This is a genomic window from Geodermatophilus bullaregiensis, from assembly GCF_016907675.1.
Classification (GTDB): Bacteria; Actinomycetota; Actinomycetes; order Mycobacteriales; family Geodermatophilaceae; genus Geodermatophilus; species Geodermatophilus bullaregiensis.
In genome coordinates this window covers 1,430,610-1,891,982 of the sequence record NZ_JAFBCJ010000001.1, presented here as the reverse complement: position 1 = coordinate 1,891,982, position 461,373 = coordinate 1,430,610, and the positions used below count along the sequence as shown (strand labels likewise).

Below are 461,373 nucleotides of genomic sequence, written 5' to 3'. Positions count from 1 at the left end.
CGTCGCCGCCCGCCTCGTGGCCCTGCCCTTCGTGGGGCGGGTCGAGGTCGTCGGTGACGCGCCCGCGCTGGTGCAGCGGCTGGCCACCCGGCAGCCCGACGTGCTGCTGGTCGGCACGCAGCGCGCGGTCGACACCGGCCTGACCGTGGCCACCCAGGTGCTGCGGGCCCACCCCGGCGTCCCGGTGCTGCTGCTCGGCGCGCCGGACGACGCCGAGACGGTGCGCGCCGCGGTCGCCGTCGGTGCCCGCGGGTACCTGCGCTGGGACGCCAGCGCCCTGGAGATGGGCCTGGGCCTGTCGCGGGTGGGACTGCGGGCCGACGGCCGCCCGCCGCAGCCGGCCGCCCCCGTGCCACTGGCCTCGATCGGGGCGCCGGCCCCCAACTGGGCCACCCCGCTCAACGGCGCCGGCCCGCGGGCGGTGAGCACGACGGTCCGCGAGACGGCGCCGCCGGTCGCGCTGTCGATGCGCGAGATGCAGGTGCTGACCGGCATGAGCCAGGGCAAGAGCAACGCCCAGATCGGCCGCGAGCTCTACCTGTCCGAGGACACCATCAAGACCCACGCCCGCCGGCTGTTCCGCAAGCTCGGCGCCAAGGACCGCGCCGAGGCGGTGGCCACCGGCTTCCGCCGGGGCATGATGAGCTGAGCGGGACGACGACCCGCTGAGGGGCCCCTCCGACCGTCGGAGGGGCCCCTCAGCACGTTCTCGTCAGGTCCCGCGTGGGGCCCGGTAGGCGCGCAGCAGCGGCCGGTGCCCGGCGGGCGTCGTCCAGTCGGCGGGCCGGGTCCCCACCAGGGACCACCCGAGCCGCTCGTACAGCGCGATCGCCGGCGCCGCGTCGGCCACGACGTCGAGGACCAGTGCGACGTCCTCCGCGGCGGCCCGTGCGGCGGCCTCGGCGAGCAGCGCGGTCCCCAGGTGCCGGCCCCGCGCGTCCGGCGCGACGAAGAACCGGCTGACGGCGGCCCGTCCGCCCGGCTCGCGGACCACGGCCAGGTGACCGGCGACGGCGCCGTCCCGGGCGGCGACCCACGCCGACGCCGTCCCCTCGGGGTCCGGCCAGGCGGCCGGGTCGGCCGGCCAGCGGGACGGGTGGCCGTCGGCGGCGTGCACGGCCCCCAGGACCCGGACGGCGCCCGTCAGGTCCCGGGCGGTGCGCCGGCGCACGGTGACCTGCGCCGGCCGGCCCTCACTCCTCGCGGGCGTGCTTGCCGCCGCGCTGGGAGCCGGTGGGCTCGTCGCGCTCGGCCATCGCGGCCACCCCGTCGGCGTAACCGCTGGCGTAGTCCCAGCTCACGTAGTCGGCCGGGTCGGGGTCGAACGGCGGCTCGTGCCGGCCGGTCTGGCCCTCCTCGAGCAGCTGGCGCAGGTTGGCCTGCATCAGCGCCCAGTCGACGTGGTGCTCCTCGTCGCAGTCGGGGCAGTCGACGACGATGCCCTTGATGCCGGTGGGCTCGAGCAGCGTGCGGAAGACCTCGAGCTCGGCCAGGTCGTCGAGGACGCCGGCCCGCTCCTCCATCGACAGCGGTGGCGGGTCCGCCGGCGAGGAGCCGAAGTCGGGCCCCGGGGAGTCGTCGAAGGGGCTCACGGTGCCTCCTCCCACGCGCCGGCGGCGCTGTCGCTCCTGCAGGCGCGCGGGCTCGCGCGTCCGGGGGCCCACGGTAGTCGCCCCCGCCGACGCATCTCACGCCCAGCGCCCCCTGCGGCGTCCCGGCCGCGCACGGCCGCGGCCTACGATCGGGGGGTTCCCGTGCGCCCGGCCGGGGGCACGCCCGACGGAGAGGGTGGCGGCATCCCATGCAGCCCGACGACCGCGTCCCCGAGCTCCCGGCGAAGTTCGCCCCGCTCGGCCTGACCTACGACGACGTCCTGCTCATCCCCGGTGAGTCCGACGTCGTCCCGGCCGAGGTCGACACGAGCAGCCGGCTCACCCGCGGCATCCGGCTGGCCGTGCCGCTGCTCTCCAGCGCCATGGACACCGTCACCGAGGCCCGCATGGCGATCGCCATGGCCCGCATCGGCGGTGTGGGGATCCTGCACCGCAACCTCGCCGCCGAGGAGCAGGCCGGCCAGGTCGACCTGGTCAAGCGCTCCGAGGCCGGGATGGTCACCAACCCGGTCACCTGCTCGCCGGACAACACGCTGGCCGAGGTCGACGCCCTGTCGGCCCGCTACCGCATCTCCGGCGCCCCGGTGGTCGACGACGAGGGCGTGCTGCTCGGCATCGTGACCAACCGCGACATGCGCTTCGAGACCGACCAGCACCGGCTCGTGCGCGACGTCATGACGCCGATGCCGCTGGTCACCGCGCCGGTCGGGGTCGACGTCGACACCGCGCTGCAGCTGCTCTCGCAGCACAAGATCGAGAAGTTGCCGATCATCGACGACGCCGGGCGGCTGCGCGGCCTGATCACGGTCAAGGACTTCGTCAAGCGCGACCAGTACCCGAACTCGACCAAGGACGCCGACGGCCGGCTGGTCGTCGGCGCCGCGCTCGGCGTGGGCGAGGACGCCTACAAGCGGGCCGGCCTGCTGGTCGACGCCGGTGTCGACGTGCTCGTCGTCGACACCGCGCACGGCCACCAGCGGGCCGTCCTCGACATGGTCGCGCGCGTGAGGGGCGACTTCGGCGGCGACGGCGGCGTGCAGGTGGTCGGCGGCAACGTCGCCACCCGCGCCGGTGCGCAGGCGCTCGTCGACGCCGGCGTGGACGCGGTGAAGGTCGGCGTCGGCCCCGGCTCGATCTGCACCACCCGCGTGGTCGCCGGCGTCGGCGTCCCCCAGGTCACCGCCGTCTACGAGGCGAGCCTGGCCGCCCGGCCGGCCGGTGTCCCGGTCATCGCCGACGGCGGCCTGCAGTACTCCGGCGACATCGCCAAGGCCCTGGTGGCCGGCGCGGACACGGTGATGATCGGCGGGTTGTTCGCCGGGGTCGAGGAGGCCCCGGGTGAGCTGGTGTTCATGAACGGCAAGCAGTTCAAGACCTACCGCGGCATGGGCTCGCTGGGCGCGATGCAGAAGCGGGGCAACCAGTCCTACAGCCGCGACCGGTACTTCGCCGACGACGTGCTCTCCGACGACAAGCTCGTCCCCGAGGGCATCGAGGGCCAGGTGCCCTACCGGGGCGCGCTGGCCACCGTGGCCCACCAGCTCGTCGGCGGGCTGCGCGCGTCGATGGGCTACGCGGGCGCGGCCACCGTCGCCGACCTGCAGGAGCGCGGCCGGCTCACCCGGATCACGACGGCGGGCCTGACGGAGAGCCACCCGCACGACATCCAGATGACCGTCGAGGCCCCGAACTACCGGGGGCGGTGAGCCGTGCCCGCGCGTGACACCGTCGAGATCGGCCTCAACCGCTTCGCCCGCCGTGGCTACGACCTCGACGAGGTCTCGATCGTCCCGTCCCGCCGCACCCGCGACGTCGACGACGTCTCCACGGCCTGGCAGATCGACGCCTTCCGGTTCGACATCCCGCTGGTGACCAGCCCGAGCGACGCCGTCGTCAGCCCGGCCACGGCGATCGCCGTCGGGCAGGCCGGCGGGCTCGGCGTGCTCAACGCCGAGGGGCTGTGGACCCGCTACGACGACCCGCTGCCGGTCTACCGGCAGCTGCGCGAGGCGGCCGCCGAGGCGCCCCCGCCGGTGTCCCTGCTGCAGCAGGTCTACGCCCAGCCGGTGGAGCCGGACCTGATCGGCGCGCGGATCAAGGAGATGCGCGACGCCGGGGTCACCACGGCGGTCCGGGTCTCCCCGCAGCACACGCTGCAGCTCGCGCCGGCCGTGCTCGCCGCCGGGGTCGACCTGCTGGTCATCCAGGGCACGATCGTCTCCGCCGAGCACGTGACCACCCAGGGCGGTGCGCTCAACCTCAAGGAGTTCATCGCCGACCTCGACGTCCCGGTGATCGTCGGCGGCGCGGCGAACTACCAGACCGCGCTGCACCTCATGCGCACCGGCGCGGCCGGCGTGATCGTCGGTGTCGGGGCCGACAGCTTCTCCACCGGCGACGCCGTCATGGGCATCCGGGTGCCGCTGGCCAGCGCCATCGCCGACGCCGCGGCCGCCCGCCGCGACTACCTCGACGAGACCGGCGGCCGGTACGTGCACGTCATCGCCAACGGCCGGATCGAGACCAGCGGGTCGATCGCGCGGGCGCTGGCCTGCGGTGCCGACGCCGTCCAGATCGGGGAGCCGCTGCGCACCGCGCGCGAGGCCCCGGCCGGCGGCGTCTGGTGGGACTCGGTGGCCGCCCACCCGCGGCTGCCGCGCGGCGGGACCTCGGCGCCGGTGCCGGCCGCCGGGACGCTCGAGCAGGTGCTGCTCGGCCCCGCCGAGACCGCCGACGGCCGCACCAACCTCTTCGGTGCGCTGCGCCGCACGATGGCCAAGACCGGGTACCGCGACCTGAAGGAGTTCCAGCGCGTGGACCTGGTGATCGGCGGCAGCCCGACCGACACCGGGACCGGCTGATGGACTTCCCGACCGTCCTCGTCGTCGACTTCGGCGCCCAGTACGCCCAGCTCATCGCGCGGCGGATCCGGGAGGCCGGGGTCTACTCCGAGATCGTCCCCTCCGACGTCCCGGCCGAGCAGATCGTCGCCCGCAAGCCGGCTGCGATCGTGCTGTCCGGTGGGCCGTCCAGCGTCTACGCCGAGGACGCCCCGCGGATCGACCCCGCGCTGTTCGAGGGCGGGGTGCCGGCCTTCGGCATCTGCTACGGCTTCCAGGCGATGGCCCAGAGCCTCGGCGGCACCGTCGCCCGCACCGGCGACCGGGAGTACGGCGGCACCCCGCTGACGGTCACCACGCAGGGCCGGCTGTTCGGGTCGCTGCCGGTCGAGCAGTCGGTGTGGATGAGCCACGGGGACGCCGTCAGCGCGCCACCGCCCGGGTTCACCGTCACCGCCACCTCCAGCGGCGCGCCGGTCGCGGCCTTCGAGGACGTCGACCGCCGGCTCGCCGGGGTGCAGTTCCACCCCGAGGTGCGGCACACCGCCCACGGGCAGACGGTGCTCGAGCACTTCCTGTTCGACATCGCCGGCCTCGAGCCCACCTGGACGATGGCCAACGTCGTCGAGGAGCAGGTCGAGCGGATCCGCGTGCAGGTCGGCGAGGGCCGGGCGCTGTGCGCGCTGTCGGGCGGCGTCGACTCCGCCGTGGCCGCCGCGCTCGTGCAGCGGGCCATCGGCGACCGGCTGACCTGCGTCTACGTCGACCACGGGCTGATGCGCGAGGGCGAGACCGAGCAGATCGAGCGGGACTTCGTCGCCGTCACCGGTGTGGACCTGCGCGTGGTCGACGCCCGCGAGCAGTTCCTCTCCGCGCTGGCCGGCATCTCCGACCCCGAGGAGAAGCGCAAGACGATCGGCCGGGAGTTCATCCGGGTCTTCGAGCAGGCGGCACTCGACGTCGTCGGCGACGCCGAGGAGCACGGGGAGTCGGTGGACTTCCTCGTCCAGGGGACGCTGTACCCCGACGTCGTCGAGTCCGGCGGCGGCACCGGGACGGCGAACATCAAGAGCCACCACAACGTCGGCGGCCTGCCCGAGGACCTCACCTTCACCCTCGTCGAGCCGCTGCGGACGCTGTTCAAGGACGAGGTGCGCGAGGTCGGCCTGCAGCTCGGGCTCCCCGGGTCGATGGTGTGGCGCCAGCCGTTCCCGGGGCCGGGGCTGGGCATCCGCATCGTCGGCGAGGTGACCCAGGAGCGGCTCGACGTGCTGCGCCGGGCCGACGCGATCGTCCGCGCCGAGCTGACCGCCGCCGGCCTGGACCGCGAGATCTGGCAGTGCCCGGTGGTGCTGCTGGCCGACGTCCGCTCGGTCGGCGTCCAGGGCGACGGGCGCACCTACGGCCACCCCGTCGTGCTGCGCCCGGTGTCCAGCGAGGACGCCATGACCGCCGACTGGACCCGCCTGCCCTACGACCTGCTGGCGCGCGTCTCCACCCGCATCACCAACGAGGTGCCCGAGGTCAACCGCGTCGTCCTGGACGTGACCAGCAAGCCCCCGGGCACCATCGAGTGGGAGTAGCGGGAGGACCCCGCTGCCCCACGCCTCCCAGGTCCGGCGGGGACCCCGCAGCGGGCCGTGGGTGCATGCACGCCTGCTGCCATGCATCCATGGCCCAGCTCACCGTGCGCACCACCGACGAGCTCGTGGCGCGGGTGCGTGCGGCCGCAGGCCGGCTCGGACGCAGCATGAACGAGTACGTCGTCGCAGTGCTCGGCGCTGCGACAGATCCCGACCTCGCCGGGGACGACGCCGAGCGGATCCGTGAGCGGCTGGCGCGGGCGGGACTCCTCGCCCCGACCGGACCTGCTCGTCGGCGTCCGGACCCCGACGACGTGGCAGCGGCGAGAGCCGCTGCGGGGAGGGGTACGTCGCTGTCGGACATCGTCGCCTCCGATCGGGCGTGACGGTCTTCGCCGACTCGAGCGCGCTGGTCAAGCTCTACGCCGACGAAGCCGGACACGAGCAGGTCCGCGCGCTGTTCCAGCTCGTCGTCTCGCAGCCCGCCCGCGTCGAGGTGCCGTCCGCGATCTGGCGCAAGCAGCGCCCGGGAGAGCTGGACGCGGGTGCCGCACGTCTGCTGACCTCGGCCTTCGAGGCCGACTGGTCCGGCACGGAGGACGGGTCGCCGGGGTTCTCCGCCGTCTCGCCGACGACGGCCGTCCTCGAGGGCGCGGCTCGGCTGTGCGCGGTCCACGGGCTCCGCCCCCACGACGCCGTGCAGCTGGCCTGTGCGCTCGCTGCCCGGACCGCTCTCCCGGAGTGCCGGACGTTCGCGGCCGTCGACCGGCAGCTGCGGGCAGCCGCCGCTGCGGAGGGCTTCACCCTGGTGCCGGCCTCCTCGGAGGTGTGACCGGGGCAGCCCCGGTCCGGACGCTGTGGGCGTCCGCCGGCGGGGCGCCGAAGACGGCGGGGTCGTGGGCCGGTGCCGGCTCGGTGGTCAGGTCGGCGGCCTCGATGCGGTCCCAGCGGAACCAGCGCGGGGCGTCGCGCTCCCGGCACCAGCCGACCAGGTACCAGTGGTCGCCGGTGCGGGCGAACAGGTGCGGCTCGACCCGGCGGCGCGAGGCGGTGCCCGCGCGGTCGCGGTAGGAGATCGCGACGACGCGGCGCCGGGCCAGCGCGTCCTCGACCACGGGCGCCGGGTCCGGGCGTCCACCCGGCCGGCCGCGCACCCACACCCGGCTCCCGAGGCGCTCCACCTCTGCCCGGGCCGCGGGACCGAGGACGTCGAGCACCTTCTCCAGCGCCGCGCGACCGTCGGCGGCGAAGGGCACGTCCGTCGCGCCGGCCAGCGCGACCGCCACCGCCACGGCCTGCGCGGCCGTGAGGTTGACCGGCGGGAGCGTGGCCGCGGCGTCGAGGACGTAGCCGCCGCCCGGGCCGGCGCTCGCCCAGATCGGGACGCCGGCCTGCTGCAGCGCGCCGACGTCGCGCTTCACCGTGCGGGTGGACACCTCCAGCCACGCCGCCAGCCGCCGCGCCGTCCGCCCGCGGGAGCCGGCCCGGCGCAGCTCCTCGGTCAGTGCGTGCAGCCGGTCGGTGCGGTTCACGCGGCAAGAGTGGCAGGAGACGGTGACAGGACGGTGTCACCGAGGGCGTCCGAGAGTGGGTGCATGACCACCGTCGCGCTCTTCCACTCCGTCCTCGGCGTCCGCCCCGGCGTCACCGACGCCGCGGACCGGCTGCGCACCGCCGGCCACGAGGTCGTCGTCGTCGACCAGTACGACGGCCGGGTGTTCGACGACTACGAGGAGGCCGGTGCGCTCTTCGAGTCGATCGGGATCCCGGCGCTGCTGGGCACCGCGCTCGACGGCGTCCGCGAGCTGCCCGACGGCTTCGTCGCCGCCGGCTTCTCCAACGGCGCGGGCATGGCCGAGTACGTCGCCACGCAGCGCCGCTGCAGCGGGGTCCTGCTGTTCTCCGGTGCGCTCCCGCTCGCCCTGCTCGGCGACGTCCCCTGGCCGGCCGGCCTGCCCGCTCAGCTCCACTACACGCTCGGCGACCCCTTCCGGCGAGAGGAGTGGGTGGCCGCGTTCGCCGACGACGTCGCGCGCGGCGGCGGCCGGCTCGAGGTCGTCGACCACGAGGGCGCCGGCCACCTGTTCACCGACCCGAGCCTGCCGGACGAGTACGACCCGCAGGCGACCGAGCGGCTGTGGCGCGAGGCGCTGGCCTTCTGCGAGCGGGTCGCCGGCTGACACGACGGAGGGCCCGGGGAGCGGTCGCTCCCCGGGCCCTCGATCGGTGCACCCCCGTGCCGGTCAGCGCCTGCGGCGGGCCTTCCGGAGCTCGCTCACCAGGAGCCCGACGCCGGCGCCGACCAGCAGCAGCCACAGCAGGCCGCCGTCGGCGAGGAAGCCCAGGGGCAGCGTCACCCCGGCGAGGACCACCAGCGCCAGGAGGACGTAGACAACGCCCGGGACGAGGGTGACCAGGTCGACCCGGCGCTGCGGCGGCGGGGCGTCCTGCGTCTCCAGCGCGGTCGGGTACTGCCACTGCTCGGCGAGCGCGCGCTCCTGCCAGCCGGTGGGGGTGGTGGGGAACTCGCTGTAGTCAGGCACGGGACACCTCCACGTCTCCGACGCCGTGCTCGATGGTCAGGACGAGGTCGGCGTCGCCGTCCCCGCCGGGGGCGCGGAACAGGCCGCCGTCACTGCGGCCGAGCAGGTCGACCTCGCCGATGCCGCTCTCGACGTCGATCCGCACGTCGGCGTCCCCGGGCACGGTGACGTCGAGGTCGCCCGCACCGTGCTCGATGCGCACCTCCAGCGGCCGGTCCCGGTCGCCGGGGCCGATCTCGGACAGGTCGACGTCGAGGTCGCCGGCGCCGAGGCGGTACACGTCGTCCACCTCCGCGACGCTCGTCGGCCGGTAGGTGCGGTCGCCGACGCCACCGCCGAAGTCGTCGTCGTCCCCGTCGGTCCACGGGACGGCGGAGGCGAACAGCAGCGCCACGGACAGGACGGCGCCGACGGCGATCAGCCCACGGCGCGGCGAGCGGCCGCGGGCGAAGCTGGACCCGACCAGCCCCAGGCCGACGACGAGCAGCGCGGTGGCGAGGACGCCGGTCGGGCCGAGGTCGAGGTCGGTGTAGCGGGTGACCAGGACCAGCAGCCCCACGGCGATCAGCAGCCCCGCGACGGTGATCCCGGCGACGGGGGAGCGGGGGCCGGGCGGCTGCGCCGGGGCGCCGTCGACGGGACGGCGCGGGCCGGCCGGCATGAGCAGCCACAGCAGCAGGTAGACGAGGACGCCCGAGCCGCCGGCGACGGTCAGGGCGACGAAGCCGACCCGCCACAGCAGCGCGTCGATGCCGCTGTACTCGGCGAGGCCGCCGGCGACACCGCCGACGACCTTGTCGGTGCGGCTGCGCCGGAGCGAGGAGCGGGCCACCGGTGGGGGTTCGGTGAGCGGAGCGGGAGGGGGTGCGGCGGTCATGGCGCAGAGCGTGCCGACCGGGCCGCCGCCACGGTATCGGGGAAGGCCCCCATCCGACCCTGGTCCTCCTCCTCCGGGGGCTTCCCGGTACCGGACGGGGGCCGCGCGGTGCGACGATCGTCGCGTGACGAGGACGGCGCCGACCCCTGCGGGCGGACCCCCGGCGGCTGCCCCGCCGGCCGCGAGCGGACCCGCGCCCGGCGGCCCCGTCGGCGTGCCCGGCGGCCTCGCCCCCGTGCCCGGCGCCGCGGCTCCGGTCACCATGGGGGACGGGCGGCCGCCGCTGGTCCGGCCCCGGTCGGGCCGGCTGCTGGCCGGGGTCGCGGCCGGGACGGCGGCGCACCTGCGCGTCGACCCGCTCGTCGTGCGGGTGGTCCTCGTCGCGCTGGCCACCACCGGCATCGGCGTCGTGGTCTACGCGCTGCTGTGGTTCTTCGTCCCGCTGGGCGACGCCGCACCGGCCCGCACGGAGTCGGAGCCGAGCCGGCGGCAGACCCTCGGCCTGGTCCTCTTCGGGCTCGGCGCCCTCGTGCTGGTCACCAACCTCTCCACCTGGGGCAACAGCGACCTCATCGCCCCGCTGCTGCTCGTCGGCGGCGGCCTGGCCGTCATCTGGCGCCAGCTCGACACCGACCGCACGCTCGCCCGCCCCGGCGTCCGGTGGGTGCTGGCCGGCGGGGGGCTGCTCGCCGCCGGCGGGGTGGTGCTGCTGCTGGCCACCACCGGGCAGCTGGCCAACGCCCGCAACGGGTTCACCGCCACCCTGGTCATCCTCGCCGGGGTGGTGCTGGCCACCGCGCCGTTCTGGCGCCGCCTGCTCGACTCCCGGGCCGCCGAGCGGACCGCCCGCATCCGGTCGGAGGAGCGGGCCGCGGTCGCCGCCCACCTGCACGACTCGGTGCTGCAGACCCTCGCCCTCATCCAGCGGCACGCCGACGACCAGCAGGCCGTCGCCCGGCTGGCCCGCAGCCAGGAGCGCGAGCTGCGCAGCTGGCTCTACGAGCCGGCGGCCGCGGCCGGCGGCACGTGGACGGCGCTGGTGTCGCAGATCGTGGCCGAGGTCGAGGCCGACCACGAGCTGACCGTCGACCCCGTCGTCGTCGGGGACGCACCGGTCGACGACGCGCTGGCCGCCCTCGGTGCAGCCGCCCGGGAGGCGCTGGTCAACGCGGCCAAGCACGCCGGCGTGACCTCCGCCGACCTCTACACCGAGGTGTCCGCGGCCCAGGTGTCGGTGTTCGTCCGCGACCGCGGGACCGGGTTCGAGCCCGCCGCGGTACCGGCCGACCGGCGCGGCCTGCGCGACTCGGTGAGCGGGCGGCTGACCCGCTTCGGCGGGACGGCGAGCGTCCGGTCCGCGCCGGGGGAGGGCACGGAGGTGGAGCTCTGCCTGCCCCGCGAGGCCGCGGCGTGAGCGACCGGCCCCGCGTCTACCTCGTCGACGACCACGCCATGGTCCGCGCGGGCGTGCGCGCCGAGCTGGGCGACTCGGTGACCGTGGTCGGGGAGGCCGCCGACGTCGACTCCGCGATCACCGGCATCCGTGCCGCCGCCCCCGACGTCGTGCTGCTCGACGTCCACCTGCCCGGCGGCGACGGGCGGGCGGTGCTCGAGGCGCTGCGCGCCGAGCTGCCGGAGGTGCGCTGGCTGGCGCTGTCGGTGTCCGACGCCGCCGAGGACGTCATCGCGGTCATCCGCGCGGGCGCCCGCGGCTACGTCACCAAGACCATCTCGGGGCCCGACCTGATCGCGGCGGTGCAGCGGGTGGCCGAGGGCGACGTCGTCTTCAGCCCCCGGCTGGCCGGCTTCGTGCTCGACGCGTTCGCCGCCTCGTCGCCGTCCGCCCCGCAGCCGGAGGACCCCGCCACCGACCCCGGCCTGAACCTGCTCAGCGCGCGCGAGCGCGAGGTCATGCAGCTGCTGGCCCGCGGCTACACCTACCGCGAGATCGGCGGGCGGCTGTTCATCTCGGTCAAGACCGTGGAGTCGCACGCGTCGAACGTGCTGCGCAAGCTCCAGCTGTCCAACCGCAACGAGCTCACCCGCTGGGCGGCCACCAACCGCCTGCTCTGAGGCGGGGTCGACCGGTCGGCTGACCGTCCCCTCGGCGTGACCGAGCGTCAACCTCCGACCCGGGCGTGTCCCACGTCACACCGATCGCACCACCCCAGAAAGGCGCCGCTCAGCCACCTCCCCGGTCATCGCGCGGCTCCCCGGCCGCCGACGCCGCCCGTCGCAGGCCCCGTACCTCCCGCCCGCCCCGGGCCATCCTCGGCCGATCGGGAACCGGGACGTGTCCGTCGGTCGCTGTCGCCCGGCGGACCTGACGAGGAGGAACGGGATGGCGGGACGGCGTACGAGGTCCGGCAGGACCGGCACGAAGGCGGTCGCGGCGGGACCTGCTTCTTCGGGACGAAGGCCTACTACGCGGAGCAGGCCGGCGCCGAGGCGGTCGTCGTCATGAACCAGGGCAACACCCCGGACCGGGAGGAACTGCTCGTCGCCGACGCCACGAGCGTGGACGAGCCGATCCCCGGGGCGCCCGGACCGGTCACCCACGGCATCCCCGTGGTCGGCGCGAGCTCCCAGGACGGACTGTCGCTGGCCGAGGACGGCTCGACCGCGTACGTGAACGTCCTGCCCGCCGAGACGCGCACCGACCACAACGTGATCGCCGAGCTGCCGGGCGAGAACCCCGACGACGTCGTCATGGCCGGTGCGCACCTCGACAGCGTCATCGAGGGGCCGGGGATCAACGACAACGGCTCGGGTTCGGCAGCGATCCTGGAGACGGCCCTGATGATGGCCGGCACCGAGCCGCAGAACACGCTGCGGTTCGCCTGGTGGGCCGCCGAGGAGCAGGGTCTGGTGGGCTCGGCCGACTACGTCGCGGGGCTGTCGCAGGAGGAGCGCGACCGCATCGCGCTCTACACGAACTACGACATGGTCGGCTCGCCGAACTACGTCTTCATGGTCTACGACGCCGACGAGTCGACCTTCCCGGCTCCCGAGGGCGTCACCATCCCCGAGGGCTCGGAGGCCGTCGAGGACGTCTACGAGTCGTACTACACGGCGATCGGTGAGCCCTACGACGACACCGAGTTCTCGGGGCGGAGCGACTACGAGGCGTTCATCCTCGCCGACTTCCCCTCGGGAGGGCTGTTCACGGGCGCCGAGGTGGTCAAGACCGAGGAGCAGGCAGCGATCTGGGGCGGCACGGCCGGGGAGCAGTTCAACCCGTGCTACCACCTGGCCTGCGACACCTACGAGAACAACGACACCACGCGCTCGAGGTGAACAGCGACCTGATCGCGTTCGCGATGCTGACGTTCGCGTACTCCACGGAGACCGTGAACGCCGTGCCGGGCAAGCCGGTCCCCGGCCGGCCGTTCGAGCTGCCCGAGCCCGCCGGCCCGGAGGGCACCTTCGCGGCGGAGGGCGACGGCGGACTGGGTCACCACCACGACGCCTGACACCGGGGAGGCCTGACACGAGGGTGGCGGGGCCGGTCGGCCTGGGACGGCCCCGCCACCCCGGCCACGGCGATCAGGCGGTGTGGACGACGTGGAAGGCCTCGGCCAGGCGGCCGGCGGGCAGGCCGAACCGGCGGGCGGTCTGGCTCATCCAGCCGGAGAGGAAGCCCTCGAGGTCGTCCATGTGGCTCACCTGCGTCACGTGGCTCTGCAGCGCGGCGAACTTCAGCTCGACCACGTCGGTGACGTCGACGGCGTGGTCCGCCCGCGGGCTGGCGCCCAGCCAGACCTCCGACACCGTCCACGCCTCCAGGCCCTCGTCGGCGAGCAGCTCGGGGAAGGCGAAGGGGTTGCGGGCGTCGGGGTAGACCGCGCGCAGCGTCGACTCGCCGACGGTCATGTGGTCGGGGTGGCTGGCCCCGACCCGCTCGTACCAGCGCTCCGGTGAGCTCGTCAGCACCCGCTGCGGGCGCACCTGCCGGATCACCCGGGAGATGTCGCGGCGCAGGTCGAGGGTCAGCTCCAGCCGGCCGTCGGGGTACCCCAGGAACCGGACGTCGGTCACGCCGACGGCGGCCGCGGCGGCCCGCTGCTCGTCCCGCCGCAGCGGACCCATCCGTTCGCGCGGCGTCTCGTCGAAGCCGCCGGCGTCGCCGTCGGTGACGATGCAGTAGGTGACCTCGGTGCCGGCCGCCGTCCACGTGGCGACGGTGCCGGCGCTGCCGAAGTCGACGTCGTCGGGGTGGGCGAGCACGCAGAGGGCGCGCTCCACGTGCGCGGCGGGGGCGGCGGGCAGGGGGGCGGTCACCCGGGGAGCCTAGACAGAGGACCCTCCTGCCCCCGCCACTCGCCGGCCGCCCGGCCCTCACCTCCGCAGGCCGGCCAGCTTCTCCGGGTTCCGGACGACGAGCACCTGCTCCACGCGGCCGTCGGCGACGACCAGCGACATGGTCATGTACGGCTCCCCGCCGGTCCGGACGACGACACCCGGGGCGCCGTTGAGGTCGGTGACCTCGATCCCCAGGTCCGGCATCGCCATCCCCTCGGCGGCGGTGGCCCGCAGGAACCGCAGCACCTTGTCCCGGCCGGTGATCGGCCGCAGCGCCGCCTTCGCCCGTCCTCCGCCGTCGGTCACCAGGACGACGTCGGGGGCCAGCAGCGCGACGAGCTCGGCGACGTCCCCGCCGGCGGCCGCGGCGAGGAACCGCTCGGTCACCTGGCGCTGCGTGCGCCGGTCGGTGTCGAACCGGGGACGCCGCGCCTCGACGTGCTCGCGCGCCCGGTGCGCCTGCTGGCGGACGGCGGACTCCGAGCGCCCGAGCGCGGCGGCCACCTCGGCGACCGGCAGGCCGAACACCTCGCGCAGCACGAAGACGGCGCGCTCGACGGGGGTGAGGGTCTCGAGGACGACGAGCAGGGCCAGCGACACCTGCTCGCCCAGCTCCGCGGCCTCCTCCGGTCCCCGGGCGGCCTCGTCGGTCAGCAGGGGCTCGGGCAGCCACGGGCCGACGTAGGTCTCGCGCCTCGAGCGGGCGGACCCGAGCCGGTCGAGGGCCAGCCGGGAGGTGACCTGCACCAGGTAGGCCCGCGGGTCGGCGACGTCGTCCCGGGCGGCCGACGACCAGCGCAGCCACGCGTCCTGGACGACGTCCTCGGCGTCGGCGATGCTGCCGAGCATCTGGTAGGCGACGGTGAACAGCAGCCGCCGGTGCCGGTCGAAGGCCGCCAGCCCGGCGTCCGGAGCCGACGGCTGCGGAGTGCTCACGACGGCGGGGCCGCCGCGGTGCGGGCGGTCGGGACGGGGACCTCGCAGCGGTCCCGGAAGCCCTGGCTGGTCAGGCCCAGTGCGCTGTTGAAGCGCGACCGGGAGTTCTCCACGGCGACCATCATCGTCAGCTCGACCAGGGCGGCGTCGTCCAGATCGCGCCGCAGGCCGGCCACCATCTCGTCGGTCACGGCCGGCGGGGTGAGGCTCGTCGCCTCTGCGTAGGCCAGCACCCGCCGTTCGAGGTCGGTGAAGACGTCGCTGTCCCGCCACCGCGGGACGTCGCGCAGCTTGACCGGGTCGGTGCCCTTCCGGGTGGCGACCCAGTAGCCGAAGTCGACGCACCAGGAGCAGCCGATCGTGACGGCGGAGGCCATCTGGGCGAGGTCCTTGAGCGTGGGGTCGAGCGCGTGCCACTTCTCCAGGGCCATCTCGTGCCGGGCGTTGGTCACCAGCACGCGGGGGTTGTGCCCCATCGCGGCGGCCGGGTCGGCGACGGTCCCGAACCGCCGGCGCGAGTACCACTCCGTCAGCCGGTAGACGAGGGTGCGGGGCGGGTCGAGCGGGATGCGGGCGGTGCTGCTGCGGGTCATGTCCGGCTCCTCTCCAGGGGACGTCCATGGAGACGACGCAGCCGCCCGTGGTGTGACATGCCGGCGCAGACCGGGTGGCCGGATCCGGGGCCCCCCGCGACCGGGCACCCGGGGGCATGCTGACCCGGCCCGGCCGTGCCGCACGGGACGCTCCTGCCCGGCACGCCTGGTGAGGGGAGGCGACATGGACCCCGCACTGTCGCGAGCGCTGGAGCGCGTCGCCGACGGGCTCGCGCAGATGGGGGCCGGGAACCCCGGTCCGTACGCGGCCTGCTGGGCCGACTCCGCCGACGTGACGCTGTTCGGTGCGTGGGGGCCGATCGAGAAGGGCCACCACGCAGTCACGAGGACCTTCGAGTGGGTGGGCAGCCGCTTCGCCGACGGCCGGCTCGTCCCGCGGTACGAGGTGGTCGAGCACAGCGGCGACCTCGCGTACACGGTCGGCACCGAGGAGGGCACGGTGCGCGTCGACGGTGGCGAGCCCCGGCCGATGGCGATCCGGGTGACGCACGTCTACCGGCGGGTCGAGGGCGACTGGTGGCTGGTGCACCGCCACGCCGACTTCCCGCCCGCCGACCAGCGACGCTGACCGACGACGACGGGGTCCCCTACAGGCGGCCGCGGCCCTGGCGGAGCAGCATCATGCCCAGCGCGGCGCCGTCCGGGCCGAGCGCGGCCTGGAACCGGGCGAGCACCTGCTGCTCGCGGGAGAGGGAGAGCCGCGTGCCGCCGCTGGCGCGGCGCAGCTCACCGATCTCGTGGGACACCGCCAGCCGGCGCTGCACCAGGGCGATGAGCGCGGCGTCGCAGGCGTCGATCTCCTCGCGCAGCTCGGCGATGCGCTCGTCCGCGGCGGGAGTGGTGGGGAGGGTGGCGGTCATCGGGGTCCTCCGGGGCGGAACGGTGGCCGTCGGACCCCGGGAACGAGAAACGCCCCGGGCTCCTCGGGCCCGGGGCGTCTGTTGCGGCGGTTGCTCAGCCAGCGGCGACGGACACCGGATCCCGGTGGCCGTAGGAAAAGACGACGGTGGCGAGCAGCACGTCGGCGAGTGTGCCACACCGCCCGTGGCGGACGCCACGACGGCGGCGGGTGGAAGGCGCTGAGCCGTCACCCGTCCGAACTACAGTGGTGTGGCTATGAGCAGCGTGCAGCAGGCCCTCCCCGGTACCGCCGCTCTCCAGCGCTCCGCCCCCGGCTCGGCCGGCCGGGAGCTGGACCGGATGCTGGCCGGCCTCAACGGCCCCCAGCGCCAGGCCGTCGTCCACGAGGGCGGCCCGCTGCTCATCGTCGCCGGTGCCGGCTCGGGCAAGACGCGCGTGCTCGCCCACCGCATCGCCTACCTGCTGGGCGCCCGCGGGGTGCAGCCCGGTGAGGTCCTCGCGATCACCTTCACCAACAAGGCCGCCGGGGAGATGAAGGAGCGCGTGGCCCAGCTCGTCGGCCCGCGCGCCCGCGCCATGTGGGTGTCGACGTTCCACTCGATGTGCGTGCGCATCCTGCGCGCCGAGGCCGCCAAGCTGGGCCTGAAGTCGTCGTTCACGATCTACGACCAGGGCGACTCGGTGCGGCTGATGACGATGGTCGCCCGCGACCTCGACCTCGACGCGAAGCGCTACCCCGGACGCAGCCTCGCCGCCCAGGTGTCCAACCTGAAGAACGAGCTGGTCGACGAGGAGTCCTACGTCCCGACGACGGCGCCGGAGAAGGTGCTCGCCGAGGCCTACCGGCTCTACCAGCAGCGGCTGCGCGAGGCGCACGCGCTGGACTTCGACGACCTGATCATGACGACGGTGCACCTGCTGCAGGCGTTCCCCGACGTCGCCGAGCACTACCGCCGCCGCTTCCGCCACGTGCTCGTCGACGAGTACCAGGACACCAACCACGCGCAGTACGTGCTGGTCCGCGAGCTGGTCGGTACCGGTGAGGGGCCGGTCCCGCCGGCCGAGCTGTGCGTGGTCGGCGACGCCGACCAGTCGATCTACGCCTTCCGCGGCGCGACGATCCGCAACATCGACGAGTTCGAGCGCGACTACCCGCAGGCCACGACGATCCTCCTCGAGCAGAACTACCGCTCGACGCAGCGCATCCTCAAGGCGGCCAACACCGTCATCGCCAAGAACACCGGCCGCCGTCCCAAGAGCCTGTGGACCGACGCCGGCGACGGCGAGCTGATCGAGGGCTACGTCGCCGAGAACGAGCACGACGAGGCCGCCTGGGTCGCCGAGCAGATCGACGCGCTGGTGGACGAGGGGAAGGCGGCCCCCAAGGACATCGCCGTCTTCTACCGGACCAACAACGCCTCCCGTGTGTTCGAGGAGGTGTTCATCCGCGTCGGCATGCCCTACAAGGTCGTCGGCGGGGTGCGCTTCTACGAGCGCAAGGAGGTCCGCGACGCGCTGGCCTACCTCAAGGTGGTGGCCAACCCGGCCGACGTCGTCAGCCTGCGCCGGGTGATCAACACGCCCAAGCGCGGCATCGGCGACAAGGCGGAGTCCTGCGTCGAGCAGTTCGCCGACCGGGAGCGGATCGCCTTCGCCACCGCGCTGCGCCGCTGCCCGGAGATCACCGCGCTGGCGCCGCGCTCGCTCAAGGCGCTGCAGGACTTCGTCGCCCTGCTGGAGGAGTTCGAGCAGCTGGTCGAGACCGGCTCGGGCCCCGCGGCCCTGCTCGAGAGCATCCTCGACCGCACCGGCTACCTCGCCGAGCTGGAGGCCAGCAACGACCCGCAGGACGAGGGGCGCGTCGACAACCTCAACGAGCTCGTCTCGGTGGCCGCGGAGTTCGAGGCGACGAACCCCGGCGGCACGGTCACCGACTTCCTCGAGCAGGTGTCGCTGGTGGCCGACGCCGACCAGATCCCCGTGTCCGGCGACGAGGCCGGCGTCGTCACGCTGATGACGCTGCACACCGCCAAGGGCCTGGAGTTCCCCGTCGTCTTCCTCACCGGGCTGGAGGACGGCGTCTTCCCGCACCTGCGGGCGCTGGGCGACCCGCGGGAGCTGGAGGAGGAGCGGCGGCTGGCCTACGTCGGCATCACCCGCGCGCGGCAGCGGCTGTTCCTCTCCCGCGCCACGGTCCGCACCAGCTGGGGCCAGCCGGCCTACAACCCGCCGTCGCGGTTCCTCGACGAGCTGCCCGGCGAGGCCGTGCACTGGGCCCGCGTCGACCCGACGCCGGCACCGAGCACCGGGTACGGCTCGGCGCAGTCGAGGGTGGCCGCGACCGGGCTGTCCACCGGCGGGCTGCGCGGCGGCGCGGGCAACCGCGCGGTGATCTCCGTCGAGGTCGGCGACCGGGTCAGCCACGACGCGTTCGGCCTCGGCACGGTGGTCGAGGTCAACGGCGCAGGGGACAAGGCGCAGGCCACGGTGGACTTCGGCTCGGGCGGCACCAAGCGCCTCGTCCTGCGCTACGCCCCTCTCGTCAAGCTCTGACCGGCCTCACGCCGCGGCCGGGGCGGGGCCTCACGCCGCGGCCAGGGCGGTGACGCCCGCGGCCAGCTGGGTCCGTGTCTGCCGACGACGCACTGCTGGACGTTGCCGCCACGCTCCTCGCCGCTCGCCCGGCCGCCTCCATGGACGACGTCGCGCGTGCGGTCGGCGTCAGCCGGGTCACGCCGTTCCGCCGGTTCCCCAGCCGATCGACCCTGATCGGCACGCTGTGCCGGCAAGCGGTCGAGGCCTTCATCGCGGCGACCGGCCCCGCCGGTGCCGAGGACGGTGACGACCCGGTGCTCGCCCTGCGGGGTCTGGTGGGCCGGCTGGTCCCGCTCGGCGCCCGCTACGGCCGGCTCATCACCCAGCCCCCCGAGGAGCTGGTCGAGCAGGACCTCCTGGCACGCGCGGCCGCCGGCGAGGAGCGGGTGCGCCTCCTGGTCCGACGAGGTCAGGAGGCCGGCGTCTTCCGGGTCGACGTCGACCCCGAGTGGGTCCTGACGGTGCTGACCTGGCTGGTCGTGGGTGCCGCGGACGGCGTGCGGCTCGGCCGGCTGGCACCTGCCCGCGTGGAGCCGTCCGTGGCCGACACCGTCCTGCGGCTCGTCGTCAGGGACGCCGGGTGAGCCGTGCGGTGGGCCGGACGGCCACGCCGGGGTGGAGGTCGGTGACCGGATCGGTCACGACCCCGGTCGTGGCACGGTGGTCCCCGGCTCGGGTGGCACCAAGCGCCTCGCTCGGCGCTACGCCCCTCTCGTCGAGCGCCGGCACGGTCGTCCTCCGGCCGACACCGCGGCCACGTGCCGTCCCCGACCTGCGCCGCACTGCCCGGCGTCCCGGCCAGCCGGTCTCCGGCCCTCGCTGTGCCGGTGTTCCTCGTGCACCGCGGGTCCTGCAGCGCCGCTGGAGCACGAGCAACACCCACGACGCAGGTGCGTGACCGTGCCCTGCAGAGTCTGGCTCAGATGGCGACGCCGTGGTCGGCGAGCCACTCCTCGGGGTCGATTGGCCGGCCGGTCATGCTGCCGCGGTTGATCTGGTAGTGCAGGTGGGGGCCGGTCGACTGGCCCTCGTTGCCGATCTTGGCGATCTGGTCGCCGGCGTGCACGATGTCGCCGGCCTCGACGTCGTAGTAGCGCATGTGGCCGTAGACGTGCACGTTGCCGTCGGCGTCCTGCACGTAGACGGCGTTGCCGTACCCCGAGGCCGGCCCGGCGCGCAGCACGACGCCGTCGGCGGCCGCGTAGACCGGGGTGCCCAGCGGGCCGGCCAGGTCGATGCCGTAGTGCATCGAGCCCCAGCGCATGCAGAAGCAGGTGGTCATGCGGCCCTGCGCGGGCAGGACGGTCTGCGGCTCCCGGGCGGCGCGCGACGCCGCGAGCTCGCTCAGCCGCTGCTGGGCCTCGGCCTGGCTGATCCCGCGGCGGGCCTCGGCGTCCTCCACGTCCCCGGCCAGGCCGACGTCGGCCGCGCCCAGTCCGTAGTCGGCGGCACTGACGGAGACGGGCGTCGGCGCCCCGCCGGTGAAGGCGGGGACGGCGGCGAGCACGGCCCCGACCACGAGCGCGGCCAGCCAGAGCGGCCCGCGCCGGCCGGGCGGGCGGCGCACGGTGCGGCGCGCGGCCGGCTCGGCGGTGTCCTGGGAAGGGGTCTCGGGAGCGGCGGCGCGGACGTCGGCAGGTGCCCCCACCCGGGACGGCGCGGCGGTGACGGGCGCGGCGTTGCCCGCCGGGCGCTCGAGGAGCGCGGGACCACTCTGCCGGGCCACGGGACACCCTTCGTCCACGCTCCCGGGACCACTGTGCGCAGCGGTCCGCCGGGGGAGCGACGGCGGTGGAGGCGCCCGGGAGGACGCCCGCCGGTGGGTACCGGCGCCGTGATCGGACCGTAACGTGCAGTCACCGACGAGCGGGGTAGGCGACGCTGCGTGTCGTCATGTCCCCACCGTGACCCCTCAGGCGACCGCCGCCGGGGCCAGCCGGACGGGCGCCGCCGGGCGCACGCCGGCCAGGGTCGCGGCCACCTCGTCGACGACGCCGCGGTGGAAGGGCAGCGACAGGTGCCCGACGCCGCGGACGAGCACGTTGCGCGCCTGCAGGTCCGGGTGGTCGCAGCGCCCGGCCCGCGTGGGGACGACCATCTGGTCGAGGTCGCTGTAGAGCGCGGTCATGCGGGTCGACCAGCCGGGCGCGGGCTGCTCGAGCTCACGCAGCACGGGGGAGCCCGGCCGCAGCTGGCGCACCATCGGCGTCGGCAGCAGGTGGGCGAGCACCGACCCGCCGTGCGGCGTCCCGAGCGTCACCAGCGACTCCACCCGCCGGCCGCCGCCCTGCCGCTGTACGTGGTAGCGGGCGATCAGGCCGCCCAGGCTGTGCCCCACGACGTGGATGCGGTCGTGCCCGGTCTGGGTGCAGATCCGCTCGATGTGCTCACCGAGCTCGCGGGCGCCCCGGGCGACGTCGCCCAGCATCGGGCTGTAGTTCCACGTGCAGACCTGGGCGAAGCCGCGCCGCCGCAGCCCGCGGCGCATCACCGTGAAGATCGAGCGGTTGTCGACGAGACCGTGCACCAGCAGCACCGGGGTGCGGGCGGCCAGCGGGTCGGCGGCGAACAGCGCGCGCACGCCGGGCGGCTGCTCACCGGGGCGGCAGCGGGGGTCGAGCCGCAGGACCTCGTCGCCCGCGCCCAACGGGTACATGACCACGTGCGCGCCGACCCAGGCCAGCTCGGTCAGCCCGCCGGCGATGGCGGCCGGTGTGGCCAGTGTGCGCAGGAGACCCCGTGGCGTGACCGGGGAGGGGACTGCCGTGTGCGACTCTGGACGGCACCCGGGGTCGCCGGTCGCGCGCATGGCTGGTCCTCCCCGTCGGTCGGCCACCGCTCCGGTCCCGGGACCCGGGAGTTCGTGGGTGGCCGGAGCACCCTGCCCGTGCTCCGTTCACACGACGGTAATGCCCTCGTGTGGCGACGGTCACACAGACGATGCCGGATCTCGACGACATCGAGGCCGCTTCGTGACACTTCTCGACGAAGGAGGCCTCGTGGCCGCCCGGGACCGCTCTGCCCGCGACGACCGCACCCGCGGCGGGACCGCCCGGCGCACCGGCTCCGCCGCCGCGCGCGACCGGGGGACCGGGGGCATCCGGCCGGCCGGCAACCGGCGGCCGCAGGCGGCGACGGGCCGTCCGGCGGGTCCCGCTGCCGGCCCGGTGTCCGCGGACGGCCTGATCGTCGGCGAGGCGCCGCGCGCCGCGCGGGTCGCCGGGGCCCTCCTCGTCCTGGCCGGCCTGGCCGGGGCGGCCGCGCTGTTCCCGCTCTACCTCGTCGTCGGGGGCCAGGAGCTGACCCTCGGCCGGGGCGTCGGCGGCGTGCTGGTCGGGCTCGTCGTCCCGCTGGCGTCGGTGACGGTCGGGGGAGGGCTGGCGGCCGGCCGGGTCCCCCGGTTCGGGCTGGCCTACGCGGGGGTGGGCGGGGTGCTCGCGCTCGGCTCGCTGCTCATCGAGGTCTACCGCGGCAGCAGCTCGACGGTGCGGCCCGGCATCGAGGTGCTCGCCGGCGAGCGGGTGCTCACCAGCACGGTGACGACGGGGGCCGGCTGGTGGCTGCAGGTGCTCGCGCTCGGGCTGACCGTCCTCGCCGGCGGGTGCGCCGCCGCGGTGTGGGGGCGCACGCTGATGGAGGACCGCGGCGCCCTCGACCCCGCCCGGCCCGCGCTGGCCGGTGGCGCCGTGCTGCTCGGCGTCCTCACCGTGCTGTGCCTGGCCCTGCCCGCCGCCGACGTCCCCGACCGGCTCGTCGCCGACCCGGCCACCGGACTGGAGGTCGTGGTCGAGCAGCAGGGCCCGCAGGCGCTGCTCGAACGCCCCGGGCTGGCGCTCCTGGGCGGGCTGCTCCTGGCCGGCGCCGTCCTGCTCGGCGCGGTCCTCGCGCCGTCGCTGCGGCCGCGGCTGGGCGCCGTCGGCGGCCTGCTCGCCCTCACCGTGACCGTGCTCGCGGCCGGGCTGACCGGGTTGCGCGACGCGGTCGCCGGCCCGGACCTCGAGTGGACCGTGCCCGGCGCGGGGCTGCTGGCCGCCGGTGTGGCCTACGGGCTGCTCACCGTGCTCGCCTGGCGGCTGCGCCGGACACCGGCGCCGTGACGACCGGCGGGAGCGGGAGCGAGCGGGTCACCGAGCGGCTGCGGGTCGTCGTCGCCGGGCCCGACGCCCCGGAGGACCCCCGCGCCGTGGCCCTGGCCCGCGCCCTGCGCGACGCGGGTGCGGAGGTGGTCCTGACCGGCGTCCCGCGGTCGGCCGGGCAGCTGGCGGCCACCGTGGTGCAGGAGGACGCCGACGCCGTCGGTCTCGCCGGTGCGGCCCCGGGGCTGCTGGCCGACCTGCTCGGACGGCTGTCCGGTGCCGGCGTGGACGACGTCACCGCCTTCGTGCTCGGCGGACCGGAGGACGGCGACCTGCCCGCGGGCGTGCGGCGGTTCCCCGACGGCACCCCGCCCGGCGACGTCGTGGCCGCGCTGCACCGCGCCGGCGGGACCGGCGCCGCGGCACCGGGGCGGCACCCGGGCGAGGGTGCCGGCGAGCGCGCCCTGTGACGCCACACACCCCTCCCACGCCGGTGCGACGACCCGGACGGGCGGGAGCTACGGTGCCTGTTCGTGGATCTCTTCGAGTACCAGGCGCGTGACCTGCTGGCCTCGCACGGCGTGCCCGTGCTCCCCGGCGGCGTGGCCGAGACACCCGACCAGGCCGAGGCGATCGCGCGGGAGATCGGCACGCGCGTCGTCGTCAAGGCGCAGGTGAAGACCGGTGGCCGCGGCAAGGCCGGCGGCGTCAAGCTGGCCGACGACGCCGACGAGGCGAGGGCCCGCGCCCAGGACATCCTCGGACTGGACATCAAGGGGCACATCACCCACCGCGTGATGGTCGCCCAGGCCAGCGACATCGCCGAGGAGTACTACTTCTCCTACCTGCTCGACCGCGCCAACCGCACCTTCCTGGCCATGGCCAGCGTCGAGGGCGGCATGGAGATCGAGCAGCTCGCCGTCGAGCGCCCGGAGGCGCTGGCCCGCATCCCCGTCGACGCCACGGTCGGCGTCGACACCGCCAAGGCCACCGAGATCGTCGACGCCGCGGGCTTCCCCGCCGAGGTGCGCGACCAGGTGATCGCGATCGCCGTCCAGCTGTGGGACGTCTTCAGCAAGGAGGACGCCACCCTCGTCGAGGTCAACCCGCTGGCGAAGGCGCCCGACGGCACCGTGCTCGCGCTGGACGCGAAGGTGACCCTCGACGAGAACGCCGCCTTCCGGCACGCCGGGCACGCGGCGCTCGAGGACTCCGCCGCGGCCGACCCGCTCGAGGCCCGGGCCAAGGAGAAGGACCTCAACTACGTCAAGCTCGACGGCGAGGTCGGCATCATCGGCAACGGCGCCGGCCTGGTCATGAGCACCCTCGACGTCGTCGCCTACTCCGGTGAGGAGTTCGGCGGCGTGAAGCCGGCCAACTTCCTCGACATCGGCGGCGGCGCCTCGGCCGAGGTCATGGCCAACGGCCTGGAGATCATCCTCTCCGACCCGGCCGTGAAGAGCGTCTTCGTCAACGTCTTCGGCGGCATCACCGCCTGCGACGCCGTCGCCAACGGCATCGTCTCCGCGCTGGGCATCCTCGGCGACGAGGCGAGCAAGCCGCTCGTCGTCCGGCTCGACGGCAACAACGTCGAGGAGGGCCGCCGGATCCTGGCCGAGGCCAATCACCCGCTCGTCACCGTGGTCGACACGATGGACGGCGCCGCGCGCCGGGCCGCCGAGCTCGCCGCCGCCTGAAGCCCCTCCCTGAGAACAGGACCCGAGAGATGTCGATCTTCCTCAACGAGAACAGCAAGGTCATCGTCCAGGGCATGACCGGCTCCGAGGGGCGCAAGCACACCCAGCGCATGCTCGCCTCCGGCACCGCCATCGTCGGCGGCGTCAACCCGAAGAAGGCCGGCGAGAGCGTCGACTTCGACGGCGCCAGCGTGCCGGTCTTCGGCAGCGTGTCCGAGGCGATGAAGGAGACCGGCGCCGACGTCAGCGTCATCTTCGTGCCCCCGGCCGGCGCCAGGGGCGCGGTCGTCGAGGCCGTCGACGCGCAGATCGGGCTCGCGGTCGTCATCACCGAGGGCATCCCGGTGCACGACTCGACGTCCTTCTGGGCGCACGCCCAGGGCGGCTCGACCCGGATCGTCGGCCCAAACTGTCCCGGCCTGATCAGTCCCGGGCGCTCGAACGCCGGGATCATCCCGGCCAACATCACCCAGCAGGGCCGCATCGGCCTGGTCAGCAAGTCGGGCACGCTGACCTACCAGATGATGTACGAGCTCCGGGACATCGGTTTCTCCACCTGCGTGGGCATCGGCGGCGACCCGGTCATCGGCACCACGCACATCGACTGCCTGCAGGCCTTCCAGGACGACCCGGAGACCGAGGCCATCGTCATGATCGGTGAGATCGGTGGCGACGCCGAGGAGCGGGCCGCGGAGTTCATCAAGGCCAACGTGACCAAGCCGGTCGTCGGCTACGTCGCCGGCTTCACCGCCCCGGAGGGCAAGACCATGGGCCACGCCGGCGCCATCGTCTCCGGCTCGGCCGGCACGGCGCAGGCGAAGCAGGAGGCCCTCGAGGCCGCGGGCGTCAAGGTCGGCAAGACGCCGTCGGAGACCGCCCGTCTCATGCGGGAGATCGTCGGCTCCTGAGGGGAGGACCCCGTGCCCCCACCGCTGGCAGGCCCGCGGCGGGACCCTGCACGGGGCTACGGACGTCACAGGGGCGTCCGCCCGGTCCGTCCACCGGACCTGGCGGACGCCCCTGCGGGTACGCGGCGGCAGGCCGAGCAGGTGAGGACCGACCTCCGCACCGCGCCGGCAGCGGCCGGGGCCGGGCCCGGTCGGGCCAGGGTCACGATCCCGCCCGCGGTGGGAGCGGGGGAGCGTGGCGCGGTTGCACCCGGGTGTGGCGGGGGAGAGCATCCGCGTCGCGCCGTACCGATGTGACGAGAGGTAGCCGAACCATGACGTCCAGCCAGCCCCCCGAGCAGCCCGGGGGCCACGGGCAGCCGGGGCCGGGCGGTCAGCCGGACCACGGCCAGCAGCCTCCCGCCGCCCCGCCGTACGGCCAGCAGTCGCAGGAGCAGCCGTACGGCGCCCAGCCGCCCCACGACCCGTCCTACGGTCAGCCCCCGTACGGGCAGCCGGCGTACGGGCAGGTGCCCTACGGCCAGCAGTTCCCGTACGGGCAGGTGCCCTACGGCCAGCCGTACGGCCAGCAGCCCCCGTACGGGCAGGTGCCCTACGGCCAGCCGTACGGCCAGCAGCCCCCGTACGGCCAGCAGTCCCCGTACGGGCAGCCGTTCCCCTACGGCGCCCCACCGCCCCACGGACCGGGTCCCGGTCGCGTGGCCGGCACGGGCTTCGACCTCGGGCGGCTGAGGCCGGCCGACCACGTCGTCGCCGCCGGCGCGCTGGTCTACCTGGTGCTGGCGGTCCTGCCGTGGGTCACCTACTCCAGCGACAGCTTCGACATCCCGGGCTTCGACGTCCCGGCGGTCAGCTACAGCTACTCCGGCTTCACGTCGAGCGGCCTGGTCACCTTCAGCTTCGTGCTGCTGCTCCTGGCGGCGGTGTGGGCGCTGCTGCCGGCAGTCGTGGAGCTGCCGCTGGGCTTCCCGCGCAGCTGGGTCACCGTCGGCCTCACCGGCCTGGCGACGCTGCTCACGCTGATCGCCTTCCTCCAGCTCGCCACGCTGACCGACGTCGACTTCCCGGTCTTCGGCCTGCTCGCGCTGCTGGTCGCCGCCGCCGTCACGGTGTTCGCCGTCCTTCGGCTGCTGCCCGAGCTGCGCACCGGGCCGGCACTGCCCGGCGGTCCCGCCGGCGCCGCGCCGTGGGCCGGCCGGCAGGCGCCCGACCCCGGACAGCGGTACGCGGACCCGCCCGGTCCGGGGCAGTCGACCGACCCGGGGCAGTACGGGCAGCCCGGTCCGTCGTGGGGTCAGCCGCCGGCGACCGGCCAGCAGCACCCCGAGCAGGCCGGACAGCCGTACACGCCGTCCCCGGCGACCGACCCGGGCGCGCAGCGCCCGACCGGTCAGCCCGGCGGCTCGGGCGCGTCGGGCCAGGGCCGGTCCTGACCGGGGCGTCGACCCCGCCCGGCTGACACCGGCGTCGGTCCACCGCCGGCGTGCGCGGACCGGACGGCGTCCCGGCGCGTGCGCCGCCCATCCGGCAGCGCGGCTTGCGACAGTGGGGGCGTGGTCTCCCTGCTCGCCCGCCTGCCCCTGCCCGGGCAGCGCGACCCGGACGCCCGCCGGCCCTGGTACCCGGGCGCGCTCGCCGCTGCCGCCGCGCTGGCGGTGTCGGTGCTCGGACTCGTCGGTCTGGGCCTCGCGGTCGTCGTGGTGCAGACCCTCGACCCCTCCGGCGGGCTCCCGGTCGGCGGCTCGGCCCGGGTGGCCGGACAGCTCTGGCTGCTCGCCCAGGGCGGGGGACTGCGGCTGCCCTCGGGCCCGCTGGTGCTGGCGCCCCTGCTGCTGACCCTCGCTGTGGCGTGGGGGCTGTCCCGTGCCGCACGGGGTGTCGTCCGGGTGGCCGACCCGGTGGGTGCACGGGGCGCCGCCGGGGTGGCCGGGTCCGTCGTCGCCGTCCACGTGGCGCTCGCCGTGCTGCTCGCGCTGGCCGTCGACGGGCCCGGAGCGCGCACCGACCTGCTGCGCTGCGCCGCCGGACCGGCCGTCCTCGCGGTGGCCGCCGCGGGCTGGGGGGTGCTGCGCGAGAGCGGCCTGCTCGACGACGTCCTCGACCGGCTGCCCGGCGCGGTCCGGGCGGTGCTGCCCGCCGTCCTCGCCGGGCTGCTGACCGCGCTGGGTCTGGGCGCCGCGGTCGTCGCCGTCGCGCTGGCCGCCGACACCGCGGGCTACGCCGCCGTGGCGGGCTCGCTCGGCGGCTCGGGCGCCGGTGCGGTCGGCCTGCTCGCGCTCGGCGCGCTGCTGCTGCCCAACGCCGCCGCCGCGGCCCTCGGGGTGGCGGCCGGTCCGGGCTTCTCCGTGGGCGCCGGGACCGTGGTCTCGGTGCACGGGATCAGCCTGGGCCCGGTGCCGGCGCTGCCGCTGCTGGCCGCCCTGCCCGACACCCAGGCGGTGCCGCTGCTGGCCTTCGTCTCGCAGGCGGTGCCGGCGCTCGCCGGCCTGGTCGCCGGCGTCACGCTGGGCCGGCGCATGACCGACGACGACGGCGGCTCCGTGGTCGCCGGCCTGTGGGGCGTGCTCACCGGTGGGCTGCTCGGCCTGGCCGCGGGTGTGGTCGCCGCGGTGGCCGGCGGCTCGCTGGGCGACGGCGCCCTCGCCGACGTCGGCGCCCCGCCGGTGTCCACCGCGCTCGCCGTCGCCGCCCAGGCCGGCATCGCCGCCGCGGTCAGCGGCGCAGTCGCGCGCTGGCGCTCACCGGGCTGACCGCCCTCGTCCAGAGGCGCGCGCCGGGCGGGTGACCTGCTGGAACGGCCCTCCTGCAGGGGCCCGCCTCGAGCGTGCGAGCAGTGGGGGGCAGGAGGGTCCTTATAGGGTCGCGGGCGTGCCCGCCCCCGTACGCCCACCGCGGGCGCGGGTCGTCGTCCTGCTCTCGGGCGCCGGGTCGCTGTGCGCCGCGCTGCTCGAGGCCACCGACGACCCGGGCTACCCGGCCGACGTCGTCGCCGTGGTCAGCGACCGCGACGCCCCGGGCCTCGAGCACGCCCGCCGCCGTGGCCTGCCCACCGCCACCTGCCGGCTGCACGACTTCCCCGACCGCGCCGCCTGGGACCGCGCGCTGGCCGACGCGATCGCCGCGCACCGCCCCGACCTCGTCGTCTCGGCCGGGTTCATGAAGATCGTCGGGCCCGCGGTGCTGGCGCGCTACGAGGGCCGCCTGGTCAACACCCACCCCGCGCTGCTGCCGGCCTTCCCCGGCGCGCACGCCGTCCGCGACGCGCTGGCCGCCGGGGTCGAGGTCACCGGCAGCACGGTGCACCTGGTCGACGCCGGCCTCGACACCGGCCCGGTGCTGGCCCGGCGCGAGGTGCCCGTCCTCCCCGGCGACGACGAGGCCCGCCTGCACGAACGGATCAAGGCCGTGGAGCGCACGCTCCTGGTGGACACGGTGGCGCGACTCGTCACCGGGACGACGGAGGAGAGCCCCCGATGACCGAGACCCGGACGCCGGTGCGGCGTGCCCTGCTGGGTGTCTACGACAAGGCCGGTGTCGAGGAGCTCGCCCGTGGCCTGGCCGAGGCCGGCGTCGAGCTGGTCAGCACGGGGGCGACGGCCCGCCGGATCGCCGACGCCGGGGTGCCGGTGACGCCGGTCGAGCAGGTCACCGGCTTCCCCGAGTGCCTCGACGGACGGGTGAAGACGCTGCACCCGGCGGTGCACGCGGGCATCCTCGCCGACCGCCGCAGGCCCGAGCACGTGCAGCAGCTCGACGAGCTCGGCATCGCCGCCTTCGACCTGGTGGTGGTCAACCTCTACCCCTTCACCGACACCGTGGCCTCCGGTGCGACGCCGGACGAGTGCGTCGAGCAGATCGACATCGGCGGGCCGGCGATGGTCCGCGCCGCGGCGAAGAACCACCCGTCGGTGGCCGTCGTCGTCGACCCGGCGCGCTACGGCGAGGTGCTGAGCGCGGTCGCCGGCGGCGGGTTCACCCTCGCGCAGCGGCAGTCGCTGGCCGCCGCCGCCTTCCGGCACACCGCCACCTACGACATCGCCGTCGCCTCGTGGATGGGCAACGTGCTCGCCCCGGACGACGAGTCGGGGTTCCCGGCGTGGGTGGCCGCGAGCTGGGAGCGCGCCGACGTGCTGCGCTACGGCGAGAACCCGCACCAGCGGGCCGCGCTCTACCGCAGCGGCGAGCCGGGCGCCGGGACGGGGGGCATCGCGCACGCCGAGCAGCTGCACGGCAAGCAGATGTCCTACAACAACTACGTCGACACCGACGCCGCCTGGCGGGCCGCCCACGACCACACCGACCCGTGCGTGGCGATCATCAAGCACGCCAACCCGTGCGGCATCGCCGTCGGCACCGACGTCGCCGCGGCGCACCGCAAGGCGCACGCCTGCGACCCGGTCTCCGCGTTCGGCGGGGTGATCGCGGCCAACCGCGAGGTCGACCTCGCCATGGCCGAGCAGGTGGCGGGCGTGTTCACCGAGGTCGTCGTCGCGCCGTCGTTCACCGAGGACGCCGTCGAGGTGCTGACGGCGAGGAAGAACATCCGGCTGCTGCGGCTGCCCGAGGCCGGCCGGCCGCCGGTCGAGCTGCGCCCGGTCAGCGGCGGGCTGCTGCTGCAGAGCGCCGACCGCGTCGACGCCGACGGCGACGACCCCACCACCTGGACGCTGGCCTGCGGCGAGCCGCTGGACGCCGCCGGCCTCGACGACCTGGTGTTCGCCTGGCGCAGCGTCCGGGCGGTGCGCAGCAACGCCATCCTGCTGGCGCACGACAAGGCGACCGTCGGCGTCGGCATGGGTCAGGTCAACCGCGTGGACGCCGCCCGCCTCGCCGTGACGCGGGCAGGGGAGCGGGCGACCGGGTCGGTGGCCGCCTCCGACGCGTTCTTCCCCTTCGCCGACGGCCTGCAGGTGCTGCTCGACGCCGGTGTCCGCGCGGTCGTGCAGCCCGGTGGCTCGGTGCGCGACGAGGAGGTCGTCGAGGCGGCGCGCGCGGCCGGCGTCCCGCTGTACCTGACCGGGACCCGCCACTTCGCCCACTGAGGAGGACGCCGTGCCCTCCTCCACGGGGCCGCGACCGCACGTCCGGCCGCCGCAGGACGGCGCGGCGGTCGTCGACGCCGACCTCGCCCGTGTCGACTGGTGGGGCGCCGAGCTCGACGGCGTCACGTTCACCCGCTGCCGCTTCGACGACGCCGACCTCACCGAGCTGGTCACCCGGCGCTGCGTGTTCGACTCCTGCGTCCTCACCGGCGTCCGGATGAGCGGCTCACGGCACCGGGGGACGGCGTTCCTGTCCTGCCGCTTCGACCGCGCGCGGCTGATCGACGTCGTCTGGGAGGGCTGCAAGCTGACCGGGTCGCAGTTCGTCGGCGCGGTCCTCCGGCCCCTGACGACGACGGACTCGGACTGGAGCTGGACCTCGCTGCGCGGCGTGGACCTCTCGGGCAGCGACCTGTCCGGTCAGCGCTTCCGCGAGGCCGACCTGACCGACGCGGACCTGCGCGAGTGCGACCTCACCGGTGCCGACCTCGACCGTGCCCGCATGCAGGTCGGCACGAGGCTGCGCGGCAGCGACCTGCGCGGTGCGGCCACCGAGGCCCTGCCGTGGCGGGCCCTCGAGCTCACCGGCGTCCGCCTCGACCTCGTCCAGGCCGTCCAGGTGGCCGCCGCGTACGGAGCGCTCGTGGACGGTTGAGCCGCGCACCCGCGCGGGCGTGTGTGGCCGCGGTGCCGTCCGGGAGGACGGCAGGTGTCACCGCGTGCCGTACCTCGGGCCGGTCAGCATGGCCTTGAGCGCACCGAGGAGACCGAGGACGCCGACGGCGCAGGCGAACCAGAAGCCGAGGCGGAAGGCGCCGGGGTCCCAGCTCTCCGAGGCCAGCGGGACCAGCACCCCGGCCAGCGCCAGCAGGCTGACGAAGAGCGCGAGCACGCCGAGGAACCGGTGGGTGCGCGCGGGCAGCCACAGCAGCAGGCCGAGCACGAAGAGCACACCGCCACCGAGGACGACGGCCAGCGGCTGCCAGAAGCCGGAGTCGACGAGGTTCCCGAAACCGCCGCCGAGGTCGTCGAACCCGCGGCCGACGAGGTCCCAGCCGATGTCGCCGGGCTCCCGCAGCCAGCGCAACACCAGGCTCACCGCGGCGGCGAGCCCGGCCAGCACGAGCAGCAGGCCGGCGAGCCCGTCGGGCCGCCGGACGGGCACCGGTCTGGTCGAGTAGTCGGGCGTCGTGTAGTAGCTCTCGCCCGAGTCCGGGTAGCCGTGTCCGCCCGAGCCCACCGAGGACGCGCCGCCGCCGAGAGGCAGGAGACCCGGCGTGGTCTGCTCCCGCCAGTCCTCGGCCGGCGGCTCGCCGCCGACCTCGCGGGTGGACGGGTCGCGCTCGGTCATCTGCTCTCCTGGCGGTCGGCCGTGCGGGTCGGCAGTGCGGGGCTGCGGTCCCCGCCTGCGAGGGTAGGGCCGTCGGGCCTGCCCCGGGGGTGCCTCCTGCACACTGTCCGGGTGCCCGCGACGATCCTCGACGGCAAGGCGACCGCAGCGACCATCCGTCAGGAGCTGACCGCCCGGGTCTCGGCCCTGGCGGCGGCCGGCCACCAGCCGGGCCTGGGCACGCTGCTGGTCGGCGACGACCCGGGCAGCCGCTGGTACGTCAACGCGAAACACTCCGACTGCGCGCAGGTCGGCATCGCCAGCATCCAGCGCGAGCTGCCGGCCACGGCGACACCGGGCGACGTCCTCGCCGTCGTCGACGAGCTCAACGCCGACCCGGCCTGCACCGGCTACATCGTCCAGCTCCCGCTGCCGCGGCAGGTCGACGAGTACGCCGTCCTCGAGGCGATGGACCCGGCCAAGGACGCCGACGGCCTGCACCCGGTCAACCTCGGCCGGCTGGTCCTCGGCGTCGACGGGCCGCTGCCGTGCACGCCGGTGGGCATCGTCGAGCTGCTGCGCCGGTACGGCGTCGCGGTCGCCGGCGCCGAGGTCGTCGTCGTCGGCCGGGGGATCACCGTCGGCCGCCCGCTGGGGCTGCTGCTCACCCGGCGCACCGAGAACGCCACGGTGACCCTCTGCCACACCGGCACGCGCGACCTGGCCGCGCACGTGCGCGCCGCCGACGTCGTCGTCGCCGCGGCCGGCGTCCCGGGGCTGATCAGCGCCGACGTCGTCAAGCCGGGGGCCGCGGTGCTCGACGTCGGCGTCAGCCGGGTCGACGGGAGGATCGCCGGGGACGTCGCCCGCGACGTCGTCGAGGTCGCCGGGCACGTGGCCCCCAACCCCGGCGGCGTCGGGCCGATGACGCGGGCGATGCTGCTGCAGAACGTCGTCCTGGCCGCCGAGCGGGCCGCCGGGGCCGAGGTGCTGTCCGCCTCGTGACGCGTCCCCCGCTCTACACGCGCCGGCCGTTCCTGGCCGGGCTGCTGCGGCAGCTGCCGCTGTTCGCGGTGCTGGTGGTGGTCGCGGTGGGGCTGTCGATGGTGGCCCTCGAGCACTGGCGACGCGGCCTGCTCGTCGTCGGCCTGGCGCTGGTGGGGGCGGCGCTGCTGCGGCTGGTCCTGCCGCTGCGGCGGGTCGGCTTCCTCGCCGTCCGCAGCCGCCCGGTCGACGTCGTCCTGGTGGGCGGGGCCGGCGTGGCGCTGACGGTGCTCGTCCTCACGGTCCCGGGCGACTGAGTGCACCGGACCGCGGAGCGCGGCCACCGGCGGGCGGCGCTAGGTTGACGGCCATGGCAGAGCAGCCCAGGAACGGCAAGGTCACCGTCGTCGGTGCCGGCTTCTACGGCTCGACCACCGCCCTCCGTCTCGCGGAGTACGACGTCTTCGAGACCGTCGTGCTCACCGACATCGTCGAGGGCAAGCCCGAGGGCCTGGCCCTCGACATCAACCAGTCCCGCCCGATCGAGGGCTTCGAGACGAGGGTCGTCGGGGTCGGTGGCGGCTCCTACGAGGGCACCGAGGGCTCCGACGTCGTGGTGGTCACCGCCGGCCTGCCGCGCAAGCCCGGCATGAGCCGGATGGACCTCATCGAGACCAACGCCGGGATCGTCCGCCAGGTGGCCGAGAACGTCGCGCGCACCTCGCCGGACGCCGTCGTCATCGTCGTGTCCAACCCGCTCGACGAGATGACCGCGCTGGCGCAGCTGGCCACCGGCTTCCCGAGGAACCGGGTCATGGGCCAGGCCGGGATGCTCGACACCGCCCGGTTCACCAACAACGTGGCCGAGGAGCTCGGCGTCCCGGTGGGCTCGGTGCGCACCCTGACCCTCGGCTCGCACGGCGACACCATGGTGCCGGTGCCCTCGCGCTGCACCGTCGACGGCAAGCCGCTGGCCGACGTGCTGCCCGCCGACCGCATCGAGCACCTGGTGCAGCGCACCCGCAACGGCGGCGCCGAGGTCGTCGCCCTGCTCAAGACCGGGTCGGCGTACTACGCGCCGTCGGCGGCCGCGGCCCGCATGGCCCGCGCCGTCATCGAGGACTCCGGCGCCGTCATGCCCGTGTGCGCGTGGGTCGACGGCGAGTACGGCATCTCCGGCGTCTACCTCGGCGTCGAGGCCGAGATCGGGCGCGACGGGGTGCGCCGGGTGGTCGAGGGGGACCTGTCCGGGAGCGAGCTGTCCGGCCTGCGCGAGGCGGCCGAGGCCGTGCGGGCCAAGCAGGCCGACGTGGCCGACCTGTGAGGGTGGTCCCGACCGCCCACCTGACCGACGTCCGGCCCGAGGGGCCGGAGCTGTGGAGAGGGAATGTCTGACGTGAGCAAGATCAAGGTCGAGGGCACCGTCGTCGAGCTCGACGGCGACGAGATGACCCGGATCATCTGGCAGTTCATCAAGGACCAGCTGATCCTGCCGTACCTCGACGTCAACCTGGAGTACTACGACCTGGGCATCGAGCACCGCGACGCGACCGACGACCAGGTCACCGTCGACTCCGCGAACGCGATCAAGCAGCACGGTGTCGGCGTCAAGTGCGCGACGATCACCCCGGACGAGGCGCGGGTCGAGGAGTTCGGCCTGAAGAAGATGTGGCGGTCCCCGAACGGGACGATCCGCAACATCCTCGGCGGCGTCATCTTCCGCGAGCCGATCATCATGCAGAACGTGCCGCGGCTGGTGCCGGGCTGGACCAAGCCGATCGTCGTCGGCCGCCACGCCTTCGGTGACCAGTACCGCGCCACCGACTTCCGCTTCCCCGGCGAGGGCACGCTGACGATCACCTTCACGCCGAAGGACGGCTCCGCCCCGATCGAGCACGAGGTGTTCCAGTCGCCCGGCGGCGGCGTCGCGATGGCGATGTACAACCTCGACGACTCGATCCGCGACTTCGCCCGGGCCTCGATGAACTACGGGCTCAACCGCGAGTACCCGGTCTACCTGTCCACGAAGAACACGATCCTCAAGGCCTACGACGGCCGGTTCAAGGACCTGTTCGCCGAGGTCTTCGAGACCGAGTTCAAGGACCGCTTCGAGAAGGCCGGCATCACCTACGAGCACCGGCTCATCGACGACATGGTCGCCGCCTCCCTCAAGTGGGAGGGCGGCTACGTCTGGGCGTGCAAGAACTACGACGGCGACGTGCAGTCCGACACCGTGGCGCAGGGCTTCGGCTCGCTGGGGCTCATGACCTCGGTGCTGATGAGCCCGGACGGCCGCACGGTCGAGGCCGAGGCCGCCCACGGCACGGTGACCCGGCACTACCGGCAGCACCAGCAGGGCAAGGAGACGTCGACCAACCCGATCGCGTCGATCTTCGCCTGGACCCGGGGCCTGGCCCACCGCGGCAAGCTCGACGGCACCCCCGAGGTGACCCGCTTCGCGGAGACCCTGGAGAAGGTCTGCATCGACACCGTCGAGAGCGGCCAGATGACCAAGGACCTCGCGCTGCTGATCTCCAAGGACCAGCCGTGGCTGACCACCCAGGACTTCCTGGCGGCCATCGACACCAACCTGCAGAAGGCCATGGCCTGACGCAGAGGCTCGCGATGGCGGCCCCTTCACCCCCCGGGTGAGGGGGCCGCTGCGCGTCCGGGGTGATCACCTCGGGTGCAGCGGGCCTCGTGGGCGTGGAGGCCCCTCCCGGCCCGAGGTGATCGTGCCTGTGGACCGTCGGAGCGGCGGGAGTCCCGTGACGGGCAGGCTCCACCGGTGCCCGTCGCGCCCCGCCGTCCACCGCTGCTGCGGGCGCGGGTCTTCCGCGGCACCTGGGCCGTGGCGGCGGGCGTGCTGACGAAGGACGAGTTGCGGAGCAGCGCCTGGCGCCGGCTGCGCCAGGACGTGTACGCCGATGCCGCGCTGACCGTCGACCACCGGCTCCTGGCACGTGGGGTCAGCCTGGTGATGCCCCGGTCGGCTGCGCTGGGCGGCCTCACCGCGGCGATGCTGTGGGGTGCGGGCGAGTTGGTGACGGTGGAGGACCCGGTGGAGGTGGTGCTGCCCCCGGCTGCACGGTGGAGCCCGGGACCAGGTGTCGTCGCCCGGAGCGCTCCGTTGGACGGGGACGTCGTCCAGGCGGGCTCGTGGCTGCGGTGGACCGGTCGCGTGCGCACGGCGGTCGACCTGGTCCGGCGCGACAGGACGGACGAGGCCGTGGTCCTGCTGGACCGACTGGTCTGCGCCCGTGTGGTGGACCTCGGTGCCGTGCGAGCGGCGGTCGAGGCCCTGCCCCGGTGCCGCGGCAGCGCGTACGCCCGCCGAGCCGCGGCGCTGGCCGACGGGCTCGCCGAGTCGCCGCAGGAGACGCGGCTGCGTCTGCTGCTGCACCGGTCGGGGCTGCCCCCACCTGTGGCCCAGTACGAGGTCCGGAGCGCCGGGCGCTTCGTCGCGCGGGTCGACTTCGCCTGGCCCGAGCGCCGTCTCGCGCTGGAGTACGACGGGGCGTGGCACGGAGCCCCTGACCAGCTCCCCAGGGACCGGCGGCGGATCAACGGGCTGACGGCCGCCGACTGGCGGGTCCACTTCGTGACGATGAGCGACCTCCGGCGGCCCGACGAGCTGCTCGCTGATCTGGCCCGCGCACTCTCGCGTTGATCACCTCGGCTCCGGAGGGGTCAGGTGACCCCTGATGGCCCTCGGGGCCCGGGGTGATCACCGACGGACGGCGGTCAGCCGCCGAAGAGCTGGGTCCACCACGGGCCACCGGGGCCCTCGGCGACGCCCACGCCCAGCGTCGTGAGCGAGCAGTCGAGGATGTTCGCCCGGTGGCCGGCGCTGTCCATCCACGCCGCCATCACCGCGGCGGCGTCCGGCTGGCCCTGGGCGATGTTCTCCGCCCGCGCGTGGTCGATCCCGGCCGCCTCGGCCCGGTCGAAGGGGGAGAGGCCGTCGGGGCTGGTGTGCGAGAAGTACCCGCGGTCGCGCATGTCGGCGCTGTGGGCCCGGGCGACGGCCGCCAGGCCCGCGTCGGCGACGACGGGCGCGCAGCCGCCGGTGGCGCGGGCCTGGTTGACCAGCTCCAGCACCGTCTGCGCGGCGGTCGCCACCGGCGCGGACGGCGAGGTCGAGGTGACCGGCGCGGTCTGCGCCGCCGCCGTCCCGGGCGTCCCCGTGGTGGTCCCGGCGGAGGGCGACGCGACCGGGGACGAGCCGGCCGAGGACGACTCCGCCGAGGCGGAGGACGACCCGGCGGACGACGAGGGCGAGGCGGCGGACGACGAGCCCGGGGACGAGGACCCGGCGGCGGAGGACGAGGACCCGGCCGCGGACGACGAGGACCCGGCGGCGGAGGACGAGGACCCGGCCGCGGACGAGGACCCGGCCGCGGAGGAGTCCGGCACCGGCGGGCCGGGGGTCGACGGGTCGTCCGCCGCGGAGCCCGGCGCGGGCGCGGGGTCAGTGGTGTCGGTCCCGGGCGACGACGTCCCGGCCGGACCGGACCCGGCCGTCGTCCCGGGGACGCTCGGCTCCCCGTCGACCCCCATCTCGACGACACCGGTGCGCTGGCGCGCCCCGCCGTCCGAGGTGCCCGCCGCGCCCGTGGCTGCGGACTCGGCCGTCGTCAGCCCGCCCCGGCCTGCGGCCAGCACGGGGGCGAGCAGGCCGATGGCCGCCACGACGAGCGCCACCAGCAGGGCCGGCAGGACACCGCGGCGCGCGACGACGGCCCGCGGCAGGACGCGGAGCCGGGCGGGGACGGAGCGGGAGGATGGCGGCGGGGAAGACCGGCGGTGGCGCACGCGGGGGACCTCACGGGAGTCGACAAGTCACTACGTGTGACTTCATCGAGACTAGCCGTAGTGGACGGTCCCCCGGCAGGGTGGTGTGACCGAGGTCACTCGACCACCGGTCGGGGGCACCGGTGTCGGCTCGTGGAACCGGTCCCGGCAGCATGGACCTCGGCCACCACCCCGAGACGCGAGGAGCACGCCGCCGGTGAGCGACGTCTGGCTCGACATCGTCATGGTCGTCGTCTTCGTGCTGGTCGGCGGTGTCTTCGCCGGTGCGGAGATCGCGCTGGTCTCGCTCCGGGAGGCACAGGTCCGGTCGCTGTCGGAGCGCGGCCGCCGCGGTCGGGCCCTGGCGCGCCTGCTCGGTGACCCCAACCGCTTCCTCGCCGCCGTGCAGGTGGGCGTCACCCTCGCCGGCTTCCTCTCCGCCGCGTTCGGTGCCAGCACGCTGGCCGAGCCGCTGGGCGAGTGGCTGGTGCGCCGCGGCGTCGGGCAGGGCGTCGCCGAGGCGCTGGCGCTGGTCCTGGTGACCGTCGCGATCAGCTACGTGTCGCTGGTCGTGGGGGAGCTGACGCCCAAGCGCCTGGCCTTGCAGCGCGCCGAGGGCTTCTCGCTGCTCGTGGCCCGCCCGCTCGACGCCGTCGCCACGCTGTCCCGCCCGGTCATCTGGCTGCTGTCGGCGTCGACCAACGTGCTCGTCCGGCTCCTGGGCGGCGACCCCAGGGCCAGCGGCGAGGCGATCAGCCAGGAGGAGCTGCGCGACCTGGTCGCCGCGCACGAGTCGCTGAGCAGCGACGAGCGCCGGCTCATCGACGAGGTGTTCCGCGCCGGCGACCGCGAGGTGCGCGAGGTGATGACGCCGCGCACCGAGGTCGAGTTCCTCGAGGCCTCGACCACGGTCAGCCGCGCGGCCCGCCAGGTCGCCGACTCCAGCTGGTCGCGCTACCCGGTGGCCGGCCGCGACCAGGACGACGTGGTGGGCTTCGTGCACGTCCGCGACCTGCTGCTGCCCACCCACCCGGCCGGCCGCGCGGCCACGGTCGGCGACCTCGCCCGCGAGGTCAAGCGGCTGCCCGGGACGGCGGGCGTGCTCACGGCGCTGTCGGAGATGCGCCGGGACAACCAGCACCTCGCGGTCGTCGTCGACGAGTACGGCGGCACCGACGGCATCGTCACCCTCGAGGACCTCATCGAGGAGGTCATCGGGGAGATCTACGACGAGTACGACGAGGAGGTCGCCCCTGAGGGCGAGGAGGTGCCCGGCGGGCCGCAGGAGGTCGACGGGCTGCTCAACCTCGACGACTTCGCCGAGGCCACCGGCCTGCGGCTGCCCGAGGGGCCCTACGAGACCGTCGCCGGGTACGTGCTCGCCGAGCTCGGCCGGCTGCCGGAGGTCGGGGACGGCGTCGACGCCCAGGGCCGCACGCTCACCGTGCTCGAGCTCGACGGGCGGCGGATCGCCCGCCTCTCGGTCTCCCGCGCTCCGGACCCGGAGCCGGCCGGCGAGACCACCGAGGCATAGGAGTCGACCCCCACGTCCGGAGGCGGCCGGACGTGGGGATCGACTCCTCCGCCTCGCTCAGCTGCCCCGCTTCTGCGCGACGTCCCACGCGTCGCGCACGATGCCGGCTAGGTCGGTGTGCCGCGGCGTCCAGCCCAGGTCGGCGCGGATGCGGTCGCTGGCGGCCACCAGCTGAGCCGGGTCGCCGGCCCGGCGGGTGCCCACCTCCACCGGCACCGGGTGCCCGGTCACCTCGCGGACGGCGTCGACCACCTGCTGCACCGAGAAGCCGGTGCCGTTGCCCAGGTTGTAGACGCGGTGCTCGCCCGGCTGCGGCGCGGTCAGGGCCAGCAGGTGGGCGTCGGCGAGGTCGGAGACGTGGATGTAGTCGCGGATGCAGGTGCCGTCGGGCGTCGGGTAGTCCTCGCCGTAGACGGTGATGGTCTCGCGCGTGCCGGCGGCCACCTGCAGGGCGATCGGGATGAGGTGGGTCTCGGTGGTGTGCCGCTCGCCCAGGCCGTAGGCGGCGCCCGCGACGTTGAAGTAGCGCAGGCTCACCGCGGCGAAGTCGTACGCGGTGGCGTAGGAGGTCAGCATCGCGTCGACGGCGAGCTTGGTGGCGCCGTAGGTGTTGGTCGGCCGGGTCGGCGCGTCCTCGCGGATCGGCACCTGCTCGGGCTCGCCGTAGGTGGCCGCGGTGGAGGAGAACACGATCCGCCGGCAGTCGACCGCCCGCATCGCCTCGAGCAGCGCCAGTGACCCGCCGACGTTGTGCTCCCAGTAGATCTCCGGCTTCACCTGGGACTCGCCGACCAGGCTCTTGGCCGCGAAGTGCAGCACCGCCTCGGGCCGGACGTCGGCCAGCACGGGCGCCGACTCCTGCAGCCTGGCCTGCACGAACCGGGCGCCGTCGGGGACGGCGTCGGCGTGGCCGGTCGAGAGGTCGTCGAGCACGGTCACCTCGTGGCCGCCCTCGAGGAGGGCGGCGGTGACTACGCTGCCGATGTAGCCGGCCCCACCGGCGACGAGTACGCGCATGGGGCCACCCTAGGAGCCGTCGCCCTGGAGGTCCTGCCGTGGTGAGCGCACGTCCGGCGGTGCAAGCGCTGCCGGCCTACAAGCCGGGGCGCAACCCCGCCGACCTCGCCCGCGAGCTGGGCGTCGACCGCGCGGTCAAGCTGGCCAGCAACGAGGTGCCCTTCCCGCCGCTGCCCGCCGTCGTCCAGGCGCTGTCGGCGACCGCCGGGGAGACCTACCGCTACCCCGACAACGGCGCCACCGTGCTCACCGCCGCCCTGGCCGAGCGCTACGGCGTGGCGCCGGAGCAGGTCGTGCCCGGGTGCGGCGCGGTCATGCTCTGCCAGCAGCTGGCCCAGTCGTTCAACGACCCCGGCACCGGCCTGGCCTTCGCCTGGCGGTCGTTCGAGATGTACCCGCTGCTGGCCCAGGTCGCCGGTGCGCGTCCGGTGCCCGTCCCGCTGGCGCCGTCGCGGCCGGGCGGCGCGCCCGACACGCACGACCTCGACGCGCTGGCCGGCGCCGTCGACGACACCACCCGGCTGGTCTTCGTCTGCAACCCCAACAACCCCACCGGGACGGCGGTGCGGCGGGCGGAGCTCGAGCGGTTCCTCGGCCGGGTGCCCGAGACGGCGCTGGTGGTCCTCGACGAGGCCTACCGGGAGTTCGTCACCGACCCCGACGTCCCCGACGGGCTGGAGCTGATGCGGGGACGGCCCAACGTCGCGGTGCTGCGGACGTTCTCCAAGGCGTGGGGGCTGGCCGGTCTGCGGGTGGGCTACCTGGTCGCCGAGGACGCCGCCGTCGCCGACGCCGTCCGCCGCACGCACGTGCCCTTCAGCGTCTCCTCGCTGGCGCAGGCCGCCGCCGTCGCCGCGCTGGCCAGCGAGGACGAGGTCAGGAGGAGGGTGGCCGCCGTCGTCGCCGAGCGCGACCGGCTCACCGCCGCGCTGCGCGGGCGCGGCCTGGAGGTGCCCGACAGCCAGGCGAACTTCGTCTGGCTGCCGCTGGGTGCGCCGACCGCGGGGACGGCCGCCGCCCTGGAGGCGCGCGGGGTCATCACCCGGCCGTTCGCCGGTGAGGGGATCCGCGTGACGGTGGGGACGCCCGAGGAGGACGACCTGTTCCTGGCGGCTCTGGACGACGTGCGCACCGGCGCGCCGGTCGCCTGAGCCCCGGCTGGTTTGATGGCCGACGTGCCACCGCCCCCGATGCCATCGCCCCGTGTGCTCTCCGGCATCCAGCCGACAGCGGGCTCGTTCCACCTCGGCAACTACCTCGGTGCGCTGCGGCAGTGGGTCGCGCTGCAGGAGACGGCCGAGGCCTTCTACTGCGTGGTCGACCTGCACGCGATCACGATGGACTGGGACCCGGAGGAGCTCCGGCGCAACACCCTGACCGCGGCCGCCCAGCTGCTCGCCCTCGGCGTCGACCCCGACCGCAGCAGCCTGTTCGTGCAGAGCCACGTGCCCGAGCACGTGCGGCTGTCGTGGGTGCTGGAGTGCCTGGCCCGGTTCGGCGAGGCCAGCCGGATGACGCAGTTCAAGGACAAGAGCCAGCGGGAGGGCACCGCGGGGTCCTCGGTGGGGCTGTTCACCTACCCGGTGCTGCAGGCCGCCGACATCCTCGTCTACCAGGCCGACGAGGTGCCGGTGGGCGAGGACCAGCGGCAGCACCTGGAGCTCACCCGCGACCTGGCCACCCGGTTCAACGGCCGCTTCGGCGAGACCTTCACCGTGCCCAGCGCCCGCATCCCCGAGGGTGGGGCCAAGGTCCTCGACCTGCAGTCGCCGGAGAAGAAGATGAGCAAGAGCCTGCCGCCGGCCGGCTGCGTCCTGCTGCTCGACGACCCGAGGGTGACGGCGAAGAAGATCCGCTCGGCGGTCACCGACACCGGCCGCGAGGTCGTCGCCGACCCCGAGGGCAAGCCCGGAGTGACCAACCTGCTGACCATCCACAGCGCGCTGTCCGGGACGCCGGTGCCGGCGCTGGAGGAGCGGTTCGCGGGCCGCGGCTACGGCGACCTCAAGAAGGAGCTCGCCGAGGTGGTCACCGAGTTCGTCGTCCCCGTCCGCGAGCGCACCCAGCAGCTCCTCGACGACCGCGCCGAGCTCGAGCGGGTGCTCGCCCGCGGGGCCGCCCGGGCCCGCGAGGTCGCCGTGCAGACGGTCCGCGACGTCTACCAGCGGGTCGGTTTCCTGCCCCCGGCGGGAGCGGGTGCGTGAACGCCGACACCTTCGTCGGGCGCAGCCTGACGCCGCTGCCGCAGACCTCCGTCGTCGGTGTGCTGGTGCCGATCCCCGAGCCGTGGGCGCAGGTGCTGGTCGACTGGCGGGCGAAGGTGGGCGACGCCCAGGCCACGCTCGTCCCGCCGCACGTCACCCTGCTGCCGCCCACCGAGGTGGCCGGCAGCGACCGGGCGGCCATCACCGAGCACCTCGCCCGCGTCGCCGCCGGGCACCCGCCCTTCGAGATGCACCTGTCGGGCACCGGCACCTTCACGCCCGTCTCCGACGTCGTCTTCGTCGCCGTCGCCAAGGGCATCGGCAACTGCGAGCTGCTGGCCTCCGACGTCCGCTCCGGGCCGCTGGCCCGCTCGCTGTCCTTCCCGTACCACCCGCACGTCACCGTCGCCCACGACGTCCCCGGCGACATGCTGGAGCTGGCCTACACCGGCCTGGCCGACCTCTCCGCCGAGTTCCGCGTCTCCTCGTTCACCGAGTTCGAGCAGACCCCGGCCGGCACGTGGACCGTGGCGCGCGAGTACCCCCTCACCGGCCCGCCGCACCGCTCCTGACCGCCGCGCGGGGACACCGCGGGGAGCGCAGACTGGGCCCGGTGGGTGCACCTCGGGACGACCGGCCGCCGACGGCCGACGCGACCCGTGGCAGCGCCGCCCGCACGGCCCTCCGCCGCCCGTGGGAGCGCGTCGCCGGCGTCGGCGGGCGGATCACCGCGGTCGTCGAGGCGCAGCGCCGTCGCCGCCCGTGGTTCGACCACCTCGCCCGGGCCGGTGGCCGCTACACCCGGACCCAGGGTGACCTCATGGCCGCCGGGGTCACCTACTTCGTCTTCCTCGGCCTGTTCCCCGTCCTGCTGCTGGCCGCCTCGGTCACCGCGCTGGTCCTCTCGGGCGACGAGCTGCTGCAGCGCGAGCTGTTCACCGCCGTCCGCGAGGCGTTCCCCGGCGCGACCGGCCGGCAGATCGTCAGCGAGCTGCGCTCGGCGGTGGGCGCGGCCGGCATCACCACGCTGCTCGGCGCGGCGGGCTTCCTCTACGCCGGCCTGCGCGCCATGGACAAGCTGCGCATCGGCATGGAGCGGACCTGGAAGGGCGAGGCCGACGAGCCGGAGTTCTGGCGGGACAACCTGGCCGACGTCGTCGCCCTCGTCGCCCTGGGGGCCGCCGGCCTGGCCAGCATCGGCCTGACCGGCTTCGCCACGCGGGCCACCTCCCGGGTGCTCTCCCTGCTCGGCATCCAGGGCGCCCCGGGCCTGGCCTTCCTCACCGCCGCCCTCGGCCTCGCGCTGGCCTTCGCCGGCGACGTCCTCGTCTTCCTGTGGCTGCTGCGGGTGGTGCCCTCGACGTCGCACCCGCTGCGGCTGCTGCTGCCCGGGGCGCTGTTCGGGGCCGCCGGGTTCGAGGTGATGAAGCTGCTGGGCAGCCTCTACCTCTCGCTGATCTCCGGGAACGTCACGTCGTCGGCGTTCGGCGGCGCCGTCGGCACGCTGGTGTGGATCAACGTGGTGGTCCGCTTCGCCTTCTTCACGGCCGCCTGGACCGCGACCCTGCCGTCCCTGCAGCGGGCGGTCCCCGCCGTCCCGGAGGAGCCGGTACCGGCCGTCGCATCGCCCGCCGCCGGCCGGTGAGCGTCGCGACGACGACCGCGACCGCGGCCGCGGCCAGGGCGGCCGCCAGCAGCCCGCGCGGGCGGTCGCCGGCGGCGGGGGAGGCGGTGCCGGCGGCCACCGGGGCCGGTCCCGCCGGCGGGGGCGCCGCCGAGGCGGTCGGCGCCGGGACGTCGGACGCCGAGCGCACCAGCGTCCCGACCCCGCCGAGCGCGGCCGGGACGCCGAAGCCCCAGTCGAGCAGCAGCGCGGCCTGGTCGGCGGCGCGCAGCGGCCGGTTCTCGGTGCCCATGACGCTGACCACCAGCCGCCGCCCGTCGCGCTCCGCGGCGGTGACGAAGGTGTGCCGGGCGGCGTCGGTGAAGCCGGTCTTGCCGCCCAGCCCGCCGGGGTAGTCGGCCAGCGGGTTCTCGTTCTGGATCTCGAAGCCGGGCGAGCGCCCCTCGACGCCCGGCACCTGCGCCCTGGTCGTCGTGAGGACGGCGGCGGTCACCGGGTCGGCGACCAGCTCCCGGAAGACCAGCGCCAGGTCGTAGGGCGAGGACGACTGCCCGGCGACGTCGAGTCCCGACGGCGTCCCGGCCACCGTGTCGAAGGCGCCGAGCTCCAGCGCCCGGGCGTTCATCGCCTGCACCGTCGCCACCGTGCCGCCCGCGGCGCGGGCCAGCGCGTTGGCCGCGTCGTTGCCCGACTGCATCACCAGCGCCTGGAACAGCAGCGCCACGGAGTAGCGGCCACCGGCGACCATGCCGACCCGGCTGCCCTCCATCGACTCGTCCTCGACCGTGCCCTCGACCACCAGCCCGGGGTCCAGCCGGTGGACGAGCGTGAGGAGCGTGAGCGTCTTGAGCGTGCTGGCCGGGTAGTAGCGGCCGTGCGGGTCGCGGGCGGCCAGGACGTCCCCGGTGCCGGCGTCGGCGACCAGCCAGCCGGCGGCGGCGACCCCGTCGGGCAGGGGAGGGGCGCCGTCGACGACGACCGTGCCACGGGTGTCCAGTCCCTCCCCGCCGACGGTCCCGCCACCGGGAGCGGAGCCCTGCGGCGGCCCGCCGGGCAGCGGGGCGGTCGGCGTGGGCGCCGCGGGGTCGACCGTGGGACGGGCCGCCTCGCTGACCGGAGGGGTCGACGGCGCCGCCGCGGCGGGGGAGGCGGTCCCCAGCCCGACGGCGAGCACCAGCGCGCCCAGCAGCGCCCGCACGGGCCACCGCGCCCCCGGTCCTCGCCCCACGGGCCGGACGCTAGCCGGGTCGGGCGCCGGCCCGGTCGCGCGGGGACGGCGGAGCGTGGTCCGTGCCACGACCGGGTGCCGCTTCGCAACGATCCCATCTCGGTCCGTCGCCCGGATGGCGGCGCGGACGCCGTCCGCGGTTAGCGTGCCCGAGTCGTCGCGTCCGGCGCCCGGCCGTGCCGGATCGCACCCGGACGCGACGGACCAGGACCCCACGGGAGGCACCCCCACCGTTGGCGCGGGTGGCTCCCCCCAGAGAGGAGTGCGTCTTGCGCCGAGCGCGGAAGATGAAGGTCGCGGCCATGCTGCTGGCCGGCAGCATGGCCCTGGCCGCCTGTGCCAGCGACGAGACCGGCGGTGACAGCGGCGGCAGCGGCGGTGGGAAGGGCGGCGGCGGTGAGCCGCGCATCGGCCTGGCCTTCGACACCGGCGGCCGCGGTGACCGCTCGTTCAACGACGCCGCGGTCGCCGGCCTGGAGGCCGCGGTCGACGAGCACGGCGGCGAGTTCCAGGACCTCAGCCCCAACGCCGACGCCTCCAACCGCGCCGACCTGCTCACCCAGCTGGCCGACGAGGGCTACGACCCGATCATCGCGGTCGGCTTCGCCTACGGCGAGGTCATCGGCGACGTGGTCGAGCAGTACCCCGACACCACCTTCGCGATCATCGACTCCTCGGCCGAGGAGGTCGGCGCCGACAACCTGACCGGCCTGCTCTTCGCCGAGGAGCAGGGCTCGTTCCTCGCCGGCGTCGCCGCGGCGCTGAAGTCCGAGACCGGCCACGTCGGCTTCGTCGGCGGCGTCGAGAGCCCGCTGATCCAGAAGTTCGAGGCCGGCTACGTCGCCGGCGCGCAGGCGGTCGACCCGCAGATCGTCATCGACCGGCAGTACATCTCGCCGGCCGGTGACTTCTCCGGCTTCAACGCGCCCGACCGCGGCCTGCTGGTCGCCCAGGGCATGTACGAGGCCGGCGCCGACATCGTCTACCACGCGGCGGGCGGCTCGGGCCTGGGCGTCTTCCAGGCAGCCGCGGCGGCCGGCGGGCGCGCCATCGGCGTCGACTCCGACCAGTTCCAGACCGTCGACGACCCGGCGCTGCAGGCCGTGATCATGACCTCCATGCTCAAGCGGGTGGACACCGCGGTGTCGTCGTTCATCGACTCCTACGTCGACGGCAGCATCGAGGGCGGCTCGGACATCGTCTACGACCTGGAGGCCGACGGCGTCGGCCTGGCCACCTCGGGCGGGCAGATCGACGACATCCAGGACCAGATCGACGACTACCGGCAGCAGATCGTCGACGGCGAGATCGAGGTCCCGACGACCCCGTGACCGCCGCCGGCCCCGCGGCCGGCTGATCGAGGTCCGTGCACACGGAGGTCCGTGCACACACAGGTCCGTGCACACGGAGGTCCAGGCACACGGCGGGCCCGGGGGAGCATCAGTCCCCCGGGCCCGCCGTCGTGAGGGGGTCGCCCCGGTGACCCCGCCGTCGTGCAGGATGCCGACGCGGCGTCCTGCGGTCCGGGACGGTGCACGGCCCGGTGGCGCGGTCGATCCCGCGCCACCGGTGCAGCAGAGTGGAACGCGTGCCCGCGCACCCGCGGGCCGCGAGGACAGGGAAGGGCCCACCATGCCCACACCAGGGATGGCCACACCAGGCACCCCGGCCGGCGGTGCGCCGCCCGGCCCCGGCACGGGCGCTCCGGGTGGCACCGTCCCGGCCGGCACCGGGGACGGCGCGGCCGCCGGGACCGGGCCGCTCGCGGTCGAGCTGCGCGGCATCACCAAGCGCTTCCCGGGCGTGGTCGCCAACCGCGACATCGAGCTGCGGGTCCGCCGCGGTGAGGTGCACGCGATCGTGGGCGAGAACGGCGCCGGCAAGTCGACGCTGATGAAGACCCTCTACGGCGAGCACCGCCCCGACGAGGGGCAGATCCTGCTGCACGGGCGCGAGGTGTCCTTCCGCAGCCCGGCCGACGCGATCGCCGCGGGGATCGGCATGGTGCACCAGCACTTCATGCTGGCCGACAACTTCACCGTCCTGGAGAACGTCGTGCTGGGCAGCGAGCCCACGCGGGCCGGCCGGCTGGACCGGGCCGAGGCCCGCCGGCGGATCACCGAGATCTCCGAGCGCTACGGCCTGGGCCTGCGCCCCGACGCCCTCGTGGAGGACCTGGGCGTCGGCGACCGGCAGCGGGTCGAGATCGCCAAGGTGCTCTACCGCGACGCCCGCATCCTCATCCTCGACGAGCCCACCGCCGTCCTCGTGCCGCAGGAGGTCGACGAGCTGTTCGGCAACCTCGCCGAGCTCAAGCGCGAGGGCCTGACGGTCCTGTTCATCTCGCACAAGCTCGACGAGGTCCGCCGGGTGGCCGACGCGATCACCGTGATCCGCCGCGGCACCACCGTCGGCACCGCCGACCCGAGGACGACGACCGTGCGCCAGCTCGCCGAGCTCATGGTGGGCACCGAGCTGCCCTCGCCGCAGGTGCGCACCTCGACGGTGCGCGAGACGCCGGTGCTGCAGCTGCGCGAGCTCACCGTGGCCGCGCCCACCGGCCGCCCGCCGGTCGACGAGGTGAGCCTGACCGTCCGCGAGGGCGAGGTGGTCGGCATCGCCGGCGTCGAGGGCAACGGCCAGGCCGAGCTCGTCGACGCCGTCATGGGGCTGCGCCCGCTGGCCGCCGGCACCGTGCTCCTCGGCGACGACGACATCACCGCGTGGAGCACCCGGGCCCGCCGCGAGGCCGGTCTCGGCTTCATCCCGGAGGACCGGCACCGCCAGGGCATGCTGCTCGACGCGCCGCTCTGGGAGAACCGGATCCTGGGCCACCAGACCCGCCCGCCGGCGGTCAGGGGGCCGTTCATCGACCGCCGCGCCTCCCGCGCCGACACCGAGCGGATCATGCGCGAGTACGACGTCCGCGCTCCCGGCCCGGACACGCTCGCCGTCGCCCTGTCCGGCGGCAACCAGCAGAAGCTCATCGTCGGCCGGGAGATGAGCGCGCGGCCGCGGCTGCTGCTGGCCGCGCACCCGACCCGCGGGGTCGACGTCGGCGCCCAGGGCGCCATCTGGCGGCTGCTCGAGGACGCCCGCGCGGAGGGGATGGGGATCCTGCTGGTCTCGGCCGACCTCGACGAGCTCATCGGCCTGTCCGACACGCTGCACGTGATGCTGCGCGGACGGCTGGTGGCCACCCTCGACCCCTCCTCGGTCACGCCCGAGGAGCTCGGCGGGTACATGACCGGCGCGCGGACCGCGGCGGGTGCGGCGTGACCGTCCTCCGCCGGGTCGGCCTCGCGCTGCTGGCGCCGGTCCTCGCCGTCGTCGTCGCGGTGGTCATCTCCTCGGCGGTCATGGCCGCGCTGCAGGTGGACCCGCTGCGGGTGTTCGCGGTGATGGTCGACTTCGGCGACACCCCGAGCCAGCAGGTGACCGCGATCGTGGTGGTCGTCAACCGGGCGGTGCCGCTGTTCCTCGCCGGCCTGGCCGTGGCGATCGCCTTCCGCATGGGCCTGTTCAACATCGGCGTCGAGGGCCAGTACCGGCTGGCGACCATCGTCGCCGCCGGTCTCGGGGCCGCGGTCACGCTGCCCGGCCCGCTGCACGTGCTGCTCATCGTGGTCGTGGCGATGGCCGTCGCGGCGATCTGGGCCGGCATCGTCGCCGTGCTCAAGGTGACCCGCGGCGTCAGCGAGGTCATCAGCTCGATCATGCTCAACGTCATCGCGCTGGGCATCGCGTCGTACCTGCTCACCGGGCCGCTGCGGGGCAGCCCCGAGGGCGCGTCGATCATCAGCACCGCCGAGATCCCCGAGTCCGGCTGGATGCCCGCCCTCAACGGCGTCTTCGGCGTCCTCGGCCTGGCGAACCCGCCGCGGCAGCTCTACGGGTTCCTGCTCGTGGCGCTCGTCGTCGGCGTCGTCATCGCGGTGCTGCTCAACCGCACCCGCTTCGGCTTCGACCTGCGGGCGGCGGGCCTGTCGCCGTCGGCGGCCAGCGCCAGCGGCGTCGACTCCCGCGGCATGGTCGTCAAGACGATGCTCCTGTCGGGCGCGGTCGCCGGCCTGATCGGCATGCCCGACCTGCTCGGCTCCACGCACGCCTACACCACCGACTTCACCTCCGGGCTGGGCTTCCTCGGGATCGCCGTGGCCCTGCTCGGGCGGAACAAACCGATCGGGATCGCGTTCGGAGCGCTGCTGTTCGCGTTCCTCGACCGGTCCCTGGTGCCGCTGCAGATCCAGGACTTCCCGGCCTCGGTCGTGACGATCATCCAGGGCACGATCGTGCTCGCCGTCGTCGTCGCCAACGAGGTCGCCCGCCGGGTCGCCCTCCGGTCGGCCGAGCGCGGGTCGGCGCCGGCCGCCGCGGTCGCCGGCGACGGCAGCGCCGGGCCCGGGCAGAGCACCGGGACCGGCGGCGGCACGGGCACCGGCGCCGGCGTCAGCCCGACGGCGGGTGCCGGACAGCGCAGCGACGAGCGGCAGGAGACCGGGGCATGAACGCACCCCACGACAGCGCTCCGCCGGCGCTCCACGCTCTCGCGGGGACCCCGGCATGACCGTCACGACCCCTCCCGGCACCGGGACCCCGCCCAGCCGCGGCCCGCTGACCGACCTGCTGACCGGCGGTGGCCGGGCCCGGCGGCTGACCTGGCTGCTGCTGGGCATCGTGCTGCTGTTCTCGGTGGTGCGCGTCATCAGCGGCCAGGAGGCGCTGACCAGTTCCTCGACCATCGCCGCGGCACTGCTGCTCGCGGTGCCGATCGGCCTGGCCGCGCTCGGCGGCCTGTTCGCCGAGCGCGCGGGCGTGGTCAACATCGGCCTCGACGGCATGATGGTGCTCGGCACCTGGGGGGCGGGGTTCGCCGGCTACCAGTGGGGCTGGGGCGCCGCCGTCGTCGGCGGGCTGGTGTTCGGCGCGGTCGGGGGGCTGCTGCACGCGCTGGCCACGGTGACCTTCGGCGTCGACCACGTCGTCTCCGGGGTGGCGATCAACATCCTCGCCGGCGGCGTCGTGCGGTTCCTGTCCGAGCTGCTCTACACCGACAACCCGGCCGGCGGCGGGGTCACGCAGTCCCCGCCGGTGCAGGGCAACCCGCCGACGTTCTCCGTCCCGGTGGTCTCCTCCGGGCCCGACCTGCTCGGGTCGCTGGAGAGCCGGCACTGGTTCCTGGTCAGCGACCTCGCCGGCGTCCTGCGCGGGCTGACCAGCGGCGTCGGCCTGCTCACCCTCATCGCCGTGCTGCTGGTGCCGGCCACCTACCTGCTGCTGTGGCGGACGGCGTTCGGCCTGCGGCTGCGCTCGTGCGGCGAGAACCCGGCCGCCGCGGACTCGCTCGGTGTGCCGGTCTACCGGCTCAAGTACACCGCCGTGGTCGTCTCCGGGGCGCTGGCCGGCCTCGGGGGCGTCTTCCTGGTCTTCATCGCCGGCATCTACCGCGAGGGGCAGGTCAACGGCCGCGGCTTCATCGGCCTCGCGGCGCTGATCTTCGGCAACTGGCGGCCCGGCGGGCTGGCCTCGGGCGCCGCGCTGTTCGGCTTCACCGACGCCCTCCAGCTGCGCAGCCGCTCCGCCGTCGTCGCGCTCTTCCTGCTGGTGGCGCTGCTGCTCGCGGCGATCGCGGTGGTGCAGGCGATGCGCGGCAGGCTCGTGCCGGCCGGCATCGCGGCGGTGGTGGCGGCGGCCTCGCTGGTCGGCTTCCTCACCGTCGACGAACTGCCGCCGGGCCTGGTGTCGTTCACGCCGCACCTGACCACGCTGCTGGTGCTCTCGCTGGCCTCCCAGCGCCTGCGCATGCCCAAGGCGAACGGGCTCGTGTACCGACGAGGGGAGCACTAGGTGACCGAGGGGCCGGCGGACGGGGACGGCGCGGTCGACTGGGACGCGCTGCGGACGGCGGCCCGGGAGGCCATGGCGCACGCCTACGCGCCGTACTCGCGCTTCCCCGTGGGGGTGGCCGGGCTGGTCGACGACGGCCGGGTGGTCACCGGCTGCAACGTCGAGAACGCCAGCTACGGGCTGGGCCTGTGCGCCGAGTGCGGGATGGTCAGCGACCTGGCCCGCACCGGCGGCGGCCGCCTGGTGGCGGTGGCCTGCGTCGGCGGGGACGGGCAGCCGCTCATGCCGTGCGGGCGCTGCCGGCAACTGCTGTGGGAGCACGGCGGCGCCGACATGCTCGTCGAGACGGTGTCGCTCGGCATCGTGCCGATGCGCGAGGTGCTGCCCGACGCGTTCGGCCCCGACGACCTGGTCGCGGCCGCGGAGCGGGAGGCCTGATGGACGCGATCGACGTCATCCGCACAAAGCGGGACGGCGGGCAGCTCTCCGGCGAGCAGATCCGCTGGGTGATCGACGCCTACACGCGCGGCGCGGTGCCCGACGAGCAGGTCAGCGCGCTGCTCATGGCCGTGTTCTTCCGCGGGATGTCGCCGGACGAGCTCGCCGTCTGGACGCAGGCGATGATCGACTCCGGCGAGCGGAAGGACCTCTCGTCCCTGGGCCGGCCGACCGCCGACAAGCACTCCACCGGCGGCGTCGGCGACAAGACCACGCTGCCCCTCGCGCCGCTGGTGGCCGCGTGCGGGGTGGCGGTGCCGCAGCTGTCCGGCCGCGGGCTGGGCCACACCGGCGGCACGCTCGACAAGCTCGAGGCGATCCCGGGCTGGCGGGCCGACGTCCACGAGGAGGCCTACCTGGCGCAGCTGCGCGAGGTGGGCGCGGTCATCTGCGCGGCCGGCAACGACCTCGCGCCGGCGGACAGGAAGCTCTACGCGCTGCGCGACGTCACCGGCACCGTGGAGTCGGTCCCGCTGATCGCCAGCTCGATCATGAGCAAGAAGATCGCCGAGGGGGCCGACGCGCTCGTGCTCGACGTCAAGACCGGGTCGGGCGCGTTCATGAAGGACCCGGAGTCCTCCCGCGAGCTGGCCCGCACGATGGTCGGCCTCGGGGAGGCGGCCGGCGTGCACACCGTGGCCCTGGTGACGGCGATGGACCGCCCGCTCGGCCGGGCCGCGGGCAACGCCGTCGAGGTGGCCGAGTCGGTGGAGGTGCTCGCGGGCGGCGGTCCGGCCGACGTCGTCGAGCTCACCCTGGCGCTGGCCCGGGAGATGCTGGCCGGTGTCGGCCGCGGCGACGTCGACCCGGCCGAGGTCCTGCGTGACGGGCGGGCCATGGACGTGTGGCGGCGGATGGTCGCCGCCCAGGGCGGCGACCCCGACGCGCCGCTGCCGCAGCCGGCGGAGCGGCACGTGGTGACGGCCCCGGCCACCGGCACGCTCACCCGGCTCGACGCCTACGCCCTCGGCGTGGCCGCCTGGCGGCTCGGTGCCGGCCGGGCGCGCAAGGAGGACCCCGTGTCGGCCGCGGCCGGGGTGACCTGGACGGCGACCGTGGGGCAGCACGTGGTGGCCGGCCGGCCGCTGCTGGAGCTGCACACCGACGACCCGGCGCGCATCCCGCGGGCGCTGGAGGCGCTGGAGGGCGCCGTCGGCGTCGACACCGGCGACGAGCCGCTGCCCCTGGTCCTCGACCGCATCACGGCCTGAGCCGACCCGCGATCACGGAGCTGTGACCACTCGGGGTGCTCCGGGGGTGGTCACAGCTCCATGATCGTCGCGGGCGGGTCGGCGGCCGCCCGCCCCGACGGTGGACACTGTTCACTCGTGACCAGTACGTCCGCGCCCGTGGTGGGCGACAGCCGGCCGCAGCCCGGCGACCCGCTGGACCCGGACGCCGCCATCTCCGTCCGCGGCCTGGTCAAGCGCTACGGCGAGCGCACCGCCGTCGACGGGCTGGACCTCGACATCCGACGCGGGGAGATCTTCGCGCTGCTCGGGCCGAACGGCGCCGGCAAGACGACGACGGTCGAGGTGCTCGAGGGCCACCGCGAGCGGGACGGCGGCGAGGTGCGGGTGCTCGGCGTCGACCCGGCCCGGGGTGGGCGCCGCTGGAAGGCCGAGCTCGGCATCGTGCTGCAGTCGGGCGCGGGGGACAGCCAGCTGTCGGTGCGCGAGCTGCTGGCGGCCCGGGCGTCGTACTACGCCGACCCCCGCGACCCGGCGGAGGTGCTCGAGCTGGTCGGGCTGACCGAGAAGGCGGGGGCCCGCGGGCGCACGCTGTCCGGCGGTCAGCGGCGCCGCCTCGACGTGGCGCTCGGCATCGTCGGCCGGCCGCGGCTGCTGTTCCTCGACGAGCCCACGACCGGCTTCGACCCCGAGGCGCGGCGGCAGTTCTGGGCGCTGATCCGCTCGCTGCGCGACCTCGGCACCACGATGCTGCTCACCACGCACTACCTCGACGAGGCCGAGACGCTGGCCGACCGGGTCGGCGTCCTCGCGCACGGGCAGCTGGCCGAGGTCGCCGTCCCCACGGCCCTGGGCGGGCGCGGCTCGGCGCCGGCCGTCGTCAGCTGGACCGAGGACGGCGTCCGGCGCCGGGCGGAGACGACGACGCCGACGGCGTTCGTCCGCGACCTCGCCGCCCGCTTCCCCGGCGAGGTGCCCGACCTGGCGGTCGCCCGGCCCACGCTCGAGGACGTGTACCTGAAGATGATCGGGGACCGCTCGTGACCACCCCCGCGCTGCCCTCGCTGGCCCGCGTCTACGGCACCCGTGCGCGGGTGGAGCTCAAGGAGTTCTTCCGCCAGCGCGAGTCGGTGGTGTTCACCCTCGCCTTCCCGGTGATCCTGCTGCTGGCCCTGGGCGCGGCGCTCGACTACGACCTGGGCCCGGGCGTCGACTTCCCGCAGTACTTCATGGCCGGGGTGGTCACCGCGGGGATCGTCGGCGCGAGCCTGCAGAACATGGCGATCCACATCGCCGGCGAGCGCTCCGACGGCACGCTCAAGAGCCTGCGCGGCACGCCGATGCCGGCCAGCGCCTACTTCGCCGGCAAGGTCGTGCAGGTCCTCGCCGTCGCGCTGGCGACGATCGTGCTGCTGCTGGGCGTCGGCGTCCTCGTGTACGGGATCGACCTGCCCTCGGGCGCGGACTGGCTGACCTTCGCCTGGGTGGCGGTCCTGGGCGCCGCGGCCTGCACGCTGCTCGGCATCGCCGTGTCCACCCTGGCCCGCAACGGCCGGTCGGCGTCGGCCACGGTGACGCCGATCGCGCTGGTCCTCGAGTTCGTCTCCGGTGTCTTCCTGCCCTTCGACCGGGTGCCCGGGTGGCTGCAGGACGTCGCGTCGGTGTTCCCCGTCAAGTGGCTGGCGCAGGGACTGCGGTCGGTGTTCCTGCCCGACGCGCTCGCCGCGCAGGAGCCGGCCGGGTCGTGGGAGCTCGGCCGGGTCGCGCTGGTGCTCGGCGCCTGGTGCGTCGCCGGCCTGGTGCTGTGCGTGCTGACCTTCCGCTGGCAGGACCGCGGCACCGGCTGACCCCCGCGGGACGGCGTCCGGCGGACGACGACAATGACGCGGTGCCCGCACCGCTCGACGCCGACTCGATCCGCCGCGCCCCCAAGGTCCTGCTGCACGACCACCTCGACGGCGGGCTGCGGCCGCGGACGGTGCTCGAGCTCGCCGAGGAGGCCGGCTACCGCGACCTCCCCGCCGGCGACGCCGCGGAGCTGGGCCGCTGGTTCCGGCAGGCCGCCGACTCGGGCTCGCTGGTGCGCTACCTGGAGACGTTCGCGCACACGGTGGGCGTCATGCAGCGCCCCGAGGCGGTGCGCCGGGTGGCCCGCGAGTGCGCGCTCGACCTCGCCGCCGACGGCGTCGTGTACGCCGAGGTGCGCATGGCACCGGAGCTCCTGACCGCGGGCGGCACGCCCATCGAGGAGGCGGTCGAGGCCATCCTCGACGGCTTCGCGGCGGGCAGCGCCGAGGCCGCCGGGGCGGGGACGCCGATCGTCGTCGGCGCGCTGCTGTGCGCCATGCGGCAGGCCGACCGGTGGGAGGAGGTCGCCCGCCTCGTCGTCCGGTACCGGGACGCCGGCGTCGTCGGCTTCGACCTGGCCGGACCCGAGATCGGCTTCCCGCCCGACCGGCTCCCGGGGGCGGTCGCGCTGCTCGACCGCGCCGGGGCGCACCGCACCGTCCACGCGGGGGAGGCCGCCGGCGTCGACAGCATCCGCGCGGCCCTGGACGGCGCCCGCGCGGAGCGGCTCGGCCACGGCGTGCGGATCGCCGACGAGGTGCCGGACGACGGCCCGCTCGGCCCGCTGGCGCAGCGGGTCCTCGACGAGCAGGTGCCGCTGGAGGTCGCGCCGTCGTCGAACGTGCAGACCGGCGCCTACCCCTCCCTGGCCGCGCACCCGGTCGGCCGGCTGCACCGCCTGGGCTTCGCGGTCACCGTCAACACCGACAACCGGCTGATGAGCGACGTCTCGGTGACCAGCGAGCTGGCCGCCGTCGCCGCCACCTGCGGCTGGGGCTGGGACGACGTGCAGACGGTGACCGAGCGCGCGCTGGCCGCGGCGTTCGCCGACGAGGACGAGCGGACGCGGCTGCTCACCGAGGTGGTCCGGCCGGGGTTCGCGGCCCTGCGCCGGCCGCGGTGACCACGGCCACCGCGCTCGCCGGAATCCCCGGCTGATCACCGCTGCTACCCTTGACGTACCGGCACTCGCCGGTCATCCTCCCGGACGGTCCGTCCGGGCATGAGCGCATCCGTGCAGATCCGCCGCGTCACCGACGCCCGCGATCGCCAGTGAGGACGCCGACGACGGCGCCCGCGCACCACCACGGGACGCGCCCGAGCCGTATCGGAGTCCCACACCCGCATGTCCTCGTTCGACCCCGTCGACGTCGTCGACACCCAGATCGACAGCCTGAACGACCCCGAGATCGCCACCGAGCCGGCCCCCGAGCCGGCCGGTCCCACGTTCGCCGCGCTGGGCCTGCCCCAGCAGCTGGTGACCGCCCTCGAGCGGCGGGACATCCGCCGCCCGTTCGCCATCCAGACCTCCGCCCTCCCCGACGCCCTCGCCGGGCGCGACGTGCTGGGCAAGGCCGCCACCGGCTCGGGCAAGACCCTGGCCTTCGGCCTGCCGGTGCTGGCCCGCCTGGGCCTCACCGCCCGCCGCGGCCCCCGCGCCCCGCGCGCGCTGGTCCTCGTGCCCACGCGCGAGCTGGCCCAGCAGGTCTCCGACGCGCTGGCCCCGCTCGGCCAGGCCGTGGGCGTCCAGTTCGCCACCGTCTACGGCGGCGCCTCGATGTACCGCCAGATCACCCAGCTGCGCCGCGGCGTCGACGTCGTCGTCGCCACCCCCGGGCGCCTGCAGGACCTCATCGCCCAGGGCGAGGCCGCCCTCGGCGAGGTCGAGGTGACCGTCATCGACGAGGCCGACTTCATGTCCGACCTCGGCTTCCTGCCCGTCGTGCAGGAGCTGCTCGACCAGACCCGCCCCGACGCCCAGCGGCTGCTGTTCTCGGCCACGCTGGACGGCGAGGTGGACACCCTGGTCCGCCGCTACCTCAAGGACCCCGCGCGGCACGAGGTCGTGCGCCCCGGCGGGGAGGCGCCGCCGGCCGAGCACCTGGCCTACAGCGTCGCCTTCCGCGACAAGGTGCCGCTCACCCAGGAGCTGGCCGCCCGGCCGGGCCGGACGCTCGTCTTCGCCCGCACCCAGCTCGGCGTCGACCGGCTGACGGAGAACCTGCAGGCGGTCGGCATCAAGGCCGAGGCGATCCACGGCGGGCTGCCGCAGTCGGCGCGCCGCCGGGCGCTGGAGGCGTTCACCGACGCCCGCAGCCCGGTGCTGGTCGCCACCGACGTCGCCGCCCGCGGCATCCACGTCGACGACGTCTCGCTGGTCCTGCACTACGACCCGCCGGCCGACCACAAGACCTACCTGCACCGTTCGGGCCGCACCGCCCGGGCCGGCGCCGGCGGTGTCGTGGTCTCCCTGCTGCTGCCCGACCAGGTCGGCCAGGCCAAGCGGCGGTTCCGCCAGGCCAAGGTCGACCCCGCGGTCAGCCGCGTCCGCCCCGGCGACGCCCCGATCGTCGAGCTCGTCGCCACCGGCGTGCCGGTGGAGCCGGTCGAGCGGCCGGCCCGCGAGTCGCGGCGTCCGCACGGCGGCCCCGGGGGCCGGCGTCCGCGCCGGGACGGCGACCGCCCGCGCCGCTCGTTCGGCGAGGGCGACCGGCCGCGCCGTGAGGGCGACCGGCCGCGGCGTCCGTTCGGCGAGGGCGAGCGCCCGCGCCGTCCCTCCGGCGACCGCGACCGGTTCCGCGGCCCGGCCGACGGTCCCCGCGGTGGGCGGCCCGACCGTCCCGCGCCGGCGCGCGACTGACCGCGTCCCCACAGCACCAGCGCCGTCCAGCACGGCACCAGCGGCCGGTCCCGGGATCTCCCCGGGGCCGGCCGCGCTGCGTCCGGGCGACGGCGTCACGGACTCCTCACCGGTCCCGCCCCGACGCGAGTGGTGGGGGTAGGGGCCCTCCTCACAGCGGTGTGCGCGTCGGTTGCCAGGTGCTGGCCCGGGCTCGCACGCCGGTGGGCGCTGGTGCCGGTCGGCTGACCACGGTGGGCGGCGTGACCTGCAGCACTGTGCGCCCACGGTGCACGTCGGTCTGCAGGATCAGCCCTCGGCGCACATCAGTGCCGGCGCCGGAGGCCACGGCCGCCGACCAATCGGCACACCGCTGTCAGTGGCGGAAGGCCAGCGCGCTGCCGATCTGGGTGACGACCTCGTCCCACGCGGTGCGCAGCGCGTCGGCGTCCTCGGCGGGCAGCGGCGCGCCCGGGTCGGCCTCCGCGCGGGCCACCGCCCGGCCGAGCGGCGCGCCCGGCGCGAGCAGCTCGTCGACGCGGCTCAGCCCGGCGTACTCGGCGACGTCCCGCACCCCCTCGACCGGCTGGGCGAACACCCGGTGGTCGACCAGGCCGGCGGCGCCGCTGGCGACCTCGGAGAGCACCTCGGAGAGCTCGGTGAGGTCGTAGCGGTCCTGCTCGGCCGGCAGCGGCAGGGTGTCGGTGTCGGCGACCTCCGGCCAGGAGGCGATCTCGGTGAGGTCGTGCTGCTCGTCACCGGCGCAGAAGCGGGCCAGCTCGGCCGGGGTGTCGAACAGGAACACCTCGCCGTCGCGGCCCAGGAAGCGGGCCACGTCCTCGACGTAGCAGCGCAGGGTGACCCCGGCGCCCTCGGGGACGACGAGCTCCACCGGCAGGATGCCGACCGCCTCCCAGAACTCGGCGGCCGCCGCCACCGCGGCCGGGGTCGCGGTGATGCGGCTGCCGCCGCGGATGGTGCTCACGCCGGCCGTCGCGGCCTCCGCGGGGGTGGCCGCCGTCGAGCCGGCCGCGGGCCGGTTGCCGGAGCCGTCCGAGCCCACGGCCACGGTCTGCTGCGTGCCCCGGCCGGCGGCGACGGCGCCGGTGTCGTCGTCCGTGTCGCCGTCCGTGTCGTCCTCGTCGAGGTCGTCGTCCAGCTCGTCCTCGTCGTCGGCCACCGAGGGGTAGGCGTCGAGGGTGGTGGTGCCGGCGCCGGTCCAGTCCAGGTGCGCGGAGAGCTCCTCCAGGACGTCCTCCCACAGGTCGTCCAGCGCTCCGCCCACGCCCACCCAGGCGTCCTCGCCCGAGCGGCCGACGAACGCCTCCACGCCCAGGCCGAGCGAGCCGATCTCCGGTCGCGCGACCAGCTCGGCCAGCGCCGGGAACTCGGTGTCGTCGTCCACGGGGTCGTCGGTGTCGTCCGCGTCGGGGTCGTCCGCGGGGTCGTCGGCGGCGTCGCGGCCGGCGGGCCGGCGGGTCACGGGCTCGTCGTCGTCGGCGCCGGCGGTGTCCAGGCACTCGGCCAGCCGGCTGACGATGTCGATGGTGGCCGCCAGCTCCTCGACCGCCCAGCGGTCGGGGTTCTCGGCGGCGATGTCGTAGACGCCGTCGAGGTCGTAGCGGTGGTCGTCGTCCGGCGTCAGGTCGGCGGCGCCGAGCCCGGCCACGACCGGCCAGACCGGGTGGTCGGCCAGGTCGTGGTCACGGCCGGTGCGGCAGAAGGCGGCCAGCGCGGCCGGGGTGGGGAAGAGGTGCACGGTGGCCGTGTCGCCCTCGGAGGTGCCGAGGAAGGCCTGCCACTCCTCGCCGTCCTCCTCCCACGGCGGCGCCCACAGGGTGTAGCCGGTGCGGTCGTCGACGGTGAGGGCGATCGGGACGATGCTGGGCCTGGCCACGGGCCCATCCTGCCCGGTCCACCCATGACCGCGACCCGGGGCTTCACACGCCCTTCGGGTGCCAGACGGTCTTGGTCTCGAGGAACGGTGTCATCCGGGACAGCCCCGGGTCGGCGGACCAGTCCGGCTCCTCGGCCGGCGGGCGCAGCACCCGCTTGATGCTGCCGGCGGCCAGCCGCTCGAGCTCCATCGCCTGCGCCGGCGGGGCGCCGGTCAGGTCGACGGCGTCGACGTCGTCGTGCTCGGCCAGCCAGGGTCCGAGCTCCGCGGCGTCGCCGGTGAGCAGGTTGACCACACCGCCGGGGACGTCGCTGGTGGCCAGCACCTCGCCGAGGGTGACCGCCGGCAGCGGCCGCTCCCTCGACGTCACCACGACGGCGGTGTTGCCGCTGGCCAGCACCGGGGCGAGCACGCTGACCAGGCCGAGCAGCGAGGACCGCTGCGGGGCCAGGACGGCGACGACGCCGGTGGGCTCGGGCAGCGAGAAGTCGAAGAACGGCCCGGCCACCGGGTTGGCGCTGCCGAGGACGGCGGCGAGCTTGTCGGTCCACCCGGCGTACCAGACCCACCGGTCGACGGCGGCGTCGACGGCGGCCCGCGCACGGCCGGCCGACAGGCCCTCCCCGGCGGCGACCTCCTCGCAGAACTGGGCGTGCCGGCCCTCCATCACCTCGGCCACCCGGTAGAGCACCTGGCCGCGGTTGTAGGCGGTGGCGCGCGACCACGTCCCGAAGGCCGCCCGGGCCGCGACGACGGCGTCGCGGGCGTCCTTGCGGGAGGCGTGCGCGGCGTTGGCCAGGAAGCCGCCCCGGTGGTCGGTGACCGCGTACGTGCGGCCGGACTCCGAGCGCGGGAAGGCCCCGCCCAGGTAGAGCTTGAACGTCTTGCGGACCGCCAGTCGCTCGCTCACGGGTGGGTGCTCCTCAGGTACGCCGCCAGCCCCTGCCGGCCGCCCTCGCGGCCGTAGCCGGACTGCTTGTAGCCGCCGAACGGCGACGTCGGGTCGAACTGGTTGAACGTGTTGGCCCACACCACGCCGGCGCGCAGCCGGTCGGTGATCGCCAGGATCCGCGAGCCCTTCTCGGTCCAGACGCCGGCCGACAGCCCGTAGGTGGAGTTGTTCGCCTTGGCGACCGCCTCGTCCGGCGTCCGGAAGGTCAGCACCGACAGCACCGGCCCGAACACCTCGTCGCGGGCGATGCGGTGGGCGGGGGAGACGTCGGTGAACACCGTCGGCGGGAACCAGTAGCCGCGGTCGGGCAGGTCGCAGGCCGGCTGCCAGCGGTGCGCACCCTCGGCCTCGCCGATCTCCGACAGCTCCCGGATGCGGGCCAGCTGCTCGGCGGAGTTGATCGCGCCGATGTCGGTGTTCTTGTCCAGCGGGTCGCCCACCCGCAGCGTGCCGATGCGCCGCTGCAGCGAGGCGACGACCTCGTCGTGCACGTTCTCCTGCACCAGCAGCCGCGAGCCCGCGCAGCACACGTGGCCCTGGTTGAAGAAGATGCCGCGCACGATGCCCTCGACGGCCTGGTCGATCGGGGCGTCGTCGAAGACGATGTTGGCCGCCTTGCCGCCCAGCTCCAGGGTCAGCACCTTGCGGGTGCCGGCCACCGCGCGGGCGATCGAGCGACCCACCTCGGTGGAGCCGGTGAACGCGACCTTGTCGACGTCGGCGTGCTCGACGACGGCCCGGCCGGTCTCGCCGGCGCCGGTGACGACGTTGACCACGCCGGGCGGCAGGTCGGCCTGCCGGCAGACCTCGGCGAACAGCAGCGCGGTCAGCGGGGTCGTCTCGGCCGGCTTGAGGACGACGGTGTTGCCGGTGGCCAGCGCCGGGGCGACCTTCCACGCCAGCATCAGCAGCGGGAAGTTCCACGGGATGACCTGCCCGGCGACCCCGTGCGGGCGCGGGTCGGGCCCGTGACCGGCGTACTCGAGCTTGTCGGCCCACCCCGCGTGGTAGAAGAAGTGCGCCGCGGCCAGGGGGACGTCGACGTCGCGGGACTCCCGGATCGGCTTGCCGTTGTCCAGCGACTCCAGGACGGCGAACTCCCGCGCCCGCTCTTGCAGCAGCCGGGCGATGCGGAACAGGTACTTGCCGCGGTCGGCGGGGCGCATCGGCCCCCACACGCGGGTGAAGGCGCGGCGGGCGGCGCGGACCGCGCGGTCGACGTCGGCGTCGGTGCCGACGGCGACCTCGGAGAGGACCTCCTCGGTGGCCGGGTTGACCGTCTTCATCGGCTCGCCGGAGCCGTCGACGAACTCGCCGTCGACGAACAGGCCGTAGGAGGGCGCGACGTCGACGATCGACCGTGACTCGGGGGCGGGGGCGTACTCGAACAGCTGTGTCATCAGTCGACGCTCACGTGGTCGGGGCCGGAGTAGTGGCCGGTGCGCAGCTTCTGCCGCTGCAGGAGCAGGTCGTTGAGCAGGCTGGAGGCGCCGATGCGGAACCAGTCGGGGGACAGCCAGTCACCCCCCGCGGTCTCGTTGACCAGCACGAGGTGCTTGATCGCGTCCTTCGTCGTCCGGATGCCGCCGGCGGGCTTGACGCCGACCTGGCGCCCGGTGGCGGCGCGGAAGTCGCGGACCGCCTCGAGCATCACCAGGCAGACCGGCAGCGTCGCGGCGGGGGAGACCTTGCCGGTGGAGGTCTTGACGAAGTCCCCGCCGGCGAGCATCGCCAGCCAGGACGCGCGGCGGGCGTTGTCGTAGGTGACCAGCTCCCCGGTCTCGAGGATCACCTTGAGGTGCGCGGTCCCGCAGGCCTCCTTGACCGCGACGATCTCGTCGAGGACGTCGAGGTAGCGGCCGGCCAGGAAGGCGCCGCGGTCGATGACCATGTCGATCTCGTCGGCGCCGGCGGCCACCGCGTCGCGGACGTCGGCGAGCTTGACCGCGCGGCTGGCCCGGCCGCTGGGGAAGGCGGTGGCGACGGCGGCGACCTTGACGCCGCTGCCGGCCAGCGCCTCCTCCGCCACGCCGGCCAGGTCGCCGTACACGCAGACGGCGGCCACCGCGGGGCAGGTCGGGTCGGTGGGGTCGGGGCGGCGGGCCTTGGCCGCCAGCGAGCGCACCTTGCCCGGGGTGTCGGCGCCCTCGAGGGTGGTCAGGTCGACCATCGAGATGGCGGTGTCGATCGCCCAGGCCTTGGCCGTGGTCTTGATCGAGCGGGTGCCGAGGGTGGCGGCGCGCTGCTCCGCGCCGACCTGGTCGACACCGGGCAGGCCGTGCAGGAAGGCGCGGAGGGCGGCGTCCGAGCGGGTCACGTCGTCGAACGCCGTCCCGGACCCCGGGCCGGGCCGGGTCCCGGCCGCCAGCGTCCCGGGGTCGAGCACGTGGGTCATGCCCGCATTGTCTCCCCGACCGCCCGCCGCTCCGGCAGGGCCGGTCGTCCGGTCCCCCGCGCGGGTGGGCCCGGTTACGGTGGCCCGCGTGCAGCTGACCGTCGTCGACCACCCGCTGGCCCGTGCCCGCCTGTCGCGCATGCGCGACGAGCGGACCGACAACGCCGCGTTCCGGGCCGCGCTGCGCGAGCTGACCCAGATGCTGGTGTACGAGGCCACCCGCGACCTCGCGGTGGCCGAGGAGCCGATCACCACGCCGGTCACCGGCACCACCGGCTACCGGCTGGCCGCGCCGCCGCTGATCGTGCCGGTGCTGCGGGCGGGCCTGGGCATGGCCGACACCGCGCACGGGATGCTGCCGGAGTCGCAGATGGGCTTCGTCGGCCTGGCCCGCAACGAGGTGACCTTCCAGCCGGAGGCCTACATGGCGTCCCTGCCGGAGTCGCTGGTCGGCCGGCACGTGTTCGTCCTCGACCCGATGCTGGCCACCGGCGGGTCGCTGGTGCACTGCTGCACGCTGCTCACCGACCGCGGCGCCACCGAGATCACCGTGCTGTGCGCGCTGGCCGCGCCGGTCGGCCTGGAGCGCCTGGAGCACAGCGGCCTGCCGCTGCGGGTGTTCACCGCCAGCGTCGACGAGGGGCTCGACGACAGGGCCTACATCGTCCCCGGCCTCGGCGACGCCGGGGACCGTCAGTTCGGCGCGGTGTGACCGTGCGCTTCGCCGTCCTCGGCACCGGTTTCTGGGCCACGCAGGTGCACGCGACCTCGATCGCCGGGGCCGACGACGCCGAGCTGGTCGGCTTCTGGGGCCGGGACGCCGCCCGGGCCGCCGCCGCCGGGGCGGAGTTCGACGTCCCCGGCACCGACGACCTCGACGCGCTGCTCGCCGACGTCGACGCGGTCTCGGTGGCCGTGCCGCCCGACGTGCAGGTCGGGCTCGCGGAGCGCGCCGCCGGGGCCGGGAGGCACCTGCTGCTGGAGAAGCCCGTCGGGCTCACCGTCGCCGACGCCGACCGGGTGGTCGACGCCGTCCGCGCGGCCGGGGTCGCCTCCGTCGTCTTCTTCACCGACCGGTTCCGCCCGGCCACGGTCACCTGGCTCGAGCAGGCCGCGCGCGCCCCGCTCGCCGGTGGCGCGGTGAGCTGGATGGGCTCCCTGGCCGGCAGCCCGTTTGACACGCCCTGGCGGCGCGAGCACGGCGCGCTGTGGGACGTCGGCCCACACGCGCTCGGCCTGCTCGTGCCGGCGCTGGGCCCGGTCGTGTCGGTGCAGGCCGGCGCCGGCCGCGGGGACACCGTGCACCTGGTCCTGCAGCACGCCTCCGGGGCGTCGAGCACGGTGACGCTGTCCTCGACGGTGGCGCCGATGGCCGGCGGCGTGGAGGTGACCGTGCACGGCGACGCCGGCCGGCTGGTGCTGCTGCCCGAGCGCGACGACCTGGCCGTCGTCGAGGCGCACCGCGCCGCGGTCGCCGAGCTGTCGGCCGCGGCCCTGACCGGGGGCACGTCCGCGCTCGACGTCGGCTTCGCCCGCGACGTCGTCGTCGTGCTCGCCGCGGTGCAGCGTGCACTGGCCTCCGGCTGCCGGGAGCCCGTCCCCGCCTGACCCGCGACGCCGGCGGGAGGTCGCGACCCGGTGAAACGGGTTGCCGGTCCGGTCACCCTGGAGGAGTGCGGATGACCTTCTCCCGGATGGCCGACCGGCGGCCGGTGGAGACCCGCGTCGAGCGGGACGACGGCGTGGTCTTCGCGATGCGCGGCGCCGGGGGCGGGGGCGACCTGCCGCACGACCTGGTGCACGCGCTGGTCGAGACCGAGCTGGGCGTCGCCGACGGGATCTGGGGCTGCGTGGCCGACGGCGTCGTCTGGCGGAGCATGCGGCACGTCTCGGGCCGGCAGCCGCCGCACGCGGCCGAGCGCTCGGCGCGGCTCAAGCGCGAGCGGGCCGCGGCGATCCAGCGCGCCGAGGGGCTGGCCGACCTGGTGGGCCGCTGCGCCCGCGGCGCCGAGGTGCTCCCCGGCGAGGCGTCCGCGCTGGGCCTGCCCCCCGACCGGGTGGCCGGCGCGGCGGCCGCCCTCGCCGACGCCGCCCGGCGCTGGCGGTCCCTGGCCGTAGGGGAGACCTGGACGGTGGAGTGGCGGGCGCCCGGACGTCGCCGCCGCCGTTGATCATCGGCTCGTTGCCGCCGACACGCGCCGACACGCCGCCGCGAGCGGCAGGAACCCCGCTCTCGACCCAGCGGACGATCCGCGCTCAGCAGCCCAGCGCGGTGGCGAGCTCCTCGATCGAGGCGACCGAGAGGTCGGCGTCCGGGTCGGTGGACGGCGGCACCTCGCGCCCGCCGAACTCGTCGGGGCGGTGCACGTAGGCCGTCCGCAGCCCCCGCTCCCGCGCGGCGGCCAGGTCGTCGAGGTGGGCGGCGACCATGCACACCGACGACGGCGGCAGCGCCAGCAGCCGGGGCGCGGAGTCGTAGACCGCCGGGTCGGGCTTGTAGCGGCCCGCCACCTCGGCGCCGAGCACGAGGTCCCACGGCAGCCCGGCGCGGCGGGCCAGGTCGACCAGCAGCCGCACCCCGCCGTTGGACAGCGGCGCCAGCACGTACGAGCGCCGCAGCCGGGTCAGCCCCGGGACCGCGTCGGGCCACGGGTCGAGGCGGTGCCAGGCCAGCACCAGCTCGCCGGCGACGTCGTCGGGCACGCCGCCGACGCCCACCGCGGCCAGCGCCTCCGGCAGCGACTCCCGGTGCAGGTCGTCGAGCACCGCCCACGGTCGCGCGCCCAGGCGCACCTGGTCCATCGACGGCTGGTACCGGTCGCGCCAGGCATCGGCGAACGCGGCGGCGTCGACGCCGGGGCCGAGCAGCCGGGCGGCCTCGCGGGCGACGCCGCCGCGCCAGTCGACGACGGTGCCGAAGACGTCGAACACCAGCGCACTCACATCCATCACCCCGACGTCCACCTACAGCCCCAGGGCGGCGGCCATCTCGGCGCGCAGCTGGTCGAGCTCGTCCTCGCCGCGGCCGCGCGCGGCGATGACCCCGGCGTCGTCGTGCACCGGGACGACGGTCTCCAGGTAGGCCTTGAGCTTGGGCTCGGTGCCGCTGGGCCGCACCACCACCCGCACGCCGTCGCCGAGCAGCCGGACGGCGTCCACCGGCGGGTCCTCGTGCAGCAGGTCGGCGGCGGTGACCTCCCGGCCGAGCAGCCGGGACGGCGGCGCCGCCCGCAGCCGCGCCATCGCGCCGGAGATCAGCGAGAGGTCCTCCACCCGCACCGACAGCTGGCCGGTGGCGAACAGCCCGTGCTCGACGGCCAGCTCGTCGAGCCGGTCGAGGAGCGAGCGCCCGCTCGCCCCGAGCTCGGCGGCCAGCAGCGCGACGGCGAGCGCGGCGGAGATGCCGTCCTTGTCCCGCGCGACCGTGGGCGTCACCGCGTAGCCGAGCGCCTCCTCGTAGCCGAAGACCAGCGGCTCGTCGTCGGTGCCGGCGCGGATGATCCACTTGAAGCCGGTCGGCGTCTCGGCGAACCGGACGCCGTGCGCCTGGGCCAGTGCGTGCAGCAGCGAGCCGCTGACCAGCGAGGACGCGTACGTGCCCCGCACGCCGCGGCGCAGCAGCCAGTCGGCGAGCAGGCTGCCGACCTCGTCGCCGGTGAGCTGCCGGCCGTCGCAGACCACCGAGCAGCGGTCGGCGTCGGGGTCCTCGGCGATGGCGACGGTGGCGCCGAGGCGCGCGGCCAGCGCCTGCAGCAGGTCGACCGCGCCGGGCTCCTCCGGGTTCGGGAAGGCGACCGTCGGGAACGCCGGGTCGGGGGAGTCCTGCTCGGGCACGCTCACCGGCGGGGCGATCCCGGCCGCGGCGAACACCGCCCGCGTGGTGGCCGCGCCGACGCCGTGCATCGCGGTGTAGGCCACGGTCAGCCCCTGCCGCGCGGCCGCCGGCACCGACGAGGGGTCGAGCGCCCGCACCACGGCGGCGACGTAGTCGGCCTCGACGTCGTCGCCGGGGGTGACCCAGTCGTCGGACAGCGGGACCTCCCGCGCCGGGCCGACGGCGGCGATCGCGGCCTCGATCCCGCGGTCGGCCGGCGGCACGAGCTGTGCGCCGTCGGCGAGGTAGACCTTGTAGCCGTTGTCCTGCGGCGGGTTGTGGCTGGCGGTCACCATCACGCCGGCGACGCAGCCGAGGTGCCGGACGGCGAAGGACAGCACCGGCGTCGGCAGCGGCCGCGGCAGCACCTGGACGGCGAACCCGGCACCGGCCAGCACCGCGGCGGAGACGCGCGCGAACTCGTCGGAGCGGTGCCGGGCGTCGAAGCCGACCACCACCCCGCCGCCGCCGTGCCCGGCGCCGGTCAGCCAGGCGGCGAGACCGGCGGCGGCCCGGGTGACGACGGCGGCGTTCATCCCGGCCGGCCCGGCGCGCAGCGGACCGCGCAGCCCGGCGGTGCCGAAGGTCAGCGGCCCGCTGAACCGCCGCTCGAGCTCCGCGGTGTCGCCGGCCGCGACCAGCGCCTCGACCTCGGCGCGGTCGCCGGGGTGCGGGTCGGCCCCCGCCCAGGCGCGGGCGTCGTCCAGCACGCTCACGACGGGACCTCCTCGGCGTCGTACTCGGGCAACGTGAACTCGCCGCCCACCCGCGCGTGCACCGGGTCGGCGGGGTCGGGCTCGCCGTGCGCCGCGACCAGCGCCCCGGCGTACACCTCGGCATCGTCCTGCGGCTCGTACCCGAGCGACCGGGCCGCGGTGAGGTCCCACCAGCCGCGGGTGTTGGCCGAGACGCCCCAGACCACGCGGAAGCCGGGGGAGGGGGCGCGCAGCGCGGCGTCCACCAGCGCGACGGTGTCCCGCGGGGAGAGCCAGGTGGCCAGCGCGCGCGGCGTCGGCGGCTCGGGGGCGGCGGTGCCGATGCGCAGGCAGACGACGTCGAGGCCGTAGCGGTCGGCGTACAGCGAGCCGAGCGCCTCCATCGCCACCTTCGACACCCCGTAGTGGGTGTCCGGCCGCGCGAGGCCGTCGTCCTCCCGGAGGGGACCGGACGCCGGCCGCCCGGTGTACCCGGTGGCGTGGTTGCTGCTGGCCAGCACGACGCGGCGCACCCCGGCCCGGCGGGCGGTCTCGAGGACCGTGCGGGTGCCGTCGACGTTCGCGTGCAGGACCGCCGGCCAGGTCGACTCGCCGGAGATGCCGGCCAGGTGGACGACGGCGGCCGCGCCCGCGGTGGCGCTGCGCATCGCGGCGGGGTCGGTCACGTCGGCGACGACGGTCTCCTCGCCCGGCCGGGGCTCGCCGATCCCGACGACGTCGAGGCTGCGGACCGCCCAGCCGCGCTCGGGCAGCCCCTCCCGCAGCACCGTGCCGACGCGCCCGGCCGCGCCGGTGACGAGGACGGGGCCGGTCACGGCAGCCGGCCGGTGAACTCGACGAGGAAGCGGCCCAGCCGCCCCGCCGCCGCCTTCCCCGCGGCGAGCACCTCCTCGTGGTCGAGCTTCTCGCCGGTGATGCCGGCCGCGGCGTTGGTGACCATGGACAGGCCCAGCACCTCCAGGCCGGCCGCGCGGGCGGCGATCGCCTCGAGCGCCGTGGACATGCCCACGAGGTCGGCACCGAGCGTGCGCAGCATGCGGATCTCGGCGGGGGTCTCGTAGTGCGGGCCGGGCAGCGCCGCGTAGACGCCCTCGGTCAGGTCCGGCTCGATCCCCCGGGCGAGCTCGCGCAGCCGCGCGGAGTACAGGTCGGTGAGGTCGACGAAGGTCGCCCCGACCAGCGGGGAACGGGCGGTGAGGTTGAGGTGGTCGCTGATGAGCACCGCCTGGCCCACCCGGTGCTCCGGCGCCAGCCCGCCGGCGGCGTTGGTGAGGACGACGGTGCGCACGCCGGCCGCGGCCGCGGTGCGGATGCCGTGCACCACCGGCTCGACGCCGCGGCCCTCGTAGAGGTGCGTGCGCCCGAGGAAGAGCAGCACCCGCCGCTCGCCCACGCGCACCGACCGCACCTGCCCGTCGTGGCCGACCGCCGTGGGGGCGGCGAACCCGGGCAGGTCGCCGATCGCGACGGCGCCCTGCGCCGCCCCGAACGCGTCGGCCGCGGGCGCCCAGCCCGAGCCCATGACGACGGCGACGTCGTGGCCGTCGCCCAGGGCCGTGGTCAGCTCGGCCGCGGCGGTGCGGGCGAGGGTGTCGGGACCGGTCCGTGCGGCAGGTGCGCTCACCCGTGGACGCTAACCCGGCGCCGCCGGGCCGGGCGACGCCGACCGGGGCGACGCCGGCCCGGGCGACGCCGACCCCCGGGCGTCGGCCCGGACGCCTGTGTCCGCGGCGGTCACCGGCTCACCCGTCCCAGCCGCCCCCGGTGGCGTGTCGGCCCGGGGGAGCGGGGCGACCGGCCGCGACCATGACCGCCGTGCAGCGAACGCAGATCGACGGCGTCCCCGTCTTCACCGCCGCCGGACCCGAGCGGACCACCGCGGCGCTGGTCTTCGGCGTCGGCCTGCGCGACGAGACGTTCGCGACGATCGAGGTCACCCACCTCGTCGAGCACCTGGCCATGGCCGCCCTCCCGCGCACGCACCTGCGCTGCAACGCCGTGACCGACGTCGACAGCACCGCGTTCTTCGCCACCGGCCGGCCGGCCGCCGTCCGCGCGTTCCTCGAGGGCGTCTGCCGGGCGCTCGCGGACCTGCCCACCGAGCGGATGGCCGCCGAGGCCGGCGTGCTGCTGGCCGAGGGCTGCGGCACCGGCTCCTCGACGGTCAGCGCGCTGTGGGCCGCCCGCTACGGGCTGACCGGGCCGGGGCTGACCGTGTCGGCCGGGCCCGGCCCCGAGCACCTGACCGAGGAGGCGGTGCGGGCGCACGCCGCCCGCTGGTTCGTGCGGGGCAACGCGGCGCTGTGGTGCCACGGCCCACTGCCCGGCGGGCTGCGGCTGCCGCTGCCCGACGGGCCGCGGCCGGTGCGGCGGCTGCCCGTCCCGCGGCCGCAGGACGGCCCGGTGTGGACCCGCACCGACGCGCCCGGCGTCGGGCTGCTGCTGGCCACCGACCGGCCGGACGACGTCGCCCTGGCCGTCGGGGTCGACGTCCTGGAGGACCGGCTGCGCGAGCGCGCCCGGCACGCCCGCGGGCTCTCCTACGCCGTGGACTCGCTGCCGCTCGACCTCGCCGCCGACCGGCGCGAGGTGGCCGTCGTCGTCGACGCCCGCTCCGGCCGCGACGCCGAGGTGGCCGGCCTGCTGTGGCAGACGTTCGCCGGGCTGTGCGCCGAGGGCCCGACCGCGGAGGAGGTCGCGCACGCCGTCGCGGGGCTGGAGGCCGAGCTCGACGAGGAGGACGCCGCCGGCGCCGAGCTGGCCGACGCCGCGTACTGCGCCGCGGTCGGACTGCCCTCCCGGTCGGCCGCCGCCACGCTGGCCGCCTGGCGCGCGACCACGCCGGCGCAGGTCACCGCGGCGCTGCGCCGGGCCGAGCCGACCGCCGTCCTGGCCGTGCCCGACACCGCCGAGTGGGACGGCCCCGACCCCCGGGTGGTCCGCCGCCCGCTGTGCGGCACGCTGCCCGCGCTGCCGGGGGGGACGCTGTTCCGGCCGGCGCTGCACCGGCGGCTGCTCGACCCGGCGGCCCGCGTGGCGCTGGTCGTCTCCGACGAGGGCCTGGCCCACCGCGACGCCGACGGCGACGTGCACGGGATCCCGTGGTCGCGCGTGGAGGCGCTGGTGCCCACCGACGACGGCGCGGGCGTGTCGGTGGTCAGCCGCGACCTGTGCTGCGTGCTCGTCCACCCCGGCCTCTACGGCCGCCGCGCGGTCGCCGCGGTGACGGCGCGGGTGCCGGCGGCGGCGCGGCTGGCCCGCCCGGCCGCCACCGAGCCGGAGCTGGCCGCCGTCTGAGCCGCCCGCGCCGTTCCAGGGGGTGGCGCGGCCCGGTCGTCCCTATCCTCGTGGGGTGCAGATCCCCTTCACCTCCTCCGAGCGCGCCAGCCTGGGCGTGGAGTGGGAGCTGCAGCTCGTCGACCGGGAGAGCCGGGAGCTCTCGCCCGGCGCGGTCGAGATCCTCGAGGAGATGCGCCCGGACGGCGCCGAGGAGCACCCCAAGGCCAAGCACGAGCTGCTGCAGTCGACCGTCGAGGTCATCACCGGTGTGTGCACCACCGTGGAGGAGGCCACCGCCGACCTCGCGGGCACGGTGGCCGAGGTCGCCGCCGCCGCCGACCGCCGCGGCCTGGGCCTGCTCTGCGCCGGCACCCACCCGTTCACCGACTGGCAGACGCAGCTGATCTCGCCGAAGGAGCGCTACCTGCAGCTGGTCGAGCGCATGCAGTGGCTGGCCCGGCGGCTGCAGATCTTCGGCGTCCACGTGCACGTCGGCGTCCGCTCGCCGGACAAGGCGATGCCGATCGTCAACGCGCTCACCCAGTACGTGCCGCACCTGCTCGCACTGTCGGCGTCCTCGCCGTTCTGGGTCGGCTGCGACACCGGCCTGGCCTCGGCGCGCAGCAAGGTGTTCGAGGGGATGCCGACGGCCGGGCTGCCGCACCAGCTGCCCGACTGGGGCGCCTTCGAGACCTACATGGAGACGCTCATCGCCACCGGCTCCATCCAGAGCGTGCGCGAGGTGTGGTGGGACATCCGCCCCCACCCGGGCTTCGGCACCGTCGAGCTGCGCGTCTGCGACGGCCTGCCCACCCTCGAGGAGATCGGCGTGGCGGCGGCGGTGTCGCAGTGCCTGGTCGAGCAGTTCGACACCCAGCTCGACCGCGGCTACACCCTGCCCACCCCGCCGAGCTGGATCCTGCGGGAGAACAAGTGGCGGGCGGCCCGCTACGGCCTCGACGCCGACGTGATCGTCGACGAGCGCGGCACCGTCCGCCCGGTGCGGCAGGCGCTGCTCGACCTCGCCGAGGACCTCACGCCCACCGCGCGGCGGCTGGGCTGCGAGGCCGAGCTGGCCGGGATCGAGCGCGTCCTCGCCGTCGGCGCGTCCTACCAGCGCCAGCGCGCCGCCGCGCTGGCGGCCGGCGGCGACCTGCGCGCCGTCGTCGACGGCCTGCTCACCGAGCTGCGCGACGGTCTCCCGGCGACCGGCCCGGCCACCCGGCCCGACGGCCCCGTCCCCGGCCCGGCGGCCTGCGCCGGCGGGCACGCCGCATGAGCCGTCCCCCCGAGGACCTCGCCGCCGGGCTCGACGCGTGGGTGGCCGGCCGCCTCGACGAGCTGGTCGAGGTGCGCCGGCACCTGCACGCCCACCCCGAGCTGTCCTACGCCGAGGTGGAGACCACGGCCTTCGTCGAGGAGCGGCTGGGCGAGGCCGGGCTCGAGCCGCGGCGGCTGCCCGGCGGCACGGGGCTGGTGGTCGACGTCGGCAGCGGCAGGCCGACCGTCGTCCTGCGCGCCGACATCGACGCCCTGCCGCTGGCCGACCTCAAGGACGTGCCCTACGCCTCCACCCGCGAGGGCATGTGCCACGCCTGCGGGCACGACGTGCACACCACCGTCGTCCTCGGCGCGGCGCTGGCCCTCGCGGCGCTCGACGACCTGCCCGGCACGGTCCGCTGCGTGTTCCAGCCCGCCGAGGAGACCGTGCCCGGCGGCGCCAAGCACGTGGTCGAGTCCGGCGTGCTCGACGGCGCCTCGCGGGCGTTCGCGCTGCACTGCGACCCGGCCACGCCCGTGGGCGCGGTGGGCCTGCGCACCGGGTCGATCACCGCGGCCTGCGACCGCCTCGACGTCGTCCTCACCGGTCCCGGCGGGCACACCGCGCGGCCGCAGCTGACCGTCGACCTGGTCGACGCCCTGGGCCGGCTGATCACCGACCTGCCCGGGCTGCTGTCGCGGCAGGTGGACCCGCGCGCGGGGATGTCGCTGGTGTGGGGCGCGGTCAACGCGGGCGTGGCGGCCAACGCCATCCCGCAGCGCGGCACCCTGCGCGGCACCGTGCGGGTCCTCGACCGCGACGCCTGGGCCGGCGCCGAGGCGATGCTGCGCCGGCTGGTCGAGCGGGTGGCCGCCCCGACCGGCGCGGAGGTGGCGGTGGAGTACGTGCGCGGCGTCCCACCGGTGGTCAACGACCCGCGCACGGTGGCCCTGCTGCGCACCGCGGCGCTGGCCACGGTGGGCCCCGAGGGCGTGCGGCCGACACCGCAGAGCATGGGCGGGGAGGACTTCGGCTGGTTCGCCGACGTCGTCCCGATCGCCCTGGCCCGCCTCGGCACGCACGGCGGCGGGGAGCCGCTGGACCTGCACCGCGGCACCTTCGACGTCGACGAGCGGGCCATCGGCGTGGGCGTGCGGCTCATGGTCCGTGCCGCGCTCCAGGCGCTGTCCGCCGACGCCGGCAGCAGCGGCCCGGCCGCCGGTGCACCGTCCCCCAGCCACCCCGCCCGCCCACGACCGGGCGAGCGGCGGTAGAACGTCCCTGGACCCAGAGCCGACGCCGGGAGTTCGACGATGAACGCCACTGAGCAGACCGCGACACCGGGCGACGACGAGGTCCCCGCCGAGCACGAGGTCCCCGAGGAGCTCTCCCTCGCCGGCGCCTTCCCCGAGGTCACCCGGGAGCAGTGGCGCGAGCTCGTCGCCGGCGTGCTGCGCAAGGCCGGCCGCGACCGGCTGCCCGACCCGGTCGAGGACGCCCTGCGCCGCACCGTGGCCACCGGCGTCAGCGTCGCCCCCCTCTACACCGCCGAGGACGCCGGGGACCTGCCGACGGCGGTCGGCGTCCCGGGCCTGCCGCCCTTCGTCCGCGGCGCCCGCCCCGGGGCCGCCCCCGAGAGCGGCGTGCCCGCCGGCTGGGACCTCCGCCAGCGGCACGCCCACCCCGACACCGCGGTGACGCGGGAGGCGATCGCCGCCGACCTGGACAACGGCGTCACCTCGCTGTGGCTGCACCTGGGGGAGGGCGCCGTCCCGGTCGCGGCGCTCGGCGACGTGCTCGCCGACGTCTACCTCGACCTCGCGCCGGTGGCCGTCTCCGGGGGGCTGCCCGCCGCCGAGGCGCTGCTCTCGCTGGTCGAGGGCCGCACCGACCTCGCGCCGGGCGGCTCGCTGGGCCTCGACCCGCTCGGTGACCAGGCCGCCTCGGGGGAGGAGCAGGACCTCTCCGGGCTGGCCGGTGTCGCCCGCCGGGCGCCCGCGGGCTGGCGCACCGCCGTCGTCGACGCCACGGTCTTCGCCGACGCCGGTGCCTCGGCCGTCGAGGAGCTCGGCTGCTCGCTGGCCGCCGGCGTCGCCTACCTGCGGGCGCTCACCGACGGCGGGCTCCCGGTGGACGAGGCCTTCACCCAGCTCGAGTTCCGCTACGCCGCCAGCGCCGACCAGTTCACGACGATCGCCGGGCTGCGCGCCGCCCGCCGGCTGTGGGACCGGGTCGGCGAGGCCAGCGGGGCGTCACCCGACGCCCGCGCCCAGCGGCAGCACGCGGTCACGTCGTCGGTGATGACGACCAGGCGCGACCCCTGGGTGAACATGCTGCGGACGACGGTCGCCTGCTTCGCCGCGGGCGTGGGCGGCGCCGACGTGGTCACCGTGCAGCCCTTCGACGCCGCGCTCGGCCTGCCCGACGCCTTCTCCCGCCGGATCGCCCGGAACACCCAGAGCCTGCTGGTCGAGGAGGCGTCGCTGGCCCGCGTGCTCGACCCGGCCGGCGGCTCCTGGTACGTCGAGTCGCTCACCGACTCGCTGGCGCAGGCGGCCTGGGCGTGGTTCACCGAGATCGAGCGGGCCGGGGGGCTGGCGGCGGCGCTGTCGTCCGGGCTGGTCCGCGACCGGCTGGCCGCCGCGTGGGACGAGCGCGCGAAGCGGCTCGCGACGCGCCGCGACGCCATCACCGGCGTCAGCGAGTTCCCCAACCTCGCCGAGAAGCTGCCGGAGCGGCAGCCCGCCGCGGACCTGCACCCCACCGGCGGGCTGCCGCGCGTGCGCGCGGCCCAGGCCTTCGAGGAGCTGCGCGACCGCGCCGACGCCGCGCCGACCCGGCCGCGCGTCCACCTCGCCACGATCGGCCCGGTCGCCCGGCACACCGCGCGGGCCACCTTCGCCGGCAACCTGTTCCAAGCCGGTGGCCTCGAGACCCCGGCCGGCGACGGCGCGTCCGGTCTCGCCGACGCCGGGACGACGGTGGCCTGCATCTGCGGCACCGACGGCGACTACGTGGACTCGGCCGCCGCGCTGGCCGCGGAGCTGCGCACGGCCGGTGCCACGCAGGTGTGGCTCGCCGGCAAGCCGTCCCTGAGTGTGGACGGCGTCGACGGGTACGTGTACGCCGGGTGCGACGCGCTCGACGTCCTGCAGCGAGTCCACGAGCAGCTGGGAGTGCCGGCATGAGTCCGATCCCCGACTTCAGCAGCGTCGAGCTGGGCCGTCCCGCGGCCACGGCCTCGGCCGGCGACTGGGCCCGCCGGTTCGAGGAGGTCACCGGCCGCGGCGTGGCCGAGGCGACCTGGGAGACACCCGAGGGCATCGCCGTCCCGCCGCTGGCCACCCCGGCCGACCTCGACGGGCTGGACTTCCTCCGGACCTATCCCGGCCTGCCGCCCTACCTGCGCGGCCCCTACCCGACGATGTACACGACCCAGCCGTGGACGGTCCGCCAGTACGCGGGCTTCTCCACCGCGGCGGAGTCCAACGCGTTCTACCGGCGCAACCTCGCCGCCGGGCAGAAGGGCCTGTCGGTCGCCTTCGACCTGCCGACCCACCGCGGCTACGACTCCGACCACCCGCGCGTGGTCGGCGACGTCGGCATGGCGGGGGTCGCCATCGACTCGATCCTGGACATGCGGCAGCTCTTCGACGGCATCCCGCTGGACCGGATGAGCGTCTCGATGACCATGAACGGCGCGGTGCTGCCGGTGCTGGCGCTCTACGTCCTCGCCGCGGAGGAGCAGGGGGTGAAGCCGGAGCAGCTCACGGGGACCATCCAGAACGACATCCTCAAGGAGTTCATGGTCCGCAACACCTACATCTACCCGCCCAAGCCGTCGATGCAGATCATCAGCGACATCTTCTCCTTCACCTCGGCGGAGATGCCGCGGTTCAACTCGATCTCCATCTCCGGCTACCACATCCAGGAGGCCGGGGCGACGGCCGACCTGGAGCTGGCGTACACGCTGGCCGACGGCGTCGAGTACCTGAACGCGGGGAAGGGCGCCGGCCTCGACGTCGACGCGTTCGCCCCGCGCCTGTCCTTCTTCTGGGCGATCGGCATGAACTTCTTCATGGAGGTCGCCAAGCTCCGCGCCGGGCGGCTGCTGTGGGCGCGGCTGGTCAAGGACGCCGGCGCGCAGAAGGACAAGTCGCTGTCGCTGCGCACCCACTGCCAGACGTCGGGCTGGTCGCTGACCGCGCAGGACGTCTACAACAACGTCGTCCGCACGTGCCTGGAGGCCATGGCCGCCACCCAGGGGCACACCCAGTCGCTGCACACCAACGCCCTCGACGAGGCGCTGGCGCTGCCGACCGACTTCTCCGCCCGGATCGCCCGCAACACCCAGCTGCTGCTGCAGCAGGAGTCGGGGACCACGCGGGTCATCGACCCGTGGGGCGGCTCGGCGTACGTGGAGAAGCTGACCTACGACCTGGCCCGGCGCGCGTGGGCGCACATCGAGGAGGTCGCCGAGCACGGCGGCATGGCCCAGGCCATCGACGACGGCATCCCGAAGCTGCGCATCGAGGAGGCCGCCGCCCGCACGCAGGCGCGCATCGACTCCGGCCGCCAGCCGGTGATCGGCATCAACAAGTACCGGGTCGACGCCGACGAGGCCATCGACGTGCTGCGCGTGGACAACGCCGACGTGCTGGCCCAGCAGAAGGCCCGGCTCGAGGAGCTGCGGGCCTCGCGGGACGCCGGTGCGGTGACCGACGCGCTGCGCCGGCTCACCGACGCCGCCCGCGCGGCGGCCGAGGGGCGGCGGGACTCCTCGCTGGACTCCAACCTGCTCAAGCTCGCCGTCGACGCCGCCCGGGCCAAGGCGACGGTCGGGGAGATCTCCGACGCGCTGGAGGAGGTCTACGGGCGGCACGCCGGGCAGGTGCGCACCATCTCCGGTGTGTACCGCGACGAGGCCGGCCGCTCCGGGCCCATGGAGGAGACGCGCCGCATGGCGGAGGCGTTCGAGGAGGCCGAGGGCCGCCGGCCCCGGATCCTCGTCGCCAAGATGGGCCAGGACGGGCACGACCGCGGGCAGAAGGTCATCGCCACCGCGTTCGCCGACCTCGGCTTCGACGTCGACGTCGGCCCGCTGTTCCAGACGCCGGAGGAGGTCGCCCGGCAGGCGGTGGAGGCCGACGTGCACGTCGTCGGCGTCTCCTCGCTGGCCGCCGGCCACCTCACCCTGGTGCCGGCGCTCAAGCAGGCCCTCGCCGACCTCGGGGCCGACGACGTCCTCATCGTGGTCGGCGGCGTCATCCCGCCCGACGACGTCCCGACGCTCAAGGAGATGGGCGCCGCCGCGGTGTTCCCGCCCGGCACGGTCATCGCCGAGGCGGCGCAGGAGCTGCTGCGGACGCTGGCGCAGCGCCTCGGCCACTGATGCCGGGTCACTCCGCCACGGGGCCGGCCTGATGCCCGGCCCCGACGTCCCCGCGCTGCTCGAGGGGGTGCTCGGCGGGGACCGCCGGTCGCTGGCCCGGGCGATCACGCTGGTCGAGTCCCGCCGGGCCGACCACCGCGAGCGGGCGCAGGAGCTGCTCGTCGAGCTGCTGCCGCACGCCGGGAACGCCCGGCGCGTGGGCATCAGCGGGGTGCCCGGCGTGGGGAAGTCGACCTTCATCGACCAGCTCGGCGTCGACCTGACCGCGGCGGGCTCGAAGGTCGCCGTCCTCGCCGTCGACCCCTCCTCGGCGCGGTCGGGCGGGTCGATCCTCGGCGACAAGACCCGGATGGCGCGGCTGTCGGTCGACCCGGCGGCCTTCATCCGGCCCGCGCCGACCGCGGGGACGCTGGGCGGGGTGGCGCAGGCGACGCGCGAGTCGATGGTCGTCGTCGAGGCGGCCGGTCACGACGTCGTCCTGGTGGAGACCGTCGGCGTCGGGCAGTCGGAGGTGACCGTCGCGGAGATGGTCGACTCCTTCCTGTTCCTCACGCTGGCGCGCACCGGCGACCAGCTGCAGGGGATCAAGCGCGGGATCCTGGAGATCGCCGACGTCATCGCCGTCAACAAGGCCGACGGTCCGGCCGCCGGCGACGCGCGCAAGGCCGCCCGCGAGCTGGCCGGCGCGATCCGGATGCTGCGCGGGCACGGCGAGGACTGGCAGGTGCCGGTGCTGACCTGCGCCGGGCTGACCGGCGAGGGGCTGGCCGAGGTGTGGGCCAAGCTGGTCGAGCACCAGGACCGGGCCCGCGCGTCGGGGGCCTTCGACGAGCGGCGGCGCAGCCAGCAGGTGCGCTGGACCCGGCAGCTGGTGCGCGACGGCCTCGAGCAGCGGCTGCGCGCGCACCCCGGCGTCCGCGCGGCCGCGCCGGAGCTGGAGAAGGCGGTGCTGGCCGGCGAGCTCACCCCCGCGCTGGCCGCCCGGCAGCTCCTGGAGACCTTCCTCGGCTCTTCCTGAGCGCCCGGTCGTCGCGGCCGTCCCCAGGCGAGGACGCTCGCCCACAGATGACGGCACCCCCGTCCGGGGCGGTGCCGACGTGGCGAGCCTCGGGTGGTGTCCGCGTCCCTCCTCCGCACCGTCGACCGGCAGGGTGGCGTCTTCACCCGGGAACAGGCGCTCGGGGCAGTGCCGCCGGCGCGACTGCGGTCGAACCTCCGCCGGGGCGTCTGGCGTCGCACGCCCTGGGCCGGCGTGTACGTCGACGGCGAGCTCCCGGACGACGTCGCGGCGACGGTCCGGGCCGCCGCGCTGTGGCTCGGCGGTGACCTCGTGGCCTGCCACACGACGGCGGCGCACCTCTGGGGCTTCGACCTGCGTCCCGCCGACCGCGCCCGCGCCGAGCCTCTGCACTTCATGGGGCCGGAGCGGATCAACAACCGGAGGGTGCGCGGGCTGCAGGTGCACGCCTCGTGTCTCGGCGCGGACGACGTCGTCCGCCACCGAGGCGTCTGGGTCACGGGCCCGGCCCGCACGGCCTGCGACGTCGCCCGCCTCGGGGCGCCGGTCGACGCGCTGGCCACCCTCGACGCCGCGCTGCGCAGCGGGACCTGCACCCGCGACGGGCTCACGACGGCGACCGCGGCGCAGGCGGGACTGCGGGATGTGGTCCGCCTGCGTGAGCTGGTACCCCACGCGGACGCCGGCGCGGAGTCGCCGATGGAGTCGCGGATGCGCTGGCGCTTCCTCGCCGCGGGGCTCGCGGCCCCCCGACTGCAGGTCGAGGTGGTCGACGGCGGGCGTCGGCACCGCCTCGACGTCGGCTGGGAGGACCACCGGGTCGCCGCTGAGTTCGACGGGCTGGAGGCGCACATGACCCGCCGGCAGCTGGCCGCCGACCGGATTCGCCACAACTGGCTGACCGAGCGGGACTGGCGGCTGCTGCACGTCACCGCCGTCGACGTCCACCAGCGGTACGAGCGGATGGTGACCACCGTGCGCCGCCATCTGAGCGCCCGCGCCCCGACGATCATGCAGCCGTGACCACGATCCGGGCCGGGGGAGTGGTCACGGCTCCATGATCGACGCCGAGGGGGGGCGGGTCAGACGCCGGTGGAGCGGCAGTCGCGGGCGCGGAGCTCGGCGAGGTAGTCGGCCGGGGCGCCGGCGGCCTCGGCGGCGTCGGCGAGCGCGCCGAGGTAGCGCGCCGAGGGCAGGCCGCCCTCGAAGGCGTCGAGGGCGTAGACGTAGGCGACGACGTCGCCGCCGAGGGTGTGCACGCCCAGGTTGAGCTTGCGGTACAGGCCGGAGTCGGCGCCCTCCCAGGCGTCGAGGGCCCGCTCGTCCGTGGGCGTGAGGTCGTAGAGGGCGACGAAGACGCCGGGGGAGTCGTCCTCGGCGGGGACGAGGGTGGCCAGCGCGCCCTCCCAGCCGTACTCCTCGGCACCGAAGGTCAGCCGCCAGCCGCGGACCCAGCCGGTACCGACGTGCGGCGAGGACGGGCAGCGGCGCAGCATCTGGTCGGGGTCCATGTTCGACCCGTACGCGGCGTAGAGACCCATCGCCGACCGAGCCTACGGCCGGTGTGGCCCGCGCGACCCGTGAGCCTGCCGACGCATGCGGCGACGGCTGGGAGGATGGGGTCACCGCACGACCCCTGACGCAGGAGAGCGCCATGACCCGCATCGTCATCATCGGTGGCGGCCCGGCCGGCTACGAGGCCGCGCTGGTGGCCGCCTCGCTCGGTGCGCAGGTCACCGTCGTCGAACGCGACGGGCTCGGTGGGGCCAGCGTGCTCACCGACTGCGTCCCGTCGAAGACCCTCATCGCCGCCGCCGGCACCATGACGTCGGTCCGCGACTCCAGCGTGCTGGGGCTGCGGGGCACCGACCTGCGCACGGTCGGCCTGGACCTGGTCACGGTCAACAGCCGGGTCAAGGGCCTGGCGGTCGCCCAGTCGGCCGACATCCACGCCCGGCTGACCGCCGAGGGCGTGCGGATCGTCGCCGGGCAGGGCCGGCTCGCCGACGACGTCCGCGGGCTGGTCGAGCACCGCGTCGAGGTGCTGGACGCCGACGGCGGCGTCACCGAGACGCTGGAGTGCGACGTCGTCCTCATCGCCACCGGCGCCGACCCGCGCGTGCTGCCCGGCAGCGAGCCCGACGGCGAGCGGATCCTCGACTGGCGCGACCTCTACGACCTCGAGGACATGCCCGAGCACCTCGTCGTCGTCGGCTCCGGCGTGACCGGCGCGGAGTTCGCCTCCGGCTACCTCGAGGCCGGCGTGCCGGTCACCCTCGTCTCCTCCCGCGACCAGGTGCTGCCCGGCGAGGACGCCGACGCCGCCGAGGTGCTCGAGGAGGTCTTCCAGGCGCGCGGCGGGCGGATCGCCGAGCGCGGCCGCGCCGCCGGCGTCACCCGCACCGAGAAGGGCGTGCTGGTCGAGCTCACCGACGGCCGCACCGTCGAGGGCTCGCACGCGCTGATGACCGTGGGCACCGTGCCGAACACCGCCGGGCTCAACCTCGAGGCGTGCGGCGTGGAGCTGCGCGAGTCCGGCCACGTCGTCGTCGACCGGGTGTCGCGGACCAACGTGCCGGGCGTCTACGCCGCCGGCGACGTCACCGGCGTCTTCCAGCTGGCCAGCGTCGCGGCGATGCAGGGCCGCATCGCGATGTGGCACGCGCTCGGCGAGGCCGTGCAGCCGATCCGGCTGAAGACCGTGGCGGCCAACGTCTTCACCCACCCGGAGATCGCCACCGTCGGCGTCCAGGAGAAGACGCTGCCCGAGGGCCACGACCTCGACGTCGTCCGGCTGCCGCTGGCCACCAACGCGCGGGCCAAGATGAGCGACCTGCACGCCGGCTTCGTGAAGCTGTTCGCCCGCAAGGCCACCGGCGTGGTCGTCGGCGGGGTCGTCGTCGCGCCGGGGGCCAGCGAGCTGATCCTGCCGATCGCGCTGGCGGTGACCAAGGGCCTCACCGTCAGCGACCTGGCGCAGACCTTCGCCATCTACCCGTCGCTGTCGGGCTCGATCACCGAGGCCGGCCGGCGGCTCATGGGGGCCGACGCGCTGGCGTGACGCCCGTGACGGCCGGGGCCGTCGGGACGGGACGGGCGGGACCGCTGTGACGGGCGGGTCGCGGATGGTGCCCGCGGGACCGCCGTCCGCCGATGACGGGGGGGATGTCCCCGCTCCGAGTCCCCGCCCGCCTGCCGCGGTCCCTCGCCGTCGCCGGTGCCGTGCTCGCGCTCTGCGCCGGCCCGTTCGCGCCGTCGGCGCTGGCCGACGAGGGCACGGTCGAGACGGTCACCGGGCAGCTCGTGCAGGTCTGGCCGGAGACCTCCCCCGACGGCCAGCACGCGGGTGAGTCGCACGAGGAGCCGCTGACCCTGGTCGAGGCCGAGGACGGCGGCTCCGTCCGCGTCCCCGCCGAGGACGTCGAGGACGTCGAGCCCGGGGCCACCGTCGAGGTGACCGTCGGCGGCACCGAGGCCGACGCCGCGGCCGAGGACGGCCTGGAGCCGGCCCGCGAGGTGCTCGACACCCAGGTCGTCCAGGCGGCCCCGGCGGCAGGCCCCGTGCCGGCCGGCTCGGTCACCAACCAGGTCACCGTCGTCATGGTGGTCCCGCACGGTGGCACCCCGGACGGCACGTCGCTGGCCTCGGTCGTCTCGGCCGTCGACGACCCGGTCGCGCGGTTCTGGTCCGAGCAGACCGGCGGCGCGGTCACCGTCGGCGTCACCGCGGCCCACGACTGGATCCGCACCGCCGCCGGCTGCGCCGACCCCACCGCGCTCTGGGAGGAGGCCGCCGGCCGCGTCGGCTTCGAGCCGGGCCCGGGGCGGCACCTGCTGCTCTACGTGAGCAGCCGGCCGCAGGACCTGCCCGGCTGCTCCTACGCCCTCGGTCAGGTCGGCTCCGGGACGACGTCCGGCGGCCGGCTCTACGTCCGCGACGACCTGCCCGCCGTCATCGCCCACGAGCTGGGCCACAACTTCGGCCTCGGCCACTCCAGCGGCCTGCAGTGCGACGGCACGGTGGAGGGCGGCACCTGCCGCACCGCCGCCTACCGCGACTTCTACGACGTCATGGGCGTCTCCTGGGACCGCGTCGGCAGCCTCACCGCCGCCCAGGCCGAGCGCCTCGGGGTGCTGCCCGCCGCCGCGACGCAGGCCGTGCCCGCCGGCAGCGGCGCGCGGACGGTCACCCTCGCCCCGATCGGCGGCGGCAGCGGCACCCGCGCGGTGCGGCTCACCGACGCCGAGGGCACCGACTACTGGCTGGAGTACCGCACCGCCGTCGGCCGGGACGCCTGGCTCGCCTCGGACAACCGCTACCGGCTCGACAGCGGCGTGCTGCTGCACCGCGAGGGCGCGCTGCCCGACACCTCGCTGCTGCTCGACGGCACGCCGTCGTCCGCGGCCGGCTGGGACGGCGACCTGCAGACGGCGCTGCAGCCCGGCGTCCCGGTGTCGGTGGCCGGCGGGGAGCTGACCGTCACGGTCGACGCCGTCACCGCGGCGGGCGCGACCGTCACCGTGGTCAGCGGGGCGCCGGTCGCCGGCACCGCCCCGACGCCGGCCGGCCCCGCGCCCTCGGTGCTGCCCGGTGCCCCGGTCCGCGCCGCCGTCCCGCCCGCTCCCGCTGCCGCTCCGGTCGCGCAGCCGGTGGAGACGGCCGGCACCCCCGCCCCCGCCCCCGTGGCGCCGCCGGTCGCCGCCGCCACCGAGGTCCCGGCACCGGCACCGGCACCCGGCGCCGCTCCGGTCGAGGCCGCCGCGACGGCTCCCGCGGGCCCGGGCTGGACCACCCCGGCGCTCGCCGCGGGCGGCCTGGTCGGCGTCGGCGGGACCGCGCTCGCCGCGCGCAGGCTGCCGCTGCTGCGCCGCCGCCCCTGACGCCCGGACGGGCGGAGCCGGGGCGTTGGGGTCCAGTCCGGCGCCCGTGCCGCCGATGAAGAGCACGGTGCCCACCGACCTGGAGAGACCCGTGCCCCACGCTGCCCGCCCGCGGTCTCCGCGGCTGCTCGCCCTCGCGGCCGTCACCGCCGTCCTCGTGCCGCTGCTGCTGGCCGGCCCGGCCGCGGCGGAGGACCCGGCGCCGGACCAGGTCGCCGCCGGCGACACCGTCGTCGGGACGCTGGTCCAGGCGTTCGCCGACCCCGAGCACGCCGAGGCCCCTGGCGCGCCGGCCGGGGACGTCGAGGACACCCTGCTCAGCTGGATCGACAGCGGGGACGACGGAGCCGTCCGCGTCCCGACCGAGGACGTCGCCGACATCGAGGTGGGCGCGACCGTCGAGGTCACCGTCGGCGCCGAGGTCCGCGACGAGGCGACCGTGGAGCAGGGCCTCGAGCCCGCCCGCGAGGTCGTCGAGGCCGAGGTCGTCGCCCCCGCCGAGCCGGCCGCCGCCACCGCACCCACCACCAACGCCGTCACCGTGGCGATGGTCCAGCCGGCCGGCGCACCCCAGGACGGCACGACGCTGGCCGAGGTCGTCGCTGCCGTCGACGGGCCGGTGCGGCAGTTCTGGAACGAGCAGACCGACGGCGCGGTCACCGTCGCGGTGACCGGCCGGCACGACTGGTTCCCCACCGTGGCCGACTGCGCCGACCCCTTCGCGCTGTGGGAGGAAGCGGCCGGGACCATCGGCTGGAACGGCGGCGCGGCCGAGCACCTGCTGCTCTACGTCCCCTACACCGCCGACTGCTCCTACGGGCTGGGCACGATCGGCTCGGGCATCGGTGCCGGCGGCCTGGCCTACGTGCAGGACACGGCCACCTCGGTGCTCGCCCACGAGCTCGGGCACAACTTCGGCCTGGGCCACTCCTCGGCGGTGCAGTGCGACGCCTCGCCGGAGACCGCCCCGTGCCGGACCGAGTCCTACTGGGACTTCTACGACGTCATGGGCGTCTCCTGGCAGCAGGTCGGCTCGCTCAACGCCCCCCAGGCCGCGCGGCTCGGGATGCTGCCCTCGTCGGCGCAGCAGTCGGTCTCCGCCACGGGGACCGGCGGCACCTACACGCTGAAGCCGATGGGCAGCCGGACCGGCACCCGGGTGCTCGTGCTGACCTCCGGGAGCACCCGTTACTGGGTCGAGTACCGCGCCGCCGTGGGCCGCGACAGCTGGCTGTCCGACCCTTACGCGAGCTACGGCCTGGAGGCCGGCGTCCTCGTCCACGTCGACGGCCCCGGACCGACGAGCGACACCTCGCTGCTGCTGGACGGGACCCCGTCCGCGGACGAGGACTGGGACCTCGACGAGCAGACCGTGCTGCCCCCCGGCAGCCCGATGTCCCTCGGCGGCGGCGGCCTCACCGTCAGCGTGACGGCCACGTCCGCGTCGGCCGTGACGGTCACCGTGCGGACGGCGGCCGACGGCCCCGCGCCCGAGACCGCCATCGCTGCGCTGTACCGCCGGCTCGGTGGCACGGGTGGCTGGCTCGGGTCCCCCACCACCGGGGAGCAGTGCGGCCTGCGGGGCGGCGGGTGCCTGCAGCACTTCGAGCACGGCTCGATCTACTGGACCGCGGCCAGCGGAGCGCACGCGATCGGCGGCGCCATCCGCGGCCAGTGGGGCGTGCAGGGCTCGGAGAACGGCTTCCTCGGCTACGCGGTGACCGACGAGGTGTGCGGCCTGCGTGGCGGCGGGTGCCTGCAGCACTTCCAGGGCGGCTCGATCTACTGGACGCCGGCAACCGGCGCCCAGCCGGTCAACGGCGCCATCAAGGAGCGGTGGGGGACGCTGGGCTGGGAGAACGGCTGGCTCGGCTACCCGGCGGCTGCCGCCGTGTGCGGCCCAGCCGCCGGCGGGTGCTCGCAGGTCTTCCAGGGCGGTTCCGTCCACTGGTCCCCGGCGTCCGGTGCTGCTGCCGTCAACCCGCGGGGCGCCATCGGCGGCCGGTGGGTCTCGCTGCGCGGCGACAGCGGTCCCCTCGGTTACCCGACCGGCAACGAGGTCTGCGGTCTGGGCAACGGCGGCTGCCTGCAGCAGTTCCAGGGGGGCACGGTCTACTGGTCGGCGGCCTCCGGGGCGCAGCGGATCACCGGCGCGATCCGCGCCAGGTGGGGGTCGCTCGGCTGGGAGTTCGGCTGGCTCGGCTACCCGACCGGCGACGAGGTGTGCGGGATGCTCAACGGCGGCTGCCGTCAGCCGTTCCAGGCCGGCTGGGTCTACTGGTCGCCGGCCGGCGGCGCCCACCCGCTCAACGGCGCGATCCTCTCCCGCTGGAGCGCCGGCGCCGAGCGGTTCTTCGGCTACCCGACCACCGACGCGGTGTGCGGGCTCCGTGGCGGCGGCTGCCACCAGGCCTTCCAGGGGCCGTCGATCTACTGGTCACCGGCCTCGGGCGCCCAGCCGGTCGGTGGTGCGATCCGCACCCGGTGGGGTCAGCTGGGCGGGGAGAACGGCCACCTGGGCTACCCGGTCGGGCCGGAGGTGCCCACCTCCGCCGGCGTCTCGCAGCGCTTCCAGGGCGGCACGCTGTCCTGGTCGGTGCGGACCGGTCAGGTCAGCGCCTCCTGACCGGTCCAGGCACCACGTCGGGGCCCGTCACCACGCGGTGACGGGCCCCGACGTCGTCCTGGGACTACCCCGCGTCGGCGATGGTGCAGATGACCGCGCCGCTGGTGACGGTGGCGCCGACCTCGGCCGACAGGCCGGTCACGGTGCCCGCCTTGTGCGCGGCGATCGGCTGCTCCATCTTCATCGCCTCGAGGACGACGACGAGGTCGCCGGCCTGGACCGGGGCGCCCTCCTCGACGGCGACCTTGACGATCGTGCCCTGCATCGGCGAGGTGAGGGAGTCGCCGCTCGCGCCCGACCCGCCGTGCCCCGAGCCCCGCTTGCGCGGCTTGGCGCCACCCCCGGCGGCGGCCGGCGCGCTGCCTCCGGCGGCCAGCCCGGCGGGCAGCGAGACCTCCAGCCGCCGCCCGCCCACCTCGACGACGACGGTCTGCCGGGGCACCTCCTCGTCGGCCTCGGCCGGCGCGGCCGAGTACGGCGGGACCTGGTTGTCCCACTCCGTCTCGATCCAGCGGGTGTGCACGGAGAACGGCTCGCTGGTGAACGCCTCGTCGCGGACCACCGCGCGGTGGAACGGGACCACCGTGGGCATGCCCTCGACCACCAGCTCGTCCAGCGCGCGGCGGGCCCGCTGCAGCGTCTCCTCGCGGCTGGCGCCGGTGACGATCAGCTTGGCCAGCATCGAGTCGAACGCGCCGGCCACCTCGCCGCCGGTCTCGACGCCGGCGTCCCAGCGCACGCCCGGGCCCTGCGGGATCTCCAGCCGCGTCACCGGGCCGGGCGCCGGCATGAAGCCGCGCCCGGCGTCCTCGGCGTTGATCCGGAACTCGATGCTGTGCCCGCGCGGCTCGGGGTCCTCGGTGACCTCCAGCGGCAGGCCGTCGGCGATGCGGAACTGCTGGCGCACCAGGTCGATGCCGCTGGTCTCCTCCGACACCGGGTGCTCGACCTGCAGCCGGGTGTTGACCTCGAGGAAGGAGATCGAGCCGTCGACGCCCACGAGGTACTCGACGGTGCCGGCGCCGTGGTAGCCGGCCTCCCGGCAGATGGCCTTGGCCGACTCGTGGATGCGCGCGCGCTGCTCGTCGGTGAGGAACGGCGCGGGCGCCTCCTCGACCAGCTTCTGGTTGCGCCGCTGCAGGGAGCAGTCGCGGGTGCCGACGACGACCACGTTGCCGTGGGTGTCGGCCAGGACCTGCGCCTCGACGTGCCGCGGCCGGTCGAGGAACCGCTCGACGAAGCACTCGCCGCGGCCGAAGGCCGACACGGCCTCGCGGACCGCGGAGTCGAACAGCTCGGGGATCTCCTCGACGGTGCGGGCGACCTTCAGCCCGCGCCCGCCACCGCCGAACGCCGCCTTGATGGCCACCGGGAGGCCGTGCTCCTCCGCGAAGGCGACCACCTCGTCGGCGCCGCCGACCGGGTCCTTCGTGCCGGGCACGAGGGGGGCGCCGGCGCGGGTGGCGATGTGGCGGGCGGCCACCTTGTCGCCGAGGTCGATGATCGCCTGCGGGGAGGGGCCGATCCAGGTCAGCCCGGCGTCGATGACCGCCTGGGCGAAGCCGGCGTTCTCCGAGAGGAAGCCGTAGCCGGGGTGGATCGCGTCCGCGCCGGACCGCTTCGCGGCGTCGAGGATCTTGTCGACGACCAGGTAGGAGTCGCCCGGCGTCGTCCCGCCCAGGGCGAAGGCCTCGTCGGCCACCCGCACGTGGAGTGCGTCCCGGTCGGGCTCGGCGTAGACCGCGACGCTGGTCAGCCCGGCGTCCTTGCACGCCCGCGCGACGCGGACCGCGATCTCCCCACGGTTGGCGATCAGGACCTTGTGCACCCGACGACTCCCTCGCTCGTGAACCGGTCGGACTGTAGCCAGCCGACGGCGGCGGGCTCCCGGCAGGGCGGGGACGCCGACCGGCGCCCGTCCCCGGGGGGACGGGCGCCGGCGGAGGCGTCGGGCCGGTCCGGGGACCGGGGGAGGAGGGGTCAGACGCCGGCGGTCTCCACCGGCGCGTCGGCCGCCGGTCGCGGGGGCAGCGCCCGGGCGCCGACGACGCGGCGCCACAGCCGGGCGCCGCGGTCGCGGCCGGCCCGGGCGACGACGTGCGCACCCGGGAGACGGGGCTGCGGCAGCACGGGCACGGCGGGCTCCGCGACGGCAGCCGGCTCCGGCACGGCGACCGGCTGCGCGACGGCGACCGGCCCCCCGGCCGGCGCGGGCTCCGGTGCGGGCTGCGGTGCCGGCGGCGGGCCGACGGGGATGAGCGCGGCGATGGCGTCGAGGGCCGCGTCGAGCAGCTCGGCCAGGTCGGCGGGGCGGTCGTCGTCCCGGCCGCGGGCCGGCACCCGGAGGTCCTCGAGGTCACCGGTCACCGTGCAGTCCAGGGCCGCGAGCTCGGCCACCACGGCGTCGGCCGCGGCCGAGACCCAGGCGCGCTCACCGGCCGGCAGGGTCAGCCGCGCCGAGCCGGGCCGCCCGGCGAGGGCGCCGACGGCGAGGTGGTGGGTGATCCGGGCGGCGTACAGCGGCCACTCGACGCCGTAGTCGAGCCGCTCGTTGAGCCGGCGCAGCAGCTCGCTCTCGGCCCGGCCCAGCGACTGGTTGCGCCGGCCGTCGGGCTGCGTGGCCACGGCCGGGTCGACGCCGACGACGGCGGCGAAGCGCTCCCACAGCAGGGCCGGGTCGGCGCCCTGCGGGGGCACGGTCACCACGTGCACCTGCTCGGCGGGCAGGCCGGCCGCCCAGCGGCGCAGCACCGCGGGGACGTCGTGGCGCAGCCAGAACGCCTCGGCGTGGCCCTCGGTGGTGTCGGCCGCCGGGCGCTGCTCGTCCGGCCGGTCCGAGCCGGGACGGACCATGTCGAGGAAGTCGGCGAAGGGCAGCGCGTGCCGGTTCTTCACGTCCTCCTGCCACACGGCGGGCAGCTGCCGGGCCAGGTCGCGGACGGTGACCACGACGTGCACCTCGGCGAAGTCGAGGTCGGCCAGCGCGCGGGCGGCCTCCGCGCCGCTGAGGTCGCCGAACAGCTCGTGCGAGACGACCGTCGTCCCCTGGTGGTCGCGGGCGGCGGCGACGATCCGGTCCCACGCGCCGGCGACGCCGGGGTCGACGTGGCCGTGGAAGCTGCGCTGCTGGGCGTCGAGGACCGCGTGGAAGTGCGCACCCGGGTGCTCACCGGGGTAGAGGACGCCGGCCTCGGCCAGCGCCGGGCGCGACGCCCAGAGCAGTTCCTGCAGGTAGGTGGTCCCCGACTTGGGGGTCCCGACGTGCAGCACCACTCGCTGCCGGCCGCTCTGCGGGGCGTTCGCCGCGGCGTCGTGGGCCTGCGGCTGGCGCGGGTCGGTGCAGGACACGCTGTCTCCTCGTCCGGCGGTGCTCATCGGGGCCCGCCCACCCCGGTCGGCTGGACGTCCCGGGCGGCGTCCGCGGCCGACCGCTGGTCCGCGGCGGAGGCGAGTCGCCCGGGGGCCGCCGGGCGCCGGTGGTCGGCGTGCGGGTGCAGTGGGTGGCGCGCGCCCTGGCGGCCACCGGTGCCGGCCACCCCGCGTGGCCGGGACGGTGGCACCGGCGGGACGAGCCGGGGGACGGGCGGCCGCCGGTCGCCGTGCCGCCCGGACAGGACCGCGCGCTCGGTGTGGGCGGCGGGCTCCGGTCCGCGCACCGCCTCCGGTGCCCTCGTCGCCGGTGCCCTCGTCGCGGAGGTCGTCGTCTCCCGGGGGGCGGCGGTCCGCGCGGGTGCGGGGTGGCGAGTGCTCACCCGACGCACGTAGTCGTTGATCGGCGCCTCCACCCAGTGGTGGAAGACCGTGCCCGCGGCGACGGCGAGGACCACGGCGACGACGACGACGAGGTCGGCGACCGGCAGCGCGGGTGACCGGGTCAGCACCGCGCCCAGGACGACGAAGACCGGGATGTGCACCAGGTACAGCGAGTAGGAGCTGTCGCCCAGGCTGCGCGCGGCCCGGCCCAGCCGTGAGTCCCGGCCGTCCTGCCCGAGCGGCAGGAGCGCGAGGAAGAGGAAGAAGAGCGGCACGCCCCAGAGCAGGACCCGCAGCGCGCTGGTGGACCCGTCGAGGACCGTGCGCGCCTCGGAGACGTCGTGGTAGCCGACCACCACCTGCGCCGCGAGCACGGCGGCCGCCGCGCCGCCCAGGGTCCACCACAGCGGCCGGACCCGGGTGAGCAGCCCGCGCTCCCACACCAGGTAGGCGACGATCCCGAGCGCGAACTCCAGCACGATCGGGTTGCTCACCCAGGCGAGCAGGAAGGTGCCCGGGCGCAGGACCGCCCCGAGGCCCACGAGGGCGGTCATGCCCGCGGCGAGCAGCCACAGCCGCCGGGACAGGCCGAGCAGCACCATGGCCGCGACGCCGAGGTAGAAGGTGAACTCGAACGACAGCGTCCAGCCGACGTCCAGGACGGGGAGGGTGTAGCCCCAGCGGTCCAGGACGGGGACGAACACCACCGCGTTGGCCGCTGCCCGCCAGGGGAGGGCCGGGGGTGGGCCGACGAAGGCGTGCAGGCAGATCAGCACCGCGCAGGCGATGAGGAACGGCGGCGCCACGCGCGCCCACCGCAGGACCAGGAAGCGGCCGGCGGCCGGGGCGCCCGCCGCGTTCGCCACGGACAGCGCCATGACGAAGCCGCTGATGACGAAGAACAGGTCGACGCCGATCGCGCCGAAGTTGCCCAGGTGACCGAGCCCGGCGATCCGGGACACCCCCAGGTGGGGGTGCGCCTCGGCCAGGTCGACGGCGTGCGTGACGACGACCAGCAGCGCAGCGACGCCGCGCATCATCTGGATGCTGTCGAGCCGCTGTCGGCTCGTGCTCGGCCCGGGTCGGGCGTCCCTCAACTCCACGGCCTGAACGGTAATGAAGTCGTTACGGAGAGCCACCTCGTCGACCGGCGTGTTGGTCGACCGTCTGCTGTGTGCTCTTCACCAACTCCCGGCCACGACATCGTCGAACGTGCGCCGGTCGCACCACCCGTCCCACGCGCGGGCGGACGGACGACTGCGGGGGCTCAGCGCCGCCAGAGGTCGGTGACCGCCAGGCCGCGCCGGCCGAGCTGCTCGCGCAGCGCGGCCAGGGACAGCCCGACGACCGACGCCGGGTCGCCCTCGACCCGGCGCACGAACGGGGCGCCGAGCCCGTCGAGGGTGAAGGCCCCGGCCACCGCCAGCGGCTCGCCGGTGGCGACGTAGGCGTCGACCTCGGCCGCGCTCGGGCTGGCGAAGTGCACGACGGTCGACGTGACGACGACGTCGCGTGACGCGACCGAGCCGTCGTGCACGTCGAACAGCGCCTGGCCGGTGTGCAGCACCCCGGAGCGGCCCGCCATCCGCCGCCAGCGCTCGCGAGCCTCGGCGGCGTCGGCCGGCTTGCCCATCGCCTGCCCGCGGAACTCCAGCAGCGAGTCGGCGCCGACCACGAGGGCGTCGGTCTCGCGCCGGGCGACGGCGCCGGCCTTGGCCGCGGCCAGCAGGGCGACCCGCTCGGCGACCCGCGGTGCGCGCACCACCGACTCGTCGACGTCGCTCACCACGACGTCGGGGGCCAGGCCGGCCTGGCGCAGCAGGGCCAGTCGCGCGGGCGACGCGGACGCCAGGACGAGCCGGCGGGCCACGCTCACGCGAACCGCCCGGAGGCGCGCCAGCCGCCGGGGCCGGGCTGCAGCGGACGGCGGTGCGCGTCGGCGGCGGAGGCCCAGGCGCCCACCGGCACCGGACGGCGGCGCGGCCGGTGCTGCGACAGCGCGGCCACGACGACGGTCAGCGCGGCGAGCTCCTCGGCGGTCGGCTCGCCCCTGACGACCCGCAGGAGGGGGCGCTGCCGGGTCTGCCCCGAGGGCGACGACGTCGTCACAGCGGGATGTTCCCGTGCTTCTTCGGCGGCAGCGTCTGCCGCTTGTTGGCGAGCAGGCGCAGCCCCTTGGTCACCTCGATGCGGGTCTCCGACGGCCGGATCACCTGGTCGACGTACCCGCGGTCGGCCGCGACGTAGGGCGAGAGCAGCGCGTCCTCGTACTCGGTGACGAGCTCGGCGCGGCGGGCATCGGGGTCGGCGGCGTCGGCGAGCTCGCGCCGGTAGAGGATGTTCACCGCGCCCTGCGCGCCCATGACGGCGATCTGCGCCGTCGGCCAGGCGAGGTTGAGGTCGGCGCCGAGGTGCTTGGACCCCATGACGTCGTAGGCGCCGCCGTAGGCCTTGCGGGTGATCACCGTGATCTTCGGGACGGTCGCCTCGGCGTAGGCGTAGATCAGCTTCGCGCCGCGGCGGATGATCCCCTCCCACTCCTGGGAGGTCCCGGGCAGGAACCCGGGGACGTCGACGAAGGTCAGCACCGGGATGTTGAAGGCGTCGCAGGTGCGCACGAACCGGGCCGCCTTCTCGCTGGCGTCGATGTCCAGCGTGCCGGCGAACTGGGTGGGCTGGTTGGCCACGACGCCGACGGGCCGCCCCTCGACCCGGCCGAAGCCGACGACGATGTTGGGCGCGAACAGCGGCTGCACCTCGAGGAACTCGCCGTCGTCGAGGACGTGCTCGACGACGGTGTGCATGTCGTAGGGCGTGTTGGCCGAGTCCGGCACGAAGGTGTCGAGCTCGCGGTCGTCGTCGGTGACGCCGCCCTGCGTGGTGTCGGCCGGGGCGACCTCGACGGCCGGCAGCGGGTCGAGGTTGTTGCTCGGCAGGTAGGACAGCAGCGCCTTGACGTAGTCGAGGGCGTCGGCCTCGTCCTCGGCGAGGTGGTGCGCCACACCGGACTTCGTGTTGTGCGTGCGGGCGCCGCCGAGCTCCTCGAGCGTGACGTCCTCGCCGGTCACGGTCTTCACCACGTCGGGGCCGGTGATGAACATCTGGCTGGTCTGGTCGACCATCACGACGAAGTCGGTGAGCGCGGGGGAGTAGACGTGCCCGCCGGCCGCGGCCCCCATGACCAGCGAGATCTGCGGGATGACGCCGGAGGCGTGCACGTTGCGCCGGAAGATCTCGCCGTAGAGGCCGAGGGAGACCACACCCTCCTGGATGCGCGCGCCGCCGCCCTCGTTGATGCCGATGACCGGGCAGCCGTTGCGGATCGCCAGGTCGAGGACCTTGGTGATCTTCTCGCCGTAGACCTCGCCGAGGCTGCCGCCGAAGACGGTGACGTCCTGGGAGAACACGCAGACCGGCCGGCCGTCGACGGTCCCGTAGCCGGTGACGACGCCGTCGCCGAAGGGCCGCTTGGCCTCCATGCCGAAGGTCGTGGAGCGGTGCCGGGCGAACTCGTCGAGCTCGGTGAACGAGCCCGGGTCCAGCAGCGCCTCGATGCGCTCGCGGGCGGTCATCTTGCCCGCCGCGTGCTGCTTCTCGACCGCCCGCTCGGACCCCGCGTGGGTGGCCTCCTGGACGCGGCGCTCGAAGTCCGCCAGCTTCCCGGCGGTCGTGTGGACGTCGACGTCGCCGGGGACGGTCTCGCCGGCGCTCTCCAGTTCAGCCGCACTCACGGGGCCGTAGCGTAGGGGAGTGCCCGACGCGCCCTCCGCCCGCTGGTCGGAGCTCGACCGCCCGCCGCTCGACGGTCGCGCGCTCGAGGCGGCCCTCGTCCGCGACAGCCGGCTGTGGCGCTCGCTCGAGGTGGTCGAGGAGGTCGGCTCGACCAACGCCGTCCTCGCCGAGCGGGCCGCCGGGGACCCCGACGAGGAGGGGGTCGCACCCGAGGGTGTCGTGCTGGTCGCCGAGCACCAGGCCGCCGGGCGCGGCCGGCTGGCCCGCACCTGGTCCTCCCCGCCGCGGGCGGGGCTGACCGTCTCGGTGCTGCTGCGCCCCGACGTCCCGGCCGCCCGCCGCGGCTGGCTGCCCCTGCTCACCGGGATCGCGCTGGCCGAGGCGGTGGGGGAAGTCGCCGGCGTGCGCACCTCGCTGAAGTGGCCCAACGACCTGCTCGCCGCCGACGGCGCCAAGCTCGCCGGCATCCTGGCCGAGGTCGCCGGCACCGCGGTGGTGGTGGGCGCCGGGCTCAACGTCTCCACCCGCGCCGAGGAGCTGCCGCCCACCGGCACCTCGCTGTCGCGGGTGACCGGTGCCGACGTCGACCGGGCGCCGGTCCTGCTGGCCTACCTGCGCGCGCTCGAGCGGCGCTACCTCGCCTGGACCGCCGCGCTGGGCGACCCGGTCGCCACCGGCCTGGCCGGTGACTACCTGGCCTGGTGCTCCACCGTCGGCGCGGAGGTCACCGTGACCCTGCCCGACGGCTCGACGCTGTCGGGTACCGCCACCTCCGTCGACTGGGACGGCCGCCTCCTGCTGCGCACCGCCGCCGGCACCGTCGAGCTGGCCAGCGGCGACGTCCAGCACGTCCGGACACGCCCGCGCGGAACCTGACGGCCGGCCCGCGCTCGGTCATCCTGGCGCGGTGCCCTACCCCGACAGGCTCCTCGCCGACGACGAGGAGGTCGTCCGCCACCTGCACCCGCACTGGACGACGCTGTTCTGGCCGGTCGTCCGCGCCCTCGTCGTCGTCGGTGCCGGGTCCTACCTCGCCGCGCTGGTCCCGCCGGGCCCTCAGCAGGGGTCACTGCGCCTGCTCCTGCTCGCGGTCGCCCTGGTGGCGCTCGCGGTCCTGGTCGCCGGGCCGGTGCTGCGCTGGCGCACCACCCACCACGTCCTGACGACGCACCGGCTGCTGTCGCGCGAGGGCGTCCGCTCGCGTCGCGGGCGGGACGTGGCGCTGTCGCGCATCACCGACGTCTCCTTCCGGCAGACGCTGCGGCAGCGGCTGGTCCGCTCCGGGACGCTGACCGTCGAGTCGGCCGGCGACGGCGGCCCCCTCGTGCTCGAGCGGGTCCCCGACGTCGAGGGGACGGCCGGGCTGCTGCACCACCTGGTCGAGGAGGACGAGGACCGCCGGGCGCACGCGGCCGGTGGGCCCCGTCCGGGCGACCCGTACGGCGCCGACCCCTTCGGCGACCCGGCCGACGCCGACCCGGACGGCGGCTGGACCTCCGGCTGGCACCGCACCCGCCGCCACTCCACCTCCCCCTACTGACCGGGCCGTGTCGTCGGACCGGACGGTGTGACCGATCGGTCACGGCGAGCCTGGCCGGTTCTGTCGGCACCCCGACCTACCGTCCGCCACCATGCGGCTGCTGCACACCTCCGACTGGCACATCGGGCGGTCGCTGCACGGCGCCGACCTGCTCGCCGAGCAGGAGGCGGTGCTGTCGGGCCTGGCCGGCGTCGTCACCGCGGAGGGTGTGGACGCCGTCGTCGTCGCCGGGGACGTCTACGACCGGGCGGTCCCCTCGGCCGACGCGACGGCGGTGCTCGACCGGGTGGTGGAGCACCTGCTCGACGCCGGGGCCGCCGTCGTGCTCACCCCGGGCAACCACGACTCCGCCCGCCGGCTCGGCACCTTCTCGGGCCTGCTGACCCAGGCCGGCCTGCACGTGCGCGCCGCCACCGCCCGCCTCGACGAGCCGGTGCTGCTGGCCGACGCGCACGGCGGGGTCGCCGTCTACGGGCTGCCCTACCTCGAGCCGGAGATCGCCCGCCACGAGTTGGGCCTGCCGGAGGCCCGCAGCCACGAGGCGGTGCTGCGGGCGGCGATGGACCGCGTGCGCGCCGACCTGGCCCGCCGCCCGGGCACCCGCTCGGTGGTGCTCGCGCACGCCTTCGTCGGCGGGGGCGTGGCCAGCGACAGCGAGCGCGACATCTGCGTCGGTGGGGTCGAGGTGGTGCCGGCGTCGGTGTTCGACGGCGTCGACTACGTCGCGCTGGGCCACCTGCACCGGCCGCAGACGCTCACCGACCGGCTGCGCTACAGCGGCTCGCCGCTGCCGTACTCCTTCGGCGAGGCCGGGCAGGACAAGCAGGCCTGGCTGGTCGACCTCGACGGCGCCGGGCTGGCCGGCGTCCGCGCCGTCCCCCTGCCGGTGCCCCGGCCGCTGACGGTGCTCACCGGCACGCTCGACGCGCTGCTCGACGACCCCGCGCACGCCGCCGCGGAGGAGGCGTTCGTGTCCGTCCGGCTGACCGACGACGTCCGCCCGCCCGACCCGATGCGCCGGCTGCGCGCGCGCTTCCCCCACTGCGTGCACCTGGAGTGGACCGGCGGCGCGGGCGCCGGCGACGGGCGCAGCTACCAGGAGCGGCTGCGCGGCCGCGGCGACCTCGACGTCGCCGGGGAATTCGTGTCCCACGTCCGCGGCGGGGTGGGGACCACCCCGGCCGAGCGGGACCTGCTGGCCCGGGCGCTCGGCGCGGCGGCCCGCGAGGAGCTGACCCGGTGAGGCTGCACTCCCTGAGCATCACCGCCTTCGGCCCGTTCGCCGGGACGGAGACCGTCGACGTCGACGACGTCGCCCGCGACGGGCTGTTCCTGCTGTGGGGCCCGACCGGCGCGGGCAAGACGACCCTGCTCGACGCCGTGGTGTTCGCCCTCTACGGCACCGTCCCCGGTGCCCGCGGCGAGGCGCGGCGGCTGCGCAGCGACCACGCCGACGCCGGCACCCGCACCGAGGTCTCCTGCGAGCTCACCCTCGCCGGCGAGCGGCTGCTGGTCGCGCGCCGCCCGGAGCAGACCCGCCCCAAGAAGCGCGGCGCCGGCGAGACCACCGAGCAGGCGCGCCTGCTGGTGCAGCGGTGGGCCGACGGGGGCTGGCAGCCGGTGAGCACCCGCATCGACGAGGGCTCGGAGTACCTGCGGGTGCGCCTGGGCCTGTCGGCCGAGCAGTTCTGCCAGGTGGTGCTGCTGCCGCAGGGCGACTTCGCCCGCTTCCTGCGCGCCGAGCCCGAGGACCGCGGCACGCTGCTGCGCACGCTGTTCGACGTCGACCGGTTCGCCCGCGCGGAGGAGTGGCTGGCCGGCGAGCGGCGGGCCGCGGAGGACGCGCTGCGGGCCGACCGGCACCGGGTGAGCACGCTGCTGCACCGGGTGGCCCAGATCGCCGACGTCGAGGTGCCCGAGGAGCTCGCACCCGAACTGGTCGGCGCGCACCCCGGCGCCTCGGTGGGGACGTGGGTGCGCGGTGTGCGCGCCCGGGCGGCCGAGCGGCGGACCGGTGCCGCCGCCGAGGCCGACGCCGCGGCCGCGCGGAGCGCCCGGGTCGACGCCGAGCTGGCCGCCGCGCGGGCGCTGGCCGACCGGCACGCCCGCCGGGACCGCGCCCGCGCCGACCTGGAGCGGCTGACCGCGCGCGAGCCCGAGCTCACCCCGCTGCGGGCACGGGCCGACAGGGGCCGGCGCGCCGAGGCGCTGCGCGACGTGCTCGAGGCCGCCGGGCGCACGGCGCTGGCCGCCGAGCGGGCCACGGCCGCCCGCGAGCACGCCGCGGCCGCCTGGGCGGAGGTGTCCGGCGGGCGCGACGCGTACCCGGCCGTCGCCCGGGAGCTGCGCGACGCCGCCGCGGCGGCCCGTGCCCTGCTGCCCGAGGCCGGCCGGGCCACGGAGCTGGCCGCCGAGGTCGCCCGCCTGGCCCGGGACGCCGAGCGGCTCACCGCCCGCTGCGCCGACGGTGCCCGGGCCGTGGAGGAGGAGCCGGCCCGCGTGGCCGCCGCCCAGGCCCGGCTCGACACGGCGCGGGCCGCCGCGGCACGGCTGCCCGGGGTCGTCGCGGCGGAGGAGTCCGCCCGGGCCGCGCTCGACGCCGCCACCCGCGCCACCGCCGTCGCCGGCCGGCTCGAGCGGGCCCGCGCCGACGCCGACGCCGCCCGGCTGGCCTGGCTCGGGACCCGGGAGCGGCTGGTCGAGGTGCGCACCGCCCGCCTCGAGGGCATGGCCGCCGAGCTGGCCGCCGGTCTCACCGAGGGCGCCGACTGCCCGGTGTGCGGCTCGACCGAGCACCCGCGGCCCGCCCTCCCGGCCGGCGCGGGCGTCACCGCCGACGACGAGGAACGCGCCCGCACCGCCGTCGACGCGGCCGACGAGCGGCGCGCCGCGGCCGGCCGCGTCGTCGAGGAGCACGAGCGGGAGCTCGCCGTCCTGCGCGAGCGGGCGGGGGAGCGGCCGGCCGAGGAGCTCGCCGACCTGGCCGCCCGCGCCCGCGCGGAGCGGGTGGAGGTCGCCGGGCTGGCCGGGACGCTCGAGGAGGCGCGCCGGGCGCTGACCGCCGCCGAGGACCGCCGCGACGCCGCCGTCGCCGCGCTGGCCGCCGACCGCGAGGCGCTGCAGCGGTGCACCGCCGGGCGCGCCACCCGCGCCGACACCCTGGCGGAGCTGACCGCCCGGCTCGACACCGCGCGCGGCGAGGACGCCGACCTGCGCGCCCGCACCACCCGGCTGACCGGCGAGGCCGAGCGGTGCGAGGCCGCCGTCGCCGCCGCCGACGAGGAGCGCCGGGCCCGGACCGCCGCCGACGACGCCCGCGTCGCGGCCGGGGAGCGCGCCGCGGCCGCCGGCTTCGACGACGTCCTCGACGCCGCCGGGGCGCTGCTGGCCGGTGGCGAGCTGGCTCCGCTCGACCGGCGGCTGCGCGAGCACGACGAGGCCCGCTCGGTGCTGGCCGCCACCCTGGCCGACCCCGACCTCGCCGACCTGGGCGAGCGCCCCGACGTCGCGGCGCTGCAGGCGCGCTGCGCCGAGCTCACCGCCCGCCGCGAGGAGGCGGTCACCGCCCTCGACCAGGCCCGCCGCTGCGCCGCCGCGCTCGACGCGCTGGCCGGGGACGTCGTCGCCGCTGAGGTCGAGCTCGCCGAGCGCCGCGCCCGCACCGAGCAGGTGGTGGGGCTGGCCGACCTGGTGGGCGGCCGCGGCGCCAACACGCTGCGGATGCGGCTGCAGTCCTTCGTCCTCGCCGCCCGGCTCGAGCAGGTGGCCGAGGTGGCCAGCCGGCGGCTGCAGGAGATGTCGCGCGGGCGCTACACCTTCCTGCACAGCGACGCGCTGGGCCGGCACGGCGCCCGCGGCGGGCTCGGCCTCGACGTCCTCGACGAGTACACCGGCACCCGCCGCCCCACCAAGACCCTGTCGGGCGGGGAGAGCTTCATGGCCTCGCTCGCGCTGGCCCTCGGGCTCGCCGATGTCGTCACCGCCGAGGCCGGCGGCGTGCAGATGGACACCCTCTTCGTCGACGAGGGCTTCGGCACCCTCGACGCCCAGGCGCTCGACGCGGTGATGACCGTGCTCGACGAGCTGCGCCGCGGCGGGCGGACGGTCGGCGTCATCAGCCACCTCGAGGAGCTGCGCACCCGCGTCCCCACCCGGCTGGAGGTCGTCGCCGGGCGGTCCGGCTCCCGCCTGGCCGGCTGAGCCGGCGGACTCCTCCCCCCGGAGCCCGGTGGGAGCCGCTGCTCAGCGGCCGGGCACCGCCGACCCCGCGACGCCGTACCCCCGCCCGGGCTCGCGTCCGGCCGGTCGCACCGCCGGGTCGGCGGTGGCGGGGACGGCGCTCCGGTCGGCGGACACGGCCGCGGGGTGGTCGGGGGCGACGAAGACCCACCGCCGGTAGGCCAGGAAGCGGATGACGGTCCCGAGCGCGGTCGAGGCGATGTTGGTGGCCTGCAGCACGAGCGCGCCCTCCTGGCCCAGCGGGTAGCGCACCAGCGCGACCAGGGCCAGGCCGAGCGCCAGCGTCAGGCCGTTGACCGCCACGAAGATCGAGTACTCGCGGCGCAGCCCGGTCCGCGCCCGGTGGGAGAACGACCAGTGCCGGTGCGCGAAGTAGGCCACGGTCATGGAGACGACCGTGGAGAGGAACTTCGCGGTGACCGCGCCGACGCCCAGGTGCGCGTAGAGCACCTGGAACAGGCCCAGGTCGAGGACGAAGCAGGCGCTCCCGACGACCCCGAACGCCGACAGCTCCTTGAGCAGCAGCCGCCAGGTGGTCCCGGCACGTCGGCGGACCGCCGGGAGGAATGGCACGTCCGACGACTGTACGGACCGGCGGCGGGCACCGTGTGACGGCGCGACGGCGGCCGCGGCCGAGGCGCTCGATACGGTGACCCCACCATGCCTGCCCCGACCGACCCGAGGACCGGCCTGCCCGTCGTCGCCATGGTGGGCGGCGGGCAGCTGGCCCGGATGACCCACCAGGCCGCGATCGCGCTCGGCCAGTCGCTGCGCGTGCTGGCCACCGACCCCGCCGAGTCCGCCGCCCTCGTCGCCGCCGACGTCCGCCTCGGCGACCACCGCGACCTCGACGCCCTGCGCGCCGTCGCCGAGGGCGCCACCGTCGTCACCTTCGACCACGAGCACGTGCCCACCGGGCACCTGCACGCGCTCGTCGCCGACGGCGTCCGCGTCGCCCCGGGCCCGGACGCCCTCGTGCACGCCCAGGACAAGCTCGTCCTGCGCCACGCGCTGGCCGCGGCCGGCGAGCCCCAGCCGCAGTGGGCCGAGGTGCAGACCCTGGAGGGCATCACCGACCTCGCCGACGCCGTCGGCTGGCCGGTGGTCGTCAAGACCCCGCGCGGTGGCTACGACGGCAGGGGCGTCTTCGTCGTCGACGCCGCCGAGGAGGCCGCGGACCTGCTCGCCGCGCACGGCACGCTGCTGGTCGAGCAGCGGGTGGCGCTGGTCCGCGAGCTGGCCGTGCTGGTGGCCCGCTCGCCGTTCGGCCAGGTCGCCGTCTGGCCGGTGGTGGAGACCGTGCAGCGCGACGGGATCAACACCGAGGTCCTCGCCCCGGCGCCCGGCCTCGACGAGGAGACCGCCGGCGCCGCCCAGGAGCTCGCCGTGCGGATCGCCGACCGGGTGGGCGTCGTCGGCGTGATGGCCGTCGAGCTGTTCCAGACCGCCGACGGCGTGCTGGTCAACGAGCTGGCCATGCGCCCGCACAACTCCGGGCACTGGACGATCGAGGGGGCGCGCACCAGCCAGTTCGAGCAGCACCTGCGCGCCGTCCTCGACTACCCGCTGGGGTCGACGGCGATGGCCGCGCCGGTCGTCGTCATGGCCAACGTGCTCGGCGGGGCGGCGTCGTCCGACGGCTGGGCGGGCCCCGGTCTCGACGAGCGGGTGCACCACCTGATGGCGCACTGGCCCGACGTGAAGCTGCACTGGTACGGCAAGGGCCAGCGGCCCGGCCGCAAGCTCGGCCACGTCACCGCGCTGGGCGAGGACCTCGACGAGGTGCGCGCCCGGGCGGTCGCCGCCGCCCGCTACCTCGCCGACGGCGCGGTCGACCCGGCGTTCGCCTTCCCCCCCGAGGAGCACTGAGTGGACCCGCTGGCCGGCACGGCACTCGTCGGCGTCGTCATGGGCAGCGACTCCGACTGGCCCACGATGGAGCCGGCCGCCCAGGCGCTCGGGGAGTTCGGCGTCCCGTACGAGGTGCACGTCCTGTCCGCGCACCGCACCCCGCACCGGATGCTCGACTACGCGACGACGGCGGCCGGGCGCGGCCTGCGGGTGATCGTCGCCGGCGCCGGGGGAGCGGCCCACCTGCCGGGCATGCTCGCCGCCGCCACGCCGCTGCCGGTCATCGGCGTCCCGCGCCCGCTCGACCGGCTCGACGGCCTCGACAGCCTGCTGTCGATCGTGCAGATGCCCGCGGGCGTGCCGGTGGCGACGGTGTCGATCGGCGGCGGGCGCAACGCCGGCCTGCTCGCCGTCCGCGTGCTGGCCGCCTCTGACGAGCGGCTGCGGGCCGCCGTCGAGCGGTTCCAGGCCGACCTCGCCGACTCCGTCGTCACCCGCGACGCGGCGCTGCGCGCCCGACTGGCCGGTGACGCGGGCGACACCTGCGGAACTGCTGGGACGTCCTAGCATCTACCCGTGAGTACGAGCGGGCTGTACCAACTGACCGAGGAGCACGACGCGATCCGGGCCGCCGTCCGGGACATCGCCGAGCGGGAGATCGCCCCCCACGCCGCCGAGGTCGACGCCGACTCGCGGTACCCGATCGAGGCGCACAAGGCGCTGACGGCGGCCGGCTTCCACGCCACCCACATCCCGGAGGCCTACGGGGGCGAGGGCGCCGACGCGGTGGCGACCTGCATCGTCATCGAGGAGGTCGCCCGGGTCGACGCGAGCGCCTCGCTGATCCCGGCGGTCAACAAGCTCGGCTCGATGCCGGTGGTCCTGTCGGCGTCGGAAGAGCTCAAGCAGCAGGTCCTGCCCACGATCGCGTCCGGCCAGGCGATGATCAGCTACGGCCTGTCCGAGCGGGAGGCGGGCTCGGACGCCGCCTCGATGAGGACCCGCGCCCGCCGCGACGGCGACACCTGGGTGCTCAACGGCACCAAGGCCTGGATCACCAACTCCGGCGTCTCCGAGTGGTACACGGTCATGGCCGTCACCGACCCGGACAAGCGGGCCAACGGCATCTCCGCGTTCGTCGTCCACCGCGACGACCCGGGCTTCGCCGTGGGCCCCAAGGAGCGGAAGATGGGCATCAAGGGCTCGCCCACCTGCGAGCTCTACCTCACCGACTGCACCATCCCGGCCGACCGGATCATCGGGGAGCCCGGCACCGGCTTCAAGACCGCGCTGCGGACGCTGGACTTCACGCGCCCGACCATCGGCGCGCAGGCCGTCGGCATCGCCCAGGGCGCGCTCGACGCCGCGGTCGCGTACACCCGTGAGCGCCGGCAGTTCGGCAGGGCGGTCAGCGACTTCCAGGGCGTGCAGTTCATGCTCGCCGACATGTCCATGCAGATCGAGGCCGCCCGGCACCTGGTCTACGTGGCCGCCGCCCGCGGCGAGTCCGGCCATTCCGGTGGCAAGAGCGACCCCGACCTGGGCCGGCTGTGCGCCGCGGCCAAGGCGTTCGCCTCCGACGTCGCCATGAAGGTCACCACCGACGCCGTCCAGCTCTTCGGCGGTGCCGGTTACACGCAGGACTTCCCGGTCGAGCGCATGATGCGCGACGCCAAGATCACCCAGATCTACGAGGGCACCAACCAGATCCAGCGCCTGGTGATCGCCCGGAGTCTCCTGAAGTAGGACGTCGACCGGCGTTCTCGCAGGTCATGTCGATGACAGGCCGCTGCGGGGACGCCGGTTGCCGGTGCGGAGGCGGTCACCCGCTGAGGTGCTTCCGGCACCCGACGGAACTCCGGTGCAGCGCCTGCGTGACGGCGGTGTGACACACGAACTCCTAGCTGTCCGAGGCCCCTGTTGTCGGTGGCCCACCTCCCTCCGGTTCGTGACCATCCATCAACGGCAGCGGCTCCGAGATGGCCTGGTGGTGCAGGTCGGTGAGCAGGGCCGCGAGCCGGCTCTCCTCGTAGGTGCCTTCCGCATCCGGAAGCCATGGGGCGGCGCCGGGCAGGGTGCGCATCTCGTCACTGGATCGGGCACCGTCGGCGTCGCGATCGGCGGTCACCCTCGGCCGCACCGGTGTCCAGGTCAGCCCGCTGTGCCTCGGGGCGATGGTGTTCGGCCCGTGGGGCAACGACGACCGCGCCGACTCGATCCGCATCATCCACCGGGCGCTGGACGCCGGCACCAACGTCGTCGACACCGCCGATGTGTACTCCGGCGGCGTGTCCGAGGAGATCGTCGGCGAAGCGCTCCAGGGCCGCCGCGACGACGTGGTCCTGGGCACGAAGTTCTTCGTGCCGATGGGCGAGGACCCCAACCACCGGAGCGGCTCACGCCGGTGGATCATCCGCGTCGAGAACTCGCTGCGCCGGCTGGGGACCGACCACATCGACCTGTCCCAGGTGCACCGGCCCAGCCCCGACACCGACGTCGAGGAGACCCTCGGCGCGCTCACCGATCTCGTTCGGGCGGGCAAGGTCCGCTACATCGGTCGTCCTCGTACTCCGGCTCGCAGATCGTGGAGGCCCAGTGGGCCTCCCGCGAGCGGCACCAGGAGCGGTTCGTCACCGAGCAGCCTCCGTACGGCCGCGGCACCGTCCACGGTGGGCAGGGTGCCGGCGGCCCGCAGCTCGCCGGCGTCGAGGCCGTGCACGACCCGCAGCACATCGGCGAGCTCCCGCAACAGGTGGCTTCGCGCGCTCTCCGGAAGCCCCCCGGTGACGACGGCCCAGCCGGGCACCCGACCCATCACGAGGAACTCGACCGGGCCGGCGGTGGTCTCGACCGCGTCGTAGCCGTGGAAGGCAGGGATCCGGCCGGCGAGCGGCCCGGCCAGCGCGCGCCTCGCTGCCGGACTCGTCCACCGCCATGCCGTCGGCCAGCCGCACCTCGGTCGGCAGGTGCGCCTCGGCGAGCTCCCGCACGAGCTCGGCCGGCAGCACCGGGTCCGGTGCGTCGGGCTGGCTGTACACGTCCGCGCGTCCCATGGGCTGCCCCTTCCCGTCCGGGTGCAGGGTCAGGCGATCGGCAGGCCGGCCAGGCCGGCGACCAGGCCCAGGACGGCGCAGACGCCGAGAGTGCGCAGCACCGACCACTTGACCCGGAACAGCAGCACGGCGGCCACCAGGGCGATGACCAGCGGCACCGGTCGCAACGTGGTCAGGACCGGCAGCTCCAGCGACAGCGGCCCGCCGTCGACGGCGACGGTGTCGGAGAACAGCGTGTGGACGGCGAAGTAGACGCCCAGGTTCGCGATCACCCCGACGACGGCCGCGGTGATGCCGGTCAGCGCCGCCGACAGCGACCGGTTGCCGCGCAGCCGCTCCATGTAGGGGGCGCCGAGCAGCACGAACAGGAAGCTCGGCACGAAGGTCACCCAGGTGACCAGCAGCGAGGCCAGCACCGCGGCCACCCACGGGTCCAGGTCGCCGGGGTCGCGGTAGGCGCCGAGGAAGGCGACGAACTGCACCACCATGATCAGCGGTCCCGGCGTGGTCTCCGCCAGCGCCAGCCCGCGCACCATCTCCCGCGGCGCCAGCCAGCCGTAGACCTCGACCGCCTGCTGCGCGACGTAGGCCAGCACCGCGTAGGCGCCGCCGAAGGTGACCACCGCGGCGCCGGAGAAGAACAGGCCCTGCTCGGTGAAGACGCTGCCCGCGCCGGTCAGCAGGGCGACCGCCGCGACCGGCAGCCCCCACACCAGCAGCCCGACCAGCAGCACCCGCAGCGTGCGGCGGGCAGTGGGCGCCTCGTGGTGAAGGACGTCGTCGGAGATGACCGGGGGTGGGCCGGCGTCGGGTCCCTCGGCGGCCCTCTTGCGCGGGAGCGCGGACGGCCGCCAGCGGCCCAGCGCCCAGCCCGCGATCCCGGCGAGCGCGACGACGATCGGGAAGGGCACGCCGAACAGCGCCAGCGCCACGAAGGACGCCACCGCCAGGGCGATCAGGGCCCGGCTGTCCAGCGCCTTCTTCGCCACCCGGATGACGGCCTGCACGACGATCGCCAGCACCGCGGCGGCCAACCCCGCGAACACCGCGGTGATCGCGGTCGTGTCCCCGAAGGCGACGTAGACCGCCGAGAGCGCCAGCAGTGCGACGACGCCGGGCAGCACGAACAGGCCGCCCGCGACCAGCCCGCCGCGGGTGCCGTGCAGCAGCCAGCCGACGTAGGTGGCCAGCTGTTGGGCCTCCGGGCCGGGCAGCAGCGTGCAGTAGTTGAGCGCGTGCAGGAACCGGCGCTGCCCGATCCACCGCTTCTCGTCGACCAGCGTGCGCTGCATGACCGCGATCTGGCCGGCCGGGCCGCCGAAGGTCTGCAGCGAGATGGCGAACCAGGCCCGCACCGCCGTCCGGAACGGGATGGCGGCCTGCTCCTGCGCGCTCGTCGGCGGCTCCGGTGTCGGCGCCTTGTCGAGCCCCGGCGCGGCGGGCGCGGTGTCCTGGGGGCGGGGGGTCTCGCGGGTCATCGACGTCCTCGTGTCATCGGGGGTACGGGCAGCCGCCACGTCTCCGTCCGGGAACCGGCCACGCCGGGTTCCAGCCCCGCAGCTGATGCCAGGCCGAGGCCCAGGACCACGCCGCTGACGACCTGCACGAACGCGCGCATCCGGCTCCCGGACACCTGGACGACGACCCGCGGCTCGCGGTCGAGGGAGTACATGACGGGCCTCCGGGGATCAGCCGGCTCGCGGCCGAGCAGCAGGCGACGGCGGTGGAACTCGTACAGGCCGTCGAAGACGGGGCCGGACACGGCCAGCGTGTGCTCGTCGTCGCCGGTCATCGACAGCCCGCGCAGCACCACGTCCACCCCCGGCGCCTCGGGCGCGTCGAAGCGCTCGTCGTCGAGGTCGGCCTCGTGGACGATCTCGGCGATCCGCCACAGCACCGGGTCGGTCAGCTCGTAGCGGCGCAGGATCGTCTCGAACGAGCAGTCGCCGCCGTGGTGGCCCAGGTCGACGCCGCGCACGTCGAACGGCGTGGCGTCGGGCGGGACCTCGGTGGGGTCGGCGACGAAGAGGAAGGCGGCGTCCGGGTCGAGGAAGCGGCGGATCAGCCAGGCGCACGCCGCCCGGTCGATGTGCACACCCGCACGGGTCGCCCACCTCACCGCGCCGCCTCCGGCACCGCGGCGTCGGCCGTGACCGCGGCGCTCAGCTCGCGGAGCGCCGAGGCGGCGGTCTCGCGCTCGGCCGGCGGGAAGAAGTCGCGGCGGTCGATGGCCCGCCACTCGGTGCGCAGCCGGCGCAGCGCCCGTGCGCGCTCCGTCGGGTCACCGGTGGCCGCGGCGCGGTGGCACTGCTCGGCCAGCGCGCGGTACTCCGCGGCCCGGGCGGCGGACATCGCGGTGGCCAGTTCCCGCTCCTGGGCCACCGTGGCCGGCCGAGCCACCCAGATCCCCGCGGTGCCGTTCGCGGCCACGACGTCGTCTGCGAGCCACTCCAGCGCCTCCCGGGTGCGGGCGTCGGCGGGCAGCGTCACGAGGCCGTCGGCGATCTGGGCCACGCCCAGCCGCTTGAGCCGCCGCCACAGCGTCGTCCGCGGACCGGACGGCTCCCGCGGCAGGCGGTAGGCGAGCAGCACCCACTCCGAGGGCCCGGAGGTCGACGACGTCGGCACATCGGCATGCAACCACGGTTGCGTCGCTACGTCCAGACGGCGTCCGGACTCGAGGTCACGCGCCGGGGGCCCGAGGCCCACCTCCGCGCACCCGGGGTCCGGTCGAGCCGCTGTGCGAGACCAGGTGCGACACCAGCCAGCCGACCGCCGTCAGCAGGAACCCCGCCGCCAGGACCCCGAGACCGACGACCACGACCCCCACGGCGACGAGCGTGACGAACTCGGTCACAGGGGCCTCCGGGCGAGCGACGGCACTGCGGTGGCCCGGGGAGCATGCACCTGATCGCCGCGAGGTTCCAGGACGAGCCGCGCCCCGCCGGACCCGCGCCCGGGTCGTCGTCCCAGACCGTCCAGATCCACGAGGGCACCAACCAGACCCAGCGCCTGGTGATCGTCCGCAGCCTGCTCCGGTAGGGCGCCGCGGACGAGTGTCGGCCACCCGCTGCAGCCCCTCGGGGTGAGGACCGGACGGCCGGGTGCGGCATCCTGGGCGGGTGGCCGCGCCCGTGTCCCGCCTCGCCGGGCTCCTCGTGTCCTGCCTGGCGGCCTGCCTGGCGCTGGCCGCCTGCGGTGGCACGGACAGCGCCGAGGGGCCCACGACGCCCGCGACTCCGCCGACCACCACGACCGCCGGGACGACGCCCCCGGCGGCGCCCGCCGAGGAGGTCCGCGCGGTCTTCCTCGGTGACTCCTACACGGTCGGCGTGGGGTCGGACGGCCCGACGTACGCGGCGCAGGTCGCCGACCGGCTGGGCTGGACCCAGGTCGAGGCCGCGCAGTCGGGCACCGGCTACGTCTCCGACGGCGGGGGAGGGGACAACGCCCCCTTCGGCGGGCGGGTCGACGACGTCGTCGCCGCCGATCCCGACGTCGTCGTGGTCCAGGGCAGCACCAACGACGTCGGGGTCGACCCGGCCGCGGTGGGCGCAGCCGCGGCCGCGCTGTACGCCGAGCTGGCCGCGGCGGTCCCGGACGCCGACGTCGTCGTCCTCGGCCCCCTGGCGGCGCCGGTCGTGCCGCGTGCCGCGGTCGAGGCCGTGCGCGACGCCCTGGCCGCGGCCGCCGGGCAGGCCGGTGTGCGCTTCGTCGACCCGATCGCCGACGGATGGCTGGAGCCCCCGGACGGGCTCTACGCCGACGGGCTGCACCCCGACGAGGACGGCTACGCGCGGCTGGCCGACGAGCTGGCCGAGGACCTCCGCGCGGCCGGGTGGTGACCGCCCGGGTGGTGGGCGCCCACCCGGCGGTGCACAGTCGGGTCCCACGCGATCGACCCGAGGAGGCACCGTGCGACGCACGATGACGTCACTGCTGGCAGCGGGCGCCCTGGCGGGGGCGGTCGTCCTCCCGGCGACGTCCGCCGGAGCCGCCCCGGTCGATCCGTTCCCCGAGGTCATCGCGCTGCCGGACGGCTTCAGCCCCGAGGGCATCTCCACCGGGCGGGGCACCGCCTTCTACGTCGGCTCCCGCACCGACGGCTCGATCTACCGCGGCGACCTGCGCACCGGCGACGGCGCGCTGCTGGTCGAGGGCACGCCGGGCGGCGCGGCCATCGGCACCGAGGTCGACCGCCGGGGCCGGCTGTGGGTGGCCGGCGGCGCCACCGGCACGGGCACCGTCTACGACACGCGCACCGGCGAGGTGCTCGCCTCGTACGCGCTCACCGCCCCGGGGGCGACCTTCGTCAACGACGTCGTCGTCACCCGGGACGCCGCGTACTTCACCGACTCGGTGAACCCGGTCCTGTACGTGGTGCCCCTCGGTCCCGGCGGGCGGCCGGCCGGGCCGGCGACGACGCTGCCGCTGACCGGTGACCTGCAGTACCAGGCGGGCTTCAACGCCAACGGCATCGAGGCCTCGCCGGACGGCGAGACCCTGCTCGTCGTGCAGTCCAACACCGGCCTGCTGTTCCGGGTGGCCGCAGGCACCGGGGTCACCACCCGGGTCGACCTCGGGGGCGCCTCGCTCACCAACAGCGACGGCCTGCTCCGCCAGGGCCGCACCCTCTATGTGGTGCGCAACGCGCTCCAGCAGATCGCCGTCCTCGAGCTGGCGGACGACTACGCCTCGGCGGCGCTGGTCGACACGCTGACCGACCCGGACTTCCAGACGCCCACGACGGTCGCGCCCTTCGGCTCGGCGCTGTACGCGGTGAACGCACGCTTCGACGCCCCGCAGACCCCGGAGACCGAGTACACCGTCGTCCGGGTGGGCTGACCGGGTCTCAGCCCAGGAGTGTGCCGACTGGTTGGCGGCCGTGGCCTCCGACACCGGCGGTGATGTGCGCTGAGGGCTCGTTCTGCAGACCGACATGCGCCGTAGGCGCACAGTGCTGCAGGTCACGCCTCCTGATGTGGTCAGCCGACCGGCACCAGCTCCCGCCGGCGTGCGAGCCCGGGTCAGCACCTGGCAGCCAACGCGCACACCGCTCTCAGCCCAGGAGGCGGGAGACCGCCGACAGGCGCGCGTCGCCGGCCATCGAGGCCAGCCACGCCGACCAGCCGGGCCGGGCGCGCACCGCCTCCAGGGCCTCCCGCGCGGCCGCCCGGTCGCCGCGGCGGGAGGCGGCCAGGGCGGCGTAGAGGTCGCGGGCGCCCTCCGGGGCGAACAGCGCGAGGGTCTCGTAGTCGCGCTCGTCGTAGGCGCGCTGCAGGTTGCGCAGCACCCGCAGCTGGGCGACCGGGTCGCCGGAGTCGTCGACGCGCAGGTCCACCCGCACGCCGTCGTCCTCCTCGGACGCCGGCCCGCCGCTGACCACGAGCAGCGCGGCGGACTGGCGCCCCCGCAGGTCCCCGCCGGCGTCCTGGCCCGCGGTGAGCGCGGCCAGGAGCCGGTCGGCCAGCGGCCCGCGCGCGGCCTCGTGGGCCCGCGCCATCGCCGGCAGGACCTCGGGGGAGGCGAGCATGTTGCCCTGCACGCTCCAGCCCTCGCCGACCAGGTGGCCGCTGACCGGGAACGAGCCCGGCCCGGTGTCGGCGGCCACCGCGCCGTCGGCACCGAGGACGGCGATCTGCCGGTCGACGTCCTCGGCCGCGTGCGCCGCCCGGCGCACCAGGACCGCGGGCGCCGTGCCCTCGGCCAGGCCGCCCAGCAGCACCTGCCCGAGACCGCGCGGGCTGCGGGCCTGCACCGCGACCACGCCGACCCCGGGCCGGGCGCTGGGCACCGCGCGGCCGACCGCCAGGATGCACGAGGAGACCGCGATGCCCATGTCCCCGGTGCCGGGGTCGCGGGCGACGACCGAGAACGTCACCGGGCGGGTGCTGCGCTCAGACGGTGGCCGGCAGCGCCATGGTCGGGACGTCGCCGGGCACGGCCAGCGGAGCGCCGGTGGCGGCGACGACCTCGTCGACGGAGACGCCCGGGGCGACCTCGCGCAGCACGAAGCCCTCGGCGGTGACGTCGACGACGGCGAGGTCGGTGACCACCCGGTCGACGCAGCCCTTGCCGGTCAGCGGCAGCGAGCACTCCTCGACCAGCTTCGGCGACCCGTCGCGGGCCACGTGCTCCATCATGATGACCACGCGCTTGGCGCCGTGGACGAGGTCCATCGCCCCGCCCATGCCGTTGACCATCTTCCCGGGGATCAGCCAGTTGGCCAGGTCACCGCGGGGGTTGACCTGCATCGCGCCGAGGATGGCCAGGTCCAGGTGCTTGCCGCGGATCATCCCGAAGCTCAGCGCGGAGTCGAAGAAGCTGGCGCCGGGCAGGATGGTGACCGTCTCCTTGCCGGCGTTGATCAGGTCCGGGTCCTCCTCGCCCTCGAGCGGGTAGGGGCCCACGCCGAGGATGCCGTTCTCCGAGTGCAGGACGACGTGCACGCCGTCGGGCACGAAGTTGGGCACCAGGGTCGGCATCCCGATGCCGAGGTTGACGTAGGCGCCGTCGGCGAGCTCGAGGGCCACCCGGGCGGCGAGCTGGTCGCGGGTCAGGGTCATCGGGCGGACTCCTCGGTGGCCTCTTCGCCCGCGGCGGCCAGGGGAGCGGCCGACGGACGCGGACGGGTCGTGCGCTTCTCGATCTTCTTGCCCTCGGGGCCGACGACGACCACCCGGTCGACGAACACCCCGGGCAGGTGCACGTCCTCCGGGGTGATCTCGCCGGGCTCGACCAGCCGCTCGACCTCGGCGATCGTGACCCGCCCGGCCATGCCGGCCAGCGGGTTGAAGTTGCGCGCCGACTCGTGGAAGACCAGGTTGCCGTGCCGGTCGCCGACCGCGGCGCGGACCAGGGCGAAGTCGGTGGTCAGCGCCGTCTCCAGCACGTACTCCTGGCCGTCGAAGACGCGGGTCTCCTTGGGTGCGCTGGTCTCCACCACGGCGCCCTCGGCGTCGTAGCGGACCGGGATGCCGCCGTCGGCCACCATCGTGCCCACCCCGGTGGGGGTGTAGAAGGCCGGGATGCCGCAGCCGCCGGCGCGCAGCCGCTCGGCCAGCGTGCCCTGCGGGGTCAGCTCGACCTCCAGCTCCCCGGAGAGGTAGAGCCGGGCCAGCTCCTTGTTGCCGCCGACGAAGGAGCTGATCGTGCGGCGGATCCGCCCGGCGTAGAGCAGCACGCCCAGCGCCTGGTCGTCGACGCCGCAGTTGTTGGACACCGTCGTCAGCCCGCTGGTGCCCTGCTCGAGCAGCGCGTCGATGAGCGCGACCGGCACCCCGCACAGCCCGAACCCGCCGACGGCCAGCGTGGCGCCGTCCCCGACGTCGGCCACCGCCTCCTGCGCGCTCGTGACGACCTTGTCCATCAGCTGACCACCGTCCGTCCCTGAGGCGGCGCGGCCGGGCCGTCGGGCGGGAGAGCCCTCAGGCGGGACGGCCGAGCTCGCGGAAGCCCTCGATCCGGAGGCCGAGCGTAGCGGTGACCCGCTCGGCGGCCGCCCGGCTCCCCAGCGCGGCCGGGTCGGCGTGGCGGCAGAGCACCAGCGAGGCGCCGGCCGCCAGGGGCGCGAGCAGCCAGGCGACCGGTCCGGCCTCGGCCGCCGTGCGGTCGTCGACGAGCAGCCGGTCGCCGGCCGCGATGCCCAGCCGCCCGGCCAGCTCGCCGGCCGAGGCGGCCAGCCCGCCGAGGGTGAGCTCCAGCCCGCCGGCGAGCAGGCCGGTCGCCGCCGGGTCCGGCGGCGCGTACGGGGCGAAGACGTCGCCGTGCGCGCGGACCTCGAGGGCGAAGTCGCGGGCCGGGCCGGTGTAGCCGGTCATCCCGAGCCCCAGCGGGTGCAGCGACAGGCCCATGAGCTCGGGCAGGTCCTGCTCCTCGAGCGGAGCGAGGCGGTCCTGCGCGGCGAGCACGACGTCGGCGGCGTCCAGCCGGCCGTCGTCCTCGGCGGCGGTGTCGAGGACCGCGGCGCCGCAGCTCCACACCCCGAGCAGCACCGCGGCGGTCTGCCAGTGCACCGGCAGCGCGACGGCGACGGTGCTGCCGGGGCCGACGTCGAACTCGTCCTGCAGCAGGTTCGCCGTCTTGGCGACCCAGTTGGCCAGCGTGGTGCCCGAGAGCTCGACCCGCTCGCCGGTCGCGTCGTCGTAGGAGGTGACCAGCGGTGCGGCCGGCTCCCGGCGCAGCGCCGCGGCGAGCAGGTCCGAGGGCGTCGGCGCGGAGGGAGGCATGCCGCCAGCCTCCCAGCGGGCGCGCTCAGTTGATGCAGGAGGTGTCGGCCGCCGTCCGTGGGGTCTCGGCCGGCGCGTCGGCCGGGGCCGGGGCCGGGGCCTGCGGGGTGGTCTGCTGGCCGACGCCGTTGAAGTCCTCGCCGAGCACCAGCTGCACGGTGCCGGAGCTCGCGTCGCTGCTCTCCTCGGTGGTCGCGCCGGGGACCGCGGCGGCCAGGGTCGCGGCCGGCGCCTCGTCGCCCGCGGCGTGGCGGACCACCGTCTGCGTGTAGTCGCTGCTGTCGGCGTTGCCGGTGCTGGTCACGGTGAAGCCGGCGTCCTCGAGCGACGCGGCGGCCTCGGCGGCCAGGCCCGAGATGCCCGAGCCGTTGTAGACCTCGACCGACACGTCGGCCGGCGCCACCGTGGCGGGCGCCTCCGGGGTGGCCGGGGCGGCCTCCTCGGGCTCGGCGGACAGCTCGGCGAAGAAGGCGTGCAGGGTGTCCTCGTCGGCCAGCTCGAGGATCGAGCGGCCGTCCTCGTCGCGGCCGTCACCGACGATCGGCACGGTCTGGAACTCGATGCTGCCGGCGGTCACCGACTGCATCTGCTGGGCCAGGTCGAGCAGCACCAGGTCCCGGTCGATGGTCAGCGACTCGGAGGCGGCCTCCACCAGCTCGCGCTGCTTGCCCAGGTCGAGCAGCACGTCCTCGGAGAGGATCTTGCGCAGCACGCCGCCGATGAACACCTGCTGGCGCACGATGCGGTCGAGGTCGCCGCGGGGCAGCCCGTGCCGCTGCCGGACGAAGGCCAGCGCGTCGGCGCCCTCGATGACCTGCTCGCCGGCGGGGAACACCGCGCCGGAGAACTCGGAGTCGTCGACGGCCTCGCACAGGTTGACCGTCACGCCGCCGACGACGCTGGTCAGCTCGAAGAAGCCGAGCAGGTCGACCTCGGCGTAGTGGTCGATCATCAGGCCGGTCAGCTGGCTGATCGTCTGCACCAGCAGCTGCGCGCCACCGGCCTGGCGCTCGGACTCGGGCGCGGAGTCGTCGACCTCGCCGTAGCCGTAGGCGTAGGCGGCGTTCAGCTTGTCCATGCCGTGCCCCGGGATCTCCACGTAGGAGTCGCGCGGGAAGGACACGAACGACGCGCTGGACCCGTCGGCCGGGACGTGCACCAGGATCATCGTGTCGGTGTTGATCCCGGAGTCCTCGCCGGCGGTGAGCTCGGCGAGCTGCTCGGGGGTGAGCGCGGCGCGGCTGTCGTTGCCGACCAGCAGGAGGTTCACCGCCTCGGGGGCGTCCCCGGCGTCGGAGTTGCCGGCCGTCGGGATGGCGTTGGTGCGGTTGACCGTGGCCTCGGCGACCCGCCCGAGGTACCAGCCCCAGCCGCTGGCGCCCAGCAGCACCACCGACAGGACGGCGGCCACCGCGCGGGCGACGACGGCGGCGCGGCGGGAACGGCCCCCCTCCCGGGCACCGTGACCGCGGTCGGCGGGCTCCCGGGAGGTGCGGCGCCCGGCCCCGTCGCCCGCGGCGTCCTGCGCGCGGGCGGCACGGGGGGCGCGGCCGGCACGCGGGTCGAGCCGGGCCGGCAGCGGCCGGCCCGAGGCTCCGCCGGGCTCGTTGCGGTCTCGGCTCACGGGACCGAGGTTAGGGGCGAGCGGGGCACGCGGGGGTCCCGCGACACGGCGGAACGCTCCGTCCCGCCACCGGGGGCGCCCGTCTGGCACCGGCCGCCCGTCGCGTCGCGCCCGACCCCACCGGGCACAGACGTCACACATCGGGAGGATGCCGCGGGGGTCGCCCGGCGGCAGGATGCGGCCATGCGCGTGCTCGTGACCGGGGGAGCGGGCTTCATCGGCTCCCACTACGTCCGGACGATGCTCACCGGTGGCTACCCGGGCCACGAGGACGCCGAGGTGACCGTCTTCGACAAGCTGACCTACGCCGGCAACCCCGCCAACCTCGCGCCGGTGGCCGACAGCCCGCGCTACCGCTTCGTCCGCGGCGACATCTGCAGCGCCGCCGACCTCGACGCCGCCCTGCCCGGGCACGACGTCGTCGTCAACTTCGCCGCCGAGTCCCACGTCGACCGCTCGATCACCGGGGCCTCGGCGTTCGTCCTCACCAACGTGCTCGGCGCCCACCAGGTGTTCGAGGCCGCGGTGCGGCACGGCGTGCGGCGGGTGCTGCACGTGTCCACCGACGAGGTCTACGGCTCGATCGACGAGGGCTCCTGGACCGAGGACACGCTGCTCGAGCCGAACTCGCCCTACTCGGCGGCCAAGGCCGGCGGCGACCTCCTCGCCCGCGCCTACGCGCGGACCTACGGCCTCGACGTCTCGGTGACCCGGTGCAGCAACAACTACGGGCCCTACCACTTCCCCGAGAAGGTCATCCCGCTGTTCGTCACCAACCTGCTCGACGGGCACAAGGTGCCGCTCTACGGCGAGGGGGCCAACGTCCGCGACTGGCTCTACGTCGACGACCACTGCCGCGGCATCCAGCTGGTGCTCGACAAGGGCCGGGCCGGCGAGTTCTACAACATCGGGGGCGGCCGCGAGCTGTCCAACCGGGAGCTCACCGAGAAGCTGCTCGAGGCCACCGGGCGCGACTGGAGCTACGTCGACCCGATCGTCGACCCGCGCGGCGGCGGCCACGACCTGCGCTACTCGGTCGACTACTCGAAGACCGCGGCGCTCGGCTACGCGCCCCGGATGTCCTTCGAGGAGGGGCTGGCGCTGACCGTGCGGTGGTACCGCGACAACCGCGCCTGGTGGGAACCGCTCAAGGCCGCGGCCTCGACCGCGCCGGCATGACCGCCCCCACCGCCTGGCTGGTCACCGGCGCCCACGGCCAGCTGGGCCGCGAGCTCACGGCGCTGCTGGCCGGCCGCCCGGACGACGAGCTCACCGCGCTGGGCCGCGACCGGCTCGACCTCACCGACGAGGCCGCGGTGCGCGGCGCCGTCCGTGACTGGCTGGCCCGCGCGCGGGCCGCCGGGCGCCGGGCGGTCGTGCTCAACGCCGCGGCCTACACCGCCGTCGACGCCGCCGAGACCGACGAGGCCACCGCCACCGTCGTCAACGGGCACGCCCCCGGCTGGCTGGCGCAGGAGCTGGCCGGCGCCGGGCGGCTGGTGCACGTCTCCACCGACTACGTCTTCGACGGCACGGCCACCGAGCCCTACCCGGTCGACGCCCCCCTCGCGCCGCGCTCGGCCTACGGGCGCAGCAAGGCCGCCGGCGAGCGCGCGGTCGCCGCGGCCGGCGGGGAGGCCACCGTCGTCCGCACCGCCTGGGTGTACGGCCGGCACGGGGCCAACTTCGTGCGCACCATGGCCGGGCGGGCCGCGGCCGGGGCCCCGGTCTCGGTCGTCGACGACCAGGTCGGCTCGCCCACCTGGGCGGCCGACCTCGCCGCCGGGCTGGTCGCGGTGGGGGAGCGGGCCGACCCCGCCCCGCCGGTGCTGCACCGGACCGACGCCGGCGCGGTCAGCTGGTTCGGCCTGGCCCGCGCCGTCTACGAGGAGCTCGGCGCGGACCCGGAGCTGGTGTCGCCGACGACGACCGAGCACTTCCCCCGGCCGGCGCCGCGGCCGGCGTACTCCGTCCTCGACGGCCGCGCGTGGGCAGCCGCCGGTCTCCCGGCGCCGAGGCCGTGGCGCGACGCCCTCACCCTGGCGGTGCCCGGCCTGCGCTGACCCGCCCTGACCGGCCGGCCCGCCCCGCCCGGGTCGGTTGCGGTCGGTGTGACGGGTGGGACGGGCTCCCAGGCGCGAACCCGTGTCGGAGCACCGCGGCCGGGGGGCGGGACGCCGATCCTCCGGGGGAAAGCCGGTCGTCCCCTGGGGTGGCCGGGCCCCGGTACCCCGGAGGACATGCCCCTTGCGCCGCCTGGTCGCGGGCTCGCTCGCGTTCGTCGCCTCGCTGGCGACGATCACCGTGCTGCCCGTCTACGCCGCACCCACGCCGGAGCCGGCGCCGGTCGAGACCGGCGCCGTCGAGGTCCCCCTGGGGTCGGTCGAGGACCCCTCACCGGTCGCCGACGTGCAGGCGGGCACCACCGACCCGGTGGCCGGCGTGCCCGACACCGCCCCGACGCTGACCGTCACGCGCACCGACGTCGCCGAGTTCTCGCTGGTCGGTGTCACCTGGGCGGCCGACCCGGCGGTGCGCGACGTGCGCGTGCAGGTCCGCGTGCAGGACGCGGACGGCGACTGGGGCTCCTGGACCGAGGTCGGCACCGAGGACGCCGAGCAGGAGGAGGGCGCCGTCGTCGAGGGCGACCCCGGGACGCGCGGCGGCACGGCCCCGCTGTGGACCGGGCCCAGCACCGGCGTCGAGGTCGAGTTGGTGACCCGCTCGGGTGCCGCGCCCACCGACGTCCAGCTCGACCTGGTCGACCCGGGCGAGAGCGCGGCCGACACCGCGCTCGGCGCGCCGGACATCGACGACACCGCCGAGGCCGCCATGGCGATGCCGCCGGTCCACTCGCGGGCCCAGTGGGGCGCCGACGAGGGGATCCGCACGTGGGCCCCGTCGTACGCGGCCACGATCAAGGCCGCGACGCTGCACCACACGGCCGACACCAACAACTACACCGCCGACCAGGTGCCGGCGATGATGCGGTCGATCTACCGCTACCACTCGGTCAGCCTCGAGTGGGGCGACATCGGCTACAACGTCATCGTCGACAAGTTCGGCCGGCTCTGGGAGGGCCGCTACGGCGGCCTGGCCAGCACCGTGGTCGGCGCGCACGCCGGCGGTTTCAACACCTCCACCTTCGGTGTCTCCATGCTCGGCAACTACGACGTCGTCGACACCCCCCAGGCGATGGTCGACTCGGTCGCGGCGATCATCGCGTGGAAGTTCTCCCTGTACGGGGTCGACCCCCGGGGCACCGCGCGGCTGACCTCCGGCGGGACCGACAAGTTCCCGGCCGGCGCGGTCGCGACCCTGCCGACGATCTTCGGGCACCGCGACACCAAGAGCACCGCCTGCCCCGGGCGCTACGGCTACGCCCGGCTGCCGCAGATCCGCGACCGGGTGGCCGCCTCGCTGACCGCGACCACGCCGCAGATCACCCAGCGGTACGACTCCGATCCCGCCCTGCGCACGCTGCTGGGCGCCAGGACCGGGCCCGAGCAGCAGTCGGCCGGCGTCACCTGGCAGAGCTACCAGGGCGGCAACCTCTACTACACCCCGGACACCGGCGTGAAGCTGGTCCGCGGCGGCATCCTGGCCGGCTACCTGCGCTACGGCGGACCGGCCGTGCTCGGCGCACCCACGATCGAGGAACGGGCGTTGCCCGACGGCCGCGGTGTGGTCGCGGAGTTCCGCAGCGGCGCCGTCTACTGGACGGCGACCACCGAGGCGCACGTCGTCCGCGGGGACATCCGGAGCCACTGGCAGGGGCTGGGCGGCCCGACCGGGGCGCTCGGCTACCCGGTCGACGACGAGCGGATCGCGCCGGACGGGTCGGGTGCCTGGACGGCGTTCGAGGGCGGCACCGTGGTGTGGTCCCCGCAGACGGGTGCGGTCGTCACCGCCGGTGGCATCCGCGCGGCGTACGAGAGCTCCGGCCGGCAGGCAGGTCCACTCGGCTACCCGACCGCTCCGGAGACGGACGTCCCCGGCGGCCGCGGCCGCGTGCAGACCTTCCAGCGCGGCGCCGTCTACTGGACGCCGGTCTACTACGGCGCGCTCGTCCACGGCGGCATCGGGACCGCGTGGTCGGCCACCGGCGGCCCGGACGGGCCGCTCGGCCTGCCCACCGGCAGCGAGACCGGCACCGCCGACGGTGTCGGCCGGGTCCAGGTCTTCCAGAACGGCTCGGTGTACTGGTCGCCGTCCTCGGGTGCGCAGCCGATCCGCGGGGGCGTGCTCGCCACCTGGGTCGCCGCCGGGGCCGAGACCGGCCCCACCGGGTACCCCACCACCGCGGAGAGCACCGCCGGCGACGGCCGCGGCCAGGTGCAGCGGTTCCAGAGCGGCTCGATCTACTGGGCGGCCGCCACCGGCGGGCACGTCGTCCGCGGCGCGGTGGGCGGGATCTGGCTGGCCTCGGGCGGTCCGGGCGGCCCGCTGGGCTACCCGACGTCGGACGAGCGGGACACTCCCACCGGCAGCGGGCGCGTGCAGTCCTTCGAGCGCGGCTCCGTGTACTGGTCGGCGGCGACCGGCGCGCGCATCGTGCGCGGTGACATCGCCGCCGCCTACGACGCGGCCGGCGGGGTGACCGGCGTGCTGGGCCTGCCCACCGCCGAGGCCACCGCCACCGGCGCCGACGGCACCGGGCGGGTGCAGACCTTCCAGGGCGGCTCGGTCTACTGGACCGCGGCGCACGGCGCCCACGTCGTCCGCGGCGCCGTCGGGGTGATCTGGTCGGCCTCGGGCGGTGTCGGCGGCCCGCTCGGCTACCCGACGTCGGACGAGCGGGACACTCCCACCGGCAGCGGGCGCGTGCAGTCCTTCGAGCGCGGCTCCGTGTACTGGTCGGCGGCGACCGGCGCGCGCATCGTGCGCGGTGACATCGCCGCCGCCTACGACGCGGCCGGCGGGGTGACCGGCGTGCTGGGCCTGCCCACCGCCGAGGCCACCGCCACCGGCGCCGACGGCACCGGGCGGGTGCAGACCTTCCAGGGCGGCTCGGTCTACTGGACCGCGGCGCACGGCGCCCACGTCGTCCGCGGCGGCATCGGCACCGCGTGGTCGGCCGCCGGTGGCGTGACGGGCCGGCTCGGCTCCCCCATCGGCGGGGAGACGGCCACCGCCGGCGGGGCGCAGCAGACCTTCCAGGGCGGCACGGTGACCTGGGTGACCGCCACCGCGTCGACCACGGTGAGGTACCGGTGAGCGCACGCAGGACGTCCCCGGCCCGGGCGGCGTGGGCGGTCTCGGCCGCCCTGCTCCTCGGCCCCCTCGCGGCGGGGTGCACGTCGTCCCCCGCCGGCGGCGACGCCACGACCGGCGGTGACGCCTCCGGCGGCAGTCCCTCCCCGGCGGCCGCTCCCCCCGGTGGCGGCGCGGGGGAGACCGCGGCTGCGCCGTCCGGCGACACCTCGTCCGACACCGCGTCCGACACCTCGCCCGACGAGTCGCCCGACGACACCGGGCCGACCGCCGTGGCCACCGACCCGCCCGCCGAGGACCCCGGCGACGCCGGGACGCCCGACGACCCGGCCGACGTGGACGTGGTGATCACCTACAGCGGGGTCGAGCCGGGCACGGCGACCCTCGAGGTGGCCGGCTTCGCCGCGGTCGTCGAGGACGGCGGCGAGTGCGTGCTCACGCTGAGCCGGTCCGGCCACGACGACGTCCGGGTCGAGGGCGCCGGCACCCCCGACGTCCGCACCACCGCCTGTGGCGCGCTCTCCGTGCCGGTCGGCGGGCTGGCCCCGGGCGAGTGGACGGCCCGGCTGGCGTACCGCTCCGCCACCTCCTCGGGCACCAGCCCCTCCCAGACCGTCGAGATCCCGTGAGGCAGCCCCGCATGCGCACCCGCCTGGCGACCGCGGCCGGCGTGCTGGCCCTGCTGGCCGTGCTGCTCGCCGGCCACCTGCCCGGCCAGGAGGACCGGCTGGCCGAGGCCGCCGACCTGAGCCAGTTCCAGCCCGGCGACATCATCAGCGACGGGCTCTTCTTCGACGGCTGGGCCATGTCGGAGGCCGACGTCCAGGGCTTCCTGGACCAAAAGGGGGCGAGCTGCCGGCCCGGCTCCGACGGCACCCCCTGCCTCAGGGTCTACCGCCAGGACACCCAGTCCAAGCCGGGCGACGACCGCTGCGCCCCCTACGCCGGCCAACCCGGCGAGAGCGCGGCGCGCATCATCGCCAAGGTCGGGCAGGCCTGCGGGATCAGCCAGCGGGTGCTGCTGGTCATGCTGCAGAAGGAGCAGTCGCTCGTCACGAACAACGGCTCCAGCCTCTACGCCCGCCGCTACCGCGAGGCCATGGGGTTCGCCTGTCCCGACACCGCGGCCTGCAACCCCGCCTACAACGGCTTCTTAAACCAGGTCTACAGCGCAGCGCGGCAGTTCAAGAACTACGCCGCCAACCCCCGCGGCTACGCCCACCGGGCCGGCCAGGTGAACGCGGTCCGCTTCCACCCGGAGGCCGGCTGCGGCAGCTCGTCGGTGTTCATCCTCAACCAGGCCACCGCCGGCCTCTACAACTACACGCCCTACCAGCCCAACGCCGCCGCGCTGCGCGCCGGCTACGGCGCCGGTGACGACTGCTCGGCCTACGGCAACCGCAACTTCTTCCACTACTTCACCGACTGGTTCGGCTCCACCCACGAGCCCGGCGCCGCGGCCATCTCGGCCCTGTACTACTCCTCGGCCAGCAGCTGGATCGGGACGCCCACCCAGCCGGTCCGGTGTGGCCTGCCCGCCGGGGGCTGCCACCAGTTCTTCACCCGCGGCGCCGTCTACTGGTCGCCCGGGACCGGAGCCCACGCCATCGGCGGCGCCATCATGGGTGCCTGGGCCGCGCGCGGCTACGAGAGCGGCGGTCTCGGCTACCCCGTCGGCGGCGAGCTGCCGACCGCCGACGGCGCCGGCCGGCTGCAGAACTTCCAGGGCGGCGGCATCTTCTGGTCGGCCTCGACCGGCGCCTGGCCGGTCCGTGGCGGCATCCGGGCGGCCTGGGGGGCGCAGGGAGCCGACGGCGGCCCCCTGGGCTACCCGGTGGGCGACGAGACCCCCACCGCCGACGGGATCGGGGTGCTGCAGCTCTACCAGGGCGGCGCGGTCTTCTACTCCCCGGCCACGGGCGCGCAGCCGATCCGCGGCGCCATCCGCGCGAAGTGGGGCGCGCTCGGCGCCGAGACCGGCGTCCTCGGCTACCCGATCACACCCGAGCTGCCGGTCGCCGACGGCCGCGGTGTCGCCCAGCTGTTCCAGGGCGGCGTCATCTCGTACTCGCCGACGACCGGCGCACAGCCGGTCCGCGGGGCCATCCGCGGCGCCTGGGGCGGCGCCGGCGCCGAGACCGGGGAGCTCGGCTACCCGGTGGCCGCCGAGGAACCCGGTCCCGGGGGCGTGGGCACCGTCCAGCGGTTCCAGCGGGGCTCGGTCTGGTACACGGCCGGGACGGGCGCGCACGCGGTGTCCGGGACCCTCGCCGACGCCTGGGCCGTCCGCGGCGGCGTCGCCGGCGGCCTCGGCTGGCCGGTCACCGACGCCCGCCGCGTCCCCGGCGGGGGCGGCACGACGCAGACCTTCCAGGGCGGCGCGCTGTACGCGCTGACGGGGGCCGAGACCGTCCTCGTGCGTGGCGCCGTGCTCACCGAGTACCTCGCCGAGGCGGCCGACGCCGGCGCGCTCGGCCTGCCGATCGGCGAGGAGACGACCGAGCCCACCGGCCAGGTGCAGCGCTTCCAGCGCGGCATCGTGCACTGGACGGCCTCGACCGGGGCGATCGCCGTGCGCGGCGGCGTCGGTGGCGCGTGGACGGCGGCCGGTGGCCTGACCGGCCCGCTCGGCAGCCCGGTCTCGCGGGAGACGAGTGCCGGCGACGGCCGCGTGCAGCGGTTCACCGGCGGCGAGGTCTACTGGTCGCCCGCGACCGGTGCCCACGCGGTGCGCGACCCGCTCGTGCGGGGTCTCGAGGAGGCCGGCGGCGTCCTCGGCGCCCTGGGCTTCCCCGTGGCCGAGGAGCGGACCTCCGGCGACGCGCGCGTGCAGGACTTCCAGAGCGGCACCGTCTACGCGACCTCCGCGGGCGGCGCGCACGCGGTGCGCGGGGCCATCGGCACGACCTGGTCGGGCAGCGGCGGGCTGACCGGCCCCCTGGGTGCCCCCACGAGCGGGGAGACCGGCGCGGGTGCCGGCCGGGTGCAGCGCTTCACCGGCGGCTCGGTCTACTGGTCGGCCGGCACCGGCGGACAGGTGGTCAGCGGCCCGGTCGCCACGGCCCACGAGGCCGCCGGCGGCGCCGCCGGCCCGCTGGGCCTGCCCGTCGGCCCGGAGGCCGCCTCGGGGTCCGCGCGCGTCCAGCAGTTCCAGGGCGGCGGGGTCTACTGGACGTCGGCCGGCGGTGCCCACCCCGTGCGCGGCGCGGTCGCCGCGGCGTGGCAGGCGACCGGCGGGCTGACCGGCCCGCTGGGAGCCCCGGTCGGCGACGAGACCGCCGTCGGCGGCGGCGTCGTCCAGGCCTTCTCCGGCGGCTCGGTCCACTGGTCGCCCGCCACGCGCGCGCAGGTCGTGCGCGGCGCCGTCGCCGCCGCCTACACCGCCGCCGGCGGGCCGACCGGACCGCTGGGCTTCCCGGCCGGCCCGGAGACGGCGTCCGGGTCCGGGCGGGTGCAGCCGTTCCAGAGCGGCGGGATCTACTGGACGTCGGCCGGCGGCGCGCACCCGGTGCGGGGCGCGATGGCCAGCTACTGGCTGGCCACCGGCGGCATCGACGGCCCGCTGGGCGGGCCGACCGGCAACGAGACGGCGGCCGGCCCCGACAGCGCGCAGGCGTTCGCCAACGGCGTCCTGCACTGGTCGGCGACGTCCTACGTGCACCGCACGACGCGGCAGATCCTGGACGCCTACGTGGCCACGGGCGCCTCGGCCGGCCCGCTCGGGGTGCCGGTGGGTGACGTCCACGTGCGCGACGGCCTGCAGCGGGTGGACTTCGCCCGCGGCGCCATCGTCGTCCGCAACGGCGTCGCCGAGGTGCAACCGGCCTGAGTGGTGCTGCCGGGACGCGAGGGGCCGGCGGGCCGGGAGGTCCGCCGGCACCGGCGGGGGAGGGGAGCGCCCGTTACAGTCGGGGCGCTCCCCGGGCGGTCCCCGACCGTGCCCCGGCTCCCGTCCGGGAGCCGCACGCGCCGGGAGCGACGGGTCCCGGGACGCGGTCCCCGCGCCGCCCGGCCGCGCCCCCCGGGCGGGGCCGCGACCGGCCCCGGACGAGCCCGGGGGAGAGAGGGAGGGTGCGAGATGGGGTGCTCCACGCGGTGAGCGACCCCCGCGGCGGCGCTCCGGTGCGCGCCCGGCCCCGGCTCCCCGCCCTGCTGACGTCGGCGGGCGCGCGCTCGGGCCTGGTCCTGCTGCTCTGCTCGCTCGCCGGGCACGTCGGCAACTACCTCTACTACGTGCTGGCCGCCCGGCTGCTGACGCCGGCGGAGTTCGCCGAGGTCAGCGCGATCACCGGGCTGGCCACGATCGCCTTCATGCCCGCGACCGGGGTGCAGGCCGCGCTCGCGCGCGACACCGCCGCCCTCGAGGCGCGCGGGCGCACCGCCGAGGCGCGGGCCCTCAGCCGGGCCGTCGCCCGCCGGATGGCGGTCGTGCAGGCCGGCGTCCTGGCGGTGCTGGTCCTGGGCACCCCGGCCGCGGTCGCCGTCCTCGACCTCACGTCGGCGTGGGTCTGGCTGGCCGGGACGGCGTGGCTCGTCCTCGGCATGGGCCTCTACGTCGGGCTGGGCAGCCGCCAGGGCCGCGAGCAGTTCGGCGTGGTCGCCGCGGTCCTCGGTGGCCCCATGGGCGTGTTCCGGCCGCTGTTCCTCGTCCCGCTGGCGCTGGCCGCCGGCGTCGTCGGCGCCCTCGGCGCGATGGTCGTGGCCACGGTCGTCGGCCTGGTGGTCCTCGCCGAGCGCCGGCGCGACCGCCCCGCGGGCACCGTCGTCCCGCCGCTGCCGGACGTGCGGACCGCGCTGGTCGCCCTGGGCGCCTTCGCGTCGCTGACCAACGTCGACCTGCTGGTGGGCAAGGTGACGCTGGGTGCCACCGAGGCCGGCCTGTACGCGTCGGCGGCGCTGCTCGGCAAGATCGCGCTGTACGGCCCCTCCGCGCTGGCCCTCGTGCTGCTGCCCAAGGTGACCGCGCGGCTGGAGTCTTCCCTGAGCGTCCGCCGCCCGGCGCTGCTGGTCATGGTGGCCACCGTGCTCACCGGCGGCGTCGTCGCGGCGGGCATCGCGCTCGCCCCGCCGTCGCTGGTCACCGGCGTCTTCGGTGCCGCCTACGCCGGCGCGTACTCACTGGCCGCGCCGCTGGCCGTGGCGATGACGCTGCTGGCCCTGGTGCACGTCCACATCATGATGAGCCTGGCCCGGCGCGACCGGGTGCTCATCGTCCTGGTCGCCGCCGCCGCGGTCGCGCAGGCCGCCGGTCTGCTGATGCTGGGCGACTCGCCGGGCCGCATGGTCCTGGTCACCACCGTGGTGGCCGCCGCGACGCTGGCCGTGCACGAGCTGACCTCGCCCTACGGCCTGGTGCGCCTCGCCCTCCGCGAGCCCGCCCCGGCCGCCGTCCCCGACCCCGATCGCACCCCGTCCGAGGAGCCCCGTTGACGCTCGACATCATGATCCCGTTCTACGGCGACCCGGCCATGCTCCGGGAGACCGTCGGCAGCGTCCGGGCCCAGACCAGCCCGGACTGGCGGCTCACCGTCGTCGACGACGGCTACCCTGACCCGACCGTGGCCGAGTGGTTCGGCGCGCTGGGCGACGACCGGGTCACCTACCAGCGCAACGAGGTCAACCTCGGGGCCAACAAGAACTACGAGAAGTGCATCGCCATCGCCCAGCAGCGGGACGTGGTGATCCTGGGCGCCGACGACGTCCTGCTGCCCGAGTACGTGGCGGTGGTGTCGGCGGCGCGGGCCGCGCACCCCGAGGCCGCGGTGATCCAGCCGGGCGTGAAGGTCATCGACGAGCACGGCACCGAGGTCCGCACGCTGGTCGACGAGACGAAGAAGCGCCTCTACCAGCCGAGGGTGACGCAGCGGACGGTCATGGGCGGGGAGGACCTGGCGCGCAGCCTGCTGCGCGGCAACTGGCTGTACTTCCCGGCGCTGTGCTTCGACGTCGCCAAGATCCGCGCGATCGGCTTCCGCCCCGGCCTCGACGTCGTCCAGGACCTGCAGCTGGTCCTCGACCTGCTGATGCGCGGCGAGACGCTGGTCTACGACCCCGCCGTCTGCTTCGCCTACCGCCGGCACTCCGGCAGCGACTCGTCCTGGCGGGCGCTGGACGGCACCCGCTTCGACGAGGAGCGCCGCTTCTTCCTCACCGCCGCCGACGAGCTCGAGCGGCTCGGCTGGTCGCGCGCGGCACGGGCGGCACGGGTGCACGCCTCCTCGCGGCTGCACGCGCTCACCTACCTGCCCGCGGCGGTGCAGAAGCGCCGTCCCGACGCCGTCCGCACCCTGCTGCGGCACGGCCTCGGCGGGCTCCCCGGCTCGCTGGCCCCACGCCGCGGCGCCGGCACGGCCTCCTGAGTCCCTGGACGACGGAGGGGCGGCTCCCCCCGGCCGGGGAGCCGCCCCTCCGTCGTCCGTGGGGGTGGTGCCGCCGGGTCAGCCCTCGGCGCCGTCGGGGCCGTCGTCCTCGGGCGGCACGCAGGCGGCCACCGGCTCGGCCGGGGCGTCGGTCAGGTCGATCTCGAAGACCCGCACCCCGGGCTCCCGGTGCACCAGCTCCAGGGACGGCGAGGCGTCCAGGCCGCGCAGCCCGGGCAGCCGCGTGAAGTTCTCGCGGATGAAGCCGCTGCCGAGGAAGACGTAGCGGATGTCGAGGTCCTCGATGGCCTCGCGCACCCCGGGGTCGGAGTCGAGGCAGTTGAAGTGCTCGACCAGCAGCTGCTGGGTCGGCCCCATGCGCGGGATGAGCCGGGGCTCGACGATGTGCCCGAACAGCGGGTGCAGGCCGGCCACCGCCGACAGGTAGGCGGAGCCGTCGTTGGCGTCGTTCATGACGGTGCCGCCGGTGGAGTTCTCGGCCAGCCACCGCATGGCCGACACCTCGTCGGCGTTCAGCATGTCGTCGCGCTGGTGGTTGACCGCCACGCGGCCGCTGTTGAGCGGCGCGTAGAGCCCGTCGGACAGCAGCACGAGCAGCAGCAGCCCGGCGACGACCAGGCCGCGGGCCAGGGCCGGTCCCCGCAGGGCGCCCACCCGGCCGCCCAGCCGGCGGCGGACCGCCAGCGCGAGCGTGCGGGCCGCCGTCCACAGCCCGTGCGCGGCCAGCGGCGCCAGCCCGAGCACGACGAGGGCGGCGAACCGCCACCGGTCGTTCCACCAGGGCCGGGTCAGGTCGGCGACCAGCGGGGTGTCGTAGGACGCGGCCATGACGAACAGCACGAACGGCACGACGGCACCGGCCAGCCAGCCCCAGGCGTACCGGGCGCGGTGCACGGTCAGCAGGCCGACCAGCACCAGGGCGGCGAGCCAGTACTGCGGCGCGGGCAGCGCGTGGTTGACGAAGAGCAGGTCGCCCACCGCCTGGCCGGGCGACTCGACCGCCGGCCAGTCGACGTCGGCGCCCGCGGAGCTGGTGCTGATGGCGCCGAGCACCGCCGGGGCCGCGCACACCAGCGCGACCACCCCGCCGACTGCCAGGACGACGAGGTCCCACCGCGCCGACGCCGGTGAGCGCCACCAGCGCACGACCAGCCACACGAGCACGAACAGCGCGGCCGACAGCGCCGTGCTCGGGTGCAGGCCCAGCAGCCCGGCCGCACCCAGGGCGAACAGCAGCGTCGGCGCCGGCCGGCGCAGGTCGAGCACGACGTCGAGCAGTAGCACGAACGCCGGGACGACGGCGACACCGGCGGCGTAGGGGAGCAGCGGGCCGCGCCAGAGCACGTCGTAGGGGAAGGCGGCGAAGCCGGCCAGCAGCACCGGCGTGGTCGCGGTGACCGCCAGCGGCGCACGGAGCCGGTGCAGCAGCCCGGCCAGCCCGAGGCCCGCCACCAGGCAGACGATCATCGACTGGCTGTTGAGCACCTCGAACACCGTCGCCCCGGTCAGGTCGCGCACGACGGCGGCGACCCCGTGGAAGGTGTTGGGGTAGTAGAAGGACGTCGACTCCCAGTCGTTGATCCGCGCCATGGCCTCGGGGGCGAGGTCACCGGAGTCAGCGATCAGCCGCACGGCGCTGGAGTGGAAGACGTAGTCCCAGTCCTGGTTGGGCCGGCCCAGCCGCCCGAACCCGTCGAGCAGGACGGCCGCGGCCACCGCGCCGCCGGCCAGCACTCCTCCGACGACGGCCAGGTCCCGCCACCCCGGCCGGGTCGGGCGCTCGACCGCGAGCCGGCGTCGCCACGGCAGCCCGCGCCCGGTGAGCAGCCGCAGCCCGACGACGGCGGCCGCGGCCAGGAGGGTGGCGAGCAGGAGGGTCCACGGCTGCCACGGGAAGGCGACGGAGGAGGCCACCGTCGCCGCCGTCGTCACCACGCCGTAGGTCAGCACCGGGGCCACGGCCACGGACGTGCCGGGGCGCAGACCGGCCAGCAGCGCGAGGACCAGTCCCGGGACGACGAGGACGAGGGCGCTGACCACCGGGACGAGGACGACGTGCAGGCTCACGGGGCGGGGTCCAGACTGTGCGGTCGGCCACGGGGCCGGCGGGCGATCGTCCGCCACCGTACGTCAGGCGACCGGTGCGACCGGGTCGTCGGCGGACCCACGCGGTGCTCCTGGAACGGGCGCCCCACGGGTCCCGCCGCTCCCAGCGCCGGCGACCCGGCACGGGGCCCGCAGGTAGCGTGGACCAGCGTGGCACTCGCTCAACCGGCCGGACGCACCCTCCCCGCCGCCGTCGCCGACCTGCGGCGCGGCTGGGAGCAGCGTTCGCTCTGGGGGCACCTGGGCTGGCAGGACATCCGCCAGCGCTACCGGCGCTCGGTCCTCGGGCCGGTCTGGATCACCATCAGCATGGCGGTCACCGCCGTCGCGCTGGGCATCCTCTACTCGGGGCTGTTCGACATCCCGCTGGAGCGGCTGCTGCCGCACGTGCTCGTCGGCTTCATCGTCTGGGCCTTCATCAGCGGCTGCATCGCCGAGGGCTCGGAGGTGTTCATCGCCAACGAGGGGCTGATCAAGCACCTGCCCTCACCGTTGTCGGTGCACGTGTACCGCCTGGTGTGGCGGCAGACGCTGTTCTTCGCCCACAACATGATCGTCTACCTCGCCATGCTGCTGGTCTTCCCGCAGCCGCTGAAGTGGACGGCGGTGTACGCCCTCCCCGCCTTCGCCGTGCTGGCGGTCAACGGGGTCTGGGTCGCGCTGGCGGTGGGCATCATCACCACGCGCTTCCGCGACATCCTGCCGATCACGCAGAGCGTCGTGCAGCTCATGTTCTTCCTGACGCCGATCGTCTGGGTCTACGACGAGCTGGTCAACAGCCCCAACCCGGCGATCGCCGAGCGGGCCCGGCTGGCCGAGTTCAACCCCTTCCTGCACTTCGTCGAGATCGTCCGCCGTCCGCTGCTGGGGCAGGACCAGGTGTGGCGGCACTGGTTCGTCGTCCTCGCCATCACCGTGGTCGGGTGGTTGCTGATGCTCGTCGTCCTGCGCCGGTACCGGTCCCGCGTCTCCTACTGGGTGTGAGCGTGTCGAACAACTCCACGGTGCGCACGGGTCCGGTCAGCATCACGACCAAGGACGCCTGCGTCGACTTCCCCATCTTCGACGCCAAGAGCCGCTCGCTGAAGAAGACCGTCATGGGCCTGGTCGGCGGCAACATCGACAGCGGCCGCAAGGTGCCGGTCATCGAGGCGCTGCGCGACATCACCGTCAGCCTCGAGCACGGCGCCCGCGTCGGCCTGGTCGGCCACAACGGCGCCGGGAAGTCGACGCTGCTGCGGCTGCTGTCGGGCATCTACGAGCCCACCCGGGGGGTGGCGGAGATCCGCGGCCGGGTGGCGCCGGTGTTCGACCTCGGCGTCGGCATGGACCCCGAGATCTCCGGCCTCGAGAACATCATGATCCGCGGCCTGTTCCTCGGGATGACCCGCCGGCAGATGCAGGAGCGGGTCGACGACATCGCCGACTTCACCGAGCTCGGCGACTTCCTGCACATGCCGCTGCGCACCTACTCGACCGGCATGCGGGTGCGCCTGGCCCTCGGCGTGGTGACCAGCATCGACCCGGAGATCCTGCTGCTCGACGAGGGCATCGGCGCCGTCGACGCCGCCTTCCTCGAGAAGTCCAAGAAGCGGCTCTCCGAGCTCGTCGAGCGCTCCGGCCTGCTGGTCTTCGCCTCGCACTCCGACGAGTTCCTGCGCGAGCTGTGCGACACCGCCATCTGGATGGAGCACGGCCGGATCAAGCAGCAGGGCGAGCTCGACGAGGTGCTGCGCGCCTACAAGGGCCTGCCGGCGTGACGTCGGCTGCCGCTCCCGACCGCACCCCAGCCCCCGTCCCGGACGCCGCTGCGGACCCCGCGGCCGGGGAGCGGGTGGTCGCCGTCGTCGTCACCCGGCACCGCCGCGAGCTGCTCGCCGACAGCCTGGCCGCCATCGCCACCCAGACCCGCCCGGTCGACCACGTCGTCGTCGTGGACAACGGCCCCGACCGGTCGGCCGCCGACGTCGTCGCGGCCAGCGGCCTGCCGGCCACGCACCTCCCCAGTGAGCGCAACCTCGGCGGCGCCGGCGGGTTCGCCTACGGCATGCTGCACGCCCTGGCCCTGGGCGCGGACTGGGTGTGGTGCGCCGACGACGACGGCCGGCCCGCCGACGCCACCGTCCTCGCCACCCTGCTCGGCGCCGCGCAGCGGCACGGCCTGGCCGAGGTCAGCCCGCTGGTCACCGACATGGCCGACCCCGAGCGGCTGGCCTTCCCCCTGCGCCGCGGGCTGCGCTGGCGCCGGCGGCGCAGCGACTTCGCCGGCCTGGACCTCCTGCCGGGCTACGCCTCGCTGTTCAACGGCGCGCTGTTCCGCGCCGGGGCGCTCGACGTCGTCGGCGTCCCGGACTATCGGCTGTTCTTCCGCGGTGACGAGACCGAGGTGCACCGCCGGATGCTGCGCGCCGGCCTGCGCTTCGGCACCTGCCCGCAGGCGGCCTACCTGCACCCCGAGGGGACGACGGAGTTCGCGCCGATCCTCGGTGGCCGGCTGTCGGCGCAGTACCCGGCCGACGACGTCAAGCGGTACTTCACCTACCGCAACCGCGGCTACCTGATGGCCCAGCCGGGGATGCGCTGGCTGCGGCCGCTGGAGACCGTGCGCTTCGGCTGGTTCTTCCTCGTGTCCCGCCGCGACCGCACCGGCTGGCGCGAGTGGCGCCGGCTGACCCGGGCCGGCCGCCGGGAGCGGTTCACCCGCCCCTGACACGCGAGAGGGCCCCGCACCGGTCTCCCGGTGCGGGGCCCTCCTCCGTGCGCGTACCTCAGCGGTGCGCGGCGTCGCCCGTGAACGCCCGGCCCCAGTTCTCGGGGGAGGTGAGGTCCCCGAGGTGGGCGCGGTACTGCTCGGCCAGGGCGGGGAACTCCCGGTAGAGCCGGGCGTGCACCCGGATGGAGTGCCGCAGCATCTTCCAGAAGGTCTCCGGCTCCCGGCGCCGGAACGTCACACCACGCCCGTCGGCGGTGCCCACGGTCGCGCTGTCGAGCCGGGACAGCAGGAACCACCGGGCGTCCTGGGCGCTGATGTTGAGCTCGGGCCGCTGCGCCGCCTCCGCCTTCGGCGGGCGCAGGTTGTGCGCCAGCGCCGCGAGCAGGGTGCGGCCGATCGTCACCGGCGTCGTCGGCGGCTTCATGAACTTCTCCGCCTTGACCGCGCCCATCGAGGGCAGGGGCAGGTCGGAGGACGAGGCCACGATCCGGCCGTCGGGGTAGTCGCCCTGGTGCTCCAGCGCGGTCGGCAGGGCGGTCGGCAGCAGGGGGAACAGCCGCTCCGGGCCGGCGAGGAAGTCGTCGTAGGCCCGGTGGTGCAGGGCCGCCGTCGCGTACTGCAGCATGATCAGGAACTTCAGGTCGAACTTGAAGGTGTCCCGCAGCAGCGTCCCGCCGCGCTTGTACTGGGTGTGCAGGGCGGCGGCGACCAACCGGTTGCGGGTGTGGAAGTACGCCTGCCACCCGGCGGTGTCGTCCTTGTCGCTCCAGGACAGGTGCCACACCGCGACGCCGGGCAGCGTGGCGGTCGGGATGCCGTTCTCCCCCGCCCGGATGCCGTACTCGGCGTCGTCCCACTTGATGAAGACCGGCAGGGCGAACCCGAGGGACTCCAGGGCCTCGCGGGGGATGAGGCACATCCACCAGCCGGTGTAGTCGACGTCGATCCGGCGGTGCAGCTGCGGGGACTTCCGCAGGCTCCGCTGGGCGAAGTCGTGGGCGTACTCGGTGTTGGGCGCGGCCCGCCAGAAGAACTTGTCCGGGGCCACGACCTCGCCCATGGTGTGCAGCACCGAGCGGTCCTGCAGCGCCAGCATCTGGCCACCGACGATCATCGGGGTCTTGCTGAAGCGGGCGAAGGCGAAGACGCGGGCGACGCTGTCGGGCTCGAGCTGGACGTCGTCGTCGAGCAGCAGGTGGTGCGTGGCGTCGGTCTGCGTCAGCGACTCGTACATGGTCCGCGAGAAGCCGCCGCTGCCGCCGAGGTTGCCCTGCTCGACCAGCCGCAGCCGGCCGCCGAGGCCGGCCTCGGCCGTGGTGAACCCGCCGGCGTCGCGGACCTTCTTGTTGCCCTGGTCGGCGACGATGACCGTGGAGATCTGCTCGCGCACGACGTCGTCGCCGGCCAGCGCCTGGAGCGCGGCGACGCAGTCGTCGGGCCGGTTGTAGGTGCAGATGCCGATCGACAGGCGGGCCTCGCGGACCGGGGTCTGCGCGGCCGACCAGGAGGCGTCCCGGACGGTGACCGGGGCGTCGTCGGCCGTCACGTCGAACCAGTACCAGCCGCCGTCCTCGAACGGCGTGAGGTCCAGGTCGAACTCCAGCCGGCGGTCCTCGCCGGTCGTGGTGGCCCCGGTGACGTGGATGATGCTGCCGTCGGCCTTGGACCGGTAGACGTCGACCCGGCCCGGGCCGGACAGCGTCATCCCGAGGACGACGGACCGCAGCACCGTCCACCGGCGCCAGTAGCTGGCCGGGAAGGCGTTGAAGTAGGTCGCGAAGGAGACCTCGTTGCCGGCGGCGACCGTGGCGTCGGACCGCGTCGCGGACTTGGCCCGCTTGGTCGTGTCCTCGTCGACGTAGAGCGACCGGACCTTCAGGGGGTCACCGGGCCGGGGGAGGATCACCCGCTGCAGCAGCGTGACCGCCTTGCCCGAGGCCAGGTCTGCGGCCGACGGCTCGCTCACGCGCTCCGGGGACACCGGGTTCTGGATCGTCGTCATCGGGGACTCAGTCCTCCAGGCTGCCGTCGAGCGAGCCGCCCTCGTCGAAGAACGGGCGGATGCGGTTGTCGAACATGGAGAGGGCCGAGCCGATGGCCATGTGCATGTCCAGGTACTTGTAGGTGCCCAGGCGGCCGCCGAAGAGCACGCGCCGGTCCGCGGCCTCCTTCTCCGCCAGCTCGCGGTAGCGCTCGAGCTTCGCGCGGTCCTCGGGCGTGTTGATCGGGTAGTACGGCTCGTCGCCGCTCTCGGCGAAGCGCGAGTACTCGCGGACGACGACGGTCTTGTCGGCCGGGTAGTCCCGCTCCGGGTGGAAGTGCCGGAACTCGTGGATCCGGGTGAAGGGCACGTCCTCGTCGGCGTAGTTCATGACCGAGGTGCCCTGGAAGTCGCCGATCGGCAGGACCTCGGTCTCGAAGTCCAGCGTGCGCCAGCCGAGCTCGCCGGCCTCGTAGTCGAAGTACTTGTCGATCGGCCCGGTGAAGACCGTCGGCACGTCGGCGGGCAGCTGGTCGCGGACGTCGAAGTAGTCCGTCGACAGCCGCACCTCGATGTTCGGGTGGTCGGCCATCTTCTGCAGCCACGCGGTGTAGCCGCCGACCGGCAGGCCCTCGTAGGTGTCGTTGAAGTACCGGTTGTCGAAGGTGTAGCGCACGGGCAGGCGGGCGATGACGGCGGCGGGCAGCTCGGTGGGGTCGGTCTGCCACTGCTTCTTGGTGTAGCCGCGGATGAAGGCCTCGTAGAGCGGACGGCCGATCAGCGAGATCGCCTTCTCCTCGAGGTTCTGCGCCTCGGCGGTGTCGATCTCGCCGGCCTGCTCGGCCACGAGGGCCCGGGCCTCGGAGGGGGAGAAGCTCTTGTCGAAGTACTGGCAGATGGTGGCCAGGTTGATCGGCAGCGAGTACGTCTTGCCCGCGTAGATCGAGTAGACCTTGTGCTGGTACTTCGTGAACTCGGTGAACTGGTTGACGTACTGCCAGACCCGCTCGTTGGACGTGTGGAACAGGTGGGCGCCGTAGACGTGCACCTCGATGCCCGTCTCGGGCTCGGGCGCGGAGTACGCGTTGCCCCCGATGTGGTCACGACGGTCGAGGACGAGCACGCGCTTGTCCAGCTGGCTGGCCACCCGTTCGGCGACGGTCAGGCCGAAGAAGCCGGAGCCGACGACGACGAGGTCAGGACGGGCTGAGGTCACGCCTCGCGACTGTACCGGCGAGGCTCCCGTCGCTCAGGGTCGAACGGGGGTGTCCGGCGCCTTTCGTGACGGGACCGTCCCCCACGTCCCACCGGTCACACCGGGCCCGTCCGGCACGCCGCCGGGCCTCCTCCTGACGGGTGGCGCCCGCGCGGAGCCGGGCCGGGGCGCCTCTACAGTCGCCCCGTGCCTCCCTCCGATGCCGCCCGACCGCTGCGCGTGGTGGCCGTGACGTACTCGCCGGGGGAGGCGCTCGAGGGGTTCGTGACCTCCCTGACGGAGGCGACGGCGCGGCCGGTCGAGGTCGTGCTCGCCGACAACGGCTCCACCGACGGCGTCCCGGAGGACGTGGCCGCCCGCTTCGACCACGTCCGGCTGCTGCGCACCGGCGGCAACGTCGGCTACGGCGCCGCGGTCAACGCCGGCCTGGCCGGGGTGACGGAGGGGTACGCCCTGGTGGCCAACCCCGACGTCCGCTTCGAGGCCGGCGCCGTCGACGAGCTGCTCGCCGTGGCCGCCCGCTGGCCGCGGGCGGCCACGGTCGGCCCGGCCATCCGCACGCCCGAGGGCGAGCTGTACCCGTCGGCGCGCGACCTGCCGCGGCTGTCGACCGGCGCCGGGCACGCGCTGCTGGGCTGGGCGTGGCCGGCCAACCCCTGGACGGCGCGCTACCGCCGCGAGCGCGAGGCGCCGCGCGAGCGCACCGCCGGCTGGCTGTCGGGCTCCTGCTTCCTCGTCGACCTCGAGGCCTTCTGGTCGGTCGGCGGCTTCGACCCCGGCTACTTCATGTACTTCGAGGACGTCGACCTCGCGCAGCGGCTGGGCCGGGCCGGCTTCCTGCACGTCTACGCGCCGTCGGCGGTCGTCGTCCACGAGGGTGGGCACGCCACCCGCCGCGAGCCGCACCGCATGCAGCGGGTGCACCACACCAGCGCGCTGCGCTACCTGTCGGGGCAGTACCCCGGCCCGCGGAACGCGCCGCTGCGCGGTGCGCTGCGGGCGGGGCTCGGCGCCCGGATGCTGACCTCCTACGTCAGCGGGCGGGTGGCCGCCGGAGCCCGCTTCCAGCGCCGTGCCGACGACGTCGGCCGCGCGGCCCGTGGCCGCGGCCGCCGGGGGGCGGGGGCATGAGGCACGCCGTGGTCATGGCCGGCGGCTCCGGCACGCGGTTGTGGCCGCTGTCGCGCGCCGCGCGGCCCAAGCAGCTCCTCGACGTCGTCAGTGACGGTGCCGTCGGGGACGGCGGGGGAGCGCACAGCCTGCTGGCCGAGGCCTTCGCCCGGCTGGAGACCGTGCTGCCCGCGGAGCGGATCTGGGTGTGCACCGCGGCCCGCTACGGCGCGCGGGTGCAGGCCGCGCTGCCGCGGCTGCGGCCCGACCGGCTGGTGCTCGAGCCGGTGGCCCGCGACACCGCCAACGCCGTCGGCCTCGCCGCCGCGCTGGTGGCCGAGGCCGACCCCGACGCCGAGCTGGCCGTCGTCAGCGCCGACCACGTCATCCGGCCGGTCGAGCGGTTCGCCGCCGCGCTGGGCACCGCCTACGACGCCCTGACCGCCCGCCCGCGGGCGCTGGTCACCCTGGGCATCCGGCCCACCGCCCCGGCCACCGGGTTCGGCTACGTGCGCCGCGGCGCGCCGACCGGGGTGCCCGGCGTGGCCGAGGCCGCCGCGTTCAAGGAGAAGCCCGACCGCGCCACCGCCGAGGGGTACCTCGCGTCGGGGGAGTACCTGTGGAACTCCGGCATGTTCGTGTGGCGCGCCCGCACGGTGCTCGACGCGCTGGCCGAGCACCTGCCGGCCACCGCCGAGGGGCTGGCGCGGGTGGTGGCCGCCGCCGCCGGGCCGGCGCGCGACGCCGTCCTCGCCGGGGTGTTCCCGACCTTGCCGAAGACCAGCGTCGACTACGCCGTCCTCGAGCCGGCCGCCACCGAGCCGGGCCGCGTGCTCGTCGCCGACCTCGACGCCGAGTGGCTCGACGTGGGCTCCTGGCCGGCGCTGGCGCAGACCCTGGCCGGGCAGGACGGCAACGCCGTCGCCGGGCTCGCGGTGACGCTGGACAGCGCGGGCAACATCGTCTTCAGCGACGACCCGGGGCACGTGGTGGCCCTGGTCGGGGTCCGCGACAGCGTCGTCGTCGCCACCGCCGACGTCACGATGGTGTGCCCGGTCACCGACGCGGAGCGGGTCAAGCAGCTGCTCGCCGCCGTCGAGGAGCGGTTCGGCCCCCGCTACAGCTGAGGTCCGCCGCCCGTCCGGGTGCACCCCGGCGCGTGTGACCCATCCGTCACAGACGTCTCCCGCGCGTCCCCCCGATACCGATGCGGGCCGTTACCGTGGCCGGGGCCGCTCCCGACCGCGGCCTCCCGACCGCCGACGGCGGACCGCACCCTCGACGGAGACCACACGTGCTCACGCTGCGCGCACCCGAGGCGCGTCCGACTCCCTCCGGGGAGCGGACGTTCCTGCCCGAGGTGCAGGCGCTGCGCGCCCTGGCCGTCCTGCTGGTGGTCGTCTACCACCTGTGGCCCAACCGGCTGACCGGTGGCTACGTCGGCGTCGACGTCTTCTTCGTGATCTCCGGCTTCCTCATCACCTCCCACCTGAGCCGGGAGCTGGACCGCACCGGGACGCTGTCGCTGCGCGGCTTCTACGCCCGCCGCGCGCGGCGGCTGCTGCCGGCCGCCCTGCTCGTCCTGCTGGTCACCGCGCTGGCCTGCGCCGTGCTGCTGCCGGTCAACCGCTGGGCCACGACGGCCGGCGACGTCCTGGCCAGCACCTTCTACGTGCAGAACTGGGCGCTGGCCGGCCGCGCGGTCGACTACTCCGCCTCCCAGGACGCCGCCTCGGTGGTGCAGCACTACTGGTCGCTGTCGGTGGAGGAGCAGTTCTACGCCGGCTGGCCACTGCTGGTGCTGCTGCTGGTGGCGCTCGCCCGGCGGACGCGGTCGGGCCGCTCCCTGCTGCTGCCCGGCATCGCGGCGGTCACCGCCGCGTCCCTGGCCTGGTCGGTCTACTGGACGGCGGCCGCGCCGGCCGCCGCCTACTTCCAGACGCCGACCCGCGTCTGGGAGCTCGGCGTGGGGGCGGTGCTGGCGCTGGCGCTCGGCGGCGCCCGGACGGCGGCCTGGCTGCGGACCGGCACGCTGCGCCCGGTCGTGCTGCGCTGGGCCGGCTTCGCCGCCATCGCCGTCGCCGGGGTGACGCTGTCGAGCGCCTCGCCGTTCCCGGGGTACCTCGCCCTGCTGCCGGTGCTCGGCACCGCCGCGGTGATCGCCGCGGGCGACACCGGCCCGCGCGACCCCTCGTCGTGGCTGGTGGCCCTGCGCCCCACGCAGTTCGTCGGTGACGTGTCCTACGCGGTCTACCTGTGGCACTGGCCGGTCATCGTGCTCGCGCCGTTCGCCCTCGCCCGCCCGCTGGTCCTGACCGACAAGCTGCTCGTCCTCGCCGGCTGCCTGGTGCTGGCCTGGCTCACCCGCCTCGCCGTCGAGCAGCCGGCCCAGCAGTGGCGCCGGCTGCGCCGGCCGCTGGTCGTGGGCGTGGCGACGGTCGTGGCGATGGCCGTGGTGTCCTCGGTCGCCGCCTGGCAGTGGTACCGCGTCGGCGTCGAGGAGGCGGCCGCGCGCGCCGCCCTGGCCGCGGTGGTCGACGACCCGTGCTTCGGCGCCGGCTCCCTGGCCCCCGACGCCACCGGGTGCGCCGACGTCCACGGGCCGCCGGCGTCGCTGACGCTGACCGAGGACGACGCGCCGTGGTTCGCCGACCCGGCCTGCGACGTCGCCGCGGGCCGCACGGACGCCGACCTCGCGATCACCACCTGCCGCTACGGCAGCGAGCCGCCGACCCGCCGGGTCGCGCTGGTCGGCGACTCCCACGCCGAGCACTGGCGGGGCGCGCTGCACGAGCTCGCCCGGGAGCAGAACTGGGAGCTGGTCGAGATCCTGCGCGGCGCCTGCCCGGTGACCGAGGCGAGCGTGCTGGCCTTCCAGGGGTCGGGCACCGACACCGCCGGCTGCGCGCGCTGGGGTGCCCAGGTGACCGACTGGCTCACCACGCAGGACGTCGACGCCGTCGTCACCTCGTCGTTCACGACGGCGTTCACCTTCGGCGGCGAGGGTGCCGACTCCCTGGAGGCGGGGGTGCGGGGGTTCACGGCCACGTGGTCGACCTGGCTGGACGCCGGCCTGAACGTCTACGTCCTGCGCGACATCCCGCGCATGGCCCTCGGGCACGTCCCCGAGTGCCTGCAGGCCAACCCCGACGACCCGCTGGAGTGCGCGCGCCCGCGCAGCGAGGCCGTCGTCCCCGACGCCGCCACCGTCGCTGCCGAGCGGACGCCGTCCCCGGGCCTGCGCCTGGTGGACCTGACCGACCTGTTCTGCGACCGGACCACCTGCTACACCGCCATCGGGAGGGCGGTCGTCTACTGGGACGCCGACCACCTCTCCGCCCAGTACAGCCGCAGCCTGGCGCCGTTCCTCGCCGAGGACCTGACGTGAGCGCCGCCCACCGCGAGGAGCAGTACGTGACAGCCACCCGGCCACTCCCGTCCCCCGGACCCACCGCCACCGGAGGGCTAGCATCCCGGTCGATGGCGCACGGGCACGGCGAGCGCGGGCACGGCGAGGGGGCTCAGCCGCTGAGCACCCAGCCGCAGCTGCACCTGGCCCGGGCCGGCGAGCGCGACGGCCGCCCCGCGGGGCCCTGGGACGACACGGTCGTGGTGGTGCGCGTCTACAACGAGGCGCCGGTCGTCCGCGCGGTGATCGAGCAGCTGGTGCAGACCGGCCTGGCGGTCATCGCCGTCGACGACGCCAGCACCGACACCTCCGCACAGGAGATCGACGCCGCCGGGGCGCTGCGCGTCAGCCACCCGGTCAACCTCGGCGCCGGCGGGGCCCTGCAGACCGGCTACGAGGCGGCGCTGCGCTTCACCGACGCGCGCTACATCGCCTGCTTCGACGCCGACGGCCAGCACCAGCTCGGCGACCTGCTGTCGATGATCGAGCGCATCCGCGAGGGCTACGACGTCGTCATGGGGTCGCGGTTCCTGGACTCCAAGACCTCGATGAGCCCGCTGCGCAGGATGATCCTGCGCCTGGCCACCAAGGTCATGAACCGGCGGTCGGGCACCCAGCTCACCGACGCCCACAACGGCCTGCGGCTGATCACCCGGGACGTCGCGGCGCGCATCCGGCTCTCGCACACCGGCATGGCCTACGCCTCCGAGCTCGAGGAGCAGCTGACCGGCCCCGGTCTGCGCGTCGTCGAGCACCCGGTGCACATCCTCTACACCGAGTACTCGCGGGCGAAGGGCCAGCCGCTGCTCAACAGCGTCAACATCCTGGCCGACACCATCGCCCACCGGATCAGCCACGGAGGCCGGTCGTGATCATCAAGTGGCTGCTCGTGCCGGCCCTCGTGCTGGCCGTCTACCTGTCGCTGCGCTCGCGGGCCTCGCTGCGCGGCCAGGCGCGGCGCAAGCTGCTGGCCGGCGCGACCGTCGTCGCCGGCGTCCTCGCGGTGATCTTCCCGGGCGCCACCCAGTGGGCGGCCGACACCGTGGGCGTCACCCGCGGCACCGACCTGCTGCTCTACGTCCTGGCCCTCGTGCTCATCTACCTGGTCGGCAGCACCGGCGTCCGGTTCCGCGAGCAGGAGGCCCGGCTGGTCCGGCTCGCCCGGCAGGTCGCGCTCGCCGAGGCCGAGGCGCGCATCGGCCTCGGCGTGGCGCCGGGCTTCGGCGGGCCGGCGCAGCACCGCCACCCCTCCGGCGCCACCGCGGCCACCGTGGCCGCCGACGTCGTGTCCCCGGGTGAGGCCGGTCACCGGGTCTCCTGAGCCGGTGCCGTAGAAAGACCGCCATGCAGAGCTTCGACGTCGCAGCTGTCGTGTCCGGCGGGGCCTCGGGCCTCGGGGAGGCCACCACCCGCGCGCTGGTGGCCCGCGGTGCCGCGGTGACCGTCGTGGACCTCAACGAGGAGCGCGGGACGGCGCTGGCCGCCGAGCTGGGCGGGCACACGACGTTCGTCCGCACCGACGTCACCGACGAGGGCCAGGTCGCCGCCGCGGTCGCCGACGCGACGGGCAAGGACCGGCCGCTGCGCATCGCGGTCAACTGCGCCGGCATCGGCTGGGCGCAGCGCACCGTGGGCAAGGGCAACGTGCCCCACGACCTCGACCCGTTCCTGCGCACGGTCATGGTCAACCTGGTGGGCACCTTCAACGTGCTCCGCCTGGCCGCCGCCGCGATGGCCGCCACCGAGCCGGAGGAGGACGGCGAACGCGGTGTCGTCGTCAACACCGCCTCGATCGCGGCCTACGACGGGCAGATCGGGCAGGTCGCCTACGCCGCCTCCAAGGGCGGCATCGTCGGCATGACGCTGCCGGCGGCGCGCGACCTGTCCAGCGTCGGCGTGCGCGTGTGCACCATCGCCCCCGGCCTGATCGACACCCCGCTGCTGGGCAGCCTCCCCGAGGAGGCCCGGCAGGCCCTGGCCGGCGGCATCCCGTTCCCCAAGCGGCTGGGCCGCCCCGACGACTTCGCGCAGCTGGCGCTCGGCATCATCGAGCACGGCTACCTCAACGGCGAGGTCATCCGGATGGACGGCGCGCTGCGCATGGCCCCGCGCTGACCTGACCGCCCGCCGACCCGACCGAGACGTCTCCCTCTTCCCCGGAGATCCGCGTGACCGCTGCACCGCCGGCCCCGACCCCGCCGGCACCGACCCCGGACCCGGCCCCACCGCGTCCCGCGGCGGGCACGGGGACCGACCCGGACTTCTCCGACTGCTGGCGGCCGGACTGGTGCCTCGACCTGAAGGCGGTGCTGCGGCCGCACCAGCGCAGCGCCGGGGACCCCGCCATGCAGTGGGACGGCGACGCCGTCTGGCGGACGACGACCACACCGTGCGGGCCGGCCACGGTGCGCATCACCCACCGCTGCGGCGAGGTTCGGGTGCAGGCGTGGGGGCCGGGCGCGGAGTGGGCGGGGACGGCGGTGCCCGGGTGGCTCGGCGCCGACGACGACCCGCAGGGCTTCGAGCCGGGCCACCACCGCCTGGTCGGCGAGATCGCGCGGCGCGCGCCGGACCTGCGGCTGAGCCGCACCGGGCGCACCTGGGACGCCCTCGTGCCGGCGGTCCTGGAGCAGAAGGTCACCGTCGTCGAGGCGCACCGCGTCTGGCGCGCGCTGCTGCGGCTGGCCGGTGACCCGGCGCCCGGCCCGGCGCCGGAGGGGATGCGGGTGCTGCCCTCGCCGCGCCGGCTGCGCGAGATCACCGACTGGCAGTGGCACCGGTGCGGCCTCGACGGCGCCCGGCGGCGGGCGCTGCTGCACGTGGCGTCGGTGGCGCACGCGCTCGAGCCCGACGTCGACTGCGACTCACCGACCCTGCAGCGCAGGCTGCGCACCGTGCCCGGCATCGGCGTCTGGACGGCCGCGGAGGTCGTCCAGCGCACCTTCGGCTGCCCGGACACCGTCAGCTACGGCGACTACCACCTCAAGAACCTGGTGGGCTGGTCGCTGGCCGGCCGCAGGACCGACGACGACGGGATGATGGAGCTGCTCGAGCCGTGGCGCGGGCACCGGCAGCGGGTGGTCCGGCTGCTGGCGATCGGTGGTCGGATGCCGCCCCGGCGCGGCCCGCGCACCGCACCCACCAACTACCGCCGCATCTGAGGCACCGCCGTCCGGCACCCCGGCGCGCTGCGGCACGTCCTCCCGCACCGCAGCGCGTCCTCCGGCACCGTGGGCGGTGAGGGAGGACACGCGATGATCAGGTCCCCTGATCGTGGCCGCCCAGCGGTCCTTCCGTCAGCGGCCGTCGAGCAGGCCGAGCAGGTAGTCGCCGTAGCCGCTCCTGCCCAGGGGTTCGGCGGCGCGGCGCAGGCCGTCGTCGTCGAGCCAGCCCTGCCGCCAGGCGACCTCCTCGATGCAGCCGATCTTGAGGCCCTGCCGCTCCTCGACCACCGAGACGAACTCCGTCGCCTGGCGCAGCGAGGTGAAGGTCCCGGTGTCCAGCCACGCCGTGCCGCGGTCGAGGACGGTGACGGTCAGCCGGCCCTGGCGCAGGTAGTGCTCGTTGACGGCGGTGATCTCCAGCTCGCCGCGGGCGCTGGGGGAGATGCCGCGGGCGACGTCGACCACCGAGGACTCGTAGAAGTACAGCCCCGGGACGGCGTAGGAGCTCTTCGGCCGTGCCGGCTTCTCCTCGATCGACAGCACCCGGCCCCCGCCGTCGAACTCCACGACGCCGTAGTCGCCCGGGTTGGCCACGTGGTAGGCGAACACGTGCCCGCCGTCGGGCTCGGGCAGCCGGCCCAGCGCCGTCCCGAGGCCGGCGCCGTAGAAGATGTTGTCGCCGAGGACCAGCGCCACCGACTCCTCGCCGAGGAACTCCGCGCCGATCAGGAAGGCCTGCGCCAGGCCCTCGGGGCGCGGCTGCACGGCGTACTCGATCCGCATGCCGAGGCGGGCGCCGTCGCCGAGCAGGGCCCGGAAGGCCGCCTGGTCGCCGGGTGTGGTGATCACCAGCACCTCGCGGACGCCGGCCATCATGAGCGTCGAGAGCGGGTAGTAGACCATCGGCTTGTCGTAGACCGGCATCAGCTGCTTGCTGACCGCCTGCGTGATCGGGAACAGGCGGCTGCCCGTCCCGCCGGCCAGGATGATCCCCCGCATGACCGGCGAACCTACCGAGGAACGGCGCTCAGGCCCGGGGCGAGCCGAGCCACAACCTCCCGACGAGTGAGGAGCCGCCGGGCGTGCCCACCGGCTCCCAGCGCGTCGCCCAGCCCTCCGCGTGCAGCTGCACGATGACCGCGCCGAGCAGCGCGCCCAGGTTGACCGCCACGGTGGTGGTGGCCCGCTCCGGCAGGTGGACGTCGACGACGCCGTCGCCCTCGCCGCCGTGCCGCAGCACGACGGGGAACTCCGGCAGCGCGGCGCTGGCCACCCGGAAGGCCTCGGCCACCGCCTCGCGGTCCCCGGGCCGGGGCACCAGGTCGGCGCCCGGCGCGCGGCTGGGCAGCAGGTCCCGGCTGCCGTAGGGGAACAGGTCGCCGGCGCCCAGGCGCACCAGCGGCCGCGTCCCGTCGTCCTCGCCCGGCGGCCGGTACGGCAGGCCGCGGACGACGGCGACGGGCACCCCGTCGAGCTTGCCCTTCACCAGGTCGGCGGCCGCGGCGAGCTCGTCGACGACGGCGACCTGCGTGGTCTCCAGCCGGTTGCCGTACCGGTCGACCGCGCCGCGGTGGTCGACGAGCGCGGGGATGCCCGCCGACCCGACCGCGACATCGGTGAGCCCCTCGCGCCAGGTGCGGCCGAAGGTGTCGCTGACGACGACGGCCACCGAGACGCCCAGGAGGTCCCGCAGCCGCGCCCGCAGCGCGCGGGCCGAGGCGTCGGCGTCCTCGGGCAGCAGCACCAGGCTGTCCCCGGCCACGTTGGAGGCGTCGATCCCGGCGGCGGCGACGACCCACCCGTGCCGCGTCTCGACGATCCTCAACGGCCCGCGGCGGGCCACCACCCGCACCGTCTCGTCGTCGATCGCCCGCTGCCGCACGGCCTCGCGGTCGGCGCCCGGCGGCACGGGGACGACGCGGCCCTCGACCTTGGACACCACCTTCGAGGTCACGACGACGACGTCGCCGTCGGCCAGCCAGGGCGCCGCGCCGGCGATCGCGGCGCCGAGGTCGTCGCCGGGGGAGAACTCCGGCAGTCCCCGCACGGGGAGGACGGCGAGGCCCTCCGGTGGCCCGGTCATCCGGCCGGGACCCCCGCCGCGTCCAGCGCGGCCCGGGCCATCTCCGCGGTGGCCTCGGGCGAGCTCATGAGCAGCGGCACGGCGCGGACGTCGACGCCGGGCACCTGCGCGGGGTCACCGGTGTGCACCAGCCAGGCGTCGAGCAGCCCGCCGTCGGACCGGGCGCCGTAGTGGCGCCCCACGCCCTCGGCGCTGACCTCGACCCCCAGCACCGGCAGGCAGCGGTCGGCCATGCCGCGCACCACCTCGCCGCCGACGACCGGGGAGACGCCGACGACGCGTCCGGGGGTGGCGCGCAGCGCGTCGCGCAGGCCGGGGACGCCGAGGATCGTGCCGATCGACACGACCGGGTTCGACGGGGCGAGCACGACCGCGTCGGCGCGGGCCAGCGCCTCGGTCACCCCGGGAGCCGGGCGGGCGCGCTCCGCGCCGACCTGGACGAACGCGTGCGGCTGCGGCTCGGCCCGGTGGCGCACCCACCACTCCTGGAAGTGGATCGCGCCGCGGCGGCCGGTCTCGGGGTCGTCGACGACGACGTGCGTCTCGACCCGCTGGTCGCTCATCGGCAGCACGGTCACGCCCGGCTGCCAGCGGTCGGCCAGCGCGGCGGTGACGTCGGAGAGCGGGTAGCCGGCGTCGAGCATCCGGGTGCGGATCAGGTGGGTGGCCAGGTCGCGGTCGCCCAGGCCGAACCAGGCCGGGTCGGCGCCGTAGGCGGCCAGCTCCTCCTTGACCGTCCAGGTCTCGTGCGCCCGGCCCCACCCGCGCGCGGGGTCGATGCCGCCGCCGAGGGTGTAGACGACGGTGTCCAGGTCGGGGCAGATGCGCAGCCCGTGGAGGGTCACGTCGTCGCCGGTGTTGACCACCGCGGTGATCGACGACGGCGGTGCCACCGCCCGCAGACCGGTCAGGAAACGGGCCCCTCCGACACCTCCGGCGAGGACGACGATCTCCACGAAAGTCATCGTGCCCGATGGGCAGTTGTCCACTGTTAGCCGGGCGTGTCGGGTAGCACCACGAGATGTGACGAACGCGGGGTGACAGGTGGGGCGCGTGTGGTCGGGTGCCTACACCGGGCTGAGTTGACGCTCGGCCAACGACACGCGTGTAATTCCGACCGGTGCGAGGCGCGGTGAACGCCCGGGGCAGCCCCGGGGACCCGCGCCCGAGGACGACAGCGAAGGGGACGCATCGTCATGGCAGAGGTCTCGTGGCTGAGTGACTACGTCAGCGCGACGGAGCGGGCTCCCCGGAGCGTCGGGATGCCCGACCAGGGGTTGATGGGGCTGCTCGGCACGGTCCTGCAGGACGACGCGCAGTCGTGGCAGGAGCAGGCGCTGTGCGCCGAGACCGACCCCGAGGCGTTCTTCCCGGAGAAGGGCGGCTCGACCCGCGAGGCCAAGAAGATCTGCACCGGCTGCGAGGTCAAGGCCCAGTGCCTCGAGTACGCGCTGGCCAACGACGAGCGGTTCGGCATCTGGGGCGGCCTGTCGGAGCGTGAGCGCCGCCGCCTGCGCCGCCGCGCCATCTGAGAGAGGACCCCGTCCTCCCCGCCACTCGCGAGCTCGCGGCGGGACCCTGCAGGGAGGCCGTCCTCCCCGGACGGGATCGACGGGCCAGGTCCGACACACCGACGTGCGACGCGCCCCCCACGAGTCCACTCCCGCAGCCCCCGACGGTCCGCCGCCGGGGGCTGCGGTGTCCCCGGGCACGGCCCGACGGTCCGCGGTGCGTGTGGTCGGATGGCCCGGTGACCGACGGCGACAGGGGCACGCGGGTCGTCCTCGGCCGGGCGCGCGTCGCCGGCGAGGTCCGGGCCGCCGTCCCGCTGGGCCGCGCCCTCGCCGTCCCGGTCACGGCCGGCGCCCCGTGGCTGACCACCGTGCTCTCGGTGCAGTCGGTGCACCGCCGACCGCGGCTGGTGCCGGTGGCCGTCGTCGTGGGACCGCACCGGTCCGGCCGGCCCGACGCGCTCGCGCTGCTGGCGCTGGCCACGGCCGGCCCGGCGGTCACCGCCACGCTGCTCGGCGACGGACTGCCGGTGCCCGGCGGGCGGCCGCCGGCCCGGCTGCTGGCGCGGGACGAGGACGCCGCGGAACGGCTGGCCGCCGGGGTCCTCGGCGCCCTCACCGCCCTGCGCCGGCCCTGGCGGCTGCGGCTGGCCGGACTGCCGATGGGCGACCCCACCGTGCGGGCGCTGGGCCGGCTGCGGCCGGACGCGCGGATGGCGACCGCGCGCACCACCCGCCTGGTCGACGCCCTCGACGACGTCCCCGGGGCCCCGGTCGTGCGCAGCCGCGACGCCCGCGACCTCGACCGGGTGCTGCCCGCGCTGCTGGCGGGGGAGCGGAGCGCCCGGGTGCGCGACCACGTCCGCGCCGCCGCCCGCCTGCACGCCGCGCTCGGCCGGGTCGAGGTGGCCACGCTCTCCGAGGGCGGCCGGCTGTGCGCGGGGCTGCTGACGCTGCTCGACGGTGAGGACCGGCTGCCGTGGTGGGGCTGGTCCCGCGTCGGCGGGCTGGACGGCGCGGCGGGCGCACCGTCGGTGGGGTTCGCGGTCGGCGGCCGCGGCCGGGTCCTGCGCGGGGTCCTCGACCGCACGGCCGGCCGGCTGCCGGCGCGACCGGTCAGCCGGCGACGCGGATCCGGCTGAGCGTGCGGTCGCCGACGGTGCCGGCCCGCCCGGTGCCCAGGACCAGCGCGCCCTCGGCGGGCGCCTCGCCGTCCCGCGGCGCCGCCGCCGGGGCGACGAGCACGGTCAGCGGGTAGACCCGCCCGGTGTAGGCCGGCGGCGTCCCGTTGAGGCGGGTGTAGGTGGGGAAGCGCCCGGTCAGCCGCAGGGCGTCGCCGTCCCGGGTCACGGCCAGCGCCGGCGTGGGCAGGTCGGCGTACTCGACGCCGGTCGGGGTGCAGCCGGCCCCCGCGGGGTCGGCCGGCGCGGTGGTGCCCAGGCAGTTCCAGGTGGGCAGCCGCAGGTGTGCCAGGGCGGTCCCGTCCCCGCCGACGGTGGCGCTGACCGTCGCGTAGGTGACGCTCACCCCGACCGCCCGCTGCTCGAGCACGAGCCCGTCCAGGGTGAGCCGGGCGGTGACGCCGTCCTCGCCCAGCGGCACCGATCGCGTCGCCAGCACCCCGGCACCCTGCTCACCGGGCAGCGGGTCGGCCGGCACGGCGGGCAGGTCGGGCGGCCGGGGCGCGGGTGGGGACGGAGCCGGGACGGTCGCGGTCGCGGCCGGCGGGTCCAGGCCCCCGTCCTGGCCCCCGTCCGGGTCGCCGTCCCCGGTCGCGAGGGAGACACCGGCCAGCCCGGCGACGAGCGCCAGCGCCGCGGCGGTCAGGCCCGCCACCGCCCGGGGCGCGGGGTCCGGCAGCGACGGTCCGGCCGGGAGCGGTGGTCCCGGCGCGGCCGCCGCCGCGTCGTCGTCCCCCGGGACCGGCGGGGTGCCCGGTGGGGCCGCGGCGAAGCCGGGCAGGTCGTCCTGCGCCCAGTGCGGGCCGGCCGGGCGCCCGGGTGCCGCGGACGGCTCCGCGGGGCCGGTGTCCGGGTCCTCCGCCGGGGGGTGCGGCCGGGTCAGCACCAGCCCCGCGACGACGACGGCCAGCGCCAGCAGCGCCACGCCGAGCACCACCCAGGCGGCGACCGGCGCGGGGGAGTCCATCCCCGCCAGCATCGCAGGGGGTGGCCCGGCCCGGCCGCAGGCGCACTCCGTGCGGCCGGCCGGGCCTCCTGCCACCATCCCGGGGTGGCCGGGAGCGCATCGGGAGGGGCGTCGGGGACGCCGCCGGGGACGGCGCCGGGAGCGGCGTCGCCGGGGATGCGCGAGCGGGTCGCCGCGCTGCTGGCCGAGCTCGGCGTCGACCGGCCGGTCGTCGCGGTCACCGACCACACCGCGCGGCTCGGCGTGGTGCAGGGCGTGCTCGCCGACCGGGTCCTCGACCTCGCCGTCACGGAGAGCGGCCGCCGCCGGCTGCGCGCCGAGCTGCGCGGCCGGCGCTGGGCCGAGGAGCGGCAGGTCGGCGTCCCCGAGGTGCTGGCCGCCGCCGACGACGGCCGCTGGCTGCTGTCCCGGCGGGTGCACCCGGGCCCCTCCGGTGGTCCGCGGTGGACGGCGTCCGCCGTCGAGGCCGCGGTGCGGATCGCGCCGCTTCCGGTGCCGCCCGGGCAGCCCTGGTCGCCGCCCGCGGGCCCGGCACTGCGCCGGGTGCGGGCCTCGGTGGGCGACGCCGGCCGGCTGCTGCGCGGCGGGGTGCGCCTGGCCGAGCTGCGTGCGGTGCGCGCCGCCGCGGCGCAGCTGCCGCTGTCCGAGGCCGGCCACGGCGACCTGCGCGCGGCCAACGCGGTGGTCGACTCCCGCGCGCCCGAGACGACCGGCGCCGACCCGGAGGAGCGGCTGGTGGTCCTCGAGTGGTCCGGCGTCCGCCCCGCGCCCCGGCACCGCGACCTGCTGACGCTGTGGGCCACCACGCCCGACGCCGAGGACCGCGGCCGGATCGGCGAGGTCGTGCTCGCCCGCACCGCCGGGTGGGAGGAGCCCGACGTCGGCCTGCTCTGGCACGCCGTCGCCCTGGAGCAGCTGGTCGCCCGGCTGACCCGGTCCGACCGCGGCGACGGCCTCGACACCGCCTTCGCCCGCGCGCGGCTGGACGAGGCGCGGGCGATGGCTGCCGAGCTCGGCAGCCCGGTCGTCCCGCCCGAGCGCTGAGCAGGCCCGCTCGCAGGGGCCCCGCCGCGAGCCTGCGAACGGTGGGGGGCGAGGGGGCCGCTCTCAGGCGGTGGGGTCGATCTCCTCCGGATCGCGGCCCAGCAGCACCGCCACCTGGTCGACGACGACGTCGCGGACCAGGTCGGCGAGGTCGTCGCGGTCGTGCGCCCGGATCTCCAGCGGCCGCCGGTACACGACGATCCGCGCCGGCACCTCCCGGCCGTCCTCGCGGTGCGCCGGCAGCACCCGGGCCAGCGGCACCGTGCCGTCGTCGAGGACGTCGGGGTCGAGCACCACCTCGTCGGGGTCCGTGTGGTCGACCCACGGCACGTCCTCGACGGCGAACTCGACACCGGCCAGCTCCCGCTCCCAGCGGCGCTCGAGGTCCTCGACGGCGTCGAGCACGAGGTCGTCGAACTGCTCGGCGCGGCTGCGCGAGAGCGGGACGTCGCCGGGCACCAGCCGCCCGCGCAGACCGCGGCCGTGCCGGTCGCGGCGTGAGGTCGGGGAGCGGCGGTCGGGTCGGCTCATGGCGGGGCGAGCGTACGGCGCGCCGGGATCGCGGGCAGCGCACCCGCGCCGCACCACCCGCCGGGCCCCGGCCGGTGCCGGACCGACGCGGCCCGGCGCACCCGGTGCCGGAGTGCCCGGGGACGTCGGGTTGGATGGATGGGGACGGTGGGGACGGAGGGGCGCCGGACCGGTGCGCCTGTCGCCGGGAGCCGGGGAACGCGGCTACTGTGCCCTGCGTGAGGAACCGGTGGTGAGGCAGTCACGTCGCTGCTCGCGCAGCGGCTGCGCGCAACCGGCGGCGGCGACACTGACCTACGTCTACGCCGAGTCGACCGCTGTCGTCGGCCCGCTGGCCACGTTCTCCGAGCCGCACAGCTACGACCTCTGCGAGTTCCACGCCGAGCGGCTGACCGTGCCGCGCGGCTGGGAGGTCGTCCGGCACGAGATCGACGTCGAGGACTCCGGCCCGACCGGTGACGACCTGCTCGCGCTCGCCGACGCCGTCCGCGAGGCGGCCCGCCCCGAGCCCCCGCGGCCCCCGGCCGACGACGGCCGCGGCACCCGCCGCGGTCACCTCCGGGTCCTGCCCGACATCACCTGACGCGACGACCCCGCTGCCCCTCACCGCCCGCACGCCCGCGGCGGGTCCCGCAGCGGGCCACCCCCTCGGGGGAGCCGCCGTCCGCGCCGCCGTGCCGCCCTCGCACGCCCGCCGTTAGGGTCGTCCGGCACCGGCCGCCGAGGAGCGGCCGGGCAGTCCAGACGAGGGTGGGCAGTGGCGGACCTGTCGGCGATCATCAAGGCCTACGACGTCCGGGGCGTCGTCCCCGACCAGTGGGACGAGGACGACGCGCGGCGCATCGGCGCCGCGTTCGCCGAACTCGTGGCCACCGAGAGCGGCGCGACGGCCGTCGTCACCGCCCACGACATGCGTCCCTCGTCGGTGCCGCTGTCGCGGGCCTTCGCCCAGGGGGTGCTCTCCCGCGGCGTCGACGTCGTCGAGGCCGGGCTGGGCTCCACCGACCTGCTCTACTTCGCCGCCGGGTCGCTCGACGTGCCCGGGGCCATGTTCACGGCCAGCCACAACCCGGCGCAGTACAACGGCATCAAGCTCTGCCGCGCCGGCGCCGCCCCGGTCGGGCAGGAGTCGGGGCTGGCCACGGTCCGCGAGTGGGCCGAGCGGGACACCTACGAGCGGGTGCCCGCGCGCACCGCCGAGGTGACCCAGCGCGACCTGCTGACGGCCTACGCCGAGCACCTGCGCTCGCTGGTCGACCTCTCCGGCAGCCGCCCGCTGCGCGTGGTCGTCGACGCCGGCAACGGCATGGGCGGGCACACGGTGCCGGTGGTGCTGGCCGGCCTGCCGCTCGACGTCGTCCCGCTGTACTTCGAGCTGGACGGGACCTTCCCCAACCACGAGGCCAACCCGCTGGACCCGGCCAACCTGGTCGACCTGCAGGAGGCCGTCGTCCGCGAGGGCGCCGACATCGGCCTGGCCTTCGACGGCGACGCCGACCGGGTGTTCGTCGTCGACGAGCGCGGCGAGCCGGTGAGCCCGTCGGCGGTCACCGCGCTGGTCGCCGTCCGCGAGCTGGCCAAGGGCCGGGGGACGACGGTCATCCACAACCTGATCACCTCCCGGTCGGTGCCCGAGATCGTCCGCGAGCACGGCGGGCAGCCGGTGCGCACGCGCGTCGGGCACTCGTTCATCAAGGCCGAGATGGCCCGCACCGACGCCGTCTTCGGCGGCGAGCACTCGGCGCACTACTACTTCCGCGACTTCTGGCGCGCCGACACCGGGATGCTGGCCGCCATGCACGTGCTGGCCGCCCTCGGCGAGCAGGGCCGGCCGCTGTCGGAGCTGACCGCCGCCTACAGCCGCTACGCCGCCTCCGGCGAGGTCAACTCGACCGTCGACGACGCCGCCGGGCGCACCGCCGCGGTCCGGGAGACCTTCGAGGCCGAGGGCGCCACGTTCGACGAGATGGACGGGCTGACCGTCGACCTGCCCGACGGCTCGTGGTTCAACCTGCGGGCCAGCAACACCGAGCCGCTGCTGCGGCTCAACGTGGAGGCGCCCGACCGGGCGCGGATGGAACGGCTGAGGGACCGGGTGCTGGAGATGGTGCGCGCATGAGCACGCCGCAGGAGCAGACGCGGGGGCCGCTGGGCCTGGACCCGGCGCTGCTGGAGATCCTCGCCTGCCCCGACACGCACCACAGCCCGCTGACCGTCGACGAGGCGGCCGGCGAGCTGCTCTGCACAACCTGCGACCGCGCCTTCCCCGTCCGCGACGGCATCCCGGTGCTGCTGCTGGACGAGGCGCGGCACCGGGACGGCCGGGGGACGGCGGCGCCGTGACCTCGCCCGAGCTGGCCGAGGAGGTCCTCGACGACCTCGACGTGCTGCGCGCCCGCGACCCGCGCGGCCTGCTCCCGGCCGTCGCCGGCGCGGGCGCCCAGGTGCGCGAGACGTCCCGGCTCACCGACGAGGCGGGCCTGGACCGGGTCACCTCCGGCGGCCGCCCGCGCGGGCTGGTCATCGTGGCCCGGCGCGAGGGCGCGGTGGCCGCCTCGGTGCTGCGGGCGCTGCTGGGCCCGTCGAGCCCGGTCACCGTCGACGTCGTCCCGGGGCCCGACCTGCCCGTGTGGACCGGCCCCACCGACATCGCCGTCGTCACCACCCGGACCGGCGCCGGCGCGTACGCGGTGGCCCCGGCCTACGAGGCCGCCCGCCGCGGTGTGTCGCTGCTCGGCATCGGCGCCGAGGACGCCCCGCTGCGGGCGGCCTGCTCGACGGCGCGGATGCCCTACGTCCCGCTGCCGCGCTCGCGGGTCCGCCAGACCACGCTGTGGTCGCTGCTGACCCCGCTGCTGCGGCTGGCCACCGACCTCGGCCTGGTCGCCCAGGCCACCGCCGACTGCGAGGCCGTCGCCGCGGCCCTCGACGAGGTCGCCGCCGAGTGCGGGCCGGCGCGGGAGTCCTTCGTCAACCCGGCCAAGACGCTGGCGCTGGAGCTGCTCGACGCGCTGCCGGTGATCGTGGCGGAGGGGCCGCTGGCCGGCACCGCGGCCACCCGCTTCGCCGACCAGCTGGCCACCCTCGCCGGCCTGCCCACCAGCGGCTTCCGGCTGCCCGACCAGCGGGTGGCCGCCCGCGCCGTGCTCCGCGGGCCGCTGGCCCCGCACGACTCCGACGACTTCTTCCGCGACCGCACCGACGACGCCGGCCGCCGGCTGCGGCTGATCACCATCCGGGACACCGACGCCGCCCACCACGACGGCGAGGGCGAGCGCGAACCCCGGTCGGCGTCCGAGGCGATGGCCGAGGTGCTCCGCACCGCCACGGCGGGCAACGTCCCGGTCAGCGGGCTGGCCGAGCACGGTGACCCCGAGCGCCACGGCCGGCTGCCCCGCCTGGCGCGGCAGCTGGCGGTGGCCGACTTCAGCGCCCTCTACCTGGCGCTGGCCCTGGACCAGGAGCGGGCCCTGGACAGGTGAGCGCGGAGCGCGGCGCACCCGGGTCCCGACGGGCCACCGTGGCCGCGACGGTCGCCGTCCGGCGCGACCACACCGCCGTGGCGCGGGAGGACCTGACCCCTTCGGGGGAGTGATCGCCCAGGTGAGGGAGCCGACAGTTCAGCTGGGCGCCGTTCGCCAGTAGCGTCGTGCCGATGTGGCAGCTCACCAGCGCGGTCCGCTTCTACCCGTGGGGCAGCCGCACCGTCATCCCCGAGCTCCTCGGCCGGCCGAGTCCGGCCGAGCGCCCGCACGCCGAGCTGTGGATGGGGGCACACCCCGACGAGCCGAGCGTCCTGGCTGACGGTCGGCCGCTCGACAAGGCGATCATGGAGGAGCCCGAGCGGCTGCTCGGCCCGGCCGTCGTCGAGCGCTTCGGCGCCCGGCTGCCCTTCCTCATGAAGGTGCTCGCCGCCGAGACGCCCCTGTCGCTGCAGGCGCACCCGACGATGGAGCAGGCCCAGGCCGGCTTCACCGCCGAGGAGGCGGCCGGGGTGCCGCACGAGGACCCGGCGCGCACCTTCAAGGACCCCTGGCACAAGCCCGAGCTGCTGCTGGCGCTGACCACCTTCGAGGCGCTGTGCGGCTTCCGGCCGGTCGAGGAGTCGCTGCACTGCCTGGCCAAGCTGCAGCTGCCCGAGCTCAAGCCGACGATCGCCGCGCTGGCCCGTGGCGGCCTGCAGGCGGCGATCCCGCAGCTGCTGGCGCTCTCGGGCATGCGGCGCACCCACCTGGTCGAGGTCGTCGCGCAGAGGGCGGCGAGTTTCGTCGCCGCGCACGACCCCGAGTTCATCAACACCTACCGGTGGGCCGCGACGCTGGCCGAGGCCTACCCCGGCGACCCGGGCGTGGTCATCTCCCTGATGTGCAACCACCTCAAGCTGGCGCCCGGTGAGGCGGTCTTCCTCCCGGCCGGCAACCTGCACGCCTACCTGTCCGGCGCCGGCGTGGAGGTCATGGCCAGCTCGGACAACGTGCTGCGCGGCGGGCTGACCAGCAAGCACGTCGACCTGGCCGCCCTCATCGAGGTGCTCGACTTCTCCGACGGCCGGATCCCGGTGATCCACCCGGTGCTCGGTCCCGGGGGGCTGCGCTACCCCGTGCCGGTCGAGGACTTCGACCTCACCCGCGCCCAGCTCGACGAGCAGGCCGGCCCGTTCACCACCCGGGGTCCGCAGGTGGTGCTGTGCGCCGAGGGCCGCGCGGTCCTGGCCGGCACCGACGGCGAGCTGGTGCTGGAGCAGGGGCAGTCGGCGTTCGTCCCGGCCGGGGTCCCGGTCACCGCCCGCGGCCCCGCGGTCCTGTACCGGGCCACCACCAACGTCAGGTGACGCCCGGGGCGGGCGCCGGGTGGGCAGCGTGACCGTCCCGCGCTGACGCACCGCCCTCCGGCCGCGTGTCGCGGCCGGGACGCCCGGGACGGCGGACGTAGCGTCGCGCGTGTCCCTCCGCACGGCGCTGACCAACGCGCTGGCCCTCGGCCTCGTCGCCGCGCTCGGCACCGGCTGCGCGGAGCTCGGCGGCTCGTCGGCCGGGGACGCCGTCCCGCCCGCCGCGGTCGTCGGCAGCGCGCTGGAGGCGCTGGCCTCGGTGGAGGTCCGCGGCCGTGCACCGCGCAGCGGCTACGACCGCGACCGGTTCGGCGACGGGTGGGTCGACACCGACCGCAACGGCTGTGACACCCGCAACGACGTCCTGGCCCGCGACCTCACCGGCGAGACGTTCCAGCCCGGCACCCGCGACTGCGTCGTCCTCACCGGCACCCTCGCCGACCCGTACTCCGGCCGCACCATCGAGTTCCGCCGCGGGGAGGGCACCAGCGAGGCGGTGCAGATCGACCACGTCGTCGCGCTGTCCGACGCCTGGCAGAAGGGCGCCCAGCGGTGGGACGCCGCCCGGCGCACCGCCTTCGCCAACGACCCGCTCAACCTGCTCGCCGTCGACGGCCCGCTCAACCAGGGCAAGGGCGACGGCGACGCCGCCACCTGGCTGCCGCCGAACCGCTCCTACCGCTGCGCGTACGTGGCCCGCCAGGTCGCGGTCAAGCTCGGCTACGGGCTGTGGATGACCACCGCGGAGCGGGACGCGGCGTCCACGGTGCTCGGCGCCTGCCCGGACCAGCCGCTGCCCGCCCGGGACGTCTCGCCGGCCCAGCAGGAGCCGCCGAGCGCGACGCCGGCCGCGCCGGCCGACCCCTACGCCGACTGCGCGGCGGTGCGCGCCGCCGGCGCCGCGCCCATCCGGGAGGGCGACCCCGGGTGGAACGCGGCCCTGGACCGCGACGGCGACGGCGTCGGCTGCGAGGGCTGAGACCTCCGCGCCGCTGCGTTACCCTGGAGGACGGCACGAGCCCCGCCGAAGCCTCGGCATGCTCGCTCATCTCAGCGACCCGCACACCCGCCCCGACCGGGCGGGCGTCGACCCTGGAGCGACATGACCGCCTCTACCGGCACCCGCGCACTCACCGACGGCGACTTCCGCGTCGCCGACCTCTCACTCGCCGGCTTCGGCCGCAAGGAGATCTCCCTCGCCGAGCACGAGATGCCCGGCCTCGTGGCGCTGCGCGCCGAGTACGGCGACGCGCAGCCGCTGGCCGGCGCCCGCATCGCCGGATCGCTGCACATGACCGTGCAGACCGCCGTCCTCATCGAGACGCTGACGGCGCTGGGCGCCGACGTCCGCTGGGTCAGCTGCAACATCTTCTCCACCCAGGACCACGCGGCCGCCGCGATCGTCGTCGGCGACGGCACGGCCGAGCGGCCCACCGGCGTCCCGGTGTACGCCTGGAAGGGCGAGTCCCTCGAGGACTACTGGTGGTGCACCCAGCGCCTGTTCGAGTTCCGCGACGAGTCCGGCGCCGTCGTCGGCCCGAACATGCTGCTCGACGACGGCGGCGACGCCACCCTGCTGGTCCACCTGGGCACCCGCTTCGAGGCCGAGGGCGCCGTCCCCGACACCACCGAGGCCGACTCCGAGGAGTACGGCGTCATCCTCGACGTCCTGCGCGGCACCCTGGCCGCCGACGCCGGCTACTGGACCCGCATCGGGCAGGGCATCAAGGGCGTCACGGAGGAGACCACCACCGGCGTCATGCGCCTGTACGAGCTCGCCCGCGACGGCCGGCTGCTGTTCCCGGCGATCAACGTCAACGACTCGGTCACCAAGAGCAAGTTCGACAACCTCTACGGCTGCCGGCACTCGCTCATCGACGGCATCAACCGCGCCACCGACGTGATGATCGGCGGCAAGGTGGCCGTGGTCTGCGGCTACGGCGACGTCGGCAAGGGCTGCGCGGAGTCGCTGCGCGGCCAGGGCGCCCGCGTGATCGTCACCGAGATCGACCCGATCAACGCCCTGCAGGCGGCGATGCACGGCTACGAGGTGACCACGCTCGAGGAGGTCATCGGCAAGGCCGACATCATCATCACCGCGACCGGCAACCGCGACATCATCTCCGCCGAGCAGCTCGGGCAGACCAAGCACCAGGCGATCGTCGGCAACATCGGCCACTTCGACAACGAGATCGACGTGGCCGGCCTGGCCCGCACCCCGGGCATCACGCGGACGACGATCAAGCCGCAGGTCGACGAGTGGCGCTTCGCCGACGGCCACACGATCATCCTGCTCTCCGAGGGTCGGCTGCTGAACCTGGGCAACGCCACCGGGCACCCGAGTTTCGTCATGAGCGCCTCGTTCTCCAACCAGGTGCTGGCCCAGATCGAGCTGTGGGGCAACCGCGCGGCCTACGAGGGCCAGGAGCCCACGGTCACCGTGCTGCCCAAGAAGCTCGACGAGCACGTGGCCCGGCTGCACCTCGACGCGCTCGGCGTGAAGCTCACCGAGCTGACCAAGGTGCAGGCCGACTACATCGGCGTGCCCGTCGAGGGGCCCTTCAAGAGCGAGCACTACCGCTACTGAGAGGACCACCCTTCCCCCCACGCCTCGCAGGCTCGGCGCGGGACCCTGGAGGGTGGCCGTTCCAGTACGCCACCGGGCTCGGCGCGGGACCCCGCAGGGGCGCCGCCGGGACCTGGAGTGCACGGTCCGCCCCGCCCGGGGGACTCCCCGGGCGGGGCGGACCGTTTCCTGGCGCACGTCGCGCAGAATGGGTCCGTGCCTCCGACCGCTCCGCACAACGGGCCCAGCCGCGGCCGCGTCCTGGTCGTCGACGACGACGCCGCCCTCGCCGAGATGCTCGGCATCGTGCTGCGGCGGGAGGGCTACGACCCCGCCTTCGTCTCCGACGGCAACCGCGCGCTCGGGGTGTTCCAGCAGACCCGGCCGGACATCGTCCTGCTCGACCTGATGCTGCCGGGCCGCAACGGCCTGCAGATCTGCCAGGACATCCGCACCCAGTCCACCGTCCCGATCGTCATGCTCACCGCCAAGGGCGACACGATCGACGTCGTCCAGGGGCTGGAGGCCGGCGCCGACGACTACGTCACCAAGCCGTTCAAGCCGGTGGAGCTGGTGGCCCGGGTGCGCGCGCAGCTGCGCCGCGGCGAGACCGGGCAGGCCGAGACGCTGTCCATCGGCGACGTGCAGATCGACGTCCCCGCCCACCAGGTCACCCGCGACGGCGCGCCGATCGCGCTGACGCCGCTGGAGTTCGACCTGCTGGTCGCCCTCGCCCGCAAGCCGCGCCAGGTGTTCACCCGCGAGCTGCTGCTCGAGCAGGTCTGGGGCTACCGGCACGCCGCCGACACCCGGCTGGTCAACGTCCACGTGCAGCGGCTGCGCGCCAAGATCGAGCGCGACCCGGAGAAGCCGGAGATCGTGCTGACGGTCCGCGGCGTCGGCTACAAGGCCGGTCCGCCGTGAGCGGGCGAGGCGGGACCGGGAGGACGGGCCGCCGGTGAGCGTCCGACCGGAGGCCCCGGCCCTCCCGGCCGGCGACGTCGACGGTGCCGCCGCCGGCGCGGCACCCGCGCCTCCCCGCCCGGCGGCCGCCTCCCGGCGCCCGCGCCGGCCCCAGGACCTGCGCACGCTGCCACGCGGCCTGCGCCGCCGGGCGGTCCGGACCCGCATCCACGCCCGCCGGCTGGCCGCCCAGGCGGTGTCGGCCTGGCGGTCGTCGCTGCACGTGCGCATCGGCGCGATCACGATGGTCGTGGCCGGCACGGTCGTGGTGATCGTCAGCCTGGTGCTGTTCAGCCAGATCCGGACGCAGCTGCTGTCGGTCAAGCAGCAGGCCGCGATCGACCAGACGCAGGCCGGGGTGGTCTACGCCCAGACCGAGGTGGTGGGCATCGCGGCCGGTGACGCGGCGAGCGTGCGGGCCACGCTCGACCGCACGGTGCAGCAGCTGCTCACGCGCGGCGGCTCGGCCGGCGACTTCGACGTCGTCATGGTCTACCGGACGGGGGACACCGAGCGGCCGCCCGTCGTCAGCCGACCGGGCATCTACCCGGCCCTGCCCGGCGCGCTGCGCGCCGGCGTCGAGGGCGGGGGGCAGTACGCCCAGTACGCGATGGTGCCGAACGACTCCGGGACACCCCGCCCCACGCTGCTGGTGGGGTCCCCGGTGCCGGGCGGGACCTCGTCGGCGGGCCGGCTGGAGCTCTACTACGCCTTCCCGCTCGACCAGGAGGGGGAGACGCTCTCGCTCATCCGCACCACCGTGGCGATCAGCGGCATCGCCCTGACCCTGTTCGTCGCGGGGATCGGCGTGCTGGTGACGCGGCTGGTCGTCGACCCCGTGCGGCGCGCCGCCGGAACCGCCCAGCGCCTGGCCGACGGGCAGCTCGAGGAGCGGATGACCGTCCGCGGCGAGGACGACCTGGCCCGGCTGGCCACCAGCTTCAACGCGATGGCCGACAGCCTGCAGCGGCAGATCACCCAGCTCGAGGGGCTCTCCCAGCTGCAGCAGCGGTTCACCTCCGATGTCTCCCACGAGCTGCGCACCCCGCTGACGACGGTGCAGATGGCCGCCGACGTGCTGCACGAGTCGCGCGGCGACTTCCCCCCGCACGTGGCCCGCTCGGCCGAGCTGCTGCACGAGGAGCTCGACCGCTTCGAGCGGCTGCTGTCGGACCTGCTGGAGATCAGCCGCTACGACGCCGGTGCCGCCGTCCTCGACTGGGAGCCCACCGACCTCGGGGCGCTGGTCGGCCGGGTGGTCGACGGGATGTCGTCGCTGGCCACGCGGCACGGCTGCGAGCTGCGGGTGACCTGCCCGCCGGGCCCGGTGGTCGCCGAGGTCGACGCCCGGCGGGTCGAGCGGATCCTGCGCAACCTGGTCGGCAACGCCGTCGAGCACGGCGCGGGCCGGCCCATCGAGGTGACGCTGGCGGCCAACCGGACGGCGGCGGCGGTCACCGTCCGCGACCACGGGGTGGGCCTGACCTCCGCCGAGGCGCAGCACGTGTTCGACCGCTTCTGGCGGGCCGACCCGTCCCGCGTGCGCACGGTGGGCGGCAGCGGCCTGGGCCTGTCCATCAGCCTCGAGGACGCCCGGCTGCACGGCGGCTGGCTGCAGGTCTGGGGCCAGCCCGGGCTGGGCGCGCAGTTCCGGCTCACCCTCCCGCTCACCGCCGGCACCGACCTCACCAGCTCGCCGCTGCCCCTGCGGCCGACGATCGTGCGCCGGCCGGGGGTCCGCCCGTGAGGCGTCTGCCACCGGCCCTGGCCGCCCTGCTGCTCGTGCTGCTGACCGCCTGCTCGACGGTGCCCACCGGCTCCGCGCCGGTGCAGATCACCGAGGCCCCGGCCCGGCCCGCGGGACCGGTGGGCATCGAGCCGGTGGAGCCACCGGCCGACGCCACGCCCGAGGAGGTCGTGCGCAGCTTCGTCGTCGCCGCGGCCAGCACCGTGGCCCAGCACCCGGTGGCGCGCGAGCACCTCGCGTCCGAGGCCGCCGGGACCTGGTCCGACGAGGCCGGCATCACGCTGATCGGACCCGACTACGCGACGGTGACCACCGACACCGGCACCGTCCTCGTGACCGGCGACCTGGTCGGCAGCGTGGACACCCGCGGCGTCTTCACCGGCTCGGCGGGGGAGGCCTTCACCCACGAGTTCGTCCTCACCGAGGTCGACGGCGAGTGGCGGATCACCAACCCGCCCGACGGCCTGCTCATGCTCGTGCCCGACTTCGAGCGGCTCTACGACGCGCGCGCGGCCTACTTCGTCGACCCGACCCGGCAGCGGGTGGTGCCCGACCCGCGCTACCTGCTCATCGGGGAGGCCCAGCCCACCACGCTGGTGCAGCGGCTGCTGGAGGGTCCCTCGCCGGCGCTGGCGGCCGGCGTCCTGAACCCCCTCGACGGGATCACGCTCACCCGGGCGGTCACCGTCTCGGGCTCCCGGGCCACCGTCGACCTCGCCGGCCTGGGTGACCGGGGCGGCGCGGACCTGGCCGAGCTGTGCGCCCAGCTGGTGTGGTCGCTCGACCAGGTCGACGACGTCAGCTCGGTGGAGATCCGCGCCAACGGCGAGCCGCTGTCGGCCGCGGGCGTGCCCACCGTGCAGCGCACCGACGACTGGGCCGGCTTCGCCCCCGACTCGGTGCCCGCCGACGCCGACGGCCACTACCTCGACGCCGGCCGGCTGATGACCGTCGACGGCCAGCCCGCTCCCGGCCCGGCCGGGGAGGGCGTCTACGGGCTGACGTCGGCCGCCGTGTCGGCCGACCCGCGCACGAGCGCGCTCACCTCGATGGTCGGCACGACCGTGACCGGCGCGACGACGACGCTGCTGGCCGGGCTCTACGGCGGGGAGCTGGCGCCGATCCTGGGGAGCGGCCGGCTCTCGGTGCCGACGGTCGCGGCGACCCGGTCGGAGTTCTGGGTGGTGCGCGACGAGAGCACGGTGGTCCGCGTGCCGGCCAGCGGTTCGCCCCAGCCGGTGAACGCCCCGACGCTGACCGGTCAGGGCCGGGCGACGGCGCTGCAGCTCTCGCCCGACGGGGTCCGCGCCGCCGTCGTCGTCGCGCGTGGCGAGGAGGAGGTGCTGCTGGTCGGCACCGTCGTCCGCGCGGGGGAGGGGCCGGTGGCGCTGCGCGACCTGCGCGAGGTGGCCCCGGCGCTGACCTCCGTCGTCGACGTCGCCTGGCCGACGGCGGGCAGCCTGATGGTGCTGGCCGGCGACGCCGAGGAGCGCGTGGCGCCCTACGTCGTCGGCGTCGACGGGTGGGGGCTCACCGACGTGACCACCTCCGGGCTGCCCAGCCCGCCCACGGCGGTGGCCGCGGCGCCGAGCCAGCTGCCGCTGGTCAGCGCCGACTCCACCGTGTGGCAGCTGTCGGGCGGCACCTGGGTCACGCTCATCCGCGGCCAGCAGCCGCTGCCGGGCACCGAGCCGTTCTTCCCGGTGTAGCAGGAGGCCGCCTGCGGCCGCCCGTCGCTCCCGGTGTCCACAGATGCGCCGGCCGGCGGGACGGGCGTCCGCGGGGACCGCAGGCTGGGCCGGTGGGAGCCGGGCAGCCGCGGGTGCGCGCCCTCGGTCCCGGCCTGGGCGGTGCCCTCGCCGACCTGGTGCTGCCGCGCACCTGCGCAGGCTGCGGCGTGCCGGGGTCGGTGTTCTGCCGGCGCTGCGCCGGGTCGCTCGGCTCCCCACGCGTGGCCACCCCGCGCCGGGTGCCGCGCGGGCTGCCGCCGACCGTGGCCGCGGGCGCGTACGCCGGCCCGGTGCGCGCCGCGGTGATCGCGTTCAAGGAGCGCGGGCGGGCTGAGCTGGCCGGTCCGCTGGGCGCCGCGCTCGCGCTGGCCGTCGCCGCCGGCGCCGCGGTCGTGCCCGCACGGCCGGTGCTGCTGGTCCCGGTGCCGCCGAGCCGGGCGTCGCTGCGGGCCCGCGGCCGCGACCACGTGCGCGAGCTGGTCACGGTCGCCGTCGCCGAACTGGGCGCCGCCGGGGTCGCGGCACGACCGGCCCCGCTGCTGGCCCGCACCGGCCGGGTGCGCGATTCAACCGGGCTCTCGGTGGCCGAGCGCCGGGCCAACCTGGCCGGCACGTTCGTCCGGCGGCGTGGGGTCGCGGCACCGCCGGGCGCGCTGCTGGTGCTCGTCGACGACGTGCTCACCAGTGGCGCGACGCTGTCGGAGGCGGCGGCCGCGCTGGCGGGGACGGGCCCGGACGGTCACCCGCCGGTCCTCGCCGCGGTGGTCGCTGCCACGCCCCGAGGAGGTCCCGGTCGCCGTCTCCCCGGTCCCACCTGGCCCGTCGCAGGCGCGCGTGCCGATCACTCTCGGTGATCACACGGTCGACTGTCGGGCTCATCGGACTGCGACTAGCGTGCTGTTGGTCACACCCGTCGACGACCGGGAGGTCTGATGGAGATCGTGGTCCGTGGCCGAAACGTCGAGGTCCCCGAGCACTTCCGACAGCACGTCGAGGACAAGGTCGGCCAACTCGAGCGGTTCGACGGCAAGCTGTCCCGCATCGACGTCGAGCTCTTCCACGAGAAGAACCCCCGCCAGTCGGCGAACTGCCAGCGCGTCGAGATCACCCTCCGGGGCAAGGGGCCGGTGGTCCGGGCCGAGGCCTGTGCGCCGGACTTCTACGCCGCGCTCGACCTGAGCGCCGGCAAGCTCGACAACCGGCTGCGCCGGGCCAACGACCGCCGGCACGTCCACCACGGCCGGCGCACCCCGCCCAGCGTCCGGCTGGGCGGCGCGGCCCTCGAACCCGAGCCGATGGCCGCCCTCGCCACCGCCGACGCCGGGTCCGAGCAGCCGCTCGACGGCGAGCCGTTGGTGACCGACCTCGACGAGCACCTGCCCGGCCGGGTGGTGCGCGAGAAGCACCACCCCGCCGTGCCCATGACCGTCGACCAGGCCCTGCACGAGATGGAGCTGGTGGGGCACGACTTCTACCTCTTCCACTGCGCCGACACCGGCCTGCCGACCGTCGTCTACCGGCGGCACGCCTTCGACTACGGGCTGATCCGGCTGGTCGAGCCGCCGCTGGGCTCGCACGACGCCGCGTCCTCGGCGGCGCCCGCGGAGCCCGCGGCCGTCCCGCGCTGACCGCACGGCGGGGGCCCGGCACGCCGCCGGACCCCCGCCGCTCGGTCCCCGTCCCCGCCGCTCAGCCGCCGGCCCCGCCCGCCCGGTCGCCGGGCAGCCGGCCGAACAGGACGGCGTCGGCGCGGCTGCCGTCCCGCCGCGCGAGGCAGCCCCGCACCACGCCCTCCCGCGTGAAGCCGGCCCTGCGGGCCACCGCCTGCGAGACGGCGTTGTCCACGTCGACGAACAGGTGCACCCGCGGTGCCCCGTGCGCGAACGCCCAGGTGGCCAGCCCGTCGGTGGCCTCCGCGGCGTAGCGGCGCCCGCGCGCCCAGGGCGCGATCGTGTAGCCGATCTCCGGGCCGAGGCGTCCCGGGCCGAGCGAGAGCCCGGCCGTCCCGACCAGCTCGCCGTCGGCCTCGACCGCCACCGGCAGGCCCCGCCCCTCGGCCCGGTGCGCCATCCCGACCCCCTCGACGAACGCGCGGGCGTCCTCGAGCGTGTAGGGCACCGGGATGGCGCTGATCCACCGCTGCGTCCCGGGGTCCTGCGAGGCGCGGTGGACCGTCGGGACGTCGTCGGGACGGAACGGGCGCAGCACGAGACGGGCGGTGCGGACGACCTCGGTGGTCAGGTCGACGCCGGTCAGGTCGAGGCTCGCGGTCTCCACCAGACGATCGTCACGCAGTGTCCAGCGGTTTGTCCGGCCCCGTCCCGAGGCTCGTGCCGAGCGCGTAAGGGAAGGGACCCCTGCAGGGGGCCGGGCGCGAGGGTCCTTCCTCAGACGTTGCCCAGCACCCGGTCGACCGATATCTCGAGGACCACGCGCGCCGGGTTCTCCCGGGGGGTGCGGTAGCGCCGCGCGTAGCGGGCCTCGGCGTCGGCGACGGCGGCGCGGTCGTCACGCACCACCGCCGTCCCCTCCAGGGTCAGCCAGCGGCGGCCCTCGACCTGGCAGACGGCCACCCGCGCCTGACCGGCCCGCACGTGCCGGGCCTTGGCCGAGCCCCCGGACGTGATCACCCGGGCGGTGCGCGTGTCCGGGTCGTAGGTGACGCCGACCGGCACGACGTGCGGGCTGCCGTCGGCGCGCAGCGTGGTCAGCGTGGCCAGGTGCCGCTCGGTGAGGAAGGCGAGCAGTTCCGTGCCGAGATCGTCCAGGTCGTGGGCCACGGGAGGAGGTTAGGTGGCCGGCGCGGCGGGCACCGGCCCGGCGTGGAGCTGGCGGGGGCGCGCGTGCTGGTGGCCGGGGCGACGGGGGCGCTGGGCGGCGACCTGGCGCGGGCGCTGGCCGCGGCCGGCGCACGGGTGGCGCTGACCGGGCGGGACGACGGCCGGTTGCAGGCGCTGGCCGGTGAGCTGGGCGGCGCGCCGGCGAGTGCCGCGGACGCCGTCGACGTCGACTCCGTGCGCAGCGCCGTGGACGCCGCCGCGCAGGCCCTCGGCGGCCTGGACGCCGTCGTCGTCGCGTGGGGCGTGGTGGCCTTCGGCCCGGCGGCCGACGCCGACGACGCCGTCACCGAGGAGCTCTTCGCCGTCAACACGCTGGCCCCGATGAGCCTCGTCCGCGCCGCCCTGCCGCACCTGGCCGACGGCGGGGCCGTCGTGCTGCTCTCGGCGATCGTGGCCGACGCCCCGACGCTGGGCATGGCGGAGTACTCGGCCAGCAAGGCGGCGCTCTCGGCGTGGGCCTCGGTGCTGCGGCGCGAGCTGCGCGGCCGGTCGGTCGCGGTGCTCGACGTCAAGCCGCCACACGTCGACACCGGGCTGGTCGACCGCGCGCTGGCCGGGGAGCCGCCGCGGCTGCCGGAGGGCCACGACCGGGCAGAGGTGGTGGCCGCCGTGCTCGACGGGCTGCGCGAGGGAGCACGCGAGGTGGTCCTCGACCCGAAGGAGCGGCGGCTCGTGCGCCGCTGAGGGGCGCGTGGGACGGAACCGGCCGCCTGGTCGGCGGCGCGGGGCCGCGGACGCGGGCGCGCCGCCTACGCTGGTGTCGTGGTGTTCTCCAGGATCCTCCGAGCCGGTGAGGGCAAGCTCGTCCGTCGACTGGAGCGGATCGCCGACGCGATCGAGCTCCTCGAGGACGACGTCTCCGACCTCTCCGACGCCGAGCTGCGCGCCAGGACCGACGAGTTCAAGGCGCGCATCGAGGACGGCGAGACGCTCGACCAGCTGCTGCCCGAGGCCTTCGCCGTCGTCCGCGAGGCCGCCAGCCGGACGCTGGGTCAGCGGCACTTCCGGGTGCAGCTCATGGGCGGTGCCGCGCTGCACCTGGGCAACATCGCCGAGATGCGCACCGGTGAGGGCAAGACCCTGACCGGCGTGCTGCCGGCCTACCTCAACGCCCTGGGCGGCGAGGGCGTGCACGTGGTCACGGTCAACGACTACCTGGCCAAGCGCGACGCCGAGTGGATGGGCCGGGTGCACCGGTTCCTCGGCCTGTCGGTGGGCACCATCCTGTCCGGCGAGCGTCCCGCGCACCGCCGCGAGCAGTACGCCGCCGACATCACCTACGGCACCAACAACGAGTTCGGCTTCGACTACCTGCGCGACAACATGGCCTGGAGCAAGGCCGACCTCGTGCAGCGCGGGCACAACTACGCCGTCGTCGACGAGGTCGACTCGATCCTCATCGACGAGGCGCGCACCCCGCTGATCATCAGCGGCCCGGCCGAGTCCGCCGGCAAGTGGTACCTCGAGTTCGCGCGGATCGTGCCGCTGATGAGGCGGGACGTCCACTACGAGGTGGAGGAGGCCAAGCGGACGGTCGCCGTCACCGAGGAGGGCGTGGAGTTCGTCGAGGACCAGATCGGCATCGACAACCTCTACGAGGCGGTCAACACCCCGCTGATCGGCTACCTCAACAACGCGCTGAAGGCCAAGGAGCTCTTCCACCGCGACCAGCAGTACATCGTCAGCAACGGCGAGGTGCTCATCGTCGACGAGTTCACCGGCCGGGTGCTGGCCGGGCGCCGCTACAACGAGGGCATGCACCAGGCCATCGAGGCCAAGGAGGGGGTGAAGATCAAGGACGAGAACCAGACGCTCGCCACGATCACCCTCCAGAACTACTTCCGGCTCTACGAGAAGCTCTCCGGGATGACCGGCACCGCCCAGACCGAGGCGGCCGAGCTCTCCCAGACCTACAAGCTGGGCGTCGTCCCCATCCCGACCAACCGGCCGATGGTCCGTGACGACCGCTCCGACGTCATCTACAAGACCGAGTCGGCGAAGTTCGACGCGGTCATCGACGACATCGCCGAGCGGCACGAGGCCGGCCAGCCGGTGCTCGTCGGCACCGCCAGCGTCGAGAAGAGCGAGCTGCTCTCCAAACTGCTGCTCCGCCGCGGCATCCCGCACGAGGTGCTCAACGCCAAGAACCACGCGCGCGAGGCCGCGATCGTCGCCCAGGCCGGGCGGCTCGGTGCGGTCACCGTGGCCACCAACATGGCCGGCCGCGGCACCGACATCCAGCTCGGCGGCAACCCCGAGTTCATCGCCGACGAGGCGCTGCGGGCGCGCGGCCTGTCGCCGTCGGAGACGCCCGACGAGTACGAGGCCGCCTGGGACGAGGCGCTCGCGACGGCCAAGGACCAGGTGAGGGCCGAGCACGAGGAGGTCACCGAGGTCGGTGGCCTGTACGTGCTGGGCACCGAGCGGCACGAGAGCCGCCGGATCGACAACCAGCTGCGCGGCCGGTCGGGCCGGCAGGGCGACCCGGGCGAGTCGCGGTTCTACCTCTCGCTCGGCGACGACCTGATGCGCCGGTTCAACGGCCCGATGCTCGAGTCGATGATGACGACGCTGCGCGTCCCCGACGACCAGCCGATCGAGTCGAAGATGGTCACCCGGGCGATCCGCTCGGCCCAGACGCAGGTCGAGCAGCAGAACTTCGAGGTCCGCAAGGACGTCCTCAAGTACGACGAGGTGCTCAACCGGCAGCGCACGGTGATCTACGACGAGCGCCGCAAGGTGCTCGACGGCGAGGACCTGCACGAGCAGGTGCAGCACATGCTCGACGACGTCGTCGCCGCCTACGTCGACGGCGCCACCGAGACCGGCTACGCCGAGGACTGGGACCTCGACCAGCTCTGGACCGGCCTCAAGGCGCTCTACCCGGTGGGTCCCACGGTGCAGGAGCTGCTCGACCGGGTCGCCGACGGCGAGCAGGCCGCACTGACCGCCGACGTGCTCAAGACCGAGCTGCTCGACGACGTCCACCGCGCCTACGAGGAGCGGGAGGCCACCCTCGGCTCGGAGGTCGTGCGCGAGCTCGAGCGGCGGGTGCTGCTCTCGGTGCTCGACCGCAAGTGGCGCGAGCACCTCTACGAGATGGACTACCTGCGGGCCGGGATCCACCTGCGCGCGATGGCCAACCGCGATCCGGTCGTGGAGTACCAGCGCGAGGGCTACGACATGTTCACCGCGATGCTCGACGGCATCAAGGAGGAGTCGGTCGGCTTCCTGTTCAACCTGGAGGTCAAGACCAAGGAGCAGCAGGACGCCGAGACCGCGGCCAAGCAGGCCGAGGCGGAGGCCAAGGCGCTGGCCGCTGCGCAGGAGGGCACCGCCCGCGTGCTCGCCCGCCAGGCCGCGGCGGAGGCCTCGGCCGCCCAGGCCGCGGCGGAGGCCTCGGCCGCCCAGGCCGCGGCGGAGGCCGCTCCCGCTCCTGCCGCCGCCCCCTCGGCTCCCGCCGAGCCCGTCCCCGGGGACGGCGCGGCGCCGGCCCCGGCGCCCGCCGCGGCCTCGTCGCCGTCCTCCGGCCCGGTGTCGGTGTCCAAGCCGGCCGGCCCGGCGGCGCGGCGCTCGACCGGCGCCCCGGCCGGGCGGCCGACCGCGCGGCGGGGTGCGGCCGCGCGGACCGCGCCCGCTCCGGCCCCGGCCGAGGAGGCGCCGGCCCCCTCCGGCACCGGCCCGGAGCTGGCGGTCAAGGGCCTCGACGACTCGCACCACTCGACGGAGGGCCTGACCTACTCGGCGCCGAGCCTGGACCCCTCCGCCAAGGAGAGCGGCCCGGCCAAGGCGGCGAAGACGGCGACGGTCACCGGCACCAGGGAGCCGGCCCGCAACGCCCCGTGCCCGTGCGGCTCGGGCAAGAAGTACAAGGTGTGCCACGGAGCCGCCGGTCGCTGACCTGCGTTCCCACCTCCGGTCGGTCACCGCTGCGGCGTCTGCGCTCCCCGAGGTGCCGGGGTGTCGTCCGCCGCCCGGGCGGGGACGACGTCGTCGTAGAGGATGGCCATCCGGTCGATGAACCAGACCTTCCCGGCCATCTGGACCGCCAGTCCGAACAGGACCATCCACCCGTCCCGGACGACCAGGCCCCGCACGATGAACGGCACTCCCAGTGCGCTGACGACGCCCAGCACGTTGGGTGCGACCCGGTGCCGCGGAGGGACGGGGACCTCCTCGCGCCTCGCCCAGTACGTCTCGCCCAGCACGCCCCGGGACGCCCAGTGGTCCAGCGAGCGCGGTGGCGGGAACGCGCGGGGGTTGACCAGGGTCCACGCGCACACCGCGCCCACCGGGACGAGTGAGCGCCACCCGATCCGGGTCCGGCTCCAGATCGCGGCGACCAGCAGCGGCGGGATCGGGATGCGCGTGTAGACGCTCCACGGGTTGGCGTGGCGCTGCCAGGCGTCCCCTTCGAGCCCGAACGCCTTGGCCATCCTGACGTCCATCGCCATGTCGATGCCTCCTCGCGTGCCTGTGTTCTCGTCCTGGCGCCGAGTGGTCCGGCCACCGGCGGTGGGGCACGACGCCCCGCCTCGGCGGGCGGCGGCAGTCGCCACCACCGCGAACTCGGCACCGCGGCCGGTCAGGGCTGGGTCAGCCGGCACGCGGTGCCGTAGGCGCAGACCTCGCTCCAGGTGCCGCCCATCTCCGTCGTGTCGAAGCGCATCGCCACCACGGCGTCGGCGCCTGCGGCCTCGGCGGCGGCGGTCAGGCGCTCGAGAGCCTCCTGCCGGCTCTCCTCCAGGTTCTTGGTGAGGCCCTTCAGCTCACCTCCGGTCAGCGACTTCATCGCCGCGCCGAGCTGAGCGCCCGCATGACGCGAGCGGACGGTCAACCCGAAGACCTCCCCGAGGACCACCTCCACCCGGCGGCCCGGCACGTCGTTCATCGTCGTGATGAGCACGGGATCACGCTCCCTCGGCATCGCTCCGTGTCGTGACGCGCTGCAGTGTTCGCCGAGTCGGCGGGTCACACCAGCGGGCCAGCCCTGCACGTGGATGGGGGCTGACCCTGCACCTCGCGCACGACGGTGCGGGCATCGCCGGTTGGGGCCACCAGCCGCCGGGGGCCACGCGCTCGCTCGCCGCCTGCGCACGGTGGTTCTCGAGGGACTCCCCGTGGCAGATCAGGACCGCGGCGTGGGTGCCACGGCGAGTGGACGAGCCGAGCGGTGGCGGTCAGGTGATCTGACCGTGCAGCGTGGCCATGTCGGAGCAGATCCACTCCTCGGCGATCAGGCCGTCGGCGAAGCGGTAGAACTCGTGGCTCGAGTACTCGACCGTCCGTCCGGTCGCGGGGATGCCCTCGAACTCCCCGGTGTGCGTGCCGCGCAGGGTGAGCCTGACCGCGACGCGGTCGGCGGCGGCGACGACGTCCTCGATCTGCACGGTCACGTCCGGGAACGCCGCCTTCATCACCTCGACACCGTGGTGCCAGGTGTCCCGGCCGCGCATCTGCGGCACCCCGGCCAGGTTGATGACGAAGTCCTCCGCCAGGTTGGCGAGGCAGGTGTCGAGGTCGTCGGCGTTGAACGCCGCGAAGGTCGAGCGCAGGAGCTCGACGTTGGCGTCGGTGGACGTGGCGCGAGCGGACACGAGCAGCTCCCCGGTCGGATCGGACATGTCGTGAAGCTACTTCACAGTGTTATCACTTCACAACGGGTCCGGCCGTGCCGGACCGTCTCGACGGGATACCTGCTGCTCGTCCGCACGCCGCTGGAGGACGAGGCCGCGCCCGAGGTGTCCGAGCGCACCGGAGCCCGGTGGGTGCGAGGGGAGGGCGCGGGATGCGGCCAACGGCGCAGGTGCGCGCGCAGCAGGGCCGGATCGGCTGTCGGCGGTCAGCCGATGGACAGGGCGGTGCAGCGCCATCGGCCGTCGACGCCCTCCAGTCGGGCGGCCACCGCGTGGGCGCGCCCGGCCCGCCGTGCCACCGCGCTGACCTCGGCCACGCCGTCGACCGGCTCGCACACGTGCACCGGGCCCAGGACCAGCGGCGCCGTCCCCTCGCGGCACCAGGCCGGCCGCCGTCCCTGGGTCAGTGCGGCGTGCACGCCCGGGGAGGTCAGCCGCTGCACCTGGGACAGCGGCCGTCGGCCGGCGAGGGCCTCGAGCGTGGTGGTGAGCAGCAGGCGGCCGGCGGCGCGCGGGTCGGGGAGGTCGGCCCGCACGGACCAAGCCGGCCCGAAGGCGTCCACCGGCGTGCGGCGCTGCCCCGGTGGTGCCGGCCGCGGCCCGGGGCGGTAGGGCGGGCGCGGCGGTGGGGTGGAGGGATCGACCAGCGGAACCGCCGGGCCCTCGAGGGCCGGGTGCAGGGCGGGTACGACCGTCAGCCGCAGCGTGCGGAGCGGCGCGGGGGCGTCAGGGGCGGGCGGTGCGGCGGGGTGGGCCGGTGCGGTCACGGGAGCTCCCGGGGTCGGGTCGGAGGACGGGACGACGCGGGCCGGGGGAGCGGCCGGACGGTGGTGGGTCGGGACGGTGGGTCAGGGGGGTGGGCGCAGCACCTGGCCGGGGAGCAGCAGGTCCGGGTCGGGGCCGATGACGTCCGCGTTGGTGCTCCACCAGCGGGCGACGGCCGCGGCCACCTCGGCGTCGCCCGGGTCGAGCCCGGTCCGGGCCCGGAGGTCCGCCTCGGCGATCGACCACAGGCACTCGCCGCGCAGCACGACGTGGTCACCGGGCCGGGGAGCAGGCCAGTCGGGCGGAGCGGACGGCGCCGTGGCGGGTGCGGCCGGCCAGTCGGGGACGGCGCCCGGGGAGGCGGCAGCCGCGGCCGGGCCGGTGTCCGAGGCGGTCACGACGGTGGTCGTCGGGGGGGCCGCGATCGTGCACGCGGCCAGCGCCGGGGTGGTCACCAGTCCCACGCCCAGCGCCAGGGCGGCCGCGCGTCGCGCCGAGGCCGGCAGCACCCCGTGCAGGACGACGCGGGCCGCCGCGCCGGCCAGGCCCGGCAGGCCGGAGAGCGCGGTGAGCACGAGCCCCAGCGCACCCCAGGCCCAGGCTCCCCAGGCGAGGGCGGCGACGGCGGTCAGCAGCAGGGCCTCCGGCCCGGCGACGTCCACGGCGTGCTGCAGGTCACCGTCGGCGGCCTGCAGCCACGCGAGGTCGGGGGTGAGCAGGCGCAGGGCCAGGGCCACCACGGCCATCGCCGCCGTCGTGCCGACGAGTCGACGTACCGACATGTCCTCTCCTCCCCACCGCCGATGACGCACTGAACCAAGCAAACGCATGCAAACGCAAGTGATGCTGTGGATCTAGGCTCTGCGCCATGCGCTGGCAGCAGCTGTTCGCCGACCTGCAGGCGGAGTTCGAGGAGGCCGAGGCGGCCGAGGAGCGCGCCCAACTGCCCTCGCGGGCGCGGGCGGAGACGGGCGCGGTGCGGCTGGCCGAGCGGCTCGGGGGTGCCCTGGGCGGGCGGGTCTCGCTGCGCTGCCGGGGTGCCGGCGAGGTCGCCGGACGGCTGACCGAGCGCGGGCCGGACTGGCTGCTGCTCGAGGACGACGCCGGGCGCGAGGTGCTGGTGGCGCTGCCGGCCGTGCTGGCGGTGGCCGGGCTGGTGCGGACGACGGCGGCGCCGGCCCCGCCCGCGCGGGCCGCGGTGGACCTGCGCCGGGCGCTGCGCGGGCTGGCGCGTGACCGGAGCGCGGTCGCGCTGGTGCTCGACGACGGCGGCGTGCTGACCGGGACCGTGGACCGTGTCGGGGCGGACTTCGTCGAGCTCGCCGAGCACGCGCCCGACGAGTTCCGCCGGCCCGGCGCGGTGCGCGGGGTGCGGGCGGTGACCCTGGCGGCGCTGGCGGTCGTGCGGACGCTGACCCCCGGCGCCGCCTGAGGTCAGCTGCGGCGGCGCCCCCGCGCGGGAGCGCGGCCCGAGGACGCCGCGGCGGCCGACTCGTCCCCGGAGCGTCCGGCCGGGCCGCCGTCGTCCGTGCCGTCGTCCGTGCCGTCGTCGTCGGGGTCGCCGTGCTCGGCGGTCAGCTGGCCGGGCGCGGGCACCGCGCCGGCGCGTGCCTCGGCGTACTTCTGCTGGATGAAGCGCTCGAGCTCGTCGACCTCGACGCGCCACTGGCCGCGGCCGCCGATCTGGATGGCGATCAGCTCCCGGCGCCGCACGAGGGCGTAGGCCTGCGACCACGAGACGTTGAGGACCTCGGCGACGTCGTCGAGGGTCAGGAAGCGCGGTGAGGGCATCGGGTCTCCGTCCGGTCGGCGCCAGTCTGTCAGGACGGGACTCACCCGGGCGCACCTCGTCCACACCCGAACGTGTGGACAGCCGGTGCACGCATCCGTGTCCGTACCGCATCATCTGCGTCCGACCGCGCGGACCGGCCGGTCGGACGCACGCCCGCCGGGACGGCGGACCGCCGGGGGAGTCCCGGACACGGAGGGAGGAGCGCCGGGTGAGCGCTGCCACACGCACGGCCCCGGCGCCCGCGGCAGCCGGTGAGGAGACCACCGGCCCGGTGCCGCGCCGCGTGCGCGCGCCCCGCTGGCTGGACCTGCGGCTGGTGCTCGGCGTGCTGCTCGTCCTCGGCTCGGTGCTGCTGGGCGCGCGGGTCGTGACGGCGGCCGACGCGACCGTGCCGGTGTGGTCGGTGGCGGGTGACCTGGCGGCCGGGACCGTGCTCGGGCCCGAGGACCTCGTCGCCGTCGACGTGCGGCTCGGGGACACCGCGGGCGCCTACCTGTCCACCGGCACCGACCCGGCGGGGCGGACGCTGGCGCGGGCGGTCCGTGCCGGGGAGCTGCTGCCCCGGACGGCGCTCGAGGAGCCGGAGGAGCTCGTGCAGGTGGCCCTGCCGGTGCAGGCCGGCTACGTCCCGCCGGGCCTGGCGCGCGGGCAGGTGGTCGACGTCTACGGCGTCACCGACCCGGCCGGCACCACGACCGGGGAGGGCGTGGTCCTGGTGGTCGGGGCCGCGCCGGTGCAGGCGGTGAGCGGCCGGACCGACGGCGTGCTGTCGACGGCGACGACGACCGTCCAGGTGGTCGTCTCGGTGCCGGCCGCGCAGGCACCCGGCGTGCTGGGAGCGATCGGCGGCCGCCCCCTGGTCGTGGTCGCACACGCGTCGGTCGACGACCCGCCCGCCACCGCGGCGAGCGCCGTCCCGACGGCGGCGCCGACCCCGGCGCGGACCCCGGCGGGTGCCACGTCCCCCTCGGCTCCGCCGTCCGCGGCGTCTGCGCCGGCCGCGCCGTCGTCCCCCTCCGCGCCGGCCGCACCGCCGGGTGGGACCGCACCGTCCGCGGGCCCCGGTGTCCCGCCGGTGCCCGGCACCCCGGCCGGACCCACGGCCTGATGACGCTGCAGGTCGTCACCGCCGTCACCGGCGCCGCCTGGGAGTCCGCGCTCGTCGGTGCCCTCGACCGCGTCGACCACGGCGTGACCGTCGTCCGCCGGTGCGTCGACGCCTCCGACCTGCTGGCCACCGCGGCCACGGGCACCGCGCAGGCCGCCCTGCTCTCGGCCGACCTGCGGCGGCTCGACGCCGAGGCGGTCGCCCGGCTCACCACCGCGGGGGTCGCGGTGGTGGGGCTGGTCGACCCGGACGACGAGCGCGCCGGCGAGCGGCTGCGGGCGCTCGGCGTCCTGACGGTGCTGCCTGCCGACGCTGCGCCGGAGGAGGTCGTCCGCGCCCTGCGCGCGGCCGTGGCGGGTGGCACGCCGGCCGGGCGGGACGTCGCCGACCCACGCGCGGCCCTGCCCCTCCCCGACGCGGGCGGGCCCGCACCGCAGGACCGGCGGCTCCCACGCGGCCGGGTGGTCGCCGTGTGGGGTCCGACCGGCGCTCCCGGCCGGACGACGGTCGCGGTCGGCCTCGCCGACGAGGCCGCCCGACTCGGCGTCGCGACCCTGCTGGTCGACGCGGACGTCTACGGCGGCGTCGTGGCGCAGGTCCTCGGGCTGCTCGACGAGTCGCCCGGGCTGGCGGGGGCCGCGCGGCAGGCGGCCGCCGGCACCCTGGACGGGGCTGCACTCGCCCGGCTGGCCTGGTCGGTGCGTCCGCACCTGTCGGTGCTCACCGGCCTGGCCCGGGCCGACCGGTGGCCGGAGCTGCGCCCCCGGGCGGTGGCCGCCGTCCTCGACGAGGCGCGCCGGTCCGCCGCCCTCACGGTCGTCGACTGCGCCTTCAACCTCGAGGAGGACGAGGAGCTGTCCTTCGACACCGCCGCGCCGCGGCGCAACGGCGCGACCGTGACCGTGCTCGAGGCCGCCGACGACGTGCTCTGCGTCAGCGGCGCCGACCCGGTGGCGCTGCAGCGCACCATCCGGGCGCTCGGCCAGCTGCGGGACCTGCTGCCGGAGGTGGAACCGGCCGTGGTGGTCAACCAGGTCCGCCGCGGGGCGGTGCCGGGCGACCCGCGCCGGGAGATCGGGAAGGCGCTCGAGCGCTTCGCCGGGCGGGAGGTGCGCGCCTTCCTGCCGGCCGATCGCCGGGCCACCGACGCCGCCCTCGCCTCAGGCCGGACCCTCGCGGAGGTGGCGTCCGGCTCGCCGCTGCGGGCCGGGCTGCGGTCCCTCGCCGCGTCCCTGGCGCGGGTCCCCGAGCCGGCCGGCGGCCGGCGGCGGGGCCGGCAGCGCGCCGGGTGACGCCGGGCGCCCGGCCCGAGCGCTGAGCCCGGTGCACGCCCCCACGTAGCGTGTGCCCCCGAGCCGGAGGAGGGCGATGACCGAGCGGCTGACCACCCTGGACGCCTCGTTCCTGTACCTGGAGGACGCCGGCGCCCCGATGCACGTCGCCGGCGTCCTGGTCCTCGAACCGGTGGACGGCGGCCTCGACGCGCTCGCCGAGCTGCTCGAGGCCCGGCTGCCGCTCGTCCCGCGCTACCGGCAGCGCGTCGTGCCGGTGCCCGGGTACCTGGCCAACCCGGTGTGGGCCGACGACCCGGACTTCGACGTGGCCTACCACGTGCGGCGCTCGGCGGTGCCGCGGCCGGGCACCGAGGCGCAGCTGCTCGACCTCGTCTCGCGCGTGACCTCCCGGCCGCTGGACCGCCGCCGTCCGCTGTGGGAGGTCTACCTCGTCGAGGGCCTCGCCGAGGGACGGGTCGCGGTGGTCACCAAGACCCACCCGGCGCTCGTCGACGGACTGGGCGCGGTCGACATCGCCCAGGTGCTGCTCGACCCCACCCCCGACGCGCCGGTCCCGGCGGCCGACTCCTGGGCGCCGCGCCGCGTCCCCGGCCCCGTCCGGCTGGTGGCCGACGCGCTCGGGGAGTACGTGCAGCGTCCGACGGCGGTGGTCGAGACGGCCCGCTCCGCGGTCGGTGACCTGCGGTCGACGGCGGCCCGCGTGCGCAGCGCCACCGGGGGACTGGTCCGCGCCGCGCGTTCCGCCGTCGTCCCCGCCCCGCACGGTCCGCTCAACCGGACGGCCGGGAGGCAGCGCCGGGTCGCCGTCGCGCGGGCCGACCTCGAGGACCTCAAGGCGATCCGCCGGGCGCACGGCGGCACCCTCAACGACGTCCTGCTCACCGTGCTCACCGGCGCACTGCGGGACTGGCTGCTGTCCCGCGGGGAGCCGGTGCTCGGCTCGACCGCCGTCCGGGCGCTCGTGCCGGTGTCGGTGCAGGGGGAGGAGGAGGACCTCCCGGGCAGCAGCGTGTCGGCCTACCTCGTGGACCTGCCGGTGGGGGAGCCCAACCCCTGGGTACGGCTGGCCCGTCTCGGCTACGCCATGCGCAGCGTCACCGGCTCGGGCCGGTCGGTGCGCGCCGACGCCCTCATCGCGCTCACCGGGTTCGCCCCGCCCACGCTGCACGCCCTCGGCGCCCGCGCGGCGCGCGGCCTGTCGCGGCGGGTCTTCAACCTCGTCGTCACCAACGTCCCCGGCCCGCAGGTGCCGCTGTACGCGGCCGGCAGCCGGATGCTCGAGGTCTTCCCGGTCGTGCCGCTCGTCGGCGGCCAGGGCCTGGCGGTGGGGATGACCAGCTACGACGGCCGGGTCTACATCGGGCTCAACGCCGACCGGGACGGTGTCGGCGACGTCGACGTGCTCGCCGACCTCGTCGAGCAGGAGGTCGGCGCACTGAGCGAGTCCGTGCGCTGACACCGCGTCCGCGCCGGCACGCACGCCCGAGGCGGCCCGGGGCGCGGGGCGGCGGCGGGCTACCGTCGGCCCCTCATCGAGGAAGGGAGCGGCCGGGTGCGGATCTACCTGCCGGCGACGACGAGCGTCCTGCGGACCCTCGTGGACGAGGGCCGGCTCCCCGGACCGCACACCGGGTTCGCGGTCACCCCACGTCTGCGGGAGTACTACGCGCTCAGTGACGCCGGAGCCGACGTCGAGGAGCTCGAGTACGCGGCGCTCCTGGCCGCCGCACGGGCCAGCCTGCGGCTCATCGACGTCGACCCCACGGCCGCCCGCCGGCGGGTCGTCCTCGCCGCCGACGCGCCCGACGCCGCGGTCGAGCCGATCGACGACGCGGACACCGACCCGGGCGCGGTCCGGGTCACCACCGACGTCGCGCTCGCCGACGTGGCCAGCGCGCACGTCGACGGGGCCGAGGCCGAGGAGGACGTGCGCGCGGCCGTGGCCGTCGTGCTGGAGGCCGACCTCGGCAGCGACGACGCCCAGTTCGTCGTCGACCAGGCCGAGGGACACGAGCTCGCCTGGTACGCCACCCAGGAGATCGGCTCGGCGCTCGAGCTGCTCTGAGCGACAGCTCACGCGGCCTCCTCGCCGGTGCCGGTGCCGGTGCCGGTGCCGGTGCCCGTGCCGGTGCCGCCGGCCGGTGACGGTTCCCGATGGCGGGCCACCTGCACCCGCTGGGCGGTGCCCGCGGTGACCAGCCAGCCGGACCCGGGGCGCACCGGCACCGGCGTCCGGGGCAGCCGGATCCCCAGCAGGTCGGCGTCCCCGGGACCGGGGCACAGCAGCAGTCCGCTCCGGCTGCGGCGCAGGTCGGCCACCGGCCCGCGGAAGGCCCCGGAGAGGTCACCGGCGGTGCCGGCGGCGAGGACCGCGACGTCTCGGTCACCCAGGTCGGCCGACGCCATCGCCGCGAGGACGGCGGAGTCGGCGAGCGTGCCGGCGTCGTCGAGGAGGACGGCGCCCGGTCGTCCGCGCAGGTCGTCGAGCCACCCGCGCCAGCCCGCGGTGTCGTCGGCCGCGAGCGTCGCCGGCCCGCCGGCCGCCCGCCGGCCGCGGGCGAGCCGCAGGACGGCTGTGCCGGTCGTCGCCAGGCGCGTGGCGAGCGCGTGCAGCGTGGCGGTCCGGCCGCTGCGCGGCGGGCCGACGACCAGCAGTCCGCCGCTGCGGCGGAGGTCGACCGTCAGCACCGTCCCCTCGTCACCGCCCGGCCCGACCGGGAGGGCCTCGGGCAGGTCGGCCGGGGCCCCGGCCGCCGCCGGTGGAGCCGCCGGCAGGACCGGATCGGCCGGCAGCTCGGGCACGAGGATGGCGAACGGGCCGTCGGCCACCGCGTGCAGGGTCGGCTGCAGCGGCCGGGGGAGCGCCAGCTGGCACTCGCGCGCCTCCTCCCCGAGCAGCGCCCGCCCGGGTGGCCGGCGGCCGGGGACCGACCGCACCGGGATGCCGGCGACGGCGTAGTCGGCGCGGTCGGACAGCGGGAGGACCAGCCGGGTCCCCGCGGCCGCGGCCAGCCGTCCGCCCGGGACGGCGCGGTCGGCGGTCGCGACGCAGGTGAGGCCGGCCGCGGCTCCGTCGCGGACCAGCCGGAGGAACTCCGCCGACCCCTGGCCGGGTACGGACTCGTCCAGCTGGGCCGTCAGCGCCTCGACGCCGTCGACGAGCAGGAGCACGGCCGGGCCGTGGGCGCCGGGACCGGCCCGGCGGGCGGCCGTCTGCTCACCGAGCCGGGCCAGCAGGCGCACCGTGCGGAGGGCGTCGGAGGCGCCGACCACCGTCCCGGTGTGCGGGAGCCCTGCCGCCTCCACCGCGAGCGCCCCACCGCCGTGGTCGAGGACGTGGACGTGCAGCCGGTCCGGCGGCAGCTGGGCGACCGCCTCGGCCAGGACCGTCCGCAGCAGCGTGGTGCGGCCGCTGCGGGGTCCGCCCACGGCCAGCCACCCGCCGCCGCGGGCCAGGTCGAGGACGAGGGGCTCCCGGGCCTGCCGCTCCGGACGGTCGACCAGCCCGACGAGCAGCTGTGTCGGCGGCCGGCGTGCACCGGCGGGGCCCGGCGCGAGGTCGGCGGCCTCGAGCCGGTCGGGCAGCGCCGGGCGCCACGGGCGGTGCGGGCGGCGCAGACCGGTCCGCTCGGCGAGCCCGGTGGTCACGGCGGTGATCCGGGCGAGGTCGGAGGGGGCCCCGCCGGCGGCTGCCGCCCCCGAGGCGGGCGGGAGCGCGGCCGGAGCGGGCCACGCCCAGCGGCGGACGGCCGGGCCGCTCACCTCCTGCGGGTCGCCGAGGGCCACGCCTGCCGTCTGGAAGGCCACCGGCCGCCCACTGCCGACGCGCAGGAAGCCACGGCCGGGACGGTCCACGGGCACGCTCGCGGCATCCGGAGTCCCGAGCACGTCGCGGGAGTCGGCGTCGTCGGTGGTGCGCAGGCACAGCCGCAGCGAGCAGTTGGCCCGGATCTCCGGCGAGACGACCCCACCCGGCCGCTGCGTCGCCAGCACCAGGTGCACGCCCAGCGAGCGGCCGCGCTGGGCGATCCCGACCAGACCGGGGACGAAGTCGGGCAGCTCCTCGGTCAGGCCGGCGAACTCGTCCACGACGATCACCAGCCGTGCCAGGTCCACCTCCGGCGGCAGCGCCCCGACGTCGGGGACGCCGGCGGCGGCCAGCAGCGCCTCGCGGCGGGTGAGCTCCGCGGTGAGGGAGCGCAGGGCGCGGGCCGTGGCCGCTGCGTCCAGGTCGGTCACCATGCCGACGGTGTGCGGGAGGGAGACGGCCTCGGCGAAGGCCGCCCCGCCCTTGTAGTCGACCAGCAGGAAGCTGCAGCGGTCCGGCGGGTGCGCCAGCGCCAGCCCGGCGACGAGCGTCCGCAGCAGCTCGGACTTGCCCGAGCCGGTCGTCCCGGCCACGAGGGCGTGCGGCCCGTCGCGGCACAGGTCGACCTCCGCGACGCCGTCCGCGGTGACGCCCAGGCGGGCGCGCAGCGACGTCCGGCTCCGCGACCAGTCCACCGGGACGTCCGCGCCGCCCGCCCCGGCGCCGGCGAGGTCGAGCAGCCGCACCGCGGAGGGCAGCGCCGCGGCCGGCCGAACCGGTGCGAGCGCGGCCAGGTCCCGCGCCAGGCGGGCGGCGACCGCGGGCGGCAGGCGGTCGACGACCAGCTCCACCCGGTCGCCCGCGCCGCCCCGGTGGAGCACTCCGGTGTCCCCGGTCTCGCCGCCCACCTGGAGGACGGCGTCCGCGGTCCCCGCCAGCTGCTCCACCCGTCCGGCGAGACCCACGGTGACCACGCCGGCGTCCCGGGCGCCGCGGAGCGCGGCCCGCAGCACCGGGTCCACGGGCCGGTCGACGACCAGGACCAGCCGGTGCCCGGCCCCTCGGCTCGGCACCCCCGCCGCCCGGCCCGGGGGCAGGCGCCCGTCCGGCTCCCCGGCCAGCCCCGCGAGCCAGGCCAGCAGCGCGCCGTCTCCCGCTGCGGCCGCCGACTGCTCCTCCGGCAGCACGTGCACCGACCCCGGTGCCACGTGCGGCAGCCAGCGGACCCAGGACCAGTCGGCGCGCCGCCCGGCCGCCGTCAGCACCGCGACGTCGACGTCCCCGGGTGGCGACGAGGTCACCAGCTGGGCCAGCACCCCTGCCACCACGCCCAGCGCCGGTCCGCGCGGCCCGGCCACGACGAGACCGCCGGTGCCCGCCAGGTCCACCGTCACCGGCAGGTCGGCTGCCGGCTCGGGCTCTCGTCGGCCGTCCTCGATCCGGGACACCCGCGTGACGCCGGGCCCGGTGCCCACGCGGACGACCAGCACCCCCGGGTCCGCGGCGCCGCGGTGCCAGAGCAGGCTGGTCCGCCGCCGCGCCGCCGCGGTCAGCGTGGCGAGGTCGGGACAGGCCAGGCGGGCCGAGCGGACGTCGGAGCGCACGGCCTCGGCGAGGCGAGCGCGGGCCGTCCGCAGCTCCTCGGCGTGGGCCGCCGCCGCCCGTCGCCCACTCCGCGCACCGCTCCACCGGTCCGACGCCCAGGTGCCGACGGCGACGACCGGGCTGAGCAGCGCGAAGAACAGGAACGTGGGCGCCGACAGGAGCCACGCCAGCGACACACCGGCGACCGCGGGCAGGACGACGGCGACCCAGGCGAGGCGGCGCCGGGGAGCGGCCACCGGGGCGTCCGGCAGCCGGACCTCCACGTCGGGGCGCACCGGGGCCGGTCGCGGGGCCGACTGCACCAGCCACCGTCCCCCGGGGGCGGGGCGGAGCCCGACGGGGGCGTCCCGCGGACCGGCCACCGCCACCGAGCTGGCACCGACCTGCAGCACGGCGCCGGGAGGCCAGTCGTGTGCCTGCCCGCCGAGGTCGGTGTCGTCGAGCCGGCTGCCGTTGGTGGAGCCCAGGTCGGTCACGGTGATGCCGCCGGCGCCCACGTCGAGCTGGACGTGGCGGCGGGAGACGCCCGGGTCGGGGAGGGACAGCGCGGCACCGGCGCCACGGCCGAGCAGGTGCCGGCCGGTGGTCAGCGGGACGGTCGTGCCGGCCGCGGGGCCACCGACGACGTGCAGCTCCAGCGGGTGCTGCGCCGGTGCGCCCGATCGGGGGAGCGGCCGGCCCAGGCCGAGGACGGCGCCGTGGGCCAGCGCGGCATGGGTCAGCGGCAGCTCCTCGGCCAGCCGGGTGCTGCCCGACCAGAGCGCGGCCGGGGGGACGTCGAGGGCCGCCGCGAGCTCGGGGAGGACCGCGCCCAGCCGGGCGTCGTCCGCGGCCCGGACCTCGACGTCGACGGCGTTCTCGGGGCCGACGACGGTCCAGCAGCGCGGCTCGGCGGGTGCGGTGGGTGAGGCGGGCACCCGCCGACGGTGGGACACGGAGGCGACACGCGGGGCGGCCGGGCGGGGCCTGTGGACGGCAGGTGCGGCTGTGGACGACCCACCGGCCCCGGACCCCCGTCCGGCCTACCGTCCGCTGCCACCGGGGGGTCCCGGGACGGACAGGAGGAACCATGAAGGTCGACATCGCCACCCTGCAGTCGATGGCCGGGCAGTGCCAGGCCGAGGCCGCCGAGACCGCGTCCCGCCACGCGACCCTGTCGAGCAGCGTCAACACCTCGGTGCTCGACGGGTGGACCGACAGCCAGGCGGCCGTGCAGTTCAGCGCCCTCTACGAGCAGTGGCGGCTCTCGGCGCAGGGGGTGAGCGACGCCCTGACCGGGATGGGCGGCCTGCTCGCGCAGGTGGCCGGCTCCTACCAGCAGCACGAGGCGGACGTGGCCGCCCGGATCGGCGCCCTGCTCTGACCTCCCCGCCGCGTCGGTCAGCCGGGTGGCGCCGCGGCGGGTACCGGGGTCCGCCCGGCGCCCAGCCGACCACGCAGCGCCGCGGACGCCTCCGGTGCCTTCTCCCACGGCAGGATCGACAGGATCGCGATGCAGTGCGGCAGGAAGACGATCGTCACGCCGGCGTAGACCGTGGCGTGGAAGCCGAGCAGCAGGGCCACGAGCGCCACCCGTGCCCGGTTCGACCAGACCAGCAGCATCAGCGGTGCGGCGAACTCCAGCACGAGCATCGCGAACTGCAGGCCCATGAGCAGGCCGGGTACCTCGAGGGTCCACTCGGACAGGAAGGTGCCGCGGCGGACGACGGCGCGGGTCAGCGTGGACCCGGTCGCCCAGTCCCAGCCGCCGAAGCGCGTCTTGGCCCAGGCGGCGAGGAAGTAGGTGAGCACCACGGTGACCAGCACCGCGGCCATCGCCCACCCCGCGGCCTCGGACGAGCGGCGGTCACGCCAGCGGGCCACGCCGATCGTGGGCAGCACCGCGAGGGCGACGAGGTAGGCGATGCGGTCGTGGTCGACCTTGCCGTAGCTCATCGCGATGACCATCCACTCGAAGTAGAGGAGGAACACCGCGGTACCGAGCAGACGGGGTGCGCGACCGGTGGCCGCGGCGAGCGCGGCGGCCACCAGCGCCCACTGGACGACGTGGACCACGGTCGACGTCGGCGTGGGCAGGTCCAGCAGCCGGCCGACGAGCAGCGGCCGGTAGTAGGCGGTCGGGACGTCCGCGTGCGCGCCCACCCACGCGGTGGTGAGGAAGACGTCCACCGGGATGAACAGATACGCGATGGTGCGGAACACCGCGACCCGCGCGAGCGGGACCGGCCGGGTCCACCAGCGGGAGACCGCGCCCAGCGGGCCCCGGCCGGCCGCACCCGGGCGGGCCGCGGCGGTGGGCGCCGGTGCGGAGGCGGAGCGAGCGCTCACGGGCCGACCTCCAGCTCCTGCTCGACGAGGACCCGGTCGGTCCACTCGCCGGTGAGCTCGCCGTCGGTCAGCTCGAAGTGGCGCTGCACCACCTGCACCTCCACGAGCGGCTCGGCGCCGGGGTGGTGCTCGGCGTAGGTGTCGGCCAGCAGGACCAGCAGCGACGGGTCGTCGACCAGACGGGGCAGCTGGCCCTCGAACTCCGCGCGGCGCAGTCCCACCTCGCCGCCGGAGAGGCGCACCTCCTCGCCGTCCCCGGTGAACCCGACGACGCGCGTGGAGACGACGGGGGAGTCGGTGTCGGCGCGGGTCGAGTACATCTTGAACGGACCGAACGGGAAGGAGTCGTCGGTGCCCCAGAGCGTGCCGGCCAGCAGGAGGGCCAGGACCACGGAGGAGGCGGCCAGGCGGGTGCGGCGCCCGGCCGGGGACAGCGTCACGACCTCTGCCTCCGCGGGCTCGCCGACGCGGGAGGGAGGGACCATCGGGGCATCGTAGGATCGGCGGCCGTCCAGGAGGGTCACCGGCGCGCGTGGTGGGCAACTGGCCTCCCGTGCCGGGACGGCCCCCGCGTGCGCGCCGTGCCCCGGTCACCCCACGACGACGTCGGGAGCGCGCAGATGCAGTTCGGTCGGTACTACGAGGAGTTCGAGGTCGGGGCGGTCTACAAGCACTGGCCCGGGAAGACCGTCACCGAGTACGACGACCACCTCTTCTGCCTGATCACCATGAACCACCACCCGCTGCACCTGGACACCCACTACGCGGCGGAGACCACCGACTTCGGCAGGAACGTCGTCGTCGGGAACTACGTCTACTCCCTGCTGCTCGGCATGAGCGTCCCGGACGTCTCCGGCAAGGCCATCGCCAACCTCGAGATCGAGTCGCTGCGGCACGTGGCGCCGACCTTCCACGGCGACACGATCTACGGTGAGACGACCGTGCTGGACAAGACCCCGTCGAAGTCCAAGGACGACCGCGGCGTCGTGCACGTCGAGACGATCGGCTACAAGCAGGACGGCACCGTCGTGTGCGTCTTCCGGCGCAAGGTGATGGTGCCCAGGCGCTCCTACGGCGAGGCCCGCGGCGGCGAGCAGCCCGGCCGCCCGGAGCCGGCCGCCCGCTGACCGTCGGCCGGCGGGCCTCCCGTCCGTGGGGCCGGGCCGGGGCGGCTCAGCCGGGCAGGGCGCCCCAGCCGCGCAGCGTCGCCACGAGGCCCGGGGTGCAGGCCAGGCGGTCGAGGTCGGCGGCGTCGGCGAAGGTGACCGCGTCGGCGTCGTCACCGGGCACCGGCTCGGCGGGGTCCCCGGTCAGCGCGCAGACGAGGTCGACGACGTCGTAGACCACGCCGTCCCCGGGGACGGTGATCCGCCCGACCGGCTCCCCGGCGCGGACCACCAGCCCGGTCTCCTCGCGGACCTCCCGCTCCACGGCCTCGGCCAGCGACTCACCCGGTTCCACCCGGCCACCGGGCACCGACCACAGTCCGCGGCCCGGGGCGTTGCGGCGGCGGACCAGCAGCAGCCGCCCGGCGTCGTCGAGCACCACGGCGCCGACGCACGCCTGCACCGGCACCGCCGCGACGGCGGGTGGGTGGGAGTCGTCGCCGGCGGGGGAGGCGGGCACGCGCGCAGGGTACGGCGGCGCGCCGGACGGCGTCGTCCTGCGCTTGACGGGAGCCGCGAGTGACAGGACGGTGTGACCCGATGAGCGCCTCCCCGGTCTGCCCTCGCTGTGGCGAGCCGCTCGTGGTGCGTCCGGGGGACTCCGCGCAGGCCTGGTGCCACGTGCACGGCGCGGTCACGCCCCTGCACCACACCGCGCTGATCGCCCACGACGCCATCGCCGCCGTCACCGCCGACGCCCGCGTGCCGGCCTGGGTGCCCGACCCCGTGCCCTCGGGCTGGTCGGTCACCGGCCTGGCCTGGGGCGGTGAGCCCGGCGCCCGGGCGATCGTCGTCGGGTGCGCCGGCCCGGCGCCGCTGGGCGGGTCGGCCGAGCTCGTGCTGGTCGCCGAGGAGCCGGGCATGGGGGTCGGCTGCGGCTACGCCGGCCTGCCCGGTCTGGACCCCGGTGACGTGATCACCGGCCCCTCCTCGGCGTCGGTCGAGGCCGCCGGCCAGCACGCGCCGCTGTGGGCGGTGCCCACCTCCGACGACCGGGCCGCCTTCGTCGGCGAGGCCTACGGTGTGTGGCTGTGGCTGGTCATGTGGCCGATGTCGGCCGGGTGGCTGCTGGCCGAGGAGATGGAGCTGCTCGACCTGCGGGACCGGCTCTACCCCGACCTGCCGCTCGGCCCACCCAGCGAGCACCTGCTCCCGGGGGAGTGAACGTCTCCGGTCCCGTCGGCGTGTCCGCGAGGGGGCCCGTGGGGCCTGTGTTACGCATGGGGTCGGCCTCCGGGCCGAGCCGTGCGGGCACCGCGTCCGCGGGTCCGAGTGATCCCCGGAGGTGGCTGTGCTGAAGAAGGTGCTCGTCTGGTTGGCCGTCGCCTTCGTCGTCTTCTACGTCGTCCAGCAGCCGGAGTCCTCGGCCGAGATGGTCCGCAGCGCCGGCACCGCGCTCGGTGACGCCGCCTCCTCGCTGGCCGCGTTCGTCGGCTCCCTCGTCTAGGCGGGCCGTGACCGGCCCGGCGCGCTCGGGGGACGGCCGCCCGCCGCGGTGGGCCAAGGACGCCGCCAAGTACCTCCTCCCCGGCGAGGAGGCTGTCGTGGCCACCCGCCGGCACTGGGCGGTGCTGCTGGAGCCGGCCGCCAAGCGCCTGCCCGTCCTGGCCGTCGGCGTGTGGGTGCTCACCCTCGACCCGGAGAACCGGGTCGGCTCCGCCGTCGGCGCCCTCGTCGTCCTCTGGGCGCTCGGGTCCTTCGCCCTGCGGGCCGGTGAGTGGTGGATGCGGCACTTCATCGTCACCCGCCGCCGGGTGCTGCTGACCTCGGGGATCATCGCCCGCACGGTCACGCTGCTGCCCCTGCGCCGCATCACCGACCTGACCTGGAAGGAGACGCTGCTCGGCCAGCTGCTCGGCTACGGCACCTTCCGGTTCGAGTCGGCCGGCCAGCAGCAGGCGCTGTCGCAGATCACCTACCTGCCGCGGGCCGACCGGCTCTACCACCAGGTCAGCGCGCTGCTGTTCGGCAGCGACCGGGGCGGCGCGGCGTCCGGCGACGACGAGGGCAACGCCGAGCCGCCGGCAGACCGCGGGAGCGGCCGGCACGACACCCAGCCCATCCACGGCGCCGGTCCCCTCCGCGAGGACGGTCGCGGGCGGGTCTGAGCGCCCCGACCGCACGTGGGGGACGCTGGACGCCGATGCGCATCGACCTGCACACCCACTCGTCGGTGTCCGACGGCACCGACGACCCCGCGGCGCTGCTGGCCACCGCCCGCGCCGCCGGCCTCGACGTCGTCGCGCTGACCGACCACGACACCACCGCCGGGTGGGCGGCGGCGGAGAGCGCCCGTCCTCCCGGGCTGACCGTCGTCCCGGGCATGGAGCTGTCCTGCCGCTGGTTCCCGGCCGGCCGGCCGCCGGTCAGCGTGCACCTGCTGGCCTACCTGTTCGACCCGGCGCACCCCGGCCTGGCCGCCGAGCTGGCCCGGCTGCGCGCCGAGCGGCTCAGCCGCGGTGAGCGGATCGTGACCGCGCTCGCCGCCGCGGGCTACCCGGTGGTGTGGGAGCGGGTCGTCGCGGCCAGCGGCGGCGGGGTGGTCGGCCGGCCGCACGTGGCCCGCGCGCTGGTCGAGGCCGGCGTCGTCGGGTCGGTCGACGAGGCCTTCGCCGAGCTGTTGCACCACCGCGGCCCGTACCACGTCGTCAAGGCCGACACCGACGTCCTCGACGGGATCGCGCTGGTCCGCGCCGCCGGCGGCGTGCCGGTGTTCGCGCACGGCCTGGCCACGCGGCGCGGCCGGGTGGTCGACGACGACGCGGTCGCCGCGATGGCCGCCGCCGGGCTGCTCGGCCTCGAGGTCGACCACCCCGACCACAGCCCCGCCGAGCGCGACCACCTGCGCGGCCTGGCCGGTGAGCTCGGGCTGCTCACCACCGGCTCCAGCGACTACCACGGCGTCAACAAGACGACGCCGATCGGCGCCTGCACCACCGACCCGGCGCAGTACGAGGCGCTGCTGGCCGCCGGCGCCGGCAGCGCGCCGCTCACCGACTGACCCCCGGGTCGGTACCGCCGGTTAGCGTGGCCGGCATGGGAGGCGCGCAGCTGGAGATGCCGGGCATGCCCCAGCGGCTGTTCCCCGCGACGCCGAGCAAGCTGGCCACCTTCGCCGACTGCCCGCGCCGCTACCGCTACGCCTACGTCGACCGCCCGACCCCGCCCAAGGGCCCGCCGTGGGCGCACAACACCGTCGGCTCGGCGGTGCACGCGGCGCTGCGGTCGTGGTGGGAGCTGCCCCGGGACCGCCGCACCGCCGTCGCCGCCCGGCAGCTGCTGTACGGCGTCTGGTCGGCCACCGGCTTCCGCGACGGCGAGCAGGCCGAGCGGTGGCGGGCGCGCGCCGCCGGCTGGCTCACCGACTACGTGGCCGGGCTCGACCCCGACGACGTGCCGGTCGGCACCGAGCGCCAGGTCGCGGCCACCACGCAGCGGCTGGCGCTGTCGGGGCGGGTCGACCGCATCGACCAGCGCGGCGACGAGCTCGTCGTCGTCGACTACAAGACCGGCCGGGTGCCCAGCACCGACGACGAGGCGCGCGGGTCGCCGGCGCTGGCGGTGTACGTCCTCGGCGTCCAGCGCACGCTGCGCCGGCCGTGCCGCCGGGTGGAGCTGCACCACCTGCCCAGCGGCACGGTGGCCGCCTTCGAGCACACCGAGCGCTCGCTGGCCAACCACGTCCGGCGGGCGGAGGACGTCGCGGCCGACATCGCCGTGGCCACCACGGCGCTCGAGGAGGGCGTGCCGCCCGACGAGGCGTTCCCCGCCGTACCGGGACGGCAGTGCGGCTGGTGCGACTTCCGGCCCAGCTGCCCGGCCGGTCAGGCGGCGACGCCGGCCCGCGAGCCCTGGAGCTTCCTGGCCGCCGACGACGAGGCGGCGACCTAGGCGCTCGCGGCGTCGGCCGCGGTCCGGTCGAGGCCGGCACGCACGACCGGCGACAGCCGCGCCCACGTCGGCAGCGCCAGCACCCCGGTGCGGAACGCCCACAGCGCCGCGGTCGCCGCGGTGTCGGTGACCGCCAGCCCCGGCAGGGAGCCCAGCCGCCGCGCCCACGACGGCAGGGTCGCCACCGCCAGCGAGGCCAGCGTCCCCCACGCCGGGCGCGCCGGGGTCAGCAGCTGCACCCACCGCGGCATCGGCGGGACGACGACGAAGCGCCACGCGTCGCGCGCCGCCGGGGTCACCGCCAGCTCCGGGCGGACCCGGTCGAAGTAGGCGGCCAGCGTGGCCATCGAGTCGGGCACCACGGCGGCGTCGATGCCGATCAGCTCCGCGGCGACGACCTGCTCGGCGACGTAGCGGTCGGCCTCCTCGTCGGTGACCACGCCGGCGCGGCGGGCGACGTCGAGCAGCGAGTCGACCTCGCAGCAGTGCACCCACAGCAGCAGGTCGGGGTCGTCGACCCGGTAGCTGCGGCCGGTGGTCTCCTCGGTGCCGCCCAGCCGCCGGTGCAGGCCGCGCACCCGCCGGACGGCGCGCACCGCCTCGCGGCGGGTGCCGAAGGTGAGCGTGTCGACGTACTCGGCGGTGCGGGTCAGCCGCTGCCACGGCGACTCCCGGAACACCGAGTTGCGCGCCACGCCGTCCATGGCGACCGGGTGCAGGGCCTGCAGCAGCAGCGCGCGCAGCCCGCCGACGCTGTAGACGGGGTCGGCGTGCACCCGCCAGGTGACGCTGTCGGGGCCGAAGAAGCCGAGCCGGTCCTCCTCGTCGGTCCAGTCGCGGGCCGAGGGGCGCACCCCGCTCACGCGGCGGTCCCGGACACCGACGCCCAGAACGACTCGAGCACCTCGAGCGTGCGGCGTGGGTTCTCGATGGCGGGGGAGTGGATCGCGGCCGGGATCACCTCGTGGCGGGCGCCGAGCCGGGCGGCCATGTCGGCCTGCGCGGCCGGCGTCCAGGCGTCGTCGGCCTCGCCGTGGGCCACCAGCACCGGGACCCCGGTGGCCGCCAGCTCGGCGACCCGGTCGGGCTCGGTGGTCATCGCCGCGGCCATGCCCCGCAGCCCGGCGGCGCTGTTGGCGAGGAAGCGGCGGGCGTAGAAGGCGCGGGTCGGCTCGGGGGCCGCCCGGGCGCGGGGGTCGGTCATGGCCAGCTGCTCGAGCGTGGCGTGCACCAGCGGGACACCGCCGGCGTCCAGCAGCGGGCCGAGGTGGTCGAGCAGCTCGACCCGGGGGCCGACCAGCCGCGCCGGCCCGGAGCCCAGCAGGGTCAGCGACCGGAAGGTGCCCGGGTCGGTCAGGACCGCGGCGCGGGCGACCAGACCGCCGAAGCTGTGCCCGAGCAGGTGCACGGGCCCGGTCCCCGCCCGCAGCAGCTGCGCGACGGCGACGACGTCGGCGGCGAGCTCGGCGACGGTGTAGGCGGCCGGGTCGTCGGGACCGGGGGACTCGAACTGCCCGCGCTGGTCGATCGCCACGACGCGGTGGCCGGAGGCGGCCAGCGGGGCCAGCAGCGGGGCGAAGTCCTCCTTGCTGCCGGTGTACCCGGCCACCATGAGCACCGTGCCGCGCGGCCCGTCGCCGCCGGTGTCGAGGGCCGCCAGCGGCCCGGCCCGGCCCGGGAGGGTGCGCGGCGTCGCGTCGTGCTCGGCGAGCTGGCGCAGGTCGTCAGGGGCGACGGCGAGGGAGAGAGCCGGCGTCTCGGGGCTCCCGGGCAGGACCATGGTCCCCAGTGAACCCCGCGACGGGGGAGCGCGCCGCCGCGGCCCGCCTGCAGGGGCCCACCGCGAGCTCGCGAGGGGTGGGGGGCAGGCAGGTCCTCCTTCAGGCGAAGCCGACCACCCGGTCGGGCAGGCGGTACACCAGCACGGGGCCGACGACGGACGTCCGCCCGCCCGGGGTCAGGCCGCCCTCGACGGCGGCGCGGCCCACCTCGCTGCCGGTGGCCAGGTCGCGCTGCACGAAGCCGTCGGCCTCCGGCACCCACACCTGCGCCGCGTCGGTCGCCGACGGCAGGCCGAGGGCGGGCAGCTGCCACACCGGGGCGCCGGTGGTGCCGTCCAGCGCCCGGACGGTGCCGCGGGCCCACACCAGCGCGAGGTCGCCCACCCCGGCCTGGTGCAGCGCCTCGTCCTCCGGCTCCCCGGCGGCCGCGGGCAGCGGGAGCTGCTGCAGCAGGGCGCCGTCGTCCGGGCGGTGCACGAGCAGGGCGTCGCCGGCGACGACGTCGACGAGCCGGTCGACGCCGGCCAGCCGCACCGCGCCGCCCTCGGGGACGGCGAGGTCGCGGGTCCACCGGGCCTCGCCGGAGAACCCGTCGAACAGGCGCAGCTGCACCGCGGCCGAGTCGGGGCAGCGCTCGAGCACGACCACGCCGGCGCTGCCGACGTCGGACCCCACGAGCCGGCAGCCCTCCGGGGCGGCGTGGCGCCAGCGGACGTTGCTGCCCACCGGGTCCAGCAGGACGATCCCGGTGGCACTGCTGGCGAGCACGACCCGGTCGGTGCTGGCCAGGACGGCGTCGCCGCGCAGGCTGAGGTTGCGCGTCCAGGCCCGCACGCCGGTGGCCGCGGTCAGCGCCAGGGCCTCGTCGCAGCGGTCCCGGGTCCGGAAGACGGCGACCACCAGCCCGTTGACGGCGGTGACGTCGCACAGCCGCGCATCGGCCCGCCGGTAGTGCCAGGCCTCCTCGCCGGTGGCGCCGTCGAGCGCGGTGAACCCGTGCTCGTCGGGCACCAGGACCCGGCCGCTCTCGACCACCCGCCGGGGCAGCGGAGCGCCGGCGTCGGCCGACCAGGCCGGCGCCACCCGCGCGGCCGGGGCCGCGTCGGGGACGGCCGGTTCCGGTGCCGTCGTGCTGTCGGTGGCCGCGACGCTCGACCCCCGCCACAGCAGCGTGGCGACGACGACCAGCGCGAGCGTGGCCGCCGTCCAGACCCACACCCGCAGCGGCGGGGGACGCAGCGACGGGGAGCGCGACGGGGTGCTCGACGCCACCGGCGGACGCCGGTGCTAGGCGGCGGACTCGGAGTCGCCGCCGGAGCCGCTGTCGGACCCAGCCGAGGAGCCGGCCGAGGCGCTCTCGCCGGCACCGCGCTCGCCGGCACCGCGCTTGGCGCCACCGCGACGACGGCGCCGCCGGCGCGGCGACGAGGAGCCCTCGCCGTCGGCCACCGGGGCCTCGGCGGCGGGCGCGTCCCCTCCGGCGGTGGAGGTGTCGCCCTCGGCGGGAGAGGCGTCGGCCTCGGAGCCGCTCCGGGTGCGGCGGCGCGGGCGGGAGCCGGAACGGGCCGGCCGCTCGCGGTCCTCGCGGGGCTCCTCGCGGGCGGGCCCGCGGCCGGCGCCCCTGGTGCGCTTGCCGGTCTCGCCGAGGTCCTCGAGCACCTCGGCGTCGAGGCCCTCGCGGGTGCGCTGGGCCCGGGGCAGGCGGCCCGTGGCGGTCTCGGGGACGTCGAGGTCGCTGTAGACCCACGGCGAGGTGGAGTAGGTCTCCGGCGGGTCGGCGAAGTCGAGGTCGAGCGCCTTGTTGATCAGCTGCCACCGGGGGATGTCGTCCCAGTCGACCAGCGTGACGGCGACACCGGTGCTGCCGGCCCGGCCGGTGCGGCCGATCCGGTGCACGTAGGTCTTCTCGTCCTCGGGGCACTGGTAGTTGACGACGTGGCTGACGCCGGTGACGTCGATGCCGCGGGCGGCGACGTCGGTGGCGACCAGGACGTCGACCTTGCCGCTGCGGAAGGCCCGCAGCGCCTGCTCGCGGGCGCCCTGGCCGAGGTCGCCGTGCACGGCGGCCGCGGCGAACCCGCGGTCGACCAGCTCGTCGGCGACCTTCTGGGCGGTGCGCTTGGTGCGGCAGAAGACCATGACCAGGCCGCGGTCGCGCGACTGCAGCACGCGGGCCAGCAGCTCGGGCTTGTCCAGGTTGTGGGCCCGGTAGATGAACTGCGTCGTCTGCGGGACGGTCGAGCCCTCGTCGTTGCCGTGGGCGCGGATGTGCGTCGGCTGGGTCATGAACGACCGGGACAGCGTCACGATCGGGCCGGGCATGGTCGCGGAGAACAGCATCGTCTGCCGCTTCTCCGGGACCATCGCCAGGATCCGCTCGATGTCGGGCAGGAAGCCCAGGTCGAGCATCTCGTCGGCCTCGTCGAGGACGAGGACCTTGACCTTGCCGAGGATCAGGTGGCCCTGCTGGGCCAGGTCCAGCAGCCGGCCCGGGGTGCCGACGACGACCTCGACGCCGGCCTGCAGCGCGGAGACCTGCGGCTCGAAGGCGCGGCCGCCGTAGATGGCCTGCACGCGGGTGCCGCGCTTCCTGCCGGCGGTGGCCAGGTCGCGGGCGACCTGCACGCACAGCTCACGGGTGGGGACGACGACCAGCGCCTGCGGGACGCCGTCGCCACCCTCGGCCGGCGGGACGACGCGCTGCAGCAGCGGGACGCCGAAGCCGAGGGTCTTGCCGGTGCCGGTGCGGGCCTGGCCGATGAGGTCGTGGCCGGCCAGCGCCAGCGGGAGGGTGAGCTCCTGGATGGCGAAGGTGCGGGTGATGCCGACCTCGGTGAGCGCCGCGATGACGTCAGGGTGCACGTCGAAGTCGCTGAACAGCGGGCTGTCCTCGGCGACGGGGGCGCCGCCGAGCTGCTCGACGGTCTGCTCGACCTGCTCGGGGGCCGGCGCGCCGGTCTCGGCGTGGTCGAGCTCGGGGGTGGTGGGGGTGCTCTCGGTGGAGGTCAGTGGTCTCGCCTCTGGTCGGCTGGGGGAGCGGCCGGGGGCGACGTCGACGTCGCCCGGGCGCTCCGCGGTCGGGTGTCGCGGGAAGTGCGTTCCAGCGCCGACGCGGCCAGCGGACCGGGTGGACCCCCGGGGACGGCCCCTCGCCCGGGATGACTCTCCGGGGCGTCGCGGGGCGTTCGTCAGCGCACAGATACCAGCGAGCCTGGCGGCCCGCTTGTTCCCATGGTAGCGCGGACAGCGGTTAGCCTCGGTCGCCGCGCGCGGGACACCCCGCGACTCCCCCCTCCGGGGTGGGCGTGCGCGGCACCGACCTGCGCCGGAGGCGCCCACGACCACTGCCCGGAGGCGCCCCGTGACCACGGTCGAGACCCGAGCCGTCGTCGACCTGCTCGGCGTGCTGGCCTACGGCGAGCTGACGGCCTTCGACCGGCTGGCCGAGGACGCCCGCCTGGCGCCGACCCCGGCCGGCCACGCCGCGCTGGCCCGCATGGCCGCCGCCGAGATCGGCCACCACGACCGGCTGGTGCGGCGGCTGGGCGAGCTGGGCGCCGACCCGGCCTGGGCGATGGCGCCGTTCGTGCCCGCGCTGGACGGGTTCCACGCCAGCACCCGGCCGCGGACGTGGCTCGAGGGCCTGGTCAAGGCCTACGTCGGCGACGGGCTGGCCGCCGACTTCCACCGCGAGATCGCCGGGTTCCTCCCCGAGCCGGACCGGTCGCTGATCCTCGAGGTGCTCGCCGACACCGGCCACGCCGACTTCGCCGTCCGTGAGGTGCGCGCCGCGATCGCCGCCGAGCCGGCGCTGGCCGGCCGCCTGGCGCTGTGGGGCCGGCGGCTGGTGGGGGAGGCCATCTCCCAGTCGCAGGCCGTCATCGCCGACCGCGAGCAGCTGGCCCGGCTGATCACCACCGGCACCGGGGACGTCGCGGGCATCGGGCGCCTGATCGCCCGGATCACCGCCGCGCACACCGAGCGGATGCGGACGCTGGGCCTCAACCCCTAGAGACGACGAGGGGGCGCCCCCGCGAGTGCGGGGACGCCCCTCGAAGGACCCCGGGTGCCGGGGCCGTCTCGGTACCTCAGGCCCCGCCGGCGACGAAACCGACCCGGCGCTGGTCGGCCTGGGCGATCTCCACGTAGGCGATGCGGTCGACCGGGACGAGGACGCGGCGACCGCGCTCGTCCTCCAGGGTCAACAGCCCGTCCTTGGTCGCACCACCCATGGCGGCGGCCACGTCGGCGGCGATCTCTTCAGGGGTCTTCGGGCTGTCGACGACCAGCTCCCGGGGGGAGTGCTGGACACCGATCTTGACTTCCACGCGGGATGCCTCCTCGGGTTGCACGGCTGGCGACCACGCTAGTCCAGCGCCGGGCGGGTGGCCCCGCCGCGCGGGTGCGCCGACAGCGAACGCGGCGCCCCGGGGTGGCTCGGGCGACCGGACGGCGGCGCTCAGCCGGCGGGCGGCTCGCCCTCGACGCGCGGGAAGCGGGAGATGCCGCGCCAGGCCAGCGACGACATCAGCGACACCGCCTCCTCGCGCGGGAGGGTGCCCTTCTGGGCCAGCCACCAGCGGGCGCTGGTCTCGGCCAGCCCGGTCAGGCCGGAGGCGAGCAGGTGCGCCTGCTCGGGCGAGCTGCCGGTGTCCCCGGCGATGACCTCGGCGACGGCCTCGACGCACGCCCGGTTGGCGCGGTCGACGAGCGCGCGGACCTCGTCGTCGTTGCGCAGGTCGGACTCGAAGACCAGCCGGTAGGCCCCGCCCTCGGCGTCGATGAAGTCGAAGTAGGCGCGCACCGCGCCGTGCACCCGGTCGCGGTTGTCCTGGGTGCCGGACATGGCCTCGCGGACCCGGTCGGTGAGCTCGGTGACCTGCTGCTCGAGCAGCGCCAGGTAGAGCTCCCGCTTGCCGGGGAAGTGCTGGTAGAGCACGGGCTTGCTGACGCCGGCGCGGTCGGCGATGTCGTCCATCGCCGCGGCGTGGAAGCCGTGGGCGACGAACACCTCCTGCGCGGCCTGGAGCAGCTGCAGCCGCCGGGCACCCCGGGGCAGCCGCGAGGTGCGGCGGACGGGGACCGGGCGTGAGGACTGCATGGCGCGGGGGATGTTACCGGCGGGTCACCGGCCGCACGCGCGGCGTCGGCCTGACATACGGTCGCCGGGTGCCCGAGGCCTCCCGCAGGCGCACCCGCCGAGCCCCGGCGCCGCCCACCGTCGCGCCGTCGTCCACCGCGCGCCCGTCGACGGCGCCGCTGCCGTCGACCGACCCCCCGCCGCCGGCCTGGCCGGGCGGGGAGCTGCCCGTCCGGGGCGGCGCGGTGTACGTGCGCACCACCCCGTGGGCCGGCCGGGCCGGCGCACCGCGGGAGCGGGCGCTCTACGTCCACGGTCTCGGCGGGGCCTCCACCAACTGGACCGACCTGGCCGCCCTGCTGGCCGTCCGCTGCGAGGGCTGGGCGCTCGACCTGCCCGGTTTCGGGCGCTCCTCGCCGCTGCCCGGCGGCTCGTACTCCGTCGGTGGCCACGTGCGGGCCGTCGTCGAGGTGCTCGAGCACGTCCGGGCGCAGCCGGGGGAGGCCGCCGGCCGGCCGGTGCACCTGCTCGGCAACAGCCTCGGCGGGCTGGTCACCCTGCTGGTCGCCGCCCGGCGGCCCGACCTCGTCGCCTCCCTGACGCTGGTCTCGCCGGCGATGCCCGTCTACCGGGTGCCGGAGGCCTTCGGGCGGGCGCTGCTGCTGGTCCTGCTGCCCGGCGTCCCGTCACTGGCCGAGCGGCGGCTGGCCGGGGTGAGCCCGGAGCAGTCGGTGCGCGGGATGCTGCAGGTGTGCTTCGGCGACCCCGCGCGGGTCCCGCGCGAGCGGCTCGACGCCGCCGTGGAGGAGATGCGCGAGCGGACGTCGCAGGCGTGGGCCAACCGGGCGCTGGTCCGCAGCATGCGCGGGCTGATCACCTCCTACCTGCGGGTGGGCCGGGCCAACGCCTGGCGCCTGGCCCGCGCGCTGCGCGTGCCCACGCTGGTCGTGTGGGGCGACCGTGACCGCCTGGTCGACCCGCGCCTGGCGCCGCGGCTGGCCGCCACCGTCCCCGACGCCCGGCTGCTGGTCCTCGAGGGCGTCGGCCACGTGGCGATGCTCGAGGCGCCGGAGGCGACGGCGCGGGCGGTGCTCGGCATGCTCGAGGACACCGCGGCGGAGGTCCCGGTGGGCACTCCGGCGGACGCGGCGGCCCGCGAGGACCGGGCCGGCTGACCGACGGCGCGCCCCCGACCCGGGTGGAGCCGCCTCCCGGGGAGCCGTGAGAACCTGACCGAGGACGCGTGGTGACGGCCTCGGCCACCTGCGTGACCGGCAGGACGAGACGCGGCCCGCCCCCGAGCGCCCGGCCGCAGGGACGGGTGAGGAGGCCGCCGTGGCAGGACCCCCCTCCGGCCGGCCGGCCGGTCCGGGACCGGTGCGCGGCCTGCCCCGCGTCCCGCCCCCGCCGGCCCGGCACCCGGGAGCCCGCGAGGCGCCCGCGCCGCCGGCCCGTCCCGCCTCCCCGCGCTCCCCGTCGCGGTCCCGGCCGGCCGGGCCGCTGGTCGCCCGCCGCGACCCGATCGCCGTCCGCGAGGACCTCGGACGGCGTCCCGCCGGGCCCCGGCCGGGGCTGCCGCGCCGCCCCGCCGGCCGGCTGCGCCGCTTCGTCGCCCGCCACGGCTGGCGGGCCTACGCCATCCCGCTGCTCACCGTCGCCACCGTGCTGACCCTCGTCGACCTCGTGCTCCCCGCGGGCGGGAGCGAGCCGGCCCCCGCGGCCGTCGTCCCCGGTACCGCCGGGGAGGCGCCGGCCGGCACGGCGGCGCCCACGTCCCCGCCCGCTCCCCCCGCCCCGGCCGAGGGCGACGCCGGCCCGACCGACCTGCCCCCGGCGACCACCGCCGTGACCCACGTGGAGCAGGGCACCGGCACCGTGACGGTCGTCCCCGGCAGCTCGGCCGTCTCCGGCAGCGGCCCGCTGCAGCGCTTCGTCGTCGAGGTCGAGGACGGCATCGGGGTCGACGGCGCCGCGTTCGCCGCCGCGGTCGAGGCCACGCTCGGCGACCCGCGCTCGTGGGGCAACGGCGGGCGCATGTCCTTCCAGCGCGTCGGCGAGGCCGAGGCGGCGGCCGGCGACTACGCCTTCCGGGTCAGCCTGGTCAGCCCCGGGAGCATGGAGCGCTACTGCCCGGGCGTGGGCACCGGCGGCTACACCTCGTGCCGCTACGGCGAGCGCGCCGTGATCAACCTGGCCCGCTGGGAGACCGCCGTCCCGCACTACGACGGCGACATCGCCACCTACCGGCAGTACGTGGTCAACCACGAGGTGGGCCACGCCCTGGGCAACGGCCACCAGGACTGCCCGGGTCCCGGCCAGGTGGCGCCGGTCATGCAGCAGCAGACGCTCCGCCTCGACGGGTGCGTGAAGAACGCCTGGCCGCACCCGTGAGGTCGCCCTCGCTGCTGGGGACCCGCTTCCGCGAGGTCGCCCGCGTGCGGCCGCGGTCCCTGCTGTCCCCGTTCCTCGACGTCGACCGCACCGGCGAGGGCGCCGGCGAGCGGCTCACCGGCCTGGGCGCGGGTCCGCCGGCGCCGTTCTGCGCGGTCCTGCTCGACCTCGACGGACCGGCGGACGGCGGCGTCGCCGAGTGCGGGCTCACCACCCCCGGCGGCCCGGTCCTCGCCCGGCTGGACGTGTCCGCGGGCACGGCGGAGCTCGTCGTGGCGGGGGTCGTGGTGCGGACGGCGCCCCTGGACGGCCGGGCGCCCCGGGGGCTGGCCTGCGTGGTCAACGAGAACCAGGTGAGCGTCCTGCTCGGAGCCCCCGACGGCGACTGGACGCCGGTGCTCACCGAGCGCGCGGCGGTGGCCGAGCGCGTGGACCTGCGCGACCCGGCGGTCCTCGGCGCGGCGGAGTACGCCTGCGCCGCCTCGGGGCTGCACCTGCGTCGGGTGCGCGCCGGGTGCTCCGGACCGGCCGGCGTCCGCGACCCGCAGGTGGTGCGCACCACCGACGGGCGGCCGCTGGTCCGCGACGGGCGGCTGTACCTGACGATGACCAGCGCCGGCCTGGGCTTCTTCCAGCAGGCCTCCTGGGGCGTGTGGGCGATCGATCCCGCCGACCCGGCCCGCGTCGACCAGGTGGCCGCGCTCTACAGCTCCCGTGACGGCCTGCTGCTCGGCGACCACGCCGGCCAGCTCGTCGTCGACGAGGCGACCGGGACGACCACCGTCCTGGTGTCCTCCTGGGGCGACCACGACCCGGCGACCGGCGTGCACGTGCGGACGGCGACGACGTCGGACGACCTGCTCTCCGGCGTGCACGTCCTGGCCACCGCGCGGCTGGACCTGCCGACGGCGGCCGGCGCGTGGGACCCCTCGCTCGCGCGGATCGGCGGCCGCTGGCACCTGGCCTTCACCGAGTGCGAGTCGTTCGGCCCGCCGCGCTACGTCTTCCACCCGGCGCTGGCCGTCACCGACTCCGGCGACCCCACCCGGGGACTGGTCCGGGTGGCCGCGGACGCCGCCCGGGAGCAGACCGAGGGCACCCTGCTCGTCCCGTCCGACGGCACCTGGTACCTGCTGGCCAGCGACCGCGACGCCGCGGAGTACCCCGTCTACGACACCGCGCTGCGGCAGCTCGGGGCGCTGCGGGCGCCGTACGGGAGCAACATCCCGCACCCGATGGTCCTCCCCGGCGGGACCGACGGCCGCACGCCGTGGCTGGTCACCTTCGACGGCACGCCGTGGCACGAGGACCTGTTCGGCTACGGCACGCACGGCGACCTCGTCGTCATGGCGCACCGGCCCGAGACCGCGGGTGAGGTGCTGCGCCGGTCGGCGGGGGAGGCGCGGCGCTCGGCCGGGGTCGTGCGCCGCCGGCTGCGGGAGCGGTCCGGGCGCTGACCCGGCCGGGCGCGCGGGCACTCCCGCCCGGGCCCGTCGAGGTCTACGCTCCGCCACCGGAGCGCCGGGAAGTCTGGTCGGCAGTCGTTGTCCCGACGACCCCGAACGGAGCACCATGGCCGCTCCCGCCGTCCTGCTCGACCGCCTCGGCAAGCGCTTCGGCACGACCGAGGCCGTCACCGACCTCTCGCTGACCGTGCCCGCGGGCGAGGTCTTCGGCTTCCTCGGGCCCAACGGCGCGGGCAAGTCGACGACCATCCGCGTGCTGCTGGGGCTGCTGCGACCCACCACCGGCTCCGCGGAGGTGTTCGGCGACCCGGCCGCCGACGTCGAGCGGGCGCACCGCCACCTCGCGTACGTGCCTGCCGACGTCGCCCTCTGGCCCGGGATGACCGGCCGGGAGTGCCTGGACCTGCTCGCCGGCGTGGGCCCCGGCACCGACCCGGCCCACCGCGACGAGCTCGTCGAGCGCTTCGCGCTGGACACCGGCAAGCGGGCACGCGCCTACTCCACGGGCAACCGGCAGAAGGTCGCCCTCGTCGCCGCCTTCGCCACCCGGGCGCCGCTGCTGGTGCTCGACGAGCCGACCAGCGGTCTGGACCCGCTCATGGAGCGGGAGTTCCGCCGGTGCATCGCCGAGGCGGCCGGCCGCGGGCAGACGGTGTTCCTCAGCTCGCACCAGCTGGCCGAGGTCGAGGCCGTGTGCACGCGGGTCGGGATCCTGCGCGCCGGGCGGCTGGTCGAGGTCGCCGGGCTCGCGGAGCTGCGCCGGCTGCGCCGCTCGGAGGTCGTCGTCGAGCTGGCCCGCCCGGCGCCCGGGCTGGCCGACCTCGCCGGGCTGCCCGGCGTCGCCGACGTCCGGTGGACGTCGCCGCTGCAGCTCACCCTGGCGCTGACCGGCCCGCCCGGTCCGGTCCTGCGGGCGCTGGGGGAGGCCGACGTCGTGCGCCTCGACGTGCGCGAGCCCACGCTCGAGAAGATCTTCCTCGGCTACTACGGCCGGGCCGCGGCGTGACCACCCGGACCCCGCCGCGCACCGCGCCGTCCACCGGGCGGCCGGCGCCCGGGCGGGCCGGCGCCGCCGTCACCGTCGGGCTGGTGCGGCAGCTGCGCCGCGGCACGGTCGTCGTCGCCGTGGTCTGCGGCGGGCTCGCCGGCTTCGTCGCGCAGGAGTACGAGCGCACCTTCAGCGGCGCGATCGGCGCCGACTCGCTGGCCGCGCTGGCGGAGAACCCGGCCATCCGCACGCTGTTCGGCCCCCCGGTGGCCCTGGACGACCCGGGCGGGTTCACGGTCTGGCGCACCGGCACGGTGCTCGCCGTCCTGGTCGGCGTCTGGGCCGCGCTCGCCGCCACCCGCGTCACCCGCGGCGAGGAGGACGCCGGGCGGGCCGAGCTGCTGCTCGCCGGGCGCGTCCGCCTGGGCGCCCTGGTGCGCCGCGCGCTGGCCGTCGTCCTGGGGGCGGGAGCGCTCGTGGGTGCGGCCGTGACCCTCGGCGTGCTGCTCGCCGGCACCGCGGCCACCGGCGCCGTCCTCTTCGGGGCGCTGGTCGGCGGCACGGCGATGGCCGGCGGCGCCCTAGGCGTCCTCGCCGCCCAGCTGCTGCCCGAGCGCCGCAGCGCCTCCGGGCTCGCCGTCGCGGTCCTCCTGGCCGGCCTGCTCGCCCGCATGGTCGGCGACGGCGTGCCGGCACTGGCCTGGCTGCAGTGGCTGAGCCCCTTCGGGCTGGCCGGGCGGGTGGCGCCCTACGCCGGGGACCGGGTGGCGCCGCTGCTCGTGCTCGCCGCGCAGGTCGCCGTCGTGTCCGTGGCGGCCCTGGCCCTCGCCGGGTCCCGGGACCTCGGCACCGGACGCTGGCAGGGCCGCGACCACCCCCGGGCGCCGAGCCGGCTGCTCAGGTCCCTGCCCGGTCTGGCCGTGCACCGCACCCGCCGGCCGACGGCGACCTGGTCGGCCGGCGTGGCCGCCTACTTCCTGCTCATCGGGCTGCTGGCCACGGCGATGCTGGACTTCCTGCGGGACAACCCCGCCTTCGCGCAGCTGGCCGCCGCGGCCGGGTTCGCGCGGCTGGCCTCCGTGCAGGGCTACGCCGCGTCGCTGTTCTCGCTGCTGGCCGTGCCGGTGGGCGCGTATGCGGCCGGGCGGGTGGCGGCCGTCGCGGCCGACGAGGCGGCGTCCCGGCTCACGCTGCTGTACTCGCGGCCGGTGTCCCGGGTGCGCTGGGCGAGCTGGGAGGCCGCGGTGGTCGCCGCCGGCAGCGTGCTGGTGGCCGCCGTCGCGGGCGCGGCCACGTGGGCGGGTGCGACCTGGGTCGGCGCCGGCCTCGGCCTCGGGGAGGCGCTGCGCGGCGCGCTGTCCGTCGTCCCCGTCGCCCTGCTGTGCCTGGGCGCGGCGCTGCTCGCGCTGGGGTGGGTGCCCTCGGCCGTCCTCGCCGTGGGGGTCCTGCCGGCCGCGGGCGGCTACCTGCTCCTGGTGCTCGCCGACAGCTTCGGCTGGCCGGCCTGGGTCCGGGAGGTCTCGCCGTTCGCCCACCTGGCGGCCGTCCCCGCCGAGCCGGCCGACGTCGCCGGGACCGTCGGGATGCTGGTCGTCGCCGGCGTCCTCGCTGTGGTCGGGATCGCCGGGTACGCCCGCCGGGACCTCCTCGGCTAGGGGAATCAGCGGAGCTGCCACCCTGTTGTGCGGAGGAACGCAGGCCCCGCCGGGGCCGCTGGTCGAGACCTGAGGAGCAAGCGTGTCCCTGCCACCCCTGGTGGAGCCCGCCGCGGACCTGTCGATCGACGAGGTCCGCCGCTACAGCCGCCACCTGATCATCCCGGACGTCGGGATGGACGGGCAGAAGCGGCTCAAGAACGCCAAGGTGCTCGCCGTCGGCGCCGGCGGCCTCGGCTCCCCGGTGCTCATGTACCTGGCCGCGGCCGGCGTGGGCACGCTGGGCATCGTCGAGTTCGACGTCGTCGACGAGTCCAACCTGCAGCGGCAGATCATCCACGGGCAGTCCGACGTCGGCCGGTCGAAGGCCGAGAGCGCGCGTGACTCGATCGAGGAGATCAACCCGCTGGTCGACGTCCGGCTGCACGAGACGCGGCTCGACAGCGACAACGTGCTGGAGATCTTCGGCGAGTACGACCTGATCGTCGACGGCACCGACAACTTCGCCACGCGCTACCTGGTCAACGACGCGTGCGTGCTGCTGGGCAAGCCCTACGTCTGGGGGTCGATCTACCGCTTCGACGGCCAGGTCTCGGTCTTCTGGAACGAGCACGGGCCCAACTACCGCGACCTCTACCCGGTGCCCCCGCCGCCCGGCATGGTGCCCTCCTGCGCCGAGGGCGGCGTGCTCGGCGTCCTGTGCGCGACCGTCGGCGCCATCCAGGCCACCGAGGCGGTCAAGCTGATCACCGGCATCGGCGAGACGCTGCTCGGCCGGCTCATGGTCTACGACGCCCTGGAGATGACCTTCCGCACGATCAAGGTGCGCAAGGACCCCGAGGGCGAGCCGATCACCGGGCTCATCGACTACGAGGCCTTCTGCGGCGTGGTCTCGGTCGAGGCCCAGGAGGCGGCCGCGGGCTCGACGATCACCGTCGACGAGCTCAAGGACATGATGGACGCGGGCAAGGACTTCGAGCTGATCGACGTCCGCGAGCCCAACGAGTACGAGATCGTCTCGATCCCCGGCGCGACGCTGATCCCCAAGGACGAGATCCTCTCCGGACGGGCGCTGTCGCAGCTGCCGCAGGACAGGCCGATCGTGCTGCACTGCAAGACCGGCGTGCGGTCGGCCGAGGTGCTCGCGGCGGTGAAGAACGCCGGCTTCCGCGACGCCGTGCACGTCCAGGGCGGCGTGACGGCGTGGGCCACGCGCATCGACAAGACGCTGCCCACCTACTAGGAGGACCCCCCCACGCCACTCGCAGGCTCGTGGCGCGGGCCTCTGAAGGGTGGCCGTCCCACCACGTCACCACGGCCGTTCCAGCACCTCGCCGAGGGCCCGGCACCTGCACTGCGGGTGCCGGGCCCCCGGCGTCTGTGTTGACTGGCCGGGTGACCGCACCTGCCGATGCCACCGAGCTGCTCGAGCTGTTCCAGCGGGCCCAGGCCGCCTTCACCGACCGCGTCGACGCCGTCGAGCCGGGGCAGTGGGACCTCGAGGCGCTGCCCGGCTGGACGGTCGCCGACCTGGTCGCCCACCTCGTCGGCGAGGCGCACTGGGTGCCCGGCCTGCTCGCCGGCGAGCCCGTCGACGACGTCGCCACCCGGGTGCCGCACGGCACCTCCGCGCTGCTGGGGGAGGACCCGCTGACCGCGTGGGAGTCCGTCGCCGACGAGGCGCTGGCCGCGGTCGCCGCGGCCGGTGACCTCACCGGCACGGTGCACCTCTCCCGCGGTCCGACGCCGGCGCACGAGTACGTCGAGGAGCTGACCGCCGACCTCACCGTGCACTCGTGGGACCTCGCCCGTGCCACCGGGGGTGACGAGCAGCTCGACCCCGCGCTGGTGCACGCCGCGGAGGGGCTGGCCGACCGGTTGCCCACCGACGGCGTCCCCGGCCTGTTCGACCCGCCGGTCGAGGTCCCCGACGGTGCGTCGCCGCAGGCCCGGCTGCTGGCCCGCTTCGGCCGCCGGGCATGACCCGTGGACGCCGCTGACGTCGACGAGGCGGTCTACGACTGCGTCGAGCGGATCCCGCCGGGCCGGGTGAGCACGTACGGCGCGATCGGCCGGCTGGTCGGCGTCGGCCCACGGCGGGTGGCCCGCGCGCTCTCCGCCGGCGGGGGAGCGGTGCCCTGGTACCGGGTGCTGCGCGCCGACGGGACCTGCGCCGAGCCGGTGCGGGTCCGGCAGCTGGAGCTGCTGGCCGCCGAGGGTGTGCCGGTGCGCGGCGGTCGGGTCGACCTGGCGGCGGTGGGCTGGCCGTGACGGACGTCGACCTCCGCGCGCTGGGGCCCTCCGACGCCCTGCTGCGCGTCGCCACGTGGCTCGACGTCGACTCGGGCGGCGAGCGGATCACGCTGTCGCAGGTGGACGCCGACCCGCTGCTGGCCGCGTGCTGCCGGTTCCGGCCGGACGGCGGCGACCTCGGCCCACCACCCCGGCACGATGCTGCTGCCGCTGGAGGACCCTGAGTGGCCCCACGGGGGACTGTCGGCGAGACGTGGTGTCATCGAGGGGTGGCTCTGCGGGGGGACGAGGCAGCGCCGGTGTACCGGCTCGTGCAGCCGGCGCCGGCGCCGGTGCGACTGCCCCGGCTCGACCCCACGCAGCAGGCCGTCGTCGACCACGCGGGCGGGCCGCTGCTGGTGCTGGCCGGGCCCGGCACGGGCAAGACGACCACGATCGTCGAGGCGGTCGCCGCGCGGATCGACCGCGGCGTCGACCCCGAGCAGGTCCTCGTCCTGACCTTCAGCCGCAGGGCCGCCGCCGAGCTGCGCACCCGCATCACCGCCCGGGTGGCGCGCACCATCCGCGAGCCGCTGGCCCGCACCTTCCACTCCTACGCCTACGGCGTGCTGCGCCGGGCGGCGCTGCTGCGCGGGGAGGCCCCGCCCCGCCTGCTCACCGCCGCCGAGCAGGACGCCGTCGTCGCCGAGCTGCTGCGCGGTGACCTCGCCGGCGAGGGCGCGGTGCGCTGGCCGGCGTCGCTGCTGCCCGCGCTGGCCACCGCCGGGTTCCGCGGCGAGCTGCGCGACCTGCTGCTGCGGGCCACCGAGCGGGGGGTCGGCCCCGACCTCCTGGCCGACTGGGGCCGGGAGACCGGCACCGAGGCGTGGCAGCACGTGGCCGCGTTCCAGGAGCAGTACGAGGCGGTCACCGCCTTCTCCACGGCCGGCGGCGGCGACGCCTCCGGGTACGACCCCGCCGAGCTGGTGCGCGCCGCGATCGCCGAGCTGGAGGACGACCCCGAGCTGCTGCGCCAGGAGCGCGAGCGGGCCCGCTGGCTGTTCGTCGACGAGTACCAGGACACCGACCCCGCGCAGGTCGAGCTGCTCGAGCTGCTGGCCGGGGGCGGCGGCGACCTCGTCGTCGTCGGCGACCCCGACCAGGCGATCTACGCCTTCCGCGGTGCCGAGCCGCGGGGCATCGTCGAGTTCCCCGACCGGTTCCGCACGGTCGACGGCCGGCCCGCCGGCCGGCTGTCGCTGGGCGTGTGCCGCCGGTCGGGACCGGGGCTGCTCGCGGTCAGCCGCCGGGTCGCCGAGGCGCTGCCCGGACCGTGGGAGCACCGCCGGCTGCAGGCCGTCCCGGGCGCCGAGGAGGGCGCCGCGGAGGTGCACGTGTTCGCCTCGGCCAGCGTCGAGGCCGCCTACGTCGCCGACGTCCTGCGCCGCGCGCACCTCGTCGACGGCCTCCCGTGGTCGGAGATGGCCGTGGTGGTGCGCACCGCGCTGGCGATCGGCCCGCTGCGCCGCGCCCTGGGCTCGGCCGGGGTCCCCGTCGAGGTCTCCGCCGACGACCTCCCGCTGGCCGCCCAGCCGGCCGTCGCGCCCCTGCTGGCCGCGCTCACCGCGCTGCTGCCGCGACCGGGCACCGAGCCCGGCGCGCTGGTGCTCGACGAGCCCGGCGCCGAGGCGCTGCTGGCCTCGCCGCTGGGCGGGGCCACCGTGCTCGACCTGCGCCGGTTGCGCCGCGCGGTGCGGATCGCCCAGGCCCAGCGGGGGGTCGACGCCGACGAGCGGGGCGCGCCGCTGGCCACCGCGCTGGCCGACGACGCCCTGCTCGAGGAGCTGCCCGAGCCGGTGTCGCGCCCGGCGCGCCGGGTCGCCGCGGTGCTGGCCGCCGGCCGGGTGGCGCTGGCGCGCGACGGCTCGGCCGAGGACGTGCTGTGGGCCATGTGGCAGCGCAGCGGCCTGGCCGGGCGCTGGGCCCGCACGAGCGCCGCCGGCGGGGCGTCGGGCGCCGTGGCCGACCGCGACCTCGACGCCGTCGTCGCGCTGTTCGACGCCGCCGCCGGCTTCGTCGACCGGCTGCCCTCGGCCACCGTGGGCGCCTTCGTCGAGCACCTCTCGGCGCAGGAGCTGCACGGGCTGACCGGCGCCGTCCGGGACGGCCTGCCCGACGCGGTCCGGCTGCTCACCGCGCACGCGGCCAAGGGCCTGGAGTGGGACCTCGTCTGCGTCGCCGGCGTGCAGGAGGGCATCTGGCCCGACCTGCGCGACCGCGGCACGCTGCTGGGCACCGAGCTGCTCGTCGAGCGGGTCGCCGGCATCGACGGTGCGTCGGTCGACCGGCGGACGCAGGTGCTGGCCGAGGAGCGGCGGCTGTTCTACGTCGCGGCCACCCGGGCCCGCCGCCGGCTCGTCGTCACCGCCGTCGAGGGCGCGCTCGACGGCCCGGACGCCGGGGCCACGGCCTCCCGCTTCCTCGACCTGGTCGTCCCCCCGCCGGAGGAGGGGCGGCCGCTCACCCCGCTGCCGCGCTCGCTGCGGCTGCCGGCGCTGGTCGCCGACCTGCGCCGGGCGGTCAGCGACCCGCAGACCGACCCGGCTCGCCGCTCGGCGGCCGCCGCGGTGCTGCGCCGGCTGGCCGACGAGGGCGTCCCTGGCGCCTCCCCGGCCGACTGGTGGGGTCTCGCGCCGCTGTCGGACGACGCGCCGCTGGTGCCCGGGGACGACCCGGTGCGGGTGCGCCCGTCGGCGATCGAGACCTTCCAGCGCTGCCCCCTGAAGTGGGTGCTGGGCGCGGTCGGCGCCGAGGCCTCGCCGGACGCCACCCGCACCGTCGGCACCGCGGTGCACGCGGTCGCCCAGCAGGTGGCCGAGGGCCTCCCGCCGGCGCAGGCCCCGGCCGCGCTGGCCACCGAGCTCGACGCCCTCGACCTCGGGCCCGGCTGGGCCGACCAGCGGCAGCGCGTCGCCGCCCGCGACATGCTCGACCGCTTCCTGCGCTGGCACGCCGGCAACCGCCGCGACCTCGTGGCCGCCGAGGCCGACTTCGACGTCACGGTGGGCCGCGCGCGCATCCGCGGGCAGGTCGACCGGCTGGAGCGCGACGACGCGGGACGGCTGGTCGTCGTCGACCTCAAGACCGGCCGCAGCGCCGCCAAGGACATCGACACCCACGGGCAGCTGGCCGCCTACCAGGTGGCCGTGGCCGCCGGCGCGTTCGGCGAGCACGGCAGCGCGCCCGGCGGTGCGGCGCTGCTGCAGGTCGGCTCCGGTGCGAAGGCCAAGGAGCAGGCGCAGGATCCGCTGCCGGCGGAGGTGCCCGTGGGCCGGACCTGGGCCGGGGAGCTCGTCGCCGAGGTGGGCGAGGGCATGGGGGCGGCCACGTTCGCGGTGCGCACCGGCAGCCACTGCGCACGCTGCCCGGCGCGGCGCAGCTGCCCGCTGCACGAGCGCGGCCGGCAGGTCACGTCGTGAGTCGGCGGGTGACCACCGCCGACGACCAGCTCTCCTTCGACGACGACCTGTTCGGGTCCGCGCCCGAGCCGGTCCGCCCGCGCCGGCTGCTCACCCCCGCCGAGGTCGCGACACGGTGCGGGCTGTCCTACGCGCCCTCGCCGGAACAGGCGACGGTGGTGTCCGCGCCGGCCGACCGGCCGCTGGTGGTCGTCGCCGGGGCCGGGTCGGGCAAGACCGAGACGATGGCCGCGCGCGTGTGCTGGCTGGTGGCCAACGAGCTGGTCGCGCCCGACGCGGTCCTCGGGCTGACCTTCACGCGCAAGGCCGCCAGCGAGCTCAACGAGCGCATCCGGATCCGGCTGGGCGCGCTGGCCCGGCACCGGGAGACCGACCCCGCGCTGCAGGAGCGGCTGGCCGTGGCCGCGCCGACGGTGTCGACCTACCACGGCTACGCCGCCTCGCTGGTGTCCGAGCACGGCCTGCGGATCGGCGTGGAGCCCGGCGCCGGCGTGCTGGGCCCGGCCATGTGCTGGGGACAGGCGGCGGCCGTGGTGAACGGCTGGACCGGCGACATGGACGAGGTCCCGCTCACCCCGCTGACCACCGTCGAGGACGTCCTCGCGCTGGCCGGCGAGCTCGGCGAGCACGACGTCAGCCCGGCCCGGCTGCGCGAGTGGACCGCGCAGCTGCAGGCGCGGATCGCCGGCTACCCCGACGCGCCCCGCAAGCGCGGTCCCTACGCCCCGGTGCTCGAGATGCTGGCCCGCCAGCGCGCCCGGGTGGCCCTGCTGCCGCTGGTGGAGGCGTTCGAGGCGCGCAAGCGGGCCGCCGGGGCCATCGACCACTCCGACCAGGTGGCGCTGGCCGCGCGGATCGCGGTGAGCGCGCCCGAGGTGGGCCGCCGCGAGCGGGCCCGCTGGACGGTGGTGCTGCTCGACGAGTACCAGGACACCAGCGTGGGCCAGCTGCGGATGCTCGAGGCGCTGTTCGGCCGGTCGAGCGGGCACGCGGTGCTCGCCGTCGGCGACCCGCGACAGTCGATCTACGGCTGGCGCGGCGCCTCGGCCGGCACGATCGAGCGCTTCGGCCGCACCTTCCCCGGCGCCCGCGGGAGGGAGGCGGAGCGGCTGACCCTGGCCACGAGCTGGCGCAACGACGGCGCCGTCCTCGCCGTCGCCAACGCCGTCGCCGGGCTGCTGCCCGCCCCCGACGTGCCCCTGCCCGACCTGACCCCGGCGCCGACGGCGGGACGGGGCCTGGTCACCGCCGGGCTCTACGCGACGGTGGCCGAGGAGACCGAGGCGCTGGCCGACCGGCTGGCCGCCTGCTGGCGCGGGGAGGACCCGGCGCTGCCGCCGCGCCCCGACGGCCGCCCGCCGACCACCGCGGTGCTGGTGCGCACCCGCCGCCAGCTGCCGGGGATCGCCGCGGCCCTGCGCGCCCGCGGGCTGCCGGTCACCGTCGTCGGCCTGGGCGGGCTGCTCGAGGTGCCCGAGGTCTCCGACGTCGTCGCGACGCTGACCGTGCTGGTCGACCCCACCGCCGGCGACGCCATGGGGCGGCTGCTCACCGGCGCCCGCTGGCGGATCGGCCCGCGCGACCTCGCCGCTCTCGAGGCCCGGGCGCGGGCGCTGGTGCGCGCGCGGCGCCCTGCCCGTGAGGACGACGCCGAGGACGGCGCCCGGACCACGGGGGAGCGCGGCAGCCTCGTCGAGGCGCTCGACGACCTCGGCGACCCGTCGGCCTACTCGGCCGTCGCGTACCGCCGGCTGCGGCGGCTGGGCGGGGAGCTGGCGCACCTGCGCGGCCGGCTCGGTGACCCGCTGCCCGACCTGGTCGACGAGGTGGCCCGCGCCCTGGGGCTGGAGACCGAGCTGGGCAGCGCACCGGGCGTGAGTCCCGGCGCGGCGCGGGCGCACCTCGACGCCCTGCACGGCGTGGCCGCCGAGTTCACCGAGCTGGCCGAGCTGCCCTCGCTGCCGGCGTTCCTCGGCTACCTGCGCGACGCCGAGGAGCGCGAGCGCGGCCTCGAGCCCGGCGAGGTGGCGGTCGACCCGGAGTCGATCCAGCTGCTCACCGGCCACTCGGCGAAGGGCCTGGAGTGGGACGTCGTCGCGGTGCCGGGCCTGACCGCCGACCAGTTCCCGGCCCGCACCGACACCAGCGACTCGTGGGTCAGGGACCCCGGCGCGGTGCCGGTCGACCTGCGCACCACCGACCGTGCCGAGCTGCCGCAGCTGCGCCTGCCGGTGCCCGGCTCCGGCGACCAGGCCGCCGTGCGGGCCGCGCTCGAGGACTACGTGCAGGAGTGGAAGGACTTCGGCACGTCGGAGGAGATCCGGCTCGGCTACGTCGCGGTCACCCGCGCCAAGCACCTGCTGGTCTGCTCGGGCAGCTGGTGGCGCGACGGGGTGAGGCCGTGCGGGCCCTCGGTGCTGCTCGACACCGTCCGCCGGTCCTGCACCGCGGGCGCCGGGGTCGTCGTCGCGTGGGCCGAGCGGCCGGAGGAGGGCGCGACCAACCCGGCGCTGGAGGAGTGGCCGGTGGGCGTCTGGCCGGCCGACCCGCTCTCCCCGCTCCGCCGCCGCGCGCTCACCGCGGCCGCCGAGCTGGTCGCCGGGGCCGCGCCGCACCCGCTGGACGCCGGCGCTCCCCTCGGCACCGCCGACCCGGTGGTCGAGGACTGGGTGCGCGACGCCGACCTGCTGCTGCGCGAGCGGCGCCGCGCCGCCCGCCCGACCGTCGACGTGCCGCTGCCCGGCCACCTGTCGGTCTCCGAGCTCGTCGCGCTGCGCCGTGACCCGGCGGGGCTGGCCCGCCGGCTGCGCCGGCCGATGCCCACCGCGCCCGCGCCGCTGGCCCGCCGCGGCACCGCCTTCCACGCCTGGCTGGAGGAGCGCTTCGGCGCCTCCCGGCTGCTCGACCTCGACGAGCTGCCGGGCTCCGGTGACGCCGACGCCCTGCCCGACAGCGCGCTGACCGACCTGCAGGAGGCGTTCCTCGCCGGCGAGTGGGCCGACCGGCAGCCGGTCGAGGTCGAGGTGCCGTTCGAGACGCCGCTGGGCCCGCTGACCCTGCGCGGGCGCATCGACGCGGTCTTCGGCGACGGCGCCGGCGGTTACGAGGTCATCGACTGGAAGACCGGCCCGCCGCCCTCGGGCGGGGAGCTGGCCGCTGCGGCGGTGCAGCTGGCCGCCTACCGGCTGGGCTGGTCGCGGCTGGCCGGCGTCCCGGTCGAGCGGGTCAGCGCCGGGTTCCACCACGTCGCCACGAGTGTCACCGTGCGCCCGGTCGACCTGCTCGACGAGGCCGGGCTGCTCGCCCTGGTCACCGGCGAGGCCGCCGGGGAGCACCTCCCCGAGCCCCCGGACGACGACCTGCCCCCGCCGCCGGAGGACGACCCGCCCGGGGACGAGCTGCCCGAGGACGTGCTCGTCGCGTACCCGGAACCCGGTTGACGCGGCCACCAGCCTGACCGTGTGGCCGTCGAGATCCGGGACCTGACCGACGCGGACCTCCCCGCGGTGGTGGCCCTGTCGCTGCGCGCGTGGGCGCCGGTGTTCGCCTCCTTCGAGGCGGTCCTCGGGCCGGCGGTGTACCGGCAGCTGTACCCCGACTGGCGGACGGCGCAGGCCGCGGCGGTGGAGCGGGTGCTCCGGGACCCCGCGGTGGAGGTGCTGGTGGCCGCCGACGACGGCCGACCGGTCGGGTTCGTCGCCGTCGTCGTCCACGACGAGGCGCACGACGAACCCGGCAGCGGGGAGGTCGAGATGCTCGCCGTCGACCCCGCCGCCCAGCGGCGCGGCACCGGCACCCGCCTGCTGGAGGCCGGCCTGGCCGTGCTGCGGGACGCCGGGGTGCGGCTCGCCGCCATCGGCACCGGCGGCGACCCCGGGCACGCCCCCGCCCGCCGCACCTACGAGGCCGCGGGCTTCACCGCGCTGCCGCTGGTGCGCTACTACCGGCTGCTGTGACCGCTCAGCTGGACGCGACCCGGTCGAGGATCGCGGCGGCGAGCGCGTCGGGTGCCTGCTCGGGGATCCAGTGGCTGACGCCGGGCAGCTCGACGAAGCGGTAGTCGCCGGTCACGTGCGCCGCGCAGGCCTCGGCGGCGGTCCGGCCGATCGCCACGTCGGCGTCGCTCCACACGTACGTGGTGGGCACGGCGACGTCGTCCACCGGCGTCGCCGAGCTCATCGCCCGGTACCAGTTCAGCGCGGCGGTCAGCGCGCCCGGCGCCGACAGCACCGCCACGTACTCGTCGATCGCCTCCGGGTCGACGGCGTCCCCGTACATGCGGCGCAGCCGCCGGGCGTCGTCGGCCAGCAGCACCTCCTCGGCCTTGCCCGCCTGCCAGAACAACCGGATGTAGGCCGACCGCTCCTGCTGCTCGGGGTCGCTGCGGAAGGCGGCGGTGAACGCCGTCGGGTGCGGCACCGAGACCGCGGTGAGCGACCGCACCCGGTCGGGGTGCCAGGCGGCCAGCGCCCACGCCACGTTGGCGCCCCAGTCGTGCCCGACGACGTCGGCGACCGGCACCTCCATCGCCGTCATGAGGTCCGCCGTGACCTGCGCGAGGTTGGTCAGCGCGTAGGCCTCCACCTCGGCCGGCCGGGCGCCGGGGGAGTAGCCGAGCTGGTCGACGGCGTGGGTCCGCAGCCCCGCCTCGGCCAGCCGCGGCGTCACGGCCGCCCAGGACAGCGACGTCTCGGGGAAGCCGTGCAGCAGCAGCACCGGCCGCCCGTCCTCCGGTCCGTCGACCCGCACGTCGAGGGTCAGGTCGCCGACGTCCACGCGCAGCAGTTCTCCGGCCATGGTCGGACCGTAGCCGTGCCGCGGACCCGGCTCCCGCGCCCGCTACCGTCGGCGCTCATGACGAGCCCGGAACGCGTGTACGTGCAGGCCCACCTCGACGACCTGCACGCCGACCTCGACGCCTGGTTGCGCATCCCGTCGATCTCCGCCGACCCCGCGCACGCCCCCGACGTCGCCGCCAGCGCCGAGTGGTTGGCCGCGGCCCTGCGGCGCACCGGCTTCCCCGTCGTCGAGGTGTGGGGGACCGCCGGGGCGCCGGCCGTCTACGCCGAGTGGCCCGCGGCCGACCCCGGCGCGCCGGTGGCCCTGGTCTACGGCCACCACGACGTGCAGCCGGTCGACCCGCCCGAGCTGTGGGAGCACCCGCCGTTCGAGCCGACCCGCGTCGAGGGTCCCGACGGCCCGGAGCTGCACGCCCGCGGCGCCATCGACGACAAGGGCAACGTGGCGATGCACCTGCTCGGCATCCGCGCCCACCTGGCCGCCACCGGCCGTGACGCCCCGGCCGTCACGGTCAAGCTGCTGGTCGAGGGCGAGGAGGAGTCCGGCTCCCCGCACTTCGCCGACCTGCTCCGCGAGCGCGCCGACCGGCTGGCCTGCGACGTCGTCGTCGTCAGCGACACCGGCATGGCCGCACCCGACGTGCCCAGCGCCGTCGTCGCCATGCGCGGCCTCGCCGACGCCGAGATCACCCTGCGCGGGCCCGCCGTCGACCTGCACTCGGGCTCCTTCGGCGGCGGCGTGCCCAACCCGCTGCACGCCATGGCCGGGCTGCTCGCCGCCCTGCACGACGACCAGGGCCGGGTCACGCTGCCCGGCTTCTACGACGAGGTCCGGCCGCTCACCGACCGCGAGCGGGAGCTGATGGCCCGCGTCCCCTTCGACGAGGCCGCCTGGCTCGCCGGTCCCGCCGCCTCCCGGGCGACCGCGGGGGAGGCGGGCCACAGCACGCTGGAGCGGATCGGCGCCCGCCCGACCGCCGAGGTCAACGGCGTGTGGGGCGGCTACACCGGCCCCGGCCACAAGACGATCGTCCCGGCCGAGGCGCACGCCAAGCTCACCTTCCGGCTGGTGGCCGACCAGCGCCCCGAGGACGTCGGCCCGCGGCTCCGGCAGTGGGTGGAGGGGCACCTGCCCGAGGGCATCGAGGCCGACGTGCGCACCCCGCCCGGCGGTGTCGCCCCGTGCGCCAGCGACCTCGACTCGCCGCACGTGGACGCCCTGCTGCGCGCCATCGGGCAGGCCTTCGACACCGACCCCGCCGACGTCCTGTTCACCCGCGAGGGCGGCAGCGGCCCCGAGGCCGACCTGGTCGAGGTGCTCGGCGCCCCCCTGGTCTTCCTCGGCGCGGGCCTGCCCACCGACCGCATCCACTCCCCGAACGAGCGGGTGCTGCTGCCGATGCTGTACCGCGGCGCGGAGGCGGCGGCGCACCTGTGGCGCGAGCTCGCCGGCGCGCCCGCCCGGTGACCGCCCCGGAGGAGGGCGGGCGCTTCGGTCCCTACCGGCTGCTCGGGGTGCTCGGCCGCGGCGGCATGGGCCAGGTGCTGCGCGCGCACGACGACGAGCACGAGCGCGACGTCGCCCTCAAGGTCCTGCACCCGCAGTGGGCCGCCGACGAGGGCTTCCGCGAGCGCTTCCGCCGCGAGGCCCGCATCGCCGCCCGCCTCAACGAGCCGCACGTCGTCCCCATCCACCGCTTCGGGGAGATCGACGGCCAGCTGTTCCTCGACGTGCGGCTGGTCGAGGGGGAGGACCTCGCCTCGCTGCCGTCAGCGCGGACGACGCGGCCGACGCCGCGGCCGGCGCCGGTCAGCGGCTGGTCGCCGCCGGGCTCGCCGACGGCGTCGACCCGGCCGGCTGCACGGTGCGGGAACCCGCCGACGGCGTGCTGCGGCAGGTGGCCTGCCCCGCGGTCGAGGACGGGCCGACCAGCACCACCGCCACCGCCCACGAGGGCGACGGCGCCGCCGCGGCGCTGTCCGCCGACGTCGAGCGCCGGCAGCTGGGGCGGCTCGGGTCACGGACCGACTGCGGATCCACCGTGGACGGGCCGGGCCCGAGCGGGTGGCTGCCGGTCGTCGATCCCGGCGCCGGCACCGGTGCCGACACCGGCGAGGTCGAGGTCGGCCGGCTGGCCTGCTGGGTCGACGACGACGGCGACTCCGTGCTCGCCTGGACGTGGGACGACCTCGGCACCTACTCGGTCGCCGAACAGCGCGGCGGCGGCGAGGACGGGCTCCGCGCCCTGCTCAGCTGGTGGGGCAGCAACGGGGACCGCGGCTACAGCTGACCCGGCCGACTCCCGCTGCCGGGTGACGCGGACCGGCGGGTCCGCGGTCCTACGCTGACCGCGTGACGGGGTCTGGGCAGCCGAGCGCACCGGCAGGGTGGTACCCCGATCCGGACGGTGCCGCCGGGATGGTGCGCTGGTGGGACGGCGGCGGCTGGTCCGACGTCACGACGCCGGCCGGCCCCGGCGTCGCGGTCCGGGCCGCACCGGTGACCGCGCCCCCGCGCCCGCCGCTCGCCCCGTCGGACGGGAGCCCGTGGCAGGCCGCGCCGCCGCGGCCGGCCGCCCGGGCGCGCACCGCCCGGCTGGTCGCCGGCGGGGTGCTGGCGGTGGTGGTCGTGGTCGTCGTGGCGCTCGTCGTCGGCCTGTCCGGGGGCAGCGACACGACCGTCGCCGACCCGCCGCTCGACGACCCGCCGGCCGGCCCGACCTTCCCGCCGGGCACCGTGCGGATCGTCGACGAGGAGGCGGGCATCTCCTACCCCTTCCTCGGCAACGGCTGGTACGAGTACGACCTCCGCCCCATGGCGGAGACCCGCACGACCGCCGGTCAGTACTTCACCACCCAGGAGCAGACGCCCGCGGGGGTCTTCATCGCCCAGTGCACCTCCGGCCCGGTGTCGCCCGGCTACGGCTGGACCGGCCCGGGCAGCGAGCAGGCGACGGTGACGGCGCTGGCCGACCGCGTCCGCGTGGCCTACTACCCGTACCCGAACGAGCGCGAGGTCCTGCGCGACGAGGCGCTCACCGTCGACGGCGCGAACGCCCACCTCATCGAGTTCCAGCTGACCTGGGACGTCGAGGGGTACGACTCCACCGGCGAGCGGGCCGCGCTGCTCGTGATCGACGTCGGCCGGCCCGACCCGGCGCTGCTCTACGTCTCCGTCCCCGACACGCACGCCGAGCTCTACGGCGTCATCGACCGCGTGGTCGCCGGCGTCGACGTGCTCTGACACGGCGGTCCCCCGGGCCCGGCCCGTCGGGCGCCCGGCGCGCGGTGGTGCGGCGTGGTTAGTGTCGGTGCGTGACAACAGCTGGGGCCGACCTGACCGTGCGGCACCCGGTGGAGCGCTTCTCGCTGGACAACGGGCTGCGGGTCGTCCTCGCGCCCGACCGCAGCGTGCCGGTCGTCGCCGTGACCGTCTTCTACGACGTGGGCATGCGCAACGAGCCGGAGGGCCGCACCGGGTTCGCCCACCTCTTCGAGCACGTGATGTTCCAGGGCTCGGCGCACGTGCCGAAGATGGAGCACGCCCGCCTGGTGCAGGCCGCCGGGGGCACGTTCAACGGCTCGACGCACCAGGACTACACCAACTACTACGAGGCGCTGCCGGCCGAGGCGCTCGAGCGCGCGCTGTTCCTCGAGGCCGACCGGATGGCCGCCCCGGCGATCACCGCGGAGAACCTCCGCAACCAGATCGACGTGGTCAAGGAGGAGATCCGGGTCAACGTGCTCAACCGGCCCTACGGCGCCTTCCCCTGGCTGCAGCTGCCGCAGCTGGCCTTCGAGAGCTTCGCCAACACCCACGACGGCTACGGCTCCTTCGTCGACCTGGAGAGCTCCACGGTCGCCGACGCCACCGACTTCTTCTCCCGCTACTACGCCCCGGGCAACGCCGTCCTGTGCATCGGCGGCGACCTCGACGTCGGCGAGACCGAGCGGCTGGTGCGCCGCTGGTTCGGCCCGGTGGAGGCCCGCGACGTGCCCCCGACGCCCTACACCGGGGAGCCCTCCCCGACGCAGGTGCGCTCCGGCGTCGTCGAGGACCGGCTCGCCCCGGCCCCCGCCGTCGCGCTGGGCTGGCGGGTGCCCGACCCGGTCGGCGACCTCGACACCTACCTCGGCACCGTGCTGCTGGCCGAGCTGCTCAGCGAGGGCGACGCCTCGCGGCTGGAGCGCCGGCTGGTGCACGACGACCGGCTGGCGGTGGCGCAGAGCAGCTACGTGGGCCTGTTCGGCGACCCGTTCGACGTCCGCGACGCCACCCTGCTGACCACGCAGGTGCACCACCCGGCCGCGGTGCCCGTCGCCGACGTGCTGGCCGCGGTGCACGACGAGATCGGCCGCGTGGCCGCCGAGGGCGTCGAGCCGGAGGAGCTGACCCGGGTCCAGGCCCGCACGAGCGCCCAGCTGCTGCGCCAGGCCGACTCGGTGCTCGGCCGCACCCTGGGCTTCGCCGCCGCCGAGCTGGTGCACGGCCGCGCGGAGCTGGCCGGCGAGCTCGCCGCCCGGCTGGCCGCGGTCACCCCCGACCAGGTGCAGGCCGCCGCGAAGGGGCTCGATCCCGGCACCGCGGCGGTGCTCGAGCTGCGCGCCACCGGGGGTGCCCGGTGAGCGCGCCGGTGCTCGACCTCGACCTCGTCCCGCCGCTCGGCGAACCCCGCCCGCAGCCGGTCCCCGAGGTGGCGACGACGACGCTGCCCAGCGGGCTGACCGTCGTCGTCGTCCCGCGGCCCGGCGTCCCGCTGGTGGAGCTGCGGCTGCGCGTGCCGTTCGCCGCCACCTCGCCGCGCGGCGCCGCCCAGCACACCGCCCGGGCCTCGGTGCTCTCCGGCGCGGTCCTGCTCGGGACGAACCGGCACGACGCCACGGGGATCGCCGAGCTCCTGCAGGGCCACGGCGCCGAGCTGTCGGTGGCCGCCGACCCCGACCGGCTGCTGTTCTCCACGACGCTGCTGTCCGAGGGGCTCGCGCCCGTCCTCGGCGTGCTCGCCGAGGTGCTCACCCGGGCGGCCTACCCGACCGACCGGGTGGACGCCGAGCGCGACCGGGTGGCCGAGCGGATCGCCATCGCCCGCTCCCAGCCCGGCGTGATCGCGCGGACCGCGCTGGCCGCCCGCCGCTACGGCACCCACCCCTACGCCGCCCAGCTGCCCTCGCCCGAGCTGGTCGGCAGGGTCGGGGCCGCCGCGCTGCGCAGGCTGCACCGCGAGCGGGTGCTGCCCGCCGGCAGCACGCTGGTGCTCGTCGGCGACCTCGACACCGCCGCGGCCACCGACGCCGTCGCCGCCGCGCTGGGGGAGTGGACCGGTGAGGGCACCGCGGCCGTCGCCCCGCCGGCCCCGACGCTGGCGGCCGGCCACCTCGAGGTGGTCGACCGGCCCGGCGCGGTGCAGTCCAACATCCGCCTCGGCGGGCCGGCCCCCGGCCGCACCGACCCCGACCTGCCCGCCGTCCGGCTGGCCAGCATGGTCTTCGGCGGCTACTTCTCCTCGCGGCTGGTCGAGAACATCCGCGAGCGGCGCGGCTACTCCTACAGCCCGCGCAGCGCCGTCGACCACCTCGCGGCCGCCTCCTCCTTCCTCGTCGAGGCCGACGTCGCCACGGAGGTCACCGGCCCGGCGTTCCTGGAGACCTGGGCCGAGCTCGGCCGGATGGCGCTGGCCCCGGTCACCGACGCCGAGCTGGACGCCGCCCGCCGCTACGTGCTCGGCAGCATGGCGCTGTCCACCGCGACGCACGCCGGGCTGGCCGGCACGCTCTCGGCGCTGGCCGGCTCGGGCCTGTCGGCCGAGTGGCTGGCCGAGCACCAGCGCGCGCTGGCCGAGGTCACCGTCGAGCAGGTGCAGGAGGCCGCCCGCCGGTACCTGGCGCCGGCCACGCTCACCGGCGTGGTCGTCGGCGACGCCGAGCGGGTCACCGACGCGCTGCGCGCCCTCGGCCCGGTCGACGTCACCGCCAGCGCCGCCGCGACCGCACCGGAGCCGGCGTGAGCGTCCCGCCGGGCGGCAGCACCCCGGCCGACGTCGCGCCGACCCGCGACCAGTGGCCGGCCGGCACGCCGCCGACGACCGGTGCCGTGCCCGTGCTGTCCCGCTCGGCGCACGACCGGGCGCACCTGTCCCGCGCGCTGCCCGACCCCACCGGCGGGCGGCCGGTGCGGGTGCTCACCGTCGACGAGCGCCGCACGGTGCCCGTGCACGAGGGGGACGACGGCCCGTCGCTGGTGTGGGACGAGCAGCCCACGCTGCCGATCGGCGCGGTCTACCTCGGCGAGGCCGACGGCGTGCCCTACGCCGCGGTCCGCGGGGAGCGCGCGCTGGCGGTCAACGGCCGGCCGGTGGACAGCTGGTCCGGGCTGCGGGAGGTCGGCGCCGACCTCGGGGACCTCGACGCCGGCCTGCTCGCCGAGGCGATCGGCATCCTCGAGTGGCACGAGCGCGCCCGGTTCAGCCCCCTCTCGGGTGCCCCCACCACCATCGAGCGGGCCGGCTGGGTGCAGCGCGACCCGGTGACCGGTGTCGAGCTCTTCCCGCGCACCGACCCCGCGGTGATCATGCTGGTGCACGACGGCGGGGACCGCTGCGTGCTGGGTCGCCAGGCGGTGTGGCCGCCGGGGCGGTTCTCCATCCTCGCCGGGTTCGTCGAGCCGGGGGAGTCCGCCGAGGGCGCGGTGGCCCGGGAGGTGGCCGAGGAGGTGGGCCTCGCGGTCACCGACATCCGGTACGTGAGCAGCCAGCCCTGGCCGTTCCCGCAGTCGCTGATGCTCGGCTTCGTCGCGCGGGCCGAGGGCGACCTGGAGCTGCGGCTGGACCCCACCGAGATCGAGGAGGCCCGCTGGTGGACCCGCGAGGAGCTCGCCTCCGGCCGCGGTCCCGAGGCGCTGCCGCCGCCGGTGTCCATCGCCCGGCACATCATCGACCGCTGGCTGGCCGGCGACCTCGGCTGAGCCACGATCAGGGACCCTGATCGTGCAGCGTCCTCCCTGACCGTGCACCGTGCGGGAGGACGCGCTGGGATCAGGTCCCCTGATCATCGCGGGCCCGTGAAGCGGCCCTGGAGCACCAGCGCGGGGTGCTCCGGCCGGTCGGCGAGCACCACGGCGTCGGCCAGGGCGACGGGGTCGACCTCGTCGTCGTAGCGGTCGAAGGCCGGCAGCTCCCACGCCTGGCCGGCCGGGAAGCGCCGGCGGCGTGCGGCCGGGGCCACCCGCAGGTGGACGACGACGTCGAAGGCCAGCCCGACGCCCTGCAGCAGCGGCCCGGGCACCAGCAGCACCCCGCCGGGCGGTGCCGGGCGGTAGGCGACGCGGGCGGCGCGGTCCCGGGCGACGTCCCACAGCACCGGCAGGTACTCACCGGGACCGCCGGGGCCGACCCGGTCGAGGACCTCCCGGGCCAGCGCCCCGGTGTCGAGCCAGTCGGTGTAGCGGGCGTCGGGGTCGGTGCGGCCGTGCTCGAGGCGCAGCGAGGCGGGGCGGAGGAACCCCGCGGCCGGGACGACGGCCGCGGGCCGGCCGAGGACGGGCAGCCGCTCGGCGACCGCGGCGGCGAGCGCCTCCGGAGCGGCGACGTCGGGACCGTCGACGGCGACCCGTGCGGCGGCGGCCCCGGGCAGGGGCTCGACCCCGGCGAGGAGGGCGGCCAGCCGGTCGGCCAGCGCGCCCGGGGTCAGCGGCTCCGGTCCGCTCAGCGGCGGCCGTCCGCGGGGGACGCCGGGCCGGGGCGCGTGCTGCCCCGCTCGACCCGCCGGACGGGGTGCCTGCGCGGCGCGGGCGGGAGCGCGGACGGCGCCGCCTCGGCGGCGGGCGCGTCGGCGACCGGCGGGGGGACGACGTGACCGCCCGGTCGGGGCGGCTCGGCGGGCAGCCGCTCCAGCGTCGCGAGCACCTCGGCGGCGAGTTCGTGCACGGGGCGGCCGAACGAGCGGGCCTGGGCGCGCAGCGCCTCGAAGGCCGCCCGCGGTGCGGTGGTGTGCCGCTCGGCGAGCACCCCGATGGCCCGCTCGGTGACCACGCGGGAGGCCAGGGCGTGCTCGAGCTGGGCGACCGTGCGCTCCAGCGCGGCGATCCGGGCCTCGCGCGGATCGGCCGGGAGCTCCTCGGCGCCCGCACCCCGGGCGGCCCGGCGGGCGGTGCGGTCGGGCTCGGCGGGGGAGCCGAGCTCCTCGGCGACGAGGTCGGCCAGCGACATGCCCTCGAGCAGGTCGCCCACGTCCTCGGCACGCCCGGGCGCGAACACGCTCCACCCGCGGCCGGTGCGGGCGACGACGACGGCCGGCCGGTCCTCCGACACGTCCGGGGACGCGGGCGGGCCGGGTGCGGCGACGGCGGGGAGGTGCACGGCGTCCGAGGTCACGACAGCGGCTCCCGGGAGGTGGTCCGGCCGGGCGGGCCGGGGACGGTCGGGCGGTCACGGTCGCGACCCGCCAGGGCTCGATGATGCACCGCCGGGTGCCGGTGACCGTGCACCACCCGCCGTCTCAGGCGCCGGGCTGCTGCGCCAGCTGTGCCTTCACCTGGTCGATGCTGGGGTTGGTCAGGGCACTGCCGTCGGCGAAGACGAGGGTCGGCACGGTGCGGTTGCCCCCGTTGGCGCGCATGACGACGTCGGCGGCGGACTCGTCGCGCTCGATGTCGACCTCGGCGTAGGAGATGCCCTCGATCTGCATCATCTTCTTGAGCCGCACGCAGTACCCGCACCAGGTGGTGGTGTACATCGTCACGGCGGCGGGTGCGGCAGTCACTCGAGGTCCTCCCAGGGGGTCGGTCGGTGCGGACGCGCGGCGTCCCGCGGGATCAACGCCCCGACCGCGGCGGACCTTCCCCGGTGCTCCCCGGCCGTCGTCCCCAGGTCCGGGGTGTCCCCGCCGTCCGTCGGTGCCGGCTGGGAGGATCGGGGGCGGTCCCCCCGACCACCACCGTGCTCGTCCTCAGGAGGGAACCGCATGCCGCGGACAGCCGACGCACCCGGACGCGGTGCCGGGGCTCCGGCGCCCTCCACCGCCGGCGCCGAGGCGGTGCTGGCCGGGCTCGACGAGGAGCAGCGGACGGCGGCGCAGGCGGTCACCGGACCGGTGTGCATCCTCGCCGGCGCCGGCACGGGCAAGACCCGCACGATCACCCACCGCATCGCCTACGGCGTGCACACCGGCGCCTTCGTGCCCGAGCAGGTGCTCGCGGTGACCTTCACCGCCCGCGCGGCGGGGGAGCTGCGCACCCGCCTGGCCGCCCTCGGCGTCGGCGGGGTCCAGGCCCGCACCTTCCACGCCGCGGCGATGCGCCAGCTGCGCTACTTCGCCCCGCGCGTGCTCGGCGGGCCGCTGCCGCCGCTGGTCGAGAACAAGCTGCGGGTGGTCGCCTCCGCTGCCACGCGGGCGCGGCTGACCACCGACCGCACCAGCCTGCGCGACCTCGCCAGCGAGATCGAGTGGGCCAAGACGACCCTGGCCACGCCCGAGGACTACCCGAAGCGGGCCGCGGCCGCGGGCCGGGAGCCGCCGTTCGACGCGGCCGCCGTCGCCCGGGTGTACGCCTCCTACGAGTCGGCCAAGCAGCGCGACGGGTCGCTGGACTTCGAGGACCTGCTGCTGGTCACCGCCTTCGCACTCGAGGAGCACCCCGACGTCGCCCGGCAGGTGCGCGCGCAGTACCGCACCTTCGTCGTCGACGAGTACCAGGACGTCAACCCGCTGCAGCAGCGGCTGCTCGACGCCTGGCTCGGCGGGCGGGCCGACGTCTGCGTCGTCGGCGACCCCAACCAGACGATCTACTCCTTCACCGGCGCCGACCCCGACCACCTGCTCGGCTTCGCCGACCGCTATCCCGACGCCGAGGTGGTCAAGCTCGAGCGCGACTACCGGTCCACCCCCCAGGTCGTCGCACTGGCGAACAAGCTCATCGGCCAGGCGCCGCCGCGCCGGGGGCTGCCGGGACTGCGGCTGCTCGGTCAGCGCGCCGAGGGCCCCGCACCGCGCTTCCTCGAGCACGCCGACGAGCCCACCGAGGCCGCCGCCGTCGCCCAGGCCTGCCGCGCGCTGGTCGAGGCGGGGACACCGGCGTCGGAGATCGCCGTCCTGTTCCGGATCAACGCCCAGTCGCAGGTGTACGAGTCGGCGCTGACCGACGCCGGCGTCCCCTACGTCCTCAAGGGCGGCGAGCGGTTCTTCGAGCGGCCGGAGGTGCGCGAGGCCGTCGTCCTGCTGCGGGGAGCGGCCGCCGGCGGCAGCGAGCCGGGCGCGCTGGTGCCCACCGTGCGCGACGTGCTCGCCTCGACCGGCTGGGTCGAGCACCGGCCGCCGGCCGGTGGCGCGGCACGCGACCGCTGGCAGTCGCTGGCCGCGCTGGTCGACCTCGCCGTCGACCTCGTCGCCGAGGACCCGACGGTCGACCTGCCGCGCTTCGTCGCCCACCTCGCCGAGCGGGCCGACGCCCAGCACGCGCCCACCGTCCAGGGCGTCACCCTCGCCTCGATGCACGCGGCCAAGGGCCTGGAGTGGGACGCGGTCTTCGTCGTCGGCCTGGTCGACGGCGTGCTGCCGATCGCCCAGTCCCTGTCGCGGCCCGAGGCGGTGGAGGAGGAGCGGCGGCTGCTCTACGTCGCCGTCACCCGCGCGCGCGAGCAGCTCACCCTCTCCTGGTCGCTGGTGCGCAACCCCGGTGCCCGCAGGCCCCGGCCCCGCAGCCGGTTCCTCGAGGGCCTGGTGCCCGGCTCCACGCCGTCGGCGGCACCCGTGCCGCGCAAGGCCAAGAAGGTCAAGGTCGTGCTCGAGGGCGAGGCGGGGGAGCTGTTCGAGCGGTTGCGCGCCTGGCGCAGCAGCACCGCGCAGGCGGCCTCGGTGCCGGCCTACGTCGTCTTCACCGACGCCACCCTGCAGGCCATCGCCGAGGCGAGGCCGGCCAGCCTGCACGAGCTGTCGGGACTGCCGGGCGTCGGCGCCCGCAAGCTCGAGCTCTACGGCGACGAGGTCCTGGCCACCGTCAGCGGCTGACCGCTCACGGCCGGTGCCGACGGGACGGGCCGGCACCGGCGGGTCCCACGGGTGGCGGACGGCGTCGTTAATTGCGTTGCGCCGGGTCCGTGACCGCCCCTACTGTCCGGTCTGCGCCTGACGGAACCCACTCGGGCGCGCCACACCGAGCCGGCCCGACCGCCGGCTCCGACCCCGGGAGGAGGGGTACCTGTGATCAGCACTCCGTGCATCGGCACCCCCGCCGGGGTCTCCGGCCCGGGTGCGCTCGCCGTGCGTGCGCTGCAGGCCCGCCCGCTGGGCGGCGTCGTGCCGTCTGCTCGCCCGCGGTACGCCGTCGTCCGCTCCATGACGCCGTTCGACCTCACCGGCAGCGGCTCGGCGGCCGCCACCGTCGCCGTGCGCGGCACCGGTCTGCCCGCCGTCGGCGTCCCCTCCACCGATCTCCCCGGCACCGGCGCCTTCGGTATCAGCGTCCTCGGCACCGGCGTCCTCGGTATCAGCGTCGTCGGCACCGGCGTCTTCGGTATCGGCACCGCCTCCACCGACCCGAAGTCCACCCACCAGCGCACCACCCTCGGGATCCACTCCTCGAGGAGACCGCAGAGCTAGCCGCTCGTCCGGTCCTCCTCGAGGCCGCGGAACCCGAACCCGGGATCCGCGGCCTCTTCGTTTCTCGCGGCACCCGGCCCCGACCACCCGGTCGGCGGGCCCCGCCGGCCGCGCAGACGACGAGTACGAGGAGGAGCGGCAGTGCAGCAGACGATCGCCCGCCCGACGTCCCACCGCCGACCCGGGCTCCCCCGGACCGGTGGCGCCACCCCGAGGACACCGCACACGCCGCTGGCCCCGGCACCGGTGCGGCGCCCCCTGCCGTGCCGCGGGTCCGACGACCCGGACCTGTGGTTCGCCGAGAGCCCCGCGCTGCTCGAGCAGGCCAAGGTCCTGTGCGGCGAGTGCCCGGTCCGCGACGCCTGCCTGGCCGGTGCGCTCGACCGCGGCGAGCCGTGGGGCGTCTGGGGCGGCGAGATCTTCGAGCGGGGTGTGGTCATCCCGCGCAAGCGCCCGCGGGGCCGTCCCCGCAAGGTCGTCGCGGCCTGACCGCGGACGGCACCCGACAGCGACACCCGATCCCCCTGCGGGCACCGACGCCCGCCGAGCACCGAGGACCCGAGATGAACACGTACGAGTACGACCTCGCCACCAGCCGGTTGCGCGAGCTGCGCGCCGAGGCCGAGACCGCCGGCCGCGTCCGCCGGCTGCGGGCCGCCCGCCGGTGGGCCCGGCGCGCCGAGTACGCCACCCGGCGTGCCGCACGCGCCAGCGCCGCCGTCCGCTGACGGACGGCACCACCCGGGGGAGCGCCGCTCCCCGACCGGCCGAGGCCGGGTCCCGGACGCTCCCGGTGCGTCCGGGACCCGGCCTCCGTCGTCGCGGGGGTCGGGTCAGCCGGCGAAGCCCGGCAGCCACTCCTCGCAGACGCTGCGGTAGTCGGCAGCGGCGTCGAGCTGGCAGAGCACGCCGATCGAGCCGATCGTCACCCGGTGGATGAGCAGGTAGGCCGGCGGCAGGTTCAGCTGGCGGCCCAGCCGGCTGGCCTCGCTGCGCGGGTCGGCCAGGCGGGCGGCCTGGTCCTGCATCCACGCGCGGGTGAAGCGGAACCCGTGGCGCTCGATCGGCTCGAGCATCGGCCGCAGGTAGTCGAGCACCCCCGAGGCGTCGACCTGCACGCCCGGACGGATGAAGCCCTCCGCGCGCAGGTCGGCGAGCACGTCCTCCGCACGCCCCTCCAGCGCCCACCGCACCAGGCGGCCGATCGGCTCGGGCAGGCCGTCGGGCAGCCGGGCGGTGGCGCCGAAGTCGATGACCCCGAGGCGGTCGCCGTCGACCAGCCGGAAGTTGCCCGGGTGCGGGTCGGCGTGCAGCAGGCGGGCCCGCCACGGAGCGGAGAAGTGCAGCACCGCCATGAGGTGACCGGCGCGGTCGCGCTGCTCCCGGGTGCCCTCCGTGATGACCCGGGACAGCGGCAGGCCCTCCAGCCACTCGGAGACGATCACCTTGGGGGCGCTGGCGACCACCCGCGGGACGACGATCTCGGGGTCGCCGGCGTAGGCGGCGGAGAACTGCCGCTGCGCGTCGGCCTCCAGGCCGTAGTCCAGCTCCTCGACCACCCGGGCCTTGAGCTCGGCGATGAGCGGCTTGACGTCCAGGCCGGGGAACAGGGCGGCGAACAGCCGGGCGAAGCGCGCCAGCTGGTTGAGGTCGGCCATGAGCGCGGTCGCCGCACCCGGGTACTGGATCTTGACGGCGACCTCGCGGCCGTCCCGCCAGATCGCGCGGTGCACCTGGCCGATGCTGGCCGCCGCGGCCGGGGCGTCGTCGAACTCGCGGAAGCGGGTCCGCCACGTGCCGCCGAGCTGCTGGGCGAGCACCGCGTGCACGGTGCGCACCGGCATCGGCGGCGCCTCCTCCTGGAGCTTGACCAGCGCCTCGCGGTACGGCGCGGCCATCTCCTCGGGCACGGCGGCCTCGAACACCGACAGCGTCTGGCCCAGCTTCATCGCCCCGCCCTTGAGCTGGCCCAGGACGGCGAACAGCTGCTCGGCGGTGCGCTGCTGCAGCTCCGCGGTGACGGCGTCGGCCGGCTGGCCCGACAGGCGCTTGCCGATGCCGAGCGTGGCGCGTCCGGCCGCCCCCAGGGGGAGCGAGGCCAGTCGCGCGCTGCGCGAGATCGAGCCCCGCGGGATCCCCCGTGCGTCGTCGCTCACCGTGCCATTGTCCCCTGCGGAGCGCCTGCACCGCTGACGGGACCGTGGACGGCGTCCCTTCAGGACCGCGGCGGCCGCGTCGTCCCGGTGCAACCGCACCCCGGGTGCGGCGGCCACCGGCGCAGGCGGGGCACCAGGTCGGGTGGCCGCAGCTCGACGACGGCCGAGAGCGCCGCCGGGCTGCCGCTGCCGTCGAGGTAGGCCAGCGCCTGCTGGACGGCGGCCAGTGCGGTGGCCCAGCAGGTGAGCGTGGCGCCGCTCGGCGCGGCCGCGCCGCCGGTGAGCTGGGCGGCCAGCACCGGCCACCGCGGATCGGCGTCGCGCCGGTGCAGGTCGGCGCACCGCAGGCAGCTGGTCACCCCGGGCACCACCAGCGGCCCGACCACGCCGGTCTCCCCGCGCACGGTCGCGACCAGGTGCGCCACCCCGGCGTCGCGCAGCCCGGCCACCAGCGGGTCGGAGGCGGCCCAGGGCCGGGCGAGCACGACGAGGTCGGGGACGGCGCCCGCCGGCAGCGGCCGCAGGTCGGTGAGCGGGCTGGCGCGCCGGACGGCGTCGGCGGCGGCCACGCCCCGGGGCCGCCCCTCGTCGGCCGCCGTCAGCCCGCCGACGACGGCGTCCCCGGCGTCCACCGTGCCGTCGTCGCGGACCGCCACGCGGCCCACCCCGCTGGCCGCGAGCAGCGCCGCCACCGGGACGCCGACCCGTGTGGCGCCCTCGACCGCCACCGACGCCGTCCGGCGGGCGCGCCAGCGGGAGGTGCCGGCGCGGTCGCGGGCGGCGGGCAGCTCGGCGGCGGTGCGCGCCGTGGCGGCCGGACCGGTGTTGGAGGCGAGCAGGTCGGCGGCCTCGAGGTCGACCAGCGTGCCGGTGGCCCGCAGGCCGTCGAGCAGGTGGCCGACCGAGCCGGGGTCCAGGCCGGCCGCGCCGGCGTCGGCGAGGACCGCCCGCTGGGCGCGCCGGCCGTCCAGGCCGCGCAGCAGGCCCGCGACCAGCGACGGGTCGGCGCCGACCAGCAGGCCGTCGGCGCCCTGGACGCCGCCGACCTGGAGGGCGTCGGGCCCGTGCCGCAGCAGCGGTGTGCCGGGGGGCAGGAGGGGGTGGGCGGTGTCGGACACCGGGGCAGGGTGGCAGCGGACGGGCCCACCCCGCTGCCGCTGTCCACAGGGCCGTGGACGCGGACACGAGGCCGTGGACGCGGACGGCGGCGCCCCGCGGTGCGGGACGCCGCCGTCCGAGCCCCTGCAGGGGAGTCCTTCGTTCAGGCCTTGCCGAGGATCCGGTTCATCTTGGTGCCGCACACGGGGCAGGTGCCCTGGGCCATCCGGCGACCGGACTCGCTGACCTTGACCTCGCCGTCGAAGTCCCGCTTCTCCTTGCACTTCACGCAGTAGCCGTTGTAGCTCTCCGCCACGGTGCCTCCTCCTCGTCGGGCCGCTCGGCGTCCGTCCCGGGCGCCGCCGTCGCCGGGAGACGCTACCCGGACGGGCCCCGGTGTCCGGCGCGACCGGCGGGTCCGTCCCGCCCGCGCACCCACAGCCTGTGGACGGGCCTGTGGAGCGCGTGGGGACACGGCGGCGTGTCGCTGTGCGGATCCGGGGGACCGGCGTGGGCGCGCCGCCCGCCGTCCCGCCGGTGACGCAGCTCCCACCTGCACGGACACCGTCCGCGACGCTGTGGACGGGCAGACCGCGCGCGCTGTCCACCGTCCGTGCGACTCGTACCCGTGCGGGTGGCGCCCGCGGGTACGCCCGCCGCCGGCGGTGACTACGGTCCAGGCGTGCCCGGCTCGACCTCCGACCGCTCCTCCGGCCCCCTTTCCGCACCGGGGCCGGTCGAGGTGCGCCGCAGCGCGCGTCGCCGGCGGACGGTGACCGCCTACCGGGAGTCGGGCCGGACGATCGTGCTCATCCCGGCGGCCTTCACCCCGGCCGAGGAGCGGCGCTGGGTGGCGCAGATGGTGGCCAAGCTGCAGACCCGCGAGGAGCGCCGGCGGCGGTCGATGGGCGGGGACGCCGAGCTCATGGCGCGGGCGCGCGCGCTGGCGGCCGCGCACCTCGACGACGTGCCCCGGCCGACCAGCGTCCGGTGGGTGGACAACCAGCAGCGGCGGTGGGGCTCCTGCACGCCCGCCGACGGCAGCATCCGGCTGTCCAGCCGGCTGCGCACGATGCCCGAGTACGTCGTGGACTACGTCCTGGTGCACGAGCTGGCCCACCTGCTGGAGGCCGGCCACGACGCCCGCTTCTGGGCCCTGGTGGCCCGGTACCCGCGTGCGGAGCGGGCCCGCGGCTTCCTCGAGGGCGTCGAGTCCGCCCGCGCCGACGCCGCCGACAACGGTGACGCCGAGGACGCGGGCGACCTGGTCGACTGAATCCGCGGTCGGCTCAGCGGGCGGCGGCGTCCCCGTCCGGCCCCTCGTCGGTGTCGTCGCCCGGCGTCTCCGGCGTCCGGGGGCCGGCGTCGTCGGCGGTGAGCCGGCGCAGCTCGTCGTCGACGGCCTGGCGGGCGACGAAGTCCATCGGCTCGTCGAGGTCCTCGGAGGTGGGCAGCAGGTCGGGGTGCGACCAGAGCCGGTCCCGCTCGGCGGTGCCGTACCGCTGCGCCATGGCTCCCCACACGGTGGCCGCGTCGCGGAGCCGGCGCGGGCGCAGCTGCAGGCCGACCAGGGTGGCGAAGGTCTGCTCGGCCGGGCCGCCGGAGGCGCGGCGGCGGCGCATGGTCTCGGCCAGGGCGTCGTGCCCGGGCAGCCGCTCGCCGGCCGCCGCCGCGACGACGGCGTCCACCCAGCCCTCGACCAGCGCCAGCAGCGTCTCCAGCCGGCGCAGCGCCATCTGCTGCTCCGGCGTCTCCTCCGGCTCGAGCAGCCCGCTGCCGAGCAGCTCCTGGATGCTCTCCGGGTCGGACGGGTCGAAGCCGCCGCCCATCGAGCCCATCGCGTCGGTGAGCCCGCGCTCGATCGCCTCGCGGTCGATGGTGATCCCGCGGGCGTAGGCGTGGACGGCGTCGTGCAGCTGCTGGCGCAGCCACGGCACGTGCGCGAACAGCCGCAGCGAGGCGGCCTCCCGCAGGGCCAGGAACAGGCGCACCTCGTCGGCGGGCCGGTCCAGGCCCTCGGCGAAGGCGGCCACGTTCTGCGGCACCAGCGCGCCGGCGCCGGCCGGCGCCAGGGGCAGGCCGACCTCGGTGCCGGTGAGGACCTCGCCGGCGAGCCGGCCGAACGCCTGGCCGACCTGGGCGCCGAACATCAGTCCGCCCATCCGGCCCATGATCCCGGCCAGCGGGCCGGCCATCGCCATGGCCTCCTGCGGCAGCGCGCTGGTCATCGCGGCGACGACCTTCTCGGCCAGCGGGTCGATGAGCGCGCTCCAGGCCGGCAGCGTCTGCTCGACCCAGTCCACGCGCGACCAGGCCAGCGTGCGCTCGACCCCGGAGGGGAGGTCGGTGGCCTGGTCCAGCCACAGGTCGGCCAGCCGCAGCGCCTCGGCCACGGCGGCCCGCTCGGCCTCCGACGTGGGCTGGGTGCCGGTGGCCAGCGCGCTGATCGCGCCCTGGCGGGCGAGGTCCCAGTTGACCGGGCCGCCGGACCAGTTCATGAGCTTCTGCAGCTCGGCGAACAGCGGCATCTTGCCCAGCAGCTCCTCGGGCGTGCCGCCCCCGGCACCACCGGCGCCGAACAGCGCACCGAAGCCGAAGGGGTCGGCGGGGTTCGAGCCCGGCTGGTCACGGCGCTCGGGGTCGCGGTCGGACATCCCGAAGCCGAACGGCAGGTCGCTCATGCCCCCACGGTAGACGCGTGATCACCCCACCGGAGCCCGATCGTGGCGGCCGGCTGTCCGCTCCGGGCGGACGCCGGCCCTCCGGCAGGGGCCCGCCGCGAGCCGGCGAGCGGTGGGGGGCAGGGACGGCCTCCCTGCAGGGGCCCGCCGCGAGCCGGCGAGCGGTGGGAGGCAGGGAGGTCCTTTCTCTAAGCTGGCCGGTCGTGACCCGTCGGATCGCCGTCCTCGCCGTCGGTGTGGTGCTGCTGCTGGTCGCCGGTGTCCTCGGTGCGGCGCTGCCGGTGCCCTACGTCGCCCAGGTGCCCGGCCCGACGTTCGACACCCTGGGCGAGATCGACGGCGACCCGGTCATCTCCGTGCGCGGGCGCGAGCGCAACGACACCAGCGGCAACCTCAACCTGACCACCGTCGGCGTCGGCCGGGCCGGGCTGAGCCTGGTCGAGGCGGTCCGCGGCTGGTTCGACGACGAGGTCAGCGTCGTCCCGGAGGAGTCGGTGTACCCGCCCGACCAGACCGAGGAGGAGATCGAGGAGGCCAACCGGCAGGCCTTCCTCACCTCGGAGGAGTCGGCGGAGGCCGCCGCGCTGGGGGAGCTGGGGTACCCGGTGAAGGTGGTCGTCCGGGGGGTGTCCAGTGACGACTCGCCGTCGGTCGGCCTGCTCGAGGAGGGCGACGCGATCGAGTCGGTCGAGGGGCAGCCGACCCCGGACGACGACGTCCTGACCGCCGTGCTCACCGCCATCCCGGCCGGCACCGCCGTCGAGGTGGGCTACACCCGGCTGGGCGAGCCCGGGACCGCCACGGTCACCACCGCCGCGGCGCCCGGCCGCGACGGCTCGGTGCTCGGCGTGCTGGTCGGCCAGCAGCCCTCGGCGCCCTTCGACGTCGACATCGACGTCGCCGACGTCGGCGGCCCCTCGGCGGGCCTGATGCTCACCCTCGGCATCCTCGACCTGGTGGGCGACACCGACCTGACCGAGGGCGCCGTCGTGGCCGGGAGCGGCACGATCGACGAGGTCGGCACGGTGGGCCCGATCGGCGGCATCCAGCTCAAGATGGTCGCCGCGGCGGAGATCCGCGCCGAGCTCTTCCTCGTGCCGGCCGACAACTGCGCCGACGCCCTCGCCGCTCCGCAGCCCGGCCTGACCCTGGCCCGGGTCGCGGACCTCGACGACGCCCTGGCCGCCCTGACCGACCTGCGCGAGGGCCGGACCCCCGTGGGCTGCTGAGGTCCGGCGGCCGCGCGGGCGGCGGGCGAGGGCAGCCGCCCGCCGTGCACCCGGCCGCTTAGGGGAAGCTGGCGGCCGGCAGGGGACTCCCGGGGAACCCGGTGCCGCGCCGGACGTTGGTCGGGGCGACACCGGACGGTGCCCGGCCCGACCGGAGCCCCTGCCCGATCGATCGGTCCCACACGGCACCACCCCCTCCGCACCACCCCACGCAGGAACACTCGAACGAGAACGCAGAGCCAGACCGCACAGCCAGACCCGCGGTCGCCCCACCCGCGACGGCGCACCCCGGTGCACCGCCGCACCCGCAACTGAAGGAGACCGCTCGTGGCCATGCGGCCCCCCGTGTCCGTGCCGACGCTGTCGCGGCGCGCGAAGGTGGTCATCGGGTCCATCGCCGTGCTGCTGGTGCTGTTCACGGCCATCGGGACGTTGACCAACGTCTACGTCGACTACCTGTGGTTCGACGAGACCGGCTACACCGAGGTCTTCTGGACCGAGCTCCAGACCCGCGCGCTGCTGTTCGCGGTGGCCGGTGTGGCCACCGGCGGACTCACCGCGCTGGCGATCCACCTCGCGTACCGGTTCCGCCCGGCGTTCCGGCCGATGTCGCTGGAACAGCAGAACCTCGAGCGCTACCGCCAGTCGCTCGAGCCCCGGCGCACCCTGGTCCTGACCGCCGTCGCCGTCGTCGTCGGCCTGTTCGCCGGCTTCACCGCGCAGGGCAGCTGGGAGACCTGGCTGACCTTCCGCAACGCCGTGCCCTTCGGCCAGGTCGATCCGCAGTTCGGCCTGGACCTGTCCTTCTTCGTCTTCGAGTACCCCTTCTACCGGCTGCTGGTCAGCTTCGGCTTCGCGATCGTGCTGCTGTCGCTGATCGGCTCGCTGCTCACCCACTACGTCTTCGGCGGGCTGCGGCTGCAGACGCCGGGGCAGAAGCTCACCGGCGCGGCCATGGTGCAGCTGTCGGTGCTGCTGGGCCTGTTCGTGGCGCTCAAGGCGGTCGCCTACTGGCTCGACCGGTACAGCCTGGTCTACTCCGACCGCGGCGGGCTGTTCAGCGGCGCCAGCTACACCGACGTCAACGCGCTGCTGCCGGCCAAGACGATCCTGGTGTTCGCCGCCGCGTTCTGCGCGGTCGCGTTCTTCGCCAACGTCGTCGTCCGCAACTTCCGGCTGCCCGCCGCGGCCCTGGTGCTCCTGCTGCTCTCGAGCCTGGTGATCGGCGTGGCGTACCCGGCGATCGTGCAGCAGTTCGTCGTCCGCCCGAGCGCCGACCAGCGCGAGGCGGCCTACATCGAGCGGGCGATCACCTCTACCCGGGCGGCCTACGGGCTGACCGACGTCGACTACGTCGACTTCGCCCAGCAGACCACCGGCGACGACGTCGACACCGACGCCGCGCTGGCCGAGCTGCGGGCCGACGACGCGACGATCCCGAACGCCCGTCTGCTCGACCCCAACGTGCTGGCCGGGACCTTCACCGCCCGCCAGCAGATCCGCAACGTCTACGGCTTCCCGGAGAAGCTCGACATCGACCGCTACACGATCAACGGGGAGACCCGCGACTACGTCGTCGCCGTCCGGGAGCTCGACAGCGGCAGCCTGTCCGAGAACCAGGACACCTGGATCAACCGGCACACCGTCTACACGCACGGCAACGGCTTCGTCGCGGCACCGGCCAACCAGGTGGTGACCGGCCAGGAGGGCGGCGAGCCGAACTTCACCAGCCGCGACCTGCCCACGACCGGCGACATCGACGTCGACCAGGCCCGGATCTACTACGGCGAGCTGATCCAGAACGGCGGTCAGGACGTCTACTCGGTCGTGGGTGCTCCCGAGGGTGCCGAGCCGCGGGAGTTCGACCGGCCGGAGGACGGCTCCGACGGCGAGGTGAACAACACCTACGACGGCGAGGGCGGCGTCGCGATCGGCAGCTTCTTCCGCCAGCTGACCTTCGCGATCCACTACCGGGAGCGGAACTTCCTGCTCTCCGGCGCGGTCAACGACGCCTCGAAGGTGCTCTACGTCCGCGACCCGCGCCAGCGGGTGGAGAAGGCCGCGCCGTTCCTCGAGGTCGACGGCGACCCCTACCCGGCGGTGGTCGACGGCCGGGTGACCTGGATCCTCGACGGCTACACGACGTCGGACGCCTACCCCTACGCCGAGCGGATGGAGCTCGGCGAGGCGGCGGCCGATGCGCTGACCGGCACGGGTACGACCGCGCTGCCCAACGACCAGTTCAACTACATCCGCAACTCGGTCAAGGCCACCGTCGACGCCTACAGCGGCGAGGTGACCCTCTTCGAGTGGGACGAGAACGACCCGGTGCTCAAGGCGTACACGGCCGCCTTCCCGGGCGTGGTCGAGCCGCGTGAGGCCATGAGCGAGGAGCTCGTCAGCCACGTCCGGTACCCCGAGGACCTGTTCAAGCTGCAGCGGGACATCCTGACCCGCTACCACGTGAGCAACCCGACGGACTTCTACAACCAGAACGACCGCTGGGCGGTGCCGGCCGACCCGACGGTCGACACCGAGGAGGCGCAGCCGCCGTACTACATCCTGGCCGCTCGGGCCGAGGAGGACGGTGGCCCGACGTTCCAGCTGACCAGCGCGCTCAACGCCTTCCGCCGGCAGAACCTGTCGGCCTTCATCTCCGCGTCCAGCGACCCGGACACCTACGGCTCGATCCAGGTGCTGCGGCTGCCGGGCAACACGCCCTTCCGCGGACCGCAGCAGGTGCAGCAGTCGTTCAACACCAACGACGAGGTCGCGCGTGACCTGACGCTGTTCAACAGCCGGGACTCGCAGGCGGTGTTCGGCAACCTGCTGACCCTGCCGCTCGGCGGCAACGGCCTGCTCTACGTCCAGCCGCTGTACGTGGAGGGGACGGGGGAGAACTCCTTCCCGCTGCTGCGCAAGGTGCTGGTCAACTACGGCGGGCGGGTCGGCTACGCCGACACCCTCTCCGACGCCCTCGACCAGGTCTTCGGGGCCGGGGCGGGCGAGGCGGCCACCGACAGCGGCGACACCGGGACGACGCCGGACACCGAGGAACCGACGCCACCGACCGAGCCGACCACACCGGCCGAGCCGACGACCCCACCGGCGGACGGCGGGACGCCCGCGCCGGGGCTGGACGCCGCGGTGGCCGAGCTCGACGCGGCGCTGCAGGCCCTGTCCGACGCCCAGCGCAGCGGTGACTTCGCCGCCCAGGGCGCCGCGCTCGCCCGGCTGCAGGCCGCCGTCGAGGCGTACGAGGCCGCCCAGGCGGGTGGGGCGGCGCCCCCGACCGGCTGACGCCCGGGAGCGGGGGTGCGTCCCGGACGCACCCCCGCCCCCCGCCCCGGCGTGGGGCGGGGTAGGGTGGTCTCACCGACGCGGGGTGGAGCAGCTCGGTAGCTCGCTGGGCTCATAACCCAGAGGTCGCAGGTTCGAATCCTGCCCCCGCTACCACGGACGAGGGCCGGCGCTGGTGCGCCGGCCCTCGTCGCGTTCTCCCGCTCCTCGTACGAGGAGCCGCCCTCCCGGCGCGATCGACGTGACCCTGCTGACACGGCACCAGGGACGCCCGCTACGGTAATCCCCATGTCTCTGGTCGGGATTGTGCGGTTTGCGCTCGTGGAGCGCCGCCACGTCGACCTGCTGCGGTGCGCCAGCGCGCTCTGTACGGCCTGACGTCCGTCCAGCCCGCCATCCCCCAGCAACGCCCGGAGACCTCCCGTGACCCTGCTCGCAGCACCCACGACCGCCCCTGCCCCCGCCCTCGCGCCCGCTCGCGGCGTCCTCGACATCGAGCGGCTCGAGCCCCGCTTCGGCGCCCGCGTCCACGGCGTCGACCTCGCCCGCGTCACCGACGACCAGGTCCGCGCCATCCGCACCGCGCTCGCCGAGCACAAGGTGCTGTTCTTCTCCGGCCAGCACGACCTGCACCCCGACAGCCAGGTCGCGCTCGGCCGGCGGCTGGGCGAGGTGACCGAGTCGCACCCGGTGGTGCCGGGCGTCGACGAGGAGCACCCGGAGATCTACGCCCTCGACAGCGCCCAGGGCGGCTTCGCCGACGTCTGGCACACCGACGTCACCTTCGTCCGCCGCCCGCCGCTGGGCTCGGTCCTGCGGGCGGTCGTCCTGCCGCCCACCGGTGGCGACACCCAGTGGGCCGACCTCCAGCTCGCCTACGAGTCGCTCAGCGAGCCGGTGCGGCGCCTGGCCGACCAGCTGGTCGCGGTGCACGACGGCACGCGGGAGTTCGGCTACTACCTCGCCCAGCGCGAGGCGCGGACGAAGTGGGAGAGCGAGCAGTTCCAGGCGTTCGTCCCCGTCGAGCACCCGGTCGTGCGGGTGCACCCGGAGACCGGCCGCAAGGGTCTGTTCGTCAACCCCGGCTTCGTCTCCCACATCGCGGGCGTCTCCGACGCCGAGAGCCGGTACCTGCTCGACCTCTTCTACGCCCACATCACCAAGCCGGAGCACGTCGTGCGGCACCGGTGGTCGGTCGGCGACGTCGTCATGTGGGACAACCGCTCGACCGTGCACTACGCCAACCGCGACTACGGCGACCAGCGGCGGGTCATGCACCGCATCACGCTCCGGGGTGACGAGCCGATCGGTCCGACTGGCGCCTGACCACCTAGGTGGACGACGCTCGTACCGAGAACTGACCGCACGGCGAGGCGCAGGTCCCTCCGAGGGGACCTGCGCCTCGTCGCACGACCACCTCCGCCGGCGTGCCCACCCGGCGCCTCCACGAGAGAAGACCCCATGCTGCGCACCTCGATCCGTCCCCGAGCGTCCGCGGTGGCGCTGGCCGCCCTCCTCGCCGCGACCGCCACCGGGTGCAGCGCCGAGGAGGGTGCCGGTGGTGGGGAGGGGATCACCGTCCAGGCCGCCCAGTACAGCTGGACGGCCGCCGGCCTGACCAACGCCATCCTCGGCGAGATCGCCGCCGACAACCCCGATCTGGGCGTGACGTCCCTGCAGACCACGCAGCTGGACCCCGCCGCGGCGTGGGCCGGTGCGCAGCGCGGGGACATCGACCTGCTGACCGAGGTGGCCCTGCCCAACCAGCAGGAGCTCGCCGACAGCGCCGCCGAGCAGGTCGAGATCGTCTCGCAGACCTACGGCGACGCCGCGCAGGGCTGGTTCGTGCCCGCCTACGCCGTCGAGCCCGGCGGCCCGCTCGAGGGGCTGACCAGCGTCACGCAGCTCAACGACTACGCCGAGCAGCTGGGCAACAAGTTCTACGACGCCGACCCCGGATACATCACCACCGAGCAGAACGCCAAGCGGCTCGCGGGGTACGGCATCACGCTCGAGCACGTCGTCTCCAGCGAGGCGGCCGAGCTGGCGCAGCTGGAGAACTCCTACAGCCGCGAGGAGCCGATCGTGCTGTACCTCTACCACCCGCACGCGGTCTTCGCGCAGTACGAGATGGTCCAGCTCGAGGAGCCCACGCCCTACACCGAGGGCTGCCTGACCACCGGCGACGGCGCGTGCGCGATGCCCTCCTACAGCGCGAACATCGCCGCGAGCACGGAGCTGCAGGAGCAGGCGCCCGGGTTCGCCGACCTGCTGGTCGACCTGCGCATCTCCGTCGAGGAGATGGAGCGGATGCAGAAGCAGGTCGACGTCGACGGCGAGGAGGTCGCCGACGTCGCGCGGCAGTGGGTCGACGACCACGCCGACCAGATCGACGAGTGGGTCGGCTGACGTGGCGCCGGTGCTGCGCGCGACCGGGCTGACGAAGGTCTTCGGGGCGCGCGAGCAGGAGGCGCTGCGGCTGGCCGGGGAGGGCATCGGGCGCGACGAGATCCTGCAGCGGACCGGGAGCACGCTCGCCGTCCACGACGTCGGCTTCAGCGTCGAGCGCGGGGAGCTGTTCGTCATCATGGGACTGTCCGGGTCGGGGAAGTCGACCCTCGTCCGCCTGCTCAACCGGCTCATCGAGCCCAGTGCCGGCACGGTCGAGGTCGACGGCCAGGACCTGCGGGCGCTCGGTGACGCCGACCTGCGGGCGCTGCGCAACGACAAGGTCAGCATGGTGTTCCAGCACTTCGCGCTGCTCCCGCACCGGACCGTGCGGGAGAACGCGGCCTACGCGCTCAAGGTCCGCGGGGTCGCCGCTGCCGAGCAGCGGGAGCGGGCCGACTGGGCGCTGCGCACGGTGGGGCTGCTGGACCGGGCCGACGCCCGGCCCGACGAGCTCTCCGGTGGCATGCAGCAGCGCGTGGGCCTGGCCCGCGCGCTGGCCGCCGACTCCGACGTCCTGCTCATGGACGAGCCGTTCTCCGCGCTGGACCCGCTGATCCGGCGCGACATGCAGGACCTGCTGGTGCGGCTGCAGACCGAGCTGCGCAAGACCATCGTCTTCATCACGCACGACCTCAACGAGGCCATGCGGCTGGGTGACCGCATCCTGATGCTCAAGGACGGGCGGACCGTGCAGCTGGGCACCGGGCCGGAGATCATCTCCGCGCCGGCCGACGACTACGTCGCCGACTTCACCTCCGACGTGGACCGGACCCGTGTGCTCACCGCGGGTGACCTGCTGCGCGAGCCGCGGATGACCGCCCGGCTCGGCCAGTCCACGGGGGAGGTGCTGCGCACCCTCGGTGCCGCGGAGGCCAACGGGGTGTACGTGCTCGACGGCGACCGGCGGGTCGCGGGGGTGGCGCGCGACGACCTGCTGGCCCGCGCGCTGCAGGAGGGCCGGACGGCCGTCGGCCCGCGGGAGCTGGTCGCCGACTACGCCACGATCGCCCCGGACCGCCCGCTGGTCGAGTTCGTCCACCTCGTCGGGCGCCACCCGGTGCCCCTGGGCGTCGTGGACGACGACGGGCGGCTGCTGGGCGTGGTGCCACGGGCGGCCGTGCTGGACGCGCTGGCCGCCGTCCCCGCGCGACGGGAGGGCTGACGATGCCGGACATCCCCCTCGGACAGTGGGTGGCCGACCTCATCGACTGGCTGCTGGCCACGGTGCCGTGGCTGTTCGACGCCATCTCGGCGGTCATGCAGGTCCTCGTCGACGGGCTGACCGACACGCTGACCACGCCCCCGCCGGTGGTGTGGATCGTCGTCCTCGCGCTGGTCGCGCTGCTCGTCCGCGGGTGGGGGCTGGCGCTCTACACGGTGCTGGCGTTCCTGCTGGTCGTCTCGCTGGAGCTGTGGGTCGAGACGATGCAGACCCTCGCGCTGGTCCTCGTCGCGGCGGTCATCGCCACGGCGATCAGCGTGCCCATCGGGATCCTGGCCGCCCGCAACCGGGCGGTCAGCGTCGTCGTCCGGCCGGTCCTGGACTCCATGCAGACGACGCCGGTCTTCGTCTACCTCATCCCGGCCGTCTTCTTCTTCGGCGTGGGTGTCGTGCCCGGCGTCGTGGCGACCATCCTGTTCGCCATCCCGCCCGGCGTGCGGCTGACCGAGCTCGGCATCCGGCACGTCGACCGGGAGGTCGTCGAGGCCGCGCAGGCCTTCGGCGCGCGACCCGGGCAGATCCTGCGGGAGGTCCAGCTGCCGCTGGCGCTGCCGTCGATCATGGCCGGCGTCAACCAGGTCATCATGCTGGCGCTGTCGATGGTGGTCACGGCCGGACTGCTCGGCGCCGCCGGCCTCGGCGCGGTGGTGGTGCGGGCGGTGACCCAGCTCGACGTCGCGTCCGGCTTCGAGGGCGGTCTGGCCGTCGTCCTGCTCGCCATCTTCCTCGACCGGCTGACGGCGGCCTTCGGCCAGCGGACGGCGCTGTCGCGGTTGCTGCGGGCCAGGACGCGGCGCCCGTCCGGCGGGGCCGCGGAGCCGGCGACCCCGCGGCCGGAGGAGCCCGCGGCGGCCGGCGCGCGGTCACCCGCCTGACGGCGGGCTCCACCGGCCGCCGCGGCACGACCCCGCGGGGACGTGTACAGTCGGTCCTACCGACGCGGGGTGGAGCAGCTCGGTAGCTCGCTGGGCTCATAACCCAGAGGTCACAGGTTCGAATCCTGTCCCCGCTACTGGCACGAGGGCCCCGGAGCTGCTGCTCCGGGGCCCTCGTCGTGTCCGGAACACCTCCGCCGGTCGCCCGGTTGGCGAAGGGCATGGAACCCACCGTGCACGACGCCCCCGACGCCGAGCGCTACGAGATCCGCGACGGCGACCGCCTGCTGGGCCTGGCCGCCTACCAGCGCCACGGCGAGCAGGTGGTCTTCACCCACACCGAGATCGACCCCGACGCCGAGGGATCGGGCTTGGGCGGCACGCTCGTGCGGGGTGCGCTGGACGACGTCCGGGAGAAGGGCGGCCGGGTCGTGCCCCGCTGTTCGTTCGTGCGCGGTTGGATCGAGCGCCACCCGGAGTACGGCGACCTGGTCGCCCACGACTCCTGACGGGCGGGCCCCCGCGCCGGCTGAGAAGCTGGAGCGCGTGCGTGTCCTCCTGGCCGGCTGGTTCAGCTTCGACGAGGTGATCGCCACCGTCGGCGACGAGCTGGGCGGGGACACCGTCGGCCGGTGGCTGACCGAGCTCGGGGTGCCCTTCGACGTCGCCGTCGCGCCGTTCCTCGAGCGGGGGGTGGACTGGCGCGACGTCGACCCCGCCGACTACACCCACCTGGTCTTCGTCACCGGCCCGATCCGGGACGCACCGCTGCTGCGCGAGCTCACCGGCACCTTCGCCGGGTGTCGTCGCTGGGCGGTCAACGTGTCGGTGGTCGAGGAGGCCGGCCGGGCGCTGTTCGACGAGGTGTGGGAGCGGGACGACGAGGGGGTCACCCGCCCCGACCTCGCGCTCGAGGGCCCCGTGCAGGACGCCCCGGTGGTCGCGGTCGCCTTCACCCCGGCGCAGGGGGAGTACGGCGACCGCAGCAGCGCCGACCGGGTCCGCGAGGAGATCGAGGAGTGGCTGGCCAGCCGGCAGCTGCCCTGGTTCGAGCTCGGGATGGACCAGTACGAGAAACCCCACCCGCGCCGGCCGGCGCAGGTGGAGGCGCTGGTCGCGCGGGCCGACGTCGTGGTGAGCATGCGGCTGCACGGGCTGGTGCTCGGCCTGAGGTCCGGCCGGCCGGTGGTCGCCTGCGACCCGATCACCGGCGGGGCCAAGGTGACCCGGCAGGCCGCGGCGCTCGACTGGCCGGTGGTGCTGCCGGCGGAGGACGTCGCCGCCGGCACGCTGGACGCCGCGCTGACCCGCTGCCTGTCCGGCGAGCTGGACGGCGCGGTCGCCGGTGCCCCGTGCCCGCGGGGCCGAGGGCAACGCCCGGGCCCGGGAGTGGCTGGCGAGCCGGCTCGCGGACTGACCCGGACCACACGGCGGGCTGTGTTGCCCGTCACGCCGCGCGGTCTCTAGCGTGGCCTGACCGCTCCACGCCGAGGAGGCCCGCTGTGACCGTCAGCCCCCAGGACGTCGACCTCGCGACCGTCGACCTCTCCGACCGGGACTGGTGGACGACGCCGCCGGCGTACCGGCACGCCGCGTTCGACCGGCTGCGGCGCGAGCAGCCCCTCGCCTTCTTCGCCGAGCCCGACATCCCCGGCCTCCCGGCCGGCCCCGGCTACCACGCGGTCACCCGCTACGCCGACCTCGAGGCGATCAGCTCCCAGCCGGCGGTGTTCTGCTCCGGCAGGGGCGCGGTGTCGATGCAGGACGTCCCGGCCGAGCTCCACGAGTTCTTCGGGTCGCTGATCAGCATGGACGACCCGCGGCACGCCAAGATCCGCCGGATCGTGTCGAAGACGTTCACGCCGCGGATGCTGGAGCGGACGCTGGACTCGGTGCGCGCGATCGTCGACGACGTCCTGGCGCGGGCCCGGGCGAAGGCCGAGGCGGGCGACGGCACCATCGACGTCGTCGCCGACGTCGCCGCGCCGATCCCGCTGCGGGTCATCTGCGACATGATGGGCGTCCCCGAGGAGGACCGGCCCGGCGTGCTGGCGAACTCCAACATCGTCCTGTCGGGTGGCGACCCGGAGCTCATCGAGAACGACGACCCGCTGACCGCCTTCCTCACCGCGGGCATGGAGATGGCCGCGCTGATGGAGCGGCTGGCCGCCGAGCGGCTGAGCGACCCCCGCGACGACCTGACCACGGCGCTGGTCCGATCGGAGGTCGACGGCGAGCGGCTGACGCACCAGGAGATCGCCTCGTTCTTCATCCTGCTCCTGGTGGCCGGCAACGAGACGACCCGCAACGCGATCTCGCAGGGGCTGCTGGCGCTGTCCGAGCACCCCGACCAGTGGGCGCGGTGGGCCGCCGACCCGGGGCTGGACCGCACCGGCGTCGAGGAGGTCGTCCGGTGGGTCAGCCCGGTGACCTGGATGCGCCGCACCGCCACCCGGGACGGCGAGATCGACGGGCACCGCTTCACCGCGGGCGAGAAGTTCCTGCTCTTCTACGCCGCGGCCAACCGCGACCCCGAGGTCTTCGCCGACCCGCAGCGCTTCGACGTCAGCCGCGACCCCAACCCGCACGTCGGCTTCGGCTCGAAGGGCCCGCACTTCTGCCTGGGCGCGCACCTGGCCCGCCGCGAGCTGCAGGTCACCTTCCGTGCCATCTTCGACCAGCTGCCCGACCTCGAGGTGACCGGCCCGCCCGACCGGCTGGCGTCGTCGTTCGTCAACGGGCTCAAGCGGCTGCCGGCCCGGCTGACCGGGGACCGCTGATGCGGGTCACCGTCGACCGCGAGCGCTGCGTCGGCTCCGGGCAGTGCGAGCTGCTCGCACCCGAGGTCTTCGAGGTCGACGACGACGGCGCGGTCCGGGTGCTGCAGGAGCAGCCGGACGACGACGGCGCCGTCCGGGACGCCGTGCAGCAGTGCCCGACCGGCGCGCTGTCGGCCGAGGAGTAGCCCTCAGGCCAGCGCCTGCTCCAGGTCGGCGAGCAGGTCCTCGGCGTCCTCGATGCCCACCGAGAGCCGGACGAGGTCGCCGGGCACCTCCAGCGGCGAGCCGGCCGCGCTGGCGTGCGTCATCCGGGCCGGGTGCTCGATCAGGGACTCGACGCCGCCCAGGGACTCGGCCAGCGTGAACAGCTGCGACCGCTCGCAGGCCCGCAGTGCGGCCTCCTCGCCGCCGGCCAGCCGGAACGAGAGCATCCCGCCGAAGCCGGACATCTGCTTGGCGGCGACGTCGTGGCCCGGGTGGTCGGGCAGGCCCGGGTAGCGCACCGAGGTGACCGCGTCGTGCGCGAGCAGGAACTCGGCGACCCGGGCGGCGTTGGCCTGGTGCCGGTCCATCCGCACGCCCAGGGTCTTGATGCCGCGCAGCACGAGCCAGTCCGACAGCGGGCCGGAGACCGCGCCCATCGCGTTCTGGTGGTACGCGAGCCGCTCGGCCAGGTCGGCGTCGTCCCCGACGACCAGGGCGCCGCCGACGACGTCGGAGTGCCCGCCCAGGTACTTGGTCGTCGAGTGGACGACGACGTCGGCGCCCAGCGTCAGCGGCTGCTGCAGGTAGGGCGAGGCGAAGGTGTTGTCGACGACGAGCAGCGCCCCCGCCCCGTGCGCGACCTCGGCCACCAGCGCGATGTCGGCGACGTTGAGCAGCGGGTTGGTCGGCGTCTCGCACCAGACGACCCGGGTGCTCGGCCGGATCGCCGCCCGCAGCGCGTCGACGTCGTTGAGGTCGGCCGGCGTGTGCTCCACACCCCAGCGCGAGGCGACCCGCGAGATGAGCCGGTAGGTGCCGCCGTAGGCGTCGCCCCCGAGGACGACGTGGCTGCCGGGCTCGCAGACCGCGCGCAGCAGGGTGTCCTCGGCGGCCAGGCCGGAGGCGAACGCCAGCCCCGTGCGGCCCTGCTCGAGGGCGGCGAGCGCCTCCTGCAGCGCCGTCCGGGTGGGGTTGGCGCTGCGCGCGTACTCGTAGCCGCCGCGCAGGCCGCCGACGCCGTCCTGCTTGAACGTGGTCGCCAGGTGCAGCGGGACGACGACGTCGCCGGTGGCCGGGTCCGGGTCCTGGCCGGCGTGGATGGCGCGGGTGTTGAAGCCGGGGAGCCCCGGGGAGCCGGTCATGCGTCCACGGTAGGAGCCGACAGGGCCGACGACGTGCCGGCGAGGTGCCCCAGCACGTCCTGCCGGGTGACGACGCCGGCCGGCTTGCCCTCCTCGTGCACGAGCAGCGCGTCCGCCGTGCCCAGGGCCGACACCGCGGCGCTGACCGGCTCGCCGGAGCCGATGATCGGCAGCGGCGGCGACATGTGCCGCTCCACCCGGTCGGAGAGGCTGGCCCGACCGGCGAACAGCGCGTCGAGCAGCGTCTTCTCCTCGACCGACCCGACGACCTCCCCGGCGGTCACCGGTGGCTCGGCGCGCACCACCGGCAGCTGGCTGACGCCGTACTCGCGCAGGATGTCGATGGCGTCGCGCACCGTCTCGTTGGGGTGGGTGTGCACGAGCTCCGGCGTCGCCCCGCCCTTCTCCGCGAGCAGCTCGCCGACGGTGCCCTGCGTGGCCTGCTCCAGGAAGCCGTAGTCGGCCATCCAGTCGTCGTTGTAGATCTTGCCGAGGTAGCCGCGGCCGCCGTCGGGCAGGAGCACCACGACGACGTCGTCCCTCGTCAGCCGCTGCGCGGCGCGCAGCGCGCCGGCCACCGCCATGCCGCAGGAGCCACCGACGAGCAGGCCCTCCTCGCGGGCCAGCCGCCGGGTCATCGCGAAGGAGTCGCCGTCGGTGACGGCGACGATCTCGTCGGCGATCGAGCGGTCGTAGGCGTCGGGCCAGAAGTCCTCGCCGACGCCCTCGACCAGGTAGGGGCGGCCGGTGCCGCCGGAGTAGACCGAGCCCTCGGGGTCGACGCCGACCACGCGCACCCGCCCGCCGGAGGCCTCCTTGAGGTAGCGGCCGGTGCCGCTGATCGTGCCGCCGGTGCCGACCCCGGTGACGAAGCAGGTCACCCGCCCGTCGGTCTGCTCCCAGATCTCCGGCCCGGTGCTCTCGTAGTGCGACCGCGGGTTGGCCGGGTTGGCGTACTGGTCGGGCTTCCAGCCGCCGGGCGTCTCGCGGGCCAGCCGGTCGGAGACCGAGTAGTAGGAGCGCGGGTCGGCGGGGTCGACGGCGGTCGGGCAGACGTGCACCTCGGCGCCGTAGGCCTTGAGCACGTCGATCTTCTCCTTGCCGACCTTGTCGGGGCAGACGAAGACGCAGCGGTAGCCGCGCTGCTGGGCCACCAGCGCCAGCCCGATGCCGGTGTTGCCGCTGGTCGGCTCCACGATCGTCCCGCCCGGCCGCAGCGCGCCGCTGGCCTCGGCGGCGTCGACCATCCGGACGGCGATGCGGTCCTTCACCGAGCCGCCGGGGTTGAGGTACTCGACCTTGGCCAGCACCAGGGGCGCGTCCGGCCCGAGGTCGCGGGTCACGGACGTCAACCGGACCAGCGGGGTGTTCCCGACCAGCTCGATGACGTTCTCGACGTACTGCACGGGGAGCCCTCCTCGGCGGGCGGCCGGTCGCCGGCCCGTCGCCGCCCATCCCACCAGACCGGACCGGCGCGCGCCGGGTGTCGGGGCTCCGGGCGCCGGGCACCGCACCGGACATGACCGCGACCGTCCCCGCCGTGCCGCTCGCCGGCGGCGGCACCATGCCGCTGCTCGGGTTCGGCACCTGGCAGATGACCGGGTCCACCTGCTACGACGCCGTCCGCACGGCCCTGGACGCCGGCTACCGGCACCTCGACACCGCGACGGTGTACCGCAACGAGGCCGAGGTCGGTCGGGCGCTGCGCGACTCCGGGGTCGACCGCGCCGAGGTCTTCGTGACCACCAAGCTGCCGCCGCGTGAGGCCGGGCGGGCCGAGGCCACGCTGGCGGCGTCCCTCGACGCGCTCGGTGTCGACGCGGTCGACCTGTGGCTGGTGCACTGGCCGCCCGGCGGGGCCGGGGAGGACCTGTGGGAGCGCTTCGTCGCCGCCCGCGAGGCCGGCCGGGCCCGCGCCGTCGGCGTCAGCAACTACTCGCTGGACCAGGTCGACCGGCTGACGCAGGTGACCGGCGTGACGCCGGAGGTGAACCAGGTCAGCTGGGCGCCGTCGCGCTACGACGCCGCGGTCGAGGCCGGGCACCGCGAGCGGGGCGTCGTCCTGGAGGGCTACAGCCCGTTCAGGAACACCGACCTGCACGACCCGGTGCTGCGCGAGGTCGCCGACGCGCACGGCGTCACCCCGGCGCAGGTGGTGCTGCGCTGGCACGTCGAGCACGACGTCGTCGTCATCCCCAAGTCGGCCACCCCGGAGCGGATCCGGGCCAACCTGGCCATCGGGGACCTCGCGCTGTCCGACGACGAGGTCACCCGCATCGACGGCCTGGCGCGACGCTGAGCCGCCGGCCGGCGGGTGCCGCTACGGCGTCGGCCCGGTCCCCCCGCCGGCAGCCGCGGCCGACGCCGCCGACGCGTCCCCGGCCGGCTGCGGTGCGGCGTCGGCGCGCCGGGTGACCGGCTTCCGGGACTCGCCGGCCAGCGCCGGCCGGACGTCGATCAGCGGCGCGACCAGGCCCGTCGTCGGCCGGGTCACCGGTGTCAGGTCGGGTGCCGTGCGCCGCGCGCGCCGGGAGCGCAGCGCGGTGACCAGGTCGAGCAGCGCCAGCCCGGAGGCGGCGACGGTGGCGGTGCGCAGGCGGCGGTACCGCTCGCCGCGCCGGTTGGACAGCGCGACGCCCATGGCGGTGAGGTCCAGCGCGTCGCCGACGACGCGGGTCCACGCCCAGCCGGGCCGGCCGGCGAGCAGGCCGGAGGCGTGCACCAGTTCCCGGACGCCGACGGCGGTGATGACCGGCAGCGCGTTGGGGGAGTCGTCGACCCCGCTGACCCGGGCCACGCCCATGGGGGAGACCAGCATCGAGGTGCCCAGGCCGAGGCTGGCCAGGCCGAGCAGTCGGGCCGTCCGGCGGCGGGCGGGGCTGGAGCTCATGGGTCCTCCCGGGAGGTCGCTGCCCCCGGCGGCTACCCGCGCGGCCCCGGGGGAAACGGCCGGTGGCGGCCCGGCGGACGGCGGGACGAGGATTGCGGGCATGACCCCTCCCGTCGGCACCCGCACCCTCGGCCGCGACGGCCTGACCGTCTCCGCGCTCGGCCTCGGCTGCATGGGCATGAGCCAGAGCTACGGCACCGCCGACCGCGACGAGTCGGTGGCGACGATCCACCGGGCGCTCGACCTCGGCGTCACGTTCCTCGACACCTCCGACGTCTACGGCGACGGGCACAACGAGGAGCTGGTGGGGGAGGCGATCGCCGGTCGGCGCGACGAGGTGCAGCTGGCCACCAAGTTCTCGCTGTCGCGTCGTGACGGCGGGATGGTCGTCGACGGCCGGCCGGAGAACGTCCGTGCCTGCGTCGAGGCCAGCCTGCGCCGGCTGCGCGTCGACGTCATCGACCTCTACTACCAGCACCGCGTCGACCCGGCGGTGCCGATCGAGGACACCGTCGGCGCGATGGCCGAGCTGGTGCGGCAGGGCAAGGTCCGCCACCTCGGGCTCTCGGAGGCCTCGGCCGCGTCGATCCGGCGTGCCGTCGCCGTCCACCCGGTCGCGGCACTGCAGAGCGAGTGGTCGCTGTGGACCCGCGACCTCGAGGACACCGTGCTCGGGGTCGCCCGCGAGCACGGCATCGGCATCGTGCCGTTCAGCCCGCTCGGCCGCGGCTTCCTCACCGGGGCGATCCGCGGCCCCGAGGACTTCGACGAGGACGACTGGCGCCGCGGCCACCCGCGCTTCACCGGGGAGGCGTTCACGGCCAACCTCCGGCTGGTCGACGCCGTCCGGGCCATGGCGGAGGAGAAGGGGTGCACGCCCGGTCAGCTGGCCCTGGCCTGGGTGCTCGCACAGGGCGACGACGTCGTGCCGATCCCCGGCACCAAGCGGCGCAGCTACCTGGAGGAGAACGTCGCCGCGGTGGCCCTGGAGCTCTCGGACGGCGACCTGGCGCGGCTGGGCGAGATCGCCCCGCCCGGGGTGGCGCAGGGCGGGCGCTACCCCGACGCCTCCTACGCCTACGGCGACAGCCCCGAGCGGGCCGCGTGACCACCTCCACCGGCACCCTGCGCGTGCCCGGCGCCGACGGCGTCGCGGTCGCCGTGCACCGGTGGGGGGCACCCGGCGCGCTCCCGCCGGTCTACCTCCAGCACGGCTTCGTCGCGGACACCCGGCTCAACTGGGTCGGCACCGGGGCGGTCGCGGCCCTCCTGTCGGCCGGGCGGGAGGTCGTCGGCGTCGACGCCCGCGGGCACGGGAGGTCGGACAAGCCGCACGACCCCGTCGCCTACGGGGAGGCCCGGATGGCCGACGACCTGCGGCGGGTGGCCGACGCGCTCGGTCACGACTCCTTCGACCTGGCCGGCTACTCGATGGGCGCGACGGTCGTGATGCTGACCGCCGTCACCGACCGGAGGGTGCGCCGGCTGGTGGTCTGCGGTGCCGGCGCCGCGTTCGTCGAGCCCGGTGGTGCCGAGCGACACTCCGTGCTGATGGGAGGGCTGGCCGCCGCACTGGACGCGGCCGACGTCGCCGACGTGCGTGATCCCGCCACCGTCTTCTACCGCCGGCTGGCCGACGCCCTCAACGCCGACCGGCGCGCTCTCGCCGCGCACGCCCGCTCGCTGCACACCCGGGGTGCCGACCTGGCCGCCATCACCGCGCCCACGCTGGTCCTCGCCGGCGACGCCGATCCGCTGGCGGTCCGCCCCGAGGTGCTCGCCGCCGCCATCCCCGGCGCCCGGGTGGCCGTCGTCCCCGGTGACCACTCGACCGCGCTCCGGACGCCGGCCTTCGCCGCGGCGCTGGTCGGCTTCCTCGGGGAGGCGTCGTGACCGACCCGACCTGCGGCGTCGCGCACGGCGCCCCCGCCCCCGCGGTCACCGGCCGCGTGCTGGTGGCGGTGTTCGCCTCGCCGGTGGCCGAGGTGCTGCAGCGGTGGGCGCCGGAGCTGGGCTTCCGCACCGTGCTGCTCGACCCCGACCCGGCGCGCGGGGCCGGCGTCGTCGGCCTGGCCGACCTGACGGAGGACCTGTCCGACGCCGACGTCGTCGTCACCGACCACCACCGCCCGGAGCTGGGCGAGGTGCTGCGCGACGCGCTCGCCCGGCCGGTGCGCTGGGTGGGCGTGATGGGCAACCCGCGGCACGAGGGCCCGCACGTCGCCGCGCTGGCCGCCCTCGGGGTGCCGCCCGAGGAGGTCGCCCGCGTGCACCGGCCCATCGGGCTCGACATCGGCTCCCGGACGCCGGCCGAGATCGCACTGAGCACGCTGGCCGGGCTGCTCGCCGACCGCAACGGCCGCAGCGGCGGCACGCACCGCCCGACGTGAGCGACGTCCTGCTCGGTGCCGACCTCGGCACCAGCGGGCTCAAGCTCGCCGCGCTCGACGCCGCCGGCGCGACCGTCGCCGAGGCCGAGGTCGACTACGCGGTCGACAGCCCGCAGCCGGGCTGGGCGGAGACCGACGTCGGCACCTGGCGGGCGGCACTCGACGCCGCGCTGGAGCAGGTGGCCCCGGCGCTGCGCGGCGTCACCGTCCGGGGGCTGGGGCTGTCCGGGCAGATGCACGGCGCCGTCCTCGTCGACGACGCCGGCGCCGCGCTCGCCCCGGCGCTGCTGTGGCCCGACCGGCGGGCCGTCGCCGAGCTGCACCGGTGGCGCGAGCTCCCCGCGGCCGACCGTGCCGCCCTGGCCAACCCGCTGGTGCCCGGCATGACCGGGCCGCTGCTGGCCTGGCTGGGCGCGCACCGGCCCGGGCTGCTGGCCCGCGCCGCCGGCGTGCTGCTGCCCAAGGACGCGCTGCGCGCCACGCTCCTGCCGGGGGCCGACTGGCGCCGCACCGACCGCAGCGACGCCTCGGCGACCCTGCTGTGGGACGTCCCCGGCGACCGCTGGTCGACGGCCGCCACGGCCGCCGCCGGCGTCGACCCGGGCCTGCTGCCCGCCGTCGTCCCGGGGTCGGCCGTGGCCGGCACCGCCGGCCTGCTGGGCACCGAGGTGCCGGTCGTCGTCGGTGGCGCGGACACGCCGCTGGCACTGCTGGCGGCCGGCACCCGCACCGGCGTCCAGGTGAACCTCGGGACCGGTGCGCAGCTGCTGCGGCCGGGGTGGACGCCCGCTCCGGTCGCCGACCCGGTGGTGCACGCCTACGCCGACACCCAGCACGGCTGGTACGCCATGGCCGCGCTGCAGAACGGCGGGCTGGCGTGGTCCTGGGTGCGCGAGGTCCTCGGCCTGTCCTGGGAGGGGCTGCTCGACGCGGCCGCGACCGCGGAGCCCGGGGCCGGGGGCGTCGTCTTCCGGCCGTTCCTGACCGGCGAGCGCGGCGGGGTGGCCGGGCCGGACGCGCGGGGGAGCTGGTCGGGGCTGACCGCGGGCACCACCCGGGCCGACCTCGCCCGGGCCGCGCTCGAGGGTGTCGCCCTCGCCGTCGGCGCGGCGCTCGACCTGCTCGACGTCCCCGACGACGGCGCGCCCGTCGTGCTCACCGGGGGCGGTGCCCGCTCGCCGCTCGTCCAGCGCCTGCTGGCCGACGTGCTGGGCCGGCCGGTGGTCCACCTGCAGGTGCGCAGCGCCTCGGCGACCGGCGCCGCGCTCCTGGCCGCGGCCGGGGTCGGCGCCGACCTCGAGGCGCGCCGGGAGCTCGGCACCGTGGTCGAGCCGGCTCCCCACGAGGGGCTGGACCGGGCGCGGGAGCGCTGGCGGCGGGGCTGAGCGCGGCGGCCGGCATGGAACGGCGCGGGCCCGGGCACCGTTGGAGGAGACGACGGGGGCCCGACGGGCCCCGGCGAGAGGAGGAACGCGACATGGCGTCGGTGTTCGACAAGGTGGCCCAGTTCGCCCGCAGCCCCAAGGGCCAGCAGGCGCTCCGACAGGTCACCACCAAGGCCCAGCAGATGGCCAAGGACCCCAAGACCAAGGCGCGGATCGACGACGCGCGCCGCCGGTTCTCCGGTGGCCGCGGCACGGGCGGTACCGGGGGCACGACTCCCACCGTCTGACGAAGGACCCCCTGCCCCCCACCGCTCGCAGGCCCGCGGCGGGACCCTGCAGGGGGGCCGACGACGGCGGCCCCTCCCCGGTGTGGGGAGGGGCCGCCGTCGTCGTGTCTCAGCCCGCCGGGTCGGGCAGGCGCAGGTGCGCCAGCGCGGCGTCGTGCAGCAGGCCGTTGGTGGCCAGCGCGCTGCCGCCGGCCGGCCCGGGCGTACCGGACAGGTCGGTGAACCGGCCGCCGGCCTCCCGGACGACGACGTCGAGCGCGGCGAGGTCCCACAGCGACACCTCGGGCTCGCAGGCGAGGTCGACGGCGCCCTCGGCGAGGAGCACGTAGCTCCAGAAGTCGCCATAGCCGCGGGTCCGCCAGACCGACCGGGAGAGGTCGAGGAAGCCGTCGAGCAGGCCGCGCTCCTCCCAGCCGGACAGGCTGGAGAACGACAGGCTCGCGTCGCCGAGGTCGGAGACCCCCGAGACCCGGCAGCGGGTGGCCGACTCCAGCCGCCGGCCGGTCCAGGCGCCGACGTCCTTGGCCGCCCACCACCGGCGGTTGAGGGCCGGCGCCGAGACCAGCCCGACGACCGCCTCGTCGCCGTCGAACAGCGCGATGAGCGTCGCCCACACGGGCACGCCGCGGACGAAGTTCTTCGTCCCGTCGATCGGGTCGAGCACCCAGCGTCGTGGGCCGTGCCCGGTGACGCCGAACTCCTCGCCCAGGACGGCGTCCCGGGTGCGGGCCCGCGCGAGGGTGGTGCGCAGCTGCTCCTCGACGGCACGGTCGGCGTCGGTGACCGGCGTGAGGTCGGGCTTGGTCTCGACCGTGAGGTCCAGCGCGCGGTACCGCTCCATGCTGATGGAGTCCGCCTGGTCGGCGAGGACGTGCGCCAGGTGCATGTCCCCCGTGAAGTCCCGGCCCGGTGTCATGGGCACCGAACCTAGCGGGCGGTCAGTCGAAGACCGCGGCACTGACCCCGCTGGGGCCCTCGTACTCCCGGTCGTCGATCTTCTGCAGCGCGTCGAGGACCTCCTGGTCGCCGCCCTTGGCGTGCTCGAGGATCTGCTCCTTCGTGGCCGGGTAGTCCATGCCCTTGAGGGCCTTCTGGATGTCGATGGGGCTCACCATGCCGGTCGGCTACCCCCGCCCACCTCCTCCGATGCGCGGATACCGTCGCGGGCGTGGAGGCGGCGAGGATCGTGGGACTGCTGGCCGACCCCACCCGGCTGAGGGTGGTGGCGGCCCTGGCGCTCGGCGCCGGGACGATCGAGGAGGTCGCCGAGACCTCCGGGCTGGCGCTCAAGGACGTCGCCCTGGCCGCCCGCCGGCTGGCCCGCGGCGGGCTGGTGCGCCGTGACGGGCACGCGCTCGAGCTGCTGACCGACCGCTTCGGCGCCGCCGCGCGGGCCGCCGCCGATGCCGCGCCGGCCCCCGAGCCGCTCTCCGACGACCCCACCGAGTCCGCCGTCCTGGCCGCGTTCGTCCGCGACGGCCGGCTGGTGTCCATCCCGGCCCAGCGCACCAAGCGGCGGGTGGTGCTGGAGCACCTGGTGCGGGTGTTCGAGGTCGGCGTCCGCTACCCGGAGCGCGAGGTGAACGCGCTGCTGGCGGTCTGGCACCCCGACACCGCGGCGCTGCGCCGGTACCTGGTCGACGAGGGCCTGCTCTCCCGGGCGGAGGGGCTCTACTGGCGCAGCGGCGGCTGGGTCGACGTCTGAGGACCCTCCGGGCCTCGTGCCCCGCTCCGCCTGCGGACCCCGGAGCACGACGTCCCGGCGGGACGGGGGCCCCGGCGAGGGAGCTAGCCGAGCCGGACGGTGCCGTCGGCGTCGACCGACCAGCCGGGGTTGTGCGCGACATCCCAGACGACGCCGTTCGGGTCGGCCACCAGCGCGTGGAAGACCCCGCCGAAGGCGCCCTCCTCCGGCGGCGTGAGCACCGTGCCGCCGGCCGCGACCATGGCGTCGACCAGCGCCCGGACGGCGTCCCGGTCGGCCACGTTGTGCGCCAGCGTCACGCCGGAGACCGCGGGCCGCGCGGGGCCGGTGCCGAGGTCCCGCGCGAAGCTCCGCGCCTCGAAGAAGGCCAGCACGGTGCCCGGCGCGACCTGGAAGAAGACGATCTCGCCGGGGACGTCGAGCAGCGGGGACCAGCGGAGGCCCTCGACGTAGAAGCGCCGCGCCGCGTCCAGATCGGCGGTGGCGAGCGTGGTGAAGTGCACCTGCTGCTCCATCTGTCACCTCCGTGGGTGGCCCCCTCCCGGGTCCCGCCCCGAGCGGAGCGAGGGGTGGGGAGGAGGGGTCCTCCATCAGTAGCCGGGGCCGACCTGGCCGACGGCGTCGAGCAGCCGCCGGACGCTGGCCAGCCGCTCGGCCCGCGCCGGCGGTCCCGCGGCCGCCCAGGCGTCGAGCGCGCAGTCGGGGTCGTCGGCGGAGTGCCCGCAGCCCGGCGGGCAGTCGACGGCGGCCTCGGCGAGGTCGTCGAAGGCGCCGACCACGTCGTCGGCGGTCACGTGCGCCAGCCCCAGCGAGCGGATGCCCGGGGTGTCGACGATCGTGCCGCCGCCGGGCAGGTCGAACAGCACCGCCGACGACGAGGTGTGCCGGCCCTTGCCGACCTTGCTGACGTCGCCGATGGCCCGGTCGGCGTCGGGCACCAGCCGGTTCACCAGCGTCGACTTGCCCACGCCCGACTGGCCGACGAAGACGCTGGTGCGCCCCTCGATCCGGTCGAGCAGCGGGTCCAGCGGCGTCTCGCGCGACATCGGCACCGCGTCGACGCCCAGGCCGGCGTAGCGGTCCAGCAACGGCTGGGCGCTGGCCAGGTCGGTCTTGGTGAGGCAGAACAGCGGTTCCAGGCCCCCGGCGTAGGCGGCGACCAGGCAGCGGTCGAGGAACCCGAGCGCCGGGTCGGGGTCGGCGACCGAGGTGACGACGACGAGCTGCTCGGCGTTGGCCACCACCACCCGCTCGGTCGGGTCGGTGTCGTCGGCGGTGCGCCGCAGCGACGTCGTCCGGTCCTCGATGACGACGATGCGCGCGAGGGTGTCCGGCCGCCCGGTGGTGTCGCCGACGAGCCGCACCCGGTCACCGACGACGACGCCGTGCCGGCCCAGCTCGCGGGCGCGCATCGCGGTGACCTCGACGGGGGCGCCGTCGTCGCCCTCGACCCGGACGGTCATCCGCCCGCGGTCGACCGCGACCACGAGCCCCGGCACGGCATCGGCGTGCGCGGGGCGGGTGCGGGTGCGCGGTCGCGAGCCGCGCCGGCTCGGCCGGACCCGGACGTCGTCCTCGTCCGACCGGCTGTCGTGCCGGCGGCTCAGGAGCCCACCCCCGCCGTCGCGCCCAGCATCCCGTCCCAGCGCTCGCGGAAGTCCGGCAGCGTCTTGGTCACCGCCTCCGGCCCGGACACCCGGACCCCGTCGACGGCCAGGCCGAGGACGGCGGCGGCGTGCACCATGCGGTGGTCGGCGTAGGAGTCGACCAGCGCCGGGCGCGGCGGGCCGGGGGTGACCACCAGCCCGTCGGGCAGCTGCTCGACCCGCGCGCCGACGGCACTGAGCACCTCGTCGAGGGCCTGCAGCCGGTCGGTCTCGTGTCCGCGCAGGTGCCCGATGCCGGTCAGCCGCGACGTGCCGTCGGCGAGGGCGCACAGCGCGGCGAGCACCGGCGTCAGCTCGCCCACCTCGCCGAGGTCGGCGACCAGCGGCGCGATGGTGCCGGTGCCGGTGACCTGCAGCCCCCCGGGTGCGCGCTGCACGTCGGCACCCATCTCACCCAGCAGGCGGTCGAGCTGCGCACCGGGCTGGGTGGTGACCTCGGGCCAGTCGGGGACGGTCACGCGCCCGCCGGTGACCAGTGCCGCGGCGAGGAACGGCGCGGCGTTGGACAGGTCGGGCTCGACCACGCGGTCGCGGGCGGCGACCGGGCCCGGCGCCACCCGCCAGCCGCGGCCGGTGGCGGTCACGTCGACGCCGTGCTCGCGCAGCGCGACGACGGTCATCTCCACGTGCGGCATCGAGGGGACGCCGCCGGCCGGGGTGAGGTCGAGGCCCTCGTCGAAGCGGGCGGCGGCCAGCAGCAGGCCGGAGACGATCTGCGAGGACTCGCTCGCGTCGACCGTCACCGGCCCGCCGCGCACCCGGCCGGTGCCGTGCACGGTGAACGGTGCCCGGCCCCGGCCGCCGTCGTCGACCTCGACGCCGAGGTCGCGCAGCGCCGCGACCAGGCCCGCGTTGGGGCGCTCGTGCAGCCGCGGGTCGCCGTCCAGCCGCACCGGGCCGGCGGCCAGCGCGGCCACCGGCGGCAGGAAGCGCAGGACGGTGCCGGCCAGCCCGGCGTCGACCTCGGCGGGGCCGCGCAGCTCGCCGGGGGTGACCAGCCAGTCGGTGTCGGGGGAGGCGCCGTCGTCGTCGATGCGGACGCCGAGGGCCCGCAGGCCGGCCGCCATGAGCTCGGTGTCGCGGGCCCGCAGCGGCCGGCCCAGCCGGCTCGGCCCGTCGGCCAGCGCGGCCAGCACGAGCGCCCGCGCGGTGATCGACTTCGAGCCCGGCAGGGCGACGACGGCGTCGACGGGGGTCGGGCGGTGCGGCGTCGTCCAGACCTGGCTCACGGGACCATCCTGCCCGGCCCGGGACACCGCACCGCCCACCGCTCAGCCGCCGACCGGCCGGTCGGCCTTCTTCACCGGCACCGTGCGCACCAGGCGGCGGTTGGCGAACTCGAACATCGCCAGCTCGGAGAGCTCGCGGCCGTAGCCGGACCGCTTCACGCCGCCGAAGGGCAGCTCGGGGGAGGACCCGGTCGGCTGGTTGATCCACACCATGCCCGCCTCCAGCCGCTCGGCCACCGCCCGCGCGCGGTCGAGGTCGCTGCTCATGACGGTGGCGCCCAGGCCGAAGTCGCTGTCGTTGGCCAGCGCGACCGCCTCGTCGGCGTCCTTGACCCTGTAGACGACGGCCGCGGGGCCGAACAGCTCCTCGCGGTAGGCGCGCATCTCCGGGGTGACGTCGGTGAGGATGGTGGCCTCGACGAACGCGCCCGCGTGGTCGGGCCGGCCGCCGCCGGCGACGACGGTGGCGCCCTTGTCGACCGCGTCCTGGATCTGCGCGTGCAGGTCCTGCGCGGCCCGCTCGCTCGACAGCGGGGCCAGCGACGTCGAGGGGTCGGCCGGGTCGCCGGGCGCGAAGGTGGAGAACGCCTGCCGGAGGCCCTCGACGAAGGGCTCGTAGAGCTCCTCGGTGACGATCAGCCGCTTGGACGCGGTGCAGGCCTGTCCGGTGTTCTGCATCCGGCCCATGGTCGCGGCCTTGACCGTGGCGCCCATGTCCTCGGCGTCGAGCACGATGAACGGGTCGCTGCCGCCCAGCTCGAGCACCGACTTCTTCAGGTGCTTGCCGGCCAGGGCGCCCACCGCGCTGCCGGCCCGCTCGCTGCCGGTCAGCGTCACGCCCTGGATGCGGGGGTCGGCGATGACCTGCTCGACGTCCTCGATGCGCAGGAAGGTGTTGGTGAAGACGCCCTCGGGGGCGCCGGCGTCGGTGAAGAGCTGCTCGATGGCCACCGCGCACTGCGGGGTGATCTCGGCGTGCTTGAGGATGACCGTGTTGCCGAGCACCAGGTTCGGGCCGGCTACGCGGACCACCTGGTAGAAGGGGTAGTTCCACGGCTCGATGGCCAGCAGGACGCCGACCGGGCGGGTCTCGATGACCGCCTCGCCCTTGCCCATCAGGGGCTGGACGGACGTCGGCTCGAGGAAGCCGGGGCCGTTGTCGGCGTAGTACTTGAGGATCATCGAGCACAGGTACAGCTCGCCGGTCGCCTCCTCCTGCCGCTTGCCCATCTCCGTGGTGATGAGCCGGGCGAGGTCGTCGCGGCGCTCGTCCATGAGCTCGGCGGCCCGGCGGACGACGGCGGCGCGCTCCTCGACCGGGCGCTGCTGCCACTCCTGGTAGGCGGCGTGCGCCCGGCCGATGATCCCGTCGATCTCCTCGGTCGGGGTGAAGTCGAATTCCTTCTCCGTCTGGCCGGTGAAGGGGTTGACCGTCGCGTAGCGGCGCTCCGCGGAGTCGCTGGCGGTCTTCGGCTGGTCGTGCGGGGGGTTCTGGGTGGCGGTCACGCCCGTGATCCTCGTCTCTCGTCGGTGTCGTCTCCAGTGGGGCGTACCCGCCGCCCCGGCGGCCAGTCGCGCTGTCGGCGGGCGCACCTAGAGTCGGGGAGGGGCCCACCCGGGTGCCCTCGTCCGGACCCACGCAGCCGGGAGGAACCGCCATGTGCGGTCGTTACGCCGCCAGCCGCCGCCCCGAGGACCTCGTGGTCGAGTTCGAGGCGGTGCCCGCGGAGGGCCAGCAGCCCCTGCCGGCCGACTACAACGTCGCGCCGACCAAGGACGTGTACGTCGTCCGCACCAAGCGCGAGCGCGATCCCGAGGGCAGCCCCACCGGCGCCGGGCACCGCGAGCTGCGCGGCGTCCGCTGGGGGCTGGTGCCCTCGTGGGCCAAGGACGTCTCGGTCGGCAACCGGCTGCTCAACGCCCGCGTGGAGTCCCTGACCGAGAAGCCCGCCTTCCGCGCGGCGGCCCGCTCCCGCCGCTGCCTGGTCCCGGCCGACGGCTGGTACGAGTGGCAGAAGCGGCTCGACTCCCCGGGCAAGCAGCCCTTCTTCATCACCCCGGCCGACGGGTCGGTGCTGGCCATGGCCGGGCTGTACGAGGTGTGGGGCAAGGGCGAGGACCGCCTCTACACCTGCACGGTGGTCACCGCCCCGGCCACCGGCGCGCTCACCGAGATCCACGACCGCATGCCGCTGGTGCTGCCGCGCGAGCGCTGGGCCGACTGGCTCGACCCCGCCCGCGACGACGTCGAGACGCTGGCCGCACCCACGCCGCCGGAGCTGGTCGAGGCCCTCGAGCTGCGCCCGGTGGGCACCGCGGTGAACAACGTCCGCAACAACGGCGCCGAGCTGCTGACCCGGGTGGAGGGCACCAGCGCCCCCGCCGACCAGCCGGCGCTCTTCTGACGGGAGCGTCCCCTGAGCGAGCGCACGACGACCGCCGGACCCGGCGGGACCACCCCGCCGGCCGCGGCGGGCGCGCTGCCCGGCTGGGTGGCCGCCGGCGTCACCTTCCTGGCCTCCGGCGCGGTGCTGGTGCTGGAGATCGTCGGGCTGCGGCTCATCGCGCCCTACGTCGGCATCACGCTGCAGACCAACACCGCGGTCATCGGGTTCGCGCTGGCCGCGATCGCGATCGGCGCCTGGGCCGGCGGCGCCACCGCGGACCGCCGCGACCCGCGGCAGCTGATCGCGCCCCTGCTGGTGGCCGGTGGCGCGCTCGTGGTCGCCGTCCTGCCGCTGGTCCGCTTCGCCGGGTCCTTCCTCACCGGTGCCGACGCCGGCAGCGTGCTGCTGCTGGCCGCCGTCGCCGTCGTCGTCCCCGCGGCGCTGCTGTCGGCCGTGCCGCCGATGGTGGTCAAGCTGCAGCTGGGCAGCCTGGCCGAGACCGGCTCGGTCGTGGGGCGGCTGTCGGGCATCGGCACCCTCGGTGGCATCGCGGCCACCTTCGTCACCGGGTTCCTGCTGATCGCGGTGTTCCCCAGCAGCGGCATCCTCGTGGGCACCGGGCTGGTCACCGTCGTCGCGGGTGTCGCCGTGGCGGTCCTGCTGCGCCGCTCGCCCGGCGGGGCCGGCCGGGTCCCCACCGCGCTGCTGCTGCTCGCCGTCGGGGGGTCGCTGCTGGCCGCGGTCGCGCCGACGCCCTGCGAGGAGGAGACGGCCTACCACTGCGCCCGCGTCGTCGCCGACCCCGAGCGCGACACCGGCCGGGTGCTGCTGCTCGACACGCTGCGGCACAGCTACGTCGACCTCGCCGACCCGACGTACCTGGAGTTCGAGTACGTGCGGGCCATCGCCGCGGTCACCGACGTCCTCGCCCCGGCCGGCGCGCCGCTGTCGGCGCTGCACCTGGGTGGCGGCGGGCTGACCGTGCCGCGCTACCTCACCGAGGTCCGCCCCGGCACCACCAGCCGGGTCCTCGAGGTCGACCCCGGCGTCGTGGAGATCGACCGCGAGCAGCTGGGCCTGGCGACGTCGGAGGACCTGCAGGTGCGGGTCGGCGACGCCCGCGTGGGGCTGGCCGCCGAGCCGGCGGGGGAGCGCGACCTCGTCGTCGGCGACGCCTTCGGGGGGCTGTCGGTGCCCTGGCAGCTGACCACCGTGGAGGCGCTGGAGCTGGTGGACCGGGCGCTCACCGACGACGGCGTCTACGTCGCCAACCTCATCGACCACCCGCCGCTGTCCTTCGTCCGTGCCGAGCTCGCCACGATGCGCGAGGTGTGGCCGCACGTGCTGCTGCTGGCCCGGGCGCCGGTCCTGGCGGGGGAGGATGGCGGCAACCTGGTCGCCGTCGCCTCCTCCCGGCCGCTGGACCCCGACGTCCTGGCCGGGGCGCTGGCTGCCCAGGACTCGACCTGGCAGGTCGCCCCGGAGGACGAGGTGGCCACGCTCGCCGGCGACGCGCAGGTGCTCACCGACGACGCCGCGCCCGTCGACCAGCTGCTCACGCCCTACGGCGCCCCCGGCTCGTAGTCGGCCCTGGGCCGTCAGCGGGCGATCAGGGCGGTGCGCGCGCGGGTGAGGCGCACCAGGTCCGCCGGCGGCAGCTCCACCTGCAGCCCGCGCCGGCCGGCGCTGACCATGACCGTCGTGAAGCCGAGCGCCGACTCGTCGACCACCGTCGGCAGCGCCTTCCGCTGACCGAGCGGGCTGATCCCGCCGAGCACGTAGCCGGTGGTGCGCTCGGCGTCGGCGGGGTCGGCCATGGCCGCCTTCCGCCCGCCGGCCGCCGCGGCCAGCGCCTTGAGGTCGAGGCTGCGGCTGACCGGGACGACGGCCACGGTGAGGACGCCGTCGACGCGGGTGACCAGCGTCTTGAACACCTGGCGCGGATCGGCGCCGAGCGCGGCCACCGCCGCCTCGCCGTGGCCCTGGTCGTCCGGGTGCTCGGGGTCGTAGGGGTGCAGGGTGTGCGCCACCTCCGCGCGCTCCAGGGCCCGCACCGCCGGGGTCGCCGCCACGGGCCGGCAGCGTAGCGGCGGCACCGGGCCCGCACCGCCGCGTTCCGTGGCGGCCCCCACCCGGGGAATGCCGGCCGCCGTCCGTGCGGTTGGACCGGCCGTGAGCAGCACCGTCTCGAGCGCGCGGACCCGCGCTCCGCACCGGCGGCCCCCGGGCCGTCCCGACGCCACGCGACTAGGATCGTCCGATGTGGTCGCCCGCCTCCGGGTGCCGCAGAGAGGACGGTCGGTGCCTGAGGAGTCCGCGGGCGGGAGCCCCGCCGTCGAGCCCGTCGAGACCCCCCAGGAGCGGGCCGTCGGGGCTCCGGTGGACGTCCCCGAGGCCCGCGAGGGCGGCAGCCGCACCGAGGTCGCTGAGACCCGTGCCGAGCGCGATGCCCGCTTCGAGCGCGACGCGCTGCCCTACCTCGACCAGCTCTACCCGGCAGCGCTGCGCATGACCCGCAACCCCGCCGACGCCGAGGACCTCGTCCAGGAGACGTTCGTCAAGGCCTACTCCGCGTTCCACCAGTTCGCCGAGGGCACCAACCTCAAGGCCTGGCTGTACCGGATCCTGACCAACACCTACATCAACAGCTACCGCAAGAAGCAGCGGCAGCCGCAGCAGTACCCCACCGACCAGGTGCAGGACTGGCAGCTGTACGCCGCCGAGGAGCACAGCTCCAGCGGCCTGCGCTCGGCCGAGATCGAGGCGCTGGACCACCTGCCGGACTCCGACATCAAGGACGCCCTGCAGCAGCTGCCCGAGGACTTCCGGCTGGCGGTCTACCTCGCCGACGTCGAGGGGTTCGCCTACAAGGAGATCGCCGAGATCATGGGCACGCCCATCGGCACGGTGATGTCCCGGCTGCACCGCGGCCGGCGGGGCCTGCAGAAGCTGCTGGCCGACTACGCCCGCGAGCGCGGCTTCGTCCGCGCCGGCGCCGGAGAGGGGGCCGGGTCGTGAGCGCCGACCACGAGCACGCCTCCTCGTGCGACGACGTCCTGACGCACGTCTTCGAGTTCCTCGACCACGAGACCGACGACGCCCGCCGCGCCGTCATCGCCGAGCACCTGGAGGACTGCTCGTCGTGCCTGCGGCAGTTCGGCATCGAGCAGGAGTTCAAGGCGCTCGTCCGTCGCCGCTGCGGCGGTGACAAGCCGCCGCTGGGCCTCAAGGACCGCATCAAGCTGCAGCTGACCACCGTCTCCTTCGAGGAGGACGGCACCCACGTCAGCGTCGAGCAGCTGAGCACCGAGGTCGTGCGGACCGACGGGTCCGCCGACACCTGAGGCCACTCCCCGGACGAACGACGACGCCCCGCCCCGGAGACCCGGAGCGGGGCGTCGTGCTGTCGGCCCCCGTGCAGGGTCCCGCCGCGAGCCAGCGAGTGGCGGGGGGCGAGGGGGGTCCTTCCTCAGGCGTTGGGGCGCTTGCCGTGGTTGGCCTTGCTCCCCTTGCGGGAGCGCCGCTTGCGTCCACGCTTGGACATCGCTGCCCTCCTCTCCTCGTCGTCGGGTCGGTCGGCGGGGACCGCCGGGTCTGCGTCCAGGGTCCCACAGCCGGGGGAGGGACCTCCGGCCGGTGCGGCGGGCGTCGGTCCCGAGGAGCACCATGCAGGGAGGCCGGGGGAGCCGACCCCGGCACCGACGGGAGGACGGGCGGACGTGGCCCAGCACGGGATCGAGAGCGTGCTCGTGGCGGGGCGGGGGCCCGCTGCCTGCGCGGTGGTCGCTGCCTGCTCCCGCCTCGACGTCAAGGCGGTGGCCGTCTACTCCGAGGCCGAGCGGTCGGCCCGGCACGTGCGGCTGGCCGACGACGCGGTGCTGCTGGGCCCGGCCCCGGCCGCGGAGTCCTACCTCGCCGTCGACCGGATCGTCGAGGCCGCCCGCCGCAGCGGCGCGGCCGCCGTCCTGCCCGTGCCGCCGGCCCTCGCCGGCAACGCCGCCCTGGCCGGCGAGGTGACCGCCGCCGGGCTGACCTGGGTCGGCCCGCCGGCCGAGGTCCTGGAGCGGCTCGGCGGCGACGGCGTGGAGCCGGCCAGCGAGCACGGCCTGCTCGCCCTGGTCACCGACGACGGGCTGCAGTACGCCACCCCGGTGGCCCGTGACCGCGCCGCCGGCATCGCCCGCGTCTCCTGGACGCCCGACCCGGGTGGTGAGCTCCCGCCGGGGGCCAAGCGGCTGGCCGAGGTGGGCTGGCGCGGGCTGGTCACCGTCGGCGTCGCCGAGGACGGCGAGCTCGGCGAGGTCGCGGCCGGCTTCTCCCTCGACATGTCGGTCCTCGAGCGGGCGCACCGCGTCGACGCCGTCGACCTGGCGCTGGCCGCAGCCGCCGGGGAGCGCGCACCGCGCCGCCGGACCCGCGAGGAGCACCCGCCGCGCGCCGCCGTCGCCGTCCAGCTGCGCGCCACGCTGCCGCCCGGGCGGGCCGGCCGGGTGACCGGCCGGCTGCCGCTCTCGGGCCGGTTGCGCGGCACCACCGGTCAGACCGAGGTGGTGGCGGTCAGCGGCTACGACCCCGGCGACCGTCTCGACGGCTGGTACGACGCGCTGCTGGCCACGGTGAGCGCCGGGGCGGTCGACGTCGCCACCGCCGCCCGCGCCGCCGGCGCGACCCTCGCCGACCTGCCCGAGGCCGGGGTCCCGCACGACGGCGCCGAGGTGTGCGCGGTGCTCGAACGGCTCGCCGACGGGGACCCCGCCCCGGGGAGCTGAAGGACCGGTCCTCCCCACCTCTCACACGCTCGGGGCGGGACCCGGGACGGGGCCGGGGGGCGCGCCGCCTGCTTGGATGGGAGCTCCGGAGCGGCGAGGGGGGTGCGCGTGGCGGTCGAGGAGATCCACGCCGAGATGGTCTCCAGCGTCTGGCGGGTCCTGGTCGCGCCCGGGACCGAGGTCGCCGCCGGGGACACGCTGGTGATCCTCGAGTCGATGAAGATGGAGATCCCCGTCCTCACCGAGCTCGCCGGCGTGGTGCAGGAGCTGCACGTGGTCGAGGGCGAGGTGCTCCAGGAGGGCGACCTCATCGCCACCGTCGTCGACGGCTGAGCCGCGTCCGCCCGGGTCCCCAGACCTCCCCCGCAGCCGGTCGGCCCCGGCCGCGGTCAGCGCCGTCCGGACAGGGCGGCCAGCCGCTCCCCGAGCAGTCGGTAGACCTCCGGGTGGACGCTCATGCCGACGTGGCTGGAGTCGACCTGGACGTTGTCGGCGTCCGGGTCCACGCACGCGTGCCAGTCGACGACCCAGTCGCTGCGCGAGTACACCGAGACGTAGGGGACGTGCGCGGGGAACGGCCGGTCCAGCCACTCGGCGAGCTCGCCGGCGCACGTCCCCTGCAGGCAGTCGTCGTGGAACATGCCGGGCACGCCCGCGCTCCCCAGCGCGGCGACCAGCCGGACCTGTGCGGCCACCAGCGGGTTGATCGCCATGTGGTCGACGTTCGGGCTGCCCAGGGTGACGATCCCGCCGACGTGCTCGGGCCGGCGCATCGCCATCAGCTTGGCGAACAGCCCGCCGCGGCTCTGGCCGACGATCACCGCGGGCCGCCCCGCCCTGTCGGTGAACTCGACCAGGCGGCGCTCCAGGCGCTCGACCGCCAGGCGGGTGCAGTCGACGTTGACGCGGATCTGCGACGTGCACGTCCGGTAGCCCCGGGCCCGCAGCCAGCGCTCCATCAGCGACAGCGACGGGTCGCCGGCCAGGAAACCGGGCACGAGCAGCACCGGCAGGCCGCCGCCGTCCGGGACGCCGTGACCGCGCCACACCGGGGAGCGCAGGAGGGCGGCCGCCTCGCGCCACGGCCGCTGCGCGGCGAGCAGCGCGGCCACGGGCGAGGCGCCGATCCACGGCGGGGCTCCCTCGTCGGACGTCCGGTGGGGCGGCGCTGGGGTGCGCATGTCTCGTCCTCGTCTCCGTTCCGTGACCGGGGCGGCACGGGCACCGACCGCCGGGACCGCAGTGGTCGCCCGCCCGGAGGAGTGTGACCCCTGGCACACTGCGCCACACCCCGGGGGTCACGCGGGTCGGGTCCGGGGCGGTCGCCGGGCGCCGCAGCCCTCGCCGCCGACCCAGGAGGGCAGGGACCGTGAAGCAGCTGTCGGGACTGGACGCGACGTTCCTCCACCTCGAGACGTCCGCGCAGTTCGGTCACGTCTCGAGCCTGTCGGTCTACTCCCGCCCGGACGACCCCGACTACCGGCCCTACGACGCCTGGCGGGCGCAGCTGCAGCAGCGGCTGCACCTCCTCGAGCCGCTGCGCCGCCGCCTGGCCGAGGTCCCGCTGGGCCTGGACCACCCGTACTGGGTGGCCGACCCGGCCTTCGACCTCGACTTCCACGTCCGGCACACGGCCGTCCCGCCGCCCGGCACCGACGACCAGCTCGCGGTGCTGGCCGGACGGCTGGTCTCCCGGCCCCTGGACCGCCGCAAGCCGCTGTGGCTCTCCTACGTCATCGAGGGCCTGGCCGACCGCCGCTTCGCCGTGCTGACGATCGTCCACCACGCCACCATCGACGGCGCCTCGGGCGTCGAGCTGATGACGCTGATGCTCGACGACCGGCCCGAGGGCGGCACCGTGCCGACCGAGACCGAACCGTGGGCGCCCGAGCGTCCGCCCGGCGACCTCGAGATGCTGGCGCGCGGCGCGCTCGGCCTGGCCCGCAAGCCGGCGCGCGGGGTCCTGCTCGCCGCCTGGACCGCCCGGGAGATCGGCCGGGCGACCCGCAACCCCGTGCTGGTCCGGACCGCCAACGAGGTCCGCCGCAGCCTGCGCGGCCCGCTCGGCACCGTGCTCAACGTCGGTCGCTCCCGCCCCGAGGAGCCCGACCAGCCCCCGCCCCTGCCGAGCGTCCGGCCCCCGCGCACGCCGTTCAACGGGCCGATCACCCCGCACCGCAAGCTCGCCATCCGCTCGACGTCGCTCGACGTGGTCAAGCAGGTGAAGTCGGCGCTGGGCGCCACCGTCAACGACGTCGTCATGGCCGCGTGCGCCGGCGGCCTGCGCACCTGGCTCGACCGGCGCGGTGCGCTGCCGACGGACCCGCTCGTGGCGCTCGTGCCGGTCTCGGTGCGGACGGGGGAGGAGACCGACCGCTGGACCAACCGGGTGTCGATGCTCTCGGCCGTCCTGCCCACGGACGAGCCCGATCCGGTCCGGCGCGTCCAGCGCGTGCACGAGGCGATGGCCAGCAGCAAGGAGCTCTTCTCGGCGCTGCCCGCCGACCGGCTCACCGACTTCGCCGAGTTCCCGCCGCCGGCCGTCTTCGCGCGGGCCATGCGGCTGAGCGCCCGGCTGCGCCTGGGCTCACGGCTGACACCGGGCAACCTCGTCATCTCCAACGTGCCCGGCCCGCGCACGCCGCTCTACGCCGCGGGCGCGCGGCTCGAGCACTACTACCCGGTCTCGACGATCGTCGAGGGGCAGGGCCTCAACATCACGGTGCAGAGCTACCTCGACCGCCTCGACTGGGGTCTGGTCTCGTGCGCCGAGCTGCTGCCGGACGTCGACGTGCTGCTCGGCGACGTCCTCGACGACCTCGACGCACTCGCCACCGCGGCGGGCGTCGCGACGCCCGCCGCCCAGCCCGCCGCCGAGCCCGCCGCTCCCGCGCGCCGCCGGCCGTCCCGGTCGCGCGACGGCGCGGCGCGCACACGAGGCCGGCCGCCCGGCGGCGCGCAGGCCTGACGGCGCCGGTGCGGCGACCGCGGGGTCCCCGCCTGCGGCTCACAGCGGTGTGCCGCTTGGTCGGCGGCCGTGGCCTCCGGCGCCGGCGGTGGTGTGCGCCGAGGGCTCGTCCTGGAGACCGAGATGAGCCGTGGGCGCACGGTGCTGCAGGTCACGCCGCCCACCGTGGTCAGCCGACCGGCACCAGCGCCCGCCGGCGTGCGAGCCCGGGCCGGCACCTGGCAACCAACGCGCACACCGCTGTCAGAGCTCGAGCGCGTAGACCACGAGGTCGACGCCGGGGACCGGTGACCAGTCCCGCTCCGGCAGCCGGGTGAACCCCAGCCGGTCGTAGAGCCGGTGCGCCGCGGTCATCCGCGGGTCGGTCGACAGCACCATCCGCCGCAGGCCGGCCGCGCGCGCCCGCTCGAGGCACACGCGCACCAGCAGCTCGCCGACACCCCGGCCGCGCGCCGCCGGGTCGACCACGAGCATGCGGAACGCCGCCTCGTCCGGGGAGGCGGTCACCTCGCCGAAGTCCCCGGCGAGGACCAGGGCGACCGCGCCCACCACGTGCCCGCCCTCGCGCGCCACGAGCAGCGTGGACCGCCCGGCCCGCCCCTCGACGTCGGCCAGCTGCCCCAGGTACTGCTCGGAGGCCAGCTGCTCGTCGCGGTAGACGCCGACGGTGAGCGCCGCGATGCGCGGGAAGTCGGCGGGGACGGCGTCCTCGACGGTCACGGGCGGCGGAGCGGGGGAGGGGAGGGCCACGACTGCCCAGACTAGGAGGGCGGCCGCCCTACCCTCGGACACGATGAGCACCCTCTCCGAACGCCTGCACCGTGGCTCGGCGACCGCGCCGTCCCAGGTCGACCACGCCCGGCGCCTGGTGGCCGACTGGCAGCTGCTGGCCGACCTGGCCTTCGCCGACCTCACGCTGTGGGTGCCGCTGCGCACCGGCGCGTGGTGGTGCGTCGCGCAGGTGCGCCCGCTCACCGCCCCGACCAGCCAGCCAGAGGACCTCGTCGGCAGCGAGGTCGAGGGCCCCGAGGCCGACCCGTTCCGGGTGGCGCACCGCGAGGGCCGGCCGGTCACGGAGGGCGACCCGGACTGGTCGGGCACCAACCCCCGCCGCCGCGAGGTCATCCCGGTGCGGCACGACGGCGTCGTCGTCGCGGTGCTGGCCAAGGACACCAACCTGGCGGTGACGCGCTCGCCGTCGACGCTGGAGCTGACCTACCTCGACATCGCCGCCGACCTCTGCCTCATGGTCTCGGCCGGCACCTTCCCGCCGGAGAAGCTGCTCGGCGGCGAGATGGGCCCGCGCGTGGGTGACGGGCTGGTGCGCCTGGACGGCACCGGCCGCGCCGTCTACGCCAGCCCCAACGCCCTGTCGGCCTACCGGCGGCTCGGGGTGACCGGCGACCTCGTCGGCGCCGACCTGGCGCGGCTGACGCGCGCGGCGGCCGCCGACCGGGTGGCCGGGGAGGCGGTCGCGGCGGGGATCGCCGCGGCGGTGGCCGGCCGGTTCCCCGACCCGACGGACGTCGAAGGCGACAGCGCCACGCTGCTGGTGCGGGCGCTGCCGTTGCAGCCCCCCGGCGCCGAGGAGGGCGCGCTGGTGCTGGTCCGCGACGTCACCGACCTGCGCAGCCGAGACCGGGCGCTGCTGACCAAGGACGCCACCATCCGGGAGATCCACCACCGGGTGAAGAACAACCTGCAGACCGTGGCCGCGCTGCTGCGGCTGCAGGCCCGGCGGATGACCGAGCCGGCAGCGCGGGCGGCGCTGGAGGAGTCGGTGCGCCGGGTGGCCTCCATCGCCGTCGTGCACGAGACGCTGGCCGGCAGCCGGGAGGACGTCGTCGACGTCGACGACGTGCTCGACCAGGTGCTGCCGATGCTCGGCGACCTCACCTCGATCGGCCCGGCCGCCCGCACGCGGCGGGTCGGCGCGTTCGGCGAGCTGCCCGCGGCCACGGCGACGCCGCTGGTCATGGCGGTCACCGAGCTGCTGCACAACGCCGCCGAGCACGCCTTCCCGGCCGACGGCCCGCCCGGCTCCATCGAGCTGGTGGCCGAGCGGGACGGCGACGACCTGGTGGTGCGCGTGCGCGACGACGGCCAGGGACTGCCGGAGGGGTTCGACGCGGCGGCCAGCGACGGCCTGGGCCTGCAGATCGTGCGGACGCTGGTCACGAGCGAGCTCGGCGGCTCCCTGCACATGGCGGCACCGGCCGAGCCGCCCGGCCCCGGACGCCCGGGCACCGAGGTCGTCCTCGACGTCCCCGGCGCCGGCCGTCCCCGCCGCTAGGCGCCGGCACGCCACGAGGCCGATCCCCGTGGGGGACCGGCCTCGTGGGTGCGGTGGTGCGGTTGCTCAGGCGCGGATGCGGGCGCGGGACTGGCGGCGCTTGAGCGCACGCCGCTCGTCCTCGGACAACCCACCCCAGACGCCGGAGTCCTGGCCTGCGCTCAGCGCCCAGTCCAGACAGGACTGGACGACCGAACAGCGACCACACACCGCCTTGGCCTGCTCGATCTGCACGAGGGCGGGGCCGGTCGTCCCGATGGGGAAGAACAGCTCCGGGTCCTCGTCCCGGCAGAGCGCGCGGTGGCGCCAGTCCATGTCGGTGTACTCCTCGGTGTCGGCTACGGTCGATGCTGCAGATCGCTGACGTCGGGCCGCTCGCGCAGGCGACACCGGTTCCCCAGCGCCTCGTTCCAGCGACCACCCACCGCTTGTTACCGGCAGGTTGCGTTCCTCTCGCGATGTTTTCACCTGAGGACAGCGTGTCAAGCGCACGGAGGTCCTGGGTCGACCCCTCGTGAGCAACCTCACCACGGGCGTGCTAGGGACGCCACTCGACACCGCCGCGGTGGTTGACACGGCCCGCCGGGCGTGTCTGAGGAGCCCGCGGCGGCCCTCCCCGGCGGGGTCCCGCGGCGAGGACGGGGTCCTCCATCAGGCGATGACGGAGAGGGCCGCCGGCACCGACCGCACGTGCAGTCCGGTCGCCGTCCCGAGGTGGTCGCCGTCGAGCTGCCAGCCCTGCGGCCGGGAGGCCGTCAGGGTCAGCTCGGCGAGGGAGTGCCGCCGGTGCACCCCGCGACCGCGGGCGTCGGGACGGCGGGCCAGGACCTGCCGCGAGTGGTGCAGCATCCGCAGGACGCCCGTGCGGCCCAGGGCGAAGACGTCGAGGTCGGCGTCGAAGGAGGCCTCGGGGCTCGGGTTGACCGGCCGGGTCCCCAGGTAGGTCCACGGGCTCACGTTCGACACCAGGCAGAGGAAGAGCCCGTCGAGGTCGGCCTCGCCCGGCAGCGCCAGCGTCATGGCCGGACGGCGGCGTTCGCGGCCGAGCACGAAGGTGCGGGTGGCCTCCCGGACGTAGAGCGGCCCGGTGGAGCGGCGGCCGCGGGAGCGCTGCGCCTCGACGCGGGCGATGACGTCGGCGTCGAAGCCCATGCCCGCGGCGAAGACGAACCATCGCGGGGCGGTCCAGCCCCCGTCGGCCGCGGCGTCGGCGACGGCGACGGCGGCGGTGACCGCCGGGTCACCGCCGTCCACCGTGGCGCTGCTGGTGCCCGTGGCGCTGGCGGTGCCGAGCGAGATCCGCCGCGTCCGCCCGGCGCGCAGCGACGCGAGGATCTCCCCGGTGGCCTCGACGGGGTCGCGGGAGCGCCCCAGCGCGCGGGAGAAGACGTTGGTCGAGCCGCCGGGGACGACCGCCAGCGTGGGGACGTCCGGGCCCGGGCCCGTGGACAGCAGCCCGTTGACCACCTCGTTGACGGTGCCGTCCCCGCCGAGGGCGACGACGACGTCGACCCCGTCGGCCAGCGCCTGCCGGCCCAGCTCGCGGGCGTGACCGCGGCGGGTGGTCTCGGCGAGGTCCACCTTCAGCTCGCTGGACAGGGCCCCCAGGAGGACGTCGCGCACCCGGCCGGTCGTCGTCGTGGCCGCGGGGTTGGCCACCACGAGCGCGCGCATGCCGGTCAGGCTAGCCAGCGCCACCGGCCGCTGACCGGCACGGACGGTCCTGGCGTGACCGGTGACGCGTAGCCTCGCTGGTGTGACGGAGGAGGACGGGGCACGGCGCCCCAGCCGGGCCGAGCGGCTCTTCGGCGGAGCCGCCCAGCCCTCGACCCGCCCGCCCCGCGCTCCCGGGCCGGAGGCGCCGGTGGCCGTCCGCCGGGCGGCGCTGGTGGCCGCGGTCGAGGCCGCGCTGCTGCTCGGCGCGGCGCTGGTCGTCCTGTGGCTCACGCTCACCAGCTCCCCCGACAGCGTCGGCCGCGCGCTGGCCGAGGTCGTCTACGTCGGGCTGTTCGGGGTCGCGCTGGCGGTGGCCGCCGCGGGGTTGCGGCGGGTGGCGTCGTGGGCCCGCGGGCCGGTCGTCGTCCTGCAGATCCTGCTGGGCCTGTTCGGCTACAGCACCGCGTTCACCGGCGGCCAGCCGCTGCTCGGCGTTCCCCTGATCGTCCTCGCGGTCACCGAGCTCTACCTGCTGGCGACGCCCGAGGCGCGGCTGGCCTTCTCCGAGCGCTGAACATCAGACCAGGTCGACGACGTCGGCGATCGAGGCCAGCACCCGGCTGGGCCGGAACGGGAAGCGCGCCACGTCGGCGGCCGCCGTCGACCCGGTGAGCACCAGGATCGTCTCCAGGCCCGCCTCGATGCCGGCGACGACGTCGGTGTCCATGCGGTCGCCGATCATCACCGTGCTCTCCGAGTGCGCCTGGATCCGGTTCATGGCGCTGCGGAACATCATCGGGTTGGGCTTGCCGACGAAGTAGGGCTTGGCGCCGGTGGCCTCCGTGATCATCGCGGCGACCGAGCCGGTGGCCGGCAGCGGCCCCTCCGGCGAGGGCCCGGTGACGTCGGGGTTGGTGGCGATGAACCGCGCCCCCGAGCCGATCAGCCGGATGGCCCGCGTGATCGCCTCGAACGAGTAGGTGCGGGTCTCGCCCAGGACGACGTAGTCCGGGTCGGTGTCCGTGAGCGTGTACCCGGCCTCGTGCAGCGCCGTGGTCAGGCCGGCCTCACCGATCACGTAGGCCGAGCCGCCGGGCAGCTGGTTGGCGAGGAAGTCCGCCGTCGCCAGCGCCGAGGTCCAGATCGACTGCTCGGGCACCTGCAGGCCCGAGCGGGACAGCCGCGCGGCCAGGTCGCGCGGGGTGAAGATCGAGTTGTTGGTGAGGACGAGGAAGCGCCGTCCCGTGTCGACCAGCCGGGCGAGGAAGTCGGCGGCTCCGGGCAGGGCCTGCCCCTCGTGCACGAGGACGCCGTCCATGTCGGTCAGCCAGCACTCGGCCGGGCCGCGCTCGGTGCTCACGCCGCCCACCCTGCCGTACCGGCGCGCTGCGCGTCGGACGGGCGGTCAGGGACGGCGGTCGGCGGCGAAGGCGGAGAGTGCCTGGTCGGTGAGCCGGAAGACCGTCCACTCGTCCATCGGGACGGCGCCGGCCGCCCGGTAGAACTCGATCGACGGGGTGTTCCAGTCGAGCACCGACCACTCCAGGCGGCTGTGGCCGCGCGCCACGCAGGTGACCGCGAGCGTCCGCAGCAGCTCCCGGCCGAGCCCCGTGCCGCGGTGCTGCGGCTGCACGTAGAGGTCCTCGAGGTGGATGCCGTGCGTGCCGCGCCAGGTGGAGAAGGTGAGGAACCACAGCGCCATCCCGACGACGTCCCCGCCGGGGCCGAGCGCGACGTGGCCGAAGAGCGCCGGGGAGTCCCCGAACAGGGCGGCGGTCAGCTGCTCCTCGGTCAGCCGCACCTCGTGCGCCGCCCGCTCGTACTCGGCCAGCTCGCGCACCAGGCCGACCACGGCCGCGACGTCGCCGGGCTCGACCGGGCGCACGGTCACGTGAGGACCTCCCGGACGCGGGCCGGCACCAGCCGGGCCAGGGGGGACAGGGCCGGCACCAGCACCGGCGCCAGCAGGTAGCCGTAGGCCAGCACGCAGCCGGTCACCACCGGGACGGTGGCGAAGCCGACGACCAGCGCCACCGCGGCGGCCACCAGGCCGTACGGGCGCCCGCTCTTCGGGCTCACCAGCGACCGGAACGAGCGGAACCGGACGGTGCTGACCATGAGCAGCGCCGGCACCGCCACGATCAGCAGCACCCACAGCCGGTCGCGGCCCTGCATCTGGTCGCCGAAGGCGAACACCGAGGCCAGGACGACGCCGGCCGCGCCGGGGCTGGGCATGCCGGTGAAGTACCGCTTGTCCGCCGTCGGGTCGATGGTGGTGTTGAACCGGGCCAGCCGGATCGCCGCGCAGGCCAGCCAGAGGAAGCAGACCACCCAGCCGAGGGCGTCGAACTCGTCGCGGCCCTCGGAGAACAGCGTGAAGGCGACCACGGCCGGCGCCAGGCCGAAGGACACCAGGTCGGCCAGCGAGTCGAACTGCAGGCCGAAGGAGCTCACCGCGCCCACCAGCCGGGCCACCGCGCCGTCGGTGATGTCGAAGAGCACCGACAGGCCGATGAGCACCGCGGCGAGGGTGTACTGGCCGCGGATGGACACCAGGATGGCGCCGAAGCCGCACATCATGTTGCCCAGCGTGAACAGGCTGGGGAGGGTCGCCAGGGCCCGGCGGCGCGAGCCGCGGACCGAGCCCCGGACGAACTCCACCGTGGCCGTGCGCCGGGTCTGGGGCCGGCCGGAGCCGGAGGCCGAACTGGGCACCGGGACCCCTCAGCCCGCGGCGGGCCAGCGGGCGATGACGGTCTCGCCGCCGCGCACGCGCTGGCCCCTGCGCACGGTCAGCGTGCACTCGGACGGGAGGAAGACGTCCATCCGCGAGCCGAACTTCATCAGCCCGAACCGCTCACCGGTGGCCAGGCGCTGCCCGACGCCGGTGCGGGTGACGATGCGGCGGGCCAGCACGCCCACCAGCTGGCGGAAGACGACGGTGCGCTCGCCGTCGCGCAGCCACAGCTCGCTGCGCTCGTTGCGGTGCGCCGACTCCGCCCGGTAGGCCGCCAGGAAGCTGCCCTTGCGGTAGGAGCTCTCCACGACCTCGCCGCGGTAGGGCGAGCGGTTGACGTGCACGTCGACCACGGAGAGGAACACGCTCACCTGCTGCCAGCCGCCCTCGGGCGCGGGCTCGGGGGCGACCCCCTCCTGCGGCTCGCCGGCGACCATGACCATCCCGTCGGCGGGGGAGAGGACGACGTCGGCCGGTGGCTGCTCGCGGTCGCACGACCGCTGGGGGTCGCGGAAGAACAGGACCATGTAGGCCGACAGGGCCAGCAACGGCCAGGCGGCCAGTCGCAGGCCGCGGCGTCCGGCGGCCCGTCCGCCGGTGGCGAGGAGTGCGGCGGGCGCCAGGGGCCCGGTGATGAACGGCCACCCGGCCGGGTCGATACGCATCGAGGTCAGACGGTACCGGGCCGCAGTCGGCGCCAGCGGCCGCCGGCACGGGGCCGGCGGCCCGGCCCCGCTGCGGGTGCAGCGGGGCCCTCGCCTCAGCCGGTGGGGGTCGCGACGTTGACCAGCCAGCGCATGCCGAAGCGGTCGGTGACCTGACCGAAGGTGTCGCCCCACACCTGCTTCTCCAGCGGGACGTCGACCTTCCCGCCCTCGGCCAGGGCCTCGAACCAGCGGGTGAGGGTCGGCAGGTCGTCGCCGGACAGCGACAGGGACACCTTGTCCGGGCCGCCGGCGTCCGGGTCGTGGCCGTCGGAGGCCATGAGCTCCAGGCCGTGCTCGGTGCGCAGGGAGGCGTGCATGACGCCGTCGGTGGGGTACTCGTCGCCACCCCCGCCCACGTCACCGAAGGTCATGACGTCGAGGTGGCCGCCGAAGACCGAGCGGTAGAGCTCCATCGCCTCGCGGGCGTTGCCGGAGAAGTGCAGGTAGGGGTTGAGCCGGACGGCCATCGGGTCTCCTCGGGGAGGTGAGGTGCGGGAGTCGCGGTGCAGACCGGACGGCGCGCCGGAACTCATCGCGGGGTGCGCGGACGGCTGCGGCCGGCGGGCACCGAGGTGCCCGCCGGCCGCAGCCGTCCGCTGTGTGGCCCCTCCCTGCCTGCAGGGAGGCCCTCGTTCAGGCCGCGGCCTTGGTCTCCCAGAAGATCCTGTCGATCTCGGCGATGTGGTCGAGCAGCTTCTGGCCCTCGGCGGGGTCCATGCTGCCCTTGCCGCCCGCCGCACCGGCCTGCTTGGTGGCCTTGTTGAACAGCTCGTGCAGCTGCGGGTACTTCTCGAAGTGCGGGGGCTTGAAGTAGTCGGTCCACAGCACCCACAGGTGGTGCTTGACGAGGTCGGCGCGCTGCTCCTTGATCAGGACGCAGCGCATCCGGAACACCGGGTCCTCGTTGCCCTGGTACTTCTCCTGGATGGCCTTGACGGACTCCGCCTCGATGCGGGCCTGGGCCGGGTCGTACACGCCGCAGGGGAGGTCGCAGTGCGCGGTGGCCTCCACGGCGGAGAACATGCGGCTGAACAGCACGTCACTACCTCCGGATGTCGCGAGATCTGGTCGTCTGCGACCCTACTCGCGGTGATCAGGCCCGACACGTCCGAGCGAGCCGGCTCGTCCCCGGTGCCGCCCCTGCCCTCGGCCTGGGTCCTGGCCCGCGTCAGCGGTCCGTCCATGACGCCGACCGTGCGGCACGGTGACCGGCTGCTCGTGCGCCGGCTGCGACCCGGGACGGCGCGGCCGGGCGACGTCGTCCTGGCCCGTTTCCCGTCCCGTCCCGACCTGCTCGTGGTCAAGCGGGTGGCGCGGGTGCTCGACGGCGGGGCGGTGGACGTCCGCGGCGACAACCCGCTGGTCACCGACGACAGCCGCGCCTACGGGCCCGCGGTCGCCGTCGGCCGCGTCGTCGCCCGGCTGCGCCCGCGCCCCGGGCGATTGGGGCCGGCCCCGGCCGACCCCGGGGGGTCCTAGGCGCCGGCGCGCAGCTGCGCGTAGCGGGCGGCGCACCGCTCCATCGTCGGCAGCAGGCCCTCCTCGCGCGCCTGCGCCAGCGTCGGCGCCGCCCGGTCCTTGTCCGACATCCGCACGTCGACGTCGGCCGGCCACGGCAGGTCGAGCTCCGGGTCCAGCGGCGAGACGCCGAACTCGCGGCCGGGGGACCACCCCGTGGAGACGAGGTAGGTCACCGAGGAGCGGTCCTCCAGGGCGAGGAAGGCGTGCCCGAGCCCCTCGGCGAGGAAGACCGCGCGGGGCCGCTCGGCGTCGAGCAGGACGGCGTCGGAGGCGCCGAACGTCGGCGAGCCGACCCGGACGTCGACGACGACGTCGAGCACCCGGCCCGCCGGGCAGTAGACGTACTTGGCCTGGCCGGGCGGCACGAGCGCGAAGTGCAGGCCGCGCAGCACCCCGCGGGCCGACACGCTGTGGTTGGCCTGCGCCAGCGGCAGGACCCACCCGGTGGCGGCGGCGAGGACGTCGGCGCGGTACCACTCGGTGAAGCGGCCGCGGTCGTCGCCGTGGGGCACCAGGTCGAGCACGTAGCTGTCCGGCACGGCGAGCTGGCGGATCTCCACGGGCGGCACGGTAGCGAGGGCGGCCGCCGTCGCGCCGGGCGGCGACCAGGGGCACAGGACTACCCTCCAGGTCCCATGGGCGCAGAGACGGGCTCCACCGGGGACAGGGCCGACCGCTTCGCACAGGACCCGGCGTTCGCCGTCCACGAGGGCGGCAAGCTCACCGTCCGGCCGACCCGCGGGATCGAGTCGCGCGAGGACCTCGCGCTGACCTACACCCCGGGTGTCGCCCGCGTCTCCAGCGCCATCGCCGCCGAGCCCGAGCTGGCCCGCCGGTTCACCTGGGCGCCGCGCGTGGTGGCCGTGGTCTCCGACGGCACCGCCGTCCTGGGGCTGGGCGACATCGGCCCGTCCGCGGCCCTGCCGGTCATGGAGGGCAAGGCCTGCCTGTTCAGCGAGTTCGCCGGGCTGTCGGCCGTGCCGGTGGTGCTCTCGACCACCGACGTCGACCGGATCGTCGAGACGGTCGTCGCGATCGCGCCGTCCTTCGGTGGCATCAACCTCGAGGACATCAGCGCGCCCCGCTGCTTCGAGATCGAGGAGCGGCTGCGCGAGCTGCTCGACATCCCGGTCATGCACGACGACCAGCACGGGACGGCGATCGTCGTCCTGGCCGCGCTGCGCAACGCCGCGCGGGTGACCGGCCGTGGGCTCGGGGACCTGCGGGTCGTCGTGGCCGGTGCGGGCGCGGCCGGCATCGCGTGCACCAAGATCCTGCTGGAGGCCGGGGTGGGCGACCTCGCCGTCGCCGACTCCCGGGGCGTCATCCACGCCGGCCGCGACGACCTCACGCCGGTCAAGCAGTGGGTCGCCGACAACACCAACCGGGTGGGCTACGCGGGCACGATGGTCGGCGCGCTGGAGGGGGCCGACGTCTACCTCGGCCTGTCGGGCGGCTCGGTGCCGGAGGCGGCGATCGCCGCGATGGCGCCGCAGTGCATCGTCTTCTCCCTGGCCAACCCCACGCCCGAGGTCGACCCCGTGATGGCGGCGCGGTACGCGGCGGTGGTGGCCACCGGGCGCAGCGACCTGCCCAACCAGATCAACAACGTGCTGGCCTTCCCGGGGGTCTTCCGCGGCGCCATCGACGCCGGTGCCACGGCGATCACCGAGCAGATGAAGATCGCGGCGGCCGAGGCGATCGCCGGCGTCGTGGGCGAGGACCTCGCGGCGGGCTACATCGTCCCGAGCCCGCTCGACCGGCGGGTGGCGACCGCGGTCGCCGAGGCCGTCGGCGCCTGCGCCCGCGCGGAGGACGTCACCGTCTGACAGCGGTGTGCCGAGGGGTCGGCGGCCGTGGCCTCCGACGCCTGCGGTGCTGTGCGCCGAGGGCTCGTCCTGGAGACCGAAGTGCGCCGTGGGCGCACGACGCTGCAGGTCACGCCTCCCACCGTGGTCAGCCGACCGGCACCGGCTCCCGCCGGCGTGCGAGCCCGGGCCAGCACCTGGCGACCGACGCGCACACCGCTGTGACGGACCGGGCCCGGCCTAGCCGAGGTCGCGCAGGGCCTGCAGGTAGGGGTCGAGGACGTCGCGGGCGCCGGTGTTGGCGTAGACGAACCAGAGCGCGACGCCGAGGAACAGCGGCGCCAGCACCGCCTTCTCCAGCGTCGTCCCGGTGCGCATGGGGGTCAGGGCCAGCCGCCGGCGGCGCAGCAGCCAGAGCAGCGGGACCGGCACGCCCTGCTTGGTGACCAGGTCACCGGCGACGTGCGTGAGGACGCCCAGCGCGACCGCCCACGGCAGCCACGTCGGCTGGGGCGTGTGCGCGAGCAGCAGCCAGGCCCCGCCCCAGGACAGCACCAGGTTGCCGACGACGGTGTTCTCCGCCCGGCCCGGGATGACGAAGTGCAGCGCCCGCAGCGCCAGCCCGATGGCCAGCGCCATCACCAGCAGGCTCGACCAGAACAGGTTCGCCGCGGCCAGCGCCAGCGCGCCGAAGGCGACCGGCGCGAGCAGCGCGTCGTGGGTGCCCCAGCGGTGCCCGCCGGCCAGCCGGCCGACCGCTCCGGACGGGACGTCGGTCGCCGGGCCCCACATGTCCGAGACCGTCGAGCCGCTGTGGTCGAGGTCGGGCAGCATCGCGAACCCGCCGGCGGCGGCGACCCAGGCGACCTGGGCGACGGTGCCCTGGACCGGGGCCCAGGGGAGCGTCGCCGCACCCGCTGCGAGGCCGGACAGGGCGTGCGAGTGACCGAGCACGGACACAGCGTGCCGCCGTCGGCCCACTGGCTGGTGCAGGCACGCCCCGAGAGCCGACGAGATGTGGCCCCCTCGCAGGATCCGGCCCCGAGCGTGCGAGGGGCTGGGGCGAGGGGGTCCTTCACTCGTCGACGTCGTCGGTGCCGCCGCGCGCCAGCCAGGTGGCCAGCCGCTCGATCGGCACCTCGAAGTCCGGGTTCTGGTCGACGAAGGCCTGCAGCTGGTCGGCCAGCCAGGCGAGGGTCACCTGCTCCTCGCCCCGCCGGCCGGCCAGCTCCTCCAGGCCACGATCAGTGAAGTACACGGCCGGGACGTCCTCGGGTGGGGTGCACGGTCGGGAGGCCCGTCAGTCGGCGAAGGCCTGCGCGACGAGCTCCTTCTGCTCCGCCTCGTGCACCTTCGCCGAGCCGACGGCCGGGCTGGCCGAGGCGCGACGGCTGACCCGGCGCAGCGTCCGCCCGTCGAGGTGCTCGGGCAGGTTGAGGGCCATGAACGACCAGGCGCCCATGTTGGCCGCCTCCTCCTGCACCCACACCAGGTCCGTGGCGTTGGGGTAGCGCCCGACCGCCTGGCGGATCTGCTCGGCCGGCAGCGGGTAGAGCTGCTCGACCCGCACGACGGCGACGTCGGCGGTGCCCTCGGCCTCCCGCTGCGCCAGCAGGTCGTAGGCGACCTTGCCGCTGCACAGCACCACCCGGCGGACGGCGCCGGCGTCGAGCGGCTCGCCGCCCACGCCGGGGTCGGCCAGCACCGGCTGGAAGCCCTCGTCGGTGAACGCCGCGACCGGGCTGACCGCCGCCTTGGCCCGCAGCAGCGACTTGGGCGTGAACACGACCAGCGGCCGGTGCACGTCCGACAGCGCCTGCCGGCGGAGCAGGTGGAAGTAGTTGCCCGGGGTCGTGCAGTTGGCGACGGTCATGTTGTTCTCCGCCGACAGCTGCAGGAACCGCTCGATGCGGCCGCTGGAGTGGTCGGGGCCCTGGCCCTCGAGGCCGTGCGGCAGCAGCAGGACCACGCCCGAGCGCTGCCCCCACTTGGCCTCGCCGGAGCTGATGAACTCGTCGATCACCATCTGCGCGCCGTCGACGAAGTCACCGAACTGCGCCTCCCAGAGCACGAGGGCCCTGGGGTTGGCCACCGAGTAGCCGTACTCGAAGCCGAGCGCGGCGTACTCGCTGAGCAGCGAGTCGTAGACGAAGAACTTCGCCTGGTCCTCGGACAGGTGGGCCAGCGGCGTGTACTCGGCGGCGGTGTCGCGGTCGATGAGGACGGCGTGCCGCTGCACGAACGTGCCGCGGCGGGAGTCCTGGCCGGCCAGCCGCACCGGGACGCCCTGCACGAGCAGCGACCCGAAGGCCAGCAGCTCGCCCATCGCCCAGTCGATGCCGCCCTCGCTGGCCATGGCGGCCCGCCGCTCGAGCATCCGCTTGAGCTTCGGGTGTGCGCTGAAGTCCTGCGGGAACGAGACGTGCGCGTCGCCGATGGTCTTGAGGACCTCGGTGCTGATCGCCGTCTCCACGGTCGACTGCTCGGGCGTGCGGGGGTCCATGACCGGCTGGGGCTTGGCCGTGTCGCGCACGTCGTGCGTCTCGGCGAAGGCGCGCTCCAGCTGGTCGCGGAAGTCCTTGAGCGCCTCCTCGGCCTCCTGCAGGGTGATGTCCCCGCGGCCGACCAGCGCCTCGGTGTAGAGCTTCCGGACCGAGCGCTTGCGGTCGATGATGTCGTACATCAGCGGCTGGGTCATCGACGGGTCGTCGCCCTCGTTGTGCCCGCGGCGGCGGTAGCAGACGAGGTCGACGACGACGTCCTTCCTGAACGCCTGCCGGTACTCGACCGCCAGCCGGGCCACGCGGATGCAGGCCTCGGGGTCGTCGCCGTTCACGTGGAAGACCGGGGCGCCGATCATCCGGGCGACGTCGGTCGAGTAGAGGCTCGAGCGGGCCGCGGCCGGGCTGGTGGTGAACCCGACCTGGTTGTTGACGACCACGTGCACGGTGCCGCCGGTGCGGTACCCGCGCAGCTGGGAGAGGTTGAGCGTCTCCTGGACGACGCCCTGGCCGGCGAAGGCCGAGTCGCCGTGCAGCAGGACGGGCAGGACGGTGAAGCCGCTCTCGCCCTTGTCGATCATGTCCTGCTTGGCGCGGACCATGCCCTCGAGGACGGGGTTGACCGTCTCCAGGTGCGAGGGGTTGCTGGCCAGCGAGACGGCGATCTCGGCCTCGCGGAACGGGTTGCGGAAGGTGCCCTCGGCGCCCAGGTGGTACTTGACGTCACCGGAGCCCTGGACGCTGCCGGGGTCCATGTTGCCCTCGAACTCGCCGAAGATCTTGGCGTAGCTCTTGCCGAGGACGTTGGCCAGCACGTTGAGCCGGCCGCGGTGCGCCATGCCGATCGCGACCTCGTCGAGGTCGTGGTCGGTGGAGGCGATGAGCACCTCGTCGAGCAGCGGGATGACCGACTCGCCGCCCTCGAGGCTGAACCGCTTCTGGCCGACGTACTTCGTCTGCAGGAAGGTCTCGAACGCCTCGGCGGCGTTGAGCCGGCCGAGCACGTGCTTCTGCTTCTCGCGGTCGGGCGCGGCGTGCTTGACCTCGATGCGCTCCTGCAGCCACTGGCGCTCTTCGGGGTCGGTGATGTGCATGTACTCCACGCCGACGGTGCGGCAGTAGGAGTCGCGCAGGACGCCGAGGATGTCGCGCAGCGCCATGGTCCGCTCGCCGGCGAAGCCGCCGACCGGGAACTCGCGGTCGAGGTCCCACAGGGTCAGGCCGTGCTGGAGGATGTCCAGGTCGGGGTGGCTGCGGACCTTGAACTCGAGCGGGTCGGTGTCGGCCATGAGGTGGCCGTTGCGCCGGTAGGCCTCGATGACCTCGATGACCCGGGCTTCCTTGTCGATCTGCCCCTCGCGGCCGACCCGCACGTCGGGCATCCAGCGCACCGGCTCGTAGGGCAGGCGCAGCGATCGGAAGACCTCGTCGTAGAAGCCGTCCTCGCCGAGCAGCAGCTGGTGCAGCCGGCGCAGGAAGTCGCCGGACTGCGCGCCCTGGATGATCCGGTGGTCGTAGGTGGAGGTCAGCGTGATGATCTTGCTGACCGCCATCTCGGTGAGCGCCTGGGGGCTCATCCCCTGGAACTCGGCCGGGTACTCCATGGCGCCGACGCCGATGATCGCGCCCTGGCCGGCGGTCAGCCGCGGGACCGAGTGGTTGGTGCCGACGGTGCCCGGGTTGGTCAGGCTGATCGTGGTGCCGGAGAAGTCCTCCAGCGTCAGCTTGCCGGCGCGGGCGCGGCGGATGACGTCCTCGTAGGCGCCCCAGAACCGGGCGAAGTCCATCGTCTCGGCGGCCTTGATCGAGGCGACGACGAGCGCGCGGCTGCCGTCGGCCTTCGGCAGGTCGATGGCCAGGCCGAAGTTGACGTGCTCGGGCTGCACCAGGGTCGGCTTGCCGTCGACCTCGGCGAACGCGGCGTTCATCTCCGGGAAGTCGTCGAGGGCCCGGACCAGCGCGTAGCCGATCAGGTGCGTGAAGGAGACCTTGCCGCCCCGGGCCCGCTTGAGGTGGTTGTTGATGACGATGCGGTTGTCGGCCAGGAGCTTGGCCGGCACCGAGCGCACGCTGGTCGCCGTCGGGACGGTCAGCGAGGCGTTCATGTTCTTGACGACGCTGGCGGCGGCGCCGCGCAGGGTCGTCTGCTTCGGCCCGTCGGCGGCCGGCGCCTCCGGCGGGGCCTTCGGAGCGGGGGTCTTCGGCGCGGGCGCGGCCTTGGCCTGCTGGGACGCGCGCTCGGCGGCGCGGTCGACGACGGTGGCCTCGGTCCGCTCGGCCACGGGGGTGGCCCGGGGGGTCGGCTCCGGCGCGGCCGGGGCCACCGCGGGGCTGCTGGGCCGGGTGGCCGAGCCCTCGGCGTCGGCGACGGCCGGCCGCTGCGGGGAGGTCGCGGCGGCCGCGGGAGCCGGCGCCTGCGGTGCCGGGGCGGCGGGCGCCGCGCCGTTCGCCGAGCCCGTCGCGGGCGCGGCCGGGGCAGCGGCGGGCGCGGCCGGGGCAGCGGCGGGCGCCGGCGCGGCGGAGTCGTGCTCGCGGTCGTCGCTGGAGGCCACGGGACTGCCGGGCCGGTAGTCGGCGAAGAACTCGTGCCAGGCCTGGTCCACGCTGGACGGGTCGGCGAGGAACTGCTGGTACATCTCCTCGACCAGCCACTCGTTGGTGCCGAATCCCGCCACCGCGGAGGAGGAGGAGGTGGTGGACGGCCGGGATGAGTTGTCGCGTGACACGGGTCGGGTGCCTTCTTCGTCGTCGTCGGTGGACGTCTCTGGACCGGGTGCGGAGTCTACGCCCGTCGTCCGGGCCGGAACCCCCTGCCGCGGGCGCCGCCAGCGGGTCCGCGGACCCGTCGGGGCGTGCGTCAGTCGGTGGCGCCGGCGGCGACCAGGAGGTCGACCAGCCCGTCGACGACGGAGGCCTGACCTGCGTCGCCGCGCCGGGAGCGGGCCGCGGCGACCCGGCTGATGTCGAGGGCGCTGGCGCCGTCGCTGGTGGTGGCGTTGACGTCGGCCCCGGCGGCCAGCAGGACGCGCACCACCTCGGGCGCGTCGCCGCCCCCCGAGACGGCCTCGTGCAGGGGCGTGCGCCCCGTGTCGGGGTCGCGCCGGTCCACCGCGGCACCCGCGTCGAGGAGCACGCGCACCAGGTCGGCCCGCCGGGCCGTGGCCGCGGCGGCGAGCGCGCCGCCGTCGGGGTCGGCGCCTCGGGCGAGCAGCAGGCGGAGGGTGCCCGCGGCACCGCCCGCGGCGGCGAGGACGAGCAGGTCCAGGCCGCTGACCGGATCGGTGAGCGCCGCGCCGGCGTCGAGCTCGCGGGTCAGCCGGTCGACGTCGTCGAGGTAGGCCGCGGCCGGCGCGTCGACCACGGCGCCCAGCTCGCACAGCACACCGACCAGTGCGGGGGAGTGCTCGACGGCCACGTGCAGCGGCGTGCGCCCGGACTCGGTGCGCGCCGTGAGGTCGGCGCCGGCGGCGACCAGCTCCCGGACGACGTCCTCCCGGCCCTCCGCGGCGGCCAGGTGCAGCGGCGTCCAGCCGCTCTCGCCGGCGTGCTCCACCGTGCCGGCCAGCAGCCGGGGTGCACCGTCGACCGCCGCGCGCACGGCCGCGGCGTCGCCGGCGGTCACCAGGCGCGCCAGGCGCGGTGCGGTCATGCGGGTCGTCATCCGGGGTCCCCCCGTCCTCGGTGGTGTGCTGGCGCCCGCCCTCGGGACACGTCCCTCAGACCACGTCGCGGCGGACGGCGAGCACCGTGCCGAGGAGGGCGAAGAACAGACCGTAGCCGAGCAGCAACAGTGCGCCCTGCCACGGGGCCAGCAGCTCCGGCGCCTGGAAGTCGGAGGTGATCGCCTGCGCCGCGCCACCGGGCAGCCACTTGTAGGCGCCCTGCAGCGCGCCGATCGAGGAGATGATCGGCTCCACGACGTAGAGGTAGACCAGCGCGCCGACGATGGCGGCCACCTGGTTGCGCAGCAGCGCACCGACGCCCACCCCGATCACGGCGTAGACGACCAGCACCAGCCCCGCGGCGCCGAGCGTCTGCAGGTTGTCGCCGTCCAGCGAGGGCGCGGCTCCGCGGGCGCCCGCGTAGAGCAGCACGACCACGACGTCGACGGCGAGCACCAGCAGGGCGAACGGGACCGCCGCCAGTGCGTAGGCGACCAGCTTGGCGGCGACCACCCGGCCCCGGCGGGGCGTGGTGAGGAAGGTCGGCGTGGCCGTCCGGTGCCGGTACTCCTGGGTCATCCCGATGATGCCGAGGATCAGCAGCAGCACGCTGGCGTTGGCGGCGACGGAGAAGACGATCTCCTCGTACTGCGGGGTCCCGACCGGGGGCAGGCCGGGCTGCCCGCCCTGCTGCTCGGCGCCGGCCAGGCCGGTGAACAGCGCGGCGAAACCGCCGGCCATCACGCAGGCGCCGAGCACCAGGCCGATCCAGACGCGGGTGGTGAACAGCTTGGTCCACTCGGCGCGGACGAGGGCGCTCATCGGGCCGCCACCCCGGTCGTCGCGGCGGGGGAGCCCGCGGCGAACTGCTCCTGCCCCGCGGTGAGCCGGAAGTAGAGCTCCTCCAGGCCGTTGGCCTCGGCCCGCAGCTCGTGCAGCTCGATGCCCTCCGCGAAGGCGCGGGCGCCGACCCCGGCGGGCGTCGTGCCCGTCACGGTGACCACCCCGTCGCCGCCCCGCTCGGCCGACAGGCCGGCCGAGACGAGCACCGCGGCCAGCCGGTCGGCCTCCGGGCTGCGCACGAGCACCGTCCCGGCTCCCTGCGAGCCCGAGCGCAGCTCGGCGATGGAGCCCTGCCGCACCAGCCGGCCGGCACCGACGATGACGACGCGGTCGGCGGTCTGCTCCATCTCCGCCAGCAGGTGGCTGGAGACCAGGACGGTCCGGCCCTCCTCGTGGGCCAGGTGCCGCAGGAAGCCGCGCAGCCAGAGGATGCCCTCCGGGTCCAGGCCGTTGGCCGGCTCGTCGAGCACCAGCACCGGCGGGTCGCCGAGCAGGGCGGTGGCCAGGGCCAGCCGCTGCCGCATGCCCAGGGAGTAGCCACCGGCCCGCCGCCGTCCGGCCGTGGCCAGGCCGACCGCGGTGAGCACCTCGTCGGCGCGTGCGGTGGGCAGGCCCGCGGCGCGGCAGTAGACGCGCAGGTGGTCGCGGCCGGAGCGGGCGGGGTGGAAGGCGGTCTCGAGGACGGCGCCCACGGTGCGCACCGGGTCGGGCAGCGCCGCGTAGGGGACGCCGTCGAAGGTGGCGGTGCCGGCGTCGGGGGTGATCAGCCCGAGCACCATGCGCAGGGTCGTGGTCTTGCCCGCTCCGTTGGGCCCGAGGAAGCCGGTGACCGCGCCCGGCTCCACGGTGAAGCCGAGGTCGGTGACCGCCTGCACGGAGCCGAAGCTCTTGGTCAGGCCGGACACCTCGACCCGCACGGGGCCCCGGTGACCGGTCGGGTCGCTGGCCGTCGTCGCGATGACCTGTCCTCCTCGTCGTCCGCCCCCGTGCACCGGCCATCCTGGCCCACGGCGGCCCGCCGACGGCAGCCCCACGCGCGGCGACACGCGCCGTCCACCCCGTGTCGGCGCGCCGTTCACCGGGCGGCCCGGGGTGCCGCGCCGGTCGCGTGACCCGCGACACGGGGGAGTCCTCCAGCGGTCACTACAGTGCCCGCCGTGAGCGCCTCCCGGACGGTCGGCAGCGGGACGGACCCGTCGCCCGTCGTGCACCCCACCGACTGACCCCGTCCCCGGCCGCCATGGACACCGCCGGAGGGGACGACGCCGGGCGCGAGCGCGCCGGCCGGGACGCCGACGGGCCGGAGCCGGGCACCGACGTCCGGGACGCGCTCGAGCGCCTGCTGCTCGGTGGGCCGCGCCGGCTGACCCGGCTGCAGGTCGCGGCGGCGGCGGGCATGCCGCCCGAGCGCACCCAGCGGCTGTGGCGGGCACTGGGCTTCCCCGACGCCGCCGACGACGACCTGGTCTTCACCGACGCCGACGTCGACGCCCTCGCGCTGGTCTCGGCGCTCATCGACACCGGCTTCATCGACCCCGGCACCGAGGCCTCGATCGCGCGGGCGACCGGCCAGGCGCTGTCGCGGCTGGCCGACTGGCAGACCGACATGCTCGCCGGTGCGCTGACCCGCCAGGCGCGTGAGCACGGGTCGGCGGACGCCGTCGCCGCGGCCGAGGTGCTGCTGCCGCTGCTGACCCGGACGCAGGACTACGTGTGGCGGCGGCACCTGGCGGCCAACGTCGACCGGCTGCTGTCCTCCGGTGCGCCCGGGGACCGGCGGGAGCTGGCCGTGGGCTTCGCCGACCTGGTCGACTACACCTCCCGGTCGCGCGGCATGGACGGCCGCGAGCTCGGCGCGATGATCGAGGGGTTCGAGGCCACGGCCACCGAGGTGATCGCCCGCTCGCACGGCCGGGTGGTCAAGACCGTCGGCGACGGGGTCCTCTACACCGCCGCCTCGGCCGTCGACGCCGTCGAGATCGGGCTGACCCTGCCCGACGTCTGGGACTCCGACGACCGGCTGCCGTTGCGGGTGGGCGTGGCCTACGGCACGGTGCTCACCCGGCTGGGCGACGTCTACTCGCCGGTGGTCAACCTGGCCAGCCGGCTCACCTCGCTGGCCCGGCCCGGGACCGTGCTCGTCGACCGCGTGCTCGCCGGCCACCTGCGCGGGATGCCCGGTTACCGGGTGCGGCCGCTGCGCCGGGTCTCGGTCCGCGGCTACGACCAGCTCCAGCCGTGGCTGGTCCAGCGCCGCCCGCCGGACGAGGAGGACAACGCCCTCGAGGAGATGCTCGACGAGCTGGCCGACGACGTGCTGGCCGCCGGGCCGGAGGACGACGTGGACGGGCTCTTCGAGGGTGCCGACCCGGGGATCGACGAGGACGGCTGAGCCGGCCGCGCGCTATCGTGGGCCCGTGCTGTGAGCCCCGGGACAGACGTCGACCCGATCCGACCGTCCTCCGGGAGCACCTCCATGAGCGCCACCCTCGTCGCCCGCGGCCTGGCCGCCGGCCACGGCGCCCGCGTCCTCTTCTCCGACCTCGACCTCGTCGTCGCCCCCGGTGACGTCGTCGGGCTGGTCGGCGTCAACGGCGCCGGCAAGTCCACGCTGCTGCGCACCCTCGCCGGCGAGCTGCCGGCCGAGTCCGGCTCGATCGCGCTGAGCCCGCCGACGGCGACCGTCGGCCACCTGCCGCAGGAGCGCGACCGGCGCGAGGGCGAGACGGTGACCGCCGCGCTGGCCCGCCGCACCGGCGTCGCCGCCGCGCAGGCCGCCCTGGACGCCGCCACCGACGACCTCACCGCCGGCCGGCCCGGTGCCGACGACGCCTACGGCGAGGCGCTCGAGCGGTGGCTGGCCCTGGGCGGGGCCGACCTCGACGAGCGCCTCGAGCAGGTCCTGGCCGAGGTCGCGCCCGGGGTCGCCCCCGACGCGCCGATGCCCTCGCTCTCGGGCGGTCAGGCGGCCCGGGTCGGGCTGGCCGCGCTGCTGCTGTCGCGGCACGACGTCCTGCTGCTCGACGAGCCGACCAACGACCTGGACCTGACCGGCCTCGAGCAGCTGGAGGACTTCGTCGCCGGCAACCGCGCGGGCATCGTGCTCGTTAGCCACGACCGCGAGTTCCTGGCGCGCACGGTCACCCGCGTCGTCGAGCTCGACCTCGCCCAGCAGCTGGTGCGGGTGCACGACGGCGGCTACGAGTCCTACCTGGCCGAGCGCGAGGTCGCCCGCCGGCACGCGCGCGAGGAGTACGAGGAGTACACCGGGACCAGGGCCGACCTGGAGGCCCGGGCGCGGATGCAGCGCAACTGGCTGGCCAAGGGTGTCCGCGACGCGGTCAAGAAGCAGAAGGACCCCGACAAGTTCATCAAGGCGCACAACCGGGCGACCGCGGAGAAGCAGGGCGCCAAGGCCAAGCAGACCGAGCGGCGCATCGAGCGGCTGGAGGTGGTCGAGGAGCCCCGCAAGGAGTGGGAGCTGCGGATGACCATCGCCGCCGCACCGCGCGCCGGGGCCGTGGTGGCCACGCTGCGCGACGCCGTCGTCCGCCGGGGCGGGTTCACCCTCGGCCCGGTGAGCCTGCAGGTGGACTGGGGCGACCGGCTGGCGATCACCGGCCCCAACGGCGCGGGCAAGACCACGCTGCTCGGCGCGCTGCTGGGCCGGGTGCCGCTGGACGCCGGTGCGGCCTCCCTCGGGCCGGCGGTGCGGCTGGGCGAGGTCGACCAGGCGCGCGGGCTGTTCGTCGGCGAGCGCCGGCTGCTCGACGCGTTCGGCGCCGAGGTGCCCGACTGGCCGACCGCGGAGGTCCGCACGCTCCTGGCCAAGTTCGGGCTGACCGCCGAGCACGTGCTGCGCCCCGCGGTCACGCTGTCGCCGGGGGAGCGCACCCGCGCGGCCCTGGCGCTGCTGCAGGCCCGCGGGGTGAACGTGCTGGTGCTCGACGAGCCGACCAACCACCTCGACCTGCCGGCGATCGAGCAGCTCGAGGTGGCGCTGGCCGACTACCCCGGCACCCTGCTGCTGGTCACCCACGACCGCCGGATGCTCGAGGCGGTGGCCACCACCCGGCGGGTCACGGTCGAGGACGGCCGGGTCACCGAGTGAGGACCTCCCTGCCTAGCTGAGGTCCTGGCCGAGCGCCTCGTCCAGGCCGACGGTGGCCATGCCGGCCCAGGTCTCGTCGACGTGGTGGGCCAGCACCATGAGGTCGCGCACCTGGCCCTCGCGGTCGCGGACGTGGTCGCGCAGCAGCGCCTCCCCGGTGAAGCCCAGGTCGGTGAACAGCGCCAGCGCCGCGCCCTGCTCGGCGACGACCTCGACGACGAGCTTGGACAGGCCGTCGCCGACGGCCGACACGAGGGCGTGCCGGGCCAGCAGGCGGCCCAGGCCCGATCCGCGGTGGGCGGGGGAGACGACCAGCCGCACCTCGCCGACGTGCGCCGACCAGCCCGGCAGCGGGCGGACGGCGACGTAGCCGGCCACCTCCTGTCCCTCGCCGTCCGCGTCGAGGACGACCCAGCGCCGGCCGCCGGCGCCGCCGGAGGTCCACGACCGGACGACGTCGGGGTCGGTGACCTCCTCCTCGATGAAGGTCAGGTCGCCCTCGGGCAACCCGCCGAAGAAGCGCACCAGCGCGTCGCAGTGCACCGCCTCGAGCTCGACGACGTCCACGCTCACCCCTCCTGTCCGGCCGCGGGGCCGGGTGCGGTCTCGTCGCTGCGCTTGCGGATGAAGCCGATGATCTCCGGCACCGTCGTCTTCGCCGCCGTCCGGCCCACCACCAGGCCCATGTGGCCGGCGGGCAGCCGCAGCTCGTGCTTGTCCTCCGAGCCGACCAGGTCGATCAGCGGCGCGGTCGCCTCCGGCGGCACGATGTGGTCACGGTCGGCGCGCACGGTGAGGAAGGGCAGCCGGATGTCGCTGAGGTGCACCGGGTCGCCGCCCACGGTCAGCCGGTCGGTGACCATCCCGTTGTCGCGCACGAGCATCTGCACCGTCTCGCGCGCCGCGGCGCCGGGGAACGGGATGTGGTCGTCGGACCAGCCGGTCATCGCCTGGTACGCCGACACGTACTCGTCGTTCCAGAGCTTCTCCCACAGCGTCACGTAGCGGGTGACCTCGGCGGTGGGGGTCAGGGTCTTGAAGCCCTGCACCACCACCCGCGGCGGCACGTTGCCGTCCTCGTCGAGGACGTCGTCGACCTCGAGGCCGCCGCGGAAGACGTCGGCCATCGGGCCCATCTTCGTGAAGTCGACCGGGGTCGCCAGCACGGTGAGGCTGCGGACCGGCGCGTCGGGGTGGTGGGCGGCGTAGAGCAGCGACAGGTCGCCGCCGAAGCAGTAGCCGAAGAGGTTGACCTCGTCGGCGCCGGAGATCTCGCGGACCCGCTCCACGGCCGCGGGGATGTAGTCGTCGACGTAGTCCTCGAGCCGGTTCTGCGCGTCGCGGGCGTCGGGCTCGCCCCAGTCGACCATGTACACGTCGAAACCGGCGTCGACCAGCTGCTCGATGAAGCTGTTGCCCGGGTTCAGGTCGAGGATGTAGCTGCGGCTGACCAGGCTGAACACGATGAGCAGCGGCGGGGAGTACCGCACCTTCTCACTGCGGTAGTGCCACAGCTGGGTGCGGCCGCGCTGCCAGACGACGTCCTTGGGCGTGAGCCCCACGCCGGGCCGGTCGACGCCGGCGACGAGCTTGATGCCGTTACGCGCCCGGAGGGCGTTGCGCTCGACGTCGCGCCGGACGCGGTCGAGGACTGCTTGCGGGCTGGGCACCGTCGGCATCGGGTTCCTCCGGGGTGGTCGCGTCGGCGGCCCGGGGACGGCGCCGCTCGTTCTCCAGCTGGACGGTCAGCCGCCGGACCTCGCGGTCCAGGGCGCCGATCTGCGCGCGCAGGCGGGCCAGGTCCGAGCCCGCCGGCAGGTTGACGAGGTGCCAGGCGCGGGCGGACACCCCCCGGGCGCTGTCACGGGCGAGGTTCTGCGCCCGCCGCAGCAGGGCGACACCCGTGGCGAAGCCCGGCGTCCGGACCAGGCTGTCCGCGTGCGGTGTGACGCGCCGCTCGGCGGCGTCGAACGCCTGCCGCCACAGCGGCGGCCCCTGTGGTGTCCCCGGTGTCGTCCCGGACGTCATCGTCGGACCTCCTCCGTGTGTCGTGGGCCGGCTGTCTGCGCGGGCTCCTACCCGCCCGGGCGGTGATACACCCCACACCGCGGTTACGGTCCGGGGACCGACAACGGCACGGGGACGACGGAGGGACTGCAGCGTGGCGGACAGGACTGTCCTGGACATGTTCCGGCTGGACGGCCGGGTGGCGATCGTGACGGGAGCGTCCTCGGGGCTGGGCGTCGTGTTCGCCCGGGCGCTGGCCCAGGCCGGGGCGGACGTCGCCCTCGGGGCCCGGCGCGAGGACCGGATGGCGGCCACCCGGGAGGCGGTCGAGGCGGCCGGACGGCGGGCGATCACGGTGCGCACGGACGTCGCGGTGGTGGAGGACTGTCAGGCGCTGGTGGACGCGACCATGGCCGAGTTCGGGCGGGTCGACGTGCTGGTCAACAACGCCGGCATCGGCACCGCCGCCCCGGCGACCCGGGAGAGGCCCGAGGAGTTCCGACAGGTCATCGACGTCAACCTCAACGGCTGCTACTGGATGGCCCAGGCCTGCGGGCGGGTGATGCAGCCGGGCAGCTCGATCGTCAACATCTCCAGCGTCCTGGGGCTCACCACCGCCGGACTGCCGCAGGCGGCCTACGCGGCGAGCAAGGCCGGGCTGATCGGGCTGACCCGCGACCTCGCCCAGCAGTGGACCGGCCGCAAGGGCATCCGGGTCAACGCGCTGGCCCCGGGGTTCTTCGCCTCGGAGATGACCGACCAGTACCCCGAGGGCTACCTCGACCAGCAGATGAGCCGGGTGCTCGTCGGCCGCGCCGGCGACCCGATGGAGCTGGCCGCCGCGCTGGTGTTCCTCGTCAGCGAGGCCGGCGGCTACGTCACCGGGACGACGATCCCGGTCGAGGGCGGCATGCTCACCAGCTGAGCGCCGGTCCGGGGCTCCGCGCGTGCGGGGCCCCGGCCGGCTCAGCGGCCGTCGGCCCGTGCGACGAGCGCGGTGATCCGCTCGGCCAGCTGCGGCAGGACGGCGCGCGGCAGGTCGTGGCCCATCCCCTCGACGACGAGCAGCTCGGCGCCGGGCACCGCCGCCGCCGTCGCCCGGCCACCGCTGACGTCGACCAGGGGGTCCTGCGCGCCGTGCACGACCAGCGTCGGGACCTCGACGCGGGCCAGGTCGGCGGTGCGGTCGGGGGTGGTGAGGACGGCGGCGAGCTGGCGGGAGACCCCGGCCGGGTCGTGCGCGCGGTCGAAGGCGAGCCCGGCCCGCTCGCGCACGCCCGCCTCGTCGAACTCGAACCCGGGGGAGCCGACGACCCGGAAGGCGTCGACGGCGCGCTGGACGGCCGACTCGCGGTCCGTGGCCGGCGGCGCGAGCAGGACGCCCATCGCGCTCGGTGCCGGGGCGCCGACCGCCGGGTCGCCGGTCGTCGACATGATCGAGGTGAGGCTGCGGACCCGCTGCGGGTGCCGGATGGCCAGCAGCTGGGCGATCATCCCGCCCATGGAGGCGCCGACCACGTGCGCACCGTCCAGGCCCAGGGCGTCGAGCAGGCCGGCGGCGTCGTCGGCCATGTCGGCCAGGCCGTAGGCGGCGCTCGAGCGGTCACCGCCCATGACGGCGAGCACGTCGGGGACGCCGGCCGAGTGCAGGTGCGTGGACAGGCCGATGTCGCGGTTGTCGAACCGGATGACGTACAGGCCGCGGTCGGCCAGCATCCGGCAGAGCTCCTCGGGCCAGCCGATCATCTGGGTGGCCAGGCCCATGACCAGCAGGAGCGGCGGGTCCTCCGCTGAGCCGAAGGTCTCGTAGGCGATCTCGACGTCCCCGACGCGGGCGGTCCGCACCCCGGTGTGCTCCATGCCGCGGACGTTAGCCGGGTCCCCGGGCGGCGGACCCGGACGCCCCGGTCCCCACGCCGCGTGCGGGCCGGGACCGGGGCGGAGGAGCCCTCAGCGCCGGCCGGCGCCGACCAGGTCGGTGCGGTCCTCGTGCGCGTCGGGCCGCTCGAGAGCGGCACCCTCGACGTCGAGGACGGGCAGCCAGCGCAGCCAGCGGGGCAGCCACCACGCCTTGTCGCCGAGCAGCGCCAGCGCCGCCGGGACCAGCACCATCCGGACGACGAAGGCGTCGAAGAGGATGCCGGCGGCCAGCGCGAAGGCGATCGACTTGATGGTCGCCTCACCGGCGGGCACGAACCCGGCGAACACGCTGAACATGATCAGCGCGGCCGCGACGACGACCGGGGCGGCCTGGCGGAACCCGGTGCGGATCGCCTCCGGCGGCGCCGCGCCGTGCGCGTGGGCCTCGTGCATCCGCGACACCAGGAAGATCTGGTAGTCCATCGCCAGGCCGAACAGGATGCCGATCACCAGGATCGGCGTGAGGCTGATCAGCGGCCCGGTGGCGTCGAGGTTGACCACGTCGGCCAGCCAGCCCCACTGGAACACCGCGACCGTGGCGCCGAGCGAGGCGCCGATGGTGAGCACGAAGCCCAGGACGCCGACCAGCGGCACCAGCAGCGAGCGGAAGACCAGGACCAGCAGCACCAGCGCCAGCCCCACGACGAGGGCCAGGTAGACCGGCAGCGCCTCGTCCAGGCTGCGCGCGACGTCGACGCTGACCGCGGTCTGGCCGGTGACCGAGGCCTGCACCCCGTCGGTGCCGGCGAGCAGGTCGCGCAGGTCGGTGACGAGCTGCTCGGTGGCCGGGTCCGTGGGGCCGGACTGCGGGACGACCGTCAGCAGGGCCGCGGTGCCGTCGGGGTTCGGCACCGGCGGGGTGACGAGGGCGACGTCGTCCAGGCCGGCGACCGCGCCGCTGACCCCCGCTGCCGCCTGGGCCGCGCCGTCGCCCTCGAACAGGACGGTGATCGGGCCGTTGACGCCCTCGCCGAAGCCGTCGGCGAGCAGCTCTTGGGCGCGGGCCTGGGTGCTGTCGGTGGGCGGGGTCTGCACCAGCGTCGTCTGCATGGAGGAGAAGGGGACGGCGATCGCGCCCAGCGCCACCACCGCGAGGAGCAGCGTCACGACCCGGTGGCGGGTGACCGTGTCGACCCAGCCGGCCAGGAAGCCCGGCCGGGCGGCCTCGTGCGCACCGTGCCGCCCTCCGTGGTGGGCCCCGGCGGGCCGCTGCCTGCGGGGCAGTGCCCGGACGCCGAGGAAGCCGAGCACGGCCGGCACCAGGGTGAGGGCGATGAGCACGGCGACGACGATCGTCGCGGCCGCGGCCACGCCCATCTGGGTCAGGAACGGGATGCCGACGACCGACAGGCCGACGAGCGCGATGACCACGGTGAGGCCGGCGGTGACCACGGCCGACCCGGCGGTGCCCGTGGCGACGGCGACGGCGGTGCCGACGTCGGCGCCCCGGCGCAGCTCCTGGCGGAACCGGGTGACGAGGAACAGCGCGTAGTCGATGCCGACGGCGAGGCCGAGCATCGCGGCCAGCGTCGGGGTGGTCGAGGACAGGTCGGTGAAGCCGGTGGCGACGGTGATGCCGAGGACGCCGATGCCCACGCCGACCAGCGCGGTCAGCAGGTTCAGGCCGGCCATCGCCAGCGTGCCGTAGGTGACGGCGAGGACCACCAGGGCGACGACGACGCCGATCGCCTCGGCCGGGCCCCCGACGTGCGGCGGTTCCTGCACGGCCTCGCCGCCGACCTCGACGGTCAGGCCGGTGTCGCGGGCGTCGTCGACCGCGGCCAGCAGCGCGTCCTGCTGCTCGGGCGTCACCTCGCCCGGTGCGGCGTCGTAGGTGACGGTGCTGTAGCCGGTGGTCCGGTCGGCGTTGACCGCGGGCGCGGCCGGGTCCAGCGGGTCGGTCGCCGTCGCGACGCCCGGCAGCTGCGTGAGCTCGCCGACCACCCCGGTGACCGCGGCAGCGTTCTCCGGCGTGGTCAGCGTCTGCCCGTCCGGGGCGACCAGGACCACCCGGGCGGAGGCGCCGCCGCCGACACCGAACTCCTCGCCGATCCGCTCCAGGGCGGTCGTCGACTCCTGCCCGGGGATGGAGAACGAGTTCGTGGTCTCGCCGGCCAGGGTGACCGCGCCGGCGCCGCCGCCGACGAGGACGACCAGCCAGACGAGGACGACGGACAGCCGGTGCCGGTGCGAGAAGGCGCCGAGCCGGGACAACAACACAGCCATGCTGATCAGGCCTCCGCCTGGTGGGGGTCGGACAGGGCGGCGCTGGGCCTGCGGTGGCCCAGCGCGTCGGTGCAGGTGTCGACGATGTGCGGCCGCCACGCGGTGGTCCGGTCCTCGGCGTGGGCGGCCAGGGTCAGGACGGCGAGCCCGGCCAGTGCCCCGACGACGCGGACCAGCCGCTGCGGCTCGGTCGACTCCCGGTCGACGGCGAAGGCCTGCAGCACCAGCTCGGTCGTCGCCGTCCCCGGGTCGGCGTCCTCGCTGCCGAGCTGGGTGGCGGGCGCGAGCATGAGGGCGACTAGGCCGGGGTGGGCGAGGGCGACGTCGACCAGGATCTCGACGGCCCGGCGGTCGCGGTCCGCGCCGGGCGGCAGGTCGCGGACGTGGTCGAGGACCTGCTTGCCGATGGTGTCGGCCTGCGCGAGGACGGCCTCGTGCAGCGCGTCCTTGCTGGGGAAGTGGTGCAGCAGCCCGGCCTTGGACAGGCCGACGGCGGCCGCGACGTCCTGCACGGAGGTCTTGGCGAAGCCGCGACGGGCGAAGAGGGCGGCGGCGCGGTCGAGGATGCCCTCGTCCACCTGCTGCCGGAACGGTCGTGCCACGGCGACCACGGTACGGGCGGCCGACCGGATCGGTCGGGCAGCCGACCGATCCGGTCGGTGGTGTCGCCCACAGCGACGGGAGGGTCGGCCGGCTCGCGCCGGTCGCCGGTGCGGCAGGGTGCTGATCGCTACGCTGCGCCGCTACGTGCGGGTCGACGGGGAGCGGGTGGCGTCGTGGCGGCGGAGGCGTCGGGGACCGAGGCCGGGGAGTTCGCTGCCGGGCTGCGGTCGCTGCTGGACTGGCTGCACGTCCCGACCGAGGGCGCGCGCAACGAGGTCGTCGCCCTCGTGCAGGAGGCGCTCGGCTCGGCCGGCCGGGAGCAGTCGGTGGTCGCCCGCGAGCTCCCACCCCTCGAGCACGTCAACCTGCAGACCGCCCTCGACGCGTGGGCCGCGGCGGACGGGCGCCGGGTGGAGGTCCGCGGCGTCGTGCTGCCGCCCCACTTCGTCGGGATCGACCTCCAGCAGCTGATGACCGGTGAGGCGCTGCCCCCCGTACGGCTGAGCGCTCCCTCCGTGGTCGACCTGCCGAACGGTCCCGGGTCCACGCTGGCCTGCCTGCGGCTGGCGCTGCTCCTGGTCACCGACGACGCCGGGAGCTACGTGCTGCTCGTGCAGGGCGCGAGCGAGCACCGGCCGACCCTCAGCGTGGAGGTGGCCGGTCTGCCGGTGCAGCAGGCGCAGGGCGTCCTGGCCGAGCTCGACCGCCTGCGCCGCGAGCTGAACGTCTACCGCGGCCGTCTCGTCGAGGTCGCCCTCACGCCACTGGGCCAGGTCGAGCTGGTCTTCCTCGACCCGCCGGACCTGGGCCGCGACGACGTCGTCCTCCCCGCCGCGGTGCTCGACCGCATCGAGCGGCACGCCCTGGGGGTGGCCGAGCACCGCGCGGGGCTCCGGGCCGCCGGCCAGCACCTCAAGCGCGGGCTGCTGCTCTACGGGCCGCCCGGCACCGGCAAGACGCACACCACGCGCTACCTGCTCGGCCGGATGGGCGAGTACACCCGGCTGCTGATCACCGGGCGTTCGCTCGGCGCCGTCGGCTCGGTCACCGAGCTGGCCCGCGACCTGCAGCCGGCCGTGGTGGTCCTGGAGGACGTCGACCTGGTCGCCATGGACCGGTCCTTCGGCCCCGGCGGCAGTCCCGTGCTGTTCGACCTGCTCGACGCCATGGACGGCGCCGCCCCGGACGCGGACCTGCTGTTCGTCCTCACCACCAACCGCGCCGACCTGCTGGAGCCGGCGCTGGCCGACCGGCCGGGCCGCATCGACGTCGCCGTCGACGTCGCCCTCCCCGACGCCGCGGCCCGCCGGGAGCTGCTGGAGCTCTACGGGAGGGACGTGCCGCTGCGGCTCTCGGAGGACGACGTGACGGCGGCCGTCGACCGCACCGAGGGCGTGACCGCCTCGTTCCTCAAGGAGCTGCTGCGGCGGGCCGTCCTGGAGGCCCTGCACGAGCAGGACCCGGTCGGCGCGGTCACGGCCGAGCACCTCACCCGTGCCCTCGACGACCTGCTGGACAGCACCCAGCAGGTCACCCGGGCCCTGCTCGGTGTGGGCGGCGACGCCGGTCCCGACGACGTCGGAGCGCGGCCCGGCCTGGCTCCGGCGGACCTGCCGACGGCCTCATTCCACCCCCGCCACCCGCGGCGGCACTGACGGAGGTGACGTCGCCGTCGAGCCTGGCGCCTCCACCGGCTACCAGGAGACGCCGGGCTCGTAGGTCCCGAAGCTCCACTCCTGACCGCCGGGGTCCAGGACCCGGGCGCGCCGGGTGTGGAAGGGGGTGTTCTCCGGCGCGATCACCGGCTGGGCGCCGGCGGCGACGGCCCGGTCGAACACCCCGTCGACGTCCTCGACACGCAGGTAGAGGCCGCGTCCGGTGGACCGCCCGATCAGCGGCGGCACCGGGTGGTCGGCGTCGTCACTGCTCACCATCACGGCGACGTCCCCCCAGCGGACCTCGGCGTGCGTCACCTGCCCGTCGGGCCCCTGCTGACGCCGCACCTCCGAGAAGCCGAGCGCGGCCAGCCAGTCGAGGGCGGCCGGGGCGTCGCGGTAGCTGAGGTAGGCGAACAACTGCGGAGTCACCCGGCCGAACCTAGGGGCTCCCGGCCGCTCCCGGAGGGGACGGTGTCCGGCCGCACCCCCACGGCAGTCGCCGGCTCCGCGGGGGACTGTCTCGAGCAGCAGGCGTCGGCGCCCGCCGGGGTGAGCGCGGCGAGGGTCGCCAGCAGCTTGACCGGGCCGGCGAGTGCCTCGCAGCACAGGGAGTAGACGTTGCTGCGGCCCTTGGGGGTGATGGTGACCAGGCCCTGTTCGCGGAGCGGGGTCAGGTGGTGGCTGACCAGGGTCTGGCTCATCCCGCTGAGGTCGGTGAGCTCGCGGACCGAGCGCGGGCCCTCGGCCAGCAGCAGCAGCAGGTGCAGCCGGTTGGGGTCGGAGAGGGCCTTGAGCTGGGGCGCGAGCAGGCGGGCCCGATCGGCAGCCGAGGTGAACTCCTCCGGGTCGAGGAGGCGGACGTCGAGCTCCTGGCGCATGGCCCGAGTATGACACGTCGCGGTTGTCGTCAACAGCGTCCGCTGTTATCGTGACTCGCCATAGACGACCGTCGAAGTGTCGAGGAGGGGACCGGGGATGGACGTGGCGGACGTCGAGCTGCCGGTCGTGGTGATCGGAGCCGGCCCGGTGGGGCTGGCGGCGGCCGCGCACCTGCTCGAGCGCGGGCTGGATCCCCTCGTGCTGGAGGCCGGCGACCGGGTCGGCGCTGCCGTCCGGGACTGGGGCCACGTGCGTCTGTTCTCGCCGTGGGAGTACGACGTCGACGCCGCAGCGCTGCGTCTGCTGGAGGCGCAGGGCTGGGAGTCGCCCGCTGCTGACGAGCTGCCCACCGGTGCCGAGCTGGTGGAGTCCTACCTGGTTCCGCTGGCGGCCACGCCCGAGCTGGCCGGGCGCGTCCGGACCGGCACCCGGGTGCTCGCGGTCGGCCGGCAGGGCGTCGACAAGACCCGCACCGTCGGCCGCCAGGGCCGGCCCTACGTCGTGCGCACGGTGCGCGACGGCGAGGTCGCCGACGTCGTCGCCCGCGCCGTCCTCGACGCGTCCGGGACGTGGGGGAGGTCCAACCCCCTCGGTGCTGCGGGCCTGCCGGCGATCGGCGAGGACCGGGTCGGCCCGTGGCTGGCCGGCCCGCTCCCCGACGTCCTGGGCGCCGACCGGAAGCGCTTCGCGGGACGGCACAGCCTCGTGGTCGGCATGGGTCACTCGGCGGCCACCACGCTGCTGGCGCTGGTGCGGCTGCGGGAGGGGGAGCCGGGCACCGAGATCACCTGGGCCATCCGCGGCCGCTCGCCCGCCCGCCTCTACGGCGGGGGAGACGCCGACGGACTGCCCGCCCGTGGCCTGCTGGGTTCGTCGCTGGAGGCCGCGGTCGCCGGGGGCGCGGTGACGCTCGTCCGCGAGTTCACGCTGACGTCGCTGACCCCGCCACTCGACGGGAGCGGCCGGGTGACCGTCGCCGGCGCCGGCCGTGACGGCGCCGCGGTCTGCCTCCGGGTCGACACCGTGGTGCGGTCCACGGGCTTCCGGCCCGACCTCGAGATGCTGCGCGAGGTCCGCCTGGACCTCGACCCCGGCGTCGAGGCGCCCGCGGCGCTGGCGCCGCTGATCGACCCGAACTCCCACTCCTGCGGCACCGTCCCGCCGCACGGCGAGGCGCTGCTGGCACACCCCGACGAGGGCTTCTACGTCGTGGGCACGAAGTCCTACGGCCGGGCGCCGACGTTCCTGCTCGCCACCGGCTACGAGCAGGTCCGCTCCATCGCGGCCGCACTGGCCGGCGACACCGAGGCCGCCACCCGTGTCCAGCTCGCCCTGCCCGGGACCGGGGTGTGCTCCACCGACCTCGGCGACCGCGAGGCGGCCGAAGCGGCCAGCTGCGGCACCGGGGGAGTGGGCTTCGCGACCGGCACGGAGCACGGCTACTCGGCCGAGGAGTCGCCCCCGGCAGCCGGCTGCTGCGGCGCCGCACCGGTCGCGGTGACGCTGTCCTCGGCGTCGCATGGCGGCTGAGCGACGAGCCGGTGGTCCGACCGCCGCGGCGGGCGCCGGGAGCCCCGGGCGCTCGCCGCGGCGGGCCCTGGTCGGTCTGTGCACCACCCAGATCACCAGTTGGGGCGTCCTCTACTACGCCTTCCCCGTCGCCCTGGCGGCGATCACCGCCGACACCGGCTGGTCGGCCACCACGGCCACCGCGGCGTTCTCCGCCGGCCTGGTCGTCTCGGCGCTGGCCGGGATCCCGGTCGGGCGCTGGCTGGACGTCTTCGGGCCGCGGCGGGTCATGACGGCGGGCTCGGTGCTGGCGGTGCCGGCCACCGTGGCGATCGCGCTGGCACCGAACTACGCCACCTTCCTGGCCGCCTGGCTGGTCGCCGGCGCCGCCATGTCCGCGGTGTTCTACCAGGCGGCCTTCGCGGCGCTGACCCGCTGGTACGGCGACCGGCGGGTCCGGGCGCTCACCACCCTGACCCTCGTCGCCGGCCTGGCCAGCACGGTGTTCGCGCCGCTGACCCACGCGCTGGTCGAGGCGCTCGGCTGGCGCGGCGCCTACCTGGTGCTCGCCGGGGTGCTGGCGGTGGTGACGATCCCGGTGCACGCGACCACGCTGACGGCACCCTGGACGCGGGAGGACCACCGGGGACGCACACCCGGCCGTTCCGGCTCGGGCGTGCCCGCCGAGGTGCGCAGCGGCCAGTTCCTGGCCCTGTCGGCTGCGCTGACGCTGACCGCCTTCGGGCTCTACGCCGCGAGCCTGACGGTGATCCCCCTGCTCACCGGGCGGGGGTTCTCCGCGTCCCTGGCGGCCACCACCTTCGGCCTGCTGGGCGCCGGACAGCTCCTCGGTCGCCTCGTCTACGGCCCGCTCAGCGCCCGCACCACCCCGACCGGGCGGACCGTCGGCCTGATCGGCGCCGGTGCCCTGACCATCGGGCTGCTCGCGATCCTCAGCAGCCCGCCGGCCGCGCTCGTCGCCGCCGCCGTCGCCCTCGGTGCGGTCCGGGGGGCGTGCACCCTGCTGCAGGCGACCGCGGTCGCCGACCGCTGGGGAACGGCCCGCTACGGCACCCTGTCGGGGTTCTTCGCCGCCCCCGTCACCGCAGCGACCGCGCTGGCGCCCTGGGCGGGCACGGCGCTGGCCGAGGCGCTCGGCAGCCACGCGGCGGCCTTCGGGCTGCTGGCGGCCGGCGTCGTGGCGGCTGCCGTGCTGGCGTGGCGCGGGGGACGACCGGCCGCGGTCTAGCTCGGTCGCGGGGAGCTCCCCCGAGGTCGACGACGAGGCTCCGCACGTGCGCGGCGACGTCGTCGCGCACCCGCACCCGCGCGCGTCCGCCGGGTGCCCGCGACCGGAGCCCGATGCTCCTCCAGGACCGCGGGGCGCCCGCTCACCGGGGGGTGGCCGGGTCGACCTGCAGCTCGGCGAGCAGGCCGCGGATGCGGGCCCCGATCTCGTCGCGGATGGGCCGCACGGACGCGACGCCCTTGCCGGCCGGGTCCTCGAGGACCCAGTCGAGGTACCGCTTGCCGGGGAAGACCGGGCAGGCGTCGCCGCAGCCCATGGTGATCACGACGTCGGAGGCCTCGACCGCCTCGGTGGTGAGGACCTTGGGGCGCTGGTCGGTGATGTCGATGCCGACCTCGGCCATCGCCGCCACGGCGGAGGGGTTGATCCGGTCGCCGGGCGCGGAACCGGCCGAGCGGACCTCGACGGCGTCCCCGGCGAGGTGCCGCAGCCAGCCGGCGGCCATCTGGGAGCGGCCGGCGTTGTGGACGCAGACGAACAGGACGCTGGGCCTGCCGGACACGGTGGGATCTCCTCCGGGTCTAGGGGTGGACGCGGTCGACGCGCGATGGCAGCGGGGTGGAGTCCGGCGAGCAGGGGTGTGCACGCGGGCACCGGTGTCCGCGTGCACGGCGCGGACCTCGCCCACGGACGGACCGGTCGGGTCACAGTCGGGGTGGGGGCTCGCCGGGGTGGACCGGGCAGGCGTCGCCGCGACCCGGGGATCGTGCGCCCCGACAGCAGGCCGGCGGCCATCACGACGGGCGGTCGCGCCGACGGTGTCGCTCATGCGCCCGCGCGGACCGGGGAGGTGAAGAGGTCGGCCACGGCCGACAGTGCCTCGGGGCGCACGGCGTAGTACACCTACACGCCGCGCTTCTCGCGGGCCAGGACGCCGGCGGAGTGCAGCACCTTGAGATGGTGGCTGATCGTCGCCTGGGTCAGCTCGAAGGCCTCGTTGAGGTCGCAGACGCACGCCTCGCCGCCCTCGGCCGACGCGATGAGGCTGACCAGGCGCAGCCGCACCGGGTCGGCCAGCGCCTTCAGCAGGGGAGCGACGGCTTCGGCCTGCCCGGTGCTCATCGCAGTGCCGGTCAGGGGGGCGCAGCCGATGGAGCTGGGGCCGGTCATCGGCTCGTTCTCGTCCCGGGACATCGAGGGTCATGCTAACGACGAGCGTCTATGCGATGGGTGTCGATGTCGGACGCCGGCCGAACACCGGGTCCGGCGAGGACACGGGTCGCCGGAGACGGGTCGTCAGCTCCGCGACCCACCGCGGCGTGCCTGGCCATCGCCTCCGGCGCCGGCGTCGAGGTCGGCGTCGAGGTCGTCCAGCAGGTGTTCGGCCATGCCCCGGCGGCGATGACCGTGGAACCGGTAGAGGGGCGCCACAACGGATTAGTCGAGGTCCACCTTGACCGGTCCAGTCAGGCATCCCGCAGTACGGCCGCATGCGGTGGTCAGCTCAAGGCTGCTCCACGCGGGCCGATAGGCAATTGCTGGCGGCTCGCCTGGACAGCTGTGACTCGACGGAAGGGGCTCGGTGCGCCGAACGTTTCGGCAGTTCGACAGGCGCGTCAAGGTCGGTGCCGCCGCAACTGGCGTCGTTCTCATGGCCGGCCTGGCCGGTTGGGGCGGCTCGTTGATCGCCGTCAGTGGCGCCGGCACTGCTTCCGCTGCGGCGTCGGGCAGTCCCGCGGATACTCGCCCGACCACGAGCAGCCCATCGACGTCCGCGCCGACAGCGGGTGCCGCGCCAAGCAGTGCCACAACGACACAGCCGACGGCTTCACCACCGCCCGCATCCTCTCCACCGGCAAGTGAGTCTTCGTCGCCTGCCCGCCGTACGAGTGTTGCTCCGCAGGCCTCGAGTGCGCCGCCTCTTGTCTCGTCATCGCAGACCACGCCGCCAAGGGACGACATCCAAGCGCCTGTGCCGGCTCCGCCCCCGCTGTCTCTGGACGAGCCGGACATCGCGTTCGTCGGCGCGTGGCGCGACTACTCCTCTGGTCAGTGGACCTACCAGGTCGGGCTGCTCGGCTTTCCGGCTGACACGGTGGTCGAGATCAGCGGCTTCGACACTCACGGCAACGCGCGGGTGGCTCCCCTGGTGATGACGACGGCAGAGGGAACCTGGAATCCGTTCACCATCATGTCCGGAACGCCTTTCGCGTACGGCGGCACGTGCGACGACGCGGAGCCGGCGACGGTCACCGCGCGTGGCAGGGGCTTTCTGGTCACCGAGACCGCCCCGCGGCCGTCGGAGTGCGACGGGGGTGCTGCACTGGACGGTCCGTTTACTCGCCCGATCCATCCGACGCCGGTGCCGACGCCGGGTTACTCCTCCACGACCTTGGGAACCGGTGGAGCCTGACCCGACTGGACTGGTGCTAGCGGTACGGCTGGCCGGGCGGCCTGGACATGGTCGAGTTGTTGCAACAGATGGTGCAGAGCGGCGACGGTCGACGGGCAGTCCTGGAGGCGGTGCCTTCGCGGATCGTCGCCGGCGAGGCGGTGGATTCGGTCTAGGTCGTCGGCGCATGACCTGCGGTTCTCTCCTGAGCGACACTGCCGCCTCGCGCGGCGGTTGGTCACCGCGATTCCACCGACCGCTCGACGTAGACGACCAGCGCGCGCTGGACGGGCACCTGCTGCCGCAGGGGGGCGAACGCCATGTGACGACGCTCGCTCGTGCCGAGATCCAGGCCTCGGCGGCAGAGGAGGTGGCGGTCGGGATGGCGCCGGCACCGTGCGCAAGCACTTTCGCGTGCTGAGCCTCGTCCTGGACCTCGCCGTCCGCGACGGCCGGTTGGCCGGCAACCCCTGCGCCGGAGTCAAGCTCCCGCGCGCCGAGCGGGCCCGGCGCCGCTACCTCACCCACAGCCAGGTGCACGCGCTCGCCGCGGAGACAGCCCGACCTCGAGCGGGGACGCGACTCCCATATCGCGAGCGAGCCGTCATGGACTCCTACCGGCTGGTCGTTCTGGTGCTGGCCTACTGCGGTGTCCGCTGGGGCGAGCTCGCCGCCCGGAAGGTCGGCCGCGTAGACGTCGGGCGACGCCGTCTCGAGGTCGCCGAGTCGGTCGTCGAGGTCGACGGCGCCCTCGTCTGGGGTGTGCCCGAGGGTTACGAGCGCCGGTCGGTGCCCGTCCCGGCCTTCCTACTGGAGGAGCTCTGGAGGCACTTTGAGGGGTGCAGGTCGGACGACCTGCTGTTCACCGGTCTCCGTGGTGGAGCAGTGCTGCGCAACCGGATCTTCCGCCGCGCCGGCTTCGACCGCGCCGCTGCGGCCGTCGGCCTCGAGGGGTTGGTGCCGCACGAACTCCGGCACACGGCCACCAGCCTCGCCGTCTTTCAGGAGCCACGTGAAGGCCGTCCAGCGGATGCTCGGACACGCCCCGGCCGCGCTGACGCTCGACACCTACGCCGACCTGTTCGACGACGACCTCAACGCGGTGGCGGACCGGCTGGACGACGCGGCACGGCACGTCCGCGACGGTCTTGCGGGTCATCTGCGGACTGGAGACCAGAACGGCCTGGGCGGAGGACCGTCCGGGCCGTTCTGATGAACCGCTGAACTGCAGTTTCTGTGTGCCCCCGGCAGGATTCGAACCTGCGCACCCGCCTCCGGAGGGCGGTGCTCTATCCCCTGAGCTACGGGGGCTCGCGGTGGGGCAGGGGAGAAGTTACCAGCCCTCCCCGCGCGCTCCGCCGACGGGCGTCACGGTGCGGGCAGCGGCGTCCCGCCCCGCGCGGTCAGCATGCCGACCATCGTGGTGACCTCGGCGGCCTGCGTGTCGGCGATGGAGCGGGCGAGGGTCCGCACGGCCGTCTCGCTCGCGTTCCCGGCGGCGTACTGCGCCATGTCGAAGCCGCCCTGGTGGTGGCGGGTCATCAGCCGGAGGAACTCGACGTCGAACGCCGTCCCCGTCAGCGACCGCAGGTCGGCCAGCTCCGCCTCGGTGGCCATGCCGGGCATCGGCGCGCGATCGGCGCCGGACGTCGACGACGTGTCGTGTCCGGCGTGCGCGCCGCCCATCCAGGCCATGTGCTCGCCACCGGAGCGGGACAGGCCCCACAGCGACAGCCAGCCCTCCATCCGGCCGGCCTGGTTGGTCTGCGTGCTCGAGATGTCGAAGGCGAGCTGCCGGACCTCCGCGTCCTCGCTGCGCTCGAGGGCCAGGTTGGCCATCTCCACCCCCTGCCGGTGGTGCAGTGCCATGTCGCGGGAGAAGCCGGCGTCGACCGAGTCGGCGGTCGGCGTCTCCTGCTGGCCGATGCCCAGCCCCACCGCCAGCCCGCCCCCGAGCGCGACGAGCGCGACCGCGATGACGGCCAGGAGCGCGGCCCGCAGGCCGCGCCCCCGCGGACCCGGAGCCGGGACCGGGGTCTCCTGGCCGGGACGGACGGCGGTGCCGGTCATCGGGACCTCACTGCGTGGCCGGCGCGCCCGAGCCCTCGGCGGCCGGGGTCGGCGTGGTCGGCGCGTCGGTGGGACCGACCTGCTCGCTCGGGTCGCCGGCCACCAGCGGGTCGGCGATGAAGGCGGGGTTCTCGCAGCTGGCGCCGACCTCCGGGTAGGCGCCCTCCACCTCGCTGTTGAAGGTGAGGAAGTCGGCGAACTGCTCGATCCGCGGGTCGTCGGCGGAGTCGACCTTGAGCTGGTGGTTCCACGACTGCAGGCTCACCGCGGAGTCCAGCCCCGCGTAGGGCGACATGAGCCGCCCGGAGACGCCGTCGACCAGCTCCGACAGCCGCTCGACGTCGGCGTCGGAGACCTGGTCGGGGTCGTAGGCGACCCACACCGCGCCGTGCTCGAGCGAGTGGACGGCGTTCTCGTGCCGGACGTCGACGTCGTAGACGGTGCCCGTGCAGTCGGCCCAGACGCCGTCGTGCGGCCCGCCGACCGGCGGGGACTGGTCGTACTCGACCGGGGTGGTCACGTGCTCCTGCCCGGCGGCGTACTCGAAGCTCTCGATGCCGGCGATCTCGTCGATCGCGTCGACCTGCTGGGCGTCGGCCTCGCGCACCTGGACCACCGCGTAGGTGATGGCCGCGGCGGCGAAGACGACGACCGCGACGGCCGCGGCGATGAGCCCCCACGGCCGCTGGTGGGTCACCACCTGCGTCGGCGGCCGCGTGCGGCCCCGGCCGGTGGCCCGGCTCGCCCCCGCGGGGCGGGCGCCGGAGCCGGACCGGCTCGATCCGCCCCCGGTCCGGCCGGCATCGGGCTTGCGGTCCTTGGCCACGGGGTCCTCCTCGTCCTCGGCTCGATCGCCGTCCGGTGTCGTCGACGCGGCGGCTGGGGTGGTGCTCCCGCGCGGGGCGGCCCAGGATGGGGGCCTCCGGCCCCGTGGCCGCTGCTCGTCCGCGAGTCTAGGTCGGTTCCCTGTGGGCTCCCCGACCGCGCGGGTGCGGCGGGCAGGCGCGTCGCGCCCGCTGCGTACGATCACGCGGTGACACCCGAGCAGTTGCGCGACCTCGTCCGGACCGCTGTCGGGGCGGTCGTCGAGCGCGGCACGCTCGCCGTCGCCGTCCCCGACGACGTCCTCGTCGAGCGTCCCAAGAACCCCGAGCACGGCGACTACGCCACCAACGTGGCTCTGCGCCTGGCCAAGCCGGCCGGCATGCCGCCGCGCGCCGTCGCCGACCTGCTGGCCGAGGAGCTGCGCGCCCAGCCGGGCGTGGCCCGCGTCGACGTCGCCGGCCCCGGCTTCCTCAACGTCACCCTCGCCCGGGGCGCGCTGGGCCGGATCGCGGTGGACGCGGTCACCGCGGGGGAGGCCTACGGTCGCACCGACGAGTTGGCGGGCCGGCGGCTGAACCTGGAGTTCGTCTCGGCCAACCCGACCGGCCCGGTGCACATCGGTGCCGTCCGCTGGGCCGCCGTCGGCGACGCACTGGGGCGGCTGCTCGAGGCCGCCGGCGGGGTCGTGACGCGCGAGTACTACTTCAACGACGCCGGGTCGCAGATCGACCGGTTCGCCCGCAGTCTGCAGGCCGCGGCGCACGGCCGCCCGGTGCCCCAGGACGGGTACGCCGGCGCCTACGTCGAGGACATCGCCGCCCAGGTCGTCGCAGCCGAGCCCGGGTTGCTCGAGCGCCCCGACGACGAGCAGTTCGCCGTCTTCCGCACCCGGGGCGTGGAGCTCATGTGGGTGGAGATCCGCACCTCGCTGGCCGACTTCGGCGTCGTCTTCGACGTCTACTTCTCCGAGCGGACCCTGCACGAGACCGGCGCCCTGGACAAAGCGGTGGCCCGGCTGCGCGAGCAGGGCCACGTCTACGAGGCCGACGGCGCCGTCTGGCTGCGGACGACGGACTTCGGCGACGACAAGGACCGCGTCCTGGTCAAGGGGGACGGCGAGCCGACCTACTTCGCCGCCGACTGCGCCTACTACCTCGACAAGCGCGAGCGCGGCTTCGAGAAGGTCGTGATCATGCTCGGCGCCGACCACACCGGCTACGTCGGCCGGTACAAGGCGCTGGTCGCCGCCTTCGGTGACGACCCGTCGGACGACCTCGAGATCCTCATCGGTCAGCTCGTCAACCTGGTGAAGGGCGGCGAGCCGGTCCGCATGAGCAAGCGCGCCGGCAACGTGGTGAACCTGGGTGACCTCGTCGACGCGATCGGCGCGGACGCGGCCCGCTACGCGCTGGCGCGCACCTCGATGGACCAGACGATCGACCTCGACCTGGACCTGTGGAGCCGGCAGACCAACGACAACCCGGTCTTCTACGTCCAGTACGCGCACGCCCGCATCGCCTCGGTGCTGCGCAACGCCGCCGACCTCGGGCTGTCGCTGGGCGAGGCGTCCGGTGTCGACGTCACCCTGCTGGTCCACGAGCGGGAGAACGACCTGCTGCGGGCGCTCGGCGAGTTCCCGCGCGTCCTCACCGGCGCCGCCGAGCTGCGCGCCCCGCACCGGGTGGCCCGCTACCTGGAGGAGCTGGCCGGCACCTACCACCGCTTCTACGACGCCTGCCGGGTGCTGCCCCGCGGCGACGAGGAGGCCGGGCCGCTGACCACCGCGCGGCTGTGGGTGTGCGCGGCCACCGCCGTGGTGCTGCGCAACGGCCTCGGTGTCCTCGGCGTCTCCGCACCGGAGCGGATGTGAGGGCGCACCCCGCGGGGCCGCTGCACGGCGGCATGACCCCGCCGCCGTCGGTCGGGCTCCCGCCGGCCGACCTCGGCGCCCTCGACCCGCAGGTGTGGCCGCGCTCGGCGCGGCGGGTCGGCGGCGAGCTGCACCTGGGCGGCACGCCGGTCACCGAGCTGGTGCGCGCCCACGGCACCCCGCTGTTCGTCCTCGACGAGGACGACTTCCGCGGCCGCGCCGCCGACTTCGCCGGGGCCTTCGACGGCGCCGACGTCCACTACGCCTCCAAGGCGTTCCTCTGCGGGCAGGTGGCCCGCTGGATCGCCGACGACGGCCTGCACCTGGACGCCTGCAGCGGCAACGAGCTCGCCGTCGCGCTGGCCGCCGGGTTCCCCGCCGAGCGGATCGCGCTGCACGGCAACAACAAGTCGCTCCTCGAGCTGCGGCTGGCCGTCGACGCCGGCATCGGCCGGATCGTCGTCGACTCCTTCGACGAGATCGACCGGCTGGTGCCGCTGGCCGAGGCGAGCGGGCGGCCGGTGTCGGTCCTCGTCCGCGCGACCGTCGGCATCGAGGCGCACACCCACGAGTTCATCGCCACCGCGCACGAGGACCAGAAGTTCGGCTTCTCGCTGGCCACCGGCGACGCGCTGACCGCCGCCGTGCGGGTCATCCGCGAGCCGTCGCTGCACCTCGCGGGGCTGCACAGCCACATCGGCTCGCAGATCTTCGACACCGCCGGCTTCGAGGCCGCCGCGCACCGGGTGGTCGGCCTGCTCGGCCAGGTGCACCAGGCCACCGGGGAGCTGCTCGGCGAGCTCAACCTCGGCGGCGGCTTCGGCATCGCCTACCTCCCCGACGACGACCCGGTCCCCCCCGTCGACGTCGCCCGGCGGCTGCGCACCGTCGTCGCCGCCGAGTGCGCCGCGCTGGACCTGCCGGTGCCGCGGCTGGCCGTCGAGCCCGGGCGGGCCATCGCCGGCCCCGGCACGGTCACCCTCTACGAGATCGGCACGATCAAGCCGGTCCGCCTCGGCAGCGGCGGGCACGGCGCGCCGCAGGTGCGCAACTACGTCTCCGTCGACGGCGGGATGAGCGACAACATCCGCACCGCCCTCTACGACGCGGACTACACCTGCGTGCTGGCCAACCGCACCTCCGACGCCGCGCCGGCGCTGTGCCGCGTCGTCGGCAAGCACTGCGAGAGCGGCGACGTGCTGGTGCGCGACCTGTGGCTGCCGTCGGACGTGCAGCCCGGCGACCTGCTCGCCGTCGCCGCGACCGGCGCGTACTGCTGGTCGATGGCCAGCAACTACAACTACCTGCTCAAGCCGCCGGTGGTGGCCGTCAGGGACGGCGCCGCCACCGAGGTCGTGCGGCGGCAGACACTGGCGGACGTGTTCGCCCTCGACGCCGTCCTCGCCGGCACCCCGGCGCCGTCCCCGGCGATCGACCAGCCCGCCCCCGAGCACCCCGTGGGAGCGCGATCGTGACGCCGCTCAAGGTGGCCCTCCTCGGCTGCGGCACCGTCGGCAGTGCGGTGCTGCGGCTGGTCGAGGAGCAGGCCGAGGACCTCACCGCCCGGGTCGGCCGGCCCGTGGAGATCGTCGGCGTCGCCGTCCGCCGGCCCGACCGCCACCCCGAGGTGCCCGAGGGGCTGCTCACCACCGACGCCCTCGGCCTGGTCACCCGCGACGACGTCGACCTCGTCGTCGAGGTCATCGGCGGCCTCGAGCCGGCCCGCACGCTGCTGCTGGCCGCCTTCGAGGCGGGCAAGTCGGTGGTCAGCGCGAACAAGGCGCTGCTGGCCGAGGACGGCGTCGCACTGCACGCCGCGGCGGTCAAGGCCGGCGTCGACCTGTACTACGAGGCCTCGGTGGCCGGGGCGATCCCGCTGCTGCGCCCGCTGCGCGAGTCGCTGGCCGGCGACCAGATCCGCCGCGTGGTCGGCATCGTCAACGGCACGACCAACTACATCCTGTCCCGCATGGCCGAGACCGGCGCCGGGTTCAGCGAGGCGCTGGCCGAGGCCACCGAGCTCGGCTACGCCGAGGCCGACCCCACCGCCGACGTCGACGGGTTCGACGCCGCCGCCAAGGGCGCCATCCTCGCCTCGCTGGCCTTCCACAGCGCCGTCACCGCCGCCGACGTGCACCGCGAGGGCATCTCCGCGGTCACCGCCACCGACGTCGCCCGCGCCACCGAGATCGGCTGCACGGTCAAGCTGCTGGCCATCTGCGAGCGGGTGCCGGGGGAGGAGGGCGACTCGGTCGCCGTCCGCGTGCACCCGGCGATGATCCCGACCAGCCACCCGCTGGCCGCCGTCGGCGGGGCCTTCAACGCCGTGTTCGTCGAGGCCGAGGCCGCCGGGCAGCTGATGTTCTACGGGCAGGGCGCCGGCGGCGAGCCCACGGCCAGCGCCGTGCTCGGCGACCTGGTCGCCGTCGCGCGCAACCGGGTGTCCGGCGCCGCGGGGGCCGGGCCCACCGCCTACGCCGACCTGCCCGCCCGGCCGATCGCCGAGACGCCGACCCGCTACCACGTCAGCCTCGACGTCGCCGACGTCCCGGGTGTGCTGGCGACCGTGGCCACGGAGTTCGCCCGGCACGAGGTGAGCATCGCCACCGTCCGCCAGGACGGCCACGGCGACGCCGCCACACTGGTCATCGTGACGCACAGCGCCCCGGACGCGGCGCTGTCGGCGACGATCGCCGCACTGCGGGAGGTGCCCGCCGTCCGCGGGGTCACCAGCGTGCTGAGGGTGGAGGGTCTGTCATGACGGAGACGCTGCGCGGTGCCGTCTCGCCGGTCTGGCCGGGGCTGATCGAGGCCTACCGGTCGCGGCTGCCGGTCAGCGCCACGACGCCGGTGATCACCCTGCACGAGGGGGCCACGCCGCTGGTGCCGGCGGTCGAGCTGTCCCGCCGCACCGGCTGCGAGGTGTTCCTCAAGGTCGAGGGCGCCAACCCGACCGGGTCGTTCAAGGACCGCGGCATGACCATGGCCATCACCAAGGCCGTGGAGGAGGGCGCGCAGGCGGTCATCTGCGCCTCGACCGGCAACACCAGCGCCAGCGCCGCCGCCTACGCCGCACGGGCCGGCATCGTGTGCGCCGTCCTCGTGCCCACGGGCAAGATCGCGCTGGGCAAGCTCGCCCAGGCGCTGGTGCACGGCGCCAAGCTGCTGCAGGTCGAGGGCAACTTCGACGACTGCCTGGCACTGGCCAGCAAGCTGGCCATCGACTACCCGGTGAGCCTGGTCAACAGCGTCAACCAGTACCGCATCGAGGGGCAGAAGACCGCCTCCTTCGAGGTCGTCGACGTGCTCGGCGACGCCCCCGACGTGCACTGTCTGCCGGTCGGCAACGCCGGCAACATCACCGCCTACTGGCAGGGCTACCGCGAGTACGCCGCCGACGGGCCGGCCACCCACACCCCGCGGATGTGGGGCTTCCAGGCCGCCGGCGCCGCGCCGATCGTCACCGGTCAGGTGGTCGAGCAGCCGACCACCATCGCCACCGCCATCCGGATCGGCAACCCCGCGTCCTGGACCAAGGCGCTGGCCGCGCGCGACGAGTCGGGCGGGCGGATCGACGCGGTCACCGACCGCGAGATCCTCGCCGCCTACCGGCTGCTGGCCCGCAGCGAGGCGGTCTTCGTCGAGCCGGCCTCGGCCGCCTCGGTGGCCGGCCTGCTCAAGGTGGCCGCCGCCGGGGAGCTCGCGCCGGGGCAGCGCGTCGTCTGCACCGTCACCGGCAACGGGCTCAAGGACCCGGACTGGGCCATCTCCGGCGCGCCCGCCCCGGTCACCGTGCCGGTCGACGCCGCCGCGGCCGCCACGCAGCTGGGCCTCTGATGGGAGGACCACGTCCTCCCCTCCGCTCGCACGCTCGCGAGGGGACCCGGGACGTGGCCGGGTCCACTGTGCGGGTCCGCGTCCCCGCGACCAGCGCCAACCTCGGCCCCGCGTTCGACTGCGCCGGCATCGCACTGACCCTGCACGACGTCGTCGGGTTCGCCGTCGCCGACTCCGGGCTCACCGTCGAGGTGTCCGGCGTCGGGGCGGGGGAGCTGCCCACCGACGGGTCGCACCTGGTCGTGCGGGCGTTCCGCGCGGCCTGCGACGTCCTCGGGTGGTCCCCGCCCGGGCTGCGGGTGGTCGCGGAGAACGGCATCCCCCAGGGGCGGGGGATGGGGTCGTCGGCCGCCGCGGTGGTCGCCGGCGTGGTCGGCGCCTTCGAGCTGTGCCCCGACGTCGACGTCCGCGACGACGGCGCGGTCCTCCGGCTGGCCACGGAGCTCGAGGGGCACCCGGACAACGTGGCGCCGTGCCTGCTCGGCGGCGCGACGCTGTCGTGGATGACCGGCGGCGCCGCGCGTGCCGCCCGGCTCGCGGTCCTCCCGGGCCTGCGACCCGTGGTGCTGGTGCCGGAGGCCACGCTGTCCACGCACCTCGCCCGCGGGCTGCTGCCCGACGCGGTCCCGCACACCGACGCCGCCACCACCGCCGGCCGGGCCGCGCTGCTGGTCCACGCGCTGACCCGGGAGCCCGGACTGCTGCTCGAGGCCACCGAGGACCGGCTGCACCAGCGCCAGCGTGCCGCGGCGATGCCCGGCTCGCTCGACCTGCTCGACCGGCTGCGCGCCGCGGGACACCCCGCGGTGGTCTCCGGCGCCGGCCCGAGCCTGCTCGTCCTCGCCGGGGGGGACGAGGACGCGGTGTCCGGGGTGAGCTCACTCACCCCGGAGGGGTGGTGTCTGTACCCCCTCGAGGTGGACCCCGACGGAGCCTGCGTGCTGCCCGCTGCACCTGGGGTATCGTCTCGATAACGAGGAACACGCTGCCGCCCAGCGGTGTTGTCCCGTCCGTGGGGTGAGTCTAGTCTTCGGCTCAGCCGCCCCCTCGGGCGAGCCTCGCGCGGGACGTTGCAGACGTTCTCACCCGTCGGCGCTGATCCGCCCCGCACCCACTCGATCCGCCGTCTGTCCCGCTGTCCCGTCATCCGGCCGGACAGGCAGGCGCCGGGTCACCCCCTGCGCTGGTAGGCGCAGGTCACCGCAGGGAAGGACCTGTACGTGAGCGAAACCACCGACCTCGCCACCGTCGGTGCCCCCGAGGGCGCCGGAACGGGCGAGGCCCCCGCCGGCTCCGGGACGGCGGGCCGATCCCGCCGCCGCGGCAGCGGGCTGGCCGGGATGCTGCTCCCCGAGCTCCAGCGGCTCGCGGCCGAGCTGGGCATCTCCGGCACCGGCCGCATGCGCAAGGGCGACCTCGTCGCCGCCATCTCCGCCCGTCAGGTCGGCGGCGGGACCCCGGGCGGCAGCAGCGTCCCGGCGCCCAGCGCCCCGGCCGACGACGCGACCACCGGGGCGCCCGAGCCGCGCGGCATCGCCGCGACCGCCGCGCCGGTCGAGGCCCCCGTCAGCGGCGGCGCCAACGGCGGCCCCCTGACCGCCTCGCCGCCCACCGAGGGCACCGAGAGCGCACCCCGCCGTCGCCGCGCGGCCAGCCGCCCCGCCGGCGCCCCCACCGAGGGCGCCGCCGAGCCGGCCACGGCTCCCGATCAGGCCACGGCTCCCGAGCAGGCCGCCGCCGCCGCGCCGGCCGCGCCGCCCGCGGAGCGCACCGACGGCGAGCGCGCCGACGGCCGGCCCGCCGGCGGGCAGGACGAGCGCACCGACGGCGACCGCACCGAGGGTGACCGTCCGCGCCGGGACCGCAACCGCACCGGGCGCGACCGCGAGGCCACCCGCGACGGCGAGCGGCCCGAGCGCGCCGAGCGCACCCGCGACGGCAACGGCCGCGACGGCGAGCGCACCGGCACGGGCCGCGACGGTCGCGCCGACCGCGACCGCGACGGCACCGGCCGCGACGGCAGCCGCGGCCCCGACCGCGGCGAGCGGCCCGACCGCGGCGGCCGGCCGGACAACCGCAACGACACCCGCAACGAGCGCGGCAACGACCGTGGCAACGACCGCGACGAGGACGACGACGACTTCGAGGGTGGCCGCGGCCGCCGCGGTCGCCGGTACCGCGACCGCAACCGCCGCGGCGGGCGCGAGCGCTTCGACCAGCCGACCGAGCCCACCGTCAGCGACGACGACGTCCTGCTGCCGGTCGCCGGCATCCTCGACGTCCTCGACAACTACGCGTTCGTCCGCACGTCGGGCTACCTGACCGGCCCGAACGACGTCTACGTCTCGCTGTCGCAGGTGCGGCGGCACGGCCTGCGGCGCGGTGACGCCATCACCGGCGCCGTCCGCCAGCCGCGGGAGGGGGAGCGCAAGGACAAGTACAACGCGCTCGTCCGCCTCGACACCGTCAACGGCCTGGACCCCGAGCAGGCGCGCAACCGCCCGGAGTTCACCAAGCTGACGCCGCTCTACCCGCAGGAGCGCCTGCGGCTGGAGACCGAGCCGCACCAGCTGACCACCCGGGTCATCGACCTGGTCATGCCGATCGGCAAGGGGCAGCGCGCGCTGATCGTCAGCCCGCCCAAGGCCGGCAAGACGATGGTGCTGCAGTCGCTGGCCAACGCGATCACGACGAACAACCCCGAGTGCCACCTCATGGTCGTCCTCGTCGACGAGCGGCCCGAGGAGGTCACCGACATGCAGCGCTCGGTGAAGGGCGAGGTCATCGCCTCGACCTTCGACCGGCCGCCGTCGGACCACACCACGGTCGCGGAGCTGTCCATCGAGCGGGCCAAGCGCCTGGTCGAGATGGGCCACGACGTCGTCGTGCTGCTGGACTCGATCACCCGCCTGGGCCGCGCCTACAACCTGGCGGCCCCCGCCAGCGGGCGCATCCTCTCCGGTGGTGTCGACTCCACGGCGCTCTACCCGCCCAAGCGCTTCCTCGGCGCCGCCCGCAACATCGAGAACGGCGGCTCGCTGACCATCATCGCCTCGGCGCTGGTGGAGACCGGCTCCACGATGGACACGGTCATCTTCGAGGAGTTCAAGGGCACCGGTAACGCGGAGATCAAGCTGGACCGCCGGCTGGCGGACAAGCGGGTCTTCCCGGCCGTCGACGTCAACGCGTCGGGCACGCGCAAGGAGGAGATCCTCATGTCGCCCGACGAGCTGGCCATCGTCATCAAGCTGCGCCGGGTGCTCGCCGCGCTCGAGCCGCAGCAGGCCCTGGAGCTGCTCCTCGGCCAACTGCGCAAGACGCGCAACAACGTCGAGTTCCTCATGCAGGTCCAGAAGAACACGCCCGGCCCGGGCAACGACTGAGCAAGGACCCGCCTGCCCCTGTCGCTCGCACGCCCGCGGCGGGGACCCGGGACGGGGCCACCCGCCGGGGGGCCCGGCCGATCAGGGACACTGGTCGGCCGAGCCCCGCTGCGCGGCCGGAATGACCGGCCGGCCGCCGGCGTTCGACCACCTGAACGGCACAGACTCCGGAAGAGGCGATATGAAGCCCGGCATCCACCCCGAGTACCACACCACCACGGTGACCTGTGGCTGCGGGAACACCTTCACCACCCGCAGCACGGCGCCCGGTGGTCAGCTCACCGTCGAGACCTGCTCGGCCTGCCACCCCTTCTACACCGGCAAGCAGCGCATCCTCGACACCGGTGGCCGCGTGGCCCGCTTCGAGAAGCGGTTCGGCAAGCGCGGCGCGAACGCCGGCAAGTAGCACTCCCGACGGCGCCCGTCCCACCTCGTGTGGGACGGGCGCCGTCGTCGTGTCCAGCCCGTCCCACCCGTGCACTCCGCCGAACCGCACCGTGCACCTCCGCGGAGGTGCACACCCGCCTGAGAGGTCCCCGATGAGCAGCCCCACCGACGCCGCACCCGACCGGCTGCGCGGGCTGCTCGACGAGCACGCCGCGCTGGAGACCGAGCTGGCCGACCCGGCCGTGCACGCCGACGCGGCGCGCGCCCGCCGGCTGGGCCGCCGCTACGCCCAGCTCGCCCCGCTGGTGGAGACCGCGCGGGCGCTCGACGCCGCCCGCGACGACCTGTCCGCAGCCCTCGAGCTGGCCACGGAGGACCCGTCCTTCGCCGAGGAGGCCCGCGGGCTCGAGGTGCGCATCGAGGAGCTGACCGACCGGCTGCGCTCCCAGCTGCTGCCCGAGGACCCCGACGACGACAAGGACGTCATCCTCGAGATCAAGGCGGGGGAGGGCGGCGCGGAGTCGGCCCTGTTCGCCGGCGACCTGCTGCGCATGTACCTGCGCTACGCCGAGCGCCGCGGCTGGGCCACCGAGGTGCTCGACGCCGTCCCCGCGGACCTCGGCGGCTACAAGGACGTCTCGATCGCGGTCAAGTCCCGCACCGACGAGGGCATCTGGTCGCGGCTGAAGTTCGAGGGCGGCGTGCACCGCGTGCAGCGGGTGCCGGTCACCGAGTCGCAGGGCCGCATCCACACCTCCGCCGTCGGCGTCCTCGTGCTGCCCGAGGCGGAGGAGGTCGACGTCACCGTCGACCCGAACGACCTGCGCATCGACGTGTTCCGCTCCTCGGGACCCGGCGGGCAGAGCGTGAACACCACCGACTCCGCCGTCCGCATCACCCACCTGCCCACCGGCATCGTGGTCAGCTCGCAGAACGAGAAGAGCCAGCTGCAGAACCGCGAGTCGGCGCTGCGGGTGCTGCGCTCGCGGCTGCTGGCCGCGGCCCGCGAGGAGGCCGCCGCCACCGCCAGCGACCAGCGCCGCAGCCAGGTCCGCACCGTCGACCGCAGCGAGCGGGTGCGCACCTACAACTTCCCGGAGAGCCGCCTCTCCGACCACCGCGTGGGCTTCAAGGCGCACAACCTCGACCAGGTGCTCGACGGCGAGCTCGACCCGGTCATCGACGCCCTGACCCGCGCGCACACCGCCGAGCTCCTGGCGGCCGGCTCCTGAACCCGCGCCCGCTGCTCGCCGACGCTGCCCGCCGGCTGGCCGAGGCAGGCGTCGAGTCGCCCCGGGTGGACGCCGAGCTGCTGCTCGCCCACGTGCTCCGGGTCCCGCGCACGGCCCTGCTCACCCTCGACGACGTGCCGGACGACGCCGCCGCCCGCTTCACCGCGCTGCTCGACCAGCGCGCCACCCGCGTGCCGCTGCAGCACCTCACCGGCCGGGCGCCGTTCCGCCACCTCGACCTGGCCGTCGGGCCCGGCGTCTTCGTGCCGCGGCCGGAGACCGAGCAGCTCGTCGAGTGGGCGCTGGCCCAGCTGGCCGGCACCGGCGAGCCGGTCGTCGTCGACCTGGGCAGCGGGTCGGGCGCCATCGCGCTGTCGATCGCCCACGAGCTCCCCGGCGCCCGGGTCACCGCCGTCGAGCGCGACCCCGGCGCGATCGAGTGGACCCGCCACAACGCCGCGCTGAGGTCCGCCGCCGGCGACCGGCCGGTCACCGTGCTCGCCGGCGACATGACCGACCCGGCGCTGCTGACCGACCTCGACGGCACCGTCGACCTCGTCGTCTCCAACCCGCCCTACGTCCCTGACGGCGCCTCCGTGCCGCGCGAGGTCGCCGAGCACGACCCGCCACTGGCGCTGTGGGGCGGTCCCGACGGCCTCGACGTCGTCCGCGGGCTGCTGCGCACCGCCGCGCGGCTGCTGCGGCCCGGCGGCGCGCTCGGCATCGAGCACGCCGACCAGCAGGGTGGCGCGCTGCCGGCCCTGGTGCGCTCGGCCGGCGGCTGGACCGACGTCGCCGACCACCCCGACCTCGCCGGACGCCCGCGCTTCACCACCGCCCGGCGGGCGGCGGGGGCGGCTGGGGGAGACTGACCGCCCGTGGCCGATCTCTACGACTGCACCGACCCCGAGGCGCGCGCCGCCGGACTGGACGCCGCCGCGGCGGCGATCGGCCGCGGCGAGCTGGTCCTGCTGCCCACGGACACCGTCTACGGCGTCGGGGCCGACGCCTTCTCACCCGCCGCCGTCACCGGCCTGCTCGCCGCGAAGAACCGCGGCCGCGCGATGCCGGTGCCCGTGCTCGTCGGGGAGGCCTCCACGCTGGCCGGCCTCGTGACGACCGTGCCGCCGCTCGCCTCCCGGCTGGCCGAGGCGTTCTGGCCCGGTGGGCTGACCCTCGTCGTCGAGCACGCGCCGTCCCTGGCCTGGGACCTCGGGGACGCCGAGGGCACGGTCGCCGTCCGGCTGCCCGACGACGACGTCGCCCGCGACCTGCTCCGCCGCACCGGTCCGCTCGCCGTCTCCAGCGCCAACCGCTCCGGCCGGCCCGCCGCGACGACGGCGCAGGAGGCGGTCGACCAGCTGGGCGAGCACGCCGCGGTGGTCCTCGACGGCGGTCCGCGGACCGGGTCGGCGGCCAGCACGATCGTCGACTGCACCGGTCCCGTGCCGAGGGTGCTGCGGGTCGGCGCGGTGCCCGTGGCGGCGCTGCGCGAGGTCGTCCCGGAGACCACCGACTGAAGAAGGACCCCCCTGCCCCCCACCGCTCGCACGCTCGCGGCGGGCCCCTGCAGGCGGGCCGCCCCCTGCCCCCCACCGCTCGCACGCTCGCGGCGGGCCCCGCAGGCGGCAGGGGCTTCGGTGCCGCTGGGTCACAGGTGGGAGCGCTACCGTGGGTCGACCGGCCCCGTCGTCCGCACCGGCCCGCCCGTACCGCCCTGTCGTCTCGCCCCCGGGAGCACCGTCGCGATGAGCACGCCAGCCGCGCGCCCGGCCGGGCTCCCGAGCGGTCCCCGTCGAGGCTGAGCCGTGCGCGAGTACGCCGTCGTCCTGCTGACCGCTGCGCTGGTGACCTTCCTGGCCACCCCCGTCGTGCGGGTCGCGGCGATCCGGCTGCGGATGATGGCCGCGCCCCGCGAGCGGGACGTGCACGTCATCCCGACCCCGCGCGGCGGGGGAGTGGCGATGTACCTGGGCGTGGCCGCCGCGGTGCTCGTGGCCACCCGGCTGCCGGCGCTGCAGCGCACCTTCGACGACTCGCAGACCGCCGCGGTGCTCGTCGCCGGCGGGCTGATCTGCCTGCTCGGCGTCCTCGACGACAAGTTCGGCCTCGACGCGCTCACCAAGCTGACCGGCCAGATCGCCGCCGCCGGCGTCATGGTGCTCATCGGGGTGCAGCTGTCCTTCCTGTTCCTGCCGGTGGCCGACATCGGGACCCTGGTCCTCGGCTCCCAGGTCGGCGTGCCGGCGACCATCCTGCTGACCGTCGTCACGGTCAACGCGCTCAACTTCATCGACGGCCTCGACGGGCTGGCCGCGGGGGTCTCGGCGATCGCCGCGCTGGCCTTCTTCGCCTACAGCTACAACCTCAGCCGGGTCGGCTACGACGACGTCGCCAGCGCCCCGGCCCTGATCACCGCCGTGCTGGCCGGCGCCTGCCTGGGCTTCCTGCCGCACAACTTCAGCCCGGCGCGCATCTTCATGGGCGACTCGGGATCGATGCTCGTCGGGCTGATGCTGTCGGCGGCCGCGGTCTCCGCGACCGGCCAGACCGACTCCCAGACGCTGGGCTCCGCGGCGAACCTCCTGCCGCTGACCCTGCCCCTGCTCGTGCCGATCGCGGTGCTGTTCATCCCGTTCGTCGACCTGCTCCTGGCCGTCGTCCGGCGGACCCGGCGGGGCCAGTCGCCGTTCTCACCCGACAAGATGCACCTGCACCACCGGCTGCTGGCCATCGGCCACTCGCACCGCCGGGCGGTGCTGACCATGTACTTCTGGGCCGCTCTCCTGTCCTTCGGCGCGGTGGCACTGTCCATCACCGGCGGCCGGGCGGAGCTGCTCGTCCTGATCGGGGTGCTGCTCGCCGTGGGAGTCGTCGTCGTCCTCAGTCCGCACGCCCGGCGCGCGGCCCGGGAGGCCCGGGCCGCCGAGATCGCCGCGCAGCGACGCCGCAGCCGCGCCGCCCACCCGACGGCGCGCACCCCGCGTGCGGCCGCCCCGCCGCCCGGCCCGGCCGGGGCCGCGGACCGCCCGGACACCGCACCCGCCGTGCGCCGGACGAGTGCCGGGCAGGTGACCCCGTGACCCCCCGCCCGCGAGAACGACCCGGCTGGGACCTGTCCTTCCTGCGCGTCGGCGTCCTCGCGACCGCGGTGGTCGCCGCCGTCGCCGCGCTGGTCGCCGGGCTGGTGGGCGGCTGGGCCGACGCCGCCGGCGTGCTGGTGGGCGCGGCGGTGGTCACGTCCTTCTTCGTCGTCTCGGCCGTGGTGATCGCCTGGGCCGGTCGGATCGACGACACCTTCACCCTGCCGGCGGCGCTGGGGACCTTCTTCGTCAAGGCGCTGGTCCTCTTCGCGGTGCTCAACGCGCTGCCCGAGGACGGCTGGCTCGACCGGCTCACCATGGCCTGGTCGGTGATCGTCGGCGCGCTGCTCTGGAGCGGCGTGCAGCTGCGCTGGGTCTGGACCCGGCCGCTCTACTACGTGACGCCGCCCGCACCACCCGGTCAGGCGACGGCGCCCCCGGCACCGGGGAGGCCCACGACACGCGGCTGATAGTGTCCCGGCGATGGCCGAGGACGACCCCACCCGCGGGGAGAACCGCCCTCGACCTGCACGAGAGGCCCCTCGGGGCAGCGGTGCCGAGACCGGCTGGGCCGTCACGGGGACGCTGATCTCCGGGCTGATCGTGTGGGGCGGGGCCGGCTGGCTGATCGACCGGTGGCTCGACACGCGTGTGTTCGCGCCGGTCGGCATCGTCCTCGGCACGGTGGTCGCCATCTACCTGGTGGTCGCCAGGTACGGCGCGCTGCCCCCGTCATCAGGGGCGCCGACCATCGGCAAGGACCAGGGCGGACGACGGAGCCGGCCCAGGACGCAGAAGGGACGACGGTGACCTCCAGCGCCCTCGCGCTCGTAGACGTGCTCGCGGTAGAGGACAGCGGCGGCGGGGACGGGTTCCAGGCACCCGGCCTCAGCGAGTTCTACCCCGAGCCGATCGCCGAGTTCTCCCTGCTGGGTGTCGACTTCGCCATCACCCGCATCACCCTCGGCCTGTGGGTCGCCACCCTGGCGATGCTCGTGTTCATGGTCCTGACGGTGCGCAAGCCGCAGATCGTGCCGGGCAAGCTGCAGTTCGTCGGCGAGAGCGGCTACTCCCTCGTCAGGGACGGCATCGCCCGCGACGTCGTCGGCCCCAGGGGTCTGCCCTTCGCGCCCTTCCTGGCCGCGCTGTTCTTCTTCATCCTCGCGAACAACCTGATGGCGATCATCCCGTTCGCGCAGATCTCGCCGATGTCGAAGTTCGCCTTCCCGCTGGTGCTCGCTGCGATCTGCTGGGTCATCTACATCTACATCGGCATCCGCGAGCAGGGCGCCGGCCGCTACTTCAAGGACATCCTGTTCCTGCCGGGCGTGCCCAAGCCGATGTACATCCTGGTGACGCCGATCGAGATCCTGCAGAACTTCGTCGTCCGGCCGTTCACCCTCGCGGTCCGGCTCTTCGCCAACATGTTCGCCGGCCACATGCTGCTGGTCGTCTTCTCCCTCGGCGCGGTCTACCTGTTCAGCCGCGACAACTTCTCGATCGTCTTCGGGCCGATCTCGGCGCTGATGGCGATCGTGATGACCTTCTTCGAGCTGCTGGTCATCTTCCTGCAGGCCTACGTCTTCACCGTGCTGATGGGGACCTACCTCAACGGCTCGATCGAGGCCGAGCACTGACGGCCTGACCGGCACCCTGGACCGCACCACCCGCACGGACCCCCGCCAGCCGCCCGGAGACCCGGGCGACGACACAGGAGGAACACCCCTTCATGGACACTCTCGCTGAGCTGACCGGCAGCATCGGCTCCGTGGGCTACGGCCTCGCCGCGATCGGCCCGGGCATCGGTGTCGGCATCGTGTGGGCCGCCTACATCCAGGCCACCGCCCGCCAGCCCGAGTCGGCCGGCCTCACCCGCACCTACGCCTTCCTCGGGTTCGCGCTCTCCGAGGCGCTCGCACTGATCGGCTTCGTCGTCCCCTTCGTCTTCGGCACCTGATCCGTCCCTCCGGGTACGGGCACCGACACCAGACAGGGACACTGAGACCATGAGCATCCACGCTGCGGAGAGCGCCAACCCGCTCATCCCGCCGCTCGGCGAGATCGTCATCGGCCTGATCGCGTTCGCGATCGTGCTGGTGGTCTTCTTCAAGCTCATCGCGCCGCGCTTCGAGCAGGTCTTCCGGGCACGTCGGGAGGCCATCGAGGGCGGGATCGAGCGCGCCGAGGCGATGCAGGCCGAGGCGAAGGCGGCGCTGGAGCAGTACCGCGCCCAGCTGGCCGAGGCACGGACCGAGGCCGCGCAGATCCGGGACCAGGCGCGCGCCGAGGGGCAGCAGATCCTCGAGGAGCTGCGGGCCCAGGCGCAGGAGGAGTCGGCGCGCATCGTCGCCCGCGGCGAGGAGCAGCTCGCCGCCAACCGCCAGTCGGTGGTCAACGAGCTGCGCGGCCAGATCGGCGCCCTCGCCGTCGACCTGGCCGGCCGCGTGGTGGGGGAGTCCCTCGAGGACGACGCCCGCCGCCGCGGCACCGTGGACCGCTTCCTCGACCAGCTCGACGGCATGGCCGCCGGCGGCCCGTCCGACGGGCGGACCGGCAGCACCGTGTTCGTGCCCGGCGGCGACCGCTGATGGACGCCTCCAGCCGGGAGGCGATCGCGCTCTCGCGCGAGCGCCTGGCGGAGATCACCCGCGGGGCCGCGGCTCCGGGGGTGCTCGCCCTGGCCGAGGAGCTGTTCGCCGTGGCGCGGCTGCTCGAGGGCAACGTGACGCTGCGGCGGGCGCTGTCCGACCCGTCGGGCAAGCCGGCCGACCGGGCCGCTCTGGCCGGCCGCATCCTCGACGGGCGGGTGTCGGAGGCGAGCGTCGACCTCGTCCAGACCGTCGCCCGGCAGCGCTGGTCGCGGCCGCTGGACCTCGTCGAGGCCGTCGAGACCCTCGCCACCGAGGCCTCGCTGGACGCCGCGGAGTCCCGTGGCGAGCTCGAGGGCGTCGAGGACGAGCTGTTCCGGTTCGGCCGGATCGTCGCCGGTGACCGCCAGCTGACCCGGATCCTCTCCGACGACCGCGGTTCCGTGGAGGGCAAGACGGCGCTCCTGGACCGGCTGCTGTCCGGCCGGGTCAGCCCGGTCACCGAGCAGCTGCTGCGGAACTCGCTGACCTCCCGGCACGTGGGTGCGGCGGGGAACCGGGTCGAGCGCCTCTCGGAGGCCGCCTCCGCGCGGCGCGGCCGGTCGGTCGCCCACGTGACGACCGCCCAGCCGCTGACCGCGGCGCAGGAACAGCGGCTGCGGGACGTGCTCGGCCGGATCTACGGGCGGTCGGTCGGCCTGCAGGTGACCGTCGACCCCGACGTCCTCGGTGGCCTGGTCGTCCGGGTCGGCGACGAGGTCATCGACGGCAGCGTCGCGCACCGGCTCGAGGCCGCGGGCCGACGGCTCACCGGCTGACGTCGCGGGTACCCGCTCACCCGAACCACCAGACAGCACCCCAGCACCACCACCCAGCAGGGAAGAGGACGCGAGCCATGGCCGAGCTGACGATCTCCGCGGACGAGATCCGCAGTGCCATCCAGAACTACGTCACCGAGTACTCCCCGGACGTCTCCCGGGAAGAGGTCGGGACCGTCACCGAGGCCGGCGACGGCATCGCCCGTGTCGAGGGCCTGCCCTCGGTCATGACCAACGAGCTGCTCGAGTTCGAGAGCGGCGTCCGCGGCCTGGCCCTCAACCTCGACGTCCGCGAGGTCGGCGTGGTCGTCCTCGGTGACTTCGCCGGCATCGAGGAGGGCCAGCAGGTCCGCCGCACCGGCGAGGTCCTCTCGGTACCGGTCGGTGACGGCTACCTCGGCCGCGTCGTCGACCCGCTGGGCAACCCCATCGACGGCGCCGGCCCCATCGAGACCACCGGCCGCCGCGCCCTCGAGCTGCAGGCGCCCACCGTGGTGCAGCGCCAGTCGGTCAAGGAGCCCCTGCAGACCGGGATCAAGGCCATCGACGCCATGACCCCGATCGGCCGCGGCCAGCGCCAGCTCGTCATCGGTGACCGGCAGACCGGCAAGACCGCCATCGTCACCGACACGATCATCAACCAGCGCGAGGCCTGGGCCACCGGTGACCCGGCGCAGCAGGTCCGCTGCATCTACGTCGCCGTCGGCCAGAAGGGCTCGACGATCGCCGCCATCCGCTCCTCCCTCGAGGAGGCCGGCGCGATGGAGTACACGACCATCGTGGCCGCCCCGGCGTCGGAGTCGGCCGGCTTCAAGTACATCGCCCCCTACACCGGCTCGGCCATCGGTCAGCACTGGATGTACGAGGGCAAGCACGTCCTCATCGTCTTCGACGACCTGTCCAAGCAGGCCGAGGCCTACCGTGCCGTCTCCCTGCTGCTGCGCCGCCCGCCGGGCCGTGAGGCCTACCCCGGCGACGTCTTCTACCTCCACTCCCGCCTGCTGGAGCGCTGCGCGAAGCTCTCCGACGACCTGGGCGCGGGCTCGATGACCGGACTGCCGCTCATCGAGACCAAGGGCAACGACGTGTCGGCCTACATCCCGACCAACGTCATCTCGATCACCGACGGGCAGATCTTCCTCGAGACGGGTCTGTTCAACTCCGGCGTCCGCCCGGCGATCAACGTCGGCATCTCGGTCTCCCGGGTCGGTGGGTCCGCTCAGATCAAGGCGATGCGCTCGGTCGCCGGCCGGCTGCGGCTGGACCTCGCCCAGTACCGCGAGCTCGAGGCCTTCGCCTCGTTCTCGTCGGACCTCGACGCCTCCAGCCGCGCCACCCTGGACCGCGGTCAGCGCCTGGTCGAGCTGCTCAAGCAGGGCCAGTACCAGCCCTACCCGGTCGAGCGCGAGGTGGTCTCCCTGTGGCTGGGCACCACCGGCAAGCTCGACCGCGTCCCGGTCGGTGACGTGCGCCGCTTCGAGTCGGAGTTCCTCGACCACATCGGCCGCAACGAGACCGGGGTCTACGACGAGATCCGCACCTCCAAGCTGCTCGGGGACGACGCGGTGCAGAGCCTCGAGCGGGCGGTCGAGGCCTTCTACGGCACGTTCACGACGTCGGACGGCACCTCGCTTAACGAGCCGGAGGCCGAGGCCATGGACGCGTCCGAGCGTGGCCAGGAGCGCGTCCAGGTCAAGAAGGGCTGACCGGTGGCCGGTTCGCTCCGCGCGCTGCGGCGCCGCATCCGCTCCACCCAGTCGACGAAGAAGATCTTCTCGGCCCAGGAGCTGATCGCCGGCGCCCGCATCGTGCGCGCCCAGGCCCGGGTGGAGGCCTCCAAGCCCTATGCCCGCGAGATCACCCGCGTGCTGTCCGCGCTGGCGTCGTCCGCGTCCCTGGAGCACCCGCTGCTCACCGAGAGGCAGGACGCCCGTCGCGCGGCGGTCCTGGTGATCACCTCCGACCGCGGCTTCGCCGGCTCGTACAACGTCAACGTGCTCCGGCGCACCGAGGAGCTGCTGTCGCTGCTGCGGCAGGAGGGCAAGGAGCCGGTCCTCTACGTCGTCGGCCGCAAGGGGGAGACCTACTACTCCTTCCGTGACCGCCCGATGGAGGACACGTTCACCGGCTTCTCCGAGCAGCCCGGCTACGCCGACGCTCAGGCCGTCGGCAGCGCCCTCATCGACGCGTTCACCGCCGGCCAGGACGACGACGAGGCCGCCGGCACCGACCGCGGGGTGGACGAGCTGCACATCGTCTACACGGAGTTCCGGTCGCTGCTGGCCCAGGTCCCGGTCGCGAAGCGGATGGCCCCGCTGGAGGTCGAGGAGGTCGAGGAGTTCGACTACGAGCGCGAGGACCGCGAGGCCGGCCGCACCGGCGACAGCGGCGTCCCGACCTCCTACGAGTTCGAGCCCTCCGCCGAGGCACTCCTCGACGCGCTGCTGCCCAAGTACGTCACGACCCGCATCTACGCGGCGATGCTCGAGGCGGCGGCCTCGGAGTCGGCGTCGCGTCGGCGGGCGATGAAGTCGGCGTCCGACAACGCCGAGGAGCTGGCGAAGAACCTGTCCCGCCAGGCCAACCAGGCCCGGCAGGCGGAGATCACGCAGGAGATCAGCGAGATCGTCGGCGGCGCCGACGCGCTGGTCTCGGCGGGCGCCGACGACTGACCGACCGTCCCCGCCGCCGCGGTCGGGGACACTGGAACTGCGACACCACCGAAGCCCGAGGGCAGGAGAGCACTCCCCATGACCGTCACCGAGGACCGTCTCAACACCCAGTCGACGCAGGGCACCGGCCGCGTCGTGCGGGTCACGGGGCCGGTCGTCGACGTCGAGTTCCCCCGCGACGCGATGCCGGACCTGTTCAACGCCCTGAAGGTGGAGGTCACCCTCGCCGACCTGGGCAAGACCCTGACCCTCGAGGTCGCCCAGCACCTGGGCGACAACGTGGTCCGCACCATCTCCATGGCACCCACCGACGGCCTGGTCCGCGGTGCCGCCGTCACCGACACCGGCTCCGCCATCTCCGTGCCCGTGGGCGAGGCCGTGACCGGCCACGTCTTCAACGCGCTCGGCGAGTGCCTGGACACCCCGGGCTACGGCGAGGACGCCCTGCACTGGACGATCCACCGCCACGCGCCGCGGTTCGACCAGCTCGAGGGCCGCACCGAGCTCCTCGAGACCGGCATCAAGGTCATCGACCTGCTGACCCCGTACGTGGCCGGCGGGAAGATCGGCCTGTTCGGTGGGGCCGGTGTGGGCAAGACCGTGCTGATCCAGGAGATGATCCGCCGGGTCGCGCAGGAGTTCGGTGGCGTGTCGGTGTTCGCCGGCGTCGGTGAGCGCACCCGTGAGGGCAACGACCTCATCACCGAGATGACCGAGTCCGGCGTCATCAACTCGACCGCGCTCGTCTTCGGCCAGATGGACGAGCCGCCGGGCACCCGGCTGCGGGTGGCGCTCTCGGCGCTGACGATGGCGGAGTACTTCCGCGACGAGCAGAACCAGGACGTGCTGCTCTTCATCGACAACATCTTCCGGTTCACCCAGGCCGGCTCCGAGGTCTCCACGCTGCTCGGCCGCATGCCGTCGGCGGTGGGGTACCAGCCGACCCTGGCCGACGAGATGGGCGAGCTGCAGGAGCGGATCACCTCGACGCGGGGTCACTCGATCACCTCGCTGCAGGCGATCTACGTGCCCGCCGACGACATCACCGACCCGGCGCCGCACACCACCTTCGCCCACCTCGACGCGACGACGGTGCTCTCGCGGCCGATCTCGGAGAAGGGCATCTACCCGGCCGTCGACCCGCTGGACTCCACCAGCCGGATCCTCGACCCGCAGTACGTCGGGCAGGAGCACTACCAGGTCGCCCAGACGGTCAAGCAGATCCTCCAGCGCTACCAGGAGCTGCAGGACATCATCGCGATCCTCGGCATCGACGAGCTCTCCGAGGAGGACAAGGTCACCGTGCAGCGCGCACGGCGGATCGAGCGGTTCCTCTCCCAGAACATGTTCGTGGCCGAGGCGTTCACCGGTCAGCCCGGCTCGTTCGTGCCGCTCTCGGAGACCCTCGAGGCCTTCAAGGCACTCACCGAGGGCAACTACGACCACGTGCCCGAGCAGGCCTTCTTCATGTGCGGCGGCCTCGAGGACCTCGAGCGCAACGCCGAGAAGCTCAAGCGCGGCTGAGGAACGGCCACCCTTCCTCCCACGCCTCGCGCCTCGGCGCGGGCCCCTGGAAGGTGGCCGGTCCAGCACGTCACCGGCGACGGCCGGGTCCCCTCGCGGGGCCCGGCCGTCGTGCTGTCCCGGGCCGGTGGAGGCGTTTGGGTCCCGGCGTCCTCACGGTGCGTCGGGACGCTCCGCGCGCACGGCGCCGGGCGGTTGCCCGCCGGTGTGGGTGGGAAGAGGCGGGTCGGCCGCGCCTCAAGCCGGGGAGCTCCTCTGCCGATCGAGCAGGTGGCGGCCGGAGAGACCGGACGCGGGGCACGGGAGACGACGATGGACTGGCTGGACGGCACGAGCACGGACGGCACGCAGCTGCGGCTGTCGAGTGTCGGCGCACTCGACCCGGGCTGGACCTGGCCGCCGTCGGCACCGGTGCCGCACGTCGACGCCACCCGCTTCGACACCGAGGACTGGGCCCCCGCCTCGACGGTCCGCCACCCGTGGGTGCGGGTCGGGCGCTGGACCCTGCTCTACCGCCGGGCGGCCTGAAGAAGGACCCCGTCCTCCCCGTCCTTCGCAGGCTCAGGGCGGGGCCCGGGACGGGGCCGCCTCCTGCCCCGCTGCTCGCGACCCCGCGGCGGGACCGGCAGGGGGCGCCGCCCGGCCGGGTGAGCGCCGGGTGACCCGCCCCGGACACGCCCGGCCCCGCGGCTAGAGTGAGGACGACCGTCGCCGTGCCCGCCCGGCCGGCGTCCCAGCACCGCTCGTCGGTGGACCCGGAGGAGTGTCGTGGCGACCCTGCAGGTCGAGTTGGTGGCCGTCGAGCGGACGATCTGGTCCGGTGAGGCGAGCATGGTCATCGCCCGCACGACCGAGGGCGAGATCGGCGTCCTGCCGAGCCACGCCCCGCTGCTCGGGGAGCTCGCCCCCGGCGGCGTCGTGACGATCCGCACCGTCGAGGGCGAGGACCTCGTCGTCGCCGCGCACGGTGGCTTCCTCTCGGTGACCCCGCGCGGGGTGTCCATCCTCGCCGAGACCGCCGAGATCTCCACCGAGATCGACGTCGAGCGCGCCCGCGAGGCCCTGCGCCGCGCCGAGGGGGACGGGGACGACCCCGAGGCCCTCGCCGCCGCCCGTCGCGCCCAGTCGCGGTTGCGGGCCGCCGGCCAGGCCGACTGACCCGACCGTCCCACCCGCACGACCCCGCCGGTGACCACCTTCCTGATCGTCCTGGCCGTGACGCTGGTCGTCACGCTGGTGGTCGCCTTCCTGCTCCGCCGCCGCCTGCTGCTCACCGGGCTCGGTGCGGTCACCATGTGGCTGCGGCCCGCCGGCAGCTCCCGCTGGTCGGTGGGGGTGGCTTGGTACGGCGGGGACGCGCTGCTGTGGTACCGCGGCCTGTCCCTCTCGGTCCGCCCGCAGCAGCGGCTGTGTCGCAGCGAGGTGCGCATCGAGAGCCGCAGGGGCGCCGGCCGCGACGACGTGGCCCTGCCCGACGACGTCGTCGTCCTGTCCTGCGCGACCGGCAGCGGCCGCAAGGAGCTCGCCATGGAGCTCTCGACGGTCACCGGGTTCCTGTCCTGGGTGGAGTCGGCGCCCCCGGGACGCTAGTGGCCCCGTCCCGGGGCTCGCGCCGGGCGTGCGAGGCGTGGGGAGGACGGGGTCCTCCCTCAGCTCCGGGCCGCGCGCTGGGCGTGCACGCCGCTGTGCGCGCCGGGCTCCCACAGCACGTCGCCGCCGGGGTTGGCCTCCCGGGCGAGGATGAACAGCAGGTCCGAGAGCCGGTTGAGGTAGCGCGCGGTCTCGGCGTTGGTGCGCTCGCCGTCGGCCTCGAGCAGCGCCCACACGCTGCGCTCGGCCCGCCGGACGACGACGCGGGCCTGGTGCAGCAGCGCGGCCAGCGGCGTCCCGCCGGGGAGGATGAAGCTGGCCAGCGCCGGCAGCGCCTCGTTGTGCTCGTCGCAGGCCGCCTCGAGCCGCTCGGTGTAGGCGGGGGTCACCCGCAGCGGCGGGTACTGCGGATCGGGCACCACGGGGGTGGACAGGTCGGCGCCGACGTCGAAGAGGTCGTTCTGGATGCTGCGGACCAGCCCGGTCAGCTCGGGGGACGGCGCGCCGAGCGCCAGGGCGATGCCGAGCACGCTGTTGGCCTCGTCGACGTCGGCGTAGGCGACCAGCCGCGGGTCGGTCTTGGCCACCCGGCTCATGTCGCCGAGGTGCGTCTGCCCGGCGTCACCGGTCTTCGTGTAGATGCGGGTCAGCCGGACGGTCATGACACCGCAGCCTAGGCGCTGGCCGGGGGTCGTCCGCGTGCCCGCCGTAGGGTGGGCCGGTGCAGTGCTTCGAGGTGACCGGCGGCACGGCCCTGACCGGCCGGGTGCGGGTCACGGGGGCGAAGAACAGCGCCCTCAAGCTCATGGCCGCGGCGTTGCTGGCCTCCGGGCGGACCACCGTCGAGGAGGTCCCCGACATCCTCGACGTCTCGATCATGAGCGAGGTGCTCCGCCGGCTGGGCTGCGGCGTCACCTACGAGCGCTCGGGACAGCCGGGCGGGGGTGGGCGCGTCGTCGTCGACGTCCCCGAGACCCCCGCGACCGAGACCGACTACGACCTCGTCCGCAAGATGCGCGCCTCGATCAGCGTGCTGGGCCCGCTGGTCGCCCGCTGCGGCAGCGCCCGGGTCGCCCTGCCCGGCGGCGACGCCATCGGCTCGCGCGGGCTGGACATGCACATCTCCGGTCTCGAGCGGCTCGGTGCCTCGATCCACAGCGAGCACGGGTTCCTCGTGGCCAGCGCGCCGCGGCTGCGCGGCACCTCGATCTGGCTGGACTTCCCCTCGGTCGGGGCCACCGAGAACCTGCTCATGGCCGCGGTGCTCGCCGAGGGCACGACCGTCATCGACAACGCCGCCCGCGAGCCGGAGATCGTCGACATCTGCTCGATGCTCACCGCGATGGGCGCGCGGATCGACGGCGCGGGCACCTCCACGCTGACCGTCGAGGGCGTCACGCACCTCGAGCCGGTCACCTACTCGACCGTGCCCGACCGGATCGTGGCCGGCACCTGGTGCATCGGCGCGGTGATGACCCGCGGCGACGTCGTCATCGAGCGGGCCGTGCCCGCGCACCTGGCCGTCCCGCTGGACAAGCTGACCAGCGCCGGGGCCACGGTGGAGGTCGTGCCCGACGGCGTCCGGGTGGCGATGGACGACCGGCCGCGGGGGGTCGACGTCGTGACGCTGCCGTTCCCCGGCTTCCCCACCGACCTGCAGCCGATGGCCGTCGCGCTGGCCGCGGTGTCGACCGGCTCGGCGCTCATCACCGAGAACGTGTTCGAGGGCCGGTTCATGTTCGTCAACGAGCTGGTCCGGCTGGGCGCCGACGTCCGCATCGACGGCCACCACGCCGTCGTCCGCGGCCGGGAGCGGCTCTCCAGCGCCCCCGTGCTGGCCACCGACATCCGCGCCGGGGCCGGTCTGGTGCTGGCCGGGCTGGTCAGCGACGGCGTCACCGAGGTGCAGGACGTGCACCACGTCGACCGCGGCTACCCCGACTTCGTGGAGCAGCTGCGCGGTCTCGGTGCCCGGGTCCAGCGGACCTCGCGGCCGGACGAGAGCTAGGCGGCGGGGAAGGAGGCGGCCAGCTCGCGGGCGCGGGCGGCGTCCTCCGGGAAGACGAGGACGTCGGCCCGGTGCGCCGCGGGGAAGCGGACGGTCGAGCGGATGCCGGCGTCGGAGAGCACCGCGCGCAGCGCCAGGGCCGACTCCCTTCGCGACAGGGTGGCCACGCGGGTGAGCAGCCCGTCGTCCGACGGGGCCGGTCGGCGGTGCGCGCGCCCCGTGCCCCCGGTGCCGAAGGCCCACCGCATGAACAGGGTCAGCAGGACCATCACCGCGACCGCGACGACCGGTCCGGCGATGTAGCTGAGGCTGCCCGGCTGGAGCACCCCGTCCCCCTCGGCGACGCCGGTCGGGCCCTGGTCGGCCGGCCGTGCACGACCGAGTGTGCCACTGCGGACGTCCCCCCACCGGGTCTGCTACTCGCCGGTAGCCAAGCCCTACACTCCGCGGGCATGCCGTTCCCTTCATCGCCGAAGGAGCGCGACCGCCCCTGGGTCATGCGCACCTACGCCGGCCACTCCTCGCCGGCCGAGTCCAACGCGCTCTACCGCCGCAACCTGGCGAAGGGGCAGACCGGCCTGTCGGTCGCCTTCGACCTGCCGACCCAGACGGGGTACGACCCCGACGACGAGCTCGCCGTCGGTGAGGTCGGCAAGGTCGGCGTCCCGGTGGCGCACATCGGCGACGTGCGCGCGCTCTTCGACGGCATCCCGCTCGACGAGATGAACACGTCGATGACGATCAACGCGACCGCGATGTGGCTGCTGGCGCTCTACCAGGCCGTCGCCGAGGAGCACGGCCACGACGTCGGCGAGCTGGCCGGGACGACGCAGAACGACATCATCAAGGAGTACCTGTCACGCGGGACGTACGTGTTCCCGCCCGGGCCCTCGATGCGGCTGATCACCGACATGGTCGCCTACACGGTGACGGCGATGCCCCGGTGGAACCCGATCAACATCTGCAGCTACCACCTGCAGGAGGCCGGGGCGACGCCGGTGCAGGAGGTCGCCTACGCGATGAGCACCGCGATCGCCGTCCTGGACTCGGTGCGCGACTCCGGGCAGGTGCCGCCGGAGCGCTTCGGCGAGGTGGTCGCGCGCATCTCCTTCTTCGTCAACGCCGGCGTCCGCTTCGTCGAGGAGATGTGCAAGATGCGGGCGTTCACCCAGCTCTGGGACGAGCTGACCCGCGAGCGCTACGGCGTCGAGGACCCGAAGCTGCGCCGGTTCCGCTACGGCGTGCAGGTCAACTCGCTGGGCCTCACTGAGGCGCAGCCGGAGAACAACGTCCAGCGGATCGTGCTGGAGATGCTCGCGGTCACCCTGTCCCGCGACGCCCGCGCCCGGGCCGTGCAGCTGCCGGCCTGGAACGAGGCGCTGGGCCTGCCGCGGCCGTGGGACCAGCAGTGGTCGCTGCGGCTGCAGCAGGTGCTGGCCTTCGAGACCGACCTGCTGGAGTACGAGGACCTCTTCACCGGGTCGGTCGTCGTCGAGCGCAAGGTCGCCGAGATCGTCGAGGGCGCCCGCGCGGAGATCGCCCGGGTGCAGGAGATGGGTGGGGCGGTCGCGGCCGTCGAGTCCGGGTACATGAAGGGCCAGCTGGTCGCCTCGCTGGCCCGGCGCCGGCGGAGGATGGAGAGCGGGGAGGACGTCGTGGTGGGCGTCAACCGCTTCGACGGCACCGAGCCCAACCCGCTCACCGCCGACCTCGACACCGCGATCATGGTCGTCGACCCGGCCGTCGAGGCGGCCGCCCAGGAGGCCGTCCGCGCGTGGCGCGCCCAGCGCGACCCCGAGCCGGTGCAACGGGCCCTGGCGGCGCTGCGCGAGGCCGCCGGCAGCGACGTCAACCTGGTGCCGGCCACCCTCGACTGTGCCCGTGCGGGCGTGACGACGGGGGAGTGGGCCGGCGTGCTGCGCGAGGTCTTCGGCGAGTACCGCGCCCCGACCGGGGTCGCCGCGGCCACCGGGAGCGGGGAGGCCGACGAGTCGCTGACCGCCGTCCGCGAGCGGGTGCGGGCCACCGGGGACGAGCTGGGCGGGCGGCTGCGCTTCCTGGTCGGCAAGCCGGGCCTCGACGGGCACTCCAACGGCGCCGAGCAAATCGCCGTCCGCGCCCGCGACGCCGGCTTCGAGGTCGTCTACCAGGGCATCCGGCTCACGCCGGCGCAGATCGTCTCGGCCGCCGTCGAGGAGGACGTCGACGTCGTCGGCCTCTCGGTGCTGTCCGGCTCGCACCTGCAGGTGGTGCCGGCGGTCCTGCGGGGGCTGCGCGAGGCGGGCCTGGACGACGTCCCGGTGGTCGTCGGCGGGATCATCCCCGACAGCGACGCCCGGCGGCTGTGCGAGCAGGGGGTGGCCCGCGTCTTCACGCCCAAGGACTTCGGGCTCACCGACATCATGGGCCAGGTCGTCGACGTGGTCCGCGAGGCCCGCGGTCTCGACGACCGGGTGCCGGCCCCGGCCTGAGCCGGGGCGTCAGAGCCGCGGGCCGAAGCGGACGTCGACGCCGGGGGAGAACAGCACGCTGTCCGGCGGGCCGCCGACGCCGGGCAGCCCGGCCGCGGCGAGCAGGTCGCCGTCCCAGGTCAGGAGCTCGGCGCGGTGCAGCGGCCAGGCCGGGTGCTCGTTGGGCCAGTAGCGCGTGCGGCCGAAGGCGGTCTGGTGCAGCCCCCAGCGGCCGGTGAGGAAGCGCTCGAGCGGACCCGGGTCGGCCAGCCGCGGTCCCACCTCGAGCTCGACCCGGCCGCCGGCGCCGCGCGGACCGGGCCAGCGGCGGCGGGAGGTGTAGGTCAGCCGGTCGCCGTCGCGGGCGTACCGCATCCGCGACCACAGGTAGGGCAGCCCCGCGGCGCGGGCGACGAGCACCGGCAGCAGCCGGTCGGCGTCCAGCGAGCGGAACACCACACCGCGGCGGCCCAGCCCGTCGACGGAGTACAGCCGGACGTTGGTCTCGAGGAAGCTGCCCACCCACGGCAGCCCGGGGGAGCCGAGCACGCCGATGCGGCGCATGCGGAAGGGGATCAGCCCCACCCAGGTGCGCCCGTCGTGGACGTCGGGACGGGTGCCCGGCGGCAGCAGCGGCGCGACGAGCGCGGGGTCGGCCGCCCAGTGCAGGAAGGCGACGTCCCGCCAGCCCTGGCTGAACAGCGTCCGCCCGGCGGCGCGCGGCGCGGTGTCGGTGACCTCCTCGGGCGCGGGCTGCACCTCCCCAGCCTCCCAGCTCCGTTGCCGGGGGGAGCCCGGTCGTGGTGAGGTCGCTCACATGACTGCAGAGGGCGCTCCCCGGGTCGAGCGCGACGGTGACGTCGTCCGCATCACCCTGTGCCGGCCGAAGCGGCGCAACGCGCTGTCCCGCGAGCACCTGGGGCAGCTGCTGGCCGCCGTCACCGAGGTGGGGGACTCCGACGCCGCCGGCATCGTGCTGGCCGCCGAGGGGCCGGTCTTCAGCGCCGGGCACGACTTCACCGACGTCCTCGACGCACCGCTGCCGGAGGTGCGCAGCCTGCTGGCGCTGTGCACCGAGCTGATGGAGGCCGTCCAGTCGGTGCCGCAGGTCGTCCTCGCGCGGGTGCACGCCCTGGCCACCGCGGCCGGCTGCCAGCTGGTCGCCTCGTGCGACCTCGCCGTCGCGGCGGAGTCGGCCGGCTTCGCCGCCCCGGGCGGCAAGGGCGGCTGGTTCTGCCACACGCCGATGGTGGCCATCGCCCGCAACGTCGGCCGCAAGCGCGCGATGGAGATGGCGCTGACCGGCGACGTCATCGACGCCCGGACGGCGCTGGACTGGGGCCTGGTCAACCGGGTGGTGCCCGACGCCGGGCTCGACGCCGCCGTCGACGACCTGATGGGCCGGGCGATCCGCGGGTCGCGGGCCAGCAAGGCGTGGGGCAAGCAGACGATGTACGCCCAGCTCGACCGGCCCGAGCGCGACGCCTACGCGACCGCCATCGAGGTCATGGCCGCCGCCAGCCAGATCGACGGCGCCCGCGAGGGGATGCGCTCGTTCCTGGAGAAGCGCCCGCCGGTCTGGACGGACTAGGGGGGAGCCGGGTCACCGGACGGTGAGGTCGGCGCAGCCGCTCTCGTGCGGCAGCACCGGCCGGAACGCCACCGACCAGCGGCTGCCGTCGGCGGCCACCCACGGCGTGAGCGCCTTCGCCGGCGCCGCGGCGGCCAGCACGTCGGCCGCCTGCTGCCCGGTCGCGCTCACGCAGGTCAGGCCCGCACCGAGCGGCGCTCCCGGCAGTGCCGGGCCGGGCCAGGGGAGCTCGGGCTGGGGGAGCTCGGGATCCCCGCCGGGGTGGGGGTGGACGACCGCCGCCACCGTCTGCGGCACGAAGGGCTCCGTCGTCCCGGGCAGGCCGGTCAGCTCGTCGACCAGGTCGCGCAGCCGCCCGCGGCCCTCCTGCTGCTCGGCGGTCAGGGCGTCGTCGGGGGTCTCGGCCAGGGCGTAGACCTCGCGGACGGCGGTGCCCTCGTCGGTGACGAGCGTGAAGCGGGTCGTCGTCGCGTCGGCCAGCGGCGGCTGCCCGAGGTCGCCGGTCTCCGTCACGCCCGCGGCCACCGCCCGGTCGACCAGGTCGCGCACCGTGGCGGCGTCGACCTCCTGCACCTGCACGTTGGGCAGTGCCGGTGCCGGCCAGACCGCGATCCGCGGACCCTGCGTGAGCACGCGACCGTCGCCGTACACGCCGACCAGCGGCAGGCGGGTGGCCAGCTCCTCCGGCGTGGTGAAGCCGCCGGTCTCCGCGACCTGGAGGACCAGGCCGGAGGGCAGCGGCGGCGGACCCGACGCCGACGTCGCGCCGGCGTCCCCGGACCCGCCGGAGCCGCCCCGGGCGCAGGCCGCCAGCGCCAGGAGGAGGACCAGCGCAGCGACGCGGCCCGCGGTCCCCGGCGGAGTGGTCCTCGTCACGGTCCTCCGACGCCCGGACGGCCGCTCCGGTTCCCGACACCCGGGCCCACCGGACCGGTACCGTCGGCGCCCGTGCGTCTGGTCATCGCCCGCTGCTCGGTCGACTACATCGGGCGGCTGACCGCCCACCTGCCCCCCGCCTCCCGGCTGCTGCTGGTCAAGGCCGACGGATCGGTCTCGGTGCACGCCGACGACCGCGCCTACAAGCCACTGAACTGGATGACGCCGCCGTGCTCGTTCAAGGACGAGCTCGTCGACGGCGCGGGCACCTGGACGGTGACCAACAAGGCCGGTGAGCAGCTGGTCATCACCATCGAGTCGGTGGAGCACGACTCCTCGCACGAGCTGGGCGTCGACCCCGGCCTGCAGAAGGACGGCGTCGAGGCCGAGCTGCAGCGGCTGCTGGCCCTGCACGTGGAGACCTTCGGGCCCGGCTGGCAGCTGGTGCGCCGCGAGTACCCGACGGCGATCGGCCCGGTGGACCTGCTCTGCCGCGACGCCGCCGGCGCGACGGTGGCGGTGGAGATCAAGCGGCGCGGGGAGATCGACGGCGTCGAGCAGCTCACCCGCTACCTCGAGCTGCTCAACCGCGACCCGCTGCTGGCGCCGGTGAAGGGGGTGTTCGCCGCGCAGGAGATCAAGCCGCAGGCGCGGGTGCTGGCCACCGACCGCGGCATCGACTGCGTGACCGTCGACTACGCCGTCCTCAAGGGCACCGACGACCCCACCCAGCGGCTCTTCTGAGGCCGCTACCCACCAGTAGGTCCGGGCCGCGTGGATGGGACACTGCCCCGGTCAACGCACGGGAGGAGATGGCAGCGTGGCCAGAGAACTGACCGAGGTCGGCGTGGTGGGCCTGGGCACCATGGGTGCGGGCATCGTCGAGGTCATGGCCCGTGCGGGGCTGTCGGTGACCGCCGTCGAGGTCAACGACGACGCGCTGGCCCGCGGCCGGGCCCACATCGAGACCTCGACCCAGCGGGCCGTCAGCCGCGGCAAGCTCGAGGACGCCGAGCGCGAGGCCATCCTGGGGCGCGTCCGGTTCACCACCTCGCTGGAGGACCTGTCCTCGGCCGAGCTGGTCGTCGAGGCGGTCCCGGAGCGGATGGAGCTCAAGACCGAGCTGTTCGCCCAGCTGGACAAGATCTGCCCGCCGGACACCATCCTGGCCACCAACACCTCGAGCCTGTCGGTGACCCAGCTGTCGGTGGCCACCGGCCGGCCGAGCAAGGTCATCGGGATGCACTTCTTCAACCCGGCGCCGGTCATGAAGCTGGTCGAGGTGGTGCGCACCGTCGTCACCGAGTCCTCCGTCGTCGAGGACGTCGAGGCGCTGGCCGAGCGGCTGGGCAAGATCGACGTGACCATCGGCGACAAGGCCGGGTTCATCGCCAACGCGCTGCTGTTCGGCTACCTCAACCACGCGGTCGCCATGTACGAGAACCGCTACGCCAGCCGCGAGGACATCGACGCGGCCATGCGGCTGGGCTGTGGCCTGCCGATGGGCCCGCTGGCGCTCATGGACCTCATCGGCATCGACACCGCCTACGAGATCCTCGACACGATGTACAAGCAGTCGCGCGACCGGCTGCACGCCCCGAGCCCGATCATCAAGCAGATGATGACGGCGGGTCTGCTGGGCCGGAAGTCCGGCCGCGGCTTCTACACCTACGCCGGTCGTGACTCGGCCGAGGTGGTGCCCGACGAGGCCACCCCCGCGCCCGGCAGTGCCGCCGAGGGGGCCCGCCCGGTCTCGGCCGTGGGCGTCGTCGGCTCCGGCACGATGGCCACCGGGATCATCGAGGTCGTCGCCAAGGGCGGCTACGACGTGCTGTTCCAGGCCCGCTCGGCGGAGAAGGTCGAGGCCGTCGCGACCGCGCTGCGGAAGTCGCTGGACAAGCAGGTGGCCCGCGGGCGGATCGACGAGACCGGCCGCGACGAGGTGCTGGCCCGGGTCCGCGGGACGACGTCGCTCGACGACCTCGCCGACCGCGACCTGGTGATCGAGGCCGTCGTCGAGTCGCTGCCGGTCAAGCAGGCGCTGTTCGCCGCTCTCGGCGAGATCGTCAGGCCCGGCGCCGTCCTGGCGACCACGACCTCCAGCCTGCCGGTCATCGAGTGCGCCAAGGCCAGCGAGCGCCCGGGCGACGTCGTCGGCCTGCACTTCTTCAACCCCGCGCCGGTGATGAAGCTGGTCGAGGTGGTCAGCACCATCGCCACCGCGCCCGACGTCGCGGCGACCGCGCACACGGTCTGCGCGCAGCTGGGCAAGCACGCGGTCTCCTGCACCGACCGCGCCGGCTTCGTCGTCAACGCGCTGCTGTTCCCCTACCTCAACGACGCGGTGAAGATGCTCGAGGCGCACTACGCCACGGCCGACGACATCGACGCCGCCATGAAGGTCGGCTGCGGCTACCCGATGGGGCCCTTCGAGCTGCTCGACGTCGTGGGCCTGGACGTGTCGCTGGCCATCGAGCGGGAGCTCTACACGGAGTTCCGCGAGCCCGGCTTCGCCCCGGCGCCCCTGCTCGAGCACCTGGTCACCGCCGGGTACCTCGGCCGCAAGACCGGCCGCGGGTTCCGGGACCACTCCCGGCGCTGAGGCGCCCGTGCCCCGCCGGGGACGACCGCGCAGCGGGGGGCGGCCCACCGGCCGCCCCCCGCTGCGTCGTCCCGACCCCGTGGAGGAGGCCGGCGACGGCGACTGGGTGGTCCGCACCGTCACCGGGTCGGCGACCGGCAAGACCTACCGCTGCCCGGGCTGCGACCAGGAGGTCCGCCCCGGGACACCGCACCTGGTGACCTGGCCGGCCTACGCGCGCGACTCCGACCTCGAGCCGTGGGACACCGACTCCGCGGCGGACTGGCGGCGGCACTGGCACACCGCCTGCTGGCGGGCGCGGGACCGCCGCCGCTAGCGCGTCAGCGCGCCAGCGTCGCGAACACCACCACGTTGTCCTCGTAGCTGCGCACCGAGCGGTCGAACGCGCCGCCGCAGGTGACCAGCCGGAGCTGGGCGTCCGCCGTCGGGCCGTAGACGGCGCGGGTCGGGAAGGCGTCCTTGGGGTGCCGCTCGACGCGGGTGACGGTGAAGCGGGCCGTCGTCCCGTCGGCGCGGTCGACGAGCACCTCGTCACCGGCGGTCAGCTCGCGCAGCCGGGAGAAGACGGCGGGCCCGTCGGCGGAGTCCACGTGGCCGGTGACCACGGCCGGTCCGACGGCGCCCGGCACGGTCCCCGCGGCGTACCACCCGGCGGTGCCGGGGTCGGCCGGGACCTCCAGCGCCCCGGCGGCGTCCAGCCCGAGGTCGACCAGCCCGCTGTCCACCCCGATGCCCGGCACCCGCACCCGCGTGGGTGCGGCCGGGGCGGCCTCCGGCTGCTGCGCGAGGACGACCGGAGCCGGGGCCGTGCCGGCCGCCGTGCTGCCGGCCGTCGCGGTACCCGCCGGGGACGTGGGGGTGAGCAGGGCGAGCATGCCGGCACCGAGGACGAGGAGGGCCAGGACCAGGCGGAGCGTGGCCGGTCCGCGCCAGCGGGACGCGCGGTGCTGCGCCGGCCGGACGGGGGCGCGGTGGCGCGGCCGGCGGGCGGTCTCGCGGTACCGGGTGCCGGTCACCGCGCCCGCGAGCCGGGAGCGTGCCGACCGCGGCCCCGGAGGGCTCCGGCCGCCGTGGCCCGCGTCGTCGCCAGGAACAGGCCCGCACCCACCGCCAGGGAGCCGCCGGCCGCGGAGACCAGGACCGGCAGCGACGAGCCCCCGGACGCCGCCGTGCCGCCGGCACCGGCCTCCACGCCACCGGCCGGGACGACGCCGGGGCCGGCGGCGTCGAGCGCCGTCTGCACGGCCAGCCCGCCGCCGGGGGTGTCCAGGACCAGGACGCTGTAGACGGAACCCGCGGCCACCTGCACCGGCAGCTCGGTCGGCTGCCCGCCCTCCGGGGTCACCGTGATGCTCGCGGCGCCCGCCGGGACGTCGACGTAGCCGGTGGTGTCGGCGAAGGCCAGGTCGGTGGCCAGGGCCGGGCCACCGGGGACGGCGACGTCGAGGGTGTCGGCCGCGGCCGCCGCGGCGATGACGCGCAGCCGCGAGCTGCCGGCCGGGGGAGGCGTCAGGTCGTCCTGCAGGACCTCCAGCCCGAGGTCGGCGAACGGGCCGACGCCGGCCACCGTCCGCGCGCTGTCGGCGCCGACCTGCACGGTCGTCGACAGCACCGGCGGGCTGGCTGCGTCAGCACCGGCCGCGCGCATGCTGATCGCGTAGGTGCCGGGCGGGACGTCCTGGTACTCCGAGACCGTGCCGTAGCCGACGCCCGGGAACACCTGCCCGACGGCCGGGTCGGCGACCGAGTCGACGTAGACGTCGACGGCCGGGGTGTCGGGGGACAGGTGGGCCAGCCGCAGCAGCCCGCCCTCGGCCGCGGTCGCCGCCGACGTCGGCAGGCCGGTGACGGCCGCCGCCAGCGCCGTCACCACCAGGACCCGGCTCGTCCTCGTCACTCGTTCCTCCGCGCTCAGTGCCCTGCGGTCGTACCGCAGAGTGGTGTGGGGATGACACACGGTCTACCTCGTCCGCGTCCGGGCCGCACCTCGAGGCGTCCCCGACGCAGGCGGAGGGGCGTCACCGGGTCGCGGCGGTCACCACGGCGTCGGGGTCGGAGACGTAGCGGAAGGCGACCAGCACGCCCTCGTCGGTGACCTGCACCTCGTCGGGCGCGAAGGGCGGCAGCTGGGCGTCCAGCCAGGCCACGAGACGGTCGGTGGCCGCCGGGTCCTCCGGCACGGGCGCGCCACCGAGGGCGGACAGCAGGGCCCGTCGGGCCGGCGCGGCCGAGCCCTCCTCGCCCGGGAGCACCGGGAGGGACGCGATGCCGACGCCGTCGCGGGCGGCCAGGCCGGCGAGCAGGCTGAGCAGCCGCTGGTCGACCGCGGCCCGGGACAGGGCGTCCGCCGTCGCGCCGGTGGCACCGGTGGTCGGGTTGGCCAGCAGCGCCTCGGCCAGCGCCCGGCGCCGGTCGAGCTCCTCGGCGGTCGGCTCCCCCGGGGCGGGGTCCACCACCAGCAGCTCGCTGCCGTCCCCGGGGCGGTCGAAGCGGGCCAGCACGCGCGACCCGGCCGGCGCCGGGCCGACGACGGCGAGCGGGGTCCCGCCCGGCACGGCGTCCTCCGCGGGGCGCAACCGGTCGGCCGGCACGCCCTGCTCGGCCAGCTCGGCGCGGACGGCGGCGGAGGCGGCCAGGTCGGTGTCCCCGGGCAGCGCGTCGGGCAGCCAGTCGGCCACCGTCGCGCCGGTCGGGGCGGGCGGCGGCGCCGGCGCGTCCGTCCCGGACGGCACCCTCGACGCCGGCACCCCCGACGCCGGCGGCTCCGAGGTGATCCGGCCGACGTCGGCGGGGGCAGCGGCGGGGGCGTCGAGGGCCACGAGCAGCGCAGCGCCGCCGACGAGGAGGACCAGCGTCAGCACGGCGCCGCACACGAGCGGGACGAGCAGTCCCGGGAGTCGGGCCCGGTGCCGCGCCCGGCGCCGGCGCGGTGCCGGCGGGGGAGGAGCGGGCTCGCCGTCCGGGGCGGCGGGCGGCGGTCCGGCGCTCACCGCTCGGTCGGCGTCGGGCACGGTGACTGCCTACCGCCCGGCGGTGCGCGGCGCGCGCGGAGTGGGACCAGGGTGGCGGGTGTGCCGTCAGCGGCGCCCGGGCACGGCCGGCTGGCCACCGGTGTCCGCGGACGACTCTGTGCCGACGGCCGGCTGCACCGCCGTCTGCGGTCCCTCCGGCTCCGGAGCCGACGACGGCTGCTCCCCGGGGACGGTCCGCGTGGAGCCGGTGGAGGGACCGCTCGCGTGCCGGCCGCCCTGGTCCGGCGCGGAGACGGGCCGGATCACCTGGGTCTGCGCGGCCGGGAGACCACCGGCGTCCTGCTGTGCGGGCTGCTGCACGGCCGGCTGGGTGGGAGGAGCCGGCACCCGGGTGGGCTGGCGCGCGGCATCGGCCTCACCGGCGCCGTGCGCCGGGGACTCGGGCTGGCGGGCGTGCGGCGTGGGCCGCGGCGGCACCGGCTGGGGTGCCGTCTGCGGGCGGACGGCCTGCTGCACCGCCGTCTGCGGCCCGACGGCCGGCTGGACCGCGGTGCGCGGGCCCGCCGCCGGCGGGACGACGGTCGGCGGGCCGTCGACGTCCCGGCGCGCAGCGGCCTGCTCCGGCGGCCCCGCGGGCTGGCCCTGCGGAGCCAGGCCCTGGGGAGGCTGCGGTGCCTGGCCCTGCGGCGCCTGCGCGCCGGGCTGTCCCTGCGCGGGAACCGGGCGCTGCTGGGACCGGTCGGCGAGGTCGGGCAGGGTGGAGAGCACCCGCCGGGCCTCGGCGAGCCGGCCGGTCAGCTCGTCACGGATCCGCCGGATGGCGGCGGCGGAGGCCTCGGCCTCGCCCACGACGGCGGCCGCGTGCGCCTCGGCAGCGGCCACCCGGTCCCGGGCCGCCTGGATCGAGGCCCGCTCGCGCTCCTCCTCGGTCCGCGCGGCGTCGGCGCGGCGCGCGCGCTGCGCGATCTCGAAGTCCTCCTCGACCTTGGCGCGGCGGGCCTGCGACTCGGCGTCGAGCCGGGCGACCTTCTCCTGCGCCTTGGTCACCAGCTCGTCGGCGCGGATCTGCGCCTTGCTGGCGATCTGCTCGGCGTTCTGGCGGGCCTCGGCGAGCATGCGCTCGACCTCGGCCCGGCTGGCCGCCTGGCGCTCGAGCATCGCGCGCTCCTCGGCGGCGGTGTGCTCGCGCAGCGCGCGGGCGTCCTGCTCGGCGGCCCCGCGGATGTCGGCGGCCTCCTCCTCGGCCAGCCGCAGCATGTGCGAGATGCGCTCGCTCATGTTCTCGAACGTCGCCGGGCCGGCGTTGGCGGCCTTGCGGCGCAGCTGCTCGATCTCCGCGTGCATCGCCGAGAGCTGGCCGGCGAGGTCGGCCGACCGGCCGGCCGCGGCGTCCCGGTCGGCCAGCGCCACGCGGATGTCGGCCTCGAGGCGCTCGATGGTCTCGGCCACCTGGTGGCGGTCGTAGCCCCGCAGCACCACGTCGAACGAGTGCTGGGCCTCGCGCATCGGCAGCAGGTCGCGGCGGGGGTCGCTCATGGGTCCCATCCTCGCAGAGTCGGAGGGCGGTCGTCATGGTCCGGACCGGGACCCCCGGCGCCGCGGTCCCCTGGGTGACAGCCGGTCCCGGACCCGGTGCGCCGGGTCCGGGACCGGTGACCGTCAGATGCCGCGGAAGCGGTTGATGGCGGTGAGGTGCCTCTCCCGCTTGGCGGTGTCCTTGACGCCGAGGCCCTCGGTGGGGGCGAGGGTGAGCACGCCGACCTTGCCCTGGTGCAGGTTGTGGTGGATGTCGTAGGCGGCCTGGCCGACCTCGTCCATGGCGTAGGTCCTCGACAGGGTCGGGTGGATCAGGCCCTTGTCGATGAGCCGGTTGGCCTCCCACGCCTCCTTGTAGTTGGCGAAGTGCGACCCGACGATCCGCTTGAGGTTCATCCACAGGTAGCGGTTGTCGTAGGAGTGCATGTACCCGCTGGTGGAGGCGCAGGTGACGATCGTGCCGCCCTTCTTGGCGACGTACACGCTCGCGCCGAAGGTCTCCCGGCCGGGGTGCTCGAAGACGATGTCGACGTCGTCCCCGCCGGTCAGCTCGCGGATCTTCTTGCCCAGCCGCTGCCACTCCCGAGGGTCCTGGGTGTCCTCGTCCTTCCAGAACCGGTAGCCCTCCGCGGAGCGGTCGATGACCAGCTCGGCGCCCAGCGAGCGGACGATGGCGGCCTTCTCCGGGCTGGAGACCACGCAGACGGGGATGGCGCCGCCGTTGAGGGCCATCTGGGTGGCGTAGGAACCCAGCCCGCCCGAGGCGCCCCAGATCAGCACGACGTCGCCCTGCTTCATGCCCGCGCCGTTGCGGGACACCAGCTGCCGGTAGGCGGTGGAGTTGACCAGCCCGGGCGCGGCGGCCTCCTCCCAGGACAGGTGGGCCGGCTTGGGCATCAGCTGGTTGCTCTTGACCAGCGCCAGCTCGGCCAGGCCGCCGAAGTTGGTCTCGAAGCCCCAGATCCGCTGCTGCGGGTCCATCATCGTGTCGTCGTGGCCGGCCGGGTCCTCCAGCTCCACCGACAGGCAGTGCGCCACGACCTCGTCGCCGGGCTTCCACTTGTTCACGCCCGGGCCCACCCGCAGCACGACGCCGGCCAGGTCCGAGCCCACCACGTGGTAGGGCAGGTCGTGCCGCTTGGTGAGGTCGTTCTGCCGGCCGTAGCGCTCCAGGAACCCGAAGGTCGACACCGGCTCGAAGATCGACGTCCAGACGGTGTTGTAGTTCACCGAGGACGCCATCACCGCCACGATCGCCTCGCCCGGGCCGAGCTCCGGGGTGGGCACGTCCTCGACGTGGAGGGACTTGCGGGGGTCCTTCTCCCGGGTCGGCATCCCCGCGAACATCTCCTGCTCGTCCTTGCGGACCAGCACGGCGCGGTAGGACTCCGGCACCGGCAGCCCGCCGATGTCGGCCAGCTGGTCGGCGAGGATGGCGTCCCTGATCTCGTTCACGCGGTCTCCCGGGTCGTCGGCTCGGAGGCGGTGGAGGGCGGTGCGGTGGTGGCGCCAGATGTTACCGGTGGGTAGGAACCCGATCGGAGCCCCCGTCAGGGGGAGTCAGTGTCCGGACGACGCCGGCTGCACCAGTTCCACGAGGACGCCGCCGGCGTCCTTGGGGTGGACGAAGTTGACCCGGCTGTCCGACGTCCCCCGCCGGGGGGTGTCGTAGAGCAGCCGCAGGCCGCGCTCGCGCAGGGTGGCGCTGGCCGCCTCGACGTCGTCGACCCGGAAGGCCAGCTGCTGCAGGCCGGGTCCCGAGCGGCCGATGAACTTCGCGATCGTCGACTCGGGCGTCAGGGGCGCCAGCAGCTGGATGCGCGTCTCGCCGCTGCCGACGGCGAGCATCGCCTCGCGGACGCCCTGCTCCTCGTTGGTCTCCTCGTGCACCGAGTGCACGCCGAAGGTGTCCGCGTAGAAGGCGATCGCCCGGTCGAGGTCGGGGACGGCGATGCCGACGTGGTCGATCGTGGTGAACAGCTCGGCGGGCAGACCCGCGGGGACGTCGGCGGTCATCGGGACATGGTGACGCAAGACGTCTGAGACGACATCGACGTGTGGCGCGGATCACGCCCGGAGGGCCCGTCGCACCCCGGTGCGACGGGCCCCTCTCTCAGCGGGCGAGGAAGGAGATGAGCGCCCGGTTGAACTCCTCGGGGTGCGAGGTGTTCACGCCGTGCGGACCACCCTCGATGACGACCAGCTCGCTCCCGGCGATCGCCTCGTGCGCGCGCCTGCCGCTCACCTCGAGGGGCACGATCGCGTCGCTGTCGCCGTGGATCACCAGGGTCGGCACCGTGACCGCCGCGACGTCGGCGCGGAAGTCGGTGCGGCCGAAGGCGGTGATGCAGTCCAGCGTGCCCTTCGGCGAGGCGCCCTCCGCGATCCGGAGCGCGTACTGCCGCTGCTGCTCGCTCACGGCGGCACCCCTGAGCAGGCCGGAGCCGCCGGGGGTGAAGAAGTCCTTCGTGAAGCCGTCGAGGAAGGCCGGCCGGTCGCTGCGGACGCCCTGCTGGAACCCCTCGATCGTGGCGTCGTCGAGTCCGCCGTCGGGGTTGTCGGCGCTCTTGTACAGGTAGGGCGGGACGGCCGCGGCCAGCACCGCGCGGCTGACCCGGGCGGTGCCGTGGCGGGAGAGGTACCGGACGACCTCGCCACCGCCCATGGAGAAGCCGACGAGGGCGACGTCGGTCAGGTCGAGCGAGGTGAGCAGCGCGTCGAGGTCGGCGGCGAAGGTGTCGTAGTCGTAGCCGCTCCAGGGCTGGGACGAGGCGCCGAAGCCGCGGCGGTCGTAGGTGACCACGCGGTGGCCGGCCTCGACGAGCGGCCCGACCTGGGCCTCCCAGGAGCGGCCGGACAGCGGCCAGCCGTGGATCAGCACGACCGGGCGGCCGGTGCCGTGGTCCTCGAAGTACAGCTCGACGGGCCGGCCGTTCTCGGTGCCGACGGGGAGGCGGGGCATGGTCCCTCCAGGGTCTCGAGGATCTTGGTCCGTTGCGCCCTACCCGGTCGACTGCCACCCAACCCCGGGCGGAGACGTCGACCACCATCGTGCGCGCGATCTATCCTGTCCTGCAGCCCTACTGCCGCGACCTGCCCTCTCCCGTGCCGGCGCGGCCCGACCCGCGGTCGCCGGCGGCGGCGACCGGCACTGGAGGCAGCATGTCCCGCTCGGTCATCGTCAGCGGCGCCCGGACCCCCATGGGCCGGCTCCTCGGCTCCCTCAAGGACTTCTCCGCCGCCGACCTCGGCGGCATCGCGATCAAGGCCGCCCTGGAGCGGGCCGGCATCTCCGGCGACCAGGTCGAGTACGTGATCATGGGGCAGGTGCTGCAGGCCGGCGCCGGCCAGAACCCCGCGCGACCCGCGGCCGTGGCCGCCGGCATCCCGATGTCGGTGCCGTCGCTCACCGTGAACAAGGTCTGCCTCTCCGGCCTGAGCGCCATCGCGATGGCCGACCAGCTCATCCGTGCCGGTGAGTTCGACGTCGTCGTCGCCGGCGGTCAGGAGTCGATGACCCGGGCGCCGCACCTGCTGCCCAGCTCGCGCACCGGCACCAAGTACGGCGACGCCAGGCTCGTCGACGCCATGGCGCACGACGGGCTGTCGGACACCTTCGACCAGGTCGCCATGGGCGAGCTGACCGAGCGGGCGAACAGCCGGTACGACCTGACCCGCGAGGAGCAGGACGCGTTCGCCGCGGAGAGCCACCAGAAGGCCGCGCGCGCGGGCAAGAACGGCGTCTTCGACGAGGCGATCACCCCGGTGCTCATCCCGCAGCGCAAGGGCGACCCGATCGAGTTCCGCGACGACGAGGGCGTCCGCGCCGACACCACGGTCGAGACCCTGGCCCGGCTCAAGCCGGCCTTCGCGGAGGACGGGACGATCACCGCCGGCACCGCCTCGCAGATCTCCGACGGCGCCTGCGCAGTCGTGGTCATGTCCGCGGAGAAGGCCGCCGAGCTGGGCATCACCCCGATCGCCGAGATCGGCGCCCACGGCGTCGTGGCCGGACCGGACGCCACCCTGCAGAGCCAGCCGTCGCGCGCGGTCCAGCGGGCCTGCGAGCGCGAGGGCATGGACCCGGAGGAGCTCGACCTGGTCGAGTTCAACGAGGCCTTCGCCGCCGTCGCCATCGTCTCCACCCGCGAGCTCGGCATCGACCCGGAGAAGGTCAACCCCAACGGCGGTGCCATCGCCCTCGGCCACCCGATCGGCATGAGCGGCGCCCGCGTCGTGCTGGACGTGGCGCTGGAGCTCCGTCGTCGCGGCGGTGGCGTCGGTGCCGCGGCCCTGTGCGGCGGTGGCGGCCAGGGCGACGCGCTGATCCTGCACGTGCCCGCGAAGGCGTGACCTCCGACGGCCTGGCCGTCGCGACGCCCGGCCCCGCCACCCCTCGTGGGCCGGGGCTTCCCCGCCGCGCCCGGCGCGCTGTGGACGTCCCCGACCTCGTCGCCCGGGCCCGCGCCGGCGAGGCCCGCGCGGTGGCCCGGCTGATCTCGCTGGTCGAGGACGCCAGCCCGGCGCTGCGCGACGTCGCCGCCGCGCTCGCCCCGCACACCGGCTCCGCCCAGGTGCTCGGGCTCACCGGCTCGCCCGGCGTGGGCAAGTCGACGACGACGACCGCGCTGGTGCGGGCGCTGCGGCGGGCCGGCCGGCGGGTGGGGGTGCTCGCCGTCGACCCGTCCTCGCCGTTCTCCGGCGGCGCGCTGCTCGGCGACCGCGTGCGCATGCAGGACCACGCCGACGACCCGGGCGTCTACATCCGCTCCATGGCCTCCCGCGGCCACCTCGGCGGGCTGGCGTGGGCCACGCCGCAGGCGCTGCGGGTGCTCGACGCGGCCGGCTGCGACGTCGTGCTCGTCGAGACCGTGGGCGTCGGCCAGTCGGAGCTGGAGATCGCCTCGCTGGCCGACACCACGCTGGTGCTGGTCGCCCCGGGGATGGGTGACGGCATCCAGGCGGCGAAGGCCGGGATCCTGGAGGTGGCCGACGTCCTCGTCGTCAACAAGGCCGACCGCGACGGGGCCGAGCAGACCGTGCGGGACCTGCGCTACGCGCAGTCCCTCGGTGGCCGGCACACCGGGCCGGGGGCGTGGCGGCCGCCGATCTGCCGGACCGTGGCCGCGCGCGAGGAGGGGATCGCCCGCCTGCTCGAGCAGGTGGAGGCCCACCGCCGCTGGCTGGCCGACTCGGGCGAGGGCACCCGGCGCCGCGCGGAGCGGGCCGCGCGGGAGATCGAGGCGATCGCGCTGGCCGGGCTGCGCGCGCGGATGGGCGAGGTGCGCGGGTCGGCGGCGCTGGGCGCGCTCGCCGACGCGGTCGTGGCGGGGGAGACCGACCCCTACCGCGCCGCCGACCGGCTCCTCGCGCAGGTCTGACCCGCGCCGGGGAGACTGGCCGGGTGAACGGGCTACGTCTGTGAACGGCAAGCCGGACGCCGTCGTCGTCGGAGCCGGGCCCAACGGCCTGGCCGGAGCCCTCCGGCTGGCCGCCGCCGGGCTGCGCGTGCAGGTGGTCGAGTCGGCCGAGCGGCCCGGCGGGGGGATGCGGACCGAGGAGCTGACGCTCCCCGGCTACCGGCACGACACGTGCTCGATCGTGCACCCGATGGCCGCGGCGGCCCCGTTCTTCCGCGAGTTCGACCTGCCCAGCCGGGGGGTGCGGCTGGTGCACCCCGAGGTCGCCTACGCCCACCCGCTCGACGGCGGCCGCGCGGCGGTGTCGCGCCACTCGCTGGAGGAGACCGCCGAGGGTCTCGGTCCCGACGGCGCGGCCTACCGCCGGCTGTTCGGGCCGCTGGTCGACGACGCGCAGGACGTCATCGACTTCTTCCTCATGAGCCGGCTGCGGCGGCCGCCCACCCGCAGCGTCGGGGCGGTCACGCACTTCGCGCTGAACGCGCTGCCGAACGTCCGCTGGCTGGCGCGGCGCTGGTTCGACACCGAGGAGGCGCAGGCGCTGATCGCCGGCGCCGCCGCGCACGGGATGCTCGACCTCGCCCGCCCGCTGACCGCCGGCCTCGGGATGGTGCTCGGCATGCTGGCGCACCACCGCGGGTGGCCGCTGGTGGAGGGCGGGTCGCAGCGGCTGGCCGACGCGATGGTGACCGCGATCGAGCAGCAGGGCGGCGAGGTGGTCACCGGGCACCGGGTCACCGACCTGCGCGAGTTCGACGGCGTCCCGGCGGTGCTGCTCGACACCACGCCGCGGGGCTTCGTGGCGATGGCCGGCGACCGGGTCCACGAGGGCTACCGGCGCTGGGTGTCGCGGTACCACCACGGGCCCGGCGTCTTCAAGGTCGACTGGGTGCTCACCGAGCCGGTGCCGTGGACCAACCCGGAGGTCCGGAAGGCCGGCACCATCCACGTGGCCGGGACCCTGGCCGAGACCATGGACGGCGAGGCGGCGCCCGCGGCCGGGCGGACCACCGACCGGCCCTACGTGCTCGCCGTCCAGCCGACCGTCGTCGACCCCACCCGGGCCCCCGAGGGCGGGCACGTGTTCTGGGCCTACGTGCACGTGGCGCACGGTTCGACGATGGACATGACCGACGCGATCGAGGCGCAGGTCGAGCGGTTCGCGCCCGGCTTCCGGGACACGATCGTCGCGCGGGCGGTGAAGGACGCGCCGGCGATGGAGGCGTGGAACCCGAACCACGTCGGAGGGGACATCTCCAACGGCGAGGCCTCGCTGCGGCAGATGCTCTTCCGGCCGGTGCCGCGGTGGAACACCTACAGGACACCGGTCGACGGCGTGTACCTCGCCTCGGCGGCGACCCCTCCCGGTCCCGCGGTGCACGGCGCCTGCGGGGACAACGCCGCCCGGGTGGCGCTGCGCGAGGTGTTCGGCGTCCGCGAGGTCCCGCCCCTGCGCCCCGCCGCCTGAGGCCTGCCGCCCGAGGCCTGCCGGGATGCGCGTGAGCGCGGTCCCGGGCGCACGCGCCGTCGTACTCGAGCGCCGGCCGGTGCCCGGGCCAGGCCGGGTCGACTCGTGCCACGAACCGGCCGCCGTCGCGCACGACGAACCGGGCGACCGGGGCGCAGGGGTGTGGTGACCGTCATGCCGTCCCGCACGGTGCCGTCGGTGGGAGCGAGCGCCCGTCGGGTGAGGACCACGCCGGGGACCGCACCGGAGCGGCAGGCGGGCGGGACGGTGCAGGTGGCCTCGTCGGCCGAGTCCGCGAGGCCGACGCCCCCGAGGACGGCGGCGCTCCGCCGACCCGCGGAGCCGACGTCGAGCCGCGTCTCGGCAGGAGTGGCGGCGGTGGGCAGGTAGCGTCGGCGGCATGGTCCGGGCGCTGGGGCTGCCGTTCGACCCGATCGAGCGTGCGGGGGAGACCTGGGAGCAGCGCTTCGGCCCGGCCGCGGCGATGCGCGCGGCGACGTCGGTGTTCCGGGTGCAGCAGATCCTGCTGGCCCGCTTCGACGAGGTGCTGCGGCCGCACGGGCTCACCTTCGCCCGCTACGAGGTCCTGGTGCTGCTCACCTTCAGCCGCACCGGTCAGCTCCCGCTCAAGGTCATCGGCAGCCGGCTGATGGTGCACCCGACCAGCGTCACCAACGCCATCGACCGGCTCGTCGCGGCCGGGTTCGTCGACCGCCGCCCCAACCCCGCCGACGGCCGCGGCGTGCTCGCCGGCATCACCGAGCGCGGCCGCGCGGTGGTCGACGTGGCCACCCGGGAGCTCACCGCGCTCGACTTCGGTCTCGGCGACGTCCCGGAGGCCGAGCTCGACACCCTCTTCGAGGTGTTGCGGCGGGTCCGGCTCGGAGCCGGGGACGTCGCGCCGAGCACCGCCGACCGGAGCTGACCGGCCGGCGGCACGGCCGGTCCTCCCGGTGGGATCATGGGGGACATGCAGCCCACCCGTCCCGGACGCCCCGACCCCCGCGCGCAGGCCCAGCAGGCACAGCTGGCCGCCTCCCTGGCCGGTGCGGTCGACCTCGCCGCCGTCAAGGCGCGCTCCGAGGCCGCCGCTCGGGCCCAGGCCGCCCCGCCGCCGAGCCCCGCGGCCCCCGCGGGCGCGGCCGGCTCGGCGGTCGTGGACGTCACCGAGGCCACCTTCCAGGCCGAGGTCCTCGACCGCTCCTTCCAGGTGCCCGTGGTCCTCGACCTGTGGGCCGAGTGGTGCGGGCCGTGCAAGCAGCTGTCCCCGGTGCTCGAGCGGCTGGCCGCCGAGGGCGCGGGCTCCTGGGTGCTCGCCAAGGTCGACGTCGACGCCAACCCGGCGCTCGCGCAGGGCCTGCGGGTCCAGGGCATCCCGGCGGTCAAGGCCGTCTGGCAGGGGCAGCTGGTCGCCGAGTTCACCGGCGCCATCCCCGAGGACCAGGCCCGCCAGTTCGTCACCGAGCTGGTGCGCGCCACCACCGGCGGCGGGGTGCCCGGTGCCGACGAGGGCGCGGACGACCAGCTCGACGACCCGCGCCTGGACGCCGCCGAGGCCGCGCTGGAGAACGGGGACCTGGCGGCCGCCGAGGCCGCCTACGCCGCCATCCTCGAGACCGAGCCCGACCACCCGGTCGCCGGCCTGGCACTGCGCCAGGTGCAGCTCTTCCGCCGCGCCGACGCCGCCGGCCCCGACGCGCTGGCCCGCGCCGACGCCGCCCCCGACGACGTGGCCGCCCAGACCCGCGCCGCCGACTTCCTGCTCGGCACCGGCGACGTCGAGGGCGCCTTCGCCCGCCTGGTCGACGTCGTCCGTCGCACGTCGGGCGAGGACCGGGAGCAGGCCCGCCAGCACCTGGTCGAGCTGTTCGGCGTCGTCGGCGACGCCGACCCGCGCGTGGCCGCCGCCCGCCGCCAGCTCATGGTCGCCCTCTACTGACAGCGGTGTGCCGATCGGTTGGCGGCCGTGGCCTCCGGCGCCGGCGGTGGTGTGCGCTGAGGGCTCGTCCGGGAGACCGAGATGAGCCGTGGGCGCACAGTGCTGCAGGTCACGCCTCCCACCGTGGTCAGCCGACCGGCACCAGCGCCCGCCGGCGTGCGAGCCCGGGTCAGCACGTGGCAACCAACGCGCACGCCGCTGTGAGGAGGGACCTCTGGCGCCCCTCGATCAGGCGCCGACGTCGCAGGGCCCGGCGCCCTGCAGGAACCCGGCGCGGAAGACGTCGACCAGCTGGAAGCCGGTGAGCTCGACGTCGGCCAGCACCTCGGGGTCGTTGCCGTACTCGAGCAGGAACTGCACGCTCTCGTCGAGGTCGCCGGGGGAGATGGTCACCCTCAGCTGCTGCCTGTAGACCTGCGCGGCGTACCAGCCCGTCAGGCACACCGCCGACTGCAGGGCGTCGGTGTCGTCGGTGGACAGGCCCAGCTGGTCGCGGGCGGCGAGCGCGTAGGGGATGGACACCGCGGTCACCAGGGCGAAGTCACCCAGCTGGTAGGCGGCGGGCGCGAACTCGGTGACCTCGTAGGCGACCAGCCCGCCGTCGTCGGAGCAGTAGACGAGGTCGACGTCGGCCGTCGCGCAGTCCGGCGGGTTCCCCGAGAACGTCTCCAGCGACGGCGGGGTGAACGTCCCGCCCAGGACCTCCTGGAAGGCGCGGGTCCAGAACTCCGGCAGCGACGACTCGATGATGCCCTGTGTCTCGTCGGGCGGCGCGTTGCCGCCGGTGGCCAGGTCGGAGTCGCGGGTGAACTCGTCCTGCGTGAAGAGGCGGTCGGGTCCGAACCGGTCGCGGCAGGCCTCGGCGCCGTCGTCGAACCCCTCCTGGAACGCGGAGACGCGGTCGAAGTAGGACCCGTGGGCCTGCTGCTCGCCGCTGCCGGTGCCCACCGGGTCGCGCAGCAGGAAGTAGCCGCGCAGCAGCTGGTCGAGGTCGGCGGTGTCGATCTCGGAGTACCGGGCGTTGCCGTCGGCGACCCACGCCGTCCAGGCACCGGCCAGGCAGTCGGCCTGCGTCTCGGTGGCTATCGAGGTCGGCGGGTAGCCGACCCGCGCCTGCACCGCGTGGCCGAACTCGTGCGCCATCACCAGCTGCGGCAGCACCTCGCCGTACTCGGAGGCGAGCTGGGCGAGGAACGCGCGGTCGTAGCTGATCGAGTCGGAGTTGGGCGCCTCCTGCGACGAGCAGTAGAAGGCGTTGTTCTCCAGGTCGCGCGGGTCGGTGCCGCAGCCGATGCCGTCGGGGTACAGGGACGGGTCGACGTCGTCGGGGTCGACGCTGTAGTACCCGCCGCTCAGCGGCTCGAAGGGACCCCCGTAGACGTCGGGGAAGCGCTCCGCCCAGAAGGTCTCCAGGTCGGCCAGGGCGTTGCGGGCCAGCGTGTCGATCGGGCCCTCGCTGGCGCCCACGATCGGGACGGTCCCGTCCCCGACCGACTCCTGCGGCGCGAGCTGGGAGCTCGGCCGGCCGATGACGACGTAGGAGCACGCCGAGGTCAGCAGGACACCCAGGGTCATCAGCGCCAGCAGGCCCCGGGAACGCGCGGTCAGGTCCATCGGGGGCCTCCTACCCGGGGACCGCGGTCCCGAACGCCGAGGTACCCGGCCGGCGTCCGTCCCGGTGCGGACGCCGGCCGGTGCCACGGCCCTGCACGGGGGTCCTCCTACTCGTGCAGCAGCCAGACGGTGCCCAGGGGAGGCGCGGACAGGGTCGCGGAGTACGGCTGGCCGTGCCAGGGCTCCTCGACGGCCTCGACGCCGCCGTAGTTGCCGACGCCGGACCCGCCGTAGCCCTCGGCGTCGGTGTTGAGCACCTCGCGCCACCGGCCACCGCGGGGGAGGCCGACCCTGTAGCCGTGGTGCGGGGAGCCGGAGAAGTTGCAGACGACGGCCAGCGCCTGCCCCGACGTCTGGCCCGCGCCGTCGCCGCCGGAGGACCGGCCGAACCGCAGGAACGTGATGACGTTGCCCGAGGAGTCGTTCGCGTCGATCCACTGGAAGCCGGCCGGGTCGACGTCGAGGGACCACAGCGCCTCGAGCTCCCGGTAGCGCGCGTTGAGGTCGGTGACCAGGCCCAGCACGCCCCGGTGCGCCGGGTCGTCGAGGTGCCACCAGTCCAGCGAGCGGCTCTCGGCCCACTCGGAGTCCTGCGCGAACTCCGAGCCCATGAACAGCAGCTGCTTGCCGGGGTGGGCCCACATGTAGGCGAGGTAGCCGCGCACGTTGGCCAGCTGCTGCCACCGGTCGCCGGGCATCTTCCGCAGCAGCGAGCCCTTGCCGTACACGACCTCGTCGTGGCTGATCGGCAGCACGTAGTTCTCGGAGTAGGCGTACATCATCGAGAACGTCAGCTGGTTGTGGTGGTAGCTGCGGTGCACCGGCTGGCGCTGCACGTAGGCCAGCGAGTCGTGCATCCAGCCCATGTTCCACTTGAAGCCGAAGCCCAGGCCGCCCAGGTGGGTGGGCCGCGTGACGCCCGGCCAGGCGGTCGACTCCTCGGCGATGGTCACCACGCCCGGCACCTCGCGGTAGACGGTCGCGTTGACCTCCTGGAGGAACGACACCGCCTCGAGGTTCTCCCGGCCGCCGTGCACGTTGGGCACCCACTCGCCGGCCTTGCGCGAGTAGTCGAGGTAGAGCATCGAGGCGACGGCGTCGACCCGCAGCCCGTCGATGTGGAACTCCTGGCACCAGAACAGCGCGTTGGCGACGAGGAAGTTGCGCACCTCGGTGCGGCCGAAGTTGAACACGTAGGTGCCCCAGTCCGGCTGCTCGCCGCGGCGGGGGTCGGCGTGCTCGTAGAGCGCGGTGCCGTCGAAGCGGGCCAGCGCCCACTCGTCCTTGGGGAAGTGCGCCGGCACCCAGTCGACGATGATCCCGAGGCCGGCCTGGTGCGCCCGGTCGACGAGGTACCGGAAGTCGTCGGGGCTGCCGAAGCGCGACGTCGGCGCGAAGTAGCTGGTGACCTGGTAGCCCCACGACCCGCCGAAGGGGTGCTCGGCGACCGGCAGGAACTCCAGGTGGGTGAAGCCCGCGGAGACGGCGTAGTCGACCAGCTCCTCGGCCAGCTCCCGGTAGGACAGCCCCTGCCGCCACGAGGCGAGGTGGACCTCGTAGACGCTCATCGGCCGCTCGTGCCAGTTCCCGCCCGCCCGGTCGGCCAGCCACGCCTCGTCGTTCCACTCGTGGGTGGACTCGACGACGACCGAGGCGTTGAGCGGGGGCACCTCGGTGGCGAAGGCCATCGGGTCGGCCTTCTGCCGCCACACGCCGTCGGCACCGAGCACGTGGTAGCGGTACCGGACGCCGGTCTGCACGCCGGGGACGAACAGCTCCCACACCCCGATGGAGCCGAGCTGGCGCATCGGGTAGGCGCGGGCCTCCCAGTAGTCGAAGTCCCCGGTGACCTTGACGCCCTGGGCGTTGGGCGCCCAGACGGCGAAGGACACCCCCTCGACGGTGCCCCGCGGGGTGTCGTAGCGGCGCACGTGCGCGCCGAGCACCTGCCACAGCTGCTCGTGCCGGCCCTCGCCGATCAGGTACTGGTCGAGCTCGCCCAGCGTCGGCAGCCACCGGTAGGGGTCGTCGACGCTGAAGGTGTCCTGCCCGCCCTCGGCGTTGCCGTAGGTGACCTCGATGCGGTAGTCGCCGGGCTGGCGCGGGAGGGCGGCCTCGAAGACCCCGCCGTCGTGGATCTGCCGGGCCTCGTAGCGCGCGTCGTCCTGGTCGACGACGGCCACCGCGACCGCGTTGGGGCGCAGCGAGCGCACCACCCAGCCGTCGGCGGCCGGGTGGGCGCCGAGCACGCGGTGCGGGTCGCGCGACCACCCGTCGACGATCGCGCGCAGGTCCTCCTCGCGGACGTCGTCGGGGGCGGCCTCACTCGTGACGGGCCCGCCGGCCTGCTCCCCGGGCGTGCCCTCCGGGACGCCCTCGGGTGCGGGCGCCGACGTCGACCCCGGTGCCGATGTCGTCCCAGGTGCTGACGTCGGCTCGGGCTCGGGCGCGGCCTCGGGCGTGCTGCCGGGCTCGGGCGCCTGCGGCGTCATGGGCTCGGCCGGGTCGGGGTCGGGTGCCGTGGGCTGACCGGCGGGCGCACCGGAGGGCGAGCCGGGCTCGGCGATCGGGGCCGGGGCGACGACCGGGGCCGCCGTGCCGCCCTGGTCGGCGACGACGTCGGCGGTGGGCTCGGCCGCCGTGTCGGCGACGGTCCGCTTCGCCGGGACGCGCTTGCGGGTGGCCTTGACCGGGGCGCCCCCGCCGGCCGCGGCGCCCTCCTCGACCGGGGCCTTCTCCGCCGGGGCCTTCCTCGCCGGGGCCTTCGTCGCCGCCGCCGTCCTGGCCGGGGCCTTCTTGGCGGCGGCCTTCTTCGCCGGGGCCCGCTTCTTCGCCGGGGTGGGGTTCACGACCGGCTCGCTCTCGGCCGCCTCCGCCTGGGCGGCCCGCTCCTGGACCACCCGCTGCAGCTCTTCCTTGGTGGCCGGCGCGTCCGCGGTCTCGTGGGCGGTGGTCGTCCCGGGCGGGGGTGTCGAGTCGCTCGTCGTCATCGTCTCGTTGCCGTCCTCTGCCTCGTCGTCTGCGTGCGTGCTGCGGTGCCGTGCCGTCGTGCCGTGCTGCCGGACCCGGCGGTCACGCCTCGGCGGTGAGCCGGGACAGCGACTGCAGCGGGATCATGAGCCAGTTCGGCCGGTTGCGCGCCTCGTAGACGCACTCGTAGACCGCCTTGTCCGCCTCGAAGGCCCGCAGCAGGGGGGAGTCGCCGCACGGGTCCATGCCGCTGGCCGCGGAGTACCCCGTACAGAAGGCGCCGCGGTTGCGCACTGCCCACTCCTGCGCCCGGTAGGCGCGCTGGGCGTCCTCGGGCTGCTCGACGAGCATGTGCCGGGCGGCGTAGTCGAAGCTGCGCAGCATGCCCGCGACGTCGCGCATCGGGCTGTCGAGCTGGCGCCGCTCGGCCAGCGGCCGCGCCGGCTCGCCCTCGAAGTCGAGCACCACCCAGCCGGTCGCCGTCCGCAGCACCTGGCCCAGGTGGAAGTCGCCGTGCACCCGCTGGCGCACGACCGTCTCGGGGCTGCCGGCCACCGCGGCGTAGACCGCGCGCAGGCCGCCGAGGTGCTCCTCCAGTTGCGGGACGACCGACAGCGCCTGCTCCAGGCGGGCGGCCATGGCCTGCGCCGTGGCCGCGAACCAGTCGCGGTCGGCCGGCTCGGTGGGCAGCACCTGCGCGAGGTCGGCGTGCACGGCGGCGGTCGCCGCGCCGAGCCGCTCGCTGTCCGCCGCGAAGTCACCGCCGACCTCGTCGGCGTGCAGGTCGCCCTCGGCGTACAGGTCGCGGACGCTGGCGGTGGCCAGCCGCCACCCGTCGCTGGCGTTGGGCACGAAGGTCTGCAGCATCGCAGCCGTCGCCGGCTGCACGCCCTGGTCGGGGTCGTCGATCTCGATGTGCCCGAGCAGCGGCGCGATGTGCTTGTTGTCCGTGCGGCGCAGCGCGGCGTGGATCTCGACGTCGGGGTTGAGCCCGGGCTCGAGCCGGCGGAACAGCTTGAGGATCGCGTCCTGGCCGTAGACCAGCGAGGTGTTGCTCTGCTCGGTGGACACGACGTCGCCGGGCACGCCCTCGGGGATCGGGGCGACGCCGGCCGGGTGGAAGTGCATCGGCCCGACGGTCGAGGCGGCCACGAGGTGGGTCGTCCAGGGGATCGTGGCGTCGCGGTCGCGCATCGCGTCGTAGGCGTAGTTCTCCCGGTCGGCACCCGGGACGGCGCCGATGAAGGCCGAGCTGAGCTCCTCCTCCGGGTGCGCCCGCCACGACAGCGGGACCAGGTAGGTCTCGGTCGCGCCGTCGGTGTAGGTGACCCGGACGCGGTGCACCGACAGCACCGGCTCGGTCTTGGAGAGCAGGAAGCCCTCCTCGGCGACGTCGGCCCACTCCCGGCCCTTGCCGCCGAACCAGCGTTGGTGCGGCATCCAGTCGCGCAGCAGCTCGGCCAGGGCGGTGCTCATCGGGGTCCTCCGGTGCTGGGCGGGACGTCGTCGCCGGTGCGCGTGTCGCTGCCCCCGGGGATCTCCTCGGCGGCGGTGAACACGCCCGCGGCCAGCAGCGAGTCGGCGACGGGACTGGTCTCCTCGACCGGCTCCGCGACCGGTTCGGGCGCCTCCTCCGGCGGCCTGGCCAGCTCGAACCAGTAGAAGCCGTGGCCGGCGAGGGTGAGCATGTAGGGCAGCACCCCGATCTGCGGGAACTCCACCCGGCCGGTGAGCTCGATCGGCGTGTAGCCCTCGAAGCGGCGCAGGTCGAGCTCGACCGGCTGCGGGAACCGCGAGAGGTTGTTCACGCACAGCACCACGTCGTCGCCGAAGGCCCGCACGAACGACAGCACCGTGGGGTTGCGCGAGCCGATCTCCTCGTAGGTGCCCCGGCCGAAGGTCGGGTGCTCCTTGCGGACGGCGATCATCCGGCGGATCCACTGCAGCATCGAGTTGCTGTTGCGCAGCTGGGCCTCGACGTTGGTCGTCTGGTAGCCGTAGACCGGGTCCTGGTTGAGCGGCAGGTACATCCGCTGCGGGTCGGCGGTGGAGAAGCCGCCGTTGCGGTCGGGCGTCCACTGCATCGGCGTGCGGACGCCGTCGCGGTCGCCGAGCCAGATGTTGTCGCCCATGCCGATCTCGTCGCCGTAGTAGAGGACCGGCGAGCCGGGCAGGCTCAGCAGCAGCGCGTTGAACAGCTCGAGGGTGTTGAGGTCGTTGTCCAGCAGCGGCGCCAGCCGGCGGCGGATGCCGATGTTGGCCTTCATGCGGGGGTCCTTGGCGTACTCCGCCCACATGTAGTCGCGCTCCTCGTCGGTGACCATCTCCAGGGTCAGCTCGTCGTGGTTGCGCAGGAAGATGCCCCACTGGCAGTTGTCGGGGATCGGCGGCGTCTGGGCCATGATCTCCGAGATCGGGAACCGCTGCTCGCGGCGGGCGGCCATGAACAGGCGCGGCATCACCGGGAAGTGGAAGGCCATCTGGCACTCGTCGCCGTCCTCGCCGAAGTACTCGACGACGTCGGCCGGCCACTGGTTGGCCTCGCACAGCAGCACCCGGTCGGGGTAGTCGGCGTCGACCACCTTGCGGACGTGCTTGAGGAACTCGTGGGTCTTCGGCAGGTTCTCGCCGTTGGTCCCCTCCTCCTCGAACAGGTAGGGGACCGCGTCGAGGCGGAAGCCGTCGATGCCCAGGTCCAGCCAGAACCGGAGGGCGTCGATGATCGCCTCCTGGACCGCCGGGTTCTCGAAGTTCAGGTCCGGCTGGTGGGAGAAGAAGCGGTGCCAGAAGTACTGCCTGCGCACCGGGTCGAAGGTCCAGTTCGAGCTCTCGGTGTCGACGAAGATGATCCGCGCGTCGGCGTAGCCGGTGTCGTCGTCGGCCCACACGTAGAAGTCGCCGTAGGGGCCCTCGGGGTCGCTGCGGCTGGCCTGGAACCACGGGTGCTGGTCGGAGGTGTGGTTCATGACGAAGTCGATGATCAGCCGCATGCCCCGCGAGTGCGCCTCGCCGATCAGGTCCTTGAAGTCCTCGATGTCGCCGAACTCCGGCAGCACGGCGGTGTAGTCGCTGACGTCGTAGCCGCCGTCGCGCAGCGGCGAGGCGAAGAACGGCGGCAGCCAGAGGCAGTCGACACCCAGCCACTGCAGGTAGTCCAGCTTGTCGATCATGCCGCGGAGGTCGCCGATGCCGTCGGCGTTGCTGTCGGCGAACCCGCGGACGAGCACCTCGTAGAAGACGGCGCGCTTGTACCAGGTCGGGTCGGAGCCCTGCGCGGGCAGCGCGGACGCCGCGTCGGGGGAGTCGGGCACGGGGAGCGTCATCGGTGCTGGGGCCCTCGGGTCGGTGAGTGGCTGGTGGGGGGCAGGGTGGCCCCCCTGCAGGGTCCCGCCGCGAGCCTGCGGGTGGTGGGGGGCACGGGGGTCCTTCGTCAGCGGGCCGTGGGCGGCCAGGTCACCTGTCGCGGCAGGGCGAGGGAGAAGACGTGCGCCGGCTCCCGGTAGGGGTCGAGCTCGACGTAGTTGAACTGCCCCCACCCGTACTGGGCGCCGGTGAGCTCGTCGGTGACGCCGAAGCGCTCGTGCCAGTCCAGGCCGAGCACCGGCAGGTCCAGCGACGTCGTCCCGATCTGCCGGTCGTGGCTGTCCAGGGTGACGACGACGAGGACGGCGTCCTGCGAGCCCGGGTCGGTCTTGGAGAAGCAGAGCAGGTTCGGGTTGTCGACCGGGTGGAAGGTCAGCGTCCGCAGCTGCTGCAGCGCCGGGTGCTGCCGCCGGATCTCGTTGAGCCGCCGCAGGTAGGGCGCCAGCGTCCGCCCGGAGGCCTCCGCGCCGGCCCAGTCGCGCGGGCGCAGCTGGTACTTCTCGCTGTCGAGGTACTCCTCGCTGCCCGGGCGCACGGCCACGTGCTCGTAGAGCTCGAAGCCGGAGTAGACGCCCCAGGTGGGGCTCAGCATCGACGCGAGCACGGCCCGGATCTTGAACATCGGCGGGCCGCCGTACTGCAGGCTCTCGTGGAGGATGTCCGGGGTGTTCACGAAGAAGTTGGGGCGCATGTAGTGCGCGTTGGCGGCCAGCTCGCGGCCGTAGTCCTCGATCTCGCCGCGCGCCGTCCGCCAGGTGAAGTACGTGTAGGACTGCGTGAACCCCAGCCGCGCCAGCTGGTGCATCATCGCCGGCCGGGTGAAGGCCTCGGCGAGGAAGAGCACGTCCGGGTCGGTCTCCTTGACCTGCCAGATCAGCCAGTACCAGAAGTCCAGCGGCTTGGTGTGCGGGTTGTCGACGCGGAAGACGCGCACCCCGGCGTCCATCCACACGCGCACGACCCGCAGCACCTCGGCGCAGAGGCCCTCGGGGTCGTTGTCGAAGTTGACCGGGTAGATGTCCTGGTACTTCTTCGGCGGGTTCTCCGCGTAGGCGATCGTGCCGTCGGGCTTGGTGGTGAACCACTCCGGGTGGCTCTTCACCCACGGGTGGTCGGGCGCGGCCTGCAGTGCGAGGTCCAGCGCCACCTCCATGCCGAGCTCGCGGGTGCGGTCGACGAAGGCGCGGAAGTCCTCCATGGTGCCCAGCTGCGGGTGCACGGCGTCGTGGCCGCCCTCGTCGCTGCCGATCGCCCAGGGCGAGCCGACGTCGTCCGGGCCGATCTCGTGCGGGTTGCCGCCGGGGTAGACGGCGGTGTTGGGCCCCTTGCGGTTGACCTTCCCGATCGGGTGGACCGGCGGCAGGTAGACGACGTCGAAGCCCATGTCGGCGACGGCGGGCAGCCGGTCGGCCGCCGTCGCGAAGGTGCCGTGCGTCGCGGTGCCGCCGACCACCGGGCCCTCCGAGCGGGGGAAGAACTCGTACCAGGAGCCGTACAGGGCGCGCGGGCGGTCGACCCACACCTCGTACTCGGGCGAGGGCGTGACCAGCTCGCGGACCGGGTGCTCGTCGAGGTGGCGCTGCAGCGAGGCGGTCAGCGCCGGGGCCACCCGGTCGTGCAGGTCGCGCGAGTCGTCGCGCAGCGCGGCGGCGGCCTCGGTGAGCCGGCCGGACCACTCGGCGTCGGCGTCGGCGGCGACCCGCTCGAGCAGCCGGGCGCCCTCCTCGAGGTCGTTGGCCAGCTCGCCGGCGCCCTGCCCGGCCTCGATCTTCACCTCGACCGCGTGGTGCCAGGTGGCCAGCGGGTCGCTCCAGGCCTCGACCCGGAAGGTCCAGCGGCCCTCCCGGTCCGGGACGACGGTGGTGATCCACCGGTCGGGCTGGTCGCCGTAGCGGCGCATGCGGGTGAACGGTCCACGCGTGCCGTCGGGAGCGGTCCAGACGACGTCGGCCGCGACGGCGTCGTGGCCCTCGCGGAACACGGTGGCGGTGACCGGCAGGTGCTCGCCGACCACGGCGCGGGCGGAGAACGACCCGCAGGACACGACGGGGGCGACATCGGTGATGCCGAGGCGGAGGTCAGTGCGGCGAGTCATCCCGGCCACGCTATCCAGGTCCCAGGCCCGCCACACCTCGGCCCGGCGGCCGGTCGGAGGGGACCGCGCAGGGCCGTAACCGGCCCCCCGGAAAGGGGCACGCCGCTGGGTCCGGGCCGCCGGGCCTGACTAGTCTCTCGGCGTGCGAGCACTGCGTAGGTTCACCGTCCGGGCGGCCCTCCCCGAGGCCCTGACACCCCTCTCCCAGTTGGTGATGAACCTCCGCTGGTCGTGGCACGCGGAGACCCGCGACCTGTTCGAGGCGCTGGACCCCGAGCTCTGGCAGGCCTGCGGCAACGACCCGGTCAAGGTCCTCGGTGAGGTGTCGGCCGAGCGGCTGGCCACCCTGTCGCGCGACCGCCGGTTCCTGCGCCACCTCCAGGACGCCGTCGACGACCTCGAGGACTACCTGTCCTCCGCGCACTGGTACCAGTCGCTGGGGCCGGACGCGCCGCGCAGCATCGCCTACTTCTCCGCCGAGTTCGGCATCACCGAGGTGCTGCCGCAGTACTCCGGCGGCCTGGGCATCCTCGCCGGCGACCACCTCAAGGCCGCCTCCGACCTCGGTGTGCCGCTGATCGGCGTCGGCCTGCTCTACCGCGCCGGCTACTTCGAGCAGGGCCTGTCCGCCGACGGCTGGCAGCTGGAGCGCTACCCGTCGCTGGACCCGCACGGCCTGCCGGTCAAGCTGCTGCGCCAGCCCGACGGCTCGGCCGTCGTCGTCAGCGTGCCGCTGCCCGAGGGGCGCACCCTGCACGCCCACGTGTACCGGGCCCAGGTGGGCCGGGTCTCGCTGCTGCTGCTCGACAGCGACATCGAGGAGAACGCGCCGGCCGAGCGGGGCGTCACCGACCGGCTCTACGGCGGCGACGAGGACCACCGGCTGCGCCAGGAGATGCTGCTCGGCATCGGCGGCGTCCGGGCGCTGCGGGCCTACTGCCAGCTCACCGGCACCCCGCAGCCGGAGGTCTTCCACGCCAACGAGGGCCACGCCGGCTTCCAGGGCGTCGAGCGGATCCGCGAGCTCACCGAGTCCCACGGCCTGTCCTTCGCCGAGGCGCTGCAGGCCGTCCGCGCCGGCACGGTGTTCACCACCCACACGCCGGTGCCCGCGGGCATCGACCGCTTCCCCCGGGCGCTGATCGAGCGCTACTTCGCCGGCTTCGGCGTCCCGCTCGAGCACCTGATCCCGCTCGGCTCCGAGGACGACCCGTCGAAGTTCAACATGGCGCACATGGGCCTGCGGCTGGGCCAGCGCGCCAACGGGGTCAGCCAGCTGCACGGGCACGTCAGCCGGTCGATGTTCAGCGACCTGTGGCCGGGCTTCGACCAGGGCGACGTCCCGATCGGCTCGATCACCAACGGCGTCCACGCGCCGACGTGGACCGCCCGCGAGCTGATCGAGCTCGGCACGCAGACCTCCAGCGAGGGCGACCCGTTCGAGGGCCAGGGGCCGGCGTCCTTCGACGGCGTCGACCGCATCCCCTCCGGCGAGCTGTGGACCACCCGCCGGATGCTGCGCGGGCGGCTCGTCGACGAGGTGCGCCGGCGGCTGCGGGAGACCGCGCTGTCCCGGGGCGCGGCCGAGGCCGAGGTCGGCTGGACCGACTCCGCCTTCGACCCCGACGTCCTCACCATCGGCTTCGCCCGCCGCGTGCCGTCCTACAAGCGGCTCACCCTCATGCTGCGCGACCCCGAGCGCCTCCGGGCGCTGCTGCTCGACCCCGACCGGCCGGTGCAGCTGGTCATCGCCGGCAAGAGCCACCCGGCCGACGACGGCGGCAAGCAGCTCATCCAGCAGATGGTCAAGTTCGCCGACGACCCGGCCATCCGGCACCGGATCGCGTTCCTGCCCGGCTACGACATCGGCATGGCCCGCTACCTGTACTGGGGCTGCGACGTCTGGCTGAACAACCCGCTGCGGCCGCTGGAGGCCTGCGGCACCTCCGGGATGAAGGCGGCGCTCAACGGCGGGCTCAACCTCTCCATCCGCGACGGCTGGTGGGACGAGTGGTTCGACGGGCAGAACGGCTGGTCGATCCCCACCGCCGACGGCGTCACCGACCACGACCGCCGCGACGACGTCGAGGCCCGGGCCATCTACGACCTGCTGAGCACCCAGGTGGTGCCGCGGTTCTACGAGACCGACCGCGACGGCGTCCCCAGCCGCTGGGTCGAGATGGTGCGGCACACCCTGCGCGAGACCGGCCCGAAGGTGCTGGCCACCCGGATGGTGCGCGACTACGTCGAGCGCCTGTACGTGCCGGCGGTCGGCTCGGCGCGGACCATGGCCGACGGCGGTTACGCCCCGGCGCGCGACGAGGCGCAGTGGCGGGCGCGGCTGCAGGAGAACTGGAGCGGCGTGCGGGTCGCGCACGTCGAGGCCACCAGCGGCGGCGACACCCCGGAGATCGGCTCGACGCTGGCGCTGCGCGCGGAGGTCGAGCTGCCGCACCTGACCCCCGGCGACATCGAGGTGCAGGCGGCCTACGGGCGGGTCGACGACGCCGACGGTCTGCACGAGGTGACCACGGTGCCCATGGAGCACGAGCACACCGAGGGTTCCCGGCACTGGTTCACCGCCACGGTGCCGCTCGAGCGCACCGGCGCCTTCGGGTACACGGTGCGGGTGCTGCCGCACTCCGAGCACCTGGCCGACCCCGCCGAGCTGGGGCTCGTCCGCAGCGCCTGAGCAGGCACCGTCCCGCCCCACTGCTCGCGGGCTCGGGGCGGGCCCGGGACGGGGTCGCCCCGACCGGGTGGCTCATCCGTCACGCCGGTCGCAGCGTCCCCAGGGGGCGCCGCGACCGGCGTGGCGGTGGCGCTCGACCTCCCACTCCCGCGTGCGGTCACTAGGCTGGCGCGCATGCCCGACCGCTGTGAAGTCCTGCCCGGAGACGCCGTCGTCGCCCGACGCGGCGGGGGTCTGCTCTGGGTGGACGCTCCCGGTTCGCCCGCCCTCGTCGCCGCGCTGCACGCCTGCCTCGGCATCGCGGGTCCCGGCGCCGACCGCGTCCTGGCGGCCGTCGCCACCCAGACCGCCTCGCTCGGGGGTGGCTCGGCGTCCTTCGCGCTCGTCCTCGTCGACTCGGCGGGGGGCTCGGGCACCGGCGTCGCGCTGTGGTCGGGCAAGGGCCAGCCGGCCGTCGACGGCGTCCCGGTGTCGGGCCAGCCGGTCGACGGCGGGTGCAGCATCGCCGCGGGCTTCCCGCTCGGCGCCACGCTCTACGTCGGCCCCGGCCAGGCCGCGCCGCAGATGCCGCCGGGTGTCGCCTACGACCTCACCGAGGGCACCGTCCCCGGCTCCGGAGCGATGCTGCAGCTCGCGGCGTCCGCGCACGTCTCCGCCGCCGTCCCCCCGGCCACCGCCGCGTCGTCGCCGTTCACCGCCGGCTCCGACGCCGGGTTCGCCGGCGCCGCGTCCTACGGCTCGACCGGTGGCTCGTCGGCGTCCGGCGTGGCGGCGCGCACCGACGACGGCGGCGAGGAGACGGCGTTCTGGAAGCCCGACGCCGCCTCGGCGCCGGTGCTGCGCTTCGACGACGGCCTGGTCGTGACCGTCGACGAGGACCTCGTCCTCGGCCGCCGTCCCGACAGCCACGAACTGGTCACCAGCGGCACCGCTCGCCCGGTGCCCATCGCCGACACCCAGAACGTGCTCTCCTCCGCGCACGCGGCCATCCAGCGCAGCGGCGGCGAGGTCAGCCTCACCGACCTCGGCTCGCTCAACGGCACGCACGTCGCCGGCCCGGAGGCCACCGAGTGGACCCAGCTCGAGCCCGGCGTCGCCCACCCGCTCTCCGACGGTGACCGCCTGCTCCTGGGCTGGACGGTCATCACCTACGAGGTCCCGCAGGACTAGGCGCCAGGACCGGGCGCGCCGTCCGCCCACCGGCCGAGAGGTCGTCCTCCCGCACCGGAGCGCGTCCTCCCTGACCGTGGGCGGCCGGGGAGGACGCGCCGGGATCAGGTCACCTGATCGTCGCGCGCCCCGCGTCAGGTGCGGCGGAGGACGCGGAGCAGCCAGACCGTCCGCGGCGGCACCGTGATGGACCCCGGCGCGACGACGGCCGGCCGCGGCGGCGCCCCGGTCGGGTACTCCGTGCTGACCACGAACTCGTAGCCGTCGGACCACGGCGGCCCGGGCAGGTCCACGGTCGCCGGCTCCGGCCCGGCGTGCAGCTGCACGAGGTAGGAGTCGTCGACCACCGGCCGGCCGCGCGCGTCGCGGTGCCGGATGCCACGGCCGTCGAGGTACATGCCGATCGTCTGCAGGCCGGTGTCGAACCAGTCGGCGGTGGTCAGCTGCCCGCCGTCGGGGGCGAACCAGGCCAGGTCGCGGGTGCCGTGCGTGCCGGGCAGCGCGGTGCCGGGGATCTCGTGGCCCTCGAAGAAGGCCTCCTGGCGCAGCACCGGGGAGCGGCGGCGCAGGTCCACCAGCCGGCGGACGAAGGCCAGCAGGTCCCCGTCGGCGCGGGCCCAGTCGATCCAGGAGACCTCGGTGTCCTGGCAGTAGGCGTTGTTGTTGCCGCCCTGGGTGCGGCCGAGCTCGTCGCCGGCGGTGAGCATCGGCACGCCGGTCGACAGCAGCAGCGTGGCGAGGAGGTTGCGCACCTGCCGCGCGCGCAGCGCCTGCACGTCGAGGTCGTCGGTGGGGCCCTCGACGCCGCAGTTCCAGTTGCGGTTGTGGCTCTCGCCGTCCCGGTTGTCCTCGCCGTTGGCCTCGTTGCGCTTGCGCTCGTAGGTGACCAGGTCGGCGAGGGTGAAGCCGTCGTGGGCGGTGACGAAGTTGACGCTGGCGAACGGGCGCCGGCCGTCGGAGCGGTAGAGGTCCGAGGAGCCGGTCAGCCGGTAGGCGAGGTCGCGGACGCCGACGTGCGCGCCGGACCACACGTCGCGGACGGTGTCGCGGTACTTGCCGTTCCACTCCGTCCACAGCGGCGGGAAGTTGCCCACCTGGTAGCCGCCCTCGCCGACGTCCCACGGCTCGGCGATGAGCTTGACCCGGCTGACCACCGGGTCCTGGTGGACGACGTCGAAGAAGGCCGAGAGCCGGTCCACGTCGTGGAAGGAGCGGGCCAGCGCGCTGGCGAGGTCGAAGCGGAAGCCGTCGACGTGCATCTCGGTCACCCAGTAGCGCAGCGAGTCCATGAGCAGTGCCAGCACCGCCGGACGGCGGACGTCGAGGGTGTTCCCACAGCCGGTGTAGTCGGTGTAGCGGGCCGGGTTGCCGCCGGCGAGCCGGTAGTAGCCGCCGTTGTCGATGCCCTTGAGCGACAGCGTCGGGCCGCTGTGGTCGCCCTCGGCCGTGTGGTTGTAGACCACGTCGAGGACCACCTCGATGCCCGCGGCGTGCAGCGCCTTGACCATCGCCTTGAACTCGGTCACCTGCGCGCCGCCCGACCCGGCGGAGCTGTAGGCGGCGTGCGGGGCGAAGTAGCCGAGGGTGTTGTAGCCCCAGTAGTTGGTCAGCCCGCGGCGCAGCAGGTGCGGCTCGCTGACGAAGTGGTGCACCGGCAGCAGCTCGACGGCGGTGACCCCCAGCGACTGCAGGTGCTCGACGAACGCCGGGTGCGCCAGGCCCGCGTAGGTGCCGCGCAGCGCCGGCGGGACGTCGGGGTGGCGCATGGTCGCGCCCTTGACGTGCACCTCGTAGATGACGGTGTCCGACCACGCGGTGCCCGGCCGCCGGTCGCCGTCCCACGGGAAGGAGTCGTGGACGACGACGCCGCGCGGCACGTACGGCGCGGAGTCCCGCGGGTCGGGCGCGCCGGCGTCCCCGCCCTCGAACGGGAAGCCGAACAGCGACGGGTCCAGGGTCAGCTCGCCGTCGACGGCGCGGGTGTAGGGGTCCAGCAGCAGCTTCGCCGGGTTCCAGCGGGCGCCGGCGCCGGGCTCGTAGGGGCCGTGCACCCGGTAGCCGTAGCGCTGGCCGGGGCCGACCCCGGGCAGCCGGCCGTGCCAGACCTGGTGGGTGGTCTCCCGCAGCCGGTGCCGGTGCTCGGTGCCGTCGGGGTCGAACAGGCACAGGTCGACGGCGGTGGCGCCGGCCGACCACAGCGCGAAGTTCGTGCCGGTGCCGTCCCAGTGCGCGCCCAGCGGGGCGCTCGAGCCGGGCCAGACCTCGACGTCCTCGGGAGTCCTCACCCGGCGATCCTGCCAACTCCTCACCCGCGTCGGCGGGAGGCGGCGGAGACGGGTTGGATGGGGTCGTGTCGAGCAGCGCGGTCCCCGACCACCCCGCCGGACCTGACTCGGTCGTCGAGATGCACGGCGTGGACGTCGTCCGCGGCCAGACGCACCTCCTGCGGGAGGTGGACTGGACCGTCCTGCCCGACCAGCGGTGGGTCGTCCTCGGCCCCAACGGCGCCGGCAAGACGACGCTGCTGCAGCTGGCCGGCGCGCACGTGCACCCGACCCGCGGCGAGGTCCGGCTGCTGGGCGAGACGCTCGGCGCCGTCGACGTGTTCGAGCTGCGCCCGCGGATCGGCCTGACCAGCGCGGCGCTGGCCCAGCGGATCGAGCCGGGGGAGCGGACCGGCGACGTCGTCGTCTCCGCGGGGTACGCCGTCGTCGGCCGCTGGCGGGAGCGCTACGACATCCACGACCTGTCCCGCGCCGCCGTCCTCATGCAGCAGTGGGGCGTCGCCGGCATCGCGCACCGACCCTTCGGCACGCTGAGCGAGGGCGAGCGCAAGCGGGCCCAGATCGCCCGCGCGCTCATGCCCGACCCCGAGCTGCTGCTGCTCGACGAGCCCGGCGCCGGCCTGGACCTCGGCGGGCGCGAGGACCTCCTCGGCCGGCTGTCCGACCTCGCCCGCCACGCCCACGCGCCGGCCCAGGTGCTGGTCACCCACCACGTCGAGGAGATCCCGTCGGGCTACACCCACGCGCTGCTGCTGCGCGGCGGCGAGGTGGTCGCCGTGGGACCGGTCGACGGCGTGCTGACCGCCGAGGCGCTGTCGGAGACCTTCGGCCTGCCGCTGGCGCTCGAGCGCACCGACGGCCGCTACACCGCCCGCCGCCGCGGTTAGGGGACCACCTCCTCCCGGCCCCTCGCAGGCTCGGGGCGGGACCCGGGAGGGGCCGTGGCTATGGTGCCCCCCATGGCAGCAGCCCCGGAGTTCGTGACCCTGTCGGTGGAGGCCGGGGTGGGCACCATCCGCCTCGACCGCCCGAAGATGAACGCGATCGACGAGCAGCTGCACCAGGAGGTCCGCGCGGCCGCGCTGGAGGCCGGCGAGCGGGCCGACGTGCGCGCCGTCGTCCTCTACGGCGGCGAGCGGGTGTTCGCCGCGGGCGCCGACATCAAGGCCATGTCCCAGCTCGACGGCCGGTCGATGGTCGCGTGGGGCCGGGAGCTGACCGACAGCTTCACCGCCGTGGCGCACATCCCGAAGCCGGTCATCGCCGCGATCACCGGCTACGCCCTCGGCGGCGGCTACGAGCTCGCGCTGTGCGCGGACTTCCGGGTCATGGGCGCCGGCGCGAAGGTCGGCCAGCCGGAGATCCTGCTCGGCGTGATCCCCGGCGCCGGCGGCACCCAGCGGCTCGCCCGCCTGGTCGGCCCGGCCAAGGCCAAGGACCTCGTCTTCACCGGCCGGCACGTCGGCGCCGAGGAGGCGCTGGAGATCGGCCTGGCCGACGCCGTCGTCCCCGACGACGAGGTGCACGGCACTGCCGTGGCCATGGCCCGCAAGTTCGCCGCCGGCCCCCCGCTGGCCCTGGCGGCGGCGAAGAGGGCCATCGACGACGGGCTCGACCTCCCGCTGGGGGAGGGCCTGCGGCTGGAGAGCCGGCTGTTCGCCGAGCTGTTCGACACCGAGGACCAGGCCGAGGGGATGCGCTCGTTCCTCGAGCAGGGCCCCGGCAAGGCCACCTTCACCGGCCGCTGAGCCCACCGGCGCCGGTCGCCGGTCATCACGAGTTCGCCAAGGTCTCCCCGCACGGCCTGCCGCGGGCGGTTCCGTTCTGTCACGATCCGCGGGACCCCACCGCCGGCGGCCCGCCGCTGCGGTGGGCACCCGGACCACTCGTCGAGGAGGACGCCCGTGCGACGCCCTGCCACCCCCACCCCGAGGACGGCGGCCGTGCTGGCCGCCGCGACCCTGTTGCTGGCCGCCTGCGGCGGGGGTGACGACGGCGGCTCGGGCGGCGGCAGCGGCGGGGGCTCCGACGCGGCGAGCGCCCGCTCGGCGGAGGACCTCGGCGGCATGGACGCCCTGGTGGAGGCCGCGCAGGCCGAGGGCGAGCTGAACGTCATCGCGCTGCCGCCGGACTGGGCGAACTACGGCGAGATCATCTCCACCTTCGAGGAGGAGTACGGGATCACCGTCAACAGCGCCTCGCCCGACGGGTCCAGCCAGGACGAGCTCAACGCCGTCGAGAGCCAGCGCGGGCAGGACCGTGCCCCCGACGTCCTCGACCTCGGTACCGCGTTCGCCCGCCAGGCGCAGGCGCAGGACTTCCTGGCGCCCTACCAGGTGGCGACCTGGGACGAGATCCCCGAGGGGCAGAAGGACCCCGACGGCCACTGGTACAACGACTACGGCGGCTACATCTCCATCGGCTGCAACGCCACGGTGATCGCCGAGTGCCCGACCACCTTCGCCGACCTGCTCGACCCGCAGTACGCCGGCCAGGTGGCGCTCAACGGCAACCCGACCCAGGCCGCGGCCGCCTTCTCCGGCGTCTGGGCGGCCTCGCTCGCCAACGGCGGCAGCCTCGACGACATCGGCCCGGGCATCGACTTCTTCGCCCAGGTCAAGCAGGTCGGCAACTTCAACCCGGTGGAGATCACCCCGGCCACCATCCAGAGCGGCGAGACGCCGCTGGCCATCGACTGGGACTACAACAACGCCGCCCTGACCCCCACGCTGGCCGAGCAGGGCGTCGAGTGGCAGGTCGCCGTCCCCTCCGACGGGCTCTTCGGCAGCTACTACAGCCAGGCGATCAGCGCCTACGCCCCGCACCCGGCGGCCGCGCGGCTGTGGCAGGAGTTCCTCTACAGCGACGAGGGCCAGAACCTGTACCTGGCCGGTGGCGCCCGGCCGGTCCGGCTGCCGTCGATGCAGGAGGCCGGCACCGCCGACGCCGAGGCGCTGGCCGCCCTGCCGGCGGTCGAGGGCACCGCGGAGTTCCCGACGCAGGAGCAGGAGAGCGCCGCCCAGCAGGTGGTCGCGACCCGCTGGAACCAGGAGATCTCCGGCTGAGCACCGACGTCGACACCCCCGCGCCGGCGTCCCGCAGGGGGCGCCGGCGCGGTGGTCTGCTGCCCGCGCTGGGCCTGGTGCCCTTCCTGCTCTACGTCGCGGTCTTCCTGCTGCTGCCGGTCGGCGTCCTGGCGGTCGAGGCGTTCCGCGCCACCGACCCGGTCACCTTCGAGGACAGCTGGTCGACGGCGAACATCGGCACGGTCACCGGCGGCGCCTACGCCCGCGCCTACCTCGGCAGCCTGCAGCTGTCGGCGGTCACCGCGGTCCTCGGCGCCGTCCTCGGGCTGGCGCTGGCCTTCGCGATCGTCCGCACCCGCCAGGGCACGAGGAGCGGCCGGCTGCTGCGCCGGCTGGTGCTCACCGCCTCCGGCGTGCTGGCCAACTTCGGCGGCGTCCCGCTGGCCTTCGCCTTCCTCGCCACCATCGGCAACGCCGGGGTGGTCACCGCCGTGCTCACCGGACCGCTGGGCCTCGACGGCTTCTCGCTCTACTCCACGGCGGGGCTGGCGGTCGTCTACCTGTACTTCCTGGTCCCGCTGATGGTGCTGACCATCATCCCGGCGATCGAGGCGCTGCGCCCGCAGTGGCGGGAGGCCGCCGACGTCCTCGGCGCCAGCGGCTGGCAGTACTGGCGCCGCGTCGGTGGGCCGGTGCTCGCCCCACCGGTGCTCGGCGCCACGATGCTGCTGTTCGCCTCGGCGTTCGCCGCCTACGCCACCGCCAAGGCGCTGGTGGGCAGCAGCGTGCCCCTGGTGACGCTGCAGATCGCCGACTCGCTGTCGAGCAACGTCGTCGTCGGCGCGGAGAACCTCGGCAAGGCGCTGGCCCTCGGCATGGTCGTGCTCGTCGGGCTGGTGATGGTCTTCTACACGTGGGTGCAGCGGCGGACGTCGCGGTGGCTGGCGTGAGCGCGACGACCGGCCCGGCCCCGGGCGCGCTGACGGCGGGCGTGACCGGCGCCGGCAGCGTCGAGCCGGACGCGCCGGTGCGGGCCGGCCGCCGGGGTCGTGGCGGGTGGCGCTGGGCGGTCTTCGCCGTCCTCGGCCTGTACTTCCTCGTGCCGCTGGCCGCCTCGCTGTGGTTCACCGTGCGCGACCGCGGGCGCGGCGGGCTGACCGCGGACGCCTACACGGGCATCCCGGGTGCGGAGGGCTTCGCGGAGAACTTCGGCCGCTCGCTGGCGCTGGCCGCGCTCACCGTGCTGGTCGTCCTGCTGCTCGTGGTGCCCACCGTGGTGCTCGTGGAGCTGCGGCTGCCGCGGCTGCGCCCGCTGGTCGAGCTGCTCACCCTCGTGCCGCTGCTGCTGCCGCCGATCGCGCTGGTCGTGGGCGTGCGCAGCGTGCTGGCCTGGGCACCGGAGTACTTCTTCGGGACGCCGCTGGCCGAGGTGTTCTTCGCGCTCCAGGAGCCGGCCCTGCCGTGGATCCTGGTGCTGGTCTACGTCGTCCTGGCGCTGCCGTTCGTCTACCGGGCGCTGGACGCCGGCGTCCGTGGCGCGCAGCTGCGCACGCTCACCGAGGCCGCCCGGGTGCTCGGCGCCTCGTGGCCGCGGGTGATGGCCTCGGTGGTGCTGCCGGTGCTGCGCACGTCGGTGCTCAACGCCGCGTTCCTCACCCTGGCGCTGGTGCTCGGGGAGTTCACGGTGGCCAACATCCTCGGCTTCGAGACCTTCCCGACCTGGATCGTGCGCGTCTCGGGCTCGCAGCCACAGCTGTCGGTGGCCGTCTCGGTGCTGTCGCTGCTGCTCACCTGGCTGCTGCTGTTGCTGATCTCCGCGCTGGACCGCCGGCGCCGCGAGGAGGAGCCCGCATGACCGCCGTCCCGGCCCCGGGCGTCACCGCCCCCGCCGACCTGCGCGCGCAGCCGGGGGTCGCCGTCCGGCTGGAGGGGCTGACCCGCCGCTACGGCTCGGTGCTCGCCCTCGACCGCCTGGACCTCGAGGTCGCCGGCGGGGAGTTCCTCGCCCTGCTCGGGCCCTCGGGCTGCGGCAAGACGACGGCGCTGCGGGCGATCGCCGGCTTCGAGCAGGTCGACGAGGGCCGCGTGTGGTTCGACCGCCGCGACGTCACCGGCGTCCCGCCGAGCAGGCGCGACGTCGGCATGGTGTTCCAGGCCTACAGCCTCTTCCCGAACATGACCGTGGCCGACAACGTCGCCTTCGGGCTGCGGGTGCGCCGCCGGGGCCGGGAGGAGCGCGCCGGCCGGGCCGCCGAGCTGCTCGAGCTGGTCGGGCTGGCCGATCGCGGCGGGCGCTACCCGCACCAGCTCTCCGGTGGCCAGCAGCAGCGGGTCGCGCTGGCCCGGGCGCTGGCCGTGGCGCCGCAGGTGCTGCTGCTCGACGAGCCGCTCTCGGCCCTCGACGCCCAGGTGCGCGTGCAGCTGCGCGAGGAGATCCGCCGCATCCAGCTCGAGCTCGGCACCACCACGGTGTTCGTCACCCACGACCAGGCCGAGGCGCTCTCGGTGGCCGACCGCGTCGGGGTCATGCGGGCCGGCCGGCTGGAGCAGGTGGCCTCGCCCGACGAGCTCTACGAGCGCCCGGCGACGGCGTTCGTGGCCGGCTTCGTCGGCACGATGAACCGCATCCCCGCCGTCATCGGCGACGGCGACGTCGAGTTCCTCGGCGTGCGCCGCGAGGTCCTGGGCGCCCCCGCCGCGGCCGGTCCGGCGTTCGCGCTGGTGCGGCCGGAGGCGCTGCTGGTCGAGGCCGACCCGCGGGGGAGCGGCCGGGTGGTCACCCGCACCTTCTCCGGCGCCACCACGCGCCTGGCGGTCGCGCTGCCCGACGGCCTCGAGGTGCAGGCCGACGTCCCCAGCGCCGACAGCCAGGGCCTCACCCCGGGCACCGCGGTCACCGTCACCCCGGCCGAGCGCCCGGCGCTGGTCGAGCCGGCCGGGGTCACGCCGTGAGCTGGTAGACCACCACGGTCGCGTCGTCGAGGTTGGTGACGTAGGCGCGCTCCCCGTCCGGTGACACCGCGACGCTGGTCGGGCTGTTGCCCGTGGTGGGGCTCGCGGTCACCTCGAGGATCTCGGTGTCGACCACCGACATCGTGTCGCCTTCGACGTCGGCGGTGTAGAGGTGCCGGCCGTCCGCCGCCCAGGAGACGTCCTGCGGTCTGAGGCCGATCGGCAGCGTCCGCACCTCGCCGCTGGCGGTGTCGAGCAGGCGCAGCTCGCTGCTGTCGTAGGCGACCACCGCGACCAGGCTGCCGTCGGGTGAGATGGCGACGCTGTGCGGCGAGTCACCGGCCGGGATCTGCTGCAGCACCCGGCCGGCGTCGGCGAGGTCCAGCACGCTCATCACGTCGGACTCGTGGTTGGCGGCGTACCCGGTGCGCCCGTCGGCGGAGACCGCGATCCAGTGCGGGTTGGCCGGGACGGTGTAGGAGGCCACCTGCGTGCCGGACGTGGTGTCGAGCACCTGCACCCGGCCCTCGTTGTGCAGCGGGACGTAGAGCAGCCGCCCGTCCGGCGAGGTGGCCGGCGCGAACGGCCGCAGGCCCACGGGGACCGACTGGATCACCCGGTTGGTGGTGGTGTCCAGGAAGGCGACGGCGTTCACGGTGTAGTCGGCGTTGGAGACGGTGACGTAGGCGCGGCTGCCGTCGGGGGAGAAGGTGATGAACTGCGGTGGGCCGGCCTCGATCCGGATCCGTGAGACGACGCCCAGGGAGTTCAGGTCGAGCACGCTGACGATGCCCTCCGCGCGGTGCGCGATGTAGGCGTAGCGGCCGTTGGGCGCGACCGCCAGGAAACCGGGCGTCGGCGGCACCTGGATCGGGTCCCCGACCTGGGTGGGGACGGCGAGGCTGGTCGCCGGCGGCTCGCTCGGCGGGGTCGCCGGTGCGCTCGACTCGGGCGCCAGCGTGCTCCCGGGGGTGCTCTCCGTCGTGCCGCCCGGGGTGCCGGTGCCGGCCGCGCCCGTGCCGCTCCCGCCGTCGTCGCGCTGCCACAGCCAGCCCACGACCCCGGCCGCGACCAGGACGAGCACCAGTGCGGTCACCAGCGCGACCCGCCGGCCGCGGCGCCGGCGCGGCGGGGAGCCGGGCGTCCCGGGGGGACCGGGGTGCGGAGGCCCGCCGAACGGGGGACCGGCCGGCCCCGAGGGCAGCTGCTGGACCGAGTTGTGCGTGCCGTCGCCGGAGCGCAGGCCGAGCACGGTGGGCGGGGCGGTCGCGGTCCCGGCCGGCTCGACCGACCGCGGGGCCGTCGCCGTCGCGGCGGGCGTCCCCCACGCGGCGGCGACCGGGGCGGGGGCCTCGTGCAGGGCCGCCCGCGCTGCGTCGGTCAGCTCCCGCGGCGTGGCGTAGCGGTCCTCGGGGCGCTTGGCCATCCCGCGGGCCACGACGTCGTCGAGTGCCGGGGGCACGCCCGGGACCAGCTGGCTGGGCCGTGGCGGGTCGGCGTAGAGGTGGGCGTAGAGCAGCGCCGGGAGGTCCTCGCCCCCGAACGGGCGCCGGCCGGTGAGGCACTGGGAGAGCACGCAGGCCAGCGAGTAGACGTCGACCCGGCCGTCGATCGGCTGGTCGGTGAAGCGCTCGGGCGCCATGTAGTCCAGCGTCCCGACCGTCGCGCCGGTGATGGTCAGCGACGTCCGCGTGCTGCCGATCGAGCGGGCGATGCCGAAGTCGACGACGTAGACGAAGTCGTTCGGCGTCACCAGGACGTTGCTCGGCTTGACGTCGCGGTGCACCAGACCGTCGGCGTGGGCGGCCTCCAGCGCGTCGGCGACCTGGGACACCAGGGCCACCGCCCGCTCGGGGGCCAGGGGGCCGTCCTCCAGCAGCCGGCCGAGGTCGCGGCCGTCGACCAGCCGCATGTCGATGAACAGCCGGCCGTCGAGCTCGCCGTAGTCGTGGATCGGGATGACGTGCGGCTCGCGCAGCCGGGCGGCGACGTGCGACTCGCGGCGGAACCGGCTGGCGAACTCGGAGTCCCGGTTGAGGTGCTCCGGCAGCAGCTTGAGGGCCACGAGCCGGTCGCGGCGGGTGTCCCGGGCGCGCCACACCTCGCCCATGCCCCCGACGCCGAGCATCTCCTCGAGGCGGTAGTGGCCGAACTCTCGGGCGCTCATGGGCGTGCTCCTCGGCTGGCCGGCCCGGTGCCGCGGGCCGGCCGGGCAGGCGCTGGTGGCGGCGCGGAGCGTAGGGAGACCGGCGTGCGCGCGGACCGGCCGTGACCCGGGCACCCGCCGGCCGGGCTCCCCGCCCGCCGCGTCCCGCCGCGACGCAGTTCCGTGGCGACGCTGCGTGACGCCGGCCCGCGGCGGTTCGTGCACGAGGATGGCGCGGTGAGCAGCGCCGGGCCCGACCCCATCGACGTCGACCGCTCCGACCCCGCCGGTCGGGCGTGGGTGGACCGCGCGGTGGCCGCCGTCGAGGCCGACGCCCGGCGCAGCGCCGACACCCACCTGCTCGTGTACCCGCTGCCGCCGGAGTGGGGCGTCGACCTCTACCTCAAGGACGAGTCGACCCACCCGACCGGCAGCCTCAAGCACCGGCTGGCCCGCTCGCTGTTCCTGCACGCGCTGTGCTCGGGCTGGATCACCGAGGGCAGCACCGTGGTCGAGGCCTCCAGCGGGTCGACGGCGGTCAGCGAGGCGTACTTCGCGCGGATGCTCGGCCTGCCGTTCGTCGCGGTGGTGCCCGCCTCGACCAGCCGGGAGAAGATCGCGCTGATCGAGCGGCACGGCGGGCGCTGCCACTACGTGCAGCGGGCGCCGGAGGTGTACGAGGAGGCCCGCCGGCTGGCCGCCGAGTGCGGCGGGCACTACCTCGACCAGTTCACCCACGCCGAGCGGGCCACCGACTGGCGCGGCAACAACACCATCGCCGAGTCGGTCTTCGAGCAGCTCGCGCTCGAGCGCCACCCGGTGCCGGAGTGGGTCGTCGTCGGGGCGGGCACCGGCGGCACCAGCGCGACCTTCGGCCGCTACCTGCGCTACCGGCGGCACCCCACCCGGCTGGCCGTCGTGGACCCGGAGAACTCGGCGTTCTTCCCCGGCTGGGTGGAGGACGAGCCGGCCTGGGCCACGGGCATGCCCTCGCGCATCGAGGGGATCGGCCGGCCGCGCGTGGAGCCCTCGTTCCTGCCCTCGGTGGTCGACCGGATGATCCGCGTGCCCGACGCCGCCTCCCTGGCCGCGACCCGCCACCTCGAGCGGGTGACCGGGCGACGGGCCGGCGGCTCGACCGGCACCAACCTGTGGGGGGCGTTCCGGCTGGTCGCCGAGATGCTCGCCGCGGGCCGCACCGGGAGCGTCGTCACGCTGCTCTGCGACGGCGGCGAGCGCTACGGGCGCACGCTCTACTCCGACGACTGGGTGGCCGGTCAGGGGCTGGACCTCGCGCCGCACACGGCGGTCCTGGAGGAGTTCACCGCGACCGGCCGGTGGACGGCGTGACCGTCGTCACCCGGGCCCGGGCACGCCGCCCCGTTACCCCGCAGTAACCTCCACTATCGGAGCCAGGCGGGCCGCGGCCCGCGTCCCCCATGACCGATCGCGGAGGTAGGTCTGGCGATGAACATCGTCGTTCTGGTCAAGCAGGTCCCCGACTCCGGCACCCAGCGCTCGCTGGACCCGTCGGACAACACCGTCGCCCGCGCCACCGCGGACAACGTCATCAACGAGATCGACGAGTACGCGATCGAGGAGGCCCTGCAGGTCAAGCAGGCGCAGGGCGGTGAGGTCACCATCCTGACCGTCGGCCCGGCCAGCGCCACCGACGCCATCCGCAAGGCGCTGTCGATGGGCGCGGACAAGGCCGTGCACGTGACCGACGACGCCATCCACGGCTCGTGCGCCATCCAGACCTCCGGGGTCCTGGCCGCGGCGCTGCAGCAGCTGGACTACGACCTGATCCTCATGGGTGCGACGTCGACCGACGGCCAGGTCGCCGTCATGCCGGCGCTGCTGGCCGAGCGGCTGGGCATCCCGCAGCTGTCGGGCGCCCAGAAGCTCACCGTCGAGGGCTCCACGGTCAAGGTCGAGCGGCAGACCGACGGCGGTTTCTGGGCGCTGGAGGCGCAGCTGCCGGCCATCGTGTCCACCTGGGACACCATCAACGAGCCGCGCTACCCCTCGTTCAAGGGGATCATGGCCGCCAAGAAGAAGCCGGTCGAGACCAAGTCGCTGGCCGACCTGGGCGTCGACCCCTCCACCGTGGGCCTGGCCACCGCCACCAGCGCGGTCGTCGACTTCGCCGGCCGCCCGCCCAAGGGCGAGGGCGTGAAGGTCACCGACGAGGGCGACGGCGCGGAGAAGCTCGTGGGCTTCCTGGCCGAGCAGAAGCTCGTCTGACCCGGCCCGGATCGCAGCGAAGAGGAGACTGAACAGCCATGGCAGAGGTCCTGGTCCTGGTCGAGCTGAACCCGGCCGACGGCACCGTCCGCAAGACCACGCTCGAGGCGCTCACCGCCGCGCGTGTCCTCGGTGAGGTCTCGGCGGTCGTCGCCGGCGGCCCCGGCGTCGCCGCCGGCGCCCGCGAGCGGCTCGCCGAGTACGGCGCGGCGAAGGTCTACGTCGCCGAGTCCCCCGAGATCGACGAGTACCTGGTCGCGCCGAAGGCCGAGGTGCTCGCGCAGCTGGTGGCGCAGGTGTCGCCGGCCGCCGTCGTCATCCCCTCCTCCCCGGAGGGCCGGGAGGTCGCCGGCCGGCTGGCGCTGAAGACCGGCAGCGGCTTCCTCACCGACGTCACCGAGATCGCCGCCGACGGCACCGCCACCCAGGTCGTCTTCGCCGGAGCGCAGATCGTGCACTCGAAGGTGACGACCGGCACGCCGATCTACACGCTGCGCGGCAACTCGGTCGCCCCCGAGCCGGCCCCCGCCGCCGGCGAGGAGGTCCCGGTGCAGGTCTCGATCTCCGAGCAGGCCAGGCAGACCCGGGTCGTGGACAAGGTCGTCGAGATGAAGAGCAACCGGCCCGAGCTCACCGAGGCGGCGATCGTCGTCTCCGGCGGTCGCGGGGTGGCGAGTGCGGAGAACTTCTCGATCATCGAGGGCCTGGCCGACTCGCTCGGTGCCGCCGTCGGCGCCTCGCGCGCCGCGGTCGACTCCGGCTTCTACCCGCACAGCTTCCAGGTCGGGCAGACCGGCAAGACCGTCTCGCCGCAGCTCTACATCGCCGTCGGCATCTCCGGTGCCATCCAGCACCGCGCCGGCATGCAGACGTCCAAGACCATCGTGGCCGTCAACAAGGACCCGGAGGCCCCGATCTTCGAGCTGGCCGACTTCGGCGTCGTCGGGGACCTGTTCCAGGTCGTCCCCGCCGCCACCGAGCAGATCGCCGCCCGCAAGTAGAGGACCCCCTCGCCCCCCACTGCTCGCAGGCTCGCAGCGGGGCCCTGCGAGGGGGCCGTCCCCGCCCCCACCCCTCGCTCCGCTCGGGGTGGGCCCCTGCAGGGGGCCGTTCCACACGGCACGTCAGGCGCCGGTCCCCGTCCGTGGGGCCGGCGCCTGCTGCGTCCCCGGGGCCGGTCTCAGGCCCGGGGGCCCGGTGCGGGAGGCGCCGGGTCCCGGTGTGCGGCCTCACGGGGCGCGGGCACCGGGGCGGCCGCGAGCCGGTCGGCGCTCACGCGCCGGGTGGCCCGGAGCTCGGCGGCCGAGGGCGCCGGTGCCGGGACGGTCGCCGGCTCGGGGAGCAGCCAGCCGACGTCGACCTCCTCGCCGCCGACGTTCCCGGTGTCCCAGGCGCCGCCGGCGACCATCGTGTGCAGCGTGGGGCCGGCGAGCGGCTCCAGCTGGGCGCGCAGCGCCGCGTCGTCGGGCAGCCCGGCCAGGCGGGACTCCAGCCGGGTCCGGTTGCGCCGCAGCCGCTCCATCAGGACCTCGAGGTCGGCGGCCCGGTCGAAGGCGCCCTGGTCGCCCTCCGCGATGCCCTGGGCGAGCTGGCCCTTGATCGTCCGCGGCCGGCCGGTGGCGTCGACGGTCACCATCTGCCGCCAGGCGCGTGTCTTGTGCCGGTACTGCAGCATCGCCATGACCGCCTCGTGGCGGACGAGGTCCGCGTCGCGCAGCGGCATCCCGCGCCAGGCCGTGGCCAGGTTGCGCGCCAGGGAGATCGCCGAGGCCAGGCCGCTGTTGAGGCCGCGGCCGGGCCAGAAGTGGATGGCGTTGCCCGCGTCGCCGAGCAGGAAGGCGAAGGTCCCCGGGGTCGTGCGGGTCGGCGGGTACAGCTGCGCGGTGAACCGGGGCCGCTGGACCATGTCCAGCCGGAACCCGGTCACGGCGGTCAGCCGGTCCTCGGGGACGCCGAAGAGCCGCAGCCCCTCCTGCACCCGCGTCCACAGCGCCGAGCCCTTGAGCAGCGCCGGCAGGAAGAACGTGCGGTGGGTCTCGCACACGTACTCGCCGTCCGGCTGCCGCTCCAGGACGCAGGGCGCGGACTGGATGCAGGGGGAGAACACCTGCCGCACGGGGTTGATCCCCACGGCCTCCTGCGCCTCCTGGTCGGTCAGCCGCATGTTGAGGAAGCCCTCGCCGCGCAGCGAGTTGAGCAGGAACCGGTTCTGCGACACGGTCAGCAGCACGGCGGTCGGGTCGGGCAGCTGGGAGGCCACCCGCAGGCCGAGGACCATGTCCTGCACGTGCTCGCCGTCCACCGAGTACATCGAGGTGTCCGGTGTCCCGAACCGGTCGGCGAAGTGGTCGCGGGTGCGCGAGCGGCCGCCCTCGCAGATGGCCAGCACGTGCTGCTGCACCAGGTCGTCGCGGGCCTCGGCGGCGTCGAACAGCTCCGGGACGAGCGTGATCCGCTCGGACCGCTCGTTGGCCAGCTCGAGCAGCTTGTCCTCGATGAACCGGACCGGGGTGTTGCGCGGCGCGGCGCCCTCGACGGAGTCCGGGCCGAGCGGCCACATCTGCGACCAGTCCTCGGCAGCGGCGAACAGCCGCTCCTGCACGTGCGGCGGCAGCCGCAGGTACTGGCGGCTCTGCAGGGTGACGACCTGCTCGCGGCGGACGTTGCCCTTCTCGTAGGTCGTCCACTCCAGGTGGTCGCCGACCCGCATCCACCGGCGGTCGTGGACCCGGACCGCCACCCGCGGCCCCATCAGGTGGTCCAGCAGCAGGGCCAGGGTCAGGCCGACCGGCCCGCCGCCGGTGATGGTGACCCGCAGGACGTCCGGTGACCCGGCGGCGAGGTGGTCGACCGGGCCGGCGATGGTGGCCGACTCCCAGCTCTCGAAGCGGAAGACCTCGTCGCCGATGCGGATCTCGTCGCCCGGCTCGAGCGGGTGGACGGAGACCTGGGCGCCGTTGACCCAGGTCCCGTTGTCGCTGTCGAGGTCGTGGAGGGCGAACCCCTCACCCTCGCGGCGCACCTCGGCGTGCACCCGCGAGGCGAAGCGGCTGGCGAGGACGACGTCGTTGGTGTCGCCCCGGCCCAGCGTCACGGCGGTGCGGCCGAGCGGGAACCGCTGCCCCTCCAGCCGTCCCTGGACTCCGACGAGTGCGGTGATCATCGCTTCCGGCTCCGCTCCGAGTGACCCGTGAGCGGCGGTCCGCCGCCCTGACCGGGCACCACGCCGCGGGGTGCCCACCGAGCGGTCGCGTCCCCGTCGCCGGGACGGCGCCCCGGCACACGGCCTCTCCCGACCCCGGCCGTCCGGTCGCCTCCCGCGCCCGGCGCTCCGGCCCCCGCGTCCCGTCTCGCCGGTCCGGGGTCGGGTCCACGGTGGTGGGTGCCCGGGGAGGTGTCAACGGCCGACGCCGCGGCCTCCCCGCGGCGTTCGCGACCGTGCCCGCCGGCCCCCGGCGGTCCCGACCGGCCGGTCGTCCCGCGCGACTACCCTGGCCTCGGTGACCGGGCGGTCATCCAGGGGAGACCGTCCGGGGCGCGGCCCGGTGAGCGGTGGTGAGGAGAGCAGGTGACGTACCTCGACCACGCGGCCACCACGCCGGTGCTGCCCGAGGCCCTGGCCGCCATGACCGAGCAGATGGGCCGGGTCGGCAACGCCTCGTCGCTGCACGCCGGCGGCCGCGCCGCGCGCCGGTCGGCCGAGCAGGCCCGCGAGCGGCTGGCCGAGGCGCTGGGCGCCCGACCGTCGGAGGTCCTGTTCACCGGTGGCGGCACCGAGAGCGACAACCTCGCGGTCAAGGGCCTGTACTGGGCCCGGCGGGAGGCCGACCCGCGCCGGCGGCGGCTCGTCGTCAGCCCTGCCGAGCACCACGCCGTCCTCGACAGCGCCCAGTGGCTGGCCGAGCACGAGGGTGCGGAGGTGACCTGGCTGCGGCCGGAGACCACCGGCCGGATCACCCCGGCGGCACTGGCCGACGCGCTCGGCGACGGGTCCGACGTCGCGGTGGCCAGCGTCATGTGGGCCAACAACGAGATCGGCACGGTCAGCGACGTCGCGGCGCTGGCGGAGGTGGCCCACGCCGTCGGCGTGCCGCTGCACACCGACGCCGTGCAGGCCGTCGGCCAGGTGCCGGTGGACTTCGCCGCCAGCGGCGTCGACGCGCTGACCATGACCGGGCACAAGCTCGGCGGTCCCATGGGCGCGGGCGCGCTGCTGCTGCGGCGGAACGCGGAGTGCACGCCGCTGCTGCACGGCGGCGGGCAGGAGCGCGACGTCCGCTCCGGCACCCTCGACGTGCCGGCCATCGTGGGCCTGGCGGTCGCGGCCGGTGCCGCCGTCGCCGGGCGTGGCGAGCAGGCCGTCCGGCTGGCCGCACTGCGCGACCGGCTGGTCGCCGGAGTGCTCGAGCAGGTGCCCGACGCCCAGCTCAACGGCCCCCCGCTGGGCGACGTCGTCGCCGGTGGCCCCGGCCGGCTGCCCGGCAACGCCCATCTGTCCTTCCCCGGCGCCGAGGGCGACGCGCTGCTCATGCTGCTCGACGCCCGCGGCATCGAGTGCTCGACCGGCTCGGCCTGCAGCGCCGGGGTGGCTCGCCCCAGCCACGTGCTCACCGCCGTGGGCGCCGACACCGCCCGGGCGCGCAGCTCGCTGCGCTTCAGCCTGGGCTCGACGAGCACCGGCGCCGACGTCGACGCGCTGCTGGCCGTGATCGGCCCGGTCGTGGAGCGGGCCCGCCGCGCCGGGCTGGGGCGCCGATGAGGCTGCTGGCCGCGATGAGCGGGGGAGTGGACTCGGCGGTGGCCGCGGCGCTGGCGGTCGACGCCGGGCACGACGTCACCGGCGTCCACCTGGCGCTCTCGCCCGACCGGCAGACCCTGCGCAGCGGTGCCCGCGGCTGCTGCAGCGTCGAGGACGCCCACGACGCCCGCCGGGTCGCCGACGAGCTCGGCATCCCGTTCTACGTCTGGGACCTCGCCGAGCGGTTCACCGAGGACGTCGTCGACGACTTCGTGGCCGAGTACGCGGCCGGCCGCACGCCCAACCCGTGCCTGCGCTGCAACGAGCGGATCAAGTTCACCGCGGTCCTCGACCGGGCGCTGGCGCTGGGCTTCGACGCCGTCGTCACCGGGCACCACGCGCGGCTGGCCGGCGGGCAGCTGCGCCGGTCGGTCGACGCGGCCAAGGACCAGTCCTACGTCCTCGGCGTCCTCACCGCCGGCCAGCTGGCCGGGGCGCTGTTCCCACTGGGGTCGATGACCAAGGAGCGGGTGCGCGCGATCGCCGCCGAGCGCGGGTTCGCGGTGGCCACCAAGCCCGACTCGCACGACATCTGCTTCATCCCCGACGGCGACACCCGCGGCTTCCTCACCCGCCGGCTGGGCGCGCGCCCGGGGCCGGTGGTCGACGCCGCCACGGGCGCCACCGTGGGCACGCACGAGGGCACCCACGGCTTCACCGTCGGGCAGCGGCGCGGCCTGGGCCTCGCGGTGGGCGACCAGCGGCCGCGCTTCGTGCTCTCGATCGAGCCGGTCACCCGCACGGTGACGGTCGGGACGGCGGAGCTGACCGGGGTCGACGTCGTCCGCACCGGTCCGCCCACCTGGACCGGCGCGGCACCGGCGCTGCCGCTGCGCGCCGAGGTCCAGCTGCGCGCGCACGCCGCCGCCGTCGCCTGCGAGGTGACCGCCGGTGCGGACGGCGGGCTGGTGCTCGCGCTCGCCACGACGCAGCGCGGGGTGGCTCCCGGGCAGTCGGCCGTCCTCTACGCGCCCGACCCGGTGCGCGGCGACCTGGTGCTCGGCCAGGCGCCGGTCGCCGTCCCCTAGCCGTTCCTCCTCCGTCACCGGGCGGACCTGGTGCCGGACTGGTCCCTCACCTAACGTGTGCGACGAGCCACTCCCCGGGCACACCCGTCGCTCGGCTCACGACCGCCGGTCCCGGCGGACAGGTCCCGCACGTCCTCGGAGGACTCCTTGCGCAGAACGCGCCTCACCCTGGCCGCCGCCGCCGCGGTGGCCACCTCGGCCGGGCTTCTGGCCGCCCCGTCCGTGGCCTCGGCCGCGCCCGAGGACGTGACGGTCCAGCTGCTGGCCATGAACGACTTCCACGGCCGCATCACGCCGCAGACCGGCGCGGACGGGGCGCTGGCGACCTCGCCCGGCCCGGACGGGACCTACGGCAACGCCGACGACGTCATCGTCCCGGTGGGCGGGGCGGCCCACGTCGCCGCCACCGTGCAGCGGCTGGAGACGACGTTCCGCGAGACCACGCAGGGCCCGGCCGACTCCTTCTTCGTCGGCGCCGGCGACCTGGTCAGTGCCTCGCCGTTCGAGTCCAGCGTCTTCAAGGACGAGCCGACCATCGAGGCCCTGAACGCCATGGGGCTGGACGTGTCCTCCGTGGGGAACCACGAGTTCGACCGGGGCACGGAGGAGCTGCGGCGCATCTCGGCCGCCACCGACGGCACGTACACCGACGACGTCGAGGCCTGCGAGGGCATCACCCCGGGCGTCGACGGCTGCTTCGGCGAGGGCGAGCACGCCTTCGAGGGCGCCGAGTTCCCCTACCTGGCCGCCAACGTCGTCTCCCGCGAGACCGGCGAGCCGATGCTCCCGCCGTACCAGGTCCTCCGGACCCCGGCCGGCCAGCGGATCGCGCTCATCGGCGTGGTCACCGAGAGCACCCCGACGATCGTCTCGCCGACCGGCGTCACCGACGTGACGTTCACCGACGAGGCCGAGGCGGTCAACCGCTGGGTGCCCGAGCTGCAGCGCCAGGGCATCGAGGCGATCGGCGTGCTGGTCCACGAGGGCGGGACGGTCACGGACCCCAACGCCGCGCCGACGGCCGACAACTGCACCGGCCTGACCGGCCCGATCGTCGACATCAACGCCCGCACGTCAGCGGCGGTCGACCTGATCGTCAGCGCGCACACCCACAACGCGTACAACTGCCGGCTGGCCGACCCCGACGGCACCCCGCGGCTGGTCACCCAGGCCGGCTTCTACGGCCGCCTGGTCACCGACATCCGGCTGCCCGTCGACCGGGCCACCGGTGACGTCGACCGCGGTTCCGCCGCGTACGCGGCCACCAACGTGCCGGTGACGCGCGAGGCCGCCGACCCCGGGGTGCAGTCGATCGTCGACTACTGGAACGCCCGCGCCGCGGGACCGGGCAACACGGTCGTCGGCACGGTCACCGGCGACCTGCTGCGCGCCCGCAACGGCACCGCCGTGGTCCGCAACGACGAGTCCGTGCTCGGCACCTTCGTGGCCAACGCCCAGCTGGCCGTCGCCCGCACCCGCCCGGAGCTCGGCGACCCCGTCGTCGCCTTCATGAACCCCGGCGGGCTCCGGACCGACATCACCGCCGGTGAGGTGACGTTCCGCGAGCTGTTCGACGTCCAGCCGTTCAGCAACACGGTGAACACGCTCACGCTGACCGGCGCGGCCATCGACGACGTCCTCGAGCAGCAGTTCCGCGGTGCGACCAACACCACCGACCTCGTGCTCTCGACCTCGGACGGCTTCCGCTACGAGTACGACCGCAGCCGTCCGGAGGGTGACCGGGTGTTCGACTGCTCGATCACCGTCGACGGCACGCCGGTGAGCCCGACCGGCACCTACCGGGTCGCGGCGAACTCGTTCCTCGCCGGCGGCGGTGACGCGTTCACCGCCTTCCGGACCGGGACCGACCAGGTCACCGGGCCGGTCGACGTGGACACCTCGGTCGAGTACCTCCGCGCCAACACCCCGCTGACGCCGCCCACGGGCGACCACGCGATCCCGGTGACCACGCCGAGCTGCTCGGGCTGACCCCTCGGGACCACGGCGGCGGCGGTACTACCGTCGCCGCCGTGGCCTCCCCGACCGACCCGACGCACGCCGACGACCGCACCGACCCGGGGCCGGCCCCCGCACCGTGGGGCCCGGCCTCGGGCGTCGGGTCCCTGCCCGGCACCGACCCGGCCGAGGCGCTGCGCGTCGTCCTCGGCGAGCTGCCCGGCATGCCGCACCTGCCCGAGCTGCCCGCGCGCGGCGCCGGCGCGGACCTGATCGGCCGCAGTGCCGCGCTCCTGGTCGACCTCGCCGTCGACCTGACCCCCGCGGGCTGGCGGCTGGTGCCCCGCGGCGGCGTCGACCTGCGCCGCGCCCAGGAGTTCCTCGCCCGCGACCTCGACGTCCTGCACGACGTCGCCGGGACCCACCGCGGCCCGTTCAAGGTGCAGGCCGCCGGGCCCTGGACGCTGGCCGCCGGGCTGGAGCGCGAGCGCGGTGAGCGGGCCGTCGTCGACCCCGGTGCCCGCCGCGACCTCGGCCAGTCGCTGGCCGAGGGGATCGGCGCGCACGTCGCCGAGGTCGCCGCGCGCGTGCCGGGCGCGCAGGTGGTCGTGCAGCTCGACGAGCCGTCGCTGCCCGGAGTCCTGCAGGGGTCGCTGCCCACGGTGAGCGGGTTCGGCCGGCTCTCCGCGGTGGAGGCGTCCGTGGTGGAGTCCGAGCTGGCCGCCGTGGTCGCCGCGGTGCCCGGGCCGGTCGTCGTCCACTGCTGCGCGCACCGGGCGCCGCTGGACCTGGTGCGCGCCGCCGGCGCGGACGCGCTGTCGTTCGACCTCGGCCTGGTGCAGGACCTCGACGCCCTCGGTGCCGCCGTCGAGGCCGGCACCCACCTGCTCGTCGGCGTCGCCCCCGGCACCGACGCGACCCTGCCCGCGCCCGCGGCGACCGCCTCCCGGCTGCGGGCGTGGTGGCGCGAGCTCGGCTTCCCCGCCGACGCGCTGCACGAGGCCGTCACGCTGACCCCGGCCTGCGGGCTGGCCGGGGCCACCCCGGCCTACGCCCGCGCGGCGATGACCCACGTCCGCGAGGCGGCGCGGTACCTCGTCCCGGAGTGATCACGAACGGGTGAGCGCGGCAGGTGTGCTGTCGTGCCCGGCGGATACGGTCGACGACGTGAGCACGGACGCCGCCACGGACGAGGACACCCCGCAGGTCGCCGCCACCGTCGAGCGGGAGGACATCACCGAGGTCCCCGACGCCGCGCGCACCCGTCACCGCGACCTGTCCGAGGAGCTCGACCGCTACGCGTTCGCCTACTACGTGCAGGACGCGCCGCTGGTCAGCGACGGCCAGTACGACGAGCGCATGGCCGAGCTCAGGGCCCTGGAGGCCGAGCACCCGGCGCTGCTCACGCCCGACTCGCCGAGCCAGAAGGTCAACGGCGGGTTCACCGCCACCTTCGCGCCGGTCGCCCACCTCGAGCGGATGCAGAGCCTGGACAACGTCTTCGACGGCGACGAGCTCTCCGCCTGGGCGATCCGGGTGGTGCGCGACGCCGGGAACGGGATCGCCTGGCTGTGCGAGCTGAAGGTCGACGGCGTCGCCGTGGCGCTGGTCTACGAGCGCGGCCGGCTGGTGCGCGCGGCCACCCGCGGCGACGGGACGACGGGGGAGGACGTCACCGCCAACGTCCGCACCATGGACGACGTCCCGCAGCACCTCACCGGGGACGACGTCCCCGAGCTGCTCGAGGTCCGCGGCGAGATCTACTTCCCGATCGAGGGGTTCGCCGACGTCAACGCCGGCATGGTGGAGCAGGGCAAGCCCCCGTTCGCCAACCCGCGCAACGCCGCGGCCGGCTCGCTGCGGCAGAAGGACCCGCGGGTGACGGCGTCGCGGCCGCTGCGGCTGGTCGTGCACGGCCTGGGCGCGCGGCGTGGCTTCGAGCCGGCCCGCCAGTCGGAGGCCTACGAGCGACTGCGCGGGCTCGGCCTGCCGGTGAGCAGCCGCTACGAGGTGGTCGACGACCTCGAGGCGGTACGGGCCTACATCGAGCGCTTCCGCGAGCAGCGGCACTCGGTGGAGCACGAGATCGACGGCGTCGTCGTCAAGGTCGACCAGGTGTCCCTGCAGCGGCGGCTGGGCTCGACCGCGCGGGCGCCGCGGTGGGCGATCGCCTTCAAGTACCCGCCGGAGGAGGCCACCACCAGGCTGCTCGACATCCGGGTCAACGTGGGCCGCACCGGCCGGGTGACCCCCTTCGGCTACATGGAGCCGGTCAAGGTCGCCGGCTCCACCGTGCAGCTGGCCACGCTGCACAACGCGAGCGAGGTCGAGCGCAAGGGCGTGCTCATCGGCGACACCGTCGTCGTCCGCAAGGCCGGCGACGTCATCCCGGAGATCCTCGGCCCGGTGGCCGCCGCCCGCGACGGCTCCGAGCGCCCCTTCGTGATGCCCACGCACTGCCCCGAGTGCGGCACCGAGCTGCGGCACGAGAGGGAGGGCGACGCCGACATCCGCTGCCCGAACGCGCGCTCGTGCCCCGCGCAGCTGCGGGAGCGGGTGTTCCACGTCGCCGGCCGCGGGGCCTTCGACGTCGAGGCGCTGGGGTACGAGACGGCGATCGCGCTGCTGCAGGCCCACCTGATCGAGGACGAGGGCGACCTGTTCTCCCTCGGCGAGGACGCGCTGTCGCGCTCGCCGTTCTTCACGAGGAAGAAGGACGCCGGGCTGACGGCCAACGCCCACAAGCTCCTGGCCAACCTGCAGCACCGCAAGGACGTCCCGCTGTGGCGGGTGCTGGTGGCGCTGTCGATCCGGCACGTCGGCCCGACCGCCGCGCAGGCGCTGGCCCGCGACTTCCGCTCCCTGGACCGCATCGCCACGGCGTCGGAGGAGGAGCTGGCCGCCGCCGACGGGGTCGGCCCCACGATCGCCCGCTCGGTCCGCGACTGGTTCGCCGTCGACTGGCACCGCGAGGTCGTGGAGAAGTGGCGCCGGGCCGGTGTGCGGCTGGCCGACGCCGGCGAGGACGCCCCGCCCGGACCGCTCACCGGGGTCACCGTGGTCATCACCGGGTCGCTGCGCGACCTGTCCCGTGACCAGGCCATCGCCGCGGTGCAGGAGCGCGGCGGCAAGGTCACCGGCTCGGTCTCGAAGAAGACCGGCTTCGTGGTGGTCGGCGCCGACCCCGGCAGCAAGTACGACAAGGCCGTGCAGGCCAAGGCGCCGATCCTGGACGACGACGGCCTGCGGGTGCTGCTCGACGAGGGTCCCGACGCGGCCCGCGCGGTCGCCACGATCGGTGACGGGAGCGAGCCGGCGGAGCCCGCCCCGTCGGGTGCCGAGCCGGCCGCGGACGGGGAGCAGCCCGTGAAGGCGACGCGGCCGAGGGGCCGGCGGAAGGAGGCCGAGCCGGGAGGGTCCGAGCCGGAGGAGGCCGGGCCGGCGGAGAGCGGGTCCGCGCAGGGGTGAGGCCGCTCGTCGCCCCCGGGGGCCCGGCGGCCGCTCAGACCGGCGGCAGGTGGGCGACGCTGGCCGCGATGCCGGTGAGGTGGGTCAGCCGCAGCAGCTCCGAGCGGCGGTAGGCCGGCCCGCCGGAGCGGCCGAGCACCACCGCCGTGCCGGGGTCGCCGAAGGGCGCGGCCATCATCTCGATCGCCATCTCCCGCCAGCGCTCGGGCAGCCAGTCGTCCTCGCTGGGCAGCAGCCGCGGCGTGGACAGCGGCAGCCACGGCAGGTGCACCCCGTCGAAGGTCGGCGCGGCGTCGGAGGCGGCCAGCACCTCGCACCCGCCGCCGTCGGCCGCCTGCAGCACCGCCGCCCAGCCGCTGTGGAAGACCCTGGGCAGCTCGGCGGCCAGCAGCTTCACCGCCAGGGTGGGCGGGGGATCCGTGGCGGCGCGGGCCAGCGCCTCCAGCAGGTCGAGCTCGCGGTGGGTGTCCAGCGGACCGGCGAAGGGCCGCAGCGCCTCCACCTGCACGCCCGGCACCGCCTGGACGACGGTGATCAGGCTGTCGGGCAGCCGGTCCCGCGGGAGCTCGACCACGACGTCGTCGACGGCGACGCCGCCGCCGCGCTCGAGCACGTCGACCGAGACGATGTCGATGCCCGCGGTGCCCAGCGCGGTCGCCACCGCGCCGAGCAGGCCGGGACGGTCGGGCACGACCAGCCGCAGGAGATAGGACACGGGGTTCCTCCGCAGACGACGTCGAGGTGCAGCCCGATCCTCGTCGATCGCGTGGCGGGAGCAGCTTCCCCCATGCGGGCCTCCCGGGTCGAGCCGCCGTCCCGCCCGGACCGGTGCGGCGACCGGCCCACGTACAGTGGCCGGGTTGCGTCCCTGGCGCCGGCCGGCGCCGACGACAGGAGTCCCGCCCCAGCATGAGCACCGAGCCCACCCCCGAAGCCGGCGTGCACCCGGCCCTCGACCGCCAGGACATCGCGCACCTCGCGCGGCTGGCCCGGCTGGCCGTCACCGACGAGGAGCTCGACCGCTTCGCCGGCCAGCTGGGGGCGGTGCTCGACGCGGTGGCCCAGGTGCAGCGCGCCGACGTCGACGACGTCGCCCCCACGACGCACGCCGTCCCGCTGACCAACGTGGTGCGGCCCGACGTCACCCGCCCCAGCCTCCCGCGCGACGTCGTCCTGGCCGGTGCCCCCGCCGCCGAGGACGACCGCTTCCGCGTGCCGCGCATCCTCGGGGAGGAGGCGTGAGCGACCTCACCGCGCTGACCGTCGCCGAGCTCCAGCGGGCACTGGCCGACGGCGAGACCTCCGCCGCCGAGGTCACCCGGGCCCACCTCGACCGCATCGCGACCGAGGACGGCGCGCTCGGCGCCTACCTGCACGTCGACCACGAGGGCGCGCTCCGGCGGGCCGGCGAGGTCGACGCCGCCGGCACCGCGGGCACCGGCCTGGCCGGCGTCCCCGTGGCGCTCAAGGACGTCGTCGTCACCGAGGGCGTGCCCACCACCAGCGGCTCGCGGATCCTCGAGGGCTGGCGTCCGCCGTACGACGCCACGGTCGCGCGCAGGCTGAAGGACGCCGGCACGGTGCTCCTCGGCAAGACCAACATGGACGAGTTCGCGATGGGCTCCTCCACCGAGAACTCCGCCTACCGGCCGACCCGCAACCCGTGGGACCACGACCGGGTCCCCGGCGGGTCCTCCGGCGGGTCGAGCGCCGCGGTCGCCGGCCGGCTGGCCCCGTTCGCCCTGGGCACCGACACCGGCGGCTCGATCCGCCAGCCCGCGGCGCTCACCGGCCTGGTCGGTCACAAGCCCACCTACGGGTCGGTGTCGCGCTACGGCCTGATCGCCTTCTCCTCGAGCCTCGACCAGGCCGGCCCGATGGCCCGCACGGTGCTGGACGCCGCGCTGGTGCACGAGGCGATCGGCGGGCACGACCCGTGCGACTCCACGAGCATCGACGCGCCGGTGCCCACGCTGGTGCAGGCCGCCCGGCGGGGTGCCGGCGGCGACCTGTCCGGGCTGCGGGTCGGCGTCGTCCGCGAGCTCGGCGGCGAGGGCTCCCGCGAGGGCTACGAGCAGGGCGTGCTCGACCGGTTCACCGAGGCCGTCGCGCTGCTGCAGGCCGCCGGCGCCGAGGTCCGCGAGGTGTCCTGCCCGTCGTTCGGGCTGGCGCTGCCGGCGTACTACCTCATCGCCCCGAGCGAGGCGTCGTCCAACCTGGCCCGCTTCGAGGGGATGCGCTTCGGCATCCGCGTCGGCGACGACGGCAGCCGCGACGTCGACGACGTCATGGCGCTCACCCGCGAGCAGGGCTTCGGCGCCGAGGTGAAGCGGCGCATCATCCTCGGCACCTACGCGCTGTCGGCCGGCTACTACGACGCCTACTACGGTCAGGCACAGAAGGTCCGCACGCTGATCAACCGCGACTTCGCCGCCGCCTTCGACGACGTCGACGTGCTGGTCAGCCCGACCAGCCCGACCGTCGCCTGGCCGATCGGCGCCCGCGTCGACGACCCGCTGGCCATGTACGCCGCCGACCTGTGCACGCTGCCGGCCAGCCTCGCCGGCGTCCCGGCCACCTCGGTGCCCTGCGGGCTGTCCGAGGGCCTGCCGGTGGGGCTGCAGGTGATGGCGCCGGCGCTGGCCGACGACCGCTGCTACCGCGTCGCGGCCGCCGTCGAGGCGGCGCTGGGCAGCCCGCTCACCGACCAGCTCGGCGCCCGGACGGGGAGTGCCGCGTGAACGGAGCACTCAAGGCCGCCTGGGGCCTGGTCGCGTTCGTGGTCCTGGCCGGGCTGGTGCTCTGGCTGACCACGGGACGCGCCGTCTTCGCCGTCTTCATCGTCCTGGGCGTGCTGACCGGCCTCGGTGCCTGGGTCACCGGCCGCAGCACCGCCCCGAAGGGAGATCCCCGCCCGTGAGCGAGACCCTCGTCGAGTTCGACGACGTCCTCACCCGTTACGAGCCGGTCATCGGCCTGGAGACCCACGTCGAGCTGGGCACCGCGTCGAAGATGTTCTGCGGCTGCGCCACGACCTTCGGCGCGGAGCCCAACACGCAGACCTGCCCGGTGTGCCTCGGCCTGCCGGGGTCGCTGCCGGTGGCCAACGCCGCCGCCGTCGAGTCGACCATCCGGATCGGCCTGGCCCTGGGCTGCCGGATCGCCGGCTGGTCGCGCTTCGCCCGGAAGAACTACTTCTACCCGGACATCCCCAAGGGCTTCCAGGTCAGCCAGTACGACGAGCCGCTGTGCACCGCCGGCCACCTCGACGTCGAGGTCGACGGGAAGACCTACCGCGTGGAGATCGAGCGGGTGCACCTCGAGGAGGACACCGGCAAGAACCTGCACGTCGGCGGGGCCACCGGCCGCATCCACGGCGCCGACCACTCGCTGGTCGACTTCAACCGGGCCGGTATCCCCCTGGTCGAGATCGTCACCCGGCCCGTGGCCGGCGCCGGCGAGAAGGCCCCCGAGGTCGCCCGGGCCTACGTCACCGAGCTGCGCGACGTGATCCAGACCCTCGGCGCCTCGGACGTCCGGATGGAGCAGGGCAGCCTGCGCTGCGACGTGAACCTCTCGCTCAACCCGGTGGGCGCCCTGGAGTGGGGGACCCGCACCGAGACCAAGAACGTCAACTCGCTGCGGTCGGTGGAGCGCGCCGTCCGCTACGAGATGCGCCGGCAGGCCGCCGTCCTGGACGCCGGCGGCCGGGTGGTGCAGGAGACCCGCCACTTCCACGAGGACACCGGCAGCACGTCGTCCGGCCGCAGCAAGGAGGAGGCGACCGACTACCGGTACTTCCCGGAGCCCGACCTCGTGCCGCTGGCCCCCGACACCGCGTGGGTGGAGGAGCTGGCCGCCGGGCTGCCCGAGCTGCCTGCCGCCCGCCGCGCGCGGCTGCAGGAGGAGTGGGGCCTGCCGGCCACCGAGATGACCTGGCTGGTCAACGCCGGGGCGCTCGGGCTGGTCGAGCGGACCGTGGCCGCCGGCGCCTCCCCGGCCGACGCCCGCAAGTGGTGGCTGGGCGAGCTGGCCCGCCGGGCCAACGACGCCGGCGTCGAGCTCGCCGACCTCGCGGTCACCCCCGCGCAGGTGGCCGAGCTGACCGCGCTGGTCGCCGAGGGGACCGTCAACGACAAGCTCGCCCGGCAGGCGCTCGACGGCGTGCTCGCCGGCGAGGGCGACCCGCGGGCGGTCGTGCGGTCCCGCGGCCTGGCGGTCATGGGGGAGTCCGACGAGCTCGTGGCCGCGGTCGACGCCGCCATCGCCGGGGCCCCCGACGTCGTCGCCAAGGTGCAGGGCGGCAAGGTGCAGGCCCTCGGTGCACTCGTGGGCGCGGTCATGAAGGCCACCCGCGGCCAGGCCGACGCGGCCACCGTCAAGCGCATGCTCGAGGAGCGCGTCCTCGTCGGCTGACCGGGCGCCGCTCGTGGCCCCGTTCGGGTGCGCTGCGGGCTCGTTCCGTGCCCTGCGGGCCGTATCGTGCCCGCAGAGCACGGGACGAGCCCGTGGAGCGGGCCACAGCGGTGTGCCGGTCGGTCGGCGGCCGTGGCCTCCGGCGCCGGCGGTGGTGTGCGCTGAGGGCTCGTCCGGGAGACCGAGATGCGCCGTGGGCGCACATCGCTGCAGGTCACGCCGCCCACCGTGGTCAGCTGACCGGCACCAGCGCCCGCCGGCGTGCGAGCCCGGGCCAGCACCTGGCAACCGACGCGCACACCGCTGTCAGACCGGGCTGGCGCCGGTGGCCGACGGCGGGAGGATGCGCAGCACCTTGTCGTCGTCCTCGGCGGGGGTGCCGATGCCGTCCCGGTTCGACGTCGTCACCCACAACCCGCCCTCGGCGTCGAGGACGACGGTGCGCAGCCGGCCGTAGCGCCCGGCGATGAGCTCGGTCGGCTCCTCGGGGACGCCGCCGGCCTCGGTCTGGACGACGTACACGCGCTGGCCGTCGAGGGCGCCGAGGAAGACGGTGCCCCCGGCGGCCGCGCAGCCACCGAGCCCGCCCTCGGCGTCGGGCACCTCGAACAGCGGGGCGGTGCTGTCGGGTCCCGCCGCCGGCCAGCCGTGGTCGCTGTCCCGGAGGACGACGTTGAGCTCGTCGGGCCCGGCGGTGGACTCGTCGACCGCGAACAGGGCGGCCGTCTGGTCGAGGGCCGGGCACAGCGCCGTCACGTCGGCGTGCCCGCGGCTGTACACGGGCCCGGCGCCGACCGGCTGGCCGAAGACGTCGACGTGCAGCACCTTGCCGGCCAGCGACGCCGGGTCCTGCGCCAGCGCCGGGTCGCCGGTGTCCCCGGTGCCGACGTAGAGGGTCCCGTCGGGGGCGAACGCCAGACCGCCGCCGTTGTGCACCTCACCGCGCGGGATGCCGGTGAGCACCGGGTTGGGGGTGCCGCCGAGGGGGAAGCGGACGACGCGGTTGTCGGTCGGCGTCGACACGTAGGCGTAGTAGAGGCCGTCCTCGTCGAACGTGGGGGACAGGGCCAGGCCCAGCAGCCCGCCGTCGCCCGCCGTGTCGACGCCGGGGACGGTCATCAGCTCCTGGGCCGGCGAGCGGTCGGGGAAGACCTGCAGCAGCCGGCCGGTCTCCCGCTCGCCGACCACGGCGGTGCCGTCGGGCAGCACGACCAGCCCGGTGGGCACGGTCAGCCCGGTGGCGACGACGTTCGGGTCACCGGGGCCGGTCCCGGAGTTCGGGTCGGCGGGGTCGCCGGGACCGGGCGCCGGGGCGGACTCGGTCGGCGGCCCGACCTCCGGGGGCGGGCCCTCGGGCAGGGGCCGGAAGGGCCCGGCGGGCTCGTAGCCGTCGTCCCCGCACCCGGCCAGGACCAGCGTGAGGGCCACCGTGCACGCGGCGGCACCGCGCCGACCCCGCTGCCGCCTCACCCGCTCCACAGTACGGGCGCACGGGCCCGCGGCGGGTGTCCGCAGGGCAGGGACACGGCGCCCCACAGGGGCCCGCTGCGGGCCCGGGAGCGGCGGGGGCCGGGGGTCCTCCTAGGGTCGCCGGACATGGCCGCAGCCGCACCCACCGTCCCGGGCACCGCCGTCGCCGGACCCGACGAGACGCTGACCGTCCTCGTCCCCACCCGGTCGATGGCCACCGCCGCCGAGGCGCTCTCCCCGCGGGTGCGCGCGTTCCCCGTCGCCCCGGACGACGGTCCGCCCACCGGGGACGCCGCCCGGGCCCAGGTGTGGGTGCCGCCCAGCGGCGGGGCCAGGCCGTCGCCGGACCTGCTCGCCGCGCTGCCCCGGCTGCGGCTGGTGCAGCTGGTCAGCGCCGGGGCCGAGCGCTTCGTCGGCCGGCTGCCGGAGGGCGTCGTGCTGTGCAACGCCCGCGGCGCGCACACACCGTCGACGGCGGAGTGGGTGGTGGCCGCGACCCTGGCCGCCCAGCGGGGCCTGCCCGACCTGGTCCGCGAGCAGGACGCCGGGCGCTGGACGCCGGGCACGTACTCCTCGCTGGTCGGGGCGCGGGTGCTGGTGGTCGGCGCCGGGGACATCGGCCGCCGGGTGGGCCGCATGATGGCCGGCTTCGACGTCGAGCTGACCTACGTGGCCCGCAGCGCGCGCGACGGCGTGCACGCCATCGACGAGCTGCCGCGGCTGCTCCCGGACGCCGACGTCGTGGTCGTCGTCGTCCCGGTGACCGACGAGACCACCGGCCTGGTCGACGCCGCGTTCCTCGCCGCGATGCGGGACGGCGCACTGCTGGTCAACGCCGCCCGCGGGGTCGTCGTCGACACCGGCGCGCTGCTGGCCGAGCTCACCGCCGGCCGGCTGCGGGCCGCCCTCGACGTCACCGACCCCGAGCCGCTGCCCGAGGGGCACCCGCTGTGGTCGGCGCCCGGCCTGCTGCTCACCCCGCACGTGGCCGGCGCGGTCCCCGACAGCGACGCCCGGGCGGAGGCCGCCGTCCTCGACCAGCTGCGGCGGGTGCTGGCGGGGGACCCGCTGGTCAACGTGGTGGCCGCGTACTGAACGCCTGGGACCATGGGGAGCCGTGGCTGCCCTCGCACGCATGCGGCTGAGCCGGGTCGCGCTGGTCCCCGTCGTCGTCCTCGCCGTCTGCGTGCTGCCCTTCGCGGCGGCCGCCCCCTGGGCCGCGGTCGTCCTGCTGCTCCCGCTGCTCGCCGCGGCCTGGGTGCTGCGGGTCGGGGTCGACGTCGACGAGGGCGGCATCACCGCCCACTCGCTGCTGCGGCCGCGGCGGGTGGCCTGGGACGACCTGGCCGGCATCCGCATCGACCGCGACGCCCGGCTGCGGCTGGTGACCACCGCCGGCGGGGAGGTGCCGCTGCCCGTGCTGCGGGCGCGCGACCTCCCGCGGCTGGCCGCGCTGTCGGGCGGGCGGATCGACGCCCCCTGACGCTCACCCCGCCAGGGCGGTGAGCCGCTGCGCCGCGTCGCTGCCCTCGACCGCGGTGTAGACGACCAGCTGCAGCCCGGGCGCGTCGGACGGCGTCAGCTGGTGGTGCTCGAGCAGCAGGGTGCCGACCTCGGGGTGCTCGAACCGGCGCTCGGCGGAGCTGAACCGGTCGACGTCGTGGCTGGCCCACCCGGCCCGGAAGTGCGGGCTGGCCGCCTCGAGCCGGGCGACGAGGTCCACGACGCCCGGGTCGGCCAGCCGCGGGCCGACCTCCGCCCGGAACTGGGTGAGGAAGCGCCGGCTGTCACCCGCCCAGTCGGCGAGCAGCCGGCGGACGGCCGGGTCGGTGAAGACCAGCCAGAGGAGGTTGCGCTCGCCGGCGGGGACGGCGGCCACCCCGGGGTAGAGCCGCTCGTAGGCCCGGTTCCACCCGGCGATGGACCAGTCCGCGGTGATCGCGTAGGCGGGGGAGGGACCGAGCGCGTCGAGCAGGCGCTGCACGTGCCCCGGCATCCCGTCGGCCGAGCCGGCCGCGGTGGCGCCGCCGTGCCCGGCCAGCCGCAGCACGTACTCGTGCTCGGCCGGCGACATCCGCAGGGTGCGGGCCAGCGCGTCGACCACCTGCCGCGACGGCCGGATGTCGCGGCCCTGCTCCAGCCACGTGTACCAGGTGTGGCTCACGCCGGACAGCAGCGCCACCTCCTCGCGGCGCAGCCCCGGCGTCCGCCGCGCGCCGCCGGCGGGCAGCCCGGCGACCCGGGGGTCGACCTGACGGCGGCGCGAGCGCAGGAACTCGGCCAGCTCACGGCGGGCGGTGGCGGACACGGGCTGCTCCGGGATCGGTGGTGGTGCCGGTACCAGTATCGGCGGCGCCTCGGCACGGGGCGCCGTCCGGCCTACGCTCGGGCCTCGTGACGACCGTCGAGGAACCCCGCACCACCGCCGACGTCAAGCCCCGCAGTCGCGAGGTGACCGACGGCATCACCAAGGCCCCGGCGCGGGCGATGCTGCGCGCGGTGGGCATGGGCGACGACGACTGGGACAAGCCGCAGATCGGCGTCGCGTCGTCCTGGAACGAGATCACCCCCTGCAACCTCTCCCTGGACCGGCTGGCCAAGCGGGCCAAGGAGGGCGTGCACGCCGCCGGCGGCTTCCCGCTGGAGTTCGGCACCATCTCCGTCTCCGACGGCATCTCCATGGGCCACGAGGGCATGCGCGCCTCGCTGGTCTCCCGCGAGGTGATCGCCGACTCGGTGGAGACCGTGATGTTCGCCGAGCGGCTCGACGGCTCGGTGCTGCTGGCGGGCTGTGACAAGTCGCTGCCCGGCATGCTCATGGCCGCCGCCCGGCTCGACCTGGCCAGCGTCTTCCTCTACTCGGGCTCCACGATGCCCGGGAGGCTCGGGGACCGGGACCTGACGATCATCGACGTGTTCGAGGGCGTCGGCGCCTGCGCCCGCGGGCTGATCACCCGCGACGAGCTCGACGCGATCGAGAAGGCCGCCTGCCCCGGGCAGGGGTCGTGCGGCGGCATGTACACGGCCAACACCATGGCCAGCGTCGCCGAGGCGCTCGGCATGGCCCTGCCGGGCAGCGCCGCCCCGCCCGCCCCGGACAGCCGCCGCGACGCCTTCGCGGTGGCGTCCGGCGAGGCCGTGGTCAACCTGCTCCGGCAGGGCATCACCGCGCGGCAGATCATGACCCGCGAGGCGTTCGAGAACGCGATCACCGTGGTCATGGCGCTGGGCGGCTCGACCAACGCCGTCCTGCACCTGATGGCGATCGCGCACGAGGCGCAGGTGGACCTCACGCTCGAGGACTTCAACCGCATCGGCGACCGCACGCCGCACCTGGCCGACGTCAAGCCGTTCGGCCGGTACGTGATGACCGACGTCGACCGCATCGGTGGCGTCCCGGTCGTGCTGCGGGCGCTGCTCGACGCCGGTCTGCTGCACGGCGACGTGCTCACCGTCACCGGCAGGACGATGGCCGAGAACCTCGCCGAGATCGCCCCGCCGGACCCCGACGGCACGATCATCCACGCGATGGACCGGCCGATCCACCGCACCGGCGGGCTGGTCGTCCTGCGTGGCTCGCTGTCGCCCGACGGCGCCGTGGTGAAGTCGGCCGGTTTCGACGCCGAGGTCTTCGAGGGCACCGCCCGGGTCTTCGACGGCGAGCAGGGCGCCATGGACGCGGTCACCGAGGGCACGCTGAACCCGGGCGACGTCGTCGTCATCCGCTACGAGGGGCCCAGGGGCGGACCCGGGATGCGCGAGATGCTCGCCGTCACCGGCGCCATCAAGGGCGCGGGCCTCGGCAAGGACGTCCTGCTGCTCACCGACGGCCGCTTCTCCGGCGGCACGACCGGGCTGTGCATCGGGCACGTGGCGCCGGAGGCCACCGACGGCGGCCCGATCGCCCTGGTGCAGGACGGCGACCGGATCCGGCTGGACCTCTCGACCCGCACGCTGGACCTGCTGGTCGACGACGACGAGCTGGCCCGCCGCCGGCAGGACTGGGCGCCGCTGCCCCCGCGCTACACCACCGGGGTGCTCGGCAAGTACGCCAAGCTCGTCGGCTCGGCGGCCCGGGGCGCCATCTGCACGTGAGGGCGTGCCCCTGACGACGCCCGGCGGGCTCCCCCCGATGGGGTGAGGGGAGCCCGCCGCGTCTGCGGTCGGCCACCCGGGCTGCCGACACCCCGGGTGTGGACAGGCGGAACAGGTGGCTGCTGGCGTGTGCCGTGCCGGCCGCAGTGGCGTGCGGGGTGGCCGCCGTCGTCCCGGTCCTGGACCCGGTCGGGGAGGTCGTCACCGCCCTCGCCGGGCTGGTCACCTCCGTCGTCCTCTGGCTGAGCAGCCGCTCGGCCGACCCCGGCGAGCGCCCGTGGCGGCTGCTCGCCGTCGCCCCGCTGCTCCCGGTCGCCGGGTCCCTGGTCAGCTCCCTCGCGGAGCCCGGCTCGGTCCTCGAGGCCGTGGTGCTGCGCTGGCTGCCGACCGTGCCCGCCTACGTCGTCGCCGTCGTCGCGCTGCTCGGCATGGTCGGGCGCACCGGCCTGCGGCGGACCTGCCGGCGGACGCTGCTCGAGCTCGCGCTCTTCGGCGTCGCCGCGCTCGTCGTCATGCAGGTGCTGCTCGTCGGCCCGGGCAACAGCTGGACGACGCTGTCGCCGGGGGCCCAGCTGGTCCTCGGCGCCGCCGTCCTCGCCACCTCGGCCACGATGGCCGCCGGCCTCACCGTGCTCGGCGCCGTCGAGGCGCACCGCCAGCGCATGGCCGTGGCCCTGCTCAGCGGCCTCGTGGCGCTGTGCGTCGGCCGCGGCACCGGCACGTCGGCCACGCTGCTGGGCGCCCACGACGCCGTCCCGGTCGCCCGGGTGGCCGTCGTCGTCGGGCTGGCGCTGCTGGTGCTGGCCCGCTTCCTCGATCCCGGCCGCCGTCCGGCGACCCCGGCCGACGCCGGCAGCGAACGTGCCGAGCAGCTGCGCTCGGTGCTCCCGCAGCTCGCGCTGGTCGTCGTCGTGGGCACCGTCGTCGTCCCCCCGGCGCTGGGGACGGCGCCGACGCTCGTGACCCTCGCCGGTGCGCTGCTGTGCGTGGGACTCTCGGCCACCCACCGCTGGGTCGGGGCCCGCGAGGACCACCTCCGCGGCGCCCGGCTGCGCCGCGACGAGGCCTACTTCCGCAGCCTCGCCTCCTCCACCCGCGAGGCCGTGCTGGTCCTCGACGGCCGGCTGCGCGTCGGCTGGGCCTCGCCGGCGCTGGCCGCGCTCCTGGGCAGCACGCCGGCCGGGCTCGCCGGCCGCGACCTGCTGGGCGCGACCCCCGGTGACGGCGCGGCCGGGACCGTCGACGCCGAGGACGCCGCGGAGCTCCGGCGGGTCCTCGGCTCCGGCGCCGCCACCGACACCGGCCTGCTGACCCTGCACGTGCGCGACGCCGCCGGAGAGCGGCGCTGCCTGGAGGCCAGCGTCTCCGACCTGCGCGGCGACGCCGCGGTCGGCTCGGTCGTCCTGCACTGCCGCGACGTGACCGGGCGGGAGGCCCGCGAGCGGGCGCTCGCCGAGGTCGCCTTCACCGACACCCTCACCGGCCTGCCCAACCGGGCCGGCTGGGACACCGCGCTGGCTAGGGCCGCCGGCCGCGCCGGCGCCGACCCGGACGAGACGCTGCTGGTCATCGAGGTCTCCGGGCTGGCCGAGGTCCGGGAGCACGCCGGCCGCGAGGTGGTGGCCGACGTCCTGGTCGAGCTCGGCCGGCGACTGCGCGAGACCGTGCGCGGCGACGAGGTCGTCGCCCGGATCGCCGGGGGCGCCTTCGGCGTGCTGGGCGCGGGCGACGGCGACACCGCCGACCGGCTCGCCGACCGGTGCCTGGCCGTCCTCGAGCGGCCCGTGAGCACCTCCGCGGGGGTCTTCGACCTCACCGCCGACGTCGGCGTCGTCGTCGTCGAGCGCGGCCTGACCGTCGCCGACCTCACCGCCCGCGCCGAGCTCGCCGTCTCCGCCGCCCGCGCCGGCGGACGGTCCCGCGCCACCCGCTGGACGCCGACCCTGGGCGCGGCCGCCGCCCGCCGCGACCGGCTGCGCGGGGACCTGCCCGGCGCCGCCGAGCGCGGCGAGCTGTGGCTGGCGTTCCAGCCGGTCGTGTCCATGGACGAGCAGCGGGTCACCGGCGTCGAGGCCCTGCTGCGCTGGCGGCACCCAGAGCTCGGCGACGTCCCCCCGCGGGAGTTCGTGCCGATCGCCGAGCGCGCCGGCGTGATCGGCGAGCTGCAGCGCTGGGCACTGCGGGAGGCCACCGCGGCCGCCGTCGCGCTGCCCGAGCCCGGTGGCGTGCCGCTGCAGCTCGGCGTCAACATCTCGGCCTCGCACGTGGCCGCCCGGACCCTGGTCGACGACGTCGCCACGGCGCTCACGACCTCGGGGCTGGCCCCGCAGCGGCTCGTCCTGGAGGTCACCGAGGCGACCGTGCAGGACGACGGCGAGTTCGTGGTCACCGACATCCAGGCGCTGCGGCTCATGGGCGTGCACGTGGCGCTCGACGACTTCGGCGCCGGGACCTCGTCGCTGGTGCACCTGACCCGCCTGCCGATCGACGTCCTCAAGCTCGACAGCACCTTCGTCTCCCGCGTCGACCGCGACGGGAGGAGCCGCGCGCTCTGCCAGGCGGTCGTGACCGTCGGCCGGGCGCTGGGCCTCGACGTCGTCGCCGAGGGCGTGGAGACCCCCGCCCAGCTCGGCGCGCTGCGCGGCCTGGGCCTGGGCTTCGCGCAGGGCTTCCTGCTGTCCCGGCCGCTGCCGCTGGCCGAGCTCCTGCGCGTCCTCGACGAGGGCGCCGGCGCCCTGTGGCCGGGTCTGGTCGGCCTGTCGCCCGACGCGTTCGGGTCGGTGGGCGGGACCCCGGACGTCGAGGCGGTGCGCGGTGCCTGAGACGGCGACCGGGTCCGCCGGCGCACGGCTGGTCGGTCCCGGCGCGGTCGTGGGGGTGCTGTCCCTGCTGGTGCTGCTCGGCTCCGGCACCACCGCCCTGCAGCTGACCGGCGCACCCGGGTCGGCGGTGCTCGTCCCCGCGGCCCTGGCGCTGGCCTCCGGCGCCGGCGCCGCCGTCCTCGCCCGCTGCGCCACCCGCCTCCCCGGCCGTCCCGGCCGCCCCTGGCGGGCGCTGTCGCTGGCCGCCGGCCTGCTGGCGCTCGGGCAGGTGCTGGCCGTCGCCCGCCCGCACCGCGACATGTCCACCGGCGGCATCGAGGACCTCCCCACCCTGCTCGCCGTCCCGGTGGCCGTCGCGGTCGCCGTCCTGCTGCTGCCCCCGCGGGCCGGCCGGCGGGTCGGCTCGCGGGTGCTGCTCGACGGCGCCCTGCTCACCGTCGGGGTCGCGCTGCTCGGCAGCGTGGTCCTCGACGAGCTCCTCGCCCGGATCGCCGGACCCGGCCAGGGGCTCATCGCCGCCGGCTACCCCCTCGTCGGCGCGGTCCTCTGCGGCGTCGGCCTGGTCACCGTCACCGCGGTGACCGAGGCGCGCCGCCGCTCGGCGACCTGGCTGCTGGCCTCCTTCGTCGCCATGGCCACCGTGGCGCTCGGCGGTGCGCTCGGCCGCGCGTCGGCCACCGACGGTCCGCTGTGGGACGTGGTCACCGTCCTCGCCTGGCTCACCATGCTCGGCACCGGCCTGTGTGCCGCCGCGGCCGACCGGTCGGGCGAGCTGCCCGGCGGCCGGCGCGCCCTGCCGCTGCGCGGCGCGGTGCTCGCCTGCGGGACGTCGACCGCCGCCCTGCTCGCCGTCACCGCCGGCGTGCTCACCGGCCGCCCCGTGACCGCCCCGGAGGCCGCCGCGGCCACGTTCCTGCTGCTGCTGACGTCGGCGCGCACGCTGTCCTGGGCCCTGGACGCCGCGCGGCTCACCCGGCGCCTGGAGCGGACCGAGGGGTGGTTCCGCGCGCTGGTGCACAGCGGCGACGCCGTCACCGTCGTCCTCGACGCCGCCGGCCGCGTGACGTCGGTGTCCGGTCCGGTCGCCGACCAGCTCGGCCGGACCGAGGAGGACCTCCTCGGTGCCGCGCTCGTGACGCTGCTGCACGCCGACGACCGCGACCTCGTCGAGCGGGTCGCCGCGGCACTGCGCGACGGGGCTCCCGACGGCCTGCCGGCCACCGGCCGGCTGCGCAGCACCGACGGCGGGTGGCGCGACGTCGAGGTCTCCGGCGCGGCCCGCACCGGCAGCCGCCGGTCCGACGACGGGCTGGTGCTGCACCTGCGCGACGTGACCGAGCGCCGGGCCGGGCAGCGCGAGCTGGAGCGGCTGGCCTACACCGACTCCCTGACCGGGCTGCCCAACCGCGCCCGGTTCATGGCGGCGCTGGAGGGCGCTCTCGACCGGGCCGCCCGCGGCCGGCGGGCCTGCGTGCTGCTGGTGGACCTCGACGGGTTCAAGGCGGTCAACGACGTGGCCGGCCACGACGCCGGTGACCGGCTGCTGTGCGAGGTGGCCGACGCGCTGCGCGCCGAGGCGCGGTCGGGTGACCTGGTCGCCCGCCTCGGCGGGGACGAGTTCGCCCTCGTCGTCGACGCCGGGCCCGACGAGGCGATGGCGCTGGCCGAGCGGCTGGTCGCGACGCTGGACCGCACCCGCCGCCACGGCGGCACGCCGGGCGACCACGAGAGCGGCCCGCTGCTGCGGGTGTCGGCCAGCGTCGGGCTGGCCGAGGTGGTCGCCGGGATCGACGCCTCGGCCACCGTCCGCGAGGCCGACCTGGCGCTGCGCACCGTCAAGGCGCAGGGCAAGAACGGCGTCCGGGCATCGGGGGAGGGCCTGGTCGAGGAGTCGGCGCGGCGCAGCCGCCTGGCCCGCGACTTGCCGGGCGCGATCGCCGAGGGCCGGCTGCGGCTGGTGCACCAGCCGGTGGTCGGCGTCGCCGAGCGGCGCGTGCTCGGGGTGGAGGCGCTGGTCCGCTGGGACCACCCGGTCCTCGGTCCGGTCTCGCCCGAGGAGTTCATCGGCCTGGCCGAGGACGACGGCCTGATCGTGCCGCTGCAGCGCTGGGTGCTCGAGACGGCGACCGCCGAGCACGCCCGCCTGGTGGACACCGGCCGCGACCTGCGGCTCGGCGTGAACATCTCCGTGCGGCACCTGCAGGCGCGCTGCCTGGTCCAGGACGTCGTCCGGGCGCTGGAGCGCTCCGGCCTCCCGGCGCACCTGCTGATGGTCGAGGTCACCGAGAGCGTGCTCATGGACGACGACGAGCGCCTGCTCGCCGAGCTCGCGGAGCTCTCGGCGCTCGGCTGCGTGGTCTCCCTCGACGACTTCGGCAAGGGCTACTCGTCGCTGGCCTACCTGGCCCGGCTGCCCGTGGACGTGCTCAAGCTCGACCGCGGCTTCGTGTCCGGCATCGACACCGACCCCCGCGGGGCCGCGCTGGTCGGCAGCGTCGTCGACCTCGGCCGCACGCTCGGCATGGACGTCGTCGCCGAGGGCGTGGAGACCCCCGCCCAGCGCGAGGTGCTCGTGGGCCTGGGCTGCACCTTCCTGCAGGGCTGGCTCACCGGCCGTCCCGTGCCGGCCGCCGACCTGCCCGCGGTGATCGACGGCTTCGACCCGGCACTGCTCGGCCACCCGACGGTGGCGCCGCTGCCCGTCCCATGGAACGGCTGACGCGTTCCACTGCGTGGGACGGTGTGGTTGACGTCGCGGCGGCGGGAGCGCACAGTGTTGCCGTGCCCTCCGCCTGCCTGCTCCTCGTAGTCGCCTAGCGCGCCGGTCGCCCGACCGACGCGCTACACCCCTCTGTGCCCGCGGCACGAGGGGTTTTTTGTTGCCGCTCCCACCGCGACACGAGCAGACACCCGCAGCGCACGACCACCTGCACGACCGGCCCAGGAGACTCACCGCCATGACCACCACCCCGAGCGAGTCCGCCACCCGAGAGGCCGCCGCGGCCCTCACCGGCGTCGAGACCACGGCCCGCTCGATCGCCGAGTCCGCCGCCGAGCCCGCCACCGGCATCACCGGGGCGCAGAGCCTGGTCCGGTCGCTGGAGGCCGTCGGCGTCGAGGTCGTCTTCGGCATCCCGGGCGGGGCGATCCTGCCGGCCTACGACCCGCTGTTCGACTCGCACGTGCGGCACGTCCTCGTCCGCCACGAGCAGGGTGCCGGGCACGCGGCCACGGGGTACGCGCAGGCCACCGGCCGGGTCGGCGTCTGCATGGCCACCTCCGGCCCGGGCGCGACCAACCTGGTCACCCCGCTGGCCGACGCCTACATGGACTCGGTCCCGATGGTCGCCATCACCGGCCAGGTGCCCAGCCACGCGATCGGGACCGACGCCTTCCAGGAGGCCGACATCCGCGGCATCACGATGCCGATCACCAAGCACAACTTCCTCGTGACCGACGCCGCGGAGATCCCCCAGCGCATCGCCGAGGCGTTCCACCTGGCCGCGACCGGCCGGCCCGGCCCCGTCCTGGTCGACATCTCCAAGGACGCCCTGCAGGCCACCACCGACTTCACCTGGCCGCCGCGGATGGAGCTGCCCGGCTACAAGCCGACCACCCGCCCGCACGGCAAGCAGGTCCGGGAGGCGGCCGCGCTGGTCGCCGCCGCCCGCCGTCCGGTGCTCTACGTCGGCGGCGGGGTCCTCAAGGCCGGTGCCACGGCCGAGCTGGCCGAGCTGGCCGAGCTGACCGGGGCGCCCGTCGTCACCACGCTCATGGCCCGCGGCGCCTTCCCCGACAGCCACCCGCAGAACCTCGGCATGCCGGGCATGCACGGCAACGTCACCGCGGTGACCGCGCTGCAGAAGTCCGACCTGCTGGTCGCCCTCGGCGCCCGCTTCGACGACCGCGTCACCGGTGAGCTGTCGTCGTTCGCCCCGGGCGCGCTGGTCGTGCACGCCGACATCGACCCGGCCGAGATCGGCAAGAACCGCAAGGCCGACGTGCCGATCGTGGGCGATGCCAAGGAGACGATCGCCGAGCTGGTCACCGCGCTGCAGGCCGAGCACCGGGCCGGCCGCACGCCCGACCTCACCGCCTGGTGGGCGCAGCTCGACGACTGGCGGTCGCGCTACCCGCTCGGCTACGAGTGGCCCGACGACGGCTCGCTGTCCCCGCAGTACGTCATCGAGCGGCTGGGGGCGATCGCCGGACCCGACGCGATCTACGCCTCCGGCGTCGGCCAGCACCAGATGTGGGCCGCGCAGTTCATCCGGTACGAGAAGCCGGGCACCTGGCTCAACAGCGGCGGCCTCGGGACGATGGGCTACGCCGTCCCCGCCGCGATGGGCGCCAAGTACGGCCGCCCGGACACCACCGTCTGGGCGATCGACGGAGACGGCTGCTTCCAGATGACCAACCAGGAGCTGGCCACCTGCGCCATCGAGGGCATCCCGGTGAAGGTCGCCGTCATCAACAACGGCAACCTCGGCATGGTCCGGCAGTGGCAGACCCTCTTCTACGAGGGCCGCTACTCCAACACCAAGCTGCACGCGCAGAACCCCGACGGGACGCCCAAGCCGGTGCGCATCCCCGACTTCGTGACGCTGGCCGAGGCGCTGGGCTGCGTCGGGTTGCGCTGCGAGTCCAGGGAGGACGTCGACGCCGTCATCGAGAAGGCGATGGCGATCACCGACGCCCCGGTGGTCATCGACTTCGTGGTCGGTGCCGACGCCCAGGTGTGGCCGATGGTCGCCGCGGGCGCCAGCAACGACGACATCCTGGCCGCGCGCGACCTGCGCCCGGTCTTCGGCGACAACCAGGTCTGAGGGAGGACCCCTCCCTCTCCACCACCTCGCTCCGCTCGGCGGCGGGCCCCCGGGAGGGGGCCGCCCCGGTGCCGCTCGGCACGGAAAGGAACCCTGGGCATGACCCGCCACACCCTGTCGGTCCTGGTCGAGAACAAGGCCGGCGTGCTGGCCCGCGTCTCGGCGCTGTTCAGCCGGCGCGCGTTCAACATCGAGTCGCTGGCCGTCGGCCCGACCGAGAACCCCGACCTGTCGCGGATGACGATCGTCGTCGACGCCGAGTCCGCGCCGCTGGAGCAGGTGACCAAGCAGCTCAACAAGCTGATCGAGGTCATCAAGATCGTGGAGCTGGACGGCAGCGCGGCGGTCCAGCGCGAGCTGCTGCTGGTCAAGGTGCGCGCGCCGCTGGCCGAGCGCACCACCGTCCTGCAGACGGCGGAGCTGTTCCGCGCGCGCGTCGTCGACGTCAACACCGACACCGTGACGCTCGAGGCGACCGGCACCCCCGACAAGCTGCAGGCCCTGCTCGCCGTCCTGGCCCCGCTGGGCATCAAGGAGATGGCGCAGTCGGGCACCGTCGCCCTGGGCCGGGGGCCGCGCTCGATGAGCGGCGCCGGTACCTTGCGCCCGGTCGACCGAACCGCCTGAACGAGGCCTCCTGCCCCACCACGAGAACCCACCGAAGGAGCACCACCGCATGGCCGCCGAGATCTTCTACGACGACGACGCCGACCTCTCGATCATCCAGGGGCGGACCGTCGCCGTGATCGGCTACGGCAGCCAGGGCCACGCCCACGCGCTGTCGCTGCGCGACTCGGGGGTCGACGTCCGCGTCGGCCTGAAGGAGGGCTCGGCCAGCCGGGCCAAGGCCGAGGCCGAGGGCCTGCGGGTCGTCACGCCGGCCGAGGCCGCCGCCGAGGCCGACCTGGTGATGGTCCTCGCGCCGGACCACGTCCAGCGGACCCTCTACACCGAGTCGATCGAGCCGAACCTGCAGGACGGCGACGCGCTGTTCTTCGGCCACGGCTTCAACATCCGGTTCGGCTACGTCAAGCCCCCGGCCGGCGTCGACGTCGCCATGGTCGCCCCCAAGGGCCCCGGCCACCTGGTGCGCCGCGAGTTCGAGAACGGCAAGGGCGTGCCCTGCCTGGTCGCCGTCGAGCAGGACGCCAGCGGGCAGGCGCTGCAGCTGGCGCTGTCCTACGCCAAGGCCATCGGCGGCACCCGCGCCGGCGTCATCAGGACGACGTTCGCCGAGGAGACCGAGACCGACCTCTTCGGTGAGCAGGCCGTCCTCTGCGGTGGCGCCAGCGCGCTGATCACCGCCGGCTTCGAGACCCTCACCGAGGCCGGGTACCAGCCCGAGATCGCGTACTTCGAGTGCCTGCACGAGCTCAAGCTGATCGTCGACCTCATGTACGAGGGCGGCATCGCCAAGCAGCGCTGGTCGGTGTCCGACACCGCCGAGTACGGCGACTACACCTCGGGTCCGAAGATCATCGACGCCCACGTCAAGGACGCCATGAAGGACGTGCTGGCGCGGATCAAGGACGGCTCGTGGGCGGCGGAGTTCATCGCCGACCAGGACGCCGGTGCCCCGGACTTCCGGCGTCGCCGCGCCGAGGCCGAGGCACACCCGATCGAGGAGACCGGCCGCAAGCTGCGCGGCCTCATGAGCTGGGTGTCGGCCTCCGACGACTACACCGGCACTGCCGCCCGCGGCTGAACGGGAACGGCCCCCGCTGCCACCAGGCAGCGGAGGCCGTTCCCGTGCGTGCGCCGGAGCCGGCCGCACGCCCTCCGCGGTCAGGCGGGCCAGCCACCGATCGCCGGGGACTTCGGGGAGGGGCCGAAGCGGTTGTGGCCCGGCTGACCCTCCAGGCAGTAGAAGACCAGCAGCACGATGCCGCCGAAGGGGACCAGGTTCAGGAGCAGCCACCAGCCCGACCGGTCGGTGCCGTGCAGGCGTCGCACGCTCACGGCCAGGTTCGGGACGAGCAGCCCCAGCGCGGTGAGCAGCGAGAACACCGGGGCGCCGATGACGCCGTCGAGCACGGCGGCGACCAGGGAGACGACGACGGCGAAGAGGAAGAACCACCAGTACTCGGCGCGACGTGCCCGCCCCGAGAAGTCGGCGTACTTCGTCAGGACACTGCGGACGGCGTCGGCGAAGCCCATCGGCGTCGCGGCGTAGGGGGAGGGGCCGCCGAAGCCGCCGCCGTAGGGCGCCGCAGCGCCCGGCTGCCCGTAGCCGTACTGCTGCTGTCCGTACCCCGGCTGTCCGTACCCCGGCTGCCCGAAGCCCGGCTGCTGGCCGTAGGACTGCTGCCCGTACCCCTGGGACCCGTAGCCCGGCTGCTGGCCGTGGGGCTGCTGCCCCGGCGTGCCGGACCCGGGCTGACCTCCCGCCGCGTCGTTCTTCTCGAAGTCGGGACCTGTCATCGTTCCTCCTGGACTGCGGTTGCGCCGGGTCGGCGGCCGGTGGCGGAGTGTATGGGCTCCGGACACCCCGAGGGGGCCCGCCCGGGCGGGCGGACCCCCTCGGGGTGACGGCGGTCAGCGCCCGCGGCGGGCGCGGTGCGCGGCGAAGAAGGCGGCGGCCGGCTTCAGGGACAGCAGGACGACGATCGCCAGCGCGGCCAGGAAGAACAGCAGGCTGGTGATGATGCCCCCCGCCCCGGCGGTGTCGGCGTCGGCCAGGTTGCCGATGAGCCCGAACAGGGTGAAGGCCAGGGCGATCGAGCCGCCCACCAGCAGCATCACCCGGCTGCGTCCGGTGAGTGCCCACACCGAGCCCCAGATCGTCACGACGGTCCAGACGAGGACGAGCAGGCCGATCACCAGGATGACGCCCCCGACCGCGCCGGCGACGGACTCGAAGCCGGGCAGTTCGCTCTCCAGGTCACCCGACGCAGCTCCGGTGGCGAAGACCCCGGCGAAGATCAGGAGCATGCTGAACAGGACGCCGATGGCCCCGAAGACGAAGCCGAGGACGGCCGCGGTCACCACACCTCCGGGCTTGGCCGGGACGGCGCCCTGGCCGTACTGCTGCCCGTAGCCGTACTGCCCGTACTGCTGGGCGTAGCCGGGCTGCTGACCGTACTGCTGGGGATATCCCGCCTGGCCGTACCCCTGCTGGCCGTAGCCGGGCTGGCCGTAGCCGGGCTGGCCGTAGCCCGGCTGGCCGTATGCCTGCTGGCCGTAGCCGGGCTGCCCGTACTGCGGCGCGGAGCCGGGCTGGCCGTACTGCTGGCCGTACCCCTGCTCCTGCTGCGGGTACTGCTCCTGAGCCTGCTGACCCGAGGCCGAGGCGCCGGCGGGCTGGTCGCCGGAGGACCGTCCCTGCTGCCCGTACTGCTGCTCGTGCGGCTCCTGCCCGTACTGGCCCTGGCCGTACGGGGAGGCCCCGCCCGAGCCCTGGTCGTTGCCGTAGTTGCTCATGGTCCCCTCCGCAGGCGCCGGCCGGTGCCGGTATCGCTCGCCGCCAGGATGCGCAGGCGGCGTCGGCAGGGGCAAGCAGGCCACTCCTGATGGGGAGGCCTCGTGGTGGCTGGGCGTCCCGTCCACGCTCGGTGACCGGCGTCAGGGCTGACGGGGGCGCGGACCCGTCGCCTCCTTAGGCTGTGCTCCCGTGACCGAGAGCGCGCCCGTCGTCCTGATCGCCGAGCAACTCGCCCCGAGCGTGCTGGAGGTGCTCGGCAGCGACGTCGAGATCCGCCACGTCGACGGAGCCGACCGGTCCGCACTGCTGCCCGCGCTGGCCGACGCCGCCGCGGTCATGATCCGCAGCGCCACGCAGATCGACGCGGAGGCCCTGGCCGCGGGCCCGAACCTCAAGGTGGTGGCCCGCGCCGGCATCGGACTGGACAACGTCGACGTCGCCGCGGCCACCGAGCGCGGCGTCATGGTGGTCAACGCCCCGACGTCGAACATCGTCAGCGCCGCCGAGCACGCCGTCGCCCTGCTGCTGGCCGCCGCCCGGCAGATCCCGGCCGCCGACGCGTCGCTGCGCGAGGGCACCTGGCAGCGCTCGAGGTTCATGGGCGTCGAGGTCACCGACAAGGTGGTCGGCGTGGTGGGCCTGGGCCGGATCGGGCAGCTGGTCGCCCAGCGGCTGGCCGCCTTCGGCACCACGCTGATCGCCTACGACCCCTACATCCAGCCCGGCCGCGCCGCGCAGCTCGGCGTGCGCATGGTGTCGCTGGAGGAGCTGCTGCGCGAGGCCGACTTCATCAGCATCCACCTGCCCAAGACGCCCGAGACGCTCGGGCTCATCGGCGCCGACGAGCTGGCCACCACCAAGCGCGGCGTCATCGTCGTCAACGCCGCCCGCGGCGGGCTCGTCGACGAGGCGGCGCTGGCCGACGCGCTGGCCTCGGGCCAGGTGGGGGCCGCGGGTCTCGACGTCTACGCCACGGAGCCCTGCACCGACAGCCCGCTGTTCGGGCTGCCCAACACCGTGGTCACCCCGCACCTGGGCGCCTCGACGACGGAGGCGCAGGACAAGGCCGGCACCGCCGTCGCCTACTCGGTGCGCCTGGCGTTGCAGGGGGAGTTCGTGCCCGACGCGGTCAACGTCCAGGCCGGCGGGGTCGTCGCCGAGGACGTGCGGCCGGGCCTGCCGCTGGCCGAGAAGCTCGGGACCGTCTTCACCGCCGTCGCCGGCGGTCTGGCCCAGTCGGTCACGGTCGAGGTCCGCGGCAAGCTCGCCGAGTTCGACGACTCGGTGCTGCAGCTCGCCGTCCTCAAGGGCGTGTTCTCCGACGTCGTCGAGGAGCAGGTCACCTACGTCAACGCCCCGCTGCTGGCGCAGCAGCGCGGCCTCGACGTCACGCTCTCCAGCGACCTCGAGAGCCCCGACTACCGCAACCTCGTCCGGGTGCACGGCGTCATGGCCGACGGCCGCGAGGTGGCCGTCTCGGGCACGCTCTTCGGCAAGAACCAGGTGCCCAAGCTGGTCGAGGTCGACGGCTTCGACATGGACCTCGACCTGTCCGGCCACCTGCTCTTCTTCCTCTACACCGACCGCCCGGGCGTCGTGGGTGCCGTCGGCGCGGCGCTGGGGGAGGCGGGCGTCAACATCGCCGGCGCGCAGGTCAGCCGGACCACCCGCGGCGGCGAGGCGCTCATGGCGGTCACCGTCGACAGCCCGGTCAGCGCCGAGATGCTCGGCGACATCGCCGGGCGCATCGGGGCGCGTGAGGCCCGCTCGGCCGACCTCGACCCGCGCTGACCTAGGGTCGTCGGCATGCGCCTGGCAGTGATCGCGGGAGACGGCATCGGCCCGGAGGTGGTGGCCGAGGGCCTCAAGGTCCTGGGCGGGATCGCCCCGGACCTCGAGACGACGCCGTACGACCTGGGCGCCGCCCGCTGGCAGCGGACCGGCGAGCTGCTGCCGGACACGGTGCTCGACGAGCTGCGCGGGCACGACGCGATCCTCCTCGGCGCCATCGGCGACCCCGGTGTCCCGCCGGGCATCCTGGAGCGCGGGCTGCTGCTGCGGCTGCGCTTCGAGCTCGACCACCACGTCAACCTGCGCCCGGCGAGGCTCTTCGACGGCGTGCACAGCCCGCTGGCCGACCCGGGCGAGATCGACATGCTCTGCGTCCGGGAGGGCACCGAGGGCCCCTACGCCGGCAACGGGGGCGTCCTGCGCCGCGACACCCCGCAGGAGGTGGCCACCGAGGTCAGCCTCAACACCGCCTTCGGCGTCGAGCGCGTCGTCCGGTACGCCTTCGAGCGGGCGCAGGCCCGCCCGCGCCGGCACCTGACGCTGATCCACAAGACCAACGTGCTCACGCACGCCGGGTCGCTGTGGTCGCGCACGGTGGAGGAGGTGGGGGCGGAGTTCCCCGAGGTCACCGTCGCCTACCAGCACGTCGACGCGGCGTCGATGTTCTTCATCACCGACCCGGGCCGCTACGACGTCATCGTCACCGACAACCTCTTCGGCGACATCGTCACCGACGTCGCCGCGGCGGTCACCGGCGGCATCGGGCTGGCCGCCAGCGGCAACCTCGACGCGTCGGGCACCAACCCGAGCATGTTCGAGCCGGTGCACGGCTCGGCCCCCGACATCGCCGGGCAGGGGATCGCCGACCCGACGGCGACGGTGCTCTCGGTCGCCCTGCTGCTCGAGCACCTCGGCCGCGCCGACCAGGCGCGCAAGGTCGACGCCGCCGTGGCCTTCGACCTGTCCACCCGCGACCCGCGCGGCCCGGTGCGGACGGCCGAGGTGGGCGACCGCCTGGCCGCCCTCGCCGGCGGCTGAGGGGAGGACCACCCCAGCTCCCGGGCTCGCGGCGGGGCCCGTGGAGGGGCCGGGGTGGGGTGTGGCCGGGTGCGTGCTTTACTCGACGCGATGTCCAGCACCGCCCCCGTCATCGTCATCACGTAGCGCGCAGTCACCTCCCCGACTGCGCGCAGACCCTCCGTACCCGGGGGGTCTTTCTCGTGTCCGGGGCAGGTGACGTCTCCCGGAGGACACCGTGCCCACTCCGCCCAGCACCTTCCACGTCTTCGACACCACGCTGCGCGACGGCGCCCAGCGCGAGGGGATCAGCTTCTCCGTCGCCGACAAGCTGGCCGTCGCCCGGCTGCTCGACGAGATCGGTGTCGGGTACGTCGAGGGCGGCTGGCCGGGGGCGCTGCCCAAGGACACCGAGTTCTTCGCCCGCGCCCGCACCGAGCTCAAGCTGCAGCACGCGGTGCTGGTCGCCTTCGGCGCCACCCGCCGGGCCGGGGTGCCGGTGGCGGACGACCCGCAGGTGCAGGCGCTGCTGGACGCCGAGACGCCGGTCGTCTGCCTGGTCGCGAAGTCCGACGTCCGGCACGTGCGCGACGCGCTGCGGACCACGCTCGAGGAGAACCTCGCGATGGTCGGCGACACCGTGGCCCACCTGGTCGCGCACGGCCGGCGGGTCTTCGTCGACTGCGAGCACTTCTTCGACGGGTACGCCGCCGATCCCGACTACGGCGTGCGGGTGCTCGAGGCCGCCTTCGCCGCCGGCGCGGAGGTCGGCGTCCTCTGCGACACCAACGGCGGGATGCTGCCGATGGGCGTGGGCCGGGTGGTGGCCGACGTCCGCGCCCGGGTGGGCGGCCGGCTGGGCATCCACTGCCAGGACGACACCGGCTGCGCCGTCGCCAACTCGCTGGCCGCCGTCGAGGCCGGGGTGACCCACGTGCAGGGCACCGCCAACGGCTACGGCGAGCGGGCCGGCAACGCCGACACCTTCGCGCTGGTCGCCAACCTGGTCACCAAGATGGGCCTGCCGGTCGTGCCCGCCGAGTGCCTGGGCGAGCTGCAGCGGGTCAGCCACGCGATCGCCGAGCTGGCCAACATCGCCCCCGACGACCACCAGCCCTACGTCGGCGCGTCGGCCTTCGCGCACAAGGCCGGGCTGCACGCCAGCGCGATCAAGGTCAGCCCCGAGCTGTACAACCACCTCGACCCGGCGCTCGTCGGCAACGGCATGCGCATCCTGGTCACCGAGATGGCCGGCCGCGCGTCGGTGGAGCTCAAGGGCCGTGAGCTCGGCGTCGACCTCCACGGGCACGCCGACGTCGTCGGCCGGGTGGTCGACCAGGTCAAGGTGCTCGAGGCCGACGGCTGGTCGTTCGAGGCCGCCGACGCCTCCTTCGAGCTGCTGCTGCGCGCCTCGCTGCCCGGCGCCCCCGACCCGCTGTTCGAGCTGGAGAGCTACCGGACGACGGTCGAGCACTGGGGCAACGGCGTCGTCGTCAGCGAGGCGACGGTGAAGGTCCTGCTGCCCAACGCCGACGGCACGGTCGAGCGGGTCATCAGCACCGGGGAGGGGAACGGCCCGGTCAACGCGCTGGACAACGCGCTGCGCCAGGCGCTGGTCAGCCGCCACCCGCAGCTCGCCGACGTCTCGCTGGCCGACTACAAGGTGCGCATCCTCGGTTGGAAGGGCGGCTCCAGCGCCACGACCCGGGTGCTCGTCGACACCACCGACGGCGTCGGCGAGTGGACCACCGTGGGCGTCCACGACAACATCGTCGAGGCCTCCTGGCACGCCCTGGTCGACGCTCTCACCTACGCCGTCCGCTGCCGGTAGGGGCGCCGCCACGATCAGGGTCCCTGATCGTGACGCGTCCTCCCTGACCGTGGGACGTCAGGGAGGACGCTCGACGATCAGGTCACCTGATCATCGCGTGCGTCGGCTCAGGTCCTCGGCTGCACCTCGCCCATCGGGCCGAAGCCGCTGACCTCGGGGGCGTCGACGTAGATGATCTGCGGCTGCTCGGCGACGAGGTCCGACATCCAGTCGAACGCCGACTTGGCGTGCGGGGTGGCCACGTGCGAGGCACCGGCGTCGGAGTCCCGGAACCCCTCGATGCAGACGAACGTGTCCGGGTCCTCGACGCTGCGGGACCACTCGAAGAACAGGCTGCCCTCCTCGGCGTTCACCGCCCGCGCGTACTCGTCGGCGTGGGTCCGGAACTCCTCGATGCGGTCGGAGCGGACGGGGAACTTGATGACGATCAGGATCACGGGGTCCTCCTGGGGTCGGTCACAGCGGGTCGAGCCGTCGGCGGAGCAGGCAGAAGGGGTTCCCCTCGGGGTCGGCCAGCACGTGCCAGCTCTCCTCGCCGGTCTGGCCGACGTCGGCCGGGGTGGCGCCCAGGCCCAGCAGCCGCTGCAGCTCGGCGTCCTGGTCGCGGTCGGTGGCGCTGAGGTCCAGGTGCAGACGCGGCTTGCCCGGGGAGGGGTCGGACACCGGCGCGAACACCAGCGTCGGGGCGGCGCCGCCGAAGCCGGCCTCCGGGCCGATCTCCACCGCCCCGTCCTCGTCGCGCCCGAGGACGCGGTAGCCGAGCACCTCCGCCCACCACGCGGCCAGCGCCTCGGGGTCGCGGCTGTCGATCACGAGCTCACTGAAGCGGGCGGCCACGCCCCGACCGTAGGGGGCCCCCGCCGGCCGGGCAGCACGGCCGGGAAGCAGCGGCGCCCGGCCGCGGGCCGGTCAGTAGCCTCGACGACGTGCGCATCGTCCGCTTCGCCTCGCCCTCCGGCATGTCCTTCGGCGTCCTCGACGGCGACGGTCAGGTCGCCCAGATCGAGGGCCACCCGTTCGGGACCATCTCCTTCACCGGCCAGCGCTTCCCGCAGGCCGACGTCCGGCTGCTCTCGCCGATCCTGCCGAGCAAGGTCGTCTGCGTCGGCAAGAACTACGCCGAGCACGTCAAGGAGATGGACACCGGGGACGCCCCCGAGCGGCCGCTGCTGTTCCTCAAGCCCTCGACGTCGGTCATCGGCCCGGGCGACGCCATCCGCATCCCCGCCGGCAGCACGAACGTCCACCACGAGGTGGAGCTGGCCGTCGTCATCGGTGCCCGCGGCGCCCGCTCGATCGCCCCCGAGCAGGTCCCGGCGAGCGTCTTCGGCTACACGATCGCCAACGACGTCACCGAGCGGGACATGCAGAGGACCGACGGGCAGTGGACCCGCGCCAAGGGCTTCGACTCCTTCTGCCCGCTGGGCCCGTGGATCGAGACCGACCTGGGCGGCCTGGGCAAGGACCCGGCCGACCTGGCGATCACCTGCACCGTCGACGGCGAGCTGCGGCAGTCCGGGCGCACCAGCCAGTTGCTGTTCGACGTCGCGACGCTGGTGTCCTACATCTCGCAGGTCATGACCCTGCTGCCGGGCGACGTCGTCCTGACCGGCACCCCTGCCGGCGTCGGGCCCATCCGACCCGGCCAGCGCGTGGAGTGCGCGATCGAGGGTCTGGGCTCGCTGACCAACGGCGTCAGCGGGGCCGACACGACCTCCACCGCCGGGGGCGCCCGGTGAGCGACGTGCGCACGCGCTTCTGCCCGTCGCCGACCGGGATGGTGCACGTCGGCCTGCTGCGCACCGCGCTGTTCAACTGGGCGCACGCCCGGCACACCGGCGGCACGTTCGTCTTCCGCATCGAGGACACCGACGCCTCCCGCGACTCCGAGGACTCCTACCGCCACCTGCTCGACAGCCTGCGCTGGCTGGGCCTGGACTGGGACGAGGGCCCGGAGGTCGGCGGCCCGCACGGCCCCTACCGGCAGTCGCAGCGCCACGACGTCTACCGCGAGGTGGCCGCGACGCTGCTCGAGGCCGGGCACGCCTACGAGTCGTTCTCGACCAACGAGGAGGTCGACGCCCGCCGGCGCGCCGCCGGCCAGGACCCCAAGCTCGGCTACGACAACGCCGACCGGTACCTCACCGACGCGCAGAAGGCGGCCTTCCGCGACGAGGGCCGCCAGCCGGTGCTGCGGCTGCGGATGCCCGACGAGGACCTCACCTGGACCGACCTGGTGCGCGGCGAGGTCCGCTTCGCCGCCGGGTCGGTGCCCGACTTCGTCATCGTCCGCGGCAACGGCGTGCCGCTCTACCCCTTCGTCAACCCCGTCGACGACGCCCTGATGGGCATCACCGACGTCCTGCGCGGCGAGGACCTGCTGCCCTCCACGCCCCGTCAGCTCGCCCTCTACGCGGCCCTGCAGGACGTCGGCGTGGCGAGCGGCCCCCCGCGCTTCGGCCACCTGCCCTACGTGACCGGCGAGGGCAACAGGAAGCTGTCCAAGCGCGACCCCACGTCCAACGTCGACGTCTACCGCGAGCGCGGCTTCGTGCCCGAGGGGTTCGCCAACTACCTGGCGCTGCTGGGCTGGTCGATCGCCGAGGACCGCGACGTGTTCTCGATGGCCGAGATGGTCGAGGCCTTCGACGTCACCCGGGTCAGCGCCAACCCGGCGCGCTTCGACGTCAGGAAGGCCGAGGCGATCAACGCCACGCACGTGCGGCAGCTGCCGGTCGAGGAGTTCGTCGCGCGGGCCGTGCCCTTCCTCGCCGGCGCCGGCCTGGTCGCCGACCCGCCGACGCCCGAGCAGGACCGGGTGCTGCGGGCCATCGCGCCGATGGCGCAGGAGCGCACCGTCGTGCTCTCCGACGTCGTCGGGCTGGTCGGCTTCCTGTTCACCGACGAGGTCGCCGTCGACCCCGCCGCCGCGAAGAACCTGCGCCCGGAGGACGGCGAGGTGCTGACCGCGGCCTCGGCCGCCCTCGAGGGCCTGGGGGAGTGGTCCACCGCGGCGATCGAGACGGCGCTCAAGGAGGCGCTGGTGGAGGGCCTCGGGCGCAAGCCGCGGCAGGCGTTCGGGCCGGTGCGCGTGGCGGTCAGCGGCCGCACGGTGTCCCCGCCGCTGTACGAGTCCATGGAGCTGCTGGGCCGCGAGCGCACGCTGGCCCGCCTGGCGGCGGCCCGGGACGTGGTCGGGTGACCGGCCCGCCCTGGCCGGGCCCGTACCCCGGTGGCGACGAGCCCTACACCGGGCCCCCGCCCACGGGTCCCTACGCAGCGCCGCCGTTCGTCCCGGGGGCGCACCGTGGCGGGTACCCGCCGCCCCCCGGGGCGGCCGGGCCGGTGCCCTGGCCGCTGGGGCCGGTGCCGGCGCAGCCGGGCCCGCACACCCACCTGCCGGGCGCCCCGCCCTGGCAGCAGGCGGTCCTCGAGTGGCGGCCGGGCCCACCGCCGCCGGCCCCGTTCCCGCCGGGCGTGCGGATGGCGCCGCCACCCGGGACGCCGCCGCACGACCAGCCGGTGACCTACCTGCTGGCCATGCGCTCGCGGGACTGGGCGTGGTGGCGGCCGCTGCTCGGGCTGCTGCTGTTCGTCGTCGCCTACGGCGTGGCGGCCTTCGTCGTCGTCCTGCTGGTGCTCCTCACCGGCGTCGCGCCGGACCTGCAGCTGCTCGACCTCGTCGACCCCGGCGTGCTGCTGCTGACCAACCTCTCGCTGATCGTCGCGATCCCCATCGTCTGGCTGCTGTGGGTGGCCGCCCACGGCATGCGGCCGGGCTGGTCGTCGTCGGTGCTGGCCCGGCTGCGCTGGCGGCTGTTCCTGCCCCTGACGCTGCGGGCCCTGGCCACCCTCGGCGTGGGCATCGGCCTGTCGGTGCTGCTGGGGTTCCTGCTCGACGACGGCGCGGTCACCGGCCCGGTCGACGACCTGCTCTGGCTGCTGCTCGTGGTGGTGCTCACCACGCCGATCCAGTCGGCCGCCGAGGAGTACGTGTTCCGCGGCTACCTCAGCCAGGCGATCGCCGGGTGGATCCGCAGCCCGCGGGCCGGCGCGCTGGTGGCCGCCGTCGTCACCGCCGCGCTGTTCTCGGCCGCGCACGCCCCCGGCGACGTCGTCACCTTCCTCGACCGGTTCGCCTTCGGCCTGGCCGCCTCGGCCGTGGTGTGGCTCACCGGCGGGCTCGAGGCGGCGATCGTGCTGCACGCGGTGAACAACGTGCTGGTGTTCTTCCTGGCCGGGTCGCTCGGCGACGGCGTGGCCACCGAGGAGGTCCCCGCGGGCGTCGGCCTGCTGTCCCTGCTGCTCACGCTGCTGTCCATGGGCGCCTACGTGGCCGTGGTGGCGGCCTCGCGGCGGCGGCTGCACCCCGAGCTGGTCACGCCCGCCCTGGACCTGCGCGTCCCCGCCGGCGACCCGCGGACCCGGGGGTGGTGACACCCTGCCCGCGGACATCGGGTATCGTCTTCCCCGGCGCCGCGAGGTGCCGGCCAAGCCTTGGGGTATGGGGTAATTGGCAGCCCGACGGTTTCTGGTTCCGTTAGTCTAGGTTCGAGTCCTGGTACCCCAGCGAGGAAGCACCACCTCAGCACCACCGGAAACACCGCACGGCCCCGTCGTCTAGCGGCCCAGGACGCCGCCCTCTCACGGCGGTAGCGAGGGTTCGAATCCCTTCGGGGCTACAGCGCAGCGAGAGCCCCCGGTCACCGACCGGGGGCTCTCGTGCGTCCGCGTCCCGGTCGCCGGGCGCGCGGGCGCCCGTGGCACCATGGACGCCGTCCGGCCCCGTCGTCTAGCGGTCCAGGACGCCGCCCTCTCACGGCGGTAGCGAGGGTTCGAATCCCTTCGGGGCTACAGCGGCACCACCTCCCCGGGCCCCCGGCCTCCCGGCCGGGGGCCCTGGTGCGTCCCGGTCCCGGCTTCGAGTGGCTGGGCGATCACCGTCGGGGCTAGCGTTCCCGGGGCCCGACCCGCGGGTCGCGACGGGAGGCAGGACGCGGTGATCCGGACGAGTCGTCGGCTGGCGGACGGCCGGGAGATCCTCTACTTCGACGCGGAGGACTCCCCGGCTCCCGAGCACGTGGCCGAGGACACCCGCGACCTCCCGCCGGTGAGCACCCGCTCGCAGCTGCGCCGGGACGCCCTCCTCGGCGAGGAGGTGGTCATCGCCGCGCACCGGCAGAGCCGCACCTTCCTGCCGCCGGCCGACCAGTGCCCGCTGTGCCCCTCCCGGCCGGGCCGGCCCACCGAGGTACCGGAGCCCGACTACCAGGTCGTCGCGTTCGAGAACCGCTTCCCGTCGCTGGCCACCTCCGTCGACCGCGACGTCCCGCCGTCCGCCCCGGGCGCGCCCCTGGCCGAGCTGCGTCCCGGCTTCGGCCGCTGCGAGGTGGTGCTGTTCACCAGCGACCACGACCAGCACTTCGCCGGCCTCGGCCACGACCGGGCCCGCCTGGTGGTCGACGTGTGGGCCGAGCGGACCGCGGAGCTGAGCGCGATCGACGGCGTCGAGCAGGTGTTCTGCTTCGAGAACTCCGGCGAGGAGATCGGGGTGACGCTCGCCCACCCCCACGGCCAGATCTACGCCTACCCGTTCGTGACGCCGCGGGTGGAGCGCGTGCTCGGCTCGGCGCGCCGGCACCGCGAGCGGACCGGCGGCGACCTGTTCGCCGAGGTCGTCGACGCCGAGCGCGCCGGCCCGCGGGTGGTGGCCGCCGACGAGCACTGGGTGGCCTTCGTGCCGGCCGCGGCGCGCTGGCCCTACGAGGTGCAGCTGTTCCCCACCCGGCGGGTGCCCGACCTGCCCGCCCTCGACGACGCCGAGCGCGACGCCCTGGCCACCGTCTACCTCGACGTCCTGGGCCGCTTCGCGCACCGCTTCGACACCCCGATGCCCTACATCGCCTCCTGGAACCAGGCGCCGGTGCACGACGGGCGCGAGGACTGGTGGCTGCACCTGCAGCTGTTCTCGCTGCGCCGGGCGCCGGGCAAGCTGAAGTACCTGGCCGGCTCGGAGTCGGGGATGGGCGCGTTCATCACCGACACCAACCCCGAGGACGTCGCCGAGCAGCTGCGGACCGTGGTCGTCCCGTGAGCGACGGGCCCCTGGACGACGCGGCCGCGGCCGAACGCGCCGTCGCCGCGTTCACCGAGCGGTTCGGCGCCGCGCCGGAGGGTGTCTGGGCGGCACCGGGCCGGGTCAACGTGATCGGGGAGCACACCGACTACAACGGCGGGCACGTGCTGCCGGTGGCCCTGCCGCACACCACCCGTGCCGCGGTCGCCCGCCGCGACGACGGCCGGCTGGTGCTCGTCTCGCTGCAGCACCCCGGCGCCGAGGCCGACGTCGCCGTCGCCGACCTCGCGCCCGGCACCCCGGGCGGCTGGGCCGGCTACCCGGCCGGCGTCGTCGCCGAGCTGCGCGCGTCCGTCCCCGGCGGGCTGAGCCTGCTCGTCGACGGCGACGTCCCCGCCGGGGCGGGGCTGTCCTCGTCGGCCGCGCTGGAGTGCGCCGTCGCACTGGCGCTGCGCGACCTGCTCGGCCTCGACCTGGGGCCGGACGACCTGGTCGACGTCGCCCGGCGCGCGGAGAACGACTTCGTCGGCGCGCCCACCGGCATCCTCGACCAGTCCGCCTCGGTGCTGTGCACCGCCGGGCACGCCCTGTACCTCGACACCCGCGACCGCAGCAGCGAGCAGGTCCCCCTCGACCTCGCCGCCACCGGCCTGGCGCTGCTCGTCCTCGACTCCGGCACCACGCACGACCACGCCGAGAGCGGCTACGGCGACCGGCGCCGGGAGTGCGAGGAGGCCGCGGAGCGCCTCGGCGTCGACCTGCTCTGCGCGGTCGGCGACGTCGCCGACCTCGACCGGCTCGACGACGGCACCGAGCGCGGGGCGCTGCTGCTGCGCCGGGCGCGGCACGTCGTCGGCGAGGACGCCCGCGTCCGCGAGGTCGTCGGGATGCTGCGCGAGGGCGGGGACCCGCGCGCCGTCGGCCCGGTGCTCACCGCCGGCCACGCCTCGCTGCGCGACGACTTCGAGGTCTCCGTGCCGCTGCTCGACGCCCTCGTCGAGGCGGCCGTCGAGGCCGGTGCCCACGGCGCCCGGATGGTCGGCGGCGGCTTCGGCGGCAGCGCCGTGGCGCTCGTCGACGCCACGGTGGTGGACGCCGTCACCGCGGCCGTGGCCGACCGCTTCGCGCTCGAGGGCGCCGGTGCCCCGCGCGCGTTCGTCGTCGTCCCCTCGCCGGGGGCGCGGCGGCTGACATGACCCGAACCGAGTGGAGGCCCGAGTGGACGATCTGAGACTGGACGCGTCGTTCGTCGACTACCTGCTGGTGGCCGCCTACTTCGCCGTCGTGCTGCTGATCGGCGCCGCCGCGCGCAGGCGGGTGTCCGACAGCCTGGACTTCTTCCTGTCGGGCCGCTCGCTGCCCGCGTGGGTCACCGGCCTGGCGTTCATCTCGGCCAACCTCGGGGCCGTCGAGATCGTGGGCATGTCGGCCAACGGCGCGCAGTACGGCATGAGCACCATGCACTACTTCTGGATCGGCGCGGTCCCGGCCATGCTGTTCCTGGGCGTGGTGATGATGCCCTTCTACTACGGGTCGAAGGTCCGCAGCGTCCCGGAGTTCATGCGCCGCCGGTTCGGCACCGGCGCCCACCTGGTCAACGCCCTCAGCTTCGCCGTCGCGCAGATCCTCATCGCCGGCATCAACCTGTTCCTGCTGGCCACCATCGTCGAGGCGCTGCTGGGCTGGCCGCTGTGGCTGTCCCTGATCGTCGCGGCGGCCGTGGTGCTCAGCTACATCACCCTCGGCGGGCTGTCGGCGGCCATCTACAACGAGGTGCTGCAGTTCTTCGTCATCGTGGCCGCGCTGCTGCCGCTGACGCTCATCGGCCTGAACCGGGTCGGTGGCGTCGGCGGGCTCGTGGACAGGGTCACCGACTCCGGCCGCGGCGAGGAGCTCACCTCGTGGCCGGCCACGGACCTGTCCGGCATCGGCAGCCCCGTCCTGTCGGTGATCGGCATCGTCTTCGGCCTCGGCTTCGTGCTGTCCTTCGGCTACTGGACGACGAACTTCGTCGAGGTCCAGCGCGCGATGGCGACCAAGTCGATGTCCGCCGCCCGGAGCACGCCGATCATCGGCGCCTTCCCGAAGATGTTCGTCCCGTTCATCGTCGTGATCCCGGGCATCATCGCCACCGTCCTGGTCCCGGAGGTGGTCGAGGCCAGGGCGGCGTCGGCCACGGACTTCGACTACAACAACTCGATCCTGCTGCTCATCCGCGACACCCTGCCCAACGGCCTGCTCGGCGTCGCCCTCGCCGGCCTGCTGGCGGCGTTCATGGCCGGCATGGCGGCCAACATCTCCGCCTTCAACACCGTCTTCAGCTACGACCTGTGGCAGCAGTACGTGAAGAAGGACCGGCCCGACGGGTACTACCTCGCCGTCGGCCGGTGGGCGACCGTCGGCGCCACCGTGGCCGCCATCGGGACGGCGATCATCGCCTCCGGTTACACGAACCTGATGGACTACCTGCAGACGCTGTTCGGCTTCTTCAACGCCCCGCTGTTCGCCACCTTCATCCTCGGCATGTTCTGGAAGCGGATGACGCCGACCGCCGGCTGGATGGGCCTGGTGTCCGGGACGCTCGCCGCGGTCGCCGTCGCCTTCCTCAGCGAGGACGCGTTCGGGACGGCGTCGCTGGGCGTGCTCCCGATCGGCGGCCAGGGCGCGAGCTTCGTCGCCGCGAGCGCCGCCTTCCTCGTCGACATCGTGGTCAGCGTCGTGGTCAGCCAGGTCACCGCGCCCAAGCCGGTCGCCCAGCTCGCCGGCCTGGTCTACTCCGAGACGCCGAAGGAGCAGCGGACCGACCCCGACGCCCACCGGCTGCCCTGGTACCAGTCACCGACCAAGCTGGCCGGCATCGCGCTGGTCATGGTCATCGTCCTCAACGTGATCTTCCGCTGACGTCAGGAGCCCGGTCATGAGCAGCAGCAACCGCGCCACACCGGCCAAGCAGTCGGCCGGCGCCTTCGACGTCCGCAACGTCATCGCCGCGCTGATCGGCTTCTACGGCGTCGTGCTGGTCCTCCTGGGGCTGTTCAGCGACACCGCGGCCGACCGGGAACGGACCGGCGACGTCAACGCCAACCTGTGGGCCGGGCTGGCCATGCTGGTCTTCGCCGCGGCGTTCGTGCTGTGGGTACGGCTGCGCCCGATCGTCGTCGAGGCCCCGCCGGACCGGCAGGACCCCGAGGACGACGGCAGCGGCACCTCCCTGACCAAGGGCCACTAGGACCGGGGGTCACTGCCCGGAGGGCTGGTCCAGGACCGTCACCGGCACCCGCTGCACGAGGTTGTTCGCCATGCCCTGGCGGTTCCAGGGCGCCTCGGTGGGCTGGGACCCCTCCGCGTCCGCGGCCCGCACGACCAGCTCGTGCGGGCCCGGCGCGGCGTCCCACGTGCAGGCCCACGCCCGCCAGGCGTGCGGGTGCGCGGGGTCGGCGGGGGCCAGGTCGGCCGGCGTCCACGTGCTCCCGCCGTCGGCGCTGACCTCGACGCCGGTCACCGGGGCGCGGCCGGACCACGCCCGTCCGGTCAGCGTCACCGGCCCGGCGGGCACGAACCGCTCGCGGGTCATGAAGTCCGGCCAGCCGGGCGGGGCCAGCAGCGCCCGCGGGGCGATGCGGGTGACCGGGGCGCCGTCGTCGTCGCCACCGGTCCGCACCCGGTAGGCCACCGCGTTCTGGAAGCCGGTGAACGCCGTCTCGAGGACCTCGATGCGGGTCAGCCACTTGACGTGCGCCATCCCGTACCAGCCGGGCACGAGCAGCCGCACCGGAGCACCGTGCTGCGGGGGCAGCGGCATCCCGTTCATGCCCCAGACCAGCAGGACGTCGGGCCGCACCGCCTCGGCCAGCGGCAGGCCGCGGGCGTAGTCCTGCTCCACGCCGCGCTCGACCCCGTGGTCGGCGCCGGTGAAGGCGACGTCGACCGCCCCGGGGGAGACGCCGGCCTCCTCGAGCAGCGGGGCCAGCGGTGTGCCGGTCCACTCGGCGGTGCCCACGGCCTCCAGCAGCCACGGCTGGCTGACCGGCCGGGGCTCGAGACGGGCGCGGCCGTTGCCGGCACACTCGAGCAGGACCCGCGCGGTCACGGCCGGCCGGCGGCGCAGGTCCTCGAGGTCCAGCCGCAGCGGCCGCGCGACCGCGCCGCCGACCTCCAGCGACCAGGTGCCCGGGTCGACGGCGGGGATGTCGTAGTGGGTGAGCACGTAGTGCAGGCCCGGCGGCGTGACGTCGTAGCGCAGCGCCTCCAGCGGCATCCCGTGGTTGCGGGTGGCCAGCGCCAGCTCGTCGAGGCCGATGCCCTCGCCCGGCTCGGCGATGCGGGCGCGTCCGCGGTGCAGCGGCTCGGTGGCGGTCATGCGGGCAGTGTCCGCCGGGGCCGGCCGCTCCGTAACCCTCCGGTCGGGCGGGGGCCGTCAGCCGCTCGCCACCGCGAGGACGACGTGCAGCGGCACGACCCGCTCGGCACGACCCGCCCGGCGGGGACGGCGTAGGCGCCACGCGACGTCGGCCGCAGCCAGCCGGTGGCGGTGAGCTGCCGCAGGAGCGTGGTCAGGTCGGCCGGCGATCGCTGGCCGACCTCGTCGACCTGTGCCGCCGTAGGGTGCGGTCGTGAGCGCACAGCCCGCTGCTGCGGTGGCGCCGATGACGGCCGAGCAGCTGATGGACCTGCCGGACGACGGCCGGCGCCGCGAACTGGTGGACGGGGAGTTGAGGGAGAAGGCGCCGGCCGGCTTCCGGCACGGCCGGGTGGCCGCGCGCACCGCCCGGCGACTCGACGAGTCCGTCGAGAGCCACGAGCTGGGCGCCGTCGCCGGAGCAGGGACGGGTTTCCGGCTGACCCGCCAGCCCGACACGGTCCGGGCGCCCGACGTGTCCTTCATCGCCGCGCACCGGCTGCCCTCCGACGAGGACGAGCTGGATGGTCTCCTCGAGCTGGCCCCTGACCTCGTCGTGGAGGTGGTCAGTCCGTCCGACCGCGCCACCGAGGTGACCGAGAAGGCCCTCGCGTGGCTGACCGCCGGAGTGGTGCTCGTCTGGGTCGTCTACCCACGTCAACGCCTGGTTGCGGTGTACGCCCCCGGTGGCGCCGTCACGCACGTCGGTGAGAGGGAGGAGCTCGACGGCGGCGACGTGCTGCCGGGCCTGCGACTGCCGGTCGCCGACCTGTTCGGCCAGGTCTGACCGCGCGACCGCTCGCGGCGGCGCTCCTCTCGGGTGCGCTGTCGTGGTCATCGGCAACCGGGCTGCCCGGCGCGACGGGCTCCCGGGCCTACCACCCACCGATGGTCACCGGGGTCTGCCGCGAGCGCCGCTGCAGGCCTCAGCTCGCGGCGCGGGCGATCGCCGACGCCGCCTCGAGCACGGCGCCGACCACCTCGGGGGAGGGGCGGCGACCCAGGCGCTCCACCGGCCCCGAGATGGACACCGCGCCGAGCACCGCACCGGCCGGGTCGCGCACCGGCGCCGACAGGGAGGCCACCCCCGGCTCGCGCTCGGCCACGCTGTGCGCCCACCCGCGCCGGCGGACGTCGAGCAGCGTGCGCGCGGTGAAGCTGGCGCTCGGCAGCAGCGGCGTGACCTCCTCGGCGGGGGCGAAGGCCAGCAGCGCGTGCGCCGCCGAGCCCGCCGTCATGGGCAGCCGCGCCCCGACCGGCACGGTGTCGCGCAGGCCGTGTGCCCGCTCGGCAGAGGCCACGCACACCCGGGAGCCGCCCTCGCGCACGTAGAACTGGGCGCTCTCCCCGCTGGCGTCGCGCAGCACCACGAGGTGCCGGCCGGCCACCCGGGCGAGGTCGGCGCTGCCGTGGCTGAGCTCGGCCAGCGCGGGGCCCGGTGCCCAGGTGCCCGCCGGCGTGCGCCGCAGCAGCCGGTGCCCCTCGAGGGCCACGGCCAGCCGGTGCGCCGTGGCACGCGGCAGCTCGGTGCGCGCGACGAGGTCGGCGAGCGACGCCGGCTCCTGCGCGACGGCGCGCAGGATGGCCACCGCTTTGTCCAGCACGGCAACGGGGTTAGGTTGTCCCACACAGCAATACTCTCATCTCACCTAGTGAGATGACCACCCAGGAGGACCAGCGTGCCGAAGACCCTGGCGGAGAAGGTCTACGACGCCCACGTCGTGCGCAGCGCCGCGGGCGAGCCCGACCTGCTCTACATCGACCTGCACCTCGTCCACGAGGTGACCAGCCCGCAGGCCTTCGACGGCCTCCGCGCCGCCGGCCGCACGGTCCGCCGTCCCGACCTGACCATGGCCACCGAGGACCACAACGTCCCGACGCTGGACATCCTCCAGCCCATCGCCGACCCGGTCAGCCGTGCCCAGGTCGAGGCGCTGCGGACCAACGCCGCCGAGTTCGGCATCCGGCTGGCCCCCATGGGCGACCGCGACCAGGGCATCGTGCACGTCATCGGCCCGCAGCTGGGGCTCACCCAGCCGGGGATGACCATCGTCTGCGGCGACAGCCACACCTCCACCCACGGCGCGTTCGGCGCGCTGGCGTTCGGCATCGGCACCAGCGAGGTCGAGCACGTGCTGGCCACCCAGACGCTGCCGCAGTACCGGCCGAAGCAGATGGCCGTGACCGTGGACGGCGAGCTCCCCGAGGGGGTGTCGGCGAAGGACGTCATCCTCGCCGTCATCGCGCAGATCGGCACCAACGGCGCCGCGGGCCACGTCATCGAGTACCGCGGCAGCGCCATCGAGGCGCTGTCGATGGAGGCCCGGATGACGATCTGCAACATGTCGATCGAGGCCGGCGCCCGCGCCGGGCTGATCGCCCCCGACGAGACGACGTTCGCGTTCCTGCAGGGCCGCCCGCACGCCCCGCAGGGCGCCGACCGGGACGCCGCCGTCGAGCACTGGCGCACCCTGCGCACCGACGAGGGCGCGGTCTTCGACACCGAGGTCGTCCTCGACGCCGCCCAGCTCACCCCCTTCGTCACCTGGGGCACCAACCCCGGCCAGGGTCTGCCGATCGCGGCCTCCGTGCCCGACCCGGCGGCGATGACCGACGAGAACGAGCGCCGGGCCGCCGAGCAGGCGCTGGCCTACATGGGCCTCGAGCCCGGCACACCGCTGCGCGAGATCGAGGTGGACACGGTCTTCCTCGGCTCCTGCACCAACGGCCGCATCGAGGACCTGCGGATCGCCGCCGAGCTGCTGCGCGGGAAGCGGATCGACGGCAACACCCGGATGCTCGTCGTCCCGGGGTCGGTCGGCGTCAAGCTGCAGGCCGAGGCCGAGGGTCTCGACCGGGTGTTCACCGAGGCCGGCGCCGAGTGGCGGGGCGCCGGGTGCTCGATGTGCCTGGGCATGAACCCCGACCAGCTCCAGCCGGGGGAGCGCTCGGCGTCGACCAGCAACCGCAACTTCCAGGGCCGGCAGGGCAAGGGCGGGCGCACCCACCTGGTCTCGCCGTCCGTCGCCGCCGCCACCGCGCTCACCGGGAAGCTGACCGCCCCCGCCGACCTGAAGCCCTCCGAGCTGGCTGGAGTCTGAGTCCGATGCAGCCCTTCACCACCCACACCGGCACGGCCGCCCCGCTGCGCCGCAGCGCCGTCGACACCGACCAGATCATCCCGGCGGAGTACCTCAAGCGGATCACCCGCACCGGGTTCGAGGACGGCCTGTTCGTCGCCTGGCGGCGCAACGAGCCCGACTTCGTGCTCAACCAGCCGCAGTACGCCGACGCCACGGTCCTCGTCGCCGGGCCCGACTTCGGCACCGGCTCCTCCCGCGAGCACGCCTGCTGGGCGCTGCTCGACGGCGGGTTCCGGGTGGTCATCAGCTCGCGGTTCGCCGACATCTTCAAGAACAACTCGACCAAGTCGGGCCTGCTCACCGTCGTCCTGCCGCAGGACCAGGTCGAGGCGCTCTGGGCGGCCGTCGAGGCCGACCCGACCACTCCGGTGACCGTCGACCTGCAGGCCAAGACCGTCAACCACGGCGACACGACGGTGCCGTTCGAGGCCGACGACTACACCCGCTGGCGGCTGCTGGAGGGGCTCGACGACGTCGGTCTCACCGAGCGGCACCTCGCCGACATCGAGGCCTACGAGGCCCGCCGCCCGGCCTGGCTGCCGAAGGCGCTCTCCGCGCGCTGACGTGGTGGAACGGCCACCCGGGACGGGGCCGTCAGGGGGCGTCGGGGTCGGGGCCGAGGTCGCGGTAGTAGTCGGCGGTCAGGGCGCCGGTCCGGCCACCCAGCGCCCAGACGCTGCCCTTGGCCGCCGGCGGGTACAGCCGGGAGCCCTCCCAGCGCACGCCGAGGGCCATCAGCACCGAGGGGATCGCCCCGCCCTGGCTGCAGACCACGGTGACGCCCGGCCGGTCCCGGGGCTCGAGCAGGCGCTCGACGACGGCCAGGCCCGCCTGCGGGTCGGCGGCGAACTCCTCCTCGCCGAGCTCGGGCAGCGCGCACAGCGGCAGCCCGGTCGCCCCGGCCAGCGGCTCCAGCGTCTCGCGGCACCGGACCCGCTCCGCGGCGAACAGCCCGACCGGGCCGAACACCGGCAGGACGGCGGCCAGCTGCTGCGCCTGCCGCCGGCCCTGCGCGTCCAGCGGCCGCTCGTCGTCGGGGCCGTCCCAGTCGCTGCGGCTGCCGGCCTTGGCGTGCCGCACGAGCAGCAGCGTCGGCGCGCGCGGGACGTCGGTGCGCGCCAGGTCGGCGAGCACCGTGCGGTCGTGCTCGTGGGTGGCCAGCTCCGCGGCGTCGGCGACCGGCAGCCAGCGCAGCTCGTCGACCTCGGCGTTGGCCGCGAACGGCTCCTCGCTGCCCACGGCCTGCATCAGCCAGTAGTCGACGTGCTTGGCGCCCTCGGCTACCGCGTACCGGGTGCGCACGCTGCGCCGGCCGGCGACGACGTCGAGCCCGGTCTCCTCCCGCACCTCGCGGACGGCGGCGGCCAGGGCGTTCTCCCCGGCGTCGAGCTTGCCCTTCGGCAGTGACCAGTCGTCGTAGCGCTCGCGGTGCACGAGGACGGTCTCCAGGCCGCCGTCGGGCGCCGTCCGCCAGACCGCGCCGCCGGCCGCCGCGACGACGCCGCGCGTCCGCTCAGCCGGCATGCTCGGTCACCGCCGCCGTGAGCCCGGCCTGGTAGTCGCGCTCACCGCCGCGGACCCAGGCGCCGTCGGGCCCCAGCTCCCAGCACCGCACGCCGGGCGCCATCGCGGCGTCGAACACCCCCTGCAACTCCCGCTGGGCGGTCTCGTCGCACACCCGCAGGAGCACCTCCACCCGGCGGTCGAGGTTGCGGTGCATGAGGTCGGCGCTGCCGATCCACCACTCCGGCTCGCCGCCGTTGCAGAAGGCGATGACCCGCGAGTGCTCCAGGAAGCGGCCGACGATGGAGCGCACCCGGATCCCCTCCGACAGCCCCGGCACGCCGGGCCGCAGGGCGCAGATGCCGCGGACGAACAGCTCCACCGGCACGCCGGCCTGCGCGGCCTCGTACAGGGCGTCGATGACCCGCTCGTCGACCAGCGAGTTCACCTTGACGCGGATCCCGGCCGGCCGGCCCTCGGCCACGTGGCGGGCCTCGCGGCGGATCTTCTCCACCAGGCCGCTGCGGATGCCGTGCGGCGCGACCATCAGCTGCCGGTAGGCGGTCTGCCGCGAGTAGCCGGTGAGGGTGTTGAACAGGTCGGTGAGGTCGGCGCCCACCCGCGGGTCGGCGGTGAGGATGCCGACGTCCTCGTAGATCCGCGCGGTCTTGGGGTTGTAGTTGCCGGTGCCGATGTGCACGTAGCGGCGGATCACCCCGTTCTCCCGCCGCACCACCAGCGCCGTCTTGCAGTGGGTCTTCAGGCCCACCAGCCCGTAGACGACGTGGCAGCCGGCCCGCTCCAGCGACCGGGCCCAGGTGATGTTGGCCTCCTCGTCGAAGCGCGCCTTGATCTCCACCAGGACGACCACCTGCTTGCCGGCCTCGGCCGCCTCGATGAGCGCGTTGACGATGGGGGAGTCGCCGGAGGTCCGGTACAGCGTCTGCTTGATCGCCAGCACGTGCGGGTCGGCCGCGGCCTGCTCGATGAAGCGCTGCACGCTGGTCGCGAACGAGTGGTACGGGTGGTGGACCAGCACGTCGCCCTCGCGCAGCGTGGCGAAGACGCTCTTGGGCGTCTCGCCCTCGGACAGCCGCGGGTGGGTGGCCGGCACGAACGGCTCGTCCTTGAGCTCGGGCCGGTCGAGGGCGTAGAGCGCCCACAGCGACGCGAGGTCGAGCAGCCCGGGCACCGTGACGACGTCCTGGGGCCCCACCTCGAGCTCGGAGACGAGGACGCCGAGGATCTGCGGGTCCATCGTCTCGGTCACCTCCAGCCGCACCGCCGGGCCGAAGCGGCGGCGCGCCAGCTCCCGCTCGAGGGCCTGCAGCAGGTCCTCGTCGCGGTCCTCCTCGACCTCCACGTCGGCGTTGCGGGTGACCCGGAACAGGTGGTGGTCGACGACGTCGAGGCCGGGGAACAGGGCCGGCAGGTGCGCGGCGATGAGGTCCTCGAGCGGCAGGAACGTCGCCGAGGCGGCCGCGTCGACCGACCCCACCGGCACGAACCGCGGCACGTTGTTGGGGACCTTGAGCCGGGCGAAGTGCGGCGCGCCGGTGTCGGGGTCGCGCACCTGGACGGCGAGGTTGAGCGACAGGCCGCTGATGTAGGGGAACGGGTGCGCCGGGTCGACCGCGAGCGGGGTGAGCACCGGGAACACCTGGTCGCGGAAGTACTCCCGCAGCCGCCGGGTCTCGGGCTCGGCCAGGTCGGACCAGTGCACGATCCGGATGCCGGCGGCCTCCAGCCGCGGGGTGATGTCCTGCTGGAAGGCCACGGCCTGCCGGTGCACCAGCTCCTGGCTGCGCTCGGTCACCCGCGTCAGCTGCTCCCGGATGGTCAGCCCGTCGGGGGAGCGGACGGTCAGCCCGGTGCTCTGCCGCCGCTTCAGGCCGGCGATGCGGACCATGTAGAACTCGTCGAGGTTGCTGGCGAAGATCGCCAGGAACTTGACCCGCTCGAGCAGCGGCAGCGTCTCGTCCTCGGCCAGCTCGAGCACCCGGGCGTTGAAGTCCAGCCACGACAGCTCGCGGTTGAGGTAGCGGTCGGTGGGCAGGACCGGCGGCTCTCCCGGGGCGGCGGGGCCCTCGGTCGTCGTCTCCGGGGTCGTCGTCTCGGCTGCCACGGGCTCATCGTGCCCCACCCGGGTGAACGGCGAAGGGCGTGCGTCCGGTCCGCTCAGGCGGCGGGCCGCGGCAGCCCGGGCAGCAGGGCCGCCGTCGCCGGCCCGACGCCGAGGACGACCGCCGCGGTGAGGTCGGCGGGGGTGTCGACGTCGCGGCGCAGACCGGGCCAGTCGCCGGCCAGCGCCGCGGCGCCGGTGGCGGCGTGCGCGGCGGCCGAGCCCCGGCCGAAGCGCGGGTCCAGCGGCACCCCGGCCGCCGCCAGCAGCGTCGTCCCAGTGCCGGCGGCGTCGGCCACGAAGCACCGCGGCACGGCCGCCGCCGCGGCGAGCGCGGCCGCCAGCTCCGCGGGGCGCAGCGCCGGCAGGTCGGAGGAGAGGGCGGCGACGGCGCCGGTGGCCGCCGTCCGCGCGCCGTGGACGAGTGCGGGGTTCAGGCCGCGGTCGGGCACGTCGGGCACGGTCCGCGCACCCAGCGCCCGCACGGTCGCGGCGGCGCGCTCGTCGTCGGTCACGACGACGACGTCGGCCACCGCCGGGCAGGCGCGGGCCGCGGCGACGGTGTCGGCCAGCAGGGCGAGCACCAGCTCGGCGTGCAGGCCGCCGTCGGCGGGGCCGCCGGTGAGCGGCCGCAGGCGGGTCTTGGCCGCGCCGAGCCGCTTCGCCGGGACGACCAGGGACCAGCGCACGGTCCCATGTGAGCACACCCCGACCGGTGCCCGGACGCCGCCGCAGACCCCGGTGCGATCATGTGCGGGTGGTTCCGACCGAGCGGAGGGGGTGCCGGTGACCGAGGACCAGTCCGCCGGGGCGCAGCACCGGGCCCGGGCCCTGCACGAGCGGGGCCGGCTGCCGTGGTCGCTGAAGCTGGCGGTCGTCGTCATCCACCCGGTCGCCTCCCTGCTGTTCCGGCTGCGCTACCGGCACGGTGAGCGGCTGCCCCGCACCGGGCCGGTGCTGCTCGTGGCCAACCACGTCTCGGTGCTCGACCCGCTGGCCTGCGCCCGGCTGGTCTACGACCACGGGCGGATCCCGCACTTCCTGGCCAAGGAGGCGGTGTTCAAGGGGCTGGCCGGCCGGATCCTGCGTGACGCCGGGCAGATCCCCGTGGCCCGCGGCTCGTCGGAGGCCAAGGGGTCGCTCGCGGCTGCCGTGGCCGACCTCGAGGCGGGCAACGTCGTGGTGATCTACCCGGAGGGCTCGGTCACCCGCGACGAGCGCTGGTGGCCCATGCAGGCCCGCACCGGCGTGGCCCGGCTGGCGCTCACCACCGACGCCGTCGTGCTGCCCGTGGCGCAGTGGGGGCCGCAGCGGGTGCACGACTACCACACCAAGCAGCTGCGCCTGCGCCCGCGCACGCCCACCGAGTACTCCCTCGGCGAGCCGGTCGACCTCGGCGCGCTGCGGGCGGAGGTGCGCGCCGGCCGGCCGCTGACCCCCGAGCTGCTGCGGGAGACGACCGACCTCATCATGGGGCGGGTGCGTGACCTCCTGGCCGAGCTGCGCGGTGAGCCGGCGCCCCCGGGCTTCGCCGCCCGCCCGCGACGGCGGCTGTCCGGCGACGTGCCGGGGAGCGCCGCGTGAGCGGTCCCGAGCGCTCCGGCCGCGGCACCCGCGCCGCCGTCCTGGGTGCCGGGTCCTGGGGGACGACGTTCGCCAAGGTGCTCGCCGACGCCGGCTGCACGGTGTCGCTGCACGCCCGCCGTCCCGAGCTGTGCCAGGCCATCACCGAGACGGGGGAGAACCCCGACTACCTGCCCGGCGTCAAGCTGCCCGGCTCGCTGACGGCGACCACCGACGCGGCGCAGGCCCTCGACGGCGCCGACGTCGTCGTGCTCGCCGTCCCCTCCCAGTCGCTGCGGGACAACCTGCTGGCCTGGACGCCGCTGCTGCCGCCCGACTCGACCCTCCTGTCGCTGATGAAGGGCGTCGAGCTCGGCAGCACCAAGCGCATGAGCGAGGTCATCCGCGAGGTCACCGGCGCCGGGCCCGACCGGGTGGCCGCGCTGTCGGGGCCCAACCTGGCCCGCGAGATCGCCGAGGAGCAGCCGGCGGCCACGGTCATCGCCTGTCCCGACGTCGAGCGCGCCGAGGCGGTGCAGGCCGCCTGCCACACGCCGTACTTCCGGCCCTACACCAACCGCGACCTGGTCGGCTGCGAGTTGGGCGGCGCGGTGAAGAACGTGATCGCGCTGGCCTGCGGCATGGCCGAGGGCATGGGGTTCGGCGACAACACCCGCGCCTCGCTCATCACGCGCGGGCTGGCCGAGACCGCCCGGCTCGGCACCGCCCTCGGCGCGGAGCTGACCACCTTCGCCGGGCTGGCCGGACTCGGCGACCTGGTGGCCACCTGCAGCTCGCCGCTGTCGCGCAACCGGACCTTCGGGGAGCGGCTCGGCCGCGGGATGTCGCTGGAGGAGGTCCAGCGCACCACCCGGCAGGTGGCCGAGGGCGTCAAGAGCTGCCGCCCGGTGCTGGAGCTGGCCCGCGCGCACGACGTCGACGTGCCGCTCACCGAGGCGGTCGTGCGGGTGTGCCACGAGGGCGTGTCCGCGGCGCAGATCGTCAAGGAGATCATGTCCCGGGAAGCCAAGCCCGAGTGAGCGACCGGCCCGGGGACGGCGCCGGGGCGGCCCTCCCGGCCGGGTGGGGCGACGGCACCCGCTCGGTGCGCGCCGGTGACCTGCCCCCGGTGCCCGGCACGCCGCTGCGCCCCTCGCCGGTGTTCGCCGCCCCCTTCCACCTCGGCGACCTCCCGCCGCGGGCCGGCGGCGCCGACGCCTACGCCCGCACCGAGCACCCCACGTACCGGGCGTTCGAGACGGCGGTCGGCGAGCTCGACGGTGGCCGCTGCCTGTCCTTCGCCAGCGGGATGGCGGCGGTCGGCGCGGCGGTGATGGCCCTGGTCTCGGCGGGGGACCGGCTGGTGCTGCCCGCCGACGGCTATTACGCCACCCGTCTGCTGGCCCGCGACGAGCTGGCGCGGCTCGGCGTGCGCGTCGAGTACGTGCCCACCGTCGAGATGGACGACCTCGCCGCCCGCGGGGACCTCGACGGCGCACGCATGGTGCTCCTCGAGACGCCCAGCAACCCGCACCTCGACGTCTGCGACGTGGCCGCCGTCGCCCGGGCCACCCGGGCCGCCGGCGCGCTGCTCGCCGTCGACAACACCACCGCCACCCCGCTGGGGCAGCGGCCGCTGGCCCTGGGCGCCGACCTCAGCATCGGCGCCGACACCAAGGCGCTCACCGGGCACAGCGACCTGCTGCTCGGCCACGTCAGCACCGCCTCCGACGAGCTGTACGACCGGGTCAAGGGCTGGCGCGACCACACCGGCGCGACGCCGGGGGCCTTCGACGCGTGGCTGGGCCACCGGTCGATGAGCACGCTGGACCTGCGACTGGCCCGCCAGGCGGCCACCGCCGCGGAGGTGACGGCGGTGCTCGCCGACCACCCGGCCGTGACCGGCGTGCGCTGGCCGTGGCGGCCCGGGGACCCCTCCCACGCGCTGGCCACGCGCCAGATGCTGCGGCCGAACGGGGTGGTCTCCGCCGAGCTGGCCGACGAGGACGCGGTGTCCCGCTTCCTGGCCGCCGGCCGGCTGTGGACGGCGGCGACCAGCTTCGGCGGCGTGCACAGCACCGTCGACCGGCGGGCGCAGTGGGGCGGGGACGCCGTCCCGGCCGGGTTCCTGCGGTTCTCCTGCGGCGTCGAGGACACCGCCGACGTCGTCGCCGACCTCGTCACCGCTCTCGACGCCGCCGGCTGAGGGCGGCGGCCTCAGCTGCTGCGCGCGGCGCTGCGGGCCGCCGAGCGCCGGCGGGCGGCGGCCCGTGCGGTCAGCCAGCCGCTGATCGCGACGTAGTAGCCGATGTAGCCCAGGGACAGGACGAGGACCGCCGGGTGCGGGTCGGGCAGCTGGGCGAGCAGCACGGCGTAGGTGACCAGCCAGACGGCGGTCAGCGCCAGGCTCAGGCTGCGCAGCGCCTCGGTGCGCGAGGGGTAGAGGTAGCGCACCGGCACGAACACCAGCACCGAGCAGACGATCAGCAGCGCCGCCACGACCGGTTGGGACAGGTCCAGGACGACGACGTAGAAGGCGACGACGTTCCAGTAGCTCGGGAAGCCGAGGAAGGTGTGGTCGTCGGTCTTCGCGTCGACCCGGCAGAACTGGTAGCTGGAGGCCAGCAGCGGCAGCGCGGCCAGCACCCACCCGAGCGGGCCCTCGGGCAGCGCGCCGGTGGTCCACAGCAGCACGACGGGGGCGAAGGCGTAGGTCAGGTAGTCGACGATGTTGTCGAGCAGGGCGCCGTCGAACCAGGGGATGGTCTCCTTGACCCGCGCGCGCCGGGCCAGCATCCCGTCGGTGCCGTCGATGACCAGGGCGGCCAGGCCGATCCACAGCGCGGTGACCGCGTCGCCGTCCAGCGCGGCGAGCACCACCAGCAGCGCCAGCACCGAGCCGAGGGCGGTGTAGACGTGCACGGCCGCGCCGGCGACCCGCAGCGGGAGCGGGAACGGGCGCGCAGGAGCAGCCCCGTGCTCGTCGTCCCCCTGCTGAGCCGTCGTCGCCGGAGGTCGGGGGTCCACCGGAGGGGCCGCGTTCTCCCGCATCGCGTCGAGGCTCCCACACCGGCGGTGTGTCGGCCCTCCGGGAGACGCCGGACGCGCGGAGGACGTCCACTAGGGTCGGCCGCGATGAGCGGGACAGGCAGGGTGCGCGTCGCGGTCGTGTTCGGGGGGCGCAGCGCCGAGCACGCGATCTCCTGCGTCTCCGCCGGGAGCGTCATGGCGGCGCTGGACCCCGATCGCTACGAGGTGGTGCCGGTCGGCATCGCGCGCGACGGCCGCTGGGTGCTGCCCGACCCCGGTCAGCGGCTGGCCATCACCGACGGGCGGCTGCCGGAGGTGACCGGCGGGACGGCGGTGTCCCTGGTCGGCGACCCGGGCGGGCGCGGCCTGGCGGTGCTCGAGCCGGCCGCCGCGATCGGCCCGGCGCTCACCGAGGTCGACGTCGTGTTCCCCGTGCTGCACGGCACCTACGGCGAGGACGGCACCATCCAGGGCCTGCTGGAGATGAGCGGCCTGCCCTACGTCGGCTCGGGGGTGTTCGCCAGCGCCGCGTCGATGGACAAGGAGCACACCAAGAAGCTCCTCGCCGCCGCGGGCCTCGCGCAGGGCGACCACGTGGTCCTGCGCGACGCCGGTGGGGCGGTGTGCGCCGACCCCGACCTGCTCACCGCGGCCGACCGCGAGCGGCTGGGGCTGCCGGTCTTCGTCAAGCCCTCGCGCGCCGGGTCCAGCATCGGCATCACCAAGGTCACCGACTGGGCGCAGTTCCCCGGGGCGGTGGCCACCGCGGCCGCCGTCGACCCGAAGGTGGTCGTGGAGGCCGCCGTCCCCGGGCGGGAGATCGAGTGCGGCGTGCTGGCCGGCCGCGACGGCGGGCGGCCCGAGGCCAGCCTGCCGGCGGAGATCCGGCTGCGGCCGGGCACCGACTGGTACGACTTCGACGCCAAGTACCTCGAGGACGCCGTCGACTTCGACGTGCCGGCCGACCTGACGCCCGAGCAGACGAGGGCGGTGCAGGAGGCCTCCTGCCGGGCCTACCTCGCGATGGACTGCCAGGGCCTGGCCCGCGTCGACTTCTTCCTCGGCACCGGCCCGGACGGCGCCGAGCGGCTGGTCGTCAACGAGGTCAACACGATGCCGGGCTTCACCCCGATCTCGATGTTCCCGCGCATGTGGGCGGCCAGCGGGGTGTCCTACCCCGAGCTGGTGGACCGGCTGGTCGCCTCGGCGCTGGCGCGCGCGGGACGGCCGGGGGACGTCCGGACCCCCCGGTGACCGCGGGCCGGCTCCCCGCGCTGCTCACCGGCGTGCTGTCCCTGGGGATCACCGCCGGCTGCACGCCCACGGTGGCCGGCACCGCCACCCCCGCGGCGGCCTCCGGGACGCCGGAGAGCGTCGAGGACCTCGGCGCCCTGGTGCTGCCCGACGTGCCCTCCGGCCTGCCGCGCATCCCCGACGCCGACCTGCAGCCCCCGGCGGGTGCCAAGACCGTCGACGACGTGGCCGGCTACGCCGACGACCCCGCCCGCGAGCGGGCGGTGCTGCGCGACTACGGCTACCGCCACGGGTGGGAGCGCTTCTGGGGGGTCACGACCGGGCCGCTGACCACCGTCTTCGTCGACCAGTTCGACGACCCCGGCGGGGCGGCGGCCTACGCCGAGGACCTCGTGGGCAACGACGCCGCGGTCTACGACGGCGTCCTGCGGCGCGACCCGGCGGACCTGCCCGAGGGGTGCAGCCTGCTGACCGTCGCCGAGGTCGACCCGGCCACCCGGCTGAGCGGGCCGGCGGCGTTCGCCTGGTGCGGGCACGGGGTGTTCAGCGTCGGGGTGACCGTGGTCTCCACCAGCGAGGAGCAGGCCACCGACGAGGTGCGCGAGGTCGTGCTCGCCCAGTTCGCCCGGCTGCCACCGGCGTGAGGCCCTCGCGCGGGCCGGCTCAGCGGGCGGGGACGGTGCCGACCAGGACGTCGCTGAGCGCGGTGACCGGCGCGCTGTCGACGTCGGCGGGCAGGGTCACCTGCACGTACACGGCGCGGTCGACCGCCGTCCACACGGTCGCCCCGGGGTCGGACTGGTCGACGTACCAGGTGACCCCGTTGATGGTGAACAGCCCCTCCCCGGGGACCAGTCCGGCCGGCTGCGGGACGCCGCAGACGAGCACGACCGGCGGCTCGCCCCAGGCGGCGGCGTAGGGCGTGTCGGAGTCGACGAGGCGGGAGGGCTCGCCGAGCAGGTCGAGGGGGATGGCCTGCAGCAGCGGCGGGCAGTGCGCGTCGGCCTCGGGGGTCGGCGGCGGCACGTCGACCGGGAGGACGGGCAGGTCCGCGCGCTGCTCCCCGGTCGTGCCGCCGACGTCGGCCACCGCGGCGGCGTCGTCCTGCTCCTCACCGCCCAGCACGTTGACCAGCACGGCCAGCACGACCAGCACCGGGACGACGACGGCGGTCGTGATCAGCGCGACCCGTCGCAGCGGGTCGGGGCGCGGCGCCGGCCCGGCGGCCGTGCCGTCCGGGGTGTCGCTCGGGGCGGGGGTGTCCTCGCTCAGCGGCTCAGATGTTGACGACGGGACAGGTCAGCGTGCGCGTGATGCCGTCGACCGACTGCACGCGGGCGACCACCAGGCGGCCCAGCTCGTCGACCGTCTCGGCCTCGGCGCGGACGATGACGTCGTAGGGGCCGGTGACGTCCTCGGCTTTCGTCACGCCGGCGATCTCGCCGATCGTGGTGGCCACCTGGGCGGCCTTGCCGACCTCGGTCTGGATCAGGATGTAGGCGTGGACCACGGGACGACCTTCCTCGGGCGGCGCTGCCGGTGCCCCGGCACCGGCGGGCGGATCGGCTCGCAACCTACCGCAGCTCCCTGGGGGGCCCGGTGACACGGCCCCGGCCGCTGGTCGGCCGCGGCGACCTCGCCGACAGCGTGCGGGTCGTCGGCGAGTTCGGGGTCATCGCCCGGGTGGTCGCCCGCGCCGGGTCGGCCGAGGCCGCCGAGGTCGGCCCGGGCGACGACGCCGCCGTGCTGCGCGTTCCCGACGGCCGGGTGGTCGCCACCACCGACGTCCTCGTGGAGGGCCGCCACTTCCGCCGCGACTGGTCCTCGGCCGAGGACGTGGGACACAAGGCCGCCGCCGCCAACCTCGCCGACGTGGCCGCGATGGGCGGGGTGGCGACCGCACTGCTGGTCGGGCTGGCCTGCCCGGCGGACACGCCCACGTCCTGGCTGGAGGGAGTCGCCGCGGGCATGGCCGCCGAGTGCGCTCCGCTGGGCGCCGCGGTGGTGGGCGGGGACACCGTCGCCTCCGCACCCGACAGCGGGTCGGTCGTCCTGTCGGTGACCGCCCTGGGCGACCTGCGCGGGCGGGCGCCGGTGCTGCGCTCGGGCGCCCGGCCCGGCGACGTCCTCGCCGTCGCCGGCCGCCTGGGCTGGTCGGCGTGCGGGCTGGCCGTCCTGCGCCGCGGGTTCAGCAGCCCGATCGCCGCGGTGGCCGCGCACCGCCGTCCGACCCCGCCCTACGCCGCCGGGCCGGCCGCCGCGGACGCCGGGGCCACCGCGATGTGCGACGTCAGCGACGGCCTGCTCGCCGACGCCGGCCACCTCGCTGAGAGCAGCCGCGTCGTGGTCGACGTCGACCGGGCCGCGCTCGTGCGGGCGGCGCTGGAGCCGCCGGGGCCGATGCAGCAGGTGGCCGCCGCGCTCGGCGTCGACCCGCTGGCATGGGTGCTCACCGGTGGCGAGGACCACGCGCTGCTGGCCACCTTCCCGGCGGGCGCCGCGCTGCCGGAGGGCTTCGTGACGATCGGGGAGGTCCGGGCGGGGGACCCGGGGGTGCTCGTGGGCGGGGAGCCGGCGGCGGCCGTCGTCACCGCCGTCGGGGCGGGGAGGGCCGGGCATGTCCACTTCGGCTGAGTCCCCCCGGGCGCAGGTGCGGCTGCGCGACGGCTCGACGGCCCTGCTGCGGGCGGTGCCCTACGACGACCCCGTGGCGCGCGCGCTCGTCGCGCGGGTGCAGCAGGAGTACGTCGCCCGCTACGGCGGGCCGGACGAGGCCGCCGTCGACCCCGCGGAGTTCGTGCCGCCGGCCGGCCTGTTCCTCGTGGCCGAGGTCGGCGGCGTGCCGGCCGGCTGCGGCGCGTGGCGGCGGCACACCGAGGGCGACGACCCGACGGTCGCCGAGGTCAAGCGGGTCTACGTGGAGCCGGCGTTCCGCCGCCGGGGACTGGCGCAGGTGCTGGTGGCCGCGCTGGAGGACTCGGCCCGCCGCGCCGGGTACCGCTCGGTGGTCCTCAACTCCGGTGACCGGCAACCCGAGGCGATCGCGCTCTACGAGGGCCTGGGGTACGGGCCCGTCGCCGGGTACGGCATCTACGCCGGCGGGCCGGGCGCGGTGTTCCTGGGCAAGCGGCTGAGCGGGCCGGCGGACGAGAGCGAGGAGCGGGCATCGTGAGGGTGGACGGCGTGAGGGCGGGCGTCGTGACGATCTCCGCGTCCTACGGCGCGGGCGGCCCGGAGGTGGGCCCGGCCGTGGCCGAGCGGCTCGGCCTGCCGTTCCACGACCGCGCGATCCCGGCGCAGGTCGCCGGGCGGCTGGGCGTCTCGCAGGACGACGCCGAGGCCAACGACGAGCGGGTGGTCCGCGGCCTGTGGCGGCTGGTGGCCTCGCTCGGCGCCATGCCCGACCCGGTGGGCGGCGTGGTGCCCGTGCCCCCGCAGCCCGACGAGCGGGCCTACCGGCAGCACACCGAGGAGGTGCTGCACGAGATCGCCGACGGCGCGGGCGGCGTCGTCCTCGGCCGGGCGGCGGCCCTGGTGCTGCGCGACCGGGGCGACGCGCTGCACGTCCGGCTCGACGGGCCACCGGAGGCGCGGCTGCGGGCGGCGGTGGAGCGCTACGGGCGCCCGGAGGACGAGCTGCGGCGGGAGATGCAGGCCAACGACCGGACGCGGGAGGCCTACGTGCGGCACTTCTACCGCTGCGACCCGGCGGCGGCGCAGCACTACCACCTCGTCGTCGACGGGACGGCGCTGCCGCTGGGCACCGTCGCCGACCTCGTCGTCGCCGCGGCGCGGGCCCGGGGGATCGGGGCGGACTGACGCCGCTGCCCCGGCGGCGGCGCCCGGCCGCGGCACGGCGCCGATCAGGTGCACCTGCCGCAGGTCGGGGCGGGAGGGGTCGACGGCGACCCGGGAGCGGTGCTGCACGGTCGCGCCGGCGTGCGCGTCACCGGCCACGCCCAGGCCCTCGACCGGGCGCACCGCCGGGACCACGGCCTCGCCGAACCGGTGCTCGCCGTCGCGGCTGACCGCGACGACCCCTCCCGGCGACAGGAAGGACCCCGGAGGTCAGCTGACCTCCGGGGTCCGCCCGGCCGTGGCCGGGGTGCGCTCGGCGGGCCCGCGACCGGGCGCCACCCGGCGCGTTATGCGCGGACGACCTTGCCCGCGCGGATGCACGAGGTGCAGGCGTTGATGCGGCGGCGGTTGCCGGGGGCGACCAGCGCCCGCACCGACTGGATGTTCGGGTTCCAACGGCGCGGCGTGCGGCGGTGCGAGTGCGACACCGACATACCGAAACCGGGCCCCTTGCCACAGACATCGCACACGGCAGCCACGGTGGATCACTCCCAGAGGTTCGTTTATCGAGACGGCGGCGCACGGAGGCGACCGCGAGACCGTCCGTCAGTCTAACCGCTCGCCCGCGGGACCGTCGCCGAGGCCGCAGGGGCCGCCGTCCGCCGGGTGCGCGGCGGACGGGGCCGTCGGTGTCCGCAGGTACATTCCGGCCGTGCTGGAGGCGCTCGACGACGCCGCGGTCGGCCGGTGGTGCCGGGCCGCGGTCACGGCGCTGTCCGCCGGCCGGGACGCGCTCGACGAGCTCAACGTCTTCCCCGTGCCCGACGGTGACACCGGCACCAACCTGCTGCTCACCGCGCAGGCCGCCGTGGCGGCCCTCGACGACGCCGGTGCCGGCGGGAGCGAGCCGGCCTGGGCGGTGCTCGCCCGGGGCGCGGTCCTCGGCGCCCGCGGCAACAGCGGCACGATCCTCGCCCAGCTGCTGCGCGGCCTGTCCGACCACCTGGCCGGCGAGCCGCCCGCCGACGGCCCGGTGCTCGCCGCCGCGCTGCAGAAGGCCGCCGACGGCGCCTACACCGCCGTCGCCGACCCCGAGGAGGGCACCTTCCTCACCGTCGCGCGGGCGGGCGCCGAGGCGGCCGGGGCCGCCGTCGCCGCGGGCCGCACCGCGCTCGCCGACGTCGTCGTGGCCGCGGCCGACGGTGCGCGGGCCGCGCTGGAGGCCACCCCCGCGCAGCTCGACGTCCTCCGCGACGCCGGGGTGGTCGACGCGGGGGGCGCCGGCCTGTGCCTGGTCCTCGACGCGCTGGTCACCACGGTCACCGGCGTGGAGCCCGCGCGCCCGGCGCTGCGCACCCGCCCGGCCCGGCGCAGCGACCCCGGGCACACCCCGCACCAGCCCCCGCCCGGCCCGGGCAGCGAGGTGCAGTACCTGCTGGCCGACTCCGGCGAGGCCGCCGTCGCCCGGCTGCAGACCCGGCTGGCCGCCCTCGGCGACAGCCTGGTCGTCGTCGGCGTCGACACCCCGGCCGGCCGGCAGTGGAACGTGCACGTGCACACCAGCGACGTCGGCGGCGCCATCGAGGCCGGCATCGAGGCCGGCCGCCCGCACGGCATCACCGTCACCCCGCTGGCGCCGGTCCTCCCCGCCGCCCCGGTGCCCGGCCGCCGCGCCGTCGTGGCGATCGTCCCCGGCGACGGCCTGGCGGAGCTGTTCACCGGCGAGGGCGTCCGGGTGGTCACCTGCGGGCCCGGCGGTGTCACCGAGGACGAGGTGCTCGCCGAGGTGGTGGCCTCCGCCGCCGCCGAGGTCGTCCTGCTCCCCAACGACCCCACGCTGACCCCCGCGGCGTCCCGGGCCGCCGACCGCGCCCGCGACCTCGGCCGCGACGTCGCCGTCGTGCCGACCCGCTCCCCGGTGCAGGGCCTGGCCGCCGTCGCCGTCGCCGACCCCGCCCGCCGCTTCGGCGACGACGTCGTCGGCATGGCCGAGGCCGCGGCCGCCACCCGCTGGGCCGAGGTGACCGTCGCCGAGCAGGAGGCCCTCACCAGCGCCGGCCCGTGCCGCCCCGGCAACGTGCTCGGCTCGGCCGAGGGCGACGTCGTGGTGGTGGGCGCCGACCTCGCCGTCGTCGCCTGCGACCTGCTCGACCGGCTGCTGTCGGCCGGCGGGGAGATGGCCACCCTCCTCGTCGGCGCCGACGCCGCGCTCGGCGACGCCGTCTGCGCGCACCTGGCCACCGCCCACCGGACGGTCGAGGTCGTCCGCTACGACTCCGGGGCGGCGATCCCGCTCCAGGCAGGGGTGGAGTGACGTGGCGGTCACCCTCGACACCGACCTCTCCCGCGTCCTCGGCGCCAAGACCGCCCGGGCGATGGCCGACTCCCTCGACCTGCGCACCGTCCGCGACCTGCTGCGCCACTACCCGCGCCGCTACGCCCGGCGCGGCGAGATGACCAGGCTCGACGACCTGCAGGTCGGCGACCGCGTCACCGTGCTCGCCCAGGTCCGCCGGGTCACCACGCGGAGGATGCGCAACCGGCCCGGCTCCCTCACCGAGGTCACCGTCGGCGACGGCGCGGGGGAGATGCAGCTGGTCTTCTTCAACCGGAAGCACGGCCAGCTCCGCGAGGGCGCCTGGGGGCTGTTCGCCGGGACGGTCGGGGAGTACCGGCGGAGCAAGCAGTTCGCCCACCCCGACTTCCACCTCATCAGCGGTGACGACGACGAGGACTGGGCGCGCGCGCTCATCCCGATCTACCCGGCCAGCAAGGACGTCTCCAGCTGGGTGGTGCAGAAGTCGGTCAAGCTGCTGCTCGACGCCGCCGGCGGTTTCGGCTTCGTCGACGACCCGCTGCCCGAGGACCTGCGCGCCCGCCACGGCCTGCTCAGCCTCCCGGCGGCGCTGCTCGACGTCCACCGGCCCACCTCGCAAGCCGACGTCGAGCGGGCCGAGGACCGGCTCAAGTGGGACGAGGCGATCACCCTGCAGCTCGTCCTCGCCGCTCGCCGCCGCGCCGCCTCCCTGGAGCCCGGCACCGCCCGCCCGCGCCGACCCGGCGGCCTGCTCGACGCCGTCGACGCCGCGCTGCCCTTCACCCTCACCGAGGGTCAGCGCGAGGTGGGGGAGGAGCTGGCCGCCGAGCTCGACAGCGACCGGCCCATGCACCGCCTCCTGCAGGGCGAGGTCGGCTCGGGCAAGACCGTCGTCGCGCTGCGCGCCATGGCCCAGGTCGTCGACGCCGGCGGCCAGGCCGCGCTGCTGGCCCCCACCGAGGTCCTGGCCGCCCAGCACGCGCGCAGCATCGCCGGCATGCTCGGCCCGCTCGCCCGCGCCGGCGAGCTCGACGGCGACCCCGCGGGCACGGAGGTCGTGCTGCTCACCGGCTCGCTCAAGGCCGCCGCCCGCCGCACCGCCCGCGCGGCGGTCGCCGACGGCAGCGCCGGCATCGTCGTCGGCACCCACGCGCTGCTCCAGGAGGGCGTCGACTTCGCCGACCTCGGCCTGGTCGTCGTCGACGAGCAGCACCGCTTCGGCGTCGAGCAGCGCGACGCCCTGCGGGCCAAGGGCAACCGGCCGCCGCACGTGCTCGTCATGACCGCCACGCCGATCCCGCGCACCGTCGCGATGACCGTCTACGGCGACCTGGAGACCTCCGTCCTGCGGCAGCTGCCCAGCGGCCGCGGCGGCGTGGCCAGCTCGGTGGTGCCGGTCAGCGACAAGCCGGCGTGGCTCGACCGGGCGTGGGAGCGGCTGCGCGAGGAGGTCGCCGCCGGCCGGCAGGCCTACGTCGTCTGCCCGCGCATCGGCGACGACGACACCGGCAGCGCCGAGACCGACGCCCCCGAGGACGCCGACGGCGCCCCGGACGACGACGCCGGCGGGAACGGCGACCGCCGCCCGCCGCTGGCCGTCCTCGACGTCGCCGAGGGGCTGCGCGAGGGGCCGCTGGCCGGCCTGCGCATCGACGTCCTGCACGGGCGGCTGACGCCCGAGGACAAGGAGGCCCGCATGCGCGCCTTCGCCGCCGGGGAGACCCAGGTCCTGGTGGCCACCACGGTCGTCGAGGTCGGCGTCGACGTGCCCAACGCCACGGTGATGGTGGTCATGGACGCCGACCGCTTCGGCGTCAGCCAGCTGCACCAGCTGCGCGGCCGGGTCGCCCGGGGGAGGCACCGGGGGCTGTGCCTGCTGGTCACCGAGGCCCGGGAGACGACGGCGACCGGTCACCGGCTGGCCGCCGTCGCGGGCACCTCCGACGGCTTCGAGCTCGCCCGCCTGGACCTCGAGACCCGCCGCGAGGGCGACGTCCTCGGCGCCGCCCAGTCCGGCCGGCGCTCGACGGTGAAGCTGCTGTCCCTGCTGGAGGACGAGGAGCTCATCGCCGCCGCCCGCGCGGAGGCCACCGCGCTGCTGGCCACCGACCGCGGCCTGGCCGACCACCCGGGCCTGGCCGCCGAGGTCGCCGCGCTGGCCACCGACGAGCGCGCGACCTACCTCGAGAAGGCCTGAGGGAGGCGGGCGGGTGACGAGGCTGATCTCCGGCGTCGCCCGGGGACGGCGGCTGAAGGTGCCGCCGAGCGGCGTCCGGCCCACCGGCGACCGCGCCCGCGAGGGGTTGTTCAACAGCCTGGGCAGCCTGCTCGACCTCGACGGCGCCACCGTGCTCGACCTCTACGCGGGCTCCGGCGCGCTGGGCCTGGAGGCGCTCTCGCGCGGTGCCGACGCGGCGGTGTTCGTGGAGAACGGCCCGCGGGTGCTGCCGGTGCTGCGCGGCAACGTCGCCACGGTCGGCCTGCCCGGGGCCCGCGTCGTGGCCGGTCCCGTGCGCGCCGTCGTGTCCGGCCCGCCGCCGGCGCGCTTCGACCTGGTGCTCGCCGACCCGCCGTACTCGACGTCCGCCGGCGAGGTGCGCCACGTCCTGTCCGCGCTGGTGGCGGGGGAGTGGCTGGCGCCCGGGGCCGTGGTCGTCGTGGAGCGGCCGGCGCGCGGGGAGCCGGAGGAGTGGCCGACACCCCTGGAGGGGATCCGCGACCGGCGCTACGGGGAGGCCCTGCTCCGGTACGGTCGGTTCCCGTGAGGCGAGCGGTCTGTCCCGGGTCGTTCGACCCGGTCACCAACGGCCACGTGGACGTCATCAACCGCGCCGCCGCGCTGTACGACGAGCTGGTCGTGGCCGTGCTGGTCAACCCCGGGAAGGCCGGCCTGTTCACCGTCGACGAGCGCATGGAACTGCTGCGCGAGGCGGTGGCCGAGCTGCCGAACGTCGTCGTCGACAGCTTCAGCGGACTGCTGGTCGACTACTGCCTCAGCCACGACATCCCGGTGGTGGTCAAGGGCCTGCGCGCCGTCGGGGACTTCGAGTACGAGCTGCAGATGGCGCAGATGAACCGGGAGCTGGCCGGCGTCGAGACGCTGTTCGTGCCCACGGCGCCGCAGGTCGGGCACCTGTCCTCGAGCCTGGTCAAGCAGATCGCCACCTTCGGCGGCGACGTGTCGCGGCTGGTGCCCAAGGGCGTGCTCGACCGGCTCCTGGCGCAGCAGGAGGCAGCGACACAGGACGCCGCGCAGCCGGACGCGGCGCAGCAGGACGGCGGCCGACCGTGACGGAGGTCGTCTACCGGCTCTACGAGGTCGTCGACGAGCTCAGCCGGGTCATCGAGAGCGCCCGCAGCGTGCCGATGTCGGGCTCGTGCATGGTCCCGCGCGACCACCTGCTCGACCTGCTCGACGACCTGCGGGAGAACCTCCCCGAGGAGGTGCACGCCGCCGGCGCGATCGTCGAGCAGCGCACCGAGATCCTCGAGCAGGCCCAGGCCGAGGCCGAGCAGCTGACCGGCCGCACCCGCGAGGAGGCCGACCGGCTGGTGGCCGCCGCGCGCCGTCAGCGCGAGGAGGTCATCGGCACCGCCCGGCGGCAGCGTGACGAACTGCTCACCCAGGCGCAGGCCGAGGCCGAGGAGCTGCTCGCCCAGGCCGAGGCCGAGGCCGACCGGCTGCTCGGGGAGGCGCAGGCCCACCACGAGGCGCTGCTCGCCGACGCCCGGGCCCAGCAGGCCGAGATCCTCGCCGCCGCCCAGGCCGAGCACGACCGGCTGGTCACCGAGACCGAGGTCTACCGCGGCGCGGTCAGCCGCTCCGACGAGCTCGGCGCCCAGACGGTGGCCGAGGTCAACCGGATGCGCGCCGAGGTCGACGAGTACGTCGACACCCGGCTGGCCGACTTCGGCACCACCCTGGAGCGGATGCTGCGCTCGGTGGAGAAGGCCCGCTCGACGCTGCGCGACTCCTGAGCCCGCGACGATCAGGTGACCTGATCGTCGCGCGTCCTCCCCGACGTCCCACGGTCGGGGAGGACACCGCACGGTCGGGGAGGACACCGCACGATCAGGGACCCTGGTCATCGCGTCCTCCCGTGGGCACCTGCGGGGACTCCCGCTGCGGCGGACGGCGTCGTCGGGGGATCGGGTAGTCTCGGGTGCTGGTCCACCGGTGACCTCCCCGGGCCGGATCCCCCCACTGACGACCGCGAGTACTGACATGCCTGCCGCACCGCACCGCTCAGGCGCCGCGTCCACGGACGCCCGGCGTCCCACCGTCAACCCCTGGGCCGTCGAACTGCGCGAGCTCGGCCGCCGGGCCGGCTCGATGCAGGAGCTCGACCGCACCGTGCCCGCGCCCCCGGACTGGCGGCTCGAGCTGATCGGCGTCCCCGAGGGGGCGCCGGTGCACCTGCGGCTGCGGCTGGAGTCGGTGATGGAGGGCGTGCTGGTCTCCGGGGACGTCGAGGTCCCGGTCGAGGGCCAGTGCGCCCGGTGCCTCGACCCGGTCCGGGACACCCTCGGGCTCGACGTCCAGGAGCTCTACGCCTACCCGGGCAGCACCACCGAGGCCACCAGCGAGGAGGACGAGGTCCGCCTCGTCGAGGGCGAGCGGATCGACCTGGAGCCGATGGTCCGCGACACCGTGGTCCTGGCCCTACCGCTCTCGCCCACCTGCACCGAGGACTGCGCGGGCCTGTGCTCGGGCTGCGGACAGCGCCTCGACGACCTGCCGGCCGACCACTCGCACGAGCTGCTCGACCCCCGCTGGGCCGGGCTCGCCGGCTTCGCCACCACCGGAGCGGTCACCGACCGTCCGGACGACCCTGAGGAGAACTGACCGTGGCCGTCCCGAAGCGGAAGATGTCCCGCGCCAACACCCGCGCCCGCCGGTCGCAGTGGAAGGCGAGCGCCCCCACGCTCACCCCCTGCCCGAACCGTGCCTGCGGTCAGCTCAAGCCGCCGCACCAGGCCTGCCCGAACTGCGGCCAGCACGCCGGCCGCCAGGTCCTCTCGGTCTGACCCGGCCGGACGTGGGCAGCGCCGTCTCCCGCACCCCGGTCGTGCCGGACGGCGCGCCCGCGGGTCAGGCGCACGCCGACCGCGCGGCCGCCTGGCTGCTCGACGCCCTGGGCGTCGAGCTGCCCGGCGGCCTGCTGGCCCTGGCGCTGACCCACCGCTCCTACGCCTACGAGCACGGCGGCCTGCCGACCAACGAGCGCCTGGAGTTCCTGGGCGACTCGGTGCTCGGCCTGGTCGTCACCGACGAGCTCTACCGCAGCCAGCCCGACCTGCCCGAGGGCCGGCTGGCCAAGCTGCGCGCCTCGGTGGTCAACATGACCTCCCTGGCCGGGGTCGCCCGGCGGCTCGGGGCCGGCGGGCTGGGCCCGCACCTGCTGCTGGGCCGCGGCGAGGAGACCACCGGCGGGCGCGAGAAGGACTCGATCCTCGCCGACGCGCTCGAGGCGCTGATCGGCGCGGTGCACCTGGGCCTGGGCCTCGACGTCGCCAGCGCCCTGGTGCACCGCCTGTTCGACCCGCTGCTGCGCGAGGCGGCCACGCGGGGCGCGGGCCTGGACTGGAAGACCAGCCTGCAGGAGCTCGGGGCCGCCCGCGGCCTCGGTGCGCCGGTCTACGACGTCTCCGACGAGGGTCCGCCGCACGCCAAGACGTTCACCGCCGCGGTGTCGCTCGCCGACGTCGTCCGCGGTCGCGGCACCGGCCGCACCAAGAAGGCCGCCGAGCAGGAGGCCGCCGAGGCCGCCTGGCTGGCGATCTCGGCCGGGAGCTGACCGTGCCAGAGCTGCCCGAGGTCGAGGTGGTGCGGCGCGGCCTGGAGCGCTGGGTCGCCGGGCGCACCGTGGCCGCCGTCGAGGTGCACCACCCGCGCGCGGTCCGCCGGCACCTCGAGGGCGCCGACGACTTCACCGCCGCGCTGACCGGCCGCACCCTCACCGCCGCCCACCGCCGCGGCAAGTACCTGTGGCTGCCCGTGGCCGAGGCGGACGGCAGCCCGACCGGCCGGGCGCTCGTCGCGCACCTGGGCATGAGCGGCCAGCTGCTGGTGGAGAAGCCCGCGCAGCCCGACGAGACCCACCTGCGGGCCCGGTTCACCTTCACCGACGGCGGCCGCGAGCTGCGCTTCGTCGACCAGCGCACCTTCGGCGGCCTGGTCGTGGAGGACGCCCCCGGCGGGGACGACATCCCACCCCGGCTGGCGCACATCGCCGTCGACCCGCTCGACCCCTCCTTCGACGAGGCCGGCTTCAGCGCCGCGCTGCGCCGGCGGCGCACCGAGGTCAAGCGCGCCCTGCTCGACCAGACGCTCGTCGGCGGCGTCGGCAACATCTACGCCGACGAGTCGCTGTGGCGGGCGCGGCTGCACGGCACCCGGCCCACCGACCGGCTCACCCGCGCCCAGGTCGCCGGCCTGCTCGACGGCGTCCGCAGCGTCCTCGGTGAGGCGCTGGCGCAGGGCGGCACCTCCTTCGACTCCCTCTACGTGGACGTCAACGGGCAGAGCGGCTACTTCTCGCGCTTCCTGGCCGTCTACGGCCAGGTCGACCGACCCTGCCCGCGCTGCGGCACGGCGATCGTCCGGGAGTCCTTCATGAACCGGTCGAGCTACAGCTGCCCGCGCTGTCAGCCCCGCCCCCGGGCCCGCCGGTGAGCACCGTGCGGGTGCACGCCCTCGTCTCCGGCGTGGTGCAGGGCGTCGGCTACCGCTGGTTCGTGCGCGGCCTGGCCGACACCGCGGGCCTGTCGGGGTGGGCGCGCAACCTGCCCGACGGCCGCGTCGAGGTGGAGCTGGAGGGCCCGGAGGACGACGTCCGCGCCGTCGTCGCCGCGCTCGACGGCCGTCGCGCGCCCGGCTCGGTCACCGGCGTGGTGCACGAGGAGCGCCCGGTGCAGGGGGGATCGGGCTTCACCACCGCGTGACGAAGACGACATCCCCCCGACACGGCGGGTGTCCCGTCCTGCCGTTGACCTGCGTGTCGGTGGGTGTCACCCTTGAGGCACCGAGCCCGCGCCGACCACGTCTGGGGCGCTGGGCACCCCTCGAGCTGTGAGAGGCCGTTTCGCCATGGCCAAGGCCCTGTTCGGTTCCGTCGTGTCGGGCGCGGAGCTCCGCGTACTCGAGGAGAACGCGGTGCTGCGGGCCCGGGTGCGCCGGCTGGAGCGCGAGCTCGAGCAGCTGCGCACCCAGCGCGACGCGGCCCGCGACGCCGCCATAGCCTCCGAGCTGCTCAGCCTCGCCGGCGACAACGCCGAGCCCGCGCTGGCCTGAGGAAGGACCCCCTGCTCCCCGCCACTCGCAGGCTCGTGGTGGGCCCTGCAGGGGGCCGCCCGTGCACCTCTCCAGCCTGACGCTCAAGGGCTTCAAGTCCTTCGCGTCCCCGACGACGCTGCGCCTCGAGCCCGGCATCACCGCCGTCGTCGGCCCGAACGGCTCGGGCAAGTCCAACGTCGTCGATGCCATCGCCTGGGTCCTGGGCGAGCAGGGCGCCAAGAGCCTGCGCGGCGGCAAGATGGAGGACGTCATCTTCGCCGGCACCGCCGGCCGCGCCGCGCTCGGCCGGGCCGAGGTGACGCTCACGATCGACAACACCGACGGCGCCCTGCCGATCGACTACACCGAGGTCTCGGTCACCCGCCGCATGTACCGCTCCGGCGAGAGCGAGTACGAGATCAACGGCGACAAGGTGCGGCTGCTCGACGTCCAGGAGCTGCTCAGCGACGCCGGCATCGGCCGGGAGATGCACGTCATCGTCGGCCAGGGCCAGCTCGACGCCGTCCTCTCCGGCCGCCCTGAGGACCGCCGCGCCTTCGTCGAGGAGGCCGCGGGCGTCCTCAAGCACCGCAAGCGCAAGGAGAAGGCGCTCCGCAAGCTCGACGCGATGCAGGCCAACCTCGACCGGCTGGCCGACCTCACCGCGGAGCTGCGCCGCCAGCTCAAGCCGCTGGGCCGCCAGGCCGAGGTCGCCCGGCGGGCGGCCGGCGTCCAGGCCGACCTGCGCGACGCCCGTCTGCGGCTGCTCGCCGACGACCTCGTCGGCCTGCGCGACGCCCTGGACAGGGACGTCGCCGACGAGACCGCCGCCCGCGCGCGCCGGGCCGTCGTCGAGGCCGAGCTGGCCGGGGTGGCGCGCCGGGAGAGCGAGCTGGAGGCCGCACTGGCCGCCGACGCCCCGCGCCTGGGCACCGCCCAGGACACCTGGTACCGGCTCTCCTCGCTCGGCGAGCGCTTCCGCGGCGTCGCCCAGCTGGCCGCCGAGCGGCACCGCCACCTCATCGCCGCCGGCCCCGCGGCGACCGGCGGCCGCGACCCCGACCAGCTCGAGGCCGAGGCCGACCGGGTCGCGGCCACCGAGGCCGAGCTGGCCTCCGGGCTGGAGGCCGAGCGCGGCCGGCTGGCCACCGCCGTCACCGCCCGCGCGGGGCTGGAGGAGACCCTGGCCGCCGAGGAGCGCGCCTGGGTGGCCGCCACCCGCGCGCTGGCCGACCGCCGCGAGGGACTGGCCCGCCTGTCGGGCAGGGTCGCCGCCGCGCGGTCGCGCGCCGCCGCCGGGACCGCCGAGGTCGAGCGGCTGGCGCAGGCCGGCGCCGAGGCCACCGAGCGGGCCGACGCCACGCAGGCCCGACTGGCCGAGCGCCGCGCCACGGTCGCCGACGCCGACGACGAGGACGCCACGCTGGTCGCCGCGCACACCGACGCGGTCACCGCGCACACCGCCGCGGCCCGCGCGGTCACCGAGCTGGCCGACGCCGAGCGGGCCGCCGAGCGCGACCGCGCCTCCTGGGCGGCCCGCCGCGACGCGCTCGCGCTCGGGCTGGCCCCGGCCGACGGCGCCGCCGCGGTCCTCTCGGCCGGGCTGGCGGCCGTGCGGGGACCGGTCGCCGAGCGGATCACCGTCGCAACCGGCGCCGAGGTGCCGCTGGCCGCGGCGCTCGGCGGGCTGGCCGAGGCCGTCGTCGTCACCGGGGTGGCCGGGGCCGCGGCCGCGCTGGCGCACCTGCGCGAGGCCGACGCCGGGCGGGCCGGGCTGCTGGTCACCGGCGGGCCGCCCTCGCTGCCGCGGGAGGGCTGGCCGGCGCTGCCCGAGGGCCTGCGGTGGGCGCGCGACCTCGTCGAGGCGCCCGAGGAGCTGCGGCCGGCGCTGGACCGCGCGCTCGACCGCGTCGCCGTCGTCCCGAGCCTGGAGGCGGCCGGGGCGCTGGTGGTCACCCACCCCCGCGTGCGGGCGGTGACCGCCGACGGCGACCTCGTGGGCGCCGACTGGGCCACCGGCGGCTCGGCGAACACCCCGTCGAACCTGGAGGTGCGCGCCCGCGTCGACGAGGCGGGGCGCGAGCTGGCCGCCGCCGCCGAGCGCGCCGCCGACCTGGCCGACCGGCTGGCCGCCGCCCGCGAGACCGCCCGCGCCCGCTCCGCCGACGTCGACGCCGCGCTGGCCGCCCGGCAGGCCGCCGACCGCAGCCGCTCGACGCTGGCCGCGGAGCTCGCCGAGCTCGGTGCCGCGGCCCGGTCGGCGGCTGCCGAGGCGGAGCGCTCCGCGGTCGCGCAGCGGCGGGCCGAGCGGGCGCTGGAGGAGTCGGCGTCCGCGCTGGCCGAGCTGGAGGCGCGGCTGGCCGAGGCCGAGGCGGCCCCGCTGGAGGAGGAGCCCTCGCCCGAGCAGCGCGACCGGCTCCGGCTGGAGGTCACCGCCGCCCGGCAGGCCGAGACCGAGGCGCGGCTGGCCGTGCGCACCGCCGAGGAGCGCGCCCGCGCGCTGTCCGGCCGCGCCGACGCGCTGCGCCGCCAGGCCCGTCAGGAGCGGGCCGCCCGCGAGCGCGCCGCCGCCGCCCGGCTGGCCCGCCGCCGCGGGGCCGAGGTCGCCGCGCGCGTGCGGGCCGGCGCCGAGGAGGCGCTCGCCGCGCTGGTCACCTCGCTGGCCCGGGCCGCCGCCGAGCGGGACGAGCTGGCCCGGCAGCGCACCGCCCGCGAGGCCGAGCTGCTCGAGGTCCGCACGCGGGTCCGCACGGCGACGGCGGAGCTCGAGCGGCTCACCGACGAGGTGCACCGCGACGAGGTGGCCCGCGCCGAGCAGCGGCTGCGCATCGAGGCACTGGAGGAGCGGGCCGCCGAGGAGTTCGGCGTCGACCTGCCCACGCTGGTCGCCGAGTACGGGCCGGCCGCGCCGGTGCCGCCGACGCCGGCGCAGGTGGCCGCCGCCGAGGCCGCGGGGGAGCCCGAGCCGGAGCCGGTGCCCTACGACCGCGCCGTCCAGGAGCGCCGCGCCGCCCGGGCCGAGCGCGACCTGACCACCCTCGGCAAGGTCAACCCGCTGGCGCTGGAGGAGTTCGCGGCGCTGGAGGAGCGGCACACGTTCCTCGCCACCCAGCTCGAGGACCTCAGGGCCACCCGGCGCGACCTGCTCACCGTCGTCCGGGAGGTCGACGGGCGCATCCACGACGTCTTCGCCGCCGCGTTCGCCGACGTCGCCCGGGAGTTCGAGGGTGTGTTCGCCACGCTGTTCCCCGGCGGTCAGGGGCGGCTGGTGCTCACCGACCCCGAGGACATGCTCACCACCGGCGTGGAGATCGAGGCCCGCCCGCCCGGCAAGAAGGTCAAGCGGCTCTCCCTGCTGTCCGGCGGCGAGCGCTCGCTGACCGCCGTCGCCCTGCTCGTGGCGATCTTCCGCGCCCGCCCGTCGCCGTTCTACGTGCTCGACGAGGTCGAGGCCGCCCTCGACGACGTCAACCTCGGCCGGCTGCTCACCCTCGTCGAGCAGCTGCGGTCGACGTCGCAGCTGATCGTCATCACCCACCAGAAGCGGACGATGGAGATCGCCGACGCGCTCTACGGCGTGAGCATGCGCGGCGACGGCATCACCGGCGTCATCAGCCAGCGCCTGCGCGAACCCGACGCTGCGCCCGTCTGACGGCCCTCCTGCAGGGGCCCGCCGCGAGCCTGCGAGCGGTGGGGGGCAGGAGGGTCCTTCCGCTACACACCGGAGGGGACGAGCAGGTCGACGGCGAGCGGGAGGTGGTCCGAGGCGCCGCCGCCGTCGAGCACCCGCGCGCCGGCCACCTCGATGCCGGGCGTCACCCACACCTGGTCGATCCGCACGTGCGGCGCGCGCGCCGGGTGGGTCAGGCCCTCCTCGCGCTGCCAGAACCGCCACCGGGCCTGGTCGTCCCGCTCGGTGGCCAGCGCCCACGCGTCGGCGAAGGACTCGCGCAGCGGCGCCAGCTCGGGGGCGTCGGGCCCGGCGTTGAGGTCGCCGACGACGACGCCGGTCGCCATCGGCTCGGTGAACAGGTCGCGCAGCAGGACGGCCTGCTCGGCGCGCTCGGCAGCCGACCGCGTGGACAGGTGGGTGGTGGTCACCCACAGCGCGCCGCCGTCGAGCTCGACCAGCGTCCGCAGCGCGCTGCGCGGCTCGCCACCACCGGGCAGCCGGTGGACGTCGCTGACCAGGATCGGCAGCCGCGACAGCAGCGCGTTCCCGTACTGACGGCGGGGCGCCTCGCCTGGCCGCGGCTCGTCGATCGCCGGGCCCCACGCCAGCTGCATGTCCAGCGCCCGCGACAGCAGCACCGCCTGGTCGACGTCCTCGCTGCGGTCGCCGAAGTGGCTGTCGACCTCCTGCAGGCAGATGACGTCGGCGTCGGCGGCCGCGAGCACCTTCGCCAGCCGCGCGAGGTCGTGCCGGCGGTCGTCGCCCACGCCGTGGTGGGTGTTGAAGGTGACCAGGCGGACCGGGATGGGCGGCTGGTCGGGTCCGGGCGCTGGCTTGGTCACGCCCGCGAGCCTGTCACCCGGCGGGAGCCGTCGCAGCGGGCACCGGGTCGGCCGTCCGGCCGGCCGTCGGGTCGGCGGTCGGGTCGGCCAGCGGCAGGTCCAGCACCTGGTGCAGGCCGTCGTCGCCGTCGGGACGGTGGTCGCTCACGTGCAGCACGAAGCGCGCCTGCCGGCCCTCCAGGACCAGCTCGCCCACCTGGTTGCCGAAGTAGGGCCCGGCCGCCTTGGCCCACTCGACGGAGGCCGGCCGCACCCGGGCCATCCGCGCGATCGTCCCGGTGAGCCGCCGGGCCCAGCGGCTCCAGCCGATGCGGAAGCCCACCCGGATCGGGTGCGGCGCCTGGTTGTGCAGCGGGGAGACGGTGAGCTGGTGGACCCGGGCCGCCAGGCCGCCGGGGTCGACGACCTCGGCGGCGTAGGCGTGGTGGACGTCCCCGGAGAGGACCAGCGCCGTCGACGGCGCCCGGCCGTGCTCGCCGCGGGCGACGGCCAGCAGCGCGGCGGCGAGCCGGTCGAAGGAGTGCCCGAACGCCGCCCAGTGCTCCAGGTCGGCGGCCTGCCGCAGCGCCTCGGCCAGCCGGCCCAGCGGCCGCCCCTCGTGCCGCACGGCCAGCGCCTCGTCCCACCGCTCGATCGAGTCGATGGCGTGGGGGAGCAGCCAGGGCAGCGACGTGCCGATCAGCAGGTGCTCGACGCCGTCCTCGACCGCCTGGCGCATCGCCGCCTCGATCCAGGCGAACTCCTCGTCGTCGACCATCCGGCGGGCCTGCTCGTCGAGCACCCGGCCGGCCCGGCTGTCGACCATGAGCAGCCGCGCCTCGCCCCAGTGGCGCACGTAGCTCCAGCGCACCGAGCGCGGGTCGCGGTCGGCGGCCAGCGCCATCCCCCGCAGCACCGGCTCGGCGTCGGCGTCGGCGGGCAGCGCCTGCACCGCCTGCCAGGTCGTGTTCTCCGCCAGCTCCTGCGGGCTGAGGTTGCCCAGGTGCTGGTACACGAAGTAGCTGACCAGCCCGCCGGCGATCCGCTCGTCCCACCAGTCCGTGGCCGTGATCCTCCTGCGCCAGGCCGCCGAGGTGTTCCAGTCGTCGATCATCTCGTGGTCGTCGAAGACCATCGACGACGGGATCGTCGACAGCAGCCAGCGCACCTGCGGGTCGCTCCAGGACTCCGCGTAGAGGCGCGTGTACTCCTCCATGCCCCGCACCTCGGCGTCCTCGGGCACCGGCTCGCCGCGGCGCAGGCCCAGCCAGGAGCGGGTCGCCGTCGTCAGCTCGTCGGCGTAGACCTGGTCGCCGAGCAGCACCAGCGCGTCGGGCCACTCGTCCGCGGGCAGGGCGGCGACCCGCTCGGCGTAGGCGTCCAGGGCGTCGGGCGGGATGCCCTCGGCCACGTCGACGGTGGTCGGCGCGGCGTAGCGGCAGGAGCCGAACGCCAGCCGGAAGGGCCCGGGCCGGCCGGGCGTGCGGATCCGGCTCGGCGGGAACGGCGAGGACTCCTCCGGCCACACCCGGGCGCCGTCGAGGCGCACCTCGTAGGGCGTCGTGCTGCCCGGCTCGAGGTCCTCGACCAGGACCAGCGCGTAGAAGTGGCCGCCGACGCGGAAGGTGCGGACGGTCCGGCCGAGCACCTCGACCTCGCAGGGGCGGTCGGTCTCCACCCACACGGTCGCCGACACCGGGTCGACGTGCCGCAGGAGGGGACCGAGCAGGAGGGCGGGGGTGTCCCCGGTGGGCAGCGGCATGCCCTCAGACTGTCCCACCGACCTGGGTTCCGCCCAGACCCTGCGGTGCGGGGGCTGGGAGACTGGCGGCCATGGAGTTCGTGCTCATCGCCATCGCGATCGTCCTGGTGGCCCTGGTGGCGGGGGTGGGCCTGCTCGTCGGCCGCGGCCGGCGCACCACCCGACTCGACGACGACGCGGCCGCCGGCACGACGCTCACCCGCCCGCGGCCACCCGCCGCACCACCGGCCGAGCCGCCGCCGCCCGGCGGCGCCACCGCCTCCGGCCTGGGCCTGGCACCGGCCGACCCGGACGCGGTCTCGCCCGAGGCGCCGCCGTCGGTCGAGCTGCCACCCGCCGTCCCCGAGCCGGACCTGGTCTTCGAGACCCCGCTGCCCTCGGCCGGCCGGCTGGTCCGGCTGCGCTCCCGGCTGGCCCGCTCGCAGTCCTCGCTGGGCCGCGGCCTGCTCACCGTCCTGGCCCGCGAGCGGCTGACCGAGGACGACTGGGAGGAGGTCGAGGAGACCCTGCTGGCCGCCGACGTCGGCGTCGCGGCCACCACGCAGATCGTTGAGCGGCTGCGCACCCAGTCGATGGTGCTGGCCACCGCCTCGCCGGCGGACCTGCGGGCGCTGCTGGTGCGCGAGCTGACCGCCGTCCTGGGCCCCGACCTCGACCGCACGCTGGGCACCGACCGGCGCGAGGGCCGGCCCGGCGTCGTCCTCGTCGTCGGGGTGAACGGTGCCGGCAAGACGACGACGGTCGGCAAGATCGCCCGCGTGCTCGTCGGCGACGGCAGGAGCGTCGTCCTGGGGGCCGCCGACACGTTCCGCGCCGCGGCCGCCGACCAGCTCGAGACCTGGGGCGAGCGGGTGGGCGTGCTCACCGTCCGCGGCCGCGAGGGCGCCGACCCCGCGTCGGTGGCCTTCGAGGCGGTCCGCACCGGCGTCGAGGCCGAGGTCGACACCGTCGTCGTCGACACCGCCGGGCGGCTGCACACCAAGTCCGGCCTGATGGACGAGCTCGGCAAGATCAAGCGGGTCGTGGAGAAGCAGAGCCCGGTCACCGAGGTGCTGCTGGTCCTCGACGCCACCACCGGCCAGAACGGCATCGTGCAGGCCCGTGTGTTCACCCAGGCCGTCGACGTCACCGGCGTCGTCCTCACCAAGCTCGACGGCACCGCCAAGGGCGGCATCGTCGTCTCGGTGCAGCGCGAGCTCGGCATCCCGGTCAAGCTCATCGGCCTGGGGGAGGGCGCCGACGACCTGGCGCCGTTCGAGCCGGAGGCCTTCGCGGAGGGCCTGGTCGGCGGGGCCGACTAGCGCCGGGTCAGGCGTCGACCTCGACGGCGTAGGACCGGATCGCGGTCACCCGGCCGTCGCGGAACTCGTACACGTCGCACGAGGCCACCCGGCCGGCCTCGCCGTCGGCGCTGACGTAGCGGGTGGTCGTGTCGACCGCGACGACGTCGCCGTCCCCGGCGACGACGAAGCGCTCGACCTCCGCCGTCCCCCCGGCCAGCTCGGCGAGGGTGCCCTCGCAGGCGTCGACCACGGCCTGCCGGCCGACGAGGGTGTCCTGACCGACGAGGTCCCACCGGACGTCGTCGGCGAGGGCGGGGTAGGCGTCGGCGAATCGGTGCCCGGAGAAGGCCTCGGCGACCGCGCGCGTGCTGCTGCTCATCGCCGCAGGGTCCTAGGAGACCTCGGGCCGGGCCAGCCCCTCGGACCACTTCTCCTCGATGCGGCCGAACCGCCACACCGCCACGGCTGCGGCCCACGTGAGCAGGAACAGCCCGACGATGGCGAAGCCGACGAACCCGAGGTCCAGCGAGGCCAGCCACACCAGGGGCGCCGCCTCGAGCTGCAGCCGCTCGACGAGCAGCCCGACGAGCACCAGGGTGCCGATGACGAGGGCGACCGTCACCGACAGGACCGTGATGGTCAGGTTGTAGAACACCTTGCGGACCGGCCGGAGGAACGCCCAGCCGTAGGCCCGGGACATGAGGACGCCGTCGGCGGTGTCGAACAGGCTCATCCCGGCGGCGAAGAGGACCGGCAGCACCAGGATCGCGTACCAGGGCAGCACGAAGGCCGCCGATCCGGCGGCGAGCACGAGCAGGGCCACCTGGGTCGCGGTGTCGAAGCCCAGGCCCATGAGCAGCCCGACGGGGTAGAGGTGCCAGGCCCGGCTGACCCGGCGGGTCACGCGGCCGAGCAGCCGGGCGAGGAACCCGCGGTTGTGCAGGTGGTGCTCGAGCTCGGCCTCGTCGTACTGCCCGGAGCGCATGCGGCGGAAGACCCGGGCGATGCCCAGGGCCGAGCTCAGGTTCATCAGGCCGATGAGCAGCAGGAACGTGCCGGCCACCAGCGTCCCGACCAGGCCGAGCGTCTGACCGACCGAGGAGTCCTCGTCCTGGACGACGCCGGCGACCGAGCGGACGCCGGCCACCAGCAGCAGGCTCGCGGCGAAGACGACCGAGGAGTGCCCGAGGGAGAACCAGAAGCCGGCGCTCACCGACGGCTTGTCCTCGTCGACCAGCTTGCGGGTCGTGTTGTCGATCGAGGCGATGTGGTCGGCGTCGAAGGCGTGCCGCACCCCGAGCATGTAGGCGGTCAGGCCGACGCCGACCCCGAGCACGCCCGTGCTGCCCAGCTGGTACTCGGCGGGCGCGACGGCGAGGACGAGGACGCCCCAGCCCACCACGTGCAGGAGGAGCACGAAGGCGGTCATCCCCCCGATGGACCGCCACTCGGCCCGGCTGAAGCCCGCCGTCCCGGAGCGGGCGGTCGCCACGCCGGGCGGGGCGGACACGGTGGGAGCACGCACGCTGCCTCCTCGGGATCCGGCGTCGAGCCGCAGCGACCTTATTGCACACGAGTTGCAACTGCACACCTGTCGCATCGGGCAGGGGTGCCGGAAAGGGTTGTGTGGCGGCGGCCACGGGCCCGCGGCCCGGCAACACCGCCGACACACGACACGGGACACGCGGCGCGGAGTTCACCGTCCGGAAACAGGCGGACGCCGGCCCTGGAAACACCGGCCCGGCACCGTGAACGCCGCAACGCCCACCACCGCCGGCCCACCACGGCTGGTGGCGGGCGCGACCAGCCACACCCCCGGGCCCCTCCTGGTCCCGGGTCCGTCCTGTGGCCCCGCCACACCACACCGTCAGGAGGTTGCCGTGGACACCGGCGACACCGCCTGGGTCCTGATCAGTGCCGCCCTGGTGCTGTTCATGACCCCCGGTCTGGCGCTCTTCTACGGCGGCATGGTCCGCGCGAAGAGCGTCCTCAACATGATGATGATGAGCTTCGGGGCGCTCGCGCTGATCAGCGTGCTCTGGGTGCTCTACGGCTACTCGATGGCCTTCGGCGACGACGTCGGCGGCGGCCTGCTCGGCGACCCGTTCGAGTTCTTCGGCCTGTCCTCGCTCATCGGCACCGCCGGTCTCGAGGGCGCCTTCGCCCCGGACAACCTGGTCTTCACGATCCCGTCGCTGGCCTTCGTCGGCTTCCAGGGCGTCTTCGCGATCCTCACCGTCGCGCTGATCTCCGGCGCCGTCGCCGACCGCGCCCGCTTCGGCCCGTGGATGGTCTTCGCCGGCGTCTGGGCCACGCTGGTCTACTTCCCGGTCGCCCACTGGGTGTTCGCGTTCGACGGCGCGGAGTCCGAGACCGGCGGCTGGATCGCCAACGACCTGCTGGCCATCGACTTCGCCGGCGGCACCGCGGTGCACATCAACGCCGGTGCCGCGGGCCTGGCGCTCGCGCTGGTGCTCGGCAAGCGGCGCGGCTTCGGCCGCGACCCGATGCGGCCGCACAACCTGCCGCTGGTGATGATCGGCGCGGGCATCCTGTGGTTCGGCTGGTTCGGCTTCAACGCCGGCTCCGCGCTGGCCGCCAACGGCCAGGCCGCCGAGGTCTTCGTCACCACGCTCGCCGCCACCGGCGCCGCCGTGCTCGGCTGGCTGGTCACCGAGAAGTTCCGCGACGGGCACGCCACCTCGCTGGGTGCCGCCTCGGGCGTCGTCGCCGGACTGGTCGCCATCACCCCGGCCTGCTCCTCGGTGACGCCGCTCGGCGCCGTCGCCATCGGCCTGGTCGCCGGCGTGCTGTGCGCCCTGGCCGTCGGCCTGAAGTACCGGCTGGGCTACGACGACTCCCTCGACGTCGTCGGCGTCCACCTCGTCGGCGGCGTGTGGGGCACCATCGCCGTCGGCCTGTTCGCCTCCGGCGCCACCACCGCCGGCGTGGACGGGCTCCTCTACGGCGGCGGCGTCGACCAGCTGTGGCGGCAGGCGCTGGGCGCCCTGGCCGTGCTGGTCTACTCCTTCGTCCTCACCCTCGTCATCGGCTTCGTCATCTCCCGGGTCATGCGCTTCCGCATCACCGAGGAGGACGAGGTCGCCGGCATCGACGGCGTGGTCCACGCCGAGACCGGGTACGACCTCGCGTCCCTCGGCGGTGGCGGGGGCTCCGCCCTGACGGCCGCCGGCCAGACCCGCGCCGAGGCCCGGGGCACGAACCTCTCCACGGAAAGGAGCCGGGTGTGAAGCTCGTCACCGCGATCGTCAAGCCCTTCAAGCTCGACGACGTCAAGAACGCCCTCGAGCTGATCGGCATCACGGGGCTCACGGTCAGCGAGGTCCAGGGCTTCGGCCGCCAGCGCGGCCACACCGAGGTCTACCGCGGCGCGGAGTACCAGGTGGACTTCGTCCCCAAGGTCCGCATCGAGGTCGTCGTCGGCGAGATCGACGCCGCCCGCGTGGTGGACGCCGTCGTCGAGTCGGCCTCCACCGGCCAGATCGGCGACGGGAAGGTGTGGGTCACCACGATCGACGAGATCGTGCGGGTCCGCACCGGCGAGCGCGGCGAGGACGCGCTGTAGGAGAAGGACCCCTTGCCCCCACCCCTCGCAGGCTCGGGGCGGGACCCTGCAAGGGGGCCGGTCGGCCGGGGTGGTGGGGGAGTCCACCGCCCCGGCCGACGCCGTCCCACCTCCTGAACGACCGACTGGGGGAAGCGTGCTGGACCTCGGGGCACTGCCCGACCTGCCCCGCGCCGAGCGGGTGCGGGTCCTCGACGCCTGGCTGGGCGGCCTGCTGACCGACGCGGTCACCGGGACGCCGCCGGCACGGCAGCGCCGGGGCCCGGGTGGGCGTGCAGCGGAACCGCCGCGCACCGGCACCGACGGTGTCGCCCTGGTCGCCGTCGGCAGCCTCGGCCGGCGCGAGCCCCCGCCGCACGGCGACCTCGACCTCGTGCTGGTGCACGACGGCCGGCCGGAGGTGGCCGCGCTGGCCGACGCCGTCTGGTACCCGATCTGGGACGCCGGGGTGCGGCTGGACCACTCGGTCCGGTCGGTCGCCGAGGCGGTCGCGGTGGCCTCCACCGACGTCAAGGCCGGCCTCGGGCTGCTCGACGCCCGCCTGGTCGCCGGGGACACCGGGCTCGCCGCCGCACTGCGCACCGCGACCCTGGCCAGCTGGCGCCAGTCGGCCGGGCGGCTGCTGCCCCAGCTGCGCGACCTGCGCCGCACCCGCGCCCGGCAGGTCGGCGAGCTGGCCTTCCTCCTCGAGCCCGACCTCAAGGAGGCCTACGGCGGCCTGCGCGAGGGCCAGGTGCTGCGCGCGGTGGCCGCCGCCCAGCTGGTCGACGAGCCCTCCGCCGAGCTCGAGGCGGTCTACGGCTTCCTGCTCGACGTGCGCGACGAGCTGCGCCGCCGGTCGGGCCGGGCCGGCGACGTCCTGGTCCGGCAGGAGCAGCGCCCGGTCGCCGCCGCCCTCGGACTGGCCGACGAGGACCAGCTGCTGCGCGAGGTCAGCCTCGCCGGCCGGCGCCTGGCCTTCGTCGCCGACGACACCTGGCGGCGGGTCGAGGCCGCCCTGGTCCGCCGTCCCCGCGCCCGCTACCGGCGGGTGCAGCGCGAGCCGCTGGCCGAGGGCGTGGTGCGCCAGGGCGACGAGGTCGTCCTCGCCCGCGACGCCCGCCCGGCCGCCGACCCGGGTCTGGCCCTGCGCGGGGCGGCCGCCGCCGCGCGCGCGGACCTGCTGCTGTCGCCCTACACGCTCCGCGTGCTCGCGGTGCACTCGCCGCCGGTGCCCGAGCCCTGGCCGGCGGAGGTCCGCTGGTGGTTCCTGCGGCTGCTGGCCAGCGGCCGCCCGGCCGTGCCGGTCCTCGAGCAGCTCGACCAGGAGGGGCTGCTCGCGCGGTTCCTGCCGGAGTGGGACCGCATCCGCTCGCTCCCGCAGCGCCACCCGTGGCACCGCTTCACCGTCGACCGGCACCTGGTCGAGGCCGCCGCGGCCGCCGCGGAGCTCACCCACGACGTCGACCGGCCCGACCTGCTCCTGGTCGCCGCGCTGCTGCACGACGTCGGCAAGGGCTGGCCCGGCGACCACAGCGTCGTCGGCGCGCCGGTGGCCGCCGCGATCGCCGCCCGCATGGGGTTCGGCGACGCCGACGTGGCCACCGTCGGCACGCTCGTGCGCCACCACCTGCTGCTGCCCGACACCGCCACGCGCCGCGACATCGACGACCCCGCCACCATCGACCGCGTCGCGACGACGATCGGCGAGGACCCGCAGGTGCTGCAGCTGCTGCACGCCCTGGCCCAGGCCGACGGCGCCGCCACGAGCACCTCGGCGTGGTCGCCGTGGAAGGCGCACCTGGTCGCGCACCTCGTCGCCCGCGTGCAGGCCCGGCTGGGCGCCCCCGTCACCGCGGGCCGCGACCCGGACCCGGTGCTGCACCCCACCGAGCCGAGCGTGCACCGGCCGGGCGACGACGCCGCGGACACGGTCACCGTGGGCGTGGAGGACGTCGCCGACGGCCAGCAGGTCACCATCGGCGCGCCCGACCGGCCGGGGCTGTTCAGCCGGCTGTCCGGGGTGCTCGCGCTCAACCAGCTCGACGTCCGGGCGGCGAAGGTCAACGTGCTGGGCGGCCGGGCGACCGCGGTCTTCGCCGTCCGCCCGCGCTTCGGCCGCGCGCCGCAGCCGACGATCCTCGCCGACGCCGTCCGCGCCGCGCTGGAGGGCACGCTGCCGCTGGCCGACCGGCTCCGCCAGCGCGAGGCCGACTACCGGCAGGACGCCGTCCGGGCGGCCCTGCCGCGGATCTCCTGGCACGACTCGGAGGTCAGCGGCGAGGCGACCAGCATCGTGGAGGTGCGCGCGACCGACCGGGCGGGCCTGCTGTACCGGCTCACCGCCGCGCTCGCCGCCGAGGGGCTCGACGTCACCAGCGCGCGGATCGAGACCCTCGGTGCCGACGCGGCCGACTACTTCTACGTCTCCAACCCGGCCGGCTGCCCGATCGACGCCGAGCAGCGGGCGCGGGTGGAGGCCGCCCTGGTCGCCGCGACGCGCGGCGCGGTGCCGGCCGCCGCGCACAGCGGCGGGGCGCCCGGGGAGCCCGGTCCGGGCTGACCCCAGCCG

Annotated in this window: 429 protein-coding genes and 6 tRNA genes (1 of these 435 cut by a window edge); 280 read left to right on the top strand and 155 right to left on the bottom strand. The window is 75.6% G+C overall.

Annotation, left to right across the window (positions count from 1 at the left end; all coding sequences use genetic code 11):
- Positions 1–649, top strand: partial view of a LuxR C-terminal-related transcriptional regulator gene (locus tag JOD57_RS08810; RefSeq protein ID WP_443667583.1) — the 3' portion only. The gene continues 83 nt to the left of window position 1, outside the view; 649 of the gene's 732 nt are visible here — the last part of the coding sequence; its start codon lies beyond the left edge, outside the window; its stop codon occupies positions 647–649.
- 63 nt (positions 650–712) lie between these two features.
- Here the strand turns inward: JOD57_RS08810 and JOD57_RS25285 are convergent, their stop codons facing one another.
- Entirely contained in the window at positions 713–1,171 is a 459-nt protein-coding gene (locus JOD57_RS25285) for a GNAT family N-acetyltransferase (protein WP_204691677.1), read from the bottom strand.
- Positions 1,172–1,193: 22 nt separating this feature from the next.
- Positions 1,194–1,592: a DUF5319 family protein gene (locus JOD57_RS08800; RefSeq protein ID WP_204691675.1), complete on the bottom strand. Its 399-nt coding sequence runs from the start codon at positions 1,590–1,592 to the stop codon at positions 1,194–1,196.
- Between the two features lie 209 nt (positions 1,593–1,801).
- On the opposite strand from JOD57_RS08800, the gene guaB reads away from it, so the two are divergent.
- From guaB to JOD57_RS08775, 5 genes are all read left to right on the top strand, one after another.
- Entirely contained in the window at positions 1,802–3,319 is a 1,518-nt protein-coding gene (gene guaB, locus JOD57_RS08795) for an IMP dehydrogenase (protein WP_204691673.1), read from the top strand.
- Between the two features lie 3 nt (positions 3,320–3,322).
- The gene (locus tag JOD57_RS08790; RefSeq protein ID WP_204691665.1) at positions 3,323–4,474 is read left to right on the top strand and encodes a GuaB3 family IMP dehydrogenase-related protein; all 1,152 of its coding nucleotides are present in this window, start codon (positions 3,323–3,325) and stop codon (positions 4,472–4,474) included.
- A complete protein-coding gene (gene guaA, locus JOD57_RS08785; protein ID WP_204691663.1) occupies positions 4,474–6,036 on the top strand; it encodes a glutamine-hydrolyzing GMP synthase in 1,563 nt (520 codons plus the stop codon). Before JOD57_RS08790 ends, guaA begins: the two co-directional genes overlap by 1 nt.
- 167 nt (positions 6,037–6,203) lie before the next feature.
- Entirely contained in the window at positions 6,204–6,422 is a 219-nt protein-coding gene (locus JOD57_RS08780; RefSeq protein WP_204691654.1) for a hypothetical protein, read from the top strand.
- Entirely contained in the window at positions 6,419–6,868 is a 450-nt protein-coding gene (locus JOD57_RS08775; protein ID WP_204691652.1) for a type II toxin-antitoxin system VapC family toxin, read from the top strand. Before JOD57_RS08780 ends, JOD57_RS08775 begins: the two co-directional genes overlap by 4 nt.
- Here the strand turns inward: JOD57_RS08775 and JOD57_RS08770 are convergent.
- A complete protein-coding gene (locus JOD57_RS08770; protein ID WP_204691650.1) occupies positions 6,837–7,568 on the bottom strand; it encodes a helix-turn-helix transcriptional regulator in 732 nt (243 codons plus the stop codon). The two genes, JOD57_RS08775 and JOD57_RS08770, sit on opposite strands and share 32 nt — an antisense overlap.
- Before the next feature lie 63 nt (positions 7,569–7,631).
- Here JOD57_RS08770 and JOD57_RS08765 point away from each other — a divergent pair, with 63 nt between their 5' ends.
- On the top strand, positions 7,632–8,216 hold the full coding sequence (locus tag JOD57_RS08765) for a dienelactone hydrolase family protein (RefSeq protein ID WP_204691642.1): 585 nt from the start codon (positions 7,632–7,634) through the stop codon (positions 8,214–8,216).
- 63 nt (positions 8,217–8,279) lie between these two features.
- Here JOD57_RS08765 and JOD57_RS08760 read toward each other — a convergent pair whose 3' ends face one another.
- Positions 8,280–8,579, bottom strand: a complete 300-nt coding sequence (locus tag JOD57_RS08760) for a hypothetical protein (protein WP_204691640.1) — start codon at positions 8,577–8,579, stop codon at positions 8,280–8,282.
- The gene (locus tag JOD57_RS08755; RefSeq protein WP_204691638.1) at positions 8,572–9,456 is read right to left on the bottom strand and encodes a PspC domain-containing protein; all 885 of its coding nucleotides are present in this window, start codon (positions 9,454–9,456) and stop codon (positions 8,572–8,574) included. Before JOD57_RS08755 ends, JOD57_RS08760 begins: the two co-directional genes overlap by 8 nt.
- A 235-nt stretch (positions 9,457–9,691) precedes the next feature.
- On the opposite strand from JOD57_RS08755, the gene JOD57_RS08750 reads away from it, so the two are divergent.
- The 4 genes from JOD57_RS08750 to JOD57_RS08735 are packed head-to-tail and all read left to right on the top strand — an operon-like array spanning position 9,692 to position 12,929.
- Entirely contained in the window at positions 9,692–10,870 is a 1,179-nt protein-coding gene (locus JOD57_RS08750; protein ID WP_307824570.1) for an ATP-binding protein, read from the top strand.
- Positions 10,867–11,529, top strand: a complete 663-nt coding sequence (locus JOD57_RS08745; RefSeq protein WP_307824569.1) for a response regulator — start codon at positions 10,867–10,869, stop codon at positions 11,527–11,529. The genes JOD57_RS08750 and JOD57_RS08745 overlap by 4 nt, the downstream gene beginning before the upstream one ends.
- A gap of 36 nt (positions 11,530–11,565) precedes the next feature.
- Positions 11,566–12,753 carry a M28 family metallopeptidase gene (locus JOD57_RS08740; RefSeq protein ID WP_204691636.1) on the top strand — a complete coding sequence of 396 codons (1,188 nt, stop codon included), beginning with the start codon at positions 11,566–11,568 and terminating at the stop codon, positions 12,751–12,753.
- Complete coding sequence (locus JOD57_RS08735) at positions 12,750–12,929, top strand: hypothetical protein (RefSeq protein ID WP_204691634.1); 180 nt, start codon at positions 12,750–12,752, stop codon at positions 12,927–12,929. The genes JOD57_RS08740 and JOD57_RS08735 overlap by 4 nt, the downstream gene beginning before the upstream one ends.
- Before the next feature lie 73 nt (positions 12,930–13,002).
- On the opposite strand, the gene JOD57_RS08730 is transcribed toward JOD57_RS08735, so the two are convergent.
- From JOD57_RS08730 to JOD57_RS08720, 3 genes are read right to left on the bottom strand one after another with little or no spacing between them, the layout of a single operon-like run.
- Entirely contained in the window at positions 13,003–13,737 is a 735-nt protein-coding gene (locus tag JOD57_RS08730) for a PIG-L deacetylase family protein (RefSeq protein ID WP_204691632.1), read from the bottom strand.
- Positions 13,738–13,794: 57 nt separating this feature from the next.
- Complete coding sequence (locus JOD57_RS08725; RefSeq protein WP_204691630.1) at positions 13,795–14,694, bottom strand: RNA polymerase sigma-70 factor; 900 nt, start codon at positions 14,692–14,694, stop codon at positions 13,795–13,797.
- Positions 14,691–15,287, bottom strand: coding sequence for a carboxymuconolactone decarboxylase family protein (locus JOD57_RS08720; RefSeq protein ID WP_204691622.1), 597 nt, complete (start codon positions 15,285–15,287; stop codon positions 14,691–14,693). Before JOD57_RS08720 ends, JOD57_RS08725 begins: the two co-directional genes overlap by 4 nt.
- A 184-nt stretch (positions 15,288–15,471) precedes the next feature.
- Between JOD57_RS08720 and JOD57_RS08715 the strand changes: the two genes are divergently transcribed.
- Positions 15,472–15,876 carry a YybH family protein gene (locus JOD57_RS08715; RefSeq protein WP_204691620.1) on the top strand — a complete coding sequence of 135 codons (405 nt, stop codon included), beginning with the start codon at positions 15,472–15,474 and terminating at the stop codon, positions 15,874–15,876.
- A gap of 19 nt (positions 15,877–15,895) precedes the next feature.
- Here the strand turns inward: JOD57_RS08715 and JOD57_RS08710 are convergent, their stop codons facing one another.
- On the bottom strand, positions 15,896–16,168 hold the full coding sequence (locus JOD57_RS08710) for a chorismate mutase (protein ID WP_204691618.1): 273 nt from the start codon (positions 16,166–16,168) through the stop codon (positions 15,896–15,898).
- Between the two features lie 256 nt (positions 16,169–16,424).
- On the opposite strand from JOD57_RS08710, the gene pcrA reads away from it, so the two are divergent.
- The gene (pcrA, locus tag JOD57_RS08705) at positions 16,425–18,722 is read left to right on the top strand and encodes a DNA helicase PcrA (RefSeq protein WP_204691616.1); all 2,298 of its coding nucleotides are present in this window, start codon (positions 16,425–16,427) and stop codon (positions 18,720–18,722) included.
- Between the two features lie 74 nt (positions 18,723–18,796).
- Positions 18,797–19,348 carry a TetR/AcrR family transcriptional regulator gene (locus tag JOD57_RS08700; protein WP_204691614.1) on the top strand — a complete coding sequence of 184 codons (552 nt, stop codon included), beginning with the start codon at positions 18,797–18,799 and terminating at the stop codon, positions 19,346–19,348.
- Between the two features lie 335 nt (positions 19,349–19,683).
- Here the strand turns inward: JOD57_RS08700 and JOD57_RS26775 are convergent, their stop codons facing one another.
- Positions 19,684–20,490, bottom strand: a complete 807-nt coding sequence (locus tag JOD57_RS26775; RefSeq protein ID WP_307824568.1) for a M23 family metallopeptidase — start codon at positions 20,488–20,490, stop codon at positions 19,684–19,686.
- Positions 20,491–20,676: 186 nt separating this feature from the next.
- Positions 20,677–21,573: an esterase/lipase family protein gene (locus JOD57_RS08690; RefSeq protein ID WP_204691612.1), complete on the bottom strand. Its 897-nt coding sequence runs from the start codon at positions 21,571–21,573 to the stop codon at positions 20,677–20,679.
- Positions 21,574–21,763: 190 nt separating this feature from the next.
- Here JOD57_RS08690 and JOD57_RS08685 point away from each other — a divergent pair, with 190 nt between their 5' ends.
- The 9 genes from JOD57_RS08685 (at position 21,764) to JOD57_RS26770 (ending at position 31,142) form a co-directional block, all read left to right on the top strand.
- A complete protein-coding gene (locus tag JOD57_RS08685) occupies positions 21,764–22,861 on the top strand; it encodes a hypothetical protein (protein ID WP_307824567.1) in 1,098 nt (365 codons plus the stop codon).
- Positions 22,858–23,310 carry a cobalamin B12-binding domain-containing protein gene (locus tag JOD57_RS08680; RefSeq protein ID WP_204691604.1) on the top strand — a complete coding sequence of 151 codons (453 nt, stop codon included), beginning with the start codon at positions 22,858–22,860 and terminating at the stop codon, positions 23,308–23,310. The genes JOD57_RS08685 and JOD57_RS08680 overlap by 4 nt, the downstream gene beginning before the upstream one ends.
- A gap of 63 nt (positions 23,311–23,373) precedes the next feature.
- Entirely contained in the window at positions 23,374–24,537 is a 1,164-nt protein-coding gene (sucC, locus tag JOD57_RS08675) for an ADP-forming succinate--CoA ligase subunit beta (protein WP_204691602.1), read from the top strand.
- Positions 24,538–24,566: 29 nt separating this feature from the next.
- Positions 24,567–25,445: a succinate--CoA ligase subunit alpha gene (gene sucD, locus JOD57_RS08670; RefSeq protein ID WP_204691600.1), complete on the top strand. Its 879-nt coding sequence runs from the start codon at positions 24,567–24,569 to the stop codon at positions 25,443–25,445.
- A 314-nt stretch (positions 25,446–25,759) separates the two neighbouring features.
- A complete protein-coding gene (locus JOD57_RS08665) occupies positions 25,760–26,878 on the top strand; it encodes a hypothetical protein (protein ID WP_204691598.1) in 1,119 nt (372 codons plus the stop codon).
- Between the two features lie 120 nt (positions 26,879–26,998).
- Positions 26,999–28,195 (top strand): cell division protein PerM, encoded by a 1,197-nt coding sequence (locus JOD57_RS08660; protein WP_204691597.1) that lies wholly within the window; start codon positions 26,999–27,001, stop codon positions 28,193–28,195.
- A gap of 118 nt (positions 28,196–28,313) precedes the next feature.
- Positions 28,314–28,922, top strand: coding sequence for a phosphoribosylglycinamide formyltransferase (purN, locus tag JOD57_RS08655; RefSeq protein ID WP_204691595.1), 609 nt, complete (start codon positions 28,314–28,316; stop codon positions 28,920–28,922).
- Entirely contained in the window at positions 28,919–30,487 is a 1,569-nt protein-coding gene (purH, locus tag JOD57_RS08650; RefSeq protein ID WP_204691593.1) for a bifunctional phosphoribosylaminoimidazolecarboxamide formyltransferase/IMP cyclohydrolase, read from the top strand. Before purN ends, purH begins: the two co-directional genes overlap by 4 nt.
- Positions 30,488–30,497: 10 nt before the next feature.
- Positions 30,498–31,142 carry a pentapeptide repeat-containing protein gene (locus tag JOD57_RS26770; RefSeq protein ID WP_204691591.1) on the top strand — a complete coding sequence of 215 codons (645 nt, stop codon included), beginning with the start codon at positions 30,498–30,500 and terminating at the stop codon, positions 31,140–31,142.
- Positions 31,143–31,199: 57 nt separating this feature from the next.
- On the opposite strand, the gene JOD57_RS08640 is transcribed toward JOD57_RS26770, so the two are convergent.
- The gene (locus JOD57_RS08640) at positions 31,200–31,838 is read right to left on the bottom strand and encodes a hypothetical protein (protein WP_204691589.1); all 639 of its coding nucleotides are present in this window, start codon (positions 31,836–31,838) and stop codon (positions 31,200–31,202) included.
- 111 nt (positions 31,839–31,949) lie between these two features.
- On the opposite strand from JOD57_RS08640, the gene JOD57_RS08635 reads away from it, so the two are divergent.
- The 5 genes from JOD57_RS08635 to JOD57_RS08615 all read left to right on the top strand — a co-directional run bounded on the left by JOD57_RS08635 (position 31,950) and on the right by JOD57_RS08615 (position 36,471).
- Entirely contained in the window at positions 31,950–32,822 is an 873-nt protein-coding gene (locus JOD57_RS08635; RefSeq protein WP_204691587.1) for a bifunctional methylenetetrahydrofolate dehydrogenase/methenyltetrahydrofolate cyclohydrolase, read from the top strand.
- Positions 32,819–33,118 (top strand): DUF3017 domain-containing protein, encoded by a 300-nt coding sequence (locus JOD57_RS08630; RefSeq protein WP_204691585.1) that lies wholly within the window; start codon positions 32,819–32,821, stop codon positions 33,116–33,118. Before JOD57_RS08635 ends, JOD57_RS08630 begins: the two co-directional genes overlap by 4 nt.
- A 53-nt stretch (positions 33,119–33,171) precedes the next feature.
- Entirely contained in the window at positions 33,172–34,125 is a 954-nt protein-coding gene (mdh, locus tag JOD57_RS08625; RefSeq protein ID WP_204691583.1) for a malate dehydrogenase, read from the top strand.
- Between the two features lie 63 nt (positions 34,126–34,188).
- Positions 34,189–35,412: an NADP-dependent isocitrate dehydrogenase gene (locus JOD57_RS08620; protein ID WP_239568277.1), complete on the top strand. Its 1,224-nt coding sequence runs from the start codon at positions 34,189–34,191 to the stop codon at positions 35,410–35,412.
- 177 nt (positions 35,413–35,589) lie between these two features.
- Positions 35,590–36,471 (top strand): endonuclease domain-containing protein, encoded by an 882-nt coding sequence (locus JOD57_RS08615; protein ID WP_204691581.1) that lies wholly within the window; start codon positions 35,590–35,592, stop codon positions 36,469–36,471.
- Between the two features lie 74 nt (positions 36,472–36,545).
- On the opposite strand, the gene JOD57_RS08610 is transcribed toward JOD57_RS08615, so the two are convergent.
- Positions 36,546–36,923 carry a CAP domain-containing protein gene (locus tag JOD57_RS08610; protein ID WP_307824566.1) on the bottom strand — a complete coding sequence of 126 codons (378 nt, stop codon included), beginning with the start codon at positions 36,921–36,923 and terminating at the stop codon, positions 36,546–36,548.
- Here JOD57_RS08610 and JOD57_RS08605 point away from each other — a divergent pair.
- Together JOD57_RS08605 and JOD57_RS08600 are read left to right on the top strand one after the other, a co-directional pair.
- Entirely contained in the window at positions 36,886–37,656 is a 771-nt protein-coding gene (locus tag JOD57_RS08605) for a hypothetical protein (RefSeq protein WP_204691579.1), read from the top strand. The genes JOD57_RS08610 and JOD57_RS08605 overlap by 38 nt on opposite strands.
- Positions 37,657–37,812: 156 nt before the next feature.
- Entirely contained in the window at positions 37,813–39,129 is a 1,317-nt protein-coding gene (locus JOD57_RS08600; RefSeq protein WP_204691577.1) for a hemolysin family protein, read from the top strand.
- 57 nt (positions 39,130–39,186) lie between these two features.
- Here JOD57_RS08600 and galE read toward each other — a convergent pair whose 3' ends face one another.
- Positions 39,187–40,146, bottom strand: coding sequence for a UDP-glucose 4-epimerase GalE (galE, locus tag JOD57_RS08595; protein ID WP_204691575.1), 960 nt, complete (start codon positions 40,144–40,146; stop codon positions 39,187–39,189).
- A gap of 41 nt (positions 40,147–40,187) precedes the next feature.
- Here galE and hisC point away from each other — a divergent pair, with 41 nt between their 5' ends.
- The 4 genes from hisC to JOD57_RS08575 are packed head-to-tail and all read left to right on the top strand — an operon-like array spanning position 40,188 to position 43,995.
- Complete coding sequence (gene hisC, locus JOD57_RS08590; RefSeq protein WP_307824565.1) at positions 40,188–41,297, top strand: histidinol-phosphate transaminase; 1,110 nt, start codon at positions 40,188–40,190, stop codon at positions 41,295–41,297.
- A 39-nt stretch (positions 41,298–41,336) separates the two neighbouring features.
- Complete coding sequence (trpS, locus tag JOD57_RS08585) at positions 41,337–42,350, top strand: tryptophan--tRNA ligase (protein ID WP_204691571.1); 1,014 nt, start codon at positions 41,337–41,339, stop codon at positions 42,348–42,350.
- A complete protein-coding gene (locus tag JOD57_RS08580) occupies positions 42,347–42,922 on the top strand; it encodes a 2'-5' RNA ligase family protein (RefSeq protein ID WP_204691569.1) in 576 nt (191 codons plus the stop codon). The genes trpS and JOD57_RS08580 overlap by 4 nt, the downstream gene beginning before the upstream one ends.
- Before the next feature lie 41 nt (positions 42,923–42,963).
- Complete coding sequence (locus tag JOD57_RS08575; RefSeq protein WP_307824564.1) at positions 42,964–43,995, top strand: YihY/virulence factor BrkB family protein; 1,032 nt, start codon at positions 42,964–42,966, stop codon at positions 43,993–43,995.
- Here JOD57_RS08575 and JOD57_RS08570 read toward each other — a convergent pair.
- Positions 43,892–45,202, bottom strand: a complete 1,311-nt coding sequence (locus JOD57_RS08570; protein ID WP_307824563.1) for a D-alanyl-D-alanine carboxypeptidase family protein — start codon at positions 45,200–45,202, stop codon at positions 43,892–43,894. The two genes, JOD57_RS08575 and JOD57_RS08570, sit on opposite strands and share 104 nt — an antisense overlap.
- A gap of 269 nt (positions 45,203–45,471) precedes the next feature.
- Here JOD57_RS08570 and JOD57_RS08565 point away from each other — a divergent pair, with 269 nt between their 5' ends.
- The 10 genes from JOD57_RS08565 to JOD57_RS08520 all read left to right on the top strand — a co-directional run bounded on the left by JOD57_RS08565 (position 45,472) and on the right by JOD57_RS08520 (position 57,445).
- Positions 45,472–46,533, top strand: coding sequence for a BMP family lipoprotein (locus JOD57_RS08565; protein WP_239568274.1), 1,062 nt, complete (start codon positions 45,472–45,474; stop codon positions 46,531–46,533).
- A 316-nt stretch (positions 46,534–46,849) separates the two neighbouring features.
- The gene (locus JOD57_RS08560; protein ID WP_204691567.1) at positions 46,850–48,481 is read left to right on the top strand and encodes an ABC transporter ATP-binding protein; all 1,632 of its coding nucleotides are present in this window, start codon (positions 46,850–46,852) and stop codon (positions 48,479–48,481) included.
- Positions 48,478–49,710: an ABC transporter permease gene (locus JOD57_RS08555; protein WP_204691565.1), complete on the top strand. Its 1,233-nt coding sequence runs from the start codon at positions 48,478–48,480 to the stop codon at positions 49,708–49,710. Before JOD57_RS08560 ends, JOD57_RS08555 begins: the two co-directional genes overlap by 4 nt.
- A gap of 55 nt (positions 49,711–49,765) precedes the next feature.
- Positions 49,766–51,049 carry an ABC transporter permease gene (locus JOD57_RS08550; protein ID WP_204691563.1) on the top strand — a complete coding sequence of 428 codons (1,284 nt, stop codon included), beginning with the start codon at positions 49,766–49,768 and terminating at the stop codon, positions 51,047–51,049.
- Entirely contained in the window at positions 51,050–51,487 is a 438-nt protein-coding gene (locus JOD57_RS08545; RefSeq protein ID WP_307824562.1) for a cytidine deaminase, read from the top strand.
- Entirely contained in the window at positions 51,487–52,758 is a 1,272-nt protein-coding gene (locus JOD57_RS08540; RefSeq protein WP_204691561.1) for a thymidine phosphorylase, read from the top strand. The genes JOD57_RS08545 and JOD57_RS08540 overlap by 1 nt, the downstream gene beginning before the upstream one ends.
- Positions 52,759–52,875: 117 nt before the next feature.
- Complete coding sequence (locus tag JOD57_RS08535; protein ID WP_204691559.1) at positions 52,876–53,781, top strand: ABC transporter ATP-binding protein; 906 nt, start codon at positions 52,876–52,878, stop codon at positions 53,779–53,781.
- On the top strand, positions 53,778–54,584 hold the full coding sequence (locus JOD57_RS08530) for an ABC transporter permease (RefSeq protein WP_204691557.1): 807 nt from the start codon (positions 53,778–53,780) through the stop codon (positions 54,582–54,584). Before JOD57_RS08535 ends, JOD57_RS08530 begins: the two co-directional genes overlap by 4 nt.
- Before the next feature lie 41 nt (positions 54,585–54,625).
- Positions 54,626–55,708 carry an adenosine deaminase gene (locus tag JOD57_RS08525; RefSeq protein WP_204691555.1) on the top strand — a complete coding sequence of 361 codons (1,083 nt, stop codon included), beginning with the start codon at positions 54,626–54,628 and terminating at the stop codon, positions 55,706–55,708.
- Between the two features lie 222 nt (positions 55,709–55,930).
- Positions 55,931–57,445, top strand: a complete 1,515-nt coding sequence (locus JOD57_RS08520; RefSeq protein ID WP_204691553.1) for a DEAD/DEAH box helicase — start codon at positions 55,931–55,933, stop codon at positions 57,443–57,445.
- A gap of 355 nt (positions 57,446–57,800) precedes the next feature.
- Here JOD57_RS08520 and JOD57_RS08515 read toward each other — a convergent pair whose 3' ends face one another.
- Genes JOD57_RS08515 through deoC form a run of 4 tightly spaced genes read right to left on the bottom strand, consistent with a single transcriptional unit; the run spans position 57,801 to position 62,668 of the window.
- Positions 57,801–59,321 (bottom strand): SatS C-terminal domain-containing protein, encoded by a 1,521-nt coding sequence (locus JOD57_RS08515; protein ID WP_204691551.1) that lies wholly within the window; start codon positions 59,319–59,321, stop codon positions 57,801–57,803.
- A 43-nt stretch (positions 59,322–59,364) separates the two neighbouring features.
- Positions 59,365–60,231, bottom strand: a complete 867-nt coding sequence (locus JOD57_RS08510) for an aldehyde dehydrogenase family protein (protein WP_204691549.1) — start codon at positions 60,229–60,231, stop codon at positions 59,365–59,367.
- Positions 60,228–61,673 carry an aldehyde dehydrogenase family protein gene (locus tag JOD57_RS08505; RefSeq protein WP_204691541.1) on the bottom strand — a complete coding sequence of 482 codons (1,446 nt, stop codon included), beginning with the start codon at positions 61,671–61,673 and terminating at the stop codon, positions 60,228–60,230. The genes JOD57_RS08510 and JOD57_RS08505 overlap by 4 nt, the downstream gene beginning before the upstream one ends.
- Entirely contained in the window at positions 61,673–62,668 is a 996-nt protein-coding gene (gene deoC, locus JOD57_RS08500) for a deoxyribose-phosphate aldolase (protein ID WP_239568271.1), read from the bottom strand. Before deoC ends, JOD57_RS08505 begins: the two co-directional genes overlap by 1 nt.
- An 88-nt stretch (positions 62,669–62,756) precedes the next feature.
- Here deoC and upp point away from each other — a divergent pair, with 88 nt between their 5' ends.
- The 3 genes from upp (at position 62,757) to JOD57_RS08485 (ending at position 64,839) form a co-directional block, all read left to right on the top strand.
- Entirely contained in the window at positions 62,757–63,380 is a 624-nt protein-coding gene (gene upp / locus JOD57_RS08495; RefSeq protein WP_204691534.1) for a uracil phosphoribosyltransferase, read from the top strand.
- Between the two features lie 2 nt (positions 63,381–63,382).
- Complete coding sequence (locus JOD57_RS08490) at positions 63,383–64,276, top strand: Gfo/Idh/MocA family protein (RefSeq protein ID WP_204691532.1); 894 nt, start codon at positions 63,383–63,385, stop codon at positions 64,274–64,276.
- A gap of 71 nt (positions 64,277–64,347) precedes the next feature.
- Positions 64,348–64,839, top strand: a complete 492-nt coding sequence (locus JOD57_RS08485) for a hypothetical protein (RefSeq protein ID WP_204691530.1) — start codon at positions 64,348–64,350, stop codon at positions 64,837–64,839.
- A gap of 85 nt (positions 64,840–64,924) precedes the next feature.
- Here JOD57_RS08485 and JOD57_RS08480 read toward each other — a convergent pair whose 3' ends face one another.
- Genes JOD57_RS08480 through JOD57_RS08465 form a run of 4 tightly spaced genes read right to left on the bottom strand, consistent with a single transcriptional unit; the run spans position 64,925 to position 68,882 of the window.
- Positions 64,925–65,617 carry a haloacid dehalogenase type II gene (locus tag JOD57_RS08480; protein WP_204694736.1) on the bottom strand — a complete coding sequence of 231 codons (693 nt, stop codon included), beginning with the start codon at positions 65,615–65,617 and terminating at the stop codon, positions 64,925–64,927.
- Positions 65,618–65,632: 15 nt separating this feature from the next.
- Positions 65,633–67,258 (bottom strand): phospho-sugar mutase, encoded by a 1,626-nt coding sequence (locus tag JOD57_RS08475; RefSeq protein ID WP_204691528.1) that lies wholly within the window; start codon positions 67,256–67,258, stop codon positions 65,633–65,635.
- Positions 67,255–68,073 (bottom strand): NAD-dependent epimerase/dehydratase family protein, encoded by an 819-nt coding sequence (locus JOD57_RS08470; RefSeq protein ID WP_204691526.1) that lies wholly within the window; start codon positions 68,071–68,073, stop codon positions 67,255–67,257. Before JOD57_RS08470 ends, JOD57_RS08475 begins: the two co-directional genes overlap by 4 nt.
- A complete protein-coding gene (locus JOD57_RS08465; RefSeq protein ID WP_204691524.1) occupies positions 68,070–68,882 on the bottom strand; it encodes a purine-nucleoside phosphorylase in 813 nt (270 codons plus the stop codon). Before JOD57_RS08465 ends, JOD57_RS08470 begins: the two co-directional genes overlap by 4 nt.
- A gap of 191 nt (positions 68,883–69,073) precedes the next feature.
- Here JOD57_RS08465 and JOD57_RS08460 point away from each other — a divergent pair, with 191 nt between their 5' ends.
- The 7 genes from JOD57_RS08460 to JOD57_RS08430 all read left to right on the top strand — a co-directional run bounded on the left by JOD57_RS08460 (position 69,074) and on the right by JOD57_RS08430 (position 79,231).
- Positions 69,074–70,555: a peptidase M16 family protein gene (locus tag JOD57_RS08460; protein WP_204691522.1), complete on the top strand. Its 1,482-nt coding sequence runs from the start codon at positions 69,074–69,076 to the stop codon at positions 70,553–70,555.
- A gap of 55 nt (positions 70,556–70,610) precedes the next feature.
- Positions 70,611–71,816, top strand: coding sequence for a glutamate--cysteine ligase (locus JOD57_RS08455; RefSeq protein ID WP_204691520.1), 1,206 nt, complete (start codon positions 70,611–70,613; stop codon positions 71,814–71,816).
- Positions 71,813–73,072, top strand: a complete 1,260-nt coding sequence (locus JOD57_RS08450) for an amidohydrolase (protein ID WP_204691518.1) — start codon at positions 71,813–71,815, stop codon at positions 73,070–73,072. Before JOD57_RS08455 ends, JOD57_RS08450 begins: the two co-directional genes overlap by 4 nt.
- A gap of 39 nt (positions 73,073–73,111) precedes the next feature.
- The gene (locus tag JOD57_RS08445; RefSeq protein ID WP_204691516.1) at positions 73,112–74,986 is read left to right on the top strand and encodes a methylmalonyl-CoA mutase subunit beta; all 1,875 of its coding nucleotides are present in this window, start codon (positions 73,112–73,114) and stop codon (positions 74,984–74,986) included.
- Positions 74,983–77,190, top strand: a complete 2,208-nt coding sequence (scpA, locus tag JOD57_RS08440; RefSeq protein WP_204691514.1) for a methylmalonyl-CoA mutase — start codon at positions 74,983–74,985, stop codon at positions 77,188–77,190. Before JOD57_RS08445 ends, scpA begins: the two co-directional genes overlap by 4 nt.
- A gap of 31 nt (positions 77,191–77,221) precedes the next feature.
- A complete protein-coding gene (gene meaB, locus JOD57_RS08435; protein WP_204691505.1) occupies positions 77,222–78,208 on the top strand; it encodes a methylmalonyl Co-A mutase-associated GTPase MeaB in 987 nt (328 codons plus the stop codon).
- 96 nt (positions 78,209–78,304) lie between these two features.
- A complete protein-coding gene (locus JOD57_RS08430; RefSeq protein WP_204691503.1) occupies positions 78,305–79,231 on the top strand; it encodes a type IV toxin-antitoxin system AbiEi family antitoxin in 927 nt (308 codons plus the stop codon).
- Between the two features lie 59 nt (positions 79,232–79,290).
- On the opposite strand, the gene JOD57_RS08425 is transcribed toward JOD57_RS08430, so the two are convergent.
- Entirely contained in the window at positions 79,291–79,749 is a 459-nt protein-coding gene (locus tag JOD57_RS08425) for a gamma-glutamylcyclotransferase family protein (protein ID WP_204691501.1), read from the bottom strand.
- Positions 79,750–79,862: 113 nt separating this feature from the next.
- Between JOD57_RS08425 and JOD57_RS08420 the strand changes: the two genes are divergently transcribed.
- The 3 genes from JOD57_RS08420 (at position 79,863) to JOD57_RS08410 (ending at position 85,715) form a co-directional block, all read left to right on the top strand.
- Entirely contained in the window at positions 79,863–81,269 is a 1,407-nt protein-coding gene (locus JOD57_RS08420; RefSeq protein WP_204691498.1) for an NAD(P)H-quinone dehydrogenase, read from the top strand.
- Between the two features lie 104 nt (positions 81,270–81,373).
- Positions 81,374–83,089 (top strand): reprolysin-like metallopeptidase, encoded by a 1,716-nt coding sequence (locus tag JOD57_RS08415; protein ID WP_204691496.1) that lies wholly within the window; start codon positions 81,374–81,376, stop codon positions 83,087–83,089.
- A 91-nt stretch (positions 83,090–83,180) separates the two neighbouring features.
- Positions 83,181–85,715 carry a M66 family metalloprotease gene (locus JOD57_RS08410; protein ID WP_204691494.1) on the top strand — a complete coding sequence of 845 codons (2,535 nt, stop codon included), beginning with the start codon at positions 83,181–83,183 and terminating at the stop codon, positions 85,713–85,715.
- 64 nt (positions 85,716–85,779) lie between these two features.
- Here the strand turns inward: JOD57_RS08410 and JOD57_RS08405 are convergent, their stop codons facing one another.
- The 6 genes from JOD57_RS08405 to JOD57_RS08380 form a co-directional block, all read right to left on the bottom strand.
- Positions 85,780–87,543 (bottom strand): acetyl/propionyl/methylcrotonyl-CoA carboxylase subunit alpha, encoded by a 1,764-nt coding sequence (locus JOD57_RS08405; protein WP_204691492.1) that lies wholly within the window; start codon positions 87,541–87,543, stop codon positions 85,780–85,782.
- Between the two features lie 152 nt (positions 87,544–87,695).
- The gene (locus JOD57_RS08400) at positions 87,696–89,063 is read right to left on the bottom strand and encodes a hypothetical protein (protein WP_204691490.1); all 1,368 of its coding nucleotides are present in this window, start codon (positions 89,061–89,063) and stop codon (positions 87,696–87,698) included.
- A 23-nt stretch (positions 89,064–89,086) separates the two neighbouring features.
- A complete protein-coding gene (locus JOD57_RS08395; protein ID WP_204691488.1) occupies positions 89,087–90,571 on the bottom strand; it encodes an acyltransferase family protein in 1,485 nt (494 codons plus the stop codon).
- A gap of 164 nt (positions 90,572–90,735) precedes the next feature.
- On the bottom strand, positions 90,736–91,344 hold the full coding sequence (locus JOD57_RS08390) for a Maf family protein (protein WP_204691486.1): 609 nt from the start codon (positions 91,342–91,344) through the stop codon (positions 90,736–90,738).
- On the bottom strand, positions 91,341–91,577 hold the full coding sequence (locus JOD57_RS08385) for an acyl-CoA carboxylase subunit epsilon (RefSeq protein ID WP_204691484.1): 237 nt from the start codon (positions 91,575–91,577) through the stop codon (positions 91,341–91,343). The genes JOD57_RS08390 and JOD57_RS08385 overlap by 4 nt, the downstream gene beginning before the upstream one ends.
- Entirely contained in the window at positions 91,574–93,199 is a 1,626-nt protein-coding gene (locus tag JOD57_RS08380; protein ID WP_204691482.1) for an acyl-CoA carboxylase subunit beta, read from the bottom strand. Before JOD57_RS08380 ends, JOD57_RS08385 begins: the two co-directional genes overlap by 4 nt.
- 19 nt (positions 93,200–93,218) lie before the next feature.
- Here JOD57_RS08380 and JOD57_RS08375 point away from each other — a divergent pair, with 19 nt between their 5' ends.
- The 4 genes from JOD57_RS08375 (at position 93,219) to JOD57_RS08360 (ending at position 98,940) form a co-directional block, all read left to right on the top strand.
- Positions 93,219–94,076, top strand: a complete 858-nt coding sequence (locus tag JOD57_RS08375) for a biotin--[acetyl-CoA-carboxylase] ligase (protein WP_204691480.1) — start codon at positions 93,219–93,221, stop codon at positions 94,074–94,076.
- 31 nt (positions 94,077–94,107) lie between these two features.
- On the top strand, positions 94,108–94,740 hold the full coding sequence (locus JOD57_RS08370; RefSeq protein ID WP_204691478.1) for a PH domain-containing protein: 633 nt from the start codon (positions 94,108–94,110) through the stop codon (positions 94,738–94,740).
- 91 nt (positions 94,741–94,831) lie between these two features.
- Positions 94,832–95,983: an exonuclease SbcCD subunit D gene (locus JOD57_RS08365; protein ID WP_204691476.1), complete on the top strand. Its 1,152-nt coding sequence runs from the start codon at positions 94,832–94,834 to the stop codon at positions 95,981–95,983.
- Positions 95,980–98,940, top strand: a complete 2,961-nt coding sequence (locus JOD57_RS08360; RefSeq protein WP_204691474.1) for an AAA family ATPase — start codon at positions 95,980–95,982, stop codon at positions 98,938–98,940. The genes JOD57_RS08365 and JOD57_RS08360 overlap by 4 nt, the downstream gene beginning before the upstream one ends.
- Positions 98,941–98,982: 42 nt before the next feature.
- On the opposite strand, the gene JOD57_RS08355 is transcribed toward JOD57_RS08360, so the two are convergent.
- Entirely contained in the window at positions 98,983–99,552 is a 570-nt protein-coding gene (locus JOD57_RS08355; RefSeq protein WP_204691472.1) for a GtrA family protein, read from the bottom strand.
- Between the two features lie 87 nt (positions 99,553–99,639).
- Here JOD57_RS08355 and JOD57_RS08350 point away from each other — a divergent pair, with 87 nt between their 5' ends.
- Genes JOD57_RS08350 through JOD57_RS08340 form a run of 3 tightly spaced genes read left to right on the top strand, consistent with a single transcriptional unit; the run spans position 99,640 to position 102,576 of the window.
- Positions 99,640–100,848, top strand: a complete 1,209-nt coding sequence (locus tag JOD57_RS08350) for a 5-(carboxyamino)imidazole ribonucleotide synthase (protein ID WP_204691470.1) — start codon at positions 99,640–99,642, stop codon at positions 100,846–100,848.
- Positions 100,849–101,397, top strand: a complete 549-nt coding sequence (gene purE / locus JOD57_RS08345; protein WP_307824561.1) for a 5-(carboxyamino)imidazole ribonucleotide mutase — start codon at positions 100,849–100,851, stop codon at positions 101,395–101,397.
- A 9-nt stretch (positions 101,398–101,406) separates the two neighbouring features.
- A complete protein-coding gene (locus JOD57_RS08340; RefSeq protein WP_204691468.1) occupies positions 101,407–102,576 on the top strand; it encodes an acyl-CoA dehydrogenase family protein in 1,170 nt (389 codons plus the stop codon).
- Positions 102,577–102,730: 154 nt separating this feature from the next.
- Here JOD57_RS08340 and JOD57_RS08335 read toward each other — a convergent pair whose 3' ends face one another.
- On the bottom strand, positions 102,731–102,958 hold the full coding sequence (locus JOD57_RS08335; RefSeq protein WP_204695059.1) for a hypothetical protein: 228 nt from the start codon (positions 102,956–102,958) through the stop codon (positions 102,731–102,733).
- Positions 102,959–103,004: 46 nt separating this feature from the next.
- Between JOD57_RS08335 and JOD57_RS08330 the strand changes: the two genes are divergently transcribed.
- Entirely contained in the window at positions 103,005–103,691 is a 687-nt protein-coding gene (locus JOD57_RS08330; protein WP_239568267.1) for an aldo/keto reductase, read from the top strand.
- Positions 103,692–103,912: 221 nt separating this feature from the next.
- On the opposite strand, the gene chrA is transcribed toward JOD57_RS08330, so the two are convergent.
- From chrA to JOD57_RS08310, 4 genes are read right to left on the bottom strand one after another with little or no spacing between them, the layout of a single operon-like run.
- Positions 103,913–105,361, bottom strand: coding sequence for a chromate efflux transporter (chrA, locus tag JOD57_RS08325; RefSeq protein ID WP_204691466.1), 1,449 nt, complete (start codon positions 105,359–105,361; stop codon positions 103,913–103,915).
- Entirely contained in the window at positions 105,358–106,002 is a 645-nt protein-coding gene (locus tag JOD57_RS08320) for a chromate resistance protein ChrB domain-containing protein (protein WP_204691464.1), read from the bottom strand. The genes chrA and JOD57_RS08320 overlap by 4 nt, the downstream gene beginning before the upstream one ends.
- Positions 105,999–106,511 (bottom strand): Chromate resistance protein ChrB, encoded by a 513-nt coding sequence (locus tag JOD57_RS08315; RefSeq protein WP_204691462.1) that lies wholly within the window; start codon positions 106,509–106,511, stop codon positions 105,999–106,001. The genes JOD57_RS08320 and JOD57_RS08315 overlap by 4 nt, the downstream gene beginning before the upstream one ends.
- Positions 106,512–106,566: 55 nt before the next feature.
- Positions 106,567–106,740, bottom strand: a complete 174-nt coding sequence (locus JOD57_RS08310; protein ID WP_204691460.1) for a hypothetical protein — start codon at positions 106,738–106,740, stop codon at positions 106,567–106,569.
- A 44-nt stretch (positions 106,741–106,784) separates the two neighbouring features.
- Between JOD57_RS08310 and JOD57_RS08305 the strand changes: the two genes are divergently transcribed.
- The 3 genes from JOD57_RS08305 (at position 106,785) to JOD57_RS08295 (ending at position 108,728) form a co-directional block, all read left to right on the top strand.
- Complete coding sequence (locus JOD57_RS08305) at positions 106,785–106,925, top strand: hypothetical protein (protein ID WP_204691458.1); 141 nt, start codon at positions 106,785–106,787, stop codon at positions 106,923–106,925.
- Positions 106,926–107,005: 80 nt separating this feature from the next.
- Positions 107,006–107,728, top strand: a complete 723-nt coding sequence (locus JOD57_RS08300; protein ID WP_204691456.1) for an SGNH/GDSL hydrolase family protein — start codon at positions 107,006–107,008, stop codon at positions 107,726–107,728.
- Between the two features lie 70 nt (positions 107,729–107,798).
- Complete coding sequence (locus tag JOD57_RS08295; RefSeq protein WP_204691454.1) at positions 107,799–108,728, top strand: SMP-30/gluconolactonase/LRE family protein; 930 nt, start codon at positions 107,799–107,801, stop codon at positions 108,726–108,728.
- Positions 108,729–108,942: 214 nt separating this feature from the next.
- On the opposite strand, the gene JOD57_RS08290 is transcribed toward JOD57_RS08295, so the two are convergent.
- From JOD57_RS08290 to JOD57_RS08270, 5 genes are read right to left on the bottom strand one after another with little or no spacing between them, the layout of a single operon-like run.
- Complete coding sequence (locus JOD57_RS08290) at positions 108,943–109,764, bottom strand: DUF1028 domain-containing protein (RefSeq protein WP_204691452.1); 822 nt, start codon at positions 109,762–109,764, stop codon at positions 108,943–108,945.
- A gap of 16 nt (positions 109,765–109,780) precedes the next feature.
- Positions 109,781–110,449, bottom strand: a complete 669-nt coding sequence (locus tag JOD57_RS08285; RefSeq protein ID WP_204691450.1) for a CoA transferase subunit B — start codon at positions 110,447–110,449, stop codon at positions 109,781–109,783.
- Positions 110,446–111,252: a CoA transferase subunit A gene (locus JOD57_RS08280; RefSeq protein ID WP_204691449.1), complete on the bottom strand. Its 807-nt coding sequence runs from the start codon at positions 111,250–111,252 to the stop codon at positions 110,446–110,448. The genes JOD57_RS08285 and JOD57_RS08280 overlap by 4 nt, the downstream gene beginning before the upstream one ends.
- A 58-nt stretch (positions 111,253–111,310) precedes the next feature.
- A complete protein-coding gene (locus JOD57_RS08275) occupies positions 111,311–112,111 on the bottom strand; it encodes a TIGR03089 family protein (RefSeq protein WP_204691447.1) in 801 nt (266 codons plus the stop codon).
- Positions 112,112–112,136: 25 nt separating this feature from the next.
- Positions 112,137–113,735 carry an LCP family protein gene (locus tag JOD57_RS08270; protein ID WP_307824560.1) on the bottom strand — a complete coding sequence of 533 codons (1,599 nt, stop codon included), beginning with the start codon at positions 113,733–113,735 and terminating at the stop codon, positions 112,137–112,139.
- Between the two features lie 183 nt (positions 113,736–113,918).
- Here JOD57_RS08270 and rfbB point away from each other — a divergent pair, with 183 nt between their 5' ends.
- The 7 genes from rfbB (at position 113,919) to JOD57_RS08235 (ending at position 125,308) form a co-directional block, all read left to right on the top strand.
- On the top strand, positions 113,919–114,914 hold the full coding sequence (gene rfbB / locus JOD57_RS08265) for a dTDP-glucose 4,6-dehydratase (RefSeq protein WP_204691443.1): 996 nt from the start codon (positions 113,919–113,921) through the stop codon (positions 114,912–114,914).
- Positions 114,911–115,798, top strand: coding sequence for a dTDP-4-dehydrorhamnose reductase (gene rfbD / locus JOD57_RS08260; RefSeq protein WP_204691441.1), 888 nt, complete (start codon positions 114,911–114,913; stop codon positions 115,796–115,798). The genes rfbB and rfbD overlap by 4 nt, the downstream gene beginning before the upstream one ends.
- A gap of 184 nt (positions 115,799–115,982) precedes the next feature.
- On the top strand, positions 115,983–118,952 hold the full coding sequence (locus JOD57_RS08255; protein WP_204691439.1) for an N-acetylmuramoyl-L-alanine amidase: 2,970 nt from the start codon (positions 115,983–115,985) through the stop codon (positions 118,950–118,952).
- Positions 118,949–119,578 carry a hypothetical protein gene (locus JOD57_RS08250; protein WP_204691430.1) on the top strand — a complete coding sequence of 210 codons (630 nt, stop codon included), beginning with the start codon at positions 118,949–118,951 and terminating at the stop codon, positions 119,576–119,578. Before JOD57_RS08255 ends, JOD57_RS08250 begins: the two co-directional genes overlap by 4 nt.
- On the top strand, positions 119,575–122,778 hold the full coding sequence (locus JOD57_RS08245; RefSeq protein ID WP_204691428.1) for a hypothetical protein: 3,204 nt from the start codon (positions 119,575–119,577) through the stop codon (positions 122,776–122,778). The genes JOD57_RS08250 and JOD57_RS08245 overlap by 4 nt, the downstream gene beginning before the upstream one ends.
- A 266-nt stretch (positions 122,779–123,044) precedes the next feature.
- Entirely contained in the window at positions 123,045–124,379 is a 1,335-nt protein-coding gene (locus JOD57_RS08240; protein ID WP_204691426.1) for a lipopolysaccharide biosynthesis protein, read from the top strand.
- Positions 124,376–125,308: a glycosyltransferase family 2 protein gene (locus JOD57_RS08235; RefSeq protein WP_204691425.1), complete on the top strand. Its 933-nt coding sequence runs from the start codon at positions 124,376–124,378 to the stop codon at positions 125,306–125,308. Before JOD57_RS08240 ends, JOD57_RS08235 begins: the two co-directional genes overlap by 4 nt.
- A 78-nt stretch (positions 125,309–125,386) precedes the next feature.
- Here the strand turns inward: JOD57_RS08235 and JOD57_RS08230 are convergent, their stop codons facing one another.
- A complete protein-coding gene (locus JOD57_RS08230) occupies positions 125,387–127,396 on the bottom strand; it encodes a DUF6541 family protein (RefSeq protein ID WP_204691424.1) in 2,010 nt (669 codons plus the stop codon).
- A gap of 189 nt (positions 127,397–127,585) precedes the next feature.
- On the opposite strand from JOD57_RS08230, the gene wzm reads away from it, so the two are divergent.
- The 3 genes from wzm to glfT1 are packed head-to-tail and all read left to right on the top strand — an operon-like array spanning position 127,586 to position 130,145.
- Positions 127,586–128,419 carry a galactan export ABC transporter permease subunit Wzm/RfbD gene (gene wzm, locus JOD57_RS08225; protein WP_204691423.1) on the top strand — a complete coding sequence of 278 codons (834 nt, stop codon included), beginning with the start codon at positions 127,586–127,588 and terminating at the stop codon, positions 128,417–128,419.
- Positions 128,416–129,195 (top strand): galactan export ABC transporter ATP-binding subunit Wzt/RfbE, encoded by a 780-nt coding sequence (gene wzt, locus JOD57_RS08220; RefSeq protein ID WP_307824559.1) that lies wholly within the window; start codon positions 128,416–128,418, stop codon positions 129,193–129,195. The genes wzm and wzt overlap by 4 nt, the downstream gene beginning before the upstream one ends.
- A complete protein-coding gene (gene glfT1, locus JOD57_RS08215; RefSeq protein WP_204691422.1) occupies positions 129,192–130,145 on the top strand; it encodes a galactofuranosyltransferase GlfT1 in 954 nt (317 codons plus the stop codon). The genes wzt and glfT1 overlap by 4 nt, the downstream gene beginning before the upstream one ends.
- A gap of 58 nt (positions 130,146–130,203) precedes the next feature.
- On the opposite strand, the gene JOD57_RS08210 is transcribed toward glfT1, so the two are convergent.
- Together JOD57_RS08210 and glf are read right to left on the bottom strand one after the other, a co-directional pair.
- Positions 130,204–132,150, bottom strand: a complete 1,947-nt coding sequence (locus JOD57_RS08210) for a glycosyltransferase (RefSeq protein WP_204691421.1) — start codon at positions 132,148–132,150, stop codon at positions 130,204–130,206.
- A 7-nt stretch (positions 132,151–132,157) separates the two neighbouring features.
- On the bottom strand, positions 132,158–133,345 hold the full coding sequence (glf, locus tag JOD57_RS08205) for a UDP-galactopyranose mutase (RefSeq protein WP_204691420.1): 1,188 nt from the start codon (positions 133,343–133,345) through the stop codon (positions 132,158–132,160).
- Positions 133,346–133,531: 186 nt separating this feature from the next.
- On the opposite strand from glf, the gene JOD57_RS08200 reads away from it, so the two are divergent.
- The 7 genes from JOD57_RS08200 to JOD57_RS08170 all read left to right on the top strand — a co-directional run bounded on the left by JOD57_RS08200 (position 133,532) and on the right by JOD57_RS08170 (position 141,025).
- Complete coding sequence (locus JOD57_RS08200) at positions 133,532–134,476, top strand: glycosyltransferase family 2 protein (RefSeq protein WP_204691419.1); 945 nt, start codon at positions 133,532–133,534, stop codon at positions 134,474–134,476.
- Entirely contained in the window at positions 134,473–135,582 is a 1,110-nt protein-coding gene (locus JOD57_RS08195) for a mannose-1-phosphate guanylyltransferase (RefSeq protein WP_204691418.1), read from the top strand. The genes JOD57_RS08200 and JOD57_RS08195 overlap by 4 nt, the downstream gene beginning before the upstream one ends.
- 167 nt (positions 135,583–135,749) lie before the next feature.
- Positions 135,750–137,843, top strand: a complete 2,094-nt coding sequence (locus JOD57_RS08190) for an acyltransferase family protein (RefSeq protein WP_204691417.1) — start codon at positions 135,750–135,752, stop codon at positions 137,841–137,843.
- The gene (locus JOD57_RS08185) at positions 137,840–138,736 is read left to right on the top strand and encodes a glycosyltransferase family 2 protein (RefSeq protein WP_307824558.1); all 897 of its coding nucleotides are present in this window, start codon (positions 137,840–137,842) and stop codon (positions 138,734–138,736) included. The genes JOD57_RS08190 and JOD57_RS08185 overlap by 4 nt, the downstream gene beginning before the upstream one ends.
- A complete protein-coding gene (locus tag JOD57_RS08180; protein ID WP_204691416.1) occupies positions 138,733–139,185 on the top strand; it encodes a DUF2304 domain-containing protein in 453 nt (150 codons plus the stop codon). Before JOD57_RS08185 ends, JOD57_RS08180 begins: the two co-directional genes overlap by 4 nt.
- A gap of 23 nt (positions 139,186–139,208) precedes the next feature.
- Entirely contained in the window at positions 139,209–139,979 is a 771-nt protein-coding gene (locus JOD57_RS08175; protein WP_204691415.1) for an SDR family NAD(P)-dependent oxidoreductase, read from the top strand.
- Positions 139,980–140,032: 53 nt separating this feature from the next.
- Entirely contained in the window at positions 140,033–141,025 is a 993-nt protein-coding gene (locus JOD57_RS08170; RefSeq protein WP_307824557.1) for a DNA-3-methyladenine glycosylase family protein, read from the top strand.
- A 135-nt stretch (positions 141,026–141,160) separates the two neighbouring features.
- On the opposite strand, the gene rfbA is transcribed toward JOD57_RS08170, so the two are convergent.
- From rfbA to cofD, 3 genes are read right to left on the bottom strand one after another with little or no spacing between them, the layout of a single operon-like run.
- Positions 141,161–142,027 (bottom strand): glucose-1-phosphate thymidylyltransferase RfbA, encoded by an 867-nt coding sequence (rfbA, locus tag JOD57_RS08165; protein ID WP_204691414.1) that lies wholly within the window; start codon positions 142,025–142,027, stop codon positions 141,161–141,163.
- Between the two features lie 28 nt (positions 142,028–142,055).
- Positions 142,056–143,111 carry a coenzyme F420-0:L-glutamate ligase gene (locus tag JOD57_RS08160; protein WP_204691413.1) on the bottom strand — a complete coding sequence of 352 codons (1,056 nt, stop codon included), beginning with the start codon at positions 143,109–143,111 and terminating at the stop codon, positions 142,056–142,058.
- Positions 143,108–144,067 carry a 2-phospho-L-lactate transferase gene (cofD, locus tag JOD57_RS08155; RefSeq protein ID WP_204691412.1) on the bottom strand — a complete coding sequence of 320 codons (960 nt, stop codon included), beginning with the start codon at positions 144,065–144,067 and terminating at the stop codon, positions 143,108–143,110. Before cofD ends, JOD57_RS08160 begins: the two co-directional genes overlap by 4 nt.
- A 240-nt stretch (positions 144,068–144,307) precedes the next feature.
- Here cofD and JOD57_RS08150 point away from each other — a divergent pair, with 240 nt between their 5' ends.
- Positions 144,308–144,643, top strand: coding sequence for a WhiB family transcriptional regulator (locus tag JOD57_RS08150; protein ID WP_275582066.1), 336 nt, complete (start codon positions 144,308–144,310; stop codon positions 144,641–144,643).
- A 218-nt stretch (positions 144,644–144,861) separates the two neighbouring features.
- Positions 144,862–145,764, top strand: a complete 903-nt coding sequence (locus tag JOD57_RS08145; RefSeq protein ID WP_204691411.1) for a hypothetical protein — start codon at positions 144,862–144,864, stop codon at positions 145,762–145,764.
- On the opposite strand, the gene JOD57_RS08140 is transcribed toward JOD57_RS08145, so the two are convergent.
- Complete coding sequence (locus JOD57_RS08140; protein WP_204691410.1) at positions 145,739–146,770, bottom strand: hypothetical protein; 1,032 nt, start codon at positions 146,768–146,770, stop codon at positions 145,739–145,741. The genes JOD57_RS08145 and JOD57_RS08140 overlap by 26 nt on opposite strands.
- 84 nt (positions 146,771–146,854) lie before the next feature.
- Here JOD57_RS08140 and JOD57_RS08135 point away from each other — a divergent pair, with 84 nt between their 5' ends.
- On the top strand, positions 146,855–147,814 hold the full coding sequence (locus tag JOD57_RS08135; protein WP_204691409.1) for a hypothetical protein: 960 nt from the start codon (positions 146,855–146,857) through the stop codon (positions 147,812–147,814).
- A gap of 63 nt (positions 147,815–147,877) precedes the next feature.
- Here JOD57_RS08135 and JOD57_RS08130 read toward each other — a convergent pair whose 3' ends face one another.
- On the bottom strand, positions 147,878–148,345 hold the full coding sequence (locus JOD57_RS08130; protein WP_204691408.1) for a metallopeptidase family protein: 468 nt from the start codon (positions 148,343–148,345) through the stop codon (positions 147,878–147,880).
- 232 nt (positions 148,346–148,577) lie between these two features.
- On the opposite strand from JOD57_RS08130, the gene JOD57_RS08125 reads away from it, so the two are divergent.
- From JOD57_RS08125 to hpf, 12 genes are all read left to right on the top strand, one after another.
- Positions 148,578–148,928 carry a DUF3499 domain-containing protein gene (locus JOD57_RS08125; protein ID WP_307824556.1) on the top strand — a complete coding sequence of 117 codons (351 nt, stop codon included), beginning with the start codon at positions 148,578–148,580 and terminating at the stop codon, positions 148,926–148,928.
- A gap of 174 nt (positions 148,929–149,102) precedes the next feature.
- Positions 149,103–150,464, top strand: coding sequence for a phosphomannomutase/phosphoglucomutase (locus tag JOD57_RS08120; protein WP_204691406.1), 1,362 nt, complete (start codon positions 149,103–149,105; stop codon positions 150,462–150,464).
- Positions 150,461–150,688 (top strand): Trm112 family protein, encoded by a 228-nt coding sequence (locus JOD57_RS08115; RefSeq protein ID WP_275582065.1) that lies wholly within the window; start codon positions 150,461–150,463, stop codon positions 150,686–150,688. Before JOD57_RS08120 ends, JOD57_RS08115 begins: the two co-directional genes overlap by 4 nt.
- A complete protein-coding gene (locus tag JOD57_RS08110; protein ID WP_204691405.1) occupies positions 150,685–151,827 on the top strand; it encodes an SIS domain-containing protein in 1,143 nt (380 codons plus the stop codon). The genes JOD57_RS08115 and JOD57_RS08110 overlap by 4 nt, the downstream gene beginning before the upstream one ends.
- A 173-nt stretch (positions 151,828–152,000) precedes the next feature.
- Complete coding sequence (gene manA / locus JOD57_RS08105; protein ID WP_204691404.1) at positions 152,001–153,176, top strand: mannose-6-phosphate isomerase, class I; 1,176 nt, start codon at positions 152,001–152,003, stop codon at positions 153,174–153,176.
- Between the two features lie 109 nt (positions 153,177–153,285).
- Positions 153,286–154,155, top strand: coding sequence for a GmrSD restriction endonuclease domain-containing protein (locus JOD57_RS08100; protein ID WP_307824555.1), 870 nt, complete (start codon positions 153,286–153,288; stop codon positions 154,153–154,155).
- Between the two features lie 123 nt (positions 154,156–154,278).
- Positions 154,279–155,763, top strand: a complete 1,485-nt coding sequence (gene ahcY, locus JOD57_RS08095; protein WP_204691403.1) for an adenosylhomocysteinase — start codon at positions 154,279–154,281, stop codon at positions 155,761–155,763.
- Positions 155,764–155,958: 195 nt separating this feature from the next.
- Positions 155,959–156,666, top strand: a complete 708-nt coding sequence (gene mtrA, locus JOD57_RS08090) for an MtrAB system response regulator MtrA (protein ID WP_204691402.1) — start codon at positions 155,959–155,961, stop codon at positions 156,664–156,666.
- A 34-nt stretch (positions 156,667–156,700) separates the two neighbouring features.
- Positions 156,701–158,452 (top strand): MtrAB system histidine kinase MtrB, encoded by a 1,752-nt coding sequence (gene mtrB, locus JOD57_RS08085; protein WP_204691401.1) that lies wholly within the window; start codon positions 156,701–156,703, stop codon positions 158,450–158,452.
- Complete coding sequence (locus JOD57_RS08080) at positions 158,449–160,161, top strand: LpqB family beta-propeller domain-containing protein (RefSeq protein ID WP_204691400.1); 1,713 nt, start codon at positions 158,449–158,451, stop codon at positions 160,159–160,161. The genes mtrB and JOD57_RS08080 overlap by 4 nt, the downstream gene beginning before the upstream one ends.
- Positions 160,162–160,253: 92 nt before the next feature.
- Entirely contained in the window at positions 160,254–161,036 is a 783-nt protein-coding gene (locus tag JOD57_RS08075) for a ComF family protein (protein WP_307824554.1), read from the top strand.
- A gap of 78 nt (positions 161,037–161,114) precedes the next feature.
- A complete protein-coding gene (hpf, locus tag JOD57_RS08070) occupies positions 161,115–161,810 on the top strand; it encodes a ribosome hibernation-promoting factor, HPF/YfiA family (protein ID WP_204691399.1) in 696 nt (231 codons plus the stop codon).
- 61 nt (positions 161,811–161,871) lie between these two features.
- Here hpf and JOD57_RS08065 read toward each other — a convergent pair whose 3' ends face one another.
- A complete protein-coding gene (locus JOD57_RS08065; protein WP_204691398.1) occupies positions 161,872–162,459 on the bottom strand; it encodes a GNAT family N-acetyltransferase in 588 nt (195 codons plus the stop codon).
- A gap of 110 nt (positions 162,460–162,569) precedes the next feature.
- The gene (locus JOD57_RS08060; protein ID WP_204691397.1) at positions 162,570–162,962 is read right to left on the bottom strand and encodes a pyridoxamine 5'-phosphate oxidase family protein; all 393 of its coding nucleotides are present in this window, start codon (positions 162,960–162,962) and stop codon (positions 162,570–162,572) included.
- 42 nt (positions 162,963–163,004) lie between these two features.
- Between JOD57_RS08060 and JOD57_RS08055 the strand changes: the two genes are divergently transcribed.
- Positions 163,005–163,706: an SDR family NAD(P)-dependent oxidoreductase gene (locus JOD57_RS08055; RefSeq protein ID WP_204691396.1), complete on the top strand. Its 702-nt coding sequence runs from the start codon at positions 163,005–163,007 to the stop codon at positions 163,704–163,706.
- A 78-nt stretch (positions 163,707–163,784) separates the two neighbouring features.
- Positions 163,785–166,922 carry a preprotein translocase subunit SecA gene (gene secA, locus JOD57_RS08050; protein ID WP_204691395.1) on the top strand — a complete coding sequence of 1,046 codons (3,138 nt, stop codon included), beginning with the start codon at positions 163,785–163,787 and terminating at the stop codon, positions 166,920–166,922.
- 23 nt (positions 166,923–166,945) lie between these two features.
- Here the strand turns inward: secA and JOD57_RS08045 are convergent, their stop codons facing one another.
- The 5 genes from JOD57_RS08045 to JOD57_RS08025 all read right to left on the bottom strand — a co-directional run bounded on the left by JOD57_RS08045 (position 166,946) and on the right by JOD57_RS08025 (position 170,205).
- On the bottom strand, positions 166,946–167,476 hold the full coding sequence (locus tag JOD57_RS08045; protein WP_204691394.1) for a DUF6653 family protein: 531 nt from the start codon (positions 167,474–167,476) through the stop codon (positions 166,946–166,948).
- Positions 167,477–167,607: 131 nt separating this feature from the next.
- On the bottom strand, positions 167,608–167,928 hold the full coding sequence (locus tag JOD57_RS08040) for a YbjQ family protein (RefSeq protein WP_204691393.1): 321 nt from the start codon (positions 167,926–167,928) through the stop codon (positions 167,608–167,610).
- Between the two features lie 274 nt (positions 167,929–168,202).
- A complete protein-coding gene (locus JOD57_RS08035) occupies positions 168,203–168,646 on the bottom strand; it encodes an ester cyclase (protein WP_204691392.1) in 444 nt (147 codons plus the stop codon).
- Between the two features lie 218 nt (positions 168,647–168,864).
- Positions 168,865–169,425 carry an Rv3235 family protein gene (locus JOD57_RS08030; protein ID WP_204691391.1) on the bottom strand — a complete coding sequence of 187 codons (561 nt, stop codon included), beginning with the start codon at positions 169,423–169,425 and terminating at the stop codon, positions 168,865–168,867.
- Between the two features lie 81 nt (positions 169,426–169,506).
- On the bottom strand, positions 169,507–170,205 hold the full coding sequence (locus JOD57_RS08025; protein WP_204691390.1) for a LysM peptidoglycan-binding domain-containing protein: 699 nt from the start codon (positions 170,203–170,205) through the stop codon (positions 169,507–169,509).
- A gap of 86 nt (positions 170,206–170,291) precedes the next feature.
- Here JOD57_RS08025 and JOD57_RS08020 point away from each other — a divergent pair, with 86 nt between their 5' ends.
- A complete protein-coding gene (locus JOD57_RS08020) occupies positions 170,292–170,855 on the top strand; it encodes a hypothetical protein (RefSeq protein ID WP_204691389.1) in 564 nt (187 codons plus the stop codon).
- 2 nt (positions 170,856–170,857) lie between these two features.
- Here JOD57_RS08020 and JOD57_RS25265 read toward each other — a convergent pair whose 3' ends face one another.
- Positions 170,858–171,214 carry a helix-turn-helix domain-containing protein gene (locus JOD57_RS25265; protein WP_239568264.1) on the bottom strand — a complete coding sequence of 119 codons (357 nt, stop codon included), beginning with the start codon at positions 171,212–171,214 and terminating at the stop codon, positions 170,858–170,860.
- A gap of 209 nt (positions 171,215–171,423) precedes the next feature.
- Between JOD57_RS25265 and JOD57_RS26190 the strand changes: the two genes are divergently transcribed.
- From JOD57_RS26190 to JOD57_RS07995, 4 genes are all read left to right on the top strand, one after another.
- Entirely contained in the window at positions 171,424–172,323 is a 900-nt protein-coding gene (locus JOD57_RS26190) for an SAF domain-containing protein (protein WP_204691388.1), read from the top strand.
- Entirely contained in the window at positions 172,323–173,615 is a 1,293-nt protein-coding gene (locus tag JOD57_RS08005) for a CpaE/TadZ family protein (RefSeq protein WP_204691387.1), read from the top strand. The genes JOD57_RS26190 and JOD57_RS08005 overlap by 1 nt, the downstream gene beginning before the upstream one ends.
- A 76-nt stretch (positions 173,616–173,691) precedes the next feature.
- Positions 173,692–175,074, top strand: a complete 1,383-nt coding sequence (locus JOD57_RS08000; protein WP_204691386.1) for a WS/DGAT/MGAT family O-acyltransferase — start codon at positions 173,692–173,694, stop codon at positions 175,072–175,074.
- Between the two features lie 96 nt (positions 175,075–175,170).
- Entirely contained in the window at positions 175,171–175,683 is a 513-nt protein-coding gene (locus JOD57_RS07995) for a DUF6912 family protein (protein ID WP_204691385.1), read from the top strand.
- A gap of 8 nt (positions 175,684–175,691) precedes the next feature.
- Here the strand turns inward: JOD57_RS07995 and JOD57_RS07990 are convergent, their stop codons facing one another.
- The gene (locus JOD57_RS07990; RefSeq protein ID WP_204691384.1) at positions 175,692–179,948 is read right to left on the bottom strand and encodes an FtsK/SpoIIIE domain-containing protein; all 4,257 of its coding nucleotides are present in this window, start codon (positions 179,946–179,948) and stop codon (positions 175,692–175,694) included.
- Positions 179,949–180,100: 152 nt separating this feature from the next.
- Between JOD57_RS07990 and JOD57_RS07985 the strand changes: the two genes are divergently transcribed.
- Positions 180,101–180,394, top strand: a complete 294-nt coding sequence (locus JOD57_RS07985) for a WXG100 family type VII secretion target (RefSeq protein ID WP_204691383.1) — start codon at positions 180,101–180,103, stop codon at positions 180,392–180,394.
- Positions 180,395–180,411: 17 nt separating this feature from the next.
- Here JOD57_RS07985 and JOD57_RS07980 read toward each other — a convergent pair whose 3' ends face one another.
- Entirely contained in the window at positions 180,412–181,359 is a 948-nt protein-coding gene (locus JOD57_RS07980) for an HTTM domain-containing protein (RefSeq protein ID WP_204691382.1), read from the bottom strand.
- Entirely contained in the window at positions 181,356–181,844 is a 489-nt protein-coding gene (locus tag JOD57_RS07975; RefSeq protein WP_204691381.1) for a hypothetical protein, read from the bottom strand. Before JOD57_RS07975 ends, JOD57_RS07980 begins: the two co-directional genes overlap by 4 nt.
- 135 nt (positions 181,845–181,979) lie before the next feature.
- On the opposite strand from JOD57_RS07975, the gene JOD57_RS07970 reads away from it, so the two are divergent.
- A complete protein-coding gene (locus JOD57_RS07970) occupies positions 181,980–182,486 on the top strand; it encodes a MaoC family dehydratase (RefSeq protein WP_204691380.1) in 507 nt (168 codons plus the stop codon).
- 46 nt (positions 182,487–182,532) lie between these two features.
- Here the strand turns inward: JOD57_RS07970 and JOD57_RS07965 are convergent, their stop codons facing one another.
- A complete protein-coding gene (locus tag JOD57_RS07965; RefSeq protein WP_204691379.1) occupies positions 182,533–182,985 on the bottom strand; it encodes an NUDIX domain-containing protein in 453 nt (150 codons plus the stop codon).
- 80 nt (positions 182,986–183,065) lie between these two features.
- On the opposite strand from JOD57_RS07965, the gene JOD57_RS07960 reads away from it, so the two are divergent.
- The 5 genes from JOD57_RS07960 to JOD57_RS07940 all read left to right on the top strand — a co-directional run bounded on the left by JOD57_RS07960 (position 183,066) and on the right by JOD57_RS07940 (position 186,416).
- Complete coding sequence (locus JOD57_RS07960; RefSeq protein WP_204691378.1) at positions 183,066–183,689, top strand: DUF6758 family protein; 624 nt, start codon at positions 183,066–183,068, stop codon at positions 183,687–183,689.
- A 127-nt stretch (positions 183,690–183,816) separates the two neighbouring features.
- Positions 183,817–183,972: a hypothetical protein gene (locus tag JOD57_RS07955; protein ID WP_204691377.1), complete on the top strand. Its 156-nt coding sequence runs from the start codon at positions 183,817–183,819 to the stop codon at positions 183,970–183,972.
- A gap of 7 nt (positions 183,973–183,979) precedes the next feature.
- The gene (locus tag JOD57_RS26765; RefSeq protein WP_204691376.1) at positions 183,980–184,633 is read left to right on the top strand and encodes a PH domain-containing protein; all 654 of its coding nucleotides are present in this window, start codon (positions 183,980–183,982) and stop codon (positions 184,631–184,633) included.
- A 35-nt stretch (positions 184,634–184,668) separates the two neighbouring features.
- Entirely contained in the window at positions 184,669–185,526 is an 858-nt protein-coding gene (locus JOD57_RS07945) for a PHP domain-containing protein (RefSeq protein ID WP_204691375.1), read from the top strand.
- Between the two features lie 35 nt (positions 185,527–185,561).
- A complete protein-coding gene (locus JOD57_RS07940) occupies positions 185,562–186,416 on the top strand; it encodes a RecB family exonuclease (RefSeq protein ID WP_204691374.1) in 855 nt (284 codons plus the stop codon).
- On the opposite strand, the gene JOD57_RS07935 is transcribed toward JOD57_RS07940, so the two are convergent.
- The 4 genes from JOD57_RS07935 to JOD57_RS07920 all read right to left on the bottom strand — a co-directional run bounded on the left by JOD57_RS07935 (position 186,413) and on the right by JOD57_RS07920 (position 191,059).
- Positions 186,413–187,279, bottom strand: a complete 867-nt coding sequence (locus tag JOD57_RS07935; RefSeq protein ID WP_307824553.1) for an oxygenase MpaB family protein — start codon at positions 187,277–187,279, stop codon at positions 186,413–186,415. The genes JOD57_RS07940 and JOD57_RS07935 overlap by 4 nt on opposite strands.
- A complete protein-coding gene (locus JOD57_RS07930) occupies positions 187,276–188,196 on the bottom strand; it encodes an alpha/beta fold hydrolase (RefSeq protein ID WP_204691373.1) in 921 nt (306 codons plus the stop codon). The genes JOD57_RS07935 and JOD57_RS07930 overlap by 4 nt, the downstream gene beginning before the upstream one ends.
- A gap of 100 nt (positions 188,197–188,296) precedes the next feature.
- Positions 188,297–189,469: an outer membrane protein assembly factor BamB family protein gene (locus JOD57_RS07925; protein ID WP_307824552.1), complete on the bottom strand. Its 1,173-nt coding sequence runs from the start codon at positions 189,467–189,469 to the stop codon at positions 188,297–188,299.
- Between the two features lie 15 nt (positions 189,470–189,484).
- A complete protein-coding gene (locus JOD57_RS07920; RefSeq protein WP_307824551.1) occupies positions 189,485–191,059 on the bottom strand; it encodes a DEAD/DEAH box helicase in 1,575 nt (524 codons plus the stop codon).
- 499 nt (positions 191,060–191,558) lie between these two features.
- On the opposite strand from JOD57_RS07920, the gene JOD57_RS07915 reads away from it, so the two are divergent.
- On the top strand, positions 191,559–192,209 hold the full coding sequence (locus tag JOD57_RS07915; RefSeq protein ID WP_204691372.1) for a ferritin-like fold-containing protein: 651 nt from the start codon (positions 191,559–191,561) through the stop codon (positions 192,207–192,209).
- Positions 192,210–192,285: 76 nt separating this feature from the next.
- On the opposite strand, the gene JOD57_RS26760 is transcribed toward JOD57_RS07915, so the two are convergent.
- On the bottom strand, positions 192,286–192,525 hold the full coding sequence (locus JOD57_RS26760; RefSeq protein ID WP_204691371.1) for a DUF3107 domain-containing protein: 240 nt from the start codon (positions 192,523–192,525) through the stop codon (positions 192,286–192,288).
- Positions 192,526–192,656: 131 nt separating this feature from the next.
- A complete protein-coding gene (locus JOD57_RS07905; RefSeq protein WP_204691370.1) occupies positions 192,657–193,298 on the bottom strand; it encodes a TetR/AcrR family transcriptional regulator in 642 nt (213 codons plus the stop codon).
- A 68-nt stretch (positions 193,299–193,366) separates the two neighbouring features.
- Between JOD57_RS07905 and JOD57_RS07900 the strand changes: the two genes are divergently transcribed.
- The 12 genes from JOD57_RS07900 to JOD57_RS07845 all read left to right on the top strand — a co-directional run bounded on the left by JOD57_RS07900 (position 193,367) and on the right by JOD57_RS07845 (position 209,444).
- The gene (locus tag JOD57_RS07900; RefSeq protein WP_307824550.1) at positions 193,367–194,452 is read left to right on the top strand and encodes an alpha/beta fold hydrolase; all 1,086 of its coding nucleotides are present in this window, start codon (positions 193,367–193,369) and stop codon (positions 194,450–194,452) included.
- Positions 194,453–194,612: 160 nt separating this feature from the next.
- Positions 194,613–195,668, top strand: coding sequence for a DUF3152 domain-containing protein (locus tag JOD57_RS07895; protein ID WP_307824549.1), 1,056 nt, complete (start codon positions 194,613–194,615; stop codon positions 195,666–195,668).
- Positions 195,665–197,125: a hypothetical protein gene (locus JOD57_RS07890; RefSeq protein WP_204691369.1), complete on the top strand. Its 1,461-nt coding sequence runs from the start codon at positions 195,665–195,667 to the stop codon at positions 197,123–197,125. The genes JOD57_RS07895 and JOD57_RS07890 overlap by 4 nt, the downstream gene beginning before the upstream one ends.
- Before the next feature lie 115 nt (positions 197,126–197,240).
- Entirely contained in the window at positions 197,241–198,140 is a 900-nt protein-coding gene (locus tag JOD57_RS07885; protein WP_204691368.1) for an ABC transporter ATP-binding protein, read from the top strand.
- On the top strand, positions 198,137–199,777 hold the full coding sequence (locus tag JOD57_RS07880; protein WP_204691367.1) for an efflux permease Rv1217c-related protein: 1,641 nt from the start codon (positions 198,137–198,139) through the stop codon (positions 199,775–199,777). The genes JOD57_RS07885 and JOD57_RS07880 overlap by 4 nt, the downstream gene beginning before the upstream one ends.
- Before the next feature lie 82 nt (positions 199,778–199,859).
- Entirely contained in the window at positions 199,860–201,020 is a 1,161-nt protein-coding gene (moeZ, locus tag JOD57_RS07875; protein WP_204691366.1) for an adenylyltransferase/sulfurtransferase MoeZ, read from the top strand.
- A gap of 152 nt (positions 201,021–201,172) precedes the next feature.
- Entirely contained in the window at positions 201,173–201,760 is a 588-nt protein-coding gene (locus JOD57_RS07870) for a TIGR03086 family metal-binding protein (protein WP_204691365.1), read from the top strand.
- A gap of 3 nt (positions 201,761–201,763) precedes the next feature.
- Positions 201,764–202,048, top strand: a complete 285-nt coding sequence (locus JOD57_RS07865; protein WP_204691364.1) for an MGMT family protein — start codon at positions 201,764–201,766, stop codon at positions 202,046–202,048.
- On the top strand, positions 202,045–202,254 hold the full coding sequence (locus tag JOD57_RS07860) for a hypothetical protein (protein ID WP_204691363.1): 210 nt from the start codon (positions 202,045–202,047) through the stop codon (positions 202,252–202,254). Before JOD57_RS07865 ends, JOD57_RS07860 begins: the two co-directional genes overlap by 4 nt.
- Positions 202,255–202,299: 45 nt before the next feature.
- Entirely contained in the window at positions 202,300–205,488 is a 3,189-nt protein-coding gene (locus tag JOD57_RS07855) for an ATP-dependent helicase (RefSeq protein WP_204691362.1), read from the top strand.
- Positions 205,485–208,928, top strand: a complete 3,444-nt coding sequence (locus JOD57_RS07850; RefSeq protein WP_204691361.1) for an ATP-dependent helicase — start codon at positions 205,485–205,487, stop codon at positions 208,926–208,928. Before JOD57_RS07855 ends, JOD57_RS07850 begins: the two co-directional genes overlap by 4 nt.
- 21 nt (positions 208,929–208,949) lie before the next feature.
- Entirely contained in the window at positions 208,950–209,444 is a 495-nt protein-coding gene (locus tag JOD57_RS07845; protein ID WP_204691360.1) for a GNAT family N-acetyltransferase, read from the top strand.
- A 4-nt stretch (positions 209,445–209,448) separates the two neighbouring features.
- Here JOD57_RS07845 and JOD57_RS07840 read toward each other — a convergent pair whose 3' ends face one another.
- Entirely contained in the window at positions 209,449–210,285 is an 837-nt protein-coding gene (locus JOD57_RS07840) for an alpha/beta fold hydrolase (protein ID WP_204691359.1), read from the bottom strand.
- A gap of 57 nt (positions 210,286–210,342) precedes the next feature.
- On the opposite strand from JOD57_RS07840, the gene JOD57_RS07835 reads away from it, so the two are divergent.
- From JOD57_RS07835 to nudC, 6 genes are all read left to right on the top strand, one after another.
- Positions 210,343–211,755 (top strand): M20/M25/M40 family metallo-hydrolase, encoded by a 1,413-nt coding sequence (locus JOD57_RS07835; protein ID WP_204691358.1) that lies wholly within the window; start codon positions 210,343–210,345, stop codon positions 211,753–211,755.
- 397 nt (positions 211,756–212,152) lie between these two features.
- The gene (locus JOD57_RS07825) at positions 212,153–212,578 is read left to right on the top strand and encodes a hypothetical protein (protein ID WP_204695058.1); all 426 of its coding nucleotides are present in this window, start codon (positions 212,153–212,155) and stop codon (positions 212,576–212,578) included.
- Positions 212,579–212,640: 62 nt separating this feature from the next.
- Positions 212,641–213,531, top strand: a complete 891-nt coding sequence (locus tag JOD57_RS07820) for a DUF2510 domain-containing protein (RefSeq protein WP_204691357.1) — start codon at positions 212,641–212,643, stop codon at positions 213,529–213,531.
- Positions 213,532–213,602: 71 nt separating this feature from the next.
- A complete protein-coding gene (locus tag JOD57_RS07815; RefSeq protein WP_204691356.1) occupies positions 213,603–214,913 on the top strand; it encodes a M16 family metallopeptidase in 1,311 nt (436 codons plus the stop codon).
- Positions 214,910–216,292 carry a M16 family metallopeptidase gene (locus JOD57_RS07810; RefSeq protein ID WP_204691355.1) on the top strand — a complete coding sequence of 461 codons (1,383 nt, stop codon included), beginning with the start codon at positions 214,910–214,912 and terminating at the stop codon, positions 216,290–216,292. Before JOD57_RS07815 ends, JOD57_RS07810 begins: the two co-directional genes overlap by 4 nt.
- Positions 216,289–217,248, top strand: a complete 960-nt coding sequence (nudC, locus tag JOD57_RS07805) for an NAD(+) diphosphatase (RefSeq protein WP_204691354.1) — start codon at positions 216,289–216,291, stop codon at positions 217,246–217,248. Before JOD57_RS07810 ends, nudC begins: the two co-directional genes overlap by 4 nt.
- An 83-nt stretch (positions 217,249–217,331) precedes the next feature.
- Here the strand turns inward: nudC and JOD57_RS25250 are convergent, their stop codons facing one another.
- The 3 genes from JOD57_RS25250 to JOD57_RS07790 form a co-directional block, all read right to left on the bottom strand.
- The gene (locus tag JOD57_RS25250) at positions 217,332–217,643 is read right to left on the bottom strand and encodes a nucleoside/nucleotide kinase family protein (RefSeq protein WP_239568261.1); all 312 of its coding nucleotides are present in this window, start codon (positions 217,641–217,643) and stop codon (positions 217,332–217,334) included.
- Between the two features lie 344 nt (positions 217,644–217,987).
- A complete protein-coding gene (locus JOD57_RS07795) occupies positions 217,988–218,656 on the bottom strand; it encodes an ANTAR domain-containing protein (protein ID WP_204691353.1) in 669 nt (222 codons plus the stop codon).
- A 124-nt stretch (positions 218,657–218,780) separates the two neighbouring features.
- On the bottom strand, positions 218,781–219,044 hold the full coding sequence (locus JOD57_RS07790) for a mycoredoxin (RefSeq protein ID WP_204691352.1): 264 nt from the start codon (positions 219,042–219,044) through the stop codon (positions 218,781–218,783).
- 201 nt (positions 219,045–219,245) lie between these two features.
- Between JOD57_RS07790 and JOD57_RS07785 the strand changes: the two genes are divergently transcribed.
- The 4 genes from JOD57_RS07785 to JOD57_RS07770 all read left to right on the top strand — a co-directional run bounded on the left by JOD57_RS07785 (position 219,246) and on the right by JOD57_RS07770 (position 222,607).
- Complete coding sequence (locus tag JOD57_RS07785) at positions 219,246–221,288, top strand: ATP-dependent helicase (protein ID WP_204691351.1); 2,043 nt, start codon at positions 219,246–219,248, stop codon at positions 221,286–221,288.
- A gap of 192 nt (positions 221,289–221,480) precedes the next feature.
- On the top strand, positions 221,481–221,879 hold the full coding sequence (locus tag JOD57_RS07780; protein ID WP_204691350.1) for a hypothetical protein: 399 nt from the start codon (positions 221,481–221,483) through the stop codon (positions 221,877–221,879).
- A 141-nt stretch (positions 221,880–222,020) separates the two neighbouring features.
- Positions 222,021–222,368 carry a WhiB family transcriptional regulator gene (locus tag JOD57_RS07775; RefSeq protein ID WP_372440238.1) on the top strand — a complete coding sequence of 116 codons (348 nt, stop codon included), beginning with the start codon at positions 222,021–222,023 and terminating at the stop codon, positions 222,366–222,368.
- A gap of 74 nt (positions 222,369–222,442) precedes the next feature.
- Complete coding sequence (locus JOD57_RS07770; RefSeq protein ID WP_204691349.1) at positions 222,443–222,607, top strand: hypothetical protein; 165 nt, start codon at positions 222,443–222,445, stop codon at positions 222,605–222,607.
- Positions 222,608–222,712: 105 nt separating this feature from the next.
- Here JOD57_RS07770 and JOD57_RS07765 read toward each other — a convergent pair whose 3' ends face one another.
- From JOD57_RS07765 to JOD57_RS26755, 3 genes are all read right to left on the bottom strand, one after another.
- On the bottom strand, positions 222,713–224,035 hold the full coding sequence (locus JOD57_RS07765; RefSeq protein ID WP_204691348.1) for an ABC1 kinase family protein: 1,323 nt from the start codon (positions 224,033–224,035) through the stop codon (positions 222,713–222,715).
- Between the two features lie 59 nt (positions 224,036–224,094).
- On the bottom strand, positions 224,095–225,153 hold the full coding sequence (locus JOD57_RS26180) for a ThiF family adenylyltransferase (protein WP_204691347.1): 1,059 nt from the start codon (positions 225,151–225,153) through the stop codon (positions 224,095–224,097).
- A 143-nt stretch (positions 225,154–225,296) separates the two neighbouring features.
- On the bottom strand, positions 225,297–225,449 hold the full coding sequence (locus JOD57_RS26755) for a DUF5679 domain-containing protein (protein WP_012950213.1): 153 nt from the start codon (positions 225,447–225,449) through the stop codon (positions 225,297–225,299).
- 366 nt (positions 225,450–225,815) lie between these two features.
- Here JOD57_RS26755 and JOD57_RS26750 point away from each other — a divergent pair, with 366 nt between their 5' ends.
- The gene (locus JOD57_RS26750) at positions 225,816–226,409 is read left to right on the top strand and encodes a M48 metallopeptidase family protein (protein WP_307824548.1); all 594 of its coding nucleotides are present in this window, start codon (positions 225,816–225,818) and stop codon (positions 226,407–226,409) included.
- A 13-nt stretch (positions 226,410–226,422) separates the two neighbouring features.
- Here the strand turns inward: JOD57_RS26750 and JOD57_RS07745 are convergent, their stop codons facing one another.
- Positions 226,423–227,814: a zinc-dependent metalloprotease gene (locus JOD57_RS07745; RefSeq protein WP_204691346.1), complete on the bottom strand. Its 1,392-nt coding sequence runs from the start codon at positions 227,812–227,814 to the stop codon at positions 226,423–226,425.
- 203 nt (positions 227,815–228,017) lie between these two features.
- On the opposite strand from JOD57_RS07745, the gene JOD57_RS07740 reads away from it, so the two are divergent.
- The 13 genes from JOD57_RS07740 (at position 228,018) to JOD57_RS07685 (ending at position 239,856) form a co-directional block, all read left to right on the top strand.
- Complete coding sequence (locus tag JOD57_RS07740; protein WP_204691345.1) at positions 228,018–229,043, top strand: YlbL family protein; 1,026 nt, start codon at positions 228,018–228,020, stop codon at positions 229,041–229,043.
- 333 nt (positions 229,044–229,376) lie between these two features.
- Complete coding sequence (locus JOD57_RS07735; RefSeq protein WP_239570483.1) at positions 229,377–232,343, top strand: UPF0182 family membrane protein; 2,967 nt, start codon at positions 229,377–229,379, stop codon at positions 232,341–232,343.
- Between the two features lie 79 nt (positions 232,344–232,422).
- Positions 232,423–232,499 (top strand) — tRNA-Met (locus JOD57_RS07730).
- Positions 232,500–232,631: 132 nt separating this feature from the next.
- Entirely contained in the window at positions 232,632–232,721 is a 90-nt protein-coding gene (locus JOD57_RS27235; protein ID WP_369202144.1) for a putative leader peptide, read from the top strand.
- A 45-nt stretch (positions 232,722–232,766) separates the two neighbouring features.
- Positions 232,767–233,669 carry a TauD/TfdA dioxygenase family protein gene (locus JOD57_RS07725; RefSeq protein WP_204691343.1) on the top strand — a complete coding sequence of 301 codons (903 nt, stop codon included), beginning with the start codon at positions 232,767–232,769 and terminating at the stop codon, positions 233,667–233,669.
- A gap of 135 nt (positions 233,670–233,804) precedes the next feature.
- On the top strand, positions 233,805–234,752 hold the full coding sequence (locus tag JOD57_RS07720; RefSeq protein WP_204691342.1) for a glycine betaine ABC transporter substrate-binding protein: 948 nt from the start codon (positions 233,805–233,807) through the stop codon (positions 234,750–234,752).
- 10 nt (positions 234,753–234,762) lie between these two features.
- Entirely contained in the window at positions 234,763–235,956 is a 1,194-nt protein-coding gene (locus tag JOD57_RS07715) for a quaternary amine ABC transporter ATP-binding protein (RefSeq protein ID WP_307824547.1), read from the top strand.
- Positions 235,957–235,958: 2 nt separating this feature from the next.
- The gene (locus JOD57_RS07710) at positions 235,959–236,891 is read left to right on the top strand and encodes an ABC transporter permease (protein ID WP_204691340.1); all 933 of its coding nucleotides are present in this window, start codon (positions 235,959–235,961) and stop codon (positions 236,889–236,891) included.
- A 63-nt stretch (positions 236,892–236,954) separates the two neighbouring features.
- Positions 236,955–237,028, top strand: a tRNA-Met gene (locus JOD57_RS07705).
- 84 nt (positions 237,029–237,112) lie between these two features.
- Positions 237,113–237,400, top strand: coding sequence for a GNAT family N-acetyltransferase (locus JOD57_RS07700; protein ID WP_204691339.1), 288 nt, complete (start codon positions 237,113–237,115; stop codon positions 237,398–237,400).
- Between the two features lie 37 nt (positions 237,401–237,437).
- On the top strand, positions 237,438–238,358 hold the full coding sequence (locus JOD57_RS26745) for a polysaccharide pyruvyl transferase family protein (RefSeq protein ID WP_307824546.1): 921 nt from the start codon (positions 237,438–237,440) through the stop codon (positions 238,356–238,358).
- A 35-nt stretch (positions 238,359–238,393) separates the two neighbouring features.
- Positions 238,394–239,671 carry a cytochrome P450 gene (locus JOD57_RS26740; RefSeq protein WP_204691338.1) on the top strand — a complete coding sequence of 426 codons (1,278 nt, stop codon included), beginning with the start codon at positions 238,394–238,396 and terminating at the stop codon, positions 239,669–239,671.
- On the top strand, positions 239,671–239,856 hold the full coding sequence (locus JOD57_RS07685) for a ferredoxin (RefSeq protein ID WP_204691337.1): 186 nt from the start codon (positions 239,671–239,673) through the stop codon (positions 239,854–239,856). Before JOD57_RS26740 ends, JOD57_RS07685 begins: the two co-directional genes overlap by 1 nt.
- Positions 239,857–239,859: 3 nt before the next feature.
- Here the strand turns inward: JOD57_RS07685 and JOD57_RS07680 are convergent, their stop codons facing one another.
- Together JOD57_RS07680 and JOD57_RS07675 are read right to left on the bottom strand one after the other, a co-directional pair.
- Positions 239,860–241,017: a cystathionine gamma-synthase gene (locus tag JOD57_RS07680; RefSeq protein WP_204691336.1), complete on the bottom strand. Its 1,158-nt coding sequence runs from the start codon at positions 241,015–241,017 to the stop codon at positions 239,860–239,862.
- Positions 241,014–242,423 carry a cystathionine beta-synthase gene (locus JOD57_RS07675; RefSeq protein WP_204691335.1) on the bottom strand — a complete coding sequence of 470 codons (1,410 nt, stop codon included), beginning with the start codon at positions 242,421–242,423 and terminating at the stop codon, positions 241,014–241,016. The genes JOD57_RS07680 and JOD57_RS07675 overlap by 4 nt, the downstream gene beginning before the upstream one ends.
- Positions 242,424–242,536: 113 nt before the next feature.
- Here JOD57_RS07675 and JOD57_RS07670 point away from each other — a divergent pair, with 113 nt between their 5' ends.
- Positions 242,537–243,316: an aldo/keto reductase gene (locus JOD57_RS07670; protein WP_204691334.1), complete on the top strand. Its 780-nt coding sequence runs from the start codon at positions 242,537–242,539 to the stop codon at positions 243,314–243,316.
- A gap of 21 nt (positions 243,317–243,337) precedes the next feature.
- On the opposite strand, the gene JOD57_RS07665 is transcribed toward JOD57_RS07670, so the two are convergent.
- Positions 243,338–243,907 (bottom strand): hypothetical protein, encoded by a 570-nt coding sequence (locus JOD57_RS07665; protein WP_204691333.1) that lies wholly within the window; start codon positions 243,905–243,907, stop codon positions 243,338–243,340.
- 100 nt (positions 243,908–244,007) lie between these two features.
- On the opposite strand from JOD57_RS07665, the gene JOD57_RS07660 reads away from it, so the two are divergent.
- From JOD57_RS07660 to JOD57_RS07640, 5 genes are all read left to right on the top strand, one after another.
- Complete coding sequence (locus JOD57_RS07660; RefSeq protein WP_204691332.1) at positions 244,008–245,015, top strand: aldo/keto reductase; 1,008 nt, start codon at positions 244,008–244,010, stop codon at positions 245,013–245,015.
- The gene (locus JOD57_RS07655) at positions 245,012–245,800 is read left to right on the top strand and encodes an alpha/beta fold hydrolase (protein WP_204691331.1); all 789 of its coding nucleotides are present in this window, start codon (positions 245,012–245,014) and stop codon (positions 245,798–245,800) included. Before JOD57_RS07660 ends, JOD57_RS07655 begins: the two co-directional genes overlap by 4 nt.
- Positions 245,797–246,297, top strand: coding sequence for an XdhC family protein (locus JOD57_RS07650; RefSeq protein ID WP_204691330.1), 501 nt, complete (start codon positions 245,797–245,799; stop codon positions 246,295–246,297). Before JOD57_RS07655 ends, JOD57_RS07650 begins: the two co-directional genes overlap by 4 nt.
- Positions 246,294–247,682 (top strand): FGGY family carbohydrate kinase, encoded by a 1,389-nt coding sequence (locus JOD57_RS07645; protein ID WP_204691329.1) that lies wholly within the window; start codon positions 246,294–246,296, stop codon positions 247,680–247,682. Before JOD57_RS07650 ends, JOD57_RS07645 begins: the two co-directional genes overlap by 4 nt.
- A 92-nt stretch (positions 247,683–247,774) precedes the next feature.
- Entirely contained in the window at positions 247,775–247,969 is a 195-nt protein-coding gene (locus tag JOD57_RS07640; RefSeq protein WP_204691328.1) for a hypothetical protein, read from the top strand.
- Positions 247,970–248,078: 109 nt separating this feature from the next.
- Here JOD57_RS07640 and JOD57_RS07635 read toward each other — a convergent pair whose 3' ends face one another.
- Both JOD57_RS07635 and JOD57_RS07630 read right to left on the bottom strand, forming a co-directional pair.
- Positions 248,079–248,885: an inositol monophosphatase family protein gene (locus JOD57_RS07635; RefSeq protein ID WP_204691327.1), complete on the bottom strand. Its 807-nt coding sequence runs from the start codon at positions 248,883–248,885 to the stop codon at positions 248,079–248,081.
- Positions 248,886–248,907: 22 nt separating this feature from the next.
- The gene (locus tag JOD57_RS07630) at positions 248,908–249,084 is read right to left on the bottom strand and encodes a DUF2795 domain-containing protein (protein ID WP_204691326.1); all 177 of its coding nucleotides are present in this window, start codon (positions 249,082–249,084) and stop codon (positions 248,908–248,910) included.
- A gap of 53 nt (positions 249,085–249,137) precedes the next feature.
- Here JOD57_RS07630 and JOD57_RS07625 point away from each other — a divergent pair, with 53 nt between their 5' ends.
- Positions 249,138–249,674, top strand: coding sequence for a DUF2087 domain-containing protein (locus tag JOD57_RS07625; protein WP_204691325.1), 537 nt, complete (start codon positions 249,138–249,140; stop codon positions 249,672–249,674).
- Between the two features lie 83 nt (positions 249,675–249,757).
- Here the strand turns inward: JOD57_RS07625 and JOD57_RS07620 are convergent, their stop codons facing one another.
- The 4 genes from JOD57_RS07620 to JOD57_RS07605 all read right to left on the bottom strand — a co-directional run bounded on the left by JOD57_RS07620 (position 249,758) and on the right by JOD57_RS07605 (position 254,076).
- Positions 249,758–250,189, bottom strand: a complete 432-nt coding sequence (locus JOD57_RS07620) for a VOC family protein (RefSeq protein ID WP_204691324.1) — start codon at positions 250,187–250,189, stop codon at positions 249,758–249,760.
- Between the two features lie 75 nt (positions 250,190–250,264).
- Complete coding sequence (gene rsgA, locus JOD57_RS07615) at positions 250,265–251,173, bottom strand: ribosome small subunit-dependent GTPase A (RefSeq protein ID WP_307824545.1); 909 nt, start codon at positions 251,171–251,173, stop codon at positions 250,265–250,267.
- A 104-nt stretch (positions 251,174–251,277) separates the two neighbouring features.
- Positions 251,278–252,570, bottom strand: a complete 1,293-nt coding sequence (gene aroA, locus JOD57_RS07610; protein WP_204691323.1) for a 3-phosphoshikimate 1-carboxyvinyltransferase — start codon at positions 252,568–252,570, stop codon at positions 251,278–251,280.
- A 42-nt stretch (positions 252,571–252,612) separates the two neighbouring features.
- The gene (locus JOD57_RS07605) at positions 252,613–254,076 is read right to left on the bottom strand and encodes an NAD-dependent succinate-semialdehyde dehydrogenase (RefSeq protein WP_204691322.1); all 1,464 of its coding nucleotides are present in this window, start codon (positions 254,074–254,076) and stop codon (positions 252,613–252,615) included.
- Positions 254,077–254,228: 152 nt separating this feature from the next.
- Between JOD57_RS07605 and JOD57_RS07600 the strand changes: the two genes are divergently transcribed.
- Positions 254,229–254,975 (top strand): SOS response-associated peptidase, encoded by a 747-nt coding sequence (locus tag JOD57_RS07600; RefSeq protein WP_204691321.1) that lies wholly within the window; start codon positions 254,229–254,231, stop codon positions 254,973–254,975.
- A gap of 87 nt (positions 254,976–255,062) precedes the next feature.
- Positions 255,063–256,541: a fused MFS/spermidine synthase gene (locus tag JOD57_RS07595; RefSeq protein ID WP_307824544.1), complete on the top strand. Its 1,479-nt coding sequence runs from the start codon at positions 255,063–255,065 to the stop codon at positions 256,539–256,541.
- Between the two features lie 14 nt (positions 256,542–256,555).
- On the opposite strand, the gene ybaK is transcribed toward JOD57_RS07595, so the two are convergent.
- Positions 256,556–257,029 carry a Cys-tRNA(Pro) deacylase gene (gene ybaK / locus JOD57_RS07590; RefSeq protein ID WP_204691320.1) on the bottom strand — a complete coding sequence of 158 codons (474 nt, stop codon included), beginning with the start codon at positions 257,027–257,029 and terminating at the stop codon, positions 256,556–256,558.
- A gap of 229 nt (positions 257,030–257,258) precedes the next feature.
- On the opposite strand from ybaK, the gene JOD57_RS07585 reads away from it, so the two are divergent.
- Complete coding sequence (locus JOD57_RS07585; protein WP_307824543.1) at positions 257,259–257,975, top strand: sigma-70 family RNA polymerase sigma factor; 717 nt, start codon at positions 257,259–257,261, stop codon at positions 257,973–257,975.
- Complete coding sequence (rsrA, locus tag JOD57_RS07580; RefSeq protein WP_204691319.1) at positions 257,972–258,301, top strand: mycothiol system anti-sigma-R factor; 330 nt, start codon at positions 257,972–257,974, stop codon at positions 258,299–258,301. The genes JOD57_RS07585 and rsrA overlap by 4 nt, the downstream gene beginning before the upstream one ends.
- Before the next feature lie 125 nt (positions 258,302–258,426).
- Here rsrA and JOD57_RS27230 read toward each other — a convergent pair whose 3' ends face one another.
- Positions 258,427–258,501, bottom strand: coding sequence for a 50S ribosomal protein bL37 (locus JOD57_RS27230; RefSeq protein ID WP_099459150.1), 75 nt, complete (start codon positions 258,499–258,501; stop codon positions 258,427–258,429).
- A 175-nt stretch (positions 258,502–258,676) separates the two neighbouring features.
- On the opposite strand from JOD57_RS27230, the gene JOD57_RS07575 reads away from it, so the two are divergent.
- The gene (locus JOD57_RS07575; RefSeq protein WP_204691318.1) at positions 258,677–259,726 is read left to right on the top strand and encodes a biotin carboxylase N-terminal domain-containing protein; all 1,050 of its coding nucleotides are present in this window, start codon (positions 258,677–258,679) and stop codon (positions 259,724–259,726) included.
- Between the two features lie 108 nt (positions 259,727–259,834).
- On the top strand, positions 259,835–260,059 hold the full coding sequence (locus JOD57_RS07570) for a biotin/lipoyl-binding carrier protein (protein ID WP_204691317.1): 225 nt from the start codon (positions 259,835–259,837) through the stop codon (positions 260,057–260,059).
- 56 nt (positions 260,060–260,115) lie between these two features.
- Here the strand turns inward: JOD57_RS07570 and JOD57_RS07565 are convergent, their stop codons facing one another.
- Positions 260,116–260,907, bottom strand: a complete 792-nt coding sequence (locus tag JOD57_RS07565) for an alpha/beta hydrolase family protein (protein ID WP_204691316.1) — start codon at positions 260,905–260,907, stop codon at positions 260,116–260,118.
- Between the two features lie 188 nt (positions 260,908–261,095).
- Here JOD57_RS07565 and JOD57_RS07560 point away from each other — a divergent pair, with 188 nt between their 5' ends.
- Positions 261,096–262,694, top strand: a complete 1,599-nt coding sequence (locus JOD57_RS07560; protein WP_204691315.1) for a WS/DGAT/MGAT family O-acyltransferase — start codon at positions 261,096–261,098, stop codon at positions 262,692–262,694.
- Positions 262,695–262,937: 243 nt separating this feature from the next.
- On the opposite strand, the gene JOD57_RS07555 is transcribed toward JOD57_RS07560, so the two are convergent.
- The gene (locus tag JOD57_RS07555) at positions 262,938–263,444 is read right to left on the bottom strand and encodes a GNAT family N-acetyltransferase (protein WP_204691314.1); all 507 of its coding nucleotides are present in this window, start codon (positions 263,442–263,444) and stop codon (positions 262,938–262,940) included.
- Positions 263,445–263,487: 43 nt separating this feature from the next.
- Here JOD57_RS07555 and JOD57_RS07550 point away from each other — a divergent pair, with 43 nt between their 5' ends.
- Entirely contained in the window at positions 263,488–264,987 is a 1,500-nt protein-coding gene (locus JOD57_RS07550) for a sensor histidine kinase (protein WP_204691313.1), read from the top strand.
- 66 nt (positions 264,988–265,053) lie between these two features.
- On the opposite strand, the gene JOD57_RS07545 is transcribed toward JOD57_RS07550, so the two are convergent.
- Both JOD57_RS07545 and JOD57_RS07540 read right to left on the bottom strand, forming a co-directional pair.
- Positions 265,054–265,302, bottom strand: a complete 249-nt coding sequence (locus JOD57_RS07545; RefSeq protein WP_204691312.1) for a WhiB family transcriptional regulator — start codon at positions 265,300–265,302, stop codon at positions 265,054–265,056.
- Positions 265,303–265,638: 336 nt separating this feature from the next.
- A complete protein-coding gene (locus JOD57_RS07540) occupies positions 265,639–266,661 on the bottom strand; it encodes a diacylglycerol/lipid kinase family protein (RefSeq protein ID WP_204691311.1) in 1,023 nt (340 codons plus the stop codon).
- An 82-nt stretch (positions 266,662–266,743) separates the two neighbouring features.
- Here JOD57_RS07540 and JOD57_RS07535 point away from each other — a divergent pair, with 82 nt between their 5' ends.
- Complete coding sequence (locus JOD57_RS07535) at positions 266,744–267,217, top strand: hypothetical protein (protein WP_239568255.1); 474 nt, start codon at positions 266,744–266,746, stop codon at positions 267,215–267,217.
- Between the two features lie 3 nt (positions 267,218–267,220).
- On the opposite strand, the gene JOD57_RS07530 is transcribed toward JOD57_RS07535, so the two are convergent.
- The 6 genes from JOD57_RS07530 to sodN all read right to left on the bottom strand — a co-directional run bounded on the left by JOD57_RS07530 (position 267,221) and on the right by sodN (position 271,125).
- On the bottom strand, positions 267,221–268,003 hold the full coding sequence (locus JOD57_RS07530; RefSeq protein WP_204691309.1) for an HAD-IIA family hydrolase: 783 nt from the start codon (positions 268,001–268,003) through the stop codon (positions 267,221–267,223).
- Positions 268,004–268,048: 45 nt separating this feature from the next.
- Positions 268,049–268,534: a GNAT family N-acetyltransferase gene (locus JOD57_RS07525; RefSeq protein WP_204691308.1), complete on the bottom strand. Its 486-nt coding sequence runs from the start codon at positions 268,532–268,534 to the stop codon at positions 268,049–268,051.
- Entirely contained in the window at positions 268,531–269,358 is an 828-nt protein-coding gene (pssA, locus tag JOD57_RS07520; protein ID WP_204691307.1) for a CDP-diacylglycerol--serine O-phosphatidyltransferase, read from the bottom strand. The genes JOD57_RS07525 and pssA overlap by 4 nt, the downstream gene beginning before the upstream one ends.
- A 9-nt stretch (positions 269,359–269,367) precedes the next feature.
- On the bottom strand, positions 269,368–270,045 hold the full coding sequence (locus JOD57_RS07515) for a phosphatidylserine decarboxylase (RefSeq protein WP_204691306.1): 678 nt from the start codon (positions 270,043–270,045) through the stop codon (positions 269,368–269,370).
- 95 nt (positions 270,046–270,140) lie between these two features.
- Complete coding sequence (locus tag JOD57_RS07510) at positions 270,141–270,554, bottom strand: VOC family protein (RefSeq protein WP_204691305.1); 414 nt, start codon at positions 270,552–270,554, stop codon at positions 270,141–270,143.
- A 166-nt stretch (positions 270,555–270,720) separates the two neighbouring features.
- Positions 270,721–271,125 carry a superoxide dismutase, Ni gene (gene sodN / locus JOD57_RS07505; protein ID WP_443667580.1) on the bottom strand — a complete coding sequence of 135 codons (405 nt, stop codon included), beginning with the start codon at positions 271,123–271,125 and terminating at the stop codon, positions 270,721–270,723.
- Between the two features lie 51 nt (positions 271,126–271,176).
- Between sodN and JOD57_RS07500 the strand changes: the two genes are divergently transcribed.
- Positions 271,177–271,566 (top strand): S26 family signal peptidase, encoded by a 390-nt coding sequence (locus JOD57_RS07500; protein ID WP_307824542.1) that lies wholly within the window; start codon positions 271,177–271,179, stop codon positions 271,564–271,566.
- On the opposite strand, the gene JOD57_RS07495 is transcribed toward JOD57_RS07500, so the two are convergent.
- Positions 271,563–272,168: a dTDP-4-dehydrorhamnose 3,5-epimerase family protein gene (locus JOD57_RS07495; RefSeq protein WP_204691304.1), complete on the bottom strand. Its 606-nt coding sequence runs from the start codon at positions 272,166–272,168 to the stop codon at positions 271,563–271,565. The genes JOD57_RS07500 and JOD57_RS07495 overlap by 4 nt on opposite strands.
- Positions 272,169–272,243: 75 nt before the next feature.
- Between JOD57_RS07495 and JOD57_RS07490 the strand changes: the two genes are divergently transcribed.
- Positions 272,244–273,437: an NAD(P)-dependent malic enzyme gene (locus JOD57_RS07490; protein WP_204691303.1), complete on the top strand. Its 1,194-nt coding sequence runs from the start codon at positions 272,244–272,246 to the stop codon at positions 273,435–273,437.
- A 219-nt stretch (positions 273,438–273,656) separates the two neighbouring features.
- On the opposite strand, the gene JOD57_RS07485 is transcribed toward JOD57_RS07490, so the two are convergent.
- The 6 genes from JOD57_RS07485 to JOD57_RS07460 all read right to left on the bottom strand — a co-directional run bounded on the left by JOD57_RS07485 (position 273,657) and on the right by JOD57_RS07460 (position 281,339).
- On the bottom strand, positions 273,657–274,370 hold the full coding sequence (locus tag JOD57_RS07485; protein WP_204691302.1) for a metal-dependent hydrolase: 714 nt from the start codon (positions 274,368–274,370) through the stop codon (positions 273,657–273,659).
- 121 nt (positions 274,371–274,491) lie between these two features.
- Positions 274,492–274,674, bottom strand: a complete 183-nt coding sequence (locus JOD57_RS07480) for a DUF6104 family protein (protein ID WP_204691301.1) — start codon at positions 274,672–274,674, stop codon at positions 274,492–274,494.
- Positions 274,675–274,716: 42 nt separating this feature from the next.
- On the bottom strand, positions 274,717–278,592 hold the full coding sequence (locus tag JOD57_RS07475; RefSeq protein ID WP_372440236.1) for a multifunctional oxoglutarate decarboxylase/oxoglutarate dehydrogenase thiamine pyrophosphate-binding subunit/dihydrolipoyllysine-residue succinyltransferase subunit: 3,876 nt from the start codon (positions 278,590–278,592) through the stop codon (positions 274,717–274,719).
- Between the two features lie 182 nt (positions 278,593–278,774).
- Positions 278,775–279,566, bottom strand: a complete 792-nt coding sequence (locus JOD57_RS07470; protein WP_239568239.1) for an ankyrin repeat domain-containing protein — start codon at positions 279,564–279,566, stop codon at positions 278,775–278,777.
- 67 nt (positions 279,567–279,633) lie between these two features.
- A complete protein-coding gene (locus tag JOD57_RS07465; protein WP_204691298.1) occupies positions 279,634–280,401 on the bottom strand; it encodes an ABC transporter permease in 768 nt (255 codons plus the stop codon).
- Positions 280,398–281,339 (bottom strand): ABC transporter ATP-binding protein, encoded by a 942-nt coding sequence (locus tag JOD57_RS07460; RefSeq protein ID WP_307824541.1) that lies wholly within the window; start codon positions 281,337–281,339, stop codon positions 280,398–280,400. Before JOD57_RS07460 ends, JOD57_RS07465 begins: the two co-directional genes overlap by 4 nt.
- 323 nt (positions 281,340–281,662) lie before the next feature.
- Between JOD57_RS07460 and JOD57_RS07455 the strand changes: the two genes are divergently transcribed.
- Together JOD57_RS07455 and JOD57_RS07450 are read left to right on the top strand one after the other, a co-directional pair.
- Positions 281,663–282,814: an adenylate/guanylate cyclase domain-containing protein gene (locus JOD57_RS07455; RefSeq protein ID WP_204691297.1), complete on the top strand. Its 1,152-nt coding sequence runs from the start codon at positions 281,663–281,665 to the stop codon at positions 282,812–282,814.
- An 84-nt stretch (positions 282,815–282,898) separates the two neighbouring features.
- Positions 282,899–284,533: an ABC-F family ATP-binding cassette domain-containing protein gene (locus JOD57_RS07450; RefSeq protein WP_204691296.1), complete on the top strand. Its 1,635-nt coding sequence runs from the start codon at positions 282,899–282,901 to the stop codon at positions 284,531–284,533.
- Positions 284,534–284,545: 12 nt separating this feature from the next.
- Here JOD57_RS07450 and JOD57_RS07445 read toward each other — a convergent pair whose 3' ends face one another.
- The 3 genes from JOD57_RS07445 to JOD57_RS07435 are packed head-to-tail and all read right to left on the bottom strand — an operon-like array spanning position 284,546 to position 286,561.
- Positions 284,546–285,100: a GNAT family N-acetyltransferase gene (locus JOD57_RS07445; RefSeq protein WP_204691295.1), complete on the bottom strand. Its 555-nt coding sequence runs from the start codon at positions 285,098–285,100 to the stop codon at positions 284,546–284,548.
- Positions 285,101–285,102: 2 nt separating this feature from the next.
- The gene (locus JOD57_RS07440; RefSeq protein WP_204691294.1) at positions 285,103–286,212 is read right to left on the bottom strand and encodes a PHA/PHB synthase family protein; all 1,110 of its coding nucleotides are present in this window, start codon (positions 286,210–286,212) and stop codon (positions 285,103–285,105) included.
- Positions 286,133–286,561, bottom strand: coding sequence for a hypothetical protein (locus JOD57_RS07435; RefSeq protein ID WP_204691293.1), 429 nt, complete (start codon positions 286,559–286,561; stop codon positions 286,133–286,135). The genes JOD57_RS07440 and JOD57_RS07435 overlap by 80 nt, the downstream gene beginning before the upstream one ends.
- Before the next feature lie 133 nt (positions 286,562–286,694).
- On the opposite strand from JOD57_RS07435, the gene JOD57_RS07430 reads away from it, so the two are divergent.
- On the top strand, positions 286,695–287,465 hold the full coding sequence (locus JOD57_RS07430; protein ID WP_204691292.1) for an SDR family NAD(P)-dependent oxidoreductase: 771 nt from the start codon (positions 286,695–286,697) through the stop codon (positions 287,463–287,465).
- A gap of 41 nt (positions 287,466–287,506) precedes the next feature.
- On the opposite strand, the gene JOD57_RS07425 is transcribed toward JOD57_RS07430, so the two are convergent.
- From JOD57_RS07425 to JOD57_RS07415, 3 genes are all read right to left on the bottom strand, one after another.
- Complete coding sequence (locus JOD57_RS07425; protein ID WP_204691291.1) at positions 287,507–288,400, bottom strand: alpha/beta fold hydrolase; 894 nt, start codon at positions 288,398–288,400, stop codon at positions 287,507–287,509.
- Positions 288,401–288,490: 90 nt separating this feature from the next.
- Complete coding sequence (locus JOD57_RS07420; protein ID WP_204691290.1) at positions 288,491–290,686, bottom strand: MMPL family transporter; 2,196 nt, start codon at positions 290,684–290,686, stop codon at positions 288,491–288,493.
- 5 nt (positions 290,687–290,691) lie between these two features.
- On the bottom strand, positions 290,692–291,288 hold the full coding sequence (locus JOD57_RS07415) for a TetR/AcrR family transcriptional regulator (RefSeq protein ID WP_204691289.1): 597 nt from the start codon (positions 291,286–291,288) through the stop codon (positions 290,692–290,694).
- 174 nt (positions 291,289–291,462) lie between these two features.
- On the opposite strand from JOD57_RS07415, the gene JOD57_RS07410 reads away from it, so the two are divergent.
- The gene (locus JOD57_RS07410; protein ID WP_204691288.1) at positions 291,463–292,944 is read left to right on the top strand and encodes an AAA family ATPase; all 1,482 of its coding nucleotides are present in this window, start codon (positions 291,463–291,465) and stop codon (positions 292,942–292,944) included.
- 39 nt (positions 292,945–292,983) lie between these two features.
- Here the strand turns inward: JOD57_RS07410 and JOD57_RS07405 are convergent, their stop codons facing one another.
- Positions 292,984–293,376, bottom strand: coding sequence for a VOC family protein (locus JOD57_RS07405; protein WP_204691287.1), 393 nt, complete (start codon positions 293,374–293,376; stop codon positions 292,984–292,986).
- On the bottom strand, positions 293,373–293,825 hold the full coding sequence (locus JOD57_RS07400; RefSeq protein WP_204691286.1) for an ArsR/SmtB family transcription factor: 453 nt from the start codon (positions 293,823–293,825) through the stop codon (positions 293,373–293,375). The genes JOD57_RS07405 and JOD57_RS07400 overlap by 4 nt, the downstream gene beginning before the upstream one ends.
- Positions 293,826–293,922: 97 nt before the next feature.
- Between JOD57_RS07400 and JOD57_RS07395 the strand changes: the two genes are divergently transcribed.
- Positions 293,923–295,356, top strand: a complete 1,434-nt coding sequence (locus JOD57_RS07395) for an FAD-dependent oxidoreductase (protein ID WP_204691285.1) — start codon at positions 293,923–293,925, stop codon at positions 295,354–295,356.
- On the top strand, positions 295,346–296,584 hold the full coding sequence (locus JOD57_RS07390; RefSeq protein ID WP_204691284.1) for an MFS transporter: 1,239 nt from the start codon (positions 295,346–295,348) through the stop codon (positions 296,582–296,584). The genes JOD57_RS07395 and JOD57_RS07390 overlap by 11 nt, the downstream gene beginning before the upstream one ends.
- Positions 296,585–296,726: 142 nt before the next feature.
- Here JOD57_RS07390 and JOD57_RS07385 read toward each other — a convergent pair whose 3' ends face one another.
- Positions 296,727–297,146 (bottom strand): arsenate reductase ArsC, encoded by a 420-nt coding sequence (locus JOD57_RS07385; RefSeq protein ID WP_204691283.1) that lies wholly within the window; start codon positions 297,144–297,146, stop codon positions 296,727–296,729.
- A 341-nt stretch (positions 297,147–297,487) separates the two neighbouring features.
- Entirely contained in the window at positions 297,488–297,778 is a 291-nt protein-coding gene (locus tag JOD57_RS07380; RefSeq protein WP_239568237.1) for an ArsR/SmtB family transcription factor, read from the bottom strand.
- A 474-nt stretch (positions 297,779–298,252) separates the two neighbouring features.
- Between JOD57_RS07380 and JOD57_RS07375 the strand changes: the two genes are divergently transcribed.
- From JOD57_RS07375 to JOD57_RS07365, 3 genes are all read left to right on the top strand, one after another.
- Positions 298,253–298,447, top strand: a complete 195-nt coding sequence (locus JOD57_RS07375) for a hypothetical protein (RefSeq protein WP_204691282.1) — start codon at positions 298,253–298,255, stop codon at positions 298,445–298,447.
- A 109-nt stretch (positions 298,448–298,556) separates the two neighbouring features.
- Entirely contained in the window at positions 298,557–298,997 is a 441-nt protein-coding gene (locus JOD57_RS07370) for a hypothetical protein (RefSeq protein WP_204691281.1), read from the top strand.
- A gap of 991 nt (positions 298,998–299,988) precedes the next feature.
- Positions 299,989–300,189: a hypothetical protein gene (locus JOD57_RS07365; protein WP_204691280.1), complete on the top strand. Its 201-nt coding sequence runs from the start codon at positions 299,989–299,991 to the stop codon at positions 300,187–300,189.
- Positions 300,190–300,215: 26 nt separating this feature from the next.
- Here the strand turns inward: JOD57_RS07365 and JOD57_RS07360 are convergent.
- The 3 genes from JOD57_RS07360 to JOD57_RS07350 all read right to left on the bottom strand — a co-directional run bounded on the left by JOD57_RS07360 (position 300,216) and on the right by JOD57_RS07350 (position 301,872).
- Positions 300,216–300,287, bottom strand: a tRNA-Arg gene (locus JOD57_RS07360).
- Positions 300,288–300,344: 57 nt separating this feature from the next.
- Entirely contained in the window at positions 300,345–301,046 is a 702-nt protein-coding gene (locus tag JOD57_RS07355) for a DUF305 domain-containing protein (RefSeq protein ID WP_204691279.1), read from the bottom strand.
- 7 nt (positions 301,047–301,053) lie between these two features.
- Complete coding sequence (locus tag JOD57_RS07350) at positions 301,054–301,872, bottom strand: thioredoxin-like domain-containing protein (RefSeq protein WP_204691278.1); 819 nt, start codon at positions 301,870–301,872, stop codon at positions 301,054–301,056.
- A gap of 207 nt (positions 301,873–302,079) precedes the next feature.
- On the opposite strand from JOD57_RS07350, the gene argS reads away from it, so the two are divergent.
- The 23 genes from argS to JOD57_RS07235 all read left to right on the top strand — a co-directional run bounded on the left by argS (position 302,080) and on the right by JOD57_RS07235 (position 324,855).
- Entirely contained in the window at positions 302,080–303,741 is a 1,662-nt protein-coding gene (gene argS, locus JOD57_RS07345) for an arginine--tRNA ligase (protein WP_204691277.1), read from the top strand.
- Positions 303,738–305,216 carry a diaminopimelate decarboxylase gene (lysA, locus tag JOD57_RS07340; RefSeq protein ID WP_204691276.1) on the top strand — a complete coding sequence of 493 codons (1,479 nt, stop codon included), beginning with the start codon at positions 303,738–303,740 and terminating at the stop codon, positions 305,214–305,216. Before argS ends, lysA begins: the two co-directional genes overlap by 4 nt.
- On the top strand, positions 305,213–306,502 hold the full coding sequence (locus JOD57_RS07335; RefSeq protein WP_307824540.1) for a homoserine dehydrogenase: 1,290 nt from the start codon (positions 305,213–305,215) through the stop codon (positions 306,500–306,502). The genes lysA and JOD57_RS07335 overlap by 4 nt, the downstream gene beginning before the upstream one ends.
- A complete protein-coding gene (gene thrC / locus JOD57_RS07330) occupies positions 306,499–307,578 on the top strand; it encodes a threonine synthase (RefSeq protein ID WP_204691275.1) in 1,080 nt (359 codons plus the stop codon). Before JOD57_RS07335 ends, thrC begins: the two co-directional genes overlap by 4 nt.
- 53 nt (positions 307,579–307,631) lie before the next feature.
- Positions 307,632–308,552 (top strand): homoserine kinase, encoded by a 921-nt coding sequence (gene thrB, locus JOD57_RS07325; RefSeq protein WP_307824539.1) that lies wholly within the window; start codon positions 307,632–307,634, stop codon positions 308,550–308,552.
- Positions 308,553–308,798: 246 nt separating this feature from the next.
- Positions 308,799–310,961 (top strand): transcription termination factor Rho, encoded by a 2,163-nt coding sequence (gene rho, locus JOD57_RS07320; RefSeq protein ID WP_204691273.1) that lies wholly within the window; start codon positions 308,799–308,801, stop codon positions 310,959–310,961.
- Between the two features lie 181 nt (positions 310,962–311,142).
- On the top strand, positions 311,143–311,367 hold the full coding sequence (gene rpmE, locus JOD57_RS07315) for a 50S ribosomal protein L31 (RefSeq protein WP_091327662.1): 225 nt from the start codon (positions 311,143–311,145) through the stop codon (positions 311,365–311,367).
- A gap of 133 nt (positions 311,368–311,500) precedes the next feature.
- Positions 311,501–312,580 (top strand): peptide chain release factor 1, encoded by a 1,080-nt coding sequence (gene prfA / locus JOD57_RS07310; protein WP_204691272.1) that lies wholly within the window; start codon positions 311,501–311,503, stop codon positions 312,578–312,580.
- Entirely contained in the window at positions 312,577–313,452 is an 876-nt protein-coding gene (prmC, locus tag JOD57_RS07305) for a peptide chain release factor N(5)-glutamine methyltransferase (RefSeq protein WP_204694712.1), read from the top strand. Before prfA ends, prmC begins: the two co-directional genes overlap by 4 nt.
- A 6-nt stretch (positions 313,453–313,458) precedes the next feature.
- The gene (locus tag JOD57_RS07300) at positions 313,459–314,100 is read left to right on the top strand and encodes an L-threonylcarbamoyladenylate synthase (RefSeq protein WP_204691271.1); all 642 of its coding nucleotides are present in this window, start codon (positions 313,459–313,461) and stop codon (positions 314,098–314,100) included.
- 288 nt (positions 314,101–314,388) lie between these two features.
- Positions 314,389–315,663, top strand: a complete 1,275-nt coding sequence (locus JOD57_RS07295) for a glycosyltransferase family 4 protein (protein ID WP_204691270.1) — start codon at positions 314,389–314,391, stop codon at positions 315,661–315,663.
- Positions 315,660–316,133 carry a Cg1360 family ATP-synthase-associated protein gene (locus tag JOD57_RS07290; RefSeq protein WP_204691269.1) on the top strand — a complete coding sequence of 158 codons (474 nt, stop codon included), beginning with the start codon at positions 315,660–315,662 and terminating at the stop codon, positions 316,131–316,133. The genes JOD57_RS07295 and JOD57_RS07290 overlap by 4 nt, the downstream gene beginning before the upstream one ends.
- A gap of 13 nt (positions 316,134–316,146) precedes the next feature.
- Positions 316,147–316,473, top strand: coding sequence for an AtpZ/AtpI family protein (locus JOD57_RS07285; RefSeq protein WP_204691268.1), 327 nt, complete (start codon positions 316,147–316,149; stop codon positions 316,471–316,473).
- On the top strand, positions 316,470–317,300 hold the full coding sequence (atpB, locus tag JOD57_RS07280) for a F0F1 ATP synthase subunit A (RefSeq protein WP_204691267.1): 831 nt from the start codon (positions 316,470–316,472) through the stop codon (positions 317,298–317,300). Before JOD57_RS07285 ends, atpB begins: the two co-directional genes overlap by 4 nt.
- A gap of 92 nt (positions 317,301–317,392) precedes the next feature.
- Entirely contained in the window at positions 317,393–317,620 is a 228-nt protein-coding gene (atpE, locus tag JOD57_RS07275) for an ATP synthase F0 subunit C (protein WP_204691266.1), read from the top strand.
- A gap of 49 nt (positions 317,621–317,669) precedes the next feature.
- A complete protein-coding gene (locus tag JOD57_RS07270) occupies positions 317,670–318,251 on the top strand; it encodes a F0F1 ATP synthase subunit B (RefSeq protein ID WP_204691265.1) in 582 nt (193 codons plus the stop codon).
- The gene (locus tag JOD57_RS07265) at positions 318,251–319,069 is read left to right on the top strand and encodes a F0F1 ATP synthase subunit delta (RefSeq protein ID WP_204691264.1); all 819 of its coding nucleotides are present in this window, start codon (positions 318,251–318,253) and stop codon (positions 319,067–319,069) included. Before JOD57_RS07270 ends, JOD57_RS07265 begins: the two co-directional genes overlap by 1 nt.
- Before the next feature lie 77 nt (positions 319,070–319,146).
- A complete protein-coding gene (gene atpA / locus JOD57_RS07260) occupies positions 319,147–320,775 on the top strand; it encodes a F0F1 ATP synthase subunit alpha (RefSeq protein WP_204691263.1) in 1,629 nt (542 codons plus the stop codon).
- A 3-nt stretch (positions 320,776–320,778) separates the two neighbouring features.
- Entirely contained in the window at positions 320,779–321,741 is a 963-nt protein-coding gene (locus JOD57_RS07255) for a F0F1 ATP synthase subunit gamma (RefSeq protein ID WP_204691262.1), read from the top strand.
- Positions 321,742–321,819: 78 nt separating this feature from the next.
- Positions 321,820–323,265, top strand: a complete 1,446-nt coding sequence (atpD, locus tag JOD57_RS07250) for a F0F1 ATP synthase subunit beta (protein WP_204691261.1) — start codon at positions 321,820–321,822, stop codon at positions 323,263–323,265.
- 312 nt (positions 323,266–323,577) lie between these two features.
- On the top strand, positions 323,578–323,793 hold the full coding sequence (locus JOD57_RS07245; RefSeq protein ID WP_204691260.1) for a hypothetical protein: 216 nt from the start codon (positions 323,578–323,580) through the stop codon (positions 323,791–323,793).
- Between the two features lie 240 nt (positions 323,794–324,033).
- Entirely contained in the window at positions 324,034–324,423 is a 390-nt protein-coding gene (locus tag JOD57_RS07240; protein WP_204691259.1) for a F0F1 ATP synthase subunit epsilon, read from the top strand.
- Positions 324,424–324,453: 30 nt separating this feature from the next.
- Entirely contained in the window at positions 324,454–324,855 is a 402-nt protein-coding gene (locus JOD57_RS07235) for a DUF2550 domain-containing protein (protein WP_204691258.1), read from the top strand.
- Positions 324,856–324,914: 59 nt separating this feature from the next.
- On the opposite strand, the gene JOD57_RS07230 is transcribed toward JOD57_RS07235, so the two are convergent.
- Positions 324,915–325,517 carry a cob(I)yrinic acid a,c-diamide adenosyltransferase gene (locus JOD57_RS07230; RefSeq protein ID WP_204691257.1) on the bottom strand — a complete coding sequence of 201 codons (603 nt, stop codon included), beginning with the start codon at positions 325,515–325,517 and terminating at the stop codon, positions 324,915–324,917.
- 59 nt (positions 325,518–325,576) lie between these two features.
- Here JOD57_RS07230 and murA point away from each other — a divergent pair, with 59 nt between their 5' ends.
- Positions 325,577–326,863 (top strand): UDP-N-acetylglucosamine 1-carboxyvinyltransferase, encoded by a 1,287-nt coding sequence (murA, locus tag JOD57_RS07225; RefSeq protein ID WP_204691256.1) that lies wholly within the window; start codon positions 325,577–325,579, stop codon positions 326,861–326,863.
- On the opposite strand, the gene JOD57_RS07220 is transcribed toward murA, so the two are convergent.
- Positions 326,860–327,189, bottom strand: coding sequence for a hypothetical protein (locus JOD57_RS07220; protein WP_307824538.1), 330 nt, complete (start codon positions 327,187–327,189; stop codon positions 326,860–326,862). The two genes, murA and JOD57_RS07220, sit on opposite strands and share 4 nt — an antisense overlap.
- 126 nt (positions 327,190–327,315) lie before the next feature.
- Here JOD57_RS07220 and JOD57_RS07215 point away from each other — a divergent pair, with 126 nt between their 5' ends.
- The gene (locus JOD57_RS07215; RefSeq protein ID WP_204691255.1) at positions 327,316–329,334 is read left to right on the top strand and encodes an ethylmalonyl-CoA mutase; all 2,019 of its coding nucleotides are present in this window, start codon (positions 327,316–327,318) and stop codon (positions 329,332–329,334) included.
- Positions 329,335–329,343: 9 nt separating this feature from the next.
- Here JOD57_RS07215 and JOD57_RS07210 read toward each other — a convergent pair whose 3' ends face one another.
- Entirely contained in the window at positions 329,344–330,072 is a 729-nt protein-coding gene (locus JOD57_RS07210) for a YqjF family protein (RefSeq protein ID WP_204691254.1), read from the bottom strand.
- 58 nt (positions 330,073–330,130) lie between these two features.
- Between JOD57_RS07210 and JOD57_RS07205 the strand changes: the two genes are divergently transcribed.
- Positions 330,131–330,904, top strand: coding sequence for an enoyl-CoA hydratase-related protein (locus JOD57_RS07205; protein WP_204691253.1), 774 nt, complete (start codon positions 330,131–330,133; stop codon positions 330,902–330,904).
- 12 nt (positions 330,905–330,916) lie between these two features.
- Here the strand turns inward: JOD57_RS07205 and JOD57_RS07200 are convergent, their stop codons facing one another.
- Positions 330,917–331,780 (bottom strand): hypothetical protein, encoded by an 864-nt coding sequence (locus JOD57_RS07200; protein WP_204691252.1) that lies wholly within the window; start codon positions 331,778–331,780, stop codon positions 330,917–330,919.
- A 72-nt stretch (positions 331,781–331,852) separates the two neighbouring features.
- Between JOD57_RS07200 and nucS the strand changes: the two genes are divergently transcribed.
- The 3 genes from nucS (at position 331,853) to JOD57_RS07185 (ending at position 334,698) form a co-directional block, all read left to right on the top strand.
- Entirely contained in the window at positions 331,853–332,524 is a 672-nt protein-coding gene (nucS, locus tag JOD57_RS07195; protein WP_204691251.1) for an endonuclease NucS, read from the top strand.
- Positions 332,525–332,600: 76 nt separating this feature from the next.
- On the top strand, positions 332,601–334,382 hold the full coding sequence (locus JOD57_RS07190; protein ID WP_204691250.1) for a 3-hydroxyacyl-CoA dehydrogenase family protein: 1,782 nt from the start codon (positions 332,601–332,603) through the stop codon (positions 334,380–334,382).
- Positions 334,383–334,461: 79 nt separating this feature from the next.
- Positions 334,462–334,698, top strand: a complete 237-nt coding sequence (locus tag JOD57_RS07185; protein ID WP_307824537.1) for an Rv1322 family protein — start codon at positions 334,462–334,464, stop codon at positions 334,696–334,698.
- Between the two features lie 4 nt (positions 334,699–334,702).
- Here JOD57_RS07185 and JOD57_RS07180 read toward each other — a convergent pair whose 3' ends face one another.
- The 7 genes from JOD57_RS07180 to JOD57_RS07150 all read right to left on the bottom strand — a co-directional run bounded on the left by JOD57_RS07180 (position 334,703) and on the right by JOD57_RS07150 (position 341,852).
- Entirely contained in the window at positions 334,703–335,398 is a 696-nt protein-coding gene (locus tag JOD57_RS07180; RefSeq protein WP_307824536.1) for a class F sortase, read from the bottom strand.
- Positions 335,395–336,279, bottom strand: coding sequence for a DUF4397 domain-containing protein (locus tag JOD57_RS07175; RefSeq protein ID WP_307824535.1), 885 nt, complete (start codon positions 336,277–336,279; stop codon positions 335,395–335,397). Before JOD57_RS07175 ends, JOD57_RS07180 begins: the two co-directional genes overlap by 4 nt.
- 121 nt (positions 336,280–336,400) lie before the next feature.
- The gene (locus JOD57_RS07170) at positions 336,401–337,393 is read right to left on the bottom strand and encodes a hypothetical protein (RefSeq protein WP_204691248.1); all 993 of its coding nucleotides are present in this window, start codon (positions 337,391–337,393) and stop codon (positions 336,401–336,403) included.
- 66 nt (positions 337,394–337,459) lie between these two features.
- A complete protein-coding gene (locus tag JOD57_RS07165) occupies positions 337,460–338,890 on the bottom strand; it encodes a hypothetical protein (RefSeq protein WP_204691247.1) in 1,431 nt (476 codons plus the stop codon).
- Between the two features lie 123 nt (positions 338,891–339,013).
- Entirely contained in the window at positions 339,014–340,345 is a 1,332-nt protein-coding gene (gene ccrA / locus JOD57_RS07160; RefSeq protein ID WP_204691246.1) for a crotonyl-CoA carboxylase/reductase, read from the bottom strand.
- 105 nt (positions 340,346–340,450) lie between these two features.
- The gene (mce, locus tag JOD57_RS07155) at positions 340,451–340,906 is read right to left on the bottom strand and encodes a methylmalonyl-CoA epimerase (protein WP_204691245.1); all 456 of its coding nucleotides are present in this window, start codon (positions 340,904–340,906) and stop codon (positions 340,451–340,453) included.
- Positions 340,907–341,003: 97 nt separating this feature from the next.
- Positions 341,004–341,852, bottom strand: a complete 849-nt coding sequence (locus JOD57_RS07150) for an alpha/beta fold hydrolase (RefSeq protein WP_204691244.1) — start codon at positions 341,850–341,852, stop codon at positions 341,004–341,006.
- Between the two features lie 200 nt (positions 341,853–342,052).
- Here JOD57_RS07150 and JOD57_RS07145 point away from each other — a divergent pair, with 200 nt between their 5' ends.
- From JOD57_RS07145 to JOD57_RS07125, 5 genes are all read left to right on the top strand, one after another.
- Positions 342,053–343,243 carry an acetyl-CoA C-acetyltransferase gene (locus JOD57_RS07145; protein ID WP_204691243.1) on the top strand — a complete coding sequence of 397 codons (1,191 nt, stop codon included), beginning with the start codon at positions 342,053–342,055 and terminating at the stop codon, positions 343,241–343,243.
- The gene (meaB, locus tag JOD57_RS07140; protein WP_204691242.1) at positions 343,240–344,271 is read left to right on the top strand and encodes a methylmalonyl Co-A mutase-associated GTPase MeaB; all 1,032 of its coding nucleotides are present in this window, start codon (positions 343,240–343,242) and stop codon (positions 344,269–344,271) included. Before JOD57_RS07145 ends, meaB (JOD57_RS07140) begins: the two co-directional genes overlap by 4 nt.
- 40 nt (positions 344,272–344,311) lie before the next feature.
- Entirely contained in the window at positions 344,312–345,778 is a 1,467-nt protein-coding gene (locus JOD57_RS07135; protein WP_204691241.1) for a phytoene desaturase family protein, read from the top strand.
- 400 nt (positions 345,779–346,178) lie between these two features.
- Complete coding sequence (locus JOD57_RS07130) at positions 346,179–346,703, top strand: MarR family winged helix-turn-helix transcriptional regulator (RefSeq protein WP_204691240.1); 525 nt, start codon at positions 346,179–346,181, stop codon at positions 346,701–346,703.
- A gap of 45 nt (positions 346,704–346,748) precedes the next feature.
- Positions 346,749–347,717: a tetratricopeptide repeat protein gene (locus JOD57_RS07125; RefSeq protein WP_204691239.1), complete on the top strand. Its 969-nt coding sequence runs from the start codon at positions 346,749–346,751 to the stop codon at positions 347,715–347,717.
- A 228-nt stretch (positions 347,718–347,945) separates the two neighbouring features.
- Here the strand turns inward: JOD57_RS07125 and JOD57_RS07120 are convergent, their stop codons facing one another.
- The 5 genes from JOD57_RS07120 to JOD57_RS07100 form a co-directional block, all read right to left on the bottom strand.
- On the bottom strand, positions 347,946–349,331 hold the full coding sequence (locus JOD57_RS07120) for a neutral zinc metallopeptidase (RefSeq protein ID WP_239568235.1): 1,386 nt from the start codon (positions 349,329–349,331) through the stop codon (positions 347,946–347,948).
- Positions 349,332–349,438: 107 nt separating this feature from the next.
- Positions 349,439–352,321, bottom strand: a complete 2,883-nt coding sequence (glgB, locus tag JOD57_RS07115) for a 1,4-alpha-glucan branching protein GlgB (RefSeq protein ID WP_204691238.1) — start codon at positions 352,319–352,321, stop codon at positions 349,439–349,441.
- Positions 352,322–352,403: 82 nt separating this feature from the next.
- Entirely contained in the window at positions 352,404–353,777 is a 1,374-nt protein-coding gene (locus tag JOD57_RS07110) for a maltokinase N-terminal cap-like domain-containing protein (protein WP_204691237.1), read from the bottom strand.
- The gene (treS, locus tag JOD57_RS07105) at positions 353,774–355,612 is read right to left on the bottom strand and encodes a maltose alpha-D-glucosyltransferase (protein ID WP_307824534.1); all 1,839 of its coding nucleotides are present in this window, start codon (positions 355,610–355,612) and stop codon (positions 353,774–353,776) included. Before treS ends, JOD57_RS07110 begins: the two co-directional genes overlap by 4 nt.
- A 119-nt stretch (positions 355,613–355,731) precedes the next feature.
- Complete coding sequence (locus tag JOD57_RS07100) at positions 355,732–357,759, bottom strand: alpha-1,4-glucan--maltose-1-phosphate maltosyltransferase (protein ID WP_204691235.1); 2,028 nt, start codon at positions 357,757–357,759, stop codon at positions 355,732–355,734.
- Between the two features lie 142 nt (positions 357,760–357,901).
- Here JOD57_RS07100 and glgP point away from each other — a divergent pair, with 142 nt between their 5' ends.
- The gene (glgP, locus tag JOD57_RS07095) at positions 357,902–360,451 is read left to right on the top strand and encodes an alpha-glucan family phosphorylase (RefSeq protein WP_204691234.1); all 2,550 of its coding nucleotides are present in this window, start codon (positions 357,902–357,904) and stop codon (positions 360,449–360,451) included.
- Between the two features lie 174 nt (positions 360,452–360,625).
- Positions 360,626–361,621: an FHA domain-containing protein gene (locus JOD57_RS07090; protein WP_204691233.1), complete on the top strand. Its 996-nt coding sequence runs from the start codon at positions 360,626–360,628 to the stop codon at positions 361,619–361,621.
- Between the two features lie 134 nt (positions 361,622–361,755).
- Here JOD57_RS07090 and glgX read toward each other — a convergent pair whose 3' ends face one another.
- A complete protein-coding gene (gene glgX, locus JOD57_RS07085; protein ID WP_204691232.1) occupies positions 361,756–363,906 on the bottom strand; it encodes a glycogen debranching protein GlgX in 2,151 nt (716 codons plus the stop codon).
- A 65-nt stretch (positions 363,907–363,971) separates the two neighbouring features.
- On the opposite strand from glgX, the gene JOD57_RS07080 reads away from it, so the two are divergent.
- From JOD57_RS07080 to JOD57_RS07055, 6 genes are all read left to right on the top strand, one after another.
- Entirely contained in the window at positions 363,972–364,793 is an 822-nt protein-coding gene (locus JOD57_RS07080; RefSeq protein ID WP_307824533.1) for an ABC transporter ATP-binding protein, read from the top strand.
- Positions 364,794–364,865: 72 nt separating this feature from the next.
- Complete coding sequence (locus JOD57_RS07075; RefSeq protein ID WP_204691231.1) at positions 364,866–365,654, top strand: enoyl-CoA hydratase/isomerase family protein; 789 nt, start codon at positions 364,866–364,868, stop codon at positions 365,652–365,654.
- Between the two features lie 156 nt (positions 365,655–365,810).
- Positions 365,811–366,971, top strand: coding sequence for an ABC transporter substrate-binding protein (locus JOD57_RS07070; RefSeq protein WP_307824532.1), 1,161 nt, complete (start codon positions 365,811–365,813; stop codon positions 366,969–366,971).
- Between the two features lie 77 nt (positions 366,972–367,048).
- The gene (locus JOD57_RS07065; protein ID WP_307824531.1) at positions 367,049–367,882 is read left to right on the top strand and encodes an ABC transporter permease; all 834 of its coding nucleotides are present in this window, start codon (positions 367,049–367,051) and stop codon (positions 367,880–367,882) included.
- Positions 367,879–368,787, top strand: coding sequence for an ABC transporter permease subunit (locus JOD57_RS07060; RefSeq protein WP_307824530.1), 909 nt, complete (start codon positions 367,879–367,881; stop codon positions 368,785–368,787). The genes JOD57_RS07065 and JOD57_RS07060 overlap by 4 nt, the downstream gene beginning before the upstream one ends.
- A complete protein-coding gene (locus JOD57_RS07055) occupies positions 368,784–369,884 on the top strand; it encodes an ABC transporter ATP-binding protein (RefSeq protein WP_204691229.1) in 1,101 nt (366 codons plus the stop codon). Before JOD57_RS07060 ends, JOD57_RS07055 begins: the two co-directional genes overlap by 4 nt.
- Here JOD57_RS07055 and JOD57_RS07050 read toward each other — a convergent pair.
- Entirely contained in the window at positions 369,874–372,051 is a 2,178-nt protein-coding gene (locus JOD57_RS07050; RefSeq protein WP_204691228.1) for a serine/threonine-protein kinase, read from the bottom strand. The genes JOD57_RS07055 and JOD57_RS07050 overlap by 11 nt on opposite strands.
- Positions 372,052–372,267: 216 nt before the next feature.
- Here JOD57_RS07050 and cds1 point away from each other — a divergent pair, with 216 nt between their 5' ends.
- The 3 genes from cds1 to JOD57_RS07035 all read left to right on the top strand — a co-directional run bounded on the left by cds1 (position 372,268) and on the right by JOD57_RS07035 (position 375,278).
- On the top strand, positions 372,268–373,380 hold the full coding sequence (gene cds1, locus JOD57_RS07045) for an L-cysteine desulfhydrase Cds1 (protein WP_204691227.1): 1,113 nt from the start codon (positions 372,268–372,270) through the stop codon (positions 373,378–373,380).
- Between the two features lie 117 nt (positions 373,381–373,497).
- Positions 373,498–374,277, top strand: coding sequence for an electron transfer flavoprotein subunit beta/FixA family protein (locus JOD57_RS07040; RefSeq protein ID WP_204691226.1), 780 nt, complete (start codon positions 373,498–373,500; stop codon positions 374,275–374,277).
- Between the two features lie 38 nt (positions 374,278–374,315).
- Positions 374,316–375,278 carry an electron transfer flavoprotein subunit alpha/FixB family protein gene (locus JOD57_RS07035; protein ID WP_204691225.1) on the top strand — a complete coding sequence of 321 codons (963 nt, stop codon included), beginning with the start codon at positions 374,316–374,318 and terminating at the stop codon, positions 375,276–375,278.
- 179 nt (positions 375,279–375,457) lie between these two features.
- Here the strand turns inward: JOD57_RS07035 and JOD57_RS07030 are convergent, their stop codons facing one another.
- Positions 375,458–377,440: an FHA domain-containing protein gene (locus JOD57_RS07030; protein WP_204691224.1), complete on the bottom strand. Its 1,983-nt coding sequence runs from the start codon at positions 377,438–377,440 to the stop codon at positions 375,458–375,460.
- A 405-nt stretch (positions 377,441–377,845) separates the two neighbouring features.
- On the opposite strand from JOD57_RS07030, the gene JOD57_RS07025 reads away from it, so the two are divergent.
- The 5 genes from JOD57_RS07025 (at position 377,846) to ligA (ending at position 385,527) form a co-directional block, all read left to right on the top strand.
- On the top strand, positions 377,846–379,036 hold the full coding sequence (locus tag JOD57_RS07025; protein ID WP_204691223.1) for a cysteine desulfurase family protein: 1,191 nt from the start codon (positions 377,846–377,848) through the stop codon (positions 379,034–379,036).
- A complete protein-coding gene (gene mnmA, locus JOD57_RS07020) occupies positions 379,033–380,103 on the top strand; it encodes a tRNA 2-thiouridine(34) synthase MnmA (protein ID WP_204691222.1) in 1,071 nt (356 codons plus the stop codon). The genes JOD57_RS07025 and mnmA overlap by 4 nt, the downstream gene beginning before the upstream one ends.
- 147 nt (positions 380,104–380,250) lie before the next feature.
- The gene (locus JOD57_RS07015) at positions 380,251–382,092 is read left to right on the top strand and encodes a bifunctional metallophosphatase/5'-nucleotidase (protein ID WP_204691221.1); all 1,842 of its coding nucleotides are present in this window, start codon (positions 380,251–380,253) and stop codon (positions 382,090–382,092) included.
- 41 nt (positions 382,093–382,133) lie between these two features.
- Complete coding sequence (locus JOD57_RS07010) at positions 382,134–383,168, top strand: methionine synthase (protein WP_204691220.1); 1,035 nt, start codon at positions 382,134–382,136, stop codon at positions 383,166–383,168.
- 58 nt (positions 383,169–383,226) lie between these two features.
- A complete protein-coding gene (gene ligA / locus JOD57_RS07005; protein ID WP_204691219.1) occupies positions 383,227–385,527 on the top strand; it encodes an NAD-dependent DNA ligase LigA in 2,301 nt (766 codons plus the stop codon).
- Between the two features lie 34 nt (positions 385,528–385,561).
- Here the strand turns inward: ligA and JOD57_RS07000 are convergent, their stop codons facing one another.
- Complete coding sequence (locus tag JOD57_RS07000) at positions 385,562–386,242, bottom strand: ACT domain-containing protein (protein ID WP_204691218.1); 681 nt, start codon at positions 386,240–386,242, stop codon at positions 385,562–385,564.
- A 194-nt stretch (positions 386,243–386,436) separates the two neighbouring features.
- On the opposite strand from JOD57_RS07000, the gene gatC reads away from it, so the two are divergent.
- From gatC to gatB, 4 genes are read left to right on the top strand one after another with little or no spacing between them, the layout of a single operon-like run.
- A complete protein-coding gene (gatC, locus tag JOD57_RS06995; protein WP_204691217.1) occupies positions 386,437–386,769 on the top strand; it encodes an Asp-tRNA(Asn)/Glu-tRNA(Gln) amidotransferase subunit GatC in 333 nt (110 codons plus the stop codon).
- Positions 386,766–388,268 (top strand): Asp-tRNA(Asn)/Glu-tRNA(Gln) amidotransferase subunit GatA, encoded by a 1,503-nt coding sequence (gatA, locus tag JOD57_RS06990; protein WP_204691216.1) that lies wholly within the window; start codon positions 386,766–386,768, stop codon positions 388,266–388,268. Before gatC ends, gatA begins: the two co-directional genes overlap by 4 nt.
- Entirely contained in the window at positions 388,265–388,447 is a 183-nt protein-coding gene (locus tag JOD57_RS06985; RefSeq protein ID WP_204691215.1) for a hypothetical protein, read from the top strand. The genes gatA and JOD57_RS06985 overlap by 4 nt, the downstream gene beginning before the upstream one ends.
- Positions 388,444–389,943 carry an Asp-tRNA(Asn)/Glu-tRNA(Gln) amidotransferase subunit GatB gene (gene gatB / locus JOD57_RS06980; RefSeq protein ID WP_204691214.1) on the top strand — a complete coding sequence of 500 codons (1,500 nt, stop codon included), beginning with the start codon at positions 388,444–388,446 and terminating at the stop codon, positions 389,941–389,943. Before JOD57_RS06985 ends, gatB begins: the two co-directional genes overlap by 4 nt.
- Positions 389,944–390,249: 306 nt before the next feature.
- On the opposite strand, the gene JOD57_RS06975 is transcribed toward gatB, so the two are convergent.
- Positions 390,250–391,413 (bottom strand): PQQ-dependent sugar dehydrogenase, encoded by a 1,164-nt coding sequence (locus JOD57_RS06975; protein WP_204691213.1) that lies wholly within the window; start codon positions 391,411–391,413, stop codon positions 390,250–390,252.
- A gap of 126 nt (positions 391,414–391,539) precedes the next feature.
- Here JOD57_RS06975 and JOD57_RS06970 point away from each other — a divergent pair, with 126 nt between their 5' ends.
- Complete coding sequence (locus tag JOD57_RS06970) at positions 391,540–392,508, top strand: 2-hydroxyacid dehydrogenase (RefSeq protein WP_204691212.1); 969 nt, start codon at positions 391,540–391,542, stop codon at positions 392,506–392,508.
- 22 nt (positions 392,509–392,530) lie between these two features.
- A complete protein-coding gene (locus JOD57_RS06965; protein ID WP_307824529.1) occupies positions 392,531–392,896 on the top strand; it encodes a PH domain-containing protein in 366 nt (121 codons plus the stop codon).
- Between the two features lie 3 nt (positions 392,897–392,899).
- Here the strand turns inward: JOD57_RS06965 and JOD57_RS06960 are convergent, their stop codons facing one another.
- Entirely contained in the window at positions 392,900–393,721 is an 822-nt protein-coding gene (locus JOD57_RS06960) for a helix-turn-helix transcriptional regulator (RefSeq protein ID WP_204691211.1), read from the bottom strand.
- Between the two features lie 86 nt (positions 393,722–393,807).
- Here JOD57_RS06960 and ilvD point away from each other — a divergent pair, with 86 nt between their 5' ends.
- From ilvD to ilvC, 6 genes are all read left to right on the top strand, one after another.
- Complete coding sequence (gene ilvD / locus JOD57_RS06955) at positions 393,808–395,508, top strand: dihydroxy-acid dehydratase (RefSeq protein WP_204691210.1); 1,701 nt, start codon at positions 393,808–393,810, stop codon at positions 395,506–395,508.
- Between the two features lie 134 nt (positions 395,509–395,642).
- On the top strand, positions 395,643–398,330 hold the full coding sequence (locus tag JOD57_RS06950) for a putative bifunctional diguanylate cyclase/phosphodiesterase (RefSeq protein ID WP_204691209.1): 2,688 nt from the start codon (positions 395,643–395,645) through the stop codon (positions 398,328–398,330).
- Positions 398,323–401,049, top strand: a complete 2,727-nt coding sequence (locus JOD57_RS06945) for a putative bifunctional diguanylate cyclase/phosphodiesterase (protein WP_204691208.1) — start codon at positions 398,323–398,325, stop codon at positions 401,047–401,049. Before JOD57_RS06950 ends, JOD57_RS06945 begins: the two co-directional genes overlap by 8 nt.
- 238 nt (positions 401,050–401,287) lie before the next feature.
- Positions 401,288–403,156, top strand: coding sequence for an acetolactate synthase large subunit (locus tag JOD57_RS06940; RefSeq protein ID WP_204691207.1), 1,869 nt, complete (start codon positions 401,288–401,290; stop codon positions 403,154–403,156).
- Positions 403,157–403,255: 99 nt separating this feature from the next.
- Positions 403,256–403,783, top strand: coding sequence for an acetolactate synthase small subunit (gene ilvN, locus JOD57_RS06935; RefSeq protein WP_204691206.1), 528 nt, complete (start codon positions 403,256–403,258; stop codon positions 403,781–403,783).
- A 49-nt stretch (positions 403,784–403,832) separates the two neighbouring features.
- Complete coding sequence (gene ilvC, locus JOD57_RS06930; protein WP_204691205.1) at positions 403,833–404,861, top strand: ketol-acid reductoisomerase; 1,029 nt, start codon at positions 403,833–403,835, stop codon at positions 404,859–404,861.
- A gap of 80 nt (positions 404,862–404,941) precedes the next feature.
- On the opposite strand, the gene JOD57_RS25230 is transcribed toward ilvC, so the two are convergent.
- A complete protein-coding gene (locus JOD57_RS25230; RefSeq protein WP_239568233.1) occupies positions 404,942–405,577 on the bottom strand; it encodes a DUF805 domain-containing protein in 636 nt (211 codons plus the stop codon).
- A gap of 114 nt (positions 405,578–405,691) precedes the next feature.
- Entirely contained in the window at positions 405,692–406,576 is an 885-nt protein-coding gene (locus tag JOD57_RS06920; RefSeq protein ID WP_204691204.1) for a YhjD/YihY/BrkB family envelope integrity protein, read from the bottom strand.
- A 190-nt stretch (positions 406,577–406,766) separates the two neighbouring features.
- Here JOD57_RS06920 and serA point away from each other — a divergent pair, with 190 nt between their 5' ends.
- The 3 genes from serA to cimA all read left to right on the top strand — a co-directional run bounded on the left by serA (position 406,767) and on the right by cimA (position 411,216).
- Entirely contained in the window at positions 406,767–408,368 is a 1,602-nt protein-coding gene (gene serA / locus JOD57_RS06915) for a phosphoglycerate dehydrogenase (protein ID WP_204691203.1), read from the top strand.
- A gap of 15 nt (positions 408,369–408,383) precedes the next feature.
- Positions 408,384–409,406 carry a 3-isopropylmalate dehydrogenase gene (locus JOD57_RS06910; protein ID WP_204691202.1) on the top strand — a complete coding sequence of 341 codons (1,023 nt, stop codon included), beginning with the start codon at positions 408,384–408,386 and terminating at the stop codon, positions 409,404–409,406.
- A gap of 217 nt (positions 409,407–409,623) precedes the next feature.
- Positions 409,624–411,216, top strand: a complete 1,593-nt coding sequence (gene cimA / locus JOD57_RS06905; protein WP_204691201.1) for a citramalate synthase — start codon at positions 409,624–409,626, stop codon at positions 411,214–411,216.
- A gap of 107 nt (positions 411,217–411,323) precedes the next feature.
- Here the strand turns inward: cimA and JOD57_RS06900 are convergent, their stop codons facing one another.
- Positions 411,324–411,653: a putative quinol monooxygenase gene (locus tag JOD57_RS06900; protein ID WP_204691200.1), complete on the bottom strand. Its 330-nt coding sequence runs from the start codon at positions 411,651–411,653 to the stop codon at positions 411,324–411,326.
- Between the two features lie 19 nt (positions 411,654–411,672).
- Complete coding sequence (locus tag JOD57_RS06895; RefSeq protein ID WP_204691199.1) at positions 411,673–412,053, bottom strand: VOC family protein; 381 nt, start codon at positions 412,051–412,053, stop codon at positions 411,673–411,675.
- Between the two features lie 89 nt (positions 412,054–412,142).
- On the opposite strand from JOD57_RS06895, the gene JOD57_RS06890 reads away from it, so the two are divergent.
- The 10 genes from JOD57_RS06890 (at position 412,143) to JOD57_RS06845 (ending at position 420,521) form a co-directional block, all read left to right on the top strand.
- Positions 412,143–412,955, top strand: coding sequence for a fumarylacetoacetate hydrolase family protein (locus JOD57_RS06890; protein ID WP_204691198.1), 813 nt, complete (start codon positions 412,143–412,145; stop codon positions 412,953–412,955).
- Positions 412,952–414,418 carry a glutamate--tRNA ligase gene (gene gltX, locus JOD57_RS06885; protein ID WP_307824528.1) on the top strand — a complete coding sequence of 489 codons (1,467 nt, stop codon included), beginning with the start codon at positions 412,952–412,954 and terminating at the stop codon, positions 414,416–414,418. The genes JOD57_RS06890 and gltX overlap by 4 nt, the downstream gene beginning before the upstream one ends.
- Positions 414,415–415,653 (top strand): CPBP family intramembrane glutamic endopeptidase, encoded by a 1,239-nt coding sequence (locus JOD57_RS26735; protein WP_204691197.1) that lies wholly within the window; start codon positions 414,415–414,417, stop codon positions 415,651–415,653. The genes gltX and JOD57_RS26735 overlap by 4 nt, the downstream gene beginning before the upstream one ends.
- A 61-nt stretch (positions 415,654–415,714) precedes the next feature.
- Positions 415,715–415,786, top strand: a tRNA-Gln gene (locus JOD57_RS06875).
- A 39-nt stretch (positions 415,787–415,825) separates the two neighbouring features.
- Positions 415,826–415,898, top strand: a tRNA-Glu gene (locus JOD57_RS06870).
- Positions 415,899–415,997: 99 nt separating this feature from the next.
- Positions 415,998–416,070 (top strand) — tRNA-Glu (locus tag JOD57_RS06865).
- Between the two features lie 145 nt (positions 416,071–416,215).
- A complete protein-coding gene (gene galT / locus JOD57_RS06860) occupies positions 416,216–417,310 on the top strand; it encodes a galactose-1-phosphate uridylyltransferase (protein ID WP_204691196.1) in 1,095 nt (364 codons plus the stop codon).
- On the top strand, positions 417,307–418,488 hold the full coding sequence (gene galK, locus JOD57_RS06855) for a galactokinase (RefSeq protein WP_204691195.1): 1,182 nt from the start codon (positions 417,307–417,309) through the stop codon (positions 418,486–418,488). The genes galT and galK overlap by 4 nt, the downstream gene beginning before the upstream one ends.
- A gap of 22 nt (positions 418,489–418,510) precedes the next feature.
- Positions 418,511–420,193, top strand: coding sequence for a sodium:solute symporter family protein (locus tag JOD57_RS06850; RefSeq protein WP_307824527.1), 1,683 nt, complete (start codon positions 418,511–418,513; stop codon positions 420,191–420,193).
- 16 nt (positions 420,194–420,209) lie between these two features.
- Entirely contained in the window at positions 420,210–420,521 is a 312-nt protein-coding gene (locus JOD57_RS06845; RefSeq protein ID WP_204691193.1) for a hypothetical protein, read from the top strand.
- 9 nt (positions 420,522–420,530) lie between these two features.
- Here JOD57_RS06845 and JOD57_RS06840 read toward each other — a convergent pair whose 3' ends face one another.
- Complete coding sequence (locus tag JOD57_RS06840; RefSeq protein ID WP_204691192.1) at positions 420,531–421,652, bottom strand: sulfite oxidase; 1,122 nt, start codon at positions 421,650–421,652, stop codon at positions 420,531–420,533.
- A gap of 253 nt (positions 421,653–421,905) precedes the next feature.
- Here JOD57_RS06840 and JOD57_RS06835 point away from each other — a divergent pair, with 253 nt between their 5' ends.
- Complete coding sequence (locus JOD57_RS06835; protein WP_204691191.1) at positions 421,906–422,478, top strand: Uma2 family endonuclease; 573 nt, start codon at positions 421,906–421,908, stop codon at positions 422,476–422,478.
- 139 nt (positions 422,479–422,617) lie between these two features.
- On the opposite strand, the gene JOD57_RS06830 is transcribed toward JOD57_RS06835, so the two are convergent.
- Positions 422,618–423,295 (bottom strand): IclR family transcriptional regulator, encoded by a 678-nt coding sequence (locus JOD57_RS06830; protein WP_443667578.1) that lies wholly within the window; start codon positions 423,293–423,295, stop codon positions 422,618–422,620.
- A gap of 75 nt (positions 423,296–423,370) precedes the next feature.
- Between JOD57_RS06830 and leuC the strand changes: the two genes are divergently transcribed.
- Both leuC and leuD read left to right on the top strand, forming a co-directional pair.
- Complete coding sequence (gene leuC, locus JOD57_RS06825; protein WP_204691189.1) at positions 423,371–424,792, top strand: 3-isopropylmalate dehydratase large subunit; 1,422 nt, start codon at positions 423,371–423,373, stop codon at positions 424,790–424,792.
- Positions 424,793–424,797: 5 nt separating this feature from the next.
- Positions 424,798–425,397, top strand: coding sequence for a 3-isopropylmalate dehydratase small subunit (gene leuD, locus JOD57_RS06820; RefSeq protein WP_204691188.1), 600 nt, complete (start codon positions 424,798–424,800; stop codon positions 425,395–425,397).
- 31 nt (positions 425,398–425,428) lie between these two features.
- Here leuD and JOD57_RS06815 read toward each other — a convergent pair whose 3' ends face one another.
- From JOD57_RS06815 to cofC, 3 genes are read right to left on the bottom strand one after another with little or no spacing between them, the layout of a single operon-like run.
- Positions 425,429–426,358: an NUDIX hydrolase gene (locus JOD57_RS06815; RefSeq protein ID WP_204691187.1), complete on the bottom strand. Its 930-nt coding sequence runs from the start codon at positions 426,356–426,358 to the stop codon at positions 425,429–425,431.
- A complete protein-coding gene (locus tag JOD57_RS06810) occupies positions 426,348–428,462 on the bottom strand; it encodes an RNA degradosome polyphosphate kinase (RefSeq protein ID WP_307824526.1) in 2,115 nt (704 codons plus the stop codon). The genes JOD57_RS06815 and JOD57_RS06810 overlap by 11 nt, the downstream gene beginning before the upstream one ends.
- 53 nt (positions 428,463–428,515) lie before the next feature.
- Positions 428,516–429,148: a 2-phospho-L-lactate guanylyltransferase gene (cofC, locus tag JOD57_RS06805; RefSeq protein WP_307824525.1), complete on the bottom strand. Its 633-nt coding sequence runs from the start codon at positions 429,146–429,148 to the stop codon at positions 428,516–428,518.
- A gap of 97 nt (positions 429,149–429,245) precedes the next feature.
- Between cofC and JOD57_RS06800 the strand changes: the two genes are divergently transcribed.
- The 3 genes from JOD57_RS06800 to JOD57_RS06790 are packed head-to-tail and all read left to right on the top strand — an operon-like array spanning position 429,246 to position 432,228.
- Positions 429,246–430,043 (top strand): lysophospholipid acyltransferase family protein, encoded by a 798-nt coding sequence (locus JOD57_RS06800; protein WP_307824524.1) that lies wholly within the window; start codon positions 429,246–429,248, stop codon positions 430,041–430,043.
- Complete coding sequence (locus tag JOD57_RS06795) at positions 430,040–431,062, top strand: NAD(P)H-dependent glycerol-3-phosphate dehydrogenase (RefSeq protein ID WP_204691183.1); 1,023 nt, start codon at positions 430,040–430,042, stop codon at positions 431,060–431,062. Before JOD57_RS06800 ends, JOD57_RS06795 begins: the two co-directional genes overlap by 4 nt.
- Positions 431,059–432,228 carry a cystathionine gamma-lyase gene (locus JOD57_RS06790; RefSeq protein WP_204691182.1) on the top strand — a complete coding sequence of 390 codons (1,170 nt, stop codon included), beginning with the start codon at positions 431,059–431,061 and terminating at the stop codon, positions 432,226–432,228. The genes JOD57_RS06795 and JOD57_RS06790 overlap by 4 nt, the downstream gene beginning before the upstream one ends.
- Positions 432,229–432,239: 11 nt before the next feature.
- On the opposite strand, the gene JOD57_RS06785 is transcribed toward JOD57_RS06790, so the two are convergent.
- Complete coding sequence (locus JOD57_RS06785; protein ID WP_239568231.1) at positions 432,240–433,073, bottom strand: CDP-alcohol phosphatidyltransferase family protein; 834 nt, start codon at positions 433,071–433,073, stop codon at positions 432,240–432,242.
- An 84-nt stretch (positions 433,074–433,157) separates the two neighbouring features.
- Between JOD57_RS06785 and JOD57_RS06780 the strand changes: the two genes are divergently transcribed.
- Positions 433,158–434,306 carry a D-alanine--D-alanine ligase family protein gene (locus tag JOD57_RS06780; RefSeq protein ID WP_204691181.1) on the top strand — a complete coding sequence of 383 codons (1,149 nt, stop codon included), beginning with the start codon at positions 433,158–433,160 and terminating at the stop codon, positions 434,304–434,306.
- Positions 434,303–434,950 carry a hypothetical protein gene (locus JOD57_RS06775; protein WP_204691180.1) on the top strand — a complete coding sequence of 216 codons (648 nt, stop codon included), beginning with the start codon at positions 434,303–434,305 and terminating at the stop codon, positions 434,948–434,950. Before JOD57_RS06780 ends, JOD57_RS06775 begins: the two co-directional genes overlap by 4 nt.
- 19 nt (positions 434,951–434,969) lie before the next feature.
- Here JOD57_RS06775 and JOD57_RS06770 read toward each other — a convergent pair whose 3' ends face one another.
- Together JOD57_RS06770 and JOD57_RS06765 are read right to left on the bottom strand one after the other, a co-directional pair.
- Positions 434,970–435,461, bottom strand: coding sequence for a DUF3515 domain-containing protein (locus tag JOD57_RS06770; RefSeq protein ID WP_307824523.1), 492 nt, complete (start codon positions 435,459–435,461; stop codon positions 434,970–434,972).
- A gap of 121 nt (positions 435,462–435,582) precedes the next feature.
- Positions 435,583–435,816: an Lrp/AsnC ligand binding domain-containing protein gene (locus JOD57_RS06765; RefSeq protein WP_204691179.1), complete on the bottom strand. Its 234-nt coding sequence runs from the start codon at positions 435,814–435,816 to the stop codon at positions 435,583–435,585.
- A gap of 89 nt (positions 435,817–435,905) precedes the next feature.
- On the opposite strand from JOD57_RS06765, the gene JOD57_RS06760 reads away from it, so the two are divergent.
- The 3 genes from JOD57_RS06760 to JOD57_RS06750 are packed head-to-tail and all read left to right on the top strand — an operon-like array spanning position 435,906 to position 438,125.
- A complete protein-coding gene (locus JOD57_RS06760) occupies positions 435,906–436,940 on the top strand; it encodes a thiamine-phosphate kinase (protein ID WP_307824522.1) in 1,035 nt (344 codons plus the stop codon).
- The gene (locus JOD57_RS06755) at positions 436,924–437,478 is read left to right on the top strand and encodes a GNAT family N-acetyltransferase (RefSeq protein WP_204691178.1); all 555 of its coding nucleotides are present in this window, start codon (positions 436,924–436,926) and stop codon (positions 437,476–437,478) included. Before JOD57_RS06760 ends, JOD57_RS06755 begins: the two co-directional genes overlap by 17 nt.
- Positions 437,475–438,125, top strand: coding sequence for a cytidylate kinase-like family protein (locus tag JOD57_RS06750; protein WP_307824521.1), 651 nt, complete (start codon positions 437,475–437,477; stop codon positions 438,123–438,125). The genes JOD57_RS06755 and JOD57_RS06750 overlap by 4 nt, the downstream gene beginning before the upstream one ends.
- Before the next feature lie 326 nt (positions 438,126–438,451).
- On the opposite strand, the gene rpmB is transcribed toward JOD57_RS06750, so the two are convergent.
- Entirely contained in the window at positions 438,452–438,634 is a 183-nt protein-coding gene (gene rpmB, locus JOD57_RS06745; protein ID WP_425283681.1) for a 50S ribosomal protein L28, read from the bottom strand.
- Positions 438,635–438,816: 182 nt separating this feature from the next.
- Between rpmB and JOD57_RS06740 the strand changes: the two genes are divergently transcribed.
- The 12 genes from JOD57_RS06740 (at position 438,817) to smc (ending at position 451,349) form a co-directional block, all read left to right on the top strand.
- Positions 438,817–440,418, top strand: coding sequence for a DAK2 domain-containing protein (locus tag JOD57_RS06740; protein ID WP_204691177.1), 1,602 nt, complete (start codon positions 438,817–438,819; stop codon positions 440,416–440,418).
- A 1-nt stretch (position 440,419) separates the two neighbouring features.
- Positions 440,420–442,618, top strand: coding sequence for an ATP-dependent DNA helicase RecG (recG, locus tag JOD57_RS06735; protein WP_204691176.1), 2,199 nt, complete (start codon positions 440,420–440,422; stop codon positions 442,616–442,618).
- A 13-nt stretch (positions 442,619–442,631) separates the two neighbouring features.
- Positions 442,632–443,186, top strand: coding sequence for a 16S rRNA (guanine(966)-N(2))-methyltransferase RsmD (gene rsmD / locus JOD57_RS06730; RefSeq protein WP_204691175.1), 555 nt, complete (start codon positions 442,632–442,634; stop codon positions 443,184–443,186).
- Positions 443,183–443,713, top strand: a complete 531-nt coding sequence (coaD, locus tag JOD57_RS06725) for a pantetheine-phosphate adenylyltransferase (RefSeq protein WP_204691174.1) — start codon at positions 443,183–443,185, stop codon at positions 443,711–443,713. The genes rsmD and coaD overlap by 4 nt, the downstream gene beginning before the upstream one ends.
- Complete coding sequence (locus JOD57_RS06720) at positions 443,710–444,399, top strand: SPFH domain-containing protein (RefSeq protein ID WP_204691173.1); 690 nt, start codon at positions 443,710–443,712, stop codon at positions 444,397–444,399. Before coaD ends, JOD57_RS06720 begins: the two co-directional genes overlap by 4 nt.
- A gap of 247 nt (positions 444,400–444,646) precedes the next feature.
- Positions 444,647–445,267 carry a YceD family protein gene (locus JOD57_RS06715; RefSeq protein WP_204691172.1) on the top strand — a complete coding sequence of 207 codons (621 nt, stop codon included), beginning with the start codon at positions 444,647–444,649 and terminating at the stop codon, positions 445,265–445,267.
- A gap of 2 nt (positions 445,268–445,269) precedes the next feature.
- On the top strand, positions 445,270–445,449 hold the full coding sequence (gene rpmF / locus JOD57_RS06710; RefSeq protein WP_075014296.1) for a 50S ribosomal protein L32: 180 nt from the start codon (positions 445,270–445,272) through the stop codon (positions 445,447–445,449).
- Between the two features lie 11 nt (positions 445,450–445,460).
- Entirely contained in the window at positions 445,461–446,219 is a 759-nt protein-coding gene (gene rnc / locus JOD57_RS06705; RefSeq protein ID WP_307824520.1) for a ribonuclease III, read from the top strand.
- A 2-nt stretch (positions 446,220–446,221) separates the two neighbouring features.
- On the top strand, positions 446,222–447,097 hold the full coding sequence (mutM, locus tag JOD57_RS06700; RefSeq protein ID WP_204691171.1) for a bifunctional DNA-formamidopyrimidine glycosylase/DNA-(apurinic or apyrimidinic site) lyase: 876 nt from the start codon (positions 446,222–446,224) through the stop codon (positions 447,095–447,097).
- The gene (locus JOD57_RS06695) at positions 447,094–447,366 is read left to right on the top strand and encodes an acylphosphatase (protein WP_307824519.1); all 273 of its coding nucleotides are present in this window, start codon (positions 447,094–447,096) and stop codon (positions 447,364–447,366) included. The genes mutM and JOD57_RS06695 overlap by 4 nt, the downstream gene beginning before the upstream one ends.
- 145 nt (positions 447,367–447,511) lie before the next feature.
- On the top strand, positions 447,512–447,715 hold the full coding sequence (locus JOD57_RS06690) for a hypothetical protein (RefSeq protein WP_204691170.1): 204 nt from the start codon (positions 447,512–447,514) through the stop codon (positions 447,713–447,715).
- A 61-nt stretch (positions 447,716–447,776) separates the two neighbouring features.
- On the top strand, positions 447,777–451,349 hold the full coding sequence (gene smc, locus JOD57_RS06685; RefSeq protein ID WP_204691169.1) for a chromosome segregation protein SMC: 3,573 nt from the start codon (positions 447,777–447,779) through the stop codon (positions 451,347–451,349).
- 62 nt (positions 451,350–451,411) lie between these two features.
- Here the strand turns inward: smc and JOD57_RS06680 are convergent, their stop codons facing one another.
- Both JOD57_RS06680 and JOD57_RS06675 read right to left on the bottom strand, forming a co-directional pair.
- Entirely contained in the window at positions 451,412–452,212 is an 801-nt protein-coding gene (locus JOD57_RS06680; RefSeq protein WP_204691168.1) for an endonuclease/exonuclease/phosphatase family protein, read from the bottom strand.
- A gap of 13 nt (positions 452,213–452,225) precedes the next feature.
- Positions 452,226–453,953 (bottom strand): alkaline phosphatase D family protein, encoded by a 1,728-nt coding sequence (locus JOD57_RS06675; RefSeq protein WP_204691167.1) that lies wholly within the window; start codon positions 453,951–453,953, stop codon positions 452,226–452,228.
- A 71-nt stretch (positions 453,954–454,024) separates the two neighbouring features.
- Here JOD57_RS06675 and ftsY point away from each other — a divergent pair, with 71 nt between their 5' ends.
- Positions 454,025–455,254 carry a signal recognition particle-docking protein FtsY gene (ftsY, locus tag JOD57_RS06670; RefSeq protein WP_204691166.1) on the top strand — a complete coding sequence of 410 codons (1,230 nt, stop codon included), beginning with the start codon at positions 454,025–454,027 and terminating at the stop codon, positions 455,252–455,254.
- A 7-nt stretch (positions 455,255–455,261) separates the two neighbouring features.
- On the opposite strand, the gene JOD57_RS06665 is transcribed toward ftsY, so the two are convergent.
- Both JOD57_RS06665 and nicT read right to left on the bottom strand, forming a co-directional pair.
- Positions 455,262–455,615 (bottom strand): nuclear transport factor 2 family protein, encoded by a 354-nt coding sequence (locus tag JOD57_RS06665; RefSeq protein ID WP_204691165.1) that lies wholly within the window; start codon positions 455,613–455,615, stop codon positions 455,262–455,264.
- Positions 455,616–455,627: 12 nt separating this feature from the next.
- Positions 455,628–456,761 (bottom strand): Nickel transporter NicT, encoded by a 1,134-nt coding sequence (gene nicT, locus JOD57_RS06660; protein WP_307824518.1) that lies wholly within the window; start codon positions 456,759–456,761, stop codon positions 455,628–455,630.
- A gap of 355 nt (positions 456,762–457,116) precedes the next feature.
- Between nicT and JOD57_RS06655 the strand changes: the two genes are divergently transcribed.
- From JOD57_RS06655 to JOD57_RS06645, 3 genes are all read left to right on the top strand, one after another.
- Entirely contained in the window at positions 457,117–458,487 is a 1,371-nt protein-coding gene (locus JOD57_RS06655) for an ammonium transporter (protein ID WP_204691164.1), read from the top strand.
- Positions 458,484–458,822: a P-II family nitrogen regulator gene (locus tag JOD57_RS06650; protein ID WP_091108093.1), complete on the top strand. Its 339-nt coding sequence runs from the start codon at positions 458,484–458,486 to the stop codon at positions 458,820–458,822. The genes JOD57_RS06655 and JOD57_RS06650 overlap by 4 nt, the downstream gene beginning before the upstream one ends.
- 136 nt (positions 458,823–458,958) lie before the next feature.
- On the top strand, positions 458,959–461,364 hold the full coding sequence (locus tag JOD57_RS06645; RefSeq protein ID WP_204691163.1) for a [protein-PII] uridylyltransferase: 2,406 nt from the start codon (positions 458,959–458,961) through the stop codon (positions 461,362–461,364).
- Positions 461,365–461,373 lie beyond the last annotated feature (9 nt).

Coding starts and splice junctions, on each gene's coding strand:
- guaB (WP_204691673.1), top strand. CDS start 1,802: ATGCAGCCCGACGACCGCGTCCCCGAGCTCCCGGCGAAGTTCGCCCCG.
- guaA (WP_204691663.1), top strand. CDS start 4,474: ATGGACTTCCCGACCGTCCTCGTCGTCGACTTCGGCGCCCAGTACGCC.
- JOD57_RS08780 (WP_204691654.1), top strand. CDS start 6,204: ATGAACGAGTACGTCGTCGCAGTGCTCGGCGCTGCGACAGATCCCGAC.
- JOD57_RS08765 (WP_204691642.1), top strand. CDS start 7,632: ATGACCACCGTCGCGCTCTTCCACTCCGTCCTCGGCGTCCGCCCCGGC.
- JOD57_RS08755 (WP_204691638.1), bottom strand. CDS start 9,456: ATGACCGCCGCACCCCCTCCCGCTCCGCTCACCGAACCCCCACCGGTG.
- JOD57_RS08720 (WP_204691622.1), bottom strand. CDS start 15,287: ATGACCCGCAGCAGCACCGCCCGCATCCCGCTCGACCCGCCCCGCACC.
- JOD57_RS08715 (WP_204691620.1), top strand. CDS start 15,472: ATGGACCCCGCACTGTCGCGAGCGCTGGAGCGCGTCGCCGACGGGCTC.
- JOD57_RS08710 (WP_204691618.1), bottom strand. CDS start 16,168: ATGACCGCCACCCTCCCCACCACTCCCGCCGCGGACGAGCGCATCGCC.
- pcrA (WP_204691616.1), top strand. CDS start 16,425: ATGAGCAGCGTGCAGCAGGCCCTCCCCGGTACCGCCGCTCTCCAGCGC.
- JOD57_RS08690 (WP_204691612.1), bottom strand. CDS start 21,573: ATGCGCGCGACCGGCGACCCCGGGTGCCGTCCAGAGTCGCACACGGCA.
- sucD (WP_204691600.1), top strand. CDS start 24,567: ATGTCGATCTTCCTCAACGAGAACAGCAAGGTCATCGTCCAGGGCATG.
- JOD57_RS08665 (WP_204691598.1), top strand. CDS start 25,760: ATGACGTCCAGCCAGCCCCCCGAGCAGCCCGGGGGCCACGGGCAGCCG.
- purH (WP_204691593.1), top strand. CDS start 28,919: ATGACCGAGACCCGGACGCCGGTGCGGCGTGCCCTGCTGGGTGTCTAC.
- JOD57_RS08640 (WP_204691589.1), bottom strand. CDS start 31,838: ATGACCGAGCGCGACCCGTCCACCCGCGAGGTCGGCGGCGAGCCGCCG.
- mdh (WP_204691583.1), top strand. CDS start 33,172: ATGGCAGAGCAGCCCAGGAACGGCAAGGTCACCGTCGTCGGTGCCGGC.
- JOD57_RS08620 (WP_239568277.1), top strand. CDS start 34,189: ATGTCTGACGTGAGCAAGATCAAGGTCGAGGGCACCGTCGTCGAGCTC.
- galE (WP_204691575.1), bottom strand. CDS start 40,146: ATGCGCGTACTCGTCGCCGGTGGGGCCGGCTACATCGGCAGCGTAGTC.
- trpS (WP_204691571.1), top strand. CDS start 41,337: ATGCCATCGCCCCGTGTGCTCTCCGGCATCCAGCCGACAGCGGGCTCG.
- JOD57_RS08560 (WP_204691567.1), top strand. CDS start 46,850: ATGGCCACACCAGGCACCCCGGCCGGCGGTGCGCCGCCCGGCCCCGGC.
- JOD57_RS08550 (WP_204691563.1), top strand. CDS start 49,766: ATGACCGTCACGACCCCTCCCGGCACCGGGACCCCGCCCAGCCGCGGC.
- JOD57_RS08540 (WP_204691561.1), top strand. CDS start 51,487: ATGGACGCGATCGACGTCATCCGCACAAAGCGGGACGGCGGGCAGCTC.
- JOD57_RS08520 (WP_204691553.1), top strand. CDS start 55,931: ATGTCCTCGTTCGACCCCGTCGACGTCGTCGACACCCAGATCGACAGC.
- JOD57_RS08505 (WP_204691541.1), bottom strand. CDS start 61,673: ATGACACAGCTGTTCGAGTACGCCCCCGCCCCCGAGTCACGGTCGATC.
- deoC (WP_239568271.1), bottom strand. CDS start 62,668: ATGACCCACGTGCTCGACCCCGGGACGCTGGCGGCCGGGACCCGGCCC.
- JOD57_RS08485 (WP_204691530.1), top strand. CDS start 64,348: ATGACCTTCTCCCGGATGGCCGACCGGCGGCCGGTGGAGACCCGCGTC.
- JOD57_RS08480 (WP_204694736.1), bottom strand. CDS start 65,617: ATGGATGTGAGTGCGCTGGTGTTCGACGTCTTCGGCACCGTCGTCGAC.
- JOD57_RS08450 (WP_204691518.1), top strand. CDS start 71,813: ATGAGCCGTCCCCCCGAGGACCTCGCCGCCGGGCTCGACGCGTGGGTG.
- JOD57_RS08445 (WP_204691516.1), top strand. CDS start 73,112: ATGAACGCCACTGAGCAGACCGCGACACCGGGCGACGACGAGGTCCCC.
- scpA (WP_204691514.1), top strand. CDS start 74,983: ATGAGTCCGATCCCCGACTTCAGCAGCGTCGAGCTGGGCCGTCCCGCG.
- meaB (WP_204691505.1), top strand. CDS start 77,222: ATGCCCGGCCCCGACGTCCCCGCGCTGCTCGAGGGGGTGCTCGGCGGG.
- JOD57_RS08425 (WP_204691501.1), bottom strand. CDS start 79,749: ATGGGTCTCTACGCCGCGTACGGGTCGAACATGGACCCCGACCAGATG.
- JOD57_RS08420 (WP_204691498.1), top strand. CDS start 79,863: ATGACCCGCATCGTCATCATCGGTGGCGGCCCGGCCGGCTACGAGGCC.
- JOD57_RS08415 (WP_204691496.1), top strand. CDS start 81,374: ATGTCCCCGCTCCGAGTCCCCGCCCGCCTGCCGCGGTCCCTCGCCGTC.
- JOD57_RS08365 (WP_204691476.1), top strand. CDS start 94,832: ATGCGGCTGCTGCACACCTCCGACTGGCACATCGGGCGGTCGCTGCAC.
- JOD57_RS08350 (WP_204691470.1), top strand. CDS start 99,640: ATGCCTGCCCCGACCGACCCGAGGACCGGCCTGCCCGTCGTCGCCATG.
- JOD57_RS08330 (WP_239568267.1), top strand. CDS start 103,005: ATGGTGTTCGGCCCGTGGGGCAACGACGACCGCGCCGACTCGATCCGC.
- chrA (WP_204691466.1), bottom strand. CDS start 105,361: ATGACCCGCGAGACCCCCCGCCCCCAGGACACCGCGCCCGCCGCGCCG.
- JOD57_RS08305 (WP_204691458.1), top strand. CDS start 106,785: ATGCACCTGATCGCCGCGAGGTTCCAGGACGAGCCGCGCCCCGCCGGA.
- JOD57_RS08285 (WP_204691450.1), bottom strand. CDS start 110,449: ATGACCCTGACCCGCGACCAGCTCGCCGCCCGGGTGGCCCTCGAGCTC.
- JOD57_RS08280 (WP_204691449.1), bottom strand. CDS start 111,252: ATGGACAAGGTCGTCACGAGCGCGCAGGAGGCGGTGGCCGACGTCGGG.
- JOD57_RS08275 (WP_204691447.1), bottom strand. CDS start 112,111: ATGCCTCCCTCCGCGCCGACGCCCTCGGACCTGCTCGCCGCGGCGCTG.
- rfbB (WP_204691443.1), top strand. CDS start 113,919: ATGCGCGTGCTCGTGACCGGGGGAGCGGGCTTCATCGGCTCCCACTAC.
- rfbD (WP_204691441.1), top strand. CDS start 114,911: ATGACCGCCCCCACCGCCTGGCTGGTCACCGGCGCCCACGGCCAGCTG.
- JOD57_RS08210 (WP_204691421.1), bottom strand. CDS start 132,150: ATGACGACGATCCAGAACCCGGTGTCCCCGGAGCGCGTGAGCGAGCCG.
- JOD57_RS08195 (WP_204691418.1), top strand. CDS start 134,473: ATGAGGCACGCCGTGGTCATGGCCGGCGGCTCCGGCACGCGGTTGTGG.
- JOD57_RS08175 (WP_204691415.1), top strand. CDS start 139,209: ATGCAGAGCTTCGACGTCGCAGCTGTCGTGTCCGGCGGGGCCTCGGGC.
- rfbA (WP_204691414.1), bottom strand. CDS start 142,027: ATGCGGGGGATCATCCTGGCCGGCGGGACGGGCAGCCGCCTGTTCCCG.
- JOD57_RS08160 (WP_204691413.1), bottom strand. CDS start 143,111: ATGACCGGGCCACCGGAGGGCCTCGCCGTCCTCCCCGTGCGGGGACTG.
- JOD57_RS08150 (WP_275582066.1), top strand. CDS start 144,308: ATGGCAGAGGTCTCGTGGCTGAGTGACTACGTCAGCGCGACGGAGCGG.
- JOD57_RS08140 (WP_204691410.1), bottom strand. CDS start 146,770: ATGGACTCCCCCGCGCCGGTCGCCGCCTGGGTGGTGCTCGGCGTGGCG.
- JOD57_RS08130 (WP_204691408.1), bottom strand. CDS start 148,345: ATGAGCCGACCCGACCGCCGCTCCCCGACCTCACGCCGCGACCGGCAC.
- JOD57_RS08115 (WP_275582065.1), top strand. CDS start 150,461: ATGAGCACGCCGCAGGAGCAGACGCGGGGGCCGCTGGGCCTGGACCCG.
- manA (WP_204691404.1), top strand. CDS start 152,001: ATGTGGCAGCTCACCAGCGCGGTCCGCTTCTACCCGTGGGGCAGCCGC.
- ahcY (WP_204691403.1), top strand. CDS start 154,279: ATGACCGCCTCTACCGGCACCCGCGCACTCACCGACGGCGACTTCCGC.
- hpf (WP_204691399.1), top strand. CDS start 161,115: ATGGAGATCGTGGTCCGTGGCCGAAACGTCGAGGTCCCCGAGCACTTC.
- JOD57_RS08045 (WP_204691394.1), bottom strand. CDS start 167,476: ATGGCGATGGACGTCAGGATGGCCAAGGCGTTCGGGCTCGAAGGGGAC.
- JOD57_RS08035 (WP_204691392.1), bottom strand. CDS start 168,646: ATGTCCGATCCGACCGGGGAGCTGCTCGTGTCCGCTCGCGCCACGTCC.
- JOD57_RS08025 (WP_204691390.1), bottom strand. CDS start 170,205: ATGTCGGTACGTCGACTCGTCGGCACGACGGCGGCGATGGCCGTGGTG.
- JOD57_RS08020 (WP_204691389.1), top strand. CDS start 170,292: ATGCGCTGGCAGCAGCTGTTCGCCGACCTGCAGGCGGAGTTCGAGGAG.
- JOD57_RS25265 (WP_239568264.1), bottom strand. CDS start 171,214: ATGCCCTCACCGCGCTTCCTGACCCTCGACGACGTCGCCGAGGTCCTC.
- JOD57_RS08005 (WP_204691387.1), top strand. CDS start 172,323: ATGACGCTGCAGGTCGTCACCGCCGTCACCGGCGCCGCCTGGGAGTCC.
- JOD57_RS08000 (WP_204691386.1), top strand. CDS start 173,692: ATGACCGAGCGGCTGACCACCCTGGACGCCTCGTTCCTGTACCTGGAG.
- JOD57_RS07985 (WP_204691383.1), top strand. CDS start 180,101: ATGAAGGTCGACATCGCCACCCTGCAGTCGATGGCCGGGCAGTGCCAG.
- JOD57_RS07975 (WP_204691381.1), bottom strand. CDS start 181,844: ATGGTCCCTCCCTCCCGCGTCGGCGAGCCCGCGGAGGCAGAGGTCGTG.
- JOD57_RS07970 (WP_204691380.1), top strand. CDS start 181,980: ATGCAGTTCGGTCGGTACTACGAGGAGTTCGAGGTCGGGGCGGTCTAC.
- JOD57_RS07960 (WP_204691378.1), top strand. CDS start 183,066: ATGAGCGCCTCCCCGGTCTGCCCTCGCTGTGGCGAGCCGCTCGTGGTG.
- JOD57_RS07945 (WP_204691375.1), top strand. CDS start 184,669: ATGCGCATCGACCTGCACACCCACTCGTCGGTGTCCGACGGCACCGAC.
- JOD57_RS07940 (WP_204691374.1), top strand. CDS start 185,562: ATGGGAGGCGCGCAGCTGGAGATGCCGGGCATGCCCCAGCGGCTGTTC.
- JOD57_RS07930 (WP_204691373.1), bottom strand. CDS start 188,196: ATGGTCCTGCCCGGGAGCCCCGAGACGCCGGCTCTCTCCCTCGCCGTC.
- JOD57_RS07905 (WP_204691370.1), bottom strand. CDS start 193,298: ATGCAGTCCTCACGCCCGGTCCCCGTCCGCCGCACCTCGCGGCTGCCC.
- JOD57_RS07885 (WP_204691368.1), top strand. CDS start 197,241: ATGGCCGCTCCCGCCGTCCTGCTCGACCGCCTCGGCAAGCGCTTCGGC.
- JOD57_RS07840 (WP_204691359.1), bottom strand. CDS start 210,285: ATGGCCGGAGAACTGCTGCGCGTGGACGTCGGCGACCTGACCCTCGAC.
- JOD57_RS07835 (WP_204691358.1), top strand. CDS start 210,343: ATGACGAGCCCGGAACGCGTGTACGTGCAGGCCCACCTCGACGACCTG.
- JOD57_RS07785 (WP_204691351.1), top strand. CDS start 219,246: ATGCCGCGGACAGCCGACGCACCCGGACGCGGTGCCGGGGCTCCGGCG.
- JOD57_RS07770 (WP_204691349.1), top strand. CDS start 222,443: ATGAACACGTACGAGTACGACCTCGCCACCAGCCGGTTGCGCGAGCTG.
- JOD57_RS07745 (WP_204691346.1), bottom strand. CDS start 227,814: ATGAGCGACCTGCCGTTCGGCTTCGGGATGTCCGACCGCGACCCCGAG.
- JOD57_RS07735 (WP_239570483.1), top strand. CDS start 229,377: ATGCGGCCCCCCGTGTCCGTGCCGACGCTGTCGCGGCGCGCGAAGGTG.
- JOD57_RS27235 (WP_369202144.1), top strand. CDS start 232,632: ATGTCTCTGGTCGGGATTGTGCGGTTTGCGCTCGTGGAGCGCCGCCAC.
- JOD57_RS07720 (WP_204691342.1), top strand. CDS start 233,805: ATGCTGCGCACCTCGATCCGTCCCCGAGCGTCCGCGGTGGCGCTGGCC.
- JOD57_RS07710 (WP_204691340.1), top strand. CDS start 235,959: ATGCCGGACATCCCCCTCGGACAGTGGGTGGCCGACCTCATCGACTGG.
- JOD57_RS07700 (WP_204691339.1), top strand. CDS start 237,113: ATGGAACCCACCGTGCACGACGCCCCCGACGCCGAGCGCTACGAGATC.
- JOD57_RS07685 (WP_204691337.1), top strand. CDS start 239,671: ATGCGGGTCACCGTCGACCGCGAGCGCTGCGTCGGCTCCGGGCAGTGC.
- JOD57_RS07680 (WP_204691336.1), bottom strand. CDS start 241,017: ATGACCGGCTCCCCGGGGCTCCCCGGCTTCAACACCCGCGCCATCCAC.
- JOD57_RS07670 (WP_204691334.1), top strand. CDS start 242,537: ATGACCGCGACCGTCCCCGCCGTGCCGCTCGCCGGCGGCGGCACCATG.
- JOD57_RS07665 (WP_204691333.1), bottom strand. CDS start 243,907: ATGAGCTCCAGCCCCGCCCGCCGCCGGACGGCCCGACTGCTCGGCCTG.
- JOD57_RS07660 (WP_204691332.1), top strand. CDS start 244,008: ATGACCCCTCCCGTCGGCACCCGCACCCTCGGCCGCGACGGCCTGACC.
- JOD57_RS07640 (WP_204691328.1), top strand. CDS start 247,775: ATGGCGTCGGTGTTCGACAAGGTGGCCCAGTTCGCCCGCAGCCCCAAG.
- JOD57_RS07635 (WP_204691327.1), bottom strand. CDS start 248,885: ATGACACCGGGCCGGGACTTCACGGGGGACATGCACCTGGCGCACGTC.
- JOD57_RS07630 (WP_204691326.1), bottom strand. CDS start 249,084: ATGGTGAGCCCCATCGACATCCAGAAGGCCCTCAAGGGCATGGACTAC.
- JOD57_RS07620 (WP_204691324.1), bottom strand. CDS start 250,189: ATGGAGCAGCAGGTGCACTTCACCACGCTCGCCACCGCCGATCTGGAC.
- JOD57_RS07600 (WP_204691321.1), top strand. CDS start 254,229: ATGTGCGGTCGTTACGCCGCCAGCCGCCGCCCCGAGGACCTCGTGGTC.
- JOD57_RS07565 (WP_204691316.1), bottom strand. CDS start 260,907: ATGCGCACCCCAGCGCCGCCCCACCGGACGTCCGACGAGGGAGCCCCG.
- JOD57_RS07550 (WP_204691313.1), top strand. CDS start 263,488: ATGAGCACCCTCTCCGAACGCCTGCACCGTGGCTCGGCGACCGCGCCG.
- JOD57_RS07545 (WP_204691312.1), bottom strand. CDS start 265,302: ATGGACTGGCGCCACCGCGCGCTCTGCCGGGACGAGGACCCGGAGCTG.
- JOD57_RS07540 (WP_204691311.1), bottom strand. CDS start 266,661: ATGCGCGCGCTCGTGGTGGCCAACCCCGCGGCCACGACGACGACCGGC.
- JOD57_RS07515 (WP_204691306.1), bottom strand. CDS start 270,045: ATGCGTATCGACCCGGCCGGGTGGCCGTTCATCACCGGGCCCCTGGCG.
- JOD57_RS07510 (WP_204691305.1), bottom strand. CDS start 270,554: ATGGCCGTCCGGCTCAACCCCTACCTGCACTTCTCCGGCAACGCCCGC.
- JOD57_RS07490 (WP_204691303.1), top strand. CDS start 272,244: ATGGGCGCAGAGACGGGCTCCACCGGGGACAGGGCCGACCGCTTCGCA.
- JOD57_RS07470 (WP_239568239.1), bottom strand. CDS start 279,566: ATGACCGCACCGCGCCTGGCGCGCCTGGTGACCGCCGGCGACGCCGCG.
- JOD57_RS07465 (WP_204691298.1), bottom strand. CDS start 280,401: ATGAGCGCCCTCGTCCGCGCCGAGTGGACCAAGCTGTTCACCACCCGC.
- JOD57_RS07455 (WP_204691297.1), top strand. CDS start 281,663: ATGGACACCGCCGGAGGGGACGACGCCGGGCGCGAGCGCGCCGGCCGG.
- JOD57_RS07450 (WP_204691296.1), top strand. CDS start 282,899: ATGAGCGCCACCCTCGTCGCCCGCGGCCTGGCCGCCGGCCACGGCGCC.
- JOD57_RS07440 (WP_204691294.1), bottom strand. CDS start 286,212: ATGCCGACGGTGCCCAGCCCGCAAGCAGTCCTCGACCGCGTCCGGCGC.
- JOD57_RS07435 (WP_204691293.1), bottom strand. CDS start 286,561: ATGACGTCCGGGACGACACCGGGGACACCACAGGGGCCGCCGCTGTGG.
- JOD57_RS07425 (WP_204691291.1), bottom strand. CDS start 288,400: ATGGAGCACACCGGGGTGCGGACCGCCCGCGTCGGGGACGTCGAGATC.
- JOD57_RS07420 (WP_204691290.1), bottom strand. CDS start 290,686: ATGGCTGTGTTGTTGTCCCGGCTCGGCGCCTTCTCGCACCGGCACCGG.
- JOD57_RS07400 (WP_204691286.1), bottom strand. CDS start 293,825: ATGCGCCAGGAGCTCGACGTCCGCCTCCTCGACCCGGAGGAGTTCACC.
- JOD57_RS07395 (WP_204691285.1), top strand. CDS start 293,923: ATGGACGTGGCGGACGTCGAGCTGCCGGTCGTGGTGATCGGAGCCGGC.
- JOD57_RS07390 (WP_204691284.1), top strand. CDS start 295,346: ATGGCGGCTGAGCGACGAGCCGGTGGTCCGACCGCCGCGGCGGGCGCC.
- JOD57_RS07380 (WP_239568237.1), bottom strand. CDS start 297,778: ATGTCCCGGGACGAGAACGAGCCGATGACCGGCCCCAGCTCCATCGGC.
- JOD57_RS07355 (WP_204691279.1), bottom strand. CDS start 301,046: ATGACCGGCACCGCCGTCCGTCCCGGCCAGGAGACCCCGGTCCCGGCT.
- thrC (WP_204691275.1), top strand. CDS start 306,499: ATGACGGAGACGCTGCGCGGTGCCGTCTCGCCGGTCTGGCCGGGGCTG.
- rpmE (WP_091327662.1), top strand. CDS start 311,143: ATGAAGCCCGGCATCCACCCCGAGTACCACACCACCACGGTGACCTGT.
- prfA (WP_204691272.1), top strand. CDS start 311,501: ATGAGCAGCCCCACCGACGCCGCACCCGACCGGCTGCGCGGGCTGCTC.
- JOD57_RS07285 (WP_204691268.1), top strand. CDS start 316,147: ATGGCCGAGGACGACCCCACCCGCGGGGAGAACCGCCCTCGACCTGCA.
- atpE (WP_204691266.1), top strand. CDS start 317,393: ATGGACACTCTCGCTGAGCTGACCGGCAGCATCGGCTCCGTGGGCTAC.
- JOD57_RS07270 (WP_204691265.1), top strand. CDS start 317,670: ATGAGCATCCACGCTGCGGAGAGCGCCAACCCGCTCATCCCGCCGCTC.
- JOD57_RS07265 (WP_204691264.1), top strand. CDS start 318,251: ATGGACGCCTCCAGCCGGGAGGCGATCGCGCTCTCGCGCGAGCGCCTG.
- atpA (WP_204691263.1), top strand. CDS start 319,147: ATGGCCGAGCTGACGATCTCCGCGGACGAGATCCGCAGTGCCATCCAG.
- atpD (WP_204691261.1), top strand. CDS start 321,820: ATGACCGTCACCGAGGACCGTCTCAACACCCAGTCGACGCAGGGCACC.
- JOD57_RS07245 (WP_204691260.1), top strand. CDS start 323,578: ATGGACTGGCTGGACGGCACGAGCACGGACGGCACGCAGCTGCGGCTG.
- JOD57_RS07230 (WP_204691257.1), bottom strand. CDS start 325,517: ATGACCGTCCGGCTGACCCGCATCTACACGAAGACCGGTGACGCCGGG.
- JOD57_RS07215 (WP_204691255.1), top strand. CDS start 327,316: ATGCCGTTCCCTTCATCGCCGAAGGAGCGCGACCGCCCCTGGGTCATG.
- JOD57_RS07205 (WP_204691253.1), top strand. CDS start 330,131: ATGACTGCAGAGGGCGCTCCCCGGGTCGAGCGCGACGGTGACGTCGTC.
- JOD57_RS07165 (WP_204691247.1), bottom strand. CDS start 338,890: ATGAGCGACCCCCGCCGCGACCTGCTGCCGATGCGCGAGGCCCAGCAC.
- mce (WP_204691245.1), bottom strand. CDS start 340,906: ATGACCGCCGACGTCCCCGCGGGTCTGCCCGCCGAGCTGTTCACCACG.
- JOD57_RS07150 (WP_204691244.1), bottom strand. CDS start 341,852: ATGCCCCGCCTCCCCGTCGGCACCGAGAACGGCCGGCCCGTCGAGCTG.
- JOD57_RS07145 (WP_204691243.1), top strand. CDS start 342,053: ATGTCCCGCTCGGTCATCGTCAGCGGCGCCCGGACCCCCATGGGCCGG.
- JOD57_RS07130 (WP_204691240.1), top strand. CDS start 346,179: ATGGTCCGGGCGCTGGGGCTGCCGTTCGACCCGATCGAGCGTGCGGGG.
- JOD57_RS07125 (WP_204691239.1), top strand. CDS start 346,749: ATGCAGCCCACCCGTCCCGGACGCCCCGACCCCCGCGCGCAGGCCCAG.
- JOD57_RS07120 (WP_239568235.1), bottom strand. CDS start 349,331: ATGGACCTGACCGCGCGTTCCCGGGGCCTGCTGGCGCTGATGACCCTG.
- glgB (WP_204691238.1), bottom strand. CDS start 352,321: ATGACGACGAGCGACTCGACACCCCCGCCCGGGACGACCACCGCCCAC.
- JOD57_RS07110 (WP_204691237.1), bottom strand. CDS start 353,777: ATGAGCACCGCCCTGGCCGAGCTGCTGCGCGACTGGATGCCGCACCAA.
- JOD57_RS07100 (WP_204691235.1), bottom strand. CDS start 357,759: ATGACTCGCCGCACTGACCTCCGCCTCGGCATCACCGATGTCGCCCCC.
- JOD57_RS07090 (WP_204691233.1), top strand. CDS start 360,626: ATGCCCGACCGCTGTGAAGTCCTGCCCGGAGACGCCGTCGTCGCCCGA.
- JOD57_RS07075 (WP_204691231.1), top strand. CDS start 364,866: ATGGCAGCAGCCCCGGAGTTCGTGACCCTGTCGGTGGAGGCCGGGGTG.
- JOD57_RS07055 (WP_204691229.1), top strand. CDS start 368,784: ATGACCGCCGTCCCGGCCCCGGGCGTCACCGCCCCCGCCGACCTGCGC.
- JOD57_RS07050 (WP_204691228.1), bottom strand. CDS start 372,051: ATGAGCGCCCGAGAGTTCGGCCACTACCGCCTCGAGGAGATGCTCGGC.
- JOD57_RS07040 (WP_204691226.1), top strand. CDS start 373,498: ATGAACATCGTCGTTCTGGTCAAGCAGGTCCCCGACTCCGGCACCCAG.
- JOD57_RS07035 (WP_204691225.1), top strand. CDS start 374,316: ATGGCAGAGGTCCTGGTCCTGGTCGAGCTGAACCCGGCCGACGGCACC.
- JOD57_RS07030 (WP_204691224.1), bottom strand. CDS start 377,440: ATGATCACCGCACTCGTCGGAGTCCAGGGACGGCTGGAGGGGCAGCGG.
- mnmA (WP_204691222.1), top strand. CDS start 379,033: ATGAGGCTGCTGGCCGCGATGAGCGGGGGAGTGGACTCGGCGGTGGCC.
- gatC (WP_204691217.1), top strand. CDS start 386,437: ATGAGCACCGAGCCCACCCCCGAAGCCGGCGTGCACCCGGCCCTCGAC.
- JOD57_RS06970 (WP_204691212.1), top strand. CDS start 391,540: ATGGCCGCAGCCGCACCCACCGTCCCGGGCACCGCCGTCGCCGGACCC.
- JOD57_RS06940 (WP_204691207.1), top strand. CDS start 401,288: ATGACCACCACCCCGAGCGAGTCCGCCACCCGAGAGGCCGCCGCGGCC.
- ilvN (WP_204691206.1), top strand. CDS start 403,256: ATGACCCGCCACACCCTGTCGGTCCTGGTCGAGAACAAGGCCGGCGTG.
- ilvC (WP_204691205.1), top strand. CDS start 403,833: ATGGCCGCCGAGATCTTCTACGACGACGACGCCGACCTCTCGATCATC.
- JOD57_RS25230 (WP_239568233.1), bottom strand. CDS start 405,577: ATGACAGGTCCCGACTTCGAGAAGAACGACGCGGCGGGAGGTCAGCCC.
- JOD57_RS06920 (WP_204691204.1), bottom strand. CDS start 406,576: ATGAGCAACTACGGCAACGACCAGGGCTCGGGCGGGGCCTCCCCGTAC.
- JOD57_RS06910 (WP_204691202.1), top strand. CDS start 408,384: ATGCGCCTGGCAGTGATCGCGGGAGACGGCATCGGCCCGGAGGTGGTG.
- JOD57_RS06845 (WP_204691193.1), top strand. CDS start 420,210: ATGAGCAGCAGCAACCGCGCCACACCGGCCAAGCAGTCGGCCGGCGCC.
- JOD57_RS06840 (WP_204691192.1), bottom strand. CDS start 421,652: ATGACCGCCACCGAGCCGCTGCACCGCGGACGCGCCCGCATCGCCGAG.
- leuD (WP_204691188.1), top strand. CDS start 424,798: ATGCAGCCCTTCACCACCCACACCGGCACGGCCGCCCCGCTGCGCCGC.
- JOD57_RS06815 (WP_204691187.1), bottom strand. CDS start 426,358: ATGCCGGCTGAGCGGACGCGCGGCGTCGTCGCGGCGGCCGGCGGCGCG.
- JOD57_RS06785 (WP_239568231.1), bottom strand. CDS start 433,073: ATGCGGGAGAACGCGGCCCCTCCGGTGGACCCCCGACCTCCGGCGACG.
- JOD57_RS06780 (WP_204691181.1), top strand. CDS start 433,158: ATGAGCGGGACAGGCAGGGTGCGCGTCGCGGTCGTGTTCGGGGGGCGC.
- JOD57_RS06755 (WP_204691178.1), top strand. CDS start 436,924: ATGTCCACTTCGGCTGAGTCCCCCCGGGCGCAGGTGCGGCTGCGCGAC.
- JOD57_RS06715 (WP_204691172.1), top strand. CDS start 444,647: ATGCCTGCCGCACCGCACCGCTCAGGCGCCGCGTCCACGGACGCCCGG.
- JOD57_RS06690 (WP_204691170.1), top strand. CDS start 447,512: ATGGCCAAGGCCCTGTTCGGTTCCGTCGTGTCGGGCGCGGAGCTCCGC.
- JOD57_RS06675 (WP_204691167.1), bottom strand. CDS start 453,953: ATGCCGCTGCCCACCGGGGACACCCCCGCCCTCCTGCTCGGTCCCCTC.
- ftsY (WP_204691166.1), top strand. CDS start 454,025: ATGGAGTTCGTGCTCATCGCCATCGCGATCGTCCTGGTGGCCCTGGTG.
- JOD57_RS06665 (WP_204691165.1), bottom strand. CDS start 455,615: ATGAGCAGCAGCACGCGCGCGGTCGCCGAGGCCTTCTCCGGGCACCGA.